This is a genomic window from Sphingomonas aerolata (genome assembly GCF_023935825.1).
GTDB classification, from domain to species: domain Bacteria; phylum Pseudomonadota; class Alphaproteobacteria; order Sphingomonadales; family Sphingomonadaceae; genus Sphingomonas; species Sphingomonas aerolata.
In genome coordinates, this window is the sequence record NZ_CP098762.1 from 1949850 (window position 1) to 2411222 (window position 461373).

At 66.0% G+C, this 461373-nt stretch carries 386 protein-coding genes, 4 tRNA genes and 4 pseudogenes (1 of these 394 cut by a window edge); 182 read left to right on the top strand and 212 right to left on the bottom strand.

The annotated features are described in order from the left end of the window. Positions 1 to 5 precede the first annotated feature (5 nt). The 9 genes from NEF64_RS09025 to NEF64_RS09065 all read left to right on the top strand — a co-directional run bounded on the left by NEF64_RS09025 (position 6) and on the right by NEF64_RS09065 (position 10406). A complete protein-coding gene (locus NEF64_RS09025) occupies positions 6 to 455 on the top strand; it encodes an NUDIX domain-containing protein (RefSeq protein ID WP_235516578.1) in 450 nt (149 codons plus the stop codon). Between the two features lie 131 nt (positions 456 to 586). Next, entirely contained in the window at positions 587 to 2071 is a 1485-nt protein-coding gene (locus tag NEF64_RS09030) for a carboxylesterase/lipase family protein (RefSeq protein ID WP_082447109.1), read from the top strand. 10 nt (positions 2072 to 2081) lie between these two features. Further along, complete coding sequence (locus NEF64_RS09035) at positions 2082 to 2843, top strand: SDR family NAD(P)-dependent oxidoreductase (RefSeq protein ID WP_056409893.1); 762 nt, start codon at positions 2082 to 2084, stop codon at positions 2841 to 2843. A gap of 129 nt (positions 2844 to 2972) precedes the next feature. Then, positions 2973 to 5132 carry a TonB-dependent receptor gene (locus NEF64_RS09040; RefSeq protein ID WP_056409891.1) on the top strand — a complete coding sequence of 720 codons (2160 nt, stop codon included), beginning with the start codon at positions 2973 to 2975 and terminating at the stop codon, positions 5130 to 5132. Between the two features lies 1 nt (position 5133). Beyond that, positions 5134 to 6537 (top strand): FAD-binding oxidoreductase, encoded by a 1404-nt coding sequence (locus NEF64_RS09045; protein WP_056409888.1) that lies wholly within the window; start codon positions 5134 to 5136, stop codon positions 6535 to 6537. A gap of 51 nt (positions 6538 to 6588) precedes the next feature. Next, entirely contained in the window at positions 6589 to 7524 is a 936-nt protein-coding gene (locus NEF64_RS09050) for an alpha/beta hydrolase (protein WP_056409970.1), read from the top strand. A 9-nt stretch (positions 7525 to 7533) separates the two neighbouring features. Further along, positions 7534 to 8838 carry an MFS transporter gene (locus NEF64_RS09055; protein ID WP_252574877.1) on the top strand — a complete coding sequence of 435 codons (1305 nt, stop codon included), beginning with the start codon at positions 7534 to 7536 and terminating at the stop codon, positions 8836 to 8838. A 39-nt stretch (positions 8839 to 8877) separates the two neighbouring features. Beyond that, positions 8878 to 9687, top strand: a complete 810-nt coding sequence (locus tag NEF64_RS09060; RefSeq protein WP_252574879.1) for a helix-turn-helix transcriptional regulator — start codon at positions 8878 to 8880, stop codon at positions 9685 to 9687. Further along, positions 9684 to 10406: a FadR/GntR family transcriptional regulator gene (locus NEF64_RS09065; RefSeq protein ID WP_056409886.1), complete on the top strand. Its 723-nt coding sequence runs from the start codon at positions 9684 to 9686 to the stop codon at positions 10404 to 10406. The genes NEF64_RS09060 and NEF64_RS09065 overlap by 4 nt, the downstream gene beginning before the upstream one ends. Positions 10407 to 10776: 370 nt before the next feature. On the opposite strand, the gene NEF64_RS09070 is transcribed toward NEF64_RS09065, so the two are convergent. The 11 genes from NEF64_RS09070 to NEF64_RS09120 form a co-directional block, all read right to left on the bottom strand. Continuing rightward, positions 10777 to 11604, bottom strand: coding sequence for an HpcH/HpaI aldolase/citrate lyase family protein (locus tag NEF64_RS09070; protein ID WP_159511776.1), 828 nt, complete (start codon positions 11602 to 11604; stop codon positions 10777 to 10779). Between the two features lie 10 nt (positions 11605 to 11614). Beyond that, entirely contained in the window at positions 11615 to 12358 is a 744-nt protein-coding gene (locus NEF64_RS09075) for a GntR family transcriptional regulator (protein ID WP_252574881.1), read from the bottom strand. 83 nt (positions 12359 to 12441) lie between these two features. After that, positions 12442 to 13650, bottom strand: coding sequence for a CaiB/BaiF CoA transferase family protein (locus NEF64_RS09080; RefSeq protein ID WP_056409880.1), 1209 nt, complete (start codon positions 13648 to 13650; stop codon positions 12442 to 12444). Beyond that, positions 13647 to 14825, bottom strand: coding sequence for an acyl-CoA dehydrogenase family protein (locus NEF64_RS09085; protein ID WP_082447108.1), 1179 nt, complete (start codon positions 14823 to 14825; stop codon positions 13647 to 13649). Before NEF64_RS09085 ends, NEF64_RS09080 begins: the two co-directional genes overlap by 4 nt. Continuing rightward, positions 14822 to 16216 (bottom strand): MmgE/PrpD family protein, encoded by a 1395-nt coding sequence (locus NEF64_RS09090; RefSeq protein ID WP_056409875.1) that lies wholly within the window; start codon positions 16214 to 16216, stop codon positions 14822 to 14824. Before NEF64_RS09090 ends, NEF64_RS09085 begins: the two co-directional genes overlap by 4 nt. Continuing rightward, complete coding sequence (locus tag NEF64_RS09095) at positions 16213 to 17586, bottom strand: MFS transporter (protein ID WP_252574883.1); 1374 nt, start codon at positions 17584 to 17586, stop codon at positions 16213 to 16215. Before NEF64_RS09095 ends, NEF64_RS09090 begins: the two co-directional genes overlap by 4 nt. Positions 17587 to 17700: 114 nt before the next feature. Further along, positions 17701 to 18210 (bottom strand): MaoC family dehydratase, encoded by a 510-nt coding sequence (locus NEF64_RS09100; RefSeq protein WP_031441432.1) that lies wholly within the window; start codon positions 18208 to 18210, stop codon positions 17701 to 17703. 74 nt (positions 18211 to 18284) lie between these two features. Beyond that, positions 18285 to 19847, bottom strand: a complete 1563-nt coding sequence (locus NEF64_RS09105; protein ID WP_056409868.1) for an OprO/OprP family phosphate-selective porin — start codon at positions 19845 to 19847, stop codon at positions 18285 to 18287. Positions 19848 to 19992: 145 nt separating this feature from the next. Beyond that, the gene (locus NEF64_RS09110) at positions 19993 to 20904 is read right to left on the bottom strand and encodes an acyl-CoA thioesterase (RefSeq protein ID WP_056409865.1); all 912 of its coding nucleotides are present in this window, start codon (positions 20902 to 20904) and stop codon (positions 19993 to 19995) included. Between the two features lie 43 nt (positions 20905 to 20947). Beyond that, a complete protein-coding gene (locus NEF64_RS09115) occupies positions 20948 to 22021 on the bottom strand; it encodes an FUSC family protein (RefSeq protein WP_031395709.1) in 1074 nt (357 codons plus the stop codon). A 681-nt stretch (positions 22022 to 22702) separates the two neighbouring features. Then, positions 22703 to 23659: an aromatic alcohol reductase gene (locus tag NEF64_RS09120; protein WP_031395708.1), complete on the bottom strand. Its 957-nt coding sequence runs from the start codon at positions 23657 to 23659 to the stop codon at positions 22703 to 22705. A gap of 69 nt (positions 23660 to 23728) precedes the next feature. Here NEF64_RS09120 and NEF64_RS09125 point away from each other — a divergent pair, with 69 nt between their 5' ends. After that, positions 23729 to 24166, top strand: a complete 438-nt coding sequence (locus NEF64_RS09125; RefSeq protein ID WP_031395707.1) for a winged helix-turn-helix transcriptional regulator — start codon at positions 23729 to 23731, stop codon at positions 24164 to 24166. A gap of 708 nt (positions 24167 to 24874) precedes the next feature. Here NEF64_RS09125 and arsH read toward each other — a convergent pair. Genes arsH through NEF64_RS09145 form a run of 4 tightly spaced genes read right to left on the bottom strand, consistent with a single transcriptional unit; the run spans position 24875 to position 27723 of the window. Then, entirely contained in the window at positions 24875 to 25627 is a 753-nt protein-coding gene (gene arsH / locus NEF64_RS09130; protein WP_031395706.1) for an arsenical resistance protein ArsH, read from the bottom strand. A 37-nt stretch (positions 25628 to 25664) separates the two neighbouring features. Then, complete coding sequence (locus tag NEF64_RS09135; RefSeq protein ID WP_031395705.1) at positions 25665 to 26951, bottom strand: arsenic transporter; 1287 nt, start codon at positions 26949 to 26951, stop codon at positions 25665 to 25667. After that, complete coding sequence (gene arsC / locus NEF64_RS09140; protein WP_056409861.1) at positions 26951 to 27379, bottom strand: arsenate reductase (glutaredoxin); 429 nt, start codon at positions 27377 to 27379, stop codon at positions 26951 to 26953. Before arsC ends, NEF64_RS09135 begins: the two co-directional genes overlap by 1 nt. Before the next feature lie 11 nt (positions 27380 to 27390). Beyond that, positions 27391 to 27723: an ArsR/SmtB family transcription factor gene (locus tag NEF64_RS09145; RefSeq protein ID WP_031395703.1), complete on the bottom strand. Its 333-nt coding sequence runs from the start codon at positions 27721 to 27723 to the stop codon at positions 27391 to 27393. Between the two features lie 451 nt (positions 27724 to 28174). Between NEF64_RS09145 and NEF64_RS09150 the strand changes: the two genes are divergently transcribed. The 4 genes from NEF64_RS09150 (at position 28175) to NEF64_RS09165 (ending at position 31641) form a co-directional block, all read left to right on the top strand. Further along, positions 28175 to 28714 carry a hypothetical protein gene (locus NEF64_RS09150; RefSeq protein WP_056409855.1) on the top strand — a complete coding sequence of 180 codons (540 nt, stop codon included), beginning with the start codon at positions 28175 to 28177 and terminating at the stop codon, positions 28712 to 28714. Between the two features lie 312 nt (positions 28715 to 29026). Further along, on the top strand, positions 29027 to 30163 hold the full coding sequence (locus NEF64_RS09155) for a hypothetical protein (protein ID WP_043158001.1): 1137 nt from the start codon (positions 29027 to 29029) through the stop codon (positions 30161 to 30163). 352 nt (positions 30164 to 30515) lie between these two features. Continuing rightward, positions 30516 to 31076: a GDSL-type esterase/lipase family protein gene (locus NEF64_RS09160; protein WP_081877721.1), complete on the top strand. Its 561-nt coding sequence runs from the start codon at positions 30516 to 30518 to the stop codon at positions 31074 to 31076. Between the two features lie 61 nt (positions 31077 to 31137). Continuing rightward, positions 31138 to 31641 (top strand): TIGR02594 family protein, encoded by a 504-nt coding sequence (locus tag NEF64_RS09165; protein WP_043157997.1) that lies wholly within the window; start codon positions 31138 to 31140, stop codon positions 31639 to 31641. 386 nt (positions 31642 to 32027) lie between these two features. Here NEF64_RS09165 and NEF64_RS19370 read toward each other — a convergent pair. The 3 genes and pseudogenes from NEF64_RS19370 to NEF64_RS09175 form a co-directional block, all read right to left on the bottom strand. After that, positions 32028 to 32303 (bottom strand): annotated as a pseudogene (locus tag NEF64_RS19370) (NAD-binding protein); the annotation flags it as partial. 118 nt (positions 32304 to 32421) lie between these two features. Next, the gene (locus NEF64_RS09170) at positions 32422 to 32640 is read right to left on the bottom strand and encodes a hypothetical protein (RefSeq protein ID WP_031395698.1); all 219 of its coding nucleotides are present in this window, start codon (positions 32638 to 32640) and stop codon (positions 32422 to 32424) included. Between the two features lie 189 nt (positions 32641 to 32829). Beyond that, on the bottom strand, positions 32830 to 33402 hold the full coding sequence (locus tag NEF64_RS09175) for a TetR/AcrR family transcriptional regulator (RefSeq protein WP_252574885.1): 573 nt from the start codon (positions 33400 to 33402) through the stop codon (positions 32830 to 32832). 160 nt (positions 33403 to 33562) lie between these two features. On the opposite strand from NEF64_RS09175, the gene NEF64_RS09180 reads away from it, so the two are divergent. After that, a complete protein-coding gene (locus NEF64_RS09180) occupies positions 33563 to 34765 on the top strand; it encodes an MFS transporter (RefSeq protein WP_234387693.1) in 1203 nt (400 codons plus the stop codon). Between the two features lie 37 nt (positions 34766 to 34802). Then, complete coding sequence (locus NEF64_RS09185; RefSeq protein WP_056409849.1) at positions 34803 to 35816, top strand: zinc-dependent alcohol dehydrogenase family protein; 1014 nt, start codon at positions 34803 to 34805, stop codon at positions 35814 to 35816. Between the two features lie 150 nt (positions 35817 to 35966). Here the strand turns inward: NEF64_RS09185 and NEF64_RS09190 are convergent, their stop codons facing one another. Next, positions 35967 to 37589, bottom strand: coding sequence for an FAD-dependent oxidoreductase (locus NEF64_RS09190; protein ID WP_056409846.1), 1623 nt, complete (start codon positions 37587 to 37589; stop codon positions 35967 to 35969). 171 nt (positions 37590 to 37760) lie between these two features. Between NEF64_RS09190 and NEF64_RS09195 the strand changes: the two genes are divergently transcribed. Further along, complete coding sequence (locus tag NEF64_RS09195) at positions 37761 to 39344, top strand: Na+/H+ antiporter (protein WP_252574887.1); 1584 nt, start codon at positions 37761 to 37763, stop codon at positions 39342 to 39344. A gap of 51 nt (positions 39345 to 39395) precedes the next feature. On the opposite strand, the gene NEF64_RS09200 is transcribed toward NEF64_RS09195, so the two are convergent. The 3 genes from NEF64_RS09200 to NEF64_RS09210 all read right to left on the bottom strand — a co-directional run bounded on the left by NEF64_RS09200 (position 39396) and on the right by NEF64_RS09210 (position 41140). Beyond that, positions 39396 to 39986 carry an NADPH-dependent FMN reductase gene (locus tag NEF64_RS09200; protein WP_252574889.1) on the bottom strand — a complete coding sequence of 197 codons (591 nt, stop codon included), beginning with the start codon at positions 39984 to 39986 and terminating at the stop codon, positions 39396 to 39398. Between the two features lie 71 nt (positions 39987 to 40057). Then, positions 40058 to 40885 carry an alpha/beta fold hydrolase gene (locus tag NEF64_RS09205; RefSeq protein ID WP_252574891.1) on the bottom strand — a complete coding sequence of 276 codons (828 nt, stop codon included), beginning with the start codon at positions 40883 to 40885 and terminating at the stop codon, positions 40058 to 40060. A gap of 117 nt (positions 40886 to 41002) precedes the next feature. Further along, positions 41003 to 41140: a hypothetical protein gene (locus NEF64_RS09210; RefSeq protein ID WP_156360526.1), complete on the bottom strand. Its 138-nt coding sequence runs from the start codon at positions 41138 to 41140 to the stop codon at positions 41003 to 41005. Positions 41141 to 41307: 167 nt separating this feature from the next. Here NEF64_RS09210 and NEF64_RS09215 point away from each other — a divergent pair, with 167 nt between their 5' ends. The 4 genes from NEF64_RS09215 (at position 41308) to NEF64_RS09230 (ending at position 45711) form a co-directional block, all read left to right on the top strand. After that, entirely contained in the window at positions 41308 to 42372 is a 1065-nt protein-coding gene (locus NEF64_RS09215) for a sensor histidine kinase (protein ID WP_252574893.1), read from the top strand. Next, positions 42369 to 43112, top strand: coding sequence for a LytR/AlgR family response regulator transcription factor (locus tag NEF64_RS09220; protein WP_056409831.1), 744 nt, complete (start codon positions 42369 to 42371; stop codon positions 43110 to 43112). Before NEF64_RS09215 ends, NEF64_RS09220 begins: the two co-directional genes overlap by 4 nt. A 212-nt stretch (positions 43113 to 43324) precedes the next feature. Next, complete coding sequence (locus NEF64_RS09225) at positions 43325 to 43798, top strand: DUF6265 family protein (RefSeq protein ID WP_252574895.1); 474 nt, start codon at positions 43325 to 43327, stop codon at positions 43796 to 43798. Then, positions 43795 to 45711, top strand: a complete 1917-nt coding sequence (locus tag NEF64_RS09230) for an alpha/beta hydrolase-fold protein (RefSeq protein ID WP_252574897.1) — start codon at positions 43795 to 43797, stop codon at positions 45709 to 45711. Before NEF64_RS09225 ends, NEF64_RS09230 begins: the two co-directional genes overlap by 4 nt. 272 nt (positions 45712 to 45983) lie before the next feature. Here the strand turns inward: NEF64_RS09230 and mgrA are convergent, their stop codons facing one another. Both mgrA and NEF64_RS09240 read right to left on the bottom strand, forming a co-directional pair. Continuing rightward, positions 45984 to 47060, bottom strand: a complete 1077-nt coding sequence (gene mgrA / locus NEF64_RS09235; RefSeq protein ID WP_056409825.1) for an L-glyceraldehyde 3-phosphate reductase — start codon at positions 47058 to 47060, stop codon at positions 45984 to 45986. Positions 47061 to 47206: 146 nt separating this feature from the next. Next, positions 47207 to 49174, bottom strand: a complete 1968-nt coding sequence (locus NEF64_RS09240; RefSeq protein ID WP_082447105.1) for an alpha/beta fold hydrolase — start codon at positions 49172 to 49174, stop codon at positions 47207 to 47209. Between the two features lie 269 nt (positions 49175 to 49443). Here NEF64_RS09240 and NEF64_RS09245 point away from each other — a divergent pair, with 269 nt between their 5' ends. The 3 genes from NEF64_RS09245 to NEF64_RS09255 are packed head-to-tail and all read left to right on the top strand — an operon-like array spanning position 49444 to position 52390. After that, positions 49444 to 50421 carry an SDR family oxidoreductase gene (locus tag NEF64_RS09245; RefSeq protein ID WP_056409822.1) on the top strand — a complete coding sequence of 326 codons (978 nt, stop codon included), beginning with the start codon at positions 49444 to 49446 and terminating at the stop codon, positions 50419 to 50421. Next, on the top strand, positions 50418 to 50918 hold the full coding sequence (locus NEF64_RS09250; protein ID WP_252573649.1) for a DUF427 domain-containing protein: 501 nt from the start codon (positions 50418 to 50420) through the stop codon (positions 50916 to 50918). The genes NEF64_RS09245 and NEF64_RS09250 overlap by 4 nt, the downstream gene beginning before the upstream one ends. After that, positions 50912 to 52390, top strand: coding sequence for a deoxyribodipyrimidine photo-lyase (locus tag NEF64_RS09255; RefSeq protein WP_056409816.1), 1479 nt, complete (start codon positions 50912 to 50914; stop codon positions 52388 to 52390). The genes NEF64_RS09250 and NEF64_RS09255 overlap by 7 nt, the downstream gene beginning before the upstream one ends. Positions 52391 to 52779: 389 nt before the next feature. Here NEF64_RS09255 and NEF64_RS09260 read toward each other — a convergent pair whose 3' ends face one another. Further along, positions 52780 to 53379: a CC0125/CC1285 family lipoprotein gene (locus NEF64_RS09260; RefSeq protein ID WP_235516570.1), complete on the bottom strand. Its 600-nt coding sequence runs from the start codon at positions 53377 to 53379 to the stop codon at positions 52780 to 52782. Between the two features lie 55 nt (positions 53380 to 53434). Continuing rightward, a complete protein-coding gene (locus NEF64_RS09265; protein WP_056409810.1) occupies positions 53435 to 56722 on the bottom strand; it encodes a TonB-dependent receptor in 3288 nt (1095 codons plus the stop codon). On the opposite strand from NEF64_RS09265, the gene NEF64_RS09270 reads away from it, so the two are divergent. From NEF64_RS09270 to NEF64_RS09290, 5 genes are all read left to right on the top strand, one after another. After that, positions 56721 to 56897: a hypothetical protein gene (locus NEF64_RS09270; protein WP_197975285.1), complete on the top strand. Its 177-nt coding sequence runs from the start codon at positions 56721 to 56723 to the stop codon at positions 56895 to 56897. The two genes, NEF64_RS09265 and NEF64_RS09270, sit on opposite strands and share 2 nt — an antisense overlap. 242 nt (positions 56898 to 57139) lie before the next feature. After that, positions 57140 to 58669, top strand: a complete 1530-nt coding sequence (locus NEF64_RS09275) for a tryptophan halogenase family protein (protein ID WP_082447103.1) — start codon at positions 57140 to 57142, stop codon at positions 58667 to 58669. Then, positions 58666 to 60162 carry a tryptophan 7-halogenase gene (locus NEF64_RS09280; RefSeq protein WP_056409804.1) on the top strand — a complete coding sequence of 499 codons (1497 nt, stop codon included), beginning with the start codon at positions 58666 to 58668 and terminating at the stop codon, positions 60160 to 60162. Before NEF64_RS09275 ends, NEF64_RS09280 begins: the two co-directional genes overlap by 4 nt. Next, positions 60159 to 61670, top strand: a complete 1512-nt coding sequence (locus NEF64_RS09285; protein WP_056409802.1) for a tryptophan halogenase family protein — start codon at positions 60159 to 60161, stop codon at positions 61668 to 61670. Before NEF64_RS09280 ends, NEF64_RS09285 begins: the two co-directional genes overlap by 4 nt. Before the next feature lie 3 nt (positions 61671 to 61673). Continuing rightward, the gene (locus NEF64_RS09290; protein ID WP_056409799.1) at positions 61674 to 63182 is read left to right on the top strand and encodes a tryptophan halogenase family protein; all 1509 of its coding nucleotides are present in this window, start codon (positions 61674 to 61676) and stop codon (positions 63180 to 63182) included. A gap of 32 nt (positions 63183 to 63214) precedes the next feature. Here the strand turns inward: NEF64_RS09290 and NEF64_RS09295 are convergent, their stop codons facing one another. From NEF64_RS09295 to NEF64_RS09305, 3 genes are all read right to left on the bottom strand, one after another. Then, positions 63215 to 64234: a cupin-like domain-containing protein gene (locus NEF64_RS09295; protein ID WP_235516567.1), complete on the bottom strand. Its 1020-nt coding sequence runs from the start codon at positions 64232 to 64234 to the stop codon at positions 63215 to 63217. 161 nt (positions 64235 to 64395) lie between these two features. After that, on the bottom strand, positions 64396 to 66027 hold the full coding sequence (locus NEF64_RS09300; RefSeq protein WP_252574928.1) for an alpha-L-fucosidase: 1632 nt from the start codon (positions 66025 to 66027) through the stop codon (positions 64396 to 64398). A 100-nt stretch (positions 66028 to 66127) separates the two neighbouring features. Then, a complete protein-coding gene (locus NEF64_RS09305; RefSeq protein WP_252573652.1) occupies positions 66128 to 68524 on the bottom strand; it encodes a glycoside hydrolase family 31 protein in 2397 nt (798 codons plus the stop codon). 241 nt (positions 68525 to 68765) lie between these two features. Between NEF64_RS09305 and NEF64_RS09310 the strand changes: the two genes are divergently transcribed. From NEF64_RS09310 to NEF64_RS09345, 8 genes are all read left to right on the top strand, one after another. Next, positions 68766 to 71561, top strand: a complete 2796-nt coding sequence (locus NEF64_RS09310; RefSeq protein WP_162235436.1) for a TonB-dependent receptor — start codon at positions 68766 to 68768, stop codon at positions 71559 to 71561. A 214-nt stretch (positions 71562 to 71775) separates the two neighbouring features. Further along, complete coding sequence (gene galA, locus NEF64_RS09315) at positions 71776 to 74700, top strand: beta-galactosidase GalA (protein WP_252573654.1); 2925 nt, start codon at positions 71776 to 71778, stop codon at positions 74698 to 74700. Between the two features lie 41 nt (positions 74701 to 74741). Next, a complete protein-coding gene (locus NEF64_RS09320) occupies positions 74742 to 76403 on the top strand; it encodes a DUF5597 domain-containing protein (RefSeq protein ID WP_056409793.1) in 1662 nt (553 codons plus the stop codon). A gap of 190 nt (positions 76404 to 76593) precedes the next feature. Then, positions 76594 to 77127, top strand: coding sequence for a Csu type fimbrial protein (locus NEF64_RS09325; protein ID WP_252573656.1), 534 nt, complete (start codon positions 76594 to 76596; stop codon positions 77125 to 77127). 65 nt (positions 77128 to 77192) lie between these two features. Then, positions 77193 to 77648, top strand: coding sequence for a spore coat protein U domain-containing protein (locus NEF64_RS09330; RefSeq protein WP_252573658.1), 456 nt, complete (start codon positions 77193 to 77195; stop codon positions 77646 to 77648). A 17-nt stretch (positions 77649 to 77665) separates the two neighbouring features. Continuing rightward, a complete protein-coding gene (locus tag NEF64_RS09335) occupies positions 77666 to 78403 on the top strand; it encodes a fimbrial biogenesis chaperone (protein WP_056406506.1) in 738 nt (245 codons plus the stop codon). A 15-nt stretch (positions 78404 to 78418) separates the two neighbouring features. Continuing rightward, complete coding sequence (locus NEF64_RS09340; RefSeq protein ID WP_252573660.1) at positions 78419 to 80698, top strand: fimbria/pilus outer membrane usher protein; 2280 nt, start codon at positions 78419 to 78421, stop codon at positions 80696 to 80698. Then, entirely contained in the window at positions 80698 to 81642 is a 945-nt protein-coding gene (locus NEF64_RS09345; protein ID WP_107045789.1) for a Csu type fimbrial protein, read from the top strand. Before NEF64_RS09340 ends, NEF64_RS09345 begins: the two co-directional genes overlap by 1 nt. Positions 81643 to 81694: 52 nt before the next feature. On the opposite strand, the gene NEF64_RS09350 is transcribed toward NEF64_RS09345, so the two are convergent. The 5 genes from NEF64_RS09350 to NEF64_RS09370 form a co-directional block, all read right to left on the bottom strand. Continuing rightward, complete coding sequence (locus tag NEF64_RS09350) at positions 81695 to 82867, bottom strand: winged helix-turn-helix domain-containing protein (RefSeq protein ID WP_056408621.1); 1173 nt, start codon at positions 82865 to 82867, stop codon at positions 81695 to 81697. 136 nt (positions 82868 to 83003) lie between these two features. Then, the gene (locus NEF64_RS09355; protein ID WP_056408619.1) at positions 83004 to 83267 is read right to left on the bottom strand and encodes a hypothetical protein; all 264 of its coding nucleotides are present in this window, start codon (positions 83265 to 83267) and stop codon (positions 83004 to 83006) included. Positions 83268 to 83348: 81 nt separating this feature from the next. Continuing rightward, positions 83349 to 83852, bottom strand: a complete 504-nt coding sequence (locus NEF64_RS09360) for a ferritin-like domain-containing protein (RefSeq protein WP_031395503.1) — start codon at positions 83850 to 83852, stop codon at positions 83349 to 83351. An 80-nt stretch (positions 83853 to 83932) separates the two neighbouring features. After that, positions 83933 to 84397: a hypothetical protein gene (locus NEF64_RS09365; RefSeq protein WP_043157841.1), complete on the bottom strand. Its 465-nt coding sequence runs from the start codon at positions 84395 to 84397 to the stop codon at positions 83933 to 83935. A 77-nt stretch (positions 84398 to 84474) separates the two neighbouring features. Beyond that, positions 84475 to 85647 (bottom strand): zinc-dependent alcohol dehydrogenase, encoded by a 1173-nt coding sequence (locus tag NEF64_RS09370; RefSeq protein ID WP_031395504.1) that lies wholly within the window; start codon positions 85645 to 85647, stop codon positions 84475 to 84477. Positions 85648 to 86073: 426 nt separating this feature from the next. Between NEF64_RS09370 and NEF64_RS09375 the strand changes: the two genes are divergently transcribed. Both NEF64_RS09375 and NEF64_RS09380 read left to right on the top strand, forming a co-directional pair. Then, complete coding sequence (locus tag NEF64_RS09375) at positions 86074 to 86829, top strand: HAD family hydrolase (protein WP_082447007.1); 756 nt, start codon at positions 86074 to 86076, stop codon at positions 86827 to 86829. 5 nt (positions 86830 to 86834) lie between these two features. After that, complete coding sequence (locus NEF64_RS09380) at positions 86835 to 87848, top strand: SDR family oxidoreductase (RefSeq protein WP_056408604.1); 1014 nt, start codon at positions 86835 to 86837, stop codon at positions 87846 to 87848. Positions 87849 to 87921: 73 nt separating this feature from the next. Here the strand turns inward: NEF64_RS09380 and NEF64_RS09385 are convergent, their stop codons facing one another. The 6 genes from NEF64_RS09385 to NEF64_RS09410 form a co-directional block, all read right to left on the bottom strand. Continuing rightward, the gene (locus NEF64_RS09385; RefSeq protein WP_235516483.1) at positions 87922 to 88575 is read right to left on the bottom strand and encodes a nicotinamidase; all 654 of its coding nucleotides are present in this window, start codon (positions 88573 to 88575) and stop codon (positions 87922 to 87924) included. 72 nt (positions 88576 to 88647) lie between these two features. After that, complete coding sequence (treF, locus tag NEF64_RS09390) at positions 88648 to 90261, bottom strand: alpha,alpha-trehalase TreF (RefSeq protein ID WP_235516482.1); 1614 nt, start codon at positions 90259 to 90261, stop codon at positions 88648 to 88650. Between the two features lie 69 nt (positions 90262 to 90330). Next, the gene (locus NEF64_RS09395; RefSeq protein ID WP_235516481.1) at positions 90331 to 93027 is read right to left on the bottom strand and encodes a TonB-dependent receptor; all 2697 of its coding nucleotides are present in this window, start codon (positions 93025 to 93027) and stop codon (positions 90331 to 90333) included. 47 nt (positions 93028 to 93074) lie between these two features. Then, complete coding sequence (locus NEF64_RS09400; RefSeq protein WP_056408598.1) at positions 93075 to 94106, bottom strand: FecR family protein; 1032 nt, start codon at positions 94104 to 94106, stop codon at positions 93075 to 93077. Beyond that, positions 94103 to 94624: an RNA polymerase sigma factor gene (locus NEF64_RS09405; protein ID WP_235516480.1), complete on the bottom strand. Its 522-nt coding sequence runs from the start codon at positions 94622 to 94624 to the stop codon at positions 94103 to 94105. Before NEF64_RS09405 ends, NEF64_RS09400 begins: the two co-directional genes overlap by 4 nt. Before the next feature lie 188 nt (positions 94625 to 94812). After that, a complete protein-coding gene (locus NEF64_RS09410) occupies positions 94813 to 95154 on the bottom strand; it encodes a hypothetical protein (protein WP_056408596.1) in 342 nt (113 codons plus the stop codon). A 249-nt stretch (positions 95155 to 95403) separates the two neighbouring features. On the opposite strand from NEF64_RS09410, the gene NEF64_RS09415 reads away from it, so the two are divergent. From NEF64_RS09415 to NEF64_RS09430, 4 genes and pseudogenes are all read left to right on the top strand, one after another. Further along, positions 95404 to 97161, top strand: a complete 1758-nt coding sequence (locus NEF64_RS09415) for a type I secretion system permease/ATPase (RefSeq protein WP_056408592.1) — start codon at positions 95404 to 95406, stop codon at positions 97159 to 97161. Then, positions 97158 to 98531 carry an HlyD family type I secretion periplasmic adaptor subunit gene (locus tag NEF64_RS09420; protein WP_056408589.1) on the top strand — a complete coding sequence of 458 codons (1374 nt, stop codon included), beginning with the start codon at positions 97158 to 97160 and terminating at the stop codon, positions 98529 to 98531. The genes NEF64_RS09415 and NEF64_RS09420 overlap by 4 nt, the downstream gene beginning before the upstream one ends. After that, entirely contained in the window at positions 98521 to 99348 is an 828-nt protein-coding gene (locus tag NEF64_RS09425; RefSeq protein WP_252573662.1) for a TolC family protein, read from the top strand. Before NEF64_RS09420 ends, NEF64_RS09425 begins: the two co-directional genes overlap by 11 nt. A 12-nt stretch (positions 99349 to 99360) precedes the next feature. Then, a pseudogene (locus tag NEF64_RS09430) lies at positions 99361 to 100122 on the top strand (TolC family protein); the annotation flags it as partial. 24 nt (positions 100123 to 100146) lie between these two features. Here NEF64_RS09430 and pelF read toward each other — a convergent pair. From pelF to NEF64_RS09495, 13 genes are all read right to left on the bottom strand, one after another. Beyond that, positions 100147 to 101658 carry a GT4 family glycosyltransferase PelF gene (gene pelF / locus NEF64_RS09435; RefSeq protein WP_235516477.1) on the bottom strand — a complete coding sequence of 504 codons (1512 nt, stop codon included), beginning with the start codon at positions 101656 to 101658 and terminating at the stop codon, positions 100147 to 100149. Then, on the bottom strand, positions 101655 to 102569 hold the full coding sequence (locus tag NEF64_RS09440) for a hypothetical protein (RefSeq protein ID WP_056408582.1): 915 nt from the start codon (positions 102567 to 102569) through the stop codon (positions 101655 to 101657). Before NEF64_RS09440 ends, pelF begins: the two co-directional genes overlap by 4 nt. Continuing rightward, positions 102566 to 103534 (bottom strand): hypothetical protein, encoded by a 969-nt coding sequence (locus NEF64_RS09445; RefSeq protein ID WP_156360450.1) that lies wholly within the window; start codon positions 103532 to 103534, stop codon positions 102566 to 102568. The genes NEF64_RS09440 and NEF64_RS09445 overlap by 4 nt, the downstream gene beginning before the upstream one ends. Next, a complete protein-coding gene (locus NEF64_RS09450) occupies positions 103531 to 105003 on the bottom strand; it encodes a hypothetical protein (protein ID WP_056408577.1) in 1473 nt (490 codons plus the stop codon). Before NEF64_RS09450 ends, NEF64_RS09445 begins: the two co-directional genes overlap by 4 nt. Then, complete coding sequence (locus NEF64_RS09455; protein ID WP_252573666.1) at positions 105000 to 106727, bottom strand: tetratricopeptide repeat protein; 1728 nt, start codon at positions 106725 to 106727, stop codon at positions 105000 to 105002. Before NEF64_RS09455 ends, NEF64_RS09450 begins: the two co-directional genes overlap by 4 nt. Beyond that, positions 106724 to 107602, bottom strand: coding sequence for a glycoside hydrolase family 191 protein (locus NEF64_RS09460; RefSeq protein ID WP_051916347.1), 879 nt, complete (start codon positions 107600 to 107602; stop codon positions 106724 to 106726). Before NEF64_RS09460 ends, NEF64_RS09455 begins: the two co-directional genes overlap by 4 nt. Before the next feature lie 14 nt (positions 107603 to 107616). Continuing rightward, a complete protein-coding gene (gene pelG, locus NEF64_RS09465) occupies positions 107617 to 109014 on the bottom strand; it encodes an exopolysaccharide Pel transporter PelG (RefSeq protein ID WP_056408572.1) in 1398 nt (465 codons plus the stop codon). 24 nt (positions 109015 to 109038) lie between these two features. Beyond that, entirely contained in the window at positions 109039 to 112416 is a 3378-nt protein-coding gene (locus NEF64_RS09470) for a M10 family metallopeptidase C-terminal domain-containing protein (RefSeq protein WP_235516474.1), read from the bottom strand. Positions 112417 to 112694: 278 nt separating this feature from the next. After that, positions 112695 to 113321 (bottom strand): energy transducer TonB, encoded by a 627-nt coding sequence (locus NEF64_RS09475; protein ID WP_056408565.1) that lies wholly within the window; start codon positions 113319 to 113321, stop codon positions 112695 to 112697. A gap of 343 nt (positions 113322 to 113664) precedes the next feature. After that, positions 113665 to 114063, bottom strand: a complete 399-nt coding sequence (locus NEF64_RS09480) for a hypothetical protein (protein ID WP_156360449.1) — start codon at positions 114061 to 114063, stop codon at positions 113665 to 113667. A 243-nt stretch (positions 114064 to 114306) separates the two neighbouring features. Further along, positions 114307 to 115176, bottom strand: a complete 870-nt coding sequence (locus NEF64_RS09485; RefSeq protein WP_252573668.1) for a CE1 family esterase — start codon at positions 115174 to 115176, stop codon at positions 114307 to 114309. A 111-nt stretch (positions 115177 to 115287) separates the two neighbouring features. Continuing rightward, on the bottom strand, positions 115288 to 115569 hold the full coding sequence (locus NEF64_RS09490; protein ID WP_056408557.1) for a hypothetical protein: 282 nt from the start codon (positions 115567 to 115569) through the stop codon (positions 115288 to 115290). A 186-nt stretch (positions 115570 to 115755) separates the two neighbouring features. Continuing rightward, complete coding sequence (locus NEF64_RS09495; RefSeq protein WP_056408554.1) at positions 115756 to 116391, bottom strand: TetR/AcrR family transcriptional regulator; 636 nt, start codon at positions 116389 to 116391, stop codon at positions 115756 to 115758. Positions 116392 to 116455: 64 nt separating this feature from the next. Here NEF64_RS09495 and NEF64_RS19310 point away from each other — a divergent pair, with 64 nt between their 5' ends. Then, positions 116456 to 118924 (top strand): alpha/beta fold hydrolase, encoded by a 2469-nt coding sequence (locus NEF64_RS19310; protein WP_082447003.1) that lies wholly within the window; start codon positions 116456 to 116458, stop codon positions 118922 to 118924. A gap of 28 nt (positions 118925 to 118952) precedes the next feature. Here NEF64_RS19310 and NEF64_RS09510 read toward each other — a convergent pair whose 3' ends face one another. The 9 genes and pseudogenes from NEF64_RS09510 to NEF64_RS09550 form a co-directional block, all read right to left on the bottom strand. Then, entirely contained in the window at positions 118953 to 120689 is a 1737-nt protein-coding gene (locus NEF64_RS09510; protein WP_252573670.1) for a hypothetical protein, read from the bottom strand. Positions 120690 to 120700: 11 nt separating this feature from the next. Beyond that, positions 120701 to 121786 carry a protein-glutamate methylesterase/protein-glutamine glutaminase gene (locus NEF64_RS09515; protein ID WP_252573672.1) on the bottom strand — a complete coding sequence of 362 codons (1086 nt, stop codon included), beginning with the start codon at positions 121784 to 121786 and terminating at the stop codon, positions 120701 to 120703. Between the two features lie 3 nt (positions 121787 to 121789). Continuing rightward, a pseudogene (locus NEF64_RS09520) lies at positions 121790 to 122635 on the bottom strand (CheR family methyltransferase). 100 nt (positions 122636 to 122735) lie between these two features. After that, positions 122736 to 123212, bottom strand: a complete 477-nt coding sequence (locus NEF64_RS09525; RefSeq protein WP_056408544.1) for a chemotaxis protein CheW — start codon at positions 123210 to 123212, stop codon at positions 122736 to 122738. Positions 123213 to 123338: 126 nt separating this feature from the next. Beyond that, positions 123339 to 123854 (bottom strand): chemotaxis protein CheW, encoded by a 516-nt coding sequence (locus NEF64_RS09530; protein WP_156360465.1) that lies wholly within the window; start codon positions 123852 to 123854, stop codon positions 123339 to 123341. 2 nt (positions 123855 to 123856) lie between these two features. Further along, entirely contained in the window at positions 123857 to 125869 is a 2013-nt protein-coding gene (locus NEF64_RS09535) for a chemotaxis protein CheA (RefSeq protein WP_252573674.1), read from the bottom strand. Next, positions 125866 to 126234 carry a response regulator gene (locus tag NEF64_RS09540; RefSeq protein ID WP_031394359.1) on the bottom strand — a complete coding sequence of 123 codons (369 nt, stop codon included), beginning with the start codon at positions 126232 to 126234 and terminating at the stop codon, positions 125866 to 125868. Before NEF64_RS09540 ends, NEF64_RS09535 begins: the two co-directional genes overlap by 4 nt. Beyond that, a complete protein-coding gene (locus NEF64_RS09545; RefSeq protein WP_056408535.1) occupies positions 126231 to 126542 on the bottom strand; it encodes an STAS domain-containing protein in 312 nt (103 codons plus the stop codon). The genes NEF64_RS09540 and NEF64_RS09545 overlap by 4 nt, the downstream gene beginning before the upstream one ends. Positions 126543 to 126773: 231 nt before the next feature. Then, on the bottom strand, positions 126774 to 128942 hold the full coding sequence (locus NEF64_RS09550) for a methyl-accepting chemotaxis protein (RefSeq protein WP_056408533.1): 2169 nt from the start codon (positions 128940 to 128942) through the stop codon (positions 126774 to 126776). A gap of 300 nt (positions 128943 to 129242) precedes the next feature. Between NEF64_RS09550 and NEF64_RS09555 the strand changes: the two genes are divergently transcribed. Together NEF64_RS09555 and NEF64_RS09560 are read left to right on the top strand one after the other, a co-directional pair. Then, entirely contained in the window at positions 129243 to 129440 is a 198-nt protein-coding gene (locus tag NEF64_RS09555) for a hypothetical protein (protein ID WP_043157026.1), read from the top strand. Further along, positions 129437 to 130096, top strand: a complete 660-nt coding sequence (locus NEF64_RS09560) for a UPF0149 family protein (RefSeq protein ID WP_031394357.1) — start codon at positions 129437 to 129439, stop codon at positions 130094 to 130096. Before NEF64_RS09555 ends, NEF64_RS09560 begins: the two co-directional genes overlap by 4 nt. Positions 130097 to 130165: 69 nt before the next feature. On the opposite strand, the gene NEF64_RS09565 is transcribed toward NEF64_RS09560, so the two are convergent. The 7 genes from NEF64_RS09565 to NEF64_RS09595 all read right to left on the bottom strand — a co-directional run bounded on the left by NEF64_RS09565 (position 130166) and on the right by NEF64_RS09595 (position 140198). After that, a complete protein-coding gene (locus tag NEF64_RS09565; RefSeq protein ID WP_031394356.1) occupies positions 130166 to 131278 on the bottom strand; it encodes an alkene reductase in 1113 nt (370 codons plus the stop codon). A 296-nt stretch (positions 131279 to 131574) separates the two neighbouring features. Further along, positions 131575 to 133917, bottom strand: coding sequence for a xanthine dehydrogenase family protein molybdopterin-binding subunit (locus NEF64_RS09570; protein ID WP_056408531.1), 2343 nt, complete (start codon positions 133915 to 133917; stop codon positions 131575 to 131577). Next, positions 133914 to 134903, bottom strand: a complete 990-nt coding sequence (locus NEF64_RS09575; RefSeq protein WP_056408528.1) for an FAD binding domain-containing protein — start codon at positions 134901 to 134903, stop codon at positions 133914 to 133916. Before NEF64_RS09575 ends, NEF64_RS09570 begins: the two co-directional genes overlap by 4 nt. Continuing rightward, on the bottom strand, positions 134900 to 135430 hold the full coding sequence (locus NEF64_RS09580; RefSeq protein WP_252573676.1) for a 2Fe-2S iron-sulfur cluster-binding protein: 531 nt from the start codon (positions 135428 to 135430) through the stop codon (positions 134900 to 134902). Before NEF64_RS09580 ends, NEF64_RS09575 begins: the two co-directional genes overlap by 4 nt. A gap of 187 nt (positions 135431 to 135617) precedes the next feature. Then, positions 135618 to 136061, bottom strand: coding sequence for a VOC family protein (locus tag NEF64_RS09585; protein WP_056408523.1), 444 nt, complete (start codon positions 136059 to 136061; stop codon positions 135618 to 135620). Positions 136062 to 136250: 189 nt separating this feature from the next. After that, positions 136251 to 139286: a TonB-dependent receptor gene (locus NEF64_RS09590; RefSeq protein ID WP_156360447.1), complete on the bottom strand. Its 3036-nt coding sequence runs from the start codon at positions 139284 to 139286 to the stop codon at positions 136251 to 136253. Positions 139287 to 139451: 165 nt separating this feature from the next. Next, positions 139452 to 140198 (bottom strand): FadR/GntR family transcriptional regulator, encoded by a 747-nt coding sequence (locus tag NEF64_RS09595; protein WP_031439703.1) that lies wholly within the window; start codon positions 140196 to 140198, stop codon positions 139452 to 139454. A gap of 276 nt (positions 140199 to 140474) precedes the next feature. Here NEF64_RS09595 and NEF64_RS09600 point away from each other — a divergent pair, with 276 nt between their 5' ends. From NEF64_RS09600 to NEF64_RS09625, 6 genes are read left to right on the top strand one after another with little or no spacing between them, the layout of a single operon-like run. Beyond that, positions 140475 to 141872, top strand: a complete 1398-nt coding sequence (locus NEF64_RS09600; RefSeq protein ID WP_235516472.1) for a 3-keto-disaccharide hydrolase — start codon at positions 140475 to 140477, stop codon at positions 141870 to 141872. Positions 141873 to 141885: 13 nt separating this feature from the next. Continuing rightward, on the top strand, positions 141886 to 143196 hold the full coding sequence (locus tag NEF64_RS09605) for a Gfo/Idh/MocA family protein (protein ID WP_056408521.1): 1311 nt from the start codon (positions 141886 to 141888) through the stop codon (positions 143194 to 143196). A 1-nt stretch (position 143197) separates the two neighbouring features. Continuing rightward, positions 143198 to 144052 (top strand): FAD:protein FMN transferase, encoded by an 855-nt coding sequence (locus NEF64_RS09610; RefSeq protein WP_235516471.1) that lies wholly within the window; start codon positions 143198 to 143200, stop codon positions 144050 to 144052. Beyond that, a complete protein-coding gene (locus tag NEF64_RS09615; protein ID WP_056408518.1) occupies positions 144049 to 145320 on the top strand; it encodes a Gfo/Idh/MocA family protein in 1272 nt (423 codons plus the stop codon). The genes NEF64_RS09610 and NEF64_RS09615 overlap by 4 nt, the downstream gene beginning before the upstream one ends. Positions 145321 to 145334: 14 nt before the next feature. Further along, positions 145335 to 146492: a Gfo/Idh/MocA family protein gene (locus NEF64_RS09620; protein ID WP_031440490.1), complete on the top strand. Its 1158-nt coding sequence runs from the start codon at positions 145335 to 145337 to the stop codon at positions 146490 to 146492. Continuing rightward, on the top strand, positions 146489 to 148741 hold the full coding sequence (locus NEF64_RS09625) for a GH92 family glycosyl hydrolase (RefSeq protein WP_252573678.1): 2253 nt from the start codon (positions 146489 to 146491) through the stop codon (positions 148739 to 148741). The genes NEF64_RS09620 and NEF64_RS09625 overlap by 4 nt, the downstream gene beginning before the upstream one ends. A 13-nt stretch (positions 148742 to 148754) precedes the next feature. Here NEF64_RS09625 and NEF64_RS09630 read toward each other — a convergent pair whose 3' ends face one another. Beyond that, positions 148755 to 149906 (bottom strand): glycoside hydrolase 5 family protein, encoded by a 1152-nt coding sequence (locus NEF64_RS09630; RefSeq protein WP_252573680.1) that lies wholly within the window; start codon positions 149904 to 149906, stop codon positions 148755 to 148757. Positions 149907 to 150162: 256 nt separating this feature from the next. Here NEF64_RS09630 and NEF64_RS09635 point away from each other — a divergent pair, with 256 nt between their 5' ends. Together NEF64_RS09635 and NEF64_RS09640 are read left to right on the top strand one after the other, a co-directional pair. Next, complete coding sequence (locus NEF64_RS09635) at positions 150163 to 151062, top strand: 2-dehydro-3-deoxygalactonokinase (RefSeq protein WP_056408513.1); 900 nt, start codon at positions 150163 to 150165, stop codon at positions 151060 to 151062. Next, on the top strand, positions 151059 to 151694 hold the full coding sequence (locus tag NEF64_RS09640) for a 2-dehydro-3-deoxy-6-phosphogalactonate aldolase (protein ID WP_056408511.1): 636 nt from the start codon (positions 151059 to 151061) through the stop codon (positions 151692 to 151694). The genes NEF64_RS09635 and NEF64_RS09640 overlap by 4 nt, the downstream gene beginning before the upstream one ends. Positions 151695 to 151727: 33 nt before the next feature. Here the strand turns inward: NEF64_RS09640 and lldD are convergent, their stop codons facing one another. From lldD to fucP, 5 genes are read right to left on the bottom strand one after another with little or no spacing between them, the layout of a single operon-like run. Further along, positions 151728 to 152861 (bottom strand): FMN-dependent L-lactate dehydrogenase LldD, encoded by a 1134-nt coding sequence (gene lldD, locus NEF64_RS09645; protein ID WP_056408508.1) that lies wholly within the window; start codon positions 152859 to 152861, stop codon positions 151728 to 151730. Positions 152862 to 152868: 7 nt separating this feature from the next. Further along, entirely contained in the window at positions 152869 to 154158 is a 1290-nt protein-coding gene (locus NEF64_RS09650) for an L-fuconate dehydratase (RefSeq protein WP_056408505.1), read from the bottom strand. Then, on the bottom strand, positions 154155 to 155003 hold the full coding sequence (locus NEF64_RS09655; RefSeq protein ID WP_056408503.1) for a fumarylacetoacetate hydrolase family protein: 849 nt from the start codon (positions 155001 to 155003) through the stop codon (positions 154155 to 154157). The genes NEF64_RS09650 and NEF64_RS09655 overlap by 4 nt, the downstream gene beginning before the upstream one ends. A 43-nt stretch (positions 155004 to 155046) precedes the next feature. Further along, on the bottom strand, positions 155047 to 155787 hold the full coding sequence (locus NEF64_RS09660) for an SDR family oxidoreductase (protein ID WP_056408499.1): 741 nt from the start codon (positions 155785 to 155787) through the stop codon (positions 155047 to 155049). Beyond that, positions 155784 to 157088: an L-fucose:H+ symporter permease gene (gene fucP, locus NEF64_RS09665; RefSeq protein ID WP_107045805.1), complete on the bottom strand. Its 1305-nt coding sequence runs from the start codon at positions 157086 to 157088 to the stop codon at positions 155784 to 155786. The genes NEF64_RS09660 and fucP overlap by 4 nt, the downstream gene beginning before the upstream one ends. 148 nt (positions 157089 to 157236) lie before the next feature. Here fucP and NEF64_RS09670 point away from each other — a divergent pair, with 148 nt between their 5' ends. Both NEF64_RS09670 and NEF64_RS09675 read left to right on the top strand, forming a co-directional pair. Further along, positions 157237 to 158091 (top strand): amidohydrolase family protein, encoded by an 855-nt coding sequence (locus NEF64_RS09670; protein WP_056408495.1) that lies wholly within the window; start codon positions 157237 to 157239, stop codon positions 158089 to 158091. After that, positions 158088 to 158864 carry an L-fucose dehydrogenase gene (locus NEF64_RS09675; RefSeq protein ID WP_031396388.1) on the top strand — a complete coding sequence of 259 codons (777 nt, stop codon included), beginning with the start codon at positions 158088 to 158090 and terminating at the stop codon, positions 158862 to 158864. The genes NEF64_RS09670 and NEF64_RS09675 overlap by 4 nt, the downstream gene beginning before the upstream one ends. A gap of 4 nt (positions 158865 to 158868) precedes the next feature. Here the strand turns inward: NEF64_RS09675 and NEF64_RS09680 are convergent, their stop codons facing one another. Then, complete coding sequence (locus NEF64_RS09680) at positions 158869 to 159222, bottom strand: L-rhamnose mutarotase (protein ID WP_416374986.1); 354 nt, start codon at positions 159220 to 159222, stop codon at positions 158869 to 158871. A 34-nt stretch (positions 159223 to 159256) separates the two neighbouring features. Further along, a complete protein-coding gene (locus NEF64_RS09685) occupies positions 159257 to 160069 on the bottom strand; it encodes an IclR family transcriptional regulator (protein ID WP_082447000.1) in 813 nt (270 codons plus the stop codon). Between the two features lie 145 nt (positions 160070 to 160214). Between NEF64_RS09685 and NEF64_RS09690 the strand changes: the two genes are divergently transcribed. Then, the gene (locus NEF64_RS09690; RefSeq protein ID WP_031441677.1) at positions 160215 to 160535 is read left to right on the top strand and encodes a hypothetical protein; all 321 of its coding nucleotides are present in this window, start codon (positions 160215 to 160217) and stop codon (positions 160533 to 160535) included. 13 nt (positions 160536 to 160548) lie between these two features. Here the strand turns inward: NEF64_RS09690 and NEF64_RS09695 are convergent, their stop codons facing one another. From NEF64_RS09695 to NEF64_RS09730, 8 genes are all read right to left on the bottom strand, one after another. Continuing rightward, on the bottom strand, positions 160549 to 161817 hold the full coding sequence (locus NEF64_RS09695; protein WP_056408491.1) for a histidine-type phosphatase: 1269 nt from the start codon (positions 161815 to 161817) through the stop codon (positions 160549 to 160551). Then, positions 161817 to 164726 (bottom strand): TonB-dependent receptor, encoded by a 2910-nt coding sequence (locus NEF64_RS09700; protein ID WP_056408488.1) that lies wholly within the window; start codon positions 164724 to 164726, stop codon positions 161817 to 161819. Before NEF64_RS09700 ends, NEF64_RS09695 begins: the two co-directional genes overlap by 1 nt. Before the next feature lie 80 nt (positions 164727 to 164806). After that, positions 164807 to 165733: a FecR family protein gene (locus NEF64_RS09705; protein WP_235516469.1), complete on the bottom strand. Its 927-nt coding sequence runs from the start codon at positions 165731 to 165733 to the stop codon at positions 164807 to 164809. A 7-nt stretch (positions 165734 to 165740) separates the two neighbouring features. Beyond that, the gene (locus NEF64_RS09710; RefSeq protein WP_056408484.1) at positions 165741 to 166247 is read right to left on the bottom strand and encodes an RNA polymerase sigma factor; all 507 of its coding nucleotides are present in this window, start codon (positions 166245 to 166247) and stop codon (positions 165741 to 165743) included. 84 nt (positions 166248 to 166331) lie between these two features. Next, entirely contained in the window at positions 166332 to 167744 is a 1413-nt protein-coding gene (locus NEF64_RS09715) for an efflux transporter outer membrane subunit (RefSeq protein ID WP_200912200.1), read from the bottom strand. A gap of 10 nt (positions 167745 to 167754) precedes the next feature. After that, positions 167755 to 170931, bottom strand: a complete 3177-nt coding sequence (locus NEF64_RS09720; protein ID WP_056408481.1) for an efflux RND transporter permease subunit — start codon at positions 170929 to 170931, stop codon at positions 167755 to 167757. Positions 170932 to 171053: 122 nt separating this feature from the next. Then, on the bottom strand, positions 171054 to 172322 hold the full coding sequence (locus NEF64_RS09725) for an efflux RND transporter periplasmic adaptor subunit (RefSeq protein WP_056408478.1): 1269 nt from the start codon (positions 172320 to 172322) through the stop codon (positions 171054 to 171056). Positions 172323 to 172693: 371 nt separating this feature from the next. Next, on the bottom strand, positions 172694 to 173566 hold the full coding sequence (locus tag NEF64_RS09730) for an oxygenase MpaB family protein (RefSeq protein WP_056408475.1): 873 nt from the start codon (positions 173564 to 173566) through the stop codon (positions 172694 to 172696). Between the two features lie 119 nt (positions 173567 to 173685). On the opposite strand from NEF64_RS09730, the gene NEF64_RS09735 reads away from it, so the two are divergent. Together NEF64_RS09735 and NEF64_RS09740 are read left to right on the top strand one after the other, a co-directional pair. Then, the gene (locus tag NEF64_RS09735; protein ID WP_252573682.1) at positions 173686 to 175497 is read left to right on the top strand and encodes a DUF885 domain-containing protein; all 1812 of its coding nucleotides are present in this window, start codon (positions 173686 to 173688) and stop codon (positions 175495 to 175497) included. An 11-nt stretch (positions 175498 to 175508) separates the two neighbouring features. Then, entirely contained in the window at positions 175509 to 178151 is a 2643-nt protein-coding gene (locus NEF64_RS09740) for a M1 family metallopeptidase (RefSeq protein ID WP_252573684.1), read from the top strand. Here the strand turns inward: NEF64_RS09740 and NEF64_RS09745 are convergent. Together NEF64_RS09745 and NEF64_RS09750 are read right to left on the bottom strand one after the other, a co-directional pair. Further along, positions 178148 to 180331: a penicillin acylase family protein gene (locus NEF64_RS09745; protein ID WP_414711865.1), complete on the bottom strand. Its 2184-nt coding sequence runs from the start codon at positions 180329 to 180331 to the stop codon at positions 178148 to 178150. The two genes, NEF64_RS09740 and NEF64_RS09745, sit on opposite strands and share 4 nt — an antisense overlap. Before the next feature lie 81 nt (positions 180332 to 180412). Beyond that, entirely contained in the window at positions 180413 to 181696 is a 1284-nt protein-coding gene (locus NEF64_RS09750; protein WP_031396629.1) for a DEAD/DEAH box helicase, read from the bottom strand. Between the two features lie 560 nt (positions 181697 to 182256). Between NEF64_RS09750 and NEF64_RS09755 the strand changes: the two genes are divergently transcribed. Together NEF64_RS09755 and NEF64_RS09760 are read left to right on the top strand one after the other, a co-directional pair. Next, on the top strand, positions 182257 to 185403 hold the full coding sequence (locus NEF64_RS09755; protein WP_056408463.1) for a TonB-dependent receptor: 3147 nt from the start codon (positions 182257 to 182259) through the stop codon (positions 185401 to 185403). Positions 185404 to 185508: 105 nt separating this feature from the next. Next, positions 185509 to 187176, top strand: a complete 1668-nt coding sequence (locus NEF64_RS09760) for a glycoside hydrolase family 43 protein (RefSeq protein WP_082446999.1) — start codon at positions 185509 to 185511, stop codon at positions 187174 to 187176. 95 nt (positions 187177 to 187271) lie between these two features. On the opposite strand, the gene NEF64_RS09765 is transcribed toward NEF64_RS09760, so the two are convergent. From NEF64_RS09765 to NEF64_RS09785, 5 genes are all read right to left on the bottom strand, one after another. Next, complete coding sequence (locus NEF64_RS09765) at positions 187272 to 187652, bottom strand: hypothetical protein (protein ID WP_235516467.1); 381 nt, start codon at positions 187650 to 187652, stop codon at positions 187272 to 187274. A 121-nt stretch (positions 187653 to 187773) separates the two neighbouring features. After that, entirely contained in the window at positions 187774 to 188427 is a 654-nt protein-coding gene (locus tag NEF64_RS09770; protein WP_056408460.1) for an alpha/beta fold hydrolase, read from the bottom strand. A gap of 63 nt (positions 188428 to 188490) precedes the next feature. Next, on the bottom strand, positions 188491 to 189792 hold the full coding sequence (locus tag NEF64_RS09775) for a CitMHS family transporter (protein WP_056408458.1): 1302 nt from the start codon (positions 189790 to 189792) through the stop codon (positions 188491 to 188493). Positions 189793 to 189961: 169 nt separating this feature from the next. Further along, positions 189962 to 191467, bottom strand: a complete 1506-nt coding sequence (locus NEF64_RS09780) for an OprO/OprP family phosphate-selective porin (protein WP_252573686.1) — start codon at positions 191465 to 191467, stop codon at positions 189962 to 189964. Then, the gene (locus NEF64_RS09785; protein ID WP_056408451.1) at positions 191464 to 192552 is read right to left on the bottom strand and encodes an ABC transporter substrate-binding protein; all 1089 of its coding nucleotides are present in this window, start codon (positions 192550 to 192552) and stop codon (positions 191464 to 191466) included. The genes NEF64_RS09780 and NEF64_RS09785 overlap by 4 nt, the downstream gene beginning before the upstream one ends. A gap of 113 nt (positions 192553 to 192665) precedes the next feature. On the opposite strand from NEF64_RS09785, the gene NEF64_RS09790 reads away from it, so the two are divergent. Together NEF64_RS09790 and NEF64_RS09795 are read left to right on the top strand one after the other, a co-directional pair. Next, complete coding sequence (locus NEF64_RS09790) at positions 192666 to 193331, top strand: response regulator transcription factor (RefSeq protein WP_031439546.1); 666 nt, start codon at positions 192666 to 192668, stop codon at positions 193329 to 193331. Then, positions 193321 to 194721 carry a sensor histidine kinase gene (locus NEF64_RS09795; RefSeq protein WP_056408449.1) on the top strand — a complete coding sequence of 467 codons (1401 nt, stop codon included), beginning with the start codon at positions 193321 to 193323 and terminating at the stop codon, positions 194719 to 194721. Before NEF64_RS09790 ends, NEF64_RS09795 begins: the two co-directional genes overlap by 11 nt. A gap of 11 nt (positions 194722 to 194732) precedes the next feature. On the opposite strand, the gene NEF64_RS09800 is transcribed toward NEF64_RS09795, so the two are convergent. The 14 genes from NEF64_RS09800 to madL form a co-directional block, all read right to left on the bottom strand. Next, complete coding sequence (locus tag NEF64_RS09800; protein WP_056408445.1) at positions 194733 to 195191, bottom strand: helix-turn-helix domain-containing protein; 459 nt, start codon at positions 195189 to 195191, stop codon at positions 194733 to 194735. Further along, positions 195188 to 196375 (bottom strand): HlyD family type I secretion periplasmic adaptor subunit, encoded by a 1188-nt coding sequence (locus NEF64_RS09805; protein ID WP_056408444.1) that lies wholly within the window; start codon positions 196373 to 196375, stop codon positions 195188 to 195190. Before NEF64_RS09805 ends, NEF64_RS09800 begins: the two co-directional genes overlap by 4 nt. Then, positions 196372 to 198534 (bottom strand): type I secretion system permease/ATPase, encoded by a 2163-nt coding sequence (locus NEF64_RS09810; protein WP_056408441.1) that lies wholly within the window; start codon positions 198532 to 198534, stop codon positions 196372 to 196374. The genes NEF64_RS09805 and NEF64_RS09810 overlap by 4 nt, the downstream gene beginning before the upstream one ends. Next, complete coding sequence (locus NEF64_RS09815; protein ID WP_235516466.1) at positions 198531 to 199859, bottom strand: TolC family protein; 1329 nt, start codon at positions 199857 to 199859, stop codon at positions 198531 to 198533. The genes NEF64_RS09810 and NEF64_RS09815 overlap by 4 nt, the downstream gene beginning before the upstream one ends. A gap of 114 nt (positions 199860 to 199973) precedes the next feature. Continuing rightward, complete coding sequence (locus tag NEF64_RS09820; RefSeq protein WP_056408439.1) at positions 199974 to 207473, bottom strand: BapA/Bap/LapF family large adhesin; 7500 nt, start codon at positions 207471 to 207473, stop codon at positions 199974 to 199976. 243 nt (positions 207474 to 207716) lie between these two features. Beyond that, the gene (locus NEF64_RS09825) at positions 207717 to 208595 is read right to left on the bottom strand and encodes a hypothetical protein (RefSeq protein WP_056408435.1); all 879 of its coding nucleotides are present in this window, start codon (positions 208593 to 208595) and stop codon (positions 207717 to 207719) included. Between the two features lie 35 nt (positions 208596 to 208630). Then, positions 208631 to 208843 carry a CsbD family protein gene (locus tag NEF64_RS09830; protein ID WP_056408432.1) on the bottom strand — a complete coding sequence of 71 codons (213 nt, stop codon included), beginning with the start codon at positions 208841 to 208843 and terminating at the stop codon, positions 208631 to 208633. Then, the gene (locus tag NEF64_RS09835; RefSeq protein ID WP_252573687.1) at positions 208840 to 210372 is read right to left on the bottom strand and encodes a PAS domain S-box protein; all 1533 of its coding nucleotides are present in this window, start codon (positions 210370 to 210372) and stop codon (positions 208840 to 208842) included. Before NEF64_RS09835 ends, NEF64_RS09830 begins: the two co-directional genes overlap by 4 nt. A gap of 4 nt (positions 210373 to 210376) precedes the next feature. Next, on the bottom strand, positions 210377 to 210742 hold the full coding sequence (locus NEF64_RS09840; protein WP_056408430.1) for a CsbD family protein: 366 nt from the start codon (positions 210740 to 210742) through the stop codon (positions 210377 to 210379). A 40-nt stretch (positions 210743 to 210782) separates the two neighbouring features. Further along, the gene (locus tag NEF64_RS09845; RefSeq protein ID WP_056408426.1) at positions 210783 to 211112 is read right to left on the bottom strand and encodes a hypothetical protein; all 330 of its coding nucleotides are present in this window, start codon (positions 211110 to 211112) and stop codon (positions 210783 to 210785) included. 94 nt (positions 211113 to 211206) lie between these two features. Continuing rightward, complete coding sequence (locus tag NEF64_RS09850; protein WP_056408422.1) at positions 211207 to 211401, bottom strand: hypothetical protein; 195 nt, start codon at positions 211399 to 211401, stop codon at positions 211207 to 211209. 155 nt (positions 211402 to 211556) lie between these two features. Then, on the bottom strand, positions 211557 to 212246 hold the full coding sequence (locus tag NEF64_RS09855; protein WP_056408419.1) for a GntR family transcriptional regulator: 690 nt from the start codon (positions 212244 to 212246) through the stop codon (positions 211557 to 211559). A 4-nt stretch (positions 212247 to 212250) separates the two neighbouring features. Further along, complete coding sequence (gene madM, locus NEF64_RS09860; protein WP_056022622.1) at positions 212251 to 213015, bottom strand: malonate transporter subunit MadM; 765 nt, start codon at positions 213013 to 213015, stop codon at positions 212251 to 212253. Between the two features lie 11 nt (positions 213016 to 213026). After that, on the bottom strand, positions 213027 to 213470 hold the full coding sequence (madL, locus tag NEF64_RS09865) for a malonate transporter subunit MadL (protein ID WP_056408416.1): 444 nt from the start codon (positions 213468 to 213470) through the stop codon (positions 213027 to 213029). Positions 213471 to 213635: 165 nt separating this feature from the next. Between madL and mdcA the strand changes: the two genes are divergently transcribed. The 9 genes from mdcA to NEF64_RS09910 all read left to right on the top strand — a co-directional run bounded on the left by mdcA (position 213636) and on the right by NEF64_RS09910 (position 220759). Then, a complete protein-coding gene (gene mdcA, locus NEF64_RS09870) occupies positions 213636 to 215282 on the top strand; it encodes a malonate decarboxylase subunit alpha (protein ID WP_082446998.1) in 1647 nt (548 codons plus the stop codon). A gap of 11 nt (positions 215283 to 215293) precedes the next feature. Continuing rightward, a complete protein-coding gene (mdcC, locus tag NEF64_RS09875; RefSeq protein WP_056408413.1) occupies positions 215294 to 215611 on the top strand; it encodes a malonate decarboxylase acyl carrier protein in 318 nt (105 codons plus the stop codon). Beyond that, the gene (locus NEF64_RS09880; protein ID WP_056408409.1) at positions 215608 to 216567 is read left to right on the top strand and encodes a biotin-independent malonate decarboxylase subunit beta; all 960 of its coding nucleotides are present in this window, start codon (positions 215608 to 215610) and stop codon (positions 216565 to 216567) included. The genes mdcC and NEF64_RS09880 overlap by 4 nt, the downstream gene beginning before the upstream one ends. Further along, on the top strand, positions 216554 to 217270 hold the full coding sequence (locus tag NEF64_RS09885) for a biotin-independent malonate decarboxylase subunit gamma (RefSeq protein WP_056408407.1): 717 nt from the start codon (positions 216554 to 216556) through the stop codon (positions 217268 to 217270). The genes NEF64_RS09880 and NEF64_RS09885 overlap by 14 nt, the downstream gene beginning before the upstream one ends. Further along, entirely contained in the window at positions 217270 to 217899 is a 630-nt protein-coding gene (mdcG, locus tag NEF64_RS09890) for a malonate decarboxylase holo-[acyl-carrier-protein] synthase (protein ID WP_056408405.1), read from the top strand. Before NEF64_RS09885 ends, mdcG begins: the two co-directional genes overlap by 1 nt. Continuing rightward, a complete protein-coding gene (mdcB, locus tag NEF64_RS09895; RefSeq protein WP_056408402.1) occupies positions 217896 to 218732 on the top strand; it encodes a triphosphoribosyl-dephospho-CoA synthase MdcB in 837 nt (278 codons plus the stop codon). Before mdcG ends, mdcB begins: the two co-directional genes overlap by 4 nt. After that, the gene (locus tag NEF64_RS09900) at positions 218729 to 219640 is read left to right on the top strand and encodes an acyltransferase domain-containing protein (RefSeq protein ID WP_056408401.1); all 912 of its coding nucleotides are present in this window, start codon (positions 218729 to 218731) and stop codon (positions 219638 to 219640) included. Before mdcB ends, NEF64_RS09900 begins: the two co-directional genes overlap by 4 nt. 152 nt (positions 219641 to 219792) lie before the next feature. Beyond that, on the top strand, positions 219793 to 220368 hold the full coding sequence (locus NEF64_RS09905; protein WP_056408397.1) for a GAF domain-containing protein: 576 nt from the start codon (positions 219793 to 219795) through the stop codon (positions 220366 to 220368). Positions 220369 to 220420: 52 nt separating this feature from the next. Next, positions 220421 to 220759, top strand: coding sequence for a hypothetical protein (locus NEF64_RS09910; RefSeq protein ID WP_056408394.1), 339 nt, complete (start codon positions 220421 to 220423; stop codon positions 220757 to 220759). 128 nt (positions 220760 to 220887) lie between these two features. Here the strand turns inward: NEF64_RS09910 and NEF64_RS09915 are convergent, their stop codons facing one another. The 7 genes from NEF64_RS09915 to NEF64_RS09945 all read right to left on the bottom strand — a co-directional run bounded on the left by NEF64_RS09915 (position 220888) and on the right by NEF64_RS09945 (position 229374). Continuing rightward, on the bottom strand, positions 220888 to 221547 hold the full coding sequence (locus NEF64_RS09915) for a PEPxxWA-CTERM sorting domain-containing protein (protein ID WP_235516465.1): 660 nt from the start codon (positions 221545 to 221547) through the stop codon (positions 220888 to 220890). 1795 nt (positions 221548 to 223342) lie between these two features. Then, complete coding sequence (locus NEF64_RS09920) at positions 223343 to 223603, bottom strand: hypothetical protein (RefSeq protein WP_156360446.1); 261 nt, start codon at positions 223601 to 223603, stop codon at positions 223343 to 223345. Between the two features lie 928 nt (positions 223604 to 224531). Continuing rightward, on the bottom strand, positions 224532 to 224900 hold the full coding sequence (locus NEF64_RS09925; RefSeq protein ID WP_051916446.1) for an HIRAN domain-containing protein: 369 nt from the start codon (positions 224898 to 224900) through the stop codon (positions 224532 to 224534). Positions 224901 to 225948: 1048 nt separating this feature from the next. Further along, positions 225949 to 226500 (bottom strand): FxDxF family PEP-CTERM protein, encoded by a 552-nt coding sequence (locus tag NEF64_RS09930; protein WP_107045822.1) that lies wholly within the window; start codon positions 226498 to 226500, stop codon positions 225949 to 225951. Positions 226501 to 227356: 856 nt separating this feature from the next. Further along, positions 227357 to 227432, bottom strand: a tRNA-Ile gene (locus NEF64_RS09935). A gap of 123 nt (positions 227433 to 227555) precedes the next feature. Beyond that, a complete protein-coding gene (locus NEF64_RS09940; protein ID WP_031393308.1) occupies positions 227556 to 227822 on the bottom strand; it encodes a hypothetical protein in 267 nt (88 codons plus the stop codon). A gap of 154 nt (positions 227823 to 227976) precedes the next feature. Next, positions 227977 to 229374 (bottom strand): M20/M25/M40 family metallo-hydrolase, encoded by a 1398-nt coding sequence (locus NEF64_RS09945; protein WP_414711868.1) that lies wholly within the window; start codon positions 229372 to 229374, stop codon positions 227977 to 227979. A 107-nt stretch (positions 229375 to 229481) separates the two neighbouring features. On the opposite strand from NEF64_RS09945, the gene ettA reads away from it, so the two are divergent. The 3 genes from ettA to NEF64_RS09960 all read left to right on the top strand — a co-directional run bounded on the left by ettA (position 229482) and on the right by NEF64_RS09960 (position 233372). Further along, the gene (ettA, locus tag NEF64_RS09950; protein ID WP_056408757.1) at positions 229482 to 231161 is read left to right on the top strand and encodes an energy-dependent translational throttle protein EttA; all 1680 of its coding nucleotides are present in this window, start codon (positions 229482 to 229484) and stop codon (positions 231159 to 231161) included. Positions 231162 to 231404: 243 nt separating this feature from the next. Further along, positions 231405 to 232598 carry a sensor histidine kinase gene (locus NEF64_RS09955; RefSeq protein WP_235188280.1) on the top strand — a complete coding sequence of 398 codons (1194 nt, stop codon included), beginning with the start codon at positions 231405 to 231407 and terminating at the stop codon, positions 232596 to 232598. 66 nt (positions 232599 to 232664) lie between these two features. Continuing rightward, positions 232665 to 233372, top strand: coding sequence for a DUF3108 domain-containing protein (locus NEF64_RS09960; protein WP_156360445.1), 708 nt, complete (start codon positions 232665 to 232667; stop codon positions 233370 to 233372). 17 nt (positions 233373 to 233389) lie between these two features. On the opposite strand, the gene NEF64_RS09965 is transcribed toward NEF64_RS09960, so the two are convergent. From NEF64_RS09965 to NEF64_RS09980, 4 genes are all read right to left on the bottom strand, one after another. Beyond that, positions 233390 to 234160 carry an NYN domain-containing protein gene (locus NEF64_RS09965; protein WP_031439510.1) on the bottom strand — a complete coding sequence of 257 codons (771 nt, stop codon included), beginning with the start codon at positions 234158 to 234160 and terminating at the stop codon, positions 233390 to 233392. Positions 234161 to 234170: 10 nt separating this feature from the next. Then, a complete protein-coding gene (locus NEF64_RS09970; protein WP_056408379.1) occupies positions 234171 to 234551 on the bottom strand; it encodes a DoxX family protein in 381 nt (126 codons plus the stop codon). A 97-nt stretch (positions 234552 to 234648) separates the two neighbouring features. Continuing rightward, on the bottom strand, positions 234649 to 235125 hold the full coding sequence (greB, locus tag NEF64_RS09975; RefSeq protein ID WP_056408376.1) for a transcription elongation factor GreB: 477 nt from the start codon (positions 235123 to 235125) through the stop codon (positions 234649 to 234651). 19 nt (positions 235126 to 235144) lie between these two features. Next, positions 235145 to 237148 carry a lytic transglycosylase domain-containing protein gene (locus tag NEF64_RS09980; protein ID WP_252573689.1) on the bottom strand — a complete coding sequence of 668 codons (2004 nt, stop codon included), beginning with the start codon at positions 237146 to 237148 and terminating at the stop codon, positions 235145 to 235147. A 79-nt stretch (positions 237149 to 237227) separates the two neighbouring features. Here NEF64_RS09980 and dapA point away from each other — a divergent pair, with 79 nt between their 5' ends. The 11 genes from dapA (at position 237228) to NEF64_RS10035 (ending at position 251413) form a co-directional block, all read left to right on the top strand. Further along, entirely contained in the window at positions 237228 to 238127 is a 900-nt protein-coding gene (gene dapA, locus NEF64_RS09985; RefSeq protein ID WP_056408370.1) for a 4-hydroxy-tetrahydrodipicolinate synthase, read from the top strand. A gap of 115 nt (positions 238128 to 238242) precedes the next feature. After that, entirely contained in the window at positions 238243 to 238725 is a 483-nt protein-coding gene (gene smpB / locus NEF64_RS09990; protein ID WP_031395420.1) for an SsrA-binding protein SmpB, read from the top strand. A gap of 78 nt (positions 238726 to 238803) precedes the next feature. Further along, positions 238804 to 239289 (top strand): DUF2062 domain-containing protein, encoded by a 486-nt coding sequence (locus tag NEF64_RS09995; RefSeq protein ID WP_051916534.1) that lies wholly within the window; start codon positions 238804 to 238806, stop codon positions 239287 to 239289. Between the two features lie 92 nt (positions 239290 to 239381). Further along, a complete protein-coding gene (locus NEF64_RS10000; protein WP_082446997.1) occupies positions 239382 to 241469 on the top strand; it encodes a M13 family metallopeptidase in 2088 nt (695 codons plus the stop codon). A gap of 127 nt (positions 241470 to 241596) precedes the next feature. After that, positions 241597 to 243648 carry a M13 family metallopeptidase gene (locus tag NEF64_RS10005; RefSeq protein WP_056408366.1) on the top strand — a complete coding sequence of 684 codons (2052 nt, stop codon included), beginning with the start codon at positions 241597 to 241599 and terminating at the stop codon, positions 243646 to 243648. Positions 243649 to 243728: 80 nt separating this feature from the next. Further along, positions 243729 to 246113, top strand: a complete 2385-nt coding sequence (locus NEF64_RS10010; protein WP_056408362.1) for a hybrid sensor histidine kinase/response regulator — start codon at positions 243729 to 243731, stop codon at positions 246111 to 246113. A gap of 48 nt (positions 246114 to 246161) precedes the next feature. After that, complete coding sequence (locus NEF64_RS10015; protein ID WP_031396103.1) at positions 246162 to 246512, top strand: response regulator; 351 nt, start codon at positions 246162 to 246164, stop codon at positions 246510 to 246512. A gap of 117 nt (positions 246513 to 246629) precedes the next feature. Next, on the top strand, positions 246630 to 248351 hold the full coding sequence (ilvD, locus tag NEF64_RS10020; protein ID WP_031440068.1) for a dihydroxy-acid dehydratase: 1722 nt from the start codon (positions 246630 to 246632) through the stop codon (positions 248349 to 248351). A gap of 106 nt (positions 248352 to 248457) precedes the next feature. Beyond that, positions 248458 to 248733: a hypothetical protein gene (locus tag NEF64_RS10025; RefSeq protein WP_235516463.1), complete on the top strand. Its 276-nt coding sequence runs from the start codon at positions 248458 to 248460 to the stop codon at positions 248731 to 248733. Continuing rightward, positions 248730 to 250220, top strand: a complete 1491-nt coding sequence (locus NEF64_RS10030) for an NAD(P)H-hydrate dehydratase (protein WP_056408357.1) — start codon at positions 248730 to 248732, stop codon at positions 250218 to 250220. Before NEF64_RS10025 ends, NEF64_RS10030 begins: the two co-directional genes overlap by 4 nt. Then, positions 250217 to 251413, top strand: a complete 1197-nt coding sequence (locus tag NEF64_RS10035; protein ID WP_056408354.1) for a class I SAM-dependent RNA methyltransferase — start codon at positions 250217 to 250219, stop codon at positions 251411 to 251413. Before NEF64_RS10030 ends, NEF64_RS10035 begins: the two co-directional genes overlap by 4 nt. Positions 251414 to 251425: 12 nt before the next feature. On the opposite strand, the gene truA is transcribed toward NEF64_RS10035, so the two are convergent. Continuing rightward, positions 251426 to 252166, bottom strand: coding sequence for a tRNA pseudouridine(38-40) synthase TruA (gene truA, locus NEF64_RS10040; RefSeq protein ID WP_252573692.1), 741 nt, complete (start codon positions 252164 to 252166; stop codon positions 251426 to 251428). After that, on the bottom strand, positions 252163 to 253089 hold the full coding sequence (gene fmt, locus NEF64_RS10045; protein WP_252573694.1) for a methionyl-tRNA formyltransferase: 927 nt from the start codon (positions 253087 to 253089) through the stop codon (positions 252163 to 252165). Before fmt ends, truA begins: the two co-directional genes overlap by 4 nt. A gap of 52 nt (positions 253090 to 253141) precedes the next feature. Here fmt and recR point away from each other — a divergent pair, with 52 nt between their 5' ends. The 3 genes from recR to NEF64_RS10060 all read left to right on the top strand — a co-directional run bounded on the left by recR (position 253142) and on the right by NEF64_RS10060 (position 256251). After that, the gene (gene recR, locus NEF64_RS10050; RefSeq protein WP_031393413.1) at positions 253142 to 253738 is read left to right on the top strand and encodes a recombination mediator RecR; all 597 of its coding nucleotides are present in this window, start codon (positions 253142 to 253144) and stop codon (positions 253736 to 253738) included. Positions 253739 to 253796: 58 nt separating this feature from the next. Next, positions 253797 to 254321: a peptide deformylase gene (gene def / locus NEF64_RS10055; RefSeq protein ID WP_031438987.1), complete on the top strand. Its 525-nt coding sequence runs from the start codon at positions 253797 to 253799 to the stop codon at positions 254319 to 254321. 466 nt (positions 254322 to 254787) lie between these two features. Beyond that, positions 254788 to 256251, top strand: coding sequence for a DNA recombination protein RmuC (locus NEF64_RS10060; protein ID WP_252573696.1), 1464 nt, complete (start codon positions 254788 to 254790; stop codon positions 256249 to 256251). A gap of 9 nt (positions 256252 to 256260) precedes the next feature. Here the strand turns inward: NEF64_RS10060 and NEF64_RS10065 are convergent, their stop codons facing one another. The 7 genes from NEF64_RS10065 to NEF64_RS10095 all read right to left on the bottom strand — a co-directional run bounded on the left by NEF64_RS10065 (position 256261) and on the right by NEF64_RS10095 (position 261505). Then, positions 256261 to 257058, bottom strand: a complete 798-nt coding sequence (locus tag NEF64_RS10065; protein WP_037528485.1) for a TrmH family RNA methyltransferase — start codon at positions 257056 to 257058, stop codon at positions 256261 to 256263. Between the two features lie 99 nt (positions 257059 to 257157). Further along, complete coding sequence (locus NEF64_RS10070) at positions 257158 to 257433, bottom strand: HPr family phosphocarrier protein (RefSeq protein ID WP_031393409.1); 276 nt, start codon at positions 257431 to 257433, stop codon at positions 257158 to 257160. Beyond that, positions 257430 to 257837, bottom strand: coding sequence for a PTS sugar transporter subunit IIA (locus NEF64_RS10075; RefSeq protein ID WP_031393408.1), 408 nt, complete (start codon positions 257835 to 257837; stop codon positions 257430 to 257432). Before NEF64_RS10075 ends, NEF64_RS10070 begins: the two co-directional genes overlap by 4 nt. 16 nt (positions 257838 to 257853) lie before the next feature. Next, positions 257854 to 258771 (bottom strand): RNase adapter RapZ, encoded by a 918-nt coding sequence (rapZ, locus tag NEF64_RS10080; RefSeq protein ID WP_031393407.1) that lies wholly within the window; start codon positions 258769 to 258771, stop codon positions 257854 to 257856. Beyond that, a complete protein-coding gene (locus NEF64_RS10085) occupies positions 258768 to 259199 on the bottom strand; it encodes an HPr kinase/phosphorylase (protein WP_056408343.1) in 432 nt (143 codons plus the stop codon). Before NEF64_RS10085 ends, rapZ begins: the two co-directional genes overlap by 4 nt. A 13-nt stretch (positions 259200 to 259212) precedes the next feature. Further along, positions 259213 to 260796: a sensor histidine kinase gene (locus NEF64_RS10090; protein WP_056408340.1), complete on the bottom strand. Its 1584-nt coding sequence runs from the start codon at positions 260794 to 260796 to the stop codon at positions 259213 to 259215. 1 nt (position 260797) lies between these two features. After that, positions 260798 to 261505, bottom strand: coding sequence for a response regulator transcription factor (locus tag NEF64_RS10095; RefSeq protein ID WP_031393404.1), 708 nt, complete (start codon positions 261503 to 261505; stop codon positions 260798 to 260800). Positions 261506 to 261707: 202 nt separating this feature from the next. On the opposite strand from NEF64_RS10095, the gene NEF64_RS10100 reads away from it, so the two are divergent. After that, the gene (locus tag NEF64_RS10100; protein ID WP_252573697.1) at positions 261708 to 263318 is read left to right on the top strand and encodes a phosphoenolpyruvate carboxykinase; all 1611 of its coding nucleotides are present in this window, start codon (positions 261708 to 261710) and stop codon (positions 263316 to 263318) included. A gap of 112 nt (positions 263319 to 263430) precedes the next feature. Here NEF64_RS10100 and NEF64_RS10105 read toward each other — a convergent pair whose 3' ends face one another. Together NEF64_RS10105 and NEF64_RS10110 are read right to left on the bottom strand one after the other, a co-directional pair. After that, positions 263431 to 263868 (bottom strand): NfeD family protein, encoded by a 438-nt coding sequence (locus tag NEF64_RS10105; RefSeq protein ID WP_056408334.1) that lies wholly within the window; start codon positions 263866 to 263868, stop codon positions 263431 to 263433. Further along, entirely contained in the window at positions 263868 to 264860 is a 993-nt protein-coding gene (locus tag NEF64_RS10110; RefSeq protein WP_056408332.1) for an SPFH domain-containing protein, read from the bottom strand. Before NEF64_RS10110 ends, NEF64_RS10105 begins: the two co-directional genes overlap by 1 nt. A gap of 120 nt (positions 264861 to 264980) precedes the next feature. Between NEF64_RS10110 and guaB the strand changes: the two genes are divergently transcribed. The 3 genes from guaB (at position 264981) to NEF64_RS10125 (ending at position 268332) form a co-directional block, all read left to right on the top strand. Continuing rightward, on the top strand, positions 264981 to 266438 hold the full coding sequence (gene guaB, locus NEF64_RS10115; protein WP_031393400.1) for an IMP dehydrogenase: 1458 nt from the start codon (positions 264981 to 264983) through the stop codon (positions 266436 to 266438). Positions 266439 to 266611: 173 nt separating this feature from the next. Then, complete coding sequence (locus tag NEF64_RS10120; RefSeq protein WP_252573699.1) at positions 266612 to 267799, top strand: RsmB/NOP family class I SAM-dependent RNA methyltransferase; 1188 nt, start codon at positions 266612 to 266614, stop codon at positions 267797 to 267799. A 32-nt stretch (positions 267800 to 267831) separates the two neighbouring features. Further along, positions 267832 to 268332: a tetratricopeptide repeat protein gene (locus tag NEF64_RS10125; protein WP_031393398.1), complete on the top strand. Its 501-nt coding sequence runs from the start codon at positions 267832 to 267834 to the stop codon at positions 268330 to 268332. Between the two features lie 11 nt (positions 268333 to 268343). Here the strand turns inward: NEF64_RS10125 and rsmA are convergent, their stop codons facing one another. From rsmA to NEF64_RS10145, 4 genes are all read right to left on the bottom strand, one after another. Further along, the gene (gene rsmA / locus NEF64_RS10130) at positions 268344 to 269195 is read right to left on the bottom strand and encodes a 16S rRNA (adenine(1518)-N(6)/adenine(1519)-N(6))-dimethyltransferase RsmA (protein ID WP_031393397.1); all 852 of its coding nucleotides are present in this window, start codon (positions 269193 to 269195) and stop codon (positions 268344 to 268346) included. Continuing rightward, a complete protein-coding gene (gene pdxA, locus NEF64_RS10135; protein ID WP_082446995.1) occupies positions 269192 to 270202 on the bottom strand; it encodes a 4-hydroxythreonine-4-phosphate dehydrogenase PdxA in 1011 nt (336 codons plus the stop codon). Before pdxA ends, rsmA begins: the two co-directional genes overlap by 4 nt. A gap of 7 nt (positions 270203 to 270209) precedes the next feature. Continuing rightward, a complete protein-coding gene (locus NEF64_RS10140) occupies positions 270210 to 271553 on the bottom strand; it encodes a peptidylprolyl isomerase (protein ID WP_414711869.1) in 1344 nt (447 codons plus the stop codon). Positions 271554 to 271691: 138 nt separating this feature from the next. Further along, complete coding sequence (locus NEF64_RS10145) at positions 271692 to 273935, bottom strand: LPS-assembly protein LptD (protein ID WP_200912206.1); 2244 nt, start codon at positions 273933 to 273935, stop codon at positions 271692 to 271694. A 221-nt stretch (positions 273936 to 274156) separates the two neighbouring features. Here NEF64_RS10145 and NEF64_RS10150 point away from each other — a divergent pair, with 221 nt between their 5' ends. The 4 genes from NEF64_RS10150 (at position 274157) to NEF64_RS10165 (ending at position 277188) form a co-directional block, all read left to right on the top strand. Next, complete coding sequence (locus NEF64_RS10150; protein ID WP_252574932.1) at positions 274157 to 275635, top strand: leucyl aminopeptidase; 1479 nt, start codon at positions 274157 to 274159, stop codon at positions 275633 to 275635. A gap of 85 nt (positions 275636 to 275720) precedes the next feature. After that, positions 275721 to 276158 carry a DNA polymerase III subunit chi gene (locus NEF64_RS10155; protein ID WP_031439002.1) on the top strand — a complete coding sequence of 146 codons (438 nt, stop codon included), beginning with the start codon at positions 275721 to 275723 and terminating at the stop codon, positions 276156 to 276158. Between the two features lie 89 nt (positions 276159 to 276247). Beyond that, complete coding sequence (ndk, locus tag NEF64_RS10160) at positions 276248 to 276670, top strand: nucleoside-diphosphate kinase (protein WP_031439003.1); 423 nt, start codon at positions 276248 to 276250, stop codon at positions 276668 to 276670. Next, a complete protein-coding gene (locus tag NEF64_RS10165; RefSeq protein ID WP_056408330.1) occupies positions 276670 to 277188 on the top strand; it encodes a GNAT family N-acetyltransferase in 519 nt (172 codons plus the stop codon). The genes ndk and NEF64_RS10165 overlap by 1 nt, the downstream gene beginning before the upstream one ends. Before the next feature lie 24 nt (positions 277189 to 277212). On the opposite strand, the gene NEF64_RS10170 is transcribed toward NEF64_RS10165, so the two are convergent. Genes NEF64_RS10170 through purM form a run of 3 tightly spaced genes read right to left on the bottom strand, consistent with a single transcriptional unit; the run spans position 277213 to position 279509 of the window. Then, positions 277213 to 277815, bottom strand: coding sequence for a hypothetical protein (locus NEF64_RS10170; protein ID WP_252573701.1), 603 nt, complete (start codon positions 277813 to 277815; stop codon positions 277213 to 277215). Between the two features lie 25 nt (positions 277816 to 277840). Beyond that, a complete protein-coding gene (purN, locus tag NEF64_RS10175; protein WP_056408321.1) occupies positions 277841 to 278413 on the bottom strand; it encodes a phosphoribosylglycinamide formyltransferase in 573 nt (190 codons plus the stop codon). Continuing rightward, positions 278406 to 279509, bottom strand: a complete 1104-nt coding sequence (gene purM / locus NEF64_RS10180; protein ID WP_056408317.1) for a phosphoribosylformylglycinamidine cyclo-ligase — start codon at positions 279507 to 279509, stop codon at positions 278406 to 278408. The genes purN and purM overlap by 8 nt, the downstream gene beginning before the upstream one ends. Before the next feature lie 64 nt (positions 279510 to 279573). Here purM and NEF64_RS10185 point away from each other — a divergent pair, with 64 nt between their 5' ends. The 4 genes from NEF64_RS10185 to NEF64_RS10200 are packed head-to-tail and all read left to right on the top strand — an operon-like array spanning position 279574 to position 285163. Next, positions 279574 to 280818 carry a heavy-metal-associated domain-containing protein gene (locus tag NEF64_RS10185; RefSeq protein ID WP_056408745.1) on the top strand — a complete coding sequence of 415 codons (1245 nt, stop codon included), beginning with the start codon at positions 279574 to 279576 and terminating at the stop codon, positions 280816 to 280818. Between the two features lie 11 nt (positions 280819 to 280829). Then, on the top strand, positions 280830 to 281474 hold the full coding sequence (locus NEF64_RS10190; protein WP_031393385.1) for a P-loop NTPase family protein: 645 nt from the start codon (positions 280830 to 280832) through the stop codon (positions 281472 to 281474). A gap of 15 nt (positions 281475 to 281489) precedes the next feature. Further along, positions 281490 to 283655, top strand: coding sequence for an RNA degradosome polyphosphate kinase (locus NEF64_RS10195; RefSeq protein ID WP_031393384.1), 2166 nt, complete (start codon positions 281490 to 281492; stop codon positions 283653 to 283655). Continuing rightward, positions 283652 to 285163, top strand: coding sequence for a Ppx/GppA family phosphatase (locus tag NEF64_RS10200; RefSeq protein WP_056408315.1), 1512 nt, complete (start codon positions 283652 to 283654; stop codon positions 285161 to 285163). Before NEF64_RS10195 ends, NEF64_RS10200 begins: the two co-directional genes overlap by 4 nt. A 24-nt stretch (positions 285164 to 285187) precedes the next feature. Here NEF64_RS10200 and NEF64_RS10205 read toward each other — a convergent pair whose 3' ends face one another. Both NEF64_RS10205 and rnd read right to left on the bottom strand, forming a co-directional pair. Beyond that, positions 285188 to 285493: an I78 family peptidase inhibitor gene (locus NEF64_RS10205; RefSeq protein WP_031393381.1), complete on the bottom strand. Its 306-nt coding sequence runs from the start codon at positions 285491 to 285493 to the stop codon at positions 285188 to 285190. Then, positions 285490 to 286665 (bottom strand): ribonuclease D, encoded by a 1176-nt coding sequence (gene rnd / locus NEF64_RS10210; RefSeq protein WP_031393380.1) that lies wholly within the window; start codon positions 286663 to 286665, stop codon positions 285490 to 285492. Before rnd ends, NEF64_RS10205 begins: the two co-directional genes overlap by 4 nt. Positions 286666 to 286852: 187 nt before the next feature. On the opposite strand from rnd, the gene aspS reads away from it, so the two are divergent. From aspS to NEF64_RS10235, 5 genes are all read left to right on the top strand, one after another. After that, positions 286853 to 288676: an aspartate--tRNA ligase gene (gene aspS / locus NEF64_RS10215; protein WP_056408312.1), complete on the top strand. Its 1824-nt coding sequence runs from the start codon at positions 286853 to 286855 to the stop codon at positions 288674 to 288676. 74 nt (positions 288677 to 288750) lie between these two features. Continuing rightward, the gene (locus NEF64_RS10220) at positions 288751 to 289524 is read left to right on the top strand and encodes a polyphosphate kinase 2 family protein (protein WP_031393379.1); all 774 of its coding nucleotides are present in this window, start codon (positions 288751 to 288753) and stop codon (positions 289522 to 289524) included. 181 nt (positions 289525 to 289705) lie between these two features. Then, the gene (locus NEF64_RS10225; protein WP_252573703.1) at positions 289706 to 290410 is read left to right on the top strand and encodes a PAS domain-containing protein; all 705 of its coding nucleotides are present in this window, start codon (positions 289706 to 289708) and stop codon (positions 290408 to 290410) included. 152 nt (positions 290411 to 290562) lie between these two features. Further along, positions 290563 to 291486 (top strand): lipoyl synthase, encoded by a 924-nt coding sequence (gene lipA, locus NEF64_RS10230; RefSeq protein ID WP_031393377.1) that lies wholly within the window; start codon positions 290563 to 290565, stop codon positions 291484 to 291486. After that, entirely contained in the window at positions 291486 to 291962 is a 477-nt protein-coding gene (locus NEF64_RS10235) for a type II toxin-antitoxin system RatA family toxin (protein WP_056408310.1), read from the top strand. The genes lipA and NEF64_RS10235 overlap by 1 nt, the downstream gene beginning before the upstream one ends. Here NEF64_RS10235 and NEF64_RS10240 read toward each other — a convergent pair. From NEF64_RS10240 to NEF64_RS10250, 3 genes are read right to left on the bottom strand one after another with little or no spacing between them, the layout of a single operon-like run. Further along, entirely contained in the window at positions 291905 to 292423 is a 519-nt protein-coding gene (locus NEF64_RS10240) for a CinA family protein (RefSeq protein WP_031393375.1), read from the bottom strand. The two genes, NEF64_RS10235 and NEF64_RS10240, sit on opposite strands and share 58 nt — an antisense overlap. Then, a complete protein-coding gene (locus tag NEF64_RS10245; protein WP_031393374.1) occupies positions 292423 to 292950 on the bottom strand; it encodes a hypothetical protein in 528 nt (175 codons plus the stop codon). Before NEF64_RS10245 ends, NEF64_RS10240 begins: the two co-directional genes overlap by 1 nt. Further along, positions 292947 to 294134 (bottom strand): bifunctional 2-C-methyl-D-erythritol 4-phosphate cytidylyltransferase/2-C-methyl-D-erythritol 2,4-cyclodiphosphate synthase, encoded by a 1188-nt coding sequence (locus NEF64_RS10250; RefSeq protein WP_056408305.1) that lies wholly within the window; start codon positions 294132 to 294134, stop codon positions 292947 to 292949. Before NEF64_RS10250 ends, NEF64_RS10245 begins: the two co-directional genes overlap by 4 nt. 141 nt (positions 294135 to 294275) lie before the next feature. On the opposite strand from NEF64_RS10250, the gene dusB reads away from it, so the two are divergent. From dusB to hflX, 7 genes are read left to right on the top strand one after another with little or no spacing between them, the layout of a single operon-like run. Further along, positions 294276 to 295274 (top strand): tRNA dihydrouridine synthase DusB, encoded by a 999-nt coding sequence (dusB, locus tag NEF64_RS10255; RefSeq protein ID WP_056408302.1) that lies wholly within the window; start codon positions 294276 to 294278, stop codon positions 295272 to 295274. Further along, positions 295261 to 296325 carry a two-component system sensor histidine kinase NtrB gene (locus tag NEF64_RS10260; RefSeq protein WP_031393371.1) on the top strand — a complete coding sequence of 355 codons (1065 nt, stop codon included), beginning with the start codon at positions 295261 to 295263 and terminating at the stop codon, positions 296323 to 296325. The genes dusB and NEF64_RS10260 overlap by 14 nt, the downstream gene beginning before the upstream one ends. Further along, positions 296322 to 297767: a nitrogen regulation protein NR(I) gene (ntrC, locus tag NEF64_RS10265; protein ID WP_031393370.1), complete on the top strand. Its 1446-nt coding sequence runs from the start codon at positions 296322 to 296324 to the stop codon at positions 297765 to 297767. The genes NEF64_RS10260 and ntrC overlap by 4 nt, the downstream gene beginning before the upstream one ends. Before the next feature lie 52 nt (positions 297768 to 297819). Further along, positions 297820 to 300069: a sensor histidine kinase gene (locus NEF64_RS10270; protein WP_043156502.1), complete on the top strand. Its 2250-nt coding sequence runs from the start codon at positions 297820 to 297822 to the stop codon at positions 300067 to 300069. 4 nt (positions 300070 to 300073) lie between these two features. Further along, positions 300074 to 301450, top strand: coding sequence for a nitrogen assimilation response regulator NtrX (gene ntrX / locus NEF64_RS10275; RefSeq protein WP_031393368.1), 1377 nt, complete (start codon positions 300074 to 300076; stop codon positions 301448 to 301450). 50 nt (positions 301451 to 301500) lie between these two features. Then, the gene (gene hfq / locus NEF64_RS10280) at positions 301501 to 302100 is read left to right on the top strand and encodes an RNA chaperone Hfq (RefSeq protein ID WP_414711870.1); all 600 of its coding nucleotides are present in this window, start codon (positions 301501 to 301503) and stop codon (positions 302098 to 302100) included. A gap of 24 nt (positions 302101 to 302124) precedes the next feature. Next, entirely contained in the window at positions 302125 to 303417 is a 1293-nt protein-coding gene (gene hflX / locus NEF64_RS10285; protein ID WP_056408294.1) for a GTPase HflX, read from the top strand. Here hflX and mazG read toward each other — a convergent pair. The 7 genes from mazG to NEF64_RS10320 all read right to left on the bottom strand — a co-directional run bounded on the left by mazG (position 303398) and on the right by NEF64_RS10320 (position 310799). Continuing rightward, positions 303398 to 304132 carry a nucleoside triphosphate pyrophosphohydrolase gene (gene mazG, locus NEF64_RS10290; RefSeq protein ID WP_156360443.1) on the bottom strand — a complete coding sequence of 245 codons (735 nt, stop codon included), beginning with the start codon at positions 304130 to 304132 and terminating at the stop codon, positions 303398 to 303400. The genes hflX and mazG overlap by 20 nt on opposite strands. A 129-nt stretch (positions 304133 to 304261) precedes the next feature. Continuing rightward, positions 304262 to 305026, bottom strand: coding sequence for an MBL fold metallo-hydrolase (locus NEF64_RS10295; RefSeq protein ID WP_056408285.1), 765 nt, complete (start codon positions 305024 to 305026; stop codon positions 304262 to 304264). Beyond that, complete coding sequence (locus NEF64_RS10300) at positions 305023 to 305829, bottom strand: TatD family hydrolase (protein ID WP_056408282.1); 807 nt, start codon at positions 305827 to 305829, stop codon at positions 305023 to 305025. Before NEF64_RS10300 ends, NEF64_RS10295 begins: the two co-directional genes overlap by 4 nt. Beyond that, positions 305829 to 307391, bottom strand: coding sequence for a methionine--tRNA ligase (gene metG / locus NEF64_RS10305; protein ID WP_056408278.1), 1563 nt, complete (start codon positions 307389 to 307391; stop codon positions 305829 to 305831). Before metG ends, NEF64_RS10300 begins: the two co-directional genes overlap by 1 nt. 55 nt (positions 307392 to 307446) lie before the next feature. After that, positions 307447 to 308424 carry an AAA family ATPase gene (locus NEF64_RS10310; protein ID WP_056408276.1) on the bottom strand — a complete coding sequence of 326 codons (978 nt, stop codon included), beginning with the start codon at positions 308422 to 308424 and terminating at the stop codon, positions 307447 to 307449. 52 nt (positions 308425 to 308476) lie between these two features. Beyond that, positions 308477 to 309646, bottom strand: a complete 1170-nt coding sequence (locus NEF64_RS10315; RefSeq protein ID WP_056408743.1) for a D-alanyl-D-alanine carboxypeptidase family protein — start codon at positions 309644 to 309646, stop codon at positions 308477 to 308479. A 166-nt stretch (positions 309647 to 309812) separates the two neighbouring features. Continuing rightward, positions 309813 to 310799, bottom strand: a complete 987-nt coding sequence (locus NEF64_RS10320; RefSeq protein ID WP_235516461.1) for a lytic murein transglycosylase — start codon at positions 310797 to 310799, stop codon at positions 309813 to 309815. Between the two features lie 273 nt (positions 310800 to 311072). Here NEF64_RS10320 and NEF64_RS10325 point away from each other — a divergent pair. After that, a tRNA-Pro gene (locus tag NEF64_RS10325) sits at positions 311073 to 311149 on the top strand. Between the two features lie 37 nt (positions 311150 to 311186). Here NEF64_RS10325 and NEF64_RS10330 read toward each other — a convergent pair. Both NEF64_RS10330 and NEF64_RS10335 read right to left on the bottom strand, forming a co-directional pair. Continuing rightward, positions 311187 to 311891, bottom strand: a complete 705-nt coding sequence (locus NEF64_RS10330) for a DUF4893 domain-containing protein (RefSeq protein WP_082447022.1) — start codon at positions 311889 to 311891, stop codon at positions 311187 to 311189. Then, the gene (locus NEF64_RS10335; RefSeq protein WP_056408271.1) at positions 311888 to 312673 is read right to left on the bottom strand and encodes a 3-hydroxybutyrate dehydrogenase; all 786 of its coding nucleotides are present in this window, start codon (positions 312671 to 312673) and stop codon (positions 311888 to 311890) included. Before NEF64_RS10335 ends, NEF64_RS10330 begins: the two co-directional genes overlap by 4 nt. A gap of 169 nt (positions 312674 to 312842) precedes the next feature. On the opposite strand from NEF64_RS10335, the gene ypfJ reads away from it, so the two are divergent. Further along, complete coding sequence (gene ypfJ / locus NEF64_RS10340) at positions 312843 to 313775, top strand: KPN_02809 family neutral zinc metallopeptidase (protein ID WP_056408268.1); 933 nt, start codon at positions 312843 to 312845, stop codon at positions 313773 to 313775. Between the two features lie 41 nt (positions 313776 to 313816). Here the strand turns inward: ypfJ and NEF64_RS10345 are convergent, their stop codons facing one another. Continuing rightward, positions 313817 to 314818 carry an NADP-dependent oxidoreductase gene (locus NEF64_RS10345; RefSeq protein WP_082446994.1) on the bottom strand — a complete coding sequence of 334 codons (1002 nt, stop codon included), beginning with the start codon at positions 314816 to 314818 and terminating at the stop codon, positions 313817 to 313819. A 281-nt stretch (positions 314819 to 315099) separates the two neighbouring features. On the opposite strand from NEF64_RS10345, the gene NEF64_RS10350 reads away from it, so the two are divergent. Then, a tRNA-Ala gene (locus NEF64_RS10350) sits at positions 315100 to 315175 on the top strand. Between the two features lie 240 nt (positions 315176 to 315415). Here the strand turns inward: NEF64_RS10350 and NEF64_RS10355 are convergent. Continuing rightward, positions 315416 to 316776 (bottom strand): annotated as a pseudogene (locus NEF64_RS10355) (DUF4153 domain-containing protein). Between the two features lie 301 nt (positions 316777 to 317077). Between NEF64_RS10355 and NEF64_RS10360 the strand changes: the two are divergent. From NEF64_RS10360 to NEF64_RS10370, 3 genes are all read left to right on the top strand, one after another. Continuing rightward, complete coding sequence (locus NEF64_RS10360; protein ID WP_037528451.1) at positions 317078 to 317695, top strand: OB-fold-containig protein; 618 nt, start codon at positions 317078 to 317080, stop codon at positions 317693 to 317695. Positions 317696 to 317721: 26 nt separating this feature from the next. Beyond that, entirely contained in the window at positions 317722 to 319458 is a 1737-nt protein-coding gene (locus NEF64_RS10365; protein WP_235516460.1) for a flotillin family protein, read from the top strand. Between the two features lie 362 nt (positions 319459 to 319820). Continuing rightward, positions 319821 to 320084, top strand: coding sequence for a hypothetical protein (locus NEF64_RS10370; RefSeq protein ID WP_156360441.1), 264 nt, complete (start codon positions 319821 to 319823; stop codon positions 320082 to 320084). 17 nt (positions 320085 to 320101) lie between these two features. On the opposite strand, the gene NEF64_RS10375 is transcribed toward NEF64_RS10370, so the two are convergent. Beyond that, positions 320102 to 320305, bottom strand: a complete 204-nt coding sequence (locus NEF64_RS10375; RefSeq protein ID WP_031393347.1) for a hypothetical protein — start codon at positions 320303 to 320305, stop codon at positions 320102 to 320104. A gap of 244 nt (positions 320306 to 320549) precedes the next feature. Between NEF64_RS10375 and NEF64_RS10380 the strand changes: the two genes are divergently transcribed. The 3 genes from NEF64_RS10380 (at position 320550) to NEF64_RS10390 (ending at position 322083) form a co-directional block, all read left to right on the top strand. After that, on the top strand, positions 320550 to 320843 hold the full coding sequence (locus tag NEF64_RS10380) for a hypothetical protein (protein WP_051916268.1): 294 nt from the start codon (positions 320550 to 320552) through the stop codon (positions 320841 to 320843). Between the two features lie 48 nt (positions 320844 to 320891). Beyond that, positions 320892 to 321308, top strand: coding sequence for a secondary thiamine-phosphate synthase enzyme YjbQ (locus NEF64_RS10385; protein ID WP_031393345.1), 417 nt, complete (start codon positions 320892 to 320894; stop codon positions 321306 to 321308). Positions 321309 to 321462: 154 nt separating this feature from the next. Next, positions 321463 to 322083: a CC0125/CC1285 family lipoprotein gene (locus NEF64_RS10390; protein ID WP_183937588.1), complete on the top strand. Its 621-nt coding sequence runs from the start codon at positions 321463 to 321465 to the stop codon at positions 322081 to 322083. 139 nt (positions 322084 to 322222) lie between these two features. On the opposite strand, the gene secA is transcribed toward NEF64_RS10390, so the two are convergent. After that, positions 322223 to 324961, bottom strand: a complete 2739-nt coding sequence (gene secA / locus NEF64_RS10395; protein ID WP_056408260.1) for a preprotein translocase subunit SecA — start codon at positions 324959 to 324961, stop codon at positions 322223 to 322225. Positions 324962 to 325058: 97 nt separating this feature from the next. Continuing rightward, a complete protein-coding gene (locus tag NEF64_RS10400) occupies positions 325059 to 325310 on the bottom strand; it encodes a hypothetical protein (protein ID WP_192097147.1) in 252 nt (83 codons plus the stop codon). Between the two features lie 258 nt (positions 325311 to 325568). Between NEF64_RS10400 and argJ the strand changes: the two genes are divergently transcribed. After that, on the top strand, positions 325569 to 326789 hold the full coding sequence (gene argJ / locus NEF64_RS10405; protein WP_056408253.1) for a bifunctional glutamate N-acetyltransferase/amino-acid acetyltransferase ArgJ: 1221 nt from the start codon (positions 325569 to 325571) through the stop codon (positions 326787 to 326789). Between the two features lie 58 nt (positions 326790 to 326847). On the opposite strand, the gene trxA is transcribed toward argJ, so the two are convergent. From trxA to NEF64_RS10440, 7 genes are all read right to left on the bottom strand, one after another. After that, positions 326848 to 327171 (bottom strand): thioredoxin TrxA, encoded by a 324-nt coding sequence (gene trxA / locus NEF64_RS10410; RefSeq protein ID WP_031393340.1) that lies wholly within the window; start codon positions 327169 to 327171, stop codon positions 326848 to 326850. Positions 327172 to 327236: 65 nt separating this feature from the next. Then, complete coding sequence (gene addA / locus NEF64_RS10415) at positions 327237 to 330665, bottom strand: double-strand break repair helicase AddA (protein WP_056408250.1); 3429 nt, start codon at positions 330663 to 330665, stop codon at positions 327237 to 327239. After that, the gene (gene addB / locus NEF64_RS10420; RefSeq protein WP_056408247.1) at positions 330652 to 333594 is read right to left on the bottom strand and encodes a double-strand break repair protein AddB; all 2943 of its coding nucleotides are present in this window, start codon (positions 333592 to 333594) and stop codon (positions 330652 to 330654) included. The genes addA and addB overlap by 14 nt, the downstream gene beginning before the upstream one ends. Then, the gene (locus tag NEF64_RS10425) at positions 333587 to 334342 is read right to left on the bottom strand and encodes a nucleotidyltransferase family protein (RefSeq protein ID WP_031439047.1); all 756 of its coding nucleotides are present in this window, start codon (positions 334340 to 334342) and stop codon (positions 333587 to 333589) included. Before NEF64_RS10425 ends, addB begins: the two co-directional genes overlap by 8 nt. Beyond that, positions 334339 to 335307 carry an aminoglycoside phosphotransferase family protein gene (locus tag NEF64_RS10430; protein WP_200912205.1) on the bottom strand — a complete coding sequence of 323 codons (969 nt, stop codon included), beginning with the start codon at positions 335305 to 335307 and terminating at the stop codon, positions 334339 to 334341. The genes NEF64_RS10425 and NEF64_RS10430 overlap by 4 nt, the downstream gene beginning before the upstream one ends. Further along, positions 335304 to 335753 carry a tRNA (adenosine(37)-N6)-threonylcarbamoyltransferase complex ATPase subunit type 1 TsaE gene (tsaE, locus tag NEF64_RS10435; protein ID WP_052148991.1) on the bottom strand — a complete coding sequence of 150 codons (450 nt, stop codon included), beginning with the start codon at positions 335751 to 335753 and terminating at the stop codon, positions 335304 to 335306. Before tsaE ends, NEF64_RS10430 begins: the two co-directional genes overlap by 4 nt. Positions 335754 to 335796: 43 nt before the next feature. Beyond that, on the bottom strand, positions 335797 to 338157 hold the full coding sequence (locus NEF64_RS10440) for a PAS domain-containing sensor histidine kinase (protein WP_056408241.1): 2361 nt from the start codon (positions 338155 to 338157) through the stop codon (positions 335797 to 335799). A 337-nt stretch (positions 338158 to 338494) separates the two neighbouring features. Here NEF64_RS10440 and NEF64_RS10445 point away from each other — a divergent pair, with 337 nt between their 5' ends. Beyond that, complete coding sequence (locus NEF64_RS10445) at positions 338495 to 341569, top strand: TonB-dependent receptor plug domain-containing protein (RefSeq protein WP_082446993.1); 3075 nt, start codon at positions 338495 to 338497, stop codon at positions 341567 to 341569. Between the two features lie 137 nt (positions 341570 to 341706). Here the strand turns inward: NEF64_RS10445 and NEF64_RS10450 are convergent, their stop codons facing one another. Genes NEF64_RS10450 through hisI form a run of 4 tightly spaced genes read right to left on the bottom strand, consistent with a single transcriptional unit; the run spans position 341707 to position 344860 of the window. Continuing rightward, positions 341707 to 343509, bottom strand: coding sequence for an acyl-CoA dehydrogenase C-terminal domain-containing protein (locus tag NEF64_RS10450; protein WP_056408234.1), 1803 nt, complete (start codon positions 343507 to 343509; stop codon positions 341707 to 341709). A 3-nt stretch (positions 343510 to 343512) separates the two neighbouring features. Beyond that, complete coding sequence (locus NEF64_RS10455; RefSeq protein WP_031396539.1) at positions 343513 to 343965, bottom strand: MerR family transcriptional regulator; 453 nt, start codon at positions 343963 to 343965, stop codon at positions 343513 to 343515. Between the two features lie 32 nt (positions 343966 to 343997). Next, positions 343998 to 344501 carry a hypothetical protein gene (locus NEF64_RS10460; protein WP_235516459.1) on the bottom strand — a complete coding sequence of 168 codons (504 nt, stop codon included), beginning with the start codon at positions 344499 to 344501 and terminating at the stop codon, positions 343998 to 344000. Continuing rightward, on the bottom strand, positions 344498 to 344860 hold the full coding sequence (hisI, locus tag NEF64_RS10465) for a phosphoribosyl-AMP cyclohydrolase (protein WP_056408232.1): 363 nt from the start codon (positions 344858 to 344860) through the stop codon (positions 344498 to 344500). Before hisI ends, NEF64_RS10460 begins: the two co-directional genes overlap by 4 nt. A gap of 133 nt (positions 344861 to 344993) precedes the next feature. Between hisI and purF the strand changes: the two genes are divergently transcribed. Further along, positions 344994 to 346451, top strand: coding sequence for an amidophosphoribosyltransferase (purF, locus tag NEF64_RS10470; protein WP_037527979.1), 1458 nt, complete (start codon positions 344994 to 344996; stop codon positions 346449 to 346451). A gap of 17 nt (positions 346452 to 346468) precedes the next feature. Continuing rightward, the gene (locus NEF64_RS10475) at positions 346469 to 347179 is read left to right on the top strand and encodes an SDR family NAD(P)-dependent oxidoreductase (protein WP_031396542.1); all 711 of its coding nucleotides are present in this window, start codon (positions 346469 to 346471) and stop codon (positions 347177 to 347179) included. Between the two features lie 25 nt (positions 347180 to 347204). On the opposite strand, the gene NEF64_RS10480 is transcribed toward NEF64_RS10475, so the two are convergent. The 3 genes from NEF64_RS10480 to NEF64_RS10490 are packed head-to-tail and all read right to left on the bottom strand — an operon-like array spanning position 347205 to position 350813. After that, positions 347205 to 348452, bottom strand: a complete 1248-nt coding sequence (locus NEF64_RS10480) for an SAM-dependent methyltransferase (RefSeq protein ID WP_081877810.1) — start codon at positions 348450 to 348452, stop codon at positions 347205 to 347207. A gap of 57 nt (positions 348453 to 348509) precedes the next feature. Next, entirely contained in the window at positions 348510 to 349874 is a 1365-nt protein-coding gene (locus NEF64_RS10485) for a cryptochrome/photolyase family protein (RefSeq protein ID WP_056408228.1), read from the bottom strand. Between the two features lie 9 nt (positions 349875 to 349883). Beyond that, positions 349884 to 350813 carry a histone deacetylase family protein gene (locus NEF64_RS10490; RefSeq protein WP_031396546.1) on the bottom strand — a complete coding sequence of 310 codons (930 nt, stop codon included), beginning with the start codon at positions 350811 to 350813 and terminating at the stop codon, positions 349884 to 349886. Positions 350814 to 351028: 215 nt separating this feature from the next. Here NEF64_RS10490 and NEF64_RS10495 point away from each other — a divergent pair, with 215 nt between their 5' ends. From NEF64_RS10495 to NEF64_RS10515, 5 genes are all read left to right on the top strand, one after another. Then, the gene (locus NEF64_RS10495) at positions 351029 to 351523 is read left to right on the top strand and encodes an RNA pyrophosphohydrolase (RefSeq protein ID WP_031396547.1); all 495 of its coding nucleotides are present in this window, start codon (positions 351029 to 351031) and stop codon (positions 351521 to 351523) included. Positions 351524 to 351687: 164 nt separating this feature from the next. Continuing rightward, positions 351688 to 352521 carry a DUF481 domain-containing protein gene (locus NEF64_RS10500; protein ID WP_235516489.1) on the top strand — a complete coding sequence of 278 codons (834 nt, stop codon included), beginning with the start codon at positions 351688 to 351690 and terminating at the stop codon, positions 352519 to 352521. A gap of 38 nt (positions 352522 to 352559) precedes the next feature. Further along, positions 352560 to 353765 (top strand): hydrolase, encoded by a 1206-nt coding sequence (locus tag NEF64_RS10505; protein ID WP_056408222.1) that lies wholly within the window; start codon positions 352560 to 352562, stop codon positions 353763 to 353765. A gap of 10 nt (positions 353766 to 353775) precedes the next feature. Continuing rightward, positions 353776 to 354819, top strand: a complete 1044-nt coding sequence (locus NEF64_RS10510; RefSeq protein WP_056408219.1) for an arginine N-succinyltransferase — start codon at positions 353776 to 353778, stop codon at positions 354817 to 354819. After that, positions 354819 to 356081, top strand: a complete 1263-nt coding sequence (locus NEF64_RS10515; protein WP_056408216.1) for an N-succinylarginine dihydrolase — start codon at positions 354819 to 354821, stop codon at positions 356079 to 356081. Before NEF64_RS10510 ends, NEF64_RS10515 begins: the two co-directional genes overlap by 1 nt. A 55-nt stretch (positions 356082 to 356136) precedes the next feature. Here the strand turns inward: NEF64_RS10515 and NEF64_RS10520 are convergent, their stop codons facing one another. Next, positions 356137 to 356895, bottom strand: a complete 759-nt coding sequence (locus NEF64_RS10520; RefSeq protein ID WP_252573705.1) for a tyrosine-type recombinase/integrase — start codon at positions 356893 to 356895, stop codon at positions 356137 to 356139. 234 nt (positions 356896 to 357129) lie between these two features. Continuing rightward, positions 357130 to 357360 carry a hypothetical protein gene (locus tag NEF64_RS10525; protein ID WP_156360440.1) on the bottom strand — a complete coding sequence of 77 codons (231 nt, stop codon included), beginning with the start codon at positions 357358 to 357360 and terminating at the stop codon, positions 357130 to 357132. A 274-nt stretch (positions 357361 to 357634) separates the two neighbouring features. Here NEF64_RS10525 and NEF64_RS10530 point away from each other — a divergent pair, with 274 nt between their 5' ends. Both NEF64_RS10530 and NEF64_RS10535 read left to right on the top strand, forming a co-directional pair. Then, on the top strand, positions 357635 to 357877 hold the full coding sequence (locus NEF64_RS10530; protein WP_056408208.1) for a hypothetical protein: 243 nt from the start codon (positions 357635 to 357637) through the stop codon (positions 357875 to 357877). 332 nt (positions 357878 to 358209) lie between these two features. Continuing rightward, positions 358210 to 358431 carry a hypothetical protein gene (locus NEF64_RS10535; RefSeq protein ID WP_146163707.1) on the top strand — a complete coding sequence of 74 codons (222 nt, stop codon included), beginning with the start codon at positions 358210 to 358212 and terminating at the stop codon, positions 358429 to 358431. A gap of 237 nt (positions 358432 to 358668) precedes the next feature. Here NEF64_RS10535 and NEF64_RS10540 read toward each other — a convergent pair whose 3' ends face one another. The 4 genes from NEF64_RS10540 to NEF64_RS10550 are packed head-to-tail and all read right to left on the bottom strand — an operon-like array spanning position 358669 to position 359681. After that, positions 358669 to 358926, bottom strand: a complete 258-nt coding sequence (locus tag NEF64_RS10540) for a hypothetical protein (protein ID WP_056408205.1) — start codon at positions 358924 to 358926, stop codon at positions 358669 to 358671. Then, entirely contained in the window at positions 358923 to 359057 is a 135-nt protein-coding gene (locus NEF64_RS19265; RefSeq protein WP_261362600.1) for a hypothetical protein, read from the bottom strand. Before NEF64_RS19265 ends, NEF64_RS10540 begins: the two co-directional genes overlap by 4 nt. Beyond that, positions 359054 to 359398: an HU family DNA-binding protein gene (locus NEF64_RS10545; protein ID WP_056408202.1), complete on the bottom strand. Its 345-nt coding sequence runs from the start codon at positions 359396 to 359398 to the stop codon at positions 359054 to 359056. The genes NEF64_RS19265 and NEF64_RS10545 overlap by 4 nt, the downstream gene beginning before the upstream one ends. Further along, entirely contained in the window at positions 359388 to 359681 is a 294-nt protein-coding gene (locus NEF64_RS10550; RefSeq protein ID WP_252573707.1) for a hypothetical protein, read from the bottom strand. The genes NEF64_RS10545 and NEF64_RS10550 overlap by 11 nt, the downstream gene beginning before the upstream one ends. Between NEF64_RS10550 and NEF64_RS10555 the strand changes: the two genes are divergently transcribed. Continuing rightward, positions 359672 to 360112: a transcription termination/antitermination protein NusG gene (locus NEF64_RS10555; RefSeq protein WP_156360435.1), complete on the top strand. Its 441-nt coding sequence runs from the start codon at positions 359672 to 359674 to the stop codon at positions 360110 to 360112. The genes NEF64_RS10550 and NEF64_RS10555 overlap by 10 nt on opposite strands. A gap of 153 nt (positions 360113 to 360265) precedes the next feature. Then, positions 360266 to 360586, top strand: a complete 321-nt coding sequence (locus NEF64_RS10560; protein WP_128082055.1) for a hypothetical protein — start codon at positions 360266 to 360268, stop codon at positions 360584 to 360586. A gap of 313 nt (positions 360587 to 360899) precedes the next feature. Here the strand turns inward: NEF64_RS10560 and NEF64_RS10565 are convergent, their stop codons facing one another. Continuing rightward, positions 360900 to 361190 (bottom strand): hypothetical protein, encoded by a 291-nt coding sequence (locus tag NEF64_RS10565; RefSeq protein ID WP_156360434.1) that lies wholly within the window; start codon positions 361188 to 361190, stop codon positions 360900 to 360902. Positions 361191 to 361255: 65 nt separating this feature from the next. Between NEF64_RS10565 and NEF64_RS10570 the strand changes: the two genes are divergently transcribed. The 6 genes from NEF64_RS10570 (at position 361256) to NEF64_RS10595 (ending at position 368540) form a co-directional block, all read left to right on the top strand. Further along, positions 361256 to 361615, top strand: a complete 360-nt coding sequence (locus tag NEF64_RS10570; protein ID WP_252573709.1) for an HNH endonuclease — start codon at positions 361256 to 361258, stop codon at positions 361613 to 361615. Between the two features lie 444 nt (positions 361616 to 362059). Continuing rightward, positions 362060 to 362677 (top strand): hypothetical protein, encoded by a 618-nt coding sequence (locus NEF64_RS10575; RefSeq protein WP_252573711.1) that lies wholly within the window; start codon positions 362060 to 362062, stop codon positions 362675 to 362677. A 13-nt stretch (positions 362678 to 362690) separates the two neighbouring features. Next, entirely contained in the window at positions 362691 to 365351 is a 2661-nt protein-coding gene (locus NEF64_RS10580) for a glycoside hydrolase family 30 beta sandwich domain-containing protein (RefSeq protein WP_252573713.1), read from the top strand. Then, entirely contained in the window at positions 365326 to 366666 is a 1341-nt protein-coding gene (locus NEF64_RS10585) for a cellulase family glycosylhydrolase (protein ID WP_252573715.1), read from the top strand. Before NEF64_RS10580 ends, NEF64_RS10585 begins: the two co-directional genes overlap by 26 nt. A gap of 350 nt (positions 366667 to 367016) precedes the next feature. Beyond that, entirely contained in the window at positions 367017 to 367169 is a 153-nt protein-coding gene (locus NEF64_RS10590) for a hypothetical protein (protein ID WP_156360421.1), read from the top strand. Positions 367170 to 367478: 309 nt separating this feature from the next. Continuing rightward, on the top strand, positions 367479 to 368540 hold the full coding sequence (locus NEF64_RS10595) for an acyltransferase family protein (RefSeq protein WP_082446986.1): 1062 nt from the start codon (positions 367479 to 367481) through the stop codon (positions 368538 to 368540). Positions 368541 to 369035: 495 nt separating this feature from the next. Here the strand turns inward: NEF64_RS10595 and NEF64_RS10600 are convergent, their stop codons facing one another. The 3 genes from NEF64_RS10600 to NEF64_RS10610 form a co-directional block, all read right to left on the bottom strand. Beyond that, positions 369036 to 369239 carry a hypothetical protein gene (locus NEF64_RS10600; protein ID WP_156360420.1) on the bottom strand — a complete coding sequence of 68 codons (204 nt, stop codon included), beginning with the start codon at positions 369237 to 369239 and terminating at the stop codon, positions 369036 to 369038. Between the two features lie 773 nt (positions 369240 to 370012). Further along, positions 370013 to 370375 (bottom strand): PilZ domain-containing protein, encoded by a 363-nt coding sequence (locus tag NEF64_RS10605; RefSeq protein ID WP_252573717.1) that lies wholly within the window; start codon positions 370373 to 370375, stop codon positions 370013 to 370015. Between the two features lie 114 nt (positions 370376 to 370489). Continuing rightward, positions 370490 to 370675: a hypothetical protein gene (locus NEF64_RS10610; protein ID WP_156360418.1), complete on the bottom strand. Its 186-nt coding sequence runs from the start codon at positions 370673 to 370675 to the stop codon at positions 370490 to 370492. 498 nt (positions 370676 to 371173) lie between these two features. Between NEF64_RS10610 and NEF64_RS10615 the strand changes: the two genes are divergently transcribed. Further along, entirely contained in the window at positions 371174 to 371929 is a 756-nt protein-coding gene (locus NEF64_RS10615; protein WP_156360417.1) for a Crp/Fnr family transcriptional regulator, read from the top strand. Positions 371930 to 372432: 503 nt separating this feature from the next. Then, entirely contained in the window at positions 372433 to 372888 is a 456-nt protein-coding gene (locus tag NEF64_RS10620; protein WP_192070262.1) for a GGDEF domain-containing protein, read from the top strand. 227 nt (positions 372889 to 373115) lie between these two features. On the opposite strand, the gene NEF64_RS10625 is transcribed toward NEF64_RS10620, so the two are convergent. Both NEF64_RS10625 and NEF64_RS10630 read right to left on the bottom strand, forming a co-directional pair. Continuing rightward, the gene (locus NEF64_RS10625; protein WP_056408097.1) at positions 373116 to 373313 is read right to left on the bottom strand and encodes a hypothetical protein; all 198 of its coding nucleotides are present in this window, start codon (positions 373311 to 373313) and stop codon (positions 373116 to 373118) included. Between the two features lie 828 nt (positions 373314 to 374141). Beyond that, complete coding sequence (locus tag NEF64_RS10630; RefSeq protein ID WP_156360416.1) at positions 374142 to 374321, bottom strand: hypothetical protein; 180 nt, start codon at positions 374319 to 374321, stop codon at positions 374142 to 374144. A gap of 389 nt (positions 374322 to 374710) precedes the next feature. Between NEF64_RS10630 and NEF64_RS10635 the strand changes: the two genes are divergently transcribed. Beyond that, positions 374711 to 375040, top strand: coding sequence for a hypothetical protein (locus tag NEF64_RS10635; protein WP_056408093.1), 330 nt, complete (start codon positions 374711 to 374713; stop codon positions 375038 to 375040). Further along, on the top strand, positions 375028 to 375573 hold the full coding sequence (locus tag NEF64_RS10640) for a hypothetical protein (protein WP_056408092.1): 546 nt from the start codon (positions 375028 to 375030) through the stop codon (positions 375571 to 375573). Before NEF64_RS10635 ends, NEF64_RS10640 begins: the two co-directional genes overlap by 13 nt. 416 nt (positions 375574 to 375989) lie before the next feature. Here the strand turns inward: NEF64_RS10640 and NEF64_RS10645 are convergent, their stop codons facing one another. Then, positions 375990 to 376169, bottom strand: a complete 180-nt coding sequence (locus NEF64_RS10645; RefSeq protein WP_056408088.1) for a hypothetical protein — start codon at positions 376167 to 376169, stop codon at positions 375990 to 375992. A 45-nt stretch (positions 376170 to 376214) separates the two neighbouring features. Here NEF64_RS10645 and NEF64_RS10650 point away from each other — a divergent pair, with 45 nt between their 5' ends. Then, a complete protein-coding gene (locus NEF64_RS10650; RefSeq protein ID WP_056408737.1) occupies positions 376215 to 376655 on the top strand; it encodes an HIRAN domain-containing protein in 441 nt (146 codons plus the stop codon). Positions 376656 to 377003: 348 nt separating this feature from the next. On the opposite strand, the gene NEF64_RS10655 is transcribed toward NEF64_RS10650, so the two are convergent. Beyond that, positions 377004 to 377264 carry a hypothetical protein gene (locus NEF64_RS10655; RefSeq protein ID WP_252573719.1) on the bottom strand — a complete coding sequence of 87 codons (261 nt, stop codon included), beginning with the start codon at positions 377262 to 377264 and terminating at the stop codon, positions 377004 to 377006. 456 nt (positions 377265 to 377720) lie between these two features. On the opposite strand from NEF64_RS10655, the gene NEF64_RS10660 reads away from it, so the two are divergent. Further along, positions 377721 to 377879, top strand: a complete 159-nt coding sequence (locus NEF64_RS10660; protein ID WP_156360414.1) for a hypothetical protein — start codon at positions 377721 to 377723, stop codon at positions 377877 to 377879. 60 nt (positions 377880 to 377939) lie between these two features. Here NEF64_RS10660 and NEF64_RS10665 read toward each other — a convergent pair whose 3' ends face one another. The 5 genes from NEF64_RS10665 to NEF64_RS10685 are packed head-to-tail and all read right to left on the bottom strand — an operon-like array spanning position 377940 to position 379672. After that, complete coding sequence (locus tag NEF64_RS10665; RefSeq protein ID WP_056408081.1) at positions 377940 to 378203, bottom strand: hypothetical protein; 264 nt, start codon at positions 378201 to 378203, stop codon at positions 377940 to 377942. 40 nt (positions 378204 to 378243) lie between these two features. After that, the gene (locus tag NEF64_RS10670) at positions 378244 to 378468 is read right to left on the bottom strand and encodes a hypothetical protein (RefSeq protein ID WP_056408078.1); all 225 of its coding nucleotides are present in this window, start codon (positions 378466 to 378468) and stop codon (positions 378244 to 378246) included. Further along, positions 378465 to 378728, bottom strand: coding sequence for a hypothetical protein (locus NEF64_RS10675; protein WP_056408075.1), 264 nt, complete (start codon positions 378726 to 378728; stop codon positions 378465 to 378467). The genes NEF64_RS10670 and NEF64_RS10675 overlap by 4 nt, the downstream gene beginning before the upstream one ends. Further along, on the bottom strand, positions 378725 to 379132 hold the full coding sequence (locus NEF64_RS10680; RefSeq protein WP_056408073.1) for a hypothetical protein: 408 nt from the start codon (positions 379130 to 379132) through the stop codon (positions 378725 to 378727). The genes NEF64_RS10675 and NEF64_RS10680 overlap by 4 nt, the downstream gene beginning before the upstream one ends. Before the next feature lie 60 nt (positions 379133 to 379192). Further along, positions 379193 to 379672, bottom strand: a complete 480-nt coding sequence (locus NEF64_RS10685; RefSeq protein ID WP_056408069.1) for a hypothetical protein — start codon at positions 379670 to 379672, stop codon at positions 379193 to 379195. Between the two features lie 211 nt (positions 379673 to 379883). Between NEF64_RS10685 and NEF64_RS10690 the strand changes: the two genes are divergently transcribed. From NEF64_RS10690 to NEF64_RS10705, 4 genes are read left to right on the top strand one after another with little or no spacing between them, the layout of a single operon-like run. Further along, a complete protein-coding gene (locus tag NEF64_RS10690) occupies positions 379884 to 380099 on the top strand; it encodes a hypothetical protein (protein ID WP_031441137.1) in 216 nt (71 codons plus the stop codon). Positions 380100 to 380121: 22 nt separating this feature from the next. After that, positions 380122 to 381066, top strand: a complete 945-nt coding sequence (gene cysD, locus NEF64_RS10695) for a sulfate adenylyltransferase subunit CysD (protein WP_200912204.1) — start codon at positions 380122 to 380124, stop codon at positions 381064 to 381066. Beyond that, a complete protein-coding gene (gene cysN, locus NEF64_RS10700) occupies positions 381066 to 382979 on the top strand; it encodes a sulfate adenylyltransferase subunit CysN (RefSeq protein ID WP_056408064.1) in 1914 nt (637 codons plus the stop codon). The genes cysD and cysN overlap by 1 nt, the downstream gene beginning before the upstream one ends. Further along, a complete protein-coding gene (locus NEF64_RS10705) occupies positions 382976 to 383725 on the top strand; it encodes a 3'(2'),5'-bisphosphate nucleotidase CysQ (protein ID WP_056408061.1) in 750 nt (249 codons plus the stop codon). The genes cysN and NEF64_RS10705 overlap by 4 nt, the downstream gene beginning before the upstream one ends. On the opposite strand, the gene NEF64_RS10710 is transcribed toward NEF64_RS10705, so the two are convergent. From NEF64_RS10710 to NEF64_RS10730, 5 genes are all read right to left on the bottom strand, one after another. Further along, positions 383722 to 384429 carry a Crp/Fnr family transcriptional regulator gene (locus tag NEF64_RS10710; RefSeq protein ID WP_056408059.1) on the bottom strand — a complete coding sequence of 236 codons (708 nt, stop codon included), beginning with the start codon at positions 384427 to 384429 and terminating at the stop codon, positions 383722 to 383724. The two genes, NEF64_RS10705 and NEF64_RS10710, sit on opposite strands and share 4 nt — an antisense overlap. A 204-nt stretch (positions 384430 to 384633) precedes the next feature. Next, positions 384634 to 385032 carry a ribonuclease HI family protein gene (locus NEF64_RS10715; protein WP_235516456.1) on the bottom strand — a complete coding sequence of 133 codons (399 nt, stop codon included), beginning with the start codon at positions 385030 to 385032 and terminating at the stop codon, positions 384634 to 384636. Next, a complete protein-coding gene (locus NEF64_RS10720) occupies positions 385001 to 386206 on the bottom strand; it encodes a YihY/virulence factor BrkB family protein (protein WP_235516455.1) in 1206 nt (401 codons plus the stop codon). The genes NEF64_RS10715 and NEF64_RS10720 overlap by 32 nt, the downstream gene beginning before the upstream one ends. A gap of 85 nt (positions 386207 to 386291) precedes the next feature. Beyond that, complete coding sequence (locus NEF64_RS10725) at positions 386292 to 388790, bottom strand: ABC transporter permease (protein WP_056408051.1); 2499 nt, start codon at positions 388788 to 388790, stop codon at positions 386292 to 386294. After that, complete coding sequence (locus NEF64_RS10730) at positions 388787 to 389482, bottom strand: ABC transporter ATP-binding protein (RefSeq protein WP_235516454.1); 696 nt, start codon at positions 389480 to 389482, stop codon at positions 388787 to 388789. The genes NEF64_RS10725 and NEF64_RS10730 overlap by 4 nt, the downstream gene beginning before the upstream one ends. Before the next feature lie 133 nt (positions 389483 to 389615). On the opposite strand from NEF64_RS10730, the gene NEF64_RS10735 reads away from it, so the two are divergent. Both NEF64_RS10735 and NEF64_RS10740 read left to right on the top strand, forming a co-directional pair. Beyond that, the gene (locus NEF64_RS10735; protein ID WP_235516453.1) at positions 389616 to 390257 is read left to right on the top strand and encodes an arylesterase; all 642 of its coding nucleotides are present in this window, start codon (positions 389616 to 389618) and stop codon (positions 390255 to 390257) included. Positions 390258 to 390389: 132 nt separating this feature from the next. Then, entirely contained in the window at positions 390390 to 391124 is a 735-nt protein-coding gene (locus tag NEF64_RS10740; protein WP_031395205.1) for a Crp/Fnr family transcriptional regulator, read from the top strand. A 24-nt stretch (positions 391125 to 391148) separates the two neighbouring features. Here NEF64_RS10740 and NEF64_RS10745 read toward each other — a convergent pair whose 3' ends face one another. The 3 genes from NEF64_RS10745 to NEF64_RS10755 all read right to left on the bottom strand — a co-directional run bounded on the left by NEF64_RS10745 (position 391149) and on the right by NEF64_RS10755 (position 393331). Then, positions 391149 to 391487 carry an amidohydrolase family protein gene (locus NEF64_RS10745; RefSeq protein ID WP_042467360.1) on the bottom strand — a complete coding sequence of 113 codons (339 nt, stop codon included), beginning with the start codon at positions 391485 to 391487 and terminating at the stop codon, positions 391149 to 391151. Positions 391488 to 391575: 88 nt separating this feature from the next. Continuing rightward, positions 391576 to 392391, bottom strand: a complete 816-nt coding sequence (locus NEF64_RS10750) for a transglutaminase-like domain-containing protein (protein WP_031395203.1) — start codon at positions 392389 to 392391, stop codon at positions 391576 to 391578. Positions 392392 to 392404: 13 nt separating this feature from the next. Then, on the bottom strand, positions 392405 to 393331 hold the full coding sequence (locus NEF64_RS10755) for a transglutaminase family protein (RefSeq protein ID WP_056408046.1): 927 nt from the start codon (positions 393329 to 393331) through the stop codon (positions 392405 to 392407). 16 nt (positions 393332 to 393347) lie between these two features. On the opposite strand from NEF64_RS10755, the gene NEF64_RS10760 reads away from it, so the two are divergent. From NEF64_RS10760 to NEF64_RS10790, 7 genes are all read left to right on the top strand, one after another. After that, positions 393348 to 394145 (top strand): N-formylglutamate amidohydrolase, encoded by a 798-nt coding sequence (locus tag NEF64_RS10760; RefSeq protein ID WP_252573721.1) that lies wholly within the window; start codon positions 393348 to 393350, stop codon positions 394143 to 394145. 124 nt (positions 394146 to 394269) lie between these two features. Continuing rightward, the gene (locus tag NEF64_RS10765) at positions 394270 to 397185 is read left to right on the top strand and encodes a PAS domain-containing protein (RefSeq protein WP_056408043.1); all 2916 of its coding nucleotides are present in this window, start codon (positions 394270 to 394272) and stop codon (positions 397183 to 397185) included. Between the two features lie 121 nt (positions 397186 to 397306). Next, on the top strand, positions 397307 to 398275 hold the full coding sequence (locus NEF64_RS10770; protein WP_252574934.1) for a c-type cytochrome: 969 nt from the start codon (positions 397307 to 397309) through the stop codon (positions 398273 to 398275). Beyond that, positions 398272 to 400818, top strand: a complete 2547-nt coding sequence (gene ctaD / locus NEF64_RS10775) for a cytochrome c oxidase subunit I (RefSeq protein WP_056408040.1) — start codon at positions 398272 to 398274, stop codon at positions 400816 to 400818. The genes NEF64_RS10770 and ctaD overlap by 4 nt, the downstream gene beginning before the upstream one ends. Beyond that, entirely contained in the window at positions 400815 to 401216 is a 402-nt protein-coding gene (locus NEF64_RS10780; protein WP_042467339.1) for a hypothetical protein, read from the top strand. Before ctaD ends, NEF64_RS10780 begins: the two co-directional genes overlap by 4 nt. Further along, complete coding sequence (locus tag NEF64_RS10785) at positions 401213 to 401833, top strand: cytochrome c oxidase assembly protein (protein ID WP_056408036.1); 621 nt, start codon at positions 401213 to 401215, stop codon at positions 401831 to 401833. Before NEF64_RS10780 ends, NEF64_RS10785 begins: the two co-directional genes overlap by 4 nt. Then, a complete protein-coding gene (locus NEF64_RS10790) occupies positions 401830 to 402873 on the top strand; it encodes a c-type cytochrome (RefSeq protein WP_056408033.1) in 1044 nt (347 codons plus the stop codon). Before NEF64_RS10785 ends, NEF64_RS10790 begins: the two co-directional genes overlap by 4 nt. A gap of 34 nt (positions 402874 to 402907) precedes the next feature. Here the strand turns inward: NEF64_RS10790 and treY are convergent, their stop codons facing one another. The 5 genes from treY to NEF64_RS10815 form a co-directional block, all read right to left on the bottom strand. Beyond that, positions 402908 to 405325 (bottom strand): malto-oligosyltrehalose synthase, encoded by a 2418-nt coding sequence (gene treY / locus NEF64_RS10795; protein ID WP_252573724.1) that lies wholly within the window; start codon positions 405323 to 405325, stop codon positions 402908 to 402910. Then, a complete protein-coding gene (gene malQ / locus NEF64_RS10800) occupies positions 405322 to 407304 on the bottom strand; it encodes a 4-alpha-glucanotransferase (protein ID WP_056408732.1) in 1983 nt (660 codons plus the stop codon). The genes treY and malQ overlap by 4 nt, the downstream gene beginning before the upstream one ends. Beyond that, positions 407301 to 409010, bottom strand: a complete 1710-nt coding sequence (gene treZ, locus NEF64_RS10805) for a malto-oligosyltrehalose trehalohydrolase (protein WP_252573726.1) — start codon at positions 409008 to 409010, stop codon at positions 407301 to 407303. The genes malQ and treZ overlap by 4 nt, the downstream gene beginning before the upstream one ends. Further along, entirely contained in the window at positions 409007 to 411109 is a 2103-nt protein-coding gene (gene glgX / locus NEF64_RS10810) for a glycogen debranching protein GlgX (RefSeq protein ID WP_252573728.1), read from the bottom strand. Before glgX ends, treZ begins: the two co-directional genes overlap by 4 nt. 184 nt (positions 411110 to 411293) lie before the next feature. Next, entirely contained in the window at positions 411294 to 412967 is a 1674-nt protein-coding gene (locus tag NEF64_RS10815; RefSeq protein WP_056408022.1) for an alkaline phosphatase D family protein, read from the bottom strand. 166 nt (positions 412968 to 413133) lie between these two features. Here NEF64_RS10815 and NEF64_RS10820 point away from each other — a divergent pair, with 166 nt between their 5' ends. Both NEF64_RS10820 and NEF64_RS10825 read left to right on the top strand, forming a co-directional pair. Further along, entirely contained in the window at positions 413134 to 415560 is a 2427-nt protein-coding gene (locus NEF64_RS10820; protein WP_252573730.1) for a TonB-dependent receptor, read from the top strand. Between the two features lie 199 nt (positions 415561 to 415759). Continuing rightward, the gene (locus NEF64_RS10825; protein ID WP_056408016.1) at positions 415760 to 416863 is read left to right on the top strand and encodes an NADH:flavin oxidoreductase/NADH oxidase; all 1104 of its coding nucleotides are present in this window, start codon (positions 415760 to 415762) and stop codon (positions 416861 to 416863) included. Between the two features lie 45 nt (positions 416864 to 416908). On the opposite strand, the gene NEF64_RS10830 is transcribed toward NEF64_RS10825, so the two are convergent. Then, the gene (locus NEF64_RS10830) at positions 416909 to 417706 is read right to left on the bottom strand and encodes a glucose 1-dehydrogenase (RefSeq protein WP_056408014.1); all 798 of its coding nucleotides are present in this window, start codon (positions 417704 to 417706) and stop codon (positions 416909 to 416911) included. Positions 417707 to 417789: 83 nt separating this feature from the next. Beyond that, positions 417790 to 418056: a hypothetical protein gene (locus tag NEF64_RS10835; RefSeq protein ID WP_056408008.1), complete on the bottom strand. Its 267-nt coding sequence runs from the start codon at positions 418054 to 418056 to the stop codon at positions 417790 to 417792. A gap of 147 nt (positions 418057 to 418203) precedes the next feature. Here NEF64_RS10835 and NEF64_RS10840 point away from each other — a divergent pair. Both NEF64_RS10840 and NEF64_RS10845 read left to right on the top strand, forming a co-directional pair. Next, a tRNA-Ser gene (locus tag NEF64_RS10840) sits at positions 418204 to 418293 on the top strand. A gap of 299 nt (positions 418294 to 418592) precedes the next feature. Further along, on the top strand, positions 418593 to 420371 hold the full coding sequence (locus NEF64_RS10845; RefSeq protein WP_056408006.1) for a tetratricopeptide repeat protein: 1779 nt from the start codon (positions 418593 to 418595) through the stop codon (positions 420369 to 420371). Positions 420372 to 420466: 95 nt separating this feature from the next. Here NEF64_RS10845 and NEF64_RS10850 read toward each other — a convergent pair whose 3' ends face one another. Next, positions 420467 to 423490 carry a TonB-dependent receptor plug domain-containing protein gene (locus NEF64_RS10850; RefSeq protein WP_200912203.1) on the bottom strand — a complete coding sequence of 1008 codons (3024 nt, stop codon included), beginning with the start codon at positions 423488 to 423490 and terminating at the stop codon, positions 420467 to 420469. A 666-nt stretch (positions 423491 to 424156) separates the two neighbouring features. Here NEF64_RS10850 and NEF64_RS10855 point away from each other — a divergent pair. Then, a complete protein-coding gene (locus tag NEF64_RS10855; protein WP_056408001.1) occupies positions 424157 to 427606 on the top strand; it encodes an amidohydrolase family protein in 3450 nt (1149 codons plus the stop codon). A 37-nt stretch (positions 427607 to 427643) separates the two neighbouring features. On the opposite strand, the gene NEF64_RS10860 is transcribed toward NEF64_RS10855, so the two are convergent. Continuing rightward, a complete protein-coding gene (locus NEF64_RS10860) occupies positions 427644 to 430187 on the bottom strand; it encodes a PepSY domain-containing protein (protein ID WP_056407999.1) in 2544 nt (847 codons plus the stop codon). A gap of 185 nt (positions 430188 to 430372) precedes the next feature. Here NEF64_RS10860 and NEF64_RS10865 point away from each other — a divergent pair, with 185 nt between their 5' ends. Beyond that, entirely contained in the window at positions 430373 to 431683 is a 1311-nt protein-coding gene (locus NEF64_RS10865) for a metal-dependent hydrolase family protein (RefSeq protein WP_031394589.1), read from the top strand. A 52-nt stretch (positions 431684 to 431735) separates the two neighbouring features. Here the strand turns inward: NEF64_RS10865 and NEF64_RS10870 are convergent, their stop codons facing one another. After that, positions 431736 to 432071, bottom strand: coding sequence for a hypothetical protein (locus tag NEF64_RS10870; RefSeq protein WP_031394590.1), 336 nt, complete (start codon positions 432069 to 432071; stop codon positions 431736 to 431738). A gap of 196 nt (positions 432072 to 432267) precedes the next feature. On the opposite strand from NEF64_RS10870, the gene NEF64_RS10875 reads away from it, so the two are divergent. From NEF64_RS10875 to NEF64_RS10890, 4 genes are read left to right on the top strand one after another with little or no spacing between them, the layout of a single operon-like run. Next, positions 432268 to 433419, top strand: coding sequence for a fumarylacetoacetate hydrolase family protein (locus NEF64_RS10875; RefSeq protein WP_056407996.1), 1152 nt, complete (start codon positions 432268 to 432270; stop codon positions 433417 to 433419). After that, the gene (gene xylB / locus NEF64_RS10880; RefSeq protein WP_051916430.1) at positions 433416 to 434228 is read left to right on the top strand and encodes a D-xylose 1-dehydrogenase; all 813 of its coding nucleotides are present in this window, start codon (positions 433416 to 433418) and stop codon (positions 434226 to 434228) included. The genes NEF64_RS10875 and xylB overlap by 4 nt, the downstream gene beginning before the upstream one ends. A gap of 3 nt (positions 434229 to 434231) precedes the next feature. Beyond that, on the top strand, positions 434232 to 435110 hold the full coding sequence (locus NEF64_RS10885; protein ID WP_056407992.1) for an SMP-30/gluconolactonase/LRE family protein: 879 nt from the start codon (positions 434232 to 434234) through the stop codon (positions 435108 to 435110). A gap of 55 nt (positions 435111 to 435165) precedes the next feature. Beyond that, entirely contained in the window at positions 435166 to 436611 is a 1446-nt protein-coding gene (locus NEF64_RS10890) for a sugar porter family MFS transporter (RefSeq protein WP_056407989.1), read from the top strand. Positions 436612 to 436690: 79 nt separating this feature from the next. Here the strand turns inward: NEF64_RS10890 and NEF64_RS10895 are convergent, their stop codons facing one another. Continuing rightward, positions 436691 to 438469, bottom strand: a complete 1779-nt coding sequence (locus NEF64_RS10895) for an IlvD/Edd family dehydratase (RefSeq protein ID WP_056407987.1) — start codon at positions 438467 to 438469, stop codon at positions 436691 to 436693. A gap of 337 nt (positions 438470 to 438806) precedes the next feature. Between NEF64_RS10895 and NEF64_RS10900 the strand changes: the two genes are divergently transcribed. Further along, a complete protein-coding gene (locus NEF64_RS10900; RefSeq protein WP_056407984.1) occupies positions 438807 to 439223 on the top strand; it encodes a globin domain-containing protein in 417 nt (138 codons plus the stop codon). 37 nt (positions 439224 to 439260) lie between these two features. Here the strand turns inward: NEF64_RS10900 and NEF64_RS10905 are convergent, their stop codons facing one another. From NEF64_RS10905 to NEF64_RS10915, 3 genes are read right to left on the bottom strand one after another with little or no spacing between them, the layout of a single operon-like run. Then, positions 439261 to 440553: an MFS transporter gene (locus NEF64_RS10905; RefSeq protein WP_056408728.1), complete on the bottom strand. Its 1293-nt coding sequence runs from the start codon at positions 440551 to 440553 to the stop codon at positions 439261 to 439263. After that, positions 440550 to 441761 carry a D-mannonate dehydratase ManD gene (manD, locus tag NEF64_RS10910; RefSeq protein WP_056407981.1) on the bottom strand — a complete coding sequence of 404 codons (1212 nt, stop codon included), beginning with the start codon at positions 441759 to 441761 and terminating at the stop codon, positions 440550 to 440552. Before manD ends, NEF64_RS10905 begins: the two co-directional genes overlap by 4 nt. Positions 441762 to 441770: 9 nt before the next feature. Next, positions 441771 to 444140, bottom strand: a complete 2370-nt coding sequence (locus tag NEF64_RS10915) for a glycoside hydrolase family 3 N-terminal domain-containing protein (RefSeq protein ID WP_056407978.1) — start codon at positions 444138 to 444140, stop codon at positions 441771 to 441773. A gap of 166 nt (positions 444141 to 444306) precedes the next feature. Here NEF64_RS10915 and NEF64_RS10920 point away from each other — a divergent pair, with 166 nt between their 5' ends. From NEF64_RS10920 to NEF64_RS10945, 6 genes are all read left to right on the top strand, one after another. Continuing rightward, the gene (locus tag NEF64_RS10920) at positions 444307 to 446451 is read left to right on the top strand and encodes an alpha-glucuronidase family glycosyl hydrolase (protein ID WP_420833717.1); all 2145 of its coding nucleotides are present in this window, start codon (positions 444307 to 444309) and stop codon (positions 446449 to 446451) included. A gap of 20 nt (positions 446452 to 446471) precedes the next feature. Then, a complete protein-coding gene (locus NEF64_RS10925; RefSeq protein ID WP_056408724.1) occupies positions 446472 to 447752 on the top strand; it encodes an SGNH/GDSL hydrolase family protein in 1281 nt (426 codons plus the stop codon). A gap of 489 nt (positions 447753 to 448241) precedes the next feature. Next, on the top strand, positions 448242 to 451283 hold the full coding sequence (locus NEF64_RS10930; protein WP_056407975.1) for a TonB-dependent receptor: 3042 nt from the start codon (positions 448242 to 448244) through the stop codon (positions 451281 to 451283). Positions 451284 to 451420: 137 nt separating this feature from the next. Further along, on the top strand, positions 451421 to 452140 hold the full coding sequence (locus NEF64_RS10935) for a SapC family protein (protein WP_056407972.1): 720 nt from the start codon (positions 451421 to 451423) through the stop codon (positions 452138 to 452140). A gap of 5 nt (positions 452141 to 452145) precedes the next feature. Beyond that, positions 452146 to 453177 (top strand): cupin-like domain-containing protein, encoded by a 1032-nt coding sequence (locus NEF64_RS10940; protein ID WP_082447015.1) that lies wholly within the window; start codon positions 452146 to 452148, stop codon positions 453175 to 453177. Positions 453178 to 453188: 11 nt separating this feature from the next. Next, positions 453189 to 454691 (top strand): tryptophan halogenase family protein, encoded by a 1503-nt coding sequence (locus NEF64_RS10945; RefSeq protein WP_056408722.1) that lies wholly within the window; start codon positions 453189 to 453191, stop codon positions 454689 to 454691. A 36-nt stretch (positions 454692 to 454727) separates the two neighbouring features. On the opposite strand, the gene NEF64_RS10950 is transcribed toward NEF64_RS10945, so the two are convergent. Further along, positions 454728 to 455219 (bottom strand): nucleoside deaminase, encoded by a 492-nt coding sequence (locus tag NEF64_RS10950; protein WP_056407967.1) that lies wholly within the window; start codon positions 455217 to 455219, stop codon positions 454728 to 454730. Positions 455220 to 455433: 214 nt separating this feature from the next. Between NEF64_RS10950 and NEF64_RS10955 the strand changes: the two genes are divergently transcribed. Together NEF64_RS10955 and NEF64_RS10960 are read left to right on the top strand one after the other, a co-directional pair. Beyond that, a complete protein-coding gene (locus NEF64_RS10955) occupies positions 455434 to 455742 on the top strand; it encodes a hypothetical protein (RefSeq protein ID WP_056407956.1) in 309 nt (102 codons plus the stop codon). Positions 455743 to 455828: 86 nt separating this feature from the next. Then, positions 455829 to 456065 (top strand): hypothetical protein, encoded by a 237-nt coding sequence (locus tag NEF64_RS10960; protein ID WP_037528414.1) that lies wholly within the window; start codon positions 455829 to 455831, stop codon positions 456063 to 456065. Positions 456066 to 456119: 54 nt separating this feature from the next. Here NEF64_RS10960 and NEF64_RS10965 read toward each other — a convergent pair whose 3' ends face one another. Together NEF64_RS10965 and NEF64_RS10970 are read right to left on the bottom strand one after the other, a co-directional pair. After that, positions 456120 to 457970 (bottom strand): glycoside hydrolase family 15 protein, encoded by a 1851-nt coding sequence (locus NEF64_RS10965; protein ID WP_252573734.1) that lies wholly within the window; start codon positions 457968 to 457970, stop codon positions 456120 to 456122. Positions 457971 to 458132: 162 nt separating this feature from the next. After that, positions 458133 to 458975: a response regulator gene (locus tag NEF64_RS10970; protein WP_056407953.1), complete on the bottom strand. Its 843-nt coding sequence runs from the start codon at positions 458973 to 458975 to the stop codon at positions 458133 to 458135. 141 nt (positions 458976 to 459116) lie between these two features. Between NEF64_RS10970 and NEF64_RS10975 the strand changes: the two genes are divergently transcribed. The 3 genes in view from NEF64_RS10975 to NEF64_RS10985 are tightly spaced (at most 26 nt apart) and all read left to right on the top strand, a layout consistent with a single transcriptional unit that may run on beyond the window. Then, complete coding sequence (locus tag NEF64_RS10975) at positions 459117 to 459836, top strand: response regulator (protein WP_031441087.1); 720 nt, start codon at positions 459117 to 459119, stop codon at positions 459834 to 459836. Further along, on the top strand, positions 459833 to 461209 hold the full coding sequence (locus NEF64_RS10980) for an ATP-binding protein (RefSeq protein ID WP_056407951.1): 1377 nt from the start codon (positions 459833 to 459835) through the stop codon (positions 461207 to 461209). Before NEF64_RS10975 ends, NEF64_RS10980 begins: the two co-directional genes overlap by 4 nt. A 26-nt stretch (positions 461210 to 461235) precedes the next feature. After that, positions 461236 to 461373 carry the 5' end (the start) of an EF-hand domain-containing protein gene (locus NEF64_RS10985; RefSeq protein ID WP_056407948.1) on the top strand. The gene runs 579 nt beyond the window's last position, so only the first 138 of its 717 coding nucleotides appear in the window; its start codon is at positions 461236 to 461238; its stop codon lies off the right edge, out of view.

Below are 461373 nucleotides of genomic sequence, written 5' to 3' on the forward strand. Positions count from 1 at the left end.
ATCGGATGGTCGGCAGCGTAGCAAGGCTGGTATGGCGGATCAGCCGGCCGCGCACGATCGGTGTCCGCGCTGTGTTGCTGGGTCCGGACGAGAGGGTCGCGTTGGTGCGGCATACCTATGTCGATCAATGGTATCTTCCGGGCGGCGGCGTGAAAAAGGGCGAAAGTATCGCCGCCGCGCTTGTGCGGGAGCTTGCCGAGGAGGTGGCGATTGCGGACCCGGTTATCGAGCGGGTGCTGGGCGTCTATCACAGTCGCCGAGAGAGCAAGGACGATCATATCGTGATCTTTATCGTGCGAACGGCAGCAAGCAGAATCCTGGGTTGTGCTGATCTGCAAGAGATCGAACAGGCTGACTGGTTCCCGGGGGACGAGCTGCCTGAAACTACATCCCCGGCGACCCGACGGCGCATCGCCGAATACCGGCAGGGGGCGACTGGAACTGGAGCCTGGTAACGCGGGCGGGTGCTGGCCCGCCGTACGGCACGATCAAAACAACGATTGGCATAGCCTGAGTTCGAGACGGGCGTCCCGCGGCTGCTACCTTTGCCTCCGACCGCTGCTGCGGATCGGAAGGAGAGAATATCGTGAGCGAACCTATGGTCTCCACCGCCGACGGTATCGTGCAGGGAAACGCTGCGGGCGGTGTTCTACGGTTCCTCGGCGTGCCTTACGCCGCGGCGCCGGTGGGTGCGAACCGGTTCGCGCCGCCACAACCGGTCACGCCGTGGCCCGGGGTGCGCGACGCGACGGTGGCCGGACCCAACGCGCCGCAGCGGACCAAGGCATTTCCCGGCCTCGATATCGTACCGCTGATCGGCAAAGGCTGGGTGTCGGGCGATGAATATCTGACGGCGAATATCTGGCGCCCCGATGACGACCGGACCGGCTTGCCGGTGATGGTGTTCATCCACGGCGGCGGCTTCGTGATCGGCAGCAAGGATGCGCCCGTGCAGGACGGCGGCACCTTCGCGCGCGACGGCGTGATCTGCGTCGCGATCAACTATCGGATGGGGGTGGACGGCTTCCTGCCGATCCCGGGCGTGCCGACCAACCTCGGACTCCGCGACATGATCGCGGCGTTGACGTGGGTACGGGACGGCATAACCCAGTTCGGCGGCGATCCGGGCAACGTCACGGTGTTCGGCGAATCCGCCGGCGCGATGGCGATCGCTGACCTGATGGCATCCCCGCTTTCAAGGGGATTGTTCCGGCGCGCGATCGTTCAGAGCGGGCATGGCGGGATGACGCGCTCGGTGCCGGTGATGCAGCGTCTGGTGAAGAAGCTGGCGAAGATCCTGAAGATCACTCCCGACGTCAGTGGTTTTGGCAGCGTGCCGTACGATGCGCTGATCGACGCGGTAGAGGCGGTATCCGCGCCGACCGCACGGATCGATCTGCGCGATGAGGGCGGGCACGAACCAGTGTTCGGGATCAGCCGCTTCGTCCCCGTCCACGGCGACGACGTGCTGCCGCAGCGTCCGCTCGATGCGCTAGCGAACGGTGCGGGCGCGCAAGTCGACCTGTTGATCGGCACCAACGCGGAAGAGATGAACCTGTACCTCGTCCCGACCGGCGTGCGGGACAAGATCGGGCGGCTGCTGGCAACCTATGTCCTCCACAAGTCGCAACCGCATGCCCGCAAGCTATTGAAGGCATATGGTATCGGGACGAAGGGCAGGAAGCCCGGCCAGGCGCTGACCGACGCGATGAACGACCTCGTCTTTCGCTGGCCCGCGCGCAGGTTTGCTGAGGCGCACCAAGGGCGCACGCACATGTACGAGTTCGACTGGCGTTCGCCGATGTTCGGCGGCCAACTCGGTGCGTCGCACGGGATGGAGTTGCCGTTCGTGTTCGATACGCTGGCGACCGCAACCGGCGAGCAGGGCTTGTGCGGACCCAACCCGCCGCAAGACCTCGCCAACCGGATCCACGCGCTGTGGATCCGCTTCGCAACGGACGGCAGCCTGCCTTGGGCCGAGTTCGATGCCGAGACTCGCCAGGTCTATTCGCTGGTCCGGCAGGAGGCGCGGCATGAGCCCGTCATGCCCGCCGCACCCTATCTGCCGTGAAGGACCGGTCATGTATCTCGAACGACTAAAGCTTACCGGCCGTCGTGCCGTCGTGACGGGTGGCGCGGCGGGGATCGGTCTCGCCTGTGCCGAGGCGTTAGCCGAAATGGGCGCACACGTGACGTTAGCCGACCGCGACGCGACGGCGATCGCGGCGGGGCGAGCTGCGCTTGCGGACAAGGGCCATGCGGTCGACGGCCATGTGATGGACGTGACGAACGCTGCACAGGTCACCGCCCTGGCCGATCAGCTCGGGGCGATCGACATTCTCGTCAACAATGCCGGCATCGCGCGGAGCGAGACCGCCGCTGAGGACGTCGCCGACGAGCATTGGCTGAACGTGCTCGACGTCAATCTCAACGGCACCTTCTGGTGTGCACGCGCCTTTGGACGGCACATGCTGGCGGCAGGGAAGGGAGCGATCGTTAATGTCGGTTCGATGAGCGGCTTCATCGTCAACCGGCCGCAACCGCAAAGCTATTACAACGCATCCAAAGCCGCGGTGCATCAGCTCACCAAGAGCCTCGCGGCCGAATGGGCGCCGCGCGGTGTGCGCGTGAACGCCGTCGCGCCGACCTATATCAACACCGTCCTCAACAGCTTCGCGGACCGCGAGGGGGAGATGTACAAGCGTTGGATCGACGGTACGCCGCAGGGGCGCCTGGGGGAACCTGAAGAAGTGGCGGCGATCGTCGCCTTTCTTGCCTCGGACGCGGCCAGTCTGATGACCGGCAGCATCGTGCTCGCCGATGGCGGCTATAGCTGCTGGTAGCGTACCGATCGGCGAAGTACGCGAGCCGGGCGGCACAGTCGACAACCTTTCAGACAGGTCAGCTATCAGATAGCTTGGAGCCTAGAAGTAGCCGGCGATGGATCGGCGCTCTGAGGGGATGAGGATCCAATGCGCTTCAAGACATTGCTCGCCGGAGGATGCGCCGTCGCCGCGCTCGTCACCACGCCGGTATCCGCGCAAGACGCCGTCGATCAGGCAAAGGCGACACCTCCCGCACGCTCCGACGACATCATCGTCACCGCACGTCAGCGCCAGGAATCGTTGAAGGATGTGCCGATCGCGGTGACGGCGATCTCCGGCGACCGACTGAAGGAGTTGCAGGTCAATACGGTGAAGGACATCGCGTCGTACACGCCGGGCCTCAACATCAACTCCGACAGCGTCGGCCGCGCATTCGTGTCGATCCGCGGTATCGGTACGACGCTGATCGACACGGTGCAGCCCGGCGTCGGCATTTTCATTGACGGCGTCTATCAGCCGAACACATCATATCTGAACTCTCCGATCGTCGACGTCGCGCGGATCGAGGTGTTGCGCGGGCCGCAGGGAACGCTGTTCGGCAACAACACGCTGGGCGGTGCGATCAACGTCATCACGCGCCAGCCGGGTAACGAGTGGGAGGGGCGGTTCGACGCCGCGATCGCCGGTACGGACAACTACGCCTCGGTCTCGGGGTCGGTCAGCGGGCCGATCGTCCGCGACCTGCTCCAGTTCCGGATCGGCGCGTCCTATCACGAGCAGGACGGCTTCATGCGCAACACGCTGACGATCGGCGACATGAACCCGTTGAAGCAGCAGAGCGTCGGTGGCACGCTCCGCTTCACGCCCGCCGACTGGGCGGTGTTCACCGTCAACGGCAATTACGACCGGGCCGCAGGCGGCAGCACGTCGTACATCCATGTCGCCGGGCCGACCGATTACCGGCTCGATGGCGCGACCAACGTGCTGAACCGGGCGGTGATCGATTATTACGGCGCGAACCTGAAGGGCGAGTTCGACGTCGCATCGCTCAAGACCAAGATCACCGCAATCGGGGCGTACAACCAGAAGAATCTCTCCGGGGTCAATGACGGCGATTTCGGTGCGGTCGACCTGCTCCGTACCCGCGGTGGTTCGACCCTGAAGACCAAGACGGCCGAATTGCGCTTCGATACGCAGTGGAGCGATGCGTTTTCGACGCTCATCGGGCTGTATGGCAACCGTTACACGCAGGTGAGTGATCAGCTGACGACGATCGATTTCCGCGCGCTGCTGGGCCCGACCTTCCCGCTGCCCGCCTCGACCACGCCCTCGTCGACCTATGTCCGCAACGACACGCGCGCGATCTTCGCGACCGCTTTCCTGAAAGTGGGCACGCTCGATCTCGCGGTCGGTGGGCGCTACGATCACCAGAAGCTGGTCGCGAGCCAGGTCAACGGCGTGACGCCCTATACCGCGCCGGTCTATAAGAAGGACCAGTTCCAACCCCGCGTCACGCTGACCCAGCATTGGACGCCGGCGGTGATGAGCTATGCCTCGGTCGCCAAGGGAATCCGCGGCGGTGGCCAGAACGGTCCGGGTACGCGGCCGCAGGACGCAACGTACAAGGGCGACAATGTCTGGACCTATGAGCTGGGCACGAAGTTCGATGCATTCGACCGCCGCCTGACGATCAACGCGGACATATTCTACAACGACTACAAGGACTTCATCGGTCAGAACTCGCTGGCGCCGAGTGCCACGGGCGGGTTCGTCGCGATCAACCTGAACACCGGCACCGTCAAGAGTTACGGCGCCGAACTGGAAGCGCACCTCCGCCTTACCGATCATTGGCGGATCGATGCCGGCGCCTCCTATCTCCATGCCCGCATCACCGACGACAGCCAGTATTTCGCGACCACCGGCGTCCATGTATCAAGCGACCGTGTGATCTTCACGCCCGACTACAACTTCAACTTCAATACGACCTACACCGTCCCGGTCGGCGATAACGCGGTGTTGCTGGACGCGGGGATCTTCGGGAAGGGCAGCCGGATCGGGTCGTCGCTCGACCCCGATGTCGCGCCCAGACTATCGGCCTATGCTATCACGAACGCCTCGCTCGGCTTCCGCTTCTCCAGTGGTCTGACGGTGACCGCGTTCGGCACCAACCTGTTCAATACCAAATTCATCGAAAGCTATATCGACAAGTCGGCGTTGGTGCGGGCCGGGCTTGCGCCGCTGGCGTCGAACCTCGCCATCCAGGGCGACCGCCGCCGATACGGCGTGCGGGCGAGCTTCCGGTTCTAGGATGACCATGCACGTCGAACAGATCGAAAGGGCGCCGCTCGATCCGGCGTTCGTCACAGCGCTCCAGCAGCGTTTCGGCACTGCGGTGCACATGAGCGACGCGATGCGCCTCCACCACGGCAGCAGCGAGGCGCATTTCGCCCCGATGCTGCCCGACGCGGTTGTCTTCGCGCGGTCGACCGAGGAGGTGGTGGATCTCGTCAGGCTGTGCGCCGCGGCCAAGGTGCCGATCGTCCCGTTCGGTGCGGGGACCTCGATCGAGGGCAACACGCTGGCGGTGCATGGCGGCGTTTCGGTCGACCTTTCCGAGATGACCCAGATCGTGTCGATCAACGCCGAGGACTTTGATTGTACGGTACAGGCCGGCGTCCGTCGCGAACAGCTCAACGAGCATATCCGCGACCTGGGGCTGTTCTTCCCGATCGATCCCGGTGCGAATGCGACGATCGGCGGAATGGCTGCGACGCGCGCAAGCGGCACCAATGCGGTGCGCTATGGCACGATGCGCGAGGCCGTGCTGAGCCTGCGCGTGGTAACGCCCGATGGCCGCGAGATCCGTACGAGCCGTCGCGCGCGGAAGTCGGCGGCGGGCTATGATCTGACCCGGCTGTTCGTAGGCTCCGAAGGCACGCTCGGCATCATCACCGAGGTGACGCTGCGGCTGCACGGCATTCCCGAGGCGATCTCGTCCGCGGTGTGCAGCTTTGAGACGTTGAACGGCGCGGTCGATACTGTAGTTCAGGCGATCCAGATCGGCGTGCCGCTCGCTCGCGTCGAAATTCTCGACGACAAGCAGATGAAGGCGGTCAACGCCTGGTCGAAGCTAGATTACCCCGAACTGACCACGCTGTTCTTCGAATTCCACGGCTCACCGAGCTATGTCGACGAACAGGCGGAGACCGTGCGCGAGCTGGCGGCGGCAAACGGCGGCGGTGATTTCCGCTGGTCGAACCTGCCCGAGGAACGCTCGAAGTTGTGGAAGGCCCGACACGAGGCATATTACGCGGCGGTCAACCTGCGTCCGGGCGCAGTCGGCTGGGCGACGGACGTGTGCGTGCCGATCAGCCGCCTGGCGCAGTGCATCGGCGAGACCAAGGCCGACCTCCAGGTGTCGTCGGTCCCCGCGACCATTCTCGGGCATGTCGGCGACGGCAATTTCCATGTCGTCTTCTCGATCGATCCGGAGTCCGAGGCGGAACTGGCCGAGGTCTCGGCGATCAACGCACGGATGGTCGAACGCGCGCTGGCGATGGACGGCACCTGCACCGGCGAACACGGCATCGGCATCGGCAAGCAGGACTGGCTGGTCGCCGAACTGGGCGACGCGGTCGAACTGATGCGGACGCTGAAGCACGCGCTGGACCCCGACAATCTGTTCAATCCGGGCAAGATCTTCGCGTTCTAAACGCCGTTCCGGTATCGGACGCGCGTCACAACAAGGATCGTGGAGAGAATGATGGACAGCCTGCACCTGGTGGATCCGACGCTGCGCCCGCTGCTCGAGATGATGCCGCAGATCTCGCTCACCGCCGACATCCTGCCGGCGATGCGCGACCGACCGTCGATGCTGCCGCCTGCCGACGAAACCCTGGCGACGCTGGAGATCCATACGGTTCCAGGGCCTGCCGGGGCGCCCTATATCGACCTGCACGTCTTCCGCCCGGCGGGCGTCACCGGCGCCCTGCCGTGCATCTATCACATCCATGGCGGCGGCTATGTGATGGGCAAGGTGTCCGACTATGATCCGCTGCTTCGTCCGCTCGTCGCCGATCTGCAATGCGTCGTGGTGTCGGTCGAATACCGGCTGGCGCCGGAGACGAACTTTCCCGGCCCGATCGAGGATTGCTACGCAGGACTGGTATGGACGATCGCCCATGCCGACCGGCTCGGGATCGATCCGGCGCGGCTCGGCGTGATGGGGCAGAGTGCGGGCGGCGGGTATGCCGCGGCACTGGCCTTGATGGTGCGCGACCGGGGCGAGCATGCGCTCGCATTCCAGCACCTGATCTACCCGATGCTCGACGACCGTAGCTGTACCGCACCGCCGCATCCTTATGCCGGCGAGTTCGTCTGGACTGCGCAGAGCAATCGTTTTGGCTGGACCGCGTTGCTCGGCCACGCGCCCGGTGGCGACGCCGTGTCACCCTATGCCGCACCAGCGCGGGCGACGGATCTCGGCAACCTGCCGCCCGCCTATATCGCGACCGGCGCGCTCGATCTCTTCGTCGAAGAGGACATCGACTATGCGACGCGGCTGATCCGCTCCGGAGTGCCGGTCGAGCTTCACGTCTATCCCGGCGGTTATCACGCCTTCGATATCTTCGCCGACGGTCCGGTCTCGCAACAGGCACGCCGCGATAGCCACGAGGCTCTGCGCCGTGCGCTTGCATAAGGATCCAGAATGACCGATTTCGCCCGACCGATCGAGGCGGCCGCACCGCCATTTGCCAAGACGCTGTTGCCGTTGCTCGCGCTCGCGCTGGCCATGGCGGTCGGCTTCACGATGATGGGCGCATTCGGCACGGTGCAGGAAGGCGCGAAAGCCGAACTCCACTTCAGCGACTATACGCTGAGCCTTGTCCAGGGGCTGTCGGCGGCGCTGCCGCTGGCGGTGTTCTCGATCCCGATCGGCATCATGGTCGATCGCTTCAACCGCGTGCGAATGATGATCGCACTCGCGTTCGTGTGGACGCTGGGCACGGTGCTGACCGGGCTCGCGCACAGCGTTTCGTTGCTGTTCGTCGCACGCATGCTGACCGGGATCGGCACGACCGGCGCGCTGACCGCGGCGCTCTCGCTGTGCGCCGACTTCTGCGTTCCGACGCAGCGGGGCAGGGCGATGCTGATCGTCAACCTCGGCAAGTCGCTCGGCGTCGCGCTCGCCTTGGCACTGTCTGGCGCACTGTTCGGGCTGTTCGCACATGGCCGCGCGCCAGCGTGGTTCGCAGGGATGATGCCGTGGCGAAGTGTGCATCTGTGCCTGGCGGTCGTCAGCGTGCTCGCCATCCTGCCACTATTCCTGCTGCGCGAACCGGTGCGGCAGGAGGTTGCGGCCGGCACCCATGCGCCGTTCAAGGTCGTGGCTGGCGAACTCTGGGCGCGTCGCGTGTTCCTGATCCCGTTGTTCGTCGGCCAGATCAGCGTCGTGATGGCCGATGCCGCGGCTGGGATCTGGGTTTCGCCGGTCCTGTCGCGAACGTTCCACCTCCAACCCGACCAGTTCGCCGGCTGGATGGGCGCGCTGCTATTCGGTGCCGGCGTGGTCGGTGCGATCGTCGGTGGTCTGTCCGCCGATCGTGGGCAAAAGAGTGGCCGCCGCGGTGGCCTGCTGATCGGTGCGATTTTTGCCGCCGCGCTCGGCGTACCCGCGGCGTTGTTTCCGATCATGCCCTCTGTCCCGCTGTTCGGGGTCGCCGTGGGATTGTTGGTAACGTGCGGTGCGGTGACGGGCGTAGTGACTTCGGTGGCATTGACCGTGCTGATCCCCAACGAACTGCGCGGGTTGTGCATCGGCGCGTTCATCGCGATCGCTGGGCTGATCGGCTACGGCCTCGCGCCCACGCTGGTCGCGGCTGCAAGCGGCATGCTGGGCGGCGAAGCGCATCTCGCGCAAGGTCTCGCGATCGTCGGCGTCGTGACCAGCGCGATTTCCGTCGTCGCATTTACGATTGCAATGCGTCGCGCGCCGGTATCAGCAACGGCTTGACCTGTAAGATAGCTCTTGCAGGAGCTATCTGATAGCTGCATGATCGACCCAAGCCCGGCAAACGGGAGAAGGAGAGCGGTGGTGGGCGAGGGAAGCATGCAGAAGGAACGCGTCACGGTGTCGCCCGAGATGGCGGCATTCATCGGCGAGGGTATGGTCGACCCGACGACGTTTCCTGCCGATGCCGTGGTCCTCTGCTTCACGCTGGGCGAGCACACGCCGGCGCAGGTCACCGTCACGACCGGTGCGGTTCCTTCGGAGGAGCGGGCGGTCCTCATTCTCGCGGTCGAACGCGGTGCCTGCCTGCGGGTCTTCGATTACGCGCCTGACGCGAACATCGCGTGTCATCTGCCGAGCGAATTGCGGCTGATCGTCGTCGCGATCCGCGATTGCGCGCTCTCCGAGCCCTGGCGCAGCACACACCGGTCCGCGAAATGCATCGAACTCCTGTCCATCACGTTTCAGCGGATCGTCGAGGACGACCTTGTGCCGCTCGCGGGTGCCGGGCAGTTGTCTGCGAGGGACAGCCAGCGGATCGTCGCGGCCAAGCGCATGATCGACGAGCGCTGGGGTGAGAAGATGACGCTCGATTCGATCGCGCGCGCTTGTGGACTGAACCGTGCGAAGCTGACCCGCGGCTTCCGCGACATGTTCGCCTGCACGGTCGCCGACGCGCTGCTGGACAGGCGGCTCGGAGCGGCACGCCAGATGCTGATCGCGACCGATCTGCCGGTATCGTCGATCGGATACCAGTGCGGCTATCTCAACAATGCCAGTTTTACGCGGGCCTTCTCGCGGCAGTTTGGCGCGACCCCGTCGTCGCTGCGCGCACCACGGCTCGCGGCATGAGCGCGACGAGCGTGCGACTGATCGAGGGCGGCTCGCTGGTCGATCAGGCGGTCCATGCGGTCCGCACGCACATCCGCACGAACGACATGAAAGTCGGCGACACGCTGCCGTCCGAAGGGCATTTTGCGACAGAACTGGGTGTCAGCCGCCCAGTACTCCGCGAGGCGTTCGGCGCGCTAGCGGCGTTGCGACTTATCGACGTGGGCAACGGCAGGCGCGCGCGTGTAGCCGCGATCGACGGATCTGTGATGGCAACGTCGCTCGACCACGCGGTGGCAACGGCGCAAATCTCGATGGTACAGATCTGGGACGTGCGCCGTACGCTGGAACTGCGCACTGCCGAGCTCGCCGCGATCGACCGCACCGACGAAGAGGCGCAGACGATCATCGGTCTGGCCGAGGCAATGGAAGCAGCCGGTAGCGATATCGATGCGCTGACCCGCCACGACATCGCGTTTCACCAAGCAATCGCGCAGGCTGGACGCAACATGTTGTTCTTGCAGATCATCCGCTCGTTCGCACCGATGATGGTTCATGCAGTTCCTGCAGCGTGGGCAACGCGGACCACCGCGCGGCAGCGTGCCGCCGTGCTGGCACATCATCATGCGTTAGCGCGCACGATCGCCGATCGTGACCCGAAAGCTGCGACCGCAGCAATGAACACGCATTTTGTCGCGTCCATCGGTGATCTGTTTGCCCGTCGTGAGAATGATAATTAGCCAGCGCTTTCTGGACGAGCATCGATCGTTATTCAAAGAGTTTAGAGCACCGGCTGTACCAACAGAATGACATCAAGGATTGGCGGGTGTGGACGCATATATGTCGTCTCAAAGGACGTAGCTCTGCGAGCCGGTACGGGCAATGAAGGTTGCGAAATGCCTGAGCCTTGGAAGGTCTGAGATCAGATGCACATGTCAACGAATTGACCACGCTTCCAAGCATCCTCCGTTGCGTTCCCCCGCCGAAACCGGCTCTAGTCAATGATAAACGAGCGTCCATTTCCGTGACGCAACTGACTGCATTTGAACGTCCGCAACTGGGTCATCCTCCGCAAATATTGCGACCCGGTAGGCCATCCGGACTGTCTGCTTACCGGCGGAAAGAATCAAATGCCGAATATGTATCAAGAACTCGACGAGCGCGATCGACGACGGGTTTGTCGATTAGTTTGCCGTCGACGGCAACGGCTCCGAACGCGCCGTCGATAGCGGCAACCACGCGGGTGGCCCAGTCCACGTCAGAGGCGGAGGGCAGGAATGCCGCGTTGACGATCCCCACCTGTCGTGGATGGACGCAAAGCTTTCCGCCGAAGCCGAAGCGACGTGCGTGGTCGGTGTCGCGTGCCAGCGCCTCGTCGTTAGAGAGATCCGTGGAAACGCCATCAACCGGTGCTGCAAGTCCGGCGCTTCGCGAGTGAAGGACGAGCTGGGTACGGACATAGTCGATCTCCGCCTGGTCGCCGTCGATGCCGGCGTCCGCCTGAAAGTCCACCGTGCCGAACGACAGCCGTGAGAGACCGGGTGCGGTGACGAGGTCCGCCAGGTTCAAGACCGCCGAAACGGTTTCCACCAGTGCATGGAGCGGCTTGCCGGCTGCTGCCTCGTGCATCGCCGCGAAGTCCGACGCGCGCTCGGCCTTGGGCAGCATCAGTCCAGCGACGCCTGGCAGTGCGGCGAGTCCACGTACGTCGTCCGCATGCCACTCGGTATCCAGACTGTTGACGCGCACGAAGAAGCGCGGTTCCGGCAGACTGGCGAGCGCATCGTATATCGTATCGCGCGCGGCAACTTTGCGGTCGGGGAGGACAGCGTCTTCGAGATCGATCACAACGAGGTCCGCGCCGCTCGCGCGCGCCTTTTCGAAACGCTCGGCACGATCGCCGGGCACGAACAGGATACTGCGGGCGGCACTGGTCATGAAAAATCCTCTACAGGCCGGATACGGGATCGCGGCGGAAAGTCTGGGAATAGGAATAGCGGTCCGCGGGATGGGTGTTGATCGCCATCTCGACGACCTCGCCACGTGCGTTCAAATACTGGCGCGTCAGGCGCAGGCCCGGCGTACCGGTCTTGGTTTCGAGCAATTTGGCGATCGGCGCGGGGATCGCCACCGCTTCGATATGCTGGCGGACTTCGGCGACGCGCTCGCCAAACTGTTCCTCGATCCGGCTGAAGATCGGCACGTCGCCGACATCGTCGTCGAGCTTCAGGCTGCGGAATGCCGGGTGGAGATAGATGTCCGAAAAGGAGATCGGGCTGGTCCCGGCGGCGCGGCGCAGCGCCATGAGATGCAGCCAGGTCTGGCCCGATGTCGCGCCGACCTGTTCGGAGAGCGGGCCGTCCAGCGCGATCGTCTCGCGCGCGATGATCGTGAGGCTGGTCTCGTTGGTGTATTGCTGGAGATCGGACAGCCCCTCCATCACCTGGCGATACGCCGCCGGGCGCGACAGCCCGAGGACGCGCGTGCCGACCCCGGCCTGTCGCGAAACCATGCCCGATTGCACGAGCCGCTTGATCGCCTCGCGCACGGTGAAGCGGCTCGCGCCGAACTGGTCGCACAGCTCGAACTCGGTCGGCAGCAGCGTGCCAATTGGATAGCGCCCATCCTCGATCTCGTTGATCAGCGTCTGGGCGAGTTGCAGGTAACGCGGTTGCTGACGAAGCTGGGGCATCAAATATCCATCGGTCGCTTTGTCGGGTGATCCGGACAATAGCGCACCGTCCAATGCCTTGGCGTTTGATGCAAGCGCGGGTGTCACCGGACCGCGCCGCGGGTCCGCAAGGCTGCCACGTCGTCATCGGTGTAGCCAAGCGTCGCGAGGATGGCGCTGGTATCCGCACCGAGTGTGGGAGCAGCCTTGTCCGGATGTTCGACGCCGCCCGCGCGGATCGAGGAAGCGATGCCGGGCAGGGGGCCGTGTTCGGGATGCTGGAAATCGATGATCCGCTTCGATTCCGCGAGAAACGGATTGTCGAGCGCTTGCTGAACGTCGAGCACTGGCGCGGCCGGCACGCGTCCTTCGAACAGCTGCATCCAGTCCGCGGTGGTGCGGGTCGACAGCACCGCATCCAGATCCGCGTTGAACGCCGGACGGTTCTCCAGCCGGGCGGCGAAGGTCGCGTAGCGCGGATCGGTCGCCCATTCGGGACGCTCGATCAGCCCGCACAGGACCTCGAAGAACTTCTCCTTGTTGCACATCACGAAGATCCAGCCGTCGCTGGTCGTGTAGAGCTGGCTGGGGGTGAGCGACGGGTGACTCGAGCGCGACGTGCGTTCGACGGTGACGCCGCCGTTGAGATACCATTCGGCGACATAATTGAGGTTGCCGAGCGCGACGTCGAACAGGCTGACGTCGAGATCGCGGCCGATCCCGCTGCCGCGCGCCGAGACGACGCCGGCCAGGATCGCGAGCGCAGCGGTGGTACCGGTCATGAAGTCGACGATCGACAGCCCGAAGCGTGCGGGCGGCGTTCCCGGCTCGCCGGTGAGCGACAGATAGCCGGCCTCGGCCTGCATCAGGTAATCATAGCCTGGCCATGCCGCGCGGCTGCCGGTACGACCATAGGCGGAGAGGTGGACGCAAGCGATCGCGGGGTTGAACTGCGACAGTGCGTCATAGTCGAGCCCGAGCTTTGCCGGCAGGTCGCCGCGCAAATTGTTGAACACCACGTCCGACTCCGCGACGAGCTTCTCGAGCACCGCGCGCCCGTCCGCGCTCTTCAGGTCGAGGCCGATGCTGCGCTTGTTGCGGTTGAGCGATTCGTAGAAATGGCTGTCGCCCGGCGCGAAGAAATACGGGCCGACATGCCGACCGATATCCCCGCCGTCCTTGTGATTTTCGATCTTGATGACCTCGGCGCCGAGATCGGCGAGCTGCTGCGTACCGAACGGCCCGGCGCCATATTGTTCGACCGCGACGATGCGGAGGCCGGCGAGTGGTTGATTATGCGCTGTCTGGCTCATGCCGGGTTCCGCGCGATGATCTGCTTGGCGATGATGATACGTTGCAGTTCGTTGGTGCCTTCGCCGATCGTCAGCAGCGGTGCATCGCGGTAAAGCCGCTCGACATTATATTCCTTCGAATAGCCGTAGCCGCCGAAGATCCGCATCGCCTCGATCGCATTTTCCAGCCCTGCTTCGGTCGCGAAGTATTTGGCCATGCCGGCTTCCATGTCGCAGCGCTCGCCGCGGTCATATGCCTTGGCGGCGGCTTCGGTGAGCAGCCGCGCGGCGTAGGTGCGCGTCGTCATCTCGCCGAGTTTCAGCTGGATAGCCTGATGCTCGCAGATCGGCTTGCCGAACGTCTTGCGCGTCTGCGCATAGGCGACCGCCTCGTCGAGTGCTGCCTGCGCGATGCCGACGCCGCGCGCGGCGACGTTGATGCGGCCGAGTTCGAGCCCGCCCAGCACCTGCTTCAGGCCGACGCCCTCGATCCCGCCGATCAGCCGATCGACCGGCACGCGGTACCCGTCGAAGGTCAGCGCATTGCTGTCGATGCCCTTGTAGCCAAGCTTCTCCAGCTTCTTCGACACGATGAAGCCGTCTCCCTTCTCGGCGATCAGCAGGCTCATGCCCTTGTGGCGTGGCTCGGCGGCCGTGTCGGTCTTGACCAGCAACAGGATGGTGTTGCCCGAGCCCGAATTGGTGATCCACATCTTGCTGCCGTTGACGACATAGTCGTCGCCGTCGCGGACCGCGGTGGTGCGAATCGCCTGCAGGTCGGTGCCCGCGTCGGGCTCGGTCAGGCCGATACCGCCGCGCAGTTCGCCGGTCGCAAACTTCGGCAGGTAATGGTCCTTCTGCGCCTCGGTACCGCAGCGCTGGACCGTCATCGCCATGATCATGTGGCTGTTGATGATCCCTGCGACCGACATCCATACGGTCGAGATCTTCTCGATGATCCGCGCATAGGTCAGCGTCGAAATGCCGAACCCACCGAATTCGGGCGCGATCATGAGCCCGAACAGGCCCATCTCCTTCATCGTGTCGACGATCTTCTGCGGGTATTCGTCGTCATGCTCGAGTTGGTGGACGAACGGCTTCACATCGGTTTCGAGGAACTTGTCGATCGAATCGAGGATCATGATCTCTTCGTCGGTCATCGCGCCATCGGCGGCGATCGCGTTTGCCAGGGTCATGCGGATACTCCTTGAGGGGCAGTGGCGCCGGCGAGGATGTCGCCGAGCGCGGAAGCGGGGTGCAGGTGCAGATCGAGCACGGCGGCGCGGATATGCGCTGCGCGGGTCGCGTCGACCGTGCGAGCGGCGTTCTCGAAATATTTGGCGTCGATGTCGGCGTTGCTGAGCGGCCGGTCGGATGCACCGCGGTTGATCGCCTCGCGGTGGCGCAGCATGCGGCCATCTCGGGTTTCGACCATGACTTCGCCAGTGAAGTGCTTGGGATAATCGCTGTCGGGGTCGACTGCGTATGTGACGCGGGCGGCTAGATCGAGCACCGCCGGATCGTTCAGTGCTGCCGGATCAAGCGAATCGAGCGTGAACTTGCCCGTCAGCAGCGCGGTCGCGACCGTGTAGGGAATCGAGAATTGCGCGTCATAGCCGGTGTGTGGCGTCCGCTTGGGTGCGACCGGCTCGCAGACGATCGGGATGACCGCCTCGGGCACCAGCACGATGACCTTGGCGATGTCGGCAGCGGTCAGGTCGTATTCCGCACGCAGCGCGATCGCCGCATCGATCGCGGCATGCGTCATGTGGCACGCGGGAAGCGGCTTTACCGACACCGCCTCGATCTCCCAGGTATCGCCAAGCGCTTCGGTTGCCTGCGCGAGCAGGGCGGGGGCGGCGTCGCGCAGATACAGCGCATAGAGACCGAACCGGCCTTCATAGGCAGCCGGCGGTCCGACGAAGCCGCGCTTGGCAAGCGTCGCCGCGGTCAGTGCCGAACTCGCCGCCCAGCCTGGATGCAAGCGCTTGGTCCACGCACCGTCGGCCAGGAACTCCAGACTCCCGCCGGCCATCGACAACACGATCCCCTGCGCCATCGCGATCTGCTGCGCGTCAAGTCCGAGCAACCTGCCGGCCGCGAGCGTCGATCCGAACGCGCCGATCAATCCCGTCGGGTGAAAGCCGAAGCCGTGAAATCCACCAGCGCCGACCGCCGCGACGCGGGTCGAGACCTCCATCGCCGCGATATAGGCGACGAGCAGATCGGCGCCCGATGCGCCGGCTTTGTCCGCCGCGACCAGCGCAGTCGGAAAGGCGCTGACGGTCGCATGGATGATCCCGCGTGAATGCGTGTCGTCATAGTCGAGGCCGTGCGTAACGATGCCGTTCATCAGCGCCGCGTCCCGCATTGCCAGCGTGCGGCCATAGCCGAGCACCGGCGCTGTTCCGCTGCCGAGGTCCCCCGCGGCGGCGAACGTCGCCTCGGCCCAGTCTGCGCCGACTGCCGCTAGGCCAGTGCCGACCGAGTCGAGGATCAGGTGGCGTGCGCGCTCCTTGACCCGCTCGGGAATGGCATCGATCGTCAGGCCAGTCGCGAAATCGGCGAAGGTTTGCGAGAGCGTCACTTGGCGGCTCCCCCAAGGACCAGCGAGTCGTCGGCGACGTCGTCGAGCGACTGACCGGTGGTCTCGATGTTCAAAAGACCGACGGCGGCGATCATGCAGGCGAGCACCACGCCGACCATGCCGAGCACGCCCTCCAGCCCGAAGCGCTCAAACAGCGCGACGGTGGCATAGGGCGTGACCATCGACGCGGCCCGTCCGCACATGCCCGCGAAACCGGTGCCACGCAGCCGATAGGCGGTCGGGAACAGCTCGGGGATGTAGGCAAACAGCGCCAGCGTCACGAGCGTGTAGATGCTCGACACGAGCAGGAAGCCCGTTAGCGGCACCATCAGGTCGCCGTGCGCATTGGGATACAGGAAGCCGAAGATCATGATCGCGACAGCCGCCGCGATCAGCGAGGCGCGGCGCGAGATGCGGTCGGCGATACCGATCGCGACGATCGCACCGAACACGCTGCCGAACGACATCAGCGTCGTGTACCAGAGCGAGGTGACGATCCCCGTGCCGTGGCTCACCAGGAAGGTCGGCAACCACGCGACGAACCCATAGACCGAGACGTTGACGGCGATCGCGGCGAGCGTCGCGGCGATCAGACGGCGGCGAAGTTTGGCGCCGAAGAGTGCGCTGAGCGGTGCGTGGACCTTTGGCACGATGCGGACTTCGGGGACGGCGGCAAGGGGCCCCTTATGCTTGACGACGTCGGCTTCGATCTCGCGAAGCGTCGCCTCTGCCTCCTCGTTGCGGCCGACCGATTCCAGCCACCGCGGCGATTCCGGCATCTTCTTGCGCATCACCCAGACGATCAGCGCAAGGATGCCGCCGATCGCGAACATGTAGCGCCAGCCGAGCGTCGGGATGACGATATAGCCGACCGAGGTCGCGACCAGCAGGCCCGAATTGACGACCATGCCCATGATCGACACCCAGCGACCACGATAGGCCGGCGGGATAAACTCGCCGAGCGTGCCCGCCGCGACCACCAGCTCGGCGCCGAGGCCGATGCCCATGATGAAGCGGCAGACGATCAGGAACGTCATGTTGGGCGAGAAGATCGCCGCGATCGAGGCTAGCCCGAACAGCGCGAGGTTGAACTGGTAAGAGGCGCGACGTCCGAAGCGATCGCCGACATAGCCGGCCATGCCTGCGCCGATCATCATGCCGAGGAAGGTCATCGACATGAACACCGCAGCATGCGCAAGCGTCGAGAAGCCCTCGGCCTTCAGCGCGGCGATGACACCCCCCGCGAGATACACGTCGAACGCGTCTAGGAATGCGCCCGCGCTGATCAGCCCCAGGATGCGCCAGTGGAATCGGGAGATAGGCAGACGGTCCAGCCTGGCTCCTGCGTTGACGGCGATGGTATCGGCCATGGGGCTACCTCTCTTCGTAATGACGACGGGCCGGGTCTTCTTTTGTCGAAGCTCTCGCAGGCCGCGCTGGGGGCGTCCGGTCACCAACGGCGACCGGTTAGTCGATTAGTCGGGCTATTTGTCGTCGGGAGATTCGCCGCGCTTGTAGACCAGCGAGTTGCGCGTGAACTCCATGATCTGCTTGGCGTCCTGGTTGAACGCCCGAGTGCGGGTGGTGACGATCCCCTGCGTCGGGCGCGACTTGGACTCGCGGATTTCGAGTACTTCGGTTTCCGCGGTCAGCGTGTCGCCGCCGAACACCGGATGGGTAAGCTTGATCTCGGTCCAGCCGAGATTGGCGGGGGACTTGCCGCTCACGTCGTTGACGGTCATGCCGAGCACGATCGCCAGGGTCAGCCCGCTATTTACCAGCAGCCGCCCGAACTCGCTCTTGGCGGCATATTGCGCGTCGCAATGCATCGGGTGCGAATTCATCGTCATCAACGAGAACTGGATATTGTCCGCGTCGGTTATCGTCCGCCCGGGGCGATGCTCGTAAATGTCCCCGACGACGAAATCCTCGAGATACCGGCCATAGCTCGCGCGGTAGCGCTGCTCGCCAACCTTGATAGCCGAAAGGCTCATACATCCTCCTTATCGCTTTGTACGGACATTATCGAACTTATGGTACGCTGGCAAGGTGAAGCCGGTGCCGGCGGTCAGAACGCCACTTCGGCCCTTGCCGCGAACGTGTCGCCGCTATCGCGCCCGATGAAACTGCCGGTCCGGTTGTCGGTACGGAAATGGGTATAGTCCGCCATGAACCGGAAATTGTTGGTCAGCGACCAGTTCAGGCCGAGCGTGCCCGCCGTACCGGTGCCGCCGAGCGGGAGGCTAGAACTGTCGAGATCCTCGTAGCGTATCACCGCCTCCAGCGCCCCCCATCCGCCATCGAGCACCGAGTTCAGCACGTTCGGCGCGACATAGGTGCCGCTGCGCGAGGCATAGGTCGGCGTCTCGCCGGTGATCCAGAAGCCGCCATTGACCGACAAGGCCTTGATCTTGCCGCTGCGGAAGGTCGAGGTCGGGCCGCCATGCACGGTCCGCTGACCATATTCGCCGAACGCGTAGAATGGCCCGAGCGTGCCGCCGAGTTCGAGGCCGAACGCCTTTGATCCGTCCGCGCCAGCCAGCGCTGCGGACTCGACACGGACGCTGTTGTTGAGCGCGCCCGCCATACCTTGCGCGAACGTGGTCGGCAGAGTCGTATCGGGGATGTTCTCGCTATACGCCCAGCCGCCGATGTGGATCAGGCCATGCTTGGTGAGGATCGGGTTCCAGTGCGCGCGGCCCAGCAGCATGCGGTTGTCGCTACGCGTGAAATCGCTGTCGATCGCATCGCCGTGAACGCCAAGGCTCGCATGCCAGTTCTTGCCGCCCGCACGGCCGACCGCGCCCATCAGGAAGACCTTGCCGCCCTGCGTCGCGAGCGCGGTGGTATTGATGTTGGTGGTGATGAAGGGGTTGGCGGTCGACGCGGTGCCGATGTCGATGCCGCGATCGGTGATCAGATTGCCGAACCGGACATCGGCGTCGGTCTTGCCGAACTTCTGGCGGTAACCGACAAACGCCTGCACGACCTCGGTCGCGTTACGCCGGAAATCGGTCTCGAACTGATAGAAGAGGTGATCGCCGATCGTGCCAATTGCGCCGACGCGAAACTGGCGCAGCGTCGAGACGGTGATGTTGCGACGGTCGAAATCCGACCCCCCGGTCGAGGAGATATCCGCCAACAACCGCCCGCGCATCTTGAACGAGAACTTTCCGTCGCGGCTGCTGAACACGGGGGCCCCCCGGCTCCAGTCGACCGCGAGATCGGCCGGCAGCGCGACCCCGCCGGCGTTGACGACCTGCGGGTTGCCGACCGGCACGGGAGCGATCTTCGCGCCGGGATCGGCCGTCTGGTTGGCGACCTGCACGCGGGTCGGGGCCGCTGACGGGGGTGCTGGCACAGGCGCTGCCAGTTGCGGGGCCGTTGATGGCGCAGCGGCCGGAGGTGGGGCATTCGCGGCAAGCGCACGGCCGGCTTTCGCCTTGGCATTGGCGATCAGCGTATCGGCGCGCTCGCGGCTGACCAGCTTGTTCTCGACCATCTCGTCGATCAGCGCCAGCATTGTCTGGTACGACGGATCGGTATCGAGCGGAGACGCCGTCTGCGCCTGCGCTGCCGATGGCAGCACGGCTAGCAACGCGCACAGCGATACGGCGTACGAATGACGCATACAGACATCCTCATCGATTGGGATCGTCCGTCTTGCGCGGCGCGACATCCTGGCACCAGCTTCACTGGCGTAAGATGATCCTAATGTCCGTACAAACGCTCTGTCAACACGGTTTTGCGCGGCGACGCGATCCGGGGCGCACCGATCAGGGCATATGCGGGATCGTCGTACGTGGCGCGAGATCGGGCCGCATCCGGATCAATCCCTCTTGCGTGACATGCGCGATCGCTCGCCCGTCGCGGCTATGGAAGACACCGCGTGCGATGCCGCGGCCATGTCCCGACCACGCGCTTTCGCTGGTATAGAGCAGCCAATCGTCCAGCGGCACGTCGTCGTGGAACCACATTGCGTGATCGAGGCTCGCGGTCTGCATGCTGTGCTCGAACATGTTGACGCCGTGCGGGATCAGCGACGCACTGAGCAGCGCATAATCGGACAGATAGGCGAGCACGCCGCGGCGCATGACGGGATCGGTTGGCACGCTTCCCCGAAACCGGATCCAGACATGGGATACGGGCGTGCCAGGCTTGGTCTGGAGGAACGCGGGAACGCCGCAGGGCCGGATATCGAAGGCGGACGGCTGGGAGAGGAACGCGACGGCTTGCGCGGAGATACCCGCATAGTCGCCAGCGAGGATGTCGAGTGAGCGCAGTTCCTCTGGCGGGGGAAGGTCGGGCATCGCGGTCGCATGCTCCAGGCCAGCTTCCGGCCGTTGGAACGATGCGGCCAGCGTCAGGATCGTCGCGCCGTTCTGGCTTGCGGTGACGCGGCGGTTCGCGAACGACTTGCCGTCGAAATCGCGCTCTACCCGGAAGATGATCGGTTGCGTCTCGGTGCCGGCGCGTAGGAAATAGGCGTGCATGCTGTGCGCCACGGCGGGTGCATCGACCGAAAGCTGCGCCGCCATCAGCGCCTGCGCCACGACCTGCCCGCCGAAGACGCGTGCGGTTGCGCCGGGTCGCTGGGGTCCGCGGAACAGGTCGGTATCGAGCGATTCGAGGTCGAGCAGCGCGACCAGTTCGGCGGCGAGGTCGGGCGTCGATAAGGTTTCGGTCATCGCCGCCCGTACCGCGCGCGCGGCCAGCGGCAAAGTCGCGCGGTCAGCTTTGTTCGGCAGCGAGCACCTTGATCGGGGCGATTTCGTCGACGCGACCGGCAAGGTCGAGCAGGTCGCGGTGAAGACGACCCGCGGCGAAGGCGAGCCCGAATACGCGGCCCGATGCGTCGAAATCCAGGGTCGCCGCCGCCTCGCTCCGTCGGAACAGATCGAGCGCGGTACCGAACGTCCGATAACAGGCTTCGACGTCGCCCCGATCGACCTTGCCCCGCGTGCGCAGCGCCTCCGAACACCGGGTCGCCAGCGCGGCATGCGCGGTCAGCATCGCCGCCGATGGCTTGGCGAGCGCTGCCATCGCCGCCGGGGGCAGCGGCTCGTCGAGTGCGCGACCGCTCAGCACCAAATCGTTGCGGATCCGCCAGAGCGTGCGCGGTACGGCGGCGGGGATACCGTGATCGGCGAGACGCGAGGCGCGTTCGCGGTCGGCATCCTTCATCGCCAGCTCCACCGCGGCGAGCGCATGACGCAGCGCGGCGTGTTCGGGGGATGATGGCAGCGCCAGCCCGGTGGTCAACGCGTCGGCCTGCGCCCGCAGCATCCGTTCGATATGGCTCAGCACGGCAAGCGTTCGCGCGATCACCACGCCGTGCGAGCGTGCCGGCAGGATCAGCATCGCCGCCAGCACACCGATCATGCCGCCCAGGCCGATCTCGATGATGCGATCCCGGACGAAGATCTCCACCGAAGAGCCCGGCGGCGCGCTGAGCAGCATGATTGCCGCAGTGACCGGCGCGATCCGCAGCCGCGGTCGGATCGACGCGACGAGCGCCGCGATGCCGGTAACGGTGACGAGCACCAGCCCGAGTTCGAGCGTATCGGTTCGCCCGAGAGCCGCGCCGATGCCGCCCAGCACCGCGCCCAGCAAGGTCCCCAGCAAGCGATCGGTCGCTGCGCCGAGCGTTCCCCCGATCGATGCCTGCATCACGATCAGTACGGTGAACACCGCCCAATAGCCTTCGTGCAGGCCGAGCGTCTTGTACGCCGCAAACGCCGCCGCAGTCGCGACGATCACGCGGACCGTTTGGCGCAGGCTGTCCGCATTCGCCTTGATCAACACGCTCGGTCGGAGATCCAATGTCAGCGCTTTTCCCTCAACTATCTGTAAATCAGTCCGTCGGCGGTAATGCTCTTACCTGCAATCGTAATTCGCCTTGATTGGCTTAGTTACAAGCCGATTGGCTGATATCGTCGCCCCCCGGGCTTGGTCTTTGCTTCAGCCTTACGCTCGCGCAGGATGCCTAGGATCTGACTCTCGGAAGATCGGCCATGCCGCATCACTCCCCCTCCATCTGACGAGATAACTTACCAATCGGATGAATTCTGAGGAGCGGGTCAAGGGAGATCGCTGCACCGTTTATAGGTCGCTGGCCCGCGCAAGCTGCTCCGTACCGCTGGCATGATCGAAAGCTCAAGTCAGCGGCGAACATGAACGGATGTCGGAAGCTGGAACGGCAAAAGCCGCATCGGGATGACCGAATGTTGGTCTTGGCAGCCCTGCAATGCCCAACAGTTTCGCCCACTTCCGGACTTTTAGGCTGGCGATCCGGGCGCCAAATAACGGCTATTCGTTCAGCGCGAAATTTCCCGTTTCTCCGTCTCCGATTGGCCATCTTGGGAAAGGCCAATCGGGAACGGATCTTGGGACGTAAGCTGCCCTAAGCTGTCTGCGTGATCGCCGGGGCGGCTGTCCCACTCTAAGTTTGTCTTTGGGAAGGTCTCTACAGTCACCCCGCCTACATCATTTTTCTTTTTGCGGGCCTCGCAGATCGGCATCGATCAGGGCCGCAACGTCGGTGACCGGAAGACCCTGCCGATCATTGAACGTGCCTGCCTTCGGCCAGGACACACCGCGACCGAGCGCGAAGGCGGCGCGGTATTTGCGCATCATGTTTTTCGGATCGTTCGCTAGCTCTTCCATCAGGAAAGGCACGGTCCAAACCGACCGCTTGAAGGCCCGGCCCAGTGCCACCTCCAATTTGTCGGCGACCTCGCCATATGTAACGGTGTCACCGGCCAGGAAGACGATGTCGTTGCGGATCGTCGGCTCGAAGAACACGATCTCGGCAGTCAGCACACCGATGTCATCCGGCGTCGTCAGCGTCACAGCGGTATCAAGGCTGCCGAGCGCGTGAACTTCGCTATTCTCCAGATCGACGACACCAAAGTCCGGCTCGAACAGGTAGCTCATGAACATGCCCGTGGAGATGATGACCCACTCGGTCTTGTCCTGCGAGCGCAGCAGCTCGCGCACGTCGAGCTGCGCATCGAAGATGTCCTGCGGCCCGCCGCGGCCGATCGCCTCGAAGTCGACGCCGAACTGCCAGGGGAAATAACGCGGGATGCCGGATTGCAGCGCCGCCTTGGCGAGCTTCATCGGCGTGTTGATCCCCGCTGCGTAACCCGCGCAGCCGATCACCGTATCGTAGTCCGAGAAGAGCGATGCCAGCTCATCGATGGTGTCGTTCACCAGGTCGCCGAGCACGATCTCGATCCCCGCTTCGCGGATCTCGGCGATATCACGCTGCTTGGAGGGATCGCCCGACTCGACGGCACTCTCGCGGAGAAGGACGCTGATTCTGGCACCGTCGATGCCCTTGGCGCGACGCGCCAGATTGCGGAGCACGGGCATGCCAAGCTCGCCGGCACCCAGTACGAGGATATTGCGTGAGTTCACATTGGAGACTGTATCGTTCATCGTTCTAACTCGTTTCACCGTGGATGCCGGTGATCTGGCAAGCCACGGGCAAGCGTGAAAGATGGGTACATGCGTGATACTGCCGTTCAATCTCTAAGCGAGGAGGACATCCTCCGATATTCGCAAACGGTTTGCGATGGCCTTCGGGACGATGACGACGGGGTGCGCCGTGAGGTGTTGGCCCATGCCGGTAACCGCTGGTCGCTTGGTGTCATCCATACGCTCGGCGTGTACGGCCAGCTTCGCCACGTGGAAATCGGCCGACGGATGCACGGTATTACGCAGCGGATGCTGACGCGCACGCTGCGCCATCTGGAGCGCGATGGATTGGTGGTGCGTCACGACTTCGAGGAGGTGGTTCCTCATGTAGAATATGCTCTATCCGAAACCGGATTGAAGCTACTGGTCATGATGGTTCCCCTGTGGACGTGGATCGTCGAAAACGTCGACAGCTTTCGCGCATCACGAGAGATGTTTGATCGGGAACACGCGGGAGAAGAGCCCTGAAGGCGACATCGGCTTACAGGCTTAACTTTCCAGAAATACCATCGTCTTTGGAAAAAGACCGCGCCCCGCTCTGTCTGCTATTGCAATAAACCGCTCCGTAAGCCTCCCGTCGACGCGCTTTCCTATGCTCGAACCGGCGACATTCTCGTAGTGTGGAAGCTCGACCGGCTTGGCCCTACCATGAAAGAACTTAGACGGTGTCTGAGCCTTCATCTGGGAAGCGCCATTGAAAAGTCAGCGAATTTAGACGCTGTCGGTGATCGGCAACAAATATCCAAGCTCGCTAAGCATTGATGTCGACTGGCTCGGTCGAAAAATCACTGAGATCAACTTATATCGTTTAAAGAGCCCTAATTGCTTCGCCACCCGTTACAATAAGTCCGCTGCCAAATTATTATTAAATGTGGCACTTTCCACCGTCTTGGCATTCTGGCCCTGAACGAGGCTAGGCCCTGATGATCAGTTTTGGCATCTTGGCTGTTGATGACTGCTGAGTCAATCAGACGAAGCCGAGTTCTGCAGCGGTCAAATCCTATCCCTGCAACCAACCCAACGACAGCCCCGCAGCGAAAGCTTCGGGGCTGTCGTCGTCATTATGCCAACGCATAGTGCGAACACGAAGACCAACTCGCCCCATGGATAGATGGTGGAAGCAGCGCTGGTCAAAGCCGGAGCGCCGGAGCGTGCCTGCCCGAACCGGGCATTCGTTCACCGTGATGGATGCGACGCCGTAGCTATGCTCGACAGATCGGTTGTCGGATCGATCGGCACGCCGGAAGCCTTCCGTTCCGAATACCGGTCGACGAGCTGGGCCGCGTGAGGGCGGAGCAGGACCGTGAAGCGGACCATCTCCTCCATCACGTCGACGATGCGATCATAGTAGCTGGACGGCTTCATCCGGCCGGCGTCGTCAAACTCCTCGAACGCCTTGGCGACGCTCGACTGGTTCGGAATCGTCACCATCCGCATCCAGCGGCCGAGGAGGCGCAGCGTGTTCACGCTGTTGAACGACTGCGATCCGGCTGACACCTGCATAACGGCGAGCGTCCGGCCCTGCGTTGGTCGCATCCCGCCCATCGACAGCGGCAGGTGATCGACCTGCAGCTTCATGATGCCGGTGATCTGACCGTGCCGCTCGGGGCTGCACCAGACATGCCCCTCGGACCATAACGACAGCTCGCGCAATTCATGGACCGCCGGATGGTCGTCGCCAGCCACCTGATCGGGCAGCGGCAGGGTCGAGGGATCAAATATGCGCGTCTCGGCTCCGAAGAACCGTAGCAGGCGCGCGGCCTCCTCGACGCAAAGTCGGGAATATGACCGCTCGCGCAGTGAGCCGTAGAGCAGCAGGATGCGCGGGGGCGGGTCTCCCGCACCCAGTCCGATGGCGGGCCGGTCGAGCGTGTAGCGTCGATCGAGTGCGGGCAGATGGTCGGGGTCGGAAAGCGTGCGCAGGGGCATCAGGGGTATGTCCTGTCTTTGGTTCGATTCAACGGCATCAGGCGGCACCGAGCCGCAGGGCGAGCGCGGCGAGCGTTACCAGCAGCACTGGGATCGTTAAGGTCGCGCCGATCCTGAAATAATAGCCCCAGCCGATGCGGATGCCCTTCTGCTCGAGGACGTGAAGCCACAGCAATGTGGCGAGCGAGCCGATCGGTGTGATCTTGGGGCCGAGGTCACAGCCGATCACGTTGGCGTAGACCATGGCGTCCTTGATCGCGCCCGTGGCGTGGGTCGTGTCGATCGACAGCGCACCGACGAGCACGGTCGGCATGTTGTTCATGACCGACGACAGCAGCGCGGCGATGATGCCGGTGCCGAACGCCGCGCCCCACACACCGCCCTGGGCGGTGCGGTCGAGCAGACCGGCGAGATGGTTGGTCAGACCGGCGTTCCGCAGGCCGTAGACGACCAGGTACATGCCGAGCGAGAAGATTACGACCTGCCACGGCGCGCCGCGCAGCACCTTGCGCGTCTCGATGACGCGACCGCGCCCGGCGACGACGAGCAGCAGCACCGCGCCGGCAGCGGCGACTGCACTGACCGGTATGCCGACAGGTTCGAGAAGGAAAAAGCCCGCCAGAAGCGCCGCAAGGACGACCCAACCGGCCCGGAATGTCGCTCGATCGCGGACGGCGTCGGCCGGCGCGCGGAGCTGCGCCACGTTGTAGTCGGCTGGGACGTCACGGCGGAAGTACAGCAGCAGCACGATCAGCGTCGCACCGATCGACGCGAGGTCGACCGGCACCATCACCGACGCATAGTCGGCGAAGCCGATGCGGAAGAAGTCGGCCGACACGATGTTGACCAGGTTGGAGACGATCAGCGGCAGGCTGGCCGTGTCGGCGACGAAACCGGCCGCCATGACGAACGCCAGCGTCGCCCTGTCGCGGTAGCCCAGCGCCCGCAGCATCGCGATGACGATCGGGGTCAGGATCAGCGCCGCGCCGTCGTTCGCGAACAGCGCCGACACGGCCGCGCCGAGAAGGACAATCAGGACGAATAGCCTATGGCCATGTCCTCCCGCGCAGCGAGCGACGTGCAGCGCCGCCCATTCGAAGAAACCGGCCTCGTCCAACAGCAGGCTGACGATGATGATGGCGACGAACGTCGCGGTCGCGTTCCAGACGATACCCCACACCACCGGGACGTCGGAGAGCGAGACCACCCCGACGAGCAGCGCCACGACCGCACCACCCAGCGCGCTCCACCCGATGCCGAGCCCCTTGGGCTGCCAGATGACGAGCGTGATCGTGGCGACGAAGATGGCGAGCGCGAGCAGCATCAAGCGATGCGCTGACCCGAGGCGTCCACCACCGCTTCGCCGTCTTCCTTGGCAAAGGCCCCCAGTTGCGGCTCGGGCAGCAGATCGAGGACCGCATCGGATGGTCGGCACAGCTGCACGCCGAGCGGCGAGACGACCAGTGGCCGGTCGATGAGGATCGGATGCGCCATCATCGCGTCCACCAGCGCGTCGTCCGTCAGCGTCTCATCGCCAAGCCCCAACGCCGCATAGGGCGTCCCCTTCTCGCGCAGCAGTTCGCGAGGCGTCATACCGGCGCGGTCAATCAGCTGGACTAGCAAAGCACGCGAGGGCGGGGTTTTCAGATATTCGATGACGTGCGGCTCGATGCCGGCATTGCGGATCATCGCCAGCGTGTTGCGCGACGTGCCGCAGGCGGGGTTGTGGTAGATCACGATGTCGACGGCCATGACGCGTCCTTTCAGCAGCAGGGGGTGAGTTCGGCCAGAAGCGGCACGCACAGCTCGGGCGAGCCGGCGCAGCAGTCCTTGACCAGGAAGAGCGTGAGCGCGCGCAGGCCGTCCAGATCGGCGCGGTAAATGATCGACCGGCTCTGTCGCTCGGAGCGGACGATGCCGGCGCGCGCTAGGATGCCGAGATGCGCCGACATGGTGTTCTGCGGTACGTCGAGCCGGCGGGCGATTTCGCCCGCTGCCATTCCGTCCGGTTCGTGGCGCACCAGCAGCCGGAACACGTCGAGCCTTGTGCCTTGAGCGAGCGCTCCAAACGCCACGATAGCCGAATCATTATCCATAAATCCAGCATAGCGGATATGTCAGGCAGCAACAGCACGAACTTCCGACATGCCGGTTTTTTAGAGACTGCCGACCGTTTTCGATAAGGGCGAGGGCGCAGCGCATCACAGCCATCCCGCTTGGGTGCCCAATCGGACACCCCCGTCGCAATTCATACGCGCGAGAGCGGGTATGTGCTCAGCCCGATGACGTCTGGTCATTCGTTTCCAGCGTTAACTCCCGAATAGGTCTATCGAAAGAAGACTTCGTGAAAGCGGACTAACCCGGCGGATGTCAGCGCCAACGGGCGGGGCCGCTGTCCGGCAAAAAGTTCATGCATAGGTAAACCGGCTCAGTGAAAACCGCCAAGATTTGCTAGCCGCCCAACATTCACTATCTCTGCTGAACCGACTTGGCTGCCGATAAGCACTAGTGCTAATATCAACCGGCAGCTCAATAACGGAGACAAAGATGTTTGCCGTTGCTCTTATGTTTTCCGAGGCGGCGGCCGTCGCCACCAACCCGCTCGAATCCGGCAACGTCGTCGGGAGCGTGCGGGAATCGATATGTGAACTGCGCGCACCCTCGATTGCCGATGACGCCATTGGTCTTCTGGCTCTGCCGGCGCCAAAGCAAAAGAACGAGATGGGGGTCTTGCTCCTGGTCAATTGTTCGGACCGAAAGATCATAAGCCTGCGGGACCCAAGTCGATCACGACGGCACGTGAACGAGTTTCCGTACGACCCGCGGGTCGTGACGAAATTGCGCCATGACCCCGGGCGCTACGAGATCCTCAACTTCAACCAGAGGGCCAACAATTCCGTTGGGGACCACACGACCCATTCAAAATCGACATATTGGACGGGGCCTTGCGAATATACGGGGCTTCAACTGACAACCGCCGCCGCAGGTGACGATCACAGCCGGCAAACGGTCGTCTTCGATCTCAACATCTGCAAGAACCAGATCCTCGCAATGCTCGAGCCCAACAAGGCGGTAATATCCCCGTAGGAAGACGCCAGAAAGCCGCCTGCAGAATACCACCGCGTGCCGCGATCAAGGTCCTGCCCCATACGTGGTTGGGCGAATGCCCCTCGTCAGGGCGGCTTCGCTATAATCATAGGGAGGCGGATGCGGCGGCGCATTTAACACTCCACGCTCTGAAAACGGCCAGCCGGTTTACCGCTCATCTATCGAGACAGTCGGCCTTCCTCTCCGGCTAAGTCATTCGCTGCTGCAAAGATAAAAGTTTCGCAATACAGTCACTGATGCGAGGTCAGGCTTGCAGCGTTGCAAGGTGCGACTCGAAGTGGAGGCCGGGTAATGATTGCTTTATTCTTCGCATTGTCGCTGCAGGCCGCCACCCCTGATATCGTAATTTCTGGCAGGCAGCTTTCGGAAGCGTATGCAGCCTGCGTCGAGCAGGGCTGTCCGCCGTTGCGAGATGCACAAGCCTCGATCGCCTTTGCCGAGCAGCAATTCCGGGATGGTGCGTATCTCAAGGCGCGTCACACGCTTATGCGCGCCATATCTCGCAACAAGCGTCACGCTGCGACCGACCCGAAACCGGTGTCCGCATTGTATGAAGCATATGCGACCGTCTCTTTGCACGACGGTGATCTGGATGCGTTCAAGAGCGCGGTCGGTGAGCAGGTTCGCACGCTGCGCGACAATCTGCCGGCCAATGACCCGGCCGTCGTTGCCGCGGCATTTGCGACCGGCGATATGTGGCTAGCGATGCGCAAGGGGCGTAGTGCCGAGATTTCGTATAAGGCGGTGGAGCGTCAGGCGTTGACGGACGGAAACGCGGTGCTCGCTCTGCAGGCGACGTTGCGCCGCGTCAGACTGGCCAACGCACGAGGCGACACGGCCGGTGCGGCCCGGCTTATGGCCGAAGCCGAAGCCCGGCCGATCGCGGCGGATCCAAAGCTGCGCAACCTGCTGCAAGTTGTCCGGTTGCGCTTGGCGGCGGGGCAAAAGGACAACGCGCAGATTGACCAGCTGGTGCGTGCGATCGGCCGCGATGGCTCGACCCGCCCTGAGCTGGTATGGGCGCCGCCTTATCGACCTACGGCGCTGGCGGCTGCGCAAGACGAAGCGCGCAAGTTCGACTTGCGCAATCCGCTTCCCGCGAGATCGTCCGATGTCGATCCGATCAAATGGGTCGACATCGGCTTCTGGATCCGACCCGACGGCAAGACGGACGAACCCGAAATCTTGCGCGGCTCGCGTTCGACGGGATGGGCAGGGTACCTCCTCAAGCAGGTTGCCGAACGACGCTACACCGGCTTTTCGACCAGCAGCACTGATCGGGGTGTGTACCGTGTCGAGCGGTTCACCTTACGCGGTACGTACCAGGTTCCAGTGGGGAGCCTGATTGCAAGGCGAGGCGACGCTGCAAGGTTGGAAGTGCTCGACTTGACGCAGCCAAATACATCCGGCTCGTCGAACCGCTCATAACGACAAATGTGAGACGGGCTCCGGCGGCGGCTGATGATGCAAAAGCTGCTTCGTTGGGGACGGCCATCTGGCGGGGCAGTTCGGGCACACTCATCGGTCGCCGTGCCACGTTGCAGGTACGACACCACATCATCCGCGCCGACGACCGCGTTCCGGCGTTAGGCCATCACCCCATTCAGGCCGACGATGTTGGCAAAAGGTCGTCTGGAAATTCTGATAATGCGATGGTCGCCGGAATGCGTATCCGCCGTCTGTGTCATCGCAGACGAAAGAGCACCAGCGTCAAAGGAGCGGCGCGCTGGTGACCGGACGCCTTACATTGCATCGAACGTGAACTATCTCACAGCGGCGCATGACACTCGACCGACCTTTGATTCTCGCAATCGGCGACAGCCTGATTGCCGGTTACGGCCTGCCCGCCGCCGATAGCTTTCCCGTACAGCTCCGGGCATCGCTGCGGCGGGCATGCCCTCCTGCCGTCGTGGTGAATGCCGGGGTGTCGGGTGATACCACCGCTGATGTCCTACGACGCTTGCCCCGAATGCTCTCCGCGCTCGACCAGCGACCCGCACTTGCGATCGTTCAGGTGGGACCGAACGATGTCCTGCGGCAGGTGCCGGTGGGTCGTACCCGAGCGCATCTTGAGCAGGTCCTGCTGAGCCTGGGCAATTGTGGCATTCCCGTGTTGTTGACGACCGTCGATCCCCCGATGTTCATCCGTGATCGGGCTGCGGCATATCTCGGCATCCACGCGGCGTTGGCGGCCAAACACGGCGCGACCGTCTGGCCGTTCTTTCCGCCGGGCGTGTTGGGACATGCCGATATGGTGCTGGCGGACCGGGTGCATCCCAATGCCAAGGCGATTGCTGCGGTGGTCGCAGCGATGCTGCCGATCGTGGAGAGGATGCTGTAATGCCCGCATTTGAGCGTAACCGTAGGCTCGTTCGTATCTCGGCCCCAGGGGCGGGTGGATCATGGTGACGGATCCGAAGTGGCTGAGAGTGGCGCGCACGAAACTCGGCACGCAGGAAGCTGCAGGATCAGCGAACAGCGCGACGATCCTCGGTTGGGCAAAGCGGCTTGGAACGCGGGTGCTGGGCATGGTCTACAATGCCGACAGCGTCCCGTGGTGCGGCGTGTTCGTCGCCCACTGCCTGCAGGAAGATGGCATCGAACCAGTCTCTATTGCGGTGCGGGCGACGTCGTGGTCGACATGGGGATTGTCGTTGCGGCCGGAGCGTCTGGCGCCGGGAGCTGTGCTGGTGTTCGAGCGTCCTGGTGGCGGGCATGTCGGTTTCTATGTTGGCGAAGACGCGACGGCCTATCATGTCCTTGGCGGCAATCAGGGCGACGCGGTGACCATAGCCCGGATAGCAAAGGATCGCTGTATCGCGCGCCGATGGCCAGCCGGCCGCCCCGTAATAGGCAAGCCGGTCCAGATGGCGGCACGGAAGCCGATCTCGACCGACGAAGCCTGATGGAGATGCGCTGATTTCGTAGTGCGCACATCGGACCCAGATCCGTTCGTAACAGACAGTATCGGTAAGTGGTGGGTTCGGCCTGACCGCGCCGTGCTGCCTCGACGATGAGATCCCCCGTCTCGAGCCGCTGCGTGTCTGGCTCCCGGAACCCAAAGCTTCGATCGCCCCGGTAGATACGGTGGCCGAGACCAGCACGGATTTCCGACAGTGCGAGTCCCACCTCTGTCGCGGTCTGTGCTCGTTCGTGCAGGACGACCTGTCCGCCGGCCGCGGCGAGATCCGTTGATACGACGCGATATGCGCGCAGTGGGTCCGACCCTGCCAACAGAACGCCGGCGAGACTTGCTGGGTTCAGGACGATCGGGATCGGATGTGTCGTCCCATCCCGCAGCAACGAACAGGGCACGCGCACGGGCGAGCTGTACTGCCTCCAGAGCGGCATTGCGGGTCGCATCGCCCTGCATCACGGTCGTGCCCCATGCTTCAGTGGCGTCGAGCTCGACCATCCGATCGTCGACGACCACGATTGTCTCGGGATCCGCTCCACGCTTGACGAGTTCGTCGACGGCTTCCGCGCCCCACCCGCCATAGCAGCCGAAGCCAAACGGCGTTGTGCCGTGCCGTCTCGGGGTAAAACTGTGTCGATGCGGACGGCGCATGACGTGGTCTACGCAGAGTTACGAACGACCCAAGGGGCTGCCGATCCGTTTTCGCCGTCGTGGCTCCGCGCCCAGGGTTGATGGGGCAGACGATATGATCTTCCGAAGTCGTGCCGGCCTATCGCAGACCGAACCCCGCGGTGCTGTTTGCGCCATCGTCCGTCCGCTCGCGACCGGCCAGCACGTTCTCGAGTTCAGCCAATGAATGGGGCACGTCGAGGTGCTGCGCCCCGATGAACAGGCGTGACCCGTTCCCTTCGGGTACTGCATGGGTTAGCTTGTCGATATCGACCAGCGCCTTGCCCTGCGGCAGTATTTCGATCTGAACAAATCGCATGTCATTTCCCATCTTACGTCTGAGGGCTGGATTGCCGCGCGGTCGATAATGAAGTTCTGTGCCCTTAGGGTACCCGATACGCTGACGTACGTCGCTGGAATCAGCCTAAGGGCGACATGACGAATGCCGGAGTCAGAAAGCGGGTAGGGCAGTCGGAATGCCTGCGAGTCGGTCTCTTTTTCGGCGAGATTAGTGGAGTTTGCTCTCACGCTCCTGTCTGCCTTGAGCATCCCACGCCGCCATCGCGTGTCCAATGCCGGCCCGCAGCGTCTCGGTCGGAACGCCGTCCCGCGCCTGGATCGAGATCCCCAGCAACAGCCCGTCGTACAACGTGGTGAGCCCCGCGACGTCGGTGGCGGGATCGAGAGCGCCGGTGCTGACGCCGGCGGCGATACACCGCTGCAACGCCTGCCGGGTGATCTCCCGCTCGGCACGGGTCAGCGCTCGGGTCGACGCACCAGCCTCGGACGAAACGATCGATGACAGCGTCATCATGCACCCCTTCGGATGGGCAGGATCGGTCTGCACCGCAACCGACGCGATCAAGGCCTGTTCGAGCCGCGAGCGTGGCGATAGCGTCTCGTCGTCGAGCGCACCGACGATGCCGCCATGTACGGCGAGATAGCGCGTGAGCGTTTCGCGGTAGAGCGCTTCCTTCGAACCGAAGGCCGCGTAGAAACTGGCCGACGAGATGTCGCCCATCGCCTGACGCAGCGTGAGCAGCGACGCGCCCTCATACCCGTGTTCCCAGAACAGATGCATCGCGCTGTCCAGCGCTGCAGCCCTGTCAAAACCACGCGGTCGTCCGCTCCGTGCCATATATGTCCGCTCCTGATTATGGACTAATCAATCCATTACTCGTTGACAAGCCACGCCATGTGGTTGAACGCAGTGGACCAGTCGATCCAGAAGTGAGTGTTGCGTGATTCCAAGATCCGGTCAGACCGACGATGGCGCGAGCGAGACATTGCCGATCTCCGCGTTGCTGGCGCTGGCAATGACCGGCTTCACCGCGATCCTCACCGAAACGCTCCCTGCCGGGCTGTTGCCGCACATGGCCGCCGGGCTCGACGTATCGGAGTCGCTCGCGGGGCAGACCATCACGGTCTATGCGGTCGGATCGCTGTTCGCGGCGATCCCGCTGACGCTGTACACGCAAGGTTGGCGCCGCAAGCCGACCCTGCTCGTCGCGATCGTCGGTTTTCTGATCTTCAACTGCGTGACCGCGGTGTCGACCTCCTATGCGCTGACGCTCGTCGCGCGGTTCATGGGCGGGGTCGCGGCGGGGTTGGGGTGGGGAATCATCGCGGGCTATGCCAGGCGGATGGTCGCCCCGCCGTTGCGCGGCAAGGCGCTCGCGATCGCGATGGTCGGTACACCGCTGGCACTCTCGATCGGCGTACCCTTGGGGGCGATGCTGGGCACGACGCTGGGCTGGCGCATGGCGTTCGGGCTGATGGCGATCACCACTTTGATACTGATCGGCTGGGTGTTGTGGCGCGTGCCGGACTTTGCCGGCCAGCCTGCCGAGCAGCGGCTGTCGATCGCGAGCGTGTTTCGCACGCCGGGCGTTCGCACCGTGCTGGTCACGCTGTTCGCGTGGATCACGGGTCACAATATCCTGTACACCTACATCGCCCCGGTCGCCGCCTTGTCGGGCGCGGGGGAGAGGCTCGATCTGTTGCTGCTCGGGTTCGGGCTGGCAGCGCTGGTCGGGATCTGGGTGACGGGCGTGCTGATCGATCGCGCGCTGCGTCCGCTCGTGCTGGTCAGCCTCACGATGTTTGCGGTCGTCTCGCTGGCCTTCGGGCTGTTCGCGACTACCCCTGCGATGACGATCGTCGCGACGATCCTGTGGGGATTGTCGTTCGGCGGCGCAGCGACACAGCTGTCGACCGCGCTCGCCGATGCGGCGGGTGAGGGCGTCGACCTCGCCAATGCGATGCTCACGACGGTCTGGAACGGCGCCATCGCGACGGGCGGGATCGTCGGCGGGGTGATCCTCGACCATGCGGGGGCAGGACTGCTCGCCTGGGCCGTACTGGCGCCGACCCTTCTTGCCCTGGCGCTTGCAGCCGGCGCGCGCCGCCATGCCTTCAAGCCCGGTCCCAGGGCCTTTGAGTAAGGCGCCCGTCGTGCGTGCCCATCAGGAGAAGATTTCGATGAAAGCCTTTCACATCGGTGCCCAGAACGGCATCGACGGACTTGTCGCCACGACCCGGCCCGCGCCGGTCGCTGGTCCCGGCGAAGCGCTGGTGGCGCCGCGTCTTGTCGGCCTGATCAGCCGCGACGTTCAGCTCCTGCGCGGCACCTACGGCGCCCGACAGCCCGAAACCCGCATTCCGATGTCCGAAGGCGTGGGCGAGGTCGTGGCGATCGGTGCGGGCGTGACCGAGGTCGCAGTCGGCGATCGCGTCGTCTGCGGTCATTTCGCGACCTGGCTGGACGGCCCGTTCCGGGCGGACGTCTTTGCGCATGATATCGGCATCACGCATAACGGCTGGCTTGCCGAAAGGGTCGTTCTCCCCGCGGCTGCGCTGATCCGGGTGCCCGACGCGCTGGCCGACGCGGATGTCGCAGGTCTCGCCTCGGCCGGCCTGACCGCCTGGAATGCACTGGTCGAGGTCTGTCGGGTCGAGGCGGGCGAGACCGTGCTCTGCCTCGGCACCGGTAGCGTTGCGCTGGCGGCACTTAAGATCGCCAAGACCCGTGGCGCACGGGTGGCGATCACGTCGTCGCAGGACGCGAAACTCGAAACGGCACGCAGCCTCGGCGCGGACATCACGGTCAATTACCGGACGTCACCGGATTGGGCGGCCGAGGTGATCGCACAGACCGAGGGGAAGGGCGCCGACATCGTGATCGAAACCGGCGGCGTCGATACGCTGGGGGACTCGATCGCAGCCGCGGCGATCAATGCGCGGATCATCGTCATCGGCGTTTCACCGGGCGAGGGGCCGGCGATCCCCGACTATCTGTCGCTCATCACGAAAAACGTGACGATCCGCGGAATCGCCAATGGCAGCCGCGCAATGTTCGTCGATCTGCTCGACGCAATGGTGGCGAACCGGATGACGACCGTTGTCGACCGGACGTTCGCCTTCGACGACGCACCGGACGCCGTCCGCTATTTCGCCGCGGCAGGGCATCTGGGCAAGGTGATGATCGCGTTTTGATCACGAAATTCCGGCCACTTCGACGCACGTCTCTGACGGGGTTTCCTGCGATGCCGGTTGATCCGGATGGCATGAATGACCAGCATTGGACAGCTTGGAGCGTTTTTCAACTGACCAACCGTCGGTCAGACCTGCGAAGGCGGCTTTCGTTCAGGCGCGATCCAAGCCGCGCACATGCTCCCAGACGTTGGAGATGACGACCGATCCTTCTCCTACCGAAGACGCGACGCGTTTCACCGATCCGGCGCGCACGTCCCCGACGGCATAGATGCCCGCGCAGGACGTGGCGAAAGGCGATAACGCGCCAGCCGCTTCGCCGGTGAGCACGAAGCCCTTGTCGTCAAGAGCGACCAGTTCGGAGAGCCAGCCCGTATTGGGTGCGGCGCCGACCATCACGAAGACGGCGCAGCTTGCCACGGTGCGGTCGCCGTCTCCGTTGCGGATCGTCACCGCCTCCAGATTGTCCCCGCCATGAAGTTCGACGGCATGGGTGCCGTATTCGATGGTGATCGCGGGGTCCGCCTCGAGCCTGCTCGACAGATAGCTGGACATGGACGAGGCCAGGGTGTCGCCGCGCACCAGCAGGCGAACGTGCCGCGCCGTACGACTGAGGAACATCGCCGCCTGCCCGGCCGAATTGCCGCCGCCGATGACCAGCACCTCCGTATCGCGGCAGAAGCGCGCCTCATTCTCGGTCGCTGCATAATAGATGCCCGTGCCCTCGAACTCGGCGAGGCGTGCGATCGGCAGGCGTCTGTACTGGACCCCGGTAGCAACCACGACAGAGGCGGCGAGAACGCGCCGACCATTGGCGAAGGTCGCACAGAAGGCGCCATTGTCGAGCTGGTCCAGCGACTCGATGCGGCGAGGCATGACGAAGCGTGTGCCGAATTTCATCGCCTGCACCTCGCCGCGCCAAACGAGATCGGCACCGGAGATGCCGGTGGGAAAGCCCATATAATTCTCGATCCGGCTGGACGTGCCGGCCTGGCCGCCGATCGCGGTCTCGTCGACCACCAGCGCGCGCAATCCTTCGGCTCCCGCATAGACGCCCGCCGACACGCCGGCGGGGCCGGCCCCGACGATGAGCACGTCGAAGGCCTCGTCTTCGGGAACGTCCTGATCGAGTCCGAGCAGCCGTGCCACCTTTTCCGGCGTCGGATCGCTCACCACCACGTCGCGGCCGAACACCACGACGGGTTCGCGCGGCGTGGTTCCGCAACTGCTGGCGACATGCGCGGCCTCGGCGCTGCCGAGCGGGTAGGAGCGGTAGGGCAGGCGATTGCGTGCGGCGAACTCGGCCACTCTTCTGACGGCCCTGTCCTCCTCTTCGCCAACCAGCACCAGCATGCCGTCGCCGGCATCCAGCTGCCGCCGACGGCGCGCGGCCAGCACCGTGATAACGATGTCCGACATCTCCGGTATGGCCGCCATCAGGCGAAGCATCGCGGATCGCGGGACTTCGACGACGGTCGTGTCGCTCGCGGCGCGCATCGGCAGCGACCAGGTGCCGCCGGACAGCAGCGAGATCTCGCTCATGAACTGGGTGGGCCCCAGCGTCGACGGCACCAGCCGATCGCCCGTGAACGGGTTGATGACCTCGATCTCCCCCTCTTCGACATACACGAAGCGGTCGGCCGGCGCGCCGATCTCGGCGAGCATCATTCCCTTGGGATAGTGCTTGCGCGTCCCTGCCGCCCGGATCGCGGCAATATGCGCAGGCTGCAGCGGAACCCGCTGCATTTCCCGCAGGTCGCGACCGATCGTTTCCATGAGCGCTGTCCCCTATCCCCCTCGACACTAGCCCGGCGAACGCGACGACGGCAATCGCCCGGGAACGGCCCAGGCCGAATGCGGGCGCGGGCCGATACGCTGCCCGATCGCATTGACGCGGTTCGGGACAGATTGCAGGACCACCGGGCGGGCAGGAAAAGGGGCGGCTTTGTGCATCCAGCGGCAAACTTCGAGCTGATCATCCTGATGTTCCTGGTGGTGCTGGGGCTTCACTATCTGGCCCGGCGTCTGTCGCTGCCACCAGCAGCCGCGCTGATCGTCGGCGGATGCGCCGTCGCCTTCGTACCGGGTGTGCAAGGGATCGCGATCGATCCGGAGCTGGTCCTTGTCCTGTTTCTCCCACCCCTGCTGATGGACGGCGCGTGGTTCACCGCGGTCGCGCCATTCCGGCGGCACATGGCCGGCATTCTTTCGTTGGCGGTCGGCGCCGTCTTCTTCACCACGGCGGTCGTGGCGATCGTGACCAGGCTGCTGATGCCCGGACTGCCCTGGGCCGCCTGCGTCGCGCTGGGCGCGATCCTGTCGCCACCCGATGCGGTATCCGCGCGTGCCGTGTTGCAGCGGGTGACGCTCCCGCGCAGGCTGACCACGCTGCTCGAGGGCGAAAGCCTGCTCAACGATGCCGCGGGGCTGGTGCTGTTCCGTTTTGCGGTGGCGGCGGTGCTGACCGGCAGCTTCCATCTGGGGGCGGCGACCGGAACGTTTTTCGTGCTCGTGGCGGGCGGCATCGCGGTCGGCGCGGCGATCGGCGGGCTCTGGGTGGTTCTGCTCCGCCGGCTCGGCGATGATACGCTGATGATCGCAGCGACCGTGCTGGTCTGCTGGAGCGCCTATATCGCGGGCGAATTGCTGCACGTGTCCGGCGTCATTGCCGTCGTCACCGCGGGCCTTGTCTGCGGCTGGTATCAGCATGTCGTCTTCACCGCCCGCGTGCGCATCCGGGCGATGGCGTTCTGGCAGGTGCTGGTGTTCCTCCTCGAAGCCACCGTGTTCCTGCTTATCGGCCTGTCCTTGCGGGGGTTGCTGGACCGGGTCGGCGGGCTCGACATCGTCATAGACACGATGGCGCGGCCCGTGCTGCTGATCGTCCTGGCGGTCGTTGCCGCGCGGTTCCTGTGGATCTTCGCGGTCGATGCCGGCGTCGCCACCGGTCGCCGCATCGGGTGGACGCGACAGCACCCGCTCGGAACGCGGGCGGCGGTAGTGATGAGCTGGGCCGGGATGCGCGGCGTGGTGACGCTCGCGGTCGCGCTCTCGCTGCCCGAGGCGATGCCGGCGCGGGATCTGATGCTCGTCACCGCCTTTGTCGTGATCCTCGTGACCGTCCTGGTGCAGGGCACCTCGCTTGGCTGGGTCATCCGGACCCTGAAGCCGCACGACGACGGCAGCGCGCGACCGCCGCTCGATCTGCACGCGGCCGAGATGATGCTGTTCCAGGCGCAGTTGGGACTTGTCGAGCGCGAGGCGGTGGCGATCGACGGCACGGTCATCCACCCGCAGCTCCTAAGGCGCTACCGGACCCGTGCAACCGCAGCGGATGCGTTCGACGGTACGGTGGAGGAGCGCAACGTGGCGATCGCGAGCCATTTCGACGTCATCATCGCCGCGGTCGCGGCCGGCCGCGCCGAGCTGGTTCGCCTGCACCGTACCGGTCGTATCGATGACGAGACGCTCCATGATCTCGAGCATGATCTCGACCTCGAGGAGCTTGCCGCAGCGGCAGCGAAGGGATGAACGATTTCAGTTGCTCCGAGCCGCGATGACGAGGCGCGGACGTCGGCCGGATCAATAGGGCGGATCACGCCGCTCGCGCTGGGCGCGGGCGGCCTGCGTCCACCAGCCGAGATCGTCGGCGAAGCGTGGGAAGGCGCGTGTCAGGGCGGCGCCGCCGTCGCCCGCCGGTTCTCCGCTCGCATCGAAGGCGTGGCCGATCCCACCCACCGCGATCGTGCTGGACACGACCACCATGCCCATTTCGGACAGGATGCCGTGCCATGCGAGACCGGCACGCGCACCGGCGAAACGTCCGGCCGAATAGCTGACGATCGCCGCTGGCCGCCAGTACCATTCCTCCAGGAAGTGGTCGGTGAGGTTCTTGAGCCCGGGCTGCACGCCCCAGTTATACTCGCCGGCCACGAAGACGAAGGCGTCGGCCGTTCTGATCTTTTCTGCGAGTGCTTCCAGCGCGGGCGGCGCCTCGCCGCTGGGATGTTCCTTGTACATGCGGTCGAGCATGGGGAGGTCGACCGCCCTGGCGTCGATGAGCTCGGCCGATGCACCGCGTTCGGCGAAGGCGCGGACGAGCCACTCGGCGAGGCGAATGCCCTGCCGGTCGGACCGATAGGAGCCGTAGAAGATCAGAACCCGGTCGCGCATCGCGGCAATTCCTTGTGGAGCGTGTCGTGCAGAAGCACGGAGCGCGCCATCGCTCCGTGCCCTGCCGTGGATCAGCCTTCGATGAAGGCGAGCAGATCGGCGTTGATCTGATCGGCGTGGGTAACCGGCATGCCGTGGGGAAAGCCGGGGTAGGAGATGAGCTTGGCGTCCTTCACGATGTCGGCCGACATCTTGCCAGTGGTGGCGAACGGAACAACCTGGTCGTCCTCGCCGTGCAGCACGAGCGTCGGCACGTCGATCGCCTTGAGATCGTCGGTGAAGTCGGTCTCGGAGAAGGCCTTGATGCCGAACGTATGGGCGAGCGCCGAGCCCATCATGCCCTGGCGCCACCAGTTGAGCCGCACCGCCTCCTTCACCTTGGCGCCGTCGCGGTTGTAGCCGAAGAAGGGCAGCGTGAAGTCGTAGTAGAATTGCGAACGGTTCGTGGCAGTCTGCTCGCGCACCATGTCGAATACGTCCATCGGCACGCCGTCCGGGTTGGCATCGGTCTTGACCATGATCGGTGCGACCGCACTGACCAGCACGGCCTTTTTGACCCGACCGGGCTTGGCGCGCGCGACATAGCGGGCGACCTCGCCACCGCCGGTCGAGTGGCCGACATGGACGGCATCGCGCAGATCCAGCGCGTCGGTCAGCGCGATGACGTCGGCGACATAGGTGTCCATGTCGTGACCGCCCGCCGACTGGGTCGAACGGCCATGCCCGCGGCGGTCATGCGCGATGACACGATAGCCCTTCTGGACGAAGAACATCATCTGCGCGTCCCAGTCATCCGAGCTGAGCGGCCAGCCGTGGTGGAACATGACGACGGGCGCATCCGTGTTGCCCCAGTCCTTGTAGAAGATTTCGGTCTTGTCGACGGTGGTGACGAATGGCATTCGATGTCTCCTCGGGCTTGGTCGGGTACGCGGCACGCTACAGAGTGAAGGTGACAATCAGGCGGCGTCGACGAGGACGATCTCTCTATCCTTGATAGCGGTCATGCGCAGCATGGACTAGTCGGCAACGGCGGCGCCCTCTCGCCGATCGAGACGGGTGAAGTTGACCTCGATCGACCCGATTGCCGGTATCAAGTCGCTATGCTGGTCGGCGCCGACCAGATATTCGGCGATTGCCTTTAGCAGGGCCTGCACCGCGTCAGAATGCGCAGCCTCGCGCGCATCGCGACACCGACGCAATAGACGTTGGCGAGGCAGAATTCGTCGGTCGCGAATTTGGGAAGCACGCAGACGTCGGCGGCCGTCAGGCTTCGTCCCCGCCGGGCAGCTGTTTAATGTCGGGCGAATGTGCATGATTGGCCATGACCGCAGCGCATCGGCAACGCCTTGTTCGCTATCTGGGCATTTGGGCCGCATGGCTGGCTGTCGCGGTGGTGACGGCGTTCCAGACCTATGCCGCGGGTTTCGCGGGTGGGCCAAAGCTCGCGCTGGGGCAGGCATTGGTCAACGGGCTGATCTGGTATTCGGCCTGGGCAGCATTGACGCCCGGGGTCGTGAGCGTGGCGCGCGCGTTTGCCGACGAGCGGCGGCCGGGCAGGCTGCTGGCCATTCATCTGGTCTTCGGGCTCGTGTTCGCGGTGCTGCACGCGGCGCTCTACAGCGCGATCAACGCGATCTTCTATTTCCGCGCGCCCTGGGCGCCGTGGAGCAATGGGCTGCTAATCACGAAGCTGGCGACCAGCATCCATGTCCATCTGATGATCTACGCGCTGCTCGTCGCGATCGTTCTCGGCGCGCGCGCCTATCGGACGATGCGCGATCGCGAGGTCGCGGCGGCGCGGCTGGAGGCGCAGCTCGCAGAGGCGGAAACCGCGGCGCTGCGCGCGCAGCTGCAGCCGCACTTCCTGTTCAACACGCTCAACGCCATTTCCGCGCTGGTGCCCGACGATCCGATCGTCGCCCAGCGGCTGATCGCGCGGCTGGGCGATCTGCTACGGCTGTCGATCGATCAACGAAGGTCGCAGCACAGCGCGCTCGCCGATGAACTCGACTTTACCGACACCTATCTGGCGATCGAGGAAGCCCGGTTGGGCGAGCGACTGCGGATCGTCCGCGCCATCGCGCCCGGGTTGGAGACCGTCCAAGTGCCGGTGCTGCTGCTGCAGCCGCTGGTCGAGAACGCGGTGCGCCACGGGATTGCGCCGTTGATCGAAGGCGGCACGCTGACGATCGAGGCGAAGCCCGCAGGCGACATGCTGCGGATCAGCATCGCCGACAACGGCAAGGGCGCGGGCGCGATCCGCGAGGGCGTCGGGCTCGGCAACGCACGGCTGCGGTTGCGCCAGCTCCATGGCGAGCGCCAGTCGCTTGAGATCGACACGGCGCCGGGCGAGGGCTTCCGCGTCATCATCCTGGTGCCGCGGTGATCCGGACCCTGATCATCGACGACGAGCCGCTGGCACGCCGGGCGGTGCGCCAGTCGCTGGCCGGGTTCGGCGATTTCGAAGTGGTCGGCGAAGCGGGGCACGGGGCGGAAGCAGTGGCGGCAATCGGCACGCTGCGGCCCGACCTTGTGTTCCTCGACGTCCAGATGCCCGAGATGGACGGCTTCGGCGTGATCGAGGCGATCGGCGTGGATGCGATGCCGCTGACCGTTTTCGTGACGGCGTTCGATGTCTATGCGGTGCGCGCCTTTGAGGCGGAGGCGCTCGATTACCTGCTCAAGCCGTTCGACGACCAGCGCTTTGCCCGCGTTATCGAGCGGGTGCGGCGACACATCGACACGGGCGACGGCCAGCGCGGCGGCCAGCGCGACGGGATGCGATCGCTGCTCGGCGGGCAGGGCCGGCTAGTCGCGCGCGGCAATGGCGCGGCGCAACTGGTTCGGCTCGACGAGATCGACTGGATCAGTGCGGCGGGCGACTATGCCGAAGTCCATGCCGGCGGACGCAGCTTGCTGATCCACGAATCATTGACGTCGCTCGAGGCGCGGCTGCCCCATGCCGCGTTCGCGCGCATCCATCGCGCCGCGATCGTCCGGCTCGACCGATTGGTCGAAGTCCGGCCCGGCACCCATGGCGACGGCTCGGTGCGGCTGGCGTGCGGCGCGGAGCTCCGGTTCAGCCGTCGATATCGCGAGCCAATCGACGGCTACCTTACCCGCTGATCCCGCTTGGCGATCCGCCGGACCCGCCCGGCGAAAATCCATTGCCGGGAAACCCCGTTCCGGGCCCGTATGCCGCTCAACCAAAACAGGGGGTGGGCATGGGGTTGAGGCACAGGGCATATGCACCTTTCAGGTTTCCGACGGCGGTAATCGCGCTGGCGATCCTGTTCCACGCAAGCCCTTCATCGGCGCAACTCGCCAACCCCCGGGCCATGATCAAGCTCCACGCTGAAGGCCACCAGGCCCCGCGTGCGACGATCGCCGACATGGCGTGGATCGAGGGCCACTGGATCGGCGACATGCCCGATGGGCCGGTCGAGCATGTGCTTCTCAGTCCTCGCTTTGGGCAGCTTCCGGGCTTCGTCCGCGCGTTAGCTCCCCAGAACCTGGCCTTTTACGAGATCGGCGTGTTCGCCGAGATTGGAAATTCGCTGACTCTTCGGGTCAAGCACTTCACGCCGGAACTCGCCGGTTGGGAAGCGCAGGCGGCTTATATCGACCGTCCGCTGGTCGATCGCGGTTCGACCAGCTTCTACTTCGACGGCGCGACTTTCTCGCGAACCGGGCCGGATAGCTTCACGGTCTATTTCCTCAATCGCTCGGAGGGCCGGGAACGCGAGACACTCGTGATTCCCTTCCGGCGTACATCAGGCCCCACGCGGCAAAGCGATGGAGCGTCGTCATGAGCGGGCTACGCAAGCTTTACGCCGTTGCCTGTTGCTTGCTGGCGCTGTTCGTCGCTCCGGCGATGGCGCAGCCGCAGGGCCGGCTGGTTGTCAGCACGCTGCAATCGACCAGCTTCGCCGGCAGCAAGATCGGCATCTCGCCCGTTCGCAACCTCACGGTCTACCTGCCGCCGCGCTACGCCGAGCCGGGCAAGCGATTTCCCGTCCTCTACTTCCTCAACTATTTCTTCGAAGATCACCGCGAACCCTTCGCCAGCCACGGCGCAAAGGCGCTGCTGGATAAGGCGATCGCGCAGGGTGTGATCGGCGACGTCATCGTCGTGACCGCCGACTTCACGACCCCCGCGGGCAGCGCATGGTATGTGAATTCGCCGGCGACGGGCAATTGGGAAGACTTCATAATGCGCGAGCTGGTGCCGCACATCGATGCCACCTACCGCACGCTCGCCACCCGGGATTCGCGCGGGATCGCGGGGGACTGTCCGGGGGCGTATGGCGCGATCCGTTTCGGCATGCGCCATCCAGACATGTTCGGCGCGGTCTATGGCATGCAGCCGGTGGCGAGCGGCCCCAATATTCAGCCGACGCACAGCCGCCCGAACTTGGAACGCATGGCGCGCGCGACATCGCTCGACGATCTGCGGGACGACGGCTTCTCGCTGATCTTCACGTCGATCTATCAGGCCTTCTCGCCGAACCCGAACCGACCGCCGCTGTTCTTCGATCCACCGGCGCGGCGTGTCGACGGGCGCATCGTAGTGGACAGCGACCGTACGGCGCGTTTCAAACAGGGATTCGCGCTGACGGCTTTGCTCCCCGCTTATGCCGACAATCTCAAATCGCTGCGGGGCTTCAAGTTCGACTGGGGGCGTCAGGACACGCTGGTTGACCATGTCTATGGCGCGCAGGCCTTTTCCAATCTCCTCGCTGAATATGGTGTGCCGCACGAAGCCGAGGAACATGGTGGCGGCTTTCGTGACCGGCACTGGGGCGAGCAGGGGCGGTTCTACACCGATGTGCTGCCCTTCATCGCGCGGCACCTGTTGTTCGGACCTCCCGCGACGCCGACCGAACGCGTCAACGCCGCACACGCGAAGCTGCGTCAGGCGATGCTCGCCAATGATGCCGATGCTCGCGCCATGCTCTACCGCGCAGATGCGCGCTCGATGCCCGAATATCAGCCGGTGCTGATCGGCACGCGCCAGATCGCGGCCTATCACCGCGCGATGCGCGAGCGGCGGCGTGTGACCAGCTATGTGCCGGTGGCGAGCGAAGTCCTTGAGCTGGACGACACTTTGGTCGAGATCGGAACCTTCACGATCCGCTGGTCCGACCGCACCGACGAAGAGCGGGGAAAATACGCGCATGTCTGGGGCGTCGAGCGGGACGGCGGCCTCAGGCTCAAGGCCGACAGCTGGGGCTATTTCCGCCCGCTGGCCGATCCCGCGGGCTTCTTCACCGCGATCCCGGTGCCGTCGTCCTCGCCCATCCGGCTAGCCGCAGGCGATCGGTCCGTGGGCGAATTCCTGCGAGCCCATAACGACCGCGACGCCGAGGCCGTGCGGACCAAGGATGTCGAGGCGAAGCTCGTGGATTATACCGACGACGCCGTCTTCATGCCTTTCGCCGAAACGCCCAAATGCGGCATGGCCGAGATCCGCCCCTATCTGACCGCCTATACCGCAGCGGGAAGCGGCGCGACCTTCCGCGACGTGCGGGTCTGGACCCTGGCATTCGAAAATCACGGTGCGTGGGTGATTGAATATCCCAAATTCCGCGTCGAGTGGACCGCGGGGGGCCAGTCGGGCACCGTCAAGGGCGGGGGCATCCGGTTGTGGCAGCGTCAGGCTGGCGGCTCGCTCAAGCTGCATCGCCAGATCGGAACACACGACTATGTCGTCCCGTCCCGTTGAGGCGGCCCCCCGCTTGGTCCGGACCGGAAGCAGGCATTCCGCTATCAGCCTGAAATCGGAGTTCTTCGTTCGAGGCGGGCATCTACGAGCGTAGCGAGTCTCTCAGATCACGATGGGGCAAGGCTCAAGAAACGTGGTTTGCTTAAAGAGATTACGATTTCGCGTCATTTAACAATTATTTGCGGCGCTGTCGGCGAACGTAACCGGGCCTGAAGATTGGGCGCGCAAACGTTTTTTGGAATGTCCCGGAGGGGTGTCGTGATGGCCGTTGTTCAGGCGGGCACTCCTTGCGCTGCCGGCAGTGCAGTGATGTCAGATGATCCCGACCAGAGATTGACGCCGCCATCGTCGGCCGCGTTGTCGATCGCGGTAAGTTCGTCGGCGGAGAAGTCGAGCGTCTTCACCGAGTCCAGCGAGTCGTCGAGCTGTTCGACCGTGCGGGCGCCGATCAGCGCCGATGTGACGCGCGGGTCGCGCAAGACCCACGCGATCGCCATCTGGGCCAGGGTTTGTCCGCGCTCACCCGCGATATCGTTCAGGGTACGGATGGCAGCAAGGTTTCGATCCGTGAGCAAGGCCTGCGACAGCGACCCGTCACGGGTTGCTCGCGCATCCTGTGGAACGCCCCTGAGGTATTTATTCGTCAGCATGCCCTGCGCCAAGGGTGAGAAGGCAATGCAGCCGACGCCCAGCTCCTCCAGCGTCGCCAGCAGATCGCGCTCGATCCACCGGTTCAGGATCGAATAGCTGGGCTGGTGGATGAACAGCGGCACCTTTTCCGCGGCCAGAATCTCGGCCGCACGGCGGGTAAGCCCCGGCTCGTAGGAGGAGATGCCGACATATAGTGCCTTGCCCTGTCGATGGAGTTGCACCAGCGCGCCCATCGTCTCCTCGAGCGGGGTCGCGGCATCCACCCGGTGCGAATAGAAGATGTCGACATAGTCGAGGCCCATTCGCTTGAGGCTCTGGTCGCAGCTCGCAATCAGGTATTTTTTGGATGAACCGACATCGCCATACGGTCCGGGCCACATGTCCCAACCCGCCTTGGTCGAGATGATGAGTTCGTCGCGATGGGCCGCGAAATCGGAGGCGAGGATGCGACCGAAATTTTCTTCGGCCGAGCCATAGGGCGGGCCGTAATTGTTGGCGAGATCGAAGTGGGTCACGCCACGATCGAATGCCCGCCGCAGGATGGCTTGCCCCGTCTCGAACACATCCTGTCCGCCGAAGTTCTGCCACAGCCCCAGGCTGATTGCCGGCAGCCTCAGCCCGCTTCGGCCGGTGCGTCGATAGGGCATGCCGCTGTCATACCGGAGCGGGGACGCGACGTACGGACGGGGAAACGACATTAGTGACTCCTTGTGAACGTCTTCGGGGCGCAACGCGCTAACCGTTTCGGCGCAGCGTGCACCACTTTTTTGAACTGCCTCGATCGCGTTGGGCAGGTGCGCGATGCAGCGCTGCAGTTAGGCACGGAAGCTGGCCTAAAGCTGGCCTAGATCAGCCATTCGAAGGCACGTTTCAATCGTGCCGCACCACTGGTGTCGAACGGCCGACCATGAGCGAAGATCACCCGGTCAGGTCCGAGCGCCACGATCGCTCGCACCGCCTTTCGAGCGTCCGCGCCGCCTAGCCGTACTGGTAGCCGAAGGTATCGTGCGGTCGTGCCGTCCGTGGCGGCGGAGGCCTGCATCAATAGCCGCGTGACAGGCGGCAGCTTGTCAGGATCGAGGTTTTCGATGAGGTCGACGAGCACGAGCGTCCTAGTCTGCCGGTGAAAGAACCAAATCTCGTTAAAGCCAGCCCCTGCCGGCACCATGCCTTGATCGAGTGTGTCCGACCATTCGGCCGGGGCCGTGTCACCGAGTTCGGCATCGAACCGCACCGACGATGCGCGGACCTGTGCCCGGTCCCGCAGCCCTGGCGCAGCCCAGGTGGTCGCATCCGGGTAGGCCCGTTGCCAATCGGCAATGCAGGTCCAGTGCGCGATGTTGGGGGCAACGAGATGCCGTACCCGGCCCAGCGCTTCGACCGCCTTGGCCAGCGCGGCCGAATAGGGGGTCGGCGAATGCAGAAGCAGATCGCCATTTTCGAGGCGGACGATCGTCATGCGCACGGGCAGCGCTATCCCCATCGCGTTTATTGGTCCGCTGTCGACGATCCAGACACCCTCGGCAAAGACCTTCGGGACATCCAGTGGCGGGTAGGTCGCGCGATGCCGGGCTTGGGTATCGTCCGGGCGTCGATGACTGTCTGCCAACGTCCAAAATCCAACGGCGGCAACGCCGATGACACCCGCCGCGCCGGCGATCCGACGCCGTCTGCGCGCTTTCGAGGACGCCTGGTCGGCAAAGAAGCGTCGCATATCCGCCAGCAGAAGCCCGGGCTGTTCGAGCGCCGCGAAATGGCCGCCTGCCTCCATCTCGTTCCAGTGGACGATGTTGTAGGTCTTGCGTGCCTGCGAGCGCGGAGGAGGCGGGAAGACGGGATCGGGGAAGGCTGCGACGCCGGTCGGCACCTTGATACGGCTGCCTGCCGGAAGTTCGCCCGAACCCTCTAGCATGCGGCCGCGATACATCCAGGTGGACGTGATGAAGGACCCCTCGACGAGGTACAGCATGATGTTGGTGAGGAGCGTATCTTCGTCGAACGCCTGCCAGAGATCGGGCCGACCCTGTTCATCACGCGGCACGTCCGCCCAAGCGCCGAACTTTTCCAGAATCCAGGCGGCAACGCCGACGGGGCTGTCCGACATGGCAATGCCGAGCGTCTGCGGACGCGTGCCTTGCTCCTGTGCGTAGCCGGTTTCCTCTTTCGCCAGCGTAGCACGTCGGGCCGCCCAAGCGAGTTCGTCGGGCGTCTTCGGCGATATGTCTGCCGCCTGAAGGAGAACCATGTTGAGGTGCAGCGCGGCCACGGCTTCGGGATGATCGTGCGCCATCCAGCTTCCGATCGCCGCGCCCCAGTCACCACCTTGCACCAGATAGCGCGCATCACCGAAAAGCTCGGTCATCAGACCGTGCATCAACTCGCCCGTCCGGCGCGGTCCGATCGGCGCGGCAGGGCGACCGGAAAAGGCGTAGCCCGGAAGCGAGGGCACGACGACGTCATGGCCGTCGGCGACCAATGGCGCGATGAGCGCCTCGAATTCCATGAACGAGCCCGGCCATCCATGCAGCAGGAGCAGGGGAGGGCGCGAACCATCGCCCCGCGCATGAATGAAGTGAAGCTTTTCGCCCAGCACCTCCGTCGTGAACTGCGGTAGAGCATTCAGCCGACGTTCCTGTGCGCGCCAGTCGAACCGCATGCGCCAATGGTCCACGAGCCGCTTGAGGTCCGCAAGCCCGACCCCTGACGTCCAGCTTCCGGCGTCCGGCAGCGCGCCCCAGTCGAACGCTGCGACTTTGGCGTTGATGCCGGCGAGCCGCTCGTCGGGTACTGCAATCGTAAAGGGCTTTGCCATCTCGTGTCCTTGCGTTCCAAGGGCGCGCGCCCCGTCTCGAGCAACACCAACGCACGCACCTGCGTCGCGTTCAAATCGGCCGGCATTCCGTAGTGAGAGCACCTCTCGAAGCTCGAGCCCGATACGGTGAGATGGGTTCTGCGGCGCTCGTAGGACACCGCAGCGCTTTTAGAACGTTAAGCGGCTATGCATGATTACAGTCCAGCCCCTCCGACGCCACAGCGTCCTCTAGCCGACGCAGTGCGGCCAAGCACCCCGAGCATGGTCCAATGAGCGCGGATCACACACTCGCTGGACACCGGGTGGTGATCACCGGTGCATCGAGCGGTATTGGCGCGGCGACGGCGGTGGCCTTCGCGGCGGCGGGCGCACGGGTTGTCCTGGGTGCCCGCGGCAGGGAAGGGCTGGACGACGTCGCTAGCCGCTGTGCCGCGGCGGGCGGCAGCGCGATCGTCCGGCCCGTCGACTGTACCGATGCAGCCGCAGTGGCGGCATTCGCTGCCGAGGCCCGCGACCTGCTCGGTGGCATCGACCTGTGGTTCAGCTGCGAGGGCGTCGGCGTGCTCGGCCGGTACGAGGACGTGCCGATCGCAGACCATGCGCGCGTCGTCGACGTGAACCTCGTCGCTCACATGAATGATGTGCACGCGGTGCTGCCGATCTTCCTGGCGCAGGAACGCGGCACCTGGGTCAACATGATATCTGCTGGCGGCTTCGTCGCCACGCCGTATGCGGCGGCCTATTCGGCGAGCAAGTTCGGGTTGCGCGGGTTCAGTGCGGCACTCCGCGGCGAGGTGTCGAAGCGCCCGCACATCCATATATGCGACGTCTGTCCGACCTTCGTCGACACGCCCGGCGTCGACCACGCCGGCAACTATACGGGCGCACGGCTCGCGTTGCCGCCGGGTTCGCTTGCACCCGAGACGGTGGCGAAGGCCGTCGTGCGGCTCGCCACGCGACCCCGCAACCTCACCGCAGTCGGCGCGCCGGCGATCGCCTTCAAGCTGGGGGAGTTCGCAGCGCCGAACCTGCTGGCGGCGATCATGAGCGGCTTCCTCGACACCTGGTCAGCGCGCGCACCCGACGGTGACGACAGCGACGGGGTATTGTTCGAGCCCGGCGTCGCAGCCGGTCCGGATGGCGGCCGACGCGATCCGCACCGGGGGCGCAAGGTCGCGGCTGCAACGTCCGGTATCGCGGTGCTCGGCCTTGCGGGTATCGGCATCTGGCTCGGTCGTCGCCGGTGAGCGACAACGACCGCAATCCTTCACGCGCGCCCGGCCAGGAGAGCGTGTGGCGCTTTCCCCGCCCGGCCGTTGCCGAAGCGAGCGAGCGATGGATCCGCATAGAGCATCGCGGCGTCCTCGTCGCCGATACGCGCCGCGCTGTCCGCACACTTGAGACCAGTCATCCGCCCAGCTGGTACCTGCCGCCCGACGCTCTGAGCCCCGGCCTGCTTCGTCGTTCGGAGCGACGCTCGTTCTGCGAGTGGAAGGGCCACGCAGTCTACTGGCACCTGGCAATCGGCGGCGAAGTGCTGCGCGACGTGGCGTGGAGCTATCCGGAGCCGACGCCGGCCTTTGCCGTATTGCGCGACCATGTCGCCTTCTACGCCGGTCCGCTCGCTAGATGCACGGTGGACGGCGAGCAGGTGGTTCCGCAGCCCGGCGGGTTTTACGGCGGGTGGATCACGTCAGAGCTTGTCGGGCCGTTCAAGGGCATACCGGGCAGCATGGGATGGTGACGGCCGTTCTGCCTGCCGGTCTTCGCGACTGGCGAGAAGCGCCGCGCGTGCGGATGCTGAACGACCGCGCGGTGAACGCTAGCGGCCGATACGTCCTGTGCTGGCTGCAACAGGCGCTGCGGGCACGCGACAATCGGGTGATTGATGCGAGCATTCTGCTCGGCAACGCGCTCGGTTTGCCGGTCCTGGTGTACCACGGCGTGCGGGAGGATTATCCCTATGCCTCCGACCGGCTGCATCACTTTATCCTGGCGGCGAGCCGCGACCTTGGTACCGGGTGCACGAAGCGTGGTCTGGCCTGCGTTCACCACGTCGATCGGGCTGGGCACCGTGAAAAGGGTCTCGTGCACCGGCTTGGCGCCGATGCGGCGGCGATTGTGCTGGAGGACCAGCCGACCTTCGTCGCCCGCTGGCAGTCCGATAGGGTCGCTGCCCGCGCCGCCGCACCGGTCTACGCGGTCGAGGCTGCTTGTCTGGTGCCCCCGGCCGTTCTTGGCGACGACGTCCGTGGACGGTCGGGCTTTCTGCGACGCCACGAACCGGAGCGCCTCAACTGGGCCGAGACGGAGGCGGCGGTGCCGGAACAGCCCGCTTACGCCGGGACTCTGCCCTTCACGCCGGACAGGTTGAACACATGCGATCTCGACGCGCTGGTGACCAGTCTCGCGATCGATCATACGGTGCCGGTCAGCGACATGCACCCGGCCGGGCGGGGTGCGGCAGAGGAACGGCTGCGGCGGCTGCTGACCGAGGTGCTGCCCGGCTATGCCGCAGCGCGCAACGACGCCACGCGCGCGGACGGCGCCAGCGGATTGTCGCCCTATCTGCACTTTGGTGTGCTGGGCCCGCGCGAGGTGATGGCCGCGGTCGTCGCGGCTGATGCAGGTAGCAGGCACAAGGCAAAGTTCGCTGACGAGCTCCTCGGATGGCGCGAGTGGTTCCACTACCAGGCGCGGGATCTTGCCGCGCCGGAGCGCTACGACCGCGTCGCCGGCTGGGCAGTCGACACGCTTGCAGAGCATGCCGCCGATCCCCGACCCGAACTGGAGACGTTGAGCGCGATGCTTCACGGCGAAACGCGCGACGAGACATGGAATGCCTGCCAGAAGCAATTTCTCGTCGACGGCTGGATGCACAACAACCTGCGGATGTACTGGGGCAAACGCATCATCGCGATGACGCCCAGCCCGGAAGCGGCATGGTCTACCGCCTGCTATCTCAACGACCGGCTCAGCCTCGACGGTCGCGACCCGTCGACCTACGGTAACATCGCCGCGATGTTCGCCGGTTCGCCATCGGACCGCGAGCGACCGATCTACGGGCGCGTCTCGACACGCGGCGACGGCTCCACCCGGCGCAGGGACGGCGGCGAAGAATGGCTCGCCGCGGCAGCGTCAAGGGCGGTGCCGCGGGTATCGGTTCCGACAGAGGTGCCGGTCGATCCGTATCTCACCGGCGAGCCGACTGTCTGAGCGGTCGTTCGGCAGGGGGTGGCTTTGACCTGCAGATGCGGCCGAACAAACGCCTGCATTCCCGGCCTTTCCGTCACAGTTTCCCCTGCGTCACCACCGTGCCCGTCTTCAGAATGCCGATGATATGCTGCTTCACCCGTCCATTCCGGGTGCGGATCCCGGTTCCAAATCGAGGGGAAAAACGGGGCGCGTCTCATCCGGCGCCCGCTGGCTTTCTCTCGCATTGGTTTGTCAGGATCGCGGATAGTCGATCGCCGAAAGTCGGAGCCGCCCGACCCGACCGAGCCTGCGTCCCACGAAAAAACGGGGCGGCCGTGCGCCGCCCCAAGGGGGGGTGTTAGCGACCAATGTACCGGTCGATCGAGGGTGTCCGATCGGCACGCTGCTCGTTATTTGCGTTTTCCCCGTATCTGTTCGATCACGTCCGCAGCAGCATAGATTGTCGGCTGCACGTTGAGTCCTGGGAATGTAGCCTGGTCGCCCGATCCCATCTGGATCACGACCGTGGTCTGTGCAGACTGGCTCGGACGCCAGCGTTCCAACACCTGGTAGGGAACGTCACCGCCGCCAAAACCACCCGTCGTAGGGCCATTCGGTACGGCGGCATCGGCCACCCCTGGAGGGCTGCCCGCCTGACTGGCCGAACCCACCGAAGCGCTGGCGCCGGTCCCTGTAGAAAAGCTTGGGCCAGTTTTGTCGCGCAGGTCGGAGCCACCGGCAGCAAGGTCGCGCGTCTCGGCCTTGATGACGGCGAACCACTCCTTACCGGCATCCTGGGTGAGTTCCGCCGCCCGCAACATGGCGAATTTCGCGACATCATCGGGCTTTGCGCCCTTCGCGCCGGTGTAGACGATGGTCACCCTGCCGTCAGTGCCAACGGACGACTGATAACCAACGTCACTTGCCGCCTTCGCGGCCTTATACCCCTTTTGCGCAGCAGCCGGGGTGCAGATCAGCGCCGCTATTATCAGGACTGCATATTTCATCATGCCCTCCATCACGAAAGGAGATCGGGACGGTTTCGACCGTCCCGATCGCATAGCTTCAATACTGCAACAGGATGCCGAAGACGATTCGCCGATCGTTCAGGAAACTGAACCGATCATACAATTGCCCGCTCTGATCGATTTGCACGCGCGCCTTGCTCTTCGTGTCGAGGATGTTGGCAACCGATGTGCGCAGCGTCAGGGGGCCGATCCTGTATCGAACCGAAGCGTCAAGGAACCCGGCCGCTGAGTTATAGACGGGGTTGCCCGTCACATAGTCGCGGTAGGTCGTGAGGTATTTCGAGCGCCAGTTATACGCCAGACGCATCTCGAGCGCGGAGTCCTGATAGATTCCGACCACGTTGAGGATGTGATCGGATTGTCCGAGAAGATCATCGACGCCGAACCGGAAGAAGGTCGTCTGGTCATCGACATTCCCGTCGCCATCACTGTCGACGCCGTTCGCAGGCGGTGTCGTCGACGAGTCGATATAGGTATAGTTCCCCTGGAAGCCGAGATGGCTCAGCACCCCCGGCAACTTGTCGAAGAACTGCTGGTAGCTGACCTCGATGCCTTTGACCTTGGCCTTGGCCTGATTCACCTGCCCGTTGTAGATGATATTGACCGTCTGCCCATCGAGCGTCGTTGTTCCCAACGCCAGATCGCCATTCGTGACGATATTCGACAAGCTCTTGTAGAACCCGGCGACGGAGAAATATCCCCCGCGGAAATAGCGCTCGATCGAGAGATCGAAGCTGTCGGCCGTGGTCGGTCGCAGCAGCGGATTTCCGCGATTTACGCGGATGTCGCCTGCCGTGATGTTCTGGGCACCACGATCAATGCCGAATAACGGGTCATTCTCATCGGTGATCGGCGGGAAGTTTACGCGGTTCGTGGTCACGACATATTCCTGCGACGCGCGCAGGTCCTGTACGTTCGGCCGGCTCAGCCCCTTGCTGTACGCGAACCGCACGAGTTGCTGCGAGTCGACATTCCAGCGCAGGTTGAAGGACGGAAGCCAGTTCTCGTTGGTCTGCTTGAAGCTGATCGGTACAGCCGCCTGAGCCCCGTACGCGATTGACTGGGGCAGGAAGTCCGCGGGATCGTCGCGGCTCTCCGCATCATCGGTTCTGGTCCGCTCAAGAACCCCGTCGCCATCGGTGTCGGCAAACGCGGGTGTCTGGGCATCGGCCACGAATGGCCGGAACGCCTGGAACCCGGTCGATCGCAATTTGGTGCGGACGTATCGGACGCCGAAGTTTGCGGCGATCGACATGCCGTTGTCGAACTCGTGCTTGAGATCAAGGCGAGCGTACGCGTTCGCCGTCTGCTCCGTGATATTGGACGTGTCCTCGGGGCGGAATATGGGGACCCCGAATTTACTGCCGTCGTCCGTACCCCTGGGCACCCAGTTGTAATTGCCGTTGGCCAGCTGCGGCTCTGCGTTCAGATATTTGCGGAATGCGGAATAGTCGTTGAGAAGTGCGGAGTTCGCAAAGACGAAGGTCTGGTTCGGCCCTTCGACCACGCCGCCCCGGAAGAAGTTGGCGAAGCTAATGGCTTCTGCAGCCTTGGTGGGCTCCTGAAAGGTGCCGACCACGCCGTAACCGCCGCGACCATCCCATGCAGGCGAAATGGCACCCCAGTTCAGCGCCATTTCCGAGTTCGTCTGGCTCCGCTCGGAGTAGCGACCGCCGAATTTGACGCTGTCGAACCAGCCGGCAAGGCCGTCACTCCCCGACACGTCGTACGCGGTATCGGCACGGAAGGCGTAGAGATCGCCCTTGCCGACCTGGAACTGGTCGGCCGCAAATTGCCAGGTCGCGCCGTTCAGATCGCCGGACGATGTCGGCGACGCGAGCGGATTGGCATCGCTGTCACCGCTGAAGCGCGTATTGCCCGGATTGAAGCGATGGGCCGGGTTGACCGAAAAGGCGATCCGCGGGTTATCGAGATCGGGCGCAATCTGCCAGTCGAGATAGGTGTTGAAGCCGCCCCAGATCTGACGCTGCCGTGCGCTTGCCTTGGTATATTGCCCGTCGACCGTCACCAGCAGGCGTTCGGTCGGCTGCCACCGCAGATTGAGGCTGAAATCCTCGGTCTTGCTTTCTTCCGTCCTGCCGATGCCGAGCGATCCGACCGGCGATCCGACCGCGCCCGTCCAGGCATCGATCCTGTTCGTGACGAAACCCGACTCCATCAGACCGCCGCGGATCGGGATCAGCGTCTCGCAGTCGCCCGGGTTCGAGGGGAAGCCGCCCGCGCCGCTGCACATCGCGACACCGTCGGACCCGAAACCAGGCTTCACGCTGAGGTTGCTGATCCCCGCCGTCGTGCCCGTATCGTGCTCGGGGAACCACTCGAACGTCCGCTCGATGCTGTCCGTGTCCTCCTCAACCCGGATATACTTGGCCGTGAGTTGCAGCGTGTCATTCTTCCACTGCAGTGCGCCGTAATAGCTTCGACGATCACGATCGACATCGTTCGTACGCAACTGAAATCCCGGCGTCGTACCAAGGATGCGTGACGGATCGACGCCGGTGAACTCGGACAGCTTCGCCGCGCCGGTCAGGCTTGTCTGCGGAACATTGCCGGTTGCGTCGAGCACGCGTGGAAACGGCGAATTCTGCTGCCAGCCGTTGATACGCGAACTCAGCTTTGACCGTGAAACCGACGCTACCACGCCGAATTCGCCGATCCCCGTCTTCCATCTGCTGCCGCCCGTGATGCTGCCCGACGGCGACGACTTTTTGCGAAGGTCGGTGTAGGTATTGTCCGCCGAGATCGCCAGAAACGGCTTCTGGCGATCGAACGGTTCCAGGGTGCGCAGGTTGATCGTGCCGCTGATGCCGCCCTCGATGAGATCGGCCGTCTGGTTCTTGTACACATCGACTGCGCCGATAAGCTCGGGCGGAATACTCGAAAAATCGAGCACGCGCCCGCCATTGGCGCTGAACGCGTCGCGCCCGTTGAACTCGGAGCGGACAAAGCCCAGGCCGCGGATCAGGTTGCCCTGGCCTTCGGGTGAGGGGAAGTCGGGTGACGCGCCGCCGGTCGCGAACCGCGAGATCGTCACGCCCGGGACGCGCCCGAGCGCCTCTGCCACCGACAGATCGGGCAAGGTGGCGATGTCGGAGGCTGTGATCGAGTCGACGACCGTGTCGGCGTTGCGCTTGATGTCTTTCGCGCTTTCGAGTGCGGCGCGGATGCCCCTTACGACGATGTCCTCGGTCGTCGTCTCGTCGAGCTCGGTCGTCTGAGGCGCGGTCGCCGGGTCGGTATCCGGCAAACCGGATTTCGGCGGCGAGGTCTGCTCGTTTGCCGGTGACGAAACCGTCTGGGCCATGGCTGGTGACCCGATCAACGCTATCGAGAGCGCCGAAGTTGAAAGCAGAAAGCGCTTGGTCGAGCTTGATAACGCCGGAAAAACCGAATTTTGCATCACAGCATCCCCTCTTTGTCCGGTTTGTTCCGGGCTTCCTCCTCACCTGCGCCAGCTTCTGAGTGATTTAAGCTTTTGAGCTCTTCATCACGACCGGTCGTCAAATGTAAGAGTAAAGCTACGTCCGCTTTCTGCGACAATCAAGGCCTGAATATTGGACAGAAGGCTTGTCATTCTAATCACTTGCTGTCGCGTACAACCGCGCTTGCCTTCCCGCCCTCAGGCTTTAATCAAGCGTAAGGCGCCAATAGGCGCGGGGAACAGGAGGGGCAGCGGCGATGCCATATTGTGGTGCACCCGCAAGATACGTGGTGGACGTTCGTGGCAGAACAGTCTGACATTAGCAGCATCTGCATTGTCGGCGGCGGCACCGCAGGATGGATGGCCGCGGCCGCCCTGGCGGCCAAGCTGGCGGGGCTCCCGATAGCGATCACCTTGGTCGAGTCGGACGAGATCGGCACCGTGGGCGTTGGCGAAGCGACGCTGCCGCATATTCGAGCATTCAACCTCGCGCTCGGCATCGACGAAGCGGAAATGATGCGGGCGACGGAGGCCACCTACAAGCTGGGCATCGAGTTTTGCGACTGGGGCCGCCGCGGCGATCGATATATTCACCCGTTCGGTGATTTCGGGCCGACGACCAACGACGTACCGTTCTATCAATACTGGCTGAAGCTGCGCCAATCGGGAGACCGGAGCCGGATCGACGAATATAGTTACCCGGTCATCGCCGCGGAGCAGGGCCGCTTTCGACGGCCCTCTGGTGACCTGGACGCCGTCGAGTCGACATTCGGTTATGCCTATCAGTTCGACGCGGGGCTCTATGCGCGATTTCTCCGAGGCTTTGCCGAGAAAAGGGGGGTGTCGCGCACCGAGGGGAGGGTGGTCAGGGTCGTACAGGACGGTGAAACCGGCTTTGTGCGCGATGTCGTGCTGACGAACGGCACGACGATATCCGCCGACCTGTTCATCGACTGCTCCGGATTTCGTGGACTGCTGATCGAGACCGCCCTGCAGAGCGGCTATGACGATTGGAGCGCATGGCTGCCGTGCAATCGGGCGATTGCGGTCCCGACGCAGAGCAATGGCGCGCTGCGCCCGTTCACCCGGGCGACCGCACGCACCGCTGGGTGGCAGTGGCGGATCCCACTGCAACACCGTGTCGGCAACGGCCATGTCTATTGCAGCAGCTTCATTTCCGATGACGAGGCACATGATCAGCTCGTTGCGGGGCTTGACGCACCGATGCAGGCAGAGCCGCGCCGACTGTCGTTCACGACGGGTCGGCGGCGCGAGTTCTGGAAAAAGAACGTCGTGGCGATCGGGCTGGCAGGCGGCTTCCTCGAGCCGCTCGAGTCGACGTCGATCAACCTGATCCAGGATGGCATCACCGAACTGCTCGCGGTCTTCCCGGACAAGGGATTCGCGGCGCGCGACATCGCGGAATATAACCGCCGCATAGGCCTCCACTATGAGCGCATTCGCGACTTCCTGCTGCTGCATTATGTCGCGACGCAACGCGACGACAGTGAGATGTGGCGGCATTTCCGAAATCTCCGCTTGCCCGACAGTCTATCCGAGCGGATCGACGCGTGGCGTAGCCGCGGTCACCTGATCCAATACGAATTCGGCCTTTTCCTGTCGCCGAGCTGGGTCGCGGTGTTCCTGGGTCAGAATCTCGTTCCCGACCGGCATGATCCGCGCGTCGAGAACATGAGCGTCGATGCTCTGACGGCCAAAGCATCGGACGTGCGCGCGAAGGTCGATGCTGCGGTACAGCGGACACCCGATCATACCGTCTTTATCCGGGAAAGCGGAGGAGCGGCGCGTTTGGCCGTTGCCGGGACTTGATCGACGGACCGGGCGCATCCGCTGCGTTTACCTCGGGCAACGGCGTCAGCCACGTCATGGTCTGCGGTGGAGGACTTGCCGCCTGGATGACGGTCGCGACGCTTGCGCGCCAGCTGCCGGACACCGTGCGGATCACGCTTGCTGAGATCGATAGCGATCACCGGCGCACCGACCTTTTCTACGGCACCATCTCCGGTCCAGGCAGCTATGCGTTCAATCTGGCGGCCGGTGTCACCGAACCGGCTCTCGTACTTGGCAGTTCCGCCGCCTTTTCCTGGGGCAGCAGATATGTGCACTGGGCCGAGGGCGGGCGATCCTGGATCCAGTGCTTCAACCTGGCGCTGCCGGTGATCGACGGCGTCCTGATGCACCAGTATCTGGTACAGCAGGGCATGACGCGGCTCGATCCGTTTCTTCTCGGTGCCGTCGCGGGAAGTTGGGGCACGTTTGCGCATCCCCCGCGATCACCTGGTGCTGCCGGTCAGCAGCCACTGGCGCGTGCCGAATATGGCTACCATTTCGACCCTGCAAGCCACGCCCGGTGTTTTGCCGCCGCCGTACCGCCTGGCCGCATCCACCATCTGAAGGGGGCGCTGACCCGGGTCGCGGTGGGCGACGGAGCGATCACCGGCATCGCGCTCGATGGTGCCGAATTGGTGACGGCCGACCTGTATCTCGATTGCAGCGGACCGTCGGCCGAACTCCTGTCCCGGCTCGATCCCGCGTGGCGGGGTGGGCGGGCGCTTCAGATTTCCGCAGACGACGTGGCCGAGGCCCGGCTCGGCCCGCCCGTTCGCACTGTTTCGTTTCACGACCAGGGCTGGGCGGCACAGACCCCGCTGCGCGGATGGACGCGATCGCTCACGGTCTCCGATGCAACTGCGTCGTGCAACACGATAGGCGAGGTGAGCACGTCTGCGACGCTCGGGCGGCGCCGACGGGCTTGGGCGAAGAACTGTGTCGGTATCGGGCACGCGGCCGGCATCGTCGAGCCCCTCACGCCGGCGCCCATGATGCTGCTCGAACGCGACGTCGAGCGGTTGATGACGCTGATCCCCGTTTCGACTGCGTCGATGACCGTCGAGGAACGCGAATATAACCGCAGGCATGGCGAGGATCACGATCATGCGATGCGCTTCACCCGCGCGCTTCTCGAAACGTCCGCCCTGCCGGACAGCGATTTCTGGCGCGCGGCGCGCGACACGCCGGACGCGGAACTTGAGCACAAGCTCGCGATGTTCGCCGAACGCGGGTTGCTCGTCTCCTACGATCTCGAACCCTTTCATCCCGAGGACTGGCTGATCATGCACTTCGGTATCGGCCGACGTCCGCGACGCCATGATCGTCTGGCGGACCGCGCCGACGCGAAACGGGTACGCCGCTATCTCGACGATGCGGCACAGCTTGTCGCGAATGCCGCTGCCGCGTTGCCGTCGAACCACGTCTATATGACGCAGCTGGAACGCTATCTCCGCCAGGATCCACGAAAATGACGCAGGCCCCCCTAGGATCCATCGTCATCGTCGGCGGCGGCTCGGCCGGCTGGATGACCGCCGCCGCGCTTTCCAGCCTTGTCGAAAGCAAGGACGTGTCCATCACGGTCATCGAGTCCGATGCGATCGGCACCGTTGGTGTCGGAGAGGCCACCATTCCGGACATGCTGGTCTTCAACCAGATGCTCGGCATCAGCGAAGCCGAGTTCATGCGTGCCACCGAGGCGACGTTCAAACTCGGGATCGAGTTCGTCGACTGGGGACACAAGGGCGACCGCTACATTCACCCCTTTGGCCAGCACGGTGTCGACATGGAGGGGATCGACTTCCACCAATATTGGCTGCGCCTGAACAGGGATGGCGGCACTGCACCGATCGAGGACTACAGCCTCTCCGCGGTCGCCGCCGGCGCGGGTCGCTTCGCGCTGCCCGACCCGAACCCGCGATCGGTATTCTCGCACCTCCGCTACGCCTATCACTTCGATGCGACGCTGTATGCGCGGTTCCTCCGGGGTTACGCCGAGAAGCGGGGCGTCAAGCGTATCGAGGGTGTAGTGAACGCGGTTCACCGGACCGCGCAGGGCGACGGCATCGCCGCCGTGACGATGGACTCGGGTGCGCAGATCAAGGGCGACTTTTTCTTCGACTGCACGGGATTTAGAGCGCTGCTGATCGGGCAGACGCTGGACATCGATTTCGTCGACTGGAGCGCCTGGCTGCCGTGCGACAGCGCGCTGGCGGTGCCGAGCGCACATGTCGGACCGCCCCCGCCCTATACCCGGTCCACGGCGCGCCCCGCCGGTTGGCAGTGGCGGATCCCGACGCAACGCCGCGTGGGCAATGGCCATATCTACAGCCGCAGCTTCATGGACGATGACGAAGCGGAGCGGGTCCTGCGCAAGGGGGTCGAGGGCGCGCTTCTCGCAGTGCCCCGCTCGATCCGTTTCAAGGCGGGGCATCGGCGGCAGTTCTGGCGCGGCAATTGTATCGCGATCGGGCTTGCCGCTGGTTTTCTGGAGCCGCTTGAGTCGACGTCGCTGTATCTGATCCAGGAAGGAATCAGCCGCTTCATCTCGCTGTTTCCCAACGGGGATATGCCCGATATACTCCGAGTAGAATATAATCGTTACATGCAGAAGAAATTCGAGCAGGTGCGCGACTTTATCGTGCTGCACTATGTCGCGACGAACAGGGACGATACGCCGTTCTGGCGTTATTGCCGGAGCATGAGCGTGCCGGACAGCCTCCAGCACAAGATGGAGCTGTTCCGCGAAACGGGGCGCATCTTCCGCTATGATGACGAGCTTTTTGCCCGCCCGAGCTGGGTGGCGGTGATGCTGGGCCAGGGAATCATGCCCAAACGATGCGATCCGATCGTCGCGGCGCTGCCCGCGCGCGACGTGGCGAACAGCCTGCAGTCCATGGCGTCGGCGATGAAGGACGCTGCATCGCGCATGCCGACACATGCTAGCTTCATCGCGTCCTACTGCGCCGCGACGGAGGGCTGAGCGATGGACGAACTTGCCATTCGCAGGATCGTGGTGGTCGGTGGCGGCACCGCCGGCTGGATGGCGGCTGCAGCCCTGTCCCGCGTCCTGGGCCACGCGGTCGAGATCGAGCTGATCGAATCGGAGGCGATCGGCACGGTCGGCGTCGGCGAAGCGACCATCCCGCACCTGCAATATTTCAATCGGCTGCTCGGGATCGACGAGGACGACTTCGTCCGCCGCACGGCCGCGACGTTCAAGCTGGGGATCGAGTTCGTCGATTGGGGTCGCATCGGCGACCGCTATTTTCATCCGTTTGGCACCTATGGTCAGGAAATGGAGGGTTTGCACTTCCATCATTTCTGGCTTCGTCAGGCCCAGCTCGGCGGGACCCTCGAACTGGACCGCTTCAGCATCGGCGCCGATGCCGCGCGGGCCCAGCGTTTTCAGCGTCCCGATCACAGCCGCGCCGGCTCGCCGCTCGGGACGATCAGTTACGCGTTCCAGTTCGACGCATCGCTCTACGCCCGCTACCTGCGCGAGCGGGCCGAGGCCGGTGGCGTGCGGCGCACCGAAGGGCGCATCGTCGATGTCGCCCTCGACAGCGGCAATGGTCATGTCCAGGCGGTGACACTGGAGGACGGCAGCCGCGTTGCGGGCGACCTGTTCATCGACTGTTCGGGCTTTCGCGGCCTCCTGATTAGCAAAGCGCTTGGCGCCGGCTTCGAGGACTGGAGCCATTGGCTGCCCTGCGATCGCGCGGTGGCGCGCGCCTGCCGCCGGACCACCGACCCGCTTCCGTACACCCGCGCCACCGCCAAGGCGGCGGGCTGGCAATGGCGCATCCCGCTCCAGTCCCGCACCGGCAACGGCTATGTCTACTGCTCCGATCACCTGAGCGATGATGAAGCGCTCGCTGGGCTTAACGCCGCGCTTGACGGTGATCCTCTGTCGGAACCGAACTTCCTGAAGTTCAAGGCCGGCGTCCGGCACAAGGCCTGGGACCGCAACGTCGTCGCGCTCGGTCTGGCGAACGGCTTTCTCGAACCGCTCGAATCGACGTCGATCCACCTGATCCAGTCGGCAATTGCGCGCCTGCTCACCAACTTTCCGGACCGTCGTTTCAACCAGCACGACATCGACTATTATAATCGCCGCACGCGCGTCGAATATGAGCAGGTGCGCGACTTCATCATCCTGCATTATGCCACCACGACCCGCGATGACTCCCCGCTGTGGCGGTACTGCCGGAGCATGGCTTTGCCCACGTCGCTCGAAGAGCGCATCGCGATATTTCGCGAGAATGGCCGGCTATATCGCCACGACAATGAACTGTTCAGCGAGACGAGCTGGCTCGCGGTCATGCACGGGCAGGGGCTTGTTCCCAGACGCTATCATCCGCTCGCCGATCTGTTGCCCGAAGGTGACCTCGACAAGCGCATGGCGCATATCGCAAATGCGATGCGGCTGGCGGTCGACCGTATGCCCTCGCACCAGCAGTTCCTTGACCAGATCGGTCGCCCTGCGGTTTGACGCCCGGCTGGCAGAGGTGACGCCGGGAGGGCTTATCGCGCGCCTAGTGCGTGGAGCAGATACTGCTTGATGCGATCCGTCCGCGATGGCGACGCCGCCCCGAGCACGCCGCGTGCTGCCTCGGGCAGGTGATCGGCAACCCGGTCGGCCGCGTCGTCGAACGCATAATGATCGAACCATTTCCGCCAGACCGCGCGTTCGCGCGGCGGTAGGTCGCGTACGGCCATCAGGGCGTGGATCATCGCGGTAAACGGACTCGTCGCCTCGGTCCCTTCGGCCCAATAATTCACCAATATGTTGAGCGGCTCGTACGAGCGCACATTGTGCCACCAGAGTGCCGGAATGAAGATCGCGTCGCCGGGCCCAAGGTCCGCGACCAGCGCATGGCGCATCGCCTCGGCAAAGCGCGGATAGCGTTCCAGGTCGGGTTCATCGGGGTCGACCATGCTCGCCGGCTGCCCCGCCATCGTATGATCGAGCGGCCCTACGTAAAGATTTTCGAGCTGTTCGGGCGGGAACAGGACGAAGCGGCGACGGCCTGCCACGACGCACGCGAGGTTCGCTGAGCCGTCGTAGTGCGTCGAGATTCGGGTCGCGTTGCCAATCCACACCCGCGCCTTCGCGCCCGGTAGCGTCAGGTCGAGCGGGTTTGCCTCGCTCCAGCCGGGCAGGAGCTGTCCGGTTGGTGCGGAGCCAGCATAGAGGACGGGCGCCGCAGGATCGTTCGCAAAACGAAGCAATTCCGACAACAGCGACCGCAACGGAACCATCTGACGCGTGAAGTTGAAGCCCTGGACGGCATCGTCGTAGAAGAAGCGGCCTTGTATCTCCGGCCGCCCCGCCATCACCTGAACGGGGACACCACCGTCGAACTTCTCCATGTATTGCGCCGCATGCCGGGCGCCGCCGCGCGCCGCCACGACGGATGGCCAGGCGGAGGTTTGAGCACGCAGGACGACCGGCTCACCGCGGTTCAGGATCTCGGCTTCGAACGTTGCTGAGTCCACCCGCGCACGCTCAGCAAGCGGGCGCGCCCAGTCCAGATTGCTCACCCCTCGTCATCCTTTCATCCCGCCCCGCCAAGACGTTTGGCGCTGCGCTACCCAGGTTTCTCCGGATATAACTGGCTGGGAAGCTGGTGGCGACCGCGTATTCGATCTTCCAACGTCTGCTCGATGGAGAGCGATGGCCGAGCCCCGAGAAACCCGACGCCCTAGACCAGGCCGCGGCCCTCGATTTTCACGACCGGAACGAAGCCGTCGCCGCGGTCGGCGGGCATTGCGAAATGCAGGCCGTGCGGGTCGCGGCGGTGCGCTATGCGGTCGCCGCCGAGCAACGTTACGCGCTCGACGACGCCGTCGGCGAAGCGGTGGCGTGCGAGGGCCTCGATCGTCACGTCGCCGCGTGGCCAGCCGAGGAACAGCGCATAGAGCGCGCCCTTGTTCGTGGTGAAGCGCACGTCGCGCGGTGTGAACACCCCCGACGACTGCTCGTTCTGCATGCCCGTCTGCAGCTTGGTCGGGCCTTCGCCGTAGATCCGCCACGGTCGCGAGCCGAAGATCGCCTCGTCGTTGATCGCGATCCAGCGGCTCATGCCGTCGAGGATCTTTTCCTCCTCGCCGTCGATTGAGCCGTCGCCGGGCTGCGGGATCGAGAGCAGCAGATTGCCGTTCTTCGACACCACGTCGGCAAGCCGCTGGATGACCTGCTCGGCGGTCTTGTAGCTTTTGTCGTTCAGGCGCGCGACATTGTAGAACCAGTCGCCGATACACGTATCGGTCTGCCACGGCTCGTCCCACAGATGGTCGGTGAAGCCGCGTTCGACGTCCTGCACCAGGCCAAACCGGGCATAGGGCTTCAACTGCTTGGCGGTCCGCACGACATCGATCTTGCCGTGCCAGGCGATCGACCGATTATAGTAGTCCGCCGCCGCCTGGAGCCCGATCGGGCCGAACGGCAGCTCGTAATCGTCGAAATAGCAGAAGTCCGGCTTGTACTTGTCGATCAGGTCGGTCTGCCGCAGCAGCCATTTCGCGGCATAGGACGGGTCGTTCGGCGGCGGGGTCTCGATCCACTGGCCGTCATGCGCATCGTGCCAGGCGTTCATCGCCGCTATCGTGTCGATGCCGTTCGGCAGGACCGCGTGCGCGCCCGTATAGAGCTGTTGCGGATCGAGCCCGTCCCACCATGTGCCACGGCCATCGGCGGCGCGTAGCGTGAACGCGTCGTAGCGCTGTCCCTTGCGCGGCCCGATCGGATCATAGCCATAGGCGGTCTGATACCAGTGCCAGCTATGTGCCGCATGGTTCGAGACGCCGAACTTCAGCCCGGCCTTGCGCGCGGCCTTCTCCCAGATGCCAACGACGTCGCGCTTCGGCCCGACGCGGAGCGAATTCCAGGCGTGATATCGACTGTCGTAGCAGTCGAGATTGTCGTGATGATTTGCGAGCGAGACGAAATATTTCGCCCCCGCTTTGGCATAGCGCGTGATCAGCGCGTCGGGATCCCAGCGCGCCGCGGTCCAGCGGTTCATCACCTCCATCATCCCCGATCGGGTCGGATGGCCATAGGTCTTGAGGTGATGTTCGTACGCTGGATGGCCCTGCATATACATGAAGCGCCCATACCAGTCGCCTTGCTCAGGCACCGATTGCGGGCCCCAATGCGACCACAGGCCGAGCTTGGCATCGCGAAACCACTCGGGGTAGCGATAGTGATCGACCAGCGATTCCCAGGTCGGCTGCACCGGACCGCGGACGAGCCCCATCGGGCTCTGCGCGAGTGCGTGCGTTGCGGGCCCGAGTGCGGCGATGCCGGCGAGAACCGACCGACGGCTGAGATCGATGCTCACGGAGTTGCGACGGATCTGGCGGGCGCGCCGTCAACGCGCGCGCCCGCTGCCGTCGGCAACCCGGTCAGGAGCCGTGCTGTGACGCGGATACCGATCACTTCGGTGCCACGATCTGGACCAGGGACCCGGCGTCCTGCCCGGTCGGCAGCTTGCCCGATGCGGTCAGGCGCCGGCTCTTGTCGTCCCAGCGGAGGGTCGCCTTGCGGCCGCCCTTGGTCCGATAGTCGTTGGTCACGCCGTCGTCGTCGTAGAGCGCGAAACTGGCATCCGCGCCGGGATAGACGCGAATGGCCTCCAGCGACTGCGCCGTCGCGGTGCTCGGGACCTGGACGCCCATCGGAATGATCGACCCGGCGCGCACGAACAGCGGGATCCTGTCGATCGCTGCGTTCGCGGTGACGGTCTGCCCACCGGTAAAGCGCTGGTTGGTCCAGTAATCATACCAGTCCGCCCCGGCCGGCAGATAGACCTGGCGGGTCGTCTTGCCCTGTTCGGTGACGGGGGCGACGAGGAAGGCGGGGCCGAACATATACTCATCGCCCATGTCGGCGACGTTGGGATCGTTCGGGAAATCCATGAACAGCGCGCGCATCATCGGCGCATTGCTCTCATAGGTGTGGCGCCCGAGCGAATAGATGTACGGCATCAGCGAATAGCGCAGCTTCAGGAAGTTCGCGAGAACGAGTTCGGCCGCGGTACCATATTCCCAGAGTGCAGTGGCCGGGCGCTGGCCGTGGATCCGCAAGGTCGGCGTGAACACGCTATAGGCGAACCAGCGTGTGAACAGCTCGGGATAATCCGCATAGTCGGGCGCCATCGCGGTCGCGCCTGCCGGATCGAGCAGCACCGGACGGGTCGCCTTGGGCCCGTTCGGCCATTGCCAGCCGCCGATGTCGCTGCCCCAATAGGCCATGCCGCTCGCGGTGAAGCCAAGCCCGGCGGGCACCTGCCGGTGCAGCGCCTCCCAGGTCGACTTGATGTCCGACGACCAGAACAGCCCGCCATTGCGCTGGGCGCCGAGATAGGCGGCGCGCGACAGGATCAGGTTGCGCACGGTGGGGCGATCCCGTGCCGACCCGTCCGCGACGCTCATCGTGTGGAGCAGCGGAAAGACGTTGTGATAACGGTCGCCCGAACCGATCGAATAGAAGCTGCCGTCGGGCACGAGATCGGGCTCGGTCTCGTCGAGCCAGAACCAGTCGAAGCCCTGGCTGGCGATATTGTCGCGGATCCGGTCCCAGAACCAGTTGCGCGCGTCGGGGTTGGTGCTGTCGAGCAACGCGCCGGCGCGATCTGACCGGATCGGCAGTCCGTCGACGGCGTTGCCATCCTTGTCCTTCAGCAGCCAGGACTTGCTCGACAGCAGATTGAAGTAGCGCGATTCCTTTTCGAACCGGGGCCAGACGCTGATGATCGAGTGCATCCCCATCGCCTTGAGCTTGTCGTTCATGCCCTTGGGATCGGGGAAATAGGTGCGGTCGATGTCGAGCTGACCCATGCGCGTCCAGTAGAACCAGTCGAGCACCATGATGTCGAGCGGCAGGCCGCGGCTGCGATACCCGTCGGCGATGCCGAGCAGTTCCTTCTCCGTCTCGTACCGCGCCTTGCTTTGGATAAGCCCGAACGCGGCCTTTGGCGGCAGCGGGGTCGTCCCGGTCAGCGTGGCGTAGCCGGCGTAGATCTCGTCGGTGGTCGCGCCGGTGATGACGAAGAAAGAGACGCGCTCGCCGACTTCCGACTGCCAGTGCGTCGCACTGTGCAGGCCGGGGGATACGACGGTCGAGGATGGATTGTCCCAGACGATGCCATAGCCCTTGTTGGTGACCATGAACGGCACGCAGACCGTCTCGCCCGCGGGCGCATCGTAATTGTGGCGGCAGTCGATCGTCCGGCCGCGCAGGTCGAGCTTGCCTTCCTGGTTCTGGCCCAGCCCGTAATAATGCTCGTCGGCGGGGGAGGCGAAGCTTGCACCGACGCGGAACGTCTTTTCGCCGTTGACGGTATGCGGCCCCATCTCCCACCCGGTCATCTGCGTCAGCATCGTGCCGTCGGGCTTGCGGATCGTCACCGACACCGGCGGCAGCGATGGCGCGAAATAGCGCTCCATCTGCGTGGGGGCCTTGGGCCAGGGCTTGGCATCGACCGAAAGCGACAGCGCGGCGGACGTGAAGATATCGGCGCCTCCGTCGTTGCGGTGCGTCCAGCCTGCGGCATTGGGCTTGGCGTTGGGACCGTCGCCCGGGGGGGCGTCGACCTGCCCGCGGTCGGTCGCGATCGTCACTCGGACGATGTTGGGGGCATAGGCCTCGATCGAAACCAGGCTGCCGTTGCGATCGACCGTCGCGATCGGCGCTGCGAACCCGCTCGTCGCAATCGTCGCCAGCGAAACCCCAACGGCAAATCGCGCGATCAGGCGCGACCAGCTCGGCGATACCGTGCTTCGGGAATCGTCGGACGGCTGCGTGACGACACGGGCTGGGGCGATATGCATTGAAATCCTCTCCGCGGGTCTGTGCCCGTTATGGTACCGCAAACTTCGCCTAAGCGGCAAATTTGTCGTATAATTGCAGGTCCGCGCTACAGATCAACCGAATTCTCTGCCAAAAATATGACTTGTCAGACAATTCGTTCATTGATACCGATACCACACTGCGACCGCAGAGCGCTTCATGGCTCAAAATGCGGCACAAATTTCGAGCGGTGGTCCGTTCGGTATCCTGGGGAGATGGTGTTTGAACCGCGTAAAATTCCGTTCGGCTTGTGTGCTCAAGGCTCTGGCAAGCGGGGCATCTGCCCTCGCAATTGTCTCGGCATTCACGGTAGCCGCGAGCGCCCAGCAGGCGCCCGCTATCGTTCCCGACACGGCTGAAGAGGTCGCCCCGTCACCGATCGATCAGGGCGCGCAAGCGGGTACCGTCGCACCGAGCGGCGACGTTGCGAATGCGAATGCGGATGCAGACATCGTGGTCACCGGCGTCCGCGCCAGCCTTCGGAGCGCACAGGCGCGCAAGCGCAACGCCAGCCAGATCATCGATTCGATCGTTGCAGAAGATATTGGCAAGCTGCCCGACAACAATGTGTCCGAGGCGCTGCAGCGGATCAGCGGCATCCAGATCGAGCGCAACCAGGGCGAGGGCAGCCGGATCGCGATCCGCGGCCTGACCCAGGTCCGTACCGAGCTGAACGGTCGCGACTATTTCACCGCGGGCGACGGCCGCACGATCAGCCTTGAGGATATCCCCTCTGAACTGCTCGCCGGGATCGACGTCTACAAGAACCCCGCCGCCGACGTGATCGAGGGCGGTCTGGGCGGCACGGTCAACCTGCGCACGCGGATGCCGTTCGACTTTTCGAAGCCGACGATCAGCGGCAGCGCGCGGGTCACACATCACGATCTGGCGGACAAGACCAAGACCTCGTTCTCGGGTCTGATCACCGACACCTACCAGACCGGTCTGGGCGAGATCGGCTTCCTGCTCAACGGATCGCTCCAGCGCGGCGCCTATCGCACCGATGCCTTGTCGATCGAGCCCTATCAGCTGCGCACCGGCATCGTCGATCGGACCGGCAATGGCAGCACGGCTGATGCCGCCGACGCGGTGATCGTGCCCAACGGCGTCGGCCAGTTCAACAATGTCGGCGATCGCCGCCGCATCGGCATTTCCGCGGCCGTCCAGTGGAAGCCTGCCGACAATCTCGAAGTCTACGGCCAGTTCGACTATGCCAATTACAAGTTCAACCAGGTCGGCTATCTCGTCTACCCGTTCGGCCGCGGCGGTGCGCCCATCACGCCGGGGCCGGCGAGCAGCTTCTCGTTCGACGAGAATGGCGAGTTCCAGAGCGGCACGTTCCAGAACGTGTTCGTCGAGGGCAATACCTATCGCAGCGATCGCCGTTCGAAGACCGCATCCTATTCCGGCGGGCTCAAGTTCAATCCGTCGAGCCAGCTCACGCTGACCACGGATGTCAGCTATGTCGACAGTCGCACGAAGACGGAATTCTTCGCGCTCGGCGTCGGCAGCGACCAGCCCAACACGCTCAGCGTCGACATTACCGGCAAACTGCCCGTGATCGGCGTGACCGGGGCAGGGTCGCCCAGCTTCCTCACCGATCCGGCGAACTTCTCCTATCTCTACATCCTCGATTCCAGCAGCCGCAGCCACAACGACCAATGGTCGGTACGGCAGGACGTCGAATATGAGACGGATGGCGGCTTCTTCACGTCGATCAAGGCGGGTGTGCGGTACACCAAGCTGAACGCGGTCGTCGAAAATCCGGTGTTCGGCTATGTCGACTTGTTCGATACGCCACGCGTGCCGCGTACGCCACTCTCGGCGATCCCGGGCTATTACAACCCCGTGCCGGTGAAGAACTTCTTCCGCGGCGATGCGGCCGGGCTGGGCAGCTTCCTGATCCCGCCGTTCGACGTGATCCGTGGCGATCTGAATGCGGTGCGCCAGACCTTCGCCTCCTATTATCCCAATGGCCAGGTCGCCGTTCCGGAATATCTGCCGACCGGTCGCAACGACGTTTCGGAACAGACGATCGGCGGCTATTGGGTCGCGCGGTTCAAGTCCGAGACCATCCTGCCGTTCGACGGCAACCTCGGTGTGCGCATCGTGAATACCAAGACCAACGTCGCCGGCTTCCAGACGCCGTCGGGCGGTCCGACCATTCCGATCGACCAGACCAACAGCTACACCTCGGTCCTGCCGAGCCTGAACATCCGCTTCCCGATCACCGAGACCTTGCAACTGCGCCTGGCCGCGTCGAAGGGCCTGACGCGACCGGATTACAATCTGCTCAACTCAGTACTGACGTTCGATCCCGTCAGCCGGCGGGGCTCGTCGGGCAATCCCGATCTGAAGCCGCTGCGAGCCGATCAGCTCGACGTCTCGTTCGAATGGTATTTCAACAAGACCAGCTCGGTCTATGCCGCTGCCTTCTACAAGGCGGTCAACGGCTTCATCGCGCGCGTGGACGATCCGGTGGTGATCGACGGCACGCAATATCAGATCAACCGGCCGGTCAACGGCGCGAACGGCAAGATCAAGGGGTTCGAAGTCGGCTATCAGCAGTTCTTCGATTTCCTGCCGGGGCCGCTGTCGGGCTTCGGAGTGCAGGCCAACTACACCTATGTGGATTCCAAGGCGCCCAATCCGAGCGCCGGTGCGATCCCCGGCGCGCCGATCTCGGTGCCGCTCGAGGGGCTGTCGAAGAACAGCTACAATCTGGTCGGCATCTACGAAAAATACGGACTGTCGGCGCGTGTCGCATACAACTGGCGCGACGATTACGTCCGCACCACGTCCGCCAGCGGCACGGGCAATCTGCCGATCTACGACCGGGCGTTCGGCCAGCTCGACGCCTCGATCAGCTACGACGTCACGCCCAACATCACCGCGTCGGTGGATGCCACGAACCTGCTCAACACGCGGCGTGAGACGTTCTTCGGGCTGGACAGCCGGCCGCGTGACTATTCGGTCGTTGATCGCCGCTTCGGCGCGACGCTCCGCGTGAACTACTGACCGGCTGAAGCCCGGGGGTCTCGAAAGGCTCCCGGGCTTCAGGCGCGATCCCGTGCGATGTCGCCACCTGAACCTGTAGCACAGCACCGCGATCCGCGCCGTGGGGTTGCAATGCCGTCGCCAGGGCGCCCACCAGTGTCCGACGAATGCGAACGCCAGCATTGACGGCGCAACGAACGGGGCTCGCCCGGCAGCGATGGATAGGAAGCCAGAGATGACGGATGCGCACGAGACGGGTCGGCTGAACCGGCGGCATTTCCTGGGAAGCGGAACCGCGATCGGCGTGGCGCTGGCCGCGGACGGTGTCGCGCAGGCTGCACCGGTGCGGGCGCCAGCGATCGGCGCATTGCCGATGCCGGCGACCCGCGACGACCTGCCGCTGCGCGCGACGGTCGAGGATCCCAGCCGGCTGCTGCTCGATCGCAGCTGGCGCTTCCATATCGGCGATATCCCGATGCCGGAAATCCGCGGCCATGGCTGGTCCTACAACAGCGCCAAGGCGGGGCAGGCGCAGGGTGCGGCGGCGATGCAATATGACGATTCGGACTGGTCCGAGGTCGATCTGCCGCACGACTGGGCATCGACGATGCCGTTCGAGGAAAGCGCCAATGTCTCGCAAGGCTATCGCCGGCGCGGCTTCGGCTGGTACCGGCGCGCGCTGCGGCTCGATCCCGCGGATCGGGGGCGGTATCTGGAGTTGCAGTTCGGCGGGATCGCGACGAATGCGACGATCTGGTTCAACGGATCGATCGTCGCGCACAACTGGAGCGGCTATAACTCGGTCTATGTCGACATCACCGATCTGGCGCGGTTCGGCGACGATCTGAACAGCATCGTCGTGCGGGTCGATGCGCAGACGATGGAGGGCTGGTGGTACGAGGGCGCCGGGCTGTACCGCCATGTCTGGCTGGCGAAACGCGATGCGACCTACATCGCGACCGACGGCATCCACGCCGATCCGCGCCGCGCCGCCGATGGCACATGGAGCGTGCCCGTCACCGCGACGCTCGGCAATATCGGCAAGAACCCGGCCGAGGCGAGCATCGAGGTGTCGCTGATCGATCCCGACGGCCGCACGATCGCGACGCAGACCGCAGCGGCGCGTGTGCCGTCGCTGAAGCCGGGCAGCGCGACGCTGACCATCCCGGTCCCCGCGCCGCGGCTATGGTCGATCGACGCGCCGACGCTCTACACGCTGCGGGCGCGACTGATGCGCGGCGACAAGCCCGTCGACGAACGCACGTTGCGGATCGGTTTTCGCACGCTGCGCTTCGACGCCGCGACGGGCTTCCATCTCAACGACCGTCCGCTCAAGATCAAGGGCACGTGCAACCACCAGGATCATGCCGGTGTCGGCGTCGCGGTGCCCGATGCGCTGTGGGACTGGCGATTGCGTCGTCTGAAGGACCTGGGGTGCAACGCGATCCGCTTCGCGCATAGCGCGATCGCGACCGAGGTGCTCGACGCGTGCGACCGGCTCGGCTTCCTGGTGATGAGCGAGAACCGCAACTTCAACACCAGCCCCGATTACATGGACCAGCTCGAATGGCTGGTCCGCCGCGATCGCAACCGGCCAAGCGTGTTCATGTGGTCGGTGTTCAACGAGGAACCGGTGCAGGGGACGCCCGCCGGGTATGAGATGGTCCGCCGCATGTCGGTCGCGGTGAAGGCGCTCGACGACAGCCGACCGGTCACCGCGGCGATGAACAGCGGGATGTTCGCCCCGGTCAATGTCAGCCAGGCGGTCGACGTGGTCGGTTTCAACTATCAGCGCGACCAGTATGACCGGTTCCACGCCGCCAACCCGATGCTGCCGCTGACGAGTTCGGAGGACACCAGCAGTTTCATGACGCGCGGGGCGTGGGAGACCGACCGCGCCGCGCACGTGATGGCGTCCTATGACGAGGAACCGGCGGACTGGGGCAGCACCCACCGCGAGGGCTGGAAATCGGTCGCCGAGCGGCCGTTCGTCGCAGGGACGTTCGTATGGACCGGGTTCGACTATCACGGTGAGCCAACCCCGTTCGAATGGCCGTCCGCGGGCAGCTATTTCGGGATCATGGACCTGTGCGGCTTTCCGAAAATGGCCTTCTATCTGCACCGCGCGCAGTGGGTCGACGACGTGCCGCTGCTCGATCTGATGCCGCACTGGAACTGGCCTGGCCGCGAGGGGCAGGCGATCAAGGTGATGGCGCTGACCAATGTCGAGGTCGTGCGGCTGATGCTCGATGGCCGTCTGATCGGCGAGGAGAAGGTCGATCGCTACACGATGCCGAGCTGGCAGGTGCCCTATGCGCCGGGCCGGCTCGAGGCGATCGGCTATCGCGGCGGACGCGAGGTCGCGCGCAGCGTGGTCGAGGCGACCGGCGCGGCGGTGGCGCTGCGGATCATGCCCGACCGGCGTGCGATGGCGGCGGATGGCGAGGACGTGCAGCCGTACACGATCGACGCGGTCGATGCGCGTGGGCGGCATGTGCCGACCGCCAATCTCGACGTGACCTTTGCGGTCAGCGGCGGCGCGATCATCGGCCTCGGCAATGGCGATCCGGTCAGCCACGAAGCCGAACAGGGCAATCGCCGGCGCCTGTTCAACGGCCTGGCGCAGGTGATCGTTCGCGCGGGCGGCGGCGGCGCGGGTACCGTCAAGCTCTCCGCCAGCGCGGCGGGATTGCGCCCGGCCTCCAGCAACGTGCGCCGCCTCGCCACGCCGGCCCGTCCGTTCGTCGCGCCCGCCCGCATGACGCTGACGGTGCAGGACTGGCGGCAGTCGCCGGCCGCCACCGCCAGGCCGTCGCCCGACATCGTGCTGGCGGACAATGACATGAACAGCTGGCTGTATGTCCGCGCGGGTGAGATCCAGCCGCCGCAGGGCAGTGGTCGGTGGACCGTGCTGCGCGCCAGGCTCACCCCGCACCGCGGCACGCGCGAACGGGGCGGAACGATCGTGTTCAAGGATCTGGTCGGTCGCGGCGAAATCTGGATCGATGGCAAGCGCGCCGCGACGAAGCCCGATTTCGCCGCCGCCACATTGCGCGTCGCCTTCCCGCCAGGTCCCGGCGAGCGGATCGTCACCCTCCTGCTCGAAAGCGACGGCACGGTCGCATCGGGCCTGGGCGGCCTCGTCTTCGTCGAGGACTGATCCGTGCCGGCTTTCCCGTTTCCCGTTCGAGGTACTGCATCATGATCTTCCGCCCCTCCCGCACACTCGCCGGCCTGACCCTCGCCGCCACGCTGTTCGCCGGCACCGCGCACGCGCAGACCGCAACCGAGGTGCCCAGGCTGGTGACCCGCGACGGGCATCACGCGCTGATGGTCGATGGCGCGCCGTGGCTGATGCTCGGCGCGCAGGTCAATAATTCGAGCAATTATCCGGCGATGCTGCCCAAGGTCTGGCCGACGATCCACGCGATGCACGCCAACACGGTCGAGGTGCCGATCGCGTGGGAGCAGATCGAGCGAACCGAAGGGCAATTCGACTTTTCCTTCCTCGACCGGTTGCTTGCCGAGGCGCGGCAGAACAAGGTGCGCCTCGTCCTGCTGTGGTTCGCGACGTGGAAGAACACCTCGCCCAACTATGCGCCCGCCTGGGTCAAGCTGGACAACGCGCGGTTCCCGCGGATGACCAACGCCAAGGGGGAGACGCATTATGCGCTGTCGCCGCTTCATCGGTCGACGCTGGAGGCGGACAAGCGCGCCTTCGTCAAGCTGATGCAGCATCTGAAGGCCGCCGATCCGCAGAACACCGTCATCATGGTCCAGCCGGAGAACGAGGCCGGCACCTATGGCAGCGTCCGCGATTTCTCGCCGGTCGCGCAGAAATCGTTCGACGGTCCGGTCCCGGCGGCGTTGCTGAAAAAGTTCCGCAAGCCCGCGGGCAGCTGGAAGCAGGTGTTCGGCGCTGATGCCGACGAGTATTTCCACGCCTGGTCGATCGCCCGCTATATCGAGGAGATCGCGGCGGCGGGCAAGGCGGTGAAGCCGGTGCCGATGTACGTCAACGCCGCGCTCGCCTCCGCCTTCGGACGGCAGGCGGCGACCACCTATTCGAGCGGTGGGCCGATCCATCACGTGATCGACGTGTACAAGGCCGCGGCGCCGTCGCTCGATCTGGTCGCGCCCGATATCTATGCGCGCGATCATGCCGCGTTTCTCGAATATCTGAAGCTCTACGGCCGTGCCGACAACGCCCTGCTGATTCCGGAAACGGGGAACGCGCCCGAGTTCGCACGGTATTTCTATCCGGTGGTCGGCAGGGGCGGGGTTGGTTTCGCGCCGTTCGGGATGGACGATAGCGGCTATTACAACTTCCCGCTCGGTGCCAAGACGCTGGACGCGCCGACGATGGAGCTGTTCGCGCGCAACTACCGCGTGTTCGAGCCGATGATGCGGGAATGGGCGCGGCTGGCCTTTGCCGGCAAGACCTGGGGCGTGGCCGAGCCGACCGACCCCAAGGCCGAGCACAGGCAGGTCATGGACCTCGGCAAGTACCGCGCCACCGCGACGTTCGGCCAGTATCAGTTCGGCACAGACAAGCCGACCGGCAACCCCCAACCGACCGGCGGTCTTGCTGTCGCCGAGATCGGCTCCGACGAATATCTCGTGACCGGATTCGATACGCGCGTCTCGTTCGCGCTGGCGGATGCGAACAGCGGGCGTTCGATGCTCTACGATCGCGTCGAGGAGGGGCATTACGACGCACAGGGGCACTGGGTGTTCGACCGTGTGCTGAACGGTGATCAGACCGACTACGGGATCAACTTCACCGATCGCGCGCAGGTGCTCCACGTCAAGCTTGGCAGCTACAAGGGCAATCCGGTCATCCCGGTCGGCAATCCGAATTAGGACGCCCCTCGGCCGTCAGGCCGGGGCCTGTTCGATGACCCGCCACGAGACCCGTCATCTTATTGGAACGATGTCATAATCGTTGGATCGAAAGCTATCGTCGGCCAGATCGGTTGTTCAACATCCTGTTAACTGGCGACCCTTGAGAACAGCCCAAATGGAGGGCTGTTTTATCATGATTTACCGTAAGATGACGAGCAGGGTTCTGGGCATTGCGGTCGGCATGATCGCGGTGTCTGGCGTGGCGACATCGGCACACGCGCAAACCGCCAGCGGCACGATCGGCGTGTCCCTGAACATTCTTGCGGCCTGTGCCGTGAATGGCGGCAACAGCGCCGCGACCATGGGGCGGATCGGGACGATCGCCTTTGCCGATCAGTCGGGCGTCTTCGGCAACGCCGATGCGACGATGGTCGCGCAAGGCGGTACGAATGCGGTCACGGTGTTGTGCACGCCGGGCCTCGCGCCGAAGGTCACGGTCGGGGCGGGCGCGAACGACGCGGGCAATGTCCGTCAGCTGGCCTATCTGGGGCAGACCGTCGCGTATCGGCTGTATACGGACGCGTCGCGGCAGGACGAAATCACTATCGGCAGGCAGATCAGCCTCGGCACCGCGGCCACCTCGGCGTTGACGCTGCCGATCTATGCCCGTGCGTCGAGCAATGGCCTGGCGCTGCCGGCGGGCACCTATACCGATACGGTACAGGTGACGCTCAGCTGGTAGCGGCGGTGCGCGCCGTCCGGGCTCTCATTGCCGTGTCGACGGCTGCGGGCTGTGCGTCGGGGAGCATGGCGGAGACCAGCCGCACCTTCAGGGTCGGCGCGGTCATCGCCAATGGTTGCGCGATCAGCGCCGACACCGGGGGCAGTTGGGGATCGATCGACCTCGGGTCGGTGAACGGGGTCGATGGGGGAGCCGCGCAAGGCAGCCTGGTCACCGCGGTTGCCGCCGGATTGCAGATCGACTGCACCCCGGGAATGAGCGTCACCCTCACCGCGGACAACGGCACTCAGCCGGCCAACGGTGTGCGCCAGCTCGTCCATGCAACCCGGCCTGCCGATCGCATGCCCTACCAGCTGTTCGCGAATGGCAGTCAGACGCCCTGGACGTCGCAGGCGATCGCGCTGGCATTCCCGATCGGGACGTCACGACTGTCTGTTCCCGTCAAGGCCCGTGCCGCCGTCCAGCGCGGCGTGGCCGCGGGGCGATATTCCGATGTGGTTCGCATCACCGTCACCTGGTGATGCAGCAAGGACAAGTCATGAAGATCCTGCGTATGTTGACCGCCATCGTCTCGCCGCTCCTCCTGCTGCCAGGCACAAGTCGCGCCGCGGCGGTCATCATCTGGCCGGTCGATCCGAAAATCGCCGCCACCGAGCGCGCGACCGCGCTGTGGATTGAGAACAAGGGCAACGAACCGATCACGATGCAGGTCCGGACTTTGCGCTGGTCGCAGGGGCCGCAGGGCGATCTGTACGACGATCAGGAGGAGGTCGTCGCCAGCCCGCCGATCGCGGTCATCCCGGCGGGACAACGGCAGATGATCCGTGTGTTGCGGCGCGAGCGGCCTGCTGTCGCGGCGAACGACCAGGCTGACCCGGGGGAGCGCAGCTACCGCCTGTTGATCGACGAAATTCCCACCGCGAATGCGCCGAATGCGAGCCGGCTGCCGGCGGCCGAGCTTGCGGTGCAGATGCGCTATTCGGTTCCGCTCTTCACCTATGCGGGGTCGGTCAACGCGGCCAAGCCGGAGCTGACCGCAACGGTGGATCGGAGCGGCAGCGGTCGGATGCTGGCGATCCGCAATACTGGCCTGCTGCATGCGCGCCTCGTCGATATCCGGACGGCGGACGACAAGAAGACCAGTCTTGCTTCGGGGCTCGCGGGTTATGTCCTGGCGGGTCAGACCATGCGCTGGCCGGTACCGGAAGGCGTCCCGGACACCAGTCCGCTGATGGCAAACGTCAATGGCGCCGATCAGCTCATTGCCGCGCGTTGATCCGTCCGACACGCCATGATCCGCGGCTCGCTCCTGCTGACGACTATGCTGGTCTGCCTGCCACAAATGGCACGCGCGGGTGAACCGGTGCAGCAGCTGTTCGTCGAGCTGGTCGTGAACGGCCATGCTACCGGTGATCTGGTGCCGCTGCGGATCGTCGGCACACGCATGCTCGTGCCGGCCGAGGCACTCAGCCGAAATGGCGTGACGCTCGAGGGGGAGGGCGGCGGGGCTGAGCGCGACGTCGCGTTGCTTCCGCACACCCGCGCCCGCTATGATGCCGCGCTCCAGGCTCTCCATCTCGAAACTGCGCCCGACTATCTGCCGACCACCCGGATCGCCGCGGGTGACAGGCCCCGCGCCGCCACGCTCGCCAGCTGGGGCGCGATGGTCAACTACCAGTTTTACGCGCAGCGCGCCGACGGCGGCTCCCTTGCATCCTTATGGTCGGAACAGCGGGTGTTCGGGCCGGTCGCGACGCTCTCCAATTCCGGCGTGCTGCGGGTCGGGTCCCGCATCGGCGGCTATCTACGCTACGATACGCATGCGAAAATCATCAACGAGGATCGCGCGCTGACCGTCACGGCGGGTGACCTGATCACGCGGTCCTTGCCCTGGAGCACGTCCGTCCGGCTGGGTGGTTTGCAGCTCACGCGCGATTTCAATACGCGGCCGGACCTGTTGACGATGCCGCTGCCGAGCTTTGCGGGCAAGGCGGCGGTGCCGTCGGCGGTGGACCTGTTCGTCGACGGCTATCGGCAGCAGGGCGCAGACGTCGCGCCCGGTCGGTTCGTGCTGCAGGATGTCCCGGTGATCAACGGCGCCGGCGAGGCCGTGATCGTCACGACGGACGCCGTGGGCCGGCAGATCGCGACCACGATCCCCTTCTACGTCTCGTCGACGCTGCTGCGCGCCGGGCTCACCGATTTTGCAGCCGAAGCCGGCGCCATCCGCCAAGGCTATGGCATCCGCAATTTCGATTACGGCACGCTCGCCGCCAATGGCTCGATCCGACGCGGCATGACGTCGTTCCTGACGCTCGAGGCGCATGCCGAGGCGACCGCCCGGCTTCGGCAGATCGGGGGCGGGCTCGTGGTGGCGCCGTCGCGATTTGGCACCGTCGCGCTGTCGGTCAGTGCGTCGCGCATGGGTCAGGCCGCGGGCCATCGCTGGTCGCTTGGCTACAGTTATACTGCGCGTTACTTCAGCGTTGCCGCGCAATATGACGATCGCAGCAGGGGCTTTCGCGAGCTCGCCAGCTTCGACCTTGCAAATCCCGCGACACGGCGGCGAACCTATCGCGCGATCGCCAACGTCAATCTGGCGCGGCTGGGCACAGTGGGGGCTGCGTATATTTCGGGGCGAACCTTGGGATCGGTCGACGAACTCACGCTACGTTCGCGCCTGCTGTCCTTGTCCTATGGCCGTCCGGTCGGATCGCGCGCGAACCTGTTCGTGACCGCGGATCGCGATTTCGAACGAGGCGCGACCAGTGCTCAGCTGCGCCTGTTCATCCCGTTCGGACGCAATGCGGCCAGCGGCGGGATCAGCCGTTCGGCCGGGCGCAATCTCTATCAGGTCGGTTATACCCGGGCGACGCCGACCGATGGCGGCCTCGGCATCGACGCCGGGATAGCAGCGGCGAGCCGGGGGCCCGCATCGGGGCAGGTGACCGGGACATGGCGCGCGCCCTTCATCGAAGTGCAGGCCGGGGGCGCGACGGCCCAGGCGCGCAGCTCGGCCTGGGTTGGCGCATCGGGGTCGATCGTGGCGATGGACGGCGGCCTGTTCGTCGCCAACCAGGCGAGCGATGCCTTTGCGGTCGTCGAGACTGGCGTGGCGGGCGTTGGCGTCAGCTATGAAAACCAGCCGGTCGGCGTGACGAACCGCAAGGGCCATCTCTTCGTGCCCAATGTCGTGCCCTATCTTCCCGTCCGCTTCGCGATCGATACGCTGTCGCTGTCGGAGAACCATGTCGCATCCGCGGTGGAGCAGCGGGTTGCCGTGCGACAGGGCAGTGGCGCCGTCGTGCGTCTGAACGTCCGCATGACGCGCAACATCCTTGCGGTGCTCGTCGACAGGAACGGGGCGGCGCTCAAGCCGGGCGGTCGCGTCCGGCGTGAGGGGCATCCCGACGTCGCCATCGGCTGGGACGGCATCGCGTATCTGGAGGATGTCGGCGAACAGGTGTCGCTCTCCGCGCTGACGTCGGACGGGACGGTGTGCCAGGCGACGTTCGGCGTCTCCGCAGACGTCGCGGCGCTGTCACGGATAGGACCGGTCTCGTGCCGGTGATGGTGTCGCTGCGGCTGTTCTTCGCACTGGTGGTCCTGAGCATCGTCACGGGTCCCGCATTCGCCGCCTGCACGACATCGTCCGGGGCGCTCACCTTTTCGCCGGTGTCGTCGTACGACGTGCGTGGTAGCACGGTGCCGCAAGTTGCCGGGTCAGCCGGTCTTTCCTGTACAGGGTCCGTGCTGACCCTCATCGGGGGCAATTCGGCGCGCGCGACCATCACCAGCCTCAACCAGTTTCGCCTGGTCAAAGGCGCCGACGCGATCGCCTATCAGGTGTCGGCCGATGCCAACGGCACCACGCCGTTCACGCAGGGATCGACCGTCAACTATATGAGCGGCAGCCTGTTGGCGGTGCAGGGCGGTGGAAGCAGTTTCACCACGCCATTGTTCGCGCGTTTGACGGCGGCTCCCAATATCCCTGCCGGGACGTATAGCGACACACTGACGGTGCAATGGGACTATAGCGTCTGCAACGGGGTGAATGTGCTGAGCCTTGTCTGTTCGGGCTATGATAGCGGGAAGGTCGTCGTAACGCTTCAAGTGACGCTGGTGGTCGGCAACGACTGCAAGATCACCGCGCCCGACTTGTCCTTCGGCAGTGCCGCGCTCGTCACGCAGTTCGGCCCGGTGACCTCGGCCGTCCAGATCGATTGCACTCGTGACGCCGTCTACCGGATCGGCTTCACACCCGGCGGTGCTGGTACCGGTGCAGCGTGGCGGCAGATGACCAGCGGCGCGGGCGCGACGTTGCAGTATCAGATCTATCATGCGGATGGCGTCACCGTCTGGAACGAAGCCAACCCGCTTACCGGCGCAAGTCCCGGAACGGGCAGCCTGACGCCGGTCAGGACTTATCCCTATGTCGCCAGGATCAATCAGGCGCAGGTGACGCCAGCGGCGGGCAGCTACCAGGACGCCGTCAGTGTGGTCGTGACATTCTGATCGATCAGCCACTGACATGTGGCGGCGAGACGGACGATCGTTGCATGGCGCATCACGCGGGACGGATGATCTCGCCGACATGAACGTCCGACAGGCCGAGCCATTGCGCCATCCGCTCCAACTCGACCTGCAGGCGGGGCAGCGTGTCGTCGGGCGCCCCCGGTTCGAGCGTTATGCGTTTCGCCAGCAGCACGCCCGCTTGCCGGTCCGCCTTGAGATCGACCCGCGCGACCAATGCCTCGTCCATCAGGAAGGGCAGCACATAATAGCCGTGGGTGCGTTGCGCCTGCGGCACATAGATCTCGATACGGTACCGGAAGCCGAACAGGCGTTCGGTGCGGCCGCGTTCCCAGATCAGCGGATCGAAGGGCGCCAGCAAGGCCGCCCCGCGCACCCGGCGGGGCACCGCGGCGTCACGGTGCAGCCAGACCTTCTGGCTCCAGCCGTCCACGCGGACGGGCACCAACGCCTGATCCTCGACCAGATCGGCAATGGCATGATCCGCCTCGACGGGCTTCAGCCGGAAATAATCACGCAGCTCGGCGGCGGTCGCGATGCCGAGCGCGCGGGCGCTCCGATCGATCAGCGCCCGCTGCGCCTCGGTAACGCTCGGTGTGGGCAGAGCCAGTACGGCAGGGGGCAGGACACGCTCGGGGAGGTCATAGACCCGCGCGAAACTGCCCCGCCGTGTCGCCGTGGTGATCCGGCCCGACCAGAACAGCCATTCCAGCGTGTGTTTGACGTCGCTCCATTCCCACCAGCCGCTGCGGCTCGCCCCGTTTTCGAAATCGGCGGCGGTCAGGGGGCCCTCGGCCGCGATGCGGGCCAATACGGCGTCGGCTTCGCTACGATGCTCTGTCGCAAAGCGGCGAAGCGCGGCGTAGCCGATCTCGCCTCGCTCAGCGCGGGCCATCCGCCATCGCAGCAGCGGATGAAGCTCGAGCGGCAGCAGCGACGCCTCATGCGCCCAATATTCGAAGAACCGGCGATGCGGCTTTGGACCCCAGGCGGCGCGCTCGAGCAGCGCCCGGTCGTAGCCGCCAAGCCGGGAAAACAGTGGCAGGTAATGCGCGCGGGCCAGCACGTTGACGCTGTCGATCTGAAGAAGCCCCGTCCGATCGGCGGCCTTGTGGAGATGCGCCGCCGTGACCCGAGGCGGCGGCGGTCGGCCGAACCCTTGGGCTGCAAGCGCAATGCGGCGCGCATCGGCCTGCGAGATGATCATGTGGTGATGATGGTCGCAAAGGACAGCGACGGTCAATGTTACCCTGGCTGCCCGCGCCGGGCTACAGCGTACTCCGTGTGATCCGGGTGCTGCGGGGCGCACAGGCAATCGCGGAACGCCACGAGCGCCTTTGTCGCTACTGGTCGGCGACCTTGATCTCGGTAATTTCCGCGTTTGAAAGACCTGGTTTTTCCGTGCGGAGATAGTGGAGGAGTTCGCTGATCTCCTGCGCATCGAACCGGAGGTCAAGATCGTCCATATGGATGGCGACGGAACGCTGCCGCGCCTCCGACAGACCAGCGACGATATCGACGCACGCCTCCAGCGTTCCGCGTCCGACTTCCGTCGGTGTCGCACCGGCGGACGATGCGTCAGCGAAGATCCGGGCCGGCTCGCTCAAGGGGTAGGTGGTAATGACTGTCGCGTCCGTCGTCTACGGGGCAGGACATCGCCCGCCGGGGTGAGCCGGCGGGCGAACGTTTCAGGCGTCTTCGGCGTCTAGGTTGACGCTCGTCTCGGCGAGCTTCGTCATATATTCGTCGCCGCCGTAAATGTCCTTGGTGGCCGCGTTCAGCGCCTTGTGATCATCCTTGAGACCCAGCGCCTTGGCATAGGCTGCGGCTGTGCCGAAGCCGGCGATGCCGTAATGCGTCATCCGCTGATATTGGGCGATGATCATGACATCGAGCAACGGACCCTTTTCCGGACCCTCTTCGAGGACGTGCTTGGTGGCCTCGGCAACAAGCCCTTCCATGCCCTTGCAATGCTCCTTGGAGACCTTCTCGTCGTTCGACGCGATCAACTTCTTGAGGAGGTCGGTATGCTTCTCGATATCCGCCTGCGACTTGGTCAGCATGTCCTTCAGCGCGGCATCGCTGGCCTTCGACGTGATCTTCTTCAGGACCTTCTTCATCTGGTCGTTCGCCGACCACAGGTCCTTCAGCTCGTCGGTGTAAATGTCTTTCAGATTCTCGGGTGCAGACATGGGATACTCCTTGCTGGTGCACGGGCCAGAAATGCCCGGTGGCGTGATTAACGTTGAATAGGGGGCGTGCCGTCGAGGCGTCAGCCGGCGCCGGGCTTCGCCTGTTCGTTCTCGTAGCGCGCATCGGTACCGACCTTGCCCGTCGCCTCGGCCTCGGCGATACCGGACGTCTCGACGACCTTGATCGTGCCATGATCGGCCGCGATCGAGTGCGGGGCTCGATCGGCATCGGGGTCGGCTGCGATCGTCGTACCGCCGCCGCCGTGCGAGCCGGCGACGGCGTTGCCGGCGCTGCCCCCGTCTTCACCCGCCTGACCGCCGCCATGATAGGCGATGTCCGTCTGGCCGCCCTGCGACGCGGGGCTGGTATCGGCGTCGGTCTTGCCTTCGTGCGGGTTGGGATAGGCGCCGCCCGCGCTCTCACCGCCGTCGCTGCGACCGTGAACGCGGCCGTCGGTATCGCTGCGAGGCGACTCCGAGACGCCATCCGGCGCGCCCTTGCTCGCGGGATTGCCCGGGACGGGGGTATGAACCTTGTCGCTCATGGAAACTCCTCGTGACGGTCGTGGATAGGAAGCGGCCACCCCGATCGGCATGCCGAGCGGACCGGGGTGGGGCAGGGTTACGGCCGCAGCACGACCTTGATGACGCCGTCCTGCTTGTCGCGGAACTTCTGATACATTTCGGGCGCATCCTCGAGGCTCGCCGGGTGCGTCACGACAAAGCTCGGGTCGATGTCGCCGGCTTCGATGCGCGCCAGCAAGGGCTTGGTGTAAGCCTGGACATGCGTCTGGCCGGTCTTGATCGTCAGCCCCTTGTTCATCATCGCGCCGATCGGGATCTTGTCACCCATCCCGACATAGACGCCGGGGATCGAGACCGTGCCACCCATCCGGCAGCTCATGATCGCCTCGCGCAGGACATGCACGCGGTCGGTAGCGAGGAACGTCGCCGCCTTCACCTTGTCGATCACGGCATCCATCGCGCCATGACCCGAAGCCTCTGCACCGACGGCGTCGATGCAGCTGTCCGGGCCGCGGCCCTTGGTGCGGAACTGGAGTTCGTCATAGACGCTGTCGACCTCGGCGAAGTTGATCGTCTCCGCACCGCCGGCCTCGGCCATCGCCAGGCGCTCGGGCACCTCGTCGATCGCGATCACACGGCCTGCGCCGAGCATCAGCGCCGATCGGATCGCAAACTGGCCGACCGGACCACAGCCCCAGATCGCCACGGTGTCGCCCTCTTCGATGTTCGCATTCTCGGCGGCCATATAGCCCGTCGGGAAGATATCGGAGAGGAACAGCGCCTGATCGTCGGTGACGTTGTCGGGCACCTTTATCGGGCCGATATCGGCCATCGGCACGCGCAGATACTCTGCCTGGCCACCGCAATACCCACCGAGCATGTGGCTGAACCCGAACAGGCCGGCAGGCGAATGGCCCATCGCCTTGATCGCCATTTCCGCATTCGGGTTGGTCCGCTCGCACGCCGAGAAGAGCCCCTTGCGGCAGAAGAAGCAATCGCCGCAACTGATCGTGAACGGCACGACGACTCGGTCGCCGATCTTCAGGTTGGTGACCTCGGAGCCCAGTGCGACGACGACGCCCATATTCTCATGGCCGAGAATGTCCCCGGCCTGCATCGTCGGCTGATACCCGTCGAGCAAATGAAGATCGGACCCGCAGATCGCGCAAGACGACACCTTGATGATCGCGTCACGCGGATGCTTGATCTCGGGATCCGCGACCGTATCGACCCGAACATCGCCTTTTCCATGCCAAACCAGTGCGCGCATCAGAAAGTCTCCGTCTTTTAATTGGCGTGCCGTACTTTCGAAAGTACAAGTCGCCGTCAGAACTCATCAGCCATCGGGCCATCTCGACGAAGCATAGTCAGCAGAAACAACAACGAGATTGCCGGGTGGCGGCATCGGTGCATGTGTCCTACCGTCAAGCCACGCGTCGGGCTCCGGATAGTGATGGAGACATAGCGATCTGGATGTCCTCATCGTTCCTGACGATCTTGAATATTCGTCGGGAATATTTCGTATTGATCCTCATCAGTGTGGCTAAATGCCGGGGATCATTGGCAAACTGCCGAAAATGGCCGTCAGGTTGGGCTTCTCGCCGGCGAAAAATCACACCTTCAACCGTTTCACGGAGAATGCGCGCCCCGCCATGCTTGCCGTCGCCGGGGCCAATTCGGACAGCGGACCGTTGGGATGGCAGCAACCTTCGCCGACGCTCACCGGCGCACCTGCGCGACGCTGGCATGCCGGCTGGCAAACGCGACTTCGATTCGGGAATTAGATATGCAGATCAAGGCCATCCTCTTCGACATCGACGGCACGCTCGTCGATACCAATGACATGCATGTGCTAGCCTGGGAGGAGGCCTTTGCAGGCGTCGGGGCGTCCTTCGACCGGCAGGTGATCCACGATCAGATCGGCAAGGGAACCGACATGCTCGTGCCGACCCTGTTGCCCGGTGCCGACGCGGAGGAGCAGGAGAAACTCGGCGATACGCACGGCGAGATCTTCAAGGCAAAATATCTCACCACTGCCAAGCCGTTCGCTCGCGCACATGATCTGCTGGCGCACGCGCATGGCTTTGGGCAGCAGGTCGTGCTCGCCTCGTCGGCGTCGGGATCGGAGCTCGATCATTACATCGCGCTGCTCGAGGCGCGCGATCTGATCGGCGCAACGACGAGCAGCGACGACGTCGAGCGGACGAAACCCGCCCCGGACATTTTCGCCACCGCGCTGAAGGCGCTGCCGGGGATCGATCCTGCAGAGGTGATCGTCGTCGGTGACTCGCCCTATGACATCGAGGCAGCGGCCAAATGCGGGATCGCCGCGGTTGGTGTCCGATCGGGCAAGTTCAGCGACGAGCGGCTGAATGCCGCGGGCGCGGTCGCGATCTATGACGATGTCGCGGCACTGCTTGCCGATTACGCCCAATCGCCGCTGGGGCGCTGATCGCCATGGCCGTCACGCTGAAACCCCTTCGCGACCAGGTCATCGTCGTCACTGGCGCCACCAGCGGCAACGGGCTCGCGACCGTCGAGGCCGCCGTGGGCCGCGGGGCCGCCGTCGTCGCGACCGCGCGGAACGACGCGGCGCTCGAGGCCCTCCGCGTCCGTTTGTCGACCGATGGCGGACGCATCGCGGTGTGCGACGCCGACGTCAGCGACATGGCCGCGGTCGAGCGTGTCGCCGCCGTTGCAGTCGCGGCGTTCGGCGGCTTCGACAGCTGGGTCAACAATGCCGCGACAGGCACGTACGGCACGCTCGATCAGGTGCCGATTGCCGATCACCGGCGCGTGTTCGACGTCAACTATTTCGGCGTGCTGCACGGATCGCTGGTCGCGGCCCGCCATCTGCGCGGGCGGGGCGGCGCGATCGTCACTATCGGCTCCATTCTGAGCGACCGTGCGATCGTCGAGCAGGGGCCCTATGGCGCGACCAAGCATGCGGTTCAGGCGCTGACGGACACGTTGCGGATGGAGCTCGAGCAGGAGGGGGCCGGCATCTCGGTCACGCTGATCAAGCCCGGTGCGATCGATACGCCATTCCCCGAACATGCGCGCAATTTCATGGATCAACCACCGCGCCTGCCACCGCCGCTCTACGCCCCCTCCGTCGTCGCCGACGCGGTGCTGTTCGCGTGCGAGACGCCGCGGCGGACGCTGTATGCTGGCGGTGGCGGGCTGCTGTCATCACTCCTCTCGCGCGCCGCGCCGCGGGTGAGCGACAGGATCATGGACCTCGTCGGCACGTTCGCGCAGCAGAAGCCCGGGGATCCCGGTGATCCGGCACGCCGTGACAATCTCTATGATCCGCGGGCCGATGCGCTGCGCGGGACCCAGCATGTCCACGCGCGCACATCGAGCAGCGTGCTGCAGGTGCAGAAGCTCCACCCCGCGGTTGTGATGCTGGGTGTTGTCGGCGCTGGTATCGTCGTCGCGCTCGGCCTACCAAAGGGTGGACGCCGGTAATATCAGGCACGGAAAGGGCAGGGTGCGTTCGCGGCGTCGACACGTGCGCGTCCTTCCGCGCCATCTTGGCAGTCTATATCAACCGGACGCCGGCTGCGCGGAACTGCGCTTCCGCTACGTCTACCGTCGTTCCATCACCTGCCGGCATCGCGATCGCTCGCGTGTATTCCGTCAGTATAGACGCTTCGAAGCCCTCGCGCCGCGCATCGAGCGCCGACCAGGCAACGCAGAAATCATAGGCCAGCCCAACGAACACGCACCGCCGGACCTGCTTGTCTCGCAGATACCCGGCCAGCCCCGTCCTCGTCGTCTTGTCGTTCTCGAAAAAGGCCGAATAGGAATCGATCTCCGCATTATAGCCCTTACGAACGATGACGTGTGCGCGGCGGATGGTGCCCTCCACCCCGGGATGGAATTCGGCACCAGCGTTTCCCTGAACGCAGTGATCGGGCCATAAGACCTGCTCGCCATAGGGCATCGCCACGGTTTCGAATGGCTGCCGATCGGGGTGGCTGCTCGCGAAGGACTGGTGTCCCGCAGGATGCCAGTCCTGGGTTACGACGACATGCCGGAACCGCGGAGCGAGCCGTTCGATCCCGGCCATGATCTCGTTTCCGCCCGCAACCGCCAGCCGGCCGCCGGGGCAGAAGTCGATCTGCGGGTCGACGACGATGAGCGTGTCCGACTCCGTGATCGCTGCGTCGCCGGTGAATTGCTCGATACCCAATATCATCTCCCGCAAAGTCGACAGGTCGCGTCAAAGGCGGCCGATGACAAGAATGATCCTATTGCCGAGCTCCTATTTGCGAACACTGGCCGACGGCTGGGCCAGGTCCGGGAAGCGATCGAGGATCGCGCTGGTCACGCCATTGGTCCAGCCGAACCCGTCCTGGACCGGATATTCGCCGCCTCCGCCGGGTATGCGCTGTTCGATATTATACTTCTCCAGCATCTTGCCGGTGTCGGTATAGGCCGCGCCGACCGTCCCGAGCCAGCGTCTGGCGATATCCTTGGCCAGCGCCGGTTCGCCGTTTCGCTCGAGCCCTGCGATCGCGACCCATTGGAGCGGTGCCCAGCCATTGGGTTCGTCCCATTGCTGCCCGGTGTTGAGCGTCGTCGTGCGCAGGCCGCCCTCGGCGACCAGCGATTTGCGCACCGTCGCGGCGACGGCCTTCGCCTGCGCCGACGATGCAAGCCCGACGAACAGCGGGTGCAGCATCGCGGCATTGATGCTGGCCGTTGGCTTGCGCGACGACAGGTCCCAGTCGGCGTAGCGCGCGGTCGTCGCCTGCCAGAGATAGCGGTCGATCGCCGTCTTGCGCTTGGTCGCCAGGGTCGTGAATTCGGTCACGCAGGGGGTGTCGCCCGCGGTCTGGCAGCGTGCGGCGATACGGCGTTCCATCGCCCAGATCAGGCTGTTGAGATCGACGGGCACGATGTCGGTGGTGTGGATTGTGGCGAGCAACCGGGGATCGCGGAGCCAGCGTGAGCTGAAATCCCATCCGCTCTCCGCGCCCGCACGCAGGTTGCGCTGCGTATCGGCGGCGGCGCGGGGTGCCGCCCTGGCCGCGGTCTCGACGTCCTCGGCATAGGATTCGTCGCGCGGCGTATCGCGGTCGTCATAATAGCGGTTGAGCACGCTGCCGTCGGGCATCCGCACGACGCGGAGACAGGCCGGGTTGCCGTCGAGGCAGGTCGCGCCCTTCATCCAGAAGGCGTGCTCGGCGCGCAACGCCGCCAGCCGACGCTTCGCGACACCGGGGTCGGTGTTGGTCGAGAGATCGAGCATCAGCGCGTAATAAGGCGGCTGCGAACGGCTGAGATAATAGGTCCGCGTCCCGTTCGGGATGTGCCCGTAACGCTTGATCAGGCTGGTGAAATCGTCGAGCATCGATTCGACGAGCGGCTGCTGGCCGTCGACCTTCAGCCCGAGCATCGTGAAATAGCTGTCCCAGTAATAGATTTCGCGGAAGCGCCCGCCCGGTACGACATAGGGCGCCGGCAGCGGCAGGGCGGAGCTGCCTGCGACGGGGGCGATAGGCTGACGGACGAGTTGCGGCCACAGGGCCCGGACATGCGACCGGAGATCGCCCGAGCCCCGGTCGTTCTCGCCGGGCACCACGAAATTGGCGAGCACGAACACCTTCAGCGCCGGGCCGGCGGGTCTGGTCCGCGCATAGTCCGCCATGATCGCCGCGGCCGCGCGCTTGGGGACGGCATCGACGAACGTCTTGCCGTCCGCGAAGACGTGACCTTGCTGCACGGCCTGGAACAGTGGGCCATAGATATCGGCGGGCGATTGGGCCTTCGCGGCAGAGAGTGCGGGAGAGGCGGCCGGTCGGGACGGAGTGGTCTGGGCAGGCGCCATTGCGGCGACCGAGGCCAGGGCGGCAAAACGGCAAAGGGTTTTCATGAAGATCGCAACCATTTCGCCAGGGTGATCGATCCCCCGACGGGGCGGGATCGATCACCCTGGGCTGTGTCAGAACTTGAACGCGGCGGCGAAGCGGATCGAGCGACCCACGATCGGCCTCGCGAGGATCGTGCCGCTGCCCTGCGATCCGAGCGTGCGCGGATTACCTTCGGTCAGCCCGATCTCGTCGGTCAGATTGTCACCGATCACCTGGAACTGCACCTGCCGGTTCAGATCGAGCGTGATGCCTGCGTCGAGCTTGTAAAAGCTCGGCAGCACCTGCGCATTCTGGACGTCGGAGAAGCGGTCGCCGATATAGCCGATCGTCGCATAGACGCCGGCTTTCGCATCGCCGCCGAGCTCGAGATCATAGGCGGGGGTCACGCGCCATTGCCATTTCGGCTGGCGCTGAACCCGATTGCCGGTGAGATCGGTCCGGCCGCCATCGGTGAAGAAGTCGCGATAGGTCGCGTCGAGATAGGTCGCCGACCCGCTGAGCGTGAAGCCGCCGAACGGCCGCAACTGCCCCTCGAACTCGACGCCGGTCGCCTTGGCGCCGCCGACCGACGCGATCGGGGCGCCGCTGGTGATGACCGTCGTCGCAAGGCCGTCGAACGTGTTGTGGAACAGCGTCGCGTACAGGTTGGCGATGCCGGTCGAGACCTTCACGCCGCCCTCATAGCTGTCGACCTGCGGTGCGACGTCGATCCCGTCGCGCAGATTGTCGAAGAACGGAAAGCTGTTGCCGCGGCTGTAGCGGACGAACGCGCCGACCTGCCGGGTCAGGTCGTAATTGACGCCGCCGGTCCACGACCAGGCATCGCCGCGGTAGCGGATCGTGCGGAAGGTGCCGTTCAGCTGCGCATCGCCATTGTCGTAGAGCGTCAGCGGATTGCCGTCCGCACCCGCCGCCGGGACCGTCGCTGCAAGGTTTTCGAGCGTGCCGTCGACCGAGTGATGCTGCCACCGGACGCCGCCGTCGATCCGCAGCTGTTCGGTAATCTGCAGTTCGTCGACCGCATAGCCCGCGACGTCCTCGCCGGTGTAGCGCGCGTTGACCTTGAACGTCGATCCGCCCGAGAAGCCGTCCCGCGTGACGATCCGGCCATCCGCCAGCGTCAGATTCAGCCGCCGGGCATTGGGTTCGGCGGTGAGCAGCATGCTGTTGCCGAGATTCCACCGGTCGCGCGACTTGTACCGCGTGTAGTAGACGCCACCGGTCAGCGTGTTGCTGCCCGTTTTCCATTCCAGCGCGAAATCGTTGACGAAGGCCTGGATGTGTTTTTCGACGCTCCACAACCCGGCCTCGACGACCGCCTGGTTGGGCGAGGCCGCCGCACCGCCGGTGGCAAAGGTCAGCGACCCGATCGTCCCGCCCCGGCCGGCGGCATAGGCGGCGGCGGTGACCGGCGCGGCGCCGCCGGGGACGAGACCGATCGTGTTCGCATCGCCCTCCATCCAGCTGCCGCGATCGCGCACCGTGATCCCGCTGCCGAGTTCGTAATCGAAATTGCCGCCCAGATTGTAGATCTTTGCGCTGCGGCCATCCGCCAGATCGACCCGGCTGCCGTCGTTGCGCACGCCGATCCGCGTGTCGCGTCCGACGAGCGTTCCGGTACCGGCATCGAAGCCGGGATATTCGCGGATCTTGTCGCCGTCCTGGACGACCGGGATGGGCAGCAGCCACTGGCCGCGATCGTCGAGATAGCGCCCGAAGAGCAGGATCGAGCCCTTGGCGAAGTCATGCCGGATATTGCCGGTGATCTGGCCGCCGCGCTCCGCCTCGAACTGCGCGTCGCGGATCCCGCGTGAGGTCGAGTAATAGCCGCCGAGCATATAGGTGGTGCTGTCGTCGATCGGCCCCGAGACATAGCTGTCGACGCGGAACTCGCCGAAATCTGTGCCGCTGAGCTTCAGCAATCCGGCCGGCGTCTGCTTGCCCTCGCGCTGGACGAGGTTGACGGTCAGGCCGGGCTGACCGTTCGAGAACAGCGCGCCGGTGCCGCCGCGCACCGCTTCGACGCGCTGGATCGTCTCGTCGATACGGATCAGCTGCGTGTTTTCGAGGAACGACAGCGTCGGCGGCGGGAAGAAGGGCACGCCTTCGGTCTGGAAGGTGACATATTCCGCATCGCCCCCTGATGGATAGCCGCGCACGAAGATGTTCGCGCCGGTCTTGCCGCCCGAGCTTTCGGTGCTGACCCCCGGCACCGCACGAAGGACTTCGGCAGTGCTGGCAGTGCCGAGCCGCTGCGCCATGCTGCTGTCGATCGTGGTGACCGCGAACGCCGCATCCTGGCGCCGGGTGCCTGCGCCCGCCGTGCCGATCACGACGATATCGGGGGCGGTTTCCTCGGGCACCTGCGTCGCAGCGGGATCAGCGGGTACCTGCGCCGGGGCGGCCTGAACCGCCGCGGGCGTGGCTTCCGCCGCCTGAGGGTGCGTGTCGATGATCAGATAGGCCCCGCCCGGCGTCAGCCGGTGGCCGAGCCCGGAGCCTTTCAGGATCGTCGTCAGCGCCGCGCCGACGTCCATCCGGCCGGCCACCGCGCGCGCGGTCTTGCCGCGGACGAGGGTGGGGGAAAACAGGATCTGCCTGCCGCTCTGGCGCGAGAAGGCGAGCAACGCGGTGCTCATGTCCTGCCGCGCGATGCGGATGCCGATAGCAGCCTGCGCGGTGACGCCGATCGGGATCCCGCCCGCGCCCAGCGCCAATGCGGTCATCATCACGCCGCGTATCAGCACGGCCCTGCCTGTGGATGTCATGCAACCCTCCCTGTTCGTGCGATCCCTCTGCCGGGGTCGATCTGACCCTAAAGACGCGGCACGTTGGAAAACCCGAACCGGGTTTTGCCCTCGGGTCGATTTTTTTTCGACGCGATCGTGATGCTGCCGTTCGCGGGCCGATCGACGCTGACGGGAAAGCCCAGTTCGAGCGCGTCGAGGAACGGCTGGACCTCGCCCGTTCGGAACGCGCCGCTGATCCGGACCCGGCCCGCGGCAGCGTCGGCGATCGCAATCTGCTCGACGCTGTAGCGATTTATCTCGGCGACGGCCTGACTTAATGCCTCGTCCTCGAACACGAGCCGACCTTCGCTCCAGCTTGCCAGCCGCTGCGCGCTGCCGGGCATGTGGCGAACCGACACGCCGCTGGCCGATGCGGTGAGGACGTCGTCGGGCACCATGGCAACGGGCTTGCCGCGTACGCCCTTGCCGGCGACGCTGACCAGCCCTTCGAGCAGCGCGACGTGCACCGCGCTGGTCTCGAGCCGCACGTCGAACGCGGTGCCATGCGCTGTCACCGCCTGCGCGCCCGCGGTGACGACGAACGGCCGGGCCTGTTGCTTCGCGACCTCGAACAAGGCCTGTCCGCGTTCCAGCACCAATCGACGCTCGGTGTCGGTATAGGCCATCCGGACCCGCGTGTCGGTATCGAGTGTCAGCCGTGACCCGTCGGACAGCGTGACCATGAGGCGCTGACCCGTCGCCGTCCGGTACACGGGTGTTTCGGCGACCCGCACGGCGGGCGTATCATCTGTGAAGCGCCACAGCGCCAGCGGCGCGACCACCGTGGCACAGGCGGCCGCGGCCAGTATCCACGGCGCGACTCGTCGCGGCTCGCGGCGCAACGCAGCGCGCGCCACGGCCGCGTGCCGCAATGCCAGCAGGTCGGGATGGTCCGCCAACGCTGCACTCGCACCCCGTGCTTGGGCTATCACCGCCCAAGCTGCAGCGTGATCCGGTCGCGCATGCCAGTCCTCGAACCGCGCACGCATTACGGCGCTCGGGTCGTGGTCCAGCCGTTCGGCCCATTCCGCGGCTTCGATCATCACGGGATCGCTCACCGATGCCAGTCCTTCAGGCGTTCCGCGACATGTGCGAGCGCGCGTGCCTGGTGCTTCTCGGCGGCACGCGTCGAGATCGCCATGGCATGCGCGACATCGGCCATCTTCAATCCCTCCAGCATCCTGAGCACGAACACGTCGCGTGTCCGTTCGGGCAGTTCGGCAAGCGCACGCCGCAACGCGTCCGCGATGTACTTACTCGCCAAGACGCGGTCGGGCGCGAAATCCGAACCTTCAAGCGAAAGATCGTCGATCGGATCCGACAATCTCGCGCCTCGCGCCTGATTGCGCCGGGCCTGATCCTTCAGGACATTGGCCGCAGTGACGAAGATGAAGCTGTCGTGCTGGCGAATGCCGTTCGGGTCTTCCAGCCGACTGAGTCGCAGAAAAACCTCCTGGACCAGATCGGGGACGTCGTGTGGCGCGGACACGCGCCGCGTGAAGTACCGGCTCAGCGGCCGGGTATAGGTCTCGACCAGCGTGCGAAGGATCGTTGTCCTTTCGCCAAGGCCGGACACTTGCTCCCCCTCCATCGCCATGACCGGTTTCTAATAGCCGGGTCTGTTACGTCAATGAGTCTCGCTGGTCGGTATTTGACGCGGTCAATCTTGCGGCATTCGAAATCTATATTGATGCAGGCGAACGCGCGCCGTGTTTTAGAAGCCGTGAACACCGTTTTCTGGGCCGCTCCACGAGGCGTAGCTGGTCAGCGCTGCTTCTTCGTCGTCGTCGCGGTGAAATCAGGATCTTTCTTCGCGACCCAATCCACGAATTTGCGGACCGTGGGATCGGCCAGCAGCGCGTCGACATTCATGCCGTGGCGTTGCAGCTCGGAATTGGTGAAATTCGCCATCAAGGTCTGCTGGCAGATCGGATGCATCGGCACGACATCGCGACCGCCGCGGCTTTTCGGCACGGGATGATGCCAGACGATGGTCTTGCCGAGTACGCGTCCGCAGAGCCAGCACGGCGCGACCGGTGCCGGGCCTTCCTCGTCTTCGCGATCGGGCTCCTCGTACGGGGCATGTTTCGAATGTTTGCGGGCCATGTCGCTGTATAGTCTCTCGGTGGATGTCTGCACGCTGTAGCGGCGCGCCCGGCACCACTACACCTGCGACACGCAGGATGACCACAGGAACGGATGTCGGGATTGGGTCGCGACGGCCCCGGGCCAGACGCTGTGCGTCACACGGAGCGAACCCGCACGCGCGTTAAGACAGAGATCGTCAAGCGGCAGATCGGCGTTGGGGAGCGCCTGAGAAACCGTTCGTTTAAACTTCGTGGCTAAAGCGACGCGATGCCGACGTCCTCCCCAGCGCCCCTGACGGCACCATCCGACCATGGGCATAATGCACTGGCGCGTGCCGTCCGGGGGTGTCGACGGCATCTGGTCTTCGCGGGTCTGTTCTCCGGATTGGTGAACACCCTGTACCTCGTGCCGTCGATCTTCATGCTGCAGGTGTATGATCGCGTCGTGCCCACGCGGGGCGGGACGACGCTGCTGCTGCTGACGCTGATCCTGGTGCTCGCGCTGGTCGTGTTCGCGATCCTCGACGCGGTGCGCATGCGGTTGCTGTTGCGCGCCAGCATGCGGCTGGAGCGTCAGGCGGCACCGGGGATCCTGCTGCGGATCCTCGGCACCGATGGCGCGACGACCGGGCAGCGCAGCCAGGCGATGCGCGATTTCGACACGGTGCGCGGGACCCTGACCGGGCCGACGATCATCGCGCTGTTCGATGCGCCCTGGGCGCCGATCTATATCGGCATCGCGTTCCTGCTCCATGTCTGGATCGGCGTTCTGGCGCTTGTGAGCGCGCTGCTGCTCGGGGGGGTCGCGATCCTCAGCGACCGCGTGACCGCGCATGCCGCGCGCGACACGCAGGCCCGCGCGGTTCTCGCGACGCGCGAACAGGATGTGTCGATTCACGGATCGGAGGTCGCGCGCGTGATGGGGATGCGCAATGCGCTGATCACCCGGCATCTGCTGGAGCGCGCCGAGCTCGTCCGCCGTCAGGCCGCGCTCGCCGGTACGTCGGGGCAGTTTCTCGCGATCACCAAGTTCCTCCGCCTGCTGCTCCAGTCCCTCGCGCTTGCGCTCGGCGCGCTGCTGGCGATCCGGCAGGATATTTCGGGCGGTGCAATCTTCGCGGCGTCGCTGTTGCTGGGGCGGGCACTTCAGCCCGTCGAGCAGATCCTCGGGGCGATGAAGCCGCTCGCCGCGGCGCGCAACGCCTATCGCGATCTCGATGCGTTCTCCCGGATGCCGGGGCCCGCGATCGACGCGACGACGCTGCCCGTGCCGACCGGCCGGATCGACGTCCGCGGTATCACGGTGCGCGCGGAAGGCAGCGATCGCGCCTTGCTGTCGGACATAAGTTTCGCGGTCGCGCCGGGCGAGATTGTCGCGCTGGTCGGCCCGAGCGGCGCGGGCAAGTCGACGCTGCTGCGCGTGTTGTCGGGTGCGCTGTCGCCGGATGCTGGCGAGGTGCGGATCGACGGTGCGAGTCTCGCGGACTGGAACCGCGAACAGCTTGGCCGGTACGTCGGCTACATGCCGCAATCCCCGTCGCTGTTCCCGACCACGGTGCACACCAACATCTCGCGGTTCCAGTCGGTGCTGGCGGGCGAGAGCGAGCAGCTCGACGCCGCGGTGGTCGAGGCGGCACAGGCGGCTGGTGCGCATGAAGTGATCCTCGGCCTGCCCAATGGCTATGCGACGATGCTGAGCATGGCGGACGGGGCGGGGCTGTCGGCGGGGCAGAACCAGTCGGTCGCGCTGGCGCGCGCGCTGTTCGGTACGCCGACGATCCTGTTCCTCGACGAGCCCAACGCGCATCTCGACAGCGATGGAGAAGCGCGGCTGGTGACGACGCTCTCGACCCTTCGCGCGCGTGGCGCGACGGTGATCGTGTCGACCCATCGGACCGGGCTTTTGCAGGCGGTCGACAAGATCATGGTGCTGCGCAACGGTACGATCCAGCTGTTCGACGATCGCGCCAAGGTGTTGCGCCCGGCCAGCGCGGGGCCCGTCGCCGCGACCGGAGGCGCCCGATGATCCCCGCCGAATTGGCCAGCCCGGTCCCCGCCGCCGGTGGCGCAAGCCTCGCGGATCGCCTCCGCCTCGACGACTCCCCGCGGCATGCGATTCTGGTCGGCGGGCTGGTCGCGATCCTGTTCTTCGTCGTGGGGCTGGGCTGGGCGGCGTTCGCGCGGCTCGATGCGGCGGCGGCGGGCGAGGGGCAGGTGGTCGTCGCGGGCAATCGCCAGACCGTCCAGCACCGCGAGGGCGGGATCGTCGCGGCGATGGCGGTGCGCGAAGGCCAGCACGTCCGTGCAGGCGACGTCCTGTTCCGGCTCGAAGGCGCCGAGGTCACCGCAGCCGAGCGTGCGCTGGCCGCCAGCGTCATCGATCTCCAGGCGCAACGGGCCCGGCTCGAAGCGGACGTTCGCGGCGGCGCGGTCGTCTGGCCTGCGGACTTCGCGTCCGCGCAGGGCGACGACCTTCGTCTCGTCGAGCGTGCGAAGTCGCTCCAGCTTGCGCAGCGGTCGGCACGATCGGCCGCGCTCGCAGCAAACGGCGCGGTCCTCCGCCAGCAGGAGGCGACCGTCGCGCAGCAGACGACCGGCTTCAATGCGCAGGCGCAGGCGACCGCCCGGCAGCGCGCCTCGCTCCGGCAACAGCTCGACAGCACGCGGGCGCTTGCCGACCAGGGCTATGTATCGCGCAACACGGTCCGCGCAATCGAACGCTCGATCCAGCAGCTCGACGGGACCGACGCCGACTATGTCTCACGCTCGGCGGCCGCGCGCGAACAGATCGGCCAGACGCGTGCGGAAGGCGTCCAGACCCGCCGCAAATATGTCGAGGAAAGCGCGACGCTGCTGCGCGACACGCAGTTCCAGCTGAACGAGGTCTTGCCCAAGCTGGCCGCGGCGCGCGAACAGCTGGCGCGCACGATCATCCGCGCGCCGGTGGCGGGCCGCGTGGTGGGGCTCCGCGTATTCTCCGTGGGGGGCGTGATCCAGCCGGGCCAGGCGATCCTCGACATCGTTCCCGACGCCGCCCCTCTGGTGGTCCGTGCGAACTTCTCGCCGGGCGACATCGACGGGGTGTTTGCCGGGCGCGAGGCGGAGGTGAAATTCCTGTCGCTGCACGAACGCGACCTGCCGATCCTGCTCGGCACGGTCCGCACCGTTTCCGCGGATTCGCTCCGCGACGAGCAGACCGGTCGCAGCTATTTCAGTGCGGAGGTTACCGTGCCGCGCGCTCAGATCGCCAAGATCGAGGCGGTGCGCGGTCGCGATACGGGGATCCGCGCGGGCGTACCGGTTACCGTCCTCGTCAAGCTGCGGTCGCGGACTGCGCTCGACTATCTTCTCGATCCGTTGACCGAGGCCTTTTCACGGTCGCTCCATGAACGCTGACAAGCTTCGGCTCGCCGCCGCCATACTGCTGGTGCCGGCCATGCCCGCGCTCGCGCAGACGGCACAGGAGGCAGCAACCGCAGCGCCCGAAACGCTGGGGCAGGCGATCGCCGATGCCTATCGCAGCAACCCCTCGCTGGAGGGACAGCGCGCGCAGCTTCGCGCGCTCGACGAGCAGATCGTCCAGGCGGGGGCCGCGTATCGGCTGACCGCGGGCATCAACATGACGCTGCAATATCAGTCGCAGGACCAGCGCGGGCTGCTCGGCGATTTCGATACGGCGCGGGGGCGGACCCTGGGGGCGTCGCTGACCGCGTCGCAGATCCTGCTGAACGGCGGGCGGACCGCGGCGCAGGTGTCGGCGGCGGAGGCGACCGTGCTTGCCGGGCGCGAGCGCCTGCGCGAGGCGGAGAACACGATCCTGCTCGAAGTCGTCGATGCGTTCGTTTCGGTGCGGCGCGACCAGGCGCTGGTGGCGATCCAGCAACGCTCGCTCGACTCCTATGGGCGACAGGTGACCCAGGCGATCGCACGCGAACGGGGTGGCGACCTGACCCGCACCGACATTGCGCAGGCCGAGGCGCAGCGCGAGATCATCCGCGCGCAGCTGGCGCAGGCCACGGTCAATCTCCAGGCAAGCCGCGGCCGGTTCGCGGCGGTCGTCGGGCGTAATCCCGGGACGTTGCTCTTGCCGCCGACGCTGCCCGGCCTGCCGCGCTCGCTCGATGCCGCGTTCGCCGTGGTGGAGAAAGAGAGCCCGAGCCTGTGGCAGGCGATCCTTGCCACCAGGGCGGGGGACGCGCGGATCGCGGCCTAACGCGCTGAACGTGCGCCGATCGTCGCGCTGTCGGGCAGCTATGGCTATGGAAGCCCCTATTCCTACCGCTTGCGCGATGCCGGTGCGCAGGCGACCGGCGGAGTCACGGTGACGATGCCGCTGTTGACCGGGGGCGTGATCGGCTCGCGCGTCCGGGCCGCGGTCGCCGAACGCCAGCAGCTCGGGTTCGAGGTCGAGACGGCGCGGCGCGCCGCACTCGCCAATGCCCAGAACGCCTGGAACCAGGCGGTGGCGGGTGGCGAACAGATGGCGGCGGGGCAGCGCGCGACCGAGGCAGCGGAGTCGGCGCTCACCGGGGTTCAGCGCGGCTTCGCGGAAGGATTTCGCTCGAATTTCGAGGTGCTGGATTCGGAACAGCGCCTGCTGACCGCGCAACTCGTATTCGTCAACGCGACCTATGGCGCCTATGCCGCAGAGGCGCGGCTTTTGGCCACGCTCGGGCGACTGCAGGCGGCGGCGATCGATCAGGCGGTGCCGACCTATGATCCGGCGCAGAACACGCGGGTGGTGCGGGCCAAGACATTCGGGCCGTTCGATCCGGTGCTCGCGCCGATCGACCGTGCGCAGAAGCCCGCTGGCACCGCCCCGGCTGCACCCGTAATGGCGCCTGCCACCGACGCGCGGATCAGGCCGGCCGCCGTCCAGGCCTTGCCAGGGCCGATCGGCAAGACGCTGCCGATCGGGGCGGTTCCGGTACTTGCGGGTCCGGTCGCGGCCGATCTGAGCGATGCGGTGGTCACGAGCGGGAGATGATCCGATCCGGCCTACTCGCGTCGGCTACCGCTCGATCAGGGTTTTGTAGAGTTCTGCATAGGCCCCGATGATCGTGTCGTGATCATAGTCGCGGCGGACGCGTTCGCGCATGGTTTCGCCCATTGCCAATCGCATTGCCGGATCGCCCGCGATCGCGAGGATCCCCGCCGCGGTCGCTGCCGGGTTGACCAGCGGGGTGATGATGCCGCCATGGCCCGAGTCCGCGCCGCCGCGTCCCTCGATCATCTCGCGGCAGCTGCCGACGTCGGGCGCGACCACGGGAATCCCGCAGGCGCCCCCTTCCAGGATTACCAGCGGTTGCGCTTCGGACAGGCTGGTGAGCACGAGCAGGTCGATCTTCGCCATCCAGTCCTCGATCCGCACGCGCCCCGCGAAGTGGAAGACCGGCGACAGATCCAGATCCTCGACCAGCCGCGAGCATTCTGCGGCGTATTCCGGGTCTTCGTCTTCGGGGCCGAGCACGACGAAGCGGATGTCGGGACGTTCGGCATGCGCGATCGCGGCGGCGCGGATGAACGTCTTCACGTCCTTGATCGGGACCACGCGGCCGAGCAATGCGACCAGCGGGTGTGCCGGATCGCGCTGGTCGGGGAGTGCGGCGAACCGCTTCGAATCGATCCCGTTGGGAATGACGCGAACCCGGTCGGCGGCGGCACCCAGCCGGCGCTGGACCGCCGTATTCTCGCCGTACAGCGCCACGATCGGGTCGCAGCTGTCATAGCAGGCGGTCGCATAGCTGGTGAAGGCTCGAACCCAGAGGTCGCGCAGATCACGCACGCTGCGTTCGAGCTCGAGCCCGGTGTCGACCTGATCGCCGATCCAGTCCGCCATCATCACCTCGATCTGGCGTTCGAGCAGGTAGATGCCGTGTTCGGTGATGAACGCCGGGCGCCCGGTCTCGCGCGCGGCGCGGGCGGCGAGCAGGCCTGCGAAGCCGGTCGAGATCGTGTGATACGCTTTCGCGCGCGGCAAGGGCGCGGTCAGCACCGCGAGCAACCCGCCGAGCAGCACGCGCATCGCCCAGAAATAATGGTGGAACGAGGCCTTGGGCAGCATCGCCTGATAATGGCGCCTGAGCCGTGCGAAGACGGCCGGGTGCGACAGGATGTCACCGGGGGCAAGCGGTCGCGCGATGCCGCCGATCACGTCGATCAGCGTCGCCAGCCGCGCCGCGCCACCGGTCGCGACGAACGCGACCAGCGCGTCGGCGATCGGCACCGCGATCCGATCCGGGATCGCGCGCGGCATCGCCGGCGCGGGCGCCAGACCGATTTCGACGACCGCGACGACGTTGGGCGGCGGGGCGAGCTGGAACGCGAGCAGCCCCGCACCCGGCTTGATCGCGGCGATCACGAACCGGACGTCGGGCAGATGCGTGATCAGATCCTGCAGCCAGCCGGATACGCCGCCGATCACATAGGGATAGGCGCCCTCGACGATCAGGCAGATGTCGGCGTCCGGCATGTCGAGCGGCGCGTGTCGGGAAGTTTCGGCCAGGGCGGACAATGGGATCATGCCACAGCACCCGTCAGCCACCAGTTCGCCAGCGTCGATGCGCCGCGGTCGTTCGCGCCGGTCGGAGCATCGGTCTGGTCCACCGAGGCCTGGATCGCGGTCGCCATCCAGTCGATCGCGTCATAATCGCCCGTAGCCCAGAACGCCTCGATCATCAACGCATCGCGCGTGTCCGCATGCCGTTCGTCCGCCCCGTCAGATACTGCAGCGGCCATCGTCGCAACCGCGTCCTCGCGCAGGTGGAGGCGCTGCGAGTCGGACAGCAGCACGTCCGAACGCGCGTGATCCCCGAGCAGCCGCGCCAGATTGGTCGCAGCGTCCGGATCGCCGCCATCGGCAACGCGGGCCGACAGCCGTGCACGGGCGAGCACCAGATTTTCCGCGACCCGCGCCGACGCGGCCGCCGCAAGCGCACGGATCGTCTGGTCGCTATCGGTCAGCGCCAACGCGATGAGCGGCGACAGCGCGGGCTCGAAGGACCGCACCACGGTCTCCAGTGCCCGCCGCCGCTCGGCGACCGCGCCGTGACGCATGATCGTGACGAGCGAGCTCAGCGTATCGGGGGTGGCATGATGAACCCGCCCGTCGAGCATGCGTGCGACCGCGAGACGCGCGCCGCGCTGTGCGGAACGCCCGGCAACAGGGCCGAACATCTCGTCGTCGGTCCGGTGTGCGGCAGGTCTCACCGAGCGCGCGAGGGGCAGGGCAACAAGCAGGCCAAGCGGGCCCATCACACCGAGCATCGCCGCCGCAAAACCGGCCGCCGCACCGCTGCGGAGCCACAAAGTGAGTCCAATTCCGCTAGCCACGGCATGGACTGCAAGCGCCCAGCCGGCCGCAAGTTCGGAAAGCCAGCATGCCGTCAGGACGACCATCTCCAGCAGCGCGAGCGCAGTGAGGCGGCGGATCACGCGACCAGCCCGGCGGCCCTGACCGGCCGCTGCGTTGCGTGCAGCGTATCGGCGAGCAGCGGCGTCAGCCAGGCGGCGATCTCGGTCAGTTCGGCGGTACGGCTCGCGTTCAGCGTCTCGAACGGCAGCGCGTGCAGGACCAGGCACCCGACAGGTTCGCCGGTCTTCGGATCAGGGAGGGCGATCGCGGCAATGCCGATACCATCGAGCACGATCCTATCGCTGCGCCTCGCGACGTGCAGCATCCCCTGCGACCGTGCCATCCGCTCCATCAGGGGACCTGGCAGAGTGTCGCGTCGTCCCGCGGTGACCGGCCCGCGGATCCATGCGCGCGCCTCGTCCCCGGTCATGCGGTAGCAGGTGAAGTCGGGGGTTCGTGCGGCAAGCGCGATCAGTTCCCCGATCGCGCCACGTCGTTCAGCCAGGTCCTGCGAACAGAGTCTCGCTGCCGTCTCGATCGCATGGCCGACCGTATGTGCCTCGGTCGCGATCTGCACCTGAAGCAGTCGGTTGGTCCGAGACAGCGCGGCAAACGCCTCGGTCAGCCGCGCCAGGTTCCGCGTCGCGACCCCGCCGCGCTTTTCCAGCCGATCGTGCCGCGCGGTCCGCATGATCGTCACTTCGCCGATGACTCCGGCGGCGACGAACCACATCAATGGCTGGAGCGACAGATGGAACAGATGATCGAGATAGTCGCGCGCGCCCGTGTCGTCGTGGACATGCGCGAGCCATAGCCCCGACGCGATCGCGGCGGCGACGACGCCGGGGCCGGTGCCATAGGCGAGCGCCATCACCAGTACCGGCAGCCAATAGGGGTTGGGCTGAACGCGCGTGAAGCCGGTTTCGCCCGTCAGCCACCAGTCGAGCGCCGCCAGCGCGGCGAAGGTGAGGGCGATCTCCAGCGCGATCCGCAAGGGGCGTCGCCACCGGCCCTGCCATTTTGGCGCAGCGCCGTCGTGCGTCACTGCGTATCCCCGAGGCTGCGTGTCAGCAGCGCGCGCGCATAGAGCTGCCGACCTGCAAACCCCTGCCGCGCGATCGACGTGATGCCGCCGCTGCCCTCGACCCGCCACGCGACTGCGATCGGGGCGGCGAGACCCAGGCTGGCGGTGGGGCCATCACCGCCGAACCGATCGACGGTCCAACCCGCCAACGCCGTCATCTGCACCGCGCCGACCGCGCCACTGGCGAGGCCTTGGATGGTGTGGTTCTCGCGGGTGGCCAGCGGGATGACGGCAAGGCGGTCTGCGCCAAGCTGCATACGCTGAACATATTCCGCGTCGAAGCGGTAGGTCAGCCCGAGCGCCGGGAACTGGCGGCGAATGAGATAATCCACCCCGGCGTTTGCGACGATGGTGTCGCTTGCACCACTACCGGTTGCGAGGCCGTACCGGTAGGCGCCGATATCCCCTTGCGCGACCACGCCCGGCGTCAGGCGGTAGGTGACGCCGATCAGCGCGCGCGAAAGATATCCTCCCGCCAGCACCTGCGCCGGGGTCGAATAGTCGGGCATGTGGCGGGTTACGGTCGCGCGGAACTGCGCGTCGGCGGCCCCTGCCGTGATCCTGGCACCGCCCCCCGTCACCGCATCGTCGAGCGCGGCGGAGGCGAAGAGCTGGATGCGAGCCGCGCCGTCGAACGCCGCGGCTAGTGACGCGTCGACGACGGTGTCGCCGGATCGCACGGTCGGCGCGGCGGTGCCCACGCTGCTGACGAGATGGCGAACGCCGCCTCCCACGTCGAGCGTGTCGCCGACCGCTGCGTCGATCCGCGCGGCGAACTCTGTCTGCGCGAGGTCGCTGCCGTCGCGCGCGGTGACGCCGATGCTGGCGGTTCCGGCTGCGGCGGCGATCGTACGCCGTGCGGTCAGGTCGTCCGCCGCGAGCGCGCGGTACGCGCGGGCCGCGCCGCGCACGTCGCCTTGGGCGAGACGCGTGTCGGCGAGCAGGCGGGCGGCGCGTCGGTCGGCCGGATAGCGCTGTGCCAGCCTTGTCGCGGCGCGCAGGGCCGATCCCGGATAGCCGGCGGCCACGTCCGCCTCGATTGCGGCCAGTGCGGCGTCGGATGCGCTGTCGTCGGTAGCCTCGAGCAGCGCGCCGTCCGCGGGCGGAGAGAAGGCTAGCGCGACGACCGGGCCCGTCTGCCGCCAGCGCATCGTCCAGCCCGCCGCGGGACGGAGGACCAGGCTGTCGTCGTTCCAGCGCAGATCGCCGATAGCGTCGCCCGCCGACTCGCGGAACGCGGCGAGCCGTGCGGGCGCGATCGGTCGATCGAACCGCGCGACCAGTTCGCCGTCACGATCCTCGATCCGGACGACGGCGTCGTCGGGCCAGGCGAGCCGGGACTCGGACGTGACGATCCGGCCATCCGCAAAGACGGTCCGGGGTATGGTCAGCACCGGCGCATCCGCGAGGCAGAAAAACAGGATGATCACTGCGCCAGCACCGTCCGCGCCCGGCCCGGCTGGCCCTGCGTGATCAGCAGCCGGGCGTGCAGCGCGGCGAGCGATCGGTCCTGCGGCGTTTCGGATCGCAGCGTCTCGACCAATTTCACTGCCTCCGCCCGACGCCCGAGCTTCTCGAGCACTTCCGCGCGCGCCCTGCTGTCGGCGGGCGTCTGGGCGAGCGCGCGTTCAAGCCAGGGGCGTGCCCCCCGCACGCCACCGATCCGCGCCTGAACGTCGGCCATCAACCGCAGCGCGGGCAGATCGGTCGGGGCGGTCGCAAGATGCGCGTCGAGCCATTGTCCCGCAGCCTTCGCATCGCCCGCGTTCCACGCCACCCAGGCGAGATCGAGCTGATCGCGCGGCGCGGCAATCCCGGCCGCGACACGGCGTTTCGTGATCGTCGCCGCCTGTGCCGGATCGATCCGCGCGGGCGCCGCAGCGGACACGGCGCGGACCTGATCGGGGGATAGCGCGCGGCCGTCGAGCAAGGCCGCCAGCACCGTCCGACCGGCGGCGTCGTTGCTCGCCGTGCGTGCCAGCGACAGCCGCATCAGCATCACGTCGGTCTCGTCCGCGAGCGGATGCCGGGACAGGAACACCAGCGCCGCGCCCGGTTGATCGCGTTCGGCATAGCAGGCCAGCCAGCTGCGCTGCCAGGTTGCGCTGCCTTGCAGGCTCCGCTGTTTCAGCCAGGCAAGATCTTCGGATCCGGGGCGCGGACCCATCAGGTAGAGCAAGCGCTGTGCGGCCGGCGCAGTCGGCGCCAGCCTGGCCGCCGCACGCCGCAGCACCGCCGTCGCATCCCCGCGATACCCGGCCGCTACCAGCCGCTCCGCAATCGGCTCGAGCGCCGCACCGGGCGCGGCCGCATGTGCGAGCAACTCGGTCCGCAGACCGGCGCGGTCGCCCGCTTCGGTCAGGATGGCCTCGCGCGCCGCCTGGCGTTGCTCGACGGGGAGGTAGCCTGCCGCCCGCAAGCCTGCCGCGGTATCCCTGGAACGCGCCGCAACCCGGATGGCGAGCCAGGGGTCTGCGGCGCGCCAGTTCGCGGTCGTCGTGGTGTCGAGCAACGCGATCAGATCGCGCCGCCCGGCCTTGTCAGCCCGCCGCGCGAGATCCAGCGCCAGCGCGGTATCGGGCGGCGGGATGACGTGGTTCGCCGCCGCCACGATCACCAAGTCGGGGCGATCGATCGCATAGGCCGCCGCGACGATGTCCGCGGCGGGCAGGGGGCCGCGCTGCTCCACCGCCCGCGCGACCAGCGCGGCAGCGTTCGCGACGCGTCCGGTCCGGTGAAGAAGATCGATCCGGAGGCGCCACGTTGCTGCGGTCGCACCATCGGGCCGGGCGGCAAGATAATCGAGCGCAACCGCCTGTCGCTTCGCATCGACCAGATCATAGGCGACCTGCAACGTGGACACCGGCTGGCCCTCCGCGATCAGCCGCGTCGTGAGCGCGGCGAGCGTCGCTGCGTCCGCGGTCGCGATCTGCGCCGTGATCGACGGATGCGCAGGCGGCAGCATCGGCGGCGCAACCGGCCCAGCGGGAATCGAACTGCGCGCGGCCAAAAAAGGCACCGGCTGCGCGCGACGAACGGCGGGGAGGATCTCGCGCTCCTTCGGCAACAGCATCAGCCCGCCCGCGAGCAGACCGATCCCGGTCAGCGCGGGCAGGAGGAGCGCAAGCCGTGCGCGGTGGCGGTCGATCCTCACCCGGCAGGTTCCGGCATGAGGCGGTCGAGCGCCAGGGTCGCGACATAGGGGCTGAACCCCGCCGCGCGCTCTCGCGCATACAGCGCCGCGACCTGTTTCGTATCCGCCGGATCCCAGTAATCCAGCGTCATCAGCGACAGCGCCGGGTTCCGCGCCTGTGCGGTGCGCAGGCGACCCGCTTGCCAGGCCCAATCCGAATCGCTCAGCAACTCATAGTGTTTGGCCGCAAAATTCCACCGCGATGCCATCGCCTCGCCGAGCAGATAGTCGATTTTCGGTGCCACGTCGGGCAGCAGCGCATAGCCGCGGTTGAGCATGATGCGGATCTTGGGGAAGCGCGCGCGCACGGCGGCGATCAGCGATACGCCTGCTGCTACCATGCCCTTGTTGGCCACCGGATCCTGCTGTTCCATCGCCTCGGCATTATCCATCGTATCGATGAAGATTCCGTCATAGCCGAGCGCGAGGATCGCGGGGACGAGCCGGTCGATCACCGCTGCCCGCCACGCCGGATGACGCAGGTCGGCGAGCCGCGCGTCGGGCCAGTTGGGGTTGGCGGCCTTGAGCGCGCCGGCCTTTTCCAGCCCGGCGAAATAGGGTCGGTTGCGCTCGACTTCCCCGAAGCTGACATAGCCGAGCAGCGTGCTGCCCGGGCCACGAAGCGACGCGATCGGCCGCGCGTGATGCGGCTCGAGGACCAGCAACGCGCAGCCGCGTGCCAGCACGGGATCGGTCGCAGCCCCGTAATCGACACCCCAGCGCAATCCAGCGTTCGCGGACGGTCCGGGCGCAGCGGCCGACTGGTGGCGGCCGCCCAATGCCCAGCCGGCTGCGCCGAGCGCGAGCAGCCTCTGGACGACCCCGCGGCGGCGCATATCCGTAAATCCCGTCACAACAGACGTCCTCCATGCCCCACGACGGAGGGATTGTTGCCGACGAACAGCAGATAGGTGAGGTTGACCGTGGCTTCGGCGACCAGCGCGAGGCCGACCGACGCACCGACCACGGCGCCGGCCATATAGCCCCAGCCGAACGCGGCGAACCCCGTGTCCCATTGGAGAAGCGTCGCGAGTCCGCTGCCGATGGCGAAAGCCGTCCAGGTCACGAGGATCCGCCCGAACAGGTCGTAATAGGCCAGCACGACCGTGGCCGCGATCACCACGAGGTGGAAGACGGTGCCGAGCGCGGTCTGGCGAAACGCGAAGACCGCGCGTGCGTCCGCGCCGATCAGCTCGAACAGCGGCACCGCGAACACCCAGGCGAGCGCCGCGACGAGGGCCTGTACGAGCAGCATGATCCGCAGCCCGTCGAACATCGTCCGCGCCAGGTCACTGCGCGCCTCCTCGATACGCTGCAGCGTCGAGGTGCCGGTACACCGGACGATCATGTCGCCGAACGCGCGATCGAACCGCGTCTCGACAACGATCAGCAACAGCGTCAGGCCCGGCACCATCGTCAACAGCCCCAGAAAACTGCCCTGATCGTTGATCGGGTTCAGCCGGAGCAGCCCGATCGCGTGGATGCTCTGCGGCCCCGTCCACAGGAGCCATTTGTCGACCCAGATCGCCGCGACCCCCGCAATGCCCGCCGCGGCAACGATAAGTGCGAGGCGCGGCGCCATCGCGTCCCGCGTCGGCAGAACGGGCGTGGCGGAGAAATGTCGGCGGATCACCGCCATGATCGCGGCGAGCGTCAGGCCGACGCCCCCGGCAATGACCGCGAGAACGGCAGAGACGCCAGGCCTTGGCAGGAGCGCCAACAGCAGCGTCGCGACGCCGATGCCGAGCAGATAGGCGAGCGGGATCGCGCGGTACCGCCGCAATGCGGTGAGCAAGGGTGCCGCGATCCAGACCTGCGTCAGCCAGGCGAGGATCAGCGTCGCGAGCGCGGCCTCGCCGAGCGGAAGCCCGGCAAGGACTCCGAACACGACCGCCCCGATCGCCAGCGCGATACCGCCGCCGGCCGCGAGCGCGACCAGCATGATGCCCGATACGCCGCCTGCGTCCCGCGCGAAGATCCGATCCGCGGCGATCCGCGTCGCGAGGATGCCGACCGGCGCCGCGGCGAGCGCGGACAGGCTGAACGCATAGACGAGGATCGTCTGGACGGTCCGCGCGCCGCGTGCGCCGAGATGCGTACCCAACCAGTGGGTGAGCAACGCCATCGCGACCGCGGTGATCAACCACGGTCCCGCGCTGATCACCGCGCCGAATGCAGCGGCGCCGACGATTCCGCCGACACCGCCCTCGCGCGCGGTTTTCGCTAACTGGAAGCCTATGCCCGCCATAACTTCGCCGGCCTATGGCGCAGCTTACATGAAGAAATCGTTCGCGGTCAGCACATGTTGACCGGCCAGCGCGATCGAGAAATCGGCGCCCGCACCGCTGTCGATATTGCCCTCGACCACGGTGAATTCCTTCCCGCCGATCATCTGGTAGCTGTAGCGCAACTGCCCCGGCGCGGTGAAGCGCGCGCTCGTGCCGATGAAGCTGAACGCCTGATCGCCGCGCGCGAACAGCGACGTGTTGGCGTCGATCATCGACAGGTCGATCTTGTCCTGCCCGACGGTGAAGTCGGTGATCACGTCGCGCGACGCCGATGCGAGGCTGTCGCCCTTGGCCTCGAACCGGAAGATGTCCGCGCCGGCACCGCCGGTCATCATGTCCAAGTCGTCGCCACCGATCAGGATGTCGTTGCCGTCGCCGCCGCTCAGGACATCCCTGCCATTGCCGCCGATCAGCGTGTCGTTGCCCGCGCCGCCGTTGAGCGTGTCGCTGCCGAGCCCGCCGGTGAGCCGGTCGTTGCCGCCGAGCCCGTTGAGCACGTCATTACCCCAGCTGCCGTCGAGCACATCCTGCTCGCTGGTGCCGTTGATCGTCTCAGAAAATATCGTCCCGGTCTTCGTGATGCCGACCACGTCCGTCACGCCGATCGTCAGCGTCTGCGTGTCGATCGCGCCGCGTGCGTCGGTCGCGACCACCGTCACGCCGTATATATTGTCGCGGTTCGCATCGGTGGGCGCCTCGAAATCGGGCGCGGTGACGAACTTGAGCACACCCGTCGTCGCGTCGATCGAGAAATTCGCGCCGTCGCCGCCCGCACCGATCGAATATTTGATCGAATCGCCCCAGACGATGTTGGCGTCGGTCGCGGTGATCGTCGTCAGTGCCGTGCCGTTCTCAGCGATCGACAGCGATCCCGTCGTGCCGCCCGCGAACGACGTCAGCACCGGATCGACATTGGCCTGATGACCGATCTTCACATCGTGAACGCCGATCGCGCTGAGGTCGATGGTCAGGATCTCGCCGATCTGGCTGGCGATTGTCCCGCCGCTCACCGTCGTCCAGTCGGTGCCGGGCGCCTTCAGATCGACGGTGACCTTGCCCTCGCCCTCGACCGTGAACGCCAGATCGCGGCCGTCGCCGCTCAGTGTCGTCAGCGTCGCGCGCATCGGCAGCGCGGTGATGTGGGTCACGTCGTCCGCCACCGCGCCCATCGTGATCGCATAGGTCCCGCCCGCCTTGGGCAGGAACACCGTGTCCGCGTCATAGGCGTACCAGCCCGCGACACCCTTGATCACTTGGCCGCTGCTCTGGCCGTCGACGTCGAGCGAGAAGCTGCCCGTCGTCGCGCCGACCGTCGCGGTGATCGTGTTGCCGACGACGGTCGAGGTGATCGTCGCATTCTGGAACGCGCTGACCCGGCCTGCCAGATCGGCAAGCGTCACGAACTCCACCCCCGCCGCGGCGGCCTGCGCGATGAAGCTGGTAAACATCTGCTTGGTGTACGGGCTGGTCGCGCCATCGCTCGCCCACATGGTCGGGCCGTAATCATGCCACGGCCACACCACGACCGGCGCATCGCCACCGGCGGTCAGCGCGACGAACTCCTTGGCCCAGATGGCGCTGGCTTCGGCGACGGTCTTCTTCTGGAATTCGATCAGCGAAAAGTCGAACGACGTGTTCGGCGCGATATACACCTTGTCGTCCGCGGCGTTCTGCGGCGTCATATACCCGACCGCGTTGGGATAGCCCGCACCGACGCCCGAATAACCGCCGCTGAGATAGGTCACGTATTTCAGGATTTCCTGGCTCGTCGCGATCTGCTCAGGCGCGCCCGGTACCGCGGCACCGCCGACCGTCACGGTCTTGCCAAGATACGCGCTCAGCTGCTTTTCCAGCTCGGCACGCGACTGGCCAAACTCGAACGCAATCTGCGCGTCGGTCAGCAGATTGGTGTTCTCGGGATGCGTGTAGCTGTGCGAGCCGACCTCGTTGCCGGCATCGAGCAACGCCTTGTAGACGGGCAGCGAGACCGCCCAGTCGGTTGTCTGACCGTTCGCGGCATCGTTGCCGACATTGACGTAATAGCTGCCGACGAAATTATAGTCGGTCTTCCATTCGGTGAGGATCGGCAGCAGCTTGTCGTAGATACCAGGCGCGGTCCCCGCCGGATTGACCTCGTCGCGCTCCTGGCTCTGGTCCATGTCGACGCGCGACGCGAACAGGCCGCTCTGCCGCGTCATCTGCAATCCGACCGACAGGCCGTTGCCATAAACCGAATAATCGATCGCCTTCTGGAGCAGATTGTCGTCGGCCATCACCGCTTCGCTTGAGAACAGCACGTTGCGCCCGCCGGTCTGCGTCGCGATCGCCGCCGCATAGGTCTGGCCGTTGACCGTCTCGGTCGCGATCGTCGTGCCGGTTCCGCTGACGCTGGTGAACGCGTTCCAGCCGATGCCGGTATATTGGCGGATGACCTGCCCGTCGGCATAGCCGTCGAGCACCAGCTGTGATGCATCGCTCGCCTTCACGGTCACGTCGGCCGGAAAGCCGCCGGTCACGCGCGTCGCGTCGAACAGCAACTTCATCCGCGAATAGGAGTCGCCGGCCAGCGCGGCATTGTCCGCGCCGTTGGTCATGAACTCACCCGCCGCGACCAGACCGATGCCGAATTGCGTGGTCGCCTGTTCCAGCGTCTGCGCAATCTGGTCGGCCTTGCCCGCCTCGACGTTGCGGAACGACGGGAAGACGATCGTGTCGTATCTCGCGAGCGTCGCCAGGTTGGTGAGATCGCCTTCGGTCAGGATGTCGAACGGCACGCCCGCCTGCATCGCCTGGCTCTGCGCCGCCATGAACAGCTGCGAATAAGCGGTCTTGCTGAAATAGGCGTTGGCGGTCGCATCGGACCACACGATCGCGATGCGGTGGGAGGGATCGGCGACGACGCCGGTATCGTTGAACACGGTGAACGCGGGGTTCGAATAGCTGCCGGGCAGGAACGCGGTGTCGTTGACGTCGTAGATCGTGTCGATCGCGTTCGGATTGCCGATCGCCGCCTTGGGGACCTTGAATTCGATGGTGGTGCGATCCGCCGACCACGCCGCCTGCAGGCCGCTGGCGATCAGCGTCTGCCCCGCCGCGCCGCTGTACAGCGAGACCGTGCCGTCGGCGGCGAAATTGACGTTGAATTCGGCACCGCCTGCGAACCCGAACACCTGATAGCCGGTGGCCGCGTTGCGATCGGTGTTGAGCCAGGCGGTGGTGTTTGCGCCGATCGCGGTCGGCGCGGTCATCGCAAAGGCAAAATCCGCGCCGTCGCTGCGGGCATAGATCGCGTAGCCGGCACCGAGGCCGCGGTCGATGCGGTCGCCTGCGGTCCAGTCGTTCAGAGTGCCATCAACGATCACAGGTGTTGCGTTCGCCATTCTTCGTCCCCGCTTCGGTCCCGGGCTTCATGCGAGCGCCAGGCCGCTCGTCACCAAGCTCGAGCGTCAACTAGCGAAGACCGTCGGTCTTTCGAACAACTTAGATGAATGGTTAACGCCGAACTTGTATCACCATGGTACGCGATTACTGATGGTATGCCCGGGCGCCAGGGCGGAGTCGTCATGCGGGTGAAACCGGAAGACTGGCGAAGCGGTGTCAATGGTAACGAACATTGATCACGTGCGCCGATCGGGTCAGGTTAACCCAGTTTAGTCGAGGTGAATTCAATCCGCTGCATGCGAATGACTGGCCACGCCTTGTCGGCCTTGTCCTTGGCCGGCGCGTAGCGATAATGCTTTATCATCGAAGAACAGGCGCCGGTATCGAATGGCGCAGAGCCGCTCGACGTTATAACCGAACAGCGTCGGATCGCGCCGTCTTCCCCGACCAGATAGGCCAGGGTGACAGCAACGGACCTCTGCCCCGCCGGCAGCTTCGCGACTTCCAGAACGATGTCTGCCGGCACCTTGGGTGTAGGGGTAGAAGCATCGAAGAAGAGCTCCATGTGCCACCGAACCCGCATCCGGTAGACACCGTACATGGGCGACCCGGTCTCGTCCGTAGCGGGCGCATATTTACCCCGCAGCACCCCGGCTGCACACGCCTTCAGGTCCAGATCCTTGGATCCGCTGGTCGAGACAAGGCCGCACGTCTGAGGTTTTCCAGTCGGATCGATCAGGATCTCGACCACCGTGTAGCCGCTCTTGCCCGTACCGACTGCGCGCGAGACGTAATCGTCGGACGTGAGCATCTCACTCGCGTTGCGGACGATCACGGGCGTCAGCGTGCCCTGTCCCCCGAGAACGAGCATTACCAGCCAGAACATTCGCCTCTCCCCGTTGCGGATAGTGCTTCTTGGTAGCTGGAACCCCAGGCTGGTGACGCTCGTCTCGCGGGTAGGGTCGCCCACCAGACCCGATGCCCGCAGGTGATATTCTTCCCGGCAGCGCACCCCAACGGCAATCCGGGCCCCGGCAGCTTAAGCATGATCATCTGACCCTGCCGCGAGCCCGTGGCTCCGCCGGACGAACCGATCGCATTCAAAGGGGGGCCCGTCAGGCGCGGGCGGCATGGTGCGGCGTCCCGTAGCGGCGGAAGACATGGCTCTGTGCGACCCGAGACCGGCGGCTACAGACGCCCCGCTATTGGCGTTTAGGCCCAACGGCACGTCATGGGGCCGGATGACCGTGCGCCATCATGACGTCGAGCTTGCTCTTGGGCATATTGATCAAGAGCCCGTTCTTGTTTTTTGCAAAGGACGGAAAGTCCACCTCGACGCTCCCTATCGCACTCGACACGACCGCAAAGCCTTTACCGACGGTCTCGATCTTGCCGACGACGAGTCCCTTTGCGTCATGGACGTCCAGCCCCTGAATGATGTCTTTCGGCCCCGCCGGGACCGGCCGCATTGTCAATCGATTGGCGTCGGTAACGCTGACTGCGAAATCCCGGAAATTTTGCTGACGGTTGAATTCCCCCGTACCGCTGTCGTTCGCCCCGACTCCCTGCGCCGAAGGGAATTGTTGTCCCTGGGCTCCGGTTGCCGATGCGAGAACAGATGCGATCATGCCAAGCAAAAGCCCCCGCATTTCATCCCCCCATCATCTTATGCAACCAGCGTATCCTGCTTTCATATCGCGGGCAATACATCGATTCGGTCTGATAAAATAAGCAGTAGGTAATTTAATACAAAACAACTGGCAGATTAACCTGGCAATCAACCATCGGAATAGGGTTGGGATGGCGAAGTATTTGAACTGGTAACTGAACCTGGAATTGCCGAAACGTTCTGGCAGCTGCCGACCTTTGACTTAGCGCCGGTGGCGGGAGAAGAACGCCCACATTGCCTCATTGTCTACGACCGACCAGCTATGCGGCCCGCCGCGCGTCACACGCGCCGCGACGTTCGCGCCGTGCTGACAGCGGGCATAGCCCTGTTCGTAGACCGTCGCGCCGAGGTTGCGGGCATAGGGATCCGAGCAGCCGTTCAGCACGGCCCAGCGTTGCAGCGCGGCGGCCTGTGAATATTGCCAATAGGGCGCGCCGCCGCCGGTGATGGGGTTGGTGGTGTCGGCATCGCCGGCGAAGGCGAGAACGGGCAGCGGCGCTGTCGAGCGACACGTCGCAGGATCGGCGCGTGACACATTGGACGTGAGGGGGCGTCCGGCACGCAGTCCGACCACCGGCGCGATCGCGGCGAAACGTCGTGCGGCGACGCAGCCGAGCCAGGACGTCATCCGTCCACCACCTGACAAGCCCGTCGCGTATACCCGCGTGCCGTCGACGCAGCCGGTTGCGACGAGCCGGTCGATCAGACCCGTCAGATACCGGACATCGTCGCGTGCATCGCGTGCCGGCATGCTGACCGTGACGGTCGGGACGCCGGGGATGTTCCACACAAAGCCACGACCCGCGGCGATACCGCCATCAGGTGCCGCGACGACGAAGCCGTGGCGATCAGCCGTGTCTGCAAGGTGGCTGTCGCGCAGCATCTCCGCCCCCGTGCCGGTGCTGCCGTGGAGCAGGATCACAAGCGGTACGGGCCCGGTCACGCCCGCCGCGGGAAGGTGAAGCATCGCGCGTTCAGGCAGGGCCTCGATGCTGCCAGGGCGGCACTCGGCGCGCGCGACACCTGCAATGAAGCAGAGGCCGAAGGTAATAAGCAGACGAAATACCACCATGTGTCCAATCTCCGACATCAGCCGTTCGCGCTGAAAAGTCCCTGTAATAGCAAGGGACGCGTGTCCAACGCGCATCACCTCCTGCGTCGTCGGTGGATCGAGAGCCCAGCGCTAGGTTTGCGGCAGGCTGGCGATGCGGCGTTCCACGCCGTTCCAGAACCGCTCGAGCCGATCGAGCGCGTGTCGCTTGATACGGTTGACCTCGTCGTCCGTCATGACCTGTACCCCGGTTGCCTGGAGGCTGCCGAAATCCTCCAGCATGCGATGCGCCGTAGCCTGGCAGGCCCTGACCGGATCAGTGTCGCTGGCGAGCAGCAAGGCATACAGGTTTTCCAGCACGAAGCCCTGTGCAGCCAGTGCGCCGGCCACGGCTTCGGCAAATTCGTCGTCCACTGGGTATCTCCGTCCGCCGTGCCGCGGTGTGTAGCGAAGCGCTTGGCGTTCGGAAACCGCGCAGATCGAGCGTGTTGCAGCGATGGCGTCGTCGTCACGACCGCGGCGGAGGATCAGGTGGCTGATGTGGGCGGTGGAGAAGGGCAGGTGCCTCCTCAGATCGCGCGTTCCGGTGACATCGCGCCGTTAATCATCACCCGCGCGGCTGATCAGCATCCGGCAGAGTGGCTCGACCGTGCGCACGACCCGTGACACCGGTTCTTCGCACCCCCGCGCTACCCAGTCGCGCGCCACCGCGAGCAGCCCGTGCATGGCGCCGGCACGGCACAGCGGCTCGATCGAGCCGGGGACATGGGCCGGCACCAGCGTGCCGGCGATCAGGTCGGCGAAGCTGGCCATCGAGCGTTCGAACAGCTCGTCGACCTGCGGGTCGATGCCGGACAATTCCGACAGGAAGACGCGCGCGCTGGCCGGCTCGTCGCGCAGCAGGTCGTAATAGGCGGTCAGCAGCGCGATCAGCCGATCCTCCGGCGTCCCTCCCGCCGCATCGGCGGCCGCGGCGACCCGCTGCGTCACGAACTGCGTGACCTCCCCGAACGTCGCGAGAAGCAGCGCTTCGCTATTGGCGAAGGCTTCGTAGAAATAGCGCGGGGTCAGCCCGGCCGCGCGGCAGACCGCGGTCACCGTCGTGTGACGATAGCCCTGCTCGCCATAGAGCGCGATTGCGGCGCGGATCAGCCGGCCGCGCCGCTCGACGCGCCGCTCGCTAGCCGATGCACCGCCATAGCGCCGTCCGCCCTGGCTTGCCGCCCTCGATTTCAAGTGATAACTCCTGTTTCCAGATAACGGCGGTTGCTGTCGCATCCTTCTATCGGAGCACTCCGGCATGGCAATTGAGACTGCGTCCATCCCCTCCGGCTCGGGCACCGCGGAAGAGCTCGACATCGTGATCGTCGGTGCGGGTCTGTCGGGGATCGACGCGGGCTATCGCTTCCAGACCGAATGCCCAGGCAAGAGCTACGCGATCCTCGAGGCGCGCGATGCGATCGGCGGCACCTGGGACCTGTTCCGCTATCCCGGCATCCGTTCAGATTCGGACATGTACACGCTCGGCTTCCCCTTCCGCCCCTGGCCGAGCGACCAGGCGATCGCCGGCGGCGACGCGATCCGCGACTATATCGCCGATACGGCGCGCGAATTCGGGATCGATGCGCATATCCGCTTCGGCCGTCGTGTCGTTCGCGCCGTCTGGTCGTCCGCCGATGCGCGCTGGACGGTCGAGATCGAGCGGGACGGTGCCGCGTCGGAGCGGATCATCTGCCGGTTCCTGTACATGGGCAGCGGCTATTATGATTATGACGCCGGCTTCACGCCGCCCTTCGAGGGTGTCGAGGACTATGCGGGGCAGCTCGTCCATCCGCAGCACTGGCCCGCCGACCTCGACTGGACGGGCAAGCGCGTGGTGGTGATCGGCAGCGGTGCGACCGCGGTGACGCTGGTGCCGTCGCTCGCCGAAAAGGCCGCGCACGTCACGATGCTGCAGCGCTCGCCGACCTATATCGTCTCTCGCCCGTCGCAGGACGGCTTTGCGCGGTGGACGCACCGCGTGCTGCCCAGGACGCTCGCCGACAGCGCGACCAAATGGAAGAGCGTCGGACTCGGCATCGCCACCTACGCCTATGCGCGCAAACGTCCCGATCACATGAAGGCGCTGATCCTGAAGGGCGTCCGCGCGCAGTTGCCCGAGAATTACGAGGTCGAGCGCGATTTCGAACCGCGCTACGATCCGTGGGACCAGCGCATCTGCCTCGTCCCCGATGCCGACCTGTTCGAGGCGATGCGCGGCGGCAAGGCGGAGATCGTGACCGATCACGTCGCCCGCTTCACACCGACCGGCATCGCGCTTCGATCGGGCCGCGAACTGCGCGCCGATATCGTCGTTACCGCCACGGGCCTCGTCCTGCGCCTGCTGGGCGGCGTCGAGCTCGTCGTCGACGGGCAGGTCGTGAACCCCGCCGACCGGTTGATCTACAAGGGTATGATGGTGAGCGACGTGCCGAACCTGGCGCTCGCCTTCGGCTATACCAATGCATCCTGGACGCTGAAATGCGATCTGTCGGCCCGCTACGCCTGCCGCTTGCTGCGGCACATGGACGCGAACGGCTATGATATGTGCACGCCCACGCACGACGACCCCTCGGTGACACCCGAGCCGATGCTCGGCTTCACCTCGGGCTATGTCCAGCGCGCCAACGCCATCCTGCCACATCAGGGGTCCAAGGCGCCGTGGAAGGTGCATCAGAACTATGCGCTGGATCTCGCCGCGCTCAAATTCGGCAAACTGGAGGACGGAACGATGCGGTTCGGCAAGGCGCGCGGTGCCGCCACTCCGGTGCCGGTCGAATCATCGCGCTCTGCCGTTTCGATCGGCGCGGTGACGGCCGCGGCCGCGATCGCGGCGGTCGGCGGTCTTGCGCTGTTCGCGAAGCTGAGCCAGCGGCGGACCGAGCGGATGATACCCGCCGATGGTGCCTTCATCGACGTTGACGGCCGGCGGATGCACTATCTCGACCGCGGCACCGGACCGACGGTCGTGATGATCCATGGCCTCGCCGGGCAGATGCGCAACTTCAGCTATGCGCTGCTCGACCGCCTCGCGACCGACTACCGCGTGATCCTGATCGACCGGCCCGGCTCCGGCTATTCGGCGCCCGGGGAAACGGCGAATATCCGCGCGCAAGCCGCCCAGATCGCGCGCTTCATCGCGGCGCTGGAGCTCGAGAAGCCACTGGTTGTCGGCCATTCGCTTGGCGGCGCGGTGGCGCTCGCGCTGGCGATCGACCACCCGGAAGCGGTCGGTGGCTTGGCGCTGATCGCGCCGCTCACCCAGCCGCAGGACAGCGCGCCGAGCGCGTTCGCGGCTCTCGCGATCGTCTCTCCCGCCGCGCGCAAGGCGGTGGCCTGGACGCTCGCCACACCCGCCGCCATCCTGGCGGGCGAGAAGGGCGCGGCGGCGGCGTTCGCGCCCGAGCCCGTGCCCGCCGATTTCGCGACGCGCGGCGGCGGCGCGCTGGTGTCGCGGCCGGCAAATTTCGAGGCGGCCTCGGCCGATCTCGTCGCCGCCAATGACGACCTGCCCGAGATGGTCGCGCGCTATCACGGCCTCTGGCTCCCGATCGCGATCCTCTACGGCCGCGACGACCAGATTCTCGATCCCGAGGTACATGGCGCCCGCTTCGCCGACATGGTGCCGCACGCCGCGCTGACGCTGATCGATGGCGGCCACATGATTCCGGTGACGCGGCCCGACGAGACCGCGGCGTGGATCAGGACTCAGGCCGATCGTCTCGGCTGATCGAACCAGTCGAGGACTCGCCGCGACCTCAGAACAGACCGTCGCAGTCGTCGTCTTCCTCTGACATCGCAGCGACCTCGGCTTCGGGCTGGTCCTGGGATGGCGAAAAGCGGGCGTGCACCTGGCGTTCGCGTGCCATCGTGTAGAGTGCGTTGATCGCGTGAAAAAGCTGCTCGCCGGTGGCCGAGATGCTCTGGCTCGCTTCGACCAGCGGCATTGCCAGTGCATCGAGTTTCGCGTTGATGCGCGCCAGCGGCTCGGCAAAGGCGGTTTCACAGTCCAGCGTGCTGGTCATCTCCGCGACGATGTCGTGGATCGCCCCCGCATCACGGTCGAGGCCGGACATGCCCTGACGCGTGAGCAACGCCCCCGCGCGAATGACCGCGAGCGCCTCGGGCAGCGACCCTGCCGTCGCTTCGTCGCCATCGGGGGGCGACCCGATCGCGTTGGCAGCGTCGTTCAGCTGTTCGAAGGCGCTGGCGATCGACGCCGAGACAGCCTCCAGGGTGTTGACGGCACAGCGGATCTCGGTCGCGATACGCGCCAGCCCGTCGCCCTCGCGACCCATGCGGAACGAGCGCAGATCGGAATTCCATGCCATGATCCGCACGCCGCTCGTGACCCGGTGGATCGTCGTCAGCCTTTCGCCCAGGCGTCTGACGGTGGCGGAGGCTTCGGATCCCAATTCCGTCGACCGCATGTCGGCGTCGCGCAATTGCGCGGTAACCGCATCGACATCGGCGACGCTTTGCTCAAGCAGCTGCAGGAACGCGCCATCACTCGTCCGCTCGACGCCGCTCGATTCATGCGGTGCCACCATCGTCGCGACCTGCGTTGCGATCGCGCGGAAATTGCCGCCCAACAGACGCGATTCCTTCTGGAGATCCGCAGCCGCGTCAGCGACCTGGGCCGCGAGCATCGCCATCACCTGGCCTTCGAGCGCGCTGGCGGCAGCCGGATCGCCCGCACGATTGAGCTCGTCGACCGCCGTACCGAGCAGGCTGCAGGCCTGCGCGACATGTTCGAGCCGCTGCCGGGTGATGTCGCCGATCTGTAACGCGCCGTGCGCCGCGGACAGCTTGCTGCGAATGTCGCGGGCAATCGTTGCGATCGTCTCGGCACGCCGCGCGGCCTCGATCTGGTTTTGCTGGAGTCCGATCGCGTCCGCGGCGAGCTTGTCGGGAACATGCGGGCACAGGCGCGCGCATTCGGACGCCAGCACGCGGTTCACATCGACGACGCAGGGAACCGTCGATGCGAGCTGCCCGACCTCCTTGCTGATCACGTGGATCTCGCGCTCGCTGACGTCCAGTTCGGCGACCATCGCGTCGGCGAACTCGGCAAAACCGTGCGCGCCAGCGGCCGCGACTTTCAGATACTGCCCGCAGATCTTCAGCAGATCGAGCGTCCGGTCAACCCGCCCGATTTCCGTCTGCACCGTTCCGCTCGCCTGCTGAAGGATGTCGAGCGAATGCTGCCGCGTCTTCTGTCGCGCGGGCAGGCTGGCGAGCTGGTCGGCATTGGCCTGCATCGTCGCGACCGCGCGGTCGGCGGCGTCCCGGTCGAGCGCATTGGTGACGCTTTCGAGGCTGCCAATCAGGTTTCCGACCGTGTCATACGCGCGTTCCAGCGAGCGCCCGGCATCGACGAAGCGCTGGTCGAGCCCGCTCGCCACACTTGCGAGCTCGGTCTCCAGCAAGCTCCAGGCCGGCATTTCGTCGCCGTCCCGATCGGACTCGACAGCCTTGTGTTCGACCCGTGTCATCGTCCTAGCCCCTATTGTGCCGTTGCGTGCAAGACGTCGCGGGCGATGTGATGCAACGGGACGACCCGATCGACGCCGCCCAGCGCGATCGCTTCCTTGGGCATGCCGAAGACGATCGACGTCGCCTCGTCCTGCGCGAAGGTGCGGCCGCCCGCCTGTTTCATCTCGAGCATCCCGCGCGCGCCATCGTCGCCCATGCCGGTCATGATGACGCCGATCGCGTTCGTCCCCGCAGCGGTCGCCGCCGAGCGGAACAGGACATCGACCGACGGCCGGTGACGCGAGACCAGCGGCCCGTCGCGGACCGCAACGAAATAGCGGGTCCCGCGCCGCTCGATCATCATGTGCTTGCCGCCGGGTGCGATCAGGACCGTGCCGGGCAGGACGGGATCGCCGTGCTCGGCTTCCTTGACGGTCACGACGCACAGAGTGTTCAGCCGATTGGCAAAAGCGCGCGTGAAGTTTTCCGGCATGTGCTGGACCACGACGACACCGGGCGTCGTTGCGGGCAGCGCCATGAGGACTTCGCGCAAGGCTTCGGTTCCCCCGGTCGACGCGCCGAGGCACACCACGCGCTCAGTCGCGCGGTTCATCACGCGACCGCTCGGGGGCGGCAGGACCGCATCCGCGGTGAGCTTCTGCTCGAGCCGGCTGGGCCGGCTGCCATTGGACGACCGCAGCGAGACCCGCACGCGCGCCGCCGCCTTGATCACGTCGCGGATCTGGAGATTGTGATCGGCGAGGTGCTCGGCGAGCCCGGCACGGGGCTTCACGATGACGTCGACCGCGCCCGCCTCCAATGCCTGCAGCATCGCGTCGGAGCCCTTTTCGGTGACCGATGAGCACATCACCACGGGAAGTGGGCATTGTGCCATCAGCTTCTTCAGGAACGTGATGCCGTCCATGCGCGGCATCTCGACGTCGAGCATCATCACGTCGGGCACTTCGTCCTGGATGCGGCGGGCCGCGCTGAACGGGTCGGCGGCGGTGCCCATGACGGTGATCTCTGGGTCCTCCTCGAGGATCGCCGCGAGGGCATGCCGCGCGACCGCGGAATCGTCGACGATGAGCACACGGATTTTTCCAGAGACGGCCATGGATCAGCTCCGCTGGAAAACGGTGTGGGCGACGGGCACGAGCGGGAGTTCGTGCCCCGTGATCGATTCCGAATGACCGAGGAACAGGTAACCACCCGGCGCGAGCCTGCTGACGAGCTTCGTGACGACCTCATGCTGGGTCTGCTTGTCGAAATAGATGAGGACGTTGCGGCAGAAGATCAGGTGCATCGGCTCTCCCACCGGATAGACCTCGTCCATCAGGTTCAGCCGAGCGAACGCGATCGCCCGGCGCAACTCGGGTATCACGCGGACTTCGCGACGCGCCGGATCACGCGATTCCATCAGATATTTGCGCCGCAGCGCCGCCGGAACGGGCTCTGCGAGATCGGCTGGATAGATGCCGCGCCGGGCGATCTCGAGCACTTCGGTGTCCAGATCGGTCGCCAATACGCTGTACGCGATCCCGCGGCGCGTGGCGGCAAATTGGTCGAGCAGCATCGCGATTGTGTAGGGCTCTGGCCCGGTCGAGCAGGCGACGCTCCAGGCGCGGATCGTCCGCAGATAGGTCGCTTCCAGGCCGGGGAGGGCGACGTCGCGCAGAAAGTCAAAATGGACCGGTTCGCGGAAGAAGTCTGTCTTGTTGGTCGTCACCGCATTGATCAGGTGGATGCCTTCCTGATCTAGATTATTGTCTGTCAGGACATGGCGACAATAAGCCTCGAGCGTATCGAACCCCAGCGCGCGTTGCCGGCGCCGCAACCGCCCTTCGAGCATCGTCCGCTTGCTCGCCGGCATCCGGATCCCGGCATAGTCGAAGATATAGTCCGCGAGCTGCGCGAACTAGCGCGGGCCGATCTGGTCCGAGGCGCTTGGCGTAGCTTTGACGATCGGGGAGATGAAGGACACGGGAGCCAGCTCCAGAAATGACGAGGGACCGGTCGAGGCGGCACCATGAGGATTGGGTGTCAGGGGTCGCGACGCGACCCCGTCATGCGGCGCTGGCGTGCAGGACGCTGACCTCGGCGCTGGAGAAGATCTGCGCGACATCGACCAGCACGACGAAACCCTCGGTCCGCTTGACCACCCCCGCAATATAGCGCGACGGCCAGCGGACGCCGATATCGGGCGCCGCGCCGATCTGGCCGCGGTCGAAGGTGCTGACCTCCAGCACCCGGTCGACGACGAGGCCTAGGACCAGGTTGCGCCCATCGACGGGGACATCGATCACCAGGATCCGCGTGCTCGGCGTCGGCGCGACCGGCGGCAGGCCGAGGCGGCGTCGCAGATCGATCGTCGTCACGCCCTCGCCACGCAGATCGGTCAGCCCCAGCAGATAATCGGGGCCGTTCGGGATGTGAAAGGTCTCGGTCCAGTCAAGGATCTCGCGGACCAGCGTGACGGGCACCGCAAAGGTCTCGGCACCCAGCCCGAAGGTCACGGCCTGCAGCTCTCCGGCGACGCTCATGCCGCGCACCTTTCACAGGCTGCGGAGTGGGGGCGTGCAGCACCACCCGGCCGGGACCCGCGGGACCGATCAGTGGCCGTCGCCGAGCATCGTTCGATTGACCCGTACATGTCGGTCCTTCCAGCGTCAGAGGAGTGCCGGCGCGAGCACGGCGGGGGTGGCGCGGCCACCGAGCAGCGGGTCAAAGATCCGCGCGATATTGGCGAGGACGATGATGCCCTGCGGCGTCCGCACCAGCTCGCGGATGAAATCGCGACGCCAGCGCAGGCCGACCGTGGGCGGGGTCTCGCTGGCATCGCGGTGCAAGGTCGCCACCTCGTGCACCTTGTCGGTGCGGATGCCGATCTGGGTCGGGACGCCGTCGACGTCGAGCTCGACCACCACGATCCGGCTGTCCATCGTCGATTCCGCCGAGGGCAGGCCGAACGCCAGGCGCAGGTCGGCGATCGGGATGATCTTGCCGCGAAAGTTCGCGACGCTCGCGACCAGTCGGTCCGCACCCGGCACGACCGTTTCGGGCAGCAGGTCGAGGATCTCGCGGACGAGGACTGCCTCGACCGCGAACTTCTCGGCTTGCAGATCGAACGTCAGCACCTCGAGCCGGCCGTCTTCGTCCCACTGGGTTTCCGTCGTGTCTTCCATGGTCATGCAACGGCGCGAAGCCGCTCCTCCTGATGCTGGCCCAGCGCGACGAGCTGGACGACGTCGAGGATCAGCGCGACGCCGCCATCGCCGAGGATCGTCGCGCCGGCGAAGGTCGGGACGTTGCAGTGCACCGCCGACATCGGCTTGATCACGGTCTGGTGGCTGCCGATGATCTGGTCGACCACCAGCCCGACCCGCTCGGTGCCGGTCGCGATGATGACTATCTTCTGGTGGACGCTGGGCTTCGTCCCCGTCGCGAACATCTCGCGCAGCCGGACGAACGGAACGAGCCGATCGCGCAGCGTAATGAAGCTCCGCCCACGTGAACGCAGGTCTTCCTCGAGGCTGAGTTCGATGCATTCCTCGACCACGGCGAGCGGAATGACGTAGCGACCGTCGCCGACCCGGATCAGCAGCCCGTCGATGATCGCGAGCGTCAGCGGGATGCGCAGCGACATCGCCGACCCCTGACCCGATACGCTTGCGACCTCGATCGTGCCGCGCAGGCTCTCGATCGTGCGCTTGACGACGTCCATCCCGACACCGCGGCCCGACAGGCTGGTGATCTGCGGCGCGGTCGAGAAGCCGGGATGGAAGATCATCTGGAGCAACTCCTGGTCGCTCACGATCTGTCCCGGCTGGAGCAGTCCGTGTGCCTCGGCCTTGGCGCGCACGCGCTCGCGGTCGATCCCGTTGCCGTCGTCACGGATCGTGATGACGACCTCGCCGCCTTCCTGACGTGCGGACAGCCGGACCTGCCCGACCTCGGGCTTTCCCGCGGCAAGGCGCCGCTCGGGCGGTTCGATCCCGTGATCGCAGGCGTTGCGGATCAGGTGGATCAGCGGATCGGCGAGCCGTTCGATCACCGTCTTGTCGACTTCGGTCGTCTCGCCGTCGGTCGACAGCTCGATCGTCTTGCCGGTATCGCGCGCGATGTCGTGGACGAGGCGGCGGAAGCGGCCGAACAGCGTGGCGACGGGTACCATGCGCAACACCATCACCGTGTCGCGCAATTCGCTCGCCAGCCGCTCGATCTCTTCGGATATGGAGCGAAGCGCAACGTCCGTCGCGTTGCTGCCGCTGCTATGCGCGAGCTGCGACAGCCGGCTCTGGACGATGACGAGTTCGCCCACCCGGTCCATCAGCAGGTCGAGGCGTTCGGCGGGTACCCGGACGCTTTCGCCGGTCTTGGGCGCGCCGCGGCCGTTCGGGGTGGTGGCCGGGTCGCGATCCTGCACCGGTGGTATCGTGTCGACCCGTGCGGGCGGGAGCGCAGACGGCGTCGTCCCCGCGCCAGGCGGCGGCGCGGTATCCTCCACGTCGTCGCACGACGTGTCGCCGATCGCCTCGATCTGAAGATCCAGGTCGTCGAGTACGAATATGAAGACGTCCTCGAGGTCATCCCGCGACACCGCGCCGCGCACTTCGATATCCCAGCCGATATGGCATTCGGTCGGCACCAGCTCGGCAAGCGGCGGCACCTGGTCGGTCCGCGCGACGATCCGGCAGTCGCCGAGCGTGCGCAATTCATCGAGCAGCGCGAGCGGGTTGATGCCATTCTGCATCGCTTCGGGGGGCAGGCGGAGCGACAGCCGCCACCCCTGCACGACGGGCGGTGCCTCCGGCGTCGGCGCGGGCGCGCCGTCGAGCGCCGCCTGCAGCTTCGCCAGGATCGCGTCGCCTTCCGCCTTGCGGTCGGTCGCGTCGCCCTCGATCAGCGCGCGCATGTGGTCCTGCGCGGACAGGATGACCGCGATCAGCTGCGGCGTGGCGGGGGTCAGGTTCTTGCGGACGCGGTCGAAGGCGGTCTCGCAGTGATGCGTGAAGCTGGCCAGCGCATCGAAGCCGAACATCGCGCCCGAGCCCTTGAGCGTGTGCAGCCCGCGGAACACCGCGTCGATCAGCTCGTGATCGTCCAGCCGGTGACCGAGATCGAGCAGGCCCTGCTCGACCTGTTCGAGCACTTCGCCCGCCTCGACGCGGAATGCGGCGACGGGGTCGTTCTGGCTCACCGTCCGAGGACCTTGCGCACGACCCGGATCAGCTGTTCGGGAACGAACGGCTTGACCAGCCAGCCGGTCGCGCCGGCGGCCTTGGCCTGCTGCTTCATCGCATCCTCGGATTCGGTGGTGAGGAACAGGATCGGGGTACCGCATTGCGCGGGGTTCTTGCGCAGCGCGCGGATCATCGACAGCCCGTCCATGTTGGGCATGTTGAGATCGGTGATGATCATGTCGAAGCGGCTGCCATTGGCCTTGCTCAGGCCCTGCGCGCCGTCGGCGGCCTCGCTGACGGTGTAGCCAGCCCCGGTCAGCGCCATGCGGATGGCGACGCGTATGCTGGTGGAATCATCGACGATAAGGATGGATGCGCTCATCGCGGCAAATCTCCGTGAAACCAGAAATTCTGATCGGCTGATGGGATATCGGTGAGGAAGCCCGCGCGCTCGAGCAGCGCCGCCAGCACGTCGTGCACCGGCGTTGCAAGGCGCAGGGACTTGCCGTCGCGTTCGGCCTGACGGCGCGCCGCGCAGACGAGCTGCAACAGGCTGACATCGGCTTCGGCAACAGCGGAGAGATCGAGTTCGATCGCGTCATGCTGCTCGAGCTGCGACGCGAGGTCCGCGGCGAACGGCACCACCGAGCTGGTCGTGACGGTGGCCGGTACAAGGATGATTTGCGCCATGCGTTCCCCCATTCTCTCCGACCGGCAACGTCGCGCGGCCGGGTCCGCTGGTTCATTATAGACGGCGGCCAAGAGGTCCGTTCCGGACCCATCACTAATTTTCGATCAGGTCGTCACTAACGCCGCAAGGCGATCGCGCCCGACGGCGCGGTCGCCTCACCACAGCGTCAGCGGTTGCGTCAGCGGTTGCGTCTGATTGCCGGCTAGGCCGCCCGTCGAAGTAATCCGCGCTCAGGCCGCCTGCGCGCCGAAAGCATCGTCGTCGGCGTCGGTGCCGCCCTTGATCAGATCGAGCGCGAAGCCGTTCACGCGGGCCTGCTGGTCGGCGATCGAGTTGGGCTTCGGCCGCTTGGCCTTGGCGCTTGGCCGTGCGGCGATCGGGCTGCGCGCGCTCACTTTGCGCTGCACGGTTGGGGCCGGCCGCCGATGGCCAAGGTCCGCCCCGCCGCCGGTCCGGAAATAGGCGATGCTGGCCTGCAGTTCCTCAGCCTGGGATGCCAGCTCTTCCGACGTCGCGGTGATCTGTTCGGACGCGCCGGCATTCTGCTGGCTGATCAGGTCAAGCTGCTGGATCGCCTCGTTGATCTGTGCCGCGCCGATATCCTGTTCGCGGCATGCCGCGCTGATCTCGGCGACGAGTTCGGCGGTGCGGCTGATGTCGGGCACCAGCTTGGTCAGCATGTCGCCGGCTTCGGTCGCCGCGGCGACGGTCTGCGACGACACCGATCCGATCTCTGCCGCCGCGACCTGACTGCGTTCCGCGAGCTTGCGGACCTCCGAGGCGACGACGGCAAAGCCGCGGCCATGTTCGCCCGCGCGCGCAGCCTCGACGGCGGCGTTCAGTGCGAGCAGATCGGTCTGCCGGGCAATCTCCTGGACGATGCCGATCTTCTCGGCGATTGTCCGCATCGCGTTGACCGCACGCTGGACCGCGATCCCGCTGAGTTCGGCGTCCTTCGCAGACTGGCGGGCGATCTTTTCGGTCTGCGCGGCATTGTCCGCGCTCTGCTTGATGTTGGCGGCAATCTCTTCCATCGCCGAGGACGCTTCTTCGGCAGCCGCCGCCTGCTCGGTCGCGCCTTGCGAGACCTGCTCGGAACTGGCCGACAGCTCTTGGCTTCCTGCCGAAACATTGTCGGCCGCGCCGCTGGCCTTGCCGACGACGTTGCGCAGCTGCTCGATCATCCGCACCAGCGCCTGGCCAAGGACATCCTTGTTGGACATGGGCTGGTGCGACACCGCCAGATCGCCATCGGCAATCTTGTCGGCCAGATCGGCACTCACCCGCAGATTGTCGACCATCCGCACGATCGCCTGTCCAAGCGTATCCTGGTCGGACAATGGCTGATGCGCAAAGCTCAGATCACCGTCGGCGATCTTGTCGGCGAGACTGGCGCTTACCCGCAGATTGTCGACCAGCGCATTGATCGAATCCTTCATGCGGCGGTGGTCGCCCTGGCAGGGGATCTCGACCATCTCGCGCAGGTCACCGACGCTGGCGAGGTTCAGGACGCGATTGCCCTCCTCGATCGGCAGCAGCGTCGCGTCGAGCATCGCGTTGATCCCGCAGACCAGTCCGGCGAAATCCCCGACGAAGCGCGTCTCGTCACCGCGCTGGCCGAGCTCGCCCGCCGTCGATGCCTTGATCAGCCGTTCCACCTCGCCGATGATATCGCGCAGGTTGCGACGCAGCGTCTCGACGGTGTCGTTGATGAACGCCTTCTTGCCGGGAAAGGTCTCGAGCGGCGCGTCGAAATTGCCTTCGCCAAACGCCTTGATGCAGGCCATCGCCTTCTTCTTCACGGCGATATGGTTGGCGACCATGGTGTTGACGCCGCGCGCCATGGTGCCGAAGTCGCCCTTGAACCGGTCGGCCGCGACGATGACGTCGATGTCGCCCTTGTCGTGCTCGGAGGACATGTGGTTCAGTTCGCTGATCAGGCCCTGCAGATTTGCGCGCAGCGTCTCGATCGTCTCGTTGATGAACGCCTTCTTGCCGGGGAAACGCTCCAGCGGGGCGGCGAAGTTGCCCTCGCTGAATTCCCTGACGCAGGCCATCGCGGTTCTTTTGACCGCGATGTGGCTGCCGACCAGAAGGTTGAGCCGCTTCGCCATGACCGCGAACGTTCCGTGAAACTCGTCGACCGGCAGGACGGCGTCGATATCGCCCTTATCATGCGCAGCGCTCCAGTCGTCGATCCGGGCGCTCAACTGGCCAACCGGGCGCAGCGCGCGATCGAGCATCTGGTTGATCGCGCAGAGCACCGTCTGGGTCTGGCCATTGGCGAGCGAAGTATTCGCCCGTTGCGAAAAGTCACCATCGGCAAACATGCTCTCGAGGCGCGCCAATTCGGACGTGAGGACGTCTGACGAGACGCCGCCGAGGATCTTTGCCAACATTAACGGATTCCTTTGTGCTGCATCATGTAAATCAATAGCTCAAACAACACGGCGGCCATTTGCCGTCGTCTGAATCTCACACGTCACGCCGATCTGGCCGCCAGCCGCGGAATCGGGGGACCGCCTATCAAGGTCAGCTTGATTATAGAGTGGTCAGGGCAGGGACGGTTTGAAGCGCGCGACAATTTTCGAGATTGCGATCCGGTGCGCCGGGTGGCTGCCACCCGCACGTCGATGCGTGCCGGATCATGGACGTGGTCTGCGCCTGTAAATCCTGACCGGTTCTGCTAGTGGACGGCGATGCTCAAAATACGAACCAAGCGCCAGGGGATGGTAACGGCGCGCGCGCTCGATCGCCTCGTGGCCGTCGAGGCCTCGGTGAATGCTCTTGGCGACGAGGATCTGCTCGACCTCGCGGACATCTTCGCTGCGGGCGAGGCGACCCCGTTGCGCGAGATGGCACAGGCCGAGATGCGCCGCCGCGCGCTCAGCCTGTGAAGCGATTCCCTTCACGCTTCCGGCGCCTCGATGGCGCGCTCGCCGATCTCGCCGTCGAGGAACCGATGTTGCTCACCGAGCTCGACGGCTTCCTCACCGGGCTGCTGATCTGCCCGGCGGCGATCGCGCCGAGTGAGTGGATGACGGTGATCTGGGGAAGCGAGTCCGACGGCACGCCGCCCTTCGAGAATCCGCTCGACGTGCAATGGTTCGCCGATGCGGTGGCGGCGCGGCGTGATGAGATCGCACGCGACCTTGCCCGCGGCAAGCTTCAGCCGATCTTCGACGTTGACGAGCGTGATGGCGAAGTTTTGTGGGAATATTGGATCGACGGCCTGACCGATGCGGTCGCGCTGCGCCCCGAGGCCTGGGATGCGCTGGCCGACGACCCCACAAGGGCGGCCCCGTGGTCGCAGCTGGCAACGCTGATCGCGGTCGCGAGCAATGAGAGCGACCTCGACAGCGTTGAGATCAACGCGCTTCAGGACCGGGCGCCGGCCGAACTGACCGAAGCCGTTCAGCGCCTGTACGCAGCGCAAGTGAGCGTCGCTGGCCCGTCGTCACCCGACGCATCGGCGACGACGGCATCGAAAGTCGGTCGCAACGATCCGTGCCCTTGCGGGTCGGGGAAAAAGCACAAGCGCTGCTGTGGCTGATCGGGGACGAGGGCGGCACGATGTGTGCCGGCCCAGCGTCCCCTCGGCCACCTCAGACGCTCTGCCGGATTACGAGAGTTCGATCTTCCCGTTCATGCCGGGCCAGTCCGAATAGCCGAGCGCGCCGCCGCCATACCAATATTGCTTCGGCGCCTCGGCCAGCGGTGCGCCGGTGCGCAGCCGGTCGACGAGATCGGGATTGGCGAGGAAGGGGCGACCAAAGCTGAACAGGTCGGCATTGCCTTCCGCTAGTGTCTTCTCGGCGAGCTCCAGCGTATACTGGTTGTTGGCGATGTACGCACCCGAGAAGCGCTTGCGCAGCGCCTGGAAGTCGACGCCGTCCGGCACGTCGCGCGTCTGCTGGGTCACGCCTTCGATATCATGGATGTACAGCAGCCCGATCTCCGACAGGGCATCGACGAACGTGTCGAAGGTCCGCCCGACCTGGCTGTCGAGCGGGGTCTTGCCGGGCTCGGTCGTCGCGGGCGAGATGCGGATCCCGACGCGGTTTGCACCCCAGACATCGACCACGGCGCGAACCACGTCGAGCGGGAAGCGCAGCCGGTTCTCGATCGAGCCGCCATAGACGTCGCTGCGCTGGTTGGTGCTGTCGCGGATGAACTGTTCGAGCAGATAGTTGTTCGCGGCATGGACCTCGACGCCGTCAAAGCCGGCGGCCTTCGCCTGTTCGGCAGCGCGGCGGTAATCCTCGACGATCGCGGGGATCTCGTCCGTCTCCAGCGCGCGTGGGGTGACGAAATCCTTCATCCCGTCATTCGTGAAGGCCTGGCCCTCCGCCTTGATCGCGGACGGCGCGACGGGGAGCGCACCATCGTGGAGATCGGGGTGCGAGATGCGGCCGGTGTGCCACAGCTGAAGGAAGATCGCCCCGCCACGCCGGTGGACGGCCTCGACGATCGGCGTCCATGCGGCAACCTGCGCGTCCGACCAGATGCCGGGCGTCATCGCATAGCCGCGCGCCTGCGGCGAGATGTTGGTCGCTTCGCTGATGATGAGGCCGGCATCGGCACGCTGCGCGTAATAGTCGGCGGCAAAGTCGGGCGGGACACCGTCGTCATTCGAGCGGCTGCGCGTCAGCGGCGCCATGACGATACGGTTCTGCAGTCGCAGATCGCCGATCGTGACGGGCTGAAGGACGGGGCTGTCGGTCTGGTCGGACATGATGTGGTCTTCCGTTGGCGTGGGGGAGGAGGTGGGCAGCAAGCTGTAACGCGCGAGCAGCCGCTAGATCCCGGCACGGCGGTAAGGAGGGGCGTTGTCGCGGCAGAATATGACGACGTTCCGAAACCGGTAGCGAGACACGGGCGCGGGCGATCCATGCACCCGTCGCCGGTGCGCCGCTGTTCGCACGGGGGCGTTCGGTGCCGCAAACGGTTCGAAGCGCGGCGGGGGGACAGCACAGCGCCGGTCGGCGACTGCCCGACCGGCGCGTGTCGCGCTTCCCCTAAAGGGCCACCCTATAGAAGCTTGTCGAGGGTGATCGGCAGATCGCGGACGCGCTTGCCGGTGGCGTTGTAGACCGCATTGGCGACCGCCGCCGCGACGCCGGTGATGCCGATCTCGCCAATACCATGCGCACCCATCGGCGTGTGGGGATCGGCGATATCGGTCCAGATGACGTCGATCTCCGGAACGTCGAGGTGCACGGGGATATGATATTCGGCAAGGCTGGGGTTCATGATCCGGCCATTGCGTTCGTCGAACTGCGTTTCCTCCATCAGCGCCATGCCGAGCCCCATGATGATCCCGCCGCGGAACTGGCTCTTTGCCGTCTTGGGGTTGAGGATGCGGCCGCAATCGAACGATCCGAGGATCCGGCTGATGCGTGTCTCACCGGTAACCGCATTGACTCGCACCTCGCAGAAGATCGCGCTGTGCGAGTGCATCGACCAGTGCATCAGTTCGAGCGGTTGCGACGCCGCGGCGGTGACGGTGACGCTGTCGCGCTGCGCACGCGTCAGGATCGAGGCGTAGCTTTCCCGCTGCGACGGGTCGTCGATCTTCGCCAGCCCGGCATCCTCGCTGCCGACCGTATCCGCCGACAGCCCCGCTAGCGGCGAGTCGTTGCCGGCGAGCTTAAGCAGCTCGGCGACCAGTGCGTTATGCGCCGCGATGACGGCCGCGCCGATCGCCGCGGTCTGCTGCGATCCCCCCGCCATGATCGCGCCCGGGATCGAAGAGTCGCCATAGCCGACCTCGACCTGATCGAGCGACAGACCCAGTCGCTCCGCGCCGACGATCGCGGTGGTGGTCGAGGTCCCCATGCCCATTTCCGCCGCCGCGACCTCGATCAACGCGCGCACGGCATCGCCGTCCCGCGTGAGGGTGATGCGCGCCTGTGCGCCGGGCATCCGGTAATAGGGATAGGTTCCGGTCGCGCAGCCCATGCCGATCTGCCATTCGCCATCGCGGCGCGTGGCCGGTTCGACACTGCGATCCGCCCAGCCGAAATGATCCGCACCGTTGCGCCACGCCTCGACGATATGGCGCGACGAGAAGGCGAGGCCCGACGTCGGGTCCTTGTCCGGCTCGTTCAGGATCCGCAGCTCGACCGGGTCGATGCCCAGATCGACCGCGAGTTCGTCGACCGCGCATTCCAGCGCGAAGGTGCCCACCGCCTCGCCCGGCGCGCGCATGAAGGTGTTGGCCAGCATGTTCATCCGCGCGATGTCGACCTGCAGGCTGATATTGGGGCAGGCATAGGCGGCACGCGTGCCGAGGATGAACGGCTCGGGCATGTTGTTGTGTGGCGTCATGATCGACAGGCCGGTATGTACCAGCGCATCGAAGCGGCCCTCCGCGGTCGCGCCGATCGCAACCCGCTGCTCGGTGAGGGATCGCCCGCCGACGACCCGGTATACACCCTCGCGCGACAGCGTGATCCGCACCGGGCGGCCTGCCAGCTTCGCCGCGGCGGCACCGATGACCTGGTGATCCCACAAGCCCTTGCAGCCAAAACCGCCGCCGACATAGGGCGAGGTCAACCGGACCTTGTCGGGCTCTAGATCGAAGATTTCGCCGATCGTCTGCGCCTGTGCGGTGACCATCTGGCTCGCGTCGTGGATCACCAGCGCGCCGTCGATCCATGCGATCGTCGCGGCATGCGGTTCGATCGGGTTGTGGTTGTGGCGCGGGGTGCGATAGATCTGATCGACGACATGCGGCGCGGTGGCGAGCGCGGCGTCGGCATCGCCGATCCGGTTGTGCAGCGGCTGGCCCATGAACAGGCCCGGTTCGCGACCGTTCGCTTTCGCGTCCTCGAGGCTGGTCGTCGATGGCTCCGCGGCATAGGTGAAGCCGAGCAGCGACGCGGCATGATCGGCCTGTTCCTGAGTCTCGGCGAGGACGCAGGCGATCGGCTGCCCGTTCCAGTGGATGCGGTCGTCCTGCAGGATCGGCAGGTCGGCGGGGCCCACCGCGGTCGGGGACGATCCGAACATCCCCGGTGTGTTAATCCGTGGCGCGTTGCGGTGGGTCATCACCAGGACGACACCCGGCGCGGCTTCCGCGGCCGCGCTGTCGATCGCCGTGAGCCGGCCGCGCGGGATCGTCGCATAGGCGAGTGCCGCAAAGGCCATGTCGTCGAAGCGGAATTCCGCTGCGAAGCCTGCCTCGCCCTTGACCTTCAGCGCGCCGTCGCGCCGCGATACCGGCGTGCCGATCAGCCCGTGCTTGTGCGCGATCAGCGGATCGGGCCGGCCGCCGGGGATCCAGCTGTCGGGTGCAAGCGGAACGAGCTTCTCCATCGCGCCCTGCATCAGGCCCTGCGCCGCCTGCTTTGCGGTATCGATGATGCTCATGCGACGTCTCCCTTGGCCAGCTCGGCCAGCACCGCGGCCAGCGTTCGCGTCGCCAGTTCGGGTTTGAACGCATTGTCGCGAAGTGGCCGCGCGTCGGCGAACTCCGCGGCTGCAGCCGCCCGGAAGGCGGCCTCGTTGGCCAGTTCGCCGCGCAGCGCGGCCTCCGCCTTGGTCGCTCGCCATGGCTTGTGCGCGACGCCGCCGAACGCGATCCGGACGTCGGCGATCCGGTCGCCGTCCATCTCGATCGCCGCGGCGACCGAGATCAGCGCGAAGGCATAGCTCGCCCGGTCGCGCACCTTGCGATAGGTCGAGCGCGCTGCGACACCGAGCGGCGGCAGTTCGATCGCCGTGATCAGCTCGCCCGCCGCCAGCACGGTGTCGAGGTCAGGCCGATCGCCGGGCAGGCGGTGAAGCTCGCCAAAGGGCAGCGTCCGCGCGCCGTCGCGTCCCTCGACATGGACGACAGCGTCGAGCGCGGTCAGCGCAACGCACATGTCGGAGGGATGCGTCGCGACGCAGGCATCGGATGCGCCGAGAATCGCGTGGATCCGGTTGAACCCCTCGCGGGCATCGCACCCCGTGCCGGGCGTGCGCTTGTTGCAGTGCGATCCGTCGGTGTCATAGAAATAGGTACAGCGCGTACGCTGCAGCAGGTTGCCGCCGACCGTGGCCATGTTGCGGATCTGCGCGGACGCCCCCGCCAGGATCGCGCGCGACAGCATCGGATAGCGCGTCCGCACGCCGTGATGCTCGGCGACCGCGGTGTTGGTGGCGGCCGCGCCGATCAGCAGTCCGCCCTCTGCCGTCTCGGTGACTGCGGCGGACAGGCGGGTCACGTCGACCAACGTCTCGTGGCGGGCGACGGTCTCACGCATCAGGTCGACGATATTGGTGCCGCCGCCGAGAAAGGCCGCGGTCTCGCCCGCACCCAGTCGCACGGCATCGTTCACGGTATCGGCGCGCAGGTAGGTGAAGGGAGTCATGCCGCCATCTCCGCGGTCGTCTTGGCGGTCGGCGCTGGCGCGATCGTCGCCTGGATCGCATCGATGATGCCGTTATGCGCGCCGCAACGACACAGATTGCCGCTCATCCGTTCCTGGATCTCGTCGCGGGTCAGGATCACGTCGGCGGCGAGGTCGGCGCTGACATGGCTGGGCACGCCGCGGCGGGCCTCCGCGGCCATGCCGATCGCGGAACAGATCTGCCCGGGCGTGCAATAGCCGCACTGGAAACCGTCATGCTCGATGAACGCCGCCTGCAACGGGTGGAGCGTCGTGGTCTCGGCGAGGCCCTCGATCGTCGTGATCTCACGTCCGTCATACTGGACCGCCAGCGCGAGGCAGGACAGGATCCGCTCGCCATCGACCAGCACCGTGCAGGCCCCGCACGCGCCCTGATTGCAGCCCTTCTTGGTGCCCGTCAGGTGAAGCGTCTCCCGGAGGTGATCAAGCAGCGAGACACGGGGATCCGCCGGTTCCGGGACGGCGTTTCCGTTGACAACGAACGACATGGCGATCTCTCCTGTGGCGCACCGCGCCGAGGGGCAGCGTACACCAGTTTATGTGTCGTGCAGATGTCTTTCAGGGGCCGGGGTGCAGCGCAAATCTAAAAAGATCAAACAGCGTGCTCGTCCCTCGGGTGCGGCGGCGGCCAAGAGAGTTGCCGCTCGATAACCTTGGTCGAGATCGGCTGCTACGTCATCGTTGCGCAGCGCCGCGTGCGTCCCCGATCTCCAGCCAATAGCCATCGGGATCCTGTGCATAGATCTGGCGGACGCCGTCGAACCGGAGCTGCATCGTGTGCGGTGTGCCCGCAAGGTCGGTCCAGACGCGTCCGTGCTGGTCCAGCCAGGCAATGACGGTAGCGAGATCGTCGACGCGCAGCGCCAGATGCTCGTTCCGGTTCGAGGGTTTCGGCGTCGTACGGCCGTCGAGGATGTGAAGTGCGAGGCCGTTGCCGAGATCGAGCCAGCGGCGGTTCTTGAGCGGCGTCGGGATAATCCGCAGGCCGAACGCCTCATGATAGAAGGCCGCGCTGCGGTCGATGTCCGCAGCCTGGATCGCAACATGCTCGGCGGTCGCCGCGGGCGCCGCTGTCGTTTGCAATGCTGCAAGCGCGAGAAGAATGGATGGCACGATCATGAGGCCCGATCCCTGAAATATGTGCTCAGCGCGTCTGTGACGATGAAGGCCCGGACCCATGCGGCGCGCCGTCGGCACCGTCGTCGAAGAAAGAACCGGGTGCGCCGCACGTGACGAGCAGCGCACCCGGCGATCGGGTCGACATCGGCAGGGGGGGGCGCGCCGATACCGACCAGAAACGTAAAGTCGTTAGAACTGGAAATTGACCGCGAGCGCGTAGGTGCGGCCAAAATAGGACGTGTAGAGCGGGTCCTGACGCACCGTGTCGACGGTCAGGCGATTGGTTTCGTCAGTGATGTTCGATACTTCGGCGATCAACTTGATATGGTCGTTGAGGTTGTACGAGGCCGAGGCGTCGACGAAGATCGAACTCGCATTGGCGGTCGAATCCGCGTCGACCGAGCCGCTGGGGACGGCGGTCAGGAAGGCCGCGCGGTAATTGACCGTCGAGCGGATGCTGAACTTGTCGTCTTCATAATACAGCGTTCCGCTTGCCGTTTCGGGTGACAGCCCGACCAGCGGGGCGGTCCGGGACAGGGTCGGCGAGATGACGTAGTTGATGTTCGACCGGACCCGCGTGAAGTTGCCGAGCGCGCCGAAATTGCGCAGCACGCCGGGCAGGAAGGTGAAGGGCAGCTGGACGTTGACCTCGAACCCGCGCAGTGGCCCGCCCTCCGTGTTGTTGCTGCGCTGGACGGTGAACACGTCGGTCGGGCGCAACTGCGTTCCGTTGAGCAGCGTCAGCGGCAGGCCGATATCTTGGAACGCGACCGCCTGGCTGGTCGTCTGGATATAGCTTTCGATATTCTTGTAGAAATACGCGACCGAGATCAGCGAGCCCTTGGCGAAATACCATTCGAGCGCCGCGTCGAACGTGTTGGCACGGATCGGCTCGAGGAAGGGATTACTGAAGGTTGCGGTCTGGATGACGAGATTCGCGGAGCCTGCGGGGATCAGCTGGCCATAGGCTGGCCGCGACATGACGCGCGCGACCGAGGCGCGCGCGATCAGCTCGGGCGTGATGTCGAGCGCGAGGTTCGCCGACGGCAGCCAGTCGTCATAGCTGCGGCCGACCTCCGATATCACGAACCGCGAGGGATAGAGCGACCCCGCGGGCGCGGCCGAGGTGATCGGGCCATAGGTGTCGAGCTTGGTATGGACGTATCGTACGCCCGCATCGCCTCGCAGCGCGAAGGGCAGCGAATTGGCGGTGTTGAACTTCACCATCGCATAGCCCGAGGCATATTTCTCATCGACGCCGCCATATGTGCCCTTGGCGCATTCGAGGCTGCAATAGACATAGTTGTCGAGTCCGACCGCGTCGCGGAACTTCTCGGGATCGATCGAGACGAAATCCTGCAACAGCCCGTCCAGGTTGCTGCCGATGCCAGTCGTCACGGTGGTGAGGCTGGCGAGCGTCACGCCCGACGGCAAGGCAAGCGGCGTGTTGGTGGCGAGCTGCCGCTCGCGCGCGGTATATTTGTTGGTGCGATACTGGCCGCCGATCTGGAGCGTGAAGTCGGGTGCGGCCTCCCATTCGCCGTTGAGTTCGAAGGTCTTGCTCGTGATCGTGTTGCGACGGATGAAGTTCGACAGCTGGCCGCGCTGGTCGCCATTGGCGAGCGGCGGGCCATATTGGAAGAGCGCGGGATTGGTCGTGTCGATCCCGTAGCCGATCTTCGGAATGTCGGGATTGTCGCGGAAGTCGATCGAGAAGTCGCGCGTGTCGTTGGCATCGATCGCGACCTGCAGGCGGTCGACGTCGAGCCGCGACTGGTTGATGCCGGCCAGACCATAGACCCGGACGGTGTCGGAGAAGCGGTGGTCGAGGTTCAGATTGACCTGGCGATAGGTCGAGGTGAACTTCTCCTGCTGCATCTCCGACCGCAGATCGACGCCGTCGAACAGCCCGTGGATCAGCGACCCATTGTCATCGACCTCGATCTCGCGGACCGACGTCAGCGGCTGGCCGTTGTTCGAGATCGCGCGCCCGAACGAGCGTGCATCGAAATAGGTGTCGAGCCGATCCACCTTGAACCGCGAATACAGCCCGTCGAGCGAGATGTCGGTATTGTCGCCAGGCTTCCATTGCAGCGTCAGCGTGCCCGCGAGACGCTGCTGTTCCTGGTCGCTTTTCGCGGGTCGCGGCAGACGGGGGAGATAGACGCCGCCGCCCGGACGACCATTCACCCCGGTCCGGCTCATGACATAATCATAGGCCGCCGCCGTGCTCGTGCGCGGATTTCCGGTGCTGCAATTATTGGCGTCTGCGCCGATCGGCGTGCCGTTCGGCTGGGTGTAGCCAGCGGTCGGACTGTTCGTCGCGGCCCCGCGAAAGCTGTAGCCGACCGGGGTGCAGAAGGGGAAGATCACGCCGGCATTCGCGGTGCCCGCAGGCTGCGCCTGGCCATAGACCGTGGTCGGCACGACATCGGCGGCCGAATAGGCATATTCGGCGATATGTCGCTTCGAATAGGCGATGCTGCCGAGGATGCCGAACGTGTCGCCGAACTGCTTGGAGACGAGCGCGGAGAGGCGCGGATCGGCCTTCTTGCTGATGTCGTTGTAGATACCGCGCGCGGTGCCGGTGAGCACGAAGCTCTTCTTCTGGTCGAACGGCTTGGGCGCGCGCAGATCGACCGTCGCACCCAGCGAACCTTCCTCGACATCGGCTGACAGCGTCTTGCGCACCGACAGCGCCGAGAAGATTTCGGTCGGGAAGGTCACGAAGTCGAACGAACGGCCGGTCGCGACACCGCCGCGAATGTCGGTGCCGCTGACCTGCGACACACCTTCCATGCCGTTGATGCGGACGCGCGTGAACTGCGCGCCGAGACCGCGGACCGAGATGTTGCGGCCCTCGCCGCCGTCGCCGCGCGATAGCGCGACGCCGGGGATGCGCTGCATCGACTCGGCGAGGTTGGAATCGGGGAACTTGCCGATATCCTCTGCGACGATGCTGTCGATCGCTGCGGTCTCGTTACGCTTCTGGTTGAGTGCGTTGTTCAGCGAGGCGCGGAACCCGGTCACGACGATGTCGGCGTTTTCCGGCTCGGACGTGGCCTGGGTCGGGTCGACGGGATCGGGTGAACTCGTCTGGCTGTCTGCTGGTTGCGGCACCTGACTGCCCGCGGTTCGCTGGGCCATGGCCGGCGCGGCGATCAACAGACCAATGACGCTCGTCGAGATAAGCAGCATGCGCTTATCGAAGCTCTTGTGGCTCAAGGACCCTCTCCCGATAGGCCGGTCGCGCTGAGTCGGCGCGGCCCGACATTTTGCCGCCCCAGTTTTCTAGGGTCGACGTAGGTCGTCAGGTATCAGGGCCACAGAAATATGACAATATGGAATCATTTGGTCAGACAAATAGTTTGACCAATATTTTGGGGTGCGTCAGACCGAGCGTCGCGCCAGGGCACGGCGGCGCTGGACAGTCGCGGCCCGCGCGCGTTCGACCGCTTCGGTCTCGGTGACGTCGAGCAGGTGGTCGATCACACGCGCGAGGTGATCGCGCATCGCGTTGCGCGCATCGACCGGCGAGCGGGCCTCCAGCGCGGTCAGGATCCGGCCGTGTTCGGCCATGCGGTTCTCCGTGCCGAGGCTTCCCGCCTTCGCCAGGACCTCGCGCGCGAGCGGCGAGCGGAAGCGCATGTCCCAGAAGTCGGCCACCGCGGAGATGATCACCGCATTGCCGGTCGCCTCGGCGATCGCGATGTGGAACCGGCGATCCGCGTCCTCTGCCGCGATCGTGTCGTCCTGATCCATCTGCGCCAGCAGACCACGTAGCTCGACGAGTTGCTCTTCGGTGATCTCCGTCGCGGCGACCGCAGCGACTTCCCCTTCGAGCAGGCGGCGCGCCTCGGTGATCTCGAACGCGCCGATATCGAGTTCCTGCTCCGAGTCGTTCGATGACGATGCCAGCACGAACACGCCCGAGCCCTTGCGGGCCTCGACCATACCCTTCATTTCGAGTGCGATCATCGCCTCGCGGATCGTCGGGCGACTGACCTGGAACCGCTCCGTCAGATCGCGTTCGGCGGGCAAGCGACCGCCGACCTGAAACACGCCGTCCGCGATGTCCGTCATGATCGCCTGCACGATCTTGCGGTAGAGTTTACCGCCGCCTTCAGCGTCCTGCATTGCATTCCTCGTTCGATAGACGGCAGCCTGAACAGCGGCGCCGTCCCCTACATCGCGCGGACACCGGCATCGTCAAGTCCGGTGAGCCCCGAACCAGCGGAAACATCGATAAAATGCCTTACAATCTGTTTGCATGTGGCCCGACCACAAATTAGGGTTGGTTTTGGAGAGACGTACGGCAGCGACATGTCGGCGGTGAAACGATGCGAGACGACCGGACCTGTTTGGATAGGGCTGCCCAGCCCGTGCTCGCAGAAAAGAGAAAAGGGGAGGCGAATGGTTCGAGCACTCGCAATTCTGAGCTTGGCGGCCGCACCGATGCTGCTGCAGCCGTCGGTCGACGCGGCCCCTGCGTCTCAATCCTCCACAGATCAGGCAAAAGCGCCGTGGCGCGACGTGACCCCGCGCGCGGGGCTGGCCGGCTGGCGCGCGACCGGCGGCAACGCGACCTATGCGTTCGAGAATGGCGAGCTGATCGGGCGCGCCGAGCCCGGCAAGACCAATAGCTGGCTCGTGTCCGAGGCGCAGTATGGCGACTTCATCGTCGAGTTCGATGCGAAGACCGACCCTGCGCTCAATTCGGGCATGATGATCCGCGGACAGAGCCGGCCCGATTATCGCAATGGCGTCGTGCACGGCTATCAGGTCGAGATCGATCCGTCGGCGCGCGCCTGGAGCGCGGGCATGTATGACGAACAGCGCCGGCAATGGCTGTACACGCTCGGCCGCAACGCCCCCGCGCGGCAGACCTTCCGCTCGGGCGACTGGAACCACTACCGTGTCGAGGCGATCGGCACGCGACTGCGCAGCTGGATCAACGGCGTGCCCGCGACCGATACAGTCGACGATGTCGATGCACGCGGCTTCATCGCGTTCCAGGTCCATGCGATCCCCGATGCGGACGCCGCGCGGCACCCCGAGGTGCGGTTCCGCAACGTCCGCGTGATCACCGATGCGCCGGCGCGCTACGCGATGCCCGCGACCGCGCTGCCGCAACAGGGCTGGCTGAGCAATCGGCTGTCCGCAGAGGAGCAGCGCGAAGGCTGGAAACTGCTGTGGGACGGCAAGACGGGTGCCGGCTGGCGCAGCGCGAAGGGGACCGCGTTTCCGACGACGGGCTGGACGATGGCCGGCGGCGTGCTGCGCGTGGACGGCGGGGGCGGCGACATCGTCACGACCCGCGAATATCGTGATTTCGAGCTTTCGGTCGATTTCAAGCTGGCACCCGGCGCGAACAGCGGGATCAAATATTTCGTCGATGCCGGCCTGCTGAAGCGCAAGGGCGAGGCGCTGGGGCTGGAATATCAGCTGCTCGACGATGCGCGGCACCCCGATGCGAAGATGGGCCGCGACGGCAACCGGACGCTCGGCTCGCTCTACGACCTGATCGCGGCGAAGAACCTGTCCGACCCGGCAAGCCCGGGCAAGCGGATCAACCCGCCGGGCGAATGGAACCGGGCGGTGATCGTGGTGCGCGGCGCGCGCGTCGAGCACTGGCTGAACGGCTTCAAGATGGTCGAATATGACCGCGGGTCGCCGGCGTTCCGCGCGCTGGTGGCACAAAGCAAATATGCCGGGATCGCCGGGTTCGGCGACGCCGTGCAGAGCCCGATCCTGCTGCAGGATCATGGCGACCGGGTCGAGTTCCGGTCGATCAAGCTGCGTACACTCTAAGGGGGATCAAGCGATGGACCGTCGGACGATGATAAAGGGCGCGGGCGCGACGCTGGGCATGGCGATGACCGCGCGCAGCTATGCACGGATCAAAGGGGCGAACGACCGGCTCAGCGTCGCGATCGTCGGCGTGAACAGCCGCGGCCAGGCGCATATGAGCGCGTTCACCAAGGTCCCGAACGTCGAGGTCACGCATTTCTGCGATGTCGACTCGGCGGTGCTGGCCAAGCGCGCGGCGGCGTTCGCGGCCAAGGGGCATGCTGCGCCCCGGACCGAGGGCGATTATCGAAAGCTGCTCGACAACAAGGCGATCGACATCATCACCGTCGCGACGCCCGACCACTGGCACGCCAAGCTGGCGGTCGACGGGATGAAGTCGGGCCATCACGTCTATTGCGAGAAGCCGATCGGCATCGCGCCGGCCGAGGGCGAGGCGATGATCGCCGCGCAGAAGAACACCGGGCGCCAGCTCCAGGTCGGCAACCAGCAGCGTTCGAGCCCCGAGACGCGGCAGCTGCTCGCACTGGTTCAGGCGGGCGAGCTGGGCGACGTGTACGAGGCGCAGACCTGGTACGCCAATAATCGCGGATCGATCGGTAAGGGGCAGCAGGTCGCACCACCCGCGACGCTCGACTGGGACACGTGGCAGGGCCCGCGCCCGCGCGCGGCCTATCGGTCGAACCTGGTGCCGTATAACTGGCACTGGTTCTGGCAATATGGGACGGGCGAGCTGTGCAATAACGCGATGCACGAACTCGATATCGCGCGCTGGCTGATGGGGCTGACCTATCCGACGAAGGTCGAGGCGAAGGGGGCGAAGCGCTTCCATGCGGGCGACGACTGGGAGATGTACGACTCGCTGTCGCTCGACCTGAACTACGACAACGACCGGGTGATCCGCTGGAACGGGCAGAGCTGCAACGCGATGCAGACCTATGGCCGCGGCCGCGGCGTGTTGCTGCTCGGCACCAAGGGGTCGGCCGTGGTCGATCGCAACGGGTTCGAACTCTATGATCTGGCGGGCAAGTCGATCCGGCAGGTGATGGCCAAGGCGACGTCGGAAACGACCGGCACGGTCGGCGAGGGTGTGCTCGACGTCTATCACGCGAACAATTTCGTCGATGTGATCCGCGGCAAGGCCACCACGCTCAACTCGCCGATCACCGAGGGGCATATCAGCACCACGCTGTGCCATCTGGGCAACATGGCCTATCGCACCAACAGCGTGCTGACCGTCGATCCCGCGACCGGCAGGCCGAGCAGTGCCGAGGCGATGAAGCTGTGGTCAGTCGCGTACGAACCCGGCTGGGAGGTCAAGGCCTGACGTGGGTATCGCCGCGCGGGTCGAGCGCTTCGTCGCGATGGGGACGCGGATCGAGCTTCACGTCTTCAGTGCAGGGTCTGAGGATGCGCTGGTCGCGGCACGGCGTGCGATCGAGAGCGTCGACGACGCGCTGACGATCCACCGGCCGTCGCCGACGACCGCGCTCAACGACGAACTGCTCGCCGGGCACGGCGTCGCGATCGACGATCCGGTATTGATCGACGCGCTGATCGCGATCGACGAGGCGCATGTGCTGACCGAAGGGTTGTTCGATCCGGCCGCCGATCGGCGGTTCGCCGGGGCGGGCTGGGGCGATCTCGTGTTCGACCGCAGCACCGCGCGGATCGCTGCGACCCGGCCGCTCGCGCTCGATTTCGGCGGCTTCGGCAAGGGCTTCGCGCTCGACCGCGCGGGCGCCGCGTTGCGCGCTGCGGGGGGTGTCTGCGCGTGCCTTTCGGCGGGTGAAAGCTCGATCGCGGTGATCGGGGAGCATCCGCTGGGCGGCGGGTGGCCGTTCGCGATCCCCGATCCGTCGTGCACCGACGCGGTGCTCGTCGAGGTCGAGCTGGTCGACGAGGCGCTGTCGATCTCGACGACGGTTGGCGCGGGCACGCAGGCGCCCGAGCGCGCGGCGATGATCCGCCCCACCAATGGCGGGATCGTGACCGCCGCGCGCTGTACCGTGGCGATCGATCGCAGCGGCGGCATAGCGGAGGCGATGAGCACCGCGCTGCTCGTCGCCGATGCGCCGCGCGCGCGACGCCTGCTCGACGCGGCGCCGGCACGGCGGTTCCTATACGATCTTTCCAAGGCCGCGGCGCGGACCGACGACACAGCAAGGATGCAAGCGGCATGACCGACAAGGATTTCGACCTTTCACGACGATCGTTCATCGATCGCGTGCTGACGGCGACGGCTGGCGCGGGGATGGCGACCGCCGCACCCTGGGCGGTGTCCGCGGCCTCCGCCGCAGCAGGCGCCGAGCCGGTCAAGTCGAACCCGGTGCGGCTTGGCGTGATCGGCACGGGCGACCGCGGCCGCGCGCTGATCCAGAACATCGCCAAGTCACGCAACTGCACCGTCGTCGCGATCTGCGACAGCTATGCGCCGAACCTCGTCAAGGCGCAGCAATGGGCGCCGACCGCGCGGCGCTTTGCCGATCACCGCGCGATGCTCGATGCGCGCGGGATCGACGCGGTGGTCATCGCGACACCGCTCGACACGCATGCACAGCTCTGCTTCGACGCGTTCGACGCCGGGCTGCACGTCTGGTGCGAAAAGGCGATGGCGCGGACGATCGCGGATTGCGGCGCGATGATCACGCGCGCCAAGGCGGCAGGCAAGATCCTGCAGATCGGGCACCAGCGGATGTTCCACCCGACCTACCTGAACGCGTTGAAGCGCGCGCGCGCGGGCGAGATCGGCACGCTGACGCAGATCCGCGCGAGCTGGCACCGCAACAATGCCTGGCGCCGCGCCGTGCCCGCCGATGCGAACGACCGGCAGATCAACTGGCGGCTGTACCGCGACCGGTCGGCGGGGCTGATGACCGAGCTGGCGACGCATCAGCTTCAGGTCGGCAACTGGTTTCTCGACGCGGTACCGACGCGGGTGATCGGGTCGGGCAGCATATGTTTCTGGAAGGATGGCCGCGAGGTCTATGACCATGTCGCGCTGATCTACGAATATAGCGGCGGGCGGAAACTGATCTACACCTCGCTCCTCAACAATGCGCGCTATGGCTGCGAGGAGCAGATCCAGGGCAGCAAGGGGACGATCGAGCCGGAGCTGGGACGCATCTATCAGGAAGTGCCCGCCAAGGTGCTGGCGTTGCAGCGGATGCACAAGGACGTCGCGCGCGGGCACAAGCGCACCGTGCCGATCGGCGGCGCGACCTGGTTCCCCGAGCTGCCCGTGACGACGCCCGGCGAGTCGCTCGGCTGGGGCGAATATGACGAGACGATGCTGCAGTTCGAGGGCTTTGGCGAGGCGGTGCGCGCGGGCAAGCCGCTGCCCGGCCTGTTGCGCCAGGCCTATCAGGCGAGCGTCGCGTCGCTGCTCGGCGAGCAGGCGATGGACCGTAACCAAGCAATGACCTGGCCGACGAACCTGGTCGCGATCTGAAAGGGGATAGAGCTGTGAGCGACACCAACCGCCGGGGACTTCTCGGGCTCGGACTGACCGCCGGACTGGCCGCGGGCTTTGCCGCCGACGCGTTCGCGCAATCCGCGACGCGCGGCGATGCGCCGACCGAGGGGGCGGTCGCCAAACCCGCGCCCGAAGCCAAATACCGCGTGCCGTTCGCGGTGATCGGGATGGACCACAACCATATCTATGGCATCACCGACGCGGTGATCCGCGGCGGCGGCGTCCTGACCGCCTTCTACGCGACCGATCCCAAGCAGATCGCGATGTTCCGCAAGCGCTATGGCGACATCAAGCTGGCGCGGTCCGAGCAGGAGATCCTCGACGACCGCGCGATCAAGCTGGTGTGCAGCGCGGCGATCCCCGTGCTGCGCGCGCCGCTGGGCATCCGCGTGATGCGCGCGGGCAAGGATTATCTGAGCGACAAGGCCGCGGTCGTGACGCTCAAGCAGCTCGCCGATGTCCGCCGCGCGATCCGCGAGACGGGACGCAAGTTCGCGATCATGTATTCCGAACGGCTCGAGGTGCCCGCCGCGGTGATGGCGGGGCAGCTCGTCCATGACGGCGCGATCGGGCGCGTGATCCAGACGATCAACCTCGCGCCGCACCGCCTGTCCGCACCGAGCCGTCCCGACTGGTTCTGGGACCCGGCGCGCAACGGCGGCATCCTGACCGATGTCGGCAGCCACCAGGCGGACCAGTTCGTCTATCTGACGGGCAGCAAGCGCGCGCAGGTGCTCGCGTCGCAGACGGGCAATTTCGGCAATCCCGCGCATCCCAAGTTCGAGGATTTCGGCGACATGATGCTGAGCGGCGATGGCGGTGCGGGCTATGTCCGCGTCGACTGGTTCACGCCCGACGGCCTGTCGACCTGGGGCGACGGCCGCCTCTTCATCCTCGGCACCGAGGGCTATATCGAGCTGCGCAAATATGTGGACATCGCGGGACGCCCGGGCGGCAACCACCTGCTGATCGCGGACAAGAAGGGGACGCGCTATCTCGATTGTTCGAAGGTGCCGCTGCCGTTCGGGCCGCAGTTCGTGACCGACCTGGTCGAACGCACGTCGGTGGCGCAGGATCAGGAGGGCGCGCTGCTCGCGGCCGAACTCGTGCTGACCGCGGAGGCGCGTGCGACTCCGGCGAAGCGATGACGGCGCGCCGCGGCGCGGCGGCCTGCACGGTGCTGCGCGTCGTCGGGGTCGGCGTGGTGCTGGCCGCGGCTGCACCGGCCACACCGGCCGAAAAGCGGGCGGGGGCGGGGCGCGATCCGCTGCCGCTCAGCCAGTATGTCGATCCGCTGATCGGTACGGGGGACGATGACGAGGGCGACACGATCCCGGGGCCGACGCTGCCCGCAGGCTCGATCCACCCGAGCCCGAACACGATCACCGCGGCGACCAGCAATGCAGGCTATGACCGCGCCGCACCGCTGAGCGGGTTCGCGCAGCTGCATACGCAGGGGTCGGGCGGGGTGCCGAGCTATGGCACGTTCCTCGTCTCGCCGCAGACGGGGCCGCTCGCGACGACCGAGGCGGAGCATCTCTCGCCCAAGCGCGACGAACGCGCGCGGGCGGACAGCTACCGCGTGACGCTCGCGCGCTATGGCACCGATGTCGAGATCGCGCCCGCGCATCATGCCGCGCTGTACCGCTTCACCTTTCCGACCAGCGGCGACGCGCATCTGCTGTTCGACGTGACGCGCAAGATCATGGGCGAGCTCGGCACTGCGGGATCCGAGGTGACGCTGTTCCCCGAGCAGGGCAAGATCGTCGGGCGCGTCCGCACCCGGCATTACTGGTCGCCGGCGGAGGTCGATGTCTGGTTCGTCGCCAGGGTCGACGCGAAGCCGACCGCCTGGGGAATCGAACGTGCGAACGTCCGCGCACCCGGCGCGACGCGCGCAAGCGCGCTCGCCGACCAGCCGCTACGCGCCTGGTGGAGTTTCGGCGGCGCGGGTCGCGGGCCCGTCACGATGAAGATCGCGGTCTCGTTTGCGAGCGCGGCACGCGCCGAAGCGCTGCTCGCACAGGATCTGCCCGGCTGGGACATGGCCGCGGTTCGCAGCGCGGCGGACAAGGCGTGGAACGACGCGCTGGGGCGGATCACGATCGACGGGGTCGGCGCGGCGGATCGGCGGCGCTTCTACACCGCGCTCTACCACAGCGTCATCCAGCCGCGCGACCGGACGCAGGACCAGGCGGACAGCGAGCGCGCGTCGCCGCTGTACGACGATCACTATACGCTGTGGGACACCTACCACACGCTCTATCCGCTGATGTCGCTGATCCGGCCCAGCGCCTATGCGGGTGTGATCGGATCGTTCGTGCGGACGTGGGAACGCTATGGCGCGGCGGATACCGCGTTCATCGCCGGGCGCAATTTCCATGTCGGCCAGGCGGGCGACGAGGTCGACAATGTGATCGGCGAGGGGTTCCTGCGCGGTGTTCCCGGCGTCGACTGGCAGAAGGCGGCGAACGTCGTCCTGTCCAACGCGTTCGAGCGGCGCCGGCCGCGCTATCTGGTCGACGGCTATTTTGCGGTCGACGATCGCAGCCCCGAGAGCACGCCGCAGCGGTCGCGCTCGGGATCGGCGACGATGGGCTTGGCGCTGAACGATTATTACGCGGCGAAGGTCGCGGCAGGCACGGGGCATGCAGCCGAAGCCGCGCTGCTCGGGACGCGTGCGGGCAACTGGCGCAACGTCTGGGATCCGCGCGCGGCGAGCGACGGCTATACCGGGTTCGTCGGGCCGCGCTTCGCCGATGGCCGGTTCCAGCCGAACGACCCCAAGCGCGGCTGGGACGGCAAGACGCACGACAATTTCGGCTTCTACGAGGGGACGGGCTGGATCTACTCCTATGCTGCGGTCCACGACGTTCCGGGCATGGTCGCGATCATGGGTGGGCGCGCGGCGTTCGCTCGGCGGTTGCAGCATGCGTTCGACGCGGGGCTGATCGACTTCACCAACGAGCCGTCCTTCTCGACGCCCTGGCTGTTCAGCGAGGTCGGGCGCCCCGATCTGACGAGCAAATATGCCGATATCGTCTTCCGGCGGTTTACCGCGGGCGCCTATCCCGGCGACGAAGACAGCGGCGCGATGAGTTCGCATTACGTGTTCAACCGCCTAGGTCTGTTCCCGAAGCTCGGCAGCGACCTCTATTACCTCCACGCGCCGCACCAGCCGCGGAGCCGGATCACGCTCAAGAGCGGGCGGACCTTCACGATCGTCGCGCGCGGGCAGGGGGCGGGGACGCGCTATATCCGCGCGGCGCGGCTCAACGGGCGACCGCTCGACACGCCGTTCGTGTCGCAGGCGGCGATCCTGCAGGGCGGGACGCTCGAGCTCGATCTGGGTCGTACGCCGAGCGACTGGGGTCGCGCGGCGTCGTCACTGCCCTGAGACCCGATCGGCGTCAGCGCCGGTGTGCGCCGGGTTCACCGGGAACCACGGTCGTTGGTGCCGCGCTCAGCCGGCGGATCAGGTTGGTTTCGGCCTCGCGATACGGCGTGCCGTCGGCGCGGAAGACCTCGTGGAACCAGATCGTCGGCTCCTCCATCACATAGGGCTTTCTCCAGCTGTCCCAGGGCAGCCGCGTCTGCGTCTTTCCATCGACGAACCCCCAGTTCATCATCGCGACATTGTAGCGCTTGGCGATCGGCAGCGAGCCGTCGAACGTCGATCCGTTGCCGCGCGCCATATATTCGGTGCACAGGATCGGCCGGTCATACGGCAGCAACTGGCGCACGCGCGCCTCGAACGTCTCGGGCCAGCTGTAATCATGGAAGCTGATGACGTCGGACTGGCCGAGCTGAAGCGTCTCCATCGGCGACAGCTTGCCGCCGGTCGGGGTCCAGTCGTCATGCTGCCACACGCCCGACGTCAGCGGCTGTGACGGGTCGGTGTCACGTGCCCAGTCGAACGCCTGCGCCAGAAGCGCGCGGACGAGCGGTTCCTTGCCCTTCTGGCCCTTATACTGGTCGGCGCCATTGTCGGGTTCGTTCCAGACATCCCAGCCAAGGATGCGGTCGTCTTTCGCGAACGCCCCGACAATTCCCTGCACATAGGCCTTGTACGCGGGGTAGCGGCTCCGGTCGCGCAATCCCGGCAGGCCCGGACCCTGCACCCAGCCCGAATTGTGGACGCCGGGAATAGGCGGATGCTGGGGCCCGAGCTTCGGATCGGGATCCCAGCAGCTGTCGAACAGCACGAACAGCGGGCGGATGCCGTGCGCGTGCGCGATCGTCAGGAACGCGTCGATACGGCGCTTGAAGCCTTCGCTATCCTGAACCCAGAGCTGGTCGTGAAGGAACACGCGCATCGTGTTCATCCCGATCCCTTGGGCGAGGCCTAGCTCGTGATCGATCCGCTTGGGATCCCAGGTCGCCGCCTGCCACATTTCGAGCTGGTTGATCGCGGAGGCGGGGGTGTAGTTCGCGCCCACCAGCCAGGGTTGGCTGGCGTACCAGGCCTTGGCCTGCGCCTCGGTCCAGCGCGGGCGGGCATCGGCGGTGCCGACACTCAGCATAGTCGTCGCCGCGAGCGCGGCCAGCAATAGCTTGCCCATGTCTTCCTCCCCTGTCGGTCATTCTCGTTGCAGATCAGGTACGTCTGGCCGAATTAACGAAGGCCGGGCCGGTCATCGCGGATACGGCGAGGCAATTGCTTCTTCGTCGCACATAATTATAGGATTAGTAATAGGCGTCGCGCGGGTCAGCGTCGGCCGCGAACGGGAGCCCGGTTCTGGATAAGCGTTTGATCTCACCCAATCGGGCGATCGCAGCGGGTTCGCTATTCGCCGTCAGCCATGTCAGGCGCGATCGATGAGCTATACCGTCGGTGGCGACTGGGGCACGAGCAACCTGCGGCTCTACCGGATCGAGGACGGTGCGGTCGTTGATCGCACCGCGGGGCCCGGTATCGGGGACCTTGGCGGCCAGACGCCCGAGCAAGTGCTGCGCGGCGCGCTCGCACGCTGGCGCGAAACATCGGAGCCGCGCGCGATCCATCTCTGCGGCATGGTCGGATCGCGCAACGGCTGGGTCGAGATTCCCTATGTCGACTGTCCTGCCGATCCGGCAATCTGGGCGGCAGGATCGGCGCGCGCGATGGTCGACCGGATCCCCGTCACGATCGGCGCGGGGCTTGCCTGCACGCGCGGGTCGGGCGCACCCGATGTGATGCGTGGCGAGGAGACGCAGATCTTCGGTGCGATGGCGCTTATGCCCGAGCTTGCATCCGGACGTCATCTGATCGCGCTGCCCGGAACGCACAGCAAATGGGCGACCGTCGAGGACGGCCGGGTGACCGGGTTCCAGACGTTCGTGACGGGCGAGCTGTTCGCGCTGCTGCGGCGGCATTCGACGTTGACGCGTGCGGCGGCGGATGATGGCGCGGCCGAGGATGACGCCATCGGTTTCGACGCTGGGCTCGACCGTATCGCCGAGGGCGGGCATTTGCTCGGCGCGCTGTTCGAGACGCGGGCAGCGCAACTGCGCACGGGGGCCAGCGGCCGCTGGGCACTGGGGTTCCTGTCGGGGCTGGTCATCGGCGCCGAGATCGCCGAGATCCTGCCCGCGGCAACCGGCACCATCACGCTGATCGGTGATCCGGCGCTTGCCGACCGCTATGGCCGCGCGCTCGCGGCACGCGGCCTTGGCGCTACCGTTCATACCGGCGAAGCCTGTGCGCTTGCCGGCCTTGCCTTGCTGGAGACACCATGACCGTCGATGATCTGCTCGCATCGGGCACTGCGCCCATCGTCGCCATCCTGCGCGGCGTCGCACCCGACGCGGTGCTGGCGATCGGCGAGGCGCTGGTCGACGCCGGCATCCGCCTGATCGAGGTGCCGTTCAACTCGCCAGACCCGGCGACGAGCATTCGCATGCTGCAGCAGGCGTTCGGCGATCGGGCGGCGATCGGTGGGGGGACGGTGCTCGACATCGCTGCGGTCGAGGCGCTGGCTGCGACCGGCGGTACGATCATGGTGACGCCCAACACGAACCCCGCCGTCATCGCCCGCGGCGTCGAACTCGGGCTCGAGCCCATGCCCGGGTTCGTCACGCCGAGCGAGGCGTTCCAGGCGATCGCTGCGGGAGCGCGACGCCTGAAGCTGTTTCCCGCGGTCGCATTCGGACCCGCTTATCTCAAGTCAGTGCGCGAGATCCTGCCGAAGACCGTCCGCGTCTGGGCGGTCGGCGGCACGGGGGCGGACAATCTGGCCGATTGGCTGGCGGCGGGGGCCGAGGGGATCGGCGTCGGTGGCGCGCTCTACAAGCCCGGCGACACCGCCGCCACCGTCGGCACGCGCGCCCGCGCACTCGTCGCAGCCTGGCAGGCGACGCGGTCCGTGTAACGCGGGGCTTGGGTAGCGCGGTCGTCCGCGCTCCTAGGCCAGGATGGTCCGATCGATATCAGCGATCCGGCGGACGCCCGTCAGCGCCATCGCGACGCGCATCTCACGCTCGATTAGCGTCAGCAGCAGGTCGACCCCGGCCTCTCCCCGCGCGGCGAGCGCATAGACCCAGGCGCGACCGAGCAACACGCCTTCCGCGCCCAGTGCCAGCATCCGGACCACGTCGAGCCCCGACCGTACGCCGGAGTCGGCCAGTACCGTGACCTGACCGCGGACCGCGTCCGCGATCGCCGGCAGTGCGCGTGCGGTCGACAGCACGCCGTCGAGTTGCCGGCCGCCATGGTTCGAGACGATGATGCCGTCCGCGCCGATCTTCACCGCCTCGCGTGCATCCTCGACGTCGAGGATGCCCTTGATGATCAGCGGTCCATCCCAGGCCGAGCGGATCCATTCGAGATCGGCCCAGCCGATCGACGGATCGAAGTTCGCGCCGAGCCAGCCCATATAGTCGTTGAGCCCGCTGTTGCTGCCGAGCACGGGTTCGAGATTGCCGAGCTTGTGCGGCCGCCCGCGCAGCCCGACGTCCCATGCCCAGCCGGGCCGGCCAATCGCCTGCAGGACGCGCTTCAAGGGGGCGCCCGCGCCGGACATGCCGGAATGCGCGTCGCGGTACCGCGCGCCCGGGACCGGCATGTCGACGGTGAAGACGAGTGCTTCCGCGCCAATCTTTTTCGCCGTGGCGATCAGGTCGCGCATGAACGCCCGGTCACGGATGACGTAGAGCTGGAACCACAACGCGCCCGTGCCGCTCGCCTGCTTCACCTCCGACAAGGGACAGATCGAAACGGTCGACAGGCAGAAGGGCACGCCCGCGGTGGTCGCGGCACGGGCTGCCTGGGTTTCGCCGCGCCGATGATACATCCCGCTGATCCCGACCGGGCCGAGCGCAACGGGCAGCGCCATCGTCCGTCCGAACAGCGACGTCGTCAGATCGATGTCGGCGACGTCGCGCAGCACGCGCTGGCGCAGCGCAATGTCGGCGAGGTCGTCGACATTGCGCCGCAGCGTCTGCTCCGCATAGGCGCCGCCATCCGCATAATCGAACAGGAAGCGCGGCAGCCGCCGTCGGGCGGCTTCGCGGAAGTCGTGCGTCGAGGCGATGATCATGACGCGATCAGTATCGCACTTCCGCCGACACCGCATAGCGTTCGAGCGACGCGGGCTTCATCTCGATCGAATAGCCCGGCCGCGTCGGCGGCATATAGGCGGCATCGCGGATGACGCAGGGATCGACGAAATGCTCATGCAGATGATCGACATATTCGATCACCCGACCCTCGCGCGTGCCCGAAAAGCAGAGATAGTCGATCATCGACAGGTGCTGGACATATTCGCACAGCCCCACGCCACCGGCATGCGGACAGACCGGCAGGTCGTGCTTGGCCGCCATCAGCAGGACCGCAAGCACTTCGTTGACGCCGCCGAGACGGCACGCGTCGATCTGCACGACGTCGATCGCGCCCGCGTCCATGAACTGTTTGAACAGGATGCGGTTCTGGCACATCTCGCCGGTCGCGACCTTGACCGATCCGATCCCGCGGCGGATCTTGGCATGGCCCAGCACGTCGTCCGGGCTGGTCGGCTCCTCGATGAACCACGGGTTCGCGAAGGCGAGCGAGTTGACCCACTCAATCGCCTGGTCGACCTCCCAGATCTGGTTGGCGTCGATCATCAGCTTGGCATCGGGACCGATCGCCTCGCGCGCGATCCGCAGCCGGCGGATATCGTCGTCGAGATCGCGCCCGACCTTCAGCTTGATATGATCGAACCCGGCATCGACCGCCTCGCGTGCCAGCCGGTAGAGCTTCTCGTCCGAATAGCCGAGCCAGCCCGCTGACGTCGTGTAGCAGGGAAAGCCCTCGGCCTTGAGCGTCGCGACGCGCTCCGCCTTGCCCTCGGCGCGCTTGGTCAGCAGTGCGAGCGCCTCGTCGGGCGTGATGCAGTCGGTGATGTAGCGGAAGTCGATCGTGCGGACGAGTTCCTCGGGCGTCATGTCCGCGACCAGCTGCCAGACGGGCTTGCCGACGCTTTTCGCCCACAGATCCCACACCGCGTTGACGACGGCGCCGGTCGCCAGGTGGATCGCGCCCTTGTCGGGGCCGATCCAGCGTAGCTGGCTGTCATTGGTGACGTGGCGCCAGAACCGCCCGGCATCCGCCGCGATCCAGTCGAGGTCGAGCCCGATCACCCGCTCGCGCAGCGCGCCGATCGCGGCGACGCAGATCTCGTTGCCGCGCCCGATCGTGAAGGTCAGGCCGTGCCCTTCGAGCCCTGCCGTGTCGGTCTCCAGCACGACATAGGCGGCGGAGTAATCGGGGTCGGGATTCATCGCGTCCGAGCCGTCGAGCGAAAGGCTGGTCGGGAAGCGGACGTCGCGAATGCGCAGCCCGGTGATCGTCGTCATGCGCGCGATTCCACGACGCGCTGGGTCTGCTCGCCAAGGCCTTCGATGCCGAGGCGCATGACATTGCCCACCGCCAGATATTTGGGCGGCTTCTGGCCGAGGCCGACGCCGGGGGGCGTGCCGGTCGAGATCACGTCGCCCGACTGGAGGCTCATGAAACGGCTGAGATAGGACACGATCTCGGCCACCCCGAACACCATCGTCGCGGTCGTGCCGTCCTGATACTTGTGACCGTCGACCTCTAGCCACAGCCGCAGCGCCTGAGGATCGGGCACCTCGTCGGCCGTGACCAGCCACGGGCCGATCGGCCCGAACGTGTCGCAGCCCTTGCCCTTGTCCCAGGTGCCGCCGCGCTCGAGTTGGTATTCGCGCTCGCTGACGTCGTTGATGACGCAATAGCCCGCGACATGCGCCATCGCATCGGCTTCGTCGATATAGCGCCCGGGCTTGCCGATCACGACGCCGAGTTCGACTTCCCAGTCTAGCTTGGTCGAGCCGCGGGGCATTTCGACCGCGTCGTCGGGGCCGCAGATCGCGCTGGTCCATTTGTTGAAAATGACCGGCTCCTTGGGCACATCCATCCCGCTTTCGGCGGCGTGATCGCTGTAATTGAGGCCGATGCAGATGAACTTGCCGACCGCGCCGACGCAGGCGCCGTAGCGCGGCGTGCCGTCGACCAGCGGCAACGTCGCCGGGTCGATCGCCGCCAGCGTCGCGATCCCCTCGGGCGTCAGCGCATCGCCGGCAATGTCGCCCACGACCCCCGACAGATCGCGGATCGCACCATCGGCATCGAGCATGCCGGGCTTTTCATGGCCGATCGGGCCGTAGCGTAACAGTTTCATGGAGCGAACGTCCTCTGGTTCTAGGTCGTGGGGAAGGGGGTGGTTAGTTGACCCAGCCGCCGTCGATGACATGGGTCGTGCCGGTGGTGAATGCACTCTCGTCGGACGCGAGGTACAGCGCGAGCGCTGCGATCTCCTCGGGGCGGCCAAGGCGGCCAACGGGCTGGCGCGCGACGAAGGCGGCTGTCGCCTCTTCGAGCGGAATGCCGGCCGCGGTCGCCTGCTCGGCGACGCGCTGGCGCAGCGACGGGGAGTCGATCGTGCCCGGGCAGATCGCGTTGCAGCGGACGCCGCGCAGGACATAATCCGCCGCGATTGCCTTGGTCAGGCCGATCACCGCGGCCTTGGTCGTGCCATAGGCGAAGCGGTTGGGAATGCCCTTCACGCTCGAGGCGATCGAGGCGAGGTTGACGATCGATCCGCTGCCCTGTGCGAGCATGCCCGGCAGGAAGGCGCGGCACAGCCGGTACATCGACGTGACGTTCAGGGTCATCGAAAAGGCAAAGGCGTCTTCGTCACAGGCCAGGATATCGCCCGCATGGACATAGCCTGCGCCGTTGACGAGGATGTCGATGTCGCCGATCTGCACCGGCAGCGCGGCGACCGCCGCTGCATCGGTGACGTCGAGCATGATGGGCGTGACGCCCGGGACGGTCGCGAGCAGCTCGCCGTTCACGTCGGCGGCGTAGACCGTCGCGCCCTGTGCGACGAACGCCTCCGCGATCGATCGGCCGATGCCCTGCGCCGCAGCGGTCACCAGCGCGCGTTTACCGTTCAGTCTCAATGGATCGTCCTCATGGTAGGGGAAAGGGGGGCGTCGGTCGCGCCGCGCGCGAACAGTGCGACGACCGCGAAACAGACCAGCGGCAACGCCATCGCGACGTGCAGGCCACCCGCTGCGCCCGCGATCAGGCCCATCACCGGCGGCACCAGCGCGCCACCGATGATCGCCATGATGATCAGCGAAGAGCCGATCGTCGCGCGCGGTCCGAGATCGCGGACGCCGAGCGCGAAGATCGTCGGGAACATGATCGACATGAAGAAGCTGGTCAGCCCCAGCGCACCGACCGCGATCCAGCCGCCCGACAGCATCGCGACCGCGCAGAGCGCGATGTTGGCGACCGCGCACCCGAACAGCAACCGGGTCGCCGGCAGCCTGTGCATCAGCGCAGCGCCGATGAACCGCCCCGCCATGAACAGCACGAGGCTGAGCGACAGGAGATAGGCGGCCGACCGCTCGGGCGTGGCGGGCAGGCTGTCCTTCACGAAATCAACGAAGAAGCTCCAGATGCCGACCTGTGCGCCGACATAGAAGAACTGTGCGACCACCGCGCGCCACAGCCCCGGCGCGCGCAGGACCGTGAACAGCCCGTCATGCGCGCTGTCGTCGGTCTTGGTGTCGAGCGCGGGGAGGCGGACCAGTGCGATGGCGACGCCGACCAGCACGACGATGATCGCCAGCAGCAGATAGGGCACCTGCACCATGCGCGCCTCGGCGACGCGATACGCGACCAACTGCGCCTGCGGCATCGTCGTCAGCGTCGCCGCGTCATGCTCGACGCCTGAGAAGATGAACAGACCGCCGATCGTCGGCGCGAGCACCGCGCCGAAGCCGTTGAACGCCTGGGCGAGGTTCAGTCGCTGCGAGGCACGCGCCGGGTCGCCGAACGCGACGATATAGGGGTTGGCGGCGGTTTCCAGAAAGGCAGCACCCGACGCCAGCACGAACAGCGCGCCGAGAAAGGCCGCATATTCGCGGACTTCGGCGGCGGGCCAGAACAGCAAAGCGCCGATCGCGTACAGCGCCAGTCCGGTCAATATGCCTGCGCGGTATCCGAAGCGGCGCATGACCAGACCCGCGGGCAGCGCCATCACGAAATAGCCGACATAGAAGACGAACTGGATCAGGCCGGCCTGCGCACGATTGAGGTCGAGCGCCTTCTGGAACTGGCGAATCAGGATGTCGTTGAAGTTGTTGGCAAGCGCCCAGAGGAAGAACAGGCTGGTGACGAGGATGAAGCCCGTCCGAAATCCCGGCCGGATGAAACGCCCTGTGCTCGACGCGGTGTCAGCTATGTCGGCCATGTGGCTCGAGCCCTTCGCAGCGTGTGCCATGACATCCTCTCTTCGTCGCCTCTGGTGCGATTGCCGCCATCATAGGCCTTGAGAGAGGTTTGCATATATAAAAAATCATGTCACAGGTGAGCAATAAGTGAAGGGATGCAAAAGCCCGATGGTGAAGAGGATCGATGCGCACCAGCATTTCTGGCGCTATCGCACGGTGGAGTATGACTGGATCCAGCCCGGCAGCGTGCTCGCGCGCGACCGGCTCCCGGTCGACGTCCGGCCCGCGCTGGAGGCCGCCGCGTTCGACGGCTGCATCGCGGTGCAGGCCTGCCACAGCGCGGCGGAGACCGACTGGCTGCTCGCGCTCGCGGACGCGACTCCCTGGATCATGGGTGTCGTCGGCTGGGTCGACCTGACCGCGCCCGACGTCGCAGCCCAGCTCGACCGTCACGCATCGCGGTCGCTTGTGGGCATACGGCACATCGCGCAGGACGAACCCGATCCGCGCTATCTGCTGCGCGAGGATGTCCTGCGCGGCGTGCGGACGATCCTGTCGCGCGGTCTCGTCTATGACATACTCGTCCGCGGGCCGGCACAGCTCGCCTGCGTTGCCGACCTGCTCGAAGCGGCCGGGGCGGGGTCGCTGGTACTCGATCATGGCGGCAAGCCCGACATCGCGGGTGGCGAATGGGGCCCCTGGGCCCGGACGATCGCGGCCATCGCCGCCTTTCCAGACGTCACCTGCAAGCTGTCGGGGCTGGTGACCGAGGCCGATCACGCCGCCTGGTCGCCGACCGACATCGCGCAGTATCTCGACCATCTGCTCGCCTGCTTCGGACCGGACCGTCTGATCTTCGGATCCGACTGGCCGGTGTGCCTGCTTGCCGCCGAGCATGCGGCGGTGGTCGACCTGATCGAAACCTTCGTCGCGCGCGCCTGCCCGGGGCACCGCGATGCGATCTTTGGCGGCACGGCGGCGCGCGTCTATCGCTTATCTACTATCGAGGATGGACTATCATGAAGCTGGGACTCGACGGTAAACTGGTGATCGTCACCGGCGGTGGCGCCGGGATCGGCGGCGCGATCTCGACGCTGCTTGCGGAGGAGGGCGCGATCCCCGCGATCCTCGGTCGCAGCGCGCTCGACCCTGCGTTCGAGGCGAATATCCGTGCGCTTCAGCCCGCAACGATGTTCATCCGCACCGAGATGACCGACGACGGCGCCTGCGCCTCGGCAGTCGCGCAGATCGTCGCGGCGGGGCACGGCATCCATGGCCTGGTCAACAATGCGGGCGCCAATGACGGGATCGGGCTGGAAGCGGGAACAGCGGCCTTCCTCGCCTCGCTGGTCGCCAATGTTGGCCATTATTACGGCATGGCGCATCATTGCCTGCCGCACTTGAAGGCCAGCCGCGGCGCGATCGTCAACATCTCGTCGAAGACCGCGCTGACCGGGCAGGGCCAGACCAGCGGCTATGTCGCCGCCAAGGCCGCCCAGCTCGGCCTGACGCGCGAATGGGCGGCGGCGCTGGTCGGCGACGGCGTCCGCGTCAACGCGGTGCTCCCTGCCGAGGTGATGACGCCGCTCTATCGCGCGTGGATCGACACGTTCGACGATCCGCAGGCCAAGCTCGACGAGATCGCGGGCAACATCCCACTTGGCCGGCGGCTGACGACCGACCGCGAGATTGCCGATACCGTGGTGTTCCTGCTGTCGGCGCGGTCGTCGCACACGACCGGGCAGTGGATCATCCCCGATGGCGGCTACACGCATCTCGACCGCACGCTGACCTGACCGGTCAGCCCTGCTCGTCGAGCGCAAAGATGCGTTCGGCGGGCAGCCATTTCTCGCCCGGCTGCGCGCTCGGCAACGGACGCTGGAGGCGCGACATCGCGGCTTCCCACGCGACTACGGCGGGATCGGACGCGTCGGCTGCGGCCTTTGCCTCGGGGTCGAAATCGGGGCCGGTCCGCATCATCATCACCAGCCGGTCATCGCGCTGATAGATGTCCATCGCCTCGATCCCCGCCGCTCGGATCGAGGCGAGCACGGCCGGCGGCACCGCGCGGTGGCGATCGCGATACGCCGCGATCAGCGCGGCATCGTCGTGAAGGTCGAGCAGAAGGCAATGCCACATGATATGGTGTTCCATCGTAAGTAGGGAGTAGGCGACGCGCTTGCAGCGTTCAGCCGTCGGATCCAGCGTCCGACACGCCATGGTCGACGACCCGCTGATACAGCCCGTCGCGCACTTCGGGGGACAGTTGCTCGGCGATCGTCGCGGCGGCGTGGCGCAGCACCGCCTGCGATGCGTCCAGCGTCACGCGTGCGCCCGGGCCATCGACGAACGGCACGGTCAACGCTGCCCGCGCGGACCCCATCACCAGAATCGGCACCGACATGTCGGTGATCGCATTCAGGACCGGACTTGGGGTGGTGTGCAGACCCTTCGCTGCGATCGCGTCCAGCTCCGCCGCCAGCGCGGCCGTGTCGAAATCCGCACCGGCCAGACGCACGTCGTCGAGCATGGCCTGGCGCACGTCCGCCGACTGGAACGCGAGCAGGACGCGTCCCGACGCCGAGCGATGCAGCGGTCGGCGATAGCCAACCCGGATGGCAAAGCCCGACAGGCTGGGGGCCTCGACGCCGACGATCACGACCATCTCGGCACCCGACGCCACCGCCATGTGACAGCTTTGCCCGGTCCGCCGCGCGACTTCGCTCATCACCGGGAGCGCGATGCCGACAAGGTTGCGGACCGGCGGCTGGCTCATGCCGAGCGCGAACAGCCGGTTGGTCAGGCGGTAACCGTCATCGCCCCGCGCGATATAGCGGTGTTCCTCGAGCACCTGCAGCATGCGGAAGATCTCGCTGACCGACCGGCCGAGCGCGGTCGAGATATCCGACATGTTGAGCGGCGCGGTGGCGGCGGCCAGCAGCTCGAGGATCTCGAGCCCCTTTTTGAGCGCGGGCGCCTGATAGCGCGATTTCGTCGTCATGGCTCCCCCGGTGCGCTTTTTGCGGCTTCTACGATCACCCACGCCAAGAACATAGCGGCTCCGGTCGCAGGCTGGTAATTCAGGCCCCGCTATGGCGTGCGATCAGACGCATGGCATGCCGTGACAGACCTGCTAAGGCGGCGGCATGTCGAAAAATCTCAGCACTTCCGGTACCATTGACGTCGATGGCACCACCTATGACTGGCGCCTCGAGAGCGAGCCGCAATGGTCGGACGACGACGGGTGGAAGGGGATGGTCCTTTCGCTGCTCGAAAAGGACTGCCAGCGCGAAGCGATGCTCGAATTTCCCGCCCCCAAGCGCCTGCTGAAGGGGTTGCCGCGCGGGCGGCTCCAGATCGATGATCCGACCATTTCGCGCGGTATCCGGGCGGCGTTGGGCGCAGGCTGGGAGCCGATGTCGCGCGGCAAGCCCGTCGTATTCGTTGTCGACGCCGAGGGCAATTAAGCGCGCCTCCGCGCTACTCCTTCGGTGGGGGCGACACCTGATCGAGGACGTAGCGCGTGAAGCGGGGGAGTGGGCAGGGGTCGCCGCAGCCGGGGACCGGGATCGCGACGGTTTCGGGCGGAGTCTGCGCTGACAGCGGGATGCGGTAGCGCATCTGGTCGAGCCCCTGCGCGACATAGCGGACCTGTACGACGCTTTTGCCGGTCGCGCCACGACGCCACAGCTCGAACACCAGCCCGCCGCCAGGGGCCGCTTCGCCCGCAGCATAATCGCGTAGCGTCCAGTCGAGACCAAGCAGCCCGGCGAGCATCGTCACCGTGCCGTCATGGCCGCTGACGACGACGATCTTCTCTGCGTCGCCGATCGGGTCGGCCAGCGCGGTCGCGCCGGCACCGCGCTGAAGCGTCGCGAGCAGCCGCATCGCGAGATAGCTGCTGGTCTGGCGGCCGACTTCCGGGGTGCGTGTGCGCAGGTCGATGCCGGCGCCATGGACGGTGAGCGCCTTGCCGATCGTCGCCGCGTCGATCCCGCTCCAGCCGGGGAAGGCGAGCCCGTCCGCATAGGCCATGACGAGGCTCTCGGCGATCCCGGCGACCTGCAGGCTGGGCGAGGTGAGGTCGGGCTTGCCCGTCGCGTCGATCCGCATCGTGATCGGCGTATCGCCCAGCCGGCGCTGGACCCGGGTGCGCTCGGTCGTGGAGCACGGGATACGGCGGCATTGCAGCATCAGCGCCTCGAACCGATCGCGGCCGGGGGTCTGACGCGCGTCCCACGCCGCCAGATCGCCGCCGACCCGCGCGGAGATCGCCGCGAGCATCCGCGGGGCATCGAGCGGCGCGAGCGGGGTCTGCGGCGCCTCGAACAGCGGATCGGGGGCCGCCGCCGACTGGTGGATCGGCGCAGCGCACCCCGGCGTCAGGCCGGCGGCGAGCGCGGTCGCGGTCGCCTCGGTGCGCTGCGTGTGGTTCGCCCAGTAATAGACCGCGCAGTCGCTCGCGCCGAGCAGGCCCTGCTGCCGGTAGCGCGCCGCGTACCAGCCGCCGAGCATTGTCACGAGCGCCGCGCCATTCGCGGTCAGATGCCCCGCCGGCACCTTGAAGCGCGGCCAGGCGCGGCGGCTGTAGCGGCCGAGCTCCTCCGGGCTCAACATCGCGCTGCGGACGCCGTGGCGCATGACGATGACGACGCGTTCGAGCTTGTCCTCTCGCGGCGGCGGCGTTTGTGCCGGCGCGAGGGACGAGGCGACCAGCGCAAGGCCGGTCGCGAGCGAGGCTATCCGCATCAGAACTTGGCCCTGACGCCGGCCATGAACGTCCGCCCGTAATCGGTATAGCCCGCAAACTGGTTGTCGCGGACATATTGCCACTGGACGCCGCCGGCGACGTTGATGCCCTGCACGACGAAGGTCACGTTCGGCGTCACCTTGTACGACATGTCGAAATCGAGGCTGCCGAACGCGCTGTCGTTGTTGGCGGCGAGCCCTGCGCCGCCGACGTCGCGCAGCACGTTGCCGCGCCAGCTATAGCTCACCCGCACGCCGACGCGCTCCTTCTCGTAGAAGCCGGTCAGGTTGAAGCTGTCCTTGGCGACGTCGACCAGCGCATCGCGGAAAACGCCGCCGGTCGCCAGCGCATAGGTACCGCCGGTCTTGGTGTGCGTATAGTTGGCCTGCGCGCCGAGCCCGTCGAACGGGGCGGGGAGCATCTTGAACAGCTGCTGATACGCGATCTCGACGCCGGCGACATAGGCGTCGCCGCCGTTCTTGGGCGCGGTCAGGCGATAGGTCTGGCCGTCGAGAACGAAGTCGCGCGTCTGCTGGAACACGAACGTGGTGATGTCCTTGTAGAACACACCGCCGACCAGCGCGCTGCCGGGCGCGAAATACCATTCGACCGTGCCGTCATATTGCCACGCCTCGAACGGCTTCAGCTCGGGGTTGCCGCCGACCGCGGTGAGGACGGTCGGGCTCGAATTGATCGTGAGGCGCGGCGCCAGATCGGCGAGCGACGGCCGGGTGATGACCTTCGACGCGGCGAACCGCATCTGCAGATCGGGCGAGACCTCGGCGACCAGATTGAGCGAGGGCAGGATGTTGTCATAGGTCTTGTCGTAGCTGACGGGCAGCGCGACCTTGCCGTCATCGGCATAGCCCGACGAGGTCTGGCGCGTCCGGGCATAGCGCACGCCGATATCGCCGCGCACTGCGAGGCCGCCAAGCGGGAACGCGAAATCGGCCATGCCGTAGCCTGCGAGGATCTCCTCGCCGATCGCATAGCTGTTGCGCAGATCGCCGCGCGCAAGCGGCGCGGCGAGCAGCGCCTCCTTGCCGGTGGCGGCGGCGAGGAACCTGGCGGGATCGGGCATCGCCCAGCTGGTCGGCAGGGTGCCGTTCGCGCCCTTCAGGAAATCATCGACCGGAAACGGGACGAAATAGCTCGCGTCGAAATATTTGCCCGCGATGCCGCTGGTGAAATTGATGTCGCGGCGATCATAGGCGCGCGTTCTTTTCTGGTATTTCACCCCCGCACGCAGTGCGCTGACCACGCCGGTCAGGTCGCGCGTCACGTCGAGCTTCGCGGCGCGTTCGCGGTCTTTCGAGTCGTTCACGCGATATTCGATCCGCCGTCCGGGCAGCAGCGCCGGGTTCGACAGGTCGGCGCTCAGCAGCGTCACGTCGGGCAGCCGGTCGCCCGCCTTGCCGAAATCGAACGTCGTCGCGCCGACCGTGCCGAGCAGGCGCGTGCGGTAGATCGGCTCGGGCGTGTTCGAATAGGCCTGGCCGATGCTGCCGTCCGCGGCGATCGTCCAGCCGCCCGCCTGCCAGCGCGCATTGGTGCCGACCAGCCAGTTCTTGTACTGGAGCACCGACGTCTCGCGACCGATCTGCGTGGTAGAGGCGGTCGTCGTCGCACCGGTCAGTACGCCGTTCTCGATCACCGCGCTGCCCGGCACGATCCCGCGCGGCAGGTTGGAGCCATCCGCCGCCGAATAGGTCAGCTCGTCATAGGCGACGTTCAGCCGGCTCCACAGCCCGTCGACGTTCAGCTCGAACCGATCGTCGGGCTTCCACTGCACCGCGCCGTTGATGCCGATCCGGTCGCGATTCTCGCGCTCCAGCGTCGGGCGGATCGCGGTCGGGATCAGGATCGTGTCGCTGTCGAGCGAGCCATTGCCGTCGGTGTCGATCTTTCCGTCCGCCCAGCCGACGCCGGTGATCCGGTCCTGCCGCGTGGTGCGCTCGTCGTAAACGCCCGCGATCAGCGCGCCGAACTTGCCGTCCGGGCTCGCCCAGCTCGCCATGCCCGACAGTCGCGGATCGACCGCATCCGCCAGGCGCGGCGAGCTTGCCGTGGCGGATAGCGACAGCACCGGCTGCTTCAGGTCGAGCGGGCGGAAGGTGCGCAGGTTGATCGTGCCGCCGATGCCGCCTTCGTCGAGGCTCGCGCGCGGGCTCTTGATCACCTCGACCGCGGACATGAGCTCGGACGGCAGCGTGTCGAACCGGAACTGGCGCCCGCTCTGCCCGCTGTCGCGAACATTCTCGTTCACCGCGACCGAGCGATCGTTGAGCGTCACCACCTGGAAATTGGCGCCGAGCCCGCGGATCCGGACGAACACGCCTTCGCCGCGATCGCGAACGATCGAGACGCCGGGGACGCGCTGAAGCGCCTCGGCGATATTCTGCGCGGGAAACTTGCCGATATCCTCGGCCTTGACGACGTCGATGACGTTGGTCGCCTTGCGCTTCTGCGCCAGCGCGCCGGTCAGGCTGCTCGCATAGCCCGTCACGACGATCTCGCGGGTCTCGTCGTCCGGCGTGGTCGCTGCGGTCTGCGGCGCTGCGGTCTCGACCGTCGCGGCAACGATCAGCGCGCCATTGGGCTGCTGGCGGACCATCAGCCCGGTGCCGGCGATCAGCCGCTCGACCGCGGCGTGCGGTGCCATCGTGCCGTCGATCGCGGGTGCGGTCCGACCGGCAACCGCAGCGGGCGTGAACAGGATGTCGATGCCGCTCTGGCGGGCGAGCGCTTCGAGCGACCGGCCGAGCGACTGGGCACCCAGATGCACGCGTACCATCTTGGCCTGCGCGATCGCCGTGGCGGGTGCAAAGGCGGTCGACAGCGCGGCGCAGGCTGCGCCCATCACGAATGAACGGCGCAGGCGCCGGCGATTGGTCGTCACGGTGTTCATCCCCCCAAGGAAGGCGGCGATACTGCCGCACCTCCTCGACGGGCGAGCCGCGATCTACCCCACCCCGCTGACGCGAATTTTTATCCGCCGAGCAGGACGGCACCGTCCATCGTTCGCAACCGCAAACCGAGCAGCGCCGCGAGCGCACGCCCCAGCGCGACATTGTCGCCCATCCGGTACATGCCGCTCACCTGCAGTCCGGCGGCCGCGGGATCCGCGATCACCAGCCGTGTCGCGCTGTACCGGTTCGCCTCCTCGGCAACCGTCGCGAGCGTATCGTCGTGAAACGCGGCACGACCGCTGGTCCAGGCCCGTGTCGCCGCGAGGTCGGGACGATCGATCACATCGTTCCGCAGCCGCGACCCGTCGGTCAGGAGCTGCGCAACGCCAGTTGAAGTCGTAGCGACGATCGTCGCCCGCCCCTCGATCGCGGTAAAGGCCGCCCCGTCGCGCGCGTCGCAGCGCAGGTCAAAGCGGCCCGCGCCGGCGCTCATCGCGCGGTCGGCCGCGGTGATCGTGAACGGGGTCGCGGATGGCGCCACCGTCAGGTCGATGCGACCTTGCGCCAGCCAGAGCCGCCGCCGCCGCTCGGTCGCGACCACATGAAGCCGGGTGACCGCGTCGAGCAGCAGGGCCGAGCCGTCGGGCAGCACGATCCGTCGCTGCTCGCCGATCCCCGTCCGATACGGCGTCGCGGCATAGGCGGCTTGGAACACACCGGTTCCCGCGACGGCCGTGACCGCGAGTGCCGCAACCCCGCCCAGCGCGCGGCGGCGCGTCACCACCGGCGCGCGCGACGGTGCGGTTCCCGGGACCATGTCCCACAGGTCGGTCGCGCGCTCAAACCGTTCGGCATGTTCGGGGTTCGCGGTCAGCCATTCCCAAAAGACGATCGCGTCCCGTGCGCTGACGTCGTCCGCGTTGAGCCGCGCGATCCACTGCGCCGCGGTGCGTTCGGGCGCCGCCTTGTCCGAAAACATCCGGTCTAGGGATTTGCGGCCATGCATTGCGTGCTCACCAATCCTCCGTCCAATCGACCAGGAAGGTCATCGCCTTGGCCATGTGCTTTTCGACCGCACTCTGGCTTATTCCCAGACGCGCAGCAATCTCGCGATATTTATACCCGTCGAGCCGCTGCATCAGGAAGATCTCGCGCGTCCGCGGGCTGAGACGATCGAGGCCCTCGCGCACCCGGTCGAGCCGCGCCTTCGCGATCAGCACTTCGTCCTGGATCGGCGAACAGTCGCGCAGCCACTCGATCGCTCCCGCGTCTTCGCTCGCGCCGCGAACGGCCTCGCGCCGAAATGCATCGCGGCCACGATTGACCGCCGCATGGACAAGGAACGCCTCGTCGTTGCGCGGCGCCGCGGGCAGGGTCGCCAGACTGACATAGGCGTCGTGGAGCAGATCCTCGCCATCCGCCCGCCGCGTCAGCCGTTCGACCTGCGCGCGCAGACGCGACCAGCCCGCCCAGAGGCGACCGGCCCCGGTATCGATTATGCTGAGCTCGGACGTCCCCATCGGCCCAGGCGGTATGCGCCCGCCGGTTCAGTTTGATGACGTGCCGGCGACGGATCCGTGACACGCGACGATGCCGCGCCGGTGTCAGCCGGCAGGGCGGCCTGGCGCCTGCCACCCCCCGCCGAGCGCACGGAAGAGGTCGACTTGCGCCCCCGCGATGCGGGCGTCCGCTGCGGCAAGCTCGGTATCGGTATCCGCCAGCGTCCGCTCGGCATCGAGGACGTCAAGAAAGTCGATCTGGCCTTCCCGCTGGCGCGCGCGGGTGATGCGCGCGGCGGTGGCGGCGTTGTCGTGCGCGGATTGGAGTTGCGTGCGGCGATCGAGTTCGCGCGCATAGTTGGACAGCGCGGTCTCGGTTTCCTCAAGCGCGGTCAGCACGCTGCCGTCGAAACTGGCGAGCGCGCCGCGTGTATCGGCCTCGGCGCCGGCGATGCGCGCGCGCGCCGCGGACTGGTTGACCGTCCAGTTGAGCAGCGGGCCAAGCAGCCAGCGGACCGGCCCGCCGGTGAAGACGTCGCCGACGCTGAGCGCGGTCGAGCCGATCGACCCGCCGAGCGCAATCTGCGGATAGAGCTGCGACGTCTGCACCCCGATCCGCGCGGTGGCGGCGGCGAGGCGGCGTTCGGCGGCGTGCACGTCGGGGCGGCGCGCGAGCAACATCGCGCCGTCGCCGATCGGGATCGGCCGGTCGAGACGCGGCGTGGTCGTGCGCGCGCCGGCGCTGGCGGGCAGGTCCTGCGGGGTGCGGCCGGTGAGGGTGGCGAGGCGGAAGAGCGCCGCCTGACGCTCGGCCTCGATCTGCGGGATGTTCGCGGCGCGCTGGTCGCGCAGGGCAGCGATCCGGACCTGATCGAGACGCGCGGCGCGACCTGCATCGACCCGCTTGCCGGTCAGCGTGTTCGACTTGTCGAGCAGGTCGACGATCCGCCGGGCGACCGCGAGGCGTTCGGCGGATGATGCGGCGTCGACATAGGCGCGCGTTGTGGCGGCGACGATCGAGACCCGCACCGCGTCGGCATCGGCCTGCGCCGCGCCGACGTCGCCGCGCGCGGCCTCGACGTTGCGGCGGACGCGGCCGGCCAGATCGACCTCGTAGCTGACGTCGAGCCCGACATCGTAGGTGGCGCGCTCGCGGTCGAAGCCGGGCAGGTTCTGGAGCTGCGAGGTTCGCGCGTAATTGCCGCTGCCGCTGGCGTTCACCTGCGGCTCGCGATCGGTCTTGGCGCCGCGCAGCGACGCGCGGGCGCTGTCGAGCCGGGCGACGGCGACGCGCAGGTCGGTGTTCGCCGCCAGCGCGTCGGCGACGAGGCCGTCGAGGACGGGGTCGCGGTACATCCGCCACCAGTCGTTATCGGGCGCGGTCGTGATCGTAGCGGCGTTCGCGGTGACGAACGATGCGGCGGCCTTGGGCGGGGTGATCGGCGCGACATAGTCGGGGCCGGCGGCGCAGGCCGCAAGCGTCAGCGCCGAGAGGCTCGCGAGGAGGACGGACTTCATGATGCTGGTCCTATTCGGCTGGCTGAAGGGTCGCGGCGGGGGCTGGCTTGCGGCGTTCGAACCGCAGCGCCAGCGCCCGTGCGACGACATAGAAGGTAGGGGTGAAGAGCAGCCCGAACCCGGTCACGCCGATCATCCCGAAGAACACCGCGGTGCCGAGCGCCTGGCGCAGTTCGGCGCCGGCCCCGTCGGCGATCACCAGCGGCACCGCGCCGAGGATGAACGCGAAGCTCGTCATCAGGATCGGTCGCAACCGATCCTTCGCCGCGCGCACCGCCGCCTCGACCGGCGACAGCCCGTCCTGCTCCTCGGCCTGCTTGGCGAACTCGACCACGAGGATCGCGTTCTTGGCGGCGAGCGCGATCAGCACGACCAGCCCGATCTGCGTAAGGACGTTGTTGTCCATCCCGCGCAAATTCACCCCGGTCATCGCCGCGAGCAGGCACATCGGCACGATCAGGATGATCGCGAGCGGTAGCGTCAGGCTCTCATATTGCGCGGCGAGGACGAGGAAGACGAACAGCACGGCCATCCCGAAGACCAGCGCAGCGGTGCTGCCGGCCGCCTTTTGCTGGTAGGCGATGCCGGTCCATTCATGCGCATAGCCCGCGGGCAGCGACGCATCGGCGAGCTTTTCCATCGCCACCAGCGACTGGCCCGAGGAATAGCCCTTCGCAGTGTCGCCATCGACCTCGACCGCCGGGAACAGGTTGTATCGGACGACGCGGTACGGGCCGGTCTTGTCGCGGAACGTCGAGACCGAGCCGACCGGGACCATCTGGCCCGAATTGGAGCGGGTCTTGAGGTTGGCGATGTCCGCGGTGGTGTTGCGGAACGGTGCGTCGGCCTGCGCGGTGACGCGGTAGGTGCGCCCCAGCAGGTTGAAGTCGTTGACGAACGCCGAGCCGAGATAGACCTGCAACGCCTCGAACACGCGCTCTGGGGGGACGCCGAGCAGATTGGCCTTGGCGCGGTCGACATCGGCGAAGATGCGCGGCGTGGCGGTATCGAAGAAGGTGTAGACCTGCGCCAGGCCCTTGGTCTGGTTCGCCTTGCCGATCAGGTCGTAGCTCGTCTTGCCGAGGTCGCCAAAGCCGTGGCCGCCCTGGTCCTGAACCATCAGGCGATAGCCGCCGGCCGAGCCGATGCCCTGGATCAAGGGCGGCGGGACGATCAGCAGGCGTGCCTCGGTGATGTCGCCGGTCGCCTTCTGCGATTCCGCCATGATGCTGGCGAGCGTGACGCCGAGTTTCTTGCGCTCGGCAAAGCTCTTGAGCGGAATATAAGCGGCGGCCGAGTTCGGGGCGAGGGTCTGCGATGGGCCGTCAAAGCCCGCGAGCATGACCGCGCCCTTGACGCCGGCAAGCGGCAGGATGCGTTTTGCGACCTTCTGCATTACCGCGTCGGTACGCTCGACCGACGAGCCGGGGGGCAGCTGGATGACGGTCAGGAAATAGCCCTGGTCCTGCGCAGGGACGAAGCCCGACGGGGTGACCACGAAGACCCCGACCGTGACCGCGATCAGCGCGGCATAGGCGACCATCATCCGCTTCGGCGCGGCGACGAGGCGCGCGGTGAGGCGGGCATAGCTTTCGCTCATCCGTTCGAACCCGCGGTTGAACGCGTCGCCCGCGCGGCGCACCGTGCGGGTCAGGCGGTTGCCCGAGCCGGCAGGGGCGTTGGGCTTGAGCAACATCGCGGCGAGCGCCGGCGACAGCGTCAGCGAGATGAGCAGCGAGATGATCGTCGCGGTCGAGATCGTCACTGCGAACTGGCGGTAGAACGCGCCGGACAGCCCGGTGAGGAACACCGTCGGGATGAACACCGCGCACAGCACGAGCACGATCGCGACGAGCGCACCCGACACCTCGTCCATCGACGTGCGCGCGGCCTCCAGCGGCGAGAGCCCGTGTTCGAGGTTGCGCTCGACATTCTCGACCACGACGATCGCGTCGTCGACGACGATCCCGATCGCGAGGACGAGGCCGAAGAGCGACAGGTTGTTGAGGCTGTAGCCGAATGCGGCGAGCACTGCGAAGGTGCCGATCAGCGAGACCGGGATCGCCACGATCGGGATGATCGCCGCGCGCCATTTCTGCAGGAAGACGAGGATGACGAGCACGACGAGGATCATCGCCTCGAACAACGTATGCTTCACCGCGTCGATCGACTGCGCGATGAATTCGGTCGGATTGTAGATGACTTTGTATTCCAGGCCCTTGGGAAAGCGCTTCGACATGCTTTCCATTTCGGCAGTGACGGCCTGCGCGGCGCCGAGCGCGTTCGAGCCGGGACGCTGGAAGACCGCGGCGATGACGGTGGGCTTGCCGCTGAGATAGGTGTTGGCGCCGTAATCCTGCGCGCCGAGCTCGACGCGGGCGACGTCCGAGACGCGGACCTGGCGGCCTTGCGTGTCGGTGCGGATGACGACGTCGGCGAACTGCTTGGGATCGGTCAGGCGTCCTTGCGTCTCGACGTTGAGCTGGAACGCGCTGTTGCCCTTGTCGTAGGGCGGCTGGCCGAGCGTGCCGGCGGCGACCTGAACGTTCTGTGCGCGGAGCGCTGCGACGATCTCGCCTGCGGTGAGGTCGAGCGCGGCCGCGCGTCCGGGGTCGATCCAGACGCGCATCGAATAATCGCGCGCGCCGAACAGCTGCACGTCGCCGACGCCGTCGATGCGGCTGAGGCGATCGCGGACCTGGGTCAGCGCGTAGTTGGAGATGTAGCCGCGATCGAGCGAGTTGTCGGGCGAGATGAGGTTCACGACCATCAGAAAGTCGGGCGACGTCTTCCGCGTGACGACGCCAAGCCTTTGCACGTCCTCGGGCAGGCGCGGGACCGCGACCGCGACGCGGTTCTGGACGAGCACCTGCGCGGCATCGAGGTCGGTGCCGATCTTGAAGGTGACGGTGATCGTCACCTTGCCGTCGCCGGTCGATTGCGACGACTGGTAGAGCATGTTGTCGACGCCGTTGATCTCCTGCTCGATCGGCGCGGCGACGGTTTCGGCGACCGTCTCGGCCGACGCGCCCGGATAGGTCGCGCTGACGGTGACGGTCGGGGGGACGATGTCGGGATATTGCGACACCGGCAGCGCCATATAGGCGATCGCGCCGACGATCGTGATGATCACCGCGATCACGCCCGCAAAGATCGGCCGGGTGATGAAGAAGCGCGAGAAGCGCATGGGAATTTCCTCGGTAGAGGGGCGCGCTCGATCGCTCCGTCATCCTGATGACAATCAGGATCCAGAGCCAACAGCGTGACGTTTCGAACTCTGGATCCTGACTTTCGTCAGGATGACGGACTTTATTGGGAGAGCGTGGCCTCACCCGAGATGGGCTGGACCGAAGCCGGCGCTGCCGCCCCGGTCGCGACCGCGATCCGGCCCGGCTTCGGTGCGACGGTCGCGCCAGGCATGGCCATCTGCGTCCCCTGGATGATGATCCGGTCGTTCGGCCCGATCCCCGAGCGGACGATCCTGAGGCCATCGACCACAGGCCCCAATTCGACCGGTTTCTGGCTCACGACGTTCTTCGCATCGATCGTCAGCAGCACTTTCCGCGCCTGATCGGTCTGCACCGCATCGTCCGGCACCAGCAGAGCCTGCCGCGTGCCCGCACTCGCAAGGCGCATGTTGCCGAACATTCCCGGCGTCAGGAAATAGCCCGGGTTCGCGAGCACCGCGCGGCCGCGGATCGTGCCCGAGCGCTGGTCGAGACCGTTGTCGGTGAAGTCGAGCTTGCCCTTCCAGCGATGCTCCGTCTCGTCCTGCAACTGGATCTCGACCGCCGCCGGGGTCGCGCCGGGCTGCCGTGCGCGCTGCGTCTTGAGGTAGAGCGCCTCCGACCCGTCGAAATTGAAGTAGATCGGATCGAGCGCGTTGATCGTCGTCAGCACGGTGCCGCCGGTGCCTTCGCCGCCCGCGACCTGGTTGCCGGCATCGACGCGGCGATCGGAGATGCGCCCGCCGATCGGCGCGCGAACCTGCGTGAAGCCGACGTCGAGTGCGCGGGCACGTTCGCGCGCCTGCGCGGCGGCGAGTGCGGCGCTGGCGGCTTCGAGCTTGCCACGCAGCGCGTCGACCTCACCCGCCGAGACGGCCTCGTCGGCGACCAGCCGCTGCGCGCGGCCGAGGTCGGTCCGCGCGAGCGACAAGGCGCTCCTGGCGCTCGCGACGTTGGCGTGCGCCTCGGCCAGCGCGGCGGCGAACGGGCGCGAGTCGATCGTGAAGAGCAGCTGTCCCTTGCGGACGATATCGCCGTCATGGAAGTGGACGCCGGTGACTTCGCCCGCGACACGCGGCCGGATCTCGACGCTGCGGCTCGGCGCGAACCGGCCGACATAATCGTCCCATTCGCTGACCTGTCGCACCAGCGGCGACGCGACCGTCACCGAGGCGGGCGGGGGCGCCGCCATCGCCGCATCGGGCTGATCGAGCAGCCGGACGCCGATCGCGCCCACCAGCGCGACCGGCACGAGCAGCATCGCGCCGCGCTGCCAAATGGGTCTGCGTCGGGGGGCAGGGGCCTCCACCGGCGCGGCGTCGGCCGTTTTGATCGGGGAAAACACGGTCATGCCGCGTCGCTCCGTGATCGATCGGCTGACGTGCACGTGAATCTGGGATATGCCATGGGATTGCCCCCCGTTGTAATGGACATGCGTCACCGATCGTCGGTGCGCGCGGCATCGACAGTCCAGATGACGAGCGTGGACGATATCCGGTCGCCGGCATTACGCCGTGACCGGTCTGAAAACTGCGGAATTCTTGGCGTTCGACTAGGACAGTGTCGGCAACTTCGCTGGCCGGAAGACGATTGACGGACGACAATTTGACCGACCATCGGCCGGGACTGTTTGTCTACCGGCTGGTATATAAAGCGCCGCGGAAACCTGTCAACCAGATTAACATACCGTATGGTAGTTTAATCGCGACGGCCGGGGATCGGCTATTGGTCGACAAACGCCCAGCGCAATGTTTTCGCCAGGTTGCGTGTGCCCGACGTGACGACGGGCCGCATCAAGGCCGGCGACCCCGCCAGCCCATGCATTCGCCGCGCCCATGCGGGTAGCAGATCGACCGCGGCCTGCATCACCATACGCTGGACGGGCAGGGCGAGCGGGTTCGCGGGTGTCTGCTCGAGCACGAACCGGGCAACCTCGCGCGTCCGGGCATCCGCGACGAGCTGCGGGCGCATGGTCTGCAGATAACGGTCCGTTCCCGCCCGATCCCGCGGCAGCGATGCGGCGCCAAGCAGTTCGCCGACCTCGGCGAACGCTGCATAATAGGCGTCCTGCTCGGCCATGCCGAGCCGGTGGTCGCCGAAACGCTGCCACGCGGCGAGAAAGCACCAGGCCTCCGAGACATGGACCCAGGCGAGCAGTGCGGGATCGTCCGCGCGGTAGGGCGTGCCGTTAGGGAGCGTCCCGGCGATGTGCGCGTGCACCGCGCGGACACGCGCGATCACCGCCTCCGCATCGGTGCGCTCGCCATAGGTCGTGACCGCGATGAACCGCGCGGTGCGCCGCAACCTGCCGAGCATGTCTGTGCGGAAGTTCGAATGATCCCAGACGCCCGCCAGAACCGCCGGGTGCAGCATCTGCAGCAGCAGTGCCGCGACGCCGCCGACCATCATGCTGACCACGTCGCCATGCACTGTGCCGATCACCGCATCGGGCGCGAACATCGCCGCAGCGCTGCGCTCGACCGGCGCCTCGCCGCGCGCCTGGTCGTTGAACAGCGCACGCACCTGCCCGACGATCCGGGCCTTGGCGCCGGATCTGGCCCGCTCGCGCAGCAGAGTAGGAAGGTCTTTCATCATGGCATGAACGCGCGATCGGCATTTTCGCGCCTGACGACGGAGCGGCTACGGAATTGGCGGTCCGTGATTGCGCTGACGGGATCCGCGCGCGACAAGCACGCATTCGACAGGAGAATGTAATGCGTCTTGCCTTTGCCCTATTGCTGCTGCCCACCGTGCCGATCGTCCTCGCCGCCGCCCCGGCGCCGGTGGAGACGCAGCGTGTCGCGGCGCAGGATGCGGCACTGCTCGCATTTCTTGACAAGGCCTATGACGAACAGCTTGATCTCAGCCCGGAATCGCTGACCCAGCTCGGGCTGAAGACGCATTATGACCGGCTCGACGATTATACCGACGCCGCCGCGGTTCGCGCGCAGGCCCTGTCGGAGCGGCAGCTGAAGGCCATGCGATCGCGGTTCCGTCCCGACGATCTGGGCGAGAGTGCGCGGGTCAGTTACCGGCTGTTCGAATATGAGGTCGACCGCGGGCGGCAATCGCTGCGGTTCCGCAAGCTGCGCTTCCCCGTCACGACCAACGGCAGTCCCGCGGGCGACATCCCGGTGTTGCTGATCAACAACCACAAGGTCGATACGCTCGCCGACGCGCAGGCCTATATCGCACGGCTGCGCGATACCGAGCGCGTCATGCGCGAGGTCAGCACGACGATGCGCGAGCAGGCGGCGGCGGGAATCATCCCCAACAAAGTCAATTTCGCACCCGCCCGCGCCGATGCACGCGCCGTGCTGGTCGGTGCCCCGTTCGACGCGGGCGCGGATTCGACGGTCATGGCCGATTTCCGCAAGAAGGTGACCGCGTTGGCAGTGCCCGCGGCGACCAAGGCGACGTTGCTGGAGGAGGCGCGCGCGGCGCTGACGGGGCCGTTCCGTGCCGGCTATGACCAGCTGTTCGCGACGCTCAACGCGATCGAGCCGCAATCGAAGGGCAATTTCGGGGCCTGGAATCTGCCCGATGGCGCGGCCTATTATGCCGACCGGCTGAAGACCTCGACCACGACCGCGCTGACCGCCGACCAGATCCACGATCCGGGCCTGAAACAGGTCGCCGCGATCCGGCAGGAGATGGAGGCGATCAAGCGCGAGGTCGGGTTCACCGGCACGCTCGAACAGTTCTTCGACAAGATCCGCACCGATCCCCAGTTCAAATATCCCAACACCAGTGCGGGGCGCGAACAGTATCTCGGCGACGCGCGCGCCGTGATCGCGTCGGTGATGGCGGCGGCCCCCCGCTATTTCCGGACCCTGCCCAAGGCGCCGCTCGAGGTGCGCGCGGTCGAGAAATGGCGGGAGGGCACGACGTCCACCGCCTTCTACAACCCGCCGTCGGCGGACGGATCGCGGCCCGGCATCTATTACGTCAACCTGGTCGACATGAACCAGACGCAGAAGGTCCAGGTCGCTGGGATCGCGGCGCATGAGGGCGCCCCGGGCCATCATTTCCAGATCGCGCGCCAGCAGGAGCTGACCGGCATCCCCAAGTTCCGCAAGTTCGGCGGCTATGGCGCCTATATCGAGGGCTGGGGGCTGTATTCGGAGCGGCTCGCGAACGAGATGGGGGTCTATAAGGATCCCTATGCGCGGTTCGGCATGCTGTCGCTCCAGGTGTGGCGCGCGATCCGGCTGGTGCTCGACACGGGCATCCATGCCAAGCGCTGGAACCGCGACCAGGCGATCGCCTATTTCAAGGCGAACAGCTCGGTCTCCGACAAGGACATCGCGCGCGAGGTGGACCGGTATTTCAACTGGCCGGGGCAGGCGACCAGCTACATGGTCGGTCAGCTCAAGATCGCCGAACTGCGCGCGCGCGCCGAACGCGAACTGGGGTCGCGGTTCGACATTCGCGATTTCCACGAAGCCGTGCTCGACCAGGGCGCGCTGCCGCTCGACGTGCTCGACGAACAGGTCGGTCGCTACATCGCCGCGCACCGGCAATAAGGGGCGCGACGATGCATCCGGACACGCCGCGCGAAGCGGACCGCCGCGCCCTGTTGAAGGGCGCGCTCGCACTCCCGGCGATCGGCTGGCCGGGCATGGCGCAGGCAGCCGTCGCCGCCGATCCGCTGACCGGGCCGGGCATATCGCTCGCACTGGCGCAGCGGCGGGCGGCACAGATCGCAAGGGTCCACTACGCCATCTCGCTCGACGTCACCGCCGCGGACCGCGCGGTCGGGTCGGTCGTGATCCGGTTCGACCGGGTCAGGGGCAGCGGCGACCTCGTCCTCGATTTCCGCGGAACGATGGTCACCGGGCTGGAGGCGAACGGTGTGGGGGTCCCGGCCACCGCGCGACGCGATGGCCATCTCGTGCTGCCCGCGCGCGTGCTGAAGACGGGTGCCAACAGCGTGTCGGCGCGCTTCGAGACCCCGATCGCGAGCGCAGGCGCCGCGATCATCCGCTTCAAGGACCCGGCCGACGGACGGACCTATCTCTACACATTGCTGGTGCCGTCGGACGCCAATCTGCTGTTTCCCTGCTTCGATCAGCCCGACCTCAAGGCCCGCATCCGCTGGGACGTGGTCGCGCCCGAGGGCTGGACGGTGATCGCCAACGGGCCGGTCGCCGCGAAGACTCCGACAGGCGCCGCGACCCGCTGGCGGTTCGCGGAAACCGTGCCGATCTCCACCTATCTCGCCGCCTTTGCCGCCGGGGCCTGGGTGGGCACGACATCGGCCCCCGCCGGGGAGCAGCCGATCACGCTCTACGCCCGCCATTCGCGCGCCGCCGAGGTCGATGCCGAGACACAGCTTGCGACCAATCGCGCGGCGGTACGCTGGCTCGCCGACTGGTTCGGCATCGCCTTTCCCTTCGCCAAGCTCGACCTCGTGCTCGCGCCGGCCTTTCCCTTCGGCGGCATGGAGCATGTCGGCGCGGTCTTCTACAACGAGGACCGCTTCGTCTTCCGCGAGCCGCCGACGCTGCCGCAGCGGCTGGCGCGCGACCAAACCATCTATCACGAGATCAGCCACCAGTGGTTCGGTGACCTCGTCACGATGCGCTGGTTCGACGATCTGTGGCTGAAGGAGGGGTTCTCGACCTTCATGGCCGCACGGATCCAGGCGGACCTGCAACCGGACAGCAACGCCTGGACGACGTTCCTGCTGTCGATCAAGACGCCCGCCTATCGCGCCGACGCGACCAGCGGCACGGCGCCGCTCTGGCAATCGCTCGACAATCTCGACGCCGCGAAGAGCAATTACGGACCGATCGTCTACAACAAGGCGCCGGCGGTCATCAAGCAGCTGGCCTTCTTCGTCGGCGAGGACGGGTTCCGGCGCGGCCTGAACCTGTTCCTTACCCGTCATCGCTATGCGAATGCGACCTGGCAGGACCTGCTCGGCGCGGTGGGTGAGGCGTCGGGCATCGATCTGGCTGCGTTCGGTCGCAACTATGTCCTGCGCGCGGGGCTGCCGCGGATCGAGACCGCGCTGACGCTCGCGCGGGGGCGGATCGATGCGCTGGTGCTGAAACAGCGACCGGAGAGCAGGCTGCCGGGTGATCCGGGCGGCGCCTGGCCGATGAAGGTCCGCGTCCGCCTCGGCTATCACGACCGCGACGACGTCGTGCTCGACGCATGCTTCGAGGGGGCGGTTGCGACCGTCGACAAGGCCGCCGGACTGCCCGCGCCCGACTATGTCTGGGCGAATGACGACGACCAGGGTTACGGCCTGTTCATGCCCGACGACCGGACCGTCGCGTGGATCGCCGCACACGTTGGCAGCGTGACGGACAGCCTGTTGCGCGCGATCCTGTGGAGCGCGCTCTGGGACGTCGTCCGCGACCGCCGGCTGCCGCCCGAACGCTATCTTGCGGTGCTGCTGCGCGAGCTTCCTGCCGAGCGCGACGAACAGATCTCGCGTGCGATCCTGTCGCGCGGGGCGGCGGCGCTCGACGTCTACCTCACCGAGGCGCGTGGCGCGGGGCTCCGGGCGGGCTGGGAGACCGCGCTGCTCGCGCGGATCGACGATGCGGCGATCGGCTATGGACTGCGCAAAGACGCGCTCGATCGACTGATCGCGACCGCGCGGACGCCGCTCGCGCTCGACCGCCTCCGCGCCCTGCTTGACGGCCGCGCGCGACTGGCCGGCGAGCTTATCCGCCAGCCGACACGCTGGGCGATCGTCCGGCGGCTGATCACGATCGGCGCGCCCGACGCGGGCACGCGCTTCACCGCCGAGCGCGCGCGCGATAGCTCGACCGAGGCCGCGAAGGATGCCTTCGTCGCGGAGGCGGCATCCCCGCGGGCTGCGGTGAAGACCGCCTATTTCAAGCGCTATTTCGACGATGCCGGGCTCAACGAGGCATGGGCGAGCGAAAGCCTTGGCGCGTTCAATGCGGACGGGCAGGCGGCGTTGACGATCGGGTTCCTGCGGCCGGCGCTCGATCGCCTGCTGTGGATCCGGCAGAATCGCCGCATCTTCTTCCTGCCCGCCTGGATCGACGCATTCATCGGCGGGCAGGTGAGCCCGGAGGCGCTGCGCATCGTCGACGATTTCCTTGGCGAGCAGCGGTCGCTGCCGATCGACGTACGCCGCAAGATCCTGCTGGCGCGCGACGAACTGGCGCGCACCGTCGCCATTCGAAAGACTTAGCCGCCGGGACGATATCGCCGCGCGACATGCCCCTTTAGCTCGTCGGGATGGAAATAGACCGGGCGCAGCGTGCCGCCGGCGTAGCGCGCGGTCTGGTCGGCGAAGTGCGGGGACGCGGGATCGCCGCTCTGGCCGCCGACCATCACCGCCGTCGCCTTCACCCGCGGTCCGAATTCTACGACCGCGACGAAGCTGTTGCCGCTGGTCCCGTAATAGCGCTTCGTCCCCGGCCAGCGCTTGGCGCCGAATGATGCGAGGCTGCCCCATTGCGCGGACGTGAAGGGGATGGGCGTCGACGCGCGCGCATCGTCGAAATGCGGCTGGATCGCGTCGTCGAGCCGCTGGAAGCGGTTGATCGCCTGCCACGGCGTTCGCCAGTCGCCAAAGTCGCAGGTCAGCTGATCGACCGCGGCCGACAGCGCGGCGAGCTTGGCCTCCGGCGTGACGCGCGTGGCGATGTAATCGGGCACGTTCATCCGCTCGGCCTGTGCGAACCCGCCGACCTCGCGCCACAGCTGATCGCCCCAGAACACCGCAAGGCTGGTGGCGACCGAGTCATAGCCCCAGCGGCGATCCCAGCGATCGAGCAGCGCGATCGGCGCCGCGAGTTTCGCCCGCCGCGGATCGCCGGCCGGCAGTGCCCGCCAGGCGTCGACCAGGCCGGGGAGAAGCCGTGCGAAGGCGGGGAGGTAGGAATCATAGGCGGCGGCACGCAGCGTCTCCGCGGTCCAGCCGCGTTTCCCGGTCAGCAGCAGATCCGCATGGATGCCGCGCGCATTGCCGCCGACCTGATCCATGTAGCGGGGATAATCCGCTGCGCGCGGACTATCAGGTCCGGCCGCGCTCCAGGGCCAGTCATTGGTGTTGTGCACCCAGCCGGTGCGCGGGTCCGCGACGCTCGGCAGCGTGGCGAGCCCGTGCAGCCCGCGCCAGTCGGTCGCCGGGTCGCTCCCGTCGACGGGCCGGGTATAGTCGAACTGATCACTTCTGACCGGCATGAACTGCGGCATCAGGAACGCGATCTCCCCCTTGGCGTCGGCGAACAGCGTGTCGTTTGACGCATTCGCCTTGCGCTGCGCAACCGCCATATAGCCTGCCAGGTCGGTCGCCTTGGTCCGCAGATAGCTTTGCTCGAGCGCAGGCACGGGCTTCCACATCAGCGCGGTCGCGATCCAGCGTCCCGCCTTGCTCGCGACGATCGGGCCGTGATGCGTGCGATAGGTCGTGAAACGGCGCGTGCCCGACGTCCCGTCGGCGTTGCGGACGCGTAAAGTGACGACCCTCGTGGTGACCGGCCGCAGCGCCTTGCCGTAGCGATAGCGGTAGCCCGTGTCGCCGCGGACGACGCGTTCGGCAAAGTCATCGACATTGTCGACCGTCGATGACGTGTGCATCCAGCCCGCACTCGGGTTGAAGCCCTGATAGATGAAGAACTGGCCCCAGGTGCTCGCGCCATAGGCGTTGAGCCCCTGATCGCTCGTCATCTGCGCTTCCGAGCGGAAATAGAAGCTGGTGTGCGGGTTGATCAGCAGCAGCGCATGGCCGTTCGCGGTCAGGCGCGGCGCGATCGCGATGCCGTTCGACCCCGACGGTTCGCGCGGCACCATGCCCAGCTCTTCGGGGCTTGGCGGCGTCGGCGTACCGTAGAAGGTCTTGAGGTCGCTTAGCGATATCCGCTCGATATCGCCGCCGATGCTGCCCTCGGTAAAGCTCAGCGCCATCCACGGCTCGAACCGGGTCAGGACCTTTGGCTTCACCTGCGGATGGGTCGCCAGATAATGGTTCAGTCCGTCCGCCCAAGCCTGCATCAGCGTCCGCAGCCACGCCGGGCTCGCCGCATAGTCGCGCTGGAGTTCAGCTGGGTCGACGAACAGCCGCTGCCGCAAATCGGCCCAGACCGCGTCCTCGCCGTCCGCCTCCGCGCTCCGGCCGAGCGCGGTCAGGTAATTCGCCTCGATCCGCGCAAAGTCATCCTCGGCCTGTGCGTAGATCAGCCCGAACACCGCATCCGCGTCGGACCGGCCGCGGACATGCGGGATCCCCCAATCGTCGCGGGTGATCGTCACGCGTCCCGCCTGGGCCTCCCACCGTGCCCGCTCGGTCGGTGGGGCACTGGGCGCCGTCGTCAGCATCGCCACCAGGATCATCGGCGTGCGGGCGTGTCGAAGGATCATGGCCATCGCGGCAGCCTAAGCCGCAAACCGAGGAATGACCATGCGTCGCCCCCGCCGTCACGACGGGGTCGACACGGTGCCCCGCGGTTAGGCGGCCTGGGCGGCCATACGCGCGGCGAGCTTTTCTTCTTCGGTCCACACCTTGCGCTCACGCGGCGGCTTGGGCGCCTTCACCTGCTTGACCGGGCCACCGCCCAGCACCGGCGCACGCTTGGTCGAGTGACGCGCGACTTCGCAATGCCATTCGTGATCGTCATGCACGGTCAGCGTGCGCCCGATCTCGCGCTCGACGTCGTGCAGCCATGCGCGCTGCTCGGCATCGCACAGCGTGACCGCGAAGCCGCTGCGGCCCGCACGCCCGGTCCGGCCGATCCGGTGGACATAGCTTTCGGGCAGGCTCGGCAGGTCGTGGTTGAAGACGTGCGTCACCGTGTCGACATCGATCCCGCGCGCCGCAATGTCGGTCGCGACGAGCACCTGGACGGTGCCGGCACGGAACGCGTCGAGCGCACGCTCGCGCTGACCCTGCGACTTGTTGCCGTGCAGCGCCTCGGCGGTGATCCCCGCTTCGCCGATGAACGCACAGACGTCGTTGGCGATGTTCTTCTGGAGCGTGAACACGACCGCCTGACCGATGTCCGGCGTGCGCAGCAGCGCGAGCAGCGCATCCTTCTTGTTCGCGGCATCGAGGAACATCACCGATTGCTCGATCCGGTCGACCGTGGTTGAGGGCGGGGCGATCTCGACCTTCGCCGGATCGCGCAACAGGCTGTCAGCCAGCGTCGCGATCGACTTTGGCATCGTCGCCGAGAAGAGCAATGTGTGCCGGTCCGCGGGCAGGGTCGCGACGATCCGCTCGATCGGCTTGGCAAAGCCCATGTCGAGCATCTGGTCGGCCTCGTCGAGCACCAGCGCCTCAAGCGCCGACAGGTCGCAAAGCCCCTGCTCGACCAGATCGAGCAGACGGCCCGGCGCCGCGACGATGATGTCGACGCCCGCCTCGAGCGCCTTGACCTGGTGAAACTGGCTGACGCCGCCGAAGATCGTCATCACGCTCGGCTTCAGATGGCGGCCGAAGCTCTCGAATCCGGCAGCGATCTGCGACACGAGCTCGCGCGTCGGCGCGAGGACGAGGATGCGCGCGCCGCCCTTGGGGGCAGGGCGGGGATCGGCAGCGAGCCGGTGGAGCAGCGGCAGCGCGAACGCGGCGGTCTTGCCCGTGCCGGTCTGCGCCATGCCGAGCATGTCGCGGCCCTGCAGCAGCTGCGGGATCGACTGCGCCTGGATCGGGGTCGGATGGGCATAGCCCTGTTCGGCGAGGGCCTCGAGCAGGAAGGGCGCCAGAGCGAGGTCGGCGAAGGTCGTGGTCATGGTAAAGCGGCGCCTCCGGCGCTGGGCAAGGCCGCGCCTGGTCGGGCTTAGCATTTCGGGAGCGCGCGCTGGTAGGTTTTATGCTGCACTGCGTCAATCTGGAATAGCGGCAGCGTGCCTACGGCCTTCCCTTACCGGCGGCAGCGGGCAACCTTTGAGGACAAAATGCACCACGGACCGCCCCTATCCGACGTGCTCGCGGTCTCTGGGGAGATCTTAAAGGATTGGCCAAACCAAAACCGGCTTGACTCGCTAACCAATCATGGCGAGATACCGGTAACATTAGACTGCGTCAGACGGTTTCATGAGGGATAGGATGAGTGACCATGAAAGTGTCCGGCCAATGTCGCGGCCGCCAGATCGGCCGGCGGATGCCCCAGGCAGGCGTGCCGCTACGGCGCTTCCCCTAAGTCAGCTCGGGTAGCCCTCCGCGCCTACCGGCTGATCAAATACGCAAACAGCACCATGTTTTAGCCAAACCGGGACCCGCTTTCCGCGCCCCAGTACCGACTTCGTATGCCGCGACGAACGGCGACGACCCCACAGAGAGGACCCTGATCATGAAGGCATTTCGACAGCCGCGTCTGACGCGTGCAGCCTTGTTGTGCGCTACCACCCTAACCGTGTTGGCGCCGTCGATCGCGCTGGCGCAGACGGTGCCGCCGCCGCAGGAGCAGGTGCCCGAAAATGGTCAGGATCCCGCCCCGGCAACGCCGCCCGCGCCGCAGACCGAGGATACGCAGGGCACGCCCAGCGAGGACATCGTCGTGACCGGCTACCGGTCCAGCCTCGCCAAGTCGACCGACGCCAAGCGCGCGTCGACCGGCTTCACCGATTCGATCTTTGCCGAGGATATCGGCAAGTTTCCCGACACCAACATTGCCGAATCCTTCAACCGCATTCCCGGCATCACGATCACGCGCGACGTGACGGGTGAGGGGACCAATGTCGCGATCCGCGGGCTCGGATCGAACTTTACCAACGTCACGCTCAACGGCGCGACGATCGCGGTCGCGTCGTCGGGTGCGACCGATGCGCAGGGCACGGACCGCTCGGTCGACCTGAGCTTCTTCCCGACCGAATTGTTCACCAAGCTGACCGTCAACAAGAGCTATACGGCCGACCTGCTCGAGGGCGGCGCAGCGGGCAATATCGATCTGCGCTCGGCACGTCCGCTCGACCGCGCGACCGGATTCCTGAACTATAACGTCCAGGGCACGCGCCAGTCGCCCGAGGACCGGATCGGCGCGCGCGGCGCGCTGATCGGCAGCTGGCGGACTGACACGTTCGGAATCCTGGCCGGCGTGTCGGCACAAAGGCTGTTCACCGATACCCGCGGGTTCGAGACGATTGGCTATACCAATCCGGCGCTGACCGCGGCGCAGTGCGGCGCCACGTCGGGCTGCAACACGACCGGCGGCGGCAACTGGACGATTCCGGCGGTGGTGCCTGCGGGTGCCGGTGCCGGGCTGGTCGCGGGGACGCCGATCGACCGGGCGTTTCTGCTCGCGAACAACCCGGGCGCGACGATCCAGCAGATCGACAATGCGCTGCTCCCGCGGCTCGGTCGCACGACCAGCATCCGCGGCCCGCGCGACCGGATCAACGCGATCGTCAGCACCGAATGGCAGCCGACCGATGCGCTGCATTTCTACATCGACGGTCTGTACGGCTACAAAAAGAACGAGCTCACGCGTGAGAACATGGCCTGGATCGTCCGCAACGGCGCGATCATCCCGACCAACCTGACCTTCGACAATCCCGATTGCACGATCGGGTGCGTGGTGACCGGCGGGACGTTTGCAAACGCGCAGTTCTTCAACGAATTCCGCCCCTATACCGAGACGACCAAGCTGGTCAGCATCAACCCGGGCGGCGAATGGGAGATCTCGCCGACGCTCAAGGCCTCGCTGCAGGGCAATTATGCGCGGTCGACCTTCCACCGCGAGAGCCCGACCGTGGGCCTCACCACCCCGCTCGGCGTCGGCAATACGGTCACCTACAGCAACACCGGCGGAATCCCGACGATCCAGAGCGGGCTCGACCTCAACGATCCCGCGAATTTCGGCTGGAACGCGGGCAGCCGGGTCGGCATCCAGGACGAGCGGCGTCTCAACAAGAGCAAGGGCGCGCGCGGCGATCTGACCTGGGGCGGCAAGGCGCTCAACCTCAAGATCGGCGGCGCATTCGACGACGTGTCGCGGCGGATCCGCGGGTTCGACAACAGCCAGGCGTGGCAGAATGCGGTCTGCGGGAACAATCCCAACGTGTTCGTCGCATCGCCCAACACCCAGCCGCCCTGCGCAGGCCTAGACGCCCCCGGCGCCGCGCCGGCGGGCTATCCCAGCTATCCCGGCTATGGCACGGGCGCGACCACCGGCCTGGCGGGGCCGGTCAGCTATGGCGGCTCGCTCGTCCCCAATGCGGCGGTGCCCGGCTATCTGAAGCCCGGCCCGGCGGGGTTCGTCACGGTCGACTGGCCGGCCTTCGCCGCCGCCACCAACTATGACAGCTTCCACGACGCGGCGCCCGAGACGGGTGCGGCCAACACCGGCGCCAGCGGCGGTGCGATCCGCGAGGTCGTAAAATCCGCCTTCGCCACACTCAACGGCGCGCAGCAGATCGGCGACAACACGCTGCGGTTCAATGTCGGTGTGCGCTACGTCAACACGATCCAGACGATCACGGGTCGCGTCTCGCTGCCGGATCCGCGCAACACGACCAGCACGGGCGCGAGCTTGCCCGACGGCAGCCGCTACGTGAATATCGTCAGCGAGGTGTCGACGCGCAACGTCTATTCGAAATGGCTGCCCGCCGCGACCTTCGCCTATGACCTTGGCGACCAGGCGGTGGTGCGCGTCGCCGGCTCGCGTACGATGACGCGTCCGGACCCCTCGGCGCAGCTTCCCGGCGTCAACTTCGGTGCGCCGTCGGCGGATCAGGCGAATATCGGCAACCCGGCGCTCAAGCCGTACATGTCGACCAACCTCGACCTCGGTTTCGAATATTATACCGGCCGCGAAGGCGTCGTCAGCTTCAACGCATTCCGCAAGTCGATCGAGGGGTTCACCAACACCGCGATCAACACCGTGCCGTTCGCGGCGCTGGCGCAATATGGCATCACCTTCGACACGCTCAACGCCAACCAGCAGTTCGCGATCCAGTCGCGCGGCGGCCCCGGCGTCGCGCAGGTCCAGGTCACGTCGCAGGTCAACGTCCCCAACAAGCTGACGATCAACGGCCTCGAATTCCAGTGGGTCCAGCCGCTCGACTTCCTGACCCGGATGATCGGCGTCACCGGCTTCGGCTTCAATGCCAATGCGACGATCGTCGACCAGCGCAGCGATGGCCCGGCAACGGCGTTCGGCGTGTCGCCCTTCACCTACAACATCACCGGCTTCTATGAGAAGAACGGCGTGATGCTCCGGGTCGCGACGACCTCGCGTCAGGGCGCACAGAATAGCGGCGCGGCGCAGAACGGTATCCCGGCGGCGGCGCTGTTCGGGACGGACTATACGACCTACGACTTCTCGTCGTCGTTCGATCTCGACAAGATCTTCGGCCTGGCGGGCGCACCGCAGCTGACGGTCAACGTGTCGAACTTCACCGACGCGACGCTGCGGTCCTATTTCCAGTTCGAGAATGCGACGTTCACGCAGTATAAGCCGGGACGTCAGTTCCTGATCGGCCTGCGCGGCACCTTCTAGGACCGACGGTCGGGACGGTCGCCATCGCGCGATCGTCCCGGCAGCCGCTCAAGGACCCGACGACCAGTCTGTACGCCGCCCGCTCCGGACAAAGGATTCCCCCTCATGCGCATCCTCACCCTCGCTCTCATCGCGCTCGCCGGCACCAGCGTCGCGCAGGGCAGCCCGGCGCAGACCGCCGCTGCGCCGTCCGACGCCTCGCCCCGGTTCAGCCGATTCAGCTATGAGGGGCGGTCGCCCGGCGCGGCACCGTTGCAGCGCAACCAGTATCGCAACCCGATCCTGTCGGGCTATTACCCCGACCCGTCGGTCACGCGGGTCGGCGAGGACTATTATCTCGTCAATTCGTCGTTCGCGCATTTTCCCGGACTGCCGGTCTTCCATTCGCGCGACCTGGTGAACTGGACTCAGATCGGCAACGCGATCGACCGCCCCGATCAGCTCGACTTTACCGGCATGCGGACGTCGCAGGCGGTCTTTGCGCCCGATATTTCCTATCACGACGGCGTCTTCTACATCGTCAACACCTGCGTCGAGTGCAAAGGCAATTTCGTCATCACCGCGCGCAATCCGGCCGGCCCCTGGTCCGCGCCGATCTGGCTGCCGTTCGAGGGCATCGACCCCTCGATCTTCTGGGAGGGAGACAAAGCCTATATCGTCAACAACCGCGCCCCCGCCGAACCCCCGCGCTATGACGGGCACCGCGCGATCTGGATCCAGGAATATGACTGGCGCAAGGGGCAGATGGTCGGCGAGAGCACGCAGCTCGTCAATGGCGGTGTCGACCTGTCGAAAAAGCCGGTCTGGATCGAAGGGCCGCACATCTTCCGCAAGGACGGCTGGTATTATCTGACCGCCGCGGAGGGCGGCACGAGCGTCAACCATTCTCAGGTCGTGCTCCGGTCGCGGACCTTGCGCGGCCGCTATGAGCCCTATGCCGGCAACCCCATCCTGACGCAGCGCGATCTCGACCCTGCACGCTCGCGGCCGATCACCTCGGCGGGGCATGCCGAACTGGTCCAGACGCAGACGGGCGAATGGTGGGCAACCTTCCTCGCGGTCCGGCCCTATGCCGGCGACTATTACAATATCGGTCGCGAGACGTTCCTGCTCCCCGTGACCTGGAAGGACGGCTGGCCGATCATCCTGCCCAAGGGGCAGCGCGTCCCCGAAGTCGCGGCTTCGCCCGGACTGCCTGCGCAACGCCCGGGGCCAGTGCCGACGGCTGGGGCCTTTTCCTATGTCGACGAGTTCGACGGCGATCGGCTGGCGATGCAATGGGTCGGTGTCCGCACCCCCAAGGCACCCTTTTATCGCCTGACCGGGGGAGAGCTCGTGCTCGGCCGGGGCGCGCCGATGGGCGATCTCGCGGGCGTTCCCGCCTTCGTCGGCCGGCGCCAGCAGCATCACGACGCGACGATCTCGACCACGCTGCGCTTCTCGCCAAAGACCGGCGATCGTGCCGGCCTCGCCGCGATGCAGAGCGACAAGGCGCATCTCTTCTTCGGGCTAACGCGGATTGCGGAGAAACCTGTCGTCGCCCTCTACACGACGCAGGAAGGCAAGGAGCAGCTCGTCGCAAGCGCGCCGGTCGATCCGGCGGGCCCGGTTACGCTGATGATCGACGCTACCGGGGGTACGATGCGCTTCAGCTACACGACCGGCGCAACGCCTCGTACGCTCGCATCAGATGTCGACGTCCGGTTCCTGAGCACGCGGGTGGCGGGCGGTTTCGTCGGGACGCTCGTCGGCCCCTATGCCTGGACGCGCTGACCTCGCGTGGCACCGCTACGTGGCACCGCTGCGGACGTGATGCCGAAATAAGAAAAAGGCGCGGGCCGGCTGACGTGCCGGCCCGCGCCTGAACCTCAGGCCTTCTTGCGCGCGCGCTTCGGGCTTGCGGCTGCTGCGACGTCCTCTTCCTCGTCCGGGCTGTCCTCGCCCGCCTCGGTCAGCGCCTCACCGAGCGCGCGCAGCTTGTCCTGCGACGTGTCAGCCTTTTCCGCGATCTTGGTCGTCGCGGCACCAAGCCGGTGCAGCAGCGCATGGACGCGGTCGGCGTCCGGCGTGTCCTTCTCAAGCTGCTTGCGCAGCGATGCCAGGTCGCGAAGAATGCCCTTGGCGCCGGGTGTCTCGATATCGGCGAGTGCGGCTTCCCAATCCTCGACCATGTCGGCGCCCTTGGCGGGCTTCGTCGCGTCGAGACCGCGATTGATCGCGTTCATCGTTCCTGCAAATTTGACGGCCATGTCTGCTCTCTCCTAGCCGGTATCGGCGAGCATCAACGCGGTCGGACGGCGCGAATGTCCCGCCATTCCTATCAACCTGCATCAACATGATCGCATTTTGTTCGGGCGCCCGCCGCGCGTGTCAGCGCAACCAGTTGCGCAACAGCGCGGTGACCTCACCCGGTCGTTCGAGCGGGGCGAGATGGCCGCAGCCCCGCAATTCGTGAAACCGCGCGCCCTCGATCAGCGTGGCCAGTGCGCGTGCATCGTCGGGCGTGCAGATCCGGTCGCGATCGCCCACCGCGACGAGAGTCGGCACATGGATCGCGGCGATCGCGTCGCTGATGTCGGGCCGTTCGAGCAGCGCGCGCTGCTGGCGTTCGAAGACCGCCTTGCCGACCCGGTCCGCCATCGCCTGCACCGGGCCCGCCACGATCGCGGTCAGTCGCGGATCGGCATGCGGGGCAGTCGCGAGCAGCCCCTGGCCGTCGACCGTCCGCGGACGTATCGTCATCGACGCGCGCGTGCCGAACAGCGCGACACGCAGGACCCGGTCGGGCGCCTGCCGCACCATCTCCATCGCGACATAGCCCCCCAGGCTGACCCCCGAGACCGCGAAGCGCGGCGGTGCCTTGGCCAGCACGCGCGCGGCCATCGCCGACAGCGTGTCGTCCTGCGACAGGTCATGAAACTCGGGCTCGGCGAGCGCGGCAAGATCCATGATCTGCCGTGCCCAGAGTCGCCCGTCACAACCCATGGCGGGGAGCAGCACGAGCGGGATCGGCGAACGGGTCATGCGGTGTCTCCGGTGGCGGGAAGCAGGGGGCGGGCGGGGGGCATCATCGGGCGGCCGGACCGGTCAGGCGACGAACGGGAAGGCGAGCGCGATCATGCCCACCACCGTCATCACCGCGCAGACCAGGATCGCCGGCACCAGCGTGAACCGCTGATGATCCGCCAGATCGATCCCGACCAGGCTGACGAGCAGATAGGTCGACGGCACCAGCGGGCTGAGCAGATGGACCGGCTGGCCCATCAGCGACGCGCGCGCGATCGCCTCGGGTGCGACGCCGTAATGCGCGCCCGCTTCGGCGAGGATCGGCAGCATCCCGAAGTAGAAGGCGTCGTTCGAGATGAAGAAGGTGAAGGGCAGGCTGAGCGCTGCGGTGATCGGCGCCATATAGGGGCCCATCGCCGGCGGGATCACGCCGACCACCGCCTTGCTCATCGCCTCGACCATGCCGGTACCGCCGAGGATCCCGGTGAAGATGCCCGCCGCGAAGATCAGCGACACGACCGCCAGCACATTGCCGGCATGCGCGGAGATGCGTTCCTTCTGGTCGGCGACGCCGGGATAGTTGACGATCATCGCGATCGCGAAGGCGAGCATCATCAGTACCGACAGCGGCAGGATGCCCCAGACCAGCAGCGTCAGCAGCGTGACGACAAGGGCTGCGTTGAACCAGATCAGCTTGGGCCGGCGCGCTTCGGGATATTGCGACACCGCCATGCCGGTGAACGTGTCGGTCGCGGTGATGCCCGCTTCGCCCATGCGCGCGCGCTCCTTGCGGCCGAAATACACCGCCAGCCCGACGAGGAAGGCGAGCCCTGCGATCATGCCGGGAATGAGCGGCAGGAACAGCGTCGCGGGATCGAGCTTCAGCGCGCTCGCCGCGCGCGCGGTCGGCCCGCCCCACGGCGTCAGGTTCATGATCCCGCTCGTCGTCATCAGCAGGCAGACGAGATACAGCCGGTTCATGTCATAGCGCTTGTACAGCGGCAGCAGCGCGGCGATCGTGATGATGTAGGTCGTCGAGCCGTCACCATCGAGGCTGACGAGCGCGCACAGCACGACCGTGCCGATCAGGATCCGCATCGGATCGCCGTGCACCATCCGGATCAGCCGTCCGACCAGCGGATCGAACAGGCCGGTGTCGGTCATCGTCGAGAAGAACAGGATCGCGAACAGCAGCATCACGCCGGTCGGCGCGAGGTTTTTGATCCCGTCGATCATCATCGGGCCGAGACCCGCGGCCTCGCCGGCGAAGACCCCGAAGATCGAGGGGATCACGATCAGCGCGACCAGCGGTGTCATCTTCTTGGTCATGATCAACGTCATGAACGTGGCGACCATCAGGAAGCCAAGCAGGGCAAGGTTCATCGCATCGTCCTAGGAAAGGGCGTGAAAAAGGGGGTGGGGGCAAAACCCCCGTCATCCTGACGAAAGTCAGGACCCAGGGTTACCGAGCGCTGCCCCTTGTGGCTCTGGGTCCTGACGTTCGTCAGGATGACGGAGCGAGCGGGCAATGCTCTGCGAACATCACCACGCATCAGAACGTCACACCGACGCGCGCGCTGACCGTCTGGCCGCTGTCGTTGCCGACATAATTGCCCGCACGATTGTCGGTGTTCCACTGGATCGCGTTGACCTGGAACCGGGTGAAGCTGTTGAGATACCAGTTCATCCCGACCGTCGCGGCCCAGCCGTCGCCGCCGGTCAGCAGGTCGCTGTAATCGAGGCTCTCGTACCGCGCGGTCAGTTCGATCGCGCCGACGCCGCCATCGAAGGTGGGTTTGAGCACCTTGGGCTGGCCGAAGCTGCCGAGCCGCGGGTTATAGGGCGGCAGGTCGCCGGTGAGGAAGAGACCACCCGACACGCTCCACGCCTTGCTGACGAAATCGGGCCGTCCACCGTCGAGCCGCGCATTGCGCTGGCCGGCTTCGCCCATCACCCACAGTGGCCCGCGATAGCCGCCGAGCTCGACGCCGTAACCCGTCGTCCCGGTCCCGCCCGTCAGCGGTCCGCTCGACACGCGCAGCGCGCCGTTGAAGCGCCCGCCGATCACCGTGTTGCGGGTCAGCGTGCCCGCGACGGACGACAGCGATTCGTCGAACCCCCAGAGCCCGACATGAAGCACGCCGGTGTCCGACTTGATCGGGTTCCAGTGCGCGCGGCCGAGAACGGTGCGGCTGTCGCCGACCGTCTGCGTGCCGTCGATCCGGTCGCCGGTGACGGTCACCGACGCGTGGCCGGTCTTCCAGAAGATCCGCGGCATCACGCCGATGCCGTAGAAGCCACGCTGCGGGATGATCGCGGTGGCGACCGTCGTGCGCTCGAGGAACGGGGTCGAGTCCGACCCGGTCGATCCTTCGAAGCTGCGGTCGTTGAACAGATGGCCTGCGCGCACGTCGTAATCGAGTCCGGGCGTGATCCGGTTGCGCCAGCCGACGAACGCGGTGACGACGTCGACCTCGTTTTCGGAAAAGTCGCTTTCGAACTGATAGAAGAAATGCGTACCGACGCCGCCTTCGAGACCAAGGCGCAGCGCGCGCATCCCCGTCGTCGTGATGTTGCGGCCGTCATATTTCGACCCGAAGCTCGAGCTCACATCGGTCAGGATCCGGCCGCGCGGCTTGAAGGTATAGACGCCGTCCGCCGAGTGGAAGACCGGCAGGCCCGCACCCCATTCGGTCGTCAGACCCGATGGATTGTCGCGTGCCGCCACGGCCTGCGCGACGCTGCGGTCGGCCGGGCCGGGGGGCGCAAGCTGCGGCGCGAACGGCACGGTCCGCCGGGGCTCGCCCGTCTGTGCGAGCTGCGGCTGCGGCGCAGCGCCGGTTGGCTGGACGGGGGCCGCGGGCGCGGCCGCCTGCGCAACGACCGCATTGGTCTCGAGCCGGTCGAGCCGGGACTTGAGCGTGGCGATCTCGGCCGCCTGCGCGCGGACCAGTGCGGCGAGGTCGGCGTCGCCGGGCGCCGGTGCCCCGGTCTGGGCGAGCGCGGGTGTCGCGATGATCAGCGCGACAAGAGCGCAGCCGGTACGAAATGGGGTCATCGTGAAGAGGCTCCGTTGGCAAGAAGGGCGGTCCAGTCGCGCAGGAAGCGCTGGCGCTTGAGATGATCGAGCGTGACGAGAAGCTGCGGTCCGACCCGGATCGGTCGGGCCTGCGCGGCGGGAAGGCGGCGCGCGGGGACGTCGGTGCGGACCGGCCAGAGGCTGCGCTTGGCGAGCAGCGACTGGCCTTCGCGCGACAGCAGGAAGTCGAGGAACAGCTTGGCGGCCGCCGGGTGCGCGGCTTCGCGGGCGATGAACGCGATCCGCGACGTGACGATCGTATAGTCCTTGAGGAACGCCACGCCGATCCGCGGATCGGTGCTCGCGCGCTCGAGCGCATAGGAGCCGATGACGTTATAGGCGATCGCCTGCCGGCCCTCGGCGACGCCGCGCAGCATCGGCTCGCTGGTCCGCGACAGGACCGGCTTCGTCGCCGCGATCGCCTCCAGCAACGACCGCGTGTCGCGCGTGATCGCCATGTCCTCCGACAGATAGAGATAGCCGACATTCGAGCGTGACGGATCGAAGGTCGTCACGCGCCCGGTCAGCGCGGTGCGCTGCGTCCGCAGCAGCGCCTCCAGTTCGGCATGCGTCCGCGGCACGCGCGCCGGCGGCAGCAGCCGCTTGTTGTAGACGATCCCGATCGGCTCGGCAGTGACGCCGAAGCCCATGTTCTTCCAGACCGAGACGGCGGGCAGCGCGGGCTTTTCGGGGCTGGCATAGCTTTGCGCGAAACCGTCGTTGATCAGCTTGACCTGCAGATCCATCGCCGACGACCAGACCAGATCGGCAGACAGGCGCCGCGCGCGCGTCTCGGCGACGAAGCGGCGATACATTTCGGTCGACCCGAGATCGGCATAGAGGACGGTGATGCCGGGATAGCGTTTGCGAAACGCGGCGACCACCGGCAGCAGCTCGGCGCGATCGGCATTGCCGTAGATCCGGACCTGCCGCTCGGCGCGTGCGCTTTCGATCAGCGTGTCATAGGAGCGGGGATAGCCCGCCGGACGCTGCGCCGACACCGCGGTCGCCGCGAACCCGGTCAGCGTTGCCAGCAATCCGATCGTGAGAACCATTCGTGCCATCGTCACCTCTCCTCGCCTTCCGTCTCTGTGTTCGGATAGGCAGTAGCGGTGGAATACGAATCGAAGCTGTCACCAACCTTTCACGCCCTTTTGAATCAACGAGGTAAGCCGATTTGCGCATTCTGCTGATCGAGGACGACGCCGCCCTCGCGCGCAGCATCGCGGCATTGCTGCGGGCGGGCGGCAATGCGGTCGATCATGTCGCGAGCGGCGAGGAGGCGCTCGGCATCGTCGCGGGCGAGCCCTATGCGCTCGTCATCCTCGATGTCGGGCTGCCCGGGATCGACGGTTTCGCGGTGCTCGAGACGCTGCGGCGACGCGGCGAGCGTGTGCCCGTGCTCATGCTGACCGCACGTGATGCGCTGGACGACCGCGTGCGCGGGCTTGATCTCGGCGCCGACGACTATCTGCGCAAACCGTTCGACCCCGAGGAGCTCGAGGCGCGGGTCCGCGCGCTGGGACGACGGCGCGGCGGCGATCCGCTCCCAGTGCTGAGCGTGGGGAGTTTGACGATGAACCGCTCGACGGGCGATGCGGATATCGCGGGCCGGGTCCTCGACCTGCGCCGCCGCGAACGCGCGGTGCTCGAGGCGCTGGCGATGCGCGCGGGCCGCGTCGTGCCGCGCGAGCTGCTGATCGGCGAGGTGTTCGGGTTCGACGAACCCGTCGGCGGCAACGCGATCGAGGTCCATGTCACGCGGTTGCGGACCAAGCTCGCGCCGGACGGCCCGGGTATCCGCACCGTCCGCGGCGTCGGTTATATGCTCGATGCCGGCTGAGGCGCGTGCCCCCGCGCTGCGGACGCGCCTGCTGGTGGCGGTGCTCGGCCCGCTGCTCGCGGCGGCGATCCTGATCGGCGTGGTGGGCGCGACGCTGATCACCGACGTCGTCAGGCGCACCAGCGACCGCGTGCTCGGGGGCGCGCTCGGCGCAATCGCGGAGACCGTGCAGGTCGAGCGCGGCGAGGTCACGCTCGACCTTCCCGCCGCCGCGTTCGGGATGCTCGAGAACGCCGAACGCGACAACGTCTATTACCGCATCGCGGTCGGCGGGGACCTGCTCACCGGCTATGCCGATCTGCCCGCACCCGATCCCGCCGCGCTCGCGGTCGATGTGCCCGCCTACCGCTTTGCGCGCTATCGCGGTCAGCGGATCCGCATCGCCGAGGTCCGTCGCGACCTGCCGCGGATCAACCGGCCGGTGATCGTGCAGATCGCCGAGACGATCGACAACCGGTCAGCCCTGACCCGTCGTCTGATGATCGCGCTGCTGATCGGCGAGTGCGTCCTGGTCGGTGGTGCCGCGCTGCTGCTCCGCCCGGCGCTGGGGTGGAGCCTGCGCCCGCTGGCCCGGCTGCGCGGTGCGATCGAGGCGCGTGACAAGCGGGCGCGGCCCGACTTCTCGCCGCTCGACACGGGGCCGCTGCCGCGCGAGCTCCGCCCGCTCGCCGGCGCGTTCGACCGGCTGCTCGCGCAGCTCGATACCGCGACGGTCGGCGTGCGCCGCTTCACCGCCGACGCGTCGCACCAGATGCGCACGCCGCTCTCGGTCCTGAAGGTTCAGGTGGCGCTCGCGCGGCGCGGTTCGGGCGCCGAACGGCACGAGGCGCTCGACGAAATCGGCGATGCCGTGACGCGGCTCGAACGGCTCGTCACCCAGTTGCTGGCACTAGCACGGGCGGAAGAGGCGGGGGTGTCCGCCCCGCTCGAAACCGTCGACCTGCGCGAGGTGGCCGCTGCGGTCATCACCCGCCAGATCAACCAGGCGATCGAGGCGGGGATCGACCTCACGCTCGAAACCGACCCGGTCGAAACCTACCAGGTACCCGGCCACCGAACGCTGATCTTCGAAATCCTGTCGAACCTCGTCGACAACGGCATCCGCTATAACCGCCGTGGCGGCACGGTCACGGTCAGCCTCCAGACGTCGCGCGGGGAGACCGCGATCGCAGTGATCGACGACGGCCCGGGCATTGCCGACAGCCAGCGCGAGGTGGCGTTCGACCGCTTCGTCCGTCTCGGCGCACCGGGCAGCCCGGAGGGCAGCGGGCTCGGGCTCGCGATCGTCCGGTCCGCCGTCGCGCGGTTGAACGCGACCGTCGGCTTCGGCGCAGCGGACCGCGGCACGACGATCGTCGTCCGCTTCCCCGGTACCGCCGCGGCCGGGTAACGCCGCGCCCGTCAGCCGCGCAGCTTGCCCGGTGCAAAGGATTTCGGCGCCGCCGCCGGGGCCGCATCCCCGGCGCCGCGATCGAACAGATGGTCGAGCATCGCCGCCATCGCCCTGTGGCCGGTATCGGTCAGGCTGACATGCACGCGTCGGTGATCCGCGGGATCGACATGGCGTCGCAGCAGCTCGGCCTGTTGCAGCCGATCGATCCGCCGCATCGTCCCCGCCGCACTGCCCCCCGACATCAGCGTCAGATCCTTCACGCAGAGCGTCTCGCCGGTGGCGGCCGCAATGAACAGGTCGATCATCATGTCCCAGGCCGGATCGACCAGCAGGTCCTGTGGCAGGAACGCGCTCATCGTCGCGCGCAGCTGGCGGGCCTGGCGCGCGCGGGCGAGCAACGCGGGTGCGATCGGTCTCGTGGCGCCGGCGCCGGATGCGCGCAGGTTGCGGCGTGCGACATCGGTCATCGTTCGCGCAGCGCCTCCCGCGCCCGGTTGAGGGGTTTGACGAGATACTGGAGCACGGTCTTGCTGCCGGTATGGATATCGACCGTCGCGACCATGCCGGGGGTGATCGCGAACCGTGCGCCGGCCTTGTTCGTCAGCGAATCCGCCTTAGTCCGCACGAACACGCGGTAATAGAGGATGTCGGGCTTCACCTCGTCGCGGATCGTGTCGGGCGAGATGCTGACCACGCTGCCCGTCAGGCCGCCATAGATCGAATAGTCATAGGCGGTTACCTTGACGCTGGCTGCCTGGCCGGGGCGGATGAAGGCGATGTCGCGCGGCTGGATCCGCGCCTCGATCAGCAGCCGGTCGTCGAGCGGGACGATCTCCATCAGCTTGCCATTGGGCGGCACGACGCCGCCGATCGTCGACACCTCGATATTCTTCACGACCCCGCGTACCGGCGAGCGCAGCGTGAGGCGCGACAGCGTGTCCGAGCGCCCCCGAACCACCGGTGCGAGCGAGTCGACCTGTTCGGTGACCTTGGCCAGATCCTGCCGCGCCTCGACCATATATTGCGACCGCAGATCGGCCTTTTTGAGCTCGAGCTCGGCCCGCTGGCGTTGCAGCCGCAGCACCTCGACATTGCTCGCCGCGCCGACCGCGATCAGCGACTCGCCGATCCGGACCTCGCGTCCGATCAGCGCCAGGCTCTGGTCGATCAGCTGGATCGACGATTGCAGGCTGCGTCGCCGGGTATCGTGGAGCCGCGTCTCGGCGGCCTTGAGCTCGGGATAGCGGTCGAGTTCGGCGGCGAACGCCAGCGGCGTGCCGTTCGCCTCCGCCTGAAGCCGCGCGACGCTCGCCAGCGCGGCGCGATATTTGGCGGCGGTCTCGTCGACGGTCGACCCCGCCTGCGTCGGATCGAGCTGTGCGAGCAGCTGCCCCGGGGTGACGATATCGTCCTGACGCACCGGAAGCTTGGTCAGGATCCCGCCCTCGAGCGACTGGATCACTTGTTCGCGGCTGGTCGGCACGACGCGCGCTTCGCCGGTAGCGACCTCGTCGAGCGCTGCGAACCACGCCCAGCCGAGTGCTGCCACGAACAGCGCGGCCAGGATCCAGACGAGCCGCGTCGCGGTCGCGAGCCGGACGCTGCCTTCACCGCCGAACAGGTGGTCGTCGTCGATCGCCCGCGCGCTCATGCCGCGGCACTCCGCGTCCCGCGCATCTGCGCGAGGATCTGGTCCTTGGGCCCGTCAAGGACGATGGTGCCGTTGTCGATCACGATGATCCGGTCGACGATCTCGAGCATCCGCATCCGGTGGGTCGCGACGATCAATGTACGCGTACGGCTCCACGCCCCGAGCCGCGCGATGAAGTGGCGCTCCGTGCCCTCGTCCATCGCCGCGGTCGGCTCGTCGAGCAGCGCGACGGTTGGCTGGCGCAGCAGCAGCCGCGCAAGCAGCAGTCCCTGGATCTGCCCACCCGACAGGCCTCTGCCACCTTCCTGCACGACATGGCCGAGCCCGTCGCGCAACCGCCGGACCATAGTGTCCGCGCCGACCATCGCGAGCATCTCGCTAATCTCCCTGTCCGACGCCATCGGCGCGCCGAGCGTCAGGTTCTCCCGCAGCGTCCCGTGGAACAGCCGCGAGGTCTGGGTCAGCAGGCCGATGTCGCGGCGGACATCGGCGGGATCGACCTGATGCAGCGCGAGGCCGTCGAGCAGCACCTCGCCCGACACCGGCTGCAGCATCCCCGACAGGCCCTGAAGCAGCGTCGACTTGCCCGCGCCGTTGCGCCCCAGCAACGCGATCCGCTCGCCCGCCGCGATGTCGAGCGTCTGGACCGTCAGTGCAGGGGGGGCGTTGGGGTCGGCATAGGTGAAGACCGCGGACCGCAGCGCGAAGTCGCCCTGGACTGCGGGCAGCGGGATGCGGTGATCCGCGTCGGCGGTGTCGACGGGCAGCGCCATGATCTGGTTGAGGCTGCCCATCGCCACCTTGGCATGCTGGAACCTGCTAAGCAGCTGCGTGACCTGGGCCATCGGCGCCATCATCCGCGAGCCGAGGATCGAGGTCGCGACCAGCACGCCGGTGGTGATGTCGCCCGCGATCACGAGCGGTGCGCCGACGAAGATGATCGCGGCATAGACGCCGTTCTGGACGCTCTGGGTCCACACCGACAGGCCGTTGGTCAGCCCGCGCAGCCTGAGCTGCGCCTCACCCGCGACCGCGGTATAGTGGTTCCACTGGTGGTGGAACCGGTCCTCCGCCTGCAGCGCCTTGATGTCCTCGATGCCCTGTACCGATTCGACCAGCATCGCGTTGCGCAGCGAGGATTCGCGCATCGATTCGGTCGCGTACATCCGCAGCCGGCGTTGCGCGAGCAGCCCCGGCAGCAGCAACAGGACCAACGCGGCGAGCGGCACCAGCGCCAGCGCGCCGCCGACATACCAGAGCACGCCGAGGAATAGCAGGAAGAAGGGCATGTCCGCGACCGTCGCGACGGTCGTCGAGGTCAGCATGTCGCGCACCTGGTCGAGGTCGCGCAGCTGCGAGATGAACGTCCCGGTCGAGGTCGGGCGCGCGCGGTTGCGGACCCGCAGCGCGTGCCCGAAGACCCGGTCCGAGATGCGCAGATCGGCCCGTTTTCCAAGCACATCGACGATGTTCGTGCGGAGCCGTCGCAGCACGAAATCGAAGCCGATCGCGATCAGCACTCCGACGAACAGGATCGTCAGCGTCGGGATCGAGCCCGCCGGCACGACGCGGTCATAGACCTGCATCGAGAACAGCACGCCCGCGAGCCCCAGGCAGTTGGTCACCACCGACGCGACCATGACATGGCCGTAGGACGGCGCGTCGGCCATCAATATGTCGCGCAGCCAGTGATCCTGGAATGGCCGGATATAGGCGTCGATCCGCGTGTCGGGCGCCGAGCGCGACGGCCGGGGAATGACATAGCCGGTCGCGCCGGTGGTCAGCTGGTCGATCGGCAGATGCGTCGCTCCGCCCCGGTCGCCCGGCACGATCAGCCGGGCCTGGCCCTCCGCGTCGATCCCCTCGATCAGCGCGATCTCGCCGTCGCGCAGCCGGACGATCAGCGGCAGCCGCCAGCTCGTCAGCCGCATCCCCGCGGCGGGGACGAACTGCACGCCGAGCCCGGTCGCGCGCGCGAGCGTGCGGACCCGCGCCTCGTCGTCGTCCCCCAGCTCCCAGTGTGCGGCAAGCCGCGCACGCTGTTCGGACAGCGGCAGGCGATAGTGGCGGGCAACGCGGCCAAGCAGGTCGAGCCACGCGTCGATGCCGGCCCCCGGTCCGCCCGCCGCCACCGCGATCGGCACCCGGTCGGCGGTCACAGCGTCACCCCCCGCACCGTCGCACCGGACAGCGCAAACGCGTCGCGCATCCGCCCCGACAGATACAGGCAATCCACCTGAAGGCTGCGCAGGGTCTGCGCGACGTTCACCGCCTCGAACCGCACCTGCTGGAATTCCTGTTCGGCGTTGAGCAGGTCGACGAGCGTGCGCGTGCCCATTTCGAGATACTGGATCCGGTACAGGCGCCCGGTCTCGCGCATGTTGGTCTGGCGCGACTGCAACGTGGCGACGACCTGCGACAGGCTTTCGATCTGCTGGCGGGCCTCGGCCAGCCGCTGGCTGCTCTCGTTGCGGACCCGGCGCGTGGCCGCCTGCGCCGCCTCCAGCTCGAACGCCGCGCCGCGCGCACGCGCACGCGTGACCCCGCCCGCGAAGATGTTGCTCGAGACGCGCAGGCCGACATTGTAGATGCTGCGATTGCCGAGCGGCGCGGTCACGTCGGTCGAGGCGTCGCCGCCGATCGACAGCGTCGGATAGCGGTCCGCGCGGCTGCGACGCAGCGCGGCGGCGGCGCGGTCCGCCTGCGCCTCGGCGGCCATGACCAGCGGCACCGTCTCCCAGGCGGGCACCGGACCCGAACAGCTCCGCATCAGCCAGTCCGGGACGTCGGCGGACACCGCGGCGGGCGGGGCGTCGCGACCGAGCAGGAAGGCCAGATTGCTCGCCCAGCGGCGCTCCGCCGCCTCGACCGTCGCGAGGCTGGCCATCGCCGCCTCGACCCGCGCCTGTGCCTGCAGCGCATCCGATCGCGTCGCGGCACCAAAGGCGGTGCGCCTGCCGACAAGCTCGCTGATCTCGCGGATTCGGTCCGCCTGTTCGGCCGCGATGATCCGCTGTGCCGACGCGCGCTGATATTCGATCACGGCATAGGCGGTGTCGCGGATCAGCGTGTCGACCGCGAGCAGCATCTCGGCACGCCCGACCCGCGTCCCGGCGCGCGCGCCCGCGATCTCGCTCGATACCTTGCCGAAATCGAACAGCATCTGCGACGCGCCCAACTGGGGTCGCGGCCGCAGGGTGCCCGATACGCGACTGTCAAACCCGCTGCCGATCCCGGCGCTGACGGTGGGGAGATAGCCCGCGCGTGCCGCTTTCACCTCCTCGCCGCGCGCCGCAAGCGCACCCGCTGCCTCGGTCAACGACGGATGCCAGGCAACCGCTTCGCGTGCCGCGGTTTCGAGCGTCACCGGACCCGGCGTCGCGGGGCCAGGGGTGTCGACCGCTTGCCCGGCGTTACACGGCACAGCCGCCAATAGGACGCCCGCGGCCAGCGATCGCATCGCGCTCATAGTGGAAGTGATCATTGCGTCCCTGTCCTCTGCTGGCACCAGCAAAGGACAGGGGTGCTTAACGAAACGTATAGAGTAAACAGTCTTTAAGTTGCTGAAATGGTTTTAGAAAAGACCGGTTTCGAATGCTTATACAACATGACTGGTGACAAGTCCGTTCTGATCCTGATCCGGGATAGTGGCGAGGTAATCGAACGGATCGACGACGGTGGCGATTTCCGTGACGACGATCGGATCGAACGAAACCGTATCGGGCTCTTCTCCGATCGATGCTTGCGGTTCTGCTGCAAGATACTGTGACAGCACGTCCTCCAACTCGCCTTGACCCTCGAACAGATCATAGGTGGCGAGCCCGATCACCGGTCCGGCCGCCGCGAACGCGCCCGATTCGATGCTCTGTACCGTCAGCGCGTCGAGCGGGATGACGTCGAGGTCCCCGGCCTCCACCAGGGCGGTCACTTCCGCGAAACCGCTCGCGTCCGATGCTACCGATGCGAAGCCCGCCGCAGCGGCAGGTCCGTCGCCGGGCACGTCGATCGTCACGGTCAGCGTCGCGGTGGACAGCACGCCATTGGGCTGGACGAGCTGATAGGTGAAGCTGTCGGTGAGATCGACCGCGGAGAAGCCGAGCGTCGCGCTGGGCTGATAGGCATAGCCCCCGGTCTCATCGATTTGCAGCGTGCCATATCGGCCGGTCAGCGTGACCGGGGTGTCGCCGATCTCGGCAAATCCGGTGCCGCGATCGACGCGGATCGCCGCGAAGCTGGTATTGGTCGTGTCATTGTCGAGCAGATTGCCCGTCGCGGTCTCGCGCGTCGCCAGCGTGTAGTCGTTGAGGAACAGGGTGCTCGAGCCCAGCGATACCGTGGTGCCGAAATTCCCGACGCTTAGCGCCGCGTTGCTGCTGACCTGGTAGGAATAGCTGCCACTGGGCAGGTCGTCGAAGGTGAAGGTCGCGACGCCGCCGAGCACCGGGTTCAGCACCGTATTGATGGTTGCCGTCCGCACGATGAGGCCGTCGGCGCTGCGCACGCTGACGGTATAGGCCGGCAGTACGGAGAGCAGCCCACCCGTTCGCGCGGCGACGATCGTGATATCCGACACCGCGGCGGGGGCGACGGTGAAACTGCCGGTGCCCGTGCCGGTGACCTGCCCCGTCAGGATGGTCCCGGTCGACGGGAAGTCGAACGCCGGGGCGGGCGGCAGCGTCGTGACGACATTCTGGAACGTCACGTCGGCAAACGCCTGGTCGGCGACCGCAAGCGGTGCGCCGGTGATGTCCGGGCTGCCGATCGCGATCGTCAGCGTCGCGGTTTCACGCTCGCCATCGGTCGGGTCGACCAGCGTGTAGGTAAAGGTCTCGGTCCGCCCGATCGCGCCGGCATTCGCGACGGGGGTGTAGCTGTAGCTGCCGTCGGGGTTGATCCTCAGGCTGCCCCAGGTGCCGGTGACGCTGCTCCCGTCCGGTCCGACGTCGGTCGTCACGCCATTGACCGTGACGCTGGCGACGCGGGTTCCGGGGCCCGTGACGTCGATCTCGCCACCCGGGCCCGCGTCGGTGATGACGTTGCCGCTCGCCGCGATGGGCGTTGCACCGGCAATATCGGTGAAGTCCGAATCGATCCCGGCAACCGACAGATCGCCGAGTAGCCCGACGCCCGCCGTTCCCTGGAAGGTAAGGAAAGCCCGGTACACGCCCGGTCCCAGCGTCTCGGTCGCGCTGAGATTGCCGTTGAGCAGACCAATCTCGAGCAGCGAGGCCGGCCCGCTGCCTGTGACCGCGACCCACTGCGTCCCCACCAGCCGCTGCACGACCACCGCATAGTCACTGGCGGCGCCGATCGTTGCCGCTGCGTCATAGGTGAACCGTGCATCCAGGCTGTGGCCCTCCGCCACCGAGAAGCGGACGTTGCGAACCGCGAGCACCTCGGCGTCGAGGTTGACGAGGCCCAGCGAGACAAGGGCGAGATAGCGCGCGTTCCCCAGATCGACCGGTGCCGTGGTCGGCAGGAGATCGAGTCCCGCGGCGTCGACATTACCGAACGCGGCGATGTCGAACGGGGCGGCGATGCTGGCCGGGGTCGAGACATTCCCCGTGGCATCGGCCTGGGTGACGCTGAGCGTCCCGCCCGCTGCCTGTGCCGGCGCCAGCGTGACCGTATAGCGGCCCTCGGCATCGACGGTCGCGACGCCGATCAGCGTGGCATCGGGACCGCGCACCTCGACCCGTGCGCCAGCTTCGCCCGTCCCGGTCAGCGTCGTGCCGTCGTTGGTGATCGCCGAAATGATCGGCGGCGGCGGGGCGGTGATGTCGGGCGCCGCGACGGTCGCGACGGCCGAGACGTTGCCCGTGGGATCGGCCTGGCTCGCCGACAGAGTCTCGCCATTGACCGGCGCAGGGCTCAGCTGCGCGGTATAGCTTCCATCCGCGGCGACCTGTGCAGTACCCAGGATGACGGCACCGAGACGGATCGTCACGGTCGCACCCGGCTCGCCGATCCCGGTCGCTGTGCTGCCGTCCGGTGCGATCGTGACGACGGGCAGGGCGGGGGCGGTGTAATCGGGCGCGATCAGCACGAATGGCGTCGATATGTTGCCGGCGGCGTCGGCCTGTGTCGCGGCCAGCGTCTGGCCATCGATCTGCGCGGGCGTCAGCGTCACCGCATAGGCGCCGTTCGCGCCGACGATCGCGGTCCCCAGACTGGTCGTATCGGCCGCGCGGATCGTGATCGTCGCGCCAGGCTCGCCCGTGCCCGTGACGACGCTTCCCGTCAGATCGAGGATTGCCGTGGGGGCGGCGGGGGCGGTCAGGTCGGGCGCGACCGCGGTGGCGGGCGGCGAGACGTCGCCGTCCGCGTCGGTCTGCGTGACGCGGACCGTCTCGCCGTCGATCCGGGCGGGGACGAGCGCGACACGGTAGCTTCCGTCCGGACCGGCGACGCCGGTGCCGATGATTGTCCCGACCGCGTCATAGACGATGATCGCGGCGCTGGCATTCGCCGTCCCCGCTACCGCAGCGCCATCCGCGTCGACCGCGGCGCTCGGCGCATCGGGCGTGGTGTCCGCGACGAGATCCGGTGCGATCGCGGTCACGATGGGCGAGCCGTTGCCGGCCGCGTCCCGCTGGTCGACCCCCAGCACTTCGCCGTTGGTCTGCGCCGGATCGAGCGGCACTATATAGGTGCCGTCGCCCGCGACGACCGCCTGACCCACCACGCGGCCCAGCGGATCGCGGACGGTGATCGTCGCCCCCGCCTCGCCCGTACCGGTGAGCGTGAGTCCATCGGGCGCGACGGTGGCCAGCGGCGCGGCCGGCGCGGTCAGGTCGGCGGCGGTCAGCGTGGTCGCGGGCGACGGATTGCCCGCGGCATCGGCCTGCGACACGCTCAGTGCCTGACGGTCGATCTGCGGGGTCGCGAGCGTGACGCTATAATCGCCCTGCGCAGTGACGATCGCGGTTCCCAGCACCGTAGCGGCGGCATCGCGCACCGTCAGCGTCGCGCCGGGCTCGCCGGTGCCCATGACGACCGATCCGCTCGCGTCGAGCATCGCGACGGGCGCAGGCGGCGCGGTGATGTCCGGGGCCGTCACGCCGGTCGACGCGGAGACATTGCCCGCCGCGTCGGCCTGCGTCACGCCGAGCCTCTCGCCATTGGCCTGCGCCGGGCTCAGCGCCGCGGTATAGCTCCGATCCTCTGCGACGATCGCGGTACCGATCACGATGCCCGCTGCGTTGGTGACGCTGACCGTCGCACCAGGCGCGCCGGTACCGGTCGCGATACTGCCGTCGCCGCTGATCGTCGCGGTGGGCGCGTCGGGTGCGGTGGTATCGGGGGCGAGCAGACCCACCGGGGCCGAGACATTGCCCGCGCGGTCGGCTTGAACGACCGACAGCGCCTCGCCGTCGAGCTGCGGGGGGGTGAGGGCGACGGCATAGGCACCGTCCGCGGCGACGATAGCGGTCCCGAGCGTCGCTCCGCCGGGCGCGGTGACGGTCACGGTGGCGCCGACCTGGCCTGATCCGGTGACGACCGAACCGTCCCCGCTGATCGTCGCGGTCGGCACGCCCGGCGCGGTGATGTCGGGGGCGATTGCGGTGGCGGGTGCGGACACATTGCCCGCCGCATCGGTCAGCGTCACGCTCAGCGTCTCGCCATCCGCCTGGGCGGGGTCGAGCATGATACGGAAACCGCCATCGGCGGCGACTGTCGCGGTACCGATCGCGGTGCCGGATGGATCGCGCACGGTGACGATCGTACCGGCCTCACCCGTGCCGACGAGGAGGCTGCCATCGCCCTCGACGGTCGCCGTCGGCGCTGCAGGGGCGGTGACATCAGGCACTGCGACCAGCGCGGGGGCCGAGACATTGCCCGCGGCGTCCGCCTGCGTCACCGCAAGCGTCCCGCCATCGCGCTGCGCAGGATCAAGGATCACCGCAAACGCCCCGGCGGCATTCGCTGTCGCGGTGCCGATCACGGTGCCGTCGGCATCGCGCACCGTGATCGCCGCGTCGGCGTCGCCCGTCCCGGTCAGCGCCGTGCCCGTCTGGTCGAGCACCGCGCTGGGGGCGTCGGGCGCGGTCAGGTCGGGGGCGATCGCGGTCGCGGGGGGCGAGACATTGCCGTCCCCGTCGGTCTGCGTCACGCGGATCGTCTCGCCGTCACGCAGCGCAGGGACGAGCGCGATGGCGTACTGCCCGTCGCCCGCGGCGAGTCCCGTCGCGATCACCACGCCATCGGCATCGAACAGCGTGACCGTCGCGCCCGCTACCGCGCTCCCCGTCACGGCGCTGCCGTCGATGGCGATCGTCGCGGTCGGTGCATCGGGGCCGAGATCGGCGACCAGATCGGGCGCCGCGGCAGTCGCCTCGGGCGAGACATTGCCCGCGCCATCGACCTGCCGCACGCTCAGCGTCTCCCCGTCGATCTGCGGCGGAGTCAGCGGGACGGTATAAGTGCCATCGCCCGCGACGATGATCGTGCCGATCACCGCCCCGACCGGGCTGCGCACCGTCAGCGTCGCACCCGCTTCTCCGGTCCCGGTCAGGCTCGCACCATCGGCGGTGACCGTCGCAGTCGGCGCGGCCGGGGCGGTCTGGTCGGGTGCGATCAGCGCGGTGGCGGTCGAGACATTGCCCGCGGCATCCGTCTGCACAACCGAGATAAGCTGGCTGTCGATCTGCGGCGGGACGAGCACGACATCGTAATTGCCGCGCGCATCGACGATCGCCGCGCCGATCTCGGTATCGGTGGCGTCGCGGACCGAGATCCGGGCACCGGGCTCGCCGCTGCCGCTCACGATTGTCCCTGTCGCATCGATTGTGGCGGCTGGGGCCGCCGGCGCGGTCACGTCGGGGGCGATCAGCGACAGTGGGGACGCGGCATTGCCTGCGGCGTCCGTCTGGATCACCGCGAGCCGTTGGCCATTCGCCTGTGCCGGGTCGAGCAGCACGCTATATTGCCCGTCGACCCCGACCTGCGCGGTGCCGATCGTGGTGCCGGCAAGGTCGCGGACCAGGATCTGCGCGCCGGGTTCGCCCGTCCCCGTCACCAGCGTACCGTCCCCGTTGATCGCGGCGACCGGCTGCGCCGGCGCGGTGAAGTCGGGCGCGATCGTGCTCGCATTGCCCGACACATTGCCCACGGCGTCGCTCTGGACCGCCTCGACCCGCTCACCATCGGTCTGCGCCGATCGCAGCGTGATTTCATAGCGTCCGCCGGCGTCGACGCTTCCGCTTCCGAGCACAACGCCGCCCTCGCCGGTGATGGTGACGGTCGCACCGGGCTCGCCAGCGCCGGTCGCGATCGTGCCGGTGCCGTCGAGCGCGATTGTCGGTGCTGCCGGCGCGGTGAGATCGGGCGCAATTACCCCGACCACGGGCGAGGCATTGCCCGCCGCATCCGCTTGGCTGACGCCCAGCGTCTCGCCATTGGTCTGCGCCGGCGACAGCGGCACCGCAAAGGCGCCGTCCGTCCCGGCGGTCGCGGTGCCGATAACGACATCATTGGCGTCGGTCACCGTCACGGTCGCGCCCGGCTCGCCGGTGCCGCTGAGCAGCGTCCCGTCGCCGTTCACCGCAGCGGCGGGGGTCACCGGCGCGGTGAGGTCGGGCGACGCGATCTGCACCGCAGCGGAGACATTACCCGCAGCGTCGGTCTGCGTAACGGCGAGGCTGCCGCCACTCGCCTGCGCGGGCGACAGCGGCGTCGTGAAGCTGCCGTCTGCCGCCACGACGACGCTGGCGATCACAATGCCCGCAGCATCACGCACCATGACGGTCGCACCCGCTTCACCGCGCCCGGTGACGGTCGCACCACCAGCGTCTATCGTTGCCTCCGGCGCACCGGGTGCGGTGGTATCAAGCGCAGCGACCTGCACGGCGGGGGAGACATTGCCCGCCGCGTCGGTCTGCGTGACGGCAAGGCTGCCGCCATTAGCTTGCGGGGGTGACAGTGGCGCAGCGAAGCTGCCGTCCGCTGCCACCACGACGCTGCCTATCACAATGCCCGCAGCGTCGCGGACCGTGACGGTCGCGCCCGCTTCGCCGCGCCCGGTGACGGTCGCGCCACCAGCGTCGATCGCTGCCTCGGGCGCGCCGGGTGCAGTGGTATCGGGCGCAGCGACTTGCACGGCGGGGGAGATATTGCCCGCTGCGTCGGTCTGCGTGACGGTAAGGCTGCCGCCATTAGCTTGCTCCGGTGACAGTGGCGCAGCGAAGCTGCCGTCCGCTGCCACGACGACGCTGGCGATCACATTGCCCGCAGCATCACGCACCGTGACGGTCGCGCCCGCTTCGCCCCGACCCGTGATCGTCGCGCCACCAGCATCAATCGCCACTCCGGGTGCGCCGGGTGCGGTGGTATCGGGAGCAGCGATCTGTACGGCGGGGGATACATTACCGGCAGCATCGGTCTGCGTGACGGCAAGATTTCCACCATTGGCCTGCGCTGGCGACAGCGGTGCCGTGAAGCCGCCGTCCGCCGCGACGACGACGCTGCCGATCACAATGCCCGCGGGATCGCGCACGATGACGGTCGCGCCGGCCTCGCCGAGCCCGGTGACGGCCGTGCCGTCACTTGCGATCGTGACACTCGGAGCGGCGGGGGGTGTCGTGTCGGGCGGGGTGATGACGGGCGGGGTCGTCACGGGTGGGGTCGTGACGGGTGGGGTGGCCGGATCGGGCTGGGTCGCGGGAGTATCCGAGCCGCCGCCGCCGCCCAGTGCCGCCGCCGCGCCGCCTGCCGTGACCACCCCGCCCAGCAGGGCAGCGGGCAGCGCGAGCGAGGCGCCACCGCCGCCGCCCGCCGCCGCTACGAGGTCCTCGGGATCCTCGAGCGGAACGAAGCGCGGCGCGCCCGGCGCGACGCGCGCCTGCCACATGGTGCCGCCGGGTTCGTTCAGGACGAGATCATGCGGTGCGACCCCGGCATCCTCAGGATGAAAATTGGCGACCTCGACATGGTCCCCGTTGGTCAGGCGGACGATGAGCGCATTGCCCTCGCGCTCGAACCCCGCAACTTCGGAGCGGGCAAGGTCGAGCCGGACGACGCTCGGCGCATCGAGGCTGACGGCGTCTCCCGATACGCGCGTGACGGCCCCGGTTGCCTTCGAGATGACGTGTACGTCCATGCTTCATCCTCCTGTGCGGGTCAGCAGCGCCGCGGCGCCGACGGCCCCAGCGGGCACGTCGACGACCTTCGAAACTGCTGGCTTCTCGAGAGGGACAAAGCCCGGCGCGGTCGGGGGGCTGCAACCATTCCGCTATCGGAATCAATTCCGCGGCCAGGGTCATGGCACGGTGAGGCGCCGGCCAAAAAAAAAGGCGCCGCCGGAGGATCCGGCAGCGCCCCAGTCAGGCTCGGCGGATCGCGATCAGATGCGGCGGCGCGTCGCGGCGGTCGCGCCGGCCCCTGCGGCGGCGGCACCGATCAGCATCGCGATCACCACCATGAACGACGTGCCCGCAGCGGCGCCGGCGGCGGTGTCGGTCGCCGACTTGGCGGTCGCGATCGTCTCGTCCTTGGTCTTGACGAACTGTGCCTTGGCGCGCGTTACCTGAGCCTGGGCTTCGGGACGCGCGATCTTGCGCTGCGCGGCGACGATGTCGACGATGCGGCTCTCGGCACGCGCGCCGTCCGGCCCGCCGCGGGCGAGCGCGGGAAGCTGCTTGGCGACTTCCTTCTGAGCCTGTTCCGACGTCATCTGAGCAGGATCCGACGGTGCGTCCGACAGATAGGCGGCCGCCTCTTCGCGGACGTCGCCCGTATCGACGCCGGCGACGTCGGCAACCTTAGGCGCAGCAGCCCCGATTCCGGTGCCGGCCGCGGTCGCGACCGAGCCGACGGTACGGAAGGCGCCGCCGATGATCCCGCCGACCGCCGAGGTCAGCAGGTACAGCGTCAGGATCAGCGTCACGCCCCAGACCACAAGCCCGTGAACGAGCCCGTCGAACCGGTCATGCACGCCGGCAACGCGGGCCGCGGCATAGCCGCCCGCGCCAAGCGCGATGATCGTCGTGACGACCCAGTACAGCCCGGCACTAATGCCGAAGCCCGCAGCGCCCGGCGTGGTCCCCTCGACCGGGTCGACCAGCGTCAGGCCGATGCCCGTGCCGAGAATGCCCAGCACGAGCTGGACCGCGATCGCGAGGACGACGCCCGCAAAGATCGCCCCCCAGGATATGCGGCTGGGCGTCTTCGCAAGACGCAGGTCGTCGGCCGGCAGAACGCCGGGTGTCGTGGTGATCGTCATAGATGCTCCTGTTGAATAATGTGCCGGCGACGGCGTCAGTCGGCGCCGTCGCGGTCGATGGAATGATCCGTTTCATGCGGCTCGGCCTGGGCCTGCTTCGCGCCGGCCTTGCTTTCGCGGCGGCCGCTGCGTTCGACACCGGGGTCGCCGATGATCTTGCCGATCGCCTCCTGGACGGAGCCCTTGGCCTGGCGTGCGCGTCCGGTCTTGCTGCCAGCCTTGCCGCCGGGTGTCGTGTCGTCGGTCATGCTGCGACCTCCTTGCTTGCTGCGTCGGCCGGATGACGCGCGGGCAGCGAGTCTCCGTCGAAGCCGCGCGCGCGCGCCCAGGCGGCGGCGGCGTTGCGGCGGTTGACCCCGATCTTCGAATAGATCCGCGCGACGTGATTGCGCACGGTGTTGCCCGAGACGTCGAGCGTCCGCGCGATCGACTTGTCGTCGAGCCCGCGACAGATCAGCGCCAGCACCTCGCGCTCGCGCGGGGTCAGCTCGTCGAGCCCGACGCCGACCGGATCGGCCTGCGGCGTCCGGATCCGTGCGAGCTTCTCCATGATCGACCGGCTGAGCCAGCTCGTATCCTGCATCACCGCCTCGATCGCATGGACCAGCTCGCGCTCGGATGCCTTGCGCGTGCTGATGTCGCGCATCGCCCACAGCATGCACGCTTCGCCGCCAAGCTGGATCGGTTCGCTCGAGACGATCCCGTCGATCACCTGACCCGATTTCAATCGGAGCCGCAGTTCGCGGTCGCGGATCGGCCGGTCGGCGGCGATCTCGCCCTCGATCTCGTGCTGGATCGCACCGGTCTCCCACAGATCGACGACCCCAAGCGGCTGGTCGACGATGTCCGCCGCCGTATAGCCGGTCAGCTCGGTGAACGCCTCGTTGACGTCGCACAGCCGGTGGCCGTCGCGGGTGCCGATCGCCAGCGCGACCGGCGCGAGCGAGAAGGTACGCGTGAACCGGTCCTCGCTGTGGCGCAGCGCGGTCTCCGCCTTGCGACGCGGTTCGAGGTCCGCGAAGGTGAACAGCATGCACGCCTGCTCGGCCAGATCGATCGGCTGGCCTGCGACGATCACCAGCTTGGTACCGCCTTCGGGCAGGTCGAGCTCGGCCTCCATCTGCGGAATCGTCCGGCCCTCGCACAGCCGTTGCTTCGCCACGTCGCGCTTGTCGGCATGCGCGAGGATGTCGAGATCGTAGAGCGTGCGCGCGAGGACCCCGTCGCGCTCATGCCCGGTCATGTCGAGAAAACCCTGATTGACCTTCACGAACTTCAGATCGCACAGCCGGCAGATCAGCGCGGGCGCGGGGTTCGCGTTGAACGATTGCTCGAACCGGTCTTCCGCCTCGAACTGCGCCGAGACGTCCTGAATGACGAGCACGAGGCATTCGGGCTCGTCCTGGTCGTCGGTCAGGACGAGGCTGCGGACCTGATGGACCCAGCGCGGGCTGTCCTCGCCCGCGACCGCCACTTCGACCACCACCTGCGAAAACGCCTCGCCCGACACGACGCGCTCGATCGGATAGTCATCGTCGCCCAACCGGTGGTTGTTGCGATAGCGCAGCTGGAACTTCGCCCGATACGCGTCGACCGTCGCCCCCAGATCCTCGACCGCATCGACCCCGTGCATCGCGAGCGCCGCAGAGTTCGCCCACAGGATCGACTGATCCGGATCGATCAGGATTACGCCCTCGTCGAGCCCCGCGATGATCTGGCGCAGATGGCGCAGATCGGCGGAGTCGCGCAGCGACTTGAGGGCGGGGGCGGCGGTCATCGGATCAGTCGCGCTGGCCGTGGACGAGCCAGGCCAGGCCATAGCCGATCGCGGCGGCGCCGAGTGCCCAGAGCAACGGTGCGTCCTCGGCCGACTCCTGTACGGTCCGCGCGCCATGGCGCGCCAGCTGGCCGGCGCGGTCGGCGGCCTCGCGCGCGTCGCTGCCGAGCTTGTCGGCGAGCTCCGGGGCGCCATCGACGGCATCGGCGACCGCGGACTTCGCGCGGCCATAGAGATTCTGTGCGCCGCCTGCGACCTGATCGACGACCCCGTCGACCTGCCAGTCACGGCTGCTGACGCTATCGCCGATCGTCTTCTCGACCTTGCCGCCGACATAGCGTGCGCCGCCCTGGAATTCGTCCTTGTTCATCGTCTTGTCCTTCTCGAAAGTGGGGAAACGTCAATTCGGCTCAGGGCAGGACACGGCATGCCGCCGCGGCCTTGCCGACCTCGAGCGCGATCGCCGGATCGCGCAGTTCGGAGGCGACACGGATCAGGTCGGACGGCGTCAGCGCCCCCGGCGTCGTGTCGTTCTGCCGATACGCCGCGGCCGCCTTGCCGAGCCGCTGGAGCTGTCCGAGCGACAGGCGCGACTGGAGCCGCTCCCCGACGCAATCCGCGCGCGGCGCGTCGAGCCCGTAGCGCTGCAACCCCGAGGATATCCGCGTTGCCGGTGCCGCACAGCCGACGACTGCCGTCATCAGCACAAGCGAGGCGATCGTCGCAGACAGGCTTTTCATGATCGGGCTCCCGACATTCCAGGAGCGCAACTGCTCCCGGATCGGACGCATAAAGCGTGAAACAGGACGTAAGTTCCTGGTATTTATGTGCTAATCATGCGTACTCATATACTAGAGGATCGGCCGCCCGCGCCCGGTACAATCGCGCGAACCGGCGATGCAGCGTCATCGTGCTGGCATCGGTCGCCACGTTGGCGCGCCGCTCGTGCCAATCGGCGCGCGCGTGAAAATAGGCGGCCTCGCCGGCCCCCCCGGTCTGCGGCGGCCGGTCGTCGTCCTGATCCGTCATCGTCCTGCTTTTCCCAATGGTCGTCGACGCGACATTAGGCCGTCAGCGCCACCGCCGCGTGATCGGAAAGGACCAGTGCACTGGGTAGATATCCCAGTCGGCGCAGCATGCCTCCGGGGGGACTCATACGTGGCGGAACCCTCCACGCCGGGCGATCATCCCGCCGGCTTGGCGTGCGCGGCGTCCTGGTGCGCGATATAGCTGTCGAGCGCGCTCGCGGCATTCAGCATGTGCGCGCGCATCCGCCGCGCCGCCTCGTCGCCATCGCCCTCCGCGATCGCGCGCATCACCGCGTCATGCTCCGCGCGCGAGCTGGCGAGGCGGCGGTCCTGGCGCAGCTGCATCCGGCGGAAGGCGTTGAGCCGCGTGCGCACCGCGATCGCCTGGTCGGCGAGGAAGTCGTTATGCGCCGCGCGGTAGATCGCCTCGTGGAACTCGCGGTTGAGCGCGTCATAGGCGTCGACATCGCCCGCCACGACCGCCGCCTCGCTCGCCTCATGCACCCGCAGCAGACGGCTGCGCTCAAGCGGCGTGATCCGGTAGGTGGCGAGCCGGACGCACACCGCCTCGAGCTCCGCCATCGTCTCGAACATGTCCATCACCTCCTCGGCGGTGACGTGGCGGACGATGACTCCGCGGCGCGGGCGGACCTCGACCATCCCGCTGGTCGCCAGCTGGCGCAGCGCCTCGCGGACCGGCGTGCGCGAGGCGCCATAACGGTCGGCCAGCTGCTGTTCGTCGAGCATCGTGCCCGGCGCGAGCTCGCCCGACGAAATCGCATCGGTCAGCGCGTTGCGGATCCGGTCGGACAGCAGTCCCGTGTCTTCGCTCTCGATATCCGCCACGCTGTCAGCCCCCCACGATCGCGCGGACGATCAGATAGAGGATCGACGGCGCCACCAGGCACCCTAGCCCGGTATGGAAGGTCGCGGTCAAGGCGCCATAAGGGACGAGCCGGCGGTCGGTCGCGGCGAGCCCGCCCGACACGCCGCTGACCGTTCCCATCAGCCCGCCGAACACCATCGCGCTGCGCGGGTTGTTGAGCCCGATCAGCCCGGCTACCAAAGGCGTGCCGACCATCACCATCACCGCCTTGAACACGCCCGTCGCGATCGACAGCGCGATGACGGGCGAGCTTGCCCCGATCGCAGCACCCGTGACCGGCCCGACGATATAGGTCACCGCGCCCGCGCCGATCGTCGTCATCGACACCGCATCGGTATAGCCGAACGACGCCGCGACCAGCGCGCCGACGATGAACGGCAGGATCGTGCCGAGCAGCAGCGCGACGACGCCGATCAGACCCGCCTTCTTGGCCTGTTCGACATCGACCTCGCACGCGGTCGCGACGATCGCGAAGTCGCGCAGCATCGCGCCGCCCATCAGCCCGATCCCCGCGAGCATCGGCAAATCGGCGAGCCCCTTGTGACCGCCCGTCGCGATCCCGCCCCAGAAGGCGAGCGCGAGGCCGATCAGGATCGCGATCGCCGAGCCGTGGACCCGGCCCATCGTCAGCTTGGCGGACAGGATGTTCGACAGCCACATGACGATGCCGACGACCGCAAACGCGGTGAGCAGTGCATTGGCGGTCAGGACCTTGGTGATCATTTCCATGCGTTCGGTCCTCAGCGCGGGGTGATCGGGGCGGGGGATCCGGCGGCGATCGCCATCTCGGCTTCACGCGTCTCGCGTGCCTCGATCTCGTCCATCGTCTCGGGCGTGCCCGAGAGCCGGCTGATGATCGCGACCGCGGTGAAGCACAGCAGCAGCGCGCCGACGCCCGCGATCAGCACGATCGGGCCGCCCTCGACCGCGGCGACGACATCCTGCTGCGCCGCCATCGCGACGACGATCGGGATATACAGCGCGCCCCAGAAGCCGATCCCGCGCGACACGCCCTCATTGTAGCGACCGCGCGTCTTCAGCCACATCCGCGCGGCAATCAGCAGGATCATCGCGATGCCGACTCCGCCGACATTGGCCTTCACGCCGAGCAGCACGCCAAGGCCTTCGCCCAGCAATTGCCCTATCAGCGTACAGATCGCGAGCAGCGCGACTCCGGCGATCATGCGCCGCGTCCCGCATATGTGGCGGCAACGGGTAGGGACTCGCTCATGGCATATCCTCTCAATGTATTCGATCTGGCGTCTTATACGTCACCAAGTATGCACAGGGTTGCGTTTGGAGCAATAGCGAATACAAGAGGGCCGTAATAAGCGTCAGGAGGCGATGCGGTGCGGCAATGGAATACGCGCAAGCAGATGCGCGAGGAGCGGATCGCGGCGGGCCGGGGCTTTGCCACCGGCAAGCTGGTCGATCCCGAAACGCTCGTAGACTTCTTCGAAGCGGTGCTCAGGCCCGGCGACCGGGTCTGCATCGAGGGCGACAACCAGAAACAGGCGGACGTACTGGCCAAGGGGCTCGCCGCGATGGATCCCGAACGGATCCACGACCTCCACATGGTCCAGTCGGGCGTCGTCCTGCCCGAGCATCTCGACGTCTTCGACAGCGGGATCGCGAAGCGGCTCGATTTCTCCTATTCCGGCCCGCAATCGGCACGGATCGCGAAGATGCTGTTCGGCGGCAAGATCGAGCTTGGCGCAATCCACACCTATCTCGAACTGTTCGCGCGCTATTTCGTCGATCTGACGCCGCAGGTCGCGCTGATCGCCGCGGTCAGCGCGGACCGTCACGGCAATCTCTACACCGGCCCCAATACCGAGGACACGCCGACCGTGGTCGAGGCGACCAGCTTCGGCAGCGGCCTGGTGATCGCGCAGGTCGGCGAGATCGTCGATACGCTGCCACGCGTCGATATCCCCGGCGACCAGGTCCATTTCGTGCTCGACGCCGGGCGGCCCTTTTATGTCGAGCCGCTGTTTACGCGCGATCCCGCGGCGATGACCGAGACACAGATCCTCACCGCGATGCTGGCGATCAAGGGGCTGTATCAGCCCTATGGCGTGCGCCGGTTGAACCACGGCATCGGCTTCAACACCGCGGCGATTGAGCTATTGCTGCCGACCTATGGCGAGAAGCTGGGGCTGAAGGGCAAGATCTGCACGCACTGGGCGCTCAACCCGCACCCGACGCTGATCCCCGCGATCGAGGCGGGCTGGGTCGAGCAGGTCCATTGCTTCGGCTCGGAAGTCGGGATGGAGGATTATCTCGCCGCGCGGCCCGACATCTTCTTCACCGGCCCCGACGGCTCGCTCCGCTCGAACCGCGCGTTCAGCCAGACCGCCGGGCTGTATGCCTGCGACATGTTCATCGGCTCGACGCTGCAGATCGATCTTGCCGGGCACAGCTCGACGATCACCGCGAACCGCATCGCCGGCTTTGGCGGCGCGCCCAACATGGGATCGGACGCGCGTGGCCGGCGTCATTCCAGCACACCCTGGTTGCAGGCCGGCGCGGAGGCCGATCCCGACACCGCGGCACCCTTGCGCCGCGGCCGGAAGCTCGTTGTGCAGATCGGCGAGACGTTCGGCGAGGGCAATGCGCCGCTGTTCGTCGAGAAGCTCGGCGCGCTCGAACTCGCGGAAAAGCTCGATCTCGATCTCGCACCGATCATGGTCTATGCCGACGACACCACGCACATCGTCACCGAAGAGGGCATCGCCAACCTGCTGCTCTGCCGCGATGCGGATGAGCGCGAACAGGCGATCCGCGGCGTGGCGGGCTTTACCGAGATCGGCCGCGGCCGCGACAAGGCGATGGTCGAACGGCTGCGCGAACGGAAGATCATCCAGCGGCCCGAGGATCTCGGCATCGACCCGCTCGACGCGAACCGCAACATGCTGGCCGCGCGTTCGATCAAGGACCTGATGCTCGCCTCGGGCGGGCTCTACCGGCCACCGAGCCGGTTCCGGAACTGGTAGGGGATAGAAGCATGGAAATCCTGCATTTCGATATCGCCGCGCCCGTGCCCGCGGGCGGCACACGCGCGATGGCACTGGTCGGCGTGGTCGCGTCGGGAAATCTGGAGGTGCTGGTGGAGCGCGGTGCCGCGGCCGATCGGTGCGCGATCGAGATCAGCACCGCGGCGCACGGCTTTCGCGATCTGTGGGACGCGGTGGTCGCCGATTTCGTCGGCCGGCGCGCCGCCGGCGGCCTGCGGATCGCGATCAACGATGGCGGCGCGCGCCCCGACACGGTGTCGCTGCGCCTCGCCCAGGCCGTCCGCATGATCGAGGAGCCCGAAGCATGAGCAACCTTTATCAGAGCTGGTACGAGGCAGGCGCGCGCGAGCGGATCGCGGCGCTGGTCGATACCGGCAGCTTCACCGAATTTGTCGGTCCGGAGCGGCGCGAGACCAGCCCGCATCTCGGCATCTTCGACCTGCCCGCGCAGTTTGACGACGGCATCGTCGTCGGCGCCGCGACGGTAGACGGCACGCCGATCCTGATCGCCGCGCAGGAGGGCCGCTTCATGGGCGGCGCATTCGGCGAGGTGCACGGCGCCAAGCTGACCGGCCTGCTCCGCGCCGCCAAGGCCCTCAACCGCGACGTCGTGATCGCGTTCGACACCGGTGGCGTGCGGCTGCAGGAGGCCAATGCCGGCGAGATCGCGATCGCCGAGATCATGCGCGCGGTCACCGAAGCGCGGATCGCGGGCGTGCGCGTCGTCGGGCTGATCGGCGGGCGCGCGGGCTGCTATGGCGGCGGCGGGCTGATCGCCGGCTGCTGCTCGACGCTGATCATATCCGAACAGGGCCGAATCAGCGTCACCGGCCCCGAGGTGATCGAGACCAACAAGGGCGTCGAGGAATTCGACTCTCGCGACCGCGCCCTGGTCTGGCGGACGATGGGCGGCAAGCACCGCACGCTGATCGGCGGCGCGGACCTGTTCGTCGACGACGATGCCGCGGCGTTCCGCGCGGCGATGCTCGCAGCGCTCGGGCGACCCGCCAAGGCGGGTTCCGTCCGGAATGCCTCCCCCCTCCCGTTCGGAAGAGGGGAGCGACCCGGTCTCGATCTGGCCACGCTGACGGTAGAACAGGACCGCCTCGAACGCCGCATCGCCCGGTTCGGCGACGCCGCCGACGCGACCGACATCTGGCGCACGCTCGGCATCGATGATCCGCAGGCGATCCCCGACATGCCTTCCGCCGCCTTCGCGACCCTTGCCGCCCAATACCGGGAGAGCGCCGATGACGCCCGCTGAGATCCTCGATTCGCTGTTTCCGGCCGGCCATGCGGTCACCGCGGAGGGCGACCTGCTGTTCGGTCGCGGCACATCGCCCGACGGACGGGGCGTGCATGTCATTGGCGCCACCGCGCGCGCGCCGATCGGCATCGACCAGGCGATCCGCCTGTCCGCCGCGGTGCTCGCGATCGCGCGCAGCGACGACGACGCGCCGATCTTCTTTCTCGTCGACAGCGCGAGCCAGCGGATGAGCCGGCGCGACGAACTGCTCGGCCTCAGCGAATATCTCGCGCATCTCGCCAAGTCGCTGCTGCTCGCCGAGGCGCGCGGCCATCGCACGATCGGCCTGCTCTATGGCGGCAGCGCGGCCGGCGCGTTCATCGCCACCGCGCTCGCCTGCGACACGCTCGTTGCGCTGCCCGGCGCGCATCCCGAAGTCATGGACCTCGCCTCGATGGCGCGCGTCACCAAGCTGTCGATCGATCTGCTCGAGGACAAGGCGAAGACGACCCCGGTCTTCGCCCCCGGCCTCGACAATCTGGTCAGCGTCGGCGGGGTCGCCGAGGTCTGGGATCGGCAGCGCAGCCTGGCGGATCAGCTCGCGGTGCTGCTCGCCACGCCGCGCGACCACGATGCGCGCGCGACGCACGGAGCCGAGCGTCAGGGCCGGCCCAAGGCCGCGGCGATCGCGGACGAGGTGGATATGGCGGCGCGGCGCTGATGCGGTTCGACCGACACCGGCTGGTCTGGATCGACCCGCAGCGCTGGCCCGCCATCCTCGCCGCGCACGGGCTCGCCAACGCCCCGGCGCTGCTCGCCGACTGGGCCAGGGACGACCGCCCGCTGATCGCGCGGCGGCCGGTCGTCGGCGAACTGCCGTGCCTGGTCCCGCTGGGGCTGCCCCTGCCGCCCTCGATCGGCAAGCAGCGGCTCGCCTTCGCCGTGCCCCCCGATGCCACCCGCACCGACGCCCCGCCGCCGCTGCTGCGCGATGCGGCGGCGGCGGCACCCCCCGCCTGGCAGGACAGCATCGCCGCGCTCGTCACGCTGGACCCGGACACGCGCTGTTTCGGCAGCCTCGCCTGGGCGCATCTGACCGGGCTGGCCTATCTGTCGCCGGGTTCGGATCTCGACCTGCTCTGGACGGTGGCGGATCAGCGCACCGCGACCGCACGCGCCCGCGCGCTTCTGACGATCGGCGCGACCGCACCGATGCGGATTGACGGCGAATTGCTCACCCCACAAGGCCATGCGGTGCAGTGGCGCGAATGGGCGTCGGACGCACCCGATCTGCTCGTCAAGGCGGCGCACGCGAACGGCGTGACCCCGCGCGCGGCGGTGTTCGCATGACTGCGCTCGTCGCGACGACACCCGCGGTCGACACCGACGCGATCGGCCACGCCGCCGCTCTGTGCCTCCGTCGCGAGATCGCGACCTATCCCAAACCCGGCCTCGTCAGCCCGGTGGATCCGGGCGCGCATGACGACATGGACGCGGCCATGATGAACCGCAGCGCCGACGCGCTCGCGCCCTATCTCGCCGCGCTGGCCCAGGCGGGCGCCGCGGGGGCAGGGATGGACCGGCTGCGCGCGATCGGGATCGCGGCGGAGTCGGCGATGATGGTCGCGACGGGCGGGGTGAACACGCACCGCGGCGCGATCTTCGGCATGGGCCTGCTCTGCGCCGCTGCGGGGTTCGGCGCGCGCTATGGTCTCGCCGCGCCGCTCGGGACGATCGTCGCGCAGCATTGGGGCGCCGAGATTCTGCGCGGGCCTGTCGCGCTGCACAGCCATGGCAGCACGGTCGCGCGCCGCCATGCCGCGGGCGGCGCACGCGTCGAGGCCGCCGCCGGCTTCCCCGCGCTCTACGCCACCGCCTTGCCCGCACTCGCCACCGCGCGGCGCCTGCGGCCCGACGACCGGAACGCGCAGGCAGTGCAGGTCCTGATGGCGCTGATCGTCGGCGTCGCGGACACCAATCTCCTCTATCGCGGCGGCCCGTCCGGTCTCGCCTTCGCGCAAGCCGAGGCCCGCGCCTTCCTCGCAGCGGGGGGCATCGGCGCGGTGGACTGGCGCGCGCGCGCGATCGCGGTCCATCGCCGCTTCGTCGCCCGGCGGCTCAGTCCGGGGGGGTGTGCGGACCTGCTGGCGATGACGTTCTTCGTCGCGGCGCACGACGCGTGACGCTCGCGCTGCTCTGTTCGGGGCAGGGGCGGCAGGACCGCGCGATGTTCGACCTGTTCGTCGACCAGCCCGCCGCCGCACCGATCCTCGCCGAGGCCGCCGCGATCCTCGGACAGGATGTCCATCAGCTCGTCCGGACCGCTGCTGACGACCGGCTCCACGCCAATGCGACGAGCCAGATCCTGTGCGTCGCGCGCGGACTGGCGGCGGCGGCGTGTCTCGAACCGATCGGTCCGGCGCTGGTCGCGGGCTATAGCGTCGGCGAGATGACCGCCTGGGGCATTGCCGGCCTGTGGTCGCCCGCCGCCACGCTGCGGCTCACCGCGGCGAGGGCGACGGCGATGGACGCGGCCGGCGGTGCGGAGGATGGCCTCGGCTTCGTCCGCGGCCTGCCGCGCGCGGCGGTCGAGGCGCTGGTCGCGCGGTTCGACTGCGGCATCGCGATCGTCAATCCCGGTCTGCTGTTCGTGATCGGCGGCACCCGCGCGCAGGTCGCGGCCTGTTGCGACGCGGCTCTGGCGGAGGGTGCAGCAACCGCCCGCCCGATCGCGGTCCGCGTCGCGTCGCACACCCGTCGCCTGTCCGCTGCGGTCGCCCCGTTCCACGCCGCGCTGCTCGAAGCCCAGCCCGCACGGCCGATCCGGGGTCGCACGCTGATCGGCGCGACCGATGCCACGATCGTCCGCGGCGCCGCCGGCATCGCAGGACTTGCGGCACAGCTCGACACGACGATCGACTGGGCCGCCACGCTCGAGGCACTGGTCGAACGCGGCGTCGACCGCCTGCTCGAACTCGGCCCCGGCACCGCGCTCGCCGACATGGTCCGCGCCGCCTATCCGACACTCGACGTCCGCGCAGTCGACGACTTCCGCAGCCTCGCCGGAATCACCGCCTGGATCGCCCGCTGAACGTCGGGGGAGACAAGGGGAGGGTGCCGTTCGATAGGGCGGGCGGTGATGCCAACCCTTTGTTAGCTATTGCTTTATATCGTCACAGGCCGGGCAAACGGACGCTTAGGCTCCCTATCTGCTCGATTGGGCACATAGGGCTAGGATATGATATGTCGATCTCGTTCTACATCATGGCGGATAAGCCGGAAAATGAACGCGAGCGCGAAAGGGCCATTGCGACAAGCAATCTCATCGCAAGTCCGCATGTCGGCAGATTCCGGCCGATATTGGATGCTGTCCGCGATACCCTGAAGGCAAAGTCCGCAGCCATCACCATCGTCTATCAGGACTCGACCTATGTGTTGTCGGCAGCGGGTTTCGAGGCCGGTGTATATAAGAGGTCAACGTCCTTCTGTGCGCATGCCATTCTATCCCCCGACGAACTGACAATCGTTCCGGACGCGGGCGCAGACGAGCGTTTCGCCGGCAACCCCTTCGTCGACACGATCGAAGGCATTCAATTTTATATCGGTGCGCCGCTACGCGACGAAGACGGCACCGTACTCGGGGCGCTGTGCGTCTTCGATGAAAAACCTCGTGACTTCATCACGGACGACGACAGGGCGCGGATCATCGCGTTGAAGAAAGAAGCAGAGGCGATTGTCCATTCCATAAGCAAGCAGGCCGACGTCGATCGCGAAGGCTATAAGGAAGTCCAGTCTTCGATGCAAAGCCAGCGACCGTGATGGCCACGTGTGCGCAACAACGTAGACTGCCCGGACGTGCCTCGAAATGAATATGTATCGCAAAATCGCGAGCGATATCTCGCCGGCGCTGATCGAACGTCGTTGCGCATCCCGGCATCTCGTCAACCTGGGGGCGCTTCTGATCACCCCTCTGGGCGAAATGATACCCGCGACCGTGACGGGCGTCTCCACGCGTGGTTTTCGGGTGAAAGCGGATTATGGCGTGACGATCGGCCGATCCGTCGGCCTCGCCATTCCGGGCCTGCCGAGATATGTCGGGTGGGTCGCCTGGTCCTATCTTGGCGAATTCGGGCTGGAGGGTGCCCAGGAAATTACCGAGGACGCCGTCGAGCATATTGTCGCACTAGGCACCCCTTCGGCGACTATGTAATCCAGCAAGCTGCCTGATCCTCGACGCCTTTACTCTGGGACAAGATATCTGACGCAGATGACGCTAGACTGAAAAGCCGCCGACCGATGAAGGGCGGCGGCTCTATCTGAGATGAACTGCCATCGAGATCAGGCGTAAGCAGTACCTGTGACGACTTTACCGATGCGCCGGCGGAGGCTGAAGCCGACGCCCCCGAAGCCGACAAGCATCATGAGCCACGTTGCCGGCTCTGGAACCGCGCCGATCGAAACGGTCGCATTTTCAGGTGCAAAATCCGTAATCTGGTTGACGTTACCCACACCGTTTCGGGGCCAGAGATTAAACCCATATTGCGTTGGCCCAAAGCCCGTGCTCGGCAGCAAGGCGAGCGGAACCCGCGCTGTCAGCATGTTTCCAGCGATGGCAATACCAGTTGGGTCCAAGGCATTTGGACCAACCGATCCGGTGCCGTTCTTCTGTATCACGATGGCTTGATTGAAGATCACATCGGGTTGACCGATCGAGGCAAAAGGTCTGGCGATGCCTGTACCGGTGTTGACGCCAAAAATGTACAGACCCGCCGTCTGCGGATCGCTATTCCCGGCGAAGGTGGCGCCTAGCGTGAAGAATTGCGACATACTGTCGTAATTGACCGAGAAGCCTGTGACGTCGAGATCTGCAAAACGTGGACCCGCAGTATATGACGGAATGAAGTCGTCGGTCGGATCCATGATTGATACAGCTGCAGCGGGTGTCGCACAAATTGCCGTCAATCCAAGCATTCCGACTATGATTGCCTTGTTTATCATGGGACTATCCTCGAAAGTCGGCAACCAGCGTCGCCATTCTTTCTTTATCATACTCCGGAATTATCGACGATAATCCTAATGGCTTAAGACGCACTACTACAATTGGATTATAAAAGGCCTCCGCATATCCTTGGATTCGTCGGTTATTTGATGCGAATTTCCCTGAGCAAGCGGCGGAAGTGGTCCAGGTTCCCCTACCGATCGGGAAAGGTGCAGCTGCTCCACTTCCCGACGGAAGTTTTCCGGCCCGATCGTGACGGATGCGGTGTCGCAACAGGCGGCGGTCGCCGCGCCTCATGATCTACGGATGAGAAGCGCCATCGGACACGCATGATCGTGATCGATGACCAGAAATCGCATCGCGTTTGGCCATGCAGTCGAAGTTGCAGTCGGAAGCTCTGAACGTTTCGGCGAAGGAGGGGAAGGTGCCGATCGACGGGCCCTGCTGGGCCGCCACGCGCGGCATAGAGGCAGCGTCCGTCCCTACCGATCAACTGCTCGGTAGGTGCAGGTCGGCCCGTCGTCAGTCGCTCGCCGCCCTTGGTCGGCTCCCCGGTCGAGCCCGTCCTCGTCCGGATAGAACGCGTGTGGATCCTAACCCGTTCCCCGCTTCATACGTGTTTGAGCTTGTGAGCGGCGTACCCGAGAACGAGAAAAGCTGCGACGGAAGAGCCGGCCCAGCCCACCAAGATCATTACCATTGAAACACCCTCTGCTCCGCGGCGCGTTTCGCACCGTCATAGCGCGCAATAAGTCCTGTTTTCCTATGGTTAACAAGACACGAAGAGTGACCCAACAGTCATTTATTTGACGACGGGCTACGCTGGCCACCGGGTGACGTCGAGGCCCCCCGAGCTGCATGATTGTCCTCATCTTCCTGCGTTCCCGGGCTGTGGAGTATAAGAGCCGCTGGATCCTGTCAGACTGCGTGAGACAAGGCGTTCACGCGCACCATGTGCGGCTGCGGCCGGGGGGTTTGGAAATCGCCGGCTGCATGTTCGGATGGCCTTGCGGGGGTATTGGGTGCGGGCAATCCGAAAATATCCCCTGAGCCGCCCCCGCAACGCCTGATCTACGACGGGGAGTTACGGAACGCCTGCCAAGAAAACCGCAGAGAAGTGGCGCATTGCTGCGGCTTATTGCGGCGATATGGAGACTGTGATTTTGGAAATTGGTGGGCCCGGCACCTATCGAACTGACGCCCTTACAAAGCCCGTGGCGGCGGGCATTATACCCCCAAGAATCCCCCACGTGCAGTGGGGTGTATTTCATGAGCGTCGAGATAGCCGCGACGGCGCCGTTTAAGCCCCGGTTCGGGATCAAGCCTATATGGCCTTACCTCGCGGATCCAATCCGGGGGCCGGCTATCATTGCCCGATTCTGGTCTAACGTCGCCCGCCGCGGTGAAGGCGAGTGCTGGGATTGGACAGCATGCCGCGGCGGTAAAGGGCTGTACGGTCAGACGACGGTGGGAGGCGGCAGGATCCGCCGATCAAACCGGGTGGCATCGGCAATAGTTAACGGCGAAGACCCAGGCGAACGCGTCATCCGTCACACCTGCGACCGCGCGATCTGCTGCAACCCTGCGCATTTGGTGGCGGGAACCCACGAGGAAAACATGACTGACATGGTTGTGCGCGGCCGAACTGTCGGGAAGCCGCCGCTTCGTGCCAGCATGACGAAAGCGGCGTTGTGCGCGCGCAATGAGCGGCTTCTTTCGGCGCTCAATCAGATTGCGGCATCCGATTCCACTGCCAGGCGGCGGGCATTGCAGGAAATCGCCGCTGCATCTAACTCAGTGCGGCACGCCGGTCGTGGTCATTCGATACACATCCCGGGTCTGCTGCGCGCCGTCAGCAGTAATCCCATCAAATTTGCGCCACGCTGCAGCCGAATTGCAGACGCGCGTGGCCATGAAAGAGCCCGTCGGCGTCATTGACCGGCAGATCTTCTTCTCTTTGGTTGGCGACTCTACGGCCTTGGCAGGGGCTTCTGACGTTTGCGCCTTTACGCCAATGGGCGTGAGGATCAGCGCAACTGCAACGCGATATTTCATCGTTCGACTCCTGCAATTCGACCGAAAGTATACGATCGACCTTCGTATGCAAGAGCGTCACTGGGACTGACGTTTTCTGACCTAGCTAGCGCGCTGCTCCGCTCCAAACTCACCGCCTCCCTCAACGGGAGGCGAGCGATCTCGGTGACTGAGTAACGTCCTGCCGTGGATCAATACCCGGAACGATGTGCCGCCACTGGTCGCTGATTGGTCTACGGGAGAATTGGCATGCTGCGTACCTTGCGTCCGGAAATTCTGAACGTCTCAGCGAACGAGGGGAGGGTGCTGCTTGACGGGCCAGGCGTTGCTGTCACGCTCGACATCGAAGCAGCATCAGTCCTATCCGATCAGTTGCTCGCTGGGTGCAACTCGGCACGCCGGCAACAGCGTGACGCAATCGGTCAGGTGCCCCATTCAGACCCTTGCTCACCAGTATAGCTGGCAGCGGGTTCAGTCAGGCTAGCTTGGGTCCTGACGGGAAGTAACCTAGGTTAATCTTAACCTTGTATGCCGAACGCGAGCTTGGCTCCCAAGAATTCGCTTTGTAACAAGCCGCCCCATGAACACGCCCTTTGGACACGACGCAGAAATCTTGCGTTCCGCGATCGCTTGGGCGCTTCACGTCGCCGACGTATCTAACAATCCGCTTGTGGCCTCTTTCTTAGCCGATGCACTTCACCATGCCGAGAATGACGCCTACCGCTCTTGCGCGGCCACTGGCGCTATCTTGCCAGGGTTGAACGTGTTTGCAGTGTCTGCGGACAGTTCAGCTGGATCGGAAGTTCGGTAACCAGAGTGCGATTCAGGCACCATCTCGAGCAGTGCGGCACGCATTGCTGTGAGGGCGTCCCGTTTTTCAAAGCTATCTTCGCGGGCCTTAGCGATCGTGCCGCGTTCGTCAGCCCCAGCATAGTACGGGACGAACCTGCTAAGCTTCATATTGGTCAAACCGGGCCGCAAGCCCGATGTTAAGCGCCGAATTCTGGGCCTTCCTTGTCGGGTAAAAGGCGTGGGGATCGTAGACCGATCGCTGCTCCGGCCGAGCCTGGCGGGGAAGTGGGCGCTTTAAAGCATCGGGGACCGGGTCGGGCAGGGTAGGCACCCCGCTTCCGTGCATCGTCTGAAAGACGGCGATCGCCTCGCCTTCCTTTATCCGCTTGCCGATCAGCGGCGCGCGCTCTGCGCTGACATAGCCCAGTTGGGTGCCGCGCTCGCTAAATATGGCAACGGCGTTCTCGTCGTATGGGTTGCTTGGCTCGAAGCGCAGCTCGACCGCTACGCCAGGCGCGCACAGCATGCACTCCCTGCGGCGGTTGCTCTTGCTCGTGTCCTCGTTCGGAAAGTTGATGCGATCAACGAAGGGCCGTCGCAGTAGTTCGGCGTAACGAACGCCTTTAATTGGCTATCTGGTAAGCGGACGGTTTAATACTGCGCACACCGCTATGCAAAAAGCGGTGAAACCTCTTGGCCTTGCTTTTTCGCACATGCACCGATGAGATTCTGGCAAAGGATATGACGCGGTCGTGAACACAAAAAATGCCCGGCTCGAAAAGCCGGGCATTTTAAGCTTCAGCCGTTGTAAGGGTCACCATTGGCCTAGTAACGCATTGCTTTGCACCCTGAAGGATACGTCAATGACGCCAATAGTGATCCCCAAGCTGATGGCAAAGTTAACCCCGAATGGGCTTGCCGATTGGCCAGTAGCGCATTTGAACCCCCAAATTTGAAAGTGCTTGTCTTTCGACAAGGGGATTTATGCATTGAATTTGTTTAGTAATTGCAACTCCACGCGGTTAAAGTGGATTAACTGAAAATTCTTGATGCCAATGCTAGCCCGCGCATTGCCGACTACGGTATATGCGCCGGATCGACGCAGCTGCCGAGGCCGTCACACTCTGGCACCGACCGATTTCGCTATCCTGCTGCGCGGCTTCCCAAAAAAACACGAGGGGCCGGCGCCCGGGGCAGTGATGTCAGAGACAGCGCAGGGTTAGGCGGACCGCTGGTGTGTCTACGCGACCGTTGACGGTCTCGCGAAGCGCGGCTCTTATTGGATTTTCTGCATTGTCACTCCGTCGACGTTTGACCACTTAAACCCGACCCATGCCGTCCCCGGGTATCCGGACCATAGATGTGATCCGTGGCTGTGGACGACATAAGGAAGTCGACTTCGACCAGTTCGCGCCTGACCGTACGCTTAGGTGTCGGTCAATGGCGGTCGTCGCGCCACATCAATCCCTCCGCAGCCTCAATCGCGCTGGATTCAAATGAAAACAGCCGCCAACCTCGAAAGGTTGGCGGCTGCCTTCACACGGCCGGACACTGGGACCGGCTGTGAAATCTCCTTAGGCGAATGCGATCTTCGCCTGGCGACGACGAACGCGCATCGATGAGCCGATACCGCCGATACCGAACAGCATGATTGCCCAAGTACCGGCCTCGGGAACTGCTGCCGTCGGCTCAAAGGTTGCGGTGCCGGCATAGGAACCGTTACCACGCGAGAGGCCGTTCACGACGATCTGGTTCGTCGCACCTTTTGCGATCGCCACGTTGTTGATCTCGAAAAACTCGGCCTTGCCGACAACAGTCTTCGACGCTGCGAAGCCATTGATGAACACCGACAGGATATCAAGATCTGTCGGGCTGAAGAACCGCGTCGTGCTCGTGCTGAGCGTACCGCTAGCCAGACCGGCCTGATCGATGATGAAATTGAACGTATCCGTGAATGCACCACGCTTGATGCCCGCCCGGCCGAAATCTGCCGAAACGGTACCATTCTTTATATCGCCGCTGACGGTGAACTCCGGGTCGTTCGGAGTGAAGTTAACTGCGTGAGCCGCTGGGGCCATCGCGAATGCAGATACGAATGCCATTGTCGAAAGAAGTAAGCGCTTCATGATGGTCCCTTTTTACGTGTTCCTTGGAAAAAAAGTAAAGGGGGCCAGAGAGTTATGCAATTGCCTGAAAACGGCCACCACCCAACCATTGTGTGGTTTCGGGACAATCGTGCATCGTGAGCGGAGTGCGATGAGCGTCATGAATTCGCGCGGCCGGATCGTTTGCATCCGGGGGCATTTTCCACGGTAGAAGCGTGCAATAGGCCCTGCTCAAAATTGGTTAACAAGACAATAAGAATGACCTAAATCTTCAATAGTTGTTGAGGGGCACACTGTTCTTCCAGCGACATTCAAACCCCCCCGAGTTACGAGGTTTTCCGAACTATCCCGTGCCTCGTTCCGCCCGGCGATGGCAGGCAGGTTGAGAACAAAAAAGGAGCAGTATAGCTCGGGCGCTACCCTGATTCGTTGTTTGGATGCGCCCAATGAGTATGCAAACGCCGCGAGTTCGACTGCCGAGCTCGCCAAAGAGCAAGGCAGGAGCCTCGCTAGCCTCTCTACGATGATAGGGCGTAACGCCGCCGATCTAAAGCGGTTCGTCACTCGCGGTTCGCCGCGACTTGCACCGCGGCGTGCGCTGCGGCGGGCATTGCCGAGATCATCGTCGCAATGCCGCCCAGCATGATCATCGACACCCTCAAACCAGGTGCTTCCGCCGAAGCCGGAGCGGCTCCGCAAGCCGCAGAAATCCGGGCCGAATCATGACATCTGGGGGGCAGAAAATACCATTTGAAAAATACCCCCAAATATCCCGCACTCTCAGTTCGCCGTATGGAACGTGTGAGAAGGAAAACCCCCACAAACGACGCAATTCTGCGCATTCCTGACGAGGTAAGGTAGTCACTATTTTAGATATTGGTGGGCCCGGCAGGAATCGAACCCGCAACCTAGCCGTTATGAGCGGCCAGCTCTAACCGTTGAGCTACAGGCCCCACCGCCGCCTGCGTTAGCGCAAGCGTTTCCAAAGAAAAAGGGTGCCAAAGAAAAAGGGCGCTCCCGAAGGAACGCCCTTTCCGACTCCAAAACGCTGTCGAGCGCAAGCGCCCGACAAGGTCTTAGTTCATGTTGTCGGTCTTCTCGTCGGCAGCATCGCGGACGTTGTCTGCTGCTGCGTTCATGTTGTCGGCTGCGTTCTCGAGCACGTCGGTTGCGACAGCGTTCGAGGTGTTGTCCGCCATGGCGTCCATGTTGTCAGCCTGCATTTCCATGTTGTCAGCCAGCATGTCCGCGTTGTTCTCAACTGCGGCGGCTTCTGGCGACTTGCTGCAGGCTGCGACGGACATCAGGCCGGCGGCAGCAGCGATCAGAACGATCTTCTTCATTCGAATGCTCCCAAGCATAGTTTCACTCGCGGCCGACCCGATTGCCGTCGCGAAGCCCCGTCAAATAGCGGCCCCCGACCGGCGGTCAATCCGCTAAATTCATCGCCCAGCAAGCTTTGCGACAGTCCGATGACGGGCGGGTTGCCGCAACTGGTCACTTTCTTGGCACGACCGAGCCGATTTCCTCGGGCGCATTGGCCACGATCGCCAGCATCGTCGTCCACGCCGCGACGTTCTGGCGAAGCTGCTCGGGATCGACCCGGTCGAGCGTGTCGTCAGGCGTGTGATGCGTATCGAAATAGCGCGTACCCGACTGGTTGAGGTCGATCGCCGCGACGCCCAGCGCCATCGTCGGGCCGACATCGGTGCCGTCACCGCCGACCCCTGCGCCGCGCGCGATGCCGAGCGGGGCGAGCGCGGAGGCGAGGCGATCGGCGACCGGCTTCGCGCTGTCGGGCAGGTTGGTCTCGAACCGCCAGACGCGATCCGCGCCGAAATCGGATTCGCCCGCGGTCGCGTGCCGCTCGGTCTTGTGCGCCTCGGCATAGGCCTTGCCGCCAAAACCGCCGACTTCCTCGGCACCGAACCAGACGACGCGGATCGTCCGCCGCGGGCGCGGGCCGTCGAGGATCCGCTTGGCCGCCGCCGCGGTGATCGCCACGCCGCTCGCATCGTCGATCGCGCCCGTGCCGAGATCCCAGCTGTCGAGATGCCCGCCGACCAGTACGATCCCCGCCTTGGGATCGGTCCCCGGCACTTCGGCGATCACGTTCCCCGATTCGTGCGTGCCGGTCATCCGCGGGGTCAGGACGAGCGTCATCGTGATCGGCTTGCCGCGCATCGCGATCCGTTCGATCAGCTCGGCATCGGGCACCGACAGCGCCGCCGCCGGGATCGGCGTGACGCCCTCGGGGAAGTTGGTCGTGCCGGTATGCGGATTGCGGTGATGATCGGTACCGATCGAGCGGATCACGATCGCGGCCGCGCCCTTGCTCGCCGCCATCGCCGGCCCCACGAACCGTGCAGGCCCGAACGCGCCATAGCTCGACCCGTCCTGCGTCGGCTCCATCGCATTGCCGACATAGGCGATCTTGCCGGCGAGGCTCCCGGCAGGCGCCGCGGCCAGGTCGCCATAGGTCTTGAACACCACCACCTGCGCGGTCAGGCCGCCTACGGGCGTCGCGCCCGAATTGCCGAGCGCGGTCAGCTTCAGCGCCTGCGGGAAGGGCGACAGGATCGAGCCCGTCTCGACGCCGCGCACCCAGACGGGCATCTGGTACGGCTCGATCCGCACGTTCTTGAACCCCAGCGCCTTCAGCTTGGTCACCGACCAGGCACGCGCACGCGCCTCCGCCTCGGTCCCCGCCAGCCTGGGGCCGATCTCGGTCGTCATCCCCTCGACGATGTCATAGGCGACGTCGTCCTTGAGCGCGGCATCGCGGAGGGCTGCGACCTTCGCATCGACCGGGGCAGGGGCGGGTGGTGCGGTCCGCTGTGCCATGAGAGGAACGGACAGGGTGGAGGCGGCCAATACCGCGAGCGTGTGCTTCATCATCCGCGACAGCCTATGTCGCCGCTCCCCGTTTGCCAACGGCCCGCCGCATCGCTATCTGCGCACGTCAAATCCCGCCTCATTCAAGCATGGAGCTCGGCACCCACATGGCCGTCCAGTATACCTACGTCATGAAGGGTCTGACCAAGACCTTCCCCGGTGCCGCAAAGCCCGTCCTCAACAACATCCACCTCCAGTTCATTCCGTCCGCCAAGATCGCGATCATCGGCCCCAACGGGTCGGGCAAGTCGACGCTGATGAAGATCATGGCGGGCATGGACCCTGATTTCACCGGCGAGGCCTGGGCGGCCGAGGGCGTCAATGTCGGCTATCTCGCGCAGGAGCCGCAGCTCGATCCGACCAAGGACGTGATGGGCAACGTCAAGGACGGCGTCCGCCCCGTCGCCGACCTCGTCGACCGGTTCAACGCGATCTCGGCCGAGATGGGCGATCCGCAGGACGACACCGATTTCGACGCGCTGATGGAGGAGATGGGCGATCTCCAGGCCAAGATCGACGCGGTCGACGGCTGGGCGCTCGACAGCCAGCTCGAACAGGCGATGGAAGCCCTGCGCTGCCCGCCGGGCGATGCTTCGGTCGAGAATCTCTCGGGCGGCGAGAAGCGCCGCGTCGCGCTCTGCAAGCTGCTGCTGGAGAAGCCGCAGATCCTGCTGCTCGATGAGCCGACCAACCATCTCGACGCCGAAAGCGTGTCGTGGCTCGAGAACTACCTCAAGGAATATACCGGCAACGTCATCCTCGTGACGCATGACCGCTACTTCCTCGACAATGTCGTAAACTGGGTGCTCGAGCTCGATCGCGGCCGCTACTACACCTACGAGTCCAACTATTCGGGCTATCTGGAGAAGAAGGCCCAGCGCCTCAGCCAGGAAGAGCGCGAAGAGGCCGGCAAGCAGAAGGCGATCGCCGACGAGCTGGCGTGGATGCGCCAGACCCCCAAGGCGCGCCAGACCAAGTCCAAGGCCCGTATCCGCGCGTTCGACGAGCTGATGGAAAAGCAGGAGAATCGCGTCGCCGGCAAGGCCGCGATCCTGATCCAGCTGCCGTCGCGTCTCGGCGGCAAGGTGATCGAGGCGAAGGGCCTGACCAAGTCCTATGGCGACAAGCTGTTGTTCGACGGTCTCGACTTCACGCTGCCGCCGGGCGGCATCGTCGGCGTGATCGGCCCGAACGGCGCGGGCAAGTCGACGCTGTTCAAGCTGATCACCGGTCAGGAAACCCCGGACACGGGCACGATCGAGGTCGGCTCGACCGTCAAGCTCGGCTATGTCGACCAGAGCCGTGACGATCTCGATCCGAACAAGAACGTCTGGCAGGAAATCTCCGACGAGCTCGAGATCTTCCGCTTCGGCAAGCAGGAAATGGGCACGCGTGCCTATGTCGGCGCGTTCAACTTCCGCGGGCAGGACCAGCAGAAGAAGGTCGGCCAGCTCTCGGGCGGCGAGCGCAACCGCGTCCATATGGCCAAGATGCTCAAGGAGGGGGGCAACGTCCTCCTGCTCGACGAGCCGACCAACGATCTCGACGTCGAGACGCTGCGTGCGCTCGAAGAGGCGCTCGAGACGTTCGCAGGCTGCGCGGTGGTCATCAGCCATGACCGCTTCTTCCTCGATCGCCTCGCCACGCACATCCTCGCGTTCGAGGGCGACAGCCATGTCGAGTGGTTCGAGGGCAATTACGCATCCTACGAGGAAGACAAGCGCCGCCGCCTCGGCGACGCCGCCGACCGCCCGACGCGTCTGGCGTACAAGAAGCTCACACGCTGAGCGTCTGAGACCCGCCGCGGCCCATGTTCCCGGGCTGCGGCGCCCCCCCCCATCAACCCCGTCATCCTGACGAAAGTCAGGATCCAGAGCCACGAGGCGGGCCGCCCGTAATCCTGGATCCTGACCTTCGTCAGGATGACGAGGGTGGTGTAGGACCGAGCTGGTGCCTGCCACGCAAGCGCCATGTTGATCCCCTAACCGGGGTCGGTAGGAGACATATTGGTCCCCACGAACGGAGCAGGCGTGACAGTCATCGAACACTCCCCCGGTGGAGATGCCCCCCCGGGTGCGGGGGAGCTGCAATACCGGCTTCGCCAGCAATCGATACTGGCCGATTTCGGGATCGAGGCGCTGCGCGCGCGCGATCTCGAACCGATGCTCCAGCGCGCCACCGAATTGTGCGGCGAGGGGATGCGTTCGAAATACTGCAAGTTCCTCGAATATCGTCCCGAACAGGACAGCCTGTTCGTGCGCGCGGGGATCGGCTGGGCGCCGGGCGTGGTCGGATCGGCCGAGATGCGCACCGATCTCGCCTCGCCCGCGGGCTTCGCGCTCGAGACCGGCCAGCCGGTGATCTCCAACCATCTCGAGAATGAGGAGCGGTTCCGTACGCCCGCCTTCATGGCCGAGCACCATATCCGCCGCGCGATCAACGTGCTGGTCGAGACGTCGGGCAAGCGCTTCGGCGTGCTCGAGGTCGACAGCCCCGACGAGGGCAAGTTCGAGCCCGCCGACCTCGCCTTCATGCAGGGGTTCGCCAATCTGATCGGCGTCGCGATCGAGCGGCAGCAGGCCGAACAGCGCTTGAGCGACGCGATGGAGCATCAGGAGCTGCTCACGCGCGAGGCGAGCCACCGCGTCAAGAACAGCCTCGCGCTCGTCTCGGCGATGCTCAACCTCCAGATGCAGGAGGATGACGACCCGCGCATCACCCGGCTGCTCGGCGACGCGCAGGCGCGCATCACCGCGATCGCACAGACGCATGACCAGCTCTGGCGCGGCGAACAGGTCGGGATCGTCGCGCTCGACGACCTGGTCTGCGGAATCGCGACGGGGCTGGCCGAACAGGCGCCGCTGCACCGGATCGACTGCGACATCGACGCGATCCGGATCAGCGCCGATACCGCGATCCCGCTCGGCCTGCTCGTCACCGAGCTTGTCACCAACGCGATCAAATATGCGTATGGCGAAGGTGGCGGCGTCATCGCCGTGACGATCCGCAACGCCGATGGCCGGATTCTGCTGACCGTGTCCGACGACGGCGTCGGGCTGCCCGCCGATTTCGACCTCAAGGCCGCCTCGCGCAAAAGCCTCGGCATGCGGATGATCGGCAGCCTCGCCCGGCAGTTGCGCGGCACGATCGCGATCGAGAATGCCGCGCGCGGCACCTGTGCGGTCCTCGACATCCCCGACCCCAGGATCGTGCTCCCGGACTGATTGCTTGACGCGTGTATGATGTCCGTAGCACACCTCTCCCACAACGACGGGGTGGGGATGATGGACATGTTGATGATGCTAGCGGCCGCAGCGGCTTCGGTGACCGCGCCGCAGGGCGACAGGGTCAAGCCGGTCGACCAGTGTTTCGCGATCTACCGCCCGGGCTCCCCCGCAGGCACGCCGGCCGCCGGAGCCGACCAGGCCGTCATCGGCGCAACCCGCCAGGTCATCCGCGCCATCCGCGTCGGCGGTCGGCCGGCCTGGGACATCGTCGTCCATCAGCGCGTACCGATGGCGAATTTCGCGATGCGCGATCACTTTGTCCTGAACCGCGACGATCTGACGCCGATCACCTTCGACAACAGCCGGAGCGGGGTCGAGCATGTCGCGCTGCGCTACACACCCGGTCGCATCGTCGGAACGAAGACCGACAAGGCCGTCGTCACGCCGATCGACGTCGCGGTGGCTGACCCCATCTGGGAGGGCAATCTCTGGGGCGTGACGTTCGGCGCGTTGCCGCTCGCGATGGGCAAGAGCTTCTCGCTGCCCTTCTATCAGTATGACGGCGGGATCGGCCGCTTCACGCTGACCGTCACCGGCAGCCAGAGCGTCGCGACACCGACCGGGCCCGTCGATGCCTGGACCGTCGCGGTTCTCAAGGACGGCAAGCCCAGCGCCACCACGCTGATCGCGAAACGCGACGCGCGTGAACTGGGCAGCTTCGCCGCGCGGGGCGGGACGAAGCTTGGCGGCGACTGCACCGGTCTCGACTGAGCGACCGGTGTGGGCGCTCAGCGCACCCGCTTGACGTAGATCCGACCGCCGTCACGGCGTTCGGTCTGGAAATTGGGCACCGCCTCGATCAGCTCGGACAGATGGTTGAAGCCATAGTTGCGCGCGTCGAAGCTCGACCGGTTGCCCGCGCGCTGTCCGAGTTCTGTCAGGCTCTGATAGCCCTTCTCGTCGCGCTTGCCCGCGTTGTACGCGTCGATCAGCAGCTTGATCAGGTCCGATCCGATCGGTTCGCCGCCGCGCGACCGGCGTGCCGCGGGCGCGGCGGGGGCAGGGGCCTTCTCGCCACCGATCGCGGGCGGCAGTGACAGCGGCATCGGCTCGGATTCGTCGTCGAGCGCGCTGACGTCGATGAAACGCGTGCACGCCTGGCGAAACCCCTCGGGCGTGCGGCTCGTGCCAAAGCCATAGACCGGCACGCCGTCCTGGCGGATCCGCATCGCCAGCGGCATGAAGTCGCTGTCCGACGACATGATCCCGAACCCGTCGATCCGGCCGCGGAACAGCAGGTCCATCGCGTCGATCGTCATCTTCATGTCGGTCGCGTTCTTGCCCTTGGTCAGGTCGAACTGCTGCTGCGGCTCGATGCCGTGCTTGATCGACATGTCGCGCCAGCCTTTGAGCGCGGGCTTGGACCAGTTGCCATAGACGCGCCGGACGTTGACCGTGCCGAGCTCGGCAAGGACGGTCAGCACCGGGTCGAGCGTCGCCGAGGAGGCGTTGTCGGCGTCGATGAGAAGGGCGACGTTGCGGGTTGTGGTATCGGCCATACCGCCGGGATTAGCCGCGCCCGCGCCCCGCGTCCACGCTCCACGCGCCGCCACCCGCTGCGGCGAGGTACAGGAACACGAAACAATAGAGCACCGCCGCCTCGCCGCCATTGGCGATCGGGAAGGGGCCTTGGGGCGCGTGCGCGAGGAAATAGGCCGCCGCCGACATGCCCGACAGCAGGAACGCCACCGGCCGCGTGAACAGCCCGACGATCAGCAACGCACCGCCCACGACCTCAAGGACGCCCGCGACGGACAGCAACGGGGTCATCGCCATCGGGAAGGGCGGCAGCCTGAAGAATTTTGAAATACCGTGGCTGAAGAACACCAGCGCCACGACGACGCGCATCACGCTGAGCAGGCGGGGGGACCAGGTGGCGGGTATCGGCATGGGATCATCCTGAACGTCGTTGCGGTCCCGCTACGTCCTATGCGCGCGTGTCTGCGTCAACGCGCCGGATGGAAACGGATCGTTCAGCGATGGGAGGTCAGGGATAGGCGATCGCGATCACCTCATATTCGCGCTCGCCCGCCGGCAGGTCGACGCGCCGGACATCACCGATCGCGGCACCCCTCAGCGCGCGGGCGAACGGCGAATTCCAGCCGATCCGCCCATTGCCCGCATCGGTCTCGTCATCGCCGACCAGCGTGAGCACGCGTTCGACATCCTCCTCGTCCGCCACCGTCACGCACGCGCCGAACCAGACGCGGCTGCGGTCCTCCTGCGCGGCGGGATCGACGACCTTGGCCGCCTTCATCCGCCGCGACAGCCAGCCGAGCCGCCGGTCGATCTCGCGCAGCCGTTTGCGCCCATAGATATAGTCGCCATTCTCCGACCGGTCGCCATTGCCCGCCGCCCAGGAAATCACCTCGACCAGCTTGGGCCGCTCGCTGCCAAGCAACAGCTCATATTCCTCGCGCAGCACCGTATAGCCTGCCGGGGTGATGTAGTTGGGCCGATCCATGCGCGCCGTCTCGTCCGGTTCAGCCGGGCCGGGTCTTGCCGAGATACCAGGACGTCCGCGCGACGCTGCGGCTCTTGGCGCGGGCGGGGTTCATCAGGTCGTAGACGACCGCATTCTCGATCACGCGCTGCACATAGTTGCGCGTCTCCTGATACGGGATCGCCTCGATCCAGTCGATGATGTCGACCGCGCCGGTGCGCGGGTCGCCATTCGCGCGCAGCCACTTGTTCACATTGCCGCCGCCCGCATTATACGCAGCAATCGCAAGCGGATAGCTGCCATAGTTCGCATAGATACGCTGGAAGTAGCTCGACCCCAGCATGATCGACAGATTGGGATCGGTCGTCAGCGACGCCTGGTTGTAGGCGAGCCCGATCTTGCCCGACTGCTCGCGCGCGGTTGCAGGCATCAGCTGCATCAGCCCGCGCGCACCGGCATGGCTGATCGCGGCGCGATCGAACTGGCTCTCCTGCCGGGAGATCGCATGGATGATCGTCCAGTTGTCCTCATAGCCGGCGGGCACGCTGACGGTCGGGAAGCCCGCTGCGGAATAGTCGCTGAGCCCGTTCGCCAGCGCGCTGCGCCCGACCATCACGCCCAGATCGGGGCGGTTGATGCGGGTGGACAATTCGGCGGCGAGCGCGTGGTCGGTGTCGGTCGTCGCATCCGCGGCGATCTGGCGGACGAACGCGGTCTGGTCCTGCCAGTCGGCGATCTGACCGAGGAACTTGACCGCGCGCACCGTCTCGCGCTGCTCGAACGCGGCGCGCACCGCGGGTGCGATCGCAAGGCTGGCCATCGGCGGTGGCGGGGTCAGCGCGCGGCCCATCCGCTCGGTCGCGAGCTGCCCGTAATATTGATCGCGGTAGCCGGCCGCCTGCGTGTAGAAGGCGGTCGCATCCGCCTGCCGGCCCGCCGCCTCGGCCGCGCGCCCCGCCCAATAATAGCCGCGCGCGCGCACCACCGGCGAATTCGACCCGCGCGCATAGCGGTCGAACAGCATCATCGCGTCCGCCGGCCGGCCGAGCTTCTTCATCGCCGCCTGCCCGCCGAGCCAGGCGAGATTGGTATATTCGTCGCGCTCGGCATAGGATTTGGCCGAGATGTTCGCCCCCGCCGGATAGGCATCGTCGATCTGCCGCGCGATGTCATAGGCGACCTGCCACTGGCCGTCATTCGCCGCGCCGCGCGCGTTGGTCACCAGGATCTCGTACCATTCGCCCGCATTGCCCGGCCGCGTGGTCAGCGCCCGCGGCCGCGCCAGCCAGGCGCGCGCGCTCGGGCTCGCGCCGCTGTTGCGCAGCCACACCGCGCGGTCGGCGACATAGCCGGCGTCGCCGCGATACGTTTCCATCGTCGCCGCCGACAGGTCGGACGCGTTCGGCGCATTGGTCCGGAAGGCGAGCCGCGCCTCGAACAGCGCGCGTTTCGCGGGGCTCACCAGCAGGATCTGGCGCTGCGCTGCACTCGTCTGCCCCGACCAGAGCAGCGCGTCCATTCGCGCATCCTGATCGTCGCTCGACAGCGCGCCGGGGAAGCCCGTCGTCACCGCGACCTGATCGATCGGCGTCAGCCCGCCCGATCGCCATGCGGTGCGCACCGCGGCATAGGCGCGGTCGCGCTGCCCGGTCGCCTGCAATGCGCGTGCATAGGCAAGATTGCCCGCCGCGGACTGCGGCGGATAGCGCGTGAAGAACGCGACGACGCTGCCGGCCGCACCGCTGCCGATCGCCGCCTGCCGCTCCGCCGCGCGGCGATTGGCGGTCTCGTTCGGCCAGCCGGGATGCGCCATCAGGAACCCGGCATAGCTGTCGAACGGCAGCGCGTCGGTCTGTTGCAGCGCGCGCCACTGCGCGATCGTCGAGGCGATCGCGCCGTCGCTCGCCATCGGCTGCGCCTGCGGGCCGATATTCGAAAGCTGCGTTCGGTACCGGTCGAGCGTTTCCTGTCCGACCCCTGAAGATACCGCCGTGCCGGCCAGAGCCGCCAGGACGATGCTCGATTTGAACGCCAATGCTACCATGTGGACAGGATAGCAGTTCAACCCGTATCTGTCCTGAACGAAACGCCCGAATTCAGCGCGGCAGGAGCGCAATATACCGATGTTTGCAGGTTTTTCCTTTGCCGGGTCGATCCCGGCGCTCGTCACGCCGTTCGCCGCGGACGGTGCTTTCGACGAGCAGGCCTATCGCGATTTCGTCGAGTGGCAGATCGCCGAGGGCTCGTCCGCGCTGGTCGCGTGCGGCACCACGGGCGAGGCAGCGACCCTGTCCTATGACGAGCATTTCCACGTCGTCCGCGTCTGCGTCGATCAGGCGAAGGGTCGCGTGCCCGTGATCGCCGGGGCAGGGTCGAACGACACGCGCGTCGCCTCGGCCAATCTGCGTGCGGCACGCGAAGCTGGCGCCGATGCCGCGCTGATGGTCCCGCCCTATTACAACCGTCCGAGTCAGGAGGGGATCTTCCGGCATTTCGAGGCGCTCGCCGCCGACGCGCCGCTGCCGATCATCCTCTACAACGTGCCCGGCCGCACCGTCACCGACATCCAGCCCGCGACGCTGGCGCGGGTCGTCACCGCCTTTCCGCAGGTGTTCGTCGGCGTGAAGGACGCCAGCGGCGTGCTCGCGCGCGTGTCGCAGCACCGCGAAGCCTGCGGGCCAGACTTCTGCCAGCTGTCGGGCAATGACGACCTCGCGCTTGCGTTCAACGTGATGGGCGGCACCGGCTGCATCTCGGTCACCGCCAACGTCGCGCCGAAGCTGTGCGCGGAGTTTCAGGCGGCCTGCCAGGCGGGCGATTTCGTCACGGCGCTCGCCTATCAGGACCGTCTCTATCCCCTGCACGACGCGCTGTTCACCGACGCGTCGCCGGGCCCGGTCAAATACGCGATGGCGCGGGTGCGGGCCGGCTTCCCCGAGACGCTGCGCCTGCCGATGACCCCCGCGGGCGACGCCTCGCGCGCCGCGGTCGACGCGGCGCTGGCGCACGCCGGCCTGGTCTGATCCCCGTCCGTCATCCTGACGCACGTCAGGATGACGGGGGGACCGACAATTAACGTCCAACGCGATACGACGCCCGCTTCCCCTTCGCCCTCCGACCTCCTACATCGCGCATCCCATGGCACGCCCCAAACCCCCGACCTTCGAAAAGACCAAGATCGTCGCCGAGAACCGGCGCGCGCGGTACGACTATTATATCGAGCAGGTGTTCGAGGCGGGGATCGCGCTGACCGGCACCGAGGTGAAGGCACTGCGCGGGGGCGAAGGCTCGATCGCGGAGGCCTATGCCGAGGTGAAGGGCAGCACGGTCCAGCTCGTCAATTCGAACATCCCCGAATTCAGCCACGGCAACCGCTTCAACCATGAGCCCAAGCGGCCGCGCAAGCTGCTGCTGCACGAGCGCGAGATCAACAAGATGTTCGGCGCGGTCGCGCGCCAGGGCATGACGCTCGTGCCCTTGATGATCTATTTCAATTCCAAGGGCCGCGCGAAGGTCGAGCTCGCCCTCGCCAAGGGCAAGCAGAACCACGACAAGCGCGATTCGGTGAAGGAACAGGACTGGAAGCGCGAGCAGGGCCGGATCATGCGGGATCGTGGATAGGCCGTGACCAGGGCGCCGGTCGGTCTTTTCGGGCGCCTCGCGGCGTGGTCGCATCGCAATCTGCCGACCCGCGATTCGATGGAGCGCAACCGCCTGTTGCGCCCCGTCGCGCACCGCGTGCTCGCGCCCGAACTGTGGCGCTTCACCCGGCGCTCGGTGCCGCGCGGCGTCGCGCTCGGCATGGTCGCGGGGATCCTCGTGCCGGTCGCGCAGACCCCCGTCGCCGCGTTGTTCGCGCTGCCGTTCCGCGCCAATGTGCCGACCGCCGCGCTGACCACCTTCATCACCAATCCGCTGACGACCCCGCCGCTCTGGATCGCCGCCTACTGGATCGGGTCGTGGATGCTGCGGATCGACGCGCATGTCCCCGGCCAGCCGGTCGCCGAAGCCGCCGCGCAGGCCGACTGGATCCCGTGGCTGATGCAGGCGGGGCCTGCCACCGCGCTCGGCCTGCTGGCGATCACCATCGTCGCCTCGATCGGCGGCTATGCGCTCAGCGCGCTCGGCTGGCGGCTGTGGATTGCCCGCAAGTGGCGGCACCGCCACGATAATCGCGGATCGTAACAATCGTCACTATCTGTCGCCCGACGAATTGACGGAGCGTCTTATCGGCGTAGAACACACAGCATCCTGAAGTTCTTCCCCGAGGGTCCCTGATGCGTACGTCGATTGTCACCGCCATTCTGCTCGCCTCCGCCGCAACGGTCTCGGCCCAGACCAGTCAGACCCCGGCCCGACCGGCCGCGCCATCGCCTGCGCTCGCCGGTGCGGCCAGCGGTCCCGTCGCGCCGAAGGATGCGAACAAGCCGCAGATCGGCGATTTCGGCTTCGACATGGCCGGGCGCGATACCACGGTGAAGCCCGGCACCGACTTTTTCGACTATGCCAATGGCGGCTGGGCGAAGGCGACGCCGATCCCCGCCGATCGCTCGTCCTACGGCATGTTCCACGTCCTCCAGGACCTGTCGCTCGAGCGCACCCGGACGATCCTTGACGCCGCGACCGCGAAGCCCGGCGACAAGGTCGGTGACTTCTACGCCAGCTTCATGGACGAGGCTGCGGTCAACGCGAAGGGTGCGGGCCCGGTGAAGCCGATGCTCGCCGCGCTCAAGACGACGACCGACAAGACCGCGCTCGTCACCCAGATTGCGAAGCTGCAGCGCCAGGGGGTCGGCGGGCTCGTCGGCGTCGGCGTCCAGCAGGACGACAAGGACCCGACCACCTATGTCGTCGGCTTCGGCCAGAGCGGCCTCGGGCTGCCCGATCGCGACTATTATCTGAAGGACGATCCCAAGCTCGCCGCGGTCCGTACCGCCTATCAGGCGTATCTCGCGCAGATGCTGACGCTCGCGGGCGAGCCCAACGCGGCCGCGCGCGCCGCGGCGGTCTTCGCGATGGAGAAGGGCCTCGCCACCGCGCACTGGACGCGGATCGAGAGCCGCGACGCGGACAAGACTTACAACAAATGGACCGCCGCCGACTTCGCGGCCAAGGCACCCGGCTTCCCCTGGGCGCAGTACATGACCGCGATGGGCGTCACCGGCCGTCCCTTCTACCTCGTCGCACAGCCGAGTGCGCTCACCGGCGAGGCGAAGGTCTTTGCCGACACCCCGGTGAACGTCCTCCAGGACTATGCGATGCTCAAGGTGCTGCGCGCCTATGCACCCTATCTCTCGAGCGATTTCGACAAGGCCAATTTCGGCTTCTACGGCACCACCCTGTCGGGCACGCCCGAGCAGCAGGTCCGCTGGAAGCGCGGCGTCTCGACCGTGTCGGGCGCGATGGGCGAGGCGATCGGCGAGCAGTATGTCGCCAGATATTTCCCGCCGGAATCGAAGGCCGCCGCCGACCAGCTCGTCAAGAACGTCATCGCGGCGATGGGCGACCGGTTGCGCAACCTCGCCTGGATGGCGCCCGAGACCAAGACCAAGGCGCTCGCCAAGCTTGCCGCCTTCACCCCCAAGATCGGCTATCCGGACACGTGGCGCGACTATTCCGCGCTTCAGGTCCAGCGCGGCGATCTCGTCGGTAACGTCGCGCGCGCCAACGCCTTCGACTATGATCGCGACCTCAAGAAGCTCGGCCAGCCGATCGATCGCGGCGAATGGTTCATGACGCCGATGACGATCAACGCCTATGCCAATCCGACGATGAACGAGGTCGTCTTCCCCGCCGCGATCCTCCAGCCGCCGTTCTTCGATCCGAAGGCGGACCCGGCGATCAACTATGGCGGCATCGGCGCGGTGATCGGTCACGAGATCAGCCATCATTTCGACGATCAGGGCCGTAAATACGATCAGAACGGCAAGCTCACCGACTGGTGGACGCCGCAGGACGTCGCGCGCTTCAAGGTCTTCACCGACGCGCTGGTCAAGCAGTACGACGCCTATGAGCCCTTGCCCGGGCTGCACGTCCAGGGCGGCCTGACGCTCGGCGAGAACATCGCCGATCTCGCCGGGCTGACCGTCGCCTATGACGCCTATCACCGCTCGCTCGGCGGCAAGCCCGCGCCGGTGATCGACGGCACCACCGGCGACCAGCGCTTCTATTATGGCTGGGCCGGCGTCTGGCGCAGCAAGTTCCGCGAACCGGCACTGCGCCAGACGCTGCTGTCTGATCCGCACTCGCCGGGTCACCAGCGCGTCCTCACCGTCCGCAACCTCGACCCCTGGTACGCGGCGTTCGGCGTGAAGCCCGGCGAGGCCAGCTACCTCGCCCCGGCGGCCCGCGTCCGCATCTGGTAAGCTACACTCCTACCGCCCCACATAGCCCCGTCATCCTGGGCTCGACCCAGGATCCAGAGCCACGCGCGCGGACGCCGGTGGCTCTGGATCCTGACTTTCGTCAGGATGACGTAGTTTGGAGAGAAACATGAAGACCTACATCGCCGCCGGCCTGCTCGCCGCCACCGCGATCACCGGCGTCACCGCCGCCATCTCGCAGACCGCCGAACCAACGGCCGCACCCGCCGCACCCGCCGCGACCGGCGCCCAATATGGCAGCTTCGGCTTCGACGAGAAGGGCATGGACAAGACCGTCCAGCCCGGTGACGACTTCTACGCCTTCGCCAATGGCAACTGGGCGAAGACCACGCCGATCCCCGCGGACAAGTCCAATTACGGCGCGTTCAACTTCCTCTCCGACCTGTCCGAGACGCGCACCCGCGGCATCCTCGACACCGCGGCCAAGGATCCGAACTCGAAGATCGGCCGCGCCTATGCGACCTTCCTCGACACCGGCACGATCGAGGCCAAGGGGCTGGCGCCGATCCGCCCATGGCTCGCGAAGATCGCCGCGCTGAAGGACCGGTCGGGTTATCCCGCCTTGCTCGCCGAGGCAGATCGCGCCGGGATCGGCGGCCCGTTCGGCAGCGGCGTCGGCCAGGACGACAAGATCCCCGAACAGTACGCGCTCTCGCTCGGCCAGTCGGGGCTCGGCCTGCCCGACCGCGACTATTATCTCAGCACCGACGCCAAGCTGGTCGAGGCGCGCACCGCCTACCGCGCGCACATCGCCAAGATGCTGACGCTCGCCGGCGAACCCGATGCCGAAGCGCGCGCCGCCGCGTTGCTCGCGTTCGAGACCGAGATCGCCCGGGTCAGCTGGACCCGCGTCGACAGCCGCGACGCGACCAAGACCTATAACAAGATGACCGTCGCCGATCTCGCCAAGCGCGCGCCCGGCTTCGACTTCGCCGGCTATTTCAAGGCGACCGGCACGCCCGTTCCGACCGTCATCGTCGCGCAGCCCTCGGCGATCACCGGCATTGCAAAACTCGTCGCGACCGCGCCGATCGGCGTGCTTCGCGACCAGCTGATGCTCCGCTCGCTCGACGGCTATGCGGACGTGCTGCCAAAGGCGTTCGACGCCGAACAGTTCGCCTTCTACGGCACCGTGCTCGGCGGCACCCCCGAGCAGGAGGCCCGCTGGAAGCGCGGTGTCCAGTTCACCAGCGGCGCGCTCGGCGACGAGGTCAGCAAGCTCTACGTCGCGCAGTATTTCCCGCCCGAGACCAAGGCGGCAGCCGATGTGCTCGTGAAGAACGTGCTCGCCGCGATGGGCCGCCGGATCGACAAGCTCGACTGGATGGCGCCCGAGACCAAGCAGAAGGCGCACGCCAAGCTCGCCGCCTTCACCCCCAAGATCGGCTATCCCAGCCAGTGGAAGGACCTGTCCGCGCTGACGATCACGTCCGGCGACGCGTTCGGCAACGAATGGCGCGCCAATGAATGGCAGCATCAGGACAACATCGCGAAGCTCGGCAAGCCCTTGCAGCGCTGGGAATGGGGCATGACGCCGATGACGGTCAACGCCTATGCCAATTTCGGGATGGTCGAGATCGTCTTCCCCGCCGCCATCCTCCAGCCGCCCTTCTTCGATCCCAAGGCCGATGACGCGGTCAATTATGGCGGCATCGGCGCGGTGATCGGGCACGAGCTCAGCCATCATTTCGACGACCAGGGTTCGAAATACGACGCCAAGGGTCAGCTCACCGACTGGTGGACGCCCAAGGACATCGCCGGCTTCAACGCGCTCACCGGCAAGCTCGGCGCGCAGTACGATGCCTATGAGCCGCTGCCCGGCATGCATGTGAAGGGCCAGCTGACGATGGGCGAGAACATCGCCGATCTCGCCGGGCTGACGGTCGCCTATGACGCCTATCACACCGCGCTCGGCGGCAAGGCGGCCCCCGTGCTCGACGGCTTCACCGGCGACCAGCGCTTCTATCTGGGCTGGGCGCAGGTCTGGCGTCGCAACTACCGCGAGGCGAATCTGCGGCAGCGGCTGCTGACCGATCCGCATTCGCCATCGCAGCAGCGCGCCTCGGTCGTCCGCAATCTCGACCCCTGGTACGCCGCCTATCAGCCCAAGCCGACGCAGCGTCTGTATCTCGCACCCGAACAGCGCGTGCGCATCTGGTGACCGGCCGCGTCCCTGCCCGGGAAACCGGGCGGGGACATGATGCTTGACCCCAAACCCCCGAACAGCGGAAGAGGCATCGCATGGTTTCGCTTCCGCCCCAGACCGGCCTCGGGCCGAACCGCCGCGCCGCCCTCGTCGCGGCGGTGACGGGGATCGCCGCGTCGGGGCTGGTGCTCGGCATGATCGGCGACATCGTCGTCGCGGCGGCCTTTCTCGCCGCGGCGATCATCGTCATCGGCGCGGTGATCGTCTGGCGCGTACTCGCGCGCGCCGGCAGCGCCGAACTGCGCACGATCGACTGGGACTTCACGCGCGCCGTCGCGCAGGCGAGCGGCGATGCGATCGCGGTGACCGATCGCGCGGGCCGGCTGGTCTGCGCGAACGATGCCTATGACGCGGTGTTCAGCGGCTTTCCGACCCCGCCGGGGCTGCCGCTCGACGCGAGTGGGGTCGTATTGCTCGCCGAGGCCGGACGCACCGCGTGGCGCGACGGTCACGCGCAGGCGGAGCGGCTGGTCGCCAACGGGCTGCGCATCTCGGCATCGATCACCCGCGCCGGCGACGAGGCGGACATGCTCGTCTGGCGGTTCGTCACCGCGCCCGACTATGACCTCGCGCAGACCGCCGAGCGGCTGATCGACGGGCCGACCGGCGACCGGCTCGGCGGCAGCGGGATCATGGCGGCGTTGCTCAGCGCCGACGGCCGAGTCCGCGCGACCAACCGCGTGCTCCGCGTCCGCGCGATCGGCGACGAGCATGAGGCGATCGAAGGCCGCGACTTTGCGCGCTTCCTGATCACCGACAATCGCGGCCTCGTCCGCTTCGCGCGCGAGGGCGGCGCGGGGACGCCGCTGCGCGTGGTGCAGGTGCCCTTTGTCGAGGGCGACGACGCCCCCGTCCTCGTCATCCTGCTCGACGACGAGGAGGATGCGCCCGCGATCGGCGCGTCCGCCTCCGCGCATGTCCGCAGCCTCGTCAGCCTGATGCCGTTCAGCATGGCGCTGGTCGATCGCGAGGGCCGCTTCATCCAGATGAACGATTCGTTCCTGCGCGCCGCCGGGGTCGTCGGCGCCGCGCCGCCGCTCTACCCCGGCGATCTCGTCGTGCGCGAGGACAAGACCGCGGTCGCCGATGCGATCCGCCGGTTCGCGGGCGGGCAGACCCACTCGACCGACATGGCGGTCCGGCTGAAGGATCATCCCGACGAGCCGGTCGCGCTGACCATCGCCGGCGCGCGCGGGCTCGGCGACGCCGCGGTCCTGCTCAGCCTCAAGGACAATAGCGAGGAATCGCGACTGAAACGCGAGGTGGCGCAGGCGACCAAGATGCAGGCGGTCGGCCAGCTCGCCGGCGGCGTCGCGCATGATTTCAACAACATCCTGACCGCGATCATCGGGCACTGCGACCTGATGCTGATGCGCCATTCGCCCGGCGACAGCGATTATGACGACATCCAGCAGATCCGCACCAACTCGAACCGCGCCGCCGGGCTGACCCGCCAGCTGCTCGCCTTCAGCCGCCAGCAGACGCTGCGCCCGCAGATCCTGCAGCTGCCCGACGTCGTGTCTGAGGTCTCCAACCTGCTCAAGCGACTGATGGGCGAGACAGTCCGGCTCGACATGATGCACGGCCGCAATCTGGGGCCGGTCCGCGCCGATCCGGGGCAGCTCGAACAGGTCGTCGTCAATCTCGCGGTCAACGCCCGCGACGCGATCCTGTCCGCCAACCCGCTCGGCGGCGGCACGCTGACCATCACCACGCGCTCGGTCTCGGCGACCGAAGTGCGGCAGATGGCCTCCGACATCCTGCCCGTCGCGGACTATACCGCGCTGATCGTCCAGGATACCGGCACCGGGATCCCGCCCGAGGTCCTGCCGAAGATCTTCGAGCCGTTCTTCACGACCAAGGAATTCGGCAAGGGCACCGGGCTCGGCCTCTCGACCGTCTACGGCATCGTCAAGCAGTCGGGCGGCTATATCTTCGCGGAATCGCAGCCGGGGCAGGGGGCGACCTTCACCATCTTCCTCCCCGTCCATGCCGCGCCCGCCGCGCCGCGGCTCACCGCGCCCAAGCCCGCGGCGAAACCCGCCGACCTGTGGGGCACGGGGACGATCCTGCTGGTCGAGGACGAGGACATGGTCCGCGCGGTCGCCGAACGCGCGCTCACCCGCCAGGGATATAGCGTGCTGACCGCGGAGAATGGCGAGGTCGCGCTCGAGATCATGGCGAAGAACGGCCGCCCCGACCTGCTGATCACCGACGTGGTGATGCCGACCATGGACGGCCCGACGATGGTCCGGCACGCCCGCGAGAAATATCCCGACCTGCCGATCGTCTTCATGTCGGGCTATGCCGAGGAACAGCTGCGCAAGTCGATCGACCTCGACAATGTCGAGTTTCTTCCCAAGCCCTTCTCGGTTCAGCAGCTTGCCGAAGCCGCGCGCGACGTTCTTGCGGCACGTTAAGCAACAAGATGTTGGCGCTCGGCGAAATTGCCGCCTAAGGTACAAAATATGAACGTGCCACAGCAGATCCTCATCGTAGAGGATGAACCGTTGATCGCCATGATGCTCGAGGATTTTCTCGAGGTGCTGGACAAGGGCGTCGCAGGGTCCGTCGACACCGTCGCCGATGCCCTGCACCGCATCTCGGCCGGGGGTGTCGACGCCGCGATCCTCGACGTCAACCTGCGTGGCGGTGAGAAGAGTACTCCGATCGCCGAACGGCTTGCGGAGGGCGGAATTCCCTTCGTCTTCGCGACCGGCGGTGGTGATGACGGCCTCGATCCGCGCTTCCGCGACCGGCCCCGCCTGCAGAAGCCGTTCACGATGGACGGCGTCGCCAAGGCGCTCGAAAGCCTTTGACGGTCCGCCGCGCGGGCTCTGCGGTCCTCGTCTGGCCGCGGCCGCGGCGGATAAAACTGCAAATCCATACGCAACTCTCTTGCGTAAAGGCCCCGTCTCGCGACATAGGCGGTCGCCATGACCCGTATATTCGATAAATCGCGCCTGCCGAGCCGGCATGTCTCCGTCGGTCCAGAGCGTGCGCCGCACCGCAGCTATTATTACGCGATGGGTATTCCCGAAGAGGATATCGCGCGTCCGTTCGTCGCGCTCGCGTCCGCCGGCAACAACTCGGCCCCCTGCAACACCACGCTCGACGCGCAGGCCGATGCCGCGCAGGCCGGCGTCATCCAGGGCGGCGGGATGCCGCGCCGCTTCAACACGATCACCGTCACCGACGGCATCGCGATGGGGCATCAGGGGATGAAGGCGAGCCTCGTCAGCCGTGAAGTCATCGCCGACTCGGTCGAACTCTCGGTCCGCGGCCATTGCTACGACGCGCTGGTCGGCTTTGCCGGCTGCGACAAGTCGCTGCCCGGCATGATGATGGCGATGCTCCGCCTCAACATCCCGTCGGTGTTCGTCTATGGCGGGTCGATCCTGCCCGGCCGCTATCAGGAACGCGACGTCACCGTCGTCGACGTGTTCGAGATCGTCGGCAAATATGCCGCCGGTGCCTGCCCGCTGTCGGAGGTGCATGCGCTCGAGAAGGTCGCCTGCCCGGGTCACGGCGCATGCGGTGGGCAATATACCGCCAACACCATGGCCTGCGTCGCGGAAGCGATCGGATTGTCCATTCCGAACAGCAACATGGTGCCAGCGCCTTACACGACGCGTGAACAGATCGCGGTGGCTGCGGGCGCGCAGGTCATGGAGTGTCTGGCCGACAACATCCGCCCGCGCGACATCTGCACGCGCGAGGCCTTCATCAATGCGGCGCGAGTCGTCGCCGCGACCGGCGGCTCGACCAACGCCGCGCTGCATCTGCCCGCCATGGCGTCGGAAGCGGGGATCGAGTTCGACCTGTTCGACGTCGCGGAGATCTTCAAGACGACGCCGTATATCGCCGACCTCAAACCCGGTGGGAAGTATGTCGCCAAGGACATGTACGAGGCGGGCGGCGTCTACATGCTGATGAAGACGATGCTCAGCGGCGGCTTCCTCGACGGCAGCTGCATGACCGTGACCGGCAAGACGCTGGCCGAGAATATCGACCAGGTGACGTGGAACCCCGACCAGAAGGTCATCTACGACATCAGCACCCCGCTGACCCCGACGGGTGGCGTCGTCGGCCTGCGCGGCAGCCTCGCCCCCGATGGCGCGATCGTGAAGGTCGCGGGCATGCACCGGCTCCAGTTCTCGGGTCCGGCGCGCGTGTTCGACTGCGAGGAGGACACCTTCGCCGCGGTCGAGGCGCGCGCGATCAACGAGGGCGAGGTTATCGTCATCCGCTACGAAGGTCCCAAGGGCGGTCCGGGCATGCGCGAGATGCTCTCGACCACCGCCGCGCTCTACGGCCTCGGCATGGGCGAGAGTGTCGCGCTGATCACCGACGGCCGTTTCTCGGGCGGCACGCGCGGCTTCTGCATCGGCCATGTCGGTCCCGAGGCGGCCGATGGCGGCCCGATCGCGCTCGTCGAGGATGGCGACATCATCCATATCGACGCCGAGGCGGGGACGATCGATCTCGATGTTCCCGAGGACGTGATGGCGGCACGCCGCGCGGTCTGGGTCCCACGCAAGACCGATTACGGCTCGGGCGCTCTGTGGCGCTATGCGAAGACCGTCGGTCCGGCGTACAAGGGCGCGGTCACGCACCCGGGAGCCGCAGCCGAAACGCATGTCTACGCGGATATCTAAACGATCGCAGTATCTTGTCGGGCTTGTCTCACTCCCGCTGGCAGCCTGCGGGAGCGGCAAGCCCGACGCCGGTGACACGGCGTCGCGCCGCGACGACGCTTCCGTCATGCATGTCCCCTGCGCCAAGGGGGCCGCCGCTTTGGCCCCCGACTGCACGATCGAGCAGTCGCGCGGCGCAGATGGCGTGATCCTGACCCTCCGCCACCCCGATGGCGGCTTTCGCCGGCTGCGCGTCTCCCCTGACGGCCGCGGCGTCGTCGCCGCCGACGGGGCGGAGCGGGCGCGCGTCACGGCATCCACGCCCGGCAGCATCGACGTCGCGCTGGGCACCGACCGCTACCGCCTGCCGGCGACGGTCCAGCCGGACGCGAACGGCTCATGATCCGGATCGAGGGCCAGCCCGTCCTGACCGCCGCCGAGATGCGCGCGGCCGAGGATGCGGTGATCGCAACCGGCATCCCGGTCGACACGCTGATGGACCGCGCAGGCACCGCGATCGCGCACGCGGTCCATCGCCTCGCGGGATCGAACGCCATCCTGATCCTCTGCGGGCCCGGCAACAATGGCGGCGACGGCTATGTCGCCGCGCGCGTGCTCGCCGAACTGGGCGCAACCGTCCGCGTCGCCGCACTGTCCGAACCCCGCGCCGACGCTGCCAGGGCGGCAAGGGCAGGGTGGCCCGGCCCCGTCGACTCACTCGCCGAAGCGAAGCCCGCCCCCGTCCTGGTAGACGCCCTATTCGGCACCGGCCTCACCCGGCCGCTGGATGGTCCTTCACCCCAAACCCCAAACACCCCCCCGGCGAAGGCCGGGGCCCAGTTGGGCACCGCTATCGACGACGCGCACGGTTCACCCAACTGGACCCCGGCCTCCGCCGGGGAGGTATCGATCGGGGAAAGACTCCACACCTTAACCACCGCCGCCACCCTCACCATAGCCATCGACCTCCCCAGCGGCCTCGCCACCGACTCCGGCCGCGCGCTCACCACACCCCCCGTCTTCCACCTCACGCTAGCCCTCGGCGCACTCAAACCCGTGCACCTCCTCCAGCCCGCCGCACGCTATTGCGGCGAGGTCCGCCTCCTCGACATCGGCGTCCCCGTCACCAGCCAGATCGAAGTGCTCAAAAGCCCGCACCTCGCACCCCCCGGACCCGACGCGCACAAATACACCCGCGGCATGGTCGGGGTCATCGCCGGCACGATGGCGGGCGCGGCCGACCTCGCCGCGTTCGCCGCGATGCGCGCGGGCGCGGGCTATGTGACGCTGCTCGGCGACAGTGCGGGCCCGCCGCACGCGCTCGTCCGCGCGGCGTTCTCCGACCACGCGCTCGCCAACGACCGGATCGGTGCGCTCGTCATCGGCCCAGGCCTCGGCCGCGACGCCACCGCAAGCGCCCGACTCGACGCCGCGCTCGCCGCCGGGCACCCGCTCGTCCTCGACGGCGACGCGCTCCGCCTGCTCGATCCCGACCGGATCCGCGCGCTCACCGTCCCGGTCATCCTCACCCCGCACGCCGGCGAGTTCGACGCGCTCTTCGGGCGATCGGACGACGACAAGATCACCCGCGCCCGCGACGCCGCCGCCCGCACCGGGGCGGTCGTCGTCTTCAAGGGTGCGGACACCGTCATCGCCGCGCCCGACGGCCGCGCCCGGCTCGCCCCCGGCGCGAGCGACTGGCTGTCCACCGCGGGCACCGGCGACGTCCTCGCCGGCGCGATCGGCGCGATGCTCGCCGCAGGGCTCGATCCGCTCGCCGCCGCCGGCGCGGGCGTGTGGCTTCACGGCGAGGCTGCGCGTCGATCCGGGCCGGCATTTATCGCCGATGACTTGGCGGATGCGCTCCGGTCGGCCAGAGCGTCCGTATGACCAGTGACCCAACGACCGACACCATCGTCCGCGTCGCCGCGCGCGGCGACGGCATCACCGCCGATGGCCGCCACGCCGCCTTCACCGCGCCCGGCGACACGCTCGCGGCCGACGGCAGCGTGACCCACGGCCCGCACCACCAGACCCCGCCCTGCGTCCATTTCCCGACCTGTGGTGGCTGCCAGCTCCAGCATCTCGACGATGAGAGCTACAGCGCCTTCGTCACCGACCGGATCGCCTCCGCGCTCGACGGGCAGGGCCTGTCCGCGCCGATCCGCACCCCGCATATCTCACCGGTCCGCAGCCGCCGCCGCGCGACGCTGCATGCCGAGGCGAAGGGCGGCAGGATCACGCTCGGCTTCACCGCCGAGAAGGCGCATCTGATCGTCGACATCAGGGAATGCTGGATCCTCGATCCGCGGCTGTTCGCGCTCGTCGCCCCCTTGCGCACCCTGCTCAAGCGCCTCAACTTCCGCCGTCGCGCGGACATCCACCTGACGCTCGCGGACCAGGGCGCCGACATCCTCATCACCGGCTTCGCGCCCGAAGGCCTCCCCGCCGCCGAGGCGCTCACCCGGTTCTGCGAGGAGCACGGCATCGCCCGCGTCGCGTTCGACGACGGTCTGGGGCCTGAGACGCGCTGGGAGCCCGATGCGGTGACGATCACGCTGGGCGGCGTCCCCGTGCCGCTGCCACCCGCCTCGTTCCTCCAGGCGACGCCCGATGGCGAGGCCGCGCTCACCGCCGCGGTGCTCGAGGCGATCGGCACGCCCGCCACCGTCGCAGACCTGTTCGCCGGGCTCGGCACCTTCACGCTCGCGATCCCGGCGAAGGTCTATGCCGCGGAGGGCGCGCGCGACGCGCTGACCGCGCTGAAGGCCGCCGCGCACCGTCTGCAACGCCCGGTCTTCCCCGAGCACCGCGACCTCTACCGCCGCCCGCTGACGGTGGCCGAGCTCGACCGGTTCGACGCGGTAGTGATCGATCCGCCCCGCTCGGGCGCGCGCGAACAGGCCGGCGCGCTCGCCGCGTCCAGGACCCCGGTGATCGTCTACGTCTCGTGCAACCCGGCGAGCTTCGCCCGCGATGCCAAGGAGCTCTGCGACGCCGGCTGGCGGATCGACTGGATCCAGCCGGTCGGCCAGTTCCGCTGGTCGACGCATGTCGAACTTGCTGCGAAGTTCGTCCGCTAAGGTGTTAATTTCTCAAGGATAAACCGCAGTTACGAAGAACAACCCATCGGGCGGTGCATTGAATCCCAGCATCGCCCGATCCTTCGCCGCCAGCGCGTCCGCGACATCGCCGACCGCCCAGCGCCCCATGCCGACCAGCGCCAGGCACCCGACCATCGATCGCACCTGGTGATGCAGGAACGACCGCGCCGCCGCGTAGACGAACAGCCGCTCGCCCGCCCGCACCACGTCGAGCCGGTCCAAAGTCCGCAACGGACTGTCCGCCTGGCAATGCGCCGACCGAAACGTCGTGAAGTCATGCCGCCCGACCAGCGCGCGCGCCGCCTCCGCCATCGCCTCCGCATCGAGCGGCTGCGGCACCTGCCACGCCAGCCCCGCCTCGAAGCTCAGCGGCGCACGCCGGTTGACGATTCGGTACTCATAGGACCGCCCGATGCACGAGAACCGCGCATGCCAGTCGTCGGGCACCACCTCGCACGCCAGAACCGACACCGGCGCCGGTTTGACCAGCGCGTTCAGCCCCTCCATCAAGCGGAACGCCGCGACCGGCTTCACGATATCGACATGCGCGCGCATCGCGATCCCGTGCACCCCCGCATCGGTCCGCCCCGCCGCCTGCACCGCCACGGCCTCGCCGGTCATCTTCAGCACCGCCGCCTCGAGCGCGGCCTGCACGCTCGGCCCATGCTTCTGTCGCTGCCAGCCCATGAACGGCCGGCCGTCAAACTCCACCGTCAGCGCGAACCGCGTCAAAGCTGAGTCCCCGAGGGAATCGCAAACCCGCGGAGCAGCTCCTCGGCCGATGTCACGCCGCGCCCGGCCCGTTGCACCAGGGTCGGCCGGATCGCACCGTCGCCGCACCCGATCGTCAGCTCGGCATTCACCGTCAGCCCCTCGCACCCCAGGAAGCTGAACGGCAACACGTCCGCCGCGAGCACCTTCACGCGCTCGCCGGCGACCTCGAACCACGCGCCGGGCGCCGGGTTCATCGCGCGCACCAGCCGTTCGACCTCGACCGCCGACCGCTCGAAATCGATCCGCGCCTCCGCCTTGTCGATCTTGGCCGCATAGGTGACGCCCTCGTCGGGCTGCGGCCGGGCAGGGTAGGCGTCAAGATCGCCCAGCACCTCGACCATCAACCGCGCGCCCATCGCCGACAGCTCGGCGGTCAGATCGCCCGCGGTCTTGCCCGCGACCGGCGTCCGCCCCTCGAGCCTGACCGGCCCGGTATCGAGCCCGGCCTCCATCTGCATGATCCCGACCCCGGTCTCCGCATCGCCCGCGAGGATCGCGCGCTGCACCGGCGCCGCCCCGCGCCACCGCGGCAACAGCGAGCCATGGACGTTCAGGCACCCGAATCGCGGCGCGTCGAGCACCGCACGCGGCAGGATCAGGCCATACGCCGCCACGACCGCGACATCAGCGTCGAGCGCCGCAAACGCTTCCCGCGCGGCGAGCCCCTCGGGCAGCGACGCCTTGAACGACACCGGCGTCCGAACCTCGATGCCCAGCGCCTCCGCCCGGACCTGGACTGGCGACGGCACCAGCTCGCGCCCGCGACGCCCGCCCGGTCGTGCCGGCTGGCAATAGGCCGCCACCAATTCATGCCCCGCCGCGACGAGGGCCTCCAGCACCGGCACCGCGAAGTCCGGCGTTCCCATGAAGATGATCCGCATGCCCCTCTCGAACACGCTGGCGGGGAGCGACGCAACCCCCTATCTGGTTGCGATGGCATCCCCCGAGATCGAGGCGCTGACGCAGGCGCTGGCCCGGCTCCCCGGCCTCGGCCCCCGGTCCGCACGCCGCGCCGTGCTGCATCTGCTCAAGAAGCGCGACGCCGCGCTGGGGCCGCTGCGCGAAGCGCTGACCGCGGTCGACGAGCGGCTGGAAAATTGCAGCGTCTGCGGCAATGTCGACACCACCAACCCGTGCGCGATCTGCGCCGACCCGCGCCGCGACCAGCGCTCGCTCTGCGTCGTCGAGGAGGTCGCCGATCTCTGGGCGCTCGATCGCTCGCGGCTGTTCCCCGGTCGCTTCCACGTGCTCGGCGGTCGCCTGTCCGCGCTTGAAGGGATCCGTCCCGAGGATCTCAGCATCGACAATCTCGTCCGCCGGATCGAGGCGGGGGGGATCGACGAGGTCGTGCTCGCGATGAACGCGACGCTCGAAGGCCAGACCACCGCGCATTACATCGCCGAACGGATCGAACGCTTCCCCGTCCGCGTCACGCAGCTCGCGCACGGCCTGCCGGTGGGTGGCGAGCTCGACTATCTCGACGAGGGCACGCTCGCCCAGGCGCTGCGCGCACGCCGCCCGATGGCCTGATCGTCGCGGCCTAACCCAAATGCTTGACGGCTCAACCCGCGGAACCTAGCTGCGCAGCATGACCGTCATGACCGTTCTCGAAGTCCCCGATCCCCGCCTGCGCCTCGTCGCGGAGCCGGTGGCGTCGGTGGACGATTCCACCCGTACGCTCGTCGCCGACATGATCGAGACGATGTACGACTTCAACGGCATCGGCCTCGCCGCGACTCAGGTCGGCGTGCAGCAGCGCGTCCTCGTCATCGACCTTCAGGAAGAGAAGGACGAAGAGGACAAGCCGATCAGGAATCCCAAGGCCTATATCAACGCCGAGATCCTTTCGGTGAGCGAAGAGATGTCGACCTATAACGAGGGCTGCCTCTCGATCCCCGAGCAATATGCCGAGGTCGTCCGCCCCGCCCGCTGCCGCGTGAAGTGGCTCGACGAGACCGGCGCCGCGCATGAGGAAGAGCTCGACGGCCTGCTCTCGACCTGCATGCAGCACGAGATCGACCATCTCGACGGCGTCCTCTTCATCGACCACATCAGCCGCCTCAAGCGCGACATGGTCCTCAAGAAGCTCGCCAAGGCCCGCAAGCTCGGCTGATCCGGCGCCGGTCGTTACCTCGACCGGCCAAGCCACCAATTCCCCGGCGAAGGCCGGGGCCCAGGCAGGGAAGCCCCGCGTAATCGCGGGCGGCACACGCCAAGAACACTGCCCAGCAAACACCGGAGCCCACCTGCGATAGCTCCGCAACGAGGGGCGGCGCCCCCCCAAAAGCACCACCCCGGCGAAGGCCGGGGCCCAGTTGGCACGTCCCCGGCGATAACGCACTACCGCCCGCAAAGCCCCGTTCGCTCCCGTAGCGACCAAGGCCAACGCCCGCAGGTAGGAAAATCCCTCTGTCCCACCCACGTCGTTCGTGCTATGTTCCAACGATGACATTCCAGACCGTGCCCCCCCAGCCGCCCGCGCCCAATCCCTGCCTAGCCGGGCGCCTCGCCGGAAATTGTACGGATCTCGGCGCAAAACACGCTTATCGTCTCAACATTCACAACATTGGGACGCGAGCATGACCGAACTCGTGATCGTCGCGCTGCTCGCGGCCGCCGCCGGGTTGCTGCTCGGCTGGCTGCTAGCCTCGCGTCGAGCCGGCGCGCTCGCCAGCGATCTCGCGGTCGCCAGGACCAGAGCCGCCGATTTCGATCTGATCCGCACCGCGCGCGACGCGGTCGAGCAGGAACGCAATGCCGCGCTTCAGGATCTCGCCACGCTGCGCGCGCAGAATGCCGAACGCGCCGGGGAGGCGGACCGCCTGCGTACCGATCTCGCGACGATCCGCGCCGACCGCGACGCCGCGCGCACCGAACTCGCCACCGAGCATGCCCGCAGCGAAGCGTTCGAGGCCCGGCTGGTCGAACTCCGTGACGCCAAGGACGTGATGGCGGCTCAGTTCGGCGATGTCGCCAACAAGCTGCTGAGCGACGCGCAGAAGACATTCCTCGACCGCGCCGACGCCCGCTTCCGCCAGTCCGAGGAATCCGCCGGGCAGAACCTCAAATCGATGCTCCAGCCCGTCAGCGACCGGCTGCAACGCTATGAAGAGGGCGTCGCCAAGGTCGAGGCGGAGCGCCGCGACGCGTTCGGCGATCTCAAGGGGCAGATCGAGCAGATGCGGCTCGGCCAGGAAAAGGTTTCGACCGAGGCCGCCAAGCTCGTCAACTCGCTGCGCAACGCGCCCAAGTCGCGCGGCCGCTGGGGCGAGCAGCAGTTGAAGAACGTGCTCGAGACCTGCGGCCTGAGCGAACATACCGATTTCCAGACCGAGGTCAGCGTCGCGGTCGGTGATGCCGATGAGCGCGCCGGCGCTCGGCTTCGCCCCGATGCGATCATCCGCGTCCCGGGCGGCCGCGCGCTCGTCATCGATGCCAAGGTCTCGCTCAACGCCTATCAGGATGCGTTCGGTGCGGTCGACGAGGCCGAGCGGCTGGTCGGTCTGGCGGCACATGCCGCGTCGATGCGCGCGCACGTCAACGGGCTCGGCAACAAGGCCTATTGGAGCCAGTTCGCGGATACGCCCGATTATGTGATCATGTTCGTCCCCGGCGAGCATTTCCTCTCCGCCGCGCTTGAGCATGATCCGACGCTCTGGGATTTTGCGTTTGAAAAGAGGGTGTTGCTCGCCACTCCTACCAATCTGATTGCGATCGCCCGGACGGTTGCCGCGGTCTGGCGGCAGGAAAAGCTCGCCAACGAGGCGCGCAAGATCGGCGAACTCGGCAAGGAAATGCACGACCGGCTCGCCAAGGTCGCGGACGATCTGCGCAAGGTCGGGGTCGGGCTCAACAGCGCGGTGAAGAACTTCAACGGCTTCACCAACTCGTTCAACGGCCGCCTGATGGTCACCGGCCGCAAGTTCCGCGACCTCAATATCGAGACCGGCGCGCGTGATCTCGAGGACGTGTCGTCGATCGACGCGCTCGCCCTGGGCGAGGGGCCGGCATTGATCGAAAAGCCGGAGACCGCGGACGTTTAAGGCGCGTTTTCAACGCTGTTGGGCAAGAACTTCATAGGCCATGACCGCGGTGGCGACTGCGGCGTTGAGGCTGTCGGCCTTCCCCAGCATCGGAATCTTGACCAGCGTGTCGCAGCCTTCGGCCATCTCCGCTGGCATGCCCTGCGCCTCGTTGCCGGTCAGCAAGAAGGTCGGGGCGCTGTACGTCGCCGCCCGGTAATCGGTCTCGGTGTCGAGGCTCAGCCCGACCAGCTGCCCGGGGCCGCTGCGGAGCCAGGCCTCGAACGGCGCCCACTCGGTCTTGACGACCGGAATGGTAAACAAAGCCCCCATGCTCGCCCGCACCGCCTCGACCGAGAACGGATCGACCGACTCACCAATCAGGATCAGCCCGCCCGCCCCGACGGCATCGCCGGTCCGCAGGATCGTGCCGAGATTGCCCGGATCCCGCAGCCGCTCGGCGACCAGCCAGATCCCCGCACTGGTCCGGTCCAGATCCTCGAGTGCCGCGTCGAACTCATCGAACACGCCGACCACCGCCTGCGGATTGTCCTTGCCCGACAGCTTCGACAGGATGTCCGGCGTCGTCTGGATCGATTCGCCGCCCGCCTCCTCGACATCCATCGACAGCGCATGGACCAGCGGGTGGTTGGCGCTCGCCGCGGCGTAGAACAAGGTCCGGGGCAGCCGGCCCGTCTCGCGAGCCTCGGTCAGGATCCGCAGTCCCTCGGCAAGAAACTGCCTTGCAGCCTTGCGATGTCGCTTGTCGCGAAGATCGCGAACATATTTGATCAACGGGTTCGAGAAGGCGGTAATTTCGCGAGGCATTTATCGGCCCTTCGGCGCGCGGAAACAGGGGAGGTCGGTCAACACGCGCCGCTCATGCCCGTCGCAACCCCGCGCGGCAAGCGCTGCGGGGAAGGGGGCTCAATCCTCGCCGAACTTGGCTTCGACAAGTTCGACCAGCCGGGCAACGGTTTCGTCCGCGCCATCGCCCGTCGCCGATATGACGATCGAATCGCCCATCGCGGCCCCGAGCATCATCAGCCCCATGATCGACGTTCCCGTCACGCTGCCCGCGCCGTCCTTTTCGACCAGCACATCGCAGGGCTGCGAGGAGGCGAGCGTAACGAACTTCGCGCTCGCCCGGGCATGCAATCCCCGGCGGTTGGTGATCAGGACAGTGCGCGCAACCGCAGTCACGCTGCCGCCTCGCCGAGAACCTCGGATGCGACGGATATATATTTCCGGCCGGCTTCACGCGCGGCAGCGACCGCCGCCACGACCGTCATCGCCTTGCGCGCCGACCCCAGACGGATCAGCATCGGCAGGTTCATTCCCGCGATCACCTCCACCCGGCCCCGCTCCATCAGCGAGATGGCAAGGTTGGACGGGGTACCGCCGAACAGGTCGGTCAGGACGATCACACCGCGCCCCGCATCGACCTCGGCGATCGCCGTCGCGATATCCGCGCGGCGTTCCTCCATATCGTCATCCGGGCCGATCGCGATTGCCGCGACACGTTCCTGCGGGCCGACGACATGGACCATTGCGGTCACGAACTCGTCGGCGAGCCGCCCGTGGGTCACCAAAACTAGGCCGATCATATCAGACGCTTCATACTCATAAGCCGACCGGTGGTCCCTCAAGCGAGTCCTGCGGCGCGGCCCCCAGGTCGCGATGGTTTACCGTGGGCGAAAAACCCTCTGCGCGCAACCGTCCGGCGATCCGTTCGGCAACATGAACCGATCGGTGTCTCCCTCCGGTACACCCGATCGCAACGCTGACATAGGACTTGCCCTCCGCCTTGTAGCGCGGCAGCAACAGGAGCAGCAGATCCTCGATGCGGCTGACAGCGGCTTCATAGGCCGGATCGGCCATGACATATTGCGCAACCTCGGCATCCAGTCCGGTCCCAGGACGCAGCTGCGGATCCCAATGCGGATTTCGCAAAAACCGCATGTCGAAGACGAGGTCAGCGTTGCGCGGTAGCCCGCGCGCGAAGCCGAAGGACTGGATCGACAGCGTCGGAGCACCCTGATCGTCCTGTGCGAAGCTGTGGCGGATCTGTTGCGCGAGTTCGTTGGCCGCCAATGTGGTCGTGTCGATCAACCGGTTCGCCCAGTCGCGCAGCGGCCGCAGCATTTCACGCTCGCGCGCGATCCCGTCGCCCGCGGGGCGATCGGGGGCTAGCGGATGACGCCGCCGCGTCTCGGAATAGCGTCGCTCGAGTTCTACCCCCGAACAGTCGAGGAACAGCGTCCCGATTTCCAGACCGTGCCGATCGCGCAGATCGCGGATGCGCCCGATGATGCGATCCGCATCGAAATCGCGCGTTTGCGAGCCAATACCAATCGCCAGGGGGGTGGAATCATCCATTTGTCCCTGTGCGCGCGGCGTATCCAGCAGCCGATCGAGCAGCAGGAGCGGCAGATTGTCGACGATCTCCCAGCCCAGATCCTCAAGCGTCTTGAGAACGGTCGATTTGCCCGCGCCCGACATGCCGGTGATCAGCAGGATCGCCTTTGATTGGCGCGTCATGCGGCGAGAATTCCGTGTGTCAGAGCCAATTCAACCTTCAGTGGAGCGGACGCCTGGAGTGGTTCGAGCAGGAGGACCTGGATGTCGACGCCGGCGATCCGCCGTGCCTCTCGCTCGGGCATCCGCGGAACCTGCCCTCCTAGCCGTACGAGCAGGGCGATGGGTATGTCGACAACATAGGGCATGGCGATAATGCCCAGACCCCGAACCTCGATCTGGCCAGCGATGGAAGCGGGCGCGTGCGCCAGCAGCCGGGTCCCCGACCGCACGACGATGGTCTGGTCGTCACTGACCAGCATCGCGCCGCGGTCGATCAGGCGGAGGGCGAGGTCGGACTTGCCGATGCCGGAAGGTCCTTCCAGCAGGACGCCCTGGCCGCCGATCGAGACGGTCGTCGCATGCAGGCGATCGGACGAGAGGACAGACAGAACTAGAGCTCCCTCATCGTGTATACAGCGGCAGATGAATCACGAACCGGGCGCCGCCCAGCCGATCCTCGCGCGATTCGACGGTGATCGTGCCCTGATGCCCCTCGACGATGGTGCGCGCAATGGCGAGCCCCAATCCGGAGTGACGCCCGAAGGCTTCGCCGTCAGGTCTGACCGAGTGGAAGCGGCGAAAGATCGCATCGCGTGCGTCTGGAGGGACGCCCGGGCCCTCATCCTCGACACGAAGGACGACCTCCTGCGCGCCGCGCATGGCGGACAGCGTGATCAGGGCACGGTCGGGCGAGAAGGATACCGCGTTATCGATTAGGTTCTCGATCACGCGCTCGAGCCGGGCGCCTTCGCCGAGCACGACAAACGGGCCATCGTCGCTGCGGTCGAAGCGAAAACGGATATCTCGCTCGACGTCGCGTGCGAGGCGCTGGGATAGCAAGCCGTTGATCAGGCTGACCATATCGATTGGTTCGAACTTTGCCCGGCTAAGCTGTGCGTCGAGTCGCGACGCGTCGGAGATGTCGGAGATCAGCCGATCTAGCCGATGGACATCGTCTCGAACGATCGCCATCAGCTGCTCCTTGAGGGCGGGATCCTGCACGCGTGACAGACCTTCCACCGCGGACCGCAACGACGCCAGCGGGTTCTTCATTTCATGCGTAACATCGGCAGCGAACGCTTCGGTCGCGTCGATGCGGGCCCTGAGCGCCAGGCTCATGTCCGACAGCGCGCGGGCGAGCATGCCCAGTTCATCCCGGCGCGACGGCAGTCGAGGGACCACGACTTCGCGCGCGCGCCCGAGCCGCACCCGCACCGCCGCCCGAGCGAGACGGCGCAGGGGCCGGACGATGGTTCGTGCAAGGAAAAGCGACAGCAGCACGGACACGATCGAGACCAGCAACAGCACCATGCTCAGGCGGAAGCGTTCGATACGCACGGTGCGCGTGATGTCGCGCGCGTTCACCGTCGTCATCACCACGCCGCCGCCCGGCACGCGGGCCGCAGCCGTTATCACTGGGGTGCGGTCGGGCGCGCGCCAGACCGTCGTGGAGATGCCATGCCGCAACCGTACGTCCTCGACGTCGGGCCAGCCTTGCCGCGGGCCGCGTTCGCGGTAGAGCGGTGCGCGGGGCGCCATCACGACCACGTCGATGACCGCGTCGAGAAAGCGCGCGGCATCCTGCCCCCAGTCTTCCTTGTCCGGGTCGTGCAGCACGAAACTGCGCAGCCCCAGTGCGCGACTGTCCTTGATGATCTGCCCGTCGCGGTCGAAGACCCGGATCTGCGAGCCCGTGTCCTGCGCGAGACGGACGATGAGCGGCTCACGCAGCGCCGGATCGACCGCGGCGATTGCCTCGCCGATCAGCCGCGCCTCGCGTGCGGCCTGCGCGACGCGGCTGTCGACGATCCGGCTGCGATAGGAATCGAGGTAGAAGAAGCCGCCTGCGAGCAGCAAGAGCGCGAAGATATTGACGGCGAGGATGCGCCGCGTGAGGGAGATCTGACCCGACCAGCGTAATGTCAGGTCGCGACCGTCATCCTCGGTACGATCGCCCACGTCGTCGCCCGGATCGCTCCGTCCCATGCTAATCTTCGGAGAACCGATAGCCTGCCCCATACAGCGTTTCGATCGCGTCGAAATCTGGATCGACCTGTCGGAACTTGCGACGAAGCCGCTTTATGTGGCTGTCGATCGTCCGGTCGTCGACATAGATGTCGTCCTGATAGGCGGCGTCCATCAACTGGTTGCGCGTCTTGACGATACCCGGCCGCTGCGCGAGCGTTTCGAGGATCATGAATTCCGTCACCGTCAGTGTCACGGGTTCGCCAGCCCATAGGGTCCGGTGGCGCGCCGGGTCCATGCTGAGCCGCCCCCGGTCAAGCGGCCCGGCCGCCTCGGCCTCCGTCTCCGTGCCAGGCGAGCGGGTCAGCTCCGCGCGCCGCAGGATCGCCCGAACCCGCGCAATCAGCAACCGCTGCGAGAACGGCTTGGCGATATAGTCGTCCGCCCCCATCGCAAGGCCAAGCGCCTCGTCGAGCTCGTCATCCTTGCTGGTCAGGAAAATGACGGGAATCTGGCTCTTTTCGCGGAGGCGCCGCAACAGTTCCAGACCATCCATGCGGGGCATCTTGATGTCAAAGATCGCCAGATCGGGGGGATTGTCCGTCAAGGCCTTCAGCGCGGTCTCGCCATCCGAATAGACCCGCGTGACAAACCCCTCGGTCTGAAGGGCGATCGACACCGACGTCAGGATGTTTCGGTCGTCATCGACGAGCGCGATCGTTGCCGTCATGGTCTGGCTGTCATCTTCTTGGCGCCCGCCGGGATAAATCACGGGCTGCGTAGGGCAAAGTGCTAGCGTACTCAACCGGGGTACACCGGACCGCGGCGTGAGTTGCACGCCCTCCGGTCGATTTGACCCGGATCACAGGCCCGCTTAGATCGAGACTCAACGACATACATACGTATGCGCAAGTGTCTTATGGAGAGATGCCGTGTCTGATTTGCGAACGCCTGCCTCAGGGCTCGACGTGCAGGGAATTGAAACACGTGCGGAGGTGCACTGGAATCTGGTGACCGCGCAGCTGGTCGAAGCCGCGCTCGACCGGGGTGAGGGGCGTCTGTCCGCCGACGGGCCCCTGGTCGTCGAAACGGGCGCCCATACCGGACGTTCGGCTCAGGACAAGTTCATCGTCCGCGATGCGGAAACCGACGCGACCGTCTGGTGGGGCAAGAGCAACAAGCCGATGGCTCCGGCGCACTTTGCCGCACTGAAAGAAGATTTCTACGCCGCGCTGGCGCAGAAGAATACGCTGTTCGTGCAGGACCTATATGGCGGATCGCAACCCGATCATCGGGTGAATGTTCGCGTCGTCACGGAACTCGCCTGGCACAATCTCTTCATCCGGACGATGCTTGTCCGTCCGAAAGCGTCAGCGCTGAAAGGCTTTGAAGCCGACTATACGATCATAGATCTGCCCAGCTTCCAGGCGGATCCCGCGCGGCATGGCTGCCGCAGCGAAACCGTCATCGCGGTCAATTTCACCGATCGGCTTATCCTGATCGGGGGTACGAAATATGCAGGGGAGATGAAAAAGTCGGTCTTCGGCCTGCTTAACTACCTCCTGCCGCCGGCCGGGGTGATGCCGATGCATTGTTCGGCAAACATGGGCGCAAACGGCGATACCGCGGTGTTCTTCGGGCTTTCTGGCACTGGCAAGACGACCTTGAGTGCCGATGCCAGCCGAACGCTGATCGGCGACGATGAGCATGGCTGGTCCGATACCGCCGTCTTCAACTTCGAAGGTGGCTGCTACGCCAAGATGATCCGTTTGTCGGCCGATGCCGAGCCCGAGATCTTCGCAACGACAAAGCGGTTCGGAACGGTTCTCGAGAATGTCGTCATGGATCCCACGACGCGCCTGCTTGATCTTGACGATCACACGCTGGCGGAGAACAGCAGGGGTGCTTATCCGATCGACTTCATTCCAAACAGCTCGGCGGACAATATGGGTCCGGTTCCACGGAACATCGTAATGTTGACCGCTGATGCCTATGGTGTGCTCCCGCCGATTGCCAAACTGACGCCGGATCAGGCGATGTATCATTTCCTGTCAGGCTATACGGCCCGCGTCGCCGGCACTGAAATTGGCGTGACCGAGCCCGATGCGACGTTCTCGACGTGTTTCGGCGCTCCGTTCATGCCGCGGCATCCCTCGGCTTATGGTAATCTCCTGAAGGCACGGATCGCCCGCGGCGGGGTCGACTGCTGGCTGGTGAATACGGGTTGGACCGGGGGCAAATATGGTGTCGGCAGCCGGATGCCGATCAAGGCTACGCGTGCGCTTCTGAACGCTGCGCTGGACGGCAGTCTGAAGACTGCCGAATTCCGTACGGACCCTAACTTTGGGTTTCAGGTTCCGGTGAGCGTACAGGGCGTCGACGACGCCATCCTCGATCCGCGGACGACATGGGCAGATACCGATGCCTATGACGCGACAGCGGCGAAACTGGTCGATCTGTTTGTCGAGAATTTCGCGCAGTTCTCGGAGCATGTCGATGCCAGCGTGATGCAGGCCGCGCCGAAGGTGACCGAAGCCGCGTGACCACGCGCGCAGCCTGATAGAACTGCGCGTGCCGGATCGGGATTCGGCGTTGAGCCATTCCTGGTCCGGCCATTGAAATTGATCGGACCATCCGAGACGTTGCGACAATCGTCTACTGAGGTTCCACAGCCACCGCGCCGTCCATCACCGCGACAATCCTGACCCGCGTGCCGACCGCCGCGGCGGGCCCGCGTGCGGGCCAGCTGCCGTCACCGACAAGAACACGGCCTTGGCCACCAACGAGCGCCGTCTCGACGATCACGATCTGGCCGATCAATCGCGCCGCGCGGTCGTTCAGCAGCGGATCCCCGCCTTCGACCGGATAGTCATGATACCATCGTTTGCCGATCGTGACCGCGACCACACTCCAGACCGCGAAGGCGCCAAGCTGTACGGCGATCGGCAAGTCCGGCAGCGCGAACGCCATCACCCCGGTGAACGCTGCGGCGATCGCCAGAAAGACCAGGAAAACCCCCGGAACAGCCAGTTCCGCGATCCCCAACACCAGCGCAGCGATCAGCCATGCGACGGCCGGTCCGATCCCATACATCAGCTTTTCGGCACCTCGTTGGCGTTCGACAGTTCAAATGGTCCCTTAGGCGCGGGCTTCGCTTGCGAGGTGGTCGGCGGCACCGTGTCGCGCAGGGCATCCTTCGCAATCTCGCCAATGCCACCCAGCGTTCCCATCAACTGGGTCGCCTCGACGGGAAACAGGATTGTCTTCGCATTGGGCGAGGTGGCGAATTTGCCGATTGCTTCGACATATTTCTGCGCAATGAAATAGTTGATCGCCTGGGCACCGCCCTCTTCGATCGCCTGCGACACCGCCCGGGTGGCCGACGCTTCGGCAACGGCCGCGCGCTCGCGGGCCTCGGCATCGCGAAAGGCCGATTCCTTGCGGCCCTCCGACTCCAGAATCCGTGCCTGCTTCTGGCCCTCTGCCCGAAGGATTTCTGAGGCGCGTGCCCCTTCCGCGTCGAGGATGTTCGCGCGCTTCTCGCGCTCGGCTTTCATCTGGCGGCCCATGGCGTTGACGATGTCTGCTGGCGGACGGATGTCCTTGATCTCCACCCGGGTGATCTTGACGCCCCACGGCGTCGTTGCGTGGTCGACGACGCTCAGCAATCGCGCATTGATCTCGTCGCGCTTGCTCAATGTCTCGTCGAGATCCATTGAACCCATGACGGTGCGAAGATTCGTCGTCGTGAGCTGTAGCAGCGCCTGATACAGGTCCGACACCTCATAGGCGGCCTTGGCCGAATCCAGGACCTGAAAGAAGACGACCCCGTCGGTTGATATCATCGCATTGTCCTTGGTGATGATCTCCTGCCCGGGAATATCGATCACCTGTTCCATCATGTTCACCTTCCGCCCGACCCTGTAGAAAAACGCGGGATAGAAATTGAAACCGGGCCGCGCGACCGTCGTGAACCTGCCGAAGTGTTCGATCGTGTACTGATAGCCCTGACGTACGATCTTGATACTGGTCATCAAATAGAACAGCACCAGCGCTACTGCGAGCCCGGCGACAATCAACCCCATCGGAATATCCCCCATGCGTGTAGTGCCCGGCTATAGCACGCCGTTCGCAGAGGGGCCTAGCCGTACGCGCCCGATTTGGTTACATGGCGCGCCACCCCACACCCAGGATCGGCAGCTTTCATGGATATCCGCCTCGGCCTCACTTTCGACGACGTCCTTCTGTATCCGGGGGAATCGGACGTGCTGCCAAGCCAGGCGGACACGCGGACCCAGGTTACGCGGGGGATAGCCCTCAACATTCCGATCCTGTCCTCCGCGATGGACACCGTGACCGAAGCGGACATGGCGATCGTCATGGCCCAGCTCGGCGGTATCGGCGTGCTGCACCGTAACCTGACGATCGAGGAACAGGTTGTCGCGGTCCGTCAGGTCAAGCGGTTCGAATCGGGGATGGTGGTCAACCCGATCACGATCAAGCCGACTGCCACTCTGGGCGAGGCGCAGGCGTTGATGGCTGGCCACCGGATTAGCGGCATTCCGGTCGTCGAGTCGGATGGCAAGCTGGTCGGGATCCTAACCAATCGCGATGTTCGCTTCGCCGGTAACCCGCAGCAGCCGGTCAGCGAGCTCATGACGCACGAGAATCTTGCAACCGTGTCGACCGAGGTCGGCAAGGAGGAAGCGCGCCGGCTGCTGCACCAGCGTCGCATCGAAAAGCTGCTGGTCGTCGATGCCGAGTATCGTTGCGTCGGCCTCATTACGGTTAAGGATATCGAAAAGGCCGTCATGTTCCCCGATGCGACCAAGGACGAAGCGGGCCGCCTGCGTGTCGCAGCGGCGACGACCGTCGGCGACAAGGGCTTCGATCGCACGGAACAGCTGGTCGACGCCGGATGCGACCTGATCGTCATAGACACGGCGCATGGTCATAACCGCGACGTCGGGCGTGCGGTCGAGCGGGTGAAGAAACTGTCCAACTCGGTCCAGGTCGTTGCCGGCAACGTCGCGACGGGCGACGCGACCCGCGCGCTGATCGACGCGGGCGCGGACGGCATCAAGGTCGGCATCGGCCCCGGGTCGATCTGCACCACGCGGGTGGTCGCTGGCGTGGGCGTACCGCAGTTGACGGCCGTGATGGATTGCGCCGAAGCCGGTCACAAGGCCGGCGTACCGGTGATCGCGGATGGCGGTATCCGCACGTCGGGCGACATGGCCAAGGCGCTGGCCGCGGGCGCATCGACCGTGATGATCGGGTCGCTGCTCGCCGGGACGGACGAGGCGCCGGGCGAAACCTTCCTTTACCAGGGGCGCGCGTATAAATCCTATCGTGGTATGGGTTCGGTCGGCGCGATGGGTCGCGGGTCTGCGGATCGCTACTTCCAAGGCGATATCAAGGACCAGCTGAAGTTGGTTCCCGAGGGCATCGAAGGGCAGGTTGCGTATAAGGGCCCGGCACGTGACGTCGTCCACCAGCTCGTCGGCGGGATCAAGGCGGCGATGGGCTATACAGGATCGGCAACGATCCCGGATCTGCAGGCACGCGCGGAATTCGTCCAGATCACCGGTGCCGGCCTGATGGAGAGTCATGTCCACGACGTCACGATCACGCGCGAGGCCCCGAACTACCCGACGCGCTAGCATCGACGCCTCCCGATGCCGCCACGGGATCGGTAGGGCCCGCCGGCCGGGAATGCGGCAAGCGGATACCTGAAATCATTCCCTTCTGCGTCCGGGAGGGGGTAGGGGCAGGGGATGATGATGATCCCCTACCAAATCACTACCCGATATTGCGCAGTCCCGGGAGGCCGGCCTTGACCCCGTCGGCACGGACCCAGGCCGCGATCGAACTGCTTGACCAGATCATCGCCGCTGCCCGGGAGAGCGGCGCGGCAGCCGACACGCTCATCGCCCGCTACTTCGCCACGCGTCGCTATGCGGGGTCGAAGGACCGTCGCGCCGTGCGTGAGCTCGTCTATGCGGCGATCCGCAAGGCAGGGGATCGGCCTGAGGACGGTCGTGCCGCGATGCTGCTGGTCGCTGATGCCGACCCCGCGCTGGCCGCGACCTTCGACGGCTCGACCCATGCACCAGCGCCGATCGGCAAGGACGAACCACGCGCGCGCGCTGGCGTCGCCCCGCAATGGCTGACCAAGGCGTTGCGGGCATCGAGGCTCGATGGCGCGGCGCTCACCGATCTTGCGGGGCGCGCGACGCTCGACCTGCGGGTCAACACGCTCGTCGCGGATCGTCCCGCCGTGCTCGCCGCATTGCCCGAGGCTGAGGCGACACCGCACGCTCCCGACGGAATCCGGCTGCCGACCGGCACGAACGTCGAGGCATTGCCGCTGTTCAACGAGGGAGCGCTGGAAGTCCAGGACGAGGGCAGCCAGATCGTCGGGCTCGCGATGCAGGCCAAGCCCGGCCAAAGGATCGTCGACCTCTGCGCAGGCGCTGGCGGCAAGACGCTCGCGCTCGCCGCGATGATGGCGAACACGGGTACCGTCCTTGCCTGCGATACCGATCGTAACCGGCTGTCACGGCTGGCGCCGCGCGCGACGCGTGCGGGGGCCGTGATCATCGAGACGCAGTTGCTCAACCCGACCCGTGAGATCGAGGCGTTGAGCGAATGGGCAGGCCGTGCGGACGGCGTGCTCGTTGATGCGCCTTGTTCGGGAACAGGCACGTGGCGACGCAATCCCGAGGCGCGCTGGCGCCTGACGCCCGACCGCGTGTCCAGATTGCAGTCGACCCAACAGCAGGTCCTGTCGGTCGCGGCAACGCTGGTCAAACCGGGCGGTACGTTGGTGTATATCGTCTGTTCGCTGCTCGATGCGGAAGGCACGGACCAGGTTACGTGGTTCCTGGGCGCGCATCCCGGCTGGACGACCGCGCCGCTGTCGTTGCCCGCAGGCGCTGTCCACGGCCACGGGGTTCGCCTCGAGCCAGGCCGCGACGGCACCGACGGATTTTTTGTCGCGCGCCTTATCAGCCCATGCTAGCCAAACCCGCTGTGCCCCGCCTGGAGACCATCATGCGTTTTTCGACCGTTGCCGTTGCCGCCGCGCTGACGGTCGTGTCCGTATCGACGTCACTGAGCGGCCAACGGCCCGATACGCAGATTGATGCGCGGTCGTTGCAACTGCTCGCACAGGGGCGCAGCCTGAAGGCGGCCGGCAATCTCGACGGTGCGACCGACATGCTCGAAACCGCGGTCGCGGTGGATCCGCGCAATCGCGCGGCGTTCGTTGAACTGGGCAGAGTCGCAGAGGCGCGCGAACTGCCGGGCAAGGCGATCCGCCTTTACCGCGAGGCGCTGCTGCTTGAGCCCAACGACGTCACCGCGTTGCAGGGGCAAGGCAGTGCGCTGGTGATGAAGGGCGCGGTCGTCCGGGCCCGCGACAACCTCGCCAAGATCCGCACCATCTGCAAGGGTCAGTGTCCCGAAGCCGTGCAGCTTGCCGCGATCATCGCCAAGGGTCCGCCGATCACGACTGCGCAGGTCGTAAAGCCTGCGACCCCCGCCAAGGACTGAGCGGAACGACCTCAGCCGCTGACGGTGAGCGGCCGTGTCTTCGCAGCGCGCGCCAGTGCCACGAAATCCAGCACCGACAAGGTCTCTGCGCGTCGCGTCCCATCGATCCCGATCCGCTCCAGTGCATCGAGAGCACCAGGCACCGACTTCAGGCTCTGGCGGAGCATCTTGCGACGCTGGCCAAAGGCGGCGCCGGTCAGCCGTTCGAGCAGGGCGAAGTCGACACCCTTGGGCGCAACCTGTGGCGTGATGTGGACGACTGCGGACATGACTTTGGGTGGCGGCGTAAAGGCCGACCGGTGGACCGGCATCGCAATCCTCGACGCGCTTCGCCATTGCGCGAGCACCGCAAGGCGTCCGTAATGATCGCTGTTCGTGGTCGCAACGATCCGTTCGGCGACCTCTTTCTGGAACATCAGCGTCAGCGATTGCCACCATGGTGCCCAATCCGCCGACAGCCAGCCGACCAGCAAGGCGGTACCGACGTTATAGGGCAGGTTGGAGACGATGTGAGGTCTTGTCGTGAACAACGACGGCGCGTCGATCGCCAGCGCATCGCCCTCGATGACCGTCAACTGCCCCGGGAACGCGTCGCCCAGTTCGGCCAGCGCCGGGATACAGCGATGATCCCGCTCGATCGCCGTCACGCGCGCACCCGCCGCAAGCAAAGCGCGGGTCAGTCCACCGGGACCTGGGCCGACCTCGAGGACTTCAGCGTCGTGCAGATCACCCGGCACAGCGGCGATGCGCGCCAGTAATTGCCCGTCGAACAGGAAATTTTGGCCCAGCGCTTTGCTGGCATTGAGGCCGTGCCGCGCGATCACCTCGCGCAGCGGGGGGAGAACCGTTGCCGGGGCGATCATCGACTTTCGGTGCTTTGCGCGGCACGCCGATCGGACGCCTGGCCGGCCATCGCGATCGCCGCGATCATGGCACCCGGTTCGGCAAGGTCCTTACCGGCGATCGAGAATGCCGTGCCGTGGTCAGGCGAGGTGCGCACGATAGGCAGCCCGAGCGTGATATTGACGCCTTCGTCGAAATGGATGGTCTTGAGCGGCACGAGCGCCTGGTCGTGGTAGCAGCAGAGTGCCGCGTCATAGGTCGCCCGCGCGCGCGGGTGGAACAAGGTATCTGCCGCAAAAGGCCCGGTCGCGTCGATGCCCTCCGCGCGCAGCAGATCGATTGCCGGAGCGATGATATCAATCTCCTCACGGCCGAGCGCGCCCTGTTCGCCCGCATGCGGATTGAACCCGGCAAAGGCGAGCCTCGGGGCCGCAATCCCGAAGTTGCGAGTCAACCCGCGCGCCGTCGCCCGCCCCTTTGCGACGATCAGATCGACCGACAGCAGGGAGGCGACGTCGCCGAGCGGCACATGCGTCGTGATCGGCACGACACGGAGCGACGGGCCGGCAAGCATCATCACGGCATTCTCGCCCGCGACGCCGAACCGTTCAGCGACGAACTCCGTCTGCCCGGGATGGGTGAAGCCAATCGCGTAAAGCTTTGCCTTCGATACCGGCCCCGTGACCAGTGCGCGTGCTGCTCCGGTCTTGACCAGTCCCACCGCAAGCTCGAGCGCGTGCAAGGCGCAACGGGCGCCCTCGACATCCGGATTCCCGGGCACGATCTCGCCCGCGTCTTCGACGCTCAGCACCGGGAGCGCACCGGCGAATACCGTGGCCGTTTCGGTAGGATCCGCGATCCGGACCACGGGCCCGGACCAGACCCGCTCGACCGCCCGGATGTCGCCGATCGCAACGAACGGGGGCAGATCGTGCGCAACACGCGCGGACCAAGCCTTGGCGATGATTTCAGGTCCGATCCCCGCAGGGTCGCCCATCGAGACGGCGAGGGGGCGCGACTGCGGCATGTCAGAATCAGCGATATTCGACGACGGCGTCACGACGCAGATCCCGCAGCTTCTGCTGGGCGCGCAGATTGACGCGCTGCTGCTCGAGCTGTCCCTGGATCTGTTCCGAACTTGGCAGATTGCCTGACTGCGGATCGTCGCGTCCGCACAGGACGAGGGCGCGGACGCCCTGTTCGGCGGACCCGAATGGCGGGCTCGATTCGCCGACCTGTAGCTTGAGCATCACTTCCTGAAGCTGCGGCGGAAGATCGCGGATCCGGACCGTATCATTGTCGACAACGTCGGCGCCGATGCCCGCGGCGACCTTTTCGACGGTGCCGCACCCGCGCAGATCCTTCGTCGCCCTCGCGAACGCCTCGGCACGGGCTGCGGCCTGCGCCTGCGACGTATTGGGCGGGAAGCGCAACGTCAGCTGCTTCAGGCTGAGCCGCGCGTCGCGTGGGTCGGCGGTCAGCACCTGGCGCTTGTCGGTCAGGTACAGGATGGAATAGCCGCCCGACACCTCGATCGGACCGGCCACCTGGCCGACCTGCATCGACTGCGTCGCCTGGGCGAGCTCCGGCGGCAGCGTCGATGCGCGAACCCAGCCAAGGTCGCCGCCGACCGCGCGGGTCGACGCCTCGGAGAATTGCCGCGCATAGGTTTCGAACGGCTGCGTGCCCTTCTGGATTTCCTGGATCAGCTGGCGGGCATTGGCATAGACCTGTTGCCCGTTCGTCGCATTCCCGGCGAGGTAGATTTCCTTCAGGTTGAACTCGTCCGTACCTTTGGCCGCCTCGAGGCGGTCGATGATGCCTTTGACCTCCTCGTCGCCGACGTTGACGAAGGGCTCGACACGGCGCCGCAGATAGCGCTGCCAGGCCAGTTCGCCTTCGATCTGACGCTTGAGCGAGCGATCCGACGAGCCGGTCTGCCGCAGATAGGCCGCCATGGTGGCAGGGGTCCGGTTGAACCGCTTCGACACCGCGTCATAGCTCTGCGTCAGTTCGGCGGGCGTGATCGTGATGTCGGCGGTCTTTGCCTCCTGGATCTGCAGCGTCTCGTCGATCAGCTGCCGCAGGACCTGGAGCTTCAACCGATCGCGGTCTTCGGGAGAGAGCTTGGCGCCCTCATTGGCCATCGCGATCAAGGCGACGCGCTGATCGACGTCGGTGCCGGTGATCACGGAATCGTTGACGATCGCCGTCGGCTTGCGGACGTTCGGATCGACCTTGCCGAAGATCTGAAGGTTCGTCGGCAGGTTAAGCCCGGTATTGTCGGGCACGCTCTGATCGGACACGGTCTGGCCGGATCCTCCAGCGGGCGCGGGCGCAGGCGTTGGCGCGGTCTGGGCAATGGCGCTTGCGGTCAGTGCGGCAAGGACCACAGCGCCGATTACGCGGCCACCACGCGCCGTCAGTCGAACATCATGCTTCAAGGTGTCGGTATCCCATCATCGCGTATCATCGCGCGTGCCGCGCGGCCTACCCTGGCTTAGCTGAATGCGGGCTTAGCGGCCAAGATTGGTGAAGGCCAGCGTCAGCAGGAAACTGTTCCCCTTCCGCGCATCACCGGTATCGTTGTACGTCCGCCGCCACGTCGCGCCAAGCCGCAGGCAATCGTCTTCATACTGCACGCCGACGCGGTGGCGGATCGGGCTGAAACCGTCGCTGACCGACAGCGGATCTTCCGACTTGTTCGTCAAATCGACGACCCCCGATCCGAAGGCCGACCAGAACCGGGCAAACTGGACACGGCCGGCGACGCGGATCTCCTCGCGGTCGCGCAAATCCTCGATCGCGGCGTCGATGTTGCGGTTCAGCTTGAGATAGCCGACGAGCACATAGGTCGCGCGCGATCCGATCGTGGCGTCGATCTCGTTGCGGCGGATCGCCAGGCTGTCCTTGTCGAGCCGGTAGCGGTGCACCACCGAAACAAAGTCGCGGAACCGTAACTCACTGCGACCGACAATATCGGAGAACCGGTCGCTGAGCCCCGTACCGTCGGGCAGGATCGTCGGCCGCGTACCCAGGCGATAGCTCTGTCCGATATTCGTCGTGAAGGCGATCCCTGGAAGGTCGAGCGCCCACTCGCCGCCATAGGTGGCGCGTGAGGAATCCTCGAACCGGTCATACCCGGCAAAGCGGTTCAGTGCGAACAGGTTGGTATCGTCGAGGTCGACGGCGCGCGAATCCTCGTTGGGGATGCGCGTGTTGGCAATGCTCGGTGCGGCGACCAGCTGGACACGCGGCGTGAACCGCTGCGTGCCGCCGAGGAACGTGCCGATGAACGGCCATTTCACGTCCACGGCCGCTGCGCCGATCGCCCGCTTGTGAAATCCTTCGAGTCCGCGATAACTGACGATCGAGGTCGCGTCGGTGTTGTTCGTGTTATAGGCGTCGGCGCGGGCGAATGCCGTGAAGGTGACCTCCTGACCCCAGTTCGTCAGGCGCCGAAGATCCCATTGCGCGCTGGCGAACGCGCGCTGCGTGTCCTGTCCGTCGGTGCGTGTCAGCGCGAGCGTGTTGAGCTGGAGCTGGACGCGGCCCCCGACCAGTCCATCGTCGAAGCGCTTGCGATAGTCGATCTCGGGAAGCGCGATCGGCTGCTGACCCTGGCTGTCATTGACGCGCAGCGTCTGGACGTACCAGCCGGTCAGCGCGAAATAGCTGCTGTCGTCAATCCGCTCGAGGCTGGCCGTGCTGCGCAACCGGTCGTCGCGCGAGATGTCGTAGCGCCGCAGGAATGTCCGGTCGGTCGTCAGGCGGAGCGAGCCGCTGACACTCCAGTTGGGCGTCAGCTGATAGCGTGCCATGCCGTCGAGGTAGCCGCGGAACGCCATGCTGGTGTCCGCTGAATTTGCCGTGGTCAGATCGTCGCTTCGGCGGCTTTCGGTCGCATAGGCGCGCAGGCTGAACGCGCCCCTGGTGCTGAGCGCGGAATAGTCAGCCTGGAGCATCGGTAAGACGCTGGTGTAGAGGTGCGGCGTGACGACCAGGCCTTGGTTAGGCGCGAGCTTCACATAATAGGGAATGCTGACTTCGAAACCGTTGACCCGGCTATAGCCGCCATTGGGGGATAGCAGCCCGCTGTCGCTGCCGCCACCGACGGGATTGGAGAATTTGGGCAACGGCAGGCTGGGAAGGCCGAACAGGTGCAGCCGCGCGCCGGCATAGTAGATCCGCTTGCGGTCGGGGCGATAGGTGACGCTGACTGCGGTGATCTTCCAGGTCGGCTCCTTGGGGCACCCGGCCGAGTTCACGACGGCGCAGGGCGTATATGCGGCACTGCGCAGTTCGACCGTGCCATCGGCCTCGCGCGTCCCTTGCTTGGCGGCCAGCCTGCCGCCCTGTTCGAGCACGACGAGCATGTTGTCGACGACGCCGTCTTTCAGCGAGTCGGTCAGCTCGATCGAGTCGCCATAGGCAATGTCGCCCTGGGGGTTGGTGACCGCGATATTGCCCGTCGCAAGAACCTTGCCCGTCTTGCGGTTCCACACCACTTTGTCGGCGCGCAGCCGATCGCCCTGGCGGAACATGCGGACCTCGCCAGTTGCCGTGACGATGTCGGCGTCAGTGTCATATTCAAGACCGCTGGCGCTGAACTGCACCTGATCCGGATCCGTTGGGGTCGATGAGGTCGGCGGTTCCGGAAGGGGCGGCGCTGCCGGACGCGCCTGGAGATCCTGCGCGCGCGCGGACGCTGGCAGCAGTCCCGATGCGAGCAAGGCAAGCGACAGGGCGCAACCCGCCATAAGGTCGATACGCAACACGATCCGAACCAACCCCTTTTGGAACTGCGGCCGGTCGCCGCCATACCGCGCCGCCTATCGCATCGTCCGCGCGTTGCTGCAATCGCCGTGCGTCGGATCACGGCTATCCACAGCCTTGATCGGCCGCGACCTTGCTTTGCCGGCCTCGCAGCATCAGCTTAGGGGCATCTAGCCCAGTCTATTCAATGTTCTTCGAGGTCCCCATGCAGATCGATTTCACCCCCGTCGCCAAGCCCGATGCGGCCATTCTCGCCGTGCCCGTTGCCAAGGACGCATTGTCCACGACGCGATGGACCGCGATCGGTGACGGCGTCGAGGCGGTCGCAATGCAGGCAGCGGCCGCTGCCCGCTTCACCGGCGAAGCGGGGGCGATCATCGAGGTCTTCGTGCCGGTTGCGGGCACGGTTCGGCAGGTCCTGTTCGTTGGCGCCGGCGCAGGCAGCGATGCGGATTGGGGGAAAGCCGGAGGTGCGGTCACTGCGCGCCTGCTGACGTCAGGCGCCACCGCGGTGACGATCGACCTGGGTGCCGCCTCGACGCCCCCGAGTGCTGCGGCTGCCGCCCGGTTCGCCGCAGCGGCCCTGCAGCGCGCATGGCGTTACGACACGTATCGCACCAAGCTTGCCGAGACGTCGAAGCCCAGCTTGACGACATTCACGATCGCCGGTGCCCCCGAAGGCACCGACGCGGCATGGGCCGAGCAGGCCGCGGTAAGTGGTGGCATGGACCTGACGCGGTGGCTCGTCACATCGCCGCCAAACATCGTCTACCCCGAGAGCTTCGTCGAGAAGGTGACGAAGGACGTCGAAGGGCTGGGGCTCGAAATCACCGTCCTCGACGAAGCGCAGATGGCGGAACTCGGCATGGGTTCGCTGCTGAGCGTCAGCCAGGGCTCGCGACGCGAGGCGCGCCTGCTGGCGCTGAAATGGAACGGGGCCGCCGCCGACGTCCCGACGCTTGCCCTTGTCGGCAAGGGCGTGACGTTCGATTCGGGTGGTATCTCCATCAAGCCGGGCGCGGGCATGGAAGACATGAAGTGGGACATGGGCGGAGCAGGGGCCGTTGCCGGCGCGATGAAGGCGCTGGCGGCGCGCAAGGCCAAGGCCAATGTGGTCGGCGTCATGGGGCTGGTCGAGAACATGCCCGATGGCGCGGCGCTGCGGCCTAGTGACGTCATCACGTCGATGTCGGGCCAGACGATCGAAGTCCTGAACACCGATGCCGAAGGACGGCTGGTGCTTTGCGACTGCGTGACCTGGGTGCAGAAGACGCATCAGCCTGCGACGATCGTCGATCTCGCGACGCTGACGGGTGCGATGATTGTCGCGCTTGGCACCGAGAATGGCGGCATCTTCGCCAATGACGACGCGCTGGCGGACCAGTTGCTTGCGGCTGGGACGGCCAGTGGCGACACACTGTGGCGCTTCCCGCTGTCGCCGGCCTACGACAAGCTGATCGACTCCCCGATCGCGGACATGAAGAATGTCGGCCCGCGCGGCGCAGGGTCGATCACTGCGGCGCAGTTCATCAAACGCTTCGTCGACGAAGGCGTGAAATGGGCGCACCTCGACATCGCGGGCATGGTCTGGTCGGACAAGCCGGGAACCCACCACGATAAGGGCGCGACCGGTTATGGCGTGGGCCTGCTCGACCGTTTCGTTGCCGACAATTTCGAAGGCTGAACGTCACCTATCCCGTCATCCCGGCAGCGGTCGGGATGACGGGGGGGGCACTTGGGCGGCAGTCTGAACTCGGGGGATGAGCATAATGCAGGTCGATTTCTACCACCTGACCACCCCGCTCGACCGCGTCCTTCCGCGAATCGCCGAGCGCGTTGTGCAGACCGGCGGCCGCCTGCTTATTGTCGCCGAACCCGAGGCGCAGCGTGTCGCGCTCGATCGGCTCCTCTGGTCCTATGCGCCGGAGAGCTTCCTGCCGCATGCACATATCGGCGCAGGTAACGACGCGGCACAGCCCGTTCTGATTGCCAGCGACGTGACGACGGCCAACGCCGCGCGCAACGTTGCGATCGTCGATGGTCGCTGGCGGGACGCGGCGCTCGATTTCGAGCGGGTATTCCATGTGTTCGATGAAGAGGCGATTCGCGAGGCGCGGCTGGCATGGAAGACGCTGGGCGATCGAGACGGTGTCGAGCGTCGGTACTGGAGACAGAACGATGCCGGCCGCTGGGAGCAGGCTGCCTGAAATTGGACGGCATAGGCGTTGCTTTGGGGCCGATCCGCGCCTAAGCGCCGCGCATCCTATTTCCGTCAACACAGGAGCCCGTGACCATCATGGCCGCGAACCGTACCTTTTCGATCATCAAGCCCGATGCCACCCGCCGCAACCTGACCGGTGCGGTCACCAAGATGCTCGAGGAAGCCGGCCTGCGCGTCGTCGCGTCGAAGCGCATCCAGATGACCCGCGAGCAGGCCGAAGGCTTCTACGCGGTGCACAAGGAGCGCCCCTTCTTCGGTGAGCTCGTCTCGTTCATGATCTCGGGCCCCGTCGTCGTCCAGGTTCTCGAAGGCGACAACGCGATGCAGCGCAACCGCGACATCATGGGCGCGACCAACCCGGCGAACGCCGAGCCCGGCACGATCCGCAAGGAGCTTGCCGAGTCGATCGAAGCCAATAGCGTTCACGGTTCGGATTCGGACGAGAATGCCGAGATCGAGATCGCCTATTTCTTCAAGCCCGAAGAAATCGTCGGCTGATGCTCTGGCGGCTGCGACGCGCGACGGTGGGCGATGCGCCCGCCCTCTCGCTCGTCGGAGCCGCCTCGTTTCTTGACGCCTACGCAACAGCATTTGCGGGCGTCGACATCGTCGATCATTGTACGCGGAACAACAGCGTCGCGGTCTTCGAGGCATGGCTCGATGATCCGGCAACGATCGTGACGCTCGCCGAATATGAGCCGGGCCATGCCCCGATCGGCTATTCCGTACTTACGAAGCCTGCATTTCCTATCGACACCGGCCCTCGCGATATCGAACTGCGCCGCATCTACCTCATGAAGCAGGCGCAGGGATCAGGTCTCGGTGCCGCGTTGATGGACCGGGCGCTCGCTGACGCGGCCGAGCGCGATTACGCCCGTGTGTTGTTGGGTGTGTGGGGCTTGAACGCCCGCGCCCGCGCATTCTACGAACGCCAGCAATTCTCCGTGATCGGCACCCGGCCCTTCAGGGTCGGGACGACGCCGTACACTGATCCGGTTTACGCCCGTGAAATCTGACGGTCGCAGGGGCAGGGCGCCTCGCTAGCGTTGTTGGCGTTTCCATAACGCGTCCAGCTTTGCCTGATCGCCGCCACGTTGCCTAAGCTTCAGGCCTTCCAGTTTCAGCGACCGGCCAAACGAGAACATACCGGCTTCCGTACGCCAGATCACGTCGTAGATCCCGCTTGCCGAGCCCGAGACGTCGCCATCGGTATAGGTGACCGCAATGAGGACCGGCAACCGCCCGGTCTGATCGCCCTCGCCCCCATCGGTGGCTTTCAGCAAAGCCTTTTTGAACCAGTCACGCTGGATCTGATCCGTCAGGGCATCCTTGCGCTCGACGCTCAGCGCCGAGGGGAACGCGATCGTCGCCGTCTGGATCTCGTGCTTGTCGTCGCGCAGCAACATCAGCGAATCGCCATTCTCCGCCGCGACGGCACGGATTTCGAAGCGTCGGCTTTCGCGCTGTTCGCTGGCACGCGCGCTCGCCTTCTCGGCCTTGTCCGCGTTGCGCTCGGACCAGTTGCTCCACAGCGTGAGTGCCGCGATGAGCACACCGGCGACCGCGAGGACCTCTGCCAGCGTCACCCAGCGGCGGCGCGTTTCGGCGGCTTCACGCCGTTCGGTCGGTGTTTCGCGGCTCATCAGATGTCTGTTTTCGGCAGGACGTTCATCGTTTCACGAACTCGGCAAGCGTCTTGGGGTATAGCGCATGTTCCGCGGCCAGCACGCGATCTGCCAGCGCACCGGCGTCGTCGCCTGGCAAAATCGGGACTTCGGCCTGACCCAGCACGACGCCGCCATCGAGTTCCTCGGTAACCAGATGGACCGAGCATCCTCCCGTGGCATCGCCCGCCGCGATCGCTCTCGCATGCGTATCGAGCCCCTTATATTTGGGGAGCAACGAGGGATGGATATTGACGATCCGATCGCGCCATGCCGCGACGAATCCGTCGGAGAGCAGCCGCATATAGCCGGCCAGCGCGATGACCTCGACCGCGGCGTCCCGGAGCGCCCCATCGATCGCCGCCTCATAAGCCGGTTTGCCCAACCCGCGGGGAGACAGCGCAAACGTCGCTATCCCCTCGGCCTTTGCCCATGCGATGCCCGCCGCCTCCGGCTTGTCGGACGCGACGAGCACCACCTCATAAGGACAGTTCGCAGCGCGCGACGCCTCGACCAGCGCGATCATGTTCGATCCGCGCCCCGATACGAGCACACCGACGCGCGTTCTGTCAGCCATGAGTCGCGGTCCAGTCGGCGCGCGCGCTCCACGTGCCCGCCGAACCGCGCACGGTGCAGCCATGTGTCCCCGCCTCGATCCGCCCGATCGGGAATACCGTTTCGCCCGCGGCTTCCAGTGCAGCGGTGATCGTCGTCACATCGTTAGCGTCGACGATCGCGACCATGCCGACGCCGCAATTGAAGGTCCGTGCCATCTCCTCCGGTTCGATAGCACCCTGCGCCTGAAGGAAGGCCATGAGCCGGGACTGCTCCCAGGCATCCGCATCGACGATCGCATGAACGCCTTGCGGCAGAACCCGTGGAATATTTTCGAGCAAGCCACCGCCCGTGATATGCGCGAGGCCCTTGATGCGGCGCTCACGCAGAAGCGGCAGCAGGCCGGCGACGTAGATCCGAGTCGGCGCCATCAGATGGTCGATCAGCAGCTTGTCCTGATCGAACAGCGCCGGCCGGTCGAGTTTCCACCCGCGGTCGCTGGCGAGCCGGCGGACGAGCGAGAAGCCGTTCGAATGCACCCCTGACGACGCCAGTCCGAGCATCACGTCGCCCGCCGCGATATCGCGGCCGGTCAGCATGTTGGTCCGCTCGACCGCGCCGACGCAAAAGCCGGCGAGATCATAGTCGCCGTCCGCGTACATGCCCGGCATCTCCGCGGTTTCGCCGCCGATCAGCGCACAGCCGGCCGTCTTGCAACCCTCGGCGATCGACGCGACGACGCGCTCTGCGACTGCCGCGTCGAGTTTGCCACTGGCGTAATAGTCGAGGAAAAACAGCGGCTCTGCGCCTTGGACGATCAGGTCGTTGACGCACATCGCGACGAGATCGATGCCGACGCCGTCATGTCGGTTCCATTCGATCGCCAGCTTCAGCTTGGTGCCTACGCCATCGTTCGCCGCGACCAGCAAAGGGTCGACGAAGCCCGCCGCCTTCAGGTCGAACAGGCCACCAAAGCCGCCGAGATCGGCATCGGCGCCGGGTCGTCGCGTCGAGCGGGCAAGCGGTGCAATCGCGCGCACCAGCGCGTTGCCGGCGGCGATCGAGACCCCCGCTTGAGCGTAGGTATAGGGCGTGGCGGAGTCTGGCGTATCGGTCATGATCGGTGCTGCTAGCCACATCGCGCTTGGATTTCCACGTCTGCTTCGCCAAAAGGCCCGCGTGATGCGTATCCGTGCCCTTCCCACCGCGCTTGCCGGCGCCGCGCTGCTGCTTGGCGGCGGGGCCGTGCTCGCACAGATCGAGGGCGGCAGCCGTGGCGCAGCGCCCGTCGATAGCGGGAGCGCGTACGAGGTCAGCGGCGTCATTGTCGACGTCGCGGGCCCGTCCGCCGACGCTGCCCGCTATGGCGGCTGGCGACTTGCACAGCGCAAGGCCTGGGTGCAGTTGTCGAATCGGCTGGGCGGGGGCGGAGCGCTGGTGTCCGATGGCACGCTCGATTCGCTGGTTTCGGGTATCGTCGTCGAGAACGAACAGATCGGGCCGCAGCGTTACGTCGCCAAACTCGGCGTCCTGTTCGATCGTAGCCGGGCGGGATCGCTCTTGGGCATTTCGACCTATTCGGATCGGTCGCAGCCGATGCTCGTGATACCGGTCCAATGGTCGGGCGGCGTCGGGCAGGTCTTCGAACAGCGGACGGAATGGCAGCAGGCTTGGGCGCGCTACCGGACGGGCAACAGCAGCATCGACTATGTCCGCCCGTCGGGGTCCGGTCCCGATGCGCTATTGTTGAACGTCGGTCAGACGCAGCGGCCCGGCCGCGGCTGGTGGCGGACGATCATCGATCAATATGGCGCCAGCGACATTCTCGTTCCGGTCGTCACGCTCTATCGCCAATGGCCGGGTGGTCCGGTCATCGGGGTGTTCGAAGCACGTCATGGCCCCGACAACGCGTTGATCGGCCGTTTCACGCTGCGGGTCGGGACCCCGGACGGGCTGCCGCAGCTCATGGACACCGGCGTCAAGCGGATCGACGATCTGTACCAGCAGGCGCGGCGGAACGGCACGCTGCGGGTCGACTACAGCCTTTCGCCGCCACCCGCGCCCGATCCGATTGCGACTGAAACCGTACCGGTCGACGAAACGGCCGATGCCAATACGGCCGTCCTGACGGGGGGAACCGGCCTGTCGATCACCGTTCAGTTCGATACGCCCGCAGCGGCGGCCGTTACCTCGACGGAGGCGGCGCTGCGGGCGATTCCCGGCGTCCGGTCGGCCGCGACCACCAGCCTCGCGCTCGGCGGCGTGTCGCTGATGCGTGTCGCCTATGATGGCGATCCGGCAGCGCTCAAGGCGGCGCTCGAAGCGCGCGGCTATCAGGTATTCGGCTCGGGCCAGACCATCCGGATCCGCCGGACCGCACAGCTTCTTCCGCCGGACCTGCCCGCGGACAATGCGACGACAGGGTGAGCGCAGACCGAATGACTCAAATTGCGCTGCCGCTCGGTTGGCCGGCGGATCCCCTTGACGACGCCTTCCTGGTGACTCCTTCAAATGCCCGTGCCGCACAGACCCTCGAGCATTGGGCGACCTGGCCGGTCATGACCGCCATTCTTACTGGTCCGCGCAAGTCGGGTCGTAGCCTGCTCGCGCGGATCTTTGCAGCCAAGAGTGGCGGGACAATCATCGATGATGCCGAACGCGTCCCCGAGGCGCAGCTTTTCCACGCCTGGAATCGCGCGCAGGAAGAGCACAGGCCTTTGCTCATCGTCGCCGACGCGGCGCCGCCCGAATGGAAGGTCAAGCTGCCCGACCTGCGCTCCCGCCTTGCTGCGAGTCCGATCGCGACGATCGGCCCGCCTGACGACGAACTCATGCGGGTGTTGCTCGCACATTTGTTCGAGCGTCGCAACATCGATGCCCGGCCCGATCTCATTGACTGGCTCGCGTCGCGAATCGAGCGTAGTCATATTACCGTCACTCGAACCGTCGATGCGCTGGATCAGGAAACGATGGAACGCCGCAAGCGCTTGTCCATTAATCTTGCACGCACCACCCTGACCAAGGCTGGCCTGATCCTACGACCGCAACTTGCCCTTGATCTGCCGCTTTTCACGTCACCTTGAGCCCCTAGAGGACCGATGAACCGTCCAGCGCATATCGTCCGCCAAGCGGAAGACGACGACGATCCCATCGGCGCTCAGCCGAACGACCGATTTTTCAACCGTGAGCTTTCCTGGCTCGCGTTCAATCGGCGCGTGATCGAGGAGGCGTGCAATCCGGCGCATCCGTTGCTCGAACGGCTTAGGTTTCTCTCTATCTCGGGATCCAATCTCGACGAGTTCTTCATGGTGCGTGTCGCCGGACTGAAGGGTCAGCAGACGCAGGACGTTGATCGTCGCTCGGCCGACGGCTTGACTGCCGGGCAGCAGCTGACCGCGATCATCCGCGAAGCGGACGCGCTGATGGAGAGCCAGCAGGCGGTCTGGGGTGATCTTCGTGTGCTGCTCGACGAGGCGGGGCTGTTTGTCCTGCGCCGCGATGCCGTCGAGGGCGAAGCCGATGACTGGCTCGAAACACATTTTCGCGAGCAGATCTTTCCGATCCTGACCCCGCAGGCGCTCGACCCCGCCCATCCGTTCCCGTTCATTCCGAACCGCGGCCTGTCAGTGATCTTCGACCTCGTCCGCCGGTCGGACAACGAACCGGTCCGCGAACTGGTCATGTTGCCGCACACCATGACGCGCTTCGTGCGGTTGCCTGGCGAACCCGCGCGCTACGTCGCGATCGAGACGCTGCTCAAGCGGTTCGCACCCGTACTGTTCCCTGGCTATGAGGTTCTTGCCGCCGCGAGCTTCCGCGTCCTGCGCGACAGTGACATGGAGATCGAGGAGGAGGCGGAGGACCTTGTCCGCTACTTTGCCAACGCGATCAAACGCCGCCGCCGGGGCCGGGTGATCCGGCTCGAATTGGAAACCGGCATACCGGACGTGCTGGCAGCCGTGCTGAAGGACGAACTCGGCGGGGCCGAGGCAATCATCACCGAAAGCGGTAACCTGCTGGGCATCGTCGATCTCGACGGACTAGTTGAGGAGGATCGCCCCGATCTTAAATTCCCGCCCTTCACGCCGCGCTTTCCTGAGCGAATCCGTGAATTTGGCGGTGACTGCTTCGCAGCGATCAAGGCCAAGGACATCGTCGTCCACCACCCCTATGAAACGTTCGAGGTGGTGCTGGCCTTCCTGAAGCAGGCGGCGAATGATCCCGATGTCGTCGCCATCAAGCAGACGCTCTACCGCGCCGGCAAGCAACCGGCAGTCATCAACGCGCTGATAACCGCGGCCGAGGCGGGCAAATCCGTCACCGCGGTGGTCGAACTCAAGGCACGGTTCGACGAGGAGCAGAACATGGTCTGGGCCTCCGCGCTGGAACGCGCAGGGGTGCAGGTCGTCTACGGGTTCATCGACTGGAAGACCCATGCAAAGGTCTCCCTGGTCGTCCGCCGAGAGGGGCAGGCGTTCCGGACCTACTGCCATTTCGGTACCGGCAATTATCACCCCGTCACGGCCAAGATCTACACTGACCTCAGCTTCTTCACCGCCGACGCGGCGGTCGGGCGCGATGCCGCGCAGATGTTCAACTACATCACTGGCTATGTCGAACCGACGGACATGGCCCGTGTCAGCTTGAGCCCGCGGGATCTCCGTAAGAATCTGATGACTTTGATCGACGTCGAGATCGCCAATGCCCGCGCGGGGCGACCGGCAGGGGTCTGGGCGAAGATGAACTCGCTGGTCGACCCTGCGGTGATCGAAAAGCTGTACGAGGCAAGCGGAGCAGGGGTCGAAATCGACCTCATCATCCGCGGCATCTGCTGTCTCCGACCGGGTGTGCCCGGCCTGTCCGAAACGATCCGCGTCAAATCGGTGATCGGCCGGTTCCTCGAACATAGCCGTATCTGGGCTTTCGGAAACGGGAAGGCTTTGCCGAACGACGGTGCGAAGCTTTTCATCTCGTCCGCCGACTGGATGCCGCGGAATTTCGATCGGCGCGTCGAATATATGCTGCCGATCCTTAACCCGACGGTGCACGACCAGATCCTCGACCAGGTGATGGTCGCCAATCTCATCGACAACGAGCAAAGCTGGGAGCTAGGACCCGACGGCGATTATTCGCGCATCGATCCCGGCGATCGTCCGTTCAACCTGCATCGGTATTTCATGACCAATCCGTCTCTTTCCGGCCGTGGTGCATCGCTTGCCACGAGCGCAACCGTGCCGACGCTTTCGCTCCGTCGACAGCGATGAGCGTTACCAACCTCCTGTTCGGCACCGCGACGCCAAAGGTTGAGGTCGACGACCATCCGCGCACCGGGATCATCGACATCGGATCGAACTCGATCCGGCTCGTCGTCTATCAGGGGCCGCCCAGACTGCCGGCGATCCGGTTCAACGAGAAGGTGCTGGCGGGCCTCGGCCGCGGGCTAGCGGCGACGGGCACGATTGAAAAGTCGGCACTCAAGACGGCTAAGGTGGCGCTTGCGCGGTTTGCCGCGGTTGCGCGTGAGATGGAGTGTTCGACGCTACGGACGGTTGCCACGGCAGCGGTTCGCGATGCCCGGAACGGTGGTGACCTCATCGCCGCGGCAGAGGAGCTGGGGCTCAAGGTCGAGACGTTGTCGGGCGGACAGGAGGCGAGCGCTGCGGGCTATGGCGTGCTGTCTGCGATCCCTGAGGCGGATGGCATCGTCGGCGATCTCGGCGGCGGCAGCCTCGAGCTCGTACGCGTCCGCCGTGGCAAGATCGAGGACAGCGTCTCGTTCCCCCTTGGCGTCCTGCGTATCGGACCGATGCGGGCGAAGCGGGGCAAGGTGCTTGAGCGCCATGTGGCGCGGCTCGTGCGCGATGCCGGCTGGGCCGCACGCGGGCAGGGCCTGCCGTTGTATCTTGTCGGCGGGTCATGGCGGGCGCTGGCGCGGCTCGACATGGAGCTGTCGGACTATCCGCTGCCGATCATCCATCAATATCCGATGACTGCAGCGACCGTCACGCGCCTCAGCCGCACCATCCCGCAACTCTCCAAGCCGCGCCTGAAAGCCATTCCGGGCCTGTCGTCTGGCCGGATCGCGACGCTTGGGGATGCCGCCGCGTTGCTCGGCATTCTCATGCGCCAGCTTGGTAGCAAGACGACGATCGTCTCCGCCTATGGCCTTCGCGAAGGGCTGCTCTACGGCGACCTTAAGCCGGCGGCGCGGGCACTCGACCCCCTGATCGAAGCCGCACGCGAGGAGGGGCGACTGCTCGGCCGCTTTCCCGAACATGGCGATTTGCTCGATCGCTGGATCGCGCCGTTGTTCGTTACCGAACCCCATGCGGTGGCGCGCTTGCGCCACACCGCCTGCCTCCTCGCCGATGTGGGTTGGCGCGCCAATCCGGAATTTCGCGCCGAGCGCGGGGTCGAAGTCGCGTTGCACGGCAATTGGGTCGCGATCGACGCACCGGGTCGCGGCATGCTCGCCCAGGCCCTATATACCAGCCTTGGCGGTGACCTGGCCGCCGCAGATCCCGTGGAACGCCTGGCGACACCCGCAGAGATCCAGAGCGCGACGGCCTGGGGACTTGCGATGCGTCTCGGGCAGCGGATGAGCGGGGGGCTTGCAGGACCGCTCAAGCGCTCGCGCATCACCGATGACGGCGTATCGCTGACGCTTACGCTGCTACCCGCAGATCGCGGACTCTACGGGGAAGCCGTTGAGCGGCGACACGCGGCGCTTGCCGCGGCCGTCGGCCGGAAGCCTGTGCTCGCGATCGCCTGACCGGCGTCGAACGCGGGGTCAGGCTCAGGCGCAGGTGAAACGCTCGATCCTGCTCGCGCCGTCGACATAGACATTCAGGCGATCGTTCCGGAAGTCCATTGTCACCGCGTCGTTCGGCGCAATCCACCGCAGCGTACGCGCGCCCGATCGGGCCAGCATCACATCCGCGCGCGCATCGCTTGCCCGCTTGCCGACCAGATCGCCCAATGCTTCAATCTTGCACGCTGCACCGGGCGGGGCTGGCGTCGCGACATCGGGTGCTCCGTCGCGCATCTCGACCGGCATGCACCCCGCCGAAGCAAACACGACCGCGAGCAGCGCCCGCTTCATGCGGCGTCCTCCGTACGGGTCATTTTCAGCTTTCCGTTGATCACCGCGAAGGCCAGCCGGCCCTCGACCAGGTCCAGCGCGTCGCGGCCGAACTGGTCGAACCGCCACCCCTCGAGCATCGGCAAGCCCGTCCGCACGCCCGCGGCCAGCGCCTCGAGCTCGTCGGTCCTCGCAAGAAGTTTCGAAGCTACATCAATATCTCGCGAGCGAATTTTGAGAAGAAGCTTGAGCAGATCCGCGACCAGCGAGCCCTCCTTGCCAAGGCCCGGCTTGCGATCGTCGCGGGGCGGAAGCTCATCGTCGCCGAGCGGCTGGGCCTGCTCGATCGCGAGCATCAGCCGCGCCCCGATATCATTGCCCGCCCAGGTGGCGGAAAGCCCCCGGACGCGGGCGAGGTCGGACTGTTTCCGCGGCGGATGCCCCGCCATGTCGCCGAGCGTCTCATCCTTGACGATCCGCCCGCGCGGCAGATCCTTCGCCTGCGCCTCGAGTTCACGCCACCGCGCCAAGGCCTTAAGCCGTCCGAGCACGTCGGGCTTGCGCCCCGAGATCCGCACGCGCTTCCACGCCAGATCGGGATCGTTCGCATAATTGGCGATATCGCCGAGCCGCTCCATCTCCTGATCGAGCCACACGCCACGCCCGGTCTTGCGGAGCCGCTCCAGCATCTTCGGGAAGATCTTCGACAGATGCGTCACGTCGCCGATCGCATATTCGATCTGGCGTGCATCCAGCGGGCGCCGCGCCCAGTCAGTAAAACGCGCACCCTTGTCGACGGCGATCCCGAGCCAGCTGTCGACTAAGTTTGAATAGCCAATCTGTTCGCCCTGGCCGAGCGCCATCGCCGCGACCTGCGTGTCGAACAGCGGGAAGGGCGTCTTGCCCGTGAGGTTATAGACGATCTCGATATCCTGTCCGCCGGCATGGACGACTTTCAGCACGTCGTGATTCTCGACGAGAAGGTCGAGCAGCGGCTTCAGGTCGATGCCCGGGGCCATCGGGTCGATCGCGGCAGCTTCCTTGTCGTCGGCGATCTGGATCAGGCACAGCTCCGGGTAATAGGTGCTTTCGCGCATGAATTCGGTGTCGACGCACACATAGTCGGCGTCAGCCATGCGCGCGCACAGATTGGCGAGCGTGGCACTGTCGGAGATAAGCGGGTGGATATGCATCGCTCGTCCATAGCGAGGCTCCCCCATGTTGACAAAGGGGCGCCTTGACAAAGGCCGGTAGGGAAGGGAAGCGCGGGCCATCCAATTCCCGTCATCCCAGCAAACGCTGGGATCTCCCGTCGCAGGGCGCACCCTTGCTGCACGAGATCCCAGCAAACGCAGGGACGACGTATGAGAGACGAGACACATGCACGCCTATCGCACCCATAACTGCGCCGCCCTCCGCCCCGAACAGGTCGGCGAGGAGGTCCGCGTCTCGGGCTGGGTCCACAAGAAGCGCGATCATGGTGACCTGGTCTTCATCGATCTGCGCGATCATTACGGCATCACACAGATCGTCACCGACGTGTCCGGCCCCGTCTTCAAGGTCATCGAGGGCTTGAAGAGCGAGAGCGTCGTCACGATCACCGGCAAGGTGACCGCCCGCGCGCCTGAAGCGGTGAACCCCAACCTGCCGACCGGCGGGATCGAGGTCCGCGCGACCGCCGCGACCGTCCAGTCGATGGCAGCCGAGCTGCCGATGCCGGTCGCGGGCGAGGCCGAATATCCCGAGGATATCCGCCTGCGCTATCGCTACCTCGACCTGCGTCGCGAGCGGCTGCACGCGAACATCATGCTGCGCTCGAAGGTCATCACCTCGCTGCGCAACCGCATGAACGATCAGGGCTTCACCGAATTCCAGACGCCGATCCTGACCGCGTCGTCGCCAGAGGGCGCGCGCGACTATCTGGTGCCGAGCCGCGTGCATCCGGGCAAGTTCTACGCGCTGCCGCAGGCACCGCAGATGTTCAAGCAGCTGCTGATGGTCGCGGGCTTCGACCGCTATTTCCAGATCGCCCCCTGCTTCCGCGACGAGGACGCACGCGCCGATCGTTCGCCGGGCGAGTTTTACCAGCTCGATTTCGAGATGAGCTTCGTTACGCAGGACGACGTGTTCAACGCGATCGAGCCCGTGCTGCACGGCGTGTTCGAGGAGTTCGCCGATTGGCAGGGCAAGGGACGCCAGGTCTCCGCCCTGCCGTTCAAGCGCATTCCCTACCGCGAATCGATGCTGAAATACGGCAGCGACAAGCCCGATCTGCGCAACCCGATCCTGATCCACGACGTCGGCCACCACTTCGTCGACTCGGGCTTCGGCTTGTTCGCGGGCATCGTCGCCGGCGGTGACGTTGTCCGCGCGATCCCCGCGCCGAACACCGCCGAGAAGAGCCGCAAGTTCTTCACCGACATGAACGACTGGGCGCGCGCGGAAGGCCATGCCGGGCTTGGCTACATCACCCAGAAGAACGGCGAGCTCGGCGGCCCAATCGCAAAGAATCACGGCGAGGAAGCGACGCGCAAGCTGATCGCGGAGATGGGCCTCGGGCCGAACGACGGCATCTTCTTCGCCGCCGGCAAGGAACTCCCCGCCGCCAAGCTCGCCGGCGCAGCCCGCGCGCGGATCGGGGCGGATCTCGGTCTGATCGACGAGAACCGCTTCGAATTCTGCTGGATCGTCGACTTCCCGATGTTCGAATATGACGAGGACGCCAAGAAAATCGACTTCAGCCACAACCCGTTCTCGATGCCGCAGGGCGAGATGGACGCGCTGGAGAACAAGGATCCGCTCGATATCCTGGCGTATCAGTACGACATCGTCTGCAACGGCGTGGAGCTGTCGTCGGGCGCGATCCGGAACCACCGGCCTGAGATCATGTACAAGGCGTTCGAGATCGCCGGCTACACCCAGGCCGATGTCGACACGAACTTTGCCGGCATGATCAACGCGTTCAAGGTCGGCGCACCGCCGCATGGCGGCTCGGCACCCGGCATCGACCGGATGGTCATGCTACTCGCGGGCGAACCGAACATCCGCGAGGTCGTGCTGTTCCCGATGAACCAGAAGGCCGAGGACCTGATGATGGGCGCACCGAGCCCGGTCAGCCCGCGCCAGCTGAAGGAGCTCAACATCAAGCTCACCGTCGATGGGCCGAAGGACCCAGCCAAGACGGTGACGCCCGCCGCGGGCTGACGCGGGGGCGGCACTGCCGTCCTGGTTATTTCCGTCCCGCCCCTGGTGGCCGCCTGATCTTCTGGAGTTTGCTTATGCCCATCGATCTTGCCCATTTTGAAGCCGGCGACGCCTATGACGGCAAATACAAGCGCGACTTGGCTAAGCTTCAGAAGAGGCTTGAGCACATCCAAGTCGCGCATATCGTCAACAAGCGCCCCGCTGTGGTGATGTTCGAAGGGTGGGATGCGGCGGGGAAGGGCGGTATCATCCAGCGGTTGTCGGCCGAGTGGGATCCCCGTACCTACCGCGTCTGGCCGATCGCCGCCCCGAGCGCCGACGAGAAGGCACATCACTTTCTCTGGCGCTTCTGGAAACGGTTGCCGGCGGACGGGAACATCGCCGTCTTCGATCGGAGCTGGTACGGCAGGGTACTGGTCGAGCGGGTCGAGGAATTCGCCACGCGCCGCGAATGGGAGCGCGGCTATGACGCGATCAATGCTTTCGAAGCGGGGCTGATCGAGAACGACACCACGCTGATCAAGATCTTCGTCCATATCACCCAAGCGGAACAGGACCGGCGGCTAGAGGCGCGGCTGCGCGACCCTTGGAAGCATTGGAAGACCGGTCTCGACGACTATCACAACCGGTCGCGACGCGAGGACTATCTCGCCGCGATGCATGAGATGTTCGCACGCACGGATACCGCAGCAGCACCGTGGATCGTCATCGACGGGAACGACAAGAAGGCAGCGCGGATCGCTGCGCTGACCGTCGTCGCGGATCGCCTGGAGGGCGGAGTCGCGATGGTGCCCCCGCCGCTTGATCCCGCCGTCCTCAAGGTCGCGAAAAAGGCCCTCAAGCTTTAATCGTCGCAAAGCGCAACCCCGCTTTTGGTCGCGGTCCTCTGCAGCTATATCCATTTTGGTCGAAATTCTAACGCCTTCCGAACAACTTATGTTAGCGTGAACAGCTTCCGATGATGGTTAGGCTTGCCCTAAGATAATGGGCGTGTCCGAGTAGCGGACGGCCATTCAGTGGGCGTAGGTCATGACGGAACGCGGTCGAATAGGTGTCGACACCTCAGGGGCGATTGTCGAGGTGGACGCGACGTTCTGCCACACGCTCAATGCGACAGCCGCCATTTTGCTTGGCAGCAACATGCTCGATTTCACCGCGCCTGCCGACCGCGAGCGCTGCCGGCGACTGATGCGTCGCGTGGTGCATACCGGATCCCCGATCAGCACTACCAAAAGGCTTGTTAGGACCGACTCGTCGCATCTCTGGGTGCAGGGCCATTTATCAATCGCGCCGCCAGGGACCAAAGTTTGCGTGACGATGATCTTCGAGGAAACCATGCCTGGGTCCGGCGAGGTCAAACCCGAAGCCTTGTTGAAGACGGCCCAGCTGACGCTGGATGCCCGGCGCGCGCGCGGGGCAATATTCTGCCCGTCGCTATTTGCCGACAGCGCCTGGGACATCCTGCTTGCGGCCTATGTCAGCGAGGCCGAAGGCGTTCTCCTGACGCCGACCGACCTCGAACCGATGCTCGGGGTCGGACACGCCACACTGACCCGCTGGATTCGCGCGCTCGAGATTCAGGGGCTGATCGAGTTCGAGGCTGCCGGCGACGGGCGAGCGGGGGGTGCGGCGTTTCAGCTCACGTGCGATGCGCATCAACGATTTGAACGGTATCTGTCCGATCGATATGCCGTCGCCGTATCGACTGCGACGGATCTGGAACGGTTCCGCTGATCCGGTCAATGCGGTACGACGTGGCAAGCGCGCCCGCTCCGCATATGCGCCGGCGCGGGGGCGTTCTTGCCGGCTTCGCAGGATACCCGTGATATCGGGCGAAGAACCGCATGTGTGTTGTTTCATATAGCCGGGATCGCTATCTGCCTGCCATGAACGAGATGACCCCGCTCGCCGCGCCGCGCGCTCGAAAGCCCGACTGGATCCGCGTCAAGGCCCCGACATCCGCCGGCTTCGCCAAGACCCGCGAACTGATGCGCTCGAAAAGCCTGACGACGGTCTGTGAAGAGGCCGCATGCCCGAATATCGGCGAATGCTGGTCGAAGAAGCATGCAACGGTCATGATCCTCGGCGATACCTGCACCCGCGCCTGCGCCTTCTGCAACGTGAAGACCGGTATGCCCCGCGCGGTCGACCGGATGGAGCCGCAGAATGTCGCCGATGCCGCGGCGCAGATGGGGCTGAACCACATCGTCATCACATCGGTCGACCGCGACGACCTTCCCGATGGCGGCGCTTCGCAGTTTGTGAAGGTCATCCAGGCAATCCGCGCGTCGAATCCCACTACGACGATCGAAATCCTGACGCCCGATTTCCGCAACAAGGCGCAGGCCGCGATCGAGTCGATCGTCGAGGCGCGCCCCGATGTCTACAACCACAACCTCGAGACAGTTCCTCGCCTGTACCCGACGATCCGGCCTGGCGCGCGCTATTATGCCTCGTTGCGTCTGCTTGAAAGCGTGAAACGCCACGACCCGTCGATCTTCACCAAGTCGGGCGTCATGCTTGGCCTGGGCGAAGAGCGCCTCGAGATTCACCAGGTGATGGACGACATGCGCTGTGCCGACATCGATTTCCTGACGATGGGCCAGTATCTTCAGCCCACGCCACGCCATGCCAAGGTGGCCGAGTTCGTCACGCCCAAGGCCTTCGATGCCTATGCGTCGATCGCCCGGGCCAAGGGGTTCATGCTTGTCGCATCGTCGCCACTGACGCGGTCGAGCTACCATGCGGGGGACGATTTCGCGCAGCTTCGGGCGGCGCGTGATGCAAAGCTCGGGGTCGCACGGATCTGATGCCCAAGCATTCCGAAACACGCCAACTTCCCTATACACCCGAACAGATGTTCGATCTGGTCGCCGATGTCGGCCGCTACGCCGAGTTTCTGCCATGGGTCAGTGCGATGCGCGTCCGTTCGAACAGTGAGACGGAGACTCTCGCGGACATGATCGTCGGCTTCAAGGGCTTGCGCGAAACGTTCACGTCACGTGTGCAGAAGACTCGACCGACCGAGATCCTTGTCGACTATGTCGATGGTCCGCTCAAATATCTTCGCAACGAATGGCGTTTCCGCCCCGAGGAGCAGGGGTGCGCGGTCGACTTCACCGTCGACTTTGCCTTCAAGAACCGGATGTTCGAGCTGATCGCGGGTCAGGTCTTCGGTGCCGCACTGCGCAAGATGATTGGCGCGTTCGAGACTCGCGCGGCCGAGCTTTACGGTGCGACATCCTCGACCGGCAGCAAGAGTTCGAGCGCGCACAGCGCAGCCTGAAGGCGAATACCGCCGCGGCCGAGATCGCCGAAATCCTTGCGATCTGCGTCGACATCGCTGCGATCGCCGCCCTTCTCGGCACGGGCGAAGACCACCGTCCCGACCGGCTTCTTCGCCGATCCACCGCCGGGCCCGGCGATGCCGGTGATGGCGACGGCAACATCCGCGCCCGACTGCTCGAGTGCGCCCTGCGCCATGCTCCACGCGACGGCGATCGACACCGCACCGAAGGTCTCAAGCACGTCTGAGCTGATCTTGAGCAGTTTCAGCTTGGCCTCGTTCGAATAGGTCACGAACCCGATTTCGAACACGTCGGAACTGCCAGGAATTTCCGTCAGCGCCGCAGCAACAAGGCCCCCGGTACAGCTTTCAGCAACCGCGACGCGTCGTCCGAGCGCGCGATTTGCCTCGATGACCTTGCGTGCCGCGTCGATCAGCTCGGGAGGGAGAAGGGTATCCATCAGCGGCTCTCCGTCGCGGTGCAGAGCGGAAGGTCGGGCGTCGATCGATCCCCGCGGCGTGCCTTGTCAGCCTTCAAATAGCGCAGCGTCTCGACAACGATGCCAGCGGTGTTCCGCGGCGGCAGCGGCTGGAGCAGCGTCACGAGCCGATCGATCGTCCCACAGTCGCGCGCGACGATGCGCCCAACGATCTGCGGGACGAGCAGGCTCGTAAGCAACGGCCGGGCATAGTCCGACTGGAGAAGCGCATCGACCGCGGGGTCGCTAAGCTTGACGATCGCGGCCCGGGCGGACGGCCAGGCGCGGTCCGCTTCGATCTGATAGCGCGAGATGAGCGTACTGGACTGGTTGCGCACGAGGCTGGTCGCTGGCAGCCTTGCCGCGCAGACCCGGCCCGTTTCACGGATGATGTCGGGCAGCGCGACGAGCGTCATCGCCTCCGCCTCGGGGCCGGTGATGCACGGGGACTGTGCCGATACCGGCGTTGCGACGAGTGCGGCGAGCGTCAGTGCGGCAGCGAACTTCATGCGCCGCCACGGCCACGATTCGAGGGGAGGCTGATCGTCGCGACCGCCTGCGCGGCAATGCCCTCGCCCCGTCCCGTGAAGCCAAGTCGCTCGGTCGTCGTGGCCTTCACGCTCACCCGGTCCGTGGTGAGGTCGAGCAGATCGGCGATCCGGTTCGTCATCGCCGCGCGGTGCGGTCCGATCTTGGGCATCTCGCACAGGATGGTCAGGTCGACGAAATCGATCCGACCGCCCTTGGCGGCGATCAGTTGCGCGGCATGCTGCAGGAACTGCGCGGAGTCGGCACCTTTCCACTGAGGATCGCTCGGGGGGAAATGCGTGCCGATATCACCCGCGGCGATCGTGCCGAGCAGCGCGTCGGTCAGCGCATGCAGCACGACATCGGCATCGCTATGGCCGGAAAGCCCCTTGTCGTGCGGGATCCGGACGCCGCCAAGCCATAATTCCTCGCCCGTTTCCAGCCGATGGACGTCGAAGCCCATCGCGGTTCGGCTTTCATAGGGCGCGCGCGCTTCAGCGGCGGCAAAATCGTCGGGGTGAGTCACTTTGTCGAGCATCGGATCGCCCTGCACCAACGCGACGCTGCCGCCAACCCGTCGCACCATCTGGGCATCGTCGCTGGCATCTTCATCGGCCGGCCAGGCAGCGTGCGCGGCCCGCAGCTTCGCGATCCGGAAGCCCTGCGGCGTCTGGACCCGGTACACGGCCTCGCGCGGAACGACTTCGCCGAGCATGCGACCGGTCAGCGTCGTCGCGCCGCGCGCCAGCGTGTCCGCTACCGGCAGCACAGGCACCGCAGCTTCGCTGTTCGCCAGCGCTGCCACCACCGCGCTGATGACCCCGGCAGGAAGGAACGGCCGGGCGGCATCGTGAACTAGAACATGATCCAATTCGGACAGGGCAGCGATTCCCCTCAGTACCGAATCCCGGCGGGTACTGCCCCCGACGATGACCGTCGCGTCCGTAACGCCTCCTGCTGCCAGTACCGCCTTTGCATGGTCCAGCTGACCTTCGGCAACGACGACCGTCACGGCGTCGATCGCCGGGTGCGCGGACATTGCGGTAACCGCATGCATGAGCATCGGCCTTCCCGCGACGGTCGCGAATTGCTTGGGGAGGGTGCCGCCAGCGCGGGTGCCGGACCCGGCTGCGACGATCAGGGCGACGGTGCGGCGCTTTGTCATGGGCGCCGATTAGCGTCTTGAGCGCGGCATCGCCAGTGCAGGCAGTCGTTCTTCATGACGTCGCGCACGACGGGACCAGCTGGACCAGCCTTGCCAGTTCCGGCATCGCGGCCTATGTTCTGCCTCTTTTTTGGGCAGCTTATGCGTAATCTCTCACCTATCCAGATCGGCACCGTGCGGATTGAAAGTCCGGTTGTCCTCGCACCCATGACGGGTGTGACGGATATGCCCTTCCGCACGCTCGTGCGGCGATATGGATCAGGGCTCAACGTTACCGAGATGGTTGCGAGCCAGGCTGCGATCCGCGAGACCCGCCAGTCGATCCAGAAGGCTGCGTGGGATCGGCTCGAAGAGCCGGTGTCGATGCAACTGGTCGGGTGCACGCCCTATGAAATGGGCGAGGCCGCGCGGCTGAGTCAGGATCGCGGTGCCGCGATCGTCGACATCAACATGGGATGTCCGGTCCGCAAGATCGTCAATGGGGATGCCGGGTCCGCGCTGATGCGTGACGTCAAGCTGGCGACGGCGATCATATCCGCGACGGTCAAGGCGGTCGATGTCCCGGTCACGTTGAAGATGCGCATGGGCTGGTGCCACGACAGTCTCAACGCACCCGAATTGTCGCGGATCGCAGAAGATCTCGGTGTGAAGCTGATCACCGTGCATGGCCGGACGCGGAACCAGATGTACAAGGGAAGCGCCGATTGGGGCTTCGTGCGCCGGGTGAAGGATGCGGTGTCGATCCCCGTAATCGTCAATGGCGACATTTGTTCGATCGAGGATGCCGAAGCGGCGCTCGACCAGTCGGGTGCGGACGGCGTGATGATCGGACGCGGCGCCTATGGACGGCCGTGGCTGCTCAATCAGGTCATGACCTGGTTCGCGACCGGCCGCCGCGTAGCCGATCCGTCGATCAACGAACAATATGAAGCGATCGCAGGGCATTACGAAGCGATGCTCGAGCACTATGGGATCGAGACGGGTGTCAACATGGCCCGCAAGCATATCGGCTGGTACACTAAGGGCCTGCATGGTTCGGCCGAGTTTCGGAACCGGGTGAACCAGGTGGCGGACCCGAACGAGGTCAAGGCGATGCTGGCGGAGTTCTACGCGCCCTGGCGTCATCTTGAAGCCGCCTGAGCCGGATCGGCACGGCCGTCCGGGGTTCAACGACGTCTTCGCGGCGCTGCCGGTGGCGGTGGTGGTGGTCGATCCCGACGACAGGATAGCCCATGCCAATGCACTGGCTGAGCAATTGCTCAACCTCTCGGAGCGCCTCATGGTCGGGCAGCCGATCGCGGCGATACTCCCGCCCCCTGACGAATCCCGCAAGCACGACAATCGCGGCCTTGCCGTCTTCGATACCGAGATCGCGACCGCCCGCGGTGTGAAGATCCGCGTCGACTTTGCCGAGACGATCATGCCCGATCATCCCGGCTGGCGCGCGATCACACTGCACGTTCCTGCCATCTCGCGACGGCTGGGCTATTCGGCGGACCGTACCGCGGGAGCGCGCGCCGCGGTCGGTGCGGCGGCGATGCTCGCGCACGAGATCAAGAATCCCTTGTCCGGCATCCGCGGGGCCGCGCAGCTGCTCGATGCCGGCGAACTGACCACGCTGATCACGACCGAGGTGGACCGGATCGCGGCGCTGATCGATCGGATGCAGGACTTCAGCGATACGCGTCCGCTCCCGCTCGCCAGCGAGAATATCTACCCGTTGTTGACGCACGCGCGTCGCCTCGCGCTCGCCGGTTTTGCGCGCGGAATCGCGATCGAGGAGCGGTTCGATCCCTCGCTACCGCCCGCGCATATCAATCGCGACGCGCTCCTTCAGATCGTCATTAACCTTCTGAAGAACGCACGTGAAGCCGTTGCAGATCAACCAAATCCCCTGATCATCATGACCACGGCCTATCGCCACGGGATCACCGTCAGCAGCGCGCCGGGCAAACCGCGTCTCCCGTTGCCGATCGAGATCTGTGTGTTCGACAATGGCCCCGGCGCGCCGCCCGATATCGCCGACCACCTGTTCGATCCCTTCGTATCGGGGCGCCGTGAAGGGCAGGGGCTGGGCCTCGCCCTGGTCGACAAGCTGACCCGCGATATGGGCGGGATCGTGCAATATGCGCGTGAGGGGATTCCTGAAATGACCGTTCTTCGCCTGCTGCTGCCAAGAGCCACTTCATGAGCACTGTGCTGGTCGTCGATGACGACGCCGCAATCCGCACCGTCGTCGCACAGGCGTTGCGGCGCAGCGGCCACGACGTAACCGTCGCCGACAGCCTCGGCCAGCTCGAACGTGCCTTGGCGGTCGCTATCCCCGACGTGCTGATCACGGACGTGGTGCTGCCCGACGGCGACGGCATCGACCATGTCCGCAATGTCGCCGAACGCCACCCGACGCTGCCGATCATCGTCCTGTCGGCGCAGAACACGCTGACCACCGCCGTACGCGCGGCGGAGGTCGGTGCGTATGAATATCTGCCCAAGCCCTTTGATCTCGACGTCTTGTCGCGTGCGGTGACGGGGGCGCTGGCGCGGGGCGGGGTGCTGTCCGATGACCGGATCGGCGACGAGGATCGTGCACTGCCGCTGATCGGCCGGTCCGCGGCGATGCAGGACGTCTACCGGGTCATCGCACGCGTCATCTCGAACGATCTGACCGTGCTGATATCCGGCGAATCGGGCACCGGCAAGGAACTGGTCGCCCGGGCTATCCACGACCTCGGCCAGCGGAGCGCCGCGCCGTTCATCGCGATCAACATGGCCGCCATCCCGCGCGAATTGATCGAGGCCGAACTGTTCGGGCATGAGCGCGGCGCCTTTACCGGCGCCGCAACGCGAAATGCCGGTCGTTTCGAGCAGGCGACGGGCGGCACGCTGTTCCTCGACGAAATCGGCGACATGCCGATGGAGGCGCAGACCCGGCTGCTTCGCGTGCTGCAGTCGGGCGAGTTCACGAGCGTTGGTGGGGCGCGCACGATCCGGGTCGATGTCCGCATCCTGGCCGCAACCAACCGCGATCTGGCGGCGCAGGTGGCAGCCGGGCATTTCCGGGAAGACCTGTTCTACCGTCTCAACGTCGTGCCGGTCACCTTGCCACCGCTCCGCGAGCGACGGCAGGACGTCGCCTTACTCGCACGACATTTTCTCGATCATGCGGCGATCCAGGGTCTGCCGCGACGTCAACTGGCGGGCGATGCGATCACCGTGCTCGGCGCGTATGACTGGCCGGGCAATGTTCGCGAACTCGAAAACCTGATGCGCAGACTCGCGGTGCTCGCGCGCGACGAAATCATCGGCGCGGACGCGATTCACGCGATGCTGGGTGCGCGAATGCCGACCAGCACTGCAACCGACCTCGACATAGCCGGCGCGGTGAAGGCGCTGATCGGGCGGATCGAGCGCGAAAACCCGGCAGCGCTCGACGATGGCAGTCTGTACGACCGCGTCATCGGTGAGGTCGAGCGTCCGTTGATCGAATTGATGCTTGCCCGGCATGGGCAGAACCAGCTTCGCGCCGCGCGTGCGATGGGGATTAATCGCAACACGCTGCGCAAGCGTCTCGACACGCTCGGGATCGATATCAGCGGCGACATGACCGAGATGGACGCGGCAGGGTTACGCTGACCCGGCCATTATGTGGTTTCCCGGCAACAATTGTCGTTGTATCACGGCAACGATGATCGCCCCCGCGACGCTTGCCATCGAAGACGACGTGCCACCGCACCGGTTCGCAGTGACGCCTGCGCTTGAGACGCTGGTGGTCGCGCTGGCGATTACCGTCGCGGTCGCGAGCTATGTGCTCATCAGCGGCGCCAATTCACCCCAGCGTTTGATGCCGCCACCGCTGATCGCGCTACTGCTGATCGCCAATCTCGTCCCCGGCATCGCATTGCTGATGCTGCTCGGCCGGCGGGTAGCGATGCGACGCGCTGCGCGGTCCCCGGTTGGCGGTGGCGGCCGCCTGCACGTCCGGCTCGTCGCCCTGTTCTCGATCGTTGCCGCGGTGCCGATGCTGCTGGTGACGATCTTCGCGTCGCTGCTGTTTCAATATGGCGTGCAATTCTGGTATTCTGACCAAGCACGCGGGATGCTGGAAAACGCGACCGAACTCGCCCAGTCGTCCTACGCGCGTCAGCTCAGCCGCTGGGAAGAGGCGAGCGTCACGATGGCTGCGGACATGTCCAATTACCTGCGGGAGCGATCGCTGCAGAGCCCGGATTTCTCCGGGTATTTCTATCAACAGGTCTATTATCGCAGCCTGTCCGAAGCCGCGCTGTTCAAGGTCACGCCACAAAACGAGATCCAGACCTTCGCCGTCGTGAACCCCTATGAAATCGACTTTACACGACAGGTGACGCCCGAGGCGATCCGCGAACTCCGGAGCGGCAAGCCCGCCGCAGTATCGGTGACGGGGGATCGTATCCGCACGATCACGATGCTGCCCGGCGCCGACGAACTCTTTCTCTATGCCGGCCGCGTCGAGGATACCAAGCTCCTGTCGGAGCAGACGACGCGCGCCAACGCCGTGCTGGCAAGCTATCGGCAGTTGCTTGCCCGGTCACGCAGCCTCCAGCTCCTGTTCAACGCGGCCTTGCTGGGCATTTCCCTGCTCATCGTTGGCGTTGCTGTCTGGATCGCGCTGGCTGTCGCGGATCGTCTGGTACGCCCCGTCGGCGAACTGGTCGATGCAGCGCGGCGGGTAGCCGAGGGTGATCTGACCGCGCGCGTGCCCGATCCGCGCAGCCGCGACGAGGTCGGCACACTGGCGCGCGCGTTCAACCAGATGACCGGTCGGCTGCAGGAGCAGAATAGCGATCTGATGACCGCGAACGACCAACTCGAGACGCGCCGTGCGCTGATCGAGGCGGTGATGGCGGATGTTTCGGCGGGCGTCGTCGCGACCGCGAAGGACCGCGTTATCCGGATCGCAAATCGCTCTGCGATCCAGCTGCTCGGCGCGGACGGTCTGGTTGGCAAGCCGTTGCACGAGGTTGCGCCCGAACTCGACGCGCTCGTGCAGGAGGGAGGGCGCGAAGCAATCGTCCAGGTCGGCCAGGCCGGTGATGCGCGGACACTCGCCGTCCGGATCGCGCATGCGCCGACCGGTCCGATCCTCACCTTCGACGATATCACGCAGCAACTGCTCGACCAGCGCCGCGCCGCTTGGTCCGACGTCGCCCGCCGGATCGCGCACGAGATCAAGAACCCGCTGACGCCGATCCAGCTCGCCGCGGAGCGACTGCAGCGGCGCTATGGGGGCAAGATCCCCGCGGAGGACGGGACATTTGCGCGGCTCACCGACACGATCATCCGCCAGGTCGCGGACCTGCGCCGGATGGTCGATGAATTCTCCTCGTTCGCACGCATGCCCAAACCCGTCTTCCGTGAGGAATCGCTGCTAGATGCCGCCCGCCAGGCGATGTTCTTGCACGAGGTGGCGCATCCGGGGATCCGGTTCCTGCTCGTCCACGACGACCCGGGTCCGATGCTCGTGTGCGATCGCCGGCAGATCGGGCAGGCTCTGACGAACATCGTCAAGAACGCGGTCGAGGCAATCGAGACGCGGGGCGACGACGAGGGCGGGGCGGTTACCATGACCCTGACCGAGACGCGCCACGATGGAACGGCGCACTGCGTCGCGATCGAAGTCGCCGACACCGGGATCGGTCTGCCGGTCGAACGCGACCGGATCATCGAACCCTATATGACGACGCGCGCGCGCGGGACGGGGCTCGGGCTTGCCATCGTCAAGAAGATCATCGAGGAACATTGCGGGACGATCGCATTTTCGGATCGCCCCGGTGGTGGCACCATCGTCACCATGAACTTCGACGCCAGAGCGCTGGTCGCGCTTGATCAGGGGGCATCCGCACCCGAGCCGGCAGGGGATGGCCAGCTCGTCGCAATGACTCGCAATCGGACATGAATTGATGGCGCTCGATATTCTCGTCGTGGACGACGAACGTGACATTCGCGAACTGGTGGCCGGCGTCCTGGAGGACGAGGGCTATCAGACGCGCGATGCGGGCGACAGCGACGCCGCGCTCGAAGCGATCGCGGCGCGGCGGCCGTCGCTCGTGCTGCTCGACGTCTGGCTGCAGGGGTCGCGCCTCGACGGGCTCGAGCTGCTCGACGAGATCAAACGGCGCGATCCGTCGATCCCGGTGCTGGTGATATCGGGTCACGGCAATCTCGACACCGCGGTCGCGGCGATCCGGCGTGGCGCGTCGGACTTCATCGAGAAACCGTTCGAAGCCGAGCGACTGCTGCTCATGGTGGCGCGCGCGACCGAAACCGAACGGCTGCGCCGCGAGGTCGCCTCGCTGCGGGCCACGGTCGGCCGCGAGACCGATCTCACCGGCAATTCGGGAGCGATCAACGGCGTCCGGGCAACGCTCAAGCGCGTCGCCGCGACCGGCAGCCGCGTGCTGATCATGGGTGGGGCAGGGGTCGGCAAGGAGGTCGCTGCACGCCTCCTGCACGGCTGGAGCCTGCGCACCGATGCGCCGTTCGTGATCGTCAGCGCCGCGATGATGACCCCCGAACGTGTCGACGAAGAGTTATTCGGCGCGGAGGAGGGCGGGGACAAGATCCGCCCCGGGCTGCTCGAGCAGGCGCATGGCGGAACACTGTTCCTCGACGAGATCGCCGACATGCCGATCACGACGCAAGCGCGGATCTTGCGGGTCCTGACCGACCAGAGCTTTACGCGGATCGGCGGTACCAGGGTCGTGAAGGTCGATGTGCGTGTGGTGTCCGCGACGGCGCGCGACCTCGTCCACGAGATTGCCGAGGGTCGGTTTCGCGAGGACCTCTATTACCGGTTGAACGTCGTGCCGGTGGCTATCCCGCCGCTCGCGGATCGCCGCGAGGACATTCCTGCGCTGGTCCAGCATTTCATCGCGCATTATGCGGCAGAACGCCGGGTCCGGACACCGGAAATCGCGCCCGATGCGATGGTTGCGCTGCAATCCTACGACTGGCCGGGAAATGTGCGCCAGCTTCGCAACGTGGTCGAACGGACGATCATCCTTGCGCCGGGCGACCGACTGGGACGCATCGATCTCGACCTGCTGCCGGCCGAAGTCCTGGGCGATCAGGGCGACATGGGCAGCGCCGGGGGGACCGCGATCATGGGCTCGCCGCTCCGCGAGGCGCGTGAAACCTTCGAACGGGAGTATCTGCGTGTTCAGATCCGTCGGTTCTCCGGCAACATCTCGCGCACCGCGAGCTTTATCGGGATGGAGCGATCGGCGCTGCACCGGAAGCTGAAGCTGCTCGGGATCACCGAGACGCGCGACGATTGATCGCATATCTGTCGCCCGCCCCTATGGACGAAGCGGTACCGGGAACATAGATTAGACGCTCGCCCGGCAATCGGGTGATCTCCGACGCCGGGAAACGGCGCCACGCGGGCAAAGTCCCGCCAAAAACAAGGGTTATCCCATTGGCCGAAAAAATTGGCTCGCTCCAGGACCTGTTCCTCAACGCACTGCGCCGCACCAAGACCCCCGTCACGATGTTCCTCGTCAAGGGCGTCAAGCTCCAGGGTATCGTCACCTGGTTCGATAATTTCTCGGTGCTGCTACGTCGCGACGGTCAGTCCCAGCTCATCTACAAGCACGCGATTTCGACGATCATGCCCGCGGGACCGATGGACGTCGCCGCGATCGTGAACGCCGTCGCAGAAACGCAGAAGAAGCAGCCGCTTCTGCAGGAAATTTTCCTGAACGCGGTCCGCAAGTCGGAAGACAGCGTGACCATGTTCCTGATCAACGGCGTCATGCTCCAGGGCCAGATTGCCGGCTTCGACCTGTTCTGCATGCTGCTCCAGCGCGAAGGCATGGCGCAGCTCGTCTACAAGCACGCGGTGTCGACGATCCAGCCTGCGCGGCCCCTGAACCTTGCCGAGGATCCCGACGACAGCGACGAGACGGATGCGGTGGACGACGCATGATCATGACGGCCTGGGGCAATACGCATGAGTAGTGGTTTCGACCGTGACCGTGACGAGTTCGCCCGCGGCACGAAAGCGATCGTCGTCTTGCCCGATCAGGGCGATGCGACACGCGATGTCGACGCACGGCTCGAAGAGACGGCGGGCCTCGCTGCCGCCATTGGCGTGGAGGTGGTCGAGCGGATCGCCTATCGCGTTCGCCAGGCCAAGCCCGCAACGTTGATCGGCAGCGGGCAGGTCGAGCTCCTCGCGACACAGGTGCGAATGGAGGAGGCGGGGCTCGTCGTGTTCGATGCGAGCCTGAGCCCGATCCAGCAGCGCAATCTCGAAAAGGCGCTGGAGACGAAGGTCATCGACCGCACCGGGCTGATCCTCGAAATCTTCGGGGAGCGCGCGGCGACGGCCGAAGGGCGGCTGCAGGTTGAACTCGCGCATCTCGACTACCAGGCCGGCCGGCTCGTTCGGAGCTGGACTCATCTCGAGCGTCAGCGCGGCGGGTTCGGCTTTCTCGGCGGGCCTGGTGAAACCCAGATCGAGGCGGATCGCCGGCTTATCCGGGACCGGATGGCGCGGCTCCGGCGCGAACTCGAACAGGTCAGCCGCACCCGCGGCCTGCACCGCGAGCGACGCCAACGAGCCCCTTGGCCCGTCATCGCGCTCGTGGGCTATACCAATGCCGGAAAGTCGACGCTGTTCAATCGGTTGACCGGTGCCGACGTCATGGCCGAAGACCTGCTGTTCGCGACGCTGGATCCGACGCTTCGGCAAATCCGGTTGCCCGGTATCGACAAGGCGATCCTCTCCGACACGGTGGGGTTCGTCTCGGACCTGCCGACCCAGCTCGTCGCGGCGTTCAAGGCGACGCTGGAGGAAGTGGTGTCTGCCGATCTGCTGATCCACGTCCGTGACATCGCGCATCCCGATACTGAGGCGCAACGTGCCGATGTCGAGGCGGTGCTGGCGGACATCGGCGTCGACGATATGACCCCGCGGTTCGAAGTCTGGAACAAGCTGGATCTGCTCGATCCTGCCGACCATGACGAGATTGCCGGGGAGGCTGCGCATCGCGAGGATGTCGTGGCGATCTCGGCGCTGAGTGGGGAGGGGGTGGACCATCTCGTCGAGCAGGTCGCTGCCAAACTGACGGATGCGCATCGCCGCTATCACATCACGCTCGATGCGACGGACGGCGCAGGCGCGGCATGGTTGCACGCGCATGGCGAGGTGCTCAGCAGTCTCGCGGACGGGCTGGCCACCACCTATGACGTACGGCTGTCCGACACCGATTACGACCGGTTCAGCCGCCGCGACGCTTGACCGCCTGCCAAAGCGCTTCCTTTTCCTCAAGCGACAAAGCTTCGAAGCCCGCACCGGCGATGTGTTCCATCGCCCGGAACCGGGCTTCGAACTTTGCATTGCCCGCGCGTAACGCCACCTCGGGATCGACACCAAGGTGGCGGGCATAATTGGTCACCGCGAACAGAAGGTCGCCGACCTCTTCGGCCAGTGTGTCGGCGGTCGCTGTCGCAATCTCGTCGAGTTCTTCGTGTACCTTGGCCAAGGAGCCGGCTGAATCGGGCCAGTCGAACCCGACCCGCGCAGCACGTTTTTGCAGCTTGTCGGCACGCGCCAGCGAAGGCAGCGCGGTGGCGACGCCGGCGAGGGCACTCTGGTCAGGCTTGCTCGCGCGCTCGGTCGCCTTGATCGTTTCCCAACCGGGCGACGTCTCCGCAGGACCGAAGATGTGCGGGTGTCGGCGCTCCATCTTGTCGCTGATAGCGTCGATGACGTCGGGCAGGGCAAATGCACCCGCTTCCTCTGCAATGCGGGCATGGAATACCACCTGCAACAACAGGTCGCCGAGTTCGTCCTTCAGATCGGCAAGATCGCCGCGTTCGATCGCGTCGACGACCTCATAGGCCTCTTCGATCGTGTAGCGAGCAATCGTCCTCGATGTTTGAACACGGTCCCATTCGCATCCCGTATCCGGATCGCGCAGTCGCGCCATGATGGTCGTGAGGCGGTCAATCATGGCGGCGCTCCGCATAAAGTGAGAATGACGTGGACATCGCCGATGCTATGACGAAATCAAAAGCTTAATAACAAACCACCTCCGATCCGATAATATGCATTATGTAAAATGCTCTAGGGTCGGTATGTGTCAGGCTTCGAGGATCTGCCCATCAAAGCCAGGCTCCACTGTGTCAGGCAGTTCCGCCCTCAACGCTGCATAGTCCATGCTGTTGTCCATATGGATAAGCGCGGTCCGCCGCGGCTTGAACGCATCGACCCAACCCAAGACGGCTGAGAGTTGTGGATGCGTCGGATGCGGACGACGGCGCAGTGCATCGACAACCCACACGTCCAGCCCCGTATACATCGCGGCCATATCATCAGTCATGATGTTGAAATCGGTCGCATAACCGATTGCCTTGCCATCTGCCTCGAAGCGCAGCCCAGCGGCGTGGATCGATCCGTGCGGCTGATCGGTAACACGAATGTCGATCGCGCCGATTGTCAGTCGGTCCGGCAAGACCGCCCCGGCGATCGTCGACGGATAACCGCTGCGGCCCCGGAACGCATAGGTGAAGCGATCCTCAAGCGCGGCGAGCGTGGCCGGCCGCGCAAAGCCGATCACGGGCGCGCCCATCGCGTGATAGAGCTGCCGGAGGTCATCAATGCCGTGGCAGTGATCGGCGTGATCATGCGTCCAGATGACCGCATCCACCTCGGAGACGTTCGCCGCGAGCAACTGCTCACGCATGTCTGGCCCTGTATCGATCAGGATCCGGGTGCCGGCATGCTCGACGAGTGCGGAGACGCGGGTGCGCCGGTTGCGCGGTTCGGCGGGATCGCATGCACCCCAGTCATTGCCGATCCGGGGCACGCCGGAAGACGTACCCGAGCCGAGGATCGTGATTTTCACGCGCGGTGCGCCGCAGCCGGCGTATCGACCAGCCGTGTCTTGGCAAACAGCGTGTGGAAATTCTCGGCCGTCCGCTGGGACAGCTCGCCGACGGAGACGCCACGCAGGTCGGCCACGAACTGCGCGGTATCCGCGACAAAGCCGGGCTCCCCCGTCTTGCCCCGATTGGGCACGGGCGCAAGAAAAGGCGCGTCGGTTTCGATCAGCAGCCGTTCGATCGGCAAGCGCGCGGCGATCGCCTGAAGGTCGCGCGCGTTCTTGAACGTGACGATCCCCGACAGCGATATATAGAGGCCAAGTTCCAGTGCCTTGTCGGCAAATGCTGAGCTTGCCGTGAAGCAGTGGATCACGCCGCCATAGGCCCCCTTCACCATCTCGTCCGAAAGGATCGCCGCGGTGTCCTCTTCGGCATCGCGGGTATGCACGACTATCGGCAAGCCGGTCTCGCGCGCCGCGTCGATATGCGCGCGGAAGCTCAGCGCCTGGCGCGCGCGGTCGGAGGTCTCGCGGTAATAATCGAGCCCGGTCTCACCCAAGCCCACGACCCGCGGGTGACGTGCGCGCTCGACCAGACGCGCCGCGTCGATCGCAGGATGGGCATCCGCTTCATTGGGATGAATGCCGACCGTAGCCCAGACATCGAGCTCACGGTCCGCGGTCGCGATCACCGCATCCCATTCGCTCTCCCGTGTCGAAATGTTGAGCATCGCCGTCACACCGCGCGCCCGCGCGCGATCGAGGACCGCCGGCTGATCCTCGATCAAGCCGGGGTAATTCAGGTGGCAATGACTGTCTGCAAGCATCAGGCGTCGGTCTCCGCAGGCATCTCAAGCCGTGGAAACGCGCCGGTCGGCGCGACGATCCGGAACTCGCTCGCGGACTGCCGGTCATACCAGCCGTCATCGTCAAGCGCGGCATGATCCCGGCCCTCTGCACCGATCTGGTCGAGGACCTTGCTCGCTGCGCTCGGCACGACCGGAAGAATCGTGATGGCGAGCATCCGGATTGCGCGCACCAACGTCGCCAGCACCGTGTTCATCCGTGCCGGGTCGGTCTTGCGCAACGCCCAGGGCGCCTGCACGTCGATATACTGGTTGCAGGCAAAGACGCCCCGCATCCACGCCTCGATGGCGTGCGACAGAGCGAGGTCGGCAAAGCCAGATCTGAACGCGGCGCAGGCCGCGGTGACGTCGTCGAGCAGCGCCGCGTCGGCCGGCTCGATCGCCGTCACGATGGGCAATGCGCCGTCTAGATTCTTGGCAATGAACGACAACGTCCGCTGGGCCAGGTTGCCGAAGCTGTTCGCGAGCTCGGCGTTGACCCGCGTGACGATCGCCTCGGCCGAGTAGCTGCCATCCTGCCCGAAGCTGACGTCGCGAAGAAAGAAATAGCGCAGCGCATCGACGCCGAACGCATCCGCCAGCACCATCGGATCGACGACGTTACCAACCGACTTCGACATCTTCTCGCCGCGGGTGAGGAGAAAGCCGTGGCCAAAGACGCTTTTGGGCAGCGGGATGTTCGCGGACATCAGGAAGGCGGGCCAGAAGACGGCATGGAAGCGGACAATGTCCTTGCCGATCAGGTGAAGGTCCGCCGGCCAGAAACGCGCGAGATTTGCGTCATCCGGTCCGGTGTTCGGATAACCCGTCCCAGTAAGGTAATTTGTGAGCGCGTCGACCCAGACATACATGACGTGGCCCGGACTTCCCGGCACGGGCACACCCCAGTCGAAGCTGGTCCGCGACACAGAGAGGTCGGACAGGCCCCCTTCGACAAAGCGCATGACCTCGTTGCGGCGGCTCTCAGGACGGATGAAGTCGGGGTTCGCGGCGTAGAGATCGAGCAAGGGCTGCTGATATTTCGACAAGCGGAAGAACCAGGTTTCCTCGGCGGTCCATTCGACCGGCGTGCCTTGCGGAGACCGGCGATCGGCGACCTCCCCCGTCAGTTCGGACTCGTCGTAAAAGGCTTCATCGCGGACCGAATACCAGCCCTCATAACGATCGAGATAAAGGTCCCCGGCATCCGCCATCGCCTGCCAGATCGCCTGGCTTGCCGCGTAATGGTCGGTATCGACGGTCCGGATGAACCGATCATAGGAGATATCAAGACGATCGGCCATCCCGCTGAAATAAGATGACATTTCGTCCGCGAATTCGCGAACGGGGACGCCGCGGTCGCGTGCGGCCTGAACCATCTTCAGGCCGTGTTCGTCGGTACCGGTCTGGAACAGCACGTCCCGTCCCGCCTGACGCTGAAAGCGGGCGATCGCGTCGGCTGCAACCATTTCATAGGCATGACCGATATGCGGTCGGCCATTGGGATAATGGATTGCGGTGGTGATATAGTAAGGGTCGGCCATGTCGGCGCTCCTAGAGCATCCCCCCGGGCAGGTGAAGCCCATGCCGCCCGCTTCGTCAGGTACGCAGCGTCGCGAGAATTCCCGCCAGCTCGAAGACGGTCGCCTGCGCATCGAGCGACAGGCCGATGGCGGCGGCCGACAGGTCACGGGCCGCGGCATGCGCGTCGAGCGCGGTCTTCAGCCGGACGCCCGACCGGTCCCGCGCCGCACGCGCGATGAACGCCGGCACGCGATCGAGAAATGCCTCGTACCGGGGTTGCGACGCCTTCCCAGCGAGTGACTTCGCCAGCCGAAGCCGATGCCCGTTATCGCGATCGCCTTCGTCGGCGATCCGCGCAATCGCCTCGTCGAGGCTTGCAATATCGAAACCCGCATAGCGCAGCGCCCTGCCCGGCGCTCCCTCACTCGCACGTACGAGGGCAGATATCTCGTCGTGGTCGAGGTCCGGCTGCGCCAGTCGCAACGTCACCGCGACCTCGTCGGGCGTCAGTGCCTCGAACCGCAAGACCCGGCACCGCGACCGGATCGTCGGCAATAGCCGTCCCGGCGCGTGGCTGACGAGAAGGAAGATCGTGCCGGCGGGTGGTTCCTCAAGGTTCTTGAGCAACGCATTGCTGCCGCCGCGCTCCAGATCGTCGATCGCGTCGATCATGACGACCCGTCGCGGGCTCATTGATGGCGTCGTCGCAAAGAGCGGCTGGAGCGTACGGACCTGCGCGATCGTGATACTGCGCGCGAGATCCTGGTCGGGCTTTTCAGGATCCTTGGGCAGACGCGTCAGCAGGCGGAAATCGGGGTGCGAACCCGCCTCGATCAGCGCGCGCGTGGGGTCGCCGGCCGGCACGGCAAACCCGCGCGGCTCGGTCGACCCGCCGCGCGCATCGGCCAGCATGCGCATCGCCGCCAGCCGTGCGAAGCTTGCCTTGCCAACTCCCTGCGGGCCGGTGAACAGCCACGCATGGTGAAGCGCGCCGCTGTGCATCGCCGCGGCGAAAGCGGACTGCGCCGCGGCATTGCCGATTATCTCGGTCATGCCGGCGGCGGACTCACCCGAACGGTAAACACACGCGCCGGCACGCCAAGCTTCAACCGAACAGCCCGGTCAGCCCGGACCAGGCGCGCCCGAAGAACCCGGCTTCGGCAACGTCGTTTTCCGCGACCAGCGGCATACGCTGCTCGACCCCGTCAGGCATCGACACGACGAGATCCGCGATGTGCTGGCCCGCCTTAATCGGCGCCTTGACCGGCCCCTGATAGACGACCTTGGCGTTCAGGTTCGGCGATGTCCCCGCCGGCACGGTGACGGTCAGCGCCTTGGGCGCGATAAGGCCGACGCTCGATGAGCCGCCCATCTGCACGCTGGCCTCCTCGACCTTCCGACCCTTCGCGACGATCGGCTTGGACTGCCACGCGCGGAAGCCCCAGTCCATGAACCGTACCGACTCGTTCGCGCGCTCTGTCGAGCTCTTCAGGCCGGCGACGACCAATACCAGACGGCGACCATTCTGCTCGGCCGACCCGGTGAATCCGTATCCGGCTTCCTCGGTATGTCCGGTCTTTAAACCGTCGGCACCCGCGACGCGGCCGAGCAGCGGATCACGATTGGCCTGGGTAATCGCGCTGCCGCCCATGGTCTTGCCCCAGGTGAAATCGCGCTTTGCATAGAATTGCTTGTAGAGCTGGGGATGATTGGTGATCGTCGCCGATGCCAGCTTGGCCAGATCATGCGCAGTGACATAGGTCACGCCGTTGTCTGGCCACCCGTTCGACGTCCCGAAATGACTGTCCTTGAGGCCGAGCTGTGCCGCGACGCGGTTCATGCGCTCGGTAAAGGCGGGCTCCGAGCCCGAGATCGATTCCGCAAGAACGACGCAGGCGTCGTTGCCCGACAATGTCACGATGCCATACAGCAGATTGGCCACGCTGACGCTCTCGTTCGCCGACAGGAACATGGTCGAACCCGCTGACGGACCATGCCATTTTGCCCAGGTCTCCGGCCGGACGGTGACCATGTGATCGAGCTTGAGCTCGCCCTTTTTGAGCATGTCGAACGCGACATAGACCGTCATCATCTTCGCCATCGACGCCGGCGGCATACGGCGATCGGCATCGCGTGCGAACAGGACCGCGCCCGACGACAGATCTTCCATATAGGCGATCGGCGCGCTGGTCTGGAACTGTGGCGCGGCCGCGATCGACGGCGTCGCAAGCGCGATCATCGCCAGCGGCGCGACGGCGATGCGGCGCCGGACCATTTGAGTAAAGGGCAGCGTGTTCATGGGCAGCTTCGTCATGATATCCGTTACGTCAAAGAGGAACGCGATGGGAGGCAGGCTCGCGGCGCCGCCGGGACCTTATCGAAGTCATAGCCGGGCTTGGCAACCGCGTCACGCCTGGCTTTGAGTCTATTGGGCACGCCGTTCAGCGCTCGACTGCATCCGCCAGCAGCCCCACCGACAGCGCATAAAAATTCGAGCAATTATAGTCGAGGATCACGCGGTAATTACTCGTGAGCAGATACGCCGTGGCGCCGGGACCGTCGGGTTCGAGCAGCGTCGCCATGACATTGTCGGCCGGCCATGAGGCGCCTTGCGTCATCACCCCCAGACCGCGCCACTCGGCGATCGTTCGCCAGCCGCTATGCCGTTCGAACACGCGCGGGCACCGCGGCGATACAAGCCGATTGCGTACCTGCGACCGATCGAATCCCTGCGGCACGGAGACCGCAACGCCCCAGGGTTGCCCGCTGCGCCAGCCGGCATTGGTGAAATAATTGCCGATTGACGCCAGCGTATCGGCCGGACTGTTCCAGATATCCGCGCGGCCGTCGCCATCCCCGTCACGGGCCAGTCGAAGATAGATGGACGGCAGAAATTGCGGATTGCCCATCGCGCCTGCCCAACTGCCCTTGAGTTGTTCGCGGGAAATGCCCCGGTCGACGATCTTCAAGCCGGCAATGAACTCGCCCGCAAACAGCGATCGCCGACGCCCCTCATAGGCGAGGCTCGCGAGCGACCGCAGAATGTCGAAGTTTCCGGTGTAGCTGCCGTAATTGGTCTCATGCCCCCAGATCGCGACCATGATCGATTCGGGCACACCTGTTTCGCGCTCGATACGCTGCAGCCTGCCCCGCTGCGCCCGATAGGTTTCCCGACCGCGTCCGATCCGCGCCGCGTCGACATGCTGCGCCTTGTACGGCGCGAAGGCCGGAATGGCGCTGCTCGTGCCGCCGCCCGGCTGTGCACGATCGAGCGCGATGACACGCTCGTTCAGCGTCAACGTGGGAAAGACGGAGTCCACCGTACGCGCCGTGACTCCAGCCGCCAGCGCCTGCGTGCGAAGTTGGGCGAGATAGGCCTGAAACCCCGCCTCGTCCTGCGCACATGCGGGGGTGGTGACCGCGGTCATCGCCGCGATGGTCAAAGCGCCACGTCGCAACGCACTCGATAGGATAGATTTTGCCCACATGACGCTTGCTCTGCCATAGGGGCGCCCGCATCGGAACCTCGCCCTGACGCAAGCACGGCTCGCACCGACGCTTGGACGCCCGCTGCGCTGCTACCCTTCCCCGCCAAGGCTATTGTTCGGGTGCCGGCCCCGTCCTTCAGTGACGACTTTCCCTGCCCGCCGACACGAAGCTGCTTGCCTTTCGTCAACCGCACCCGCTAAGGGCTGCGGCGTCGGGGAGTGGCGCAGGCTGGTAGCGCACCTGGTTTGGGACCAGGGGGTCGCAGGTTCGAATCCTGTCTCCCCGACCATGTTGCGCAGTGTCGCAGCGATCCGGAGCTGCCGGGTCTATTCCATCGGTACGATCTCGACGATGTCGAGTAGAGATTCGAAGCGTGGATGCGGCAGTATCAGCCGCCAGCGCCGGTCACCGATGCGCTCCATCACACCCGCCAGGTCGCGATTTGCGTCGGTGCCGTAGCGCATTGGACGCTGTTCGTCACCCAACGCCATGCTGCCGAGGAAGATCGCACGCGGTCGCGGAGCCGAATCTGCCCGCGATTCGCGGTATAGCGTCCCGGACGGACGTTGCGATCCCCCCAGCCGCTTGAACGTCAGTTCCCCGTCTCCCCCCGTGCGTGCAGGCTGTTCGATGCGGCACGAGAACCAGCCATAGGCAATGAAGCGTGACGCGCCCGCTCCAGGCGCCCCGAGCTTGATCGTGCGACACCGATAGGTGCCGATCGGTGGCAACGGATCGGGGAGTGCCCGGTCCGGATCGAACAATTGAGGATCCGCGGCAATCTCACGCTGCGGGATCTGCGCAAGCGCATCCATCCACGCATCGCGCCAGTCGCGCAGCCTTGCGCGGTCGGCAACCGTTGCTGCCGTGCGCCATCCCGCCCCTCGTCCGGTGGGATCGGTTCGCTCGACTTCGGGGGGCGGCGCGCTGGCGATCCGTTTTCCGCCCCCGCAGGCGACGAGCAAGACGCATGTCGCCAACGCCCCGATCGCGCGTCGCGCGTCGACACGGGCACCGCCGACACCTGTCATGCTGCCGTCCAACCGCCGTCCATCGACAGATTTGCGCCGGTCATCGCGCTAGCCTCGTCGCGGCACAGGAAGAGTGCGAGCGCTGCGACCTGCTCCGGCGTGACGAAGGCCTTGGTCGGTTGCGCGGCGAGCAGAATGTCGTTCACGACCTGCTCGCGTGTCATCCCCCGCGCCGCCATCGTATCCGGAATCTGATCCTCGACCAGCGGCGTCCAGACATAGCCGGGCGAGATGCAGTTAACCGTGATGTTGTCGGTCGCGGTTTCGAGTGCGATCGTCTTGGTCAGTCCGGCGATGGCATGCTTTGCCATGACATAGGCCGACTTGTTCGGGCTAGCGACCAGCGAATGCGCCGACGCGGTCGAGATGATCCGGCCCCAGCCTCGGCGCCGCATATGCGGAATCGCCGCCCGCATCATGTGCCAGGCCGACGCCATGTTGATCGCGATGATCCTATCGAAGGTCGCGACGGGAAAATCCGCAATTCCCGCGACATGCTGGATGCCCGCATTGTTGACGACGATATCGCAATTCCCCGTTTCCGCGACCGCGCGCTCGACCAGTGCGGCAATCTCGGCGGGGCGGGTCATGTCAGCGGCATCGTAAAGCGCGGTCGCGCCGCTGATCGTGCTCAGCGCCACACGCTCCGCCTCGATCGTCGCGGCGTCGCCAAAGCCGTTGAGAACGACGCAGGCCCCCTCCCCCGCAAAGGCTCGCGCATAGGCAAGACCGATCCCCGATGTGGATCCGGTGATGACCGCCGTCCTGCCCGCCAGAAACATTGTCTCGTCCCCCATCTTGACGCGGCCGGAACGCCCCGCTCGCCGTACAACGCTTTGTCATGCCTTCCAAAGGTCGGCAGAATACGATTAGACCCGGCAAGCCAATCGGATGCAACTCCGCATCGTCCCATACATTTCGTTACCACTCCAGAATGAAAGTCTTAAGACCATGCGGCTCGATGATTTCGACCCCAACATCAACGTCGAGGATCAGGGCCGCGGCGGCGGTTCGGGCGGTGGAGGCGGCGGCCTTCTGTTCGGCCTTCTGCCGCTGATCGGCAGCCGTTTCGGGTGCGGCGGCATCGTTGTCGTGTTGATCGTGATGGCGCTGTTCGGCGGCCTCGGCAATATCGGTGGCATGCTGGGTGGCGGCTCGGCGCCCAGCGCACCCTCCGGGCAGATAGCGCAAGGCGGGGCCGGCCGCGGCGGCGAACAGGGTTCCGGCACCGACGCGCAGTCGATCTGCACGCTGAACCCCGAGCGACGCGCCGCGTGCAACGCCTTCAGTTCGGCGCAAAAGACCTGGGCCGCGATCTTCGCGAAAAACGGCGAACAGTTTCAGGCGCCCAAGCTCAGCTTCTTCGACGACAATGGCCGTTCGGGCTGCGGCGCGGCACAGGCGGCGATGGGCCCCTTCTACTGCCCGACCGACAACGGGATTTTCCTCGACACCAGCTTCTTCGACGAGCTCGCCAACCGGTTCGGCGCCCGCGGCGACTTTGCGCAGGATTACGTCATCGCGCATGAATTCGGTCACCACATCCAGAATCTGGTCGGCACGTCGAGCCAGGTTTCACGCGCGCAGCAGCGCGCTAATTCGAGCGAGGGCAATGCGCTGTCCGTTCGTCTGGAGCTCCAAGCGGATTGTTTCGCCGGTGTCTGGGCGGCCGCCAATCGCGACCGTCTCGAACCCGGTGACATCGAGGAGGGCATGACCGCCGCGCAGGCGATCGGCGACGACACGCTCCAGAAGCAGGCTCAGGGCCGGGTCGTGCCGGACAGCTTCACGCACGGCACCTCGGCGCAGCGTCAGACCTGGCTTCGCCGTGGTCTCGACAGCGGGGACCCGAAGGTGTGCGACACCTTCTCGGGCGCGATCTGAATGAGTGCCCCCTCCCGCACGGCCGGGAGGGGGCTAAATGCTCAGAGCTTGACGAGCATCTTGCCGGTATTTCCACCGGAAAACAGGCCGAGAAACGCGTCGGGCATCGCGTCAAGGCCATCATGCACGGTTTCCTGCCGTTGCAACGTGCCCGCCTTCAGCAGGGCGCCCATGTCCGTGTAGAACTCCGCAGCCCGGTCCATGAAATCGCTGACGATGAAGCCGCGGATCTGGATACGGTTACCGATCAGCCTTGCGAGATAGCGCAGTTCAGTCGCCGCGCCGCTGTTGTAGACGTCGATCATGCCACAGATCGCGAACCGGGCGTGCAGCTTGGCGTGCGCCAATGCCGCATCGAGATGTTCGCCGCCGACATTGTCGAAATATACGTCAATCCCGCCTGACCCGACCGCGGCCACAGCCTCGCCAAGTCCCTTCACGACCGGTGTACCGGACTTGTAGTCGATCACGGCATCAGCGCCGAGCGACTTGACCCAGGCACATTTGTCCGCTCCGCCTGCCGAGCCGATCACCGTCATGCCCTTGGCCTTGGCGACCTGAACGACGGTCGAGCCCACCGCGCCCGCCGCGGCCGAAACGAAGACGGTATCGCCGGACTTGGCAGCGGCAACCTCGAGCAAACCGAAATAGGCGGTCATGCCCGGCATGCCGAGCTGCCCCAGAAATGCCTGTGGATCGACCGCCAGATCCGGCAGCTTCTGGACCTGGTTTGCCGGCAGCGTCGCTTCGTCGCGCCACCCCGCCATATGCTGGACGAGATCACCCGCCTTGAGACCCTCGGCCCGGCTTTCCACGACTTCGCCGATCGCACCGCCCTGCATCGGCTTGCCCAGCTCGAACGGCGGGGTGTAGCTTTTCACGTCGTTCATGCGACCGCGCATATAGGGATCGACCGAGAGCCAGCGGTTGGCGATGCGCACTTCGCCGTCGGCCAGCTCGGACTGTGAAACGTCGATCATCTCAAAGTCGGTATGCTTTGGCATGCCTTGTGGACGCGTCTTCAGGCTCCATGCACGGGACATTCTTGACTCCTGTCGTTGAGGTTTCATGACTCGGGTATGGCGCAGAACGGATCCCCCGCCAAGCGGCAGAGCACACATGACGTGCCCGTCTACAGCGAGCCTACCCGTCAATCGCCCGCGCCCTGATCGAAGTTCCGGCGGCCGTTGCCGGGTGCGCCCGTGCGAGCCGCGTTCGCGATGAATGTCCCGTGTCCAAAACATGAGGGGGAGAGCGCGGCGGTGGATTGCAAGCCGGCGGCGCCATCGCTAATATCGCAAGATCCGGCGTCGCCGGACCGCGCGGGGCCGTAGCTCAGATGGGAGAGCGCTGCAATCGCACTGCAGAGGTCAGGGGTTCGATTCCCCTCGGCTCCACCAGCGCAACCTATTCAATACTGTCACCGTCTTTGATAAAGCGGCAAGTGAGGGCGTGTCCGGCGCTAACGTGTTCGGTGCCGGAGCGGACGGCGCCGCTGATAGAATCTCTATCCTGGGCGGCGGCAGAATCAGCCCGTCACAGCGCCGTCCGTCCGGTGCAGACCGCAAACGCGGCGCCTTGGTGCCGAACATCCCGCGGACGGTCGCAAGCAGTCGCGCGTTGCGCGGGGTCCACAGACGTCAATCGGCCTGCGCATCTGCCGTTTCGGTCTGACGTTCCCACCGCAGATACGTCAGACGATCGCGCAGCCGCGGCTCGCGTGCATGCTGCTCCAGCGTTGCCAGTTGGACGAGCGACGATGGCCCCAGCCGCCCCACATAGCAAAGGTCGAGCGGCGGCCCCGCCTTACCCATTTTGAGCGCTGTGCGAACATTCCAAGCCGCCGCGACCGCGCCAAGATCCACAACGCTCGCCGTCACCAACGCAGTCACAGCCGCCAGCGCATTGGCGTTGATCAGGCACGCCGCCGACCTATCGACAAGCAATCGCCAGCCGATCAGCGCCAGGCCCGTGGCCACGAGTCCCATCCATGAAGTGCCGACAGTCGCAGCACCGTCATCCCGTAGGCGTCGACATAATCGAGCGTTCGCAATGCACTCGACGCGACCAGCAGCAGGTTCTGGACGAGCCAGACCGTCACCAGCCGCCGCACCAGCGGAAGCGACGCGGCTGTACTGCCCGGACGGAATGCCAACAACACGAATACGCCGGCGAGCGCTGCCGTTACGATCAACGAATACGTGCCACGGTGCGCATAGTCCGCCATCGTCACGCCCGAGGGCACTCCCGCGCCGCTCGACAGGAACACAATGTCGAGCCCATTCTCAACCGCGAAGATCGTATTGAACGTCACGAGTAAGAGAGTCAGCTGCGCCACCGCCGGCTCGAACACCGTACCGATCGAGCGATCGCCGAAACGCGATGGACCCGTCGTATAAGGACTTGGCCGCAGGCTTGCCCAGATGGTGATCAACACGCAGAGGCCGAACAGCGTGCGCCAGATCGTCGCCCACGGATCCGGCAGCACGATTTGCGAAAACGCCCAGCCGATCAGCGGGTTGGCGTTCGCGAACAGCCCAAGGAACGTCGCGCCGCCTACCAAAGGCAACGCGGCGACGGCCCCGATAGCGCGGAAGCGCTGGAGGACAGTCCTCGACGCTGGCGGACTATCGACACCCGCGCCGCATCCTTCAGCGGCGCAATGGCGGCGGATATCGCGTGCCAGCCGAGCCTGCGCGCCCAGGCGGGCGCATCGTCGAACCCGTGCCGCGGCAGGAGTGCGGCAAGCGAGACAGCCGTCCAGAACAGAACCCAGCCGAGGAAGCTTGGATCGTCGACGAGTACCACCGCCAATCCGGCGCCGGAAAGCAACACCAGTCGCGCCGATCCGTCTTTCCAGATCCCCCGTCGCGTCAGGAACAGGGCGGTAATCCAGGCCAAAGCGAACCCACCAACCACCGCGCCATTGCCGTCGTCGATCGGTATCTCCGCCAGGAAAGGCAGCGCCGATTTTGGCCATCAGTCTTCCATGACGACTCATCTTCGCGCTCCCCGACTGTCGAGGTTCTGCTTTGCAGCGGTCCCGTGAGCGTCAGATCGCAATGTCCGCGTACGATCCGTTCACTTGTCGTACAGATCCTGTGCAGATGATGAATCCAAACCCGGGCGGTGTCCTCAGCGCGCGTTGCGAAAGTCTTGGCGCAGGGCTAGCCTCCGTTCGGGGAGCATCGACACATGGAGTTTAAAATCCGGATCGGCCGGCGTTTCGTAACGAAGCGTTGTCGTCTGTCCGCTACCAGTTCGCCGATGTACAAGCAGCGCCCTCAACATTGCTACGGCTTATGTTCGCGATCTTCCTGACGACCGCTTACGCGCCGTTTGCGATCGCGTTCGTTATAATGTTCGGGATCGGGCTGATCGAGGCGATCGGCCTTGGGCTCGGCCATCTTGATCTCGACGCGGACGTTTATGCCGAAACCGATAGTGGCGTGCTCGATTGGCTCGGGTTCGGTCACGAACTGCCGATCCTGATCTGGCTGACGTCGTTACTCGGCTGCTTCACGCTCACCGGGATAGCCATTCAGCAAGGTGCGACCGCGTTGACCGGCGGCCCACTGCACTGGGGTCTCGCCTCGGGTGGTGCGCTGGTCGCTGGCAGCCTGCTCAACACCCTCGCCGCAAACGGGCTTGCCCGGATCATGCCCGGCTTCGAAACCAGCGTGATCTCCACTGACGACTTTCTCCGCCGCCGCGGCACCATCCTCGAAGGCACCGCCCGCCGCGGATCGCCGGCCCGTGCAAAGATCGTCGATCAGCATGGTCAGGCGCACTTCATCATGGTCGAGCCGCACGACGACGCGGACGTGATCGCCACCGGCGAGACCGCCCTGATCGTCCGCCGCGACGGCAAACTCTTCTACGCGCTGCCCGACGCCAACGCGCTCCTGCAGTCGATCTGACCACAATCATAACCGGGGAGGGTTTCATGCCCGCACAGCTTTTGAACGTCCTTATCTACGCCGGTATCGTGCTGTTCGCGCTTGTCGTGATCGGCATCATTCTGACTCGGCTCTACCGGCGCGCAACCAAGGACGTTGCGCTGATCCGCACCGGTTTCGGCGGCGAAAAAGTCGTGCTCAACGGCGGCATCATGGTGATCCCGGTGCTTCATGAGTTGATGCAGGTCCGCCTGACGACGGTGAAGCTGGAGGTCTCGCGCCTTAACAAGGACGCGCTGATCACGCTCGACAAGCTGCGCGTCGACGTCGTCGGGCTGTTCCACATCAAGGTGAAGCCCGACGCGGAATCGATCGCCGCCGCGGCGCAGACGCTTGGCGATTCGGTCAACAGCCCCGACGCGGTGAAGTCGCTGCTCGACGGCAAGCTCGTGTCCGCGCTGCGATCGGTGGCCGCGACGATGACGATGGAGCACCTCCACGCCAACCGCGCCGACTTCATCCAGAAGGTGCAGGAGGCGCTGATGACCGACCTGGACATGAACGGGTTCCAGCTCGAGTCGGTCAGCATCACGCATTTCGACCAGACCGCGTTCGAGCATTTCAACGAGAACAACGCGTTCGATGCCGAAGGGCTGACCGTGCTCACGCGGACGATCGAGGAGCGCAAGAAGATCCGCAACGACATCGTCGCGACCAACCGCGTCGAGATCGAGCAGCGCAACCTCGACGCCAACAACCAGTCGCTCGAGATCGCGCAGGCCGCCGAACAGGCGCGCCTGACACAGGAGCAAACGCTGTCCGCGCGCCGTGCGGAACAAGCCACCGCAATTGCCACCGCCGAGGCCGAGCAGACCCGCCTCGCCGAGATCGCCCGCATCACCGCGGGCCAGGCGCAGACCGTCGCGCAGACCGAAGCCGACAAGGTGATCCAGACCGCCACGATTGCCCGTGACGGCGCGATCCAGACCGCAACGATCGAGCGCGACAGGACGATCGAGATCGCACGTATCACAACTGCGGTGCAGACCGCGCAGAAGTCGGAAGAGGAATCGACCGCAACCGCCGCTGCGAATGAGGCGCGCGCACTGGCCGTCCGCGCTGAGGAAAGCGTCGCTACTGCCAAGGCGACCGAGATCGCCAACCGGAACAAGAACGTCGCCGTGATCGCCGCCACCCAGCGCGCGCAGGAAGAGGCCGTCGGCATCACCGTCGCTGCGACCGCCGAAAAGGAAGCCGCGGAAGCTCGTGCCAGTGCCCTGCGTACCGAAGCAACCGCCGAAGCAGATGCAGAGAAGGCACGCGCGGAAGGCCGCGAGGCGGCCTTCAAGGTCGACGCGGCAGGTCAGGCTTCGCTGAACGAGGCAACCAACCTGCTGAGTGACTCGCAGACCGCACTGCTGATCCGCCGCGCGATGCTCGAAGCGTTGCCCGCGATCATCGCTGCGGCGAGCAAGCCGATGGAGAACATCGACAAGATCAGCATCCTAGATGCGCGGGGCCTGCACGGTGACAGTGGCAGCGATAGCGCCTCCGGGGGCGGCCAGGGCAATCTCGCCGACGCCGCGGTCGCGGCGGCGATGCGTTACCGCGTCGGCGGGCCGCTGATCGATGGCCTGATGGCGGAACTCGGCATGACGGGCAGTTCGTTGAACGGAATGCTCGCAGGGAGCAGCGCGGAAGTGGCGCCTGCCCGAGCCTCCTCCAACGATGCCCACAAGCATTCCGCTTCACTTAATGGTGGGACGAGCAACCCGCCGGCCTGATCGGAGGCACTCGAAGGCCCAGCCCTTGAAATTCGATCTGCGCTTCGAAGAAGACGGGGCGCAGATCTTTGCTAGAGACGTCCTGAGTGTAAGGAGCGGGTCCGCCCCTGCCCTGCGTCCCATGCGCGCGATCGACGGCCCATTGGCAACATTACCGCACGGCCTTGGGCTCTACCGCGGGTGCCGTTATAGACGTGCTGTTCGACCCCAGTCCGCAACGACAACGCCAAACTCGCCCGTATCGGACGGATCGTGCGATTCGTCGCGTGAGATGCTGCGATCGGCGCAGGCATGCGGCGATGGTCTAGACCATTGGCGCAACCTGCGGCATCGCGGTCGTGCCAGGGGGCTGGAGCGTAAACGTGTTCAAGACAATGTGGAAAATGCCGGCAAAACTGCTCCGACGCGCGGCTGCCGAAAGCCCTGTCGACGGCGAGGATGCGGTGCCGGTCGCGGATGAGCAGCTCGCTACAGGCTCGCTGGAAGACATGATAAAAGCCGCGGACGAACTGTCCGCCGAAGATGCCGACTCATTGATCATCGAATGCGTCGGTCGTGACCGGCCCATCACTTGGGCGGAAATTCAGGGACTGCGCCATGCGACGACCTTCCCGATCGAGGCGTAGCTATCAGTCGACCCCTTTTAGCGGCGAAACTTGCCGAGCAGTCGTTCGAGCAGGCTTGGCTGCATCGCGATCAGCTGCTGCTGGCGAAACCGGTCACGATCGGCCGCGGCACGCCGGTAAAGGGCGTCAAGCCGGTCTGCGCCATAGCGGTCTGACAGGCGTGGCGGAGACTGATCGACGCGGTGAAACGCGGGCTGGTCGCGCTCGGGTCGGTGGGACATAACAGGCATTGATCGGGTTCCGGTGACAGGATGGCAGTCAAAATACACACGCTTTTTACCACCTTTTCAACACGCTTGGTCGTGAGCGGTTCCCGAAAGCGTGCTGAATCGAGGCGTTTTGGCGAAAACCGGCGGAACTTTCCAGCCTTCCACAAGACCCGTTTCCTGGGTCGAGACTCCGGCATTCGGGACCATCGGCAACGTCTGCTGTACAATCACGACGCAGGTCGGGTAGGCGCCGACCATGGGTGAAATCGACAGACTCGTTCCTTCCGGCGTCATCGAACAATGGGTATTCCATCTGCGGCGGCAGCGGGCCCGTGCGGCGGATACCATCTGGTTGATCGATCAGGGTTTCACGCTTCACGATGGCAAGTGCGGCACACCGACGCACGACGCGACGGCACGCTGGCGCGCCGAGCAGGAAACCGTCATCGCGGAGGTCAGCGATCTTCTCAAACTCTATGACGAGATCAATTTGGGTCGCGACGTCCCGGCGGATGCCGATAGCGACCAAGGCCGTGACGACAGGCGTTGAGCATCGTCACGGACCTGACCGGCTAGGCAGTTACATAGGAGCGCAGCGATGCGGCAGTCCACGACCCAGATCACGATCGATACCCGCCGGCAGGGGCTGGTCGACATTACCGCCCCGATCCGGCGCTGGGTCGATGCGCAGGCGATGCAGTCCGGGTTATTGACGGTGTTTTGTCGCCATACCTCCGCATCGCTGCTCATCCAGGAAAATGCCGCGCCCGAGGTCCGAACGGATATCGAGGCTTATTTCGAGCGCATCGCACCGGAATCAAGTTCGTATCTGCACGATGACGAAGGGCCCGACGACATGCCGGCGCATCTGCGCGCCGCTCTCACGCAGGTACAATTGTCGATCCCAGTGATCGACGCCACGCTCGCGCTCGGTACGTGGCAGGGAGTCTACTTGTTCGAGCATCGCCGTCGTCCCCATGGTCGCTCGCTGGCGCTTCATCTGATCGGGGACTGATTCTGCGTCGCGGACGACGGCCTATGACGGCGCCGGGGTGGTTTATTCAATCACCGTCATAGACCCGTGGACCAATCCCGTTCATCAACCGTTCCACCACTGAAGGCTAATGTAAGGCGTTTCGCCGCATTCGCCGCGAACGGAGACGACAATCATGTTCATCATGCCTGGTCGCAAGGTCCTGCTGGCAGCTCTCGCCACGAGCACGTTGCTGGTCGCGGGTTGTGCGACCGAAACCACCTACCGCCCGGCCACTGGCCAGGGGTTCAACCGTACCGGCTATAGCGATCGCCGGATCGAGGATAACCGCTTCCTCGTCAGCTTCGCGGGCAACAGCGTCACGTCGCGCGACACCGTCGAACGCTATCTCTTCTTCCGCGCGGCCGAACTCACGCTCCAGCAGGGCTATGATTATTTCCTGATGGCGGACCGCGATACCAATCTTCAGTCGCGCACCTATTCGACCCCGGGGATCGGCGGCGGGTTCGGTTATGGCGGCTTTGGTGGCTATTGGGGCCCGTCGTGGCGCTATCGCGGCCGCGGCTTCGGCTGGCGGAGCTGGGATCCCTATATCGGTGGCGGCTTCGGTGGCTTTGGCGGCGGCGGTTTCGGCGGCCCATGGGGCAACGATTTCGACGTGCGCACGATTGACCGCTACGAGGCGACGGCCGAGATCGTGATGCGCAAGGGGCCGATCCCACGCGACAATATCCGTGCGTTCAACGCCAAGCAGGTCGTCGACAATATCGGGCCGAGCGTCATCCTGCCAAAGTAAGCAGCGTCGCGGCCGCACTGCCGCAACCAAGCCTACAAGCAAAAGCCGGACCGTCCATATGGGACGGCCCGGCTTTTTATTGCCTGCTATGCTGCCAACCGGGCGCGGCCGCTAAACGGCCGGCCCGTCAAAGCAGCGTTCAGACCGCGCCGTGGCACTGCTTGTATTTGCGCCCCGACCCGCATGGGCATGGCGCGTTGCGGCTGACCACGCCTTCCCAGTTCGCCGGATCCTCGCCGATATCCGCGGCCTGGGGCTGCGGGATCTGCATCGGCGGAAGCTGCGACGTGATGTGGCCCGACATGCCGCGTGCCTGGTCGAGGCTGTCATTCTCGCCGGTGAACGGGTCGAAATGCGTCGTGATGAAATCGGGTAGCTCGGGCAGGCCGACCGGCGCCTGGATCTGGAACTGCGCGTGCGCGATCGTCTTGGTCACGTCCTCGCGGATCGTCTCCAGCATCCGCTGGAACAGCGAGAACGCCTCCTGCTTATACTCGTTGATCGGCGTCTTCTGCGCATAGGCGCGCAGATGAACGACCTGGCGCAGCGCGTCGAGCGTCGCCAGATGCTCCTTCCAGTGATGGTCGAGATTCTGCAGCAGGATCGACTTCTCGACCGACGTCCACGTCTCGGTGTCGAGGTCTGCGGATTTCGTCGCGATCGCCTCGTCCGCCATTGCGCGGATGCGTTCCTCGACGATCTCGGGATCGATCGCCTCTTCAAGCAGCCATGCCTCGATCTGCGGCTGGAGGTTGAGCACCTCGGCAAGCCGCGTCTTCATCCCTTCGATGTCCCACTGTTCCGGATAGGAATTGGGCGGGCAGGCTTCGCCGACGATGACGTTGACCGTCTCCGCACGCATGTCCGTCACCACGTCGCCGACGGTATCGGCATCCATGATGTCCGCACGCTGTTCGTAGATGACCTTGCGCTGCTCGTTCATCACGTCGTCATATTCGACGACCTGCTTGCGGATGTCGTAGTTACGCGCCTCGACCTTCTTCTGCGCGGTCTCGATCGCCTTAGACAGCCACTTGCTCCCGATCGCCTCGCCGTCCTCGATATTGTTGCGCATCATCTTGGCGAACAGCGTGTCTGGCCCGAAGATGCGCAACAGATCGTCGTCGAGGCTCAGATAGAAGCGCGACAGGCCGGGATCACCCTGACGACCCGAGCGCCCGCGCAGCTGGTTGTCGATGCGCCGGCTCTCGTGGCGCTCGGTACCGAGCACGAACAGGCCACCCGCGGCGAGCACTGCCTGCTTCTCGGCCTCGATCTCGGTCTCGATCCGCGCCGCCTCGGCGGCATATTCGGGCGTGCCCTCGACGAGGTCGGGGTGTTCGTCGAGCATGCGGAATTCGAGGTTGCCCCCGAGTTTGATGTCGGTGCCACGGCCCGCCATGTTGGTCGCGATCGTCACCGCGGACTTGCGCCCGGCCTGCGCGACGATGTGCGCCTCCATCTCGTGGAAGCGCGCGTTCAGCACCTTGTGCTCGACCGCCTCGCCGACGAGGAACTCGCTGAGCAGTTCGGACTTCTCGATCGATACCGTGCCGACGAGCACCGGCTGACCGAGGTCGGCGTGATGCTTGATCTTCTTGGCGATCGCCGCGAACTTGTCCTTGGTGTCCTTGTAGAACTCGTCTTCCTCGTCGACGCGCTTGACCGTGACGTTGGTCGGGATGCTGACGACGTTGATCTTGTAGATGTCGTAGAACTCGGCCGCCTCGGTCGCAGCCGTACCGGTCATGCCGCCGATCTTCGGGTACATGCGGAAATAGTTCTGGAACGTGATCGAGGCCATCGTCTGGTTCTCGGGCTCGATCTGGACGCCTTCCTTGGCCTCGACCGCCTGGTGCAAGCCGTCCGACCAGCGCCGGCCGTCCATCATGCGACCGGTGAACTCGTCGATGATGATGACCTTGCCGTCCTTGACGATGTAGTCGATGTCCGACTTGAACATCACGATCGCGCGCAGCGCTTGGTTGAGGTGGTGGACGACCTGCGTGTTCTCGAAATCGTACAGGTTGGCGCCTTCGAGCAGCCCCGCGGCCTCAAGCATCCGCTCGACCTTCTCGGTGCCGTCCTCGGTGAGGATGATCGTCTTCTGCTTCTCGTCCTTGTCATAGTCACCGGGGACGAGCTGCTTCACGACCGCATCGACCTGGATATACAGCTCGGACTTGTCGTCGGTCGGCCCCGAGATGATCAGCGGCGTACGCGCTTCGTCGATCAGGACCGAATCGACCTCGTCGACCACCGCGAAGTTGAAGCGGCGCTGCACCATCGAACTGCGCTCGTACTTCATGTTGTCGCGCAGATAGTCGAAGCCGAACTCGTTGTTCGTGCCGTAGGTGATGTCGGCGGCATAGGCGGCGCGACGCTCCTCGTCCGACAGGTTCGGCACGATCACGCCGATCGTCATGCCGAGGAAGGTATAGACCTGCCCCATCCACTCAGCATCGCGCGCGGCGAGATAGTCGTTGACCGTGACGACGTGGACGCCGTCACCCGGCAGCGCGTTCAGATAGGTCGCGAGCGTCGCGACGAGCGTCTTGCCCTCGCCGGTGCGCATCTCGGCGATCTCGCCGCGGTGAAGGACGATGCCGCCGACCATCTGCACGTCGTAATGCCGCTGGCCAAGTACGCGCTTGGCCGCCTCGCGCACCGTGGCGAATGCCTCTGGAAGCAAGTCGTCGAGCTTCTCGCCGTTAGCGAGTCGGGCACGGAACTTCGCGGTCTGCCCGGACAATTCCTCGTCCGACATCGCGACCAGCGAAGGCTCGAACGAGGCGATCTTCGCGAGGATCGGGTTGAGCGACTTGACGTAGCGGTCGTTGGACGACCCGAACAGCGATTTGGCAAAGCCACCGAACATGGGCTGATTTCCTGAATATAGGGCGCGACGGCACGCGGGGGCACGCACGCGCAAAGAGGAGGAGTGGCCCGCAGGCCGAGAGATCAGGCGCGCGACGCTATTCGCGCCGACGGTCCATCCAGATAGGGGCCGTAATGATCGCGACGACGGGCAGCGTCGCCGAGGTGGCAACGTCGTCGAGCGAGGCGAGCGCGGCGACCGGTCGTACCGCGACCTTTGCCACCGCCACCGCCGCGGTCTGCGCGCAAATGCTGCCCTGCGCCACCGCCTGTGCGGACTGCCCACGCACACCCGGCACCGCGCCGGTCAGCGCGGACAGGAGGGCAGAAAGGAGGAGCAGCAGGTTCATGCGGGACCGGCTGTATGCGAGCTTGCGTGTAAAATCTACCATTCGTCGGACGGAAGCACCCGGCGAACGCGCGGACGCTCGATCCGTAACGGGACGGCGTGGTGCGTAGGAACGACGAGCCTGACGGACGCTCGCCGAGCGTCTAAGCGCGCAGAGGTCATGCGATAGCCCCCAACCGCACGGGACACCGGTCGACGGGCGGCTGTCGCACGCAACCCGCGATCTTGCGGGCCGGACCGCAGCGACTATGAAGGTCGGATGCAGATCTCGCCGCTCGCCTTGCCCTTCCCCGCCGCCCCTTTGATCGACGGGGTCGTGCCACATGTCGCGCGTGCCGGCTACAAGGCTTGGGACCGGTGCGACCTGACGTTCGTGACGCTCGATCCGGGGACGGTCGTTGCGGGCGTCCTTACGCAGAGCAGATGTCCGTCGCCCGAGGTCGAGTGGTGCCGCGCGGCGCTGACGCTCGGCCAGGCGCGCGCGCTCGTCGTCAACGCGGGCAATTCGAACGCCTTTACTGGTACGCGTGGCCGTGCAGCGGTCGAGGCGATCGCCGCACGCACGGCAGCGCATCTTGGCTGTCAGCCTTCGGACGTGTTCGTCGCCTCGACTGGCGTGATCGGCGTGCCGTTGCCGATCGACAAGGCGGAAGCGGGGCTCGACGCCGCGTTCGCGGCCGCACCGTGCGGTTGGGAGGACGCCGCCGCGACGATCATGACCACCGATACCTTCACCAAGGGCGCGGTGACGACCGCGGTGATCGGCGATCGGACCGTGACGCTGGTCGGCATCATCAAGGGCTCGGGTATGATCGCGCCGGACATGGCGACGATGCTCGGCTTCATCTTTACCGATGCCGCGGTCGAGCCGGCGTTTCTCCAGGCTGCACTGTCCAAGGCCAACGCACCGAGTTTCTCGTGCATCACCGTCGACAGCGACACCTCGACCAGCGACACGGTGCTCGCATTCGCGACGGGCAAGGCCGGCAACGCCCCGCTCAGCGACGACGACAGCATCGGCGCGGACGCTTTCCGCGCGGCACTGGCCGATCTATGCCATCAGCTTGCCCTGCTGGTCGTCCGCGACGGCGAAGGCGCACAGAAGCTGATCGAGATCCAGGTGACCGGCGCGGAGAGCGACCGCAGCGCACACCGGATTGCTATGAGCATCGCCAACTCGCCTCTGGTTAAGACGGCGGTTGCCGGCGAGGATGCCAATTGGGGTCGTGTCGTTATGGCCGTTGGCAAGGCAGGAGAGCCTGCCGACCGCGACACATTGTCGATCCGGTTCGGCAACACGCAAGTGGCTGAGGGCGGGCTGGCGCTCAGCGGCTATGACGAGGCGCCCGTTGCGGACCATCTCAAGGGGCAGGACATCGAGATCGGCGTCGATCTCGCGCTGGGCGACGGTGCGGCCACGGTGTGGACCTGCGACCTAACGCACGGCTATATCTCGATCAACGCCGACTATCGAAGCTGAGCTCACCTCTAACCGCCACCTCAAAAAATCTGAGGTGGCGGTAGCGGTACGTACCGTCTTAGGCGAGCTCGCCTTCAAGCCACGCCTTGAGCTGGCCCTTGGGTGCCGCACCAACCTTGGTTGCTGCCGGGGCGCCGCCCTTGAACAGGATCATCGTCGGAATCCCGCGCACGCCATACTGGCCCGGCGCATCGGGGTTCTCGTCGATGTTGAGCTTGGCGATCGTCACCTTCTCGCCCAGCTCCTCGGACAGCTCCTCGAGGCTCGGCCCGATCATCTTGCACGGCCCGCACCACTCGGCCCAGAAATCGACGAGCACGGGGCCGTCGGCGTTCAGCACGTCGGCATTGAAGCTCGCATCGGTGATCTGCTTGGTCGCCACTGAAATATCTCCTTCGTTATACCGTAATCTAGGGTCCGGCTGCACGCGTCTCAACCGTCGACAGCCTAGCTTTGCTCCGTCATCGCATAGCGCGGCTTGTGCCTGTCGAGCATCTCCGTCGATATCGCGATCAATCGGGGTGCCGCGGTGTACAGTAACGCCGCCTCGATTGTCCGCCCCGGAAAGATCACCCGCAACGCCGCTGCATAGGCCGCCATTTGCTTGAGATGATAGTCCGGCACCTCGTCGAGCCCACGCGGCGCACGCCGCCCGGTCTTGAAATCGATCACCCGGATGGTCTCCGCGCCGATCAGCAGCCTGTCGACCGTTCCAGACACCACGATGCCGTCCGCCAGCGTGGCCGCGATCGGCGCTTCGGCAAGCGAGTCGATACCGAACAGGTCAGCGAAGCGCGGATCCTCGATCACGCCGATCGCGCTCGCTGCAATTTCCGCACGCGCGGCGGGATCGGAAACACCGCCGGCCTGGCCGAGCCAGCGATCCGCCGCCGCCGCCCGCGAACCGCCGTCGACAGCGGGAAGGCGCTCGAGCAGCTTGTGGATCAACGCGCCGCGTTCGGCCGCACGCCGCATCTCCGGGGTCGGCGGCGGGTCGGACACCGCATCCTCGCCGAGCGCAGATGGCGACAACGGGCGCGACGGGCGCGACTCCTTCGGTGCCGCGTGTCGGGCCCAGTCAGGTATAGTCTGGGAAGACACAGCAACGTCATTCGCCGCGGGCTTTACCGGTACCGGAAGCTCCGTCCCGTCGCCGACGAAGACCCGCTCGCCCTCCGCGTCCGCCACGCCCAACGCCGTCAGCGCGCGATCCGCAGCGCCATACCAGCTCGTCACCGGCGCAACGCCCTGAGCCCGCGTACCGAGCGCACCCGCGATCACCAGGCGTTCCTCGGCGCGGGTCGCCGCGACATAGAAGAGCCGCCAATGCTCCTCGAGTTCGCGCCGCTCGGCTGCCGTCACCACGGCATCGAGGGGGCCCCCCCGCTCGCTGCTGCGCGGTCGAAACACCGGCAGCGGGGCGACCATGTCCTCGGGAGTCCATTTCAGTATCGATCGCGGTGCGGCGGCGGGATCGGCGGTCGCATCGGCGAGGATCACCAAGGGTGCCTGCAGGCCCTTGGCACCGTGCGCGGTCATCACGCGCACTGCATCGAGCGGCGCCGATGGATCGCGGACGATGTCGACATCGCCGCGATCGAACCAGTCGAGGAAGCGCTGCAGCGACGGCGTCGTGTTGCTCTCGAACGTCAGTGCTGCATTGAGCAGTTCCTCGATCGGATCGCGCGCTTCGGTCCCCAGCCGCAGGATCAGCTTGCGCCGTCCGTCGAGCGGCCCGGACAGAAGCTCCTCCAGAAACTGATATGGCGTTGCGATGTCCGCACGAGCGAGCATCGCGAGCAGCGGCGCAAGGCGCTCGGCGGACTGCGTCCGCTGAAGATGTCGCCACAACGGGCCGGCCTCACGTGGCGCCGCCGCCATCAGCTCGTCCTGCGTCCAGCCGATCAGCGGCGAGACGAGCAGCGATGCCAGGCTCAGATCGTCTTCCGGCTGCAACACGAAGCGGATCGTCGCGAGAAGATCCTGGACGGCGAGCGGTGCGTTCAAGCGCAGCCGGTCGACACCCGCGACGGGCACGCCCTCGGCATAGAGCCGCGCGACGATCAGCGACGCGAGATCGCCGCGCCGCTTCACGAGGATCATCACATCCTCGGGGCGGAGCCGTCGCCCCTTGCTCTCGAGCATCAGCCCATCGGGCGCGAGCCAGCGTCGGACCGCCTTGGCGATATCGCCCGCGAGCTTGCGGACCGCATCGTCGACCCAGCCCTCCTCGTCGTCCTCGCTCCCCCCTGCGATGACCGTTGGCCACAGCGTCACGCTGCCCGGGCCCTTGACCTCGCTCGCATGGACCTCGAGCTCGCCGATCGCGCCAAGCCCCGGCTCGCCCGCCGCGGCGACCGCGGCATCGACGAACGTGAGGATCGGCCGGGTCGATCGGAAGGAGTGGGTCAGCGACAGCCGCTCGAGCGGCAGGCCCCGCTCCGCCTCCGGCCATTCGTCGTCGCCCGCGACCTCGAGCGCGCGTCGCCCGAAATGCAGCTCTGCGGCGGCGAAGTTGAACGGGTCGGTTCCCTGGAAGCCGAAGATCGCCTGCTTCCAGTCGCCGACCGTGAACAGCGTGCGCGTCGAGGGGGCATAGATGCCGCGCCCGACAAAGAACTCGTCGGCCAGCGCCCGCACGATCCGCCACTGGTCGGCATTGGTGTCCTGCGCCTCGTCGATCAGGACATGCTCGGTCGCCTGATCGAGCTTGTAGCGGACCCATTCGCCAATGCCGGGCTGGTCGAGCAACGCCACGGTCGTCGCGATCAGATCGTCGAAATCGACCCCGCCGACACGCCGTTTCGCGAGTGCGTAGGCACGCGCATAGTCGCGCCCGACCTCCAGCCCGTCGGCGAGAAGATCGGCATAGGCCACACGCTGGATCATCGACGCGATATCCGCACAGGCCGCGCCGACATCCTGTGCCAGGATCTCATAGTCAGGTTCGAGATCGATCAGCTTCTTTTGTGCCTTGCGCGGCTCCCCCTTGGCCGTCAGCACAACGCCTGCGAGATCGGGGAGCATTGCCGCACGGTCCGGCGACGCGAGCCACGCCTCGACCATCGCCGCCTGCTTCAGCCCTGTCGCGGTTCCCCACGCGCGGTTGGCCGCGCCGATCCGCGTGATCGCGTCGATATCCAGCGCCTCGCACCAGTCCGCGACCGCCTCGTCGATATCGCCGGCGGGCAGTTCGAGCGTCCGGCGCAACCAGGGCCGGACACCCGACGGCAACGCCTCGAGCGCGGGCAGCGCGCGGGCGCACGCCATCAGGAACCCCTCAGCACCGCCCTCCCCCATTCGCAGGGACAAGCGGCCAACGATCTCGACGGGACGTTCCCGCCCCTCACGCTCGGCGTCCGCTAGCATCCCCGCCAGCGCTTCACGCGCAAGCCCGGCTTCCTCGCGCGACTCCAGAGGGCGAAAACCCGGCGTCAGCCCGGCTTCGACCGGAAACGCCGCCAGCAGGCCCTGACAGAAACCGTGGATCGTCTGGATCCGCAACCCGCCCCCCGGCGCGTCGAGCACCTTGGCGAACAGCGTCCGCGCACGATCCTGCAACGCCTGGTCGGGCACCTCCCCCAAGGCGATCAGATCGGCGCCCAGCGCGGGGCCGGGCATCCGCACCCAGGCGGCGAGCCGCCCGTTGATCCGCTGCGCCATTTCGGCCGCACCCGCCTTGGTGAAGGTCAGGCACAGGATCGCGCCCGGATCGACACCGCGCAGCAGCAGCCGGAAGACGCGCGCCGCCAGGACCTGGGTCTTGCCGGTCCCCGCCGATGCTGACAGCCAGACATGAGCGCGGGGGTCACTTGCCGCCGCCTGCGCGCCTTTCAGACGGGGCAATGTGCGAAGCTCGCCGCTATTCACGGCCATACCATTCATCCCGGCGCATCAGCTGGTCATATTCGGCGTAAGGCGCATATTCCGGTACCAGCTTGGCGGTGAAGGCGGCGCTGCCGGTGAGCCAGTTGCCCGCGACCTCGGTAAAGTTGTGTGCCGCCGTCGCGGTGAAATCCGCGGTCGGGATCTTATCGCGTTTGCCTTCGGGGTCGACCGGACTCTCGACATAGCCAAACGCATCGCGCTTCTTGCCAAGCGACCAATATTCGAACGCACCCGCCTTGCCCGCGACATCGGCAAAGCCGCCGCGCTCGGCGATCAGGCCGAGCAGCCCCAGCTGCAGACTATAGCCGGCGCGCACCGCGGTCGCCGAGGGTGGCTTGCCGGTCTTGTAGTCGATGATCGCCAGTTCCCCGCCCGGCAGCCGGTCGACACGATCATACCGTCCCCGCAGCGTCACCCCCGCAATCGCGATTTCGCCCTTGCCTTCCGCGCTGGCGACGACCCGGCCATCGATGGCCTGCGCCGCGATCGTGCCCGCGATCCAGTCGATCGCCTCGAGCAGCCGCGGCTGCCAGAGCGCGCGCATCATCGGGTGCGTCCGCTCGTCGCGCAGCATCGCCTCGGCACGCGGCCGCAATGCATCGATCGCGCAGGCGTCGTGCTTCCACCATTGTTCGAGAATGTCGTGGACCGCGGTGCCACGCCACGCCGCGCTCGGATCCGCATCGACCGGGTCGAGCGGCATCAGGCCGAGCACCCTGCGGGCATAGAAGGCATAGGGGTCGGCCTTCAACCGGTCGACCTCGGTCACCGAAATCAGCCTTGGCCGCAGCGCGGCGATCGGCGACGGCGCCGGGCGGTCGGAGGGCCGGTGCGCGCGCGGATCATCGAGATCGCGTGTCCACGCCTCGAGCGCCTCGGCGCGCTCGAACCTGTCCCCCGCAAGCGCCTGCAACCGCAGCCACAGTCGCGACGCCAATGCCGGCGACTTGGCGTCGCGCCGCGCGCGCGTGACAATCGCCCGCGGCGCGCCGAGTGCCTGGGCTAAATCATGCGCCGACGTCCCCACTTGCCGCTCGAGGCCCGGCAGCCCAAGTTCAGCGCGGATCCGCGGCGCGAGCCACGGGTCCGGCGCAGGACGGCCTGGCCACATGCCCTCGTTCAGCCCGCCCAGAACCATCAGGTCTGCGGTCTGCAATCGCGCCTCGAGCAGGCCGTAGATCGCCAGACGCGGATGCGCGCCCTGCAATGGCCGCACCGCAACCTCGTCGAGCAAGGTCCGCAAGAGCTGCGCAAGTTCGCCCGGATCGACAAGCGGCGGGCCGGCATCGGCTTCGATCTCGAGATCGGCAAGGCATTGCGCCGCGGCCCGCCCTGCGGGGCCGGCCCAGAGTTCATCGCCGCACAGCGCCGCGGCCGTCTCGCGGACGATCGCCAGCAACGGGCCGAGCGGCTGGGCGCCGCGTTCGAAAACCGCGGCGATCGGCGTGAGCAGCGCTTGCGCCTCGGGCCACCAGCGCTTCGCCGTTCCGGCACGCAGATGCGCATCGACAGCATCGAGCCCCGCGGCGGGCCGCGGTCCGCGCAACGCGCGATCGAGCGCGCGAACGCCGTCGAGCCACGCCAGCCGGGTATCGCCACTGCGGACCAGCGGGTGCTTCAGCAACGCCAGCAACGCGAGCGGCGCGAAACGCTGTGCCGCAGCCTCGACCAGCGCGAGGATGAGGGTCCCGGGCGGGAGGATCGACAAGGGCCGGCCCGCGCTGTCGTCGATCAGGATCTGCCAGCGCCCGAGATGCGCCGCGACACGCCGCGCCAGAGCGCGATCGGGCGTAACGAGCGCGGCTGTCCGTCCCGGCTCCTCCAGCACGCCGCGCAAGGCCAGCGCGATCGCCTGCGCCTCTTCGGCGGGCGTTGCCAGTTCGGCGACCGTCACCCCCTTCAGGCGGCGATCCTCTGCGCCCAGCCGGGTCCACTTTCCCGTGAAGTCGGCGGGGGCCAGTGCATTGGCGATCGCGCGGCTTCGCGTCGTGTCGGCGTCATGGCCACCGCCCTCGCGCCAGGTCGCGACCTCGGCGCGCCCGACGCCCATGCGTTCGAGCAGGAGTTTCAGATGGAATTGCGGATGCGTTTCGATCGACCGCCGCGTCAGCCCGGTCTCCGGGTTTCGCGGGTGGGGCCCCAGCGCATCCCATTCCTCGTCGGGCAGGTGCAGATCGAGATCCGCGAACACCACCATGCCGCCTGGCAGCTCCGCGACGCAACGCAGGGCGCGCGCGACCGACGGCGCGGAGTCGGTGACGCCTGCGGCGCAGACCAGCCCGGCCGGCGGCGCCGCGCGCCATCGCGTCACCAATCGGTCGAGCAGCGCGGCGCGCCGGGTCGCCGCGTCGATCCGCCCCAGGCGGGCCAGCTCGCCCGGCCATCGCTGCAGCACGACGTCGAACGTCGACAATGCGCGCTGCCAGTGTTCGGTCAGTTCGGGACCGAGCTCGATCTCGTGCAGGCGCGTCGGCGCAACCTCCTCGACGAGCAGCTGGTCGAGCGTCTTGACGAGTTCGCCGGCAAGTCGGACCGCCTCGGCCGCATCGATCGGATGCCCCCCTCGCCGCCGTTCTTCCGAGACCAGCCGCGCAAGGATCATCCGCCGCTGATATGGCGGCACCGCTGGCAGCGGCGGATCGGCGTCGTCCGCCGGATCGAGCGCGGCGCCGACCGCTTCGCCCAGCCCCGTGTCGCCCAGCGCGATCATCCGCGGCAGAACCAGCCCCCCGCCGCTCGCCCGCACGAACGCATCGGTCACGGCTCGGATCGCGCGGTTGTTCGGCAACAGGATCAGCGCGCGGGCGAGCGCCAGCGGGTCCTGCCCTGCCCGCCGGAGCAAACCCGCGACCAGCGCATCGGCAAAGGCGCGATGGGCGGGGATGGTGTAGAGGGTTGGCCCCGTCCGTTCAGCCACCGGCCAGGATCGCCTCGGTCTTCGGAATTGCGCCGGGCGTGCCAACGTCAAACCACAGGCCCTGGTGGACCTGGCCAAATGCCCGGCCCGCAGCGATCGCACGGTCCCAGAACAGGTTTGTCGAAAACGGTCCCTCGGGCCAATCCGCGATGACGCGCGGGTGAAGGATCTGAATGCCCGTAAAGGCGAAGGGCGCGACCCGCCCCGGCTTGCGTCGTCCGGTGATCCGTCCGTCCGCTGCGAGATGGAAGTCGCCGGGACCGCCATGATTGTGAGCGCGGGCGAGCGGCACCATCAGCAGCAGCGCATCCATCGTCGCATCGTCCCAGCGCGACGCAAGCAGGCGGATCGCGTCGACCGGTCCGTCAATCCAGAGATTGTCGCTGTTGACCACCAGAACCGGCGCATCGCCGAGCAGGGTACGTGCCTGAACCAGCCCGCCGCCCGTCTCCATCAACCGGCGACGCTCGTCCGAAATCACGACCTCGATATCGGGGTAACGATCGGTGACATGCGCCTGCAACGTATCGGCAAGATAGTGGACATTGACCACCGCGCGGGCGATCCCGGCACGCTGCAGCCGATCGAAGACATGGTCGATCAGCGCCTTGCCGGCCACTTCGACCAGCGGCTTGGGCCGCGTCGCGGTCAAAGGCCGCATCCGCTTGCCGAGCCCGGCCGCCATCACCATCGCGGTCTCGGGCACCGTCCCGCGCGGGATCGGACGGATCATGCGCTGACCGCTCATGCCGCCAACACCAGCGGGTCGCCGCGGTGTGAGGGCGGCACATTGGCGTCAAACCAGGCCGCGACCGGCGCCATCACCGGCTGGGCGAGGTCACGCTCGAGATAGGTCCAGACCCGGGGACACAAGGTCGGGTAGCGCGGCTTGCCGTCGCGCTTCCACAGCCGCGAGAAGATGCCGAGGATCTTGGCGTTCCGCTGCGCGCCCAGCACGTGATAGGCGTTCAGGAAATCGTCACCGACGCCCGTCGCTTCGCGGTAGCGCGCGAGCATCGCGGCCTCGACCATAGGATCGACGTCCCGCCGTGCGTCTTGCAACAGCGACACGAGGTCATAGGCCGGGTGCCCGGCGAGCGCATCCTGGAAGTCGAGCAGGCCGAGAGCTCCGTCCGGTGCGAGCAGCATCAGGTTCTCGGCATGATAATCGCGCAGGACGGTGACGGGGGCGGTCGCGATCCCGTGATCGAACACCGCATCCCATGCCGCATCCCAGCCCGCCCGGTCCGGGACGATCCCGATGGCCGGGCAGTACCAGTCGACGAACAACGCGGCCTCGCGCGCCAGGACGGCACGGTCATAGGGTGCGAAGGGTCCGGCCGGATACGCGTGAAGACGCCCGAGCAGGTCGATCGCGGGCGCATAGAGCGCCATGCCCTCATCGGACGATGCGTCGATCGCCTCGCGCAACCGGTCATCGCCGAAATCCTCGATCAGCACGAGCCCCTGCGTCAGGTCGCTCGCGAGGATCGCAGGCGCCCGGAACGTCCGCTCGACCAGCCACTGTGCGACCGCGATGAACGGCCGCGAATCTTCATGTGGCGGCGGCGCGTCCATCAGGATCGCGTGGTGCGGCCCGGCGACGACGCGGAAATAGCGACGGAACGAGGCATCCCCCGCAACCGGCAGGAGCGTCGCCCCCGCCCAGCCATGCGCGTCGAGAAATGCGGCGGCGCCCGCCGGGGGTGTCATATCGGCCATCGCCGCGTCCAACCCTCCGGCACTCCGGCTGTCAAGCCGCGCGTGCCGTCCGGTTCGATCGTGAGGTCGAGCCGAAGCGCGTCCGGCCAATAATCTGGGCCCGCCCGCTCTGGCCATTCGACAATCAGCACGGAATCATAGCGCGCGTCATCAAGCGCGAGCTCGACGATCTCGTCCGGATCATCGATCCGGTACAGATCGACGTGGAGCACCGGCAGACGCACCTCGGGTGGTGCATAGGGCTGGACGATCGCGAAACTCGGCGATGGCGCCTCGCCGACCAGACCGAGCGCGGCCAGCAGGCCGCGTGCCAGGCTCGTCTTCCCCGCGCCAAGCGTCCCCGTCAGCGCAATCACGTCACCCGCCTTGACGTGCGCTGCCAGTTTCGCGCCGAACGCCTCGGTCGCGGCGGGATCCTCTAACCGCAGCACCGTCATGCGCTGGGACCCGCGCAGCGTGCGTGTCTCTTCAAAGCGATGATCATCTCCGCGGCAGTTCGACCGTGATCAGCGTGCCGTTTCCGGGTTCGGATACGAGATCGATCGTGCCGTTATGCGCCTCGACGAACTGCTTGGCGAGCGGCAGCCCGAGCCCGAGCGCACGATCGCCGATCGTCTTGGATTCGGCGAACCGGTCAAACGCATGCGCGACACCTTCCGCGCTCATCCCCGCGCCGTCATCCGACACGACGATCCGCGCATGCGTCGCGTTGCCGTCGGCGTGCAGGAGGATCCGCCCCCCCTCGGGCGTACCGGCCACCGCGTGACGCAGCAGATGTTCGACGATCTCGCGCAGTCGCTTGGGATCGCCGCAGATACGCCCGGTCGAGCGCCCGATCTCGATCGCGAAGTCGAGCTTGCGGCGCCGCGCGGTAGCCTGGATCGAGCCTGCCGCGGCGCGGGCGACCACCGCCAGCTCGACATCGGTGCGCACCATCTCGGTGCTCTCGCTCTCGGTCCGGGTCAGGTCGAGCACGTCGTCGACGAGCAGCCCGAGCCGCTCGACCGATTCGAGAATGGCCTCGAGATACCCCCCGGCCTGTTCGCTCATTGGGCCGGCATAGCCACCGTGCAGCATCTCGGCGAAACCACTGATCGACGTCAGCGGCGTCTTAAGTTCATAGCTCATGTTCGCGACGAACGCCGTCTTCACCTTGTCCGCCGCCTCGAGCGCGTTCGCGCGTTCGCGCAAGGCCTGCTCCGCACGCCGACTGTCGGTGATGTCGAGCATCGTGAACAGCGCGTTGCCGTCGGGCAGCGGGACACCCGCGAATTCGAAATGCCGGCCGTCGGCAAAGGCAACGCGGCCCCCACGCTGCTGCCGTCCGGCAGTCGCCGATCGCACGAGATCGGGGATCAGCGCCGACCGGTTGGGCGTCATCAACTTGCCCGCTGCCGCATCCGCAAAGACGTCGACACGCGGATGGCCGGCAAGGAATTCCTCCTCGAGGCCCCACAGCACCCTGAACCGGTTGTTCCACAATTGCAGCCGCCCATCGGCGGCAAACACGCCGAGCGCCTCGAACAGGTTGTCGAAGGTGGCGGTACGGACGCGAAGCAGCGTGTCGCGGGCGCTGGCGAGCTGGACATGCTCGGTGCGATCCTCGAAGATCAGCAACAGCCCGCCATCGGGCAAGGGCTGGGCGACAACGCGCAAATGCGTACCGCCGCGCAAATGCCAGATCTCCTCGCTCGCGCCGCCGTTCGGCATGGTCCCGGTCTGCATGAACCATGCGCGACGTTCGGCCTTCCATGCCGGAAAGTCGCGCACCTCGGGGAGCCGGTCCGCTTCGCGCATCCGTTCGAGCACGCGGTCGAATTCGGGACGGTCGGCGAGCCACTCCGCCCGCATCGCGAACATGCGCCGGAACGGCTGGTTGCAGAAGACCAGGCCGCGGTCGCCACCGAACTGCGCTACCCCCGCCGACAACCGGTCGAGCATCGCCCGCTGCGCCTCGGCAAAGCGCTTGGCGCCCGAGCGCGCCTGCTCGAGATCCTCGATGTCGATCGCAAAGCCCGCCACCCCGCCGGTCGGCAGCGGCACGTCGTAGATCTGGAGCGACCGACGGGCACCATCGATCGTCGCGGGCAGGACCTGCTGGTGCGGCCGCCCCTGCTCACGCGCCGCGGCGGCACCCGCCAGCGGCCCGCCGCGCCCCGATCCCTCGACGAGTTCGAGGCCGCGCGCGACCACGTCCTGCGCATCCTGGCCCTCGACGGCCGCGACATAGGCGGAATTGACCATCGACAGCCTGAGATCGCGCGCCCGGTACCACATCGGCAGCGGCGCCGCTTCGATCAGCCCGGTCAGCGCCTCATAGGCGGCACCAAGCCGCGCCGTCTCGGTGCCGAGGCGCTTGATCTCGGATTCGCTGTCCGTTGCATCGAACGCCCAGATCAGGATGCTGCCGGTTGCCCCCATCGCACCGGGCGCGCGCGCGCCGCGCAGCGTGATGGCCCGCGTCGAACCGACGGGGCGGACGGCACGGACGAAGGGCCGGCCCGAACGCTGTGCAGCGGTCACATCGGCGGTCAGCGCGGCAGCATCCTCGGGTGAAAGCCCGGATTCCTCACCCGCCAGATCCATCAGATAGCGTGGCGCTAAAATACCCAGCCAGTCCGCCATCCGCTGCGGCATTTCCACTCGTCCATCCGAGCGGACGACCGTCGCGACGGCTGGCGACCCATCGAGCAACGCGCGCATCGTCGCATTCTCGGCAAGGGTCGTCGCGACCCCGGCGCGCGCGCGCAATCCCAGGAACAGCAGCAGCCCGCCAAGCCCGAGCAGCAGCAGCGTCGCAACGCCCGCCAGAACGGTCGCCCATGTTCCGGGGACCGTCATGTCCCGGAGACACTCTTCGCAACGGGATCGGGAAACACGGTAACCGCCATGGCTCCGTCTACGCCAACAGCGCCCCCCGGGGGAAGACGGCGATCGGGAAATCGCATACGGCTGATCGGGTGCCTCACCTGCACGCTTGGCGGCTCCGGCGCGTCAGCCCGAGGCGCTGGAAACCCAATCCCTCCAGACTGTTGCAAGGATGAAACACATTGTAAAAAAACGATCCTATTCGTCTCAATCGAGTGGATCGGGCCGCGCCGCGCGGCCTAACGGCGGCGCATCGACGAAGGTCAGCGGCTTTGCCCCTTCGTCGGAATGTTTCAGTCGAGAGTATTAAATGACCCCAGTCTATCGTCGCAGTCTGCTCGCCACGAGCCTCCTCGTTGCGGTTTCCACGCTCCCCGCTGCCGCACAAACCGCGCCGGCGACGCCTGCGGCCACGCCCGAGGCAGCCGCTCAGGCAGAGGCTTTGGAGCCGGCAACCCCAACCCAGACCGCGACGGATCAGAACCCGCAGGGTGCTACAGAAGCGCCGGCAGGCGAGATCGTCGTGACCGGCTCGCGCATCGCATCGCCGTCGGCCACCGCCGCCTCGCCGCTCCAGAGCGTCGGCATCGCGCAGATCCAGCAGGCCGGCGCGATCAACGTACAGGACGTCCTGCTCCAGAATCCGGCATTCGGTACGCCGGGCGTCAGCCGCACCAATTCGAGCTTCGCGACGCAGGGCGCGGGCGTAGCGACGGTCAATCTGCGCAACCTTGGCGAGGACCGCACGCTGGTCCTCGTCAACGGCCGCCGCTTCGTCTCGGGCCTTCCGGGCAGCAGCGCGGTCGATCTCAACGTGATTCCGACGCAGTTCCTCGAGCGCGTTGACGTCCTGACCGGCGGCGCGTCGGCCGTCTACGGGTCCGACGCGGTCGCGGGTGTCGTCAACATGATCTACAAGACGAAGTTCGACGGCATCCAGCTCGACGGCCAAGTCGGCATGTCGCAATATGGCGATGGCTTCGACCGCCAGGTCAACGCGCTGGTCGGCAAGAACTTTGCCGATGGCCGCGGCAACATCATGCTGTTCGGTGGTTATTCGAAGCAGGGCACCGTGCTGAAGCGCGACCGCTACACCGAAGCGGGCTCGAGCGCGGTCGATTCGACCAGCCGCGGCGCCTATGTGACGGATAACGACGCTGATCTGTTCACCCCAGAGCGGCCATATCTCTCGGGCTTCGCACCGCAGGGTCGTTACTATGCCGGCGACAGCACCTTCACCTATGGGCAGGACGGCGCGCTGCGCAATTGCGAGTCGGCCAATGGCACCGCTGGCTGCGTCAACGCCGATGGCACTGTCGCAGGCCCAGACGGTTTCAACCGGTCCGACTTCCGCTACCTCGCGGTACCGGTCGAGCGCTACGTTGCCGCCGGCCGCGCGAACTTCGAAGTGTCGCCCGCACTCAACCTGTTCGTCGAGGGCAACTATGCCAAGACCAAGGTGAGCACGGTCATCGAGGCGTTCCCGCTTGACTCGACCTTCAGCAACCCGCGCAATTCGGGCCAGATCCCGATTGAGACAATTGTCGGGGGTGTCCTTTACCGTAATCCGTTTGTCCCCGACGCTATCTACAATAGCGCGATTGACACCCCGATTGGTAACACGGGTCAGGGTGACGGTCTGAAGGACATCTATTTCGACCGCCGCCTCGCCGATTTCGGCCCGCGCACGAGCCGTGTCAGCCGCGACCTGTTCCGCATCGCGGGCGGGGCCAATGGCAAGTTCCTCGACGACCGCTTCAACTATGAAGTGTACGGCGTTTACGGCCAGACCAAGGAAGACCAGGTCGGGACCGGCCAGTTCAACACCGCGAACTTCTTCCAGGCGCTCAATTCCTATCGCGATCCGGCGACCGGCCAGATCGTCTGCGCCGACCCCGCTGCGCGCGCGGCCGGTTGCGTCCCCGCCAACATCTATGGCGCGGGCGCGCTCGCACCGGCGGCCGGCTATCTCGCCGTGCCGACCACGCTCAGCACGAAGGTCACGCAGACGGTTGCCGGCGGTAACGTATCGGGCAAGCTCTTCTCGCTGTTCGGCGCCGACCCAATCGGCTTCAGCGTCGGCACCGAATATCGTCGCGAGAGCAGCCGCAACGATTTCGATCTGCTCACCCAGCAGGGCCTGAACGGCAACAACGCCCTGCCATCGACGGCAGGACGCTTCCATCTCTGGGAAGGGTTCGGCGAAGTCGTCGCGCCGATCATCCAGGACAAGCCGTTCTTCCAGTCGCTGAGCGTCCGCGGCGCGATCCGCGTCTCCGACTATTCGACCGTCGGCACCACCTACAGCTACAATTTCGGCGGCGAATGGGCACCGGTCGAGGATATCCGCTTCCGCGTGATGCAGGCGCGGTCGGTGCGTGCGCCGAACATCAACGAGCTGTTCCAGGCTCCGCAGCAGAATTTCCCAAGCGTCAACGATCCCTGCATCGGCGTGACCGCGGCGACGGCCGGAACGCTCGGCACGACCTGCCGTGCCGCGTCCGGCGTGCTCGCCAACATCGCGGCGAACGGCGGCGCGTTCGCCGCGAACCAGGCCGATATCCAGGGCGTCACCAGCTTCGAGGCGGGCAATCGCAACCTCCAAGAAGAGAAGGGCGATTCCTTCACCGCGGGCATGGTGATCAACCCGCGTTCGGTCCGAGCGCTGCGCAACCTCGTCGTCACGGTCGATTACTTCAACATCCGGATCAAGGATGCGATCGTCCAGACGCCGCTGCAATACATCGTCAACCAGTGCTACCAGCAGGGCAATTCGGATTATTGCAGCCAGATCACGCGCCGTGCGGCCGCGCTCGGGCCGAACAGCGCCGGGTCGCTCGACCAGCTGACGACCAGCTTCCTCAACAGCGGTGGCGTCAAGACCCAGGGCATCGATACGGTCATCACCTATCGCCAGGATCTCGCCGATATCGGTCTCGCCGGCACACTTGGTCTGCGAGGCTCATACACGCATCTGATCTCGGGCTACACGGTGCCCCTGCCCGATGCGGATCGTGACTATTTCGCGGGTGAGATCGGTGCGTCGCGCGACCGGTTTACGACGAACCTGTCCTATGACATCGATGGTGTCGGCTTTACGACGACGGGCACCTGGATGAGCCAGGCAAGCCTTGACGACCAGTTGACCGGCGCCCGCCCGGGTACCAATCCGCTGTACCGCGTCCGTCCGCAATTCTACCTGGACTCGCAGATCCGCTTCCAGACGAACGACGGCTTCGAATTCTACGTCGGCGGGTCGAACCTGCTCAATAACAAGCCGCCCTATCTCGCCGATATCGGCGCGTCGGCCGGCCAGGATACCGATGCGGGCACTTATGATCCGCTCGGCCGCCGCTATTATGCAGGTGTCCGGATCAACTTCTGATCCCCGGACACATCGTACCTCAGGAGGGGAGCCGGCAACGGCTCCCCTTTTTTGTCCGAGCGACATGGACAAAAAAAGGGCGCGGGCCGCGGGAGGATATCCCGATGCCCGCGCCCTTCACGTCTGGAGGATGGCGATCACGCCGCCATGAACATCTCCGGCGGCAACGCCATCAGCGACTCCGCGCCACCCTCGATCTTGCGACGCAGCGCGCCCGCGTCGGGCAGGATCCGCTCGGCATAGAAACGCGCAGTGATCAGCTTGGCGTCGAGGAACGCCGCCTCGCCCTCACCGGCCGCCTTCAGCTTGGTGGCGGCAACCGCCATCCGCAGCCACATCGCGCCGACCGCGACGATCCCCATCAGATGCATGTAGCTGACCGCACCGGCGCCGACATTCTCAGGGTTCTTCATGCCGTTCGCCATGAACCACATTGTCGCCGCCTGAAGCTGGCCGTTCGCCTTTTCCAGCGCCTCGGCAAATGCCGCCGTCGCCGGATCGCTCTTGGCCGCCGCAACGTCGTCCGCGACCAGCTTGAAGAACGCCTGGATCCCGCGACCGCCGTTTTGCGCCAGCTTGCGGCCGACCAGATCCATCGCCTGCACGCCGTTGGTGCCTTCGTAGATCATCGCGATCCGCGCATCGCGGACATATTGCTCCATGCCCCATTCGGCGATGTAGCCATGACCGCCATAGACCTGCTGCGCGTTGGTCGCGATCTCATAGCCCTTGTCGGTGCCATAGCCCTTGATGACCGGGGTCAACAGGCTGATCATGTCGCCCGCCAGCTGGCGCTCTTCCTCGGTCGCGGCGTTATGCTCGAGATCGCCCTGGAGCGCGGTCCAAAGGATCAGCGCGCGCAACCCCTCGGTCATCGCCTTGCCTTCCATCAGCATGCGGCGAACGTCAGGATGGACGAACAGCGAGTCCGCCTTTTCCTGCGGCTCCTTCGGCCCGGTCAGCGCGCGGCCCTGGCGACGGTCCTGCGCATATTGCACCGCATTCTGGTACGCGACCTCGGCCACGCCCAGCCCCTGAAGGCCGACGCCCAGACGCGCCGCGTTCATCATGATGAACATCGCGGCGAGGCCCTTCATCTCCTCGCCGACCAGCCAGCCGGTCGCCGAGTCGTAGTTCATCACGCAGGTCGAGTTGGCGTGGATCCCCATCTTGTGCTCGATCGAGCCGCAGGTGACGCCGTTGCGATCGCCGAGCGAACCGTCTTCGTTGACGAGGACCTTCGGCACCACGAATAGCGAGATGCCCTTCGAACTGTCGGGCGCGCCCGGCGTCTTGGCGAGGACGAGGTGGATGATGTTCTCGGTCAGGTCATGCTCACCGCTCGAGATGAAGATCTTCGTGCCGGTGATCGCATAGGAGCCGTCCGCCTGCGGCTCGGCCTTGGTGCGGATCAGGCCCAGATCGGTGCCGCACTGCGGCTCGGTCAGGTTCATCGTCCCGCCCCATTCGCCCGACACCATCTTCGGCACGTACATCGCCTTCTGCGCGTCCGATCCCTTGGCGACCAGCGCGGCGATCGCGCCATGCGTCAGACCGGGATACATCGCGAACGCCATGTTCGACGAGATCATGTATTCCTGGAACGCGGTCGAGACGACGTGCGGCATCCCCTGCCCGCCATATTCGGGCTGGTTGCCAAGCGTCGCCCAGCCGCTCTCGACATATTGCTTGTACGCCTCCTTGAAGCCGTCGGGCGTCGTGACCGATCCGTCCTCGTGGCGGGTGCAGCCCTGCTGATCACCCGACAGGTTGAGCGGGAACAGGACTTCGGCGACGAATTTTCCGCCCTCTTCCAGCACCGCGTCGACGACGTCGGGGGAAGCCGCGTCGAAGCCCGGCAGGTTGCTGTAGCGGTCGAGGCCGACGACCTGTTCGAGGACGAAGCGCGTGTCGCGGACGGGGGGCGTATATTGGGGCATGGTCTATCCTTGCTGGTCGTTGGCGCGGCCGACTTCGAGAAGGGCCACGAAATTGGTAAGTTCGTCGATGGCGGCGTCGATATCCCGCTTCTGCGCGGTCAGCAGCGCGATCCGCGACTGGCTGCGTTCGATCACGACCTGACGCTGCGCACGACGCCCGTCGCCGACGTCGTAGAGGTCGATCATCTCGCGGATCTCGCCCAGACTGAAGCCCACACGCTTGCCGCGCAGGATCCATGCGAGCCGTGCACGGTCACGGTGCGAGTAGATACGCTGGGTGCCCCGTCGCTCGGGTGCGATCAGCCCTTCGTCTTCGTAGAAGCGAAGCGCGCGCGCGGTCACGTCAAACTCGCTCGACAGATCCGATATCGTGAAATGGTCGCGATCATGCCGCGGTTCGATCACCGCATAGGATTCGGGAGATGCCCGTTCTGCCGGGGATGCTCTGGTCGCCATGCCGAAACATTTAGCTCTCGTTTACGTCAACGTCAATCTCGGCATAGAAATTTGCCCGCCTTCGAACGCAGCGTGGCCGCCTCGGACCGCGACTCGCTCAACCGATCGACCGTCACCGCGGCAAGCGAGGCGCGTCCCGCACACAGCGCTTCGCACGCTTCGGGCATGTCGGCGGGGAAGGTGATGCGATCCCCGTCGAACCGCGCATCGAATGCGCATTTGCCGAACGTCATCTGCAGCCGCTCGCCGGAGCGCTCGACTGTCCCCGATGCAGCGCAGCTCTGAGCTTCGCCATAATCGACGCTGACGCCGATCCGGCTGACCCGCTCGGTCCCAATGATGCAGATCCGGTCGGTATCGCGCGCCCAGGAGCCCTGAAGCGCGGCACCGGGATCACCAACGATACCCGCGCTCCGCGCCGCCGCCTCGAGCCGCGAACCGGGCGTGCTCTCGGTATTGGTGATGCTCGTCGACGCACCGTCGCATCCGGCCAGTAGCGACAGCAGGAGCATGAGCCCACCACGCCTGTGGCTCATTCGGCGGTCACCAGGCCATCACCCTCTATACGCCGGAAAAAACAGGTACGTTCGCCGGTGTGGCAGGCCGGACCCGCAGCATCGGCGATCACCCATATCGCGTCCTGGTCGCAGTCGATCCGGAGTTCGGCGACGCGCAGCACATTGCCCGACGTTTCCCCCTTTCGCCACAAGGCCTGCCGGCTCCGCGACCAGAAATGCGCTTCTCCGGTCGCCTGGGTCTGCGCCAGCGCGTCGGCATTCATGTGCGCCACCATCAAGACATCGCCCGACACGCGGTCGGTGACGACCGCCGTCAGCAAGCCGGAGAAATCGAACTTCGGATCGAGCGTCAGGCCCGTGTCGCGGCTGTGTGTCATGCCCGGGGACATACCAGAAAGCGGGCGCGAAGCGACGCGAGAGATCAAACCCATTGCGCAATGTTATTACAAGGAGGCGACAAACGCGTGAACCGCGACTATAGGGCATGCTCCGCACGACGTGAGACCCGGCATGCTGACCACAAACCCTTATGATGACGACAAACTCCGTGAAGAATGCGGGGTGTTTGGCGTCTCGGCCACCGACGGCGCGGCGGCGCTTGTCGCCCTGGGCCTCCATGCGCTGCAACATCGCGGGCAGGAAGCCGCCGGCATAACGACGTTCGATGGCGCGCATTTCCATACGCACCGCGCGATGGGGCATGTCGCCGGGAACTTCGATCGCGACGACGTGATTCGCGCGCTGCCCGGCACGGTGGCCTGCGGGCATGTCCGCTATTCGACGACTGGCGAGACCGCGCTCCGCAACGTCCAGCCGCTGTACGCCGAGCTGTCGACGGGCGGTTTCGCGATCGCGCATAACGGCAATATCTCGAACGCGATGCGGCTGCGTCGTGAACTCGTCCGTCGCGGCTCGATCTTCCAGTCGACCAGCGATACCGAGACGATCATCCACCTTGTCGCAACATCGAATTATCGCACGCTGCTCGACCGCTTCATCGATGCGCTAAAGCAGGTCGAGGGTGCCTATTCGCTCATCGTGATGACGCCCGAGGGCATGATCGCCTGCCGCGATCCACTGGGCATCAGGCCGCTCGTCATGGGCAAGCTTGGCGACGCGGTGATCTTTGCGTCCGAAACGGTCGCGCTCGACGTCGTCGGCGCGACCTTCGTCCGCGCGGTCGAGCCGGGCGAACTCGTGATCGTCCAGGGGTCCGAGATCCGCTCGATCCGCCCGTTCGCGCCGATGGCGGCGCGGCCGTGCATCTTCGAATGGGTCTATTTCTCGCGCCCCGATTCGATCGTCGACGATCATTCGGTCTATTCGGTGCGGAAAGCGATCGGCGCGCAGCTCGCTATCGAATCGCCGGTCGATGCCGATCTCGTCATCCCGGTCCCCGATTCGGGCACCCCCGCGGCGATCGGCTATGCGCAGCAGTCGGGGATTCCGTTCGAGCTCGGCATCATCCGCTCGCATTATGTCGGTCGCACCTTCATCTCGCCGGGCGACAAGGTCCGGCATCTCGGCGTGAAGCTGAAGCACAATGCCAACCGCGCGCTGATCAAGGGCAAGCGCGTCATCCTCGTCGATGATTCGATCGTCCGAGGCACGACCTCGCTCAAGATCGTGCAGATGATGCGCGAGGCGGGCGCGGCCGAAGTCCATATGCGCATCGCGAGCCCGCCGACCCGCCACTCCTGCTTCTACGGAGTCGACACGCCGGAGCGGGCCAAGCTGCTCGCAGCCAAGCTCGATCTGGGCGGCATGACGGGCTTCATCCACGCCGACAGCCTCAACTTCATCTCGATCGACGGGCTGTACAAGGCGCTCGGTGAGGCCAAGCGCGCGGATATCCGACCGAAATATTGCGATGCCTGCTTCACCGGCGATTACCCGACCACGCTGACCGATCATGACGAGGGCGCCGAGGTCGATCAGTTCGCGATGCTCGCCGAACGCGTCATCTGACAAGTCCTGGAGCTAGAATGACCGACAAGCCTCTCGAAGGCCGGCTTGCGCTGGTCACCGGTGCAAGCCGCGGCATCGGCGCCGCCACCGCGATCGCGCTCGCTGCAAAGGGCGCGCATGTGGTTCTGACCGCGCGCACGCCGGGCGGCCTCGAAGAGGTCGAGACAGCGATCCATGACGCCGGTGGCTCTGCGACGATCGCGCCGCTCGACCTCGCCGAGAGCGAGGCGATCGGCCGGCTCGCCAGCGCGATCGGTGATCGCTGGGATGCGCTCGACATCCTCGTGTTGAATGCGGGCATGCTGGGATCGCTGTCGTCGGTCCCGGCGATCGATCCGAAGGAAATGGCGCAGGTCCTGACGCTTAACGTCAGCGCGCAGGCGGCGCTGATCGCTGCGTTCGATCCGATGCTGAAAAAGGCGAAGTCGGCGCGCGTGATCGGTGTCACGTCGAGCGTCGGCCGCAAGCCGCGCGCTTATTGGGGGCTGTACGGTGCCTCCAAGGCGGCGTTCGAGACGCTGCTCGGCGCTTACGGGGACGAGATGGCCGAGATCAGCGGCATACGCACCGCTATCGTCGATCCCGGCGCGACCCGCACCAAGATGCGCGCACGCGCCTATCCGGGCGAGGATCCGAACTCGGTCAAGGATCCGCAGGTCGTCGCTGCCCGTATCGTCGCGCTGGCTGTCGACGGGTTCGAACCCGGCCATTTTGAGCGCGTCGCCTAAATCCTTCCCCTTGCGGGGGGGACGATCAGCGTCGCTTCACCAGCGTCACCTGTGCGACGTCGATACCGCCACCGCGGAACCCGCCCTCGCAATACATCAGGTAATAGCGCCATAGCGCGACGAACTTCGCGTCAAGCCTTGCCGGCAGACGCCCTTGCGCGACGGCGGCGTCGAACGCGACCCGCCAACGCCGGCATGTCTCTGCATAGTGCAGCCCGAAGCTGCGTTGATCCTCCCACGTCAACCCGCGCGCCTCCGCCAGAGCGCGGAACCGCGGCTCGGACAGCAGCATGCCGCCGGGAAACACGTAGCGCTGGATGAAGTCGACGCTCGTCGAATAGGCTCCGAAGATTGCATCGTCGATCGTGATATATTGAAGCGCGGCGCGGCCGCCGGGTTTCAGCGCCCGCGCGACCGCGTCGAGATAGGCCGGCCAATAGGCCTCGCCCACCGCCTCGACCATTTCGATACTGGCCACCGCGTCATAAGTGCCGACGACGTCGCGGTAATCGGTCAGCGAGACCGTCACTCCGGTCAGCCCCGCCTCGGCCATGCGCGCGTCGACCTGTCGCTTCTGCTCGGTCGACAGGGTGAGGCCGTGCACGTCGACACCGGACTGCGCGGCAAGGGTCGCGAAGGACCCCCAGCCGCAGCCGATTTCGAGGATCCGGTCACCGGGCTGCGTACCCGTCCTGTCGAAAATCGCCTGGAGCTTCGTCGTCTGGGCGTGCTCGAGCGGTTCGGCCTCGCTGATCGGCTCGGCGAACAGCGCGCTCGAATAGGTCAGGCTGGGATCGAGCCACGTCTCGTAGAAGTCGTTGCCGAGATCATAGTGCGCGGCGATATTACGCCGTGATCCCGTGCGGTGATTGCGTCGCATCCAGTGCCAAGCGCGGGCCGAGAGTCGCGCAACCCCACCCGATCGCGCCGTCCGGCCCAGGGAGATACGGTTGCGCATGAACAGGTCGAACAGCGGGACCGGATCGGGACTGGACCAGTCGCCCGCGGTCCAGCCTTCATACCAGCCGACCGATCCGGCCGTCGCCAACCGCACCAGCGCCCGCCAGCGATGGACGGTGACGATCGGCATCGGGCCGAGTGCACGCCCTCCCAGCAAACGGCGGGTGCCGTCGGGCAAGCTTGCCTCGATACCGCCGCTCTCGAGTCCTGCATCGATCCGGTCGAGCAGGCGGTGAAATATCGGCGCGGTCAGGCGTGCGGCACTGGTTGCGCGCCCTGTAGCGGCGTCGTCAAAGGCATAAGCGGCGGTCATCGCGGCGCTCCATGCAACAGCGTCGCCACCTAGGAAAGAGGCGCGTGCCAAAAGGCGTCAGCGCGCGTGCCGCCCGGCCTCGAGCGCGCGCTCGCGTGCCTCGCGGTGACCGATGATCTTGGCGGGATAGTCGCGCGGCCGGCACCCGGACTCGTCCGGGTCATGGATCGCGTCGCCCGTAACCTTGGCGAGTTCCGGCACCCATTGGCGGATATAGTCGCCCGCATCGAATTTTTCCGACTGCGACAGCGGCGCCATGATCCGGCCGAACATGTTCGAATCGACCCCCGTGCCCGCGACCCATTGCCAGTTGACCGAGTTGTTGCCGTAATCCGCATCGACCAGGCAGTCCCAGAACCAGCGTTCGCCCTCGCGCCAGTCGAGCAGCAGATGTTTGACGAGGAAGCTCGCCGTGATCATCCGGACGCGATTGTGCATCCAGCCCGTCGCCCAGAGCTGCCGCATCCCTGCATCGACGATCGGATAGCCCGTCCGACCGGTCTGCCAGGCTTTCAGATCGGACGCCGCCGCCTTGCCGGTGCGCCATGGCAGCGCATCGAACGCCGGCCTTCCGTTGCGGCGGGCATAATCGGGGAGCGCCAGCACCACGCCTTGCGTGAAATCCCGCCACGCCACTTCCTTGCGGAACGTCGTGACGCCGTCGCCATGCCCTGACACGGCATGCCAGACCTGGCGGGGACTGATCTCGCCGAAATGAAGATGCGGCGACAGCCGGGACGTCCCTTCGGTCGAGGGGATGTTGCGGTCGTGGTCGTAATCGTCGGCGACGTCCGCGAACCGCGCCACCGCCTTCCGCGCGGCATCCTCGCCGGGGCGCCAGTCGGAAAAGCCATCCGACCAGTCGGGCTTGGTCGGCAACAGCTTCCAGCTGTCCAGTGCGTTCGATTCGGGCCACGTCTCCGGCGCATCGATCTTGCGCGGCATCGCCACCGGTTCCGGTGGCGGCATCATCTGCGACAGTGCTTTCCAGAACGACGAATAAACGCGAAACTGCCCGCCTGCTCCGGTCGTCACGCTCTCGACCAGGGCCAGCTGGTTGCCATCGTGGAGGCAGATTGCATCGCCGAGCGCATCCTCGGCCTTGCGCCACCACGGCTCGTACTGGCGCGTCGCGAACACCCGCTCCGCGCCCGTTTCCGTCATCAGCGACCGCAGCGTCGAGACCGCATCGCCGCGCCGCAGAACGAGGCGGGAGCCCTTCTTGTTGAGCGACTTGGCGAACGCCTCGAGACTGTGATGGAGCCACCAGCGCTGGGCACCACCGATCGCCCAGTCGCCGGGCGCGTCGTCATCGAGGATATAGACGGGGATCACCGGCCCTTCCTGCGTGGCGGCAACAAGCGCCGGGTGATCATGCAGGCGAAGGTCCTGGCGAAGCCAGAGAAGTACGGGTGTTGTCATCGCCTGCTGCTACACTTTGGAGGCCGTTGCGGTTCCCTTGGCATCCTCGAATGCCGCACCAAGTGTCATGATCGCAGTGACATGGCGCTCGGCAATGGCGAGCGCGTCGTCGCCATAGCCGCCGCCGACGGTGCTCGCCAGCGGGATGCCGCGCTCGATCGCCAGCCGCGCGATCAGGCGTTCGCGTCGTACCAGTCCGTCGAGCGTCAGCGACAGCCGGCCGAGCCGGTCTCCTGCAAAGGGATCCACCCCCGCCTGATACAGGATCAGGTCGGCGCCAAAGGAATCGAGCAGCGGGACCAGCGTCTCTTCCAGCGTCGCCAGATACTGGGCATCGTCGACGCCGTCAGGCAGCGGTACGTCGAGCGTCGACTGCGCTTTTCGAACCGGAAAGTTCTTGTCCGCATGAATCGAATAGGTGGCGATCCCCGGCCGGCCCGCGAGCAGGGCGGCGGTGCCATCGCCCTGATGGACGTCGCAATCGACCACCAGGACCCGCTCGACGCTGCCCTCCTCGACCAGGCGGACCGCGGCGACGGCGAGATCGTTGAACACGCAGTAGCCCGCGCCCGTATCGGCAAGCGCATGATGACTGCCGCCGGCGGTATTGGCGGCAAAGCCGTGGCGCAGTGCGAGGACTGCTGCGACCCAGGTGCCGTCGGGAACGATCGCGGCGCGGCGGGCAACGGCGGCGCTGACCGGAAAACCGATCCTGCGTTCCTTCAAGGGCGGCACGCGGGCTTCAAGAACCTCGGCGACATAGCCCGGCTCATGGACCGCCTCGAGCCATTCGCGCGGCGTCGCGCGCGGCTCGTGCCAGGCCACCGCGCTGCCATGCGCGCGCAGCAGATCGCGGATGAGCCCATTCTTGTTCCAGCGATAGGTCGACCGGGCGGGCGCCGGGGTCACATAATCGGGATGGTGGACGACATGGATCATCGCGACCGACCGCACGATTGATCCGCGCCGATCGTCGACGGCGCGGACAAACCCTGCCACTTCACCAAGGTCCGCCTCATCCCCCTGCTCCTATCATACCCGACCACCATGTCCTTCGCTCAACGCGGGGTCCTTTCGGAGGATGCATGATCGCGTGGCGCGGCTCGACCGTCTTCGGGCTTGCAGACGGTCAGGAAACACCCGAATGGGCAGGGATGTCCGATCCGACCACCCTGCCCTATCGTCCCTGCGCGGGCATCATGCTGATCAACGGAGCGGGCCGGGTGTTCGTGGGCCGCCGCAGCGACTCGACGCTCGACGCGTGGCAGATGCCGCAGGGCGGGATCGACCCCGGCGAGGACCCTGAGACCGCGGCCCTTCGCGAACTGGGCGAGGAAACCGGCGTTTCACCCGACAAGGTCACGCTTATCGCGCAGGCCCCGGGCGAGTTCGTCTACGATCTTCCCCCCGAACTTCTCGGCAAGGTCTGGAAGGGCCGGTGGCGCGGCCAGCGGCAGCGCTGGTTCCTCTACCGCTTCCACGGCGATGACGGGGATATCGCGATCGACACCGAGCATGCGGAATTCGATGCCTGGCGCTGGATCGACCCCGCCGAACTTCCGGCAGTGATCGTCCCGTTCAAGAAGCGCCTCTACGAGGAGGTACTTGCCGCCTTCGCGCCACATCTCGGCGCAAGCGGACCGCGCTGAACCGTTCCCAACGCGGCGTGGTGACGCTACGGAACCCTGTGTGCCGATCCAGCCCCTCCTCCTGTCGCGATTTTGACCCGATTATGCGCTGTTTCCGTCTCCCGCTTCTCGCCGGCCTCCTGGTGACGGCATTGGCCCCCGCGCCCGCCATCGCCCAGACCGTGATGATTCCCGAAAATATTCGGGCGATGCTCGATGCCGCACTCGATGCGGGTAATGAGAGCGATGTCTCGACAATCGTCAAATATGCCCGCGCGGCCGACCCGCTCAGCGGCGACGCGGTTCTGGCAATCGCGGAAAAATGGAAGGCCGATCGCGCCGCCCAACGCACACAGGTCATCCGTCAGGCGAGCTTCCTCGACCTCTGGAGCGGCCGCGCCGAAGTCGGCGGCTATCTCACGACCGGCAATTCGGACACGGCCGGCGGTACTGCGGTCGTCGACCTGACCCGCGAAGGCCTGCGGTGGCGGCAGAAATTTCACGCCCAGGCGGATTACCAGGAAAACCAGAATGTCGCCGTGCGAGAGCATTATCTCGCCTCCTACGAACCCAACTACAAGATCGACGACCGCGCCTATATCTATGGCGCGGCGCAGTATGAAGGGGATCGGTTCCTCGGCTATAACAATCGCTATTCGGTCTCGGTCGGCGGCGGGTACAGCGTGCTGAAATCGGCGAGGACCAAGCTCGATCTCGAATTGGGGCCGGCATATCGGAACACCGACTTCACGGACAACACGAACCAGAGCGCGATCGCCGGGCGCGGGACGCTGAATTTCAGCTGGAGGATCACCAACGGCCTGTCGGTTACCCAGGTTGCGTCTGCCTATGTCCAGCGGTTCAACAGCACGCTCGGTGGAACCACCTCACTGACCGCGAAACTGATCGGTCCGCTCTCGGCTTCGCTGTCCTATGCCGTTCAATATGAAAGCGAACCGCCGGCGGGATCGATGACGACCGATACGACCAGCCGTGCCGCGCTGGTTTACAGCTTCTGACGGTTCCCCCCCGCGCCGCGCGAGGCTAGGGTCGGGGGATGAGAGGACTTTCGCACGACGAAACAGGCGCGGTCGCCAGGCTTGATGCGGCCGCGATGCTGCAGCAGGTGGAAAGCTGGGCCGCGGTCAACAGCGGCACGCGCAACCTTGAGGGGCTGGCGACGATGGCGGGGCTGCTCGCCGACGCGTTTTCGTGTCTTCCCGGCGATATCACACTCGTCGAGCCCGAACCGGCCGATAGCGTAGCGACCGACGGGACCATCAACCCACTGGACCACGGCCGGCATCTCCATCTTCGCGTTCGCCCGGATGCCGCGATGCGGATGCTGTTCACCGGTCACATGGACACGGTCTATCCCCGCGAGCACATGTTCCAGACATTGCGGAATCTGCCGGATGGCACGATCAACGGACCCGGCGTCGCCGATATGAAGGGCGGGCTTGCGGTGATGCTGGCCGCGCTCAAGACGATCGAGGCCAGCCCGCTGGGTCGGCGGATCGGGTATGACGTGGTGATCAACTCGGACGAGGAAACCGGCTCCTTCTCGTCCGCCGCCTTGCTCGCACGCGCGGCGCAAGGGAAGATTGCAGCCCTGACCTACGAGCCGGCGCTTGCTGACGGCACGCTGGCCGGCGCACGCGGTGGCACTGGCAATTTCTCGATCACCGTCCGCGGCCGGAGCGCACACGCCGGCCGCAATCCCGAGGAGGGCCGCAACGCGCTGGTCGCGGCCGCCGACATCGCGGTCCGGCTGTCAGAGGTCCGCAGGCCCGGGCTGTCCGTCAATCCCGCAAGGATCGATGGCGGAGGTCCCAACAACGTCGTTCCCGACGTCGCCGTGCTGCGCATCAACTTCCGCCCGGCGACACACGACGACATCACCCAGGCCCGCGCGCATATCGACGCCGTCGTCGCGACGGTGGCGGCCGAGCATGACGTCCGGATTGCGGTCCATGGCGGGTTCAATCGTCCGCCCAAGCCGATCGATACGGGGGCCGCGAACTTGTTCGCGCTGGTCAAGGCGAGCGGCGCGGACCTTGGCCTGGACATCGCCTGGAAAGCAACCGGGGGCGTGTGCGACGGCAACAACATCGCGGCGGCTGGCGTGCCGGTCGTCGACACCATGGGGGTGCGCGGCGGCGCGATCCATTCGCCGGACGAATTCATGATCCCCGAGAGTCTGACCGAGCGGGCGGCGCTGTCCGCGGTCACCATCCTGCGAATCTGCGAGAACGGCTTATGAGGACGCATCTGTGAGTTTCCGGATCCGCGCGGCGGTCGATAGCGACCTCCAGCCCTTGTACGAGATGGCCAAGCTGACCGGCGGGGGCTTTACCAACCTGCCCCCCGATCGCCGCGCGCTGCGCGCCAAGCTCGAACGCAGCCACGCCGCCTTCGCACGGACCGCACCTGCCGAGGACGGCGTGGTCAGCGACGAGCTGTTCGTCCTCGTTCTCGAGAATCGCATGACGGGGGAGGTCCGCGGCACATGCCAGCTGTTCACGCATGTCGGTCAGAGCTGGCCCTTCTACAGCTACCGGATCGGCACGCTGACGCAGCACAGCCGCGAGCTCTCGCGAACCTTCCGCGCCGACATGCTGAGCCTCGCCACCGATCTCGAGGGGTCGAGCGAGGTCGGCGGCCTGTTCCTGCATCCGGGCGAGCGGGCCGGCGGGCTGGGCCTGTTGCTTGCGCGCAGCCGCTATCTCTTCATCAAGGCGCATCGCGCGCGGTTTGCCGACCGTATTCTCGCCGAGCTTCGCGGGATCATCGATGAGGCGGGTGGTTCGCCGTTCTGGGACGGTCTGGCGGGGCGGTTTTTTGGAATGAATTTCCAGGACGCCGATCAATTCAATGCGATCAACGGGCATCAGTTCATCGCCGATCTGATGCCGAAACATCCGATCTACACCGCGATGCTGTCCGAGACCGCGCGTGCCGCGATCGGCTTGCCGCACCCCTCCGGCCGGGCGGCAATGCGGATGCTCGAGAATGAGGGGTTCGCGTTCGAGAATTATGTCGACATCTTCGACGGCGGACCGACGATGACAGCGCGCACGGACAAGGTGCGGTCGATCGCGGATGCGCGCACGGCCCAGGTCGTGACGATTGCGGACACCCTGCCCGCCAGCGACGTAACGACCGAAGCGCTGGTCGCGACGGGTACGCTGGCAGACTTCCGGTGCGCGTTCGGTGCCATCCGCCCGGTGGCCGATGGCATCGCCCTGTCGCAAGGCTGTGCAGCGGCGCTGGACGTCAGCGAAGGCGCATCCGTCCTCCACGTGGCGCGCCTCTGATGTGCGGCGCCAACCTCGTCGAGATCAATTTCGACGGCCTGATCGGTCCCAGCCACAATTACGCTGGGCTGAGCCCCGGCAATCTGGCCGCGACCCGTAATGCGGGCGCTGTCGCACGGCCCCGCGCCGCCGCGCTGCAGGGAATCGCGAAGATGCGCGCGAACCTCGACCTCGGGTTGGTGCAGGGGATCCTCCTCCCCCACCCCCGCCCCGACCATCGCTGGCTCGATTCGCTCGCGACCAGGTATGCAGAGGCACCAAGGCATCTGCAGGCGCAGGCGATTTCGGCCTCGGCAATGTGGGCGGCCAATGCCGCGACCGTATCGCCCGGCCCTGATACCGCGGACGGGCGCTGCCACCTGAGCGTCGCGAACCTCGGCACGATGCCGCACCGCAGCCACGAATGGCCAGCAACGCTCGCGCAGCTGCGTATCGCCTTCGCCGACCCGGCCTTCGCGGTGCACCCGCCCGTCCCGCTGCCGTTCGGCGACGAGGGCGCGGCCAACCACATGCGACTGTGCGAAGCCCACGGCGCACCGGGCGTCGAAATCTTCGTCTATGGCGAAGCCGGCGGCCCATTTCCCGCGCGCCAGCACCGTGAGGCCAGCGAGGCGATCGCGCGCCGGCACGGGCTCGACCCCGCGCGGACCTTGTTCGTCCGCCAGTCTGATGCGGCGATCGCGGCAGGCGCGTTCCACAACGACGTGGTCGCCGTCGCCAACGAGACCGTGCTGTTTACGCACGAGCAGGCCTTTGCCAACGCGGACCGCTTCTATGAAGATTTGCGGCGGCTGATGCCCTCGGTCGAGATCGTCGAGGTGCCCAGCGCCCGCGTCAGCCTCGAAGACGCAGTCAGATCCTATCTCTTCAACGCGCAGCTCGTCTCGCGCGCCGCGGGCACGACGCTGATCCTGCCCGAGGAAGCGCGGAGCAACGCACCGGTCTGGCGCTGGCTGAGCGAGCATGTCGCGGGCAACGGACCGATCCGCGCACTCGAGATCGTCGACGTCCGCGAATCGATGGCCAATGGCGGCGGCCCCGCCTGCCTGCGCCTGCGGGTCGTCGCCGACCCCCGGACGGTCGATCCAAGTTTCCTTGTCGATCACGCCAGCCTCGACCGTATCGCCGGCCTCGTCACCGAGCACTGGCCCGAGACGGTCGACGCGAATGCGATCGGCGACGCGGCGCTCGTCGCCCGGATCGAGGCCGCGCATCGTGCCTTGCTCGAGGCCCTCGATCTTGTCGGGTTAATTGACAAATAACCCGAGTTGGCAGAATTGCGCGAGTCGCGAGCAGAGTTTTCCACTGTTTGTACGTTCACGGTTTGCTCTCCCACCGCGCAAGGGCGGCATCGGCGAGCGTCGATTGGTTGCGCTGTCGGGCGTAATGCTCGACCATCTGCAGCGATTGGCCGCTGACCGATGCGGTCTCGGCGGTTGAGCACCCGGCCTCGAGCAGCGCGATCACGGCGTTCTTGCGCAGGCCGTGCGGTACGCTGGGCGCGCCGGCAGTGGCCGAGAAAGCCTTAAGCATCTTGCGGGCGTTGTCGTCCCGCAGCGGCGCGCCGCGCGGCGTCCGGCATATCGCGCCCTCCACCCGCTCGTGCTTCGCAAGCTCCGCGCTCAGCGCGCTATGGACCGGGATGCTTAGTCGCTTCTTCGTCTTGTCTTGGCGGACCTCGACGCGATCGGTAGCAACATCCGACCAAGTCATTCTAAGCACGTCGCCGAGGCGCTGCGCGGTGTAGTAGAGCAGATGCGCGAGCAGGCGCACCATGGGGTCTTCGGCAGCGAGAACCGCGCGCAGCACATGCTGCGGCCAAGGCTCGTGTTCCCCGCCATCCATCATCGTAATTCCGTCGCACGGGTTCTTCGCGATGTGCTCGCGATCGACGGCCCAGGCGAATAGCGCGCCGCTCGTCCTGAGGAATGCGTTTGCCGCGCCCGGCGTTGCGGCCATCTTGTCCAGCACCGTCCGCATGTCGCCGCGGGTGATGCCGTTGACCGGGGCGGTCGGCAGCGCCCGCTCCAGGCGGCGAAGATAGATGTCGTACAGCTTGCGCGACGACTGCGCCAAGGCGCCGTAGGCGGCCCGCGCTGGTACATGTCGACGAGAACCGGGACCGTTACGAGGGTCGACTTCGTCTTCCGATTGCGGTGGCCCATCAGCGCCGCATAGCTTCCTCCAAACTCCATTGACCGGAGCGGCGGCAGGCGAGTCATCAGCCGCTTGCCGTCGACCACCTTGCCGGTGTCGAAATACAGGTACTCCCGGCCCTTCGACCGCACCCGCTTTACATATTTGGGCAGGTCATGCGGCAAGGCCCGGCTGATCCTTCCGCCAGTCGTTGACCCCGCCCGACATCTCGTCGAGGCTCGCGTCCAGCGCCGCGCGATCCCAGCGCGCGCCGCCCGACATTGCGACCGATCCCGGCAGCCGGCCGGCATAGACCTCCGCGTCGAACTGCTGTGGCGTCAGCTCGCAATACTTCGCGGCGTTCGCCCGCTTGAGCATGCGCGGCCAATACGGTGCTGCCCTCATCGGTTCTGTCCTTCCTGATCTGTGAAGTGAGCTTTCACGGCCAGACCAGCGGTTGCGGGACTCAGCGGCGAGAATTTTTGGGAGGCATGAACGAGGCCCGCCCTCCGGGGCGATAAGCGCACCATGTCAACTGCACGCAACGAGGCGCAGCGTGCCACGGCGCTGAGTGTTCACGGGCGAAATATGCCGTCTTCGATCCTTCATAAGATCAATGGCATAGCGACGCCGCAGTGGTATGATGACCGGGCGCGGGACGTTTTTAGGAATGCAATAAATGGACTTCCCGTGGACCGAGGCCGCAACATTGGTGCGGATGCCAGCAGCGCAAAAAGACGACGAAGGAAACGAGCTTCTGTACGAGGGGTCGTTGCTATTAATGGCCCAAAAGGTTCGTGCTATGAAGCCGATTGAACGGCGCCATCTAAAGATCTCCCTTCCTGATAGAATCGTGCGACCGCACACCTTCAAAGACGGTTCGCTCGCCGCCCTGATCGACGACATTCCCGTGGTGGGGTGACAATGTGCGCTTTCGATTGGCGCAACGGCGATTTGATTAAGCGCATTTGAAGTGCCTAGCGAGCCGTCACATGTGCCCAGCCTGTCCTGCCATCCAGCAAGACTCGTCTCGAGGTCGCCATGTTTTCTTTGATTGCACTGTATCTGGAATATCGCAGGACGAAGGCGCGAGGCGTTGCAGCTCGTGTCGTATCCGCGACTAAAACAGCTATTGCTGCCAATGACCGCGGTGCGTCGCGAACGGCCGCGGACGCAGCGTAACGCTCGACGCACGCTGACGCGGCGGTTCCGCTGCGCTAGAGCCGCTCCTTGGACGACCAGAGAGGCACTACCATGGCAGCGACGATCATCACTCCCAGCGGCACTGGTGCGATGGAGGCCGGACTCGTACTTGACGAGGAAGGCAGCCGGTTCGTCGTCCTGACGTTCAAGGAGCCACAGGGCGAACCGACGCTCGTCACGTTTACTGTTCCGGTTTTTCAGAACTACGTCGAGCATCTGGTTCGAACAGCTAAGGCCGCTAACGAGGATGCCAACTGGGGCATTCCCGGCTGAGTATCTCCGCCGCAGTATCATGCCGCGATTTTGTCGAAACGGCGTGAGGGTACGGCCGCCTGCAACAGACTTCGCGGTGCGTTCGTCGTGATTCCGGCCCCCGCTACCCGTGTGGGCTGCCCGATTGCCACATTCTTGGCTCTCACCGACGACGCCGATCGGGATCGGGCGCGGGCGCAGGCGCGGATGCTGCAGTCAAACGCGGTCTTAGCCACGTTGTTCGCCATGTCGGCTACATCAACCACCGTGGACCGCCAGATAAGTTGGCTGCGCGCCAGCCTCGACAGAGCGCAACAAAGGAACGGACGTCCGGAGGGGGCGGACCGAGGTAGTCGGGGAGAGGGGCACGAAGCCAGGCCGATCGTTTCCGCGCAGGGCGGTCATGATCTGGGGCCAGCGGTGATAGAGGTCGTCGACGAAGATCACGGCCGCGATGATCGCGATCACGCCGAGACACGCCCAGCCGGCGCCGTACATGAACAGGTTCCAGGTCATGGGCGATCTCCAAGGGTGAGGACGGCGATCATCAGGTCGATCAGGATCTCCGCGGAGACGATGCCCATCAGATCGGGGATTGGGGGAAGCGGTGCGCGCAGAGCTGCGCCAGCGGGGTCGAGGTAGCTCACTGCCCCTGCCCTTCGGCCGCGGCGCGGATCGCCTGCCCCCATGCGTGGCTGGAAACCTGCGGATCGATCGGCTTGGCGACCTCGTAAGGCGCGCCCTGCTCGATGATGGCGGGGTGCACGATGCCGACCTTGCGCTGCTCGACGGCCTGGCGCTTCAGCGTACCGGGCACCCATGCGGGCTTGCGGGGCGCCCTGAGCCGGCACACGCCGGGGATCTGGACCGTCCGACCCGCGGCCAGCGACGCCAGCACGGCACCGAACACGCGTTCGGCCATGTCCTGCGCATCCTCGGCAGCGATCCCCGATTCTGCGATCGCGGTGATGAGGTGCTTATCGACCATGAACAATGTCCAGCCACTGGGTTGCGCCCGCGGGCGTGATGATCTTGGCGCGGCGCTCGTCCCGCGTGATCGCAAGACGCGGGAGGACGAGCTCGACAGCCTTGGGCGGCATCGTCCATTCGTCGGGGTTCTGCCGCGGGCGGCGCAGGACAGCCGCAGTCGGGACCGATACCGGATCCCGCCCCTCTTTCATCAGCGTGCCGATCTGCTCGACCGTCCAGCGCGAGGTCGGGTGCGAGGTGCCCTGCCACAGCGACGAGGGGGTGGAGCCCCGTGCAGACACTCACGCGTCGCCGAGGCCCGGCGCGCGAGCGGGTTGAATACGCGGCACCGATTATGCCAACGTTCGTGTTCGCGGGTGCCGATCGCCGACACGACCTCGCCCGCATCGCCGCGCTACCCTTCTCCGAACATCCCGGCTTCTCGGTTTTTCGCTATCTTGGCGCTATCCCAACGATCGGGGACGCTGAGATAGCTGAGGCTCGGCGTATCGAAGAACGGGGTAAACGGGCAGCCAAGATGGGGCAGCGCCAGGCCTTCACCGTCGGGCAACCGGTCAAGGTCAAAGAAGGTCCCGGCGCTGGTCTCTCGGGTGAGGTCGTAAGGGACGGCGATGGCAAGTTCGTGCTCGTCGCATTCGCTGGCATCAACCTGAAAATCGGGTCTTGGCTACTTGGAACGGATGAGGTACATGATGCGCCTATCGCCGCATAAGCGAGCTGCGATGAGCGCGCTGGCTAGCCACCCTCATCCCCTCACGTAGGAGCCATGCTCCGAGCGATTGTCCTACGGTATGGTCAGATGCGACGTTACTTTGTGCTATGATGTGGCCTATGCTTGTAGGCCCACTACGCTCAGGAACTTTGTATGAAGAACGTCGTCAGCCTGGTTCTTGCATCCATCTTAGTTGCCGCTCCGGCGCACGCGCAGACGGTTAACGACGATGTCCGGTGCCTGGTTGTAACCAGTGCCGTCGGCGAGCAGGCCGAGAACGAGCCAACGCGGAAGGTCGCGAATTTGACGGCGGCGTTCTATATGGGGCGGCTGGATGGACGAGTTCCCGCAACTGTTGCTGCAGCCCTCAAGTCTCAGCCGGCTGTCGCTGGAACCGCCGCGCTGGGAATTTTTAAAGCCTGCGCCGCGAGGGCACAGGGCGCACAGGCGCGCTTGCGTGCAGAATCTCGGTGATTTGACGGCGCCAAGTAATTGAGCGTGAGATGAGGTGCGGAATGGGAGGAGCGGCGCGAGGCGCCTTCAGCTTCACCACCGCTGACCATGTAGAGCATACTCGTGCTGCGGATCGCCGAGGAGATGTCGAGCGGGTCGCGCCATCAGGGGCGCAGTGAGCGCTTGATCGACCAAGCAGAGCAGGCAGCAATCGACCTGCGGGCCGCCGTACGTGGGCGCTAATTAGTTACGGAGCGAGAGTGCATATGTCGCTGCTTGTGATCCGCTGCCACCGCTCGTTCAACTTCCTCGCGAGGAATGGGCGATGCTGCCATTAAACGATGAGCAGATCGGGGTCGGAATCTTTAGCCGAGGCGGATCCTTGTATCTTCAGAAGTGGGCTATCCAGGACTTCCCAAATTCGCTCTTCGGTATCCCAAATCTCGAAGATGCCGGGTCCCTTAATGTTTACATGCGTGCCGTCAAGAAGCTGGTACACAGTGCTCTCTCGATGCGTAATGATGCCGCTGTCGAGGTCGTGAAACCTAGTCATGTTAATCCATCGTATGACGGTGTACCGTCCTCCGCTATCGCCCTGAGCCGCAAAGCGTTCCATTTCTTTCATCTTGTGCCCCCGAGTCGCAAACTGACTCAGTATATATTGCACGTTTTCCAAGCACGTAGTTACTGATGAGCAAGCTCAAAGCTTTACCCAGCCGCCTCACATCCCTGCGGCCCGGGCTTGGTTCTTTTCCGCCTATCGAGCGCACCCGCGACGAGGACCGCATGCTGCACGCGCCTTGGCGCAAGCTCTACAAGACGGCGCGCTGGCGGGCGTTGCGCATGGTCATTCTGACCCGCGACATGTTCACCTGCCAGTGGCCCGGGTGCGGCTTTATGACTGCCGACACGTCGCAGCTTGTCGTCGACCACAAGCGGCAGCATCACGGCGATGAGGTCCTCTTCTGGGACGAGCGCAACCTGCAGTGCCTGTGCGCTCCCTGCCACAACAGCCGCAAGCAGCGCGCTGAGCGCGCCCAACGACACTGACCACGCCGCCCCACCCCCGGGGGGGAGGGTCGAACTATCGGCAGGGCACGCCCTGCTGGACCCCATAGGCTCTCACGCGCAGATTTTTTCCTCCTCACGTTTTGAGGTGCGTACTTTTCGGCCGGAGGTGCCGCGTCATGGCAACCCGAAAATCAACCTTCGACTGGACGCGCATCGAGTTTGAATACTTGGCCGGCGAAGATTCCATTCGGGAAATAGCTGATCGGCACGCAATTTCGGAAGGTGCTATTCGGAAGCGCGCCAAGGCCGAAAAGTGGGTTCGAGTGGTACGCAGGGTACGCAAAGTGCGTACTTCGACGCCTCCGCAGCCTTCGCCGCCAGTCGAGCGCGAGCGCGAGCCAGTTCCGGATGCTGCCGCAATCGCCGAACGCGGACGCGGGCTGGTGTCGCGGATGCTGGATGAGCTCGAGGCGACGACAACGCATGTCGGCGACCGTTGCAACCGCAGCCGCGGCGGCTCCGGCCTTCACCTCGCAGCCTACGGTCAGCCCTTCGACTGGAACGGCGGGGACGACCTACACCGCGACGCCCGGCGCAGTAAGCAACGGTACAATAACGTCGCGTGCGTGGTCGCTCAACGGCTCGGTCATCAGCACCGGGCTGACCGCCACCCCCGCTTCCGGCGGCACGCTGACGTATCAGGAGTTCGCGACCGGCACGGGCGGCAGCGCTTCGTCGTCGGTTTTGACGCGCACGGTATCGGCTGCGGCATCGACCCTCGTTCTTTCGCCAAATGCCCTCTCGATCACATCGAATGCAGCCGCAGGCACCTTGGTTTCAAATATCTCGAACGTACCAGCCGACGTCGCGCCAACGGTAGCGCCGAACGACGGTCGCTTGATCATCGCAGGCGATGCCGCGTCAGGGTGGAAGGTCGTCATTGGCATGTCCACGCTGTCGGCGGGGACGATCAACTACGCGGTCGCCGCGGCGGGCGCGACGAGCGCGAGCGGTGTCCTGACCGTATCAACCGCTTCGTCCACGCCCGGCGCCTTTTTCACCGATCCATTCTTCACCAACGGCATGTTCGCCCGCTCGTAAAAGGTAATTCGACATGACGATTCTACGCAAGTTTGACTCTTCGACCGCCGCAGCTGACGCGATCGAAACGCTGAACCAGACCCTCCCAGGCCGCGGTTTGATGGGTGATGCTCCAGTTGGGCAGCGGACCCCGGTGAACCTTTCGCCGACGATCGCAGACGTGACGATGACGGCATTCGCACCCCTGACCGGCCTGCCTGGCGCGACCATCTATGTTGACGGGACCGAGACCTATCAGCAGATGTACGGCGCGGGCGCGTCGCTCACGGAAAGCTCCTGCTATGTCCTTCAGACGAACTGCACGCCGGCTCAGCGCAAGGCGAACCTGACGACGGCATTCGGGACAGACGGCTTTTCGACGTGCCGTATCTGCATCGGCGCCTCGGACTTCACGCACCGCGGTCAGACCGGCTATTACACCTATTGCGACGATTGGGACGGCGTCGACGTTACCATGCCGACGTTCACGATCCAGAAGGATCGCGAGTTCATCATTCCGACGCTTCGAGAAGCGCTGGCGATCAACCCGAAGATCAAGTTCATCGCGTCTCCATGGACGCCACCTGCTATTATGAAGACGACCAATTCACTGATCGGTCGGCCGGATGGCGTGACAAGTTATTTCATCGGCAACACCACCAATTACACGGCGTATGCAAATTACTTCGTCAAGTTTCTCAAGGCATACGCTGAGCTCGGCATTCCCATTTGGGCGATCACGACACAGAACGAAGCTGGGTACACCCCACCGACTTACCCTGGTTGTATTTGGACCGGCGCGCAGATGGCAGCGTTCGTCAACATCCTCAAGCCGGCTATGAGCGCTGCTGGGTTCGGGCATGTTCGGGTTCTCGTCGGCGATCACAACTGGCATAATCTCTCGGGCTACACGGGCGCCAACGGGGGGCATCTGGTCCGTGATGTTTTCGCCGAAGTGATGGCTGGCGATCTGGTCGATGGCGCTGCTGTTCATGGATACAGCACCACCGGCAAGAATGAGTTCGAGCTGGTTCGGACGTGGAGCCGTAACGCCAAGGAGACCCACTTCACTGAAATGTGCCTGGTCGGCTCGCTTTCGAACAAGGTGTCTCTCCAGCAGCACCTCGCGAATGCCATCATCGGCGGGATCCGCGCAGGCCAGAATTCGGTAACGTTCTGGAACCTGTTCCTTCGCCCGCTGTCTGGTGGGCGCTATCAGCCCTTCGCGCCGTCCTATGCTCAGGTCGCGCCTTGCGCGACGATCTCGACCGACGGCAACGGCACGATGGTCAAACGGCCGGAATACATGGCCTTGGTGCATCTGCTCAAGGTCATGAAGCCCGGCGCTCGGCGCTGCTACAGCACGACGATCGGCGTAGGCGAGGCGAGCCTCGAAGTGCAAAATGTGGCGTTCGCAAACCGCGACGGCACCACCGGCGTCCTACTGTATAACAACGCCGATACCACCAAGTCGGTATCCCTGATCGATGGTCCGTCCGGCCTAGTGTCGTACCTGACGCTCGCGTCCGGTGATATCGTCTCGGTCAATTACACCGCGCCGAAGGGCGTCCCGGCGACCGGCACTGTGTCGGCGCCTGGTCCGGTTACGGGCCTGAGCGCATCGTCGGTCAGCAACACCAACACCTTGGCATGGACTGCGCCAGCGGCACCTGATGCTGGCGGACTCGGCGGCTTCCTCATCAAACGCGGGGCAGCTGCTGGGGCGGCCACGCTGGTTGTCGGTGCTGCTGCAGCTGGAGAGACCAGCTTCGCCGACATCGATGTCGTTGCGGGCACCACCTATTTTTATCAAGTGTTCGCTCTCAGCGCGGGCGGTCTTTCCGCATCGAGCCCTGAGGCTTCGGTCACGACCGTTGGCGCGACGACTGCGGTTCCTGGCGCACCCACCATCGCCGTGACACCCGGCAATGCGCAGAACGTCGTCGTTCTATCGTCTGCACCGGCAGACAACGGTTCGGCTATCACCAGCTACAACCTGTATCGGTCGACCACGCCTGGCGGCCAGGGGACCACGCCACTCGTTACCGGAGTCACATTCCCTTACACCGATACGGGCCTGACGAACGGCACGCCGTATTATTACACAGCGTCGGCCGTGAACGGCGTTGGTCAGGGTCCGAAAGGTGTCGAGCAGTCGGGCACGCCAACCGTCGCCAGCGCGAACGTCAAGCCGGGGCCGGGGTTGCTTATCTCCGACGATACCGGTGGAAATGCGCAGACTGCAAAGGGCGCCTTCCCAGGTAGCGGCTGGTCGAACACCAGCTACACGTACACGCCAGCGACTTCGGCATCGAGCAATCGGAATGCGGTTATCGGCCCTGATGGAGTAACGCAGGACGCAAGCACGCAGACGTTCACGAACACTGGCACGACTAGCGGCTATGCCAGCGTCGAGTGCGGGACACCCACGGCCGTGGGCTCTGGTACTCTGACAGGGTCCATTTGGTTGCGCGGTAAGGTAGGCGGGGAGCTTCTTGAACTCACGCTGATGGCTGATCCCCATACCAACATCCTCAAGCAGAACATCACGCTGACTACATCGTGGGCAAAGTACACGATCGTACAACCTTCTCCTACCGCTGCGAACAAAGCCGTTCTTGGCGTCGGATACCGGCCCAACACTTTCAACGGCTCTATGTCGTTCGATAGTGCTTGGCCGAACCTCACGAAGTAAGGGGCATATGACCATGATCCGACATCTTCTCGCCTTCTGTGCTCTGCTCGCTACTCCGGTCGCGGCGCAGACCGAACACATAGTCACGGGCGCAAGTCCGCCCGCACGGATCACGGTCTGCGCGGGTGACACGCTGGTCCTGAGGAAGCCGATCGGCCGCGAGCTGTTACCTGACGGCTCGCGCGCGCCGGGCTGGCTTGGTTGGAACGACCGGAGCCGGTTGGGTTCTGCCGGAAACTGGTTCGAAACAGTCGGGGCCACGAAGCTTCGTCTTGTCGGCATCCTCCATGGCAAGGGTTGGGTCTATGTCCCGGTGGACGCGCGACCTTGCGCGGCACCGGTGGCGCCTGCGACGGCTGTGGGCCCCGCAGCACCCGCAAACCATACCGCGCACGTCGAGCCGCTGTTCGGCGCGAACCTCTCGGGCGCCGAGGCCAGCGGCGGCGACACGATCCGGCCGTCGCTCGAAGACTGGAAGGGGTATATCGAGCGGCACGGTTTCAAGCTGATCCGCTACCCATTCAAGGATGATCGGATGACGTCGGCGCGCATCGCCGAACTCAAGGCCAATGTCGCCTATGCACGCAGCAAGGGCGTGCCGGTGATTCTCGACAACCACACCTATCGATGGGATGCGCCAGCCAAGGCGATCGCATTCTGGACCGGCTTCGCACGCAACTTCCCCGACGACGGATCGGTGATCCTCGACTTGGTCAACGAGCCGCGCGGCTTCGACGACCCGGTATTGACGAACGACTGGATGCAGTGGGCTCGCGATTCAAAGATCATCATTGCCGGCCTCCGCGCCAACGGGATCAAACATCCGATCGCTCTCGAATGGCCGCAGTGGTCGGCGACTTTCCGCTTCGACAAGAAGGAAGGGGCGTGGAAGGCATGCGAGAGCGCCGGCTGCGCGCTCGATCGTGATACCAGCGGCCCGCTCGATCCGCTCAACCGCACGTACCTCAATGGCCACCGCTATTTCGACAAGGGATCGAGCGGCACCAGCAAGGATTGCGACGTCAAGACCAGCGGGTTCGTCGAGTTCGCCGAGCAGCTGCGCCGGCGCGGCCTGAAAGCCTACATCACCGAAAGTGCCTTCGCCTCGCACTACGGAATAAAGCCCTCGTGCGCGGCAGTCGGTACCGAGGCTCTCGCGGCGCTGCGCGCGAACAGCGACGTCCTGCTCGGCGTCACCTGGTGGGGTGGCGGCCGCGTCTGGCCCGAGAGCTACATCTTCAAGATCGACCCGCCCAAGGCCGCTCGCTTCACCGCGCCGACCTCGAGCTATGTCGAGCAGCTGACGGGGCGCTAACCGTCCAGCATGAAAGGAGGTGATGCCCATGACCGGGTGCACCGAGTTTCGCCAGTCCGGCCCCTGCCTGATCGCATGGCAGGGACCAACTCCCGTCGCGCAGATCGCGTGGGATGCCGCTGAGAGCGGCTGGTACATCAACTTCTTATCTGTCGAGCAACCCCAGTTGCTCGCGCCGCTTCTGTCGAAATTCCGGAAGCTATGGCGCCGCAGCGGCAAGCCGACCCTCTCGTTTCACGCATCCCCCGATAATCAAGTCATCGGGAGGCTTATAGGGATCCTCGGAGCTGAGTGCTTCGCGGGCCTCTATACCATTGTCGACTTGGACCATCACAGTAGGAAGAAGCGCCATGAGCAAGACCGAGAACGCACGCTCTAAGAAGCTCTCTCCCAAGGGTAAAACCGAGTACGGCCGCGATCGTGCGAAGGATGCTGACGCCAATAGCGGCACGTTCAACGCCACCCTGGCGAAGCTGCACGCGGGCTATTACGACGCGATGTGACTGAGGCGCCCGGTTCGAAAGGGCCGGGCGTTTCCCCTCTGGGACTTCAGGTCCCCGCCTACGCCGAAAGGGTGGCGGGCCTGCAACCAGAATAGCACCTACACCTCCCGGCCATCATGCTAGTGATTTTCATCGTTACACAGTCAACATGCTGCAATTAAACTAAAAAAGGTTGTGTTAACCTTAAACTGAAAAACTAGCGACTGCCGCTGCACGGCTATATCTCTTTGGCGGCAGATCGTCCCAAGTCAGGAAATTGTAAAAATACTTCACTCGACACGGGTTTATGCCTGAGGCAGGCATTCTGCCATGATTGGCAGACACATACCCGCCCTTGATGGAATTCGCGGCTGCGCAGCAGTCCTGGTTGTCCTATCCCATCTCGCACGGGTTGGTTTGACCGATACGACTCCACAGTTTTCAGGACCCGCTGGGGTTCTCTTATTCTTCGTTCTCAGTGGCTTTCTGATGGGCCATCTTTACCTTTGGAAACCAATGGATAGGCCTGCGATCGTGCGATACCTCATCGCCCGTATCGCGCGCGTTGTGCCGATCTACTATATCGTCGTCATAGCAGCATTTTTCATCTCCCAGGTCTCGGGCCCCGATTTCATTTACTACATGTCGGCAATGGCGACCTTTAAGCAATTGTTATTCGTCGGTAGCTCGCATGTCTTTTGGTCTATCCCGCCAGAGTTTCAGTTCTACTTTGTCTTCGTGGGAATATGGGGGCTAGTCGCGAGCGGCAAAGCAGTGAAATACCTGCCCGCCGTGCTGTTCGTTTCCGCTCTGATATTTTTGGCCCGGCCAGTGTTTCCAGGCATAACGGTTTTTAGCCATTTGCATATTTTCCTGACTGGGATTGCTGTCGCACTTATTAGGCGGCGCATGATCGAAGGGGCCGTGAGTCAGGCTGTGGTGTCCTTCGTTCAAATCGCGTCGACATTGGCCGTGGTTTTCCTGCTACTATCGCCAGTGAATTTTCGTGAGATGCTTTCGGAAAGCTGGCAGCACGACGGCGCGGTTTACGGGCATATTCCTATTGCGCTGGTAGTAGGATGTTCGATCTTGTCGTTTTCTATCGACACCGCATTTGCACGTTTCGTTTTCGGCAACTGGGCAGTTCGACAACTCGGGGCGATTAGCTTTTCGCTATACCTGCTGCATGAGCCCGTTATGGACACTGCTCGCCGGGTTGCTGACGCTGCGGGCATATCGTGGCCGGGACAAATGGTCATCGCCTTCGCGAGCGCCTTGGCGGCCGCAGTGATCTCCTATCGTTTCCTAGAGATGCCGCTCCAAAATATCATCCGAGGCGCCGCGACGAAATTTCTAGCACGCAAAATGCCCGCACCTGTCGCGGTGATGTGACTTCGGCCTAGCCGACCCGCGGATACGCATATACGGCGCGCAAACATCACGCCCGCCAGATGACGCAATTATTTAGTCGACGCGGCGTGGCGCGCTGACCTGTTCGAGCTGATCCGCGCACCGTCCGACCCCGGCTGGCTGCTGCTGACCAAGCGGATCGGGGATGCCGCAGCTATGCTGGAAGCCGCGCGCGCTGCCCGCGAACGTCGCAGCATTTAGTCGGCCCTAATAATCCCGCAACGCCTCGTCCCCTGGGGGGTAGCGCTTTTCAGTCGGCTTCAGTGATCGAATTGCCGTCCGTTCGGACTCCGGTAAAGCTGCCGAGGCCCGCCTGTTTCTGCCGCCAATCGCACCGTTTTACCCGAAGCCCCGCATTATCGTCGGAATGGCCTTTCCATCCGCCAAGTTCACCAAGCTTTACACTCATCACAGAGCAGTTCGCCCGCATTCTTGGCATTACCGCATCGGCATTGATGTGACAGCGTGGCGGTTCGACTATTCAACATCGCTCTGCTGAGCCACCTTGCGGGCCAAAAATACACCCTCACTAGTAATGGCCAGATCGGCACGACGCCCTCGCTCCATCAAACTTCGCGTGCCTTTACAGACATTTGGCATGTGTGACGAGTGATGCAGGTTGCGCGAATAATTTCTTAGTGCCTCATCCCCGGGAAGGTGGCGCTCTTCGGTCAGGTTCATTGATCGGATCATCGTCGACCCTGCCGCGCCCCGCGATGCAGCCGCCGAGGCCTCACGGTCTTCGGTCGCTTGCCGCACTCCCCGGACCGAACGTTGTCGGCACCTGCGGGGCGCAAACGCACGAAGGATTCTACTGTAGATCGTTCACCCTGCCTCTTGAGGACACCGGATCGTCGTACTGACGTCAATACACTACTAGCAATTAGTATTAATGAACTATTAACCTTTTAACGTCGGTTACGCCGAGATGGTCGGCGTTTTCTATCAGCCTAGAAGGGGACCGAAAATGCGTTATTGGATCGTCGACAAGCCGATTAAGTGATCAGGGCGCCCGATTCGAAAGAGCCGGGCGTTTCACCGAAGCCGCAGCGACTTGTCTGCGGGCAGGTAGAGCGCTTCGGTCGGTTCAACGACTGGATGATTAAGGCGCCGGTTGCGAACTAGTGCGGTTGTGCTGCTTGCAGGCTTCCCGACACTAACCCGCGCATGACGTTACGATGTAGTAGGCATTGGTTTGGTTTCGCGACACCCTCGCCCCCTAGAATGAAATTGTAACTAGTCGCGATCAGTATTTCTGCCATCATTCTCGCATGATGATTCTGTACGGCGTACTCGCGGTCGTTTGGGGCCTCCCAATCGCTATTATCCTGGCAACCTCAGTTGGCTATGGTGTCTCTACTCGGTTCGCCCGGTTTATGCGGATACACCTTGGGCTCTGACGCCACCGATTAGAGGCGGTCGCATTCATCGCTGCGGCGACGCCCGTTCGATCATCAGGTAAAGCCTGGGGCTGGACCTTCGCCTGCCTGTACGGCCATCGCGATGATGTGTTGGATAACTGGCTCCGGAATGGCGTTGGCCACGTCAAGCCCGAATTGATCGCGATAAGACCAAGCTACCCAGCCCGAGTACGTAGCGAGCCCCGGTATATCGATTGAGAGAAACCGTCCGACAGTGACCCCGTATTCTGAGCGAATCTTGAAGCCCAGGGTAGACACGTTTTGAATGATTGCCGAATGCTTATCTCCGAGAGACGTTATGAGTACGGCCGGATGACTCATGGCCGTTCGGTTTGAGCACCGCCGATCAAGCGGATTGTTGCCGGCATTAGCCATCGAGCGGCGATAGGTGTTCATGGGGCTATCGTCCGTCAGGGTCGCTAAGATCTGGTTATGTCTGGATTTAACCCCGTCCCGTGGCGCATTGCAAAGGCCCACCGCCCCTTGCAAGTTCTCGTTATGACACACTTGTCACAGCAGCATTTTATGAACGATTATTCCGCGGGTCGGGTTGACGCATCCGCCCGTGTTAATCGTGTCGACAGCGGCAGCAACACGCGCCCAATCGCCGATCTCGGCTTCGGGGCCCACGATCTGCAGCAAGGTATCGACCATCGGCTCTGATACAAATAGCCTACGTGCCTCGACGATCGTCATCGCCTTAAGCCAAACTTCTCGAGTGCTCGTCATAGCCCGAGCTTACGCCGCCTAATCTCGATCGTCAGCGTGTCCGCTATCGGATCGCCGTCATTCCTATCGGTTTGCTCGTCTGCCTCTAGCGAACTACGATCATCGCGGAACTTAGTGACATCGGAATGCACTGACGGTGTGGTCATATCCTAGAACTATGCGCGATTGCCCAATCCGAGCAAGGTATCACGCCCCGCAAAGACACCTTCTGAATAACGTCCAGAGCGGCAGTAGAGCGTCCAGCCGTCGTGACGAAATTTAAGCAGCGTCTCCATGACAGGGCTTTAGAATGACGCTTCGAGGCCTTCATCGAGGCCTGAAATTACCCATAGGACATGGTGTCGTTTTGAGGCACATTTACTGCATTCATAGGTCGTTAGTACGTGCTAGGTACAACGAGACGCGAAATTAAGACGTCGAATTTAGGTGCGCGTGGTCTTGCACGCATTCTGTTGGGACAGTTTTTTGCAGACCTTTGGTGCCCCACTTTCGCCGATGCTCGAGAAGTTTGCTTTAAACACAGCCTTGGCAGAGGATGATTGTGCGGCCATAGTGGCGCTTCCCCTTTCGTTACATTTCTACAATCCGGGCAAACATATAATAAAGAACGACGCCACGTCTACGGAATTTCAGGTTCTTGTCTCAGGGTTTGCTATTGCATATAAAGTTACGGGTGATGGATTTCGCCAGATTGTCGGCTTTCGACTACCGGGTGACATAATTAACATTCAGCATATGCAATTTCCGTATAATGATTGCAGCGTGCAGGCGACAGCGTACTGTATGGTAGCCGCGGTAGACGAGACGCTAATCCGCAACTTGACCTGCAAGCGCCCGATCATTTTGAATGCGATAATGGCAAGCGCTCTGATCGAGGCCTCGATTTCTCGCGAGTGGATCGTGAATATCGGACGCCGTAATGCCCGAGCGCGGATAGCGCATCTGTTCTGCGAGCTTGCGAGTAGGCTTGATCCATGCCGGCTAGCAGAAGATCAGCCATTTAGGTTGCCTTTGACGCAGCAACAGATTGGCGATGCTGTCGGATTGACAGCGGTTCACGTCAACAGAACGATCAAGGGTCTGATAAAGGACGGCCTTCTCGAGCAAGACCGCCACCTAATTTCGTTTCCTGCCTGGGACCAGCTCAAAAGCGTAGCAGGCTTTAACCGTCGCTACCTCCAACTCGATCAGAAGGCCGCTGCACTCGGACATTCCCAATGACGGATCGAGCGACCGGCGCTGAACGGAAAATACCCGCCGACATGGGCGCGCGCATAGCTCGACGGAAAGCAGCTAGATTTGATAGTTTTCCATTGAAGGCTCGCCGCAGCGCGGAAAAAACGCTGTTAGAAAGCGTAATGCGAAAGTCTGCACGCTTAAGCCCTATGTCCGCTCTCGCATGGATCGCGCCAATTTGGGCGGGGCTTTTTGTCCTCGATGCTGTGACGGGCCCGCTCTACTCGTTGAACTCAGCTTACCTTGTTCCACTATGTCTAACGACTTGGTGCTTCGGACGGATCGCTGGCCTCATAGCCGGCACCTCGGCAATTGTCACAACGCTACATTTAAATGGCTTCGCCGATCAACTGTCAGCTAGGGCAACCTCTATTACTGCCGCAGCGGCTGTTTGGAATGCCTCGATGCTTGTCCTTGGAGTGATCTTTATAATCCTCCTCGTGAGTGCATTCCGTCGAGCGTTCGACCACGAGAGCAGGAACGCGTTGATGGACCCACTCACGGGGCTGGGCAACCGAAGGTCCTTTCAACGTGAGGGCAAGCGACAAGAGTCTTCGGCTGCTCGAGATCGCAGGATCCTATTGTGTGGCGTGATAGACTTGGATGGATTTAAGGCGGTGAACGACCAGTATGGACATGCCGCAGGCGATGAGGTGCTGCGTATCGTCGCCCATGCGCTCAGCGCGTCCGTTCGGCCTTACGATATCACTGCACGCCTTGGAGGTGATGAATTTGCGTTTTGCTTAACAGTTCGAGACGAGGCCGCGGGTGAGCGAAAGTCTAGCAGCATCCATCAGGCGTTGATAGCTGCGCTGGAAACCTCACAGTGGCGTGCAACGTGTAGCTTGGGCGCTGCCACAGGAAGCGACTTTGAGCAGGCCATTCGAATTGCCGATAAGATCATGTACGAAGCAAAGTCGATCAAGAAGTCTACGGCCTCCTAGTGACAATCAACACGAATATGATGAACTAATAATAAGCATTTTCGTCGCAGCGAAATTGAAAGCGGGGCTTTACAAAAGTCTGCTTCAGAGGCTCAACGCCTATTGTGGTTGACCCGTTCTAGTATCTCGCAACGCACACCTTCGCACCATATACAACCAGTGCAACAGCTGAAGCGCGAGCCTAAAACAATCAGTTCATACGGTGCACTTTTCAAGTGCGATTACAATCAGTCAGGCTTAAGTTGCAGCCCAGCTTCCTTCATCGCCACCTGCCCGAGGGCCACAGCGCTCGCGTCTATAAGCGAATCCGCGAGTTTGATGGCCGCTGCGGGGGAAAGGGTCAGCGTGATTCCTGCTCCTTCAAGCCGAACGCAGCTTTTCCAGGGCGTCGCGGTAAAGCACTCAGTATCCAGTACGACGACCATCCATCTCCTATCGTCAAGCCGCAGGTGCCTGAATGGTCTAACGTATCATATTATAGATTGATTATGCGATTTATCTTAAGGGCATAGCGACGTTGTCTGGATCTCAGCAGCATCCGATGCATAGGCCTGGTGGTCCAAGCCTCCGAGCCACGCTCAGTGAGACAGCTAACGGTCGCGTAGACACACCAGCGGTCCGCTCCGCCCTGCGCTGCCTCTGGCATCACTGCCCCGAGCGCTGGTCCGTCGTGGTGTTTGGGAGGGCACGCAGCAGGATATCTAAATCGGTCGGAGGCAAAGTGTGACGGCCTTATTCAACGACATTATGCGGCAGCTGCGTCGATCGGGCGCATATACCGAAGCCAGCAACGCGCGGGCAGCATCCGCAGCAAGAATTTGCAGTTAATCGACTTTAACCGCATGAAGTTGCAATTACTAAACAGTTCTAATGCATAAATCCCCTTGTCGAAAGACGAGCACTTTTAACTTTGGGGGTTCAAATGCGCTACTGGCCAATCGGCAAGCCCATTCGCGGGTAATATTATCATCATCTTGAGAATAACCATTGTCATCATTGACACATTCCGCAGGGTGTAAACAAGTCCGTGACTCGGACAATGGTGAACCTTACAACGACTGAGTTAAAATGCCCGGCTTTCCCAGCCGGGCATTTTTTGCGTTCGCGACCACGTCATATTCTTTACCGGCATCTTATCGGTGCAAGCCCGATGAGCAAGGCCAAGGGGTTCCCCTGCCTGTTACATAGCAGTGTACGCAGTCTTAGACAGACCGCCTACCATATAACGAATTAAAGGCGTTCGTTACGCCACACTACTGCAACGGCCCTTCGTTGATCGCATCGACAGCTGCGGCGACGCGCGCCCAATCGTAGTGGTCTGGATCATCACCCATTATATCGAGCAGCATAGCAACGACGGGCGCGGATTCTCGCGGGCCATGTGTCTCGATGACCGCCCACGCCTTCAGCCACACTTCTCGATCACTCATCATCGAGCAAGGCTATGCGTCAGCGGCCGAGCCGGGCAAACTATCTGCACAGCGCAATAAGCTTCTTTAAGGGTCCAGCCTTCCGACGAGTGCTCCAACAGCAATCACGGCCGCAATGAGCGCCCAACCCTCCCACGTTCGCGGCGTCCATCCTATGCCAACAACCTTCGGCTGAAACCATGTCCTAGGATCGTTCATTTTAACTCCGTTACCGTCGAGTCGTCGGTAGACTTGGATAGGATAGACCTTACGACACGCCGGGCAAAACGTTACATCACCGCTATGAACGACCTGACCACCTCCATTGTCGGCATCTACTTCTCAGACGAGGACGAGAGCAAGAGCACCTGCCTGTGGAGTGCAAACGGTGTTCGCCTAGGGCAGCGGTCGGGTTGCACCTGGAGCCGACCAACTCGCACAACGAGCACAACGTTGCCATCTTCAGCGAGCGCGGCATTCAGATGGGCTATGCCAGCGCTGAAAGTGCGCCGCTGATCGGCAAGCGGATGAAGGAAGGCAAAGTGATCGCAGTCTTTCATGCAATGCACGTAAGTGGCGTCGACATCAGGATCCGGTTCGGAGGCGGGGTGCCTACCCTGCCCGACCCGGTCCCCGATGTTCCGAAACGTCCGCCTCCCCGGCAGGCGCGGCCGGCACAGAGACCGGTCTACGATCCCCACGTGTTCTATCCTGATGAGGAAGGGCCGGAATGGGCAGCGTGATCAGGAAGCCGATGGGACCGTTCGAACCTACGGATTTAGATCCCGTGCTGTCAGACGAGATGCGGCTCGTTTTCATCGATGTGATCATGCGGTGGGCATCGGTAGACGGTGCTGTATCCCGACTGTTCGCATCGTTCCACGGGCTAGACGACATCACGCATGCCGACGACATTAGCGCGCACCCGACGAGCGCGAAGCTGCTAGCAATAAAGCGACAGGCTGCTCTATCGAACAAGCCTCTGGCCGCGGGCATCGGCAAGCTGAAAAAGCAGTATGAACACTTTGCTGGGGTCAGAAACCAGATCGCGCATTGCCACTGCGCCGGAGTAATGCGCTCGGATCCTGCCCGGGCGGTCTTCCTCCAATATGCATCCCGAGGTTCAGGTGGGCTGCTCGTCAATGCAATCCACCTCGACGATTTCCGAGAGACGATCCGGTTCGGCCAATACCTTCGGGACGAAGTCGAACGGATCGACGGGATCATGCGCGCAGCCGGGGCGCCCCTCACTGGGCCGATCGACCCCGCGGCTTGAGATCATGCCTCCCGCCCCGACCATCTGGTCGCGTAGGGTCCAGCGGCTATGCAACGTCGATTAAACAAAATTGGTTTGCCATACCGGGGCAGTCGCTTTATCCCATTCCTGGCCTGCTGATAGCATCCTGTCAGCATCGGCACCCCTCTTCCCTGGGCGGCTTAGGCTGCCCTTTTTTTATGCGCGAGCTAGATGTGCACGTGTTCTAGCCCAACGACGAAAGGCCTGAGTGAGGCGCCTCACCGATCGCTGTCCGCTGCTGGTGACGGGCCAAGGTGCATCCGACGAGCAGTTGCTGAGATCGCTGACGCAGCTTCAATGTGGAGCGTGACAGAAAGGCCCATTGATCAGCACCATTTGCCAAGACGCTCAAACCGAGGGACCGCATGTATCGAGGTTCATGGCGGTAAGATCTGTCATTGCGCGGTGGCCTCGGTGATCTCGTCGACGGCAGCGGCGACCTGGAGCCATTCGCTCCATTTGGGCTCCTCGTCGAGACTGTTCACGATGGCGCGGATTGCCGAGCCCGCCTCTCGCGTCCCGTAGGTCTCGACGATCGCCATCGCCTTGAGCCAGACTTCTCGGTCAGTGATCATCCACGAAAGCTATGCGGGGCCGACCGATTTATGCAAATTATCCTTATGGGCGAATTAACCACGTCCATTGTCGGCATCGACTTCCCGAACGAGGACAAGAGCAAGAGCAACCGGCGTATGGAGTGCATGCTCTGCGCGCCTGGCGACGCGGTCGATCTGCGCCTCGAGCCGACTAACCCATTCGACAATAACGCGGTCGCCATCTTCAGCGAGCGCGACGCTCAGCTGGGCTATGTCAGCGCGGAGCGGGCGCCGCTGATCGGTAAGCGGATGAAGGAAGGCGAGACGATCGCCGTTTTTCAGGCGATGCACGGAAGCGGCGCTTACATCCGAATACGGTTCGGAGGCGGTGTCCCTACCCTGCCCGACCCGATCCCCGATGTGCCGAAGCGCCCGCCTCCTCGCCAGGCGCGGCCAGCGCAGCGACCGGTCTACGATCCCCACGCGTTCTATCCGGATGAAGATGGTCCCGAATGGGGAGCCTAAACCGGACTGCTACTTGCCTACCGCTTGCGCCCGCTTGGCAGAAACAGAGACCACGTCAATCTGAAGTAAACCACTAGTTCGATGGTCGCTATCACCCAAAAAGTTCTCTTCGTCGCTATCACGCATGCCGCACGTTTCGGGCCTTCCGGACAGTCGCCCATCGTGAAGATGGATAGCACGATAAGGCCGCCAAATACGAACCCGACGCTCCAAATGATTAAAACGACGATCTTCAACGGGTTCACTGAACACTCCATCCCCGGCTACCCAGCTCGCGCACCTATGCGCCGTTCAACACGCAAAGTCTCGCGGATGCTATCCTGATGAGGAAGGCCCCGAGTGGGGCACTTAGGGCTCATACCCTTCTAAAAACGGGCTGCCCCGACCTGCGACAGGACTAAATCCTGTGAGGTAAGTTCGCGTCCAGTTTAGCAGTTCCAAGCCGTTCAGGTCGTCAGAATCGTTTCTTATCTCGGCATAGGCAAGTCCGAGCCGTTCACGAAAGTCCGCTTCAGTGCCTGGCATGTGCTTTTCCAGCACCTGAACGAGCACCGTAACCATCACCGCCGTCGCGTTCTTTGTCGTCTTCAGACTCTCGTCGGTCACCATTGTCATTCTCCTTGTTCGGAGAGACTATGTGCCGCGACCGGATCGGTCCAGAGGCGCACCGAGCGGTTTGAATCTCCCCTGTGCCGACCATCTGGTCGAGGTAGGTCCAGCGCTTCCGGCCGCTCATCGTGACGAGGACTGCGGCCGATCTCCGCGGGGACTTGATATCGCATGCCGTGGAGCAATCTGCTGGCTGGGCACCTTGGCCGGCCAATGCACGATGCCATCACCATGAGGCTTGCATCCGAGGGCTTGGAATAGGTCAGCACCGTCTGTGCGGCGGGGTGCTACGGACAGCATATCCTGCTGGATGACTGCGCAACGGGCAATATTTGCCTGTATATCCTTATCAGCGGCGGCGCCTTCATATATTACTAGCCCGCCAACGGCGATGGTCAGTATAGTCGCGATTGCCGTTGCAAGTTCGCCCTTGCCGTCGTCCGCTAAAGCGACAGAATGCCCGGCAATTATTGCGAGCCCGGCACCAAGGCCTATCGTTGCAAGGTGGACAGGGTTTGCAAGCGCCATTTCCCCCTGGGCAAAGAAGCCGACGACAACGGCCGCGAGTCCAAAGCCCCAAAAGTGCAAGATCCAACGATCATGTTTATCTTTTAGGTTCATGCGGATAAGTTATCCCGTACCGATCCGAGTGTCCATGCACTGCCCGGCCTCGGATCAGCCACAGGCGTTCTCTAGATTGCCCTGTGCGCGGGCAAAGTCGAGCAATGCTTGGCCTTCGGCGGTAGGAACCCAGACCATGTCACCGTCGCTGGCCTCGATGCCGAAGTCGTTGGCTGGGTCGTACAGCCGCTCTTTTGTCAGGCCGATCTTTTTGCACGTAGCCTGCAAGTCGCAGCCGTCCCAGTCGTAGCCCTCCTGCATGTGTTCGATTGCGGCGGCAAAGAGCCGGGCGGCCGCGATCATAGTTTCATCGGTCATGCTCTCGCGCTCCTGTATCGGGGATTGAGGGTGTCGATGATCATGCGCGCTCCCGCGCGGCGGCTTCGCGGCGCTTGCGCTCTTGGTCGACGATGTAATCGGCGGCATGTTCGTCATCGGGGTGAATGAAGCACCCGTCGTAATCGGGCGCTCGCCGGTGGCGGACGCCCGTGCCTTTGAAGGTGAACGCAGAGTCCGATCGCCACTGCCAGCGTGCGCCGCCGATCGTCCGATACAGGGCGGCGCCTTGCTTAAGCTTCGTCATGCGGCGGCCTTCCGGATGAATCGCTGATGCACCGCCATCGCACTGACGATCGCGACCGATCCGGCGAGGGCATAGACGAGGGACTCGGCAGCGCCGGCGTCCGGGCCGGTGATCCGCCGCCAGACCGCCGCCTGCGAGATCCCGATGAAGAACGACGTCCCGGCGGCCCATCCATAATTGCCGTGGTTGACGTTCCTGCTCTGGAACCCGAGGGCGAAGACCTGGACGAAGCTGACCAGCGCGAGGATGACGAGCGTCATGCGGCCCCCGTCATGCAGCCGCAGCCGCTTTCGCCGGGCAGATAGTCGAACAGCAGATCGGGGCGACGGCGCATCCGACGCGCGAACTGGTCGAGCGTCATTGGCTTCTTTTCCTTGTTCCGCCGGTCCGTCAGGATCGAAACGTCCGCGCCAAGATATGCCCGCACCTTGCGCTCCATCATGGCGTCGTAGGCGAACCGCAGGGGCTGCTTCGTGTGGCGGTTCTGCCAGTGGGCCTGACCACCCTTGACGCACATGCCCCCGCAATTGTCGTGCAGGTAGCCGAGACCGTAGTTGCGCGCCGGCGCGACGCCCAGCTGCTCGACGGGCGCATAGAAGAGGCTCGGATGCTCGGTCGGGTCACCGATCAGCGGCGCGCAATAGTTCCACCCCTCGGCCGCCATCCGCGGCCCCACGCCGCCGCCCTCGCCATCGTCGAAGCGATGCGATTCCCAGTCGCCGATTCAGATCGCGAACGTGTCGACCTCCGCGTCGCAATTCTCTGCCCGCCACTGCGCGAAGAACTTTCGCTTCAGCATCTCCGAGCAGGGATCGATCCGGCTGTTTCCCAGGTAGCGGCGGTCGCGGAACACCTCCCAAGGGTCGCGCCCCTCAACCAGCCAGATCAGTTCGGGTATATCCGCCATCGCGCGCTCGCGGATATCCGCAAGCCAGGCACGCCAATCCGGATTGCCGCAATACTCTTCGATCGGCGTGCTCGCTGCGGCCCGGTAGTCCGGTGCAGCCTCGGCATCGATCGTCCAATCAAGCTTGCGGCCTAAGACGTTGGCTGCACTCTCGATCAGGAACCGGTACGTGTCCGCGTCTTCGTAAAGCGTATCCGTGAAGACGAGGCGATAATCGGCGTCCGGGTGCTGGGCGCGATCGACCTTTGCGGCGCGGAACGAACCCTGCCCGCCGCTATAGAGCGTGTAGCGCGTCATGCTGCGCAGGCCGCCGAAATAATTGGAATGACGCTCAGACGGTTTTCCATTTCACACCCTTTCTCTCGGTGGAAACAGCGGTAGTTTTCTGGTATTCTCACGTCGGAAGCGCAGAATTCTGCCGTGTCGGGTTAATTGACAATTAACCAACTCCGACCCTGCGCAAACGGCGCAATTGCGCGCTTGGCACGAGCGTTGCTAGGTTGCCGGAATGTGGAAACGTTTCTGCCGCCTGTTCGTGATCAAGACCAAGTTCGAGGCGTATCTCGTCATCTACGGGCTCGGTCTCGGGGCGGTCGAACGTGGCAGCCATTATCTGGAGCAGTATCCGGGTTATGGCGGCTGGCTGCTCGCGGCGGCCTGTTCGACCGCGGTATTCATGGCGGGCGGGAGGCTGATCGACTCGGTCGACCAGTCGCGCGACTGATCGCGCTATTGCGGCCAACAGTATAAGTTCGTCGCACACCGCGTCGGCGGGCCTATCTGGGAACGCAATGACCGGGCTCACACATCTGCAACGCCTCGAAGCCGAGAGCATCCACATCCTGCGCGAAGTCGTCGCCGAGGCCGAGCGCCCGGTGATGCTTTATTCGGTCGGCAAGGATTCCGCCGTGATGCTGCATCTGGCGAAGAAGGCGTTCTTCCCCGCGCGCCCGCCCTTCCCGCTGCTGCATGTCGACACGACGTGGAAATTCCGCGCGATGTACGACCTACGCGATCGTGCTGCAGCGGAAGCCGGGATGGAACTGATCGTCCACACCAATCCCGAGGCGAAAGCGCTCGGGATCAATCCGTTCGACCATGGCAGCCGCCACACCGACATGTGGAAGACTGACGGACTGAAGCAGGCGCTGACCGCGGGCGGCTATGATGCGGCGTTTGGCGGCGCGCGGCGCGACGAGGAGAAGAGCCGCGCCAAGGAGCGCATCTTCAGCTTCCGCTCGGCAAGCCATGGATGGGATCCGAAAGCACAGCGCCCCGAACTCTGGCGTCTGTACAATACGCGGATCGCGAAGGGCGAGAGCATCCGCGTCTTCCCGCTGTCCAACTGGACCGAACTCGACATCTGGCAATATATCCTGGCCGAAGGGATCGAGATCGTCCCGCTCTACTTCGCCGCACCGCGGCCGACCGTCGAGCGCGATGGCATGCTGCTGATGGTCGATGACGAACGGTTCCGCTTTCGCGACGGCGAAGTCGCGGTCGATCGGTCGATCCGCTTCCGGACGCTCGGCTGCTACCCGCTGACCGGCGCGGTCGAAAGCGGGGCCGCGACGCTACCCGACGTCATCCAAGAGATGCTGCTGACGACGACCAGCGAGCGTCAGGGCCGCGCGATCGATCACGATCAGGCGGCGAGCATGGAGAAGAAGAAGCGCGAGGGGTATTTCTGATGTCCGCCTATACGCCCGAGGCGCTGATCGCGTCGGATATCGACGCCTATCTCGATACGCATGCGAACAAGTCGATGCTGCGCTTCATCACCTGCGGCTCGGTCGATGACGGCAAGTCGACGCTGATCGGCCGGCTGCTCTATGATTCCAAGACGATCTTCGAGGACCAGCTCGCAGCGCTCGAGGCGGACAGCCGCCGGGTCGGCACGCAGGGGCAGAATATCGACTTCGCGCTGCTGGTCGACGGTCTTGCCGCGGAGCGCGAACAGGGCATCACGATCGACGTCGCCTATCGCTTTTTCTCGACCGAAAAGCGCAAGTTCATCGTCGCGGACACGCCGGGGCACGAGCAATATACGCGCAACATGGTCACCGGCGCGTCGACTGCAGACCTGGCCGTCATCCTGATCGATGCGCGCAAGGGCGTGCTGACCCAGACCCGCCGTCACAGCTATCTGGCGCACCTTGTCGGCATCCGCGAGATCGTGCTCGCGGTGAACAAGATGGATCTGGTCGGCCATGACGAGGCGCGGTTCGACGCGATCGTCGCGGACTATCGCGCCTTTGCCGCGTCGATCGGTATCGACCGCTTCACCGCGATCCCGCTGTCGGGGCTGACCGGCGAGAATGTCGCGACCCAAGCGGCGACGATGCCCTGGTACACCGGTCTGCCGCTGCTCGCGCATCTCGAGACCGTGCCGATCGACGTCGACGCGCGCCAGGCGCAGCCGTTCCGGCTGCCCGTGCAATGGGTGAATCGCCCCGATCTCGATTTCCGCGGCTTTGCCGGCATGGTCGCCAGTGGCACCGTGCGCCCCGGCGACAGCGTCCGCGTCGTCCCGTCGGGAAAGACGACGACCGTCGCGCGGATCGTCGCGCTCGGCGGTGACCTGACCGAGGCGGTCGCCGGCCAGTCCGTGACGATTGTGCTCGCCGACGAGGTCGATTGCTCGCGCGGCGACGTGATCGCCGCCGCCGATGCGCCGCCCGAGGCCGCCGACCAGTTCCTCGCGACCATCGTCTGGATGTCCGACACGCCGCTGGTACCGGGCCGCAACTATCAGCTGAAGCTCGGCACGCAGGTCGTCGGGGCGACGGTCCAGCCGCCGCGTCACGTCGTCGACGTTAACACGCAGGCCGAATTGTCCGCCTCGACGCTCGCGCTCAACGATATCGGGGTCGCGGAGGTCTATGCTGATCGCGCGATCGTGTTCGAGCCTTATGCCGACGGTGCCGATCTCGGCGGGTTCATCCTGATCGACCGCGCGACCAACGCGACCGTCGCGGCGGGAATGATCGGATCGGCGCTCCGCCGTGCGCAGAACGTCCACTGGCAATCGATCGACGTCACGCGCGAGGCGCATGCCGCGCAAAAGGGTCAGTCGCCCAGGATTCTCTGGTTCACCGGCCTGTCGGGCTCGGGCAAGTCGACGATCGCGAACCTGGTCGAGAAGAAGCTGTTCGCGCTCGGCCGGCACAGCTTCCTGCTCGACGGCGACAATATCCGTCACGGGCTCAACCGCGACCTCGACTTTACCGAGGCCGGCCGGATCGAGAATATCCGCCGGATCGGCGAGGTCGCACGGCTGATGGCGGATGCCGGGCTGATCGTGCTGACCGCGTTTATCTCGCCGTTCCGCGCGGAGCGGGACATGGTGCGTTCGATGGTCGCTCCGGGCGAGTTCGTCGAGATCTTCGTCGACACGCCGCTCGCCTCTGCCGAGGCGCGCGACGTCAAGGGACTCTACGCCAAGGCACGCGCGGGCGAGATCGCCGACTTTACCGGTATATCGAGCCCGTATGAGGCGCCGCAGCGTCCCGATATCCGGATCGATACGACCCGCGAGAGCCCGGAGGCCGCGGCCGAGCGCATCGTCGAACATGTCATCGGCGTCTGGAGCTACGACCTGTGACGACCGACCTGACCGATGCGGGACTTGCGCGCTCGGTGGCACTAGAGGCAGGCGCGCTCCTGCAGGAGATCCGGGCGCGAGGGACGATCGCGGGGGCGGCGATGGGGGCTGCGGGCGACCGCGAGGCCAATATGCTGATCATCGACCGGCTGCGCGCCGAGCGTCCGGATGATTTCATCCTGTCCGAAGAATCGCTCGACGATCGCAGCCGCTGTGCGGCGCGGCGCGTCTGGATCGTCGACCCGCTCGACGGCACACGCGAATATGCCGAGGGCCTTGATGACTGGGCGGTGCATATCGGCCTCGCGATCGATGGCGTCCCGCGCGTCGGAGCGGTTGCCGTGCCTGCGCGCGGAGCGGTCTTCGCGACCGACGATCCGGCACGGCCCTGGGCACCCGCAGGCGAACCGCTGCGGATCGTCGTCAGCCGCTCGCGTGCGCCGGACATCGCGCGTCGCGTCGGTGTCGCTATGGGGGCGACGCTGGTACCGATGGGATCGGCGGGTGCCAAGGCGATGGCTGTCGTCGATGGCCGGGCCGACGCCTATCTGCATGACGGCGGCCAATATGAGTGGGACAATTGCGCCCCGGCTGCGGTTGCGATCGCCGCGGGACTGCATGCGTCGCGGATCGACGGCAGCCCGCTGGTCTACAACTGCGTCGATCCGCTGCTCCCCGATCTCCTGATCTGCCGTCCCGAGCTGGCCGAGTCGATCCTCGCGGCCCTGACCGCAGCGCGCGACTAGTCGGCCTTGGACCTCACGTGGAGATAGCGGCTCGAAAAGTCCGCGACCTCGCGCAATGCGGTCCAGCTGGGAATGCTGATCCATCGCCTGGTGCGGACGATCAGCCCTTCGCTTTCGAGCAGCTTCATCGTCCGGTTGACATGGACCGCGGTCAGCCCGAGCGCATCACCGATCTGTTCCTGTGACATCGGCAGCTCATAGCCCCTGACCCCGTCGAGACCCTGCGCGTCGAGCCGCGCTGCGACTTCACACAGGAAATGCGCCAGCCGGGTCCGGGCGTCGCGCCGCCCGACGTTCAGCGCCCATTCGCGGAAGATTGATCCCTCGACCAGCGTGTTGACGAACAGCGCATGCCCGATTGCCGGATGCGACAGGGCTAAGCTCTGCAGCGCCGCGCGCGGGATGATCGCCACCTCGGCGCGCGTCAGCGTCTGGACGTTGTGATCCGCGAGGTCGAGAAACAGATGCTGGAGATCGAGCGGCTCGCCGGGAATGTGCAGCGACACGATCTGCCGCAGCCCGTCGCCGGTGACCTTCTGGCGAAACGCATAGCCCGAAACCAGCACCGAGCAATGCTGGAGACTGTCGCCCTCGCGGACGAGATAGGCCGACGCGTCGAAGGTGCGGACTTGGTGCGGCAGGGCCTGGATCGCCTCGCGATCACGTCGGTCAAGCGTCGCATGGGTCTCAAGCTTCCGGATCATCAGCGCGAGGGGCGATGTTGCAGTCTTTGCGGGGGTCGGGGACGATGGAGCGATGGCCAACGCAGTTCTCCAGTCGGTGTGACGGGAGCGCGCGCATCTCTCTGTCGTCGGCGGTCAGGAACGGACCAACGATGGTAGCGCTATAGCAGGCTGGCGCGCCACGACCAGCACTGTCAATCGGGGGTTAGTGAGAGAGCCTGGCGCTCAGCGCGGATGCAGGCGGGCCAGCGCAACCCCGGCGAGGTTGTGGGACCGGCCGACATGACGGATCTTCACGGTCTCGAACGTCGCGGCGAGCGTCTGAAAGGCGTCGCGGTGCGCGCGAAGCTCAGCCGATCGACAGCGCGCGGTGCCGCGCGCCTGCCCCACCACCAGCGCGGAGTCGCCGCGCAGATCGACCGAGACCGCGCCAAGATCGCGCGCAACTCGCAGCGCATGGATCGCCGCCAGCCATTCCGCATCACTGTTGGTGCCGTGACCGCAATCGTCCAGGATATGGGTCACGCCGCGAACGACGACTCCGATCTCGATGCGCCCAGGGTTCGGACGACATCCGCCGTCGAAGAACAGCTTAAGCGGAACGCTGGACATCGTCGTCACCATCCGGGGACGTCCGACCCGCCCAGGCGAGCGCGCCGCCGACGACCAGCAGGATCATGCCTGCCTTGCCGGACCCTCGACGCAGCGCACCGAGCCCGCCGACCGCGAGCAGAACCGACGGCATCGGCGCACGCGCGGCCCGCGATGCGGCCGCGGTCTGCGCGGTACGCACGCCACGGCGCGGTTCTGCTATCTCGGGTGTGTCTGATGGAGGGGGGGCCGTCACCGTCGCATCGGCGACGGCGGCACCGCGCGCACCGGCCGGACGTTCGGGCCCGGTGGTCGTATCGCGGGTGGTGCGATGCTCGAGTTCGGCGTTGAGCTCGGCCCCGAGGAGGAAGACATAGGCGGACAGCCACAGCCAGGTCAGCAGCACGACCACCGCGCTCAGCGAGCCATAGGTCGCGCCGTAATTCCCGAAATTTGCGACGTAGAAACCGAAGCCGACCGTCGCGGCGAGCCAGATCAGCGTCGCTGCAAGCGACCCCGGGGTCAGCCACGCCCATTTGGCATGCGCGCGGTTCGGCCCGTACCGGTACAGGCACGCCGCTGCTGTGACGGCGAGCATTGCCAGTACCGCATAGCTGGTAAGCCGCAGCAGCGTCAGGACGAAATCTGGCGCCCCCGGTATCATGCTGTCGAGCAATGCGAAGGCCGCGGTCGACAGCGCGGCGGTTAGCGCCAGAACCACCGCGCCCGCGGTGATCGAGAATGCGAGGATGTACAGCGCGAAGAACCCGCGGGTCTCGCGTTCCTCATAGGCGATGTTAAGCGCGGTGACGATCGACGATGCCCCCTTCGACGCACCATAGAGCGCAAGCGCGAGCGCGAGGATCAGCCCGAACCCCTTCTTGCCCTCGGACGTCCCGACAACGGTGGCAAGCTGGTCGCCGATAACCTTGGCTGCGTCCGCCGGCAGCACCTGGAACAGACCGCGGATATTGGCGACGACGGTCGCCGTGTCCGCGACCAGCCCGTAGATCAGCACGATCGAGGCGAGCAGCGGCACGATCGCCGCAAAGGCGTAAAAGGCGGTGCCGGCGGCGATCAGCCCGATATTGTCGTCGCTGGCTTCCGCCCAGCTGCGCTTCAGCACCGACCACCAGGTGGCCATCGACATCGACCACGGGCTCGTCGCGTCGACGGGCGCGTCGCCGTTTGCCACTGCATTGCTCACTCAAAGATCCCCTTGGCCGCCCATCGCGCCGTCCCGATCCCTTGCAAACGCCGCGGCCGCGATTTCGTGCCGCGAGCGGAACAGGTCAGAGATCGCGCAACGCCCGGGCTGGCCTGGCGCTGAGGATCGGCCAGGCCCCGATCAGCCCGATCGCCATCGTCAGCCCCGCACCTACGATCAGCGTTGCGAACACCGCCGGATAGCTCGGCAGCCACGTGAACGCGAAGACCTGCGTGACGACATACCACGCCCCCCCCAGCCCCAGCAGCAGCGCCACCGCGGACAGGATCACCGTCAGAAACGCATATTCGAGCGCCTGGACGCCGAGCACCTGGAGACGCGTCGCGCCGAGCGTGCGCAGGATCACGCCGTCATAGGTCCGCGCTTCACGCGCCGCGGCGATTGCGCCGATCAGCACAGCGATACCGGCGAGGATCGCAACCGACGCCGCCGCGGTGATCGCGGTCGCCATCTGCCCCACGATCGTCCGCAACTGCCCCAGCACGTCGCGGACCTCGATCACCGAAACAGACGGAAACCGCGGGAGCAGCGCACGCATCACCGCCCCCTCCTCGCCACGGTTGAGATCGATCGTCGCCGCCAGATTATGCGGTGCGTCGGCGATCGCGTTGGGCGAGAAGACCATGACGAAGTTGAAGCCGAGCGTATCCCAGCTGATCCGCCGGAACGACGCGATCCGCGCGCTCCGCTCGACACCCAGCAGGCTGTACTGGATCGGATCGCCGATCTTCAGACTGAGCGCCTTGGCCAGCCGCTCGTCGATCGACACCAGCGGCGGCCCGGCATAGCCGCGCGGCCACCAGCGCCCGGCGGTGATCTGGCTGCCGGCGGGCAGCGTCTCGGCATAGGTCAAGCCGCGTTCGCCACGCAGCGCCCAGGCGCCTTCGGGCAAGGTCTTGAGATCGGCGACACGCGTCGTCGCATAGCCCGTGATCGTCCCGCGCATCGCGGGCACGGTGATCACCACCGGCTTGCGCGCGGCCTCAGCGACCGTCCGGCGGAATTCGGCTTCGCGCTGCGGCGGGACGTCGAGCGCAAACAGCGCAGGCGCGCGCTGCGGAACGGTCTGCGCGATATTCGCATCGATGCTCGTCCGGATTGCCGCCAGCAGGACGAACAGCGTCAGCCCCAGGCCGAGGGCGACCACCAGCGTGCCGGTCCGAGCGCCGGGACGGTGCAGTGCTGCAATCGCAAGCCTGAGCAAAGGCTGGCGCGCCCGCGGCAACCGCGCAGCCGCGATCCGGATGACCCAGCCGAACCCGGCAAGGAGGAGCAGCACGGCCGCAACCGCCGCGAGGAATGCGGCGCTGAGCCCGGGCTGTTCCGCGGTCAGCAGCGCGAGCGCAACGAGCGCAAGCCCGCCACCGGAAACCCAGGGCAGCGTCCGGCGCAACGGTACGCGCCGCTGGCCGGCATTGCCACGCAACAGCACGACCGCCGGCACGCTTCCGGCTTCGACCAGTGCTGGCGCGGTAAAGGCCAGCGCGATCACCATCCCATAGGCGGCGGCAAGCAGCAGCGGCACGGGCTGCACCGCGAAGCTCGGCGCGACCGGCAGCACGTCGCCCGCGAGCGCGACGATCAACGGCACCGCCGCGGCGCCGGCGATCAAACCGGCTAGAATGCCGATCCCGGCAACAACGACGATCTGGATCAGGTAGACCCGGGCGATCATCCCGGACGTCGCGCCAAGCACCTTGAGCGCGGCGATGCTCTGCCGCCGTGCGGCGAGATAGGACGAGACCCCATTCCCGACCCCGATACCGGCGATGACGAGCGCGGAGAGTCCGACGAGCAACAGGAACTGGCCCATCCGCTGGACGAACCGCTCGGCACCGGGCGCTGCACGGTCGCGGGTCTTGCTTTCCCAGCCCGCGGACGGGAATGCCGCCTTGATCCGGTCGACCGCGCGCGTTGGCGCGAGTCCCGACGTGAGGCGGACGCGATATTTGGTCTCGTAAAGGCTGCCGGGCTGGATCAGGCCGGTCCGCGCAATCCCGGGCAGCGAAACGATCGCGACGGGCCCCAGCGTAAAGCCTTCGCCCAGCCGGTCAGGCTCCTCGGCGAGGACATGGTCGACCACGAACTCGGCCGTACCCAGCCGGATCCGGGCGCCGCGGCCGACGCCCAGCCGGTCGGCGAGCGCGGGCGCGATCCAGATCCCCGAGTCGCGCGGCGGTTCCGCTACGCCACCATCGGCAAACCGGACCGTGCCGTAGAGCGGATAGGCGCGGTCGACGCCCTTCAGTTCGATCGGGACGCTGGCCGAACCGCGAACCGCCGTCGCCTGCATGCGCACCGTCTCCGATACGGTGCCGAGCGCGGCCATCGCGCGGCGCTCCTCGAGTGTCGCAGCGCGTTGCGACGTGGCGAATTCGACGTCGCCACCCAGGATCGTGCTGCCGCGACTTGCCAGTTCGCCGTCGATCGCGCGGGTCAGGCTGCCGATCGCCGCCAGCGCGCCGACCCCCAGGAACAGACAGGCCAGCAGCAGTCGCAGGCCGCGAAACCGGAGGTTGAGCTCGCGCCTGGCCAGACGCCAGGCGAGCCGCCAGTCGGTCATGCCCCCGCGCCCGTCACGGACCGCAACTGATCGCGGACGATACGCCCGTCACCGAGTTCGACGACCCGGTCGCACCGCGCCGCGAGGACCGGGTCATGCGTGATGATGATCAGCGTCGCGCCGGTCGCCGCGCGTCGGTCGAACAGCAGGTCCATCACCGCCGCACCCGTCGCGGCATCGAGGTTGCCCGTCGGCTCGTCCGCGAAGACGAGGTCCGGCCGCGGTCCCAGCGCGCGGGCGATCGCCACACGCTGCTGTTCCCCGCCCGACAGCTGGGTCGGATAATGCCCGGTCCGGTGGCCAAGCCCGACCGCCTCCAGCTCATCGGCGGCGCGTGCGAACGCATCGGCCATGCCGGCAAGCTCCATCGGGACGGCGACGTTTTCCAGCGCCGTCATCGTCGGCAACAGATGAAATGCCTGGAGCACGATGCCGATACGACCACGCCGCGCGCGCGCCAGCGCATCCTCGTCGAGCGCGCCGAAATCGAGTCCCGCAACCTCGACCTCTCCGCCGCTCGCCTGTTCAAGCCCGGACAGCACCGCCATCAGCGACGACTTGCCCGACCCTGAGGGCCCGAGCAGCGCCACGCTGCTGCCCCGCGCAATGTCGAGATCGATCCCCTTGAGGATCGCGGTTGCCGCACTCGCGCTGCCGAGCGTCAGCGTGACATTGCGGGCCGATATCACCATATCGTCGGAGGTTGATCGGGACATGGAGCACTTTACGTTGGAGCGATACAGGCCTTCATATGTGGCAGTCGCCGCGGTTCTCCAAGCACTGGTCCTCGCGGGGTGCGATCGGGCGGCGGATAGCTCGGCCCCTGTGGCGGCCACCCGCGGCGCGGGCAACGACACGGCCGTCGATGGTACGGCGGTCGCGATGCCGCCCGCGCCGGCCGGTCGCGAGCGCCTGATCCTGGCCTTTGGCGACAGTTTGTACGCGGGGTACGGCGTCGCGCGCGGTCACAGCCTGCCCGACGTGTTGCAGGCGACGCTGCGCCGCAAGGACGTCAACGCGACGATCGTCAATGCGGGCGTCTCGGGCGACACCAGCGCGGCCGGGCGCCAGCGGTTCGCCTTCGCGCTCGACAGCCTGCCCCGCAAACCCGATCTCATCCTGCTCGGACTGGGCGGCAACGATGTGCTGCGTCAGATCGCGCCCGCCGAGACCCGCGCCAACCTGACCGCAATGATGGACGAGGCGCGCCGCCGCAAGATCCCGGTCGTGCTGACGGGCATGCGGGCGCCCCCCAATCTCGGCCCCGAATATCAGGCGGCGTTCGACACGATCTGGCCCGATCTTGCCAAGACCTATGGTGCGGGGCTCTACCCGTTCATCCTCGATGGCGTGATCGGCGACACAGCGCTGATGCAGCGCGACCATGTCCATCCGAACACACGCGGCATCGATCGGATCGCCGATCGATTTACGCCGATCATTCTGGGACAGCTCGATAAAGGCTGATACGGACCAATCGGCCTGTTGACGACCGGACGAACCGCATGGTTGAGCATGGGGTCACGAGCGGCCGTAACGGGCAGCCGAGATGGGCAGCCGACAGGGGCCGCCGACAAGGGCGAATGCAGGGGCGGAACGATGCATCGAAGTGGGTTGATCGCGCGGCTCGAACGCCATCTTGCGCTGACCGAAGAGGAACGCGCCGCGATCTCGCGCGCCGAGCAACGTGAGATCCGGCTCAAGCCCGGCGAGATCCTGATGGCGGAGGGCGGGACGAGCCATGCACTGTTCGTCGTCCATTATGGCTGGCTGCATTCGGCGGCGAGGCTCGCGGCCGGCGGCCGCCAGATCCTGCGCTTCCACTATGCCGGCGACCTGATCGGCACGTCCAGCATCGCCTGGTCGCAGGCCTCGGCGACGCTGACCGCGGTGTCGGACTGTACCGTCACCGAACTACCCAAGGCCGATCTGGGCCAGATCTTTCGCCAGCAGCCGCGGCTCGCCGGGCTGCTTTATGCCATCGCCGCGGCAGAGAATGTCGCGATGAGCGATCGGCTTACCTCGATCGGCCGAAAGGGCGCGGCGGAGCGGCTGACCACGCTCCTGCTCGATATCCTGGCGCGTCTGCGGGTCACCGCGGGTGGCGTGATCGATTCGTTCGACCTGCCCCTGACGCAGAGCGATATTGGGGATGCGCTCGGCTTGACCAAGGTGCACGTCAACCGGACGATCCGCGCGCTGGAGCGTGACGGCGTGATCGAGCGCAACGGTCGACGGGTCCGGATCCTCGACCCGGAGCTTCAAATGCGGCGGACGGGCTTTGTCGACCGCTACGGCGAGATCGAGACGGCATGGCTGCCGCCCGCGCCGTAACCACGGCGCCAGTCCGTTTGGCGGTCAGTTCGGCTCGACGACGAAGAGCGTCACGCCCTCATATTTGATGTCGTGCGGGTTGAATACGGCGTCGGGCCGGAACCCCTCGTCGATCACGACGATATCCTTCAGCCCGGCGAGCTTGAACGTGCCGAGCTTGATCTCCTTGGGCGGCTGTCCGTCGCGCTGCAGCGTGACCGCGTCGACGAACACGTCATCATGCCGCGTGAACAGGATATGCGGCGCGAGTTTGACATGCATCCGGTTGTAGACCGCGGTCACGCACTGGCGCAGCGCGATCGCTTGCAGCAGCAGCGCGTTGGCGTTGCTGGGGACGGAACCGGGTGTCGAAGAAGCAGGCATATGGTGCATCGCAGCATTCTTTAATGGTGTCGCGGCGTTCGCACGAACGCCGGCGGGGTGACAAGCGTAAACCGACGCTGCGGCGGGCTCAAGCCGCCGCGTCGACGCTGTCGGTGTGGACGTCGAAGCCCACCAGCCGCGCTGGCCCGAACGTCGTCGTGAGCGCGGCATCGGTCGCATCGCGGCCGCGCGCCATCAGGGTCCGGCCGATCCGCGGCTGGTTGTGTCGCGCGTCGAACGTATGCCAGCGCCCGCCGAGATAGACGTCGAACCAGGCCGAGAAATCCATCGGTGCGTCGACCGGGGGAATGCCGATATCGCCGAGATAGCCGGTGCAATAGCGCGCCGGAATGTTCATGCAGCGGCACAGCGTGATCGCGAGATGCGCGAAATCGCGGCACACGCCCTGCTGTTCCTGATGCGCATCCCAGGCGGTCTTGGTCGCCCGCGCATGATGATAGCCGAACTCGATATGGTCGTGCGTGAACTGCACGATCGCCTGCACGCGTGCCCAGCCTGAGGGCACATGCCCGAACAGCGACCAGGCAGTTTCGGACAGCCGGTCGGTCTCGCAATAGCGGCTGCCAAGCAGGAAGACGAGGATCTCGTCCGGCAGGTCCTCGACGGCATGCTGGATGGCATCCGGATCGGCCGGGTCGGGCTGCCCGTCATCCTCGATCGTGAAGTCGCACGACAGCGTCAGGCCGCCGGCGGGGACGGTCATCCGCGTGCAGACATTCCCGAACGCGTCGAGATAATCGTAGATCGGGACGTCGGGGCTCGCGACGATCCGGTGCGGGGTGACCAGATCGCGGTTGCGCGACGGGTGAAGGCTCAGCATCGCCATCAGCGGCGTCGGAACATCGGCCTCAAAGCGAATATCATAGCCGGCGCGGATCAGCATGCGGTCGTCTTTCTCATGCCCGGACCGGCTGCGGCGCGAGCGGGGTTGTGGCTGTAGGGGCGGCGCTCGGCTCGTCGACCGCGATGTCGACCGAAACGGTCATGTCGAGGAAACTGCCGGGGAACCCCGCCCAGCTTCCCGAGATCGGCACGGCCTGATAGATATCGCGGGCGATCGCGACGCGGATCAGCCCGCGACTGCCGATGATGCCGTTGGTCGGATCGAACTCGACCCAACCCGATCCCGGCAGATAGATGCGGACCCAGGCATGCGTGTTGCCGCCCCCCGTCCGCTGCTCGCGGCTCGATGGATTATAGACATAGCCCGACACGAACCGCGCCGCGAAGCCGAGCGCGCGCGCCGCTTCGATCATCAGCATCGCATAATCGCGGCAGGTACCCTTGCGCCGGGCAAGCGTCTCGATCGGCGACTGCGTCCCCTTTTCGGGGCGCGGCACATAGGTGAAGTCGCGCCGGATCGCCGCGGTCATGTCGGACAGCATCGCCAGCGTATCGGTCCGCCCCGAGGGATCGAGGAACCGCCGCGCCCAGCGATCGATCTCGCGGTGCGGATCGTGATGCTGGCGCTCGATCGACCGCAACAGGTCGGGCATGTCCTCGGACGAATAGGTGAACGGATAGGAGCGTGCGTACTGCTCGATATCGACCGTCGCGAGTTCGGCGGGGCTGTGATCAAGCCGCACCCGGCTGTCGAACACGAGTTCGCGCGCACGGCGATCGAACGTCGCGATCGCCACCGAATTGCCGAACACGTCGTGCAGCCACCGCACCTCCGACGGTTCGGGGGTTATGGTCAGCTCGGCCGAAATCAGCTGCTGGTCATAGCTTTCGCGCGGACGGACCATGATACGGTGCTCGCCAAATGCTACCGGTTGCCGGTAAGTGTATCTCGTCACGTGAGAAAGTGTGAGAAATGGCATTCAGGATCCGTATCGCATGACCAACCGGACCGAGGGACCGCTGATCGCGGCAGGAGACAGGCCTCCGACCGTTATCGTCAACCCGAAAGGCGCATCATCGTTCCTCCTGATCGGCGATCATGCTGGAAACTCAGTGCCCGTGTCGCTCGGGTCGCTCGGTCTCGACGATGCCGAGCTGGGGCGGCACATCGGCTGGGACATCGGCGTCGGCGAGGTCGGGCGCCTGCTCGCAAACCGGCTCGACGCAGTCTTCATCCATCAGACCTATTCTCGGCTGGTCGTCGACTGCAACCGGAGCGAGACGCAACCCGATGCGATCGCCGAGACCAGCGACGGCACGCCGATCCCCGGCAATCGCGACCTGAGCGAGGCGGATCGAGCCGCGCGATATGCCGTGATCCATGCGCCCTATCATGCGGCGATCGCGGCCGAGATCGCACGCCGGGATGCCGCCGGACAACCGACGATCCTGGTTGCGCTGCACAGCTTCACCCCGGCGATGCGCGGCGCGGACGGGGCGGGATTGCGGCCCTGGCATATCGGAATCCTGCACGATGGCGGCGACACGCGCTTCGCCCTCGCGATGCTCGAGGTCCTGGCGGGCGAGCCCGACCTCGTGGTGGGTGACAACAAGCCCTATCGGATGGACTTAATCGATTATACGATCCCGCGGCACGCCTATCCGGCACGGCGCCTCTATGCGGAGATCGAGATCCGCCAGGACCTGATCGGCGCGCACGATGGCTGTGCCGCTTGGTCCGAACGGGTCGCGTCCGCTCTGACATCCGCCAGCGCGCGCGTCCGTTCCGCATGACACCAAACTTCCCGGGGATCGACCACCGCCTGTCTCGCGTTTGACGACCCGGGTCCGGTGACTCCGGCCGCATGGCCGGTCGTGTGCCGGACCCGAGTTGGTGTTCCTGCGAGTATAAAATTCGATGCCCTCGAGTCCGAACAACGTCCCCGGGAACGACTGTCAGCACGTATCGGGACATCCCGGCGAAGGCGACTATCGCGAAGTGTTCACCGCGATCGATATCGGCTTCGGGCTGGTCGATCTGATCTTCGACGGCGATCGCGTGGTCGATTGTCGGTTCCTGGAAACGAACGCGCAATTTCTCCGGCAGACGGGCTTGCGCGACCCGGTCGGACAGACCTGGCACGCGCTGCAGCCCGCACTGGATGGCGACTGGATGGGGACGTTCGGCGAGATCGCCCGGACCGGGCACGCAACCCGGTTCGAGACGCGCGTGGCGCAGCGCGATCGGCGCTATGATGCACAGGTCGCGCGGATTGGCGAGCCGGGCTCGGTCAGGATCGCCGTGCTGCTCAGCGACGTGACCGAGCGGCACAGGACAGAGACGCTCGCCCGCGAGGCCGAGGAACGGTTGCAGCTGGCGCTTTCGGCCGGGGGCGGGATCGGTACCTGGGACTGGGACATCGCCCGGGATCGCGTCACCGCCGATGCCCGGTTCGCTCTGCTGTACGGGGTGGATCCGGCAGCCGCGGCGGCGGGCGCACCGATCACGACGTTCTTTCAAGGCATTCATCCGGACGACCGCGCTCGCACCGAGCAGGCCATCGAGGCGGCCGTCCGATCGGGCGGACCCTTCGAAGCCGAATATCGCCTGCTCGAGCGCGACGGGACGATCCGCTGGGTAATCGCGCAGGGCCGCTGCGAGCGCGCGGCCGACGGGACTGCGCTACGTTTTCCCGGGATCAGCTTTGAAATCACCGCCCGCAAGCTCGCCGACGTGCGGCAAACCGCGTTGCTGGCACTCGGCGACGCGATCCGCGATCTGACGGCCCCTGCGGCAATCGCCTATGCAGCGGCCGAAATCCTCGGCCACGCTCTGCAGGTCAGCCGGGTCGGCTATGGCGTGATCGACGCCCTAGCCGAGACGATCACCGTCGAGCGGGACTGGAATGCGCCGGGGACACGCACCCTGGCGGGCATGCTGCAGTTCCGCGACTATGGGTCCTATATCGAGGATCTGAAGGCAGGGCGCACGGTCGTGATCGCCGATGTCGAGCGCGACCCGCGCACCGCTGCGGGTGCTGCCGGCCTGAAGGCGATCAGCGCATGGTCGTTCGTCAACATGCCGTTGCTCGAACAGGATGCCTTCGTCGCGCTGCTCTATGCCAATCACGATCAGCCGCGAGTCTGGGCGGACGAGGAACTCCAGCTTATGCGCGAGGTCGCGGACCGGGTTCGTGCGGCGACCGAGCGGCTGCGTGCGGAAGCAGCACTCCGCGAGAGTGAAGAACAGTTCCGCGTCTTCGCGCAAGCGGTGCCCAGCCTGATCTGGGCGGCGCGTCCCGATGGCGAGATCTACTGGGTCAACCAGCAGGTCTATGATTATGCCGGTATTTCGCCCGGCGCTCTAACTGGATCCGGCACCTGGCTGTCACTGGTTCACGCCGACGATCGCGAGGCCACTGCGACGACGTGGCAGGCCGCACGCGATACGGGCACTACCTATGCCGCCGAGTTCCGGTTGCGTAGTGCTGATGGCGGCTACCGATGGTTTCTTGCTCGCGCGGAGCCGGTACGGACCATCGTCGGCCAGATCACGCGCTGGGTCGGCACCAATACGGACATCGACGATGGCCGCCGGCATGCCGCCGAACTGCTCGCCTGGACCGAAACGCTCGAGGATCAGGTCGCCGCGCGCACCCGCGAGTTGATGGATGTCGAGGCCGCACTGCGCCAGAGCCAGAAGATGGAAGCCGTGGGCCAGCTGACCGGCGGGCTGGCGCACGACTTCAACAATCTGCTGACCGGAATCATGGGCAGCCTCGAGCTGCTCGGCATCCGCATCGCACAGGGACGGCTGGGCGATGTCGAACGCTACTCGCTTGCCGCACAGGGTGCCGCCAAGCGTGCCGCGGCGCTCACCCACCGTCTGCTGGCCTTTTCGCGGCGGCAGACGCTCGATCCCCGGCCGACCGACGTCAATCGGTTGATCGGCGGGCTGGAGGAGCTCGTGCGCCGGACAGTCGGGCCCGACGTCGCCGTCGAGGTGGTCGCCTCCGCCGGGCTGTGGTCGACGCTCGTCGATCCCAACCAGCTCGAAAACGCGATCCTCAACCTGTGCATAAACGCGCGCGATGCGATGCCCACGGGCGGACGGCTGACGATCGAGACGGCCAATCGCTGGATCGACGCGCGGATGGGTCGCGACCGCGATCTCGATCCCGGTCAATATGTCTCGCTCTGTGTGTCCGACAACGGCACCGGCATGCCGCCCGAGGTCGTCGCCAAGGCCTTTGATCCGTTCTTCACGACCAAGCCTTTGGGTCTGGGCACGGGGCTCGGCCTGTCGATGATCTACGGCTTTGCGCGCCAGTCGGGCGGACAGGTCCGGATCTATTCGGAGGTCGGCGAAGGCAGCAATATCTGCATCTATCTGCCACGGCATTTCGGTCCGTCGGACGAGGACGAACCGCAGCCCGATTTTGCCGAGGTCCCGCGCGCTATCCGTGGCGAGACCGTCCTGATCGTCGACGACGAGCCCACCGTTCGCATGCTGGTCGTAGAGGTGCTCGAGGAACTGGGCTATGCCGCGATCGAGGCCGCGGACGGGCCAGCCGGCCTGAAGATCCTCCAGTCCGACACGCGCATCGACCTGCTGGTCACGGATGTCGGCTTGCCGGGGGGGATGAACGGGCGGCAGATGGCGGATGCCGCGCGCGTAGGCCGTCCGGACCTCAAGATCCTCTTCATCACCGGCTATGCCGAAAATGCGGTGGTCGGCAACGGCCATCTCGATCCGGGCATGCACGTGATGACGAAACCCTTTGCGATCGACGCGCTGGCCGGTCGTATCCGCGATCTCATCCGCCTGCCCTAGTCCACATGCCAGCCACCCCTGCCTGGGTTGTGCCAGTCCATGACGGAAAGTTCATTTAAGGGGTTTAACGCCGTTTCGGCCACAGCTAGAGGATCTGCTCAAAGGGGAAGCTAAGGCGATGATGCGGAAGGCAAGTTTACTTTCCGTCTGGGCGTGCCTGTCGGCGCTTGGCGCCTGCAACCGGCACCAGTCGACGCTGGCTCCGTTCGGCGAACAGGCCGATCAGGTGCTGTCGATCACCATCGTGCTGGTCGTCGGCGCGGTCGTGCTTGCACTGGGTCTTGCGCTGCTGATGCGGCATGCGATCCGCGCGCCCGAGGGGCGGTTGACGCACAAGGGCGGGATGAAGATGGTCCTGTGGCTTGGCGGGATCGGCCCGTCGATCCTGTTGCTCGCGCTGCTGCTCTACGCGTTGCCCGCGATGCGCCCCCGACCGGTCGCCGATGCCGACCTGCGGATCGGCGTCGATGGCGAGCAGTTCTGGTGGCGCGTACGCTATGCTCCTCCCGGCGGCGCGGTCGTCGAAGCGGCGAACGAACTCCGCCTCCCCGTCGGCCGCACCGTCGAGCTGTCGCTGCGCAGCCCCGACGTCATCCACAGCTTCTGGGTGCCGGGGCTCGCGGGCAAGATGGACATGATCCCCGGCCGCACCAATCGCCTCGTCGTTCGCGCGACCAAGGCGGGAACATATCGCGGCGTCTGCGCCGAATTCTGCGGGCTGGGGCATGCGCTGATGGCATTCGACGTCATCGCGATGGAGCCCGCTGCATTCGAACGCTGGCTCACCGCGCAGGCGCGTCCGGCTACGGTCACCGCATCGCCCGGTGCGAGGCTGTTCGCCAGCTATGGCTGCAGCGGCTGCCACAGCGTTCGCGGTGTGGGCCCGGCGGCGAAGATCGGCCCCGACCTGACGCATTTCGGTTCGCGCCCGACGCTCGCGGCGGGGATCCTGCCGATGACCCATGCCAATATCGCGCGGTTCGTGCGTCAGCCCGGCAAGACCAAGCCCGGCGTCCGCATGCCCGCCTTCCCGCGGATGTCGGCCGCCGAAGCCGATCAGATCGCCAGCTATCTTCAGGGGCTGAAATGACGACCGACAGTCCGGCCTATGTCGCCCCCGACCAGAACGATCCCGCGGTCCGCAAGGGCCAGGAGGATCGCCTGCGCGAGGTGTGGAAGCCGCCCTCGGGCTGGTTCTTCCGCTGGACCGACGTCAACAACAACCGGATCGGCGTCTGGTACACGCTGACCGCGTTCGGCTTCATGCTGTTCGCGGGCGTGCTCGCGCTGATCATGCGCACGCAGCTGGCGGTGCCGAACAACGATCTCGTCACCGCGAACACGTTCAATCAGCTGTTCACGCTGCACGGCTCGATGATGATGTTCCTGTTCGCGGTGCCGATGTTCGAGGCGGTCTCGATTATTCTGCTGCCACAGCTGCTCGGCGCGCGTGATCTGCCGTTTCCGCGACTGTCGGGCTTTGGCTATTGGAGCTTCCTGATCGGCGGCGTGTTCGTCTCCGGATCGATCTTCTTCGATGCCGCGCCCGATGGCGGCTGGTTCATGTATCCGCCGCTGACGACGCGGACCGATCTTAGCGGGCTCGGCGCGGACATCTGGATGCTGGGCCTCAGCTTCATCGAGGTGTCGTCGGTCGCAGCCGCCGTCGAACTGATCGTCGGCGTGCTCAAATGCCGCCCGCCCGGCATGCGGCTCAACCTCATGCCGCTTTACGCTTGGTACATCCTGGTCGTCGCGGTGATGATCCTGTTCGCGTTCCCGCCGCTGATCGCGGGCGACGTGCTGTTCGAGATGGAGCGGCTACTCAACTGGCCGTTCTTCAACGCGGACAAGGGCGGCGATCCGTTGCTGTGGCAGCACCTGTTCTGGATCTTCGGCCACCCCGAAGTCTATATCGTCTTCCTGCCGTCGATCGCGCTGTTCGCGATGCTGATCCCGACCTTCGCGCAGCGGCATCTGCTGGGGTATCCGTGGATCGTGCTGGCGGCGGTCGGCACCGCGTTCCTCAGCTTCGGGCTGTGGGTCCACCACATGTTCACGACCGGGCTGCCCAAGATCAGCCTCGCCTTCTTCGCGGCAGCGTCCGAGGCGGTTGCGATCCCGACCGGCGTCCAGATATTCGTGTTCATCGCGACTCTGTGGGCGGGCAACGTCAAGAAATCGACGCCCTTGCTTTACGCGAGCGGCAGCCTTGCGGTGTTCGTGATCGGCGGTCTGACCGGCGTGATGGTCGCGGTCGCGCCTTTCGACTGGCAGGCACACGACACCTATTTCATCGTCGCGCATCTCCATTACGTGCTGATCGGCGGGACGCTGCTGCCGCTGTTCGCCGGGCTCTATTATTACTGGCCACTGGTGACCGGCAAGAAGCTGTCGGACAGGCTCGGGCGAACCGCGTTCTGGATCATGTTCGTCGGCATGAACCTGACCTTCTTCCCGATGCATCTGTCGGGCCTGCTTGGAATGCCGCGCCGCGTGTTTACCTACCCCGAGGAACTCGGCATCGGCGGGCTCAACCTCGCCTCGACCGCGGGCTCCTACATGTTCGCACTCGGCGTGCTGATCGTGTGTATCGACCTCGCGCTCTCGCCGCGCCGCCCGAAGGCGCCGCGCAATCCGTGGAATGCGGGCACGCTCGAATGGCTGGCGCTGCCCGATGACGAGGACTGGGGCATCCGCTCGGTCCCGCTGATCGAGAGCCGCTATCCGATCTGGGACCAGAAGAACTTCGTCCAGAAGGTCGACGAGGGCCGCTTTTTCCTGCCCGACGCGGAGGAGATGCGGCGCGAGTCGATCATCACCACCGTGCTCGATGCGCGGCCGTTGCAGGTCATCCGCCTCGGCACGCCCAGCGTGAAGCCGATGATGACCGCGGTCGCACTGGCAGGCGTCTTCATCCTGACGACCTATCACCTCTATCTGCTGTCAGCGCTCAGCGGCGTCGCGACGCTCGCCTGCGTGCTGTGGTGGCTGTGGACCGGTACCGCCGAGATTCCCGAAAAGCCGACCAAGCATATCGGCCACGGGATCGAGGTGCCGCTCTATACGTCGGGGCCATCGGCGCCGGGCTGGTGGGCGATGTTCATCACGATGATGGCGGATGCGACCGCGTTTTCGGGCCTGGTCTTCGGCTATTTCTTCTTCTGGACGATCCATAGCAATTTCCCGCCCACGGGCGCGGGGCTGGACGGACCGGGCGTATTCTGGCCGATGGTCGCGCTGGCGCTGACCTTGACCGGCTGGGCGGCGACCGTCGGCGCGCGCGAGGTGCATCGTCGCGGCAACGTCGCCGTGGGCCGCCTATTGCTGGTCCTCGGCATCGTCGCAACGCTGTCGAGCCTGTTCGCCGGGCTCGCCGGGCCGTGGTATTCGGGGATGGACCCTGAACTGCATGTCTATCCGGCGATCGTCTGGACGCTCGCGATCTGGACCGCAGTGCACGCCGCGATCGGCGTGATCATGCAGGCCTATACGCTCGCGCGCAGCCTCGCAGGCAAGATGACGCCGGTCTATGACGCCGACCTGCGCAACATCACCGTCTACCACCATTTCCTCGCACTGACGGGGATCGTGACGTTCTGCACGATCGGCCTGTTCCCGGGGGTCGCATGACAACACCCAAGGACAATCGGAAACACTGGGCGCGCGACCTGAAGGTCACGCTTTGGACGCTGATCGTCCCGCCGACGATCTGGGCCGTGCATTTCCTGTTCTGCTATCTGTGGGTCGCGGTGACGTGCGCCAAGTCCCCCACGCCGGCGACGGCGCTGACGGGCTTTCCCGTGGCGACCCTGATCGCGACGATCGTCGCGCTGCTTGGTATCCTCGCCGCGGGCTATATCGCGCGTGTCCAGTCGCAGACGCCCGGTGACGCCCCGCCGCATGACGAGGGGACCGCGATCGACCGGCTGCGCTTCCTTGCGCTGTCGACCCGGCTTCTCGCTGGCCTGAGCTTCGTCGCGGTGATCTTCACCGCGCTGCCCGTGATCGTCTTCGGCGATTGCCGATGAGGCGCGCGAGCCTCGCGCTCGGCGTCGCGCTGGTGCCGATCGGCTGGGCGTTCGCCGCCGCGCCGCTCGGCATGGTCGGCCACATGACCGGCCACATGATCGCGGTCGCGGTCGCGGCCCCCTTCCTCGCTTATGGTATCGCGGGCAGCCGTTTCGATCCCGCCGAGCGCTGGCCGGCGATCGTCACTCCGCTGGCCATGTCGCTGGTCGAGCTGGTCGTCGTGTGGCTCTGGCACCTCCCCGCGCTCCGGCTGCGCGGCGACATGCAGCCGGTTGCGCTGCTGCTCGAACAGGCGAGCTTCCTCGCCGCCGGCCTGCTGCTCTGGAGCGCGGTGCTCGGCACACGCACCGGCGGCGCGACCGACCGGCGTGTGTCGGGCGTCGCGGCGATGCTGCTGACGTCGATGCACATGACCCTCCTCGGCGCACTCGTTGGCCTCGCCCCCCGGCCGCTTTACGCGATGATGGCGATGCACCCGGCCGCGCACGGCCTCGACGCGCTCGAGGATCAGCAGCTCGGCGGCGTCGTCATGCTGATGGTCGGCGCGGCAAGCTATTTCCTCGGCGGGCTCGCGATGCTCGGCGGGGTACTGAAGACACGGAGCGCGACGGCATGACGATCCGCATTACCTGGGCGCGCGCGATCGCCGCGATCGTCGCGCTGGCGCTTGCCGGGCTGTTGTTCGCCTGGTCGGGCGTGTTCAACATCGCCGCCTCGTCGGGTCATTGGAAGATCACCGACTGGTTCCTTCACTGGACGATGCGCAATTCAGTGCGCACGCACGCCGCCTTTACCGCGCCCGACGATCCCAAGGCGAATGAAGGCCTCGTCAGCGCGGCGGGCCTGTTCAGGGCAAGCTGCGCCTCGTGCCACGGCGCGCCCGGCGTGCGTCCGTTGCCGGTGATGCAGGCGGCGACGCCCCCTGCCCCCGACCTCGCGGTCAACGCGCGCGAATGGACCGACAAGCAGATCTTCTGGATCCTCAAGCACGGCGTCAAATATACCGGCATGCCCGGCTGGGCGGCCAAGGATCGCGACGATGAGGTCCGCCGCATGGTCGCGTTCGTCCGCCTGTTGCCGGAGATGTCGCCCGCGACCTACCGCGCACTGACCGAAGTCCCCGGCAGCGGCACCGCCGGTCCTGACGCGGCACGCATCGCCGTCTGCGCCGGCTGTCATGGCACGGACGGCCGCGGCCGTGGCCAGCCCGACATGCCCGTGCTCGGCGGCCAGAGCCCCGTCTATCTGCGTGCCGCACTCCAGGCCTATGCGACTGGCAAGCGCCAGAGTGCGGTCATGGCCAACGCCGCCGCGACGCTGACGCCCGGAGAGATGACGCGGCTTGCGCGGCATTTCGCCGCCATGCCGGGTCTCGGCACGACCACAGCGTCGGGCAGCGTGAATGCCGCGCGGATCGTCCGCGAGGGCCTGCCTGCCAAGCAGCTTCCCGCCTGTGCCAGCTGCCATGCACCGGGCAAGCCCTATCCGGTACTTGCCGGGCAGAGCGCCAGCTACATTGCGCAGCGTCTGCGCAACTGGCGGGGCGACGAGACGGTGGTAGACGCGCGCAAGTCGCAGGCGACGATGCCGGTCATCGCGCGCCGCATCCCCGAGGACATGATCGACCCGATCGCCGCGTATCTCGCCGGTAAATAAGCTGCGTCCCGCCGCACGCGGGACGCAGCCCGGATCAATCGCTCACCGCGACGAAGACCGGTCCGTCCACGAAAAGGTCGGCTGCGCGCTCGCCGGTCGCGAGCCGCGTTTCACCCCACCATGCCGCAGGAACCGCCGCCCCCGACTGATCGAGCAGTTCCGCCGCGCAGCGTAGCGCGACCGCAACCCGCAATGTCTGCTCACTGGCGCGGCGCTCGAAGGCGAGGACATGCGCGGCGCGCGATCCGGTCACGTCGAGAGGAAAATAGTCGCCCTGGGCGAAGATCTCGGGTGCGTCCGCCCGGGTCGCGAGCAGGCGGGCGATCAGCGCGAGCTTTGGAGGCGCATCGTGCTTGAGGAGGCGCACGCGGCAGGCATAATCCACCGGCCGGCGGTTATCCGGATCGACCAAGCTGAGATCCGCCAGCTCGGTGCCCTGATACAGATCGGGGACCCCCGGCACGGTGTAGCGCAGCGCCGTCTGAACGAGCGCATTCGCCTGCGCCGCCGCTGCCGTCGCTTCGACAAGATCTTGCAGCTCGCGCAGAAACCACGCGGAACGATCCGGGTCGAGCAAGGCGCGGGCGAGTCCGTGACAGCGGTCCTCATAGGCCTCGTCCGGCGCCTCCCAGGACGACCGCAGCTTGGCCTCGCGCAGCGACTTTTCCTGCCAACCGACGATGCGCTCAGCATAGGCGGCAAGCCCTGCGCGGTCATCGATCTGGAGCCCCTCGGGCCACGCCCCGAACAGCGTCTGCAGCAGCATATAGGCGTCGCCTGGATCCACCGCGTCGTCGATAGCGGCCGCCGCGGCGAGCCAGCCCGTCACGGTCTCACGCCAGCGGCCCGGGATCTCGCTCAGCACGGCGAGCCGGGCACGGACGTCTTCGCCACGCTTGTGATCATGCGTCGCCGAGGCCAGCATCGCACGCGGCCAACAGGCAGCGCGCTCCGCCATCGCGGCATGAAACGCCTCGACCGGCAGCGCGAAGGCTGCCGGGTCGAACCCGACGTCGTTGCGCGACAGCAACCGGCCATAGCGGTAGAAGGCGGTGTCCTCGACGGCCTTGGCCACGATCGGTGCCGAGAGTTGCTGGAACCGCCTCACCGCCGCCGTGGCGAGGTCCGGGTCGCCCGGACCTTCGCCGGCGAGCCAGTCGAGGATCAGGTCGACGACCGGTCCTTCGCCGGGTGCCAGATGCGTCGCAACTCGCTCGCGCACGGTCGCCCGGATCGCGGCATCGGCGGCGGGTGCCGCTACGCCGGTGCCATAGGTGCGATAGACCGGAAAGACCCAGAGCATGCGCTCGACCGCCCGCCGGATCATCCCCGCCGTCAGCCCGTCGCCTTGCGGCGTCGACCGTGCCAGCGCGACGAACGCCGCGACGCAACGGCCAAGCTGCCCCTCGAACTGCCAGGACAGCATGTCCTGACGCGCGCGCAGATCCTCGGGCTCGAACGCGGCCGACCGCCCGCTGATATCCGCCCAGAGCTCGGCGAGCGGTGCGGCGCCGCCCTCGTCATGCAACAGAGCGGTGACCTGCGCCATGAAGTCGTACCCGCTGGTACCGTCGATCCCCCAGTCGGTGGCGAGCGGTTCGCCCTCTGCGAGGATCTTCTCGACGACGATATAGGCCGGATCCGCGCCAGCTGGCGTGATCGCGTCGAAGTGCGCGCGCAGCGTTCGGCAATAGCCGGCGGGGTCGGTCAGTCCGTCGACATGATCGACCCGGACACCGTCGATCAACCCCTCGGCATAGAGGTCGAGATACAGGCGATGGCTCGCCTCGAAAACCACGGGATCTTCCGCGCGCAGTCCGGCGAGATCGTTGATCGTGAAAAACCGCCGCCAGTTGAGATCATCGTTTGCGGTGCGCCACGATGCCAGCCGGTAATGCTGCCGATCGAGCAGCGCGGTCAGGTCGTCGCTCGCCGCGGTCGCGTGATCCTCGGGGCGGAGCGGCAGACGGTGTTCGCCATAGGCGACGAGCATCGGCACATCGTCGACCAGTTCGACGCTGAGCGCACCCTGCGCGATCGCCACCGACACCGGATCGCCCAGGATCGGGAGCAGGACGGGTTCGCGCCAGTCGATGTCGAAGAATTTTGCATAATGGCTCGACGCGCCGTTCGCGAGGACGTCGTTCCACCATCCATTCTCGCCGCCCGCCACACCCATGTGATTGGGGACGATGTCGACGATCATGCCCATGCCGTGCGCCTTCAACCGGTCGACGAGCCGGCGAAACCCCGCCTCGCCACCCAGTTCGGGATTGATCCGGGTCGGATCGACAACGTCATAGCCGTGCCTCGATCCGGACCGTGCCGTCGCGATCGGCGATGCGTAGAGATGGCTGATCCCGAGCGCGGCGAGATAAGGCACCTGCGCCTCGGCGTCCGCGAAGGTGAAGTCCTTGTAGAACTGCATCCGGTAGGTCGCACGCGGCGTCATGATGCGCGCGCCGTTTCGATCAGGGCGATGCGTGCGGCAGTGTCGGGGCGCGCGAGCAGCGCGTCGGTGGTGTCTGGCATGCGTCTCCGCCAATTGGGGTGTTCGTCGGTCGTGCCGGGAAGATTGGGCTGCTCGACGAGACCGACGAGGTCCTCGAGCGGGAAGATCGCCAGCCCGCATGGCGTCCGTGCGACATGCGCCAGCGCGGCGTCGACGACCGGCGCGGGGTCGCTCGGGTCAGGCTGTGGCCCCGGCTCGCCGAGTGCGGTCCACAAACGGGACCGATCTTCGGCGCGGGCGGCATGGTCTGCCGCCTCATCCGCCGCCTCGCTGGTCCGGCTAAGGGCCCAGTTCCAGGCGATATCACGACCCTGCCACCAGCCCGCGATCGTCGCGAGATCATGCGTCCCGCTCATCGCGACCGCGTCGACCGACCAGGAGTCGGGGGGAATGAAATCACCGTCGCCGTCGCGCTCGAACCAGAGCACGCGCATCCCCAGCATCGCCCGTGCGTCCATCGCCTCGCGAAACCCGTCGGGCACGGTCCCCAGATCCTCGCCGATGACGATCGCGCGCGCGCGGTGCGATTCGATCGCGATGATCCGCATCATGTCGGCAAACGGCATGTCGAGATACGCCCCATCCGCCGCCGACGCGCCGTCCGGCACCACCCATAGCCGGCGCAGGCCAAAGGCGTGATCGATGCGAAGCCCGCCGGCATGCGCCAGACCCGCGCGGATCGTCGCGATGAACGGCGCGAAGCCGTTTGCCACCAGCGCGCGCGGATCGAATCCGGTGATGCCCCAGGCCTGCCCGTCGGGGCCAAGCGGGTCGGGTGGCGCACCGATCGACAGGCCGTTCAGCAGATCACCCCGCCGCCGCCACGCATGGCTGCCGCCCGGATCCATGCCGACCGCGAGATCCGCGACCAGACCGACCGCCATGCCGCCATCAATTGCCGTGCGCTGCGCCCGTTCGAGCCCGGCATCCGCCAGCCACTGAAGGAAGACATAGAAGTCGCACGTATCACGCTGCTCGGTCATGAACGCGGCGACCGCGACGCCATCGGGATCCTGATAGACGGCGGGCCAGTCCTGCCATCCCCGGGCGCCCGACTGCGCAAGAAAATGTGCATGAAGCGCATCGAACGCGGCGTGGAAACGCAGGTCACTGCCGCCCCTTGCGCCGAACGCCTCGACCTCGTCTCGTACGGTGTCCGGCAACGTATCGAACCGTCGACGCAGTGCGACGAGGCGATCCGGGATCGCGCCCGCCCAGTCGATCAATGCGCGCGGCGACCCTGCGTCTGCCTGCGCATCGCCCGCTATCACGGACGGAACGGCGAGCATGACGTTGAGGAACTGGCGGCTCGACGGGGCATAGGGGCTGAACCGGGTCGCATCCGCCGGGAACAGCGCATGCGTCGGGCTGATCGCCACCGCATCGGCACCGCGCGTCGCGAACGCGCGCACCGTGTCCGCAAGCGTGCCGAAGTCGCCGAACTCGGTGCCCCGGCCGTCGCGCAGCGCCGGGATCTGCACCGCCGGGCCCCAGAGACGCCCACCTGCCTCGACGTCCGCGATAGTGACGCAGCGCGGTGGCGCGATCGCGAGCCGGATGTCCCGGCCGCCGATCGTGAGCATGTGGTATCCCGGCTCCGTGACGCCCGGCAGCTGCCCGTCGACGATCGTCACGGCACGCGACGACCCGTCTTCCAACGTCAGGACCGCAGATCCGCCGCCTACCCCGACCGGCACCGGCGCACCGACGTCCGCCGAGACGAACGTCGGAGGTTCGGCACGCGCCGCGCGCGCAGTGGCGAGGCTCGCGCGTATCGCCGCCTCGCTGTCCGCGGGAAGTCCGAGCGCGTTCAGGATCGCTTGCAACGCCTCGTCGGCCACGGTCTGCGCCCGTCCGCCAGCGTCCTGCCACCGGGGCTGCAGACCAGCGGCGGCGGCAAGGTCGTGGAGCAGGCTCATGCCGCCAGCCACACGGCGACGCTAGCGCGCTGCCCCGCATCGCCCTGTGCGAACAACATCTCGCCAGAAGTCTCCGGAAACGCGACCGGATCCTCGCCGAGATTGAGCGCGATCGTGAGCACCGCGCCGTCGCCCAGCGTCCAGCGCGCGACGACCGCCGCCGGCCCGATCGCCTCGGCGCCGATCGCGCGCGTGCCGGACAGGCGCGGTATGATCGCGCGCTGCCGGACTGCGATCAGCGTGCGATAGAGATCACGCCACGCATCGGCGTCGGGACCGGGTGCAGCAACCGACGCCTCGAAGGTCGCGCGTGCATTCGGATCGGGTATCGCCGCGCGGGCGGATTCGTCGGCGAACGCGGCAAACTTCGCAAATTCCCGGCGCCGGCCATCGCGCACCGCATCGGCGAGCTCGTCATGGAAGTCGGTGAAGAACAGGAACGGCGTCTCGCTCCCCGTCTCGTCCCCCATGAACAGCAGCGGGATCTGCGGGCAGAGCAGCAGCAGGACTGTCGCCGCACGCAACCGCGCGTGATCGGTGAGCCGCGTCAGCCGCTCGCCAAGCGCCCGGTTGCCGATCTGGTCGTGGTTCTGCAGAAACGACACGAACGCGGTCGGGGAAAGGTGCGCGCTCGACGTGCCGCGCGTCCGACCGTCATGATTGGCCGACCCCTCCCCCTGATAGATGAACCCTTCGCCCAGGCACCGCGCGAGACGCTCCGCCGGCCGGTCGGCGAAGTCGGCATAATAAGCGCTGGTCTCGCCCGTCAGCAGCACGTGAAGGACATTGTGAAAGTCGTCGTTCCACTGCGCATCATAGCCGCCAGGGCGCAGCCGATCGGCGTCGTTGCGCTCGTTCTCGAGGACGAGGTGGACCGGCCGGTCGGTGACCGTCGCGCGGATCTCCGCCGCCATCGCATCGAGAAACCGGTCATTGTCGATCGCGTGGACGGCATCGAAGCGCAGACCGTCGATCCGGTAGTCGGTGAGCCACATCAACGCGTTCTCGATGAAGTAGCGCGCAACGGGCTCGACATCGACCGCCACCGCCCCGCCCCAAGGCGTATCGACGTCCTTGTGAAAGAACGATCCGGCATAGGCGCCGAGAAAATTTCCGTCGGGTCCGAAGTGATTATAGACGACATCGAGCAGCACCGCGACGCCCAGCGCGTGCGCCGCGTCGACCATCGCCCTCAAATCGTCGGGCGTGCCGTAGCTCTCGGCGACCGCATAGGGCAGGACTCCGTCATAGCCCCAATTGCGCGTGCCGCCGAACGCCGCGACCGGCATCAGCTCGATCGCGGTCACGCCGAGCGCGGCGATCTCGGGCAGGCGTGCCGTGATCCCGGCGAAACCACCCATGGTGCCGGCATGGACCTCCATGATCACCAGCTCCTCCCAGCGCCGCCCGCGCCAGTCGGTCGATTGCCAGCGATACGCATCGGGATCGACGGTGACGCTCCAGCCATGCACACCCCCCGATTGCTGGCGCGAGGCCGGATCGGGAACGACCAGGTCTTCGCCGATCCGGAAGCGATAGCGCGCCCCTGCGCCGACATCGGCGGTCGCGGTGAACCATCCGTCGGCCTGCCCGTCCATCGACGTCGGCGCAGCCCCGTCGATCTCCAGCGCCACCCGGTCGGCATCGGGCGCCCAGAGCCGGAACGCCGTGCCGCCGTTCGCCGGCGTCGCGCCCCACGCGCTCATGCCGGATCCATCGTCCAGGACAGCAGCGCCGCACCCTGTGGTGCGAGGTCATAGCTGTCGGTGATCGGCATCGGTAGCTGATCGGGCTTGGCGCTGTCGATCAGTACCATACGCTCGACCTCGGAGGGCGGTGGCATGGTGAAGGTCAGCGGACCCTCCGACGCGTTCAGCAGCAACGACACGACCTGGATCCTGCCATCCTCGCACAGCGCCGCACGACGCATCGTCAGCGCACGGCCATTGGTGTTTTCCCAGTCCTCAGGCGACAGCTGGACACCGCGCTCGTCCCACCATTCGATGTCCTTCAGACCCTCCGCCGGGGTATCCTCGCCGTAGAGGAAATTGCCCGCGCGCAGCATCGGATAGTCGCGCCGCAACGCGGCCAGCCGCGCGGTGAAGTCGATCAATGCTTCGCCCTCGGGGGTCTTCGCCTGCGTCCAGTCGAGCCAGCTGATCTCGTTATCCTGGCAATAGGCGTTGTTGTTGCCGCCCTGCGTCCGCCCGAACTCGTCGCCCGCGACGAGCATCGGCGTGCCGAGCGAGGCGAACAGCGTCGTCAGCATCGACCGCGCGACCCGCTTGCGCGTTTCCGCGATCGCGGGATCGTCGGTCGGCCCCTCGACACCCCAGTTGCGCGAGCAATTGTTCGAATGGCCGTCGCGATTGTCCTCGCCATTCGCCTCGTTGTGCCGTTCCTCATAGGCCGTCGTGTCGGCGAGCGTGTAGCCGTCATGCGCGCCGAGCAGGTTGACGCTCGCCCAGGGGCGCCGCGCACGGCGATCGAACAGATCCGCCGACCCGGTCAGCCGCGCCGCCAGATCCGCGCGCTGCGCATGGTCACCGCGCCAGAACTTGCGGACGGTATCGCGGTACTTGTCGTTCCATTCGGCAAAGCCCGGGGGGAAATTGCCGAGCTGATAGCCACCCGGACCGATGTCCCACGGTTCGGTGATCAGCTTCAGCCTGCCCAGTACCGGATCCTGGCGCAGCACGTCGAAGAAGCCGGCGCCCGGATCGAAGCCGGTATCGGTCCGCCCCAGCGTCAGCCCGAGATCGAAACGGAACCCGTCGATCCCGAAGCTGGTCGCCCAGTAGCGCAGCGAATCCGCCACCATCTGGATCACCCGCGCCTTGGTCAGGTTCAGCGTGTTGCCGGTCCCCGTGTCGTTGATCGAGAAGCGCGGCTGATCCTTGACCAGCCGGTAATAGCTCGCATTGTCGAGCCCGCGCCACGACAGTGTCGGCCCCTGCTCGGACCCCTCGCACGTGTGATTGTAGACGACGTCGAGGATCACCTCGATCCCCGCCGCATGGAGACGGCGGATCGACCGGCGCAGTTCGTTGTGACTGTCGGTCGCGAAGAAGGAGCGTTCGGGCGTAAAGAAGTTGAGGGTGTTGTACCCCCAGTAATTCCGGAGCCCCTTCTCCTGTAGGAACCGGTCCTGCGTATAGCTCTGGATCGGCAGCAGCTCGAGCGCGGTCACGCCGAGCCGCTTCAGATGATCGATGACCTTGGGATTGCCGAGCGCGGCGAAGGTCCCGCGTTCGGAGGGCTGCACCTCGTCGAACAGCTTGGTCAGGCCCTTGACGTGCGCCTCGTAGATGATCGTCTCGGACCAGGGCGTGTTCGGGCGGACGTCGCGCGACCAGTCGAAATGGCTGTCGGTCACGACACCCTTGGGCATGGTCAACGCATTGTCGCGCCGATCGAAGCTCAGATCCTCGCGCGCTGACTTGACCTGATAGCCGTACATCGCGTCGGTCCAGCGCAACTCGCCCGTCATCGCCTTGGCATAGGGATCGAGCAGCAGCTTGTTAGGATTGAACCGGTGGCCCTCTTCGGGTGCATACCGGCCATAGGCGCGATAGCCATAGGACAGCCCCGGCTGCGCATCGGGGAGATAGCCGTGCCACACCTCGTCGGTCCATTCGGGCAGGACGTAGCGCTTCAGTTCACGGCGGCCGCTGTCGTCATAGACGCACAGCTCGATCTTCTCGGCATTGGCCGAATAGACCGCGAAATTGACCCCGAGCCCGTCGAACGTGGCGCCGAGCGGATAGGCCGAACCGGCCTCGAGCGTATCAGGCAGAAGATGCAAAGCGAGCCCCCAGATTGACGCCAACCCCCACCATTCTAGCAGCGCGGCGGCGTGTCAGGGCGAAAACCCGCCTGCTCTCGGCAATGTTCCCGGTTCGGTTTCTTTTCCCTGTCGACGAGAAATTACCGGCGGTCTCGTGCAAAGCGGGTGACGCCGATCGGCGTCACCCGGCGCGTCGCCGCCGCTATCCAAGCTGCTCGAGTTTCGCTTCCGGTGCTGCGGCCGAGGCGCGGAACCGCGCGACGCTCGCCTCCTCGAACGACCTGGCAACGACCGTCGATACCGTCTTGAAGTCCGCAGTGGCATGCTCCGGCGTCAGCGTCAGGACGATGTACCCCTTGCGATCCTGGTCGCAGAACCGGACCTCGTCATTGGCGTCGGCGATCAGCGTCCCGATCCCCGGTATCAGCGAGCCATAGGACGGGCTGGTGATCGCGGTCGCGCCGAATTCGACTGCGACGAGCTTCCCCGATGCATCGTGCAGATCGTTCGCCCAGCCGGCATGGCTATCGCCCGACAGCACGACCGGTCGCGACCCCGACCGCGTGAACGCGGCATAAAGCCGTTCGCGTGCTGCGGGATAGCCGTCCCAGCTGTCGAAGTTGAACGGCAGGCCCGCGCGATAGGATGCCATGCTCGCCATCAGCGCGGTGCGCCATTTCTCGGGCAGCCGCGCCATCATCGCGGCGAAGCGATCGGGGCCGAACTGCTTCTCGAGATCCGGGCCGGCCACGCGCGCCATCACCACCTGGTTGCCGAGTACCTGCCATGGCTTGCGCGCCGTGACCGACGCCGCCATCGTCCGCTCGATCCAGGCGAGCTGCGGTGCGCCCAGCATTTCGCGACCCGGCTGCGCGCGCTCCGCCATCATCGGGGCATATTCGGCAGGCGCAATCGCCTCGCCCTTCGCCGCGACCTGCCTGCTCCGCGCGAGCAGCCGCGTCTCGACCATCACCAGCGTCGCGAGATCGCCGAACTCGAAACTGCGGTTGATCGCTTCCCACGGCTCGCCGGGCTTCGGATCACGGATCGGCATCCATTCGAAATAGGCCTGCATCGACGCGGCCTTGCGCGCCTTCCAGTCGCCCTCGGTCGCCGGGTCATGGTTCTCGGCGCCACCGATCCAGTCGTCATTGGCGACCTCATGATCGTCCCACACGCAGATGAACGCCGCCCGGGCATGCGCCGCCTGCATGTCGGCGTCGCGCTTCACCTGCGCGTGACGCATCCGATAGTCTGCGAGCGTCACGATCTCATGCGCAGGCTCGACCAGCCGGCCGATCTTCTTGCCGATGTCGCCGCCATAGCCGTCGATGGCATATTCATAGATGTAGTCGCCGAGATGCAGCACCGCGTCGAGCCGGTCGAGTTTGGCGATCGAAGCATAGGCGTTGAAGAACCCGCCGGGGTAGAGCTGGCACGACACCACGCCCATGACGACATCCGCAACCACGCCGCGGGGCAGCGTGCGGACCCGGCCGACGGGCGAGCGCGTGCCCGCCGCGGTTTCGAACCAGTAGCGATACTCGGTTCCGGGCTTCAGCCCCGTGACCGCGACCTTGGCTGTGAAGTCGCGCGCGGCACGCGCCGCGATACGGCCCGAGTGGAGGGGCGTATCGCCCTCGCGCAGTGCGACATGCCAGGTCAGCGCGATATCGCCGGCCTGTTGCGGATCCTGCGGGGTCGCGCGCGTCCACAGGATCGCGCCGTCCGCGGAGGGATCGCCGCTCGCCACGCCGTGGTCGAAGCGCGCTGCCCCGGCGCTGCCGTTCGGGCGCGCCGCGGTGGCGAGGCCGGGAAGCGCGAGCGCGGAGCCGGAGCCGAAGAGCGTGAGGGCGTCGCGGCGATTGATCGTCATAACAGTGCCTTTTGCGGTGATGCCGCCTGCTAGGGGCGCTCGGCGTCAGTCACGTTGCGGCAGCGTTACGCCGCGATGACAGGCCGTCACGCGCGGGTCATGTATCCGACGCGGAACCGTAACGACCCCGCCCTAGGTGCTCGCTCACTGACAATCGGGGGACTTCATGACGACCATTTCTACGCGCCTGGCTCTGGCCGCGCTTGCTGCATCCTGTTCGACGGGTGCGCTTGCCCAGGCGATCGTCGCACCCGATCCGGCGACCGGCCCAGCCGCCCGCGCCGACGTGACGGGCGGCGACGACATCGTCGTCACCGCGCAGAAGCGCGAACAGCGGATCGAGGACGTGCCGCTGACCGTCACCGCGCTGACCGGCGCGAAGATGGCGGATATCGGCGTCAACTCGCTGTCCGAAGTCGCCGCCTATATTCCCGGCCTGCAAATCCAGGAGCAGAGCGCGAACAACCCCGGCTTCGTGATCCGCGGCATCACCTCGGACAATGGCTCGTCGCAGCAGGGTGCGCGCGTGACGCTCTACTATAACGGCGTCGACATCAGCCGCTCGCGCGGCGCCTATCAGGACCTCTACGATCTCGAGCGGATCGAAGTCGTGAAGGGCCCGCAGGCGACGCTGTTCGGCACCGCCGCCGCGGTCGGTGCGATCAACCTCATCTCCGCCAAGCCGCAGCCCGGGACCTCGGGTGCGATCACCGGCGCCTATGGCAATTACAACCGCACGCAGGTGTCGGGCTTTATCAACGCCGGCAACGACGTGCTGTCGGGGCGGCTCGCCTTCGCCTATAAATATCGCGACGGCTATGTCCGCAACATCGCGGGCGATGCGAACATCCCCAACCAGAACCAGGGCAAGGTCGATCAGGACGATCTGAACGGGCAGGACCAGCGCGGCATCCGCGGCTCGCTGCGCTTCCGGCCGAACGACGCGGTCACCGCCGACCTCGTCCTGACCTATGACGGTCAGCGCAATCCCGGCACCGCGTTCAAGAGCCGCGCGCATGCCCCGACCGGCGGCCAGACGGGCGATTACGGCAATGCCGAGCTCTCGGGTTCGCCGTTCAGCGCCGAGGCGCTCGGTGCGCGGAAGCTCGGTCTCGACCGCAACGTCTATGACGCCAATCTGACGGTGTCGGTCGATCTGTCGCCCGGCATCACCTTTACCACCGTCAACGGCTATCGCCGCTTCGACGCGCTCGAGATATTCGACGCGGATGGCGGCCCGGCCTGGTATCTCGAATTCGCCGAGGATGCGAAGGGCGACCAGTGGAGCCATGAGAGCCGCTTCGCGTTCGACGGCCCGAAATATCGCGCGTCGTTCGGGTGGAACGCCTTCTTCGAGAACGGGTCGCAGCGCGTCCCCTTCTCGACCGAGGAGGGCACCTATATCGCTTGCTCGATCGCCACGGCCTATCAGCCGTTCCGCACCGCGCTGAACGGTGCCGGCATCCCGACCGGCCCGGGCTGTGTCGCCGCCAACGGCACGATCCCGGCAGCAACCCGCGCCACCGCGATCCTCACCGGCGGCCGTTCGACGCAGATCCCCTATTCGTCCGAGTTCACCAATTACGGCAACAACGACACCTATTCGGTGTTCGCCGATGCGACCTATATCCCGATCCCGGCGCTCGAGCTGACCGCCGGCGCACGCATCCTGATCGAGGATCGTCAGTCGGGCTATTCGTCGATCCAGCCCAATTCGCAGATTCTCGCCGCGCTGGGCGTCCGCACCAGCCTGCTCGGGACCGCGAACACCAATGGCGTCAAGTTCGAGGCGGACCAGAGCTTCGCCGCGATCCTTCCGCGGTTCAACGCGCTGTTGAAGCTCGACGACGATGTCAGCCTCTATGGCACGATCAGCAAGGGCCGGCGCTCGCCGGTCGTCCAGCTGGCGGCACTCAACGCTGTCAACGGCGTACGCCCCAATCTTCAGATCGTGCCTGAGGAAAATGTGTGGAACTACGAAGGCGGTATCAAGGGTCGCGTCGGACCCTTCACCGGCGCGGCATCGGTCTTCTATCAGACCTATGACGGGTTCCAGGTCTCGGTGAACGAGGTCAATCCCGCCAATGGTGCGGTCGTCGCGGTCACGCGCAGCGCGGGCTCGGCGAAGAATGTCGGCGTCGAGCTCGAGGGCAATCTTGCGCTTGGCCAGTATCTGTCGGTGTTCGGGACCTTCGCCTATCTCGACGGCGGGATCGCGGACCAGCCTGCAGGCACCTTTGCCGGCAACCGCTTCCGCCTCCAGCCGAGCACCACGGCCTCGGGCGGCGCGACGCTCCGCTTCCCCCTCGGCGGCGCGGTCTTCTATGCGACGCCGAGCGCCAACTATCGGTCGAAGGTGTTCTTCGAACTGCCCAACAGCGCCGCGATCAGCCAGCGCGGCTATACGCTGGTCAACCTGCGTGCGGGTATCGAGCTTGCGGACGGGCGTTACCGCGTCGGCGGCTTTGCGCGCAACCTGACGAACAAGCGGTACCTGATCGACGCCGGCAACACGGGCGGCGGCTTCGGCATCCCCACCTATATCGCCGGCGAACCGCGCTTCTACGGCGTCGAGCTCGGCGCCAAGTTCTAAACAGCCCTGTCCCACCCTGTCGTTCCGGCACGCGCCGGGACGGCGGGGACCATCCGCAAAGACCAGTCGGGCGGCTGCAAGTTGGCGCGCCCGGCACTCGTCCGCCGGCTCCTATCCCGGCCCGGTGCGTTGACGCGCATTCCCCATCGCACGAGGTTCTCACGATGCGCGCCATCCCCATCGCTACGGCCGTTTCCGCATGAGCGGTCCGCAGCTCTTCACGCCGTTCAAGGTCGGCAAGCTCGATCTCGCCAACCGGATCGTCATCGCGCCGATGTGCCAATATTCGGCGGTCGACGGCTGCATGACCGACTGGCACCTGATCCATCTCGGGCATCTCGCGCTGTCGGGGGCGGCCCTGATGATGCTCGAAGCCGCCGCGGTGACGCCCGAGGGGCGGATCACCTACGGCGATGTCGGGCTGTATGACGATGCGAGCGAAGCGGCGATCGCGCGGACACTCGAGAGCGTGCGGCGCTGGTCGGACATGCCGATCGGCATCCAGCTGTCGCATGCCGGACGCAAGGCGTCGTGCGAGGTGCCCTGGAAGGGCGGCGGGCAGATCGCGCCGGGCGCCGACAAGGGATGGCAGACCGAAGCCCCCTCCCCGGCCGCTTTCCTGCCCGACGATACGCTGCCGACGGCGCTCGATCGCGAGGGGCTGGCTCGACTGCGCGACGCGTTTGCCGCCGCGGCGACGCGCGCGGGACGGCTCGGGATCGATGCGATCCAGCTGCACGCCGCGCACGGCTATCTGCTCCACCAGTTCCTCTCGCCCTTGGCCAACCATCGCGACGACGATTATGGCGGCAGCCTCGAGAACCGGATGCGCTTCCCGCTCGAAGTGTACGACGCGGTCCGCGCCGCCTTCCCGGCGGATCGCCCGGTGACGATGCGCGTATCTGGCACCGACTGGGTCGAGGGTGGCTGGGACGGTGAACAGACCGTCGCCTTCGCAAAGTCGCTCGAGGCTCGCGGGTGCGATGCGATCCACGTCTCGAGCGGTGGCCTCAGCCCGGACCAGCAGATCCCCGTCGGGCCGAGCTATCAGGTCCCGCTGGCGCGTCAGGTCAAGCAGGCGGTCGGCATCCCCGTCGTCGCGGTCGGGCTGATCACCGACTATGAACAGGCCGAGGCGATCATCGGTACCGGTGACGCCGATCTCGTCGCGCTAGCCCGGACCCTTCTCTACGATCCACGCTGGCCGTGGCATGCCGCCGCACATCTCGGCGGCCATGTGAAGGCACCCGATCAGTATCTCCGTTCACAGCCGCGCCAGTACAAGGACCTGTTCCAGGCCTGACGCGAGCCGCGACCCTCGCGGGTCGCGGCAATGTCTCCAGCGCGGTCAGCCGTTGTCGCGGAAACCGGGATACAGGCTCATCCCGCCGTCGACGGTCAGCGTCGATCCGATGATATAGTCCGCGGCGTCGGACACCAGGAACAGCGCCGCGCGCGCCACGTCGTCGGGCTCGCCGATCCGTCCATAGGGGATGAGCTCGAGCAGCGCGTCGGCGGCGTCGCCCTTGGTCGCATCGGCGTTGATGTCGGTCGCGATCGCGCCGGGCGCCAGCGCATTGACCCGGATCCGCTCCTGCGCCACCTCCTGCGCCAGCGTGCGCATCAGCATCCCGCTGCCGCCCTTCGACGCCGCATAGTTCGCATGCCCCGCCCAGGGGATCGTCTCGTGCACCGAACTCATGAACAGGATTTTGCCGATCGCCCGGCCAAAGCCGCGATCACCCTGCGCGCGGAAGCGGCGTACCGCCTCGCGCGAAACGAGGAACTGGCCCGTCAGGTTGACGTCGATGACGCGGCTCCAATCCGCGAGCGTCATGTCCGCATAGCCCGCATCCTTCTGCATGCCGGCATTGGCGAACACGACATCCACGCCGCCGAAACGCGACACGGTCTCATCGAACAGCCGGAGGACCGCATCCTCGTCCGCGGTATCGGCCTGACAGGCGAACGCCTCGCCGCCGCCTGCAACGATCCGCGCGACCACGTCGTCCGCCGCCTCGCGATTGCTGTTGTAATTGACCGCGACGCGCGCGCCGGCCTGCGCGAACAGCAGCGCCGCGGCGCGTCCGAGGCCGGAACTCGCACCGGTGACGATGGCGGCCTGTCCGGAGAGATCGATGTGCATGGGGCTCGCTTTCGCTAGACTGTCGGGGGTTGCATCCCCAACGCCCGCCTTGCCAAAGCTATCCGTCTGCCCCCACGGGGCGGCTAGTCGTCCAGCGTGTCCGCAGTCCGCAGCGCGCGCACATAGGCCTGCGCGGCCTGTTGCTCGGCCGCGGTCTTGAACGCGTCACGCGGGTCGGGCGCATCGCCGAGAGTCGCCAGCACGGCCCACAGCGCAAACCGCCGGCCGGTCTCGCGCTCGGTCCCGAACGCGATCCGGACGCGCTCGAGACCGTCATCGATCGCGATCGTATCCAGCGTATCGAGATCGGTCGTGCCGAAATAATGGGTGAGCATCGCGTCGAGATCCATGACGCAGCGCTGCCCGAGCCGGGCGATCGTGGCAAGTCATGTCGAACGGCCGCCCCCTCCGTGCGAAAGAGTTGCGCAACGGTCCACCCCGACCTAGATGCCGGTCGCACACGCCCCTCCGCCATTGCGGCGGCGCGGATGCGGTGCGGAAGAGTGTCCGAGTGGTTTAAGGAACTGGTCTTGAAAACCAGCGTAGGGGTAACTCTACCGTGGGTTCGAATCCCACCTCTTCCGCCAATGCTTCGTTTCAGCTTACCTCGCTTCGGCTAATGACAGCGCCCAAGGCCCCGTCTCCGGCGCGTTAGCATCCCCGGAAACCCCAATCCGTTCATAAACAGCGCAATCAAATCGGAGCCACTTTTGGGGCAACGGGTAATCCCGAAGGTCCATAATGGGGTGGGAAGCAAACATTCTTACAGACTGCGCCTGAAGATCGTCTGTAGGGGTACCCTGCTCTCGGAATGACTTGATTTCGGGTTCGGTCAGGCGCTTAGTCTACATCCCAATGCTTTGAGGTAATGCGGGGCTTCAAACAAATGAAGCGGTGGTTGCTCTTGATCGTGAGCGTGGCCTTCAGCCTCCCGGCGCAGGCGCAGCTTGCGGCATCGGTGAAGAATGGCGACTCGACCATCATCGTCACGGGCAACCGAAGCCGCGAATCCAAGGTGGAGTTGAGCGAGTGGCGAATGGCGGAAACGCCGCACGTCGTCGTTTTCAGTCAGGGCGACGAAACGGCATTGCGACGCACCGCGCACAATCTCGAAAAGCTGCACTTCCTGCTCTCGGTCCTTCATGGCCGGGTGGATCAGCCTGACGAGACGATCAAGATCGCCGTGACGATGATCGGCGATGTCGCATCGTTCGAACAGCTTCGACTGACCGAGCTGCGCTGGCAATATGGTCCCTTCCCGCAGGCGTTCGAAAAGACGATCTACTATGATCCGCGCGAGGAAGGGTCGGTGCTCGCAACGACCGAGGAGGGCGTGAACCTGGTTCTTCAGCCCTCCGTCGGCCGCAAGACGAGCCGCAATTGTACGCGCGAGCAGGACCGAAACCCTCCAATCGTTGATTACTACATAAGCCCCAGGGTGACGGCGACCGGACAGCCGACGTACGACGTGAACCAGATTCTCGGACAGCTCGCGGTGAACGAGATCGCCTTTTGCCAATGGGCCGAATCCCGCGTGTATGCCGCCTTCGCCCAGAACTACCTGATGACCTATTTTCCGGCAGCGTATCCGCGCTGGTATCTTCAGGGGTTCGGAGAATTGTTCGCGACGATGGAAGCCGGCGACGACTTCGTGGAATATGGCCACCTTCCGCCTGGCTACGCGAAGGTCATGCATCATTACGGTCTGTATCCGGTCACGCACATCCTCGACGGGCGCTATCTCTCGGGCAAGGGTAGGGCCTGGACGCCCTATCACGCATGGCGGCTGGTCCACCTTCTGTATTTCTCCGAGGAGTGGAAGCCGCGGCTTCACGATTATCTGAAAGCCCTAGCACGGGGTGACGACTTGCCGACCGCCGCGAGCGCCCTTGGCAATCCGAGCCAGTTCCAAAGCGCCGTGACCGCCTACCGAGGCCGCAAATTACAGGCTGAAAAGATGGCCTTTCCGGCCAATCGCGCGCCGGAACCCAGCATCCGCCGTCTGACCCGCGCGGAGGCCGGGCTGATCCGTGGCCGGCTTGAACTCGGCGCGCGGATCGAGGTGCCCGACGCCGGCCCCGACCGTGAGAAGGCGCTCGCACGGCGCTCCGCGTGGCTCGACCGGCTTCGCGACAACGCGACACGCTTCCCCGCCCTGACCGAAAACCATCTGCTCCTGGCCGAGGCCGAATGCCGCACCGGCAATCCCGAAGCCTGTCTTGAAGCCGCTGAGAGGGCGATTGCACAGTCACCGACGGAAACACGCGCGCTGGTGTGGAAAGGCACGGCGCTGACGCAGCTGGCTGTGCGCGCTCCCGCCGTCGAACGTCGGCAGCGGCTTGCAGACGCGAGACGTTTCATCGTCAGGGCCAACCGCCTGGACCCGGAGAGCAGCCTCGCGCTGATCGCGTATCACGACAGCTTTGCAACGGCGGGCCAGCAGGCCCCGGATGTCGCGGTGGAGGGGCTGTACAAGATCGTTCAGTCTGCGCCCGCCGCGCCCGGTCCGAGACTGAAACTCGGTGAGGAGCTGATCGCCCGCGACCTTCGGGGTGAAGCGCGCAAAATGCTGCTGCCGGTCGCCAAAGGGCCGTTCTCAACGCCCGAACAACCCGCCGCCGCCGCTTTGCTGTCGCCAGCGGGAGCGACGGAGCCGGGGCGTTAGCGGCTGCTAAAATCTGGCGTTCGCAGACCGTAGCGCATTTCGAAAAATCGCCGGGGTCCCGATCCGGACCTCGGCGATCACATCAGTCGGTCGCGTTACAGCCGCAGCGAGACACCCGCCACGAGCTGCCGGCCGAGCAGGTCATACCCCATCACGGTATTGCCGCGCAGCAGACCGATCCGCGAACGGCTGTCCGGAATGAGCGGCGGATCGCGGTCGAAGATATTGTTGGCGGCCAGCCGGAACGTCATCTGCTTGTTGATGTCGAAGCTGAGCGCGACGTCGATCCAGTTGTACGAACCGACACCCGGATATTGATCGCGCCGGGCGCTCGCGTCCTGGGCGGGGATGCCGGTGTCCTCGGGCGCATAGATGTCGAGCGGCATCGCGCCGCGGTGGCGCCAGTTGACCGACAGGCTGGTCGTGCTGTCAGGCGCGGTCCAGGTGGTGCGGAGCTGGTGCTTCCAGCGCGGCATGCTCTCGCCGCAGAGATTGCCGAAATACCCCACGCAGTCGCGCGGTTCGATCGTCGGCGACGATTGCGAGCCGACGCGGGTCATCAGCGTCCCGTTGAAGCTCATGTCGAGCCGGCCGACGCCGCCCAGGCCGACATTATACTGCCCCTGGAAATCCCAGCCATGCGACTGCGACTTGTAGCCATTGGCCGAGCCGCGGGCCACCCAACCTGTCGACGGACTGGTCGCAGGCGAGCTCGAGAGCGTGCCGGTGCCAGGATTGCGGACGATGCCGCGGCAGAAGTATTCGTTCCCGGTCGCGAGACACTCGCCGATGATGTTCTGCGGCTGGAGAAAGTCGAGCTGGTCCTTCAGATCGATCAGCCAGCGGTCAATCGACACCGTCAGGCCGGGTATGAAGCGTGGGCGCAGCACGACGCCGAACGTCTTGGTAAAAGCGCTTTCGGGCGTCAGATTGAACCCGCCCTCGCGCACGGTGCACCGATCGTCAGGGCAGATCAGCGAGGCACTGCCATAGAGATTGTCGGCAAGGCCGGTGTTACGGCATTGCTGCAACGTCGCGGACGGCGCCAGTCGCGCGCCGTTGGGGTTCGACGGATCGATCCGCGGTGCGCAGGGATCGGCATAGAAGCCTTGGTTCCAGAAGATGTTGGCGGCCCCCTGCGCGGTGCTGACACCCGGTGCGGCCTGGGACTTGTTGTACGAGGCGCGCAGCGTGATGTCCGCCACCGGCGACCAGAGCCCCTCGACCTTCCAGGTATCGAACTTGCCGGCGAGCCGGTTGTACTGCGACACGCGGTAGCCGGCGTTGACCTGCAACAGCTCGGCGAAGCGGCGATGTTCGATCAGCGGTGCCTGCACCTCGGCATTCGCTTCGAGGATGCTTTGCGTGAAGCGCTGGTTCTCGCCGCCATTGTTCTGCTGGAAGATCTCGTTGACGATGGTGCGTTCCATTTCCTCGCGATATTCCGCGCCCAGCGCGATCGCGATGCCCTGGTCCGCGAGTGGCGAGGTAATGCCGTATCGGCCCAGATCGCCGCTGACGGTGCCGACGAACTGCAACAGGCGCGGAATGCGCGTGCTGATCCCGCCGGTCGCGCCACCGTAGAGATACTGGTTGAGCGCCGCATCCTGGTTGAACGGCGCGAACGCGTTGAAGGGCACGCAGGACGGATCGGTCCCGTTGACGACCGCACGACAGGTCGGCGTCCCGTTGACCCGAACGACGTCGAGCGAACGATTGATGTTCTCGAAGCGCGCGAACGGCACGTCGATGGTGTCGAGGCGCGCGCGCGAGATCATGCCCGCGACATCGTACGACCACACGTCGTCAAAGCCGCGCCCGCGCAGCCCTGCGACGATACGATAGCCCTCATTGGTGAAGCGCTGCCGCACCAGTGGCAGCCCGTCGAAGCGATAGCGGACGTCGATCGGCGCATATTGTCCGGCAACACCGGCGTTGGCGCCGCACAGATCCTGTGCCTGCGAGGACGACAGGAACGCGTTGTCGCAATTCACGCGGAACGGGTCCGAGCCGTACGCACCGAAGTTGAAGGTGCGGTTGAGCTGGGTGTTGTAGGATTTGTCGCGGTAGAACAGCCCGTTGCCGTACAACTCGATGTCGTCGGTGATCTTGGCAGTCAGGAAACCGCCAAGGTTGACGCGGTTGAACGCGCGCTGGACCGCCCAATTGTCATAGGGGTTGGCAGACGAGCCCTGCGGCCCGCTGTTGATCGGGATGAAGGTCCCGTTGCCGTTGGGATTGTTGACCAGGATCTGCCCGGCGCGCGGCCCCGACTGCGGAATGATCGTACCGGCGGGCGTGAAGCTTGCACGCGAACAACCGAGCGGCGAGGTGTTGGTCGGCTGGACCGCCTCGCAGACCGAATAGGAGCGATCGACCAGCTCGATCGGATTGGACTGGCGGTAGTTGATGAACCCGGTGAGGTTCACCCGGTCGTTAAACAAATTGGTACCCGCCGCCAGGCTGACATCCGAACGACCACCGTCATTGGTCAATCCGCGCTTGGCGGCGAAACCCGCGCGACCTGCCGCCTCGGTGACCGCGTTGCTGCCATTGTCGTGATTGTAGAAGCTGTAGTTCGCGTCGAGCCGGATGCCTTCGAAATTCTTCTTCAGCACGAAGTTGACGACGCCCGACACCGCGTCGGATCCGTAAACGGACGAGGCACCGCCGGTGAGCACGTCGATTCGCTCGACCAGCGCGTTGGGGATGATGCCGACGTCGACCGTGTTGGCCAGTCCCATGCGGAGGCCGTCGATCAGCGTCAGCGTGCGCTCATAGCCCAGGCTGCGTAGCTTGATGCGCTGACGACCTTCGGAATCGCTGAAATTCTGTTCCGAGTTCACCTGCACCTGCGGCAGGCGGTTCAGCACCTCCTCGATCGTCGTCGCGCCCTGTGCCGCGATTTCCGCGGCGGTCGTCGTCACGATCGGTGCGGCGGACCGGTTGTTCGGCCGCGCGATGCGCGTGCCGGTCACGACGATATCCGACGCTTCCCGCCGATCGCCGGTGCGTTCGGCATCTGCGCCGAGCTTGGCGGAGGCGACGGGATCGCCGATCGCCGTCTGGCTTTCCTGCGCAGCATCGCCCGCGCCTGTATCCGACGCCTGGGCCGGCATCGCAAACAACGCCGCGACGCAACATGTCGTAGTCAGAAACCCTTTGAACAGCACCATTCTATCACCCCCCATGTTGCCGATCGGGTCACATGGATGGTGATGCATCGTATCGATTGCTGCCGACCCTGTTCGGAAGCGTTCGATGAACAACAGGACGCGCTTTCATCGGGATCTGTCGCCCCGTGACCTTGCTGACCTTGTTCGGCATTACCATCCGGACCCTCGGACAGGCACATGCTGTCACGTCCCAAATATCAAAACAATACCAATAATTTCAGAAATGACACGCGGTATGGATTTTGTGTCGTAACGGTCTCAATCGGTATCAATGACAGGACTTTGCGTTCCTCAGACCGCACCATTCCGCTTCCGTTGCGAGTCCGTCCGCCATGGAATAGTATCCGCTGGGGTCATTGCTATCGGTCGTCGGTCAACGCGCCAAAAGCGCAAGCAAAGCGGAGAAACTTGCTTGTGACGCGACGCTCTAGACCCGGCGTGACGTGCTCTCGCCTTCCATCCACTCGCGACCGGCGAAGATCACGTCCGAGACCGGTACAAAGCGGAGCGGCGACGACAGGACAAGAAGCGACCCGATAAAAGAGATTTGCGAGTGACGATCGCGATCAATCGGTTAGACCCTGCCGCACAAGGGGAGATCTCTACACCATGAAGCACCGCGCACTGACCGCCATCGCACTCTGCCTCGTCGCCACCGAACTGTCCGCACAGACCACGCCGCCACCAGCCGCCAAGCCCGTCGAACGGACCCAGGCGCCCGAGAATCAGGCGACGGCGCCCACCCCCGCGACGACCCGCGCCGACCCCAATCCGTCGCCCCAGCCCGTCGCCGCAGCCCCGGTCACTGCCGCCGTGCCCGCCAATGCGTCGGCTGCCACATCGAAATCGTCCGCCAAGCCGCCGGTCTGGGACGTCATGCAGCCGCGCGGACTGAAGACGCGCGAGGTCGCCCTGCATGTCGACGAGGGCAGCTGGATGAACGTCGACGTCTCGCCCGACGGCCGGCTGATCGCCTTCGATCTGCTCGGCGACCTCTACACCATGCCGATCACGGGCGGCACGCCGCGACGCATCGCCGAGGGGCTGGCGTTCGAGCATCAGCCGCGCTTCTCACCCGACGGCCGCCGCATCGCCTTCACGTCGGACCGCGGCGGTGGCGACAATATCTGGGTGATGAACGTCGACGGCAGCGACAAGCGCCAGGTGACGAACGAGGATTTCCGCCTGCTCAACCAGCCGAGCTGGAGCCCGGACGGCCGGTTCATCGCCGCGAAGAAGCATTTCACGACCGGCCGCTCGCTCGGCACGGGCGAGATCTGGCTCTATCACGTCTCGGGCGGCGGCGGCGTCCAGCTGGTCAAACGCGCGAGCGAGGTTCTGCAGAAGGAACTGGGCGAGCCGATCTACGCGCCCGATGGCAAGAGCATCTTCTACACGCGCAACATCTCGCCCGGCCCGATCTTCGAATATGCGCAGAATTCGCGCACCGACCTGTTCGACATCGAACGCTATGACGTCGACAGCGGCGAGGTCAGCACCGCGGTCTCCGGGGTCGGCGGCTCGGTCCGGCCGACCCCGTCGCGTGACGGCAAGCGGATCGCCTTTGTCCGGCGCGAGAACAACGTCACCAAATTATGGGTGAAGGACTTCGCGACCGGGGTCGAACGGATGATCTATGGTCCGCTCGACCGCGACGTGCAGGAGACATGGGCGGTGACGGGCGTCTATCCCGACATGGCCTGGACGCCGGGCGACACGGCGATCGTCTTCTGGGCGGGGGGCAAGCTGCGCCGGGTGGCCCCCGACGGCTCGGGCGCGGCGGTCATCCCGTTCCGCATCGACGATACGCGCGTCATCGTCGATGCGGTCCATCCGCAGGTCGCGGTCGCACCCGACCGGTTCGCGACGAAGATGCCGCGCTGGGCCAGTGTGTCGCCCGATGGCCGCACCGTCGTGTTCGAGACGCTCGGCAAGCTCTGGACCAAGCCCGTTGCGGGCGGCACCGCGACCCGGCTGACGCGCGGCGCGGACGAATTCGAACTGTTCCCAAGCTGGTCGCGCGACGGTCGTCAGATCGTGTTCGTCGGCTGGACGGATGCCGGACTCGGCCAGATCCGGACGATCGCGGCAGGCGGCGGCTCGCCCCGCACCGTCACGACCGTCGCCGGCCATTATCGCCGCCCGCGCTTTTCACCCGACGCGCGCTCGATCGTGTTCGAACAGGGCCCCGGCGGCGGGCTGACCGCGGCGCGGGGCAATCCCGACGCCGGGGCCTACCGCGTCGCCGCCAGCGGCGGTGCGCCGGTGCGGATCGCCAAGGAGGCGAGCGGCCCGCAATTCGGGGCGGCGAACGACCGCGTCTTCCTGATGGCGACCGAGAAGGACAAGCGCCAGCTGATCAGCACCGACCTCAACGGACAGGACCGCCGCGTCCATGCCTCGGGCGAGCTGGTCAATGACTATCAGATCTCACCACAGGGCGATTACGTCGCCTTCCGTCAGAATTACGAGGCGTTCGTGATGCCGCTGATGCCGGGACGCCAGGCGGTCGAGACCGATGCCAAGGGCGGCCCCCTGCCCGTCACCCGCGTCAGTGGCGACGGTGCGGACTTCATCAACTGGTCGAACGACGGCCGGCAGATCCACTGGAGCGCGGGCCCGACGCTCTACACGGCCGAGACCGCGGCGCTGTTCCGCGCGGTGCCGACGCCGAAGGGTGAGGACGCGCCGAAGTTCGTCGCGCCGCGCACCGGCACCTCGCTGTCGATGGACATCGCCGCCGCCAAGCCTGACGCGACGGTGGCGCTGACCGGCGCACGCGTCGTGACGATGGCGAAGGCCGATGGCGGGATCATCGACGATGCGACGATCCTGATCCGCGGCGACCGCATCGTCGCGGTCGGGCCACGAGCCACGGTCGCCATTCCCGCAGGCGCGAAGACCGTCGATCTGGCGGGCAAGACGGTCATCCCCGGGCTGGTCGACGCGCATGCGCATGGTCCGCAGGGTGAGGACGAGATCGTCCCCCAGCAGAACTGGTCGGCGATGGCGAACCTCGCGCTCGGCACCACGACGATCCACGATCCGTCGTCGCGCTCCGCCGAAATCTTCCCGGCGGCCGAGATGCAGCAGGCCGGCATGCTGCTCGCACCGCGCACCTTCTCGACCGGCGAGATCGTCTATGGCGCCAAGGCGCCCGACGTCTATGCGCAGATCGACACCTATGAGGACGCGCTCGCCGTCGTCCGCCGCCTCAAGGCGCAGGGCGCACGCAGCGTGAAGAACTATAACCAGCCACGCCGCGAGCAGCGCCAGATGGTCGTGGCGGCAGCGCAGGCGGAAGGCATGGAGGTCGTGCCCGAGGGCGGCTCGCTCTTCACGCTCGACATGAGCCTGGTGCAGGACGGCAATTCCACGGTCGAGCACAATGTTCCGCTCGAGCATTTCTACGCAGATGTGGTCGATCTCTGGTCACAGACGACGGTCGGCTACACGCCGACGCTCGTGGTTGCCTATGGCGGGCCGGCGGGCGATCCCTATTGGCGCGCGCACAGCGACGTGTGGCGGCATCCGCTGCTCGCCCGCCATGCGCCGCCGGCACTGCTCGCGGCGCAGAATGCGCGGCGCGAGATCGCGCCCGAGGAGGATTATGTCGATGGCGCGACCGCACGCGAGGCGCGCAAGCTCGCGGTCAAGGGCGTACCCGTGGCGATCGGCGCGCACGGCCAGCAGCCGGGGCTTGGCGCGCATTGGGAGCTGTGGAGCTTCGTCCGGGGCGGGTTCAGCCCAATCGAGGCGCTGCGTGCGGGTACGATCGAATCGGCACGATCGCTGGGATACGCCAAGGACGTCGGCTCGCTCGAACCCGGCAAGCTCGCCGATCTGGTCGTGCTGACCGCCGACCCGACAAGCGACATCCGCAACAGCGACAAGGTCGCGCAGGTGATGCTCGGCGGCCGCCTTTATGATGCGGCGACGCTGAACGAGACGATCACCGGCACGCGCAAGCGCCAGGCCTATTGGTGGGAGGGCGGCAGCGCGGGCGCCGATACGGGCGCACGCATCACCGTCGGCCACGGACACGGGGATGTCGACTGACATCCCCAATCGGAACCGGCGCTGAGGTCGACAGCGATTAGTAGATGTCGCGGCGGTACAGCCCGGCCTCGCTCATCGCCTCGACCCGGTCGTCGCCGAGGATGATCCGAAGTTCGGCATCGACCGCGCCGGCCATTCCGACGAGACTGCCGCAGACATAGATCGCCGCCCCGCGGTTCGCCCAGTCGAGCATCCGGTCGGCCTGTTCCGCGACCAGCGCCTGGACATAACGTTCGCATCCGGCATCGCGCGAGAAGGCTCGGTCGATCCGCTCGAGTGTACCCACAATGTGCAGCGCTTCGAGCTCGGCCGCGAGGGGACGATCGGATGCGCTGCTGCGTTCGCCATAGAGCAGCCAGGCGGGCGCGCCGCCGGTCCGCGCCCGCTCGCGAAGATGCGCCATCAGCCCGGCGAGGCCGGTGCCGTTGCCGATCAGCACGAGCGGGGTCGCCGGATCCATCGGTGTCGCAAACCCCGGATTGGCACGAAGCCGTATGGCGATAGGATCACCGATCGACGCCACTTCCGTCAGCCACCCCGAGCCGATGCCGAGCCCGCCATCGGCTGCGGGACATTGCCGCACAAGCAGTTCGACGCGGCCCGACTCTGGTAGCGACGCGACCGAATATTCGCGATGCGCAAGCGGCGGTAGCGCCAACGGATCCCGCCCCCCGGCCTCGAACGTCGCCGGATCGGGCAGCGTCGCCCTGGCGAGTGCGACCGCGACCCGGCCGTCGTCGACGATCCCGCAATCGGCTAGGAACCGCGCGACGCGGGCCGGATCGTGACGCGGCTCGATCTCGGCGATCGCGCCCGGTGCCCAGCGCGTGCCCGCGGGAATGCCGAGTTCGACCCGGTACATCGGCGCGCCCGGGCTGTCGGGATTGAGCCATGTTCGTGCGACCAGCGGCCAGGCGGCATAGTCCGCCGGCTGCCAGTCAGGCTGCGCCGGATCCGCGCCGATCGCGTGAAGCTGTTGCTGCCACTGGCGTTCGCCGTCCGCATCGGCCGCATCGAGCTCGATCCGGTCGAACAGGCGCTGCGCCCCACTGGCATGCAGCCATGCGTCGACGCGCTGACCAAAGGCGCAATAGTCGGGATATTCGCGGTCGCCCAGCGCCAGCACCGCGTAGCGGACCCCGTCGAGATCGGCCGGCGCGGCCATGACGCGGCGCTCGAACGCCCGCGCGGTGTCCGGCGCATCGCCCTCGCCATAGGTCGCCACGACGAACAGGACGGTGCCGGCATCGCGCAGATCGGCCGGCGACACCGTCGCCAGCGGTCGGATCGCAGCACCCGGGAACGCCGCAGCGCTGAGGCGTGCGAGACGCTCGGCGGTGCCGGTCTGCGACGCGTGGACGACCAGCACGCCGGGTCGGTCCGCCCCCCCGTTGTCGGCCGAGGCCGTTACCACGACCGCCGCGAGCGCCCGCTTGGTCCGCCGTCGGCCCAGATACAGCAGCAGGCCGGTGACCGTGAACAGCGGCATCGTCAGGCTCGTCAGGAACAGCGCGATCCGCCCGGGCAGACCGAAGAATGCCCCCGTGTGGAGCGGATAGATACTGGTCGCGATCGTCTCGCCGACGCCGCGCTCGGCGTAGCGCTCCGCCTTGGTCAGCGCGCCGCTGCGCGCGTCGAAGCGGAGCTCGTCGGTCATACGGTCGAACCGCGCGCCGATCGGCACCATCCGCATCGTCACGGGCGCCGGGCCCTGCGGGACCGTTATCGTCACCCGGTCGAAACGCGAACCCTCGCTACGCCGGAACCCCGCCCAGGCCGGGGCGATCGGTCGCGACTCTTCCGTCACCTCACCCCGGTCGCCGCGACGGCCACCCGGCGCGCGCCCCTCGCGCCCGCCACGTTCGGGCCGCTCGGTCGTACCGGTCAGCATGTACCGCGCGCCCCGCTGATACCAGTCATAGGACCACCAGAGGCCGGTCGCCGCACTCAGCAGGTAGAAGACGAGCACCCAGCCGCCGATCACCGCATGAAGCGCGCGGTACAGGTTGCGTCCGGTCTTGCGCAGGTCGAGTACGAACCAGGCGCGCCAGTCGAGCGGGTGGCGCGGCCAGCGCAGATACAGCCCCGACACCGCAAAGAAGACGAGCGCCAGCGCGGACAGGCCGGTCAGCTGACTGCCGATGCCGTTGCGTCCGCCCGGCAGCGCGAGCCAGCGATGCAGGTTCTCGATCGTGCGGAACACCCCCGCGCCGGTGGCGGTGCCGAGCAACCGGCCGGTTCGCGGGTCGATATAGCTGCGCTCGCCACCGCGCTGGCCCTTCTTCGCGGCGAAGCGCACCTGCGCCGCGAGGGTTGGATCGCGCGCGATCGTCAGATCCTGCACCCGCTTGCCCCCGCGCTGCGCGGATGCGGCCCGGACCAGAGCATCAGGTGACAGCCTTGCCACATCGCCCGCCCCACTTGGCAGCGGTGCGAGGGTCACCACGCCCGGGCTGAGCGCCGCCATGATCTCGTCCTCGAACGCCATCGCGGCGCCGGTCACGCCCATCAGTGCGAGCACGAAACCCGCGGTAATCCCCAGAAACCAGTGCATCTGGAACAGCACGCGGCGCAGCGTCATTGCGCGCAGTCTCGAACGATCATCATCTGTCTTCAGCCCCCCAAATCACAGATGCCGCACTATCACGTATTGCTATTGGTTCTCAAGTGCAGCTTTGAGCGGGTGTTGGCGGACGGTTGTCGTCACGCATCGACGCTTGCCCGGAGGTCGCGGATCGGCAAGCATGGACCAAAGGGGAGAGACACATGAAGACCGCGATACTGGTCGCGCTGGCTGCGGCGACCACAATTCCGGCCGACGCACAAACGGCGCCACCAGCTGTGACCTATATCCAGGCCGGCACACTGCTCGATCGTCCGGGCCAGGCGCCGCGCGGCGCGACCACGATCATCGTCCGCGACGGCAAGATCGTCGCGCTACGCGACGGGTTCGTGGCGCCGGAGGCGGGCGCGACACTCGTCGACCTGCGCACCGCGTTCGTCATGCCGGGCATGGTCGACATGCACGTCCATCTCTGGGGCATCGGCGGCGACCCGATGCGCGCGCGGCTCGAGGCGATGACCCGCGACCGGTTCGATGACGAGATGACAGCGGTCGCCAATGCACGGCAGACGCTCGCCGCAGGTTTCACCTCGGTCCGCGATCTTGGCGGCGATCCGCGCGGCATCCGTGCTTTGCGTGACGCGATCGACGCGGGCGCGATCGAAGGGCCGAGCATCACCAATGCCGGCGAGATGATCTCCGTCACCGGCGGGCACGGCGATGGCGGCAACGGCCTCGCCGAGGAATTCGCCGATATGGTCCATGGTCGCGAGGTCAATGTCTGCAACGGGCCCGACGACTGCCGCCGCGCGGTCCGGGCGCAGGTTGCGCTCGGTGCGCGTGTCATCAAGTTCGCGGCGACCGGCGGCGTGCTGTCGAACGTCAGCGGCGGCCTTGGCCGGGCGATGACCCCGGACGAAATGCGCGCGATCATCGACACTGCGCACATGCTCGGCCGCAAGGTCGCGGCGCACAGCCACGCGACCGAAGGAACCCGCGCCGCGCTCGAGGCGGGGGTCGATTCGATCGAACACGGCACGTTTCTCGACGACGAGACGATCCGTCTATTCAAGACCAGGGGCGCCTATCTGGTGCCGACCGAGATCGCACCGGTCGCGGCACTCGCCCAGGCACGCGGCGGCGCCCTGCCCCCGGCCACCATCGTCAAGGCGGAGTCCGCCGCCGCAGCCATGGCCGCCAGCCATCGCCGTGCCTATGCGGCCGGCGTCAAGGTCGCCTTCGGAACGGATACCGGCGTGTCGAAGCACGGCGACAATGCGACCGAATTCGCGCTGCTCGTGCAAAACGGCCTTACCCCGGCACAAGCCATCGCCGCAGCGACGAGCGGCGCGGCGGATCTGCTTGGGCGGGACGATATTGGCACGCTCGCGCCCGGCAAGACCGCGGACATCATCGCGGTGCGGGGGTCCCCGCTCGACGACGTGAACCGGCTCACGCATGTCGATTTCGTCATGCACCGCGGAGTCGTGGCGAAGGCGGTCGCGGCGAAGTGATCGTCACGCGGCGGCGGCCCTTGTGCATCGAGCGCACCGCCGCCGCAGCGGCTCAGGCGGTCAGTTGACGACGCCGGATCTCGCCGAGCAGCGCTTCGGCGGCGGGGTCGCCGACCTCGCCCTCCGTCGCGCGATAGGCCGCGATCACATCCGCATCCGACGCATCGGCCAGCAGCCCACGGACCTCGGCGTCGAACGCATCGACCTCACCCGCTGCAGCATCGGCGGCGTCGTCGCTGCTGATCGCCGGTGCGTCGGCAGGCGACGGTTCATGCGCCATGATCGCGTCCTGCTTGAACACGTCAAAGGCGTCTGCGGCCTCGTCACGCTCGACAAAGGCGATCTTGAGCGAGGTGAGCAGATCGAGCTGCGATGCGATATTTTCCATATGCTCACGGTAGGCACAGGCCCGCGAATGGCAAGCGCGATCGCGTCTCAACGGGACAAGTCCGTCGCTCGCTGGCCACGGCGCGCCGCTCGTCCCGAAGCGGGGCAGCCTATTGTACGATCAATCTCGTCCGCGTCTCTTGACGATCGGGCAATGGCCTATACGATAGCGGTAACATGAGTGGAGAGGGAAATTGATGTCGCATATCGCCGCGCCGGTCCTGTCGGCGTTGCCTGCGGACTGGCGCAACGCGCTGCTGCTTGGCCGGGTTGATCTCGGCGAAGGTCCCACGCCGATATTGGTCAGCCGCGGTGGAGTCTTCGACATGTCCCGCGTCGCACCGACCGTGTCCGCGCTCGTCGCGGGCGGCACGTTCGACACGGCAGCCGGCCAGTCGCTGGGCACGCTCGAATCGCTCGACCTGTCCGCGGCGGTCGATGCCCCTGCGCGCCTGCTGAGCCCGATCGACCTGCAATGCGTCAAGGCCGCCGGCGTGACGTTCGCGGTGTCCGCGATCGAGCGCGTCATCGAGGAGCGTGCGCGGGGCGATGCCTCCAAGGCCGTTGAAGTGCGTGGCCGGCTCGAAGCCCGGATCGGCGGCAGCGTCCGTTCGGTCGTGCCGGGCTCCGCCGAGGCGGCGGCGCTCAAGGCGGCGCTGATCGAGGACGGGATGTGGTCGCAATATCTCGAGGTCGCGATCGGCCCCGATGCGGAGATCTTCACCAAGAGCCCGACGCTCTCGACCGTCGGCTGGGGTGGCCCGATCGGGATCCGGTCCGATTCGACGTGGAACAACCCCGAACCCGAAGTCGTGCTGCTAGTCGATGCAGACGGCGCGATCGTCGGCGCGACGCTCGGCAACGACGTCAACCTGCGCGATTTCGAGGGCCGCTCCGCACTGCTGCTGAGCAAGGCCAAGGATAATAACGCCTCCTGCTCGATCGGGCCGTTCATCCGCCTGTTCGACGAAGGCTTCTCGCTCGACGACGTCCGCGCGAGCGACGTGACGCTCAAGATCGAGGGCGAGGACGGCTATGTGCTCGACGGGCATAGCTCGATGCGCGAGATCAGCCGCGACCCGACCGATCTCGTCACGCAGGCGATGAGCGAGCATCATTATCCGGACGGCTTCGTCCTGTTCCTCGGCACGCTGTTCGCGCCCACCAAGGACCGCGACGAGCCCGGCCGCGGCTTCACGCACAAGATGGGCGACGTCGTCACCATCTCGAACCCGAAGCTCGGCGCTTTGGTGAACCGTGTCACCACCTCGCGCGATGCGCCCGCATGGACGCTGGGCATCGGCGGCCTGATGGCCAATCTCGCGCATCGCAAACTTCTCGACGCATGACCTACGATCAGACGGAGACTCCCGTGTTGCAGCAGACCAGCGCCGGTGAAGGCCGCGCCATCTATCCCAGTCTTGCCGGCAAGCGGGTCCTCGTGACCGGCGGAGGCTCGGGCATCGGCGCGGGTCTGGTCGAGGCGTTTGTCACCCAGGGTGCGCGCGTCGCGTTCGTCGACGTCGCCGACGAACCCAGCCAGGCGCTGCTCGAACGCCTCGCGGTCGATGCGGCCCATGTGCCGATCTATCATCGCTGCGACCTGACCGACATCGATCAGCTTAAGGACGTTTTCGGTAAGCTCGAGCAGGCGCTCGGCGGGATCGACATCCTGATTAACAATGCGGGCAATGACGACCGGCACGGCGTCGACGAGGTCACGCCCGCTTATTGGGACGAGCGGCTGAACGTCAATCTTCGGCACCAGTTTTTTGCAGCCCAGGCCGTCGTCCCTGCGATGAAGCGCGCCGGCGGCGGCACGATCCTCAACTTCGGTTCGATCAGCTGGCATCTCGCGCTGCCCGACCTGGTCCTGTACCAGACGTGCAAGGCAGCGATCGAGGGCCTGACGCGCGGCCTCGCACGCGACCTCGGCCGCGACGGCATCCGCGTCAACACGATCGTCCCGGGCAATGTCCAGACGCCGCGCCAGGAGAAATGGTACACGCCCGAGGGGGAGGCGGAGATCGTCGCCGCCCAGTGCCTCGACGGCCGGATCCAGCCGATCGACGTCGCAGCACTCGTGCTGTTCCTCGCGTCGGACGATGCGCGGATGTGCACCGGGCACGATTATTTCATCGATGCGGGCTGGCGCTGAACCATGGATAGCGAAGCCCGTCTGCTCGCCTCGGTCGGCGCCGAGCTTGGTGAAGGCCCGGTCTGGTCGGCGCGCGACAAGGCGCTGTGGTTCGTCGATATCAAGGCGCCCTGCGTCTATCGATATGATCCCGCGTCGCATGCGCTCGATCGCTTCGACGCGCCATCGCATGTCGGCTGGATCCTTCCCGCACAGGACGGCCTGTGGGTCGCCGGGCTCGCCAAGGGCCTCCACCGCTTCGATCCGCGCGACGGCAGCTTCACGCTGATGAACGGCATCGAGGCGGACCTGCCCGACAACCGCCTCAACGACGCCGCGGTCGATCCCGCCGGCAGGATCTGGTTCGGGTCGATGGACAACAAGGAAGTCCACCCGACCGGGCATATCTATCAGTGGCACCGCGGCGCCGTCAGCAGGACCGCCGTGTCGCCCGTCGTGATCACCAACGGCCCCGCTATCTCGCCCGACGGGCGCACCGCCTATCTGGTTGATACGCTGGGCCTGTCGATCGCCGCGCACCCGATCGGTCTCGACGGCACGATCGGCGCGGGTCGCCCCTTCCTCAAGTTCGACGCGAGCAAGGGCTATCCCGACGGTGCGATCTGCGATGCCGGCGGTGGCGTGTGGGTCGGCTTTTACGGCGGCTGGGCGGCGCGACGGTTCGCGCCCGATGGCACGATGACCGACGAAGTGCGCTTTCCCGTCTCGAACGTCACCAAGATCGCGCTGGGCGGCGACGATGGTCGCACCGCCTTTGCGACGACCGCGCGACAGGGACTGTCGGCAGAGCGCCTCGCCTCGCAACCGCTCGCGGGCGACATCTTCACGTTCCGGACCGACATTGGCGGCATTCCCGTCATGCCGGTCAGCTTGGACCTTTAATCTCTAGACCTTGAACGCGCCAACAGAGCGTGCACCATCAGGAAGGACGTCACTAATGAACGGCACGGCTACAGCCAGGGCCACGGGCTCACCCACCGATGCGGGGGGCGTCAACAGCGCGCTGATCGCCCTCATCGTCGCGGTGGCGACGATCGGGGGCTTCATGTTCGGATATGATTCGGGCGTGATCAACGGCACGCAAAAGGGGATCGAGGCGGCGTTCGACCTCGGCAGACTGGGCATCGGCATCAATGTCGGCGCGATCCTAGTCGGATCGTCGGTCGGCGCATTCGCGGCGGGCCGGCTGTCCGACGTGATCGGCCGTCGCAACACGATGATGCTGGCCGCAATCCTGTTCATCGTCAGTGCGCTCGCAGCGGGGGCGGCGAATTCGTCGCTGCTGTTCATCATCGCGCGGATCATCGGCGGGTTCGGGGTCGGCGCCGCCAGCGTCACCTCGCCGGTCTATATCTCCGAAGTCGCACCGGCCAATATCCGCGGACGACTGACCAGCATCCAGCAGGTGATGATCATCTCGGGCCTGACCGGCGCGTTCGTCGCCAATTTCGCGCTCGCCCGCTTCGCCGGCGGCTCGACCGCCGAGTTCTGGCTTGGGTATCAGGCCTGGCGCTGGATGTTCTGGCTTCAGGTGATCCCCGCGACGATCTATTTCGTCGCGCTGTTCTTCATCCCGGAAAGCCCGCGCTATCTCGTCGTGAAGGGTCATGACGCAAAGGCCGAGGTGGTGCTGACCCGTCTGTTCGGCGCGGCCGAGGCCCGCCGCAAGGTGGCCGAGATCCGCTCGTCGCTCGCCGTCGATCACCACAAGCCGCGGCTGTCCGATCTGGTCGACAAGACCACCGGCAAGATCCGTCCGATCCTCTGGGCGGGTATCGGTCTGGCGGTGTTCCAGCAGCTCGTCGGCATCAACGTCGTGTTCTACTACGGCGCGACGCTTTGGGAAGCGGTCGGCTTCACCGAGGACAATGCGCTCCAGATCAACATCCTGTCGGGCGTCCTGTCGATCGGTGCCTGCCTCCTGACGATCGCGTTGATCGACCGGATCGGGCGCAAGCCGCTGCTGCTGGTCGGGTCGGCCGGCATGACGGTCACGCTTGGTATCGTTGCCTGGGCCTTCTCGAACGCCGTGCCCGCCGCCTCGGGCGTCGGCGTCACGCTGCCCGGCAATACGGGGCTGATCGCCCTCGTCGCCGCGAATCTCTACGTGATCTTCTTCAACGTCAGTTGGGGGCCGGTGATGTGGGTGATGCTGGGCGAGATGTTCCCGACGCAGATCCGCGGCTCGGCCCTCGCCGTCGCGGGGTTCGCGCAGTGGATCGCCAATGCGCTGATCTCGGTCAGCTTCCCGTCGCTCGTCCTCTCGCCGGGGCTGGCCTTCACCTATCTCGGCTATGCGATCGCCGCGCTCATCTCGTTCTTCTTCGTCCGCGCCGCGGTCACCGAGACCCGGGGTCGCGAACTCGAAGACATGACCGGCTGAGCCGAACCATGAAAAAGGGCTGGCGGGAGGTGTTCCTCCCGCCCGCCCCATTTAGGCCTGTCGGTGGCGCGCTCGGCGCCTAGTGATTGTGCCGCGGCGTCTTCGCGGCAATCCCGCGATACTTCACCGCAAAGTCCAGCACCCCGCCCTGCGCCAGCTGCCCCGTCTTTTCACGGTACAATTCCTCCCAGGGCGAGTTGCTCGGCGGGATCGGCGGCGCAGGCTCGGTCTTGCGACGGGCGATCTCGTCTGCATCGACCAGCGCGTCGCAGGTCCCGGCGACCAGATCGATCCGGATCATATCGCCGTCGCGCAGCCAGGCGAGCCCGCCACCGACCGCGCTTTCGGGCGACACGTTGAGGATCGACGGGCTGTCCGACGTGCCCGACTGGCGTCCGTCGCCCAGCGTCGGCAACGTCAGGATCCCCTGCTGGATGAGCGCGTCTGGCGGCTGCATGTTGACCACCTCGGCCGATCCGGGCCAGCCGATCGGACCCGACCCGCGGATCACCAGGATGCACCGCTCGTCGATCCCCAGCGCGGGGTCGTTGATGCGGTGGTGATAATCGTCCGATCCGTCGAAGACGACCGCGCGGGCCTCGAACCGGTTCTCGGCTCCCGGCGTCGACAGATAACGCGCGCGGAAGGAGTCGGAGATCACCGACGTCTTCATGATCGCATGATCGAACAGATTGCCCTTGAGCACCAGGAACCCGGCATGCTCCATCAGCGGGGCGTCGAGCGTGCGGATCATCTCGCGGTCCCGCGTCACCCGGCCCGTCAGATTGTCGCCCAGGCTTTGCCCGGTGATCGTCAGGCAGCTCGTGTCGAGCAGCCCCGACTCGGCCAGTTCGTGCATCACCGCAGGCACCCCGCCCGCGCGGTGGAAGCGCTCGCCGAGATACTTGCCCGCCGGCTGCATGTTGACGATCAGCGGCACGTCATAGCCGTGCGTCGACCAGTCGCTCATGTCGAGCGCGACCCCGGCATGCTGCGCCATCGCCATGATGTGCGGCTGCGCGTTGCTCGACCCACCGATCGCGCTGACGACGCGGATCGCGTTCAGAAAGGCTTCGCGCGTCAGGATCTTCGACGGGCGCAGATCCTCATAGGCCATGTCGACGATCCGGCGTCCGGTCTCGAACGCCATCTGGCCGCGTTCGCGGTACGGCGCGGGGATCGCGGCGCACCCAGTCAGCGACATGCCGAGAGCCTCCGCGACCGCGTTCATCGTCGACGCCGTCCCCATCGTGTTGCAATGTCCGGCCGATGGCGCGCTGTCGGTCGCGCGGGCCAGGAACTCCTCCTCGTCGATCTCGCCCGCGGCCAGCTTGCGCCGGCTGCGCCAGATCACGGTGCCCGAGCCGACGAGTTCGCCATCATGCCATCCGTCGAGCATCGGCCCGCCCGACAGGACGATCGCGGGAATGTCGACGGTCGACACGGCCATGATCCCCGCGGGGGTCGTCTTGTCGCATCCGGTGGTCAGCACGACCGCGTCGATCGGATAGCCGTACAGCGTCTCGACCAGCGTCATATAGGCGAGGTTACGATCGAGTGCCGCGGTCGGGCGACGGCAATTCTCGAAGATCGGGATCGTCGGGAATTCCATCGGGATCCCGCCCGCTGCGATAATCCCGTCGCGCGTCCGCTTGGCGAGCTCTACATGGATACGGTTGCAGGGCGACAGGTCGCTGCCGGTCTGCGCAATCCCGATGATCGGCTTGCCACAGCGCAGCTCGGCGGGCGTGAGCCCGTAATTCATGAAGCGTTCGAGATAGAGCGCCGTCATGTCCGAGCGGGCGGGGTCGGCGAACCAGTCGCGCGAACGAAACGGCCGAGCCGGTACGCGATCCAAAGCTTCTCTCCTCCAAGTCAATCCGATAGCGCTACCTTTACCTGCCGAACAGTCAAGCTCGGCGCGCCCCCTTGTGGCGAAACTCCCGCCGCAACGGGATCGCCGTACGACGATTTGAGGTTCGCGCCAATTGTAACACGCGTGCAACATGGCGGATTGACGCTCGATCGTGAAGCTGTTGAAACCGGTACATAATCGTGCGGGTCGGGAGAGCCGGAATGCGACAGGTCACAGGCATGTATGCCATATCGCCACGATCGCCGTCGGACGAGCCGTGTGCCGGACGCTCCATCCTAGGGCCACGCCGGTCGACCGGCATCCTGGTGAACCTCGTCCGGTGACGCCGCGACAGATCGATCTGGTCCGCGACAGCTTCGTCCATATCCTGTTCGCGGCGGACGAGGCCTCGACGATCTTCTACGACCGGCTCTTCGCGCTCGCCCCGGAGTCCCGCGCGCTGTTCACGAACGACCGCATTGTCCAGGGCCGGCTCTTCATGCAGACGCTCGCCAAGATCGTCACCGGGCTGACCGCGTTCGAGGCGATGCGTCCTGAACTGAGGGCGCTGGGCCGACGCCATGTCGCGTATGGCGCCAAGGATCATCACTACGCCATTATCGGCGACGCGTTGCGCCATGTCGTCGCGCATTTCGCCGGCGCGGATTTCGATCCTGATACCGACCGGGCCTGGCAGGACGCCTATGATCTGGTCGCGCGGGTGATGATCGCAGCAAGCCACGAGCACCACGTCTAGCGGGTCCGGACGGGCCGCGAAGCACGCGCCGCCGGCATCATCCCAAGCGATCCGGGGGCACCGGCTCATAGCGCGGCACGACGAGATGGATGACGGCGAGCGCGACGAGATAGGCGCAGGCCGCAACGATGAAGATCGGTTGATAGCTGCCGACGGTCTCGAGGATGCGACCCGCGAACTTCGCCATCAGCATGCCTCCGATCGCGCCCGAAAGGCCCCCCAGCCCCACCACCGACCCCGTCGCCCAGCGCGGCAGCAAATCGCCCGGCAGCGCATAGAGATTGGCCGAGAACCCCTGGTGCCCGGCACAGGCCACGCCGATCATCAGCACCGCCCACCACATGCTCGGCACCTGGGTCGCGAACGCGATCGGCACCGCACACAGGGCGCAGGCGAACATCGCGGTCTTGCGTGCGCGATTGACGCTGTAGCCGCGCCCGATCAACCGCGACGAGAACCAGCCGCCCGCCACCGACCCGACATCGGCGAGCAGATAGACGGCGATCAACGGCGGCCCGAAGGCGAGCATCGTCACGCCATATTGCCGGTTGAAGAAGTCCGGCAGCCAGAACAGGAACGTCCACCACACCGGGTCGATGAGGAACCGCCCGAGGATATAGGCCCAGGTCTGGCGTTGCCGCAGCAGCGTCCGCCACGCGACGGGCCGACCGGGTTCGACCGGCTCGCTCGCGATATAGGCGAGCTCCTCGACCGTGACCCGGGGATGCTCGCGGGGGCGGCGGTAGAAGCCGAGCCAGACGATCAGCCATATGAGCGTTAGCAGCCCGGTCAGGATGAACGCCCAGCGCCAGCCCATCGTCACCGCGATGATCGGGACCAGCAACGGCGTGAGGATCGCGCCGACGTTCGACCCGGCGTTGAAGATGCCAATCGCAAGCGCTCGCTCGCGCCGCGGAAACCATTCGTTGGTCGCGGCGATCGCGGCGGGGAAGGTCCCGGCCTCGCCGAGCGCGAGCGGAATCCGCGCGAAAATCATCCCGCTGGTCGAGGTGAAGAAGACGTGGCCGACATGGCCAAGCGTCCACAGCGCCACCGCGAGCGCATACCCGATCCGCGCGCCGAGCCGGTCGATCAGCCGGCCGAAGACGAGATAGCTCAGCCCGTACGCCGCCTGAAACCAGATGGCGAGGTCAGCATAGCCCGTCTCGCTCCAGCCATAGCGTTGCTGCAGATCGGGCTTCAGCGTCGGCAGGACGAGCCGGTCGACATAGCTCAGCACCACCGCCGCGAACAGCAGCGCGCAGACGATCCACCGGACCCGGCCCCGCGGTTTTACGACGTCGGCGGGGCTCGATCCGTCGGCGCTCACCAGTTGCACAGCGTGCCGTCTTCCAGCCGCGCGACCGGAAGATAGGCGCGTCGATAGTCATGGGTTTCGGCCAGCGCCTCGTCGATATCGACGCCGAGGCCCGGCGCCTCCCCCGGATGCATCATCCCCGCATCGAAGCGATAGGCATGCGGAAAGACCGCGTCGGTCTCGTCCGTGTGCGGCATGTGCTCCTGGATCCCAAAATTGGGGACGGAGAGCCCGAAATGCAGCGCGGCGGCCATCGCCACGGGAGAAAGGTCGGTCGCGCCGTGGCACCCGGTCCGGATATGATAGAGGTCGGCAAGCGCGGCGATCCGGCGCAGATGCGTGATGCCGCCGGCATGCACGACGGTGGCGCGGATATAGTCGATCAGCTGGTGCTCGATCAGGTCCTTGGCGTCCCAGATCGAATTGAACACCTCCCCCACCGCGATCGGCGTCGTCGTGTGGTGGCGGATCAGCCTGAACGCCTCCTGGTTCTCGGCGGGCGTCGGATCCTCCATCCAGAACAGGTTATAGGGTTCGAGCGCCTTGCCGAGACGCGCCGCCTCGATCGGGGTGAGCCGGTGATGGATATCGTGGAGCAGGTGGACGTCCCAGCCCATCGCCTCGCGCGCCGCCTTGAACAGCTCGGGGACGACGCGGAGGTATTTCTCGGTCGACCACACGCTCTCGCTCGGCAGATCCGCATCGGCGGGTTCGTAGCGTGCGCCGTGCTTGGCGACGCCATAGGTCGAGGCGAGCCCGGGCACGCCGCATTGCAGCCGGATCGCCTTGTAGCCCTTGGCCTGTTCCGCCTTCGCGACCGCGATCGTGTCGTCGATCGTCGTGCCATTGGCGTGCGCATAGACCATGCACGCGTCGCGCGCGGCGCCGCCGAGCAGCTGATAGACGGGCATTCCCGCCAGCTTGCCCTTGATGTCCCACAGAGCCGTGTCGACCGCGGCGATCGCCGCCATCGTCACCGGGCCACGCCGCCAATAGGCGCCCTTGTAGAGAAACTGCCAGACGTCCTCGATCCGATGCGCGTCGCGACCGATCAGGCAGGGCACGACATGATCGCTGAGATAGCTCGCGACGCTGAGTTCGCGACCGTTGAGCGTCGCGTCGCCGAGCCCGGTGGTGCCGTCGTCGCACTCGATCTTGAGGGTGACGAAATTGCGCCCGGGGCATGTCACGATGACGCGGGCATTGACGATCCTGGGCATGACGATCCTTCAGGCGATTTCGAGAATAACGGTCTTGAGGCGCGTCGAGTCGGCACCGACGGAAATGTCGAACAGACCCGGCTCGACGACCTCGCGCATCGCGATGTCGAAGAACCGGAACGCGTCCGGGCCGAGCGTGAACTGGACCGTGCGGCGCTCGCCGGGGGCCAGCGTCACGCGTTCGAAGCCCTTCAGCTCGAGGATCGGCCGCGCGACGGACGACACCTGATCGCGCACATAGAGCTGGACGACCTCGTCGCCCGCGCGCGCGCCGACATTGGCGATGTCGACCGAGACGGTGACACTAGCCGCGATCCCGATCTTCGCCGACGACAGGCGCGGCGCACCGATCTCGAACTTGGTGTAGCTGAGCCCGAACCCGAACGGGAACAGCGGCGCGGTCGTGTCGAACAGATAGCCGCGACGCGCCGAGGGCTTGGCGTCGTAGAAGACCGGCAGCTGCCCCGTCGACCGCGCGACCGTCACCGGAAGCTTCGCACCCGGATTGATGTCCCCGAACAGCGCCTCCGCGATCGCAGTGCCCCCCTCCTGCCCGACATACCAGCATTCTAACACGGCATTGGCCTGCGCCGTCACGCTCGGCCAAGATGGCGGGCGCCCGTTGATCGCGACCACGATCACAGGCTTCCCCGTCGCCTTCATCGCGGCGAACAGCGCATTCTGCTCGCCGAGCAGGTCGAGGCTGGTGCGATCGCCGAGATGCGTCTTGGCATAGCCCTCCCGGCTCGTCTGTTCGGTGTCGCCGACCGCGAGCAGGATGACGTCCGCGGTGCTGGCGACGGTCACCGCCTCGGCGATCAGGTCCCGGTTGCGCGCGGGATCGGCCAGCAGCACCTCGTTGGCGGAGCGGTCCTCGCTCTGCGTGATGAAGACACCCTGCGCGTGCACGACGTCGGCCTTGCCCTTCAACCGCGCGCGAACCCCCTCGAGCAGCGACACGGTCGCCTTGGGGATCGACGAATAGCCACCGAGCCGCGCGACCGCTGCGTTCGGACCGATGACCGCGACGCGCTTGTGCGCGCCCGGGGTGAGCGGCAGGACACCGTCGTTGACGAGCAGCGCGATCGATCGCCGCGCCGCCTCGAGCGCCAATGCGCGCGCCTCGGCATTGCCGGTCATCCGCGCCGCCGCCTGCGGATCGACAATCGCCTGCTCGAACATCCCCGACCGCATCTTCAGCGTCAGCATCCGCCGACACGCGGCATCGACCGCCTCGATCGCCACCCGACCCGCACGCACCTGATCGGCGAGCGAGCGATAGGCCTCGCCGTCCGGCAGGTCCGAATCGACGCCTGCCGCCAGCGCGAGGCGCGCCGCTTCAGCCTTGTCCGCGGCGATGTGATGCAGCGATGCGAGTTCGCCGATCGCCGCATAATCGCTGACGATCGCCCCGTCGAAGCCCCATTCGCCGCGCAGCACGTCGTTCAGCAGCCAGCGATTGGCGTGGCTCGGGACGCCGTCGATCTCGTTGTACGACGGCATCACCGCGCCGATCCCGGTCCGCGCGACGACCGCGCGAAACGGCGGGAAGAAATTCTCGCGCAGTTCGCGTTCGGCGATTGGCGCGGGGGCGACATTCTCGCCGCTTTCGGGCTGGCCGTGCCCGGTCATGTGCTTGAGCGTCGCGAACACCTTGCCGGGTGCCAGCGTCTTGCCCTCGCCCTGCAGGCCGATCACCGAGGCGACGCCCATTTCCCCGCACAGATAGGGATCTTCGCCGAACGTCTCCTCGATCCGGCCCCAGCGCGGGTCGCGGGCGATGTCGACGACCGGCGACAGCGCAAGGACGGTGCCGTGCGCCCGCACCTCGCGCGCGATCACCGCGTTGACCCGGCGGACGAGGTCGCGATCGAACGATCCCGCCAGCGCGATCGCCTGCGGGAAGCTGGTCGCTTCCGGCGCCATGAAACCGTGCAGCGCCTCCTCGTGGAACAGGATCGGAATGCCCAGCCGCGTGCGGGTCGTCGCCCAGCGCTGCGCCGCGTTGACGAACGCGATCGTATCCGCCGGAGCGCGCCATCGCCCGGTAACGGCGGCCCCTGTATTGGCCGCGGTGGCAGCCCCGCCCCGGTCGGACGGCCGCGCGATCTGGCCGATGCCATTGGGATAGGCCGTATCGGCGCGCGCCGGGTCGAAGCGCAGCGCGTCGTCCATCACCTGCCGCTTCGTCGTCGACAGCGTGATCAGCTGCGCCACCTTCTCGTCGAGCGTCATCCGCGCCATGAGATCGCGGACCCGCAGGTCGACGGGCGCGCGGGGATCGCGGTAGACGGGCGACTCCTTCGCGGCGCCGGCCAGTCCGGGGGCCAGACCGGACGTCAAAGTTGCGAGCGATGCCGAACCCAGCCAGCGGAGCATGCCGCGGCGACTGGTCGCGATTGTCCTGAAACTCGTGCCGGTCACCCATCGTCTCCTGTCTTCAAACGCGGCATTGCTGTCGATGCCGTCATCGTGATAGCGATAACATGTTCGACAAGCAGACCCGTTGTCAATGCGGGAGGCTGTGCCGGGAGAGGAAAGAATGATGCGAGTGCGTTGGCTTTGCGTGGCGGTCGCGGTTGCGATGGCGAGTACGACCGGGGCGCAGGCAGAGGACGGCTACGACCTCTGGATGCGCTACCGCCCCCTGGCGAAAGAGGCGGCGACGGCGCTCGACCGGGATGCCGAATCGGTCGAAGTACGCGGCCAGTCGGCGACGTTGCGCGCCGCCGCGGACGAGCTTCGCCGCGGTCTCGCGGGGCTGACCGGGCACGCTTTTGCCATGGGTCCGAGCCCGCATCCGATCCTGCTGGCGACCTCGGCGGACGGAGACGTCGGCCGCCTCGGCCTGCCGCTGAACGACCTCGGCGACGAAGGCTACATCGTGCGGCAGGTGCGTCTCGGCGGCCGCGACGTCACGCTGGTGACGGGGCGTACCGACCGCGGCGTGCTCTACGGCAGCTTCGCGCTGCTGCGCCACATCCAGACCGGCGGGCGGATCGACCGGATCGCGCTCGCCTCGGCACCGCGAGTGAAGCTGCGCGTGCTGAACCACTGGGACAATCTCGATGGCGTGGTCGAGCGCGGCTATGCGGGCCAGTCGCTCTGGGACTGGTGGACGCTCCCCGACTTCAAGGATCCCCGCTACACCGACTATGCGCGCGCCAATGCGTCGATCGGCATCAACGGCACGGTCCTCAACAACGTCAACGCCAAGCCCGACAGCCTGTCTGCCAGCTATATCGCCAAGGCCGCCGCACTCGCCGATGTCTTCCGCCCCTATGGCATCAAGGTCTATCTGTCGGCCCGGTTCTCCGCGCCGATCGAGCTTGGCAAGCTGAAGACGGCAGACCCGCTCGACCCCCAGGTCGCGGCCTGGTGGAAGGCGAAGAGCGACGAAATCTATCGCGCCATTCCCGATTTCGGCGGCTTCCTCGTCAAGGCCAATAGCGAGGGGCAGCCTGGGCCGCGCGATTATCACCGCAGCCATGCGGAAGGCGCGAACATGCTCGCAGCGGCCGTCGCACCGCATGGCGGCATCGTGATGTGGCGGGCGTTCGTCTATGCCGACACCGACCCTGACGACCGCGCGAAACAGGCCTATACCGAGTTCAAGCCGCTCGACGGCAAGTTCGCCGCAAACGTCATCGTCCAGGTCAAGAACGGCGCGATCGACTTCCAGCCGCGCGAGCCGTTCCATCCGCTGTTCGGGGCAATGCCCAGGACACCGCTGATGCTGGAGTTCCAGATCACGAAGGAATATCTCGGCTTTGCGACGCATCTCGCCTATCTTGGGCCGCTCTTCGCCGAGACGCTGGGCAGCGAGACCTTCGCCGGCGGCAAGCGTGCGACGGTCGCCCAGATCGTCGAGGGCGGCGTCAATCGCCACGCGCTGACCGGCATGGCGGGAGTCGCCAATATCGGCCGCGACCGCGACTGGGCCGGATCGACGTTCAATCAGGCGAACTGGTTCGCGTTCGGGCGGATGGCCTGGGATCCGACGATCGGTGCACAGCCGGTTGCGCGCGAATGGGCGGCGATGACCTTCGGGCCGAACCCCACGATCGTCGCACCGGTGACGGACATGATGATGGGCTCGCGCGAGGCGGTGGTCGACTATATGACGCCGCTCGGCCTCGCGCACGTCATGGCCACGGGCCATCATTATGGCCCCGGCCCGTGGGTCGCCGACTTGAAGCGTCCGGAATGGAATCCGGTCTATTATCACCGCGCGGACAAGGCCGGGATCGGGTTCGACCGGACGCGCACCGGCAGCAACTCCGTCGCGCAATATGCGCCAGAGCTTGCCCGCAGTCTCGCCGATCCCGCGACGACACCGGAGCGTGACCTGCTGTGGTTCCATCACGTGTCATGGGACCGGCCGATGGCATCGGGACGCAGCCTCTGGGCCGAGATGGTCCATGATTATGATCGCGGCGTCGGCTATGTCGCGGACATGCGCCAGCGCTGGGACGGACTGCGCGGCCAGGTCGATGCCGAACGCTGGGCCAAGACCGCGACCTATCTGGGGATACAGGAGCGCGAGGCGCGGTGGTGGCGTGATGCCAGCCTCGCCTATTGGATGTCGGTGAACGGCCGGTCGCTGCCGACCGGCGCCGCTGCGCCCGCGCATGATCTCGACTGGTACAAGGCACAGCACCCCGCTTTTGCGCCGGGCAACCCGCAGTGAGCGGCCTTATGGAGAAAGCGATGACGGTAGGATCTTCGGTCGCCAGGCCGACGGCGTGGCTGTTGGCAGCATTGCTCGCGACCGGCGCGGATGCCCAGCGCGCCGCGCCGGCTCAGCGGTGGACCGGGAGCTGGGGCTCTGCGCAGATGATCGCGACCGGCGACAATGCGCTGCCGGCCGACCGCGCCGGCGCGATCACGCTGCGACAGGTCGTCCGTCTGTCGGCTGGCGGCACGCAGGTCCGCGTGCGGCTGTCCAACGCGTTCGGCACGCAGCCGCTCAGGATCGGCGCGGCGCATATTGCCCGGCCGACCGCTCTCGGCACCGCGCGTATCGCGGGCGGCACGACGCTTCGCTTTGCCGGACAGGTGACCGCGGTCATCCCGGCGGGTGGGGAGATCTATTCGGATCCGGTCGCGCTCGCGCTCGCACCCGGGGCCGACCTCGCCGTCAGCCTCTATTTGCCCGATCCCGCCACGCCGCAGACCGGCCATCCCGGTGCGCGGGCCACCAGCTTCACAGTCGCGGGCAATCACGTTGCCGACCCGCTCCTCGCAGGCGCGACCGCGACGCCGCACTGGTATGCGCTCGCCGATGTCGAGGTGGCGGGGCCCCGCGTCGCCCAGGTCACCAGCGCGACACGCCCGACGACGATCGTCACGATCGGCGATTCGATCACCGATGGCTATGGCGTCGCCCCGGAACGCAACACCCGCTGGCCCGACATTCTTGCCGAGCGGCTGCGCGCGGCGCCGGCGACACGCGCGCTCGGCGTCATCAATGCCGGCATCGGCGGCAACCGGATATTGCTCGACGGGCTCGGCCCCAACCTTGTTGCCCGGTTCGATCGCGACGTGATCGCGCGCAGCGGCGTCGGCTGGGCGATCCTGCTCGAAGGGGTGAACGATCTCGGCGTCTTGACGCGCGACGCGCCGGCATCGCCCGAGGACCATGCGGCGCTCGTCGCGCAACTGACTGCCGGCTTGCGCCAACTGGCCGACCGCGCGCATGTGCACGGTATCAGGATCATCGGCGGCACGGTGATGCCGTTCGGCGGCAATGACTATTATCACCCGGACGCCGCGCTCGAGGCCGATCGCCAGGCGGTCAACAGCTTCATCCGCAGCTCAGGCGTGTTCGATGCGGTGATCGACTTCGACCGGGTTATGCGCGATCCGCGCCGTCCCGACCGCCTCGCGCCGGCATTCGACTCGGGCGATCATCTTCACCCGTCCGAAGCGGGCTATCGGGCGATGGGTGCCGCGGTACCGCTGGCGCTGTTCACAACGCCGCAGCGCTGAGCACGCGCCCGGCATGACGGTTGCGCCGGTCCCCGGCCTGTGCCGCCAGACCGGGCGACCAGTTCGCCCGTTCCTTTGGCTAGTCCGAACCTGCCGGAACAGGCCCCGCCCCGCTTTCCAATGACGGGGCAGGTCCCTCTCTGTCTCAAGTATTAAATAATCATATTTAAGTTATTTTATCGGCTATGGCTTTACTGCCACTGTGTCTAAAATACGCGACACAGAATACAGATTACCGTTGACAGTATTCGTGCCCATGGTAGCCCTATCACACACCGCCAATAAGAGCGGTTTCGAAAGGGCTGCGGTCATGCCGCAAAGGGGGAGAGAATGATGAGGGGTTCGTCCATACTCAATGCACTCGTGCGTTCGAGTTCGATTGCCACAGTTGCCGTTTGCCTGCTGAATCCGGCACAGGCCTTCGCGCAAATGGCGCCAGCTGCCGAGACAGGGTCGCCTGCGACTGCCGCGCTTCCGGCGACATCCACCGTGCAAGACGCAGGGCAGACCGCGAGCCAGGATCCGCAATCGGCCCCCGGGGACGAGATCGTCATCACCGGCATCCGCGCCAGCCTTGGTCGCGCTATCGACATCAAGCGCAACTCGGCAGGCGTCGTCGACGCCATCTCGGCCGAGGATATCGGCAAGTTCCCCGACACCAACCTCGCGGAATCGCTGCAGCGCGTCACCGGCGTCTCGATCAGCCGAGCCAACGGCGAAGGCTCGCAGGTTGCCGTCCGCGGCTTCAGCGGCGGCTTCAACCTCGTCACCCTTAACGGCCGCCAGCTTCCGGCGACCAGCATCGACACGAGCACCGGCAACGCGTTTGCGACCGGTACGGGTCGTTCGTTCGATTTCCAGAACCTCGCATCCGAGGGTGTCGCCACGCTCGAGGTCTACAAGACCGGCCGCGCCAACATTCCGTCGGGCGGCATCGGTGCGGCGATCAACGTCGTCACCCGCCGACCGCTGTCGTCGAACGAGAGCGGTCTTTCGGGGTCGATCGGTGCCAAGGGGCTGTATGACAGCTCGGTCGAGAAGGCAGAGGGCGATCTGAGCAAGATCACGCCAGAGCTGTCCGGGCTGATCAACTACAAGAACCCGAACGAAACCTTCGGCGTCAATGTGTTCGGCAGCTATCAGCTGCGCGAATCCGCTTCGGTTCAGTCCAACCCCAATTACTGGAACATCGTGCCGCTGGCCGATTTCCTCAACACGGCGGGCGCCTATATCCGGCCGACGACGGTGATCACCAATCGCCCGACGACCGAATATGTCCAGATACCGAACGACAGCCGGTACCAGTTCTCCGAGAACCGCCGCGAGCGTCTGAACGGCCAGGCCAACATCCAGTTCAAGCCGTCCGACCGGTTCGAAATCTCGATCGACGGCATGTATGCCCGCAACAAGCTGAGCGAAGAACGCAGCGAGCAGACCAACTGGTTCCAGCGCCCGTTCACCGAAGTCACCTTCGATGACAACAATCAGATGCAGAGCGCGGTGATCCTCGCCGAGTCGATCCAGGCGGACAAGGGCTACGAGCAGCAGCGGTTCGCGACCAAGACCGAGCTCTATTCGGTCGGTGGCAATGTGAAGTGGGATTTCACCGACAATCTGCGACTGACGCTCGACGCCAACCATGCCAAGTCGAAGACCAATCCGGATAACGCGAACGGAACCTCGGCGACAACGATCTCGATCGGTGCGCCGGTACGCTCCTCGCACAAGGTCGATTTCACCACCGGCTTCCCGCAGCAGTCCGAGACGATCAACGACTGCACCGCAACCAACGGTGGTCGCGGCGGCAACTGCAATAACACGCTCGACATCGCGGATCTGGGTAGCCAGGTCGCACGGAAGATCACGTCGACTCAGGAAGCCCGGATCAACCAGTTCGGCGGCGACGTCGCCTGGGACCTGGGCGGGGGCAGCAAGTTCAACGTCGGCGGCAATTATATCGACGCGAACATGCGCTCGACCACGGTCAACACGATTCAGACGCTCGGTGACTGGGGCATCACGGATACCGGCCGCGTCGCAGAACTCGCCGGCGATCTCGTCGACACCTTCTGCCTGACCTGCAAGTTCGACAAATATGATCCGAAGTCGACAGGCTCGTCACTGGTCGCCTTCCGCGCCAACGCGGTCGATCTGCTTAACGTCTTCGAGCCTTTCTACGCCGCCCGCGGCAACGCGGTCTCGCCGAGCCCGTCCTCGGACGATACCGTCGGTGAGAAGACCTGGGCGGCCTATGGCCAGATCACCTGGGCCGGTGAACTCGGCGGACGCCGCGCCAATGCGCTGATCGGCGCCCGCTATGAAAAGACGCGGGTCAAGTCGATCGGTATCCAGTCAGTGCCAAGCGGCATTCGCTGGTCGCAGGACAATGACTTCGCGGTCGATGGCGGGCCGCCCAGCGGCGCCGTCACGGTCAAGGCGAGCTACGACAATCTGTTGCCATCGCTCGATTTCAACATCGAACCGATCGACAACGTCATGGCGCGCGCCTCGTTCAGCCGCACGCTTGCCCGTCCCGACTATGGCAATCTCTTTGCCTCCGTCAGCGCCGGGGCACCGAACCGCCCGACCGCGCTCGGCGCCGCTCCTGCGGGCGCAACGCGCCAGGATCCGGCGCTGCTGCCGCTGGTCTCGGACAATTTCGACGTGTCGCTCGAATGGTATTACAAGCCGACGAGCTTCGTGTCGGTCGGCTTCTTCAACAAGGACGTCCGCAACTTCATCGGCAACCAGGTCACCAGCGGCAATCTGTTCGGGCTGCGTGACCCGGGTTCGGGCGCTGCCGGTTCGCGCTCGGGTACCGCGCTGGCCTATCTCCAGGCGAACGGGCTGCCGCTCAGCGACATCAACCTGTTCTCCTACACCGCGTTGCTGACGCAGAATAACGGCAACCAGGCGGCCGCATCCGCCGCGTTCCAGAACAATATCGATCCCGCGACGGGTGGCCTGAGGACGCAGTTCGTCGTCGATCTGGCCAATGCGGTCGACATCGTCGCCGATCCCAACGATCCCTTGTTCGAGTTCGCGATCAGCGGACCGGTCAACAACCGCGAGGGCAACATCCACGGGTTCGAGGTCGCCTGGACCAACTTCTTCGGCCAGACCGGCTTCGGCTTCGCGGTGTCGTACACCAAGGTCAATGGCGACGTGAACGTCGATCCCTATGCCGATCCCAACGTCAACATCTTCGCACTGACCGGCCTCGGCGACAGCGCGAACCTGACCGGGATCTATGACAAGAACGGGCTTTCGGCGCGTGTCTCGTACAACTGGCGCGACAAATATCTGTCGGGCACCAACCAGGGCGGCAACCGCAACCCGCTCTTCACCGCAGCCTTCGGGACGCTCGACGCGAGCATCAGCTACGACATCGCGCAGAGCTTCTCGATCTCGCTCGAGGCGGTCAATCTGACGAGCGAGCCGTTCCGCCAATATGCCCGTACCGAGACCAATCTGGTCTATGTGCAGGAACTGAAGCCGCGCTTCTATCTCGGCGCACGCTACCGCTTCTGAGCACGGGCCGGCGTGCGCCTCGGCGCGCGCCGGACACCGCATCGGGCAATGGAGGGGCCGCAGCACCGTGCCGCGGCCTTTTCCTGTTGTCCGACGCCGCCTGGCTGATAGACCCGGACAAAAAGGGACCGGAGCGGATGAACCCCGTACAGATCAACAATATCGATCATGCCGACCTGCGCGTCAGCCCGCGCGCCGGCGCCGCATTCAATGACGCGGCCAATCAGGCGCTGGTCTTCCCCGCCGAATTCGAGGAACTGCAACGCGAATTCGCGATCGTGTTTCGCCGCCGCGACGAAGGTCTTCAGGCCTATGCGCTGTTCGGGCTCGACCGCGACGAGAATCTCTTCCTCACCGACGACAGGTGGACCAGCCGCTACGTCCCCGCCAGCCACCGACGCGGTCCGTTCTCGATCGGCATGACCCGGTCCGCACCGGACGATGTCGGCGGGGCGATGCTGCAGGTCGATCTCGACGATCCGCGCGTCGGTGACCCGGCGGGTCTGCCGCTGTTCCTCGAGCATGGCGGCAACACGCCCTATCTCGATCATGTCACCGGTGTATTACGGCTGCTGTACGAGGGGATGGAATCCGCGCCCGCCGCCTATGCCGCGCTCGACGCCGCCGGGCTGCTCGCGCCGGTCACGCTCACGATCGATGTCAGCGACGAACGCCGCTACACCGTACCCGACGTGCTCGTCGTCGACCTCGAGCAGCTCGCGGCGCTCAGCGGCCCGCCGCTCGAACAATTGCACCGCTCGGGTATCCTGCGGCTCGCCATTCTTGCCGCGTCATCGCTCGGCAATATTCAGCAGCTGATTGCACACAAGCAACAGCGGCTCGCGGCAGTCGGTTGACCCCGGTGCCCGCCATCACCCGCCGGACACGCGTGATCGAAGGGGCGGACGCGCGGACCCTGCCCGTCGCCGATCTTATCGCGGAGGGCCGCCCGACGATCCTGCGAGGGCTCGCGCGCGACGTGCCGCTCGTCGCCGCGGCGCGTCAGGGCCCCGCGGCCGCGGTCGCCTGGCTCAAGCGGTTCGATGGCGGCCAGCCGGTGACGGCCTATATCGGCGACGCCGCGATCGGCGGCCGCTTCGGATACACGGCCGACTGCACCGCGCTCAACTTCACCCGCGAGCGCGGATCGCTGTCCGCCTATCTCGATCAGCTTCTCGCCCGCATCGACGATGCCGCAGCGCCCAGCATCTATATCGGCTCGACCGACATCGATCAGTATCTCCCCGGCCTCCGGGGCCAGGCGGTGCTCCCCTTCGGCGACCCCGAACTCATCGCGCATCCGCCGCTGGTCAGTATCTGGATCGGCAACCGGACGACCGCCTCGGCGCATCACGACATGTCGAACAACATTGCGGTCACGTTGGTCGGGCGGCGGCGCTTCACGCTCTTCCCGCCCGAGCAGGTAGCCAACCTCTATCCGGGGCCGCTCGAACCGACGCCCGCGGGCCAGGTCGTCTCGATGGTCAATTTCGATGCGCCCGACTTCACCCGCCATCCCGGCTTTGCCGATGCGCTGGCGGTGGCCGAAGTCGCGGAGATGGAGCCCGGCGACGCGCTCATCTACCCGGCCTTGTGGTGGCACCAGGTCGAGGCGCTCGATCCGTTCAACGCGATGATCAACTATTGGTGGAACCCGACGCCGCGCTTCATGGACACGCCGCAGAACACGTTGCTGCACGGCCTGCTCAGCCTGCGCGACCGGCCCGAGCATGAGAAGCGCGGGTGGCAGGCGTTGTTCGACTATTATGTCTTCGGCGATGCGGCCCGCGCCGGCGCGCATCTCCCGGCAGACGCACGGGGCGCACTCGCGCCGCTGGATGCGATGGCCGCGCGAAGGCTGCGCGCCACGCTGTTGCAACGGCTCAATCGATGAAGGGATATGCGATGGATACCCCGCCGAAAACCCGCGTGATCATCGCCGGCGGCGGCACCGCCGGCTGGCTCGCCGCGGCGCTGCTGACGCGACAGCTCGGCGCGCTGATCGACGTCACGCTGATCGAGTCGGACGAGATCGGCACCGTCGGCGTCGGCGAAGCGACCATCCCCACGGTCCAGGCCTTTCACGCACTGCTCGGCCTCGACGAGCGCGCGTTCATGGCCGCCACCGGCGCAACCTTCAAACTCGGCATCGCGTTCGAAGGCTGGGCGCGCCCGGACGATCGCTATGTCCATTCGTTCGGCGATGTCGGGCGGTCCACCTGGATGGGCGACTTCCAGCATTTCTGGCTCGAAGCGCGCGCCAACGGTCTGGCCGGCGACTTTGGCGACTATTGCCTCGAACTCCAGGCCGCAGAGGCGCGCCGCTTTACCATCGGTCAGCAGGGTCCGCAGCTCAACTATGCCTATCATTTCGACGCGGGCCGCTATGCCCGCTTCCTGCGCGAGCGCTGCGAGACCGCGGGGCTGACCCGGATCGAGGGACGGATCGCCGGGATCGATCGCTCGGCCGAGACCGGCCATATCGATGCGGTCGTCCTCGCCGACGGATCGCGCGTCGCAGGCGATCTGTTTCTCGACTGCAGCGGGTTTCGCGGGCTGCTGATCGGCGATGCGCTCGGTGTCGGCTATGAAGACTGGAGCCACTGGCTCCCCGCCAACCGCGCACTCGCGGTGCAGACGACGTCGGTCGAGCCCGCCCGGCCCTATACCCGTGCGATCGCGCACGATGCCGGCTGGCAGTGGCGGATCCCGCTGCAGCACCGCGTCGGCAACGGTATCGTCTATTCGAGCGAGTACCTCTCCGATGATGCGGCCCAGGACCGTCTGCTGGCGTCGGTCCAGGGTCGCCCGCTGACCGACCCGCGTCTGCTGCGCTTCACGACCGGGCGCCGCCTGTGCGCGTGGGAGGGCAATTGCATCGCGCTGAGCCTCGCCGGCGGGTTCGTCGAACCGCTCGAATCGACCAGCATCCATCTCGTCATGACCGCGCTCACCCGGCTGCTCCGCGCCTTCCCCTTCGACGGGATCAGCCCTGCGGTCGTTGCGCAGTTCAACGCGCAGACGCGGCGCGAGATCGAAGGCGTCCGCGATTTCGTCATCCTCCACTATCATTTGAACCAGCGCAGCGAACCGTTCTGGAAGGCCTGTGCCGCAATGCCGATCCCCGACACGCTGGCGGAACGCATCGCGCTGTTCGCCGACGCCGCACAGGCCTATCAGTCGCCGGACGACCTGTTCCGCGTCAGTTCCTGGACCCAGGTCATGCTGGGCCAGCGGCTCGAGCCGCGCGACTGGCATCGCCTCGCGCGGATGATGCCGCCCGAACGGCTTGGATCGTCGCTCGCGGAGCTGAAGGCGGGGATCGCACAACAGGTCGAACGGCTGCCCGCGCATCAGGCGTTCGTCGATCGCTATTGTGCCCAGGCCGCGACCACGGTTGCAGCATGAGCATCGGAAAATCCTGACCCGACCCGTCGCCTCAGGTCAGAGATTGGCCTGTTCGTCGGTCGGCAGCTCCGCGTCCGGGCCATAATAAAGCACGGCGCATTCTGCCTTCAGACACCCGCCCTCGATGACGATGTCCTCGCGATAGGCGTCGTGGATGAAGGCGAGCGTATCGACGTGCTTCGCCTCGAAATACATCGGATGCACGTCGTCGCGGCCCGCGCCATAGACGACGCGCCCGACCTTCGACCAGATCGACGCCATCGTGCACATCCCGCAGGGTTGCAGTGTCGAGTAGAGCGTCGCCCCGCGCAGTTCGAGTTCGCCCGTATCCTCGCAGGCGCGTCGGATCGCCATCATTTCGGCGTGCGCGGTCGCGTCGGGAAGCTCGTGCGTCTGGTTGCGTTCGCCCGCGATGATCTTGCCGTCGAGCACGATCACGCAGCCCAGTGGTGAGGTCGACGGATCCGATCCCTTCGACCGGGCGATCGCGATCGCCTCGCGCATCCAGCGTTCATCATCCTGCATCATGGCGTCACCTCCCGGAATCACCGTGTAACGCACGGAAGCAGGTCTTGTTCGCCCGGTCCGGCAGAGCGAGCCCTAAATCGGCGATCGGCCTTTGCCGTCGGGTCAAATTCTTCGAAACGGCTGGGCGAAATCTGCCGATGCGCGTTGTCATCACGCGTTGCAGGACGGCCGATAGCCCGTCGTGCAGGACCTTTCCTATCCCGAGGAGCCATTGATGCCGACCACTCTCAAAGCCAAGTTCGACACGCGCCGCGAAGCCGAGATGACGGTGGAACGTCTCGTCCAGGAAATGAAGGTCGAGCGGACCGACATCTTCATCACGACTGACGGTGCGGACAACAGTGCTGGCGACGAACGCGCGGGCGCCGACACTGCAGGCGATAATCTCACGCCCGCGTCGCGCGCCGACGCCGCGCTAGAGGGCAAGATCATCGTCTCGGTCGATATCGCGGACGCCGGGCGCGCCAGCGACATCAGGGCCGCATTCGCCGAGTTCGACGCCTCCGAGGTGGCAGAGCGCTAAACGCCGTAAGGGCGGGGCGGACGACACGGTGTCCGCCCCACCCCTGCGACCGTCTCTACTCCCTCCCCGACACCATGGAATCCGACATGACCGACACCACCGCCATCATGGCCCGCCAGCGCGAGATCGCGTCCGAACATCTGCTGTTCAAATTGATGGAATATGTCGAGGCGCAGCACCCGGGGCTGCTCGACTTCATGGAAGCCAGCCTCGACCATCTCGGCGACCCGGCGACCGACGAGACCAAGGATGATGCCGGAGTCCGGCAGATTGCCGCGCGCATGATCACCGGCGCGCGCAAACAGGGCGTCGACGCGGGCTGACACGTCCGGTGACAGGCTGACGGCGGGGCGGCGAAACGCCGCCCCGCCCCGTCGCTAGCAGGCGTCCTGTCCGCCGAGCACGTCGAGCGCCATGACGTGCGCAAGGTGCGACAGACCCTGCGGCAGGTTGCCGAGAAACATGCCCGTCTTCGGATCGGCCATTTCCGTCATGATCCCGACGCCGCGATCGAGCGCCTCGGAAATGCCTTCAAGCGCCGCCTCCGCCCGATCACGCTGGCCGAGCAGCGCGCGTGCCTCGATCATCCAGAAGGTGCACGCCAGGAAACACCCTTCCTCGGACCATACGTCGGTGTAGCGATAGTGATAGGGCCCCGCCCCCAGTTCGCGGTCGATCGCGTCGAGCGTCTTTTCCAGCCGCTCGCGCCCGTCGAAGCCGAACCGCACCGCCAGCGCGAGCGACGCGTCGAGCTTGTCGCTGCCGGGGTAGAAGACGAACGCCTGCTTGGTCTCGGACCAGCATTCATCCTCGATCCACCGCGCGATCCGGTCGCGTTCGCGCGACCAGCGGTCGCGGCACGTGGTCGGCAACTGCCCCTGGTCCGCCAGTTCGACCGCGCGCGCCAGCGCCTGCCAGCAGCTGATCTTCGACATGGTGTAATGCTGCGACTCCTCGAGCTCCCAGATGCCAGCATCCTTCTGCCGCCACGCGTCCGCGCACCGGTCCGCCAAATGCGACAGCAGCTCGGCGCTCGACGCATCGAGGATATTGCCGCAACTGACGAAGCGGGCGGCGGTCTCGAATATGTCGCCATAGACGCCGTGCTGGTTCTGGTCGGTCGCGGTGTTGCCGACCTGCACGGGTTTCGACCGCCGATATCCCGGCACGTCGATTTCGCTCAGATCGGGGACCAGCGCGCCGTCGAGCGTATAGCAGACGCGCGGGCCGTGTTCGCCCAGTCGCTTCAACAGCCAGGTGAACGCCGCCTTGGCCTCCATCTGCGCCCCCGCGGCAAGGAACGCCTTGATCGTATAGCCGGCGTCACGGATCCAGGCGTAGCGATAGTCGTAATTCTTCTTGCCGCCGATCCCTTCGGGGACGGAGGTGGTCGCGGCGGCTGCGATCGCACCGGTCGGTGAATAGAGCAGCAGCTTCAGCGCGAGGACGCTGCGGATGAACGCGGGGCGCCGTTCGCCGTCATAGTCGATCCGGTGCGACCATTGCCGCCATTCCGCGTCGGAGATATCGATACGCTCGTCGATGTCGGCGATCGTCGGCACGACGAGCGGCTCGTCCTCGCCCGCGACGATCGCGACGACCTCGCGCTGCCCCTGCGCGACCGTCAGCACGCCCGTCACCGCCTCGTCGCTGCGATCCACGACGACGCCGTCGCTGTGCAGGAACAACCCGAGCACGCGGTCGACATGGAAGACCGGATATTCGCCGATCTTCGACTGATACGGGCTCGCCCCGCTGGCCCTGCGCCCCGGACGCATCTCGATTCTGAACCGGACCGCACCGTCGAGCCCGTCGATCCGCCGTGCAAGTTCGGTCCAGGGCAACCGCCCGGCCGTACCGCTGTTCATCGACTCGGTCAGCCGCGCGCGGCCGCTGTCCGTGATGAAGAGCGTCTCGAGCACGTTGCTGCCGGGCAGATAGCGGCGCTCGACGGTGAACGGCTCGGTCGGGGTGATGCTGAACCGTCCCCCGTCCTCCGGATCGAGCAGCCGGTCGAACAGCGGCTGCGAATCGAGATTGGGCACGCACCACCAGTCGATCGACCCGTCCGCCCCCGACAGCGCGACCGACCGCCCGTCGCCGAGCGCGCCATAATCCTCCAGCCGCAGATAGCCGTCCTCACGCACCCCCTCGCGTACATCGTTGCGCGCGGGTCGGGTGGTGGCGCGCAGCACGTCGTTGGCCAATGCGGCAAGGGTCTTGGCCATGGAAGTGTCTGTCCGATCGCGTCTTTGCCCCCCACCAGGCCGGGTATTCGATGCTGGGGAAGCCGTGGTCGGACATGAACGTCGCGGCGTGCGCCAATATCCCGCCCCAACGCTATTTTCCTGGCAGCCGCCCGCAACGCGCCGACCGGGTCCGCCCGCCGCTCAGAGCGGGGACACGTCCGGCATGAAGATATAGCCGTTGCCACGTACCGTCCGGATCAGTTCGGTGCGGTCGTGCCGCTGCACCTTGCGCCGCAGCCGGCTGATATTGACGTCGATCGTGCGGCCCTTCGCCGGGCCGTCGCTGCGCCCCAGCGTCGCGATCATGTCGTCGCGCGAATGGATCGTCTGCGGTTGCGCCACGAACAGATGCAGCATCTGGAACTCGCCATCGGTCAGCCGGACATTGGTGCCGTCGGGGGCGGTCAGCGTCCGCATCCGGCAGTTCAGCGCCCAGCCCGCAAAGCCGACCAGATCGTGGCTCTGCACGGGACTTGCGGCGCCAACGGGTCGTTCGGCCGGCGCGGGGTCGGCAGGATCGGGCGCCGCACCGACGGCCAGTTGCGCCCGTTGCCGCCGCAGCACCGACCGGATCCGCGCGAGGATCTCGCGCGGGCTCGATGGCTTGGTGACATAATCGTCCGCGCCCAGCTCGAGCGCGACGACCCGGTCAATCTCGCTCGACAGCGCGGAGAACATGATCACGCGCGGCGGATCCTGGGTCTGGGTCAGCGCGCGCAGCACCGACAGCCCGTCCTCGCCGGGCATCATCATGTCGAGCACGACGAGATCGCAGGGACGGTGCGCGAGCCGGGTCCGCAACGCGGCGCCGCTCGCCACGGCTTCGGCGCGCAGGCCGTGATCGACCAGAAACCCCGTCAGCAACTCTCGCAGCCCGGGATCGTCGTCGACGATGACGATCCGCGCGCTGTCATCCGCTCCTCGGGTGCCGGCATGGAGATCAGGGCCGGGCACGGCGACGGAAACGCTGTTGGTCAAAATCATGCGCCTCGCCTGCAGGTCAGTTCTTTCCGGCATATGTCTGGATGTTGCACAATCCGTCGCGCCGGCGACGACCGGCGGTGGCGTGGCATGATGCGAAATCGCTGAAACATCGCGAACACATACGTGGCATAGTGGCCGGCGATGCACTGCGCCGCTCCCGAACCCGCCGATACGATGCTGCTCGTCGTCGATGACGACCATGCGATCCGGACGCTGCTCGCGCAGAGTCTGGGGATGCACGGGTACCGCGTCGAAACCGCGACCAATGCACAGGAAATGGACGTCGCTCTCGCACGGCATCCGATCGCGCTGATCCTGCTCGACGTGATGATGCCGGGCGAGGACGGGCTGGCGGCCTGTCGCCGCCTGACCCGCAAGGGCGCGCCCCCTGTCGTCATGCTTAGCGCGCTGGGTGACGAACCCGACCGGATCCTCGGCCTCGAGATCGGCGCGAGCCATTATCTGACCAAGCCGTGCAGCCCGCGCGAGATCCTCGCCACGGTCCGCGCCGCACTGCGTGAACGCAATGGCGCGGCTGCCGAGACCGGACGCAGCTATGGCTTTCTCGGCTGGCGGGTCGATTTCGCCGCGCACGAGCTGCTCGACGGCGACGGCATGCTCGTCGACCTGACCGATGGCGAGTTCGCGGTGCTGCGCGCCTTTGTCGAACGTCCGCGCCGCGTGCTTGCGCGCGACGCGTTGCTGGAGGCGGCGCGGGGCCCGGATACCGACGCGTTCGACCGGGCGATCGACGTCCAGGTCAGCCGGCTGCGACGCAAGCTGCGCTCGCGCGGGGACGAGATCATCCGGACGATCCGCAACGAAGGCTATTTCTTCGTTCCCCGCGTGATCCGGCTGTGACCACGCCGCCACGCACGGCCGGCGCGACACCCGTCGGCGCCAGGGTCGGGCATCCACGGCGCTGGCCGCTGTTCCTGCGGATCTTCGCGTTCATCCTGTTCACCGTCCTGCTCGTCCAGCTGCTCAATTTCGCCGCCGTCCTGCTGGTCCCGCCGCCGACGCCGGTGGTCTATTCGACCAGCCGGATCGCCTCGGTCGTGCGCGCCGGACGCGATCCCAGCGGGCTGCTGACGATCGCGGTCGCGACCGCCCCGCCGACCGAGCAGGGCGATGCGCGCGATCGTCATCTCGGCCGGGTGATCGCTGCCGATCTGGGCGTGCCGGCACGCGCGGTGATCGTCGAGGCGCGGCGCTATGGTCCGCCCTTGATGGCGGGCGCGTTTCGGCCGCCCATGCCGATGGGCATGCCCAAGATGCCGCCCCAGTCGGTCGTCGACAACACGCTGTTCGGCGCGTTCGTCGTCTGGGTCCATGCCCCCGACGGCCAGTGGCGGACGATCCGCCCGGCGCGTCCGGCGTTCGGCTTGTGGCAGGCGCGGCTGATCCTGTGGTTCCTCGTCGCGATGGCGGTCGCCGCACCGGTCGCGCTGGTACTGGCACGACGCATTGCCAGGCCGGTCGCGCTGTTCGCCGCCGCCGCCGACCGGCTCGGTCGCGACCCCCGCGCCGATCCGATCCCGCTGACCGGACCGCCCGAGATCATGGAGGCCGCGACCGCCTTCAACGTCATGCAGGAGCGGCTCAATCGCTATGTCGAGGATCGCACGACGCTGATCGCCGCGGTCGCGCACGATCTGCGCACGCCGCTGATGCGTCTCGCGCTCCGGCTCGAAAAGGCGCCGGACGAAATCCGCGTGGCCAGCGAGGAGGACATCCAGGAGATGAGCCAGCGGATCGGCGCGGCGATGGCGTTCGTCCGCGACATGACCCGGCATGTCCGCCGCCAGCGGCTCGACCTGCGCTCGCTCGCGGAAAGCATCACCGATGATTATGCCGACCGCGGCGAGCAGGTGGTGCTGTCGCCCGGTCCGTCGCTCGCGATCGACGGCGATGCCCCCGCGCTCAAGGCGTTGCTGGTCAATCTGGTCGACAATGCCGTCAAATATGCCGGGCATGCCGAGGTCCAACTCTACCGCGACCGCGACACGGTGGTGATCGAGGTCGGCGATCGCGGTCCGGGCCTCTCCGCCGCCGATGCGTCGCATGCCTTCGAGCCGTTCTTCCGGGCGGAGCGGTCGCGCAACCGCGACACGGGTGGCACCGGCCTCGGGCTCGCCAGCGTGCGCGCGGTGGCGCATGCGCATGGCGGTGCCGCGTCGCTGGAAAATCGCCCCGAAGGCGGTCTGATCGTGCGCGTCATCCTGCCGGCATGATCCGGCCCCGAAACAGGAGAAGACCGATGTCGATGCGCGCATGGACGGTGATCGCCGGCGGGATGCTGGCCGCGCTGGCGCCCGCCCCGAATGTCGCTGCGGCGGCGCAGTCGGGCGCCGAGCCTGCGCGATCCCCCCGGCAGCGCCCGCAACAGGGCCGCGGC

Bases quoted from the DNA above. Each gene is read 5' to 3' on its own strand.
- NEF64_RS10580 (WP_252573713.1), top strand. From the start codon at position 362,691: ATGACGATTCTACGCAAGTTTGACTCTTCGACCGCCGCAGCTGACGCG.
- NEF64_RS10095 (WP_031393404.1), bottom strand. From the start codon at position 261,505: ATGACGGCAACGATCGCGCTCGTCGATGACGACCGAAACATCCTGACG.
- NEF64_RS09695 (WP_056408491.1), bottom strand. From the start codon at position 161,817: ATGCGGATAGCCTCGCTCGCGACCGGCCTTGCGCTGGTCGCCTCGTCC.
- NEF64_RS09795 (WP_056408449.1), top strand. From the start codon at position 193,321: ATGCCGGCTGAGGCGCGTGCCCCCGCGCTGCGGACGCGCCTGCTGGTG.
- ypfJ (WP_056408268.1), top strand. From the start codon at position 312,843: ATGCGGCTCGATGATTTCGACCCCAACATCAACGTCGAGGATCAGGGC.
- NEF64_RS10235 (WP_056408310.1), top strand. From the start codon at position 291,486: ATGCCCAAGCATTCCGAAACACGCCAACTTCCCTATACACCCGAACAG.
- NEF64_RS10785 (WP_056408036.1), top strand. From the start codon at position 401,213: ATGAGGCGCGCGAGCCTCGCGCTCGGCGTCGCGCTGGTGCCGATCGGC.
- NEF64_RS09240 (WP_082447105.1), bottom strand. From the start codon at position 49,174: ATGGCAAAGCCCTTTACGATTGCAGTACCCGACGAGCGGCTCGCCGGC.
- NEF64_RS10885 (WP_056407992.1), top strand. From the start codon at position 434,232: ATGGATAGCGAAGCCCGTCTGCTCGCCTCGGTCGGCGCCGAGCTTGGT.
- NEF64_RS09940 (WP_031393308.1), bottom strand. From the start codon at position 227,822: ATGAAGAAGATCGTTCTGATCGCTGCTGCCGCCGGCCTGATGTCCGTC.
- NEF64_RS10025 (WP_235516463.1), top strand. From the start codon at position 248,458: ATGCATGTCCCCTGCGCCAAGGGGGCCGCCGCTTTGGCCCCCGACTGC.
- NEF64_RS09105 (WP_056409868.1), bottom strand. From the start codon at position 19,847: ATGCGTCATTCGTACGCCGTATCGCTGTGCGCGTTGCTAGCCGTGCTG.
- ettA (WP_056408757.1), top strand. From the start codon at position 229,482: ATGGCCGTCCAGTATACCTACGTCATGAAGGGTCTGACCAAGACCTTC.
- NEF64_RS09710 (WP_056408484.1), bottom strand. From the start codon at position 166,247: ATGGGGACGTCCGAGCTCAGCATAATCGATACCGGGGCCGGTCGCCTC.
- NEF64_RS09160 (WP_081877721.1), top strand. From the start codon at position 30,516: ATGACACTCGACCGACCTTTGATTCTCGCAATCGGCGACAGCCTGATT.
- NEF64_RS10200 (WP_056408315.1), top strand. From the start codon at position 283,652: ATGAGCGTTACCAACCTCCTGTTCGGCACCGCGACGCCAAAGGTTGAG.
- NEF64_RS09485 (WP_252573668.1), bottom strand. From the start codon at position 115,176: ATGGTGGTATTTCGTCTGCTTATTACCTTCGGCCTCTGCTTCATTGCA.
- NEF64_RS09675 (WP_031396388.1), top strand. From the start codon at position 158,088: ATGAAGCTGGGACTCGACGGTAAACTGGTGATCGTCACCGGCGGTGGC.
- NEF64_RS09270 (WP_197975285.1), top strand. From the start codon at position 56,721: ATGGCTGGTGACCCGATCAACGCTATCGAGAGCGCCGAAGTTGAAAGC.
- NEF64_RS09705 (WP_235516469.1), bottom strand. From the start codon at position 165,733: ATGCATGGCCGCAAATCCCTAGACCGGATGTTTTCGGACAAGGCGGCG.
- NEF64_RS09635 (WP_056408513.1), top strand. From the start codon at position 150,163: ATGAGCTATACCGTCGGTGGCGACTGGGGCACGAGCAACCTGCGGCTC.
- ctaD (WP_056408040.1), top strand. From the start codon at position 398,272: ATGACGACCGACAGTCCGGCCTATGTCGCCCCCGACCAGAACGATCCC.
- NEF64_RS09475 (WP_056408565.1), bottom strand. From the start codon at position 113,321: ATGTTCTGGCTGGTAATGCTCGTTCTCGGGGGACAGGGCACGCTGACG.
- NEF64_RS10270 (WP_043156502.1), top strand. From the start codon at position 297,820: ATGATCGCCCCCGCGACGCTTGCCATCGAAGACGACGTGCCACCGCAC.
- malQ (WP_056408732.1), bottom strand. From the start codon at position 407,304: ATGAGCCTGCTCCACGACCTTGCCGCCGCCGCTGGTCTGCAGCCCCGG.
- NEF64_RS10485 (WP_056408228.1), bottom strand. From the start codon at position 349,874: ATGACAACACCCGTACTTCTCTGGCTTCGCCAGGACCTTCGCCTGCAT.
- NEF64_RS10515 (WP_056408216.1), top strand. From the start codon at position 354,819: ATGTGCGGCGCCAACCTCGTCGAGATCAATTTCGACGGCCTGATCGGT.
- NEF64_RS10360 (WP_037528451.1), top strand. From the start codon at position 317,078: ATGTTCGCGATCTTCCTGACGACCGCTTACGCGCCGTTTGCGATCGCG.
- NEF64_RS09930 (WP_107045822.1), bottom strand. From the start codon at position 226,500: ATGAAGCGCTTACTTCTTTCGACAATGGCATTCGTATCTGCATTCGCG.
- NEF64_RS09425 (WP_252573662.1), top strand. From the start codon at position 98,521: ATGAACGCTGACAAGCTTCGGCTCGCCGCCGCCATACTGCTGGTGCCG.
- NEF64_RS09530 (WP_156360465.1), bottom strand. From the start codon at position 123,854: ATGGAAGACACGACGGAAACCCAGTGGGACGAAGACGGCCGGCTCGAG.
- NEF64_RS10500 (WP_235516489.1), top strand. From the start codon at position 351,688: ATGATTCCCGAAAATATTCGGGCGATGCTCGATGCCGCACTCGATGCG.
- purF (WP_037527979.1), top strand. From the start codon at position 344,994: ATGCTGACCACAAACCCTTATGATGACGACAAACTCCGTGAAGAATGC.
- NEF64_RS09805 (WP_056408444.1), bottom strand. From the start codon at position 196,375: ATGAGCGCGCGGGCGATCGACGACGACCACCTGTTCGGCGGTGAAGGC.
- NEF64_RS09770 (WP_056408460.1), bottom strand. From the start codon at position 188,427: ATGACCCGTTCGCCGATCCCGCTCGTGCTGCTCCCCGCCATGGGTTGT.
- NEF64_RS09780 (WP_252573686.1), bottom strand. From the start codon at position 191,467: ATGACCCCATTTCGTACCGGCTGCGCTCTTGTCGCGCTGATCATCGCG.
- NEF64_RS09735 (WP_252573682.1), top strand. From the start codon at position 173,686: ATGCGTCTTGCCTTTGCCCTATTGCTGCTGCCCACCGTGCCGATCGTC.
- NEF64_RS10575 (WP_252573711.1), top strand. From the start codon at position 362,060: ATGTCGGCGACCGTTGCAACCGCAGCCGCGGCGGCTCCGGCCTTCACC.
- NEF64_RS10820 (WP_252573730.1), top strand. From the start codon at position 413,134: ATGACGACCATTTCTACGCGCCTGGCTCTGGCCGCGCTTGCTGCATCC.
- NEF64_RS09615 (WP_056408518.1), top strand. From the start codon at position 144,049: ATGACCGACAAGGATTTCGACCTTTCACGACGATCGTTCATCGATCGC.
- NEF64_RS09185 (WP_056409849.1), top strand. From the start codon at position 34,803: ATGAAAGCCTTTCACATCGGTGCCCAGAACGGCATCGACGGACTTGTC.
- NEF64_RS10480 (WP_081877810.1), bottom strand. From the start codon at position 348,452: ATGACCGCCGCTTATGCCTTTGACGACGCCGCTACAGGGCGCGCAACC.
- guaB (WP_031393400.1), top strand. From the start codon at position 264,981: ATGGATATCCGCCTCGGCCTCACTTTCGACGACGTCCTTCTGTATCCG.
- NEF64_RS10970 (WP_056407953.1), bottom strand. From the start codon at position 458,975: ATGATTTTGACCAACAGCGTTTCCGTCGCCGTGCCCGGCCCTGATCTC.
- NEF64_RS09765 (WP_235516467.1), bottom strand. From the start codon at position 187,652: ATGGCCGTCAAATTTGCAGGAACGATGAACGCGATCAATCGCGGTCTC.
- NEF64_RS10765 (WP_056408043.1), top strand. From the start codon at position 394,270: ATGCCCTCGAGTCCGAACAACGTCCCCGGGAACGACTGTCAGCACGTA.
- NEF64_RS10845 (WP_056408006.1), top strand. From the start codon at position 418,593: ATGAAGCGGTGGTTGCTCTTGATCGTGAGCGTGGCCTTCAGCCTCCCG.
- NEF64_RS09360 (WP_031395503.1), bottom strand. From the start codon at position 83,852: ATGTCTGCACCCGAGAATCTGAAAGACATTTACACCGACGAGCTGAAG.
- NEF64_RS09910 (WP_056408394.1), top strand. From the start codon at position 220,421: ATGTATCGCAAAATCGCGAGCGATATCTCGCCGGCGCTGATCGAACGT.
- NEF64_RS09365 (WP_043157841.1), bottom strand. From the start codon at position 84,397: ATGAGCGACAAGGTTCATACCCCCGTCCCGGGCAATCCCGCGAGCAAG.
- NEF64_RS09110 (WP_056409865.1), bottom strand. From the start codon at position 20,904: ATGACCGAAACCTTATCGACGCCCGACCTCGCCGCCGAACTGGTCGCG.
- NEF64_RS10035 (WP_056408354.1), top strand. From the start codon at position 250,217: ATGACCAGTGACCCAACGACCGACACCATCGTCCGCGTCGCCGCGCGC.
- NEF64_RS09145 (WP_031395703.1), bottom strand. From the start codon at position 27,723: ATGGATAATGATTCGGCTATCGTGGCGTTTGGAGCGCTCGCTCAAGGC.
- NEF64_RS09035 (WP_056409893.1), top strand. From the start codon at position 2,082: ATGTATCTCGAACGACTAAAGCTTACCGGCCGTCGTGCCGTCGTGACG.
- NEF64_RS10390 (WP_183937588.1), top strand. From the start codon at position 321,463: ATGTTCATCATGCCTGGTCGCAAGGTCCTGCTGGCAGCTCTCGCCACG.
- madL (WP_056408416.1), bottom strand. From the start codon at position 213,470: ATGATCGCCGGAGTCGCGCTGCTCGCGATCTGTACGCTGATAGGGCAA.
- NEF64_RS10430 (WP_200912205.1), bottom strand. From the start codon at position 335,307: ATGACACCCCCGGCGGGCGCCGCCGCATTTCTCGACGCGCATGGCTGG.
- secA (WP_056408260.1), bottom strand. From the start codon at position 324,961: ATGTTCGGTGGCTTTGCCAAATCGCTGTTCGGGTCGTCCAACGACCGC.
- NEF64_RS10645 (WP_056408088.1), bottom strand. From the start codon at position 376,169: ATGATCACTGACCGAGAAGTCTGGCTCAAGGCGATGGCGATCGTCGAG.
- NEF64_RS10610 (WP_156360418.1), bottom strand. From the start codon at position 370,675: ATGACGATCGTCGAGGCACGTAGGCTATTTGTATCAGAGCCGATGGTC.
- NEF64_RS10225 (WP_252573703.1), top strand. From the start codon at position 289,706: ATGACGGAACGCGGTCGAATAGGTGTCGACACCTCAGGGGCGATTGTC.
- NEF64_RS10365 (WP_235516460.1), top strand. From the start codon at position 317,722: ATGCCCGCACAGCTTTTGAACGTCCTTATCTACGCCGGTATCGTGCTG.
- NEF64_RS10680 (WP_056408073.1), bottom strand. From the start codon at position 379,132: ATGGCGGCCGAGGGGTGGAACTATTGCGCGCCGCTGATCGGTGACCCG.
- rapZ (WP_031393407.1), bottom strand. From the start codon at position 258,771: ATGACGCGCCAATCAAAGGCGATCCTGCTGATCACCGGCATGTCGGGC.
- NEF64_RS09380 (WP_056408604.1), top strand. From the start codon at position 86,835: ATGGCCGTCACGCTGAAACCCCTTCGCGACCAGGTCATCGTCGTCACT.
- NEF64_RS09040 (WP_056409891.1), top strand. From the start codon at position 2,973: ATGCGCTTCAAGACATTGCTCGCCGGAGGATGCGCCGTCGCCGCGCTC.
- NEF64_RS09100 (WP_031441432.1), bottom strand. From the start codon at position 18,210: ATGAGCCTTTCGGCTATCAAGGTTGGCGAGCAGCGCTACCGCGCGAGC.
- NEF64_RS10165 (WP_056408330.1), top strand. From the start codon at position 276,670: ATGCTCTGGCGGCTGCGACGCGCGACGGTGGGCGATGCGCCCGCCCTC.
- NEF64_RS10570 (WP_252573709.1), top strand. From the start codon at position 361,256: ATGAGCAAGCTCAAAGCTTTACCCAGCCGCCTCACATCCCTGCGGCCC.
- NEF64_RS09905 (WP_056408397.1), top strand. From the start codon at position 219,793: ATGTCGATCTCGTTCTACATCATGGCGGATAAGCCGGAAAATGAACGC.
- NEF64_RS10335 (WP_056408271.1), bottom strand. From the start codon at position 312,673: ATGTTTCTGGCGGGCAGGACGGCGGTCATCACCGGATCCACATCGGGG.
- NEF64_RS10685 (WP_056408069.1), bottom strand. From the start codon at position 379,672: ATGACGCGCTACACGCTCTATAGCGGCGGGCAGGGTTCGTTCCGCGCC.
- NEF64_RS09350 (WP_056408621.1), bottom strand. From the start codon at position 82,867: ATGATCATCTCGCAGGCCGATGCGCGCCGCATTGCGCTTGCAGCCCAA.
- arsH (WP_031395706.1), bottom strand. From the start codon at position 25,627: ATGCCCCTGCGCACGCTTTCCGACCCCGACCATCTGCCCGCACTCGAT.
- NEF64_RS10825 (WP_056408016.1), top strand. From the start codon at position 415,760: ATGAGCGGTCCGCAGCTCTTCACGCCGTTCAAGGTCGGCAAGCTCGAT.
- addA (WP_056408250.1), bottom strand. From the start codon at position 330,665: ATGGCCGTGAATAGCGGCGAGCTTCGCACATTGCCCCGTCTGAAAGGC.
- cysN (WP_056408064.1), top strand. From the start codon at position 381,066: ATGTCCGCCTATACGCCCGAGGCGCTGATCGCGTCGGATATCGACGCC.
- NEF64_RS10155 (WP_031439002.1), top strand. From the start codon at position 275,721: ATGCAGGTCGATTTCTACCACCTGACCACCCCGCTCGACCGCGTCCTT.
- NEF64_RS10815 (WP_056408022.1), bottom strand. From the start codon at position 412,967: ATGACGATCAATCGCCGCGACGCCCTCACGCTCTTCGGCTCCGGCTCC.
- NEF64_RS10850 (WP_200912203.1), bottom strand. From the start codon at position 423,490: ATGCCGGCCCAGGCGTCGGATACAGGCGCGGGCGATGCTGCGCAGGAA.
- NEF64_RS10205 (WP_031393381.1), bottom strand. From the start codon at position 285,493: ATGAAGCGGGCGCTGCTCGCGGTCGTGTTTGCTTCGGCGGGGTGCATG.
- NEF64_RS09820 (WP_056408439.1), bottom strand. From the start codon at position 207,473: ATGGACGTACACGTCATCTCGAAGGCAACCGGGGCCGTCACGCGCGTA.
- NEF64_RS10565 (WP_156360434.1), bottom strand. From the start codon at position 361,190: ATGAAAGAAATGGAACGCTTTGCGGCTCAGGGCGATAGCGGAGGACGG.
- NEF64_RS09690 (WP_031441677.1), top strand. From the start codon at position 160,215: ATGTCGAAAAATCTCAGCACTTCCGGTACCATTGACGTCGATGGCACC.
- NEF64_RS09980 (WP_252573689.1), bottom strand. From the start codon at position 237,148: ATGGTAGCATTGGCGTTCAAATCGAGCATCGTCCTGGCGGCTCTGGCC.
- treF (WP_235516482.1), bottom strand. From the start codon at position 90,261: ATGAAAACCCTTTGCCGTTTTGCCGCCCTGGCCTCGGTCGCCGCAATG.
- NEF64_RS10125 (WP_031393398.1), top strand. From the start codon at position 267,832: ATGCGTTTTTCGACCGTTGCCGTTGCCGCCGCGCTGACGGTCGTGTCC.
- manD (WP_056407981.1), bottom strand. From the start codon at position 441,761: ATGCCCAGGATCGTCAATGCCCGCGTCATCGTGACATGCCCCGGGCGC.
- NEF64_RS10490 (WP_031396546.1), bottom strand. From the start codon at position 350,813: ATGATCCATGTCGTCCACCATCCCGATTATGTGACCCCGGCGCCCGCC.
- NEF64_RS09880 (WP_056408409.1), top strand. From the start codon at position 215,608: ATGAGCAACCTTTATCAGAGCTGGTACGAGGCAGGCGCGCGCGAGCGG.
- NEF64_RS10745 (WP_042467360.1), bottom strand. From the start codon at position 391,487: ATGCCTGCTTCTTCGACACCCGGTTCCGTCCCCAGCAACGCCAACGCG.
- NEF64_RS09095 (WP_252574883.1), bottom strand. From the start codon at position 17,586: ATGGCCGATACCATCGCCGTCAACGCAGGAGCCAGGCTGGACCGTCTG.
- NEF64_RS09305 (WP_252573652.1), bottom strand. From the start codon at position 68,524: ATGCATATCGCCCCAGCCCGTGTCGTCACGCAGCCGTCCGACGATTCC.
- NEF64_RS10665 (WP_056408081.1), bottom strand. From the start codon at position 378,203: ATGACCGATGAAACTATGATCGCGGCCGCCCGGCTCTTTGCCGCCGCA.
- argJ (WP_056408253.1), top strand. From the start codon at position 325,569: ATGCAGATCTCGCCGCTCGCCTTGCCCTTCCCCGCCGCCCCTTTGATC.
- mdcC (WP_056408413.1), top strand. From the start codon at position 215,294: ATGGAAATCCTGCATTTCGATATCGCCGCGCCCGTGCCCGCGGGCGGC.
- NEF64_RS09630 (WP_252573680.1), bottom strand. From the start codon at position 149,906: ATGGGCAAGCTATTGCTGGCCGCGCTCGCGGCGACGACTATGCTGAGT.
- NEF64_RS09580 (WP_252573676.1), bottom strand. From the start codon at position 135,430: ATGTCGTTCGTTGTCAACGGAAACGCCGTCCCGGAACCGGCGGATCCC.
- NEF64_RS09265 (WP_056409810.1), bottom strand. From the start codon at position 56,722: ATGGCCCAGACGGTTTCGTCACCGGCAAACGAGCAGACCTCGCCGCCG.
- NEF64_RS09075 (WP_252574881.1), bottom strand. From the start codon at position 12,358: ATGCCCCAGCTTCGTCAGCAACCGCGTTACCTGCAACTCGCCCAGACG.
- NEF64_RS10865 (WP_031394589.1), top strand. From the start codon at position 430,373: ATGAAGACCGCGATACTGGTCGCGCTGGCTGCGGCGACCACAATTCCG.
- NEF64_RS10935 (WP_056407972.1), top strand. From the start codon at position 451,421: ATGAACCCCGTACAGATCAACAATATCGATCATGCCGACCTGCGCGTC.
- NEF64_RS09190 (WP_056409846.1), bottom strand. From the start codon at position 37,589: ATGGAAACGATCGGTCGCGACCTGCGGGAAATGCAGCGGGTTCCGCTG.
- pdxA (WP_082446995.1), bottom strand. From the start codon at position 270,202: ATGCCGCAGTCGCGCCCCCTCGCCGTCTCGATGGGCGACCCTGCGGGG.
- NEF64_RS10065 (WP_037528485.1), bottom strand. From the start codon at position 257,058: ATGCCTCGCGAAATTACCGCCTTCTCGAACCCGTTGATCAAATATGTT.
- NEF64_RS10725 (WP_056408051.1), bottom strand. From the start codon at position 388,790: ATGACCGACTGGCGGCTCGCCTGGCGTCTGGCCAGGCGCGAGCTCAAC.
- NEF64_RS09070 (WP_159511776.1), bottom strand. From the start codon at position 11,604: ATGACCAGTGCCGCCCGCAGTATCCTGTTCGTGCCCGGCGATCGTGCC.
- NEF64_RS10835 (WP_056408008.1), bottom strand. From the start codon at position 418,056: ATGGATCTCGACGCGATGCTCACCCATTATTTCGGCACGACCGATCTC.
- NEF64_RS10545 (WP_056408202.1), bottom strand. From the start codon at position 359,398: ATGGTCGATAAGCACCTCATCACCGCGATCGCAGAATCGGGGATCGCT.
- NEF64_RS10955 (WP_056407956.1), top strand. From the start codon at position 455,434: ATGCCGACCACTCTCAAAGCCAAGTTCGACACGCGCCGCGAAGCCGAG.
- greB (WP_056408376.1), bottom strand. From the start codon at position 235,125: ATGGATCGGCCCAACTACATCACCCCGGCAGGCTATACGGTGCTGCGC.
- NEF64_RS09545 (WP_056408535.1), bottom strand. From the start codon at position 126,542: ATGGCGCAAATCATCCTTGTACCGGCCACCGTCACGACCAGCTCGGTG.
- NEF64_RS09570 (WP_056408531.1), bottom strand. From the start codon at position 133,917: ATGAGCATCATCGATACCGCAAAGCAGGCGGCGCAGGGCCTGATGCAG.
- NEF64_RS10675 (WP_056408075.1), bottom strand. From the start codon at position 378,728: ATGACGCTCGTCATCCTCGCGCTGGTCAGCTTCGTCCAGGTCTTCGCC.
- NEF64_RS09850 (WP_056408422.1), bottom strand. From the start codon at position 211,401: ATGACGGATCAGGACGACGACCGGCCGCCGCAGACCGGGGGGGCCGGC.
- NEF64_RS10925 (WP_056408724.1), top strand. From the start codon at position 446,472: ATGACGGTAGGATCTTCGGTCGCCAGGCCGACGGCGTGGCTGTTGGCA.
- NEF64_RS09720 (WP_056408481.1), bottom strand. From the start codon at position 170,931: ATGCGCTTCTCGCGCTTCTTCATCACCCGGCCGATCTTTGCGGGCGTG.
- NEF64_RS10030 (WP_056408357.1), top strand. From the start codon at position 248,730: ATGATCCGGATCGAGGGCCAGCCCGTCCTGACCGCCGCCGAGATGCGC.
- NEF64_RS10770 (WP_252574934.1), top strand. From the start codon at position 397,307: ATGCGGAAGGCAAGTTTACTTTCCGTCTGGGCGTGCCTGTCGGCGCTT.
- lipA (WP_031393377.1), top strand. From the start codon at position 290,563: ATGAACGAGATGACCCCGCTCGCCGCGCCGCGCGCTCGAAAGCCCGAC.
- NEF64_RS09320 (WP_056409793.1), top strand. From the start codon at position 74,742: ATGATCTTCCGCCCCTCCCGCACACTCGCCGGCCTGACCCTCGCCGCC.
- NEF64_RS09550 (WP_056408533.1), bottom strand. From the start codon at position 128,942: ATGTTGGCAAAGATCCTCGGCGGCGTCTCGTCAGACGTCCTCACGTCC.
- NEF64_RS09925 (WP_051916446.1), bottom strand. From the start codon at position 224,900: ATGCTGTGCGCGCCTGGCGTAGCGGTCGAGCTGCGCTTCGAGCCAAGC.
- NEF64_RS10560 (WP_128082055.1), top strand. From the start codon at position 360,266: ATGAAGAACGTCGTCAGCCTGGTTCTTGCATCCATCTTAGTTGCCGCT.
- NEF64_RS09255 (WP_056409816.1), top strand. From the start codon at position 50,912: ATGGTGACGGCCGTTCTGCCTGCCGGTCTTCGCGACTGGCGAGAAGCG.
- NEF64_RS10660 (WP_156360414.1), top strand. From the start codon at position 377,721: ATGCCCGGCAATTATTGCGAGCCCGGCACCAAGGCCTATCGTTGCAAG.
- NEF64_RS10620 (WP_192070262.1), top strand. From the start codon at position 372,433: ATGGACCCACTCACGGGGCTGGGCAACCGAAGGTCCTTTCAACGTGAG.
- NEF64_RS09260 (WP_235516570.1), bottom strand. From the start codon at position 53,379: ATGATGAAATATGCAGTCCTGATAATAGCGGCGCTGATCTGCACCCCG.
- NEF64_RS10000 (WP_082446997.1), top strand. From the start codon at position 239,382: ATGCGTACGTCGATTGTCACCGCCATTCTGCTCGCCTCCGCCGCAACG.
- NEF64_RS09640 (WP_056408511.1), top strand. From the start codon at position 151,059: ATGACCGTCGATGATCTGCTCGCATCGGGCACTGCGCCCATCGTCGCC.
- NEF64_RS10625 (WP_056408097.1), bottom strand. From the start codon at position 373,313: ATGGTCGTCGTACTGGATACTGAGTGCTTTACCGCGACGCCCTGGAAA.
- purM (WP_056408317.1), bottom strand. From the start codon at position 279,509: ATGACCGATACGCCAGACTCCGCCACGCCCTATACCTACGCTCAAGCG.
- pelF (WP_235516477.1), bottom strand. From the start codon at position 101,658: ATGATCCCATTGTCCGCCCTGGCCGAAACTTCCCGACACGCGCCGCTC.
- NEF64_RS09800 (WP_056408445.1), bottom strand. From the start codon at position 195,191: ATGACCGATGTCGCACGCCGCAACCTGCGCGCATCCGGCGCCGGCGCC.
- NEF64_RS10590 (WP_156360421.1), top strand. From the start codon at position 367,017: ATGAGCAAGACCGAGAACGCACGCTCTAAGAAGCTCTCTCCCAAGGGT.
- NEF64_RS10310 (WP_056408276.1), bottom strand. From the start codon at position 308,424: ATGACCGAGATAATCGGCAATGCCGCGGCGCAGTCCGCTTTCGCCGCG.
- NEF64_RS09230 (WP_252574897.1), top strand. From the start codon at position 43,795: ATGAGCGGGCTACGCAAGCTTTACGCCGTTGCCTGTTGCTTGCTGGCG.
- NEF64_RS10220 (WP_031393379.1), top strand. From the start codon at position 288,751: ATGCCCATCGATCTTGCCCATTTTGAAGCCGGCGACGCCTATGACGGC.
- fmt (WP_252573694.1), bottom strand. From the start codon at position 253,089: ATGCGGATCATCTTCATGGGAACGCCGGACTTCGCGGTGCCGGTGCTG.
- NEF64_RS09515 (WP_252573672.1), bottom strand. From the start codon at position 121,786: ATGGCCGTCTCTGGAAAAATCCGTGTGCTCATCGTCGACGATTCCGCG.
- NEF64_RS09650 (WP_056408505.1), bottom strand. From the start codon at position 154,158: ATGACGACGATCACCGGGCTGCGCATTCGCGACGTCCGCTTCCCGACC.
- NEF64_RS10730 (WP_235516454.1), bottom strand. From the start codon at position 389,482: ATGGTGATATCGGCCCGCAATGTCACGCTGACGCTCGGCAGCGCGAGT.
- NEF64_RS09835 (WP_252573687.1), bottom strand. From the start codon at position 210,372: ATGACCGCCGCCCCCGCCCTCAAGTCGCTGCGCGACTCCGCCGATCTG.
- NEF64_RS09335 (WP_056406506.1), top strand. From the start codon at position 77,666: ATGAAGATCCTGCGTATGTTGACCGCCATCGTCTCGCCGCTCCTCCTG.
- NEF64_RS09480 (WP_156360449.1), bottom strand. From the start codon at position 114,063: ATGATCGCATCTGTTCTCGCATCGGCAACCGGAGCCCAGGGACAACAA.
- NEF64_RS09150 (WP_056409855.1), top strand. From the start codon at position 28,175: ATGTTTGCCGTTGCTCTTATGTTTTCCGAGGCGGCGGCCGTCGCCACC.
- NEF64_RS10400 (WP_192097147.1), bottom strand. From the start codon at position 325,310: ATGAACCTGCTGCTCCTCCTTTCTGCCCTCCTGTCCGCGCTGACCGGC.
- NEF64_RS10380 (WP_051916268.1), top strand. From the start codon at position 320,550: ATGGGTGAAATCGACAGACTCGTTCCTTCCGGCGTCATCGAACAATGG.
- NEF64_RS10750 (WP_031395203.1), bottom strand. From the start codon at position 392,391: ATGCTGATCCGCGCCGGCTATGATATTCGCTTTGAGGCCGATGTTCCG.
- NEF64_RS09825 (WP_056408435.1), bottom strand. From the start codon at position 208,595: ATGACGATCACCACGACACCCGGCGTTCTGCCGGCCGACGACCTGCGT.
- hisI (WP_056408232.1), bottom strand. From the start codon at position 344,860: ATGACACACAGCCGCGACACGGGCCTGACGCTCGATCCGAAGTTCGAT.
- NEF64_RS10110 (WP_056408332.1), bottom strand. From the start codon at position 264,860: ATGGGGTTGATTGTCGCCGGGCTCGCAGTAGCGCTGGTGCTGTTCTAT.
- NEF64_RS10425 (WP_031439047.1), bottom strand. From the start codon at position 334,342: ATGAGCGGTCAGCGCATGATCCGTCCGATCCCGCGCGGGACGGTGCCC.
- NEF64_RS09065 (WP_056409886.1), top strand. From the start codon at position 9,684: ATGAGCGCGACGAGCGTGCGACTGATCGAGGGCGGCTCGCTGGTCGAT.
- tsaE (WP_052148991.1), bottom strand. From the start codon at position 335,753: ATGACGGTGCTGCGGTTAGAGGATCCCGCCGCGACCGAGGCGTTCGGC.
- NEF64_RS10060 (WP_252573696.1), top strand. From the start codon at position 254,788: ATGACCGAACTCGTGATCGTCGCGCTGCTCGCGGCCGCCGCCGGGTTG.
- NEF64_RS09205 (WP_252574891.1), bottom strand. From the start codon at position 40,885: ATGCCATTCGTCACCACCGTCGACAAGACCGAAATCTTCTACAAGGAC.
- NEF64_RS09155 (WP_043158001.1), top strand. From the start codon at position 29,027: ATGATTGCTTTATTCTTCGCATTGTCGCTGCAGGCCGCCACCCCTGAT.
- NEF64_RS10975 (WP_031441087.1), top strand. From the start codon at position 459,117: ATGCACTGCGCCGCTCCCGAACCCGCCGATACGATGCTGCTCGTCGTC.
- NEF64_RS10920 (WP_420833717.1), top strand. From the start codon at position 444,307: ATGCGAGTGCGTTGGCTTTGCGTGGCGGTCGCGGTTGCGATGGCGAGT.
- NEF64_RS09915 (WP_235516465.1), bottom strand. From the start codon at position 221,547: ATGATAAACAAGGCAATCATAGTCGGAATGCTTGGATTGACGGCAATT.
- NEF64_RS10715 (WP_235516456.1), bottom strand. From the start codon at position 385,032: ATGGTGACGACGATGTCCAGCGTTCCGCTTAAGCTGTTCTTCGACGGC.
- NEF64_RS09830 (WP_056408432.1), bottom strand. From the start codon at position 208,843: ATGACCGACGACACGACACCCGGCGGCAAGGCTGGCAGCAAGACCGGA.
- NEF64_RS10450 (WP_056408234.1), bottom strand. From the start codon at position 343,509: ATGCCCCAATATACGCCCCCCGTCCGCGACACGCGCTTCGTCCTCGAA.
- NEF64_RS10875 (WP_056407996.1), top strand. From the start codon at position 432,268: ATGTCGCATATCGCCGCGCCGGTCCTGTCGGCGTTGCCTGCGGACTGG.
- NEF64_RS10345 (WP_082446994.1), bottom strand. From the start codon at position 314,818: ATGTCCCGTGCATGGAGCCTGAAGACGCGTCCACAAGGCATGCCAAAG.
- ntrX (WP_031393368.1), top strand. From the start codon at position 300,074: ATGGCGCTCGATATTCTCGTCGTGGACGACGAACGTGACATTCGCGAA.
- NEF64_RS09655 (WP_056408503.1), bottom strand. From the start codon at position 155,003: ATGAAACTGTTACGCTACGGCCCGATCGGCCATGAAAAGCCCGGCATG.
- NEF64_RS09225 (WP_252574895.1), top strand. From the start codon at position 43,325: ATGATCAAGCTCCACGCTGAAGGCCACCAGGCCCCGCGTGCGACGATC.
- NEF64_RS09585 (WP_056408523.1), bottom strand. From the start codon at position 136,061: ATGATCGTGCCATCCATTCTTCTCGCGCTTGCAGCATTGCAAACGACA.
- NEF64_RS09330 (WP_252573658.1), top strand. From the start codon at position 77,193: ATGGCGGAGACCAGCCGCACCTTCAGGGTCGGCGCGGTCATCGCCAAT.
- NEF64_RS10530 (WP_056408208.1), top strand. From the start codon at position 357,635: ATGGACTTCCCGTGGACCGAGGCCGCAACATTGGTGCGGATGCCAGCA.
- NEF64_RS09285 (WP_056409802.1), top strand. From the start codon at position 60,159: ATGACGCAGGCCCCCCTAGGATCCATCGTCATCGTCGGCGGCGGCTCG.
- NEF64_RS09540 (WP_031394359.1), bottom strand. From the start codon at position 126,234: ATGAGCGCATCCATCCTTATCGTCGATGATTCCACCAGCATACGCGTC.
- NEF64_RS10240 (WP_031393375.1), bottom strand. From the start codon at position 292,423: ATGGATACCCTTCTCCCTCCCGAGCTGATCGACGCGGCACGCAAGGTC.
- NEF64_RS09170 (WP_031395698.1), bottom strand. From the start codon at position 32,640: ATGCGATTTGTTCAGATCGAAATACTGCCGCAGGGCAAGGCGCTGGTC.
- NEF64_RS09165 (WP_043157997.1), top strand. From the start codon at position 31,138: ATGGTGACGGATCCGAAGTGGCTGAGAGTGGCGCGCACGAAACTCGGC.
- NEF64_RS10855 (WP_056408001.1), top strand. From the start codon at position 424,157: ATGAAGCACCGCGCACTGACCGCCATCGCACTCTGCCTCGTCGCCACC.
- NEF64_RS10540 (WP_056408205.1), bottom strand. From the start codon at position 358,926: ATGACCTGGAACCTGTTCATGTACGGCGCCGGCTGGGCGTGTCTCGGC.
- NEF64_RS09575 (WP_056408528.1), bottom strand. From the start codon at position 134,903: ATGACTCCCTTCACCTACCTGCGCGCCGATACCGTGAACGATGCCGTG.
- NEF64_RS09595 (WP_031439703.1), bottom strand. From the start codon at position 140,198: ATGCAGGACGCTGAAGGCGGCGGTAAACTCTACCGCAAGATCGTGCAG.
- hflX (WP_056408294.1), top strand. From the start codon at position 302,125: ATGAGTAGTGGTTTCGACCGTGACCGTGACGAGTTCGCCCGCGGCACG.
- NEF64_RS09960 (WP_156360445.1), top strand. From the start codon at position 232,665: ATGTTGATGATGCTAGCGGCCGCAGCGGCTTCGGTGACCGCGCCGCAG.
- NEF64_RS10630 (WP_156360416.1), bottom strand. From the start codon at position 374,321: ATGATGAGTGATCGAGAAGTGTGGCTGAAGGCGTGGGCGGTCATCGAG.
- NEF64_RS10150 (WP_252574932.1), top strand. From the start codon at position 274,157: ATGCAGATCGATTTCACCCCCGTCGCCAAGCCCGATGCGGCCATTCTC.
- NEF64_RS10320 (WP_235516461.1), bottom strand. From the start codon at position 310,799: ATGACCGCGGTCACCACCCCCGCATGTGCGCAGGACGAGGCGGGGTTT.
- NEF64_RS09345 (WP_107045789.1), top strand. From the start codon at position 80,698: ATGGTGTCGCTGCGGCTGTTCTTCGCACTGGTGGTCCTGAGCATCGTC.
- NEF64_RS09745 (WP_414711865.1), bottom strand. From the start codon at position 180,331: ATGGCCATGATCCTTCGACACGCCCGCACGCCGATGATCCTGGTGGCG.
- NEF64_RS09760 (WP_082446999.1), top strand. From the start codon at position 185,509: ATGCGCATCCTCACCCTCGCTCTCATCGCGCTCGCCGGCACCAGCGTC.
- treY (WP_252573724.1), bottom strand. From the start codon at position 405,325: ATGACGCCGCGTGCGACCTACCGGATGCAGTTCTACAAGGACTTCACC.
- NEF64_RS10315 (WP_056408743.1), bottom strand. From the start codon at position 309,646: ATGGTCCGGCGCCGCATCGCCGTCGCGCCGCTGGCGATGATCGCGCTT.
- lldD (WP_056408508.1), bottom strand. From the start codon at position 152,861: ATGATCATCGCCTCGACGCACGACTTCCGCGAAGCCGCCCGACGGCGG.
- NEF64_RS10830 (WP_056408014.1), bottom strand. From the start codon at position 417,706: ATGCACATCGATCTCTCCGGACAGGCCGCCATCGTCACCGGTGCGAGT.
- mdcB (WP_056408402.1), top strand. From the start codon at position 217,896: ATGACTGCGCTCGTCGCGACGACACCCGCGGTCGACACCGACGCGATC.
- NEF64_RS09410 (WP_056408596.1), bottom strand. From the start codon at position 95,154: ATGGCCCGCAAACATTCGAAACATGCCCCGTACGAGGAGCCCGATCGC.
- NEF64_RS09050 (WP_056409970.1), top strand. From the start codon at position 6,589: ATGGACAGCCTGCACCTGGTGGATCCGACGCTGCGCCCGCTGCTCGAG.
- NEF64_RS09045 (WP_056409888.1), top strand. From the start codon at position 5,134: ATGACCATGCACGTCGAACAGATCGAAAGGGCGCCGCTCGATCCGGCG.
- mazG (WP_156360443.1), bottom strand. From the start codon at position 304,132: ATGATTGACCGCCTCACGACCATCATGGCGCGACTGCGCGATCCGGAT.
- NEF64_RS10890 (WP_056407989.1), top strand. From the start codon at position 435,166: ATGAACGGCACGGCTACAGCCAGGGCCACGGGCTCACCCACCGATGCG.
- xylB (WP_051916430.1), top strand. From the start codon at position 433,416: ATGACCTACGATCAGACGGAGACTCCCGTGTTGCAGCAGACCAGCGCC.
- dapA (WP_056408370.1), top strand. From the start codon at position 237,228: ATGTTTGCAGGTTTTTCCTTTGCCGGGTCGATCCCGGCGCTCGTCACG.
- NEF64_RS09395 (WP_235516481.1), bottom strand. From the start codon at position 93,027: ATGACATCCACAGGCAGGGCCGTGCTGATACGCGGCGTGATGATGACC.
- NEF64_RS09375 (WP_082447007.1), top strand. From the start codon at position 86,074: ATGGCAGCAACCTTCGCCGACGCTCACCGGCGCACCTGCGCGACGCTG.
- NEF64_RS09885 (WP_056408407.1), top strand. From the start codon at position 216,554: ATGACGCCCGCTGAGATCCTCGATTCGCTGTTTCCGGCCGGCCATGCG.
- NEF64_RS10190 (WP_031393385.1), top strand. From the start codon at position 280,830: ATGACTCAAATTGCGCTGCCGCTCGGTTGGCCGGCGGATCCCCTTGAC.
- NEF64_RS09775 (WP_056408458.1), bottom strand. From the start codon at position 189,792: ATGAACCTTGCCCTGCTTGGCTTCCTGATGGTCGCCACGTTCATGACG.
- NEF64_RS09420 (WP_056408589.1), top strand. From the start codon at position 97,158: ATGATCCCCGCCGAATTGGCCAGCCCGGTCCCCGCCGCCGGTGGCGCA.
- NEF64_RS09740 (WP_252573684.1), top strand. From the start codon at position 175,509: ATGCATCCGGACACGCCGCGCGAAGCGGACCGCCGCGCCCTGTTGAAG.
- NEF64_RS10105 (WP_056408334.1), bottom strand. From the start codon at position 263,868: ATGTATGGGATCGGACCGGCCGTCGCATGGCTGATCGCTGCGCTGGTG.
- NEF64_RS09200 (WP_252574889.1), bottom strand. From the start codon at position 39,986: ATGCGCGACCGGGTTCTGATCTTCTACGGCTCCTATCGGTCCGACCGG.
- NEF64_RS10195 (WP_031393384.1), top strand. From the start codon at position 281,490: ATGAACCGTCCAGCGCATATCGTCCGCCAAGCGGAAGACGACGACGAT.
- NEF64_RS09415 (WP_056408592.1), top strand. From the start codon at position 95,404: ATGCCGACGTCCTCCCCAGCGCCCCTGACGGCACCATCCGACCATGGG.
- NEF64_RS10535 (WP_146163707.1), top strand. From the start codon at position 358,210: ATGGCAGCGACGATCATCACTCCCAGCGGCACTGGTGCGATGGAGGCC.
- mdcG (WP_056408405.1), top strand. From the start codon at position 217,270: ATGCGGTTCGACCGACACCGGCTGGTCTGGATCGACCCGCAGCGCTGG.
- NEF64_RS10760 (WP_252573721.1), top strand. From the start codon at position 393,348: ATGACCAACCGGACCGAGGGACCGCTGATCGCGGCAGGAGACAGGCCT.
- mgrA (WP_056409825.1), bottom strand. From the start codon at position 47,060: ATGTCGTTTCCCCGTCCGTACGTCGCGTCCCCGCTCCGGTATGACAGC.
- NEF64_RS10505 (WP_056408222.1), top strand. From the start codon at position 352,560: ATGAGAGGACTTTCGCACGACGAAACAGGCGCGGTCGCCAGGCTTGAT.
- NEF64_RS09625 (WP_252573678.1), top strand. From the start codon at position 146,489: ATGACGGCGCGCCGCGGCGCGGCGGCCTGCACGGTGCTGCGCGTCGTC.
- NEF64_RS10740 (WP_031395205.1), top strand. From the start codon at position 390,390: ATGCATCGAAGTGGGTTGATCGCGCGGCTCGAACGCCATCTTGCGCTG.
- NEF64_RS09125 (WP_031395707.1), top strand. From the start codon at position 23,729: ATGCGTGATACTGCCGTTCAATCTCTAAGCGAGGAGGACATCCTCCGA.
- NEF64_RS10440 (WP_056408241.1), bottom strand. From the start codon at position 338,157: ATGACGGTCCCCGGAACATGGGCGACCGTTCTGGCGGGCGTTGCGACG.
- NEF64_RS10755 (WP_056408046.1), bottom strand. From the start codon at position 393,331: ATGCCATTTCTCACACTTTCTCACGTGACGAGATACACTTACCGGCAA.
- NEF64_RS10245 (WP_031393374.1), bottom strand. From the start codon at position 292,950: ATGAAGTTCGCTGCCGCACTGACGCTCGCCGCACTCGTCGCAACGCCG.
- NEF64_RS09920 (WP_156360446.1), bottom strand. From the start codon at position 223,603: ATGAAATATCGCGTTGCAGTTGCGCTGATCCTCACGCCCATTGGCGTA.
- recR (WP_031393413.1), top strand. From the start codon at position 253,142: ATGGCATCCCCCGAGATCGAGGCGCTGACGCAGGCGCTGGCCCGGCTC.
- pelG (WP_056408572.1), bottom strand. From the start codon at position 109,014: ATGGCGGGCATAGGCTTCCAGTTAGCGAAAACCGCGCGCGAGGGCGGT.
- NEF64_RS10670 (WP_056408078.1), bottom strand. From the start codon at position 378,468: ATGACGAAGCTTAAGCAAGGCGCCGCCCTGTATCGGACGATCGGCGGC.
- NEF64_RS09715 (WP_200912200.1), bottom strand. From the start codon at position 167,744: ATGAAGTCCGTCCTCCTCGCGAGCCTCTCGGCGCTGACGCTTGCGGCC.
- NEF64_RS09370 (WP_031395504.1), bottom strand. From the start codon at position 85,647: ATGCGCGCACTGGTTTGGCATGGAAAAGGCGATGTTCGGGTCGATACG.
- NEF64_RS10385 (WP_031393345.1), top strand. From the start codon at position 320,892: ATGCGGCAGTCCACGACCCAGATCACGATCGATACCCGCCGGCAGGGG.
- NEF64_RS09325 (WP_252573656.1), top strand. From the start codon at position 76,594: ATGACGAGCAGGGTTCTGGGCATTGCGGTCGGCATGATCGCGGTGTCT.
- NEF64_RS09290 (WP_056409799.1), top strand. From the start codon at position 61,674: ATGGACGAACTTGCCATTCGCAGGATCGTGGTGGTCGGTGGCGGCACC.
- NEF64_RS10375 (WP_031393347.1), bottom strand. From the start codon at position 320,305: ATGTCCCACCGACCCGAGCGCGACCAGCCCGCGTTTCACCGCGTCGAT.
- NEF64_RS09945 (WP_414711868.1), bottom strand. From the start codon at position 229,374: ATGAAGCACACGCTCGCGGTATTGGCCGCCTCCACCCTGTCCGTTCCT.
- NEF64_RS09460 (WP_051916347.1), bottom strand. From the start codon at position 107,602: ATGCGCCGCCGCGGGGTCGTCCAGAGGCTGCTCGCGCTCGGCGCAGCC.
- NEF64_RS09555 (WP_043157026.1), top strand. From the start codon at position 129,243: ATGCTCAAAATACGAACCAAGCGCCAGGGGATGGTAACGGCGCGCGCG.
- NEF64_RS10170 (WP_252573701.1), bottom strand. From the start codon at position 277,815: ATGAGCCGCGAAACACCGACCGAACGGCGTGAAGCCGCCGAAACGCGC.
- NEF64_RS09340 (WP_252573660.1), top strand. From the start codon at position 78,419: ATGATCCGCGGCTCGCTCCTGCTGACGACTATGCTGGTCTGCCTGCCA.
- NEF64_RS09840 (WP_056408430.1), bottom strand. From the start codon at position 210,742: ATGAACAAGGACGAATTCCAGGGCGGCGCACGCTATGTCGGCGGCAAG.
- NEF64_RS10650 (WP_056408737.1), top strand. From the start codon at position 376,215: ATGGGCGAATTAACCACGTCCATTGTCGGCATCGACTTCCCGAACGAG.
- NEF64_RS10710 (WP_056408059.1), bottom strand. From the start codon at position 384,429: ATGATCCGGAAGCTTGAGACCCATGCGACGCTTGACCGACGTGATCGC.
- NEF64_RS10185 (WP_056408745.1), top strand. From the start codon at position 279,574: ATGCGTATCCGTGCCCTTCCCACCGCGCTTGCCGGCGCCGCGCTGCTG.
- NEF64_RS19310 (WP_082447003.1), top strand. From the start codon at position 116,456: ATGGCAATTGAGACTGCGTCCATCCCCTCCGGCTCGGGCACCGCGGAA.
- NEF64_RS09085 (WP_082447108.1), bottom strand. From the start codon at position 14,825: ATGACCCTGGCAAACGCGATCGCCGCCGATGGCGCGATGACCGACGAA.
- ilvD (WP_031440068.1), top strand. From the start codon at position 246,630: ATGACCCGTATATTCGATAAATCGCGCCTGCCGAGCCGGCATGTCTCC.
- NEF64_RS09060 (WP_252574879.1), top strand. From the start codon at position 8,878: ATGATCGACCCAAGCCCGGCAAACGGGAGAAGGAGAGCGGTGGTGGGC.
- NEF64_RS10945 (WP_056408722.1), top strand. From the start codon at position 453,189: ATGGATACCCCGCCGAAAACCCGCGTGATCATCGCCGGCGGCGGCACC.
- NEF64_RS10655 (WP_252573719.1), bottom strand. From the start codon at position 377,264: ATGGTGACCGACGAGAGTCTGAAGACGACAAAGAACGCGACGGCGGTG.
- NEF64_RS10860 (WP_056407999.1), bottom strand. From the start codon at position 430,187: ATGACGCTGCGCCGCGTGCTGTTCCAGATGCACTGGTTTCTGGGGATT.
- galA (WP_252573654.1), top strand. From the start codon at position 71,776: ATGACGGATGCGCACGAGACGGGTCGGCTGAACCGGCGGCATTTCCTG.
- NEF64_RS09080 (WP_056409880.1), bottom strand. From the start codon at position 13,650: ATGAGCCAGACAGCGCATAATCAACCACTCGCCGGCCTCCGCATCGTC.
- NEF64_RS10595 (WP_082446986.1), top strand. From the start codon at position 367,479: ATGATTGGCAGACACATACCCGCCCTTGATGGAATTCGCGGCTGCGCA.
- NEF64_RS09025 (WP_235516578.1), top strand. From the start codon at position 6: ATGGTCGGCAGCGTAGCAAGGCTGGTATGGCGGATCAGCCGGCCGCGC.
- def (WP_031438987.1), top strand. From the start codon at position 253,797: ATGACCGTCATGACCGTTCTCGAAGTCCCCGATCCCCGCCTGCGCCTC.
- NEF64_RS10075 (WP_031393408.1), bottom strand. From the start codon at position 257,837: ATGATCGGCCTAGTTTTGGTGACCCACGGGCGGCTCGCCGACGAGTTC.
- NEF64_RS09565 (WP_031394356.1), bottom strand. From the start codon at position 131,278: ATGTCCGACCAGACCGACAGCCCCGTCCTTCAGCCCGTCACGATCGGC.
- NEF64_RS10915 (WP_056407978.1), bottom strand. From the start codon at position 444,140: ATGCTCCGCTGGCTGGGTTCGGCATCGCTCGCAACTTTGACGTCCGGT.
- NEF64_RS10475 (WP_031396542.1), top strand. From the start codon at position 346,469: ATGACCGACAAGCCTCTCGAAGGCCGGCTTGCGCTGGTCACCGGTGCA.
- NEF64_RS09755 (WP_056408463.1), top strand. From the start codon at position 182,257: ATGAAGGCATTTCGACAGCCGCGTCTGACGCGTGCAGCCTTGTTGTGC.
- NEF64_RS09605 (WP_056408521.1), top strand. From the start codon at position 141,886: ATGGACCGTCGGACGATGATAAAGGGCGCGGGCGCGACGCTGGGCATG.
- arsC (WP_056409861.1), bottom strand. From the start codon at position 27,379: ATGGCCGTCGACATCGTGATCTACCACAACCCCGCCTGCGGCACGTCG.
- NEF64_RS09995 (WP_051916534.1), top strand. From the start codon at position 238,804: ATGGAGCGCAACCGCCTGTTGCGCCCCGTCGCGCACCGCGTGCTCGCG.
- NEF64_RS09680 (WP_416374986.1), bottom strand. From the start codon at position 159,222: ATGGAACACCATATCATGTGGCATTGCCTTCTGCTCGACCTTCACGAC.
- NEF64_RS10790 (WP_056408033.1), top strand. From the start codon at position 401,830: ATGACGATCCGCATTACCTGGGCGCGCGCGATCGCCGCGATCGTCGCG.
- smpB (WP_031395420.1), top strand. From the start codon at position 238,243: ATGGCACGCCCCAAACCCCCGACCTTCGAAAAGACCAAGATCGTCGCC.
- NEF64_RS10010 (WP_056408362.1), top strand. From the start codon at position 243,729: ATGGTTTCGCTTCCGCCCCAGACCGGCCTCGGGCCGAACCGCCGCGCC.
- aspS (WP_056408312.1), top strand. From the start codon at position 286,853: ATGCACGCCTATCGCACCCATAACTGCGCCGCCCTCCGCCCCGAACAG.
- NEF64_RS09135 (WP_031395705.1), bottom strand. From the start codon at position 26,951: ATGCTGCTCGCGCTCGCCATCTTCGTCGCCACGATCACGCTCGTCATC.
- NEF64_RS10965 (WP_252573734.1), bottom strand. From the start codon at position 457,970: ATGGCCAAGACCCTTGCCGCATTGGCCAACGACGTGCTGCGCGCCACC.
- NEF64_RS09785 (WP_056408451.1), bottom strand. From the start codon at position 192,552: ATGGCACGAATGGTTCTCACGATCGGATTGCTGGCAACGCTGACCGGG.
- madM (WP_056022622.1), bottom strand. From the start codon at position 213,015: ATGGAAATGATCACCAAGGTCCTGACCGCCAATGCACTGCTCACCGCG.
- NEF64_RS10460 (WP_235516459.1), bottom strand. From the start codon at position 344,501: ATGAGCCACAGGCGTGGTGGGCTCATGCTCCTGCTGTCGCTACTGGCC.
- NEF64_RS09215 (WP_252574893.1), top strand. From the start codon at position 41,308: ATGACCGCAGCGCATCGGCAACGCCTTGTTCGCTATCTGGGCATTTGG.
- ntrC (WP_031393370.1), top strand. From the start codon at position 296,322: ATGAGCACTGTGCTGGTCGTCGATGACGACGCCGCAATCCGCACCGTC.
- ndk (WP_031439003.1), top strand. From the start codon at position 276,248: ATGGCCGCGAACCGTACCTTTTCGATCATCAAGCCCGATGCCACCCGC.
- NEF64_RS10005 (WP_056408366.1), top strand. From the start codon at position 241,597: ATGAAGACCTACATCGCCGCCGGCCTGCTCGCCGCCACCGCGATCACC.
- NEF64_RS09725 (WP_056408478.1), bottom strand. From the start codon at position 172,322: ATGACCGTGTTTTCCCCGATCAAAACGGCCGACGCCGCGCCGGTGGAG.
- NEF64_RS10455 (WP_031396539.1), bottom strand. From the start codon at position 343,965: ATGGCGACCAGAGCATCCCCGGCAGAACGGGCATCTCCCGAATCCTAT.
- NEF64_RS10780 (WP_042467339.1), top strand. From the start codon at position 400,815: ATGACAACACCCAAGGACAATCGGAAACACTGGGCGCGCGACCTGAAG.
- NEF64_RS10960 (WP_037528414.1), top strand. From the start codon at position 455,829: ATGACCGACACCACCGCCATCATGGCCCGCCAGCGCGAGATCGCGTCC.
- NEF64_RS10250 (WP_056408305.1), bottom strand. From the start codon at position 294,134: ATGACAAAGCGCCGCACCGTCGCCCTGATCGTCGCAGCCGGGTCCGGC.
- NEF64_RS09120 (WP_031395708.1), bottom strand. From the start codon at position 23,659: ATGAACGATACAGTCTCCAATGTGAACTCACGCAATATCCTCGTACTG.
- NEF64_RS09510 (WP_252573670.1), bottom strand. From the start codon at position 120,689: ATGACACGGGTCGAACACAAGGCTGTCGAGTCCGATCGGGACGGCGAC.
- NEF64_RS09970 (WP_056408379.1), bottom strand. From the start codon at position 234,551: ATGCCGATACCCGCCACCTGGTCCCCCCGCCTGCTCAGCGTGATGCGC.
- rnd (WP_031393380.1), bottom strand. From the start codon at position 286,665: ATGCATATCCACCCGCTTATCTCCGACAGTGCCACGCTCGCCAATCTG.
- NEF64_RS09815 (WP_235516466.1), bottom strand. From the start codon at position 199,859: ATGATCACTTCCACTATGAGCGCGATGCGATCGCTGGCCGCGGGCGTC.
- rsmA (WP_031393397.1), bottom strand. From the start codon at position 269,195: ATGATCGCCCCGGCAACGGTTCTCCCCCCGCTGCGCGAGGTGATCGCG.
- fucP (WP_107045805.1), bottom strand. From the start codon at position 157,088: ATGGCCGACATAGCTGACACCGCGTCGAGCACAGGGCGTTTCATCCGG.
- NEF64_RS09685 (WP_082447000.1), bottom strand. From the start codon at position 160,069: ATGACGACGAAATCGCGCTATCAGGCGCCCGCGCTCAAAAAGGGGCTC.
- NEF64_RS10640 (WP_056408092.1), top strand. From the start codon at position 375,028: ATGGGCAGCGTGATCAGGAAGCCGATGGGACCGTTCGAACCTACGGAT.
- NEF64_RS09600 (WP_235516472.1), top strand. From the start codon at position 140,475: ATGGTTCGAGCACTCGCAATTCTGAGCTTGGCGGCCGCACCGATGCTG.
- NEF64_RS10300 (WP_056408282.1), bottom strand. From the start codon at position 305,829: ATGCTTGCAGACAGTCATTGCCACCTGAATTACCCCGGCTTGATCGAG.
- NEF64_RS10090 (WP_056408340.1), bottom strand. From the start codon at position 260,796: ATGGGACGGAGCGATCCGGGCGACGACGTGGGCGATCGTACCGAGGAT.
- NEF64_RS10870 (WP_031394590.1), bottom strand. From the start codon at position 432,071: ATGGAAAATATCGCATCGCAGCTCGATCTGCTCACCTCGCTCAAGATC.
- NEF64_RS09525 (WP_056408544.1), bottom strand. From the start codon at position 123,212: ATGAGCGTCGCCGGAGAGCTGCAGGCCGTGACCTTCGGGCTGGGTGCC.
- NEF64_RS09245 (WP_056409822.1), top strand. From the start codon at position 49,444: ATGAGCGCGGATCACACACTCGCTGGACACCGGGTGGTGATCACCGGT.
- NEF64_RS09730 (WP_056408475.1), bottom strand. From the start codon at position 173,566: ATGATGAAAGACCTTCCTACTCTGCTGCGCGAGCGGGCCAGATCCGGC.
- NEF64_RS10445 (WP_082446993.1), top strand. From the start codon at position 338,495: ATGACCCCAGTCTATCGTCGCAGTCTGCTCGCCACGAGCCTCCTCGTT.
- NEF64_RS10525 (WP_156360440.1), bottom strand. From the start codon at position 357,360: ATGAGGGCAGCACCGTATTGGCCGCGCATGCTCAAGCGGGCGAACGCC.
- NEF64_RS10600 (WP_156360420.1), bottom strand. From the start codon at position 369,239: ATGAACCTGACCGAAGAGCGCCACCTTCCCGGGGATGAGGCACTAAGA.
- treZ (WP_252573726.1), bottom strand. From the start codon at position 409,010: ATGAGCGCGTGGGGCGCGACGCCGGCGAACGGCGGCACGGCGTTCCGG.
- NEF64_RS10950 (WP_056407967.1), bottom strand. From the start codon at position 455,219: ATGATGCAGGATGATGAACGCTGGATGCGCGAGGCGATCGCGATCGCC.
- NEF64_RS09750 (WP_031396629.1), bottom strand. From the start codon at position 181,696: ATGACCACGACCTTCGCCGACCTCGCTCTGGCGCCCTTCCTGCTCGAG.
- NEF64_RS09055 (WP_252574877.1), top strand. From the start codon at position 7,534: ATGACCGATTTCGCCCGACCGATCGAGGCGGCCGCACCGCCATTTGCC.
- purN (WP_056408321.1), bottom strand. From the start codon at position 278,413: ATGGCTGACAGAACGCGCGTCGGTGTGCTCGTATCGGGGCGCGGATCG.
- NEF64_RS10495 (WP_031396547.1), top strand. From the start codon at position 351,029: ATGTCCGATCCGACCACCCTGCCCTATCGTCCCTGCGCGGGCATCATG.
- NEF64_RS09175 (WP_252574885.1), bottom strand. From the start codon at position 33,402: ATGCATCTGTTCTGGGAACACGGGTATGAGGGCGCGTCGCTGCTCACG.
- NEF64_RS10015 (WP_031396103.1), top strand. From the start codon at position 246,162: ATGAACGTGCCACAGCAGATCCTCATCGTAGAGGATGAACCGTTGATC.
- NEF64_RS09845 (WP_056408426.1), bottom strand. From the start codon at position 211,112: ATGAAAAGCCTGTCTGCGACGATCGCCTCGCTTGTGCTGATGACGGCA.
- NEF64_RS10145 (WP_200912206.1), bottom strand. From the start codon at position 273,935: ATGGCGGGTTGCGCCCTGTCGCTTGCCTTGCTCGCATCGGGACTGCTG.
- metG (WP_056408278.1), bottom strand. From the start codon at position 307,391: ATGGCCGACCCTTACTATATCACCACCGCAATCCATTATCCCAATGGC.
- NEF64_RS09670 (WP_056408495.1), top strand. From the start codon at position 157,237: ATGGTGAAGAGGATCGATGCGCACCAGCATTTCTGGCGCTATCGCACG.
- dusB (WP_056408302.1), top strand. From the start codon at position 294,276: ATGCGTAATCTCTCACCTATCCAGATCGGCACCGTGCGGATTGAAAGT.
- NEF64_RS09700 (WP_056408488.1), bottom strand. From the start codon at position 164,726: ATGAACACCGTGACGACCAATCGCCGGCGCCTGCGCCGTTCATTCGTG.
- NEF64_RS10605 (WP_252573717.1), bottom strand. From the start codon at position 370,375: ATGAACACCTATCGCCGCTCGATGGCTAATGCCGGCAACAATCCGCTT.
- NEF64_RS10690 (WP_031441137.1), top strand. From the start codon at position 379,884: ATGTGGAAACGTTTCTGCCGCCTGTTCGTGATCAAGACCAAGTTCGAG.
- NEF64_RS09965 (WP_031439510.1), bottom strand. From the start codon at position 234,160: ATGGCCGATACCACAACCCGCAACGTCGCCCTTCTCATCGACGCCGAC.
- NEF64_RS10330 (WP_082447022.1), bottom strand. From the start codon at position 311,891: ATGACAGGTGTCGGCGGTGCCCGTGTCGACGCGCGACGCGCGATCGGG.